We start from the raw sequence: 403,357 nt of genomic DNA on the forward strand, positions 1-403,357 counted from the left end.
CTTGAGAAGGGCCCACTGCCTTGGTTTCCATGCAAGGGGATCAGTGACAACGTAGACCCTGGTATTGGTGAGTATAACGTGATCACGAATGGTGTTCAAAAATCTCAGAAACGTCTCAAATCCATTATGGAGCGCCAGGTACTCGGGACAGGCTATAATTACAGCCCTATCCGGATGCCCTTTGAGACTTTTGATTATACCATCCAAAATTCTGTGGAGTTCCCTCGGACCAAAATATCCCTTAACGGAACTCACGGTAATGAGATTCCAGTCGGGAGGAACCTTCATCCCGGCCCGGCCTATAACAACGGCGCTATCTTCGATTATGTCGGAGAATGAACTCACCAGCCTGAATGCGGGGACATCAACCCTCCGGGTTCCTTCCTTCCGTGACCGCGCCAGCACAGGAAGTGAAATCCTGAGCATTCCACTCACCGCTTAAGGGTAAAATCCTGATATGGATATTTAAATCCTTTTTGTAGATGCCTATGTAGGTGCAGGGCCTCGGCCTCCTGGACTGGTCATCACCCATCAGCCGGTTGATCCTTCGTCATCGGCGGAGGAAGTATGAAAAAGGGGTTAAAAACCTTCAGAACAGCTCCTCAAGCTTGACGTCTATCTTGTCCGGGTTGAAGGGCAGGACGTGCCTGGTGGTCTTGGGGGAGTAGACCTCACCGCGCTTGACGAGCTCCATGACCTCTTCCTTGCTCGGGGCTTTCCTGATGAAGACGTAGTCGATCTCGCCCTTCCCCATGTCCTCTCTGGCGTCCTCCTTGAGGCCGTAGTAGATGAGCTCGATCCTGCCCTCGACGCTCATCTCGTCGAGAACCTTGCTGACCTTCTTCTGCTCATCGAGGCCGCCGGGGATGGCGAAGCTCTTCTCGCCGACGAGGGCAAAGGCCATCTCTCCCCTCTCGGCCTTCTCCTCGGCCTCGGGGTCCTCAACCACCTCAAGCCCCTCTGCCTTGAGCCTCTCGAGAACCTCCTCAAGGCTGCCCTTGAAGGCCGGGTACCAGGTGTAGACCTTGACGTCGTCGCTGAAGTAGTCGAGTATGACGGAGGGAGCCTTCTTGGCGCCGAGCTTCTGAAGACCGGCCCAGCGGTGGTGACCGTCAACGATGAGGTACATGTCCTCACCGGGAACCTTGGCGAGGAGCATCGGCTTCCAGAAGAGACCGGAGCCGGTGACGCTCTCGATGAAGGCCTCGAGCTCCTTCTGAACGAGCTGTTCATGGGGCTTCATCTTGTCGAGCTCGATAAAAACGTAGTCAACCTTAACGGTCGGGATGTCGTACTTCGGAACCTTCTCAACTCCCATTTTCCACAACCTCCGTGAGCCTAAACCAGCAGACGGAAATCGAAGCGGAGGATAAAAAGGCTTTCCCATTTATATGACCAGTTTTTCCTGATGATTCTGCGCAGGATAGCCCAAAATTATGAAAATTCTGCGGGGATAATGGTTAAAACCCCGGAGAGAGATATAACTCCGATGAGGAATATCGCCGACCTGCCCCTCCACGGCGGCCACGTTCCGGCGTGGCTGGCCCAGAGGATGAGGAAGCTCACCCGGTTAGTGCTGGTTCTGGCGGTTGAGGAGTACGGAACGAAGGGACTCCTGAAGACGTGCACGTCAGCGACGCCATTGGGAGAGACTTCAGAAGGGGGCCGGCTTTACCCGAGTTCGGCGAGATAATAAAGCGCGCCAAGCTGTTCGGCGAGGAGCTCAACAAACTGCCGGTCAAAGAGCTGGTCATCGGGGAATCAACGCCCGGAGGAACGACAACCGCTCAGGCTGTCCTGTGGGCACTCGGCTACGACGCGAAGACCAGTTCAGCCTCGCCCAACAACCCGCAGAGCCTCAAGGAGAGGGTAATCGGCGAGGCCTTTGAGAGGGCCGGAATCGGGAAAGGTCAACTGAAGGACAACCCGCTTGAGGCCCTGAGGCAGTTCGGCGACCCCATGATGGCAACGGTGGTGGGTATTTCCCTCGGCTTCAGGAAGAACGTCGTCTTAGCTGGAGGAACGCAGATGTTGGCTGTTTCAGCCCTTCTAAAGGCCCTCGGCGAGGATTTAAACAGGTTCATGATAGCGACCACCAAGTGGGTGGTCAACGACAAAAGCGCGACCTTCCTCAAAACGGCGAGGGAAATCGGGATAATAACTTATTCCGCCGACCTCGACTTCTCCAAGAGCGAGTTCAAGGGGCTCAGGGACTACGAGAACGGGTACGTCAAGGAGGGCGTCGGCGCGGGGGGAGCGACGTGGCTGGCCGTTAAGGCGGGTTTCTCGCCGGAAGAGGTGAGCGAAAAGGTCGAGGAGCTTTACAGGAGGCTCATGGAGATGAAACCGTCTTTTGAGGAGTTCGGCTTTTATTCCAGATTCAATGGCTTTCTCATACATCTCTTTGTCGTCGGTTACCAGTTTCTCGTTTGCTTTTATCTGCACATCCAGTGGAGAATAGCGAAAAATAAAAAGAGCAAGCTATGGCCTGTGGCATGTGGAAGAAGCAAGGGTTAATACTATGTCCATGGCAATGAGGGCTCCTAGGATCACCAGCGCTGTGGCGGGTTTTCCATATGCATACACAACTAAAGTAGCCGCTAGATAACCTGTCAACCGTTTGAGGAATGATGTTAAAGAGGGGGAATAGTTTTTGCAATATGCACCTATCACGGACCTGGCGTTATTGGCTCGCATGTATGACCCTCCTCTCCGCAACATGGCCCGTTACAACAGAAACCCGCACATGTTAACCAACAGGGAACAGACCATGGCCAAGGTATCCATCCGCACATAGCAGCACATCCGGCAGATGCACATGCTGCCATACAAGTGTTACTTGAGCACGGTTCACAACAGTATGAGGTGCATCTCTCAAGTATACCGCATGATTTCCCGCCCCCACATTCCTGAACACATGAATCTAGTGTTTTAAAGTTTCCGTTTATCATTAAACCTTTGAGTTTAGTAGTGTGATTTTCTAAACTAACAACTTCCCCCAAGACCTTTACTCCCTGTACTGGCTTTGAGAATTCGTATAGTGCTATTACGTGCTTCTTGTCCTTCAGTGGAATTCCCATAGCGAGCATGGTTATCCTCTCACCATTGTACTCGATGGTGTGCTTGACAATCTTGACGTGGGAATAGTCAACGTCCCAGGGCTTTGCGAGCTTCCAGAAGTCCCGCGTAGTTGCGAGCTTGAAGAACATGTGCGCTTTAGACCAGTTCTCCTGAACCCTATCAATGGGCTTCGTAACGGCAAAGGGGTTGACACAACCCTTGACCTCTGGATACTTGGGGTAGCTGACCACGTACGCTCCGTACGCCCCAATCAGCAGCAGGGCCACAAACACGGCCAGCAATGCACGCCTCCGCATCGACCCCCCCAACGGGTTCTTGCATCCGTATTATAATAGGTTATAGTATATAAACGTTATCCAAACCAAAAGTTAACAACCAAATCCAAGATGCACTTAATATTGCGAACAAAGCGCAGTATCTACTAAAAATTCATTCTGGATCCGATATTTCAAACTAGTGTCCAGCCCTGCGTCCACCACGTCAGTACTCGAACTTATAGTCCCTCTCCCTCATCTGGCGGATTATCTCAGTTATGTCCTCAACGTCCTCATCAACCGTTAGTTCCTCCCGGACAACCTTTTCCACGTCCTCAAGAGTAGGTTTACTCTCAGAGGGCCTCTTTAATCGTAGCTTCAGCAGAAGGTTCTGAGCGTTAAGGAACAACCTCTCGACCTGAGTCTCAACGTCCTCCTGATCTCACCAAAACCCAATAGGTGATGGAGTTATTTAACACTTCTCGTCATCTCCCACTTTGCAATGCTCTCCTCAAGTGCCTTCCTGACGGCTTTTCCGATGTTCATTCCAAGCTCCGTCGCGGTTCCTGCCCACTCCTTTTCCCCTTCGAAAGCGAAGACGCCGATTCCATCGCTCGTCGTCCCCGTCGCGTTGTAGCCAAGCCTCAGCAGTGTGTAGCTTTTCGCCTCGGTTGCCGTCATTATCGCGTTGGTCATAGCACCAACGGTTAGTCCCTCGTTTATCACGAGCGCGATGTTTATCGTCCCCGGCTCCCAGGGAGGCGGTACGTCGCCTGCTATCGCCGGATTGGTGATTCCAGCGGTAATGTAGGCCGTAACGCTCCCGCTCTTCACCACCGATAAAACCTTCGCCACGTCGGCGGCCGTCATGAAGCCAACGAAGTTCTCAAGGTCGTTCTCCCACTCGAAGGCGAGGCAATCAGCCCTGTAGTCGCCGGAGTAGTTCTTGTGAACCATCATGAAGAAGAAGCCGTTGGCCCTCGTAAGGCCTCCCCTGTGGGGCGCATTGCTGAGGGCGAGCATCGGCTCATCGAATGGGAGGATAAAGTGTTTGAACTCCATGACTTTCTCCCCGGCGCCTCGAAATATAACCCTTCCCGTTAAACGCTTCCGTTTGCTGAAAGGTTATTAAGTTCGGGAACAAGCTTAATCGGGTGGTAATATGGGAACGGAGGAACACAAGAGAAAGGCCCCAAAAAAGTTCCGCTTCGCGGTCATAACCGTTAGCGACACCGCGAGCAGGGGGGAGAAGGAGGATAAGAGCGGGAAGTTTCTCATCGAGGAGCTGGAGAAGGCAGGACATGAGAAGGTTTACTACGCGGTCGTGCCCGACGAAAAGATGGCTATAATAGGGGCCGTCGTTGAGGCCTTCGAGAAAGGTGCCGATGTGGTTGTTACCTCGGGCGGAACTGGAATCGCGAGCAGGGACGTGACGATAGAGAGCCTAAGACCGCTGTTCGACAAAGAGCTTACCGGCTTCGGTGAAGTATTCAGGCTCCTCAGCTACGAGGAGATAGGAACGGCCGCGGTCATGACGAGAGCGACAGCTGGGGTAATCCGTAGCTCGGGGAGAGCAATGGCGGTCTTCTGCCTGCCGGGAAGCCTCGGGGCGGCTAAGACAGGAATAAAGATCATCCTCAACGAGGCCGGCCACGTGCTGAAGCACGGAGGGGAGTAACCTTAAATCATTTCCAGCCAATACGAAGTGGTGATACCGATGGAGAACATTGGCGATGTAAAAAAAGCCCCCTCTGACCAAAAGGAGGAGAAGCTTAGGGGTCTTCGGAAGTTCAGGGGAGTCCTTGGGACGTTCGATAAAGAGACAATCCAGTGGGCCATTGAGGAGGCTGAGGAGATTTGAGGGACGTGGTTTTCATTGATACGTCCATTCTTGTAGAGTATATCCTGAACGGCCCGAATGCAGATTTCGCGGAGATGGTTCTAAGCGGTCCCTCTACCAGCGTGACGTCCACGATAGTTTACAGGGAATCACTCGGAGCCCTTGCAATGGCTTTCGGACGGCAGAGGTTCGGGATAAAGGGGAAACACAGCCTGCGGAAGTTTATAAGGAAAAACGGCTGGGCCCCGTTTAAGCCCGTCATCGATGCGCTGGACGGATTAATAAACGAAAGCGGGATTGTGGTGCTCCAGGATTCCCCACAGACTAACGCTTTAAGGACGATCATGGAAAAGTACCACCTGATGCCGTCTGACGCCCAGATAGTCCTGACCTGCCAGGCTTATGGAATTGAGAAGATAGCCACCTTCGACTCTGACTTCAAGAGGGTGGATTTCCTAAAAACACTGGAGGTGTAAAAATGAGGGAATTCAAGCGCCTCACTCCCTACCGCGAGGCCCTGAAGCTCCTCCTCGACGATCTGAGCGAGATTCCAGAGCTTGAGGAGGTTCCGCTCGACGAGGCGCTCGGCAGGGTTCTTGCCGAGGACGTGGTTTCGCCGATAGACAGCCCGCCCTTCGACCGCTCGGCCGTCGACGGCTATGCCCTCCGGGCGGAGGACACATTCCCGGCGAGGGAGTACAGTCCGGTTGAACTCAGGGTCGTGGACGAGATAGTCGCTGGGGAGGAGAGCGGAGCGAGGGTTGAGCCCGGCACGGTGGTGAAGCTAATGACGGGCTCGAAGATGCCGGAGGGAGCGAATGCCGTCATCATGCAGGAGATGGTCGAGCGCGAGGGAGAGGTCATAAGGGTTCTCCGGCCGGTTGCCCCGGGCCAGAACGTGGCCTTCGCGGGAGAGGACGTGAAGAAGGGCGAGGTGATCCTGCGGAAGGGGCAGGTTTTAAGGCCCCAAGACCTTGCGCTCCTCAAGAGCATCGGCTTCAGGAGCGTGAAGGTCAAGAGGAAGCCCCGCGTCGGGATAATCGTCACCGGCGACGAGCTCATCGAGGAATTCGATGAAGGCGCGCTGAAGGCCGGGAAGATTATGGAGAGCAACTCGACTATGCTCATGGGGCTGGTGCGGCAGTACTTCGGCGAGCCGGTTTTCTATGGCGTCGTTCCAGACGATGAAGGTGCCATCAGGTCTGCAATAGAGAGGGCAGGGGGAGAGTGCGACCTCGTCCTCGTCACGGGCGGCTCCGCCTTCGGCGATAAGGATTTCGCCCACCGCTTCGTCAAACTGCTCTTCCACGGTACGACGATAAAGCCCGGAAGGCCGGTAGGCTACGGTGAGGGGGTCTTCATAATGAGCGGTTATCCGGTAGCTGTCTTCGCCCAGTTCCACCTCTACGTCAAGCACGCCCTTGCGAAGCTGGTGGGGACTAGGGACTACGAGGTCCGGGTTCGGGCAAGGCTCACCGAGCGCGTTTCGAGCCAGCTCGGAAGGCACGAGTTCGTCAAGGTCCGGTACGAGAACGGAGAAGCCAGACCGATCAAGAAGAAGGGCAGCGGAATAATAAGCTCGCTGGTGGAGAGCAACGGGTACATAGAAATCCCAGAGGACAGCGAGGGGTACCTCGAGGGAGAGACCGTTGAGGTTGTGCTGTACTGAAGACCATCACTCCCCGATCAGCTCCTTCCTATCCGGCTTTTTTATTATGGGCTTAACCTCATCCGGGAGGACGTTTGGATCAACGAGATTCTCCACTATCTCAAGGGCCTCACTGCGCTCCCTTTTCCTTTCCGCAATAACATCACTGAGAAAATTCGATTTTCCCCACGGGAGAACGTCCCTGATTTTTTCTTCCTCGTCGTCCCGGGGGTTCTTCCTACTTGCCACACATATCCCCGGATAAAATTATCACAAGAAGCTAATAAATCTTACATTTTTCTCTTGAAAGCCTCGTCGTTCACGGCGGGGATGCAATAAACACCCAACCGGCCCTTCAGCAGGAAAGCAACACTTTTTTAAAGCTTAAAATTCACACTACAATTTGAGATGAAGCGTTCGGTAACGGTCAAACTCCAACCATCAAAGGAGCAAGAGGAGAAACTCCATCAGTTAGCCGACGCTGGAGCCAAAGTTTGGAATAGGGTAAACTACCTCAGGCGGCAGCAGTTCTTCCAGGGGCAAATCGTGGACTTCAACAAGACTGAAAAAACCGTTTACGAGGAGTTCAAGAAGGAAATCGGTTCTGCAACGGTTCAACAAATAGCGAGAAAGAACGCCGAGGCTTGGAGAAGCTTCTTCACCCTTGCAAGAAAGAAGCGGAACGGAGAACTCCCCACGTGGCTTAAACCAAAACCACCGAACTACTTGAAGAAAGACGGGAAGAGAAAACCCTTAATCGTCCTGAGAAACGACCAGTACCGGATTGAAGGGAGCAAACTCATATTGAAAGGCCTCGGGAAGTTCAAACGCTTGGAAATCCAGTTCAAGGGGAGAATACACCTGAAGGGCAAGCAGGGAAGATTAGAAATAATTTACGACGAAGTTAAACGCAAGTGGTATGCTCACATCAGCTTCACGGTGGAGGAGAAACTTGAAGGTGAGGAATGGGTTAAGCTCCCAAGGAAACCAAAGGGGAACCTTTCAGCGGGGATTGACCTTGGAGTGAACAATTTAATGGCCGTTTACGTGGAGAATGGTCAGAGTTTTCTCGTGAATGGGAGACCGCTCAAGAGTATTGACTTCTACTGGCGGAAGAGGATTGCCGAGTATCAATCAAAACTCAACAAAAGTGGTGCTAAGACGAGCAGAAGGCTCAAAAGAATGCACGAGGGGGCTAAACTTCAGGCAAAGCACTACATTAATACCGCAGTTAGGGGAACAGTCCAGAGGCTCTACGAGTTGGGTGTTTCGAAAATCGTCGTCGGCTATCCAAAGGGAATTGCTCAAAACCCTGGGAAGGGCAAGAAGCAGAATTTCATCCTCTCTCACGTGTGGCGGTTTAACACGGTCATTAAACGTTTAAAAGAAGTCGCTGAAGAGTACGGTATTGTAGTTGAGGTTGTTGATGAGGCTTTCACTTCAAAGACCTGTCCCGTTTGCGGGAAGCCCCACGAGGGGGCGAGGTTCGTTCGTGGATTGTTTAAGTGTCCCGCAACGGGGCTTACTTTCAACGCTGACTTAGTTGGAGCCTTCAACATTTTGAAAACGGTGGTGGGAACCATAACCCCAAATCTGAGCGGTCTTTACGCCCAGAGGAGGGGTAACTGGCCGAAGACCCGGCCAGAGGGGTTCGAAGAACCCTCTTCGAGGGTTGCCCTGATGAGAACCCCTCAAACCTCCCCGTCAATGGCGAGGGGTTAACTCGCTGGAACCCTCGCCCCTCACGGCAGGGAGGAGGTCAGTTAGTTAAAGGTGAAGGACCATGTCGGAATTCTACAAAGAGAGGAAGCTGAGCTGTGGGGAGGATGTCGTACTGGCGCTGGCAATATTCGTGGTTTTTCTGGACTTTGTCAACGCCATAGTGCACAACAGCGACACCCAGCTCAGAACCTCGATATTCGCCCTGATCATCCTGCTGTTCGCCCTCTCCGTCAGGAAGTTCTATCCCAACCCGAGCAGAAGGATATGGCCGTGGATAAGCCCGATATACGACAACGGCGTCATGATAACCGTCGCGATATTCTTCCTGTTCCACGTGACGCTTCTCAACGTTCCAATACTCAACGTTGACCTGTACAACGTCTATGAGAACGGCGACATCATCGGCCACTCCCTCGGCGGCCTGATGATGTGGACGATATTCGCCAAGATAGCCCTCGAATACTCCGGGATCAACAACAAGGGCTGGAGTGCAAAGACCATCGTCAAGTACTCGATGGGGGCGCTTCTCATAATCGGCGTCCTGTGGGAGTTCATAGAGCTCGTCGCCTCGCTCACCATACTGCCCCACGTGGACGAGCCGATAAACAACAAGATTAGGGACATCATAATGGAGTACATAGGCGCGGGACTGATGACGATAGCGGTGCTGAAGACGAAGTATCCCTTCGACATGGGAGAATGGGAGTGATTTCCCTTTGATTTTGTCTCCTAATTCTCTGGGGGTCTTATTGCAACGCAATCGCTTACATGGCCTTCAGCAACTACCTTATGACGTTTCAATTCTCATGGAGTCTTATTGCAACTTTGGTGGAAGAAGGCCCAGGTGGGAGACGGCTAGGTGTTTCAATTCTCCCAGAGTCTTATTGCAACTATCCTCGCGGCAGTCAAGAGCATGGAAACCCGCGCCGTTTCAATTCTCCCAGAGTCTTATTGCAACCAGCTCCTTCGCCACGTCGGTGGTCGCGTCCACGTCGTTTCAATTCTTCCAGAGTCTTATTGCAACACAGTACCTCCACAGCCTGCCGTCAGAACTCATATAGTTTCAATTCTCCCAGAGTCTTATTGCAACTAGGACGATGTGCTTGAGCCTCTGTCCGCTGTAAACGGTTTCAATTCTCCCAGAGTCTTATTGCAACGTCGAGATTAATAACGCGATTAACATCGCGAGCCTGAGTTTCAATTCTCCCAGAGTCTTATTGCAACGTGGTCCATCAGAAGCGATACCATATTTTGTTCTTGTTTCAATTCTCCCAGAGTCTTATTGCAACGGGTTCTCCAGGGCCGGCCACCACAACCACCTATCCGTTTCAATTCTCCCAGAGTCTTATTGCAACTCGTGCTCGTCATCATAGCCCTCATGCACTACCTCTGGTTTCAATTCTCCCAGAGTCTTATTGCAACTGAGCTACCGCAAGTACAAGAAGATGAAGAAGTACAGTTTCAATTCTCCCAGAGTCTTATTGCAACCTGGTCGGCGTCCTGCTTTGGAACTTCCTCTCGACGTTTCAATTCTCCCAGAGTCTTATTGCAACTACACTATTGGATGAACTTTTGTCAAATCAAAACACGGTTTCAATTCTCCCAGAGTCTTATTGCAACTTGTTTATGTTTAGGGCTTCTCTAATCGCTTTGGGGAGTTTCAATTCTCCCAGAGTCTTATTGCAACCAAATCGAAGAGCTCAAGCAGGAGAACGCGGCTCTCGGTTTCAATTCTCCCAGAGTCTTATTGCAACCCACGCCGTCGTCATCTACCTTGCACCGGTCGAAGCGAGTTTCAATTCTCCCAGAGTCTTATTGCAACCGGTTATTTGATTACATAATTGTTGAATTGCATAATTAGTTTCAATTCTCCCAGAGTCTTATTGCAACGTCTGCTCCCAGTCCATAGAAGTTTCCACATTCCTGGTTTCAATTCTCCCAGAGTCTTATTGCAACACATCGAAAAGGACCTGCTGCTAGATCTCTCCGAGCTCGTTTCAATTCTCCCAGAGTCTTATTGCAACTGGCGAAGATCGTTACCGTACTTCTTCCAGTCGAGGCGTTTCAATTCTCCCAGAGTCTTATTGCAACGCATAAACGACAGTAGCTCGCAGTACATAAGAGTATCGTTTCAATTCTCCCAGAGTCTTATTGCAACTATTCAGCGCAGTCCTGTTCAAGTAAATTTTGAACACAGTTTCAATTCTCCCAGAGTCTTATTGCAACAGAGTTTACCCCACCAGAGAACGTTACAAAGCTGTAGTTTCAATTCTCCCAGAGTCTTATTGCAACTCCGCGTGCCGTTCGCTATCGTCACCGCGATTATTTGTTTCAATTCTCCCAGAGTCTTATTGCAACAGGGCGGGAATTCCGCCCGTTGGCCCAGTAAAGGCCTATGCAGTCTCGGATATTTAAACCTTTCTGAAAACCACCGGAAAAGGGGCCTCAAACGTCCTGAATTCAAGGGGCTTGTGAACACGTTTGGACCAAAACACCGTTCCCGGGCCGTTTTCTCCCCAATGAACAGGAACCTGCACGTGATTTCCCGTTAGTTCACGGCGTCCCAAAACGCTAGAAAACCCTCTTCAGGACAGAAAAACAGAAATGAACCGGTTTGTGCACGGAAGGAGTGTATTCCAACAGCGCCCTTCCTCGGTTCAGAACTTCGAAGAAAATTCGTTACCAAGTGCTGACTAGAATGCAACAAAAAGTTACGGCCCGAAGGATGCTAAAATCGATTTCCCAAGGCCGCTGAGAGCTTTGTTTCGACAGAAAACGGCGGTTAAAGTCGAGGGGCTTGAAATGGGGTGGAAGAATGTGATGACACCCGATCAGTACCTTATCCGCGGGTTGTACTCCAGGAGCATGAGGCCGTTCTTAAATATCCTTATCGTCCCGCTCTCTGAGAGGCTTATTGCCATGGCCTTGGTGAGCTTGGTTATTCCCGCGGCCGCTATGTGCCTGCTCCCCAGGCCCGGTGGAAGCATGAGGTCTATGACCTTCGGCTCGACCTCCAGGTAGCGGCCGGCGGCCGCGATCCTGCCGTCGTCGCGGACTATAAACGCCCCGTCCAGCTGGGCGAACTCCTTGATTATCTCCTTGCTGTCTCTGTCCAGAACGTTGACCCTGTGCCCCTTGAACGGGTTCGGGATGAGCTGATGGGAGTGCCTGAGAACGCGCCTGGTGTCGCCGATGACGAATATCGTCCCAACGGGCGTTCCCTCGCGGCCTTCCACGCTCAGTTCTATGGTTATCTCAAGCAGCCGCTGGAGCACGCTCTGATTCTGGGCAAAAAATCCTCTCATGGCGGATATGTTCTTTTTGACGGTCTTTATCCCTATCATCTCCCGGGTGACGTAGACGAAGGACTCGCCCTCTCCAAGGATGTCGTGTTCTATCAGAAACGCGGATATGAGGTTCAGGATGTTGTTCAGGTCGAGATTCTGGGGTATCGAGACCCGCTTGACCATCTCCTCCTCAACGTCGAAGGAGGAACCTACTATAACTATGGTAACGCCTGCGTCTCGAAGCCTCTCGGGGTCGATATCCTCCAGAATGACGAGGGCCTTGCCCCCCAGCTCCCTCACAATCCCTATCGCACTGTTTATTAAAACTTCAGGAATCTCCCTCCCCATGCTCACCAACCGTCTTGGATATTCGTGGGGACATAAAAACTTACCGCCCCAAAGCGTCCAGAAAACGTTAAAACGGGCGGCACGTAGTTTCGTTGGTGTGATGGATGAAGGTGGTAGTCGCGATAACAGGGGCCAGTGGCGCGGTCTATGGGCTCAGGCTCATCGATGTGCTGAGGGAAACGGGACACGAGGTCATCACCGTGGCCTCAAGGATGGGCCTCGCGGTACTCCGGCACGAGACTGGCGAGGATTTCAAACCGGATTACCTTGAAAGCGACCTCTTCGCCCCTATAGCGTCCGGCTCACATCCCTTCGACGCCATGGTGATAGCCCCTTGCTCTATGAAGACCCTTTCGGCAATCGCGAACGGCTACGCCGACAATTTGATCGTCAGGGCGGCGGATGTGGCGCTAAAAGAGAGGCGAAAGCTTGTCCTGCTCGTTAGGGAGACACCGCTGAGCTTGGTGCATCTACAAAATATGGTGAGGGTTACCCAAGCTGGAGCGGTGGTGATGCCAGCATCCCCAGGATTTTACACAAAACCCAAAACTTTGGACGATATAACAAACTTTATAATAGGAAAAATCCTAGATGTCCTTGGGATTGATAATCAAATCTACCCTAGGTGGGGGAATGAGAATGGTTCAGCTGGATGACCTCGATAGAGCGATACTCCGTCTGCTCAAAGAGGACGCGAGGCTTACGATATCAGAAATAGCAGAGAGGCTAAATCGCCCGGAATCCACCATACATTTCAGAATAAAGAAACTCCAGGAGAGGAGTTTTATTGAAAAATATACCATAGTGCTCGGTGAGCAGTTGCGGCCCAAAACCCTTGCTATTGTCTACGTTCAGGCCGAGACTCCCATTATTGAGGATTTCCTGGAAAGGTACATTCAGTACCTTATGAAAACCCTGTCCCTGCTTCCCAACGTGCTCGCTGTTGCACGGAGCGATAAGGACGGTGTTGTGGCTATAATCGGCGGTGAGAACGGGGAGCAGATTAACAAATTCGTGGAGGAGACCATACAGGTCATGCCCACACTGAAAAGGGTGGAAGTGTTCCCTGTGAATGAATTCGTCAAGGGGGATAGCTTAGCGGGATTCCTGGTGAGCGTCTAATGGAGATCGAGGTAAAGTTTCGCATCGACTTCAATCAGGCCAGGGCTGCTATAGAATCCCTCGGTGCGGACTTCGTGCAGGAGGAGCTCCAGGAGGATCTCTATTTCTCCCTTCCTCCACATGAGCTTCTTCGGGTTCGGAGACTCTCGAACCTTGGGAGGTCTTTCTTAACCTACAAGCGCATAGCCGACCCCGGGCGAAACGAGGAGTTCGACGAGATCGAAGTGGAGGTTTCGGACTTCGACGGGACCGTCGAGATCCTGAAGCGCCTCGGGTTCAGGGAGGATATTTGGATCAGGAAACGCCGCCTCGTTTACCGGCTGGATGGCGTTACCTTCGAGCTGAACGAGGTAGCTGGGCTGGGGGACTTCCTGGACATCGAGGTCATCTCGGACAACGTGGAAGAAGCCAAGCGCAGGATATGGGAAATCGCCGGAAGGCTCGGCCTCACAGAGGATGACGTTGAGCCGAGGCTCTACCAAGAACTCATCCGCGAGAAAATGGGAAGAAGGTAAGGTTAGCGGGCGGTGGCAACTATCTTGATGATGTCATTGAACTCCAGCTCGTAGTCTTCTCCAACGCGCCTGTGGGTTCTCGCGTTCACCGCGTAGAGGAAGGTCTTCCCGAGGTCGGTGTGAACCTTGTATGCCAGGGCCCTGGGGGTTGAACCCTTCGGAAGCAGGTGGACGTGGGGCAGGACGTTTCCGAACCCGTCGGTGAGCTTGTGCTCGTCCTCCACAGGGTAGACGGGGATGAGCTTCAGGAGCTCAAACGTTGCCCGGTTTATTACCTCCTGGACTCCAGTGGAGCCGAAGCGGTCGAGGACCTTCTCCTTTATGAGCATGAGCGCCTTCTCCTGCTTTCCACTCATCGGCTTAAGGATTTTGAAGTCGCTCGAACCGGGGACGTAGTCGATGAATCCCGCCTTTGCCGCCTTTCTCAGCGTCAGCTCCGCCGCCGCACTCGTCGGGACGACTATATACCCCCTGCTCTTCCCCTTCGTTATCAGGCGCTCTATCTGAGCGTCGGCCGCCGCGTCCGCCTTGTTGGCGGCAATTATTATCGGCTTGTTTATCTTCCTCAGCTCGCGGACGAAGGCCAGCAGGTCTTCATCGCTCCACTTGGTTGGGTCGTTGTCCAGGCCGAGCTTGTGGATGGCCTCGAAGGCATCCTCCTCACTCACACCTATTCCCGTCAGCTGGTCCGCTATTGCCTGGGCGAGCTTTAGGTGCTGGAGCTTTATCCTCTTCGCGAACTTCTCCCAGTTCTTGTGGAGGATGCCGTAGATCCAGTAGTCTATCTCCCTCTCAAGAAACTCTATGTCCTCCACGGGGTCGTGGTGGTCGGTCGGCTGGCCCTCGGCGTCGGTCTTTCCGGTAACATCGACGACGTGGATTAAAGCCGAGGCCATTCTGAGGTCATCGAGGAACTTGTTGCCCAGTCCGCGCCCCTCGTGAGCCCCGGGAACCAGTCCGGCAACGTCAATCATCTTTATCGGGATAAGCGCCTTCCCATCACGGTACTCGTAGTTCTGGGGGTTTGGCTGGCAGCCGAGCTCTTTGCAGGGGTGATCCGTTATCGCGTAGGTGACCCCAACGTTCGCGTCTATCGTAGTGAACGGATAATTGGCAATGTCAACGTCAACGAGAGTAGCCGCTGAGAAAAAGGTCGACTTTCCAACGTTTGGCTTTCCAACGACACCTATCTCCATACTCACCACCGGGCTAACTTCGCGGGAGGGTTTTAAGGGGTTTCGGCCGAAAACTATAACTCCCCCTTTCCCTAATTCCTCCAGTGAAACCCATGCGAATACACGTCCTTGTCGAGGACTATTCTGGCTACGAAAGCCTATCTTGCACCGCACGGGGTGAGTTTCCTTGTGGAAAAGGGTGGAAAGAGAATCCTCTTCGACACCGGCCAGAGCGCCGGGTTGAGGCTGGTATAGCCTTTCTGAAGATCTGCCGCGGGCGCTTCCACAAGCTCCACTCCGGAATGGTCATCGAGCTCGGAGTTCCTCCAGGCCGAGGGCAAGCCTCACGGCCCTCTCCGCTATCACGTCGAGCGGATCGATGAGCGGGACGCTGAGGTCTTCGGGCTTCAGGGCAACGCTGACCTCCGTGCAGCCGGCTATTATCCCGTCGACCCTGCGCTCGAGCCTTCTGGCCACGTCCAGGAGGAGCTTCCTCCCCAGCTCAACGTTCCCGGCCTTGACACCCTCGTAGATTCCCCTCATAACGAGCTCCTGGTCCTTCCTGCCCGGAACGGCAATCTCCACCCCGTGAGATAACAGCGCCCTGTGGTAGACGAGCCCCTTTATCGTGCCGTCCGTCGCGAGGAGACCGACCTTCCTGAGGCCCATCCTCTTGACCGCTTCCGCCGTCTCTTCAACCATGCTTACGAGGGGGATGTTTATCGCCCTCTGAATTGTCTCGGCGAAGAAGTGGGCGGTGTTGCAGGGCATTATGATGAAGTCCGCGCCCCAGCTTTCGAGCTTTCGCGCGCTGTCTGTGAGCTCGGGCCTCGGGTCCTCCCCCTTCCCCAGTATGAAGGCCGTCCTGTCCGGTATCTTCGGGTTGTTGTAGATGATTATCCTCGGGTGCTCCTGGTCGCGCTTTGCAGGGGTCTTCTCGACTATCCGCCTGAAGAGCTCGACCGTTGCGAGCGGCCCCATGCCCCCGAGGATACCTATGACGCGCTCGGTCATCGGTTCATCCCACCGAACATTGGAGGGAAATCTTTTTAAGGTTCCCATTATGATTGAAATCATCATGTCTAAATACGACATGTCTGGGTGAGGAATATGTTGAACTACAAACGTGTAACCCCCAGGAAGATACCGGACATAAGGGAGAGAAAAGCATACCTGGTCGGAGGAGGAATAGCCTCTCTAGCTGCGGCGGTTTTCCTTATCAGGGACGCCAGAATGCCTGGGGAGAACATCTACATCATCGAGAAGACCCCGCTCAACGGCGGCTGCCTCGACGGTTCTGGAGACCCCGAGAATGGCTACCTGCTCAGGGGTGGCAGGATGTTCGAGGAGCACTATGAAGCGACATGGGACCTTCTCGGGAGCATACCCTCCCTCGACGATCCTGAGAAGACCATCCTCGACGAGGTCGTCGAATTCAACAGAGAATACGTTGGCTCTTCCAAGTGCCGTCTCGTTGGGACACCCGGTAAGAAGGTTGATTTCAGCAAATATGAACTAAGTTTCAGACATCTTAACGAGATGAACGAGCTTATCCTGACCCCAGAGGAGAAGCTGGCCGGCATAACAATAGAGCAGTGGTTCTCGGAGGACTTTTTCAAGACCAACTTCTGGTACTTCTGGGCCACGATGTTCGCCTTCCAGCCCTGGCACAGTGTGGCCGAGATGAGGCGCTACATGCTCCGCTTCATGCACCTCGTTCCCGGCCTCAACAGGATAGAGGGCGTCAAGAGAACCCCCTATAACCAGTACGACTCGATAATCCTGCCGATACAGAAGTGGCTCCAGGAGCGTGGCGTTAATTTCCTCATGGGAACCAAAGTGGTGGATGTCGAAATAGAGGAGAGGGAGGGCAAGAAATACGTGACAAAGCTCTACACCAAGGGGCAGAAGGGCGATGGCGTGATAGAAGTTGGCGAGAAAGACCTCGTCTTCATAACCCTCGGCTCGATGGTGGACAACTCCACCTACGGCGACCTCGATCACCCACCGGTTCTCAACAGGGGAGAGGGTGACAGCTGGGCGCTCTGGAAGAGGCTCGTGGAGAAGGACCCGTCCCTAGGAAACCCAGAGGTCTTTGCGGGCAACATAGACAGAACCAAGTGGGAGTCCTTCACAATAACCTTCAAAGGCGACAGGTTCCTCAGAATGCTGGAGGAGTTCACCGGCAACAGGACCGGAACAGGCGGCCTCGTCACCTTCAAGGACTCCTCCTGGCTGATGTCCATCGTGGCTTTCAGACAGCCTCACTTCAGGAATCAGCCCGATGACGTCACCGTCCTCTGGGGCTACGGTCTCTTCGTCGATAAGGAAGGCGACTACATCAAGAAGCCGATGAGTCAGGCGACCGGCAGGGAGATATTCCTAGAGCTGCTCTACCATCTCGGCTGGCTCGATAAGAAGGACGAGCTTATGGAGGACGTCATAAACGTCCGCACTGCCATGATGCCGTACATCACCGCCCACTTCATGCCGAGGAAGCCGGGTGATAGGCCACCCGTCATTCCAGAGAACTACGCCAACCTGGCATTGATGGGCCAGTATGTGGAGGTGCCCGGTGAGTGTGTCTTTACCGTTGAGTACTCAGTCAAGTCCGCAATGATGGGCGTTTATGGCCTCCTAGAGCTCGGCAGAGAAGTTCCGCCGGCATACACTCCCTATCAGAAAGTTCCGGTTCTTCTGAAGGCCGTTGAGACGCTTGTCGACGACGACAAAAAGGAGCTGTTCAAGCACTCCATGATGCTCTACCTGGCCGGAAAGCTCTGAGGGGCTTCCACTTTTTCTTATCCGCTTATTGTGCTCTAAAGACAGAGAATACCCGCAAAAATGGAGGAGGAGTTTATTCCTCCAGCCACGCCGAGTCGTCGCCCCTGTAGTTCAGCTTCACCACGAAGAGCCTGAAGGGTTCGTCGCTCTCATTGATGACCCAGTGGACCGTTTTGGGTTTGACGAGAAAGATGTCGCCGGGCCTCGCGAGGTATTCAGTCTCGCCGATGCCGAGCCTTGCCTCGCCGCTCATGATGTAGAACAGCTCGTACTGGTGGAGGTGGTAGTGCTTTTTGACGGTCTGCTTTGGCTTGACCTCGACTATCTGGGCGTAGCTTCCCTCAGGGAGCTCTCCTTCGAAGAGGGGGAGCTTCCGATAGGTGCCCCTGTCTATGAGGTTCTTGATTTCGGCCTTCATGTGGGAAAATCCACAACGAAAAATAAAAAGATTGCCGGTTCATGCCCGGCTGTCTTCACCGTGCAAACGGACAAAGGCCAGAGTCATCACGAGGTCGATGGCCAGCAGGGCCGTAAGAACGACGATGGCCGTTCCCATCTTCCCGTAGAGGGCCACAACTAAGGACGCAGCCAAGTAGCCGGAGAGTCTTTTGAAAAATGACGTAAGGGAAGTGGAATAGTTCCTTCTGTACGCTTCTAGGGGCCAGGGGTTATTGACCCGCATTTATAACCCTCCTCTCCGTCACATGGTCCATTACGGCAGAAACCCACACATGCCAGCCCCCTGCTGTAGTTTCTTGAGGAACTCTTCCAAGGAGCCAGACCAACCACCCCGAATTCCGGGATACCAAAGATACCGTCAGGTTTTCACCGGGCTCCCAACATTCTCGCCCCTGATTACGAGGACTATGACAACGATAGCCCCTCCAATCCCTGCCATCAGAAAACTCCCCCACGCTGGAAATGCCAGCGCCTTTGCAATACCCCCGAGCAGAAACTCCCATGCGGTTGCAACAAGGAGCCCGCATAGGAGGGAGTGCTTTCTTTCGATAACCCTCACCAGCACCACGGGGACGAGGTACAGGAATGCCACGGTTATGAAAGCTCCTGCGAGCGCCCCCGCGGGGGAGTAAACTTCCCTCAAATAAAGGAAATGACCAAGGAGGAAAAGGAAGGAGATTAACGCGTGAAATCTAATTCCCTCCATGCTTCCACCCCCAATTACGAACCCATTACGAGTGGACCACGCTCGTGCCTGTTTCAAAACAGCACTACGCAACGCACAGATGAGAGGCAACCGTTCCATACCTCCTCACTGATCACCAACGAGTTCAGGTATATTCCTGCATTAAGTTGTTTTCACTCATCATATATAACACTTTCGTTAGGAACAAACGTCTACAGCCGATGTTGTTTGACTTCTGTTCTATAACCAGGTAATAACCCATATCGGGTTTCGACCTCCATCGAAAGGCTCAAAAGGCTTTTATATGGGGCCCTCGATACCACTGATTGAACAAACATCTACGGTGGTGACCATGGAGGCACTTGAAAGGGCCCTTAAGTGGGCTGAGGAGAACCTGAAAGCCGAGTACATCGAGCTCCGCTACGAGGACCTGAGGAAAACCACGCTCGGCCTCAAGGACGGTGTTTTTACCAGCTTTACGGGGAAGCTGAACAGGGGTGTTGCCATCAGGGTTCTGGCCGATGGAGCGTGGGGGTTTGCCTCAACCAGCGACCTCTCGAACCTCGAGAGGAAAATTGAGGAAGCCTACAAGCTCGCCAAAGCTGCCGCCGAGACCAAGAGGGAAAAGATAGAGCTGGCCGAGATAAAGCCGGTCGAGGACTTCGTGAAGAGCAAAATGAAGGTCAAGCCAGGGGAAGTTGACATAGAGGAGAAGGTTGCCCACCTGAGGGAGCTGGAGAGGCTCCTCAAGGAGGACGAGGCCGTTAAGAGCGTCCATGTCCGCTACGAGGACGGCGGCGGGCAAAAAATCCTCCTCACCAGCGAGGGAACGCGCATAGAGTGGGACTACAACTACCTCTACCAGGGAACCTACGTCACCGGAAAGGCGGACGGAAAGCTGGCCATGGCCAGGGACAGCATAGGCGCCGTGGACTACGGCTGGGAGCTCATGACCGACGTTGAGCCAAACGAAAAGGTTACCGAGAGGCTCCTCAGGAAGATGCACAGCCAGCTGAAGGGCATTGCCCCGAAGCGCGGCGAGTTCCCCATCGTTGCGGGGCCAATCGTCGTTGGAATCATCGCCCACGAGGCACTCGGTCACCTCGCGGAGGCCGACTTAACCGTAAACTCACCCTTCAAGGATCTCATCGGAAAGCAGATTGCTCCTGAATACGTCACGATGAGCGAGCGCTACGTTGAGGGTGGCTTCGGAAACGACAGGTACGACGATGAGGGCGTCCCGGTGAGGGACATACGCATCATCGAGAACGGCATTCTCAAGGAGATAATGCTCAACCGCGAGTACGCTGCAAAGTGGGGCATGGAGCCGAACGGTCACGCGAGGGCCGAGAGCTACCGCTATGCGCCGATAATCAGGATGAGGAACACGATTTTCGAGCCCGGAGACCACAGCTTCGAGGAGCTCATCGAGGACATCAAGTTCGGCTACTACGTCGTTGACTTCCGCGGCGGTCAGGCCCAGCTCAACAGCGCCTTCCAGGTTGGCGTCCAGGAGGGCTACGTCATCAGGAACGGTGAAATCGCCGAGTCGATAAGGGACACCTCGATTACCGGAGTTGCCATCGAGGCCCTGAAGAAGATTTCAGCCGTCGGCAGGGACTTCGGTCTTGAGGTCGGCTTCTGCGGAAAGGGACAGACGGCCTTTGTAAGCTCAGGTGGACCGCACATGCGCTTTGACGGAGGAATCCTCATCGGGTGAGGTGGTGAAGATGGAAGAACTCATAAGGTACGGCGAGAAGTTTTTCGACGAGCTTGAGATTGCCGTTTACCGCTCCAAGGATGTGACCGCCAACGTCGAGCTCAACGAGATTTCGATGGCCTCCACTAGGAGCGGGGCGGTTACGATACTCCGCGGAATAAAGGACAAGCGCCTCGGACTGGCCATAATCGACAGTGACGAGCCGGCCAGGATAAGGGAGGCCATAGAGCAGGCGGCGAAGATGGCGAAGCTGAACAGCAGGGACGAGAAGTGGGTCTCCCTGCCCGAGCCCGGCAAATACCGGGAGAAGCCGAAGCCCAACTACGAGCTGAAGGATGCCTCCCCGGATCAGCTCGTTGAGATGCTCGTCCGCGGCATAAAACTCGCCCGTGAGAAGGACGAGAACGTCATCGTGGCGGGCGGAGAGGGCGGCGTTTCGTGGGAGGAGCGCCACATCGTCAACTCCCACGGAATAGACGTCTTCCAGGAGGGCGGAGCGGCCTTCTTCTTCATCGAACTCGTCGGAAGGAAGGGCGACGTTGTAACTCCCGGAATCTTCGACTTCGATGCCAGGAGGGACCTCAACCTGGACGTTGACGGGGTCGTCGAGAGGGCGGTTCAGAAGGTCAGGTGGGCGTACAGCGTCACGGCTAGCAGGAACGAGGAGGTTCCGATAATACTCGGCCCCTGGGCAATGGCGGGGCTCTTCAGCTACGCACTTTTCCCGGCCTTCAGCGGTGAGCGCCTGGTTAAGGAGACGACACCTCTGGCAGAAAAGGTCGGGGAGACGATAGCCAGCGACGTGCTCACGATATACGACGACCCGTTCCATCCGCTCGCCATCGAGCCAGCCATAGCGGACGGTGAGGGCATCCCGACGAGGAAGAACGTCCTCATCGAGAACGGAACCTTCAAGGGCTTTGTCTGGGACAACTATTGGGCAAAGGTCCACGGCACCGAGAGCACCGGAAACGGCAAGCGCGACCTGAACAGCGGGGGAATAAACATCGGGTTCCACAGCATGGTCATCGAGAACGGAAAGCGCTCGCTGGAGGATATGATATCCGAAATCGAGCACGGCTACTTCGTCGACGGCTTCCAGGGCGCCCACTCAAGCAACCCCGACAACGGAAACTTCGCCGTCACCGCCAACCCGGCGTTCCTCATCGAGGACGGAGAGGTCAGGGGGGCGAGCGTCTTCCTCGTTGCGGGCAACATCTACGAGCTGCTGAAGCAGGCGAGTGAAGTTTCGAAGGAGCAGACGGTAATGCCCTTCATGACGACCATCATAACGCCCTTCGTGAAGTTTGAGAACGTGAAGATAGCGGGGAAGTGACGGAATCCTCTTTCTTTTTTCTCCCGAAAGCTTGCCCCTCAGGACTGGAGAGCAGACTAAAAGAAGGAAAAGCTAAACGGAGAATATTCTTATCGTGTTAGTCCCCACGGTCTTTCCTATCGGGGTTCCCTTCGTTAGCAGAATCGTGTCGTTCTCCTTGACGAGACCGAGACCGCGTATCAGGCGTAGTATCTCCTCCTCGCTGGTCTCCTCCACGACGAATGGATAGACGCCGTAGGAGAACATCAGCGTGTTGCCAACCCATTCGTCCTGCACGAAGGCGAGGACCCACTGCTTCGGCTTGAAGCGCGAGATGAGCCTCGCGGTCTCGCCCGTCCTCGTCGGGGTGAGGATGTGCTTGATGTCCATCGAGTTAAGAGCCTCAATGATGCTCCTCGCTATCGTGTCCTTTATGGTGCCTTTCCTGGGCATCCTGCCCTTCCACTCGCTCATCTTCCACTCCACTATGCGCGCGGACCAGAGGGAATCCCTGTACGCCTCGATAGTCTTGGCTATCCTGGCCATCATCCTCACGGCATCGACGGGATATCTGCCGACCGCCGTTTCCTCCGAGAGCATCACCGCGTCCGTACCGTCAAGGATGGCGTTGGCGACGTCGGTGACTTCGGCCCTCGTGGGGAGCTTCTCCTCGGTCATGCTCTCGAGCATCTGCGTCGCGGTAATGGCGGGCTTGCCGGCGACGTTGGCTTTGTGGATGAGCTTTTTCTGAAGGATGGGAAGCTTCTCTATGGGCATCTCAACCCCGAGGTCGCCGCGCGCTATCATTATGCCATCGGCGGCGCGGAGGATCTCATCGAAGTTCCTGACGGCGTCTGGCCGCTCTATCTTTGCAATGATAAACATCCTGCCGCCTTTTTCCTCAACAAAGCGCCTCACCTTCAGAATGTCATACGCCGAGCCGACGAAGCTTATGCCTATTGCATCGACGCCGTGTTCAATGGCGAACTCTATGAACCGGAGGTCACTCTCGGTCACCGCGTCTATTGCAATCCTTGCCTTCGGAACGTTTATGCCCTTGTGGGAAAAGAGGGTTCCCCCAACCAGGACTTTACAGACCACGTCGGTATCGTGGACTTCCTCCACGCGGAGGGCGATAAAACCGTCGCTCAGGTAGATGACGTCTCCCCTGGAAACCATCTTCGGAAAGTCCTTGAACTGGACCGGAATAAGGCCTTCGTTGCCGACCACATCCCTGGTGGTGAGCGTTACCGTCTGCCACCTTCTGAGGGTCACTGAACCGCCAGCAATCTCGCCAACGCGGATTTTTACCCCCGGAAGATCGCCAAGAATCGCCACGGGGCGGTTCAGCCTTCGAGCCGCCTTCCTCACCAGCTCAATGGTGCGGGCGTGCTGCTCCAGGTCTCCGTGGGCAAAGTTTATACGCGCCACACCCATTCCTGCCTTTATCATTGCCTCGATCGTTTCGCTCTTGAGGGACGCGGGTCCGATGGTGGCCACAATCTTCGTCTTATGAGCGGGAAGCCTCATGTTCTCTCACCCAACTATGTAGTTTTTCACGGCTCCTAATAACCTTTTGCCAAAGTCAGTGATCTATCTGTTCTCAAGGGTGAAGCCGGACCACTCGACGGCCCGCTTAAGGCTGATAAAACAGGAGTCGCAGTAACCGATCGTGATGGAGTCCCACTCGTCCATACTGGACGGAGAGTTCATGACGCAGTTGTTGGGACAGTGCTCAAGGCCAAAGCTGTGGCCAATCTCGTGAAGGATACCCTTGAGAAGGCGGGTTTTAAAGATTTCCAGCCCCGCCCACAGACGGGTTTTCTCCCCTTCATCGGAACCTCCAAATAGCCGTGAGAGTTCAGGGGGTTCAAAGGGATTCATGGATAGAACCATTACCCTGAGCTCGCCGTGGGTTTTGTGGATTCCCATGAACTTCTCGAAGAAGTCCAGGTATGGGTTGCGAGAAACGAGGGGAAACGTGGTTAGGGCAAATATTTTGTTCATCCTGATGTCCGACCTGCCCTCTATTTCGTTGAGCAGCCGGGCGTGGAGAACCTCCGTAAGAACCTCGAGGGGATAGGCGCGGATTTTCCCTTCGGGGGTGTATATGTCTATCAGATAACCCGGCTCGAGCTTGAGCTTTCCAACGTAGAGAAACCTCAGGGGAAGACTGTTCTCCTCAAAGAATCTGTTAGCCCCGTCGAATACGTCAAAGACAACTTCTTTTATCAGGCCATCACTTATGAAGTTGCCGACGTATGTGAAGGCTATGAACTCCATTATTTCATCACAGAAAAAGGCTCTCCCCAGACTTATTAAGCTTTTAGGTGATTAGCCGGTTGCACCACAAAAGTTTTTAATCACCCTCTGGAGGGTCTTACGGGCGATGGCGTCCGCCCGGGCTTCGAGCCGAACCGCCCGAGAGGGCTGATGACGCCTGTTCTCCGTCAAAACTTCAGGAGGCGGTGGAATGGGCTCGAAGCTTTATGAAATTGGACGATTCATTAACGCTGATTCGCTCATCAGGTACATAGAGGAAAGACGCCATGAGGACGGTGGCTACTGCTTCGTCAGCGTTCTGGACGATACCAACGTCAATGACACGTACTATGCCATCAAAATTTACGACCTCCTCGGCCTTGAGATTCCCGAGAAAGAAAGGACGGTGGAGTTCCTGGAAAGGGCAATACAGCCCCAGACCGCTGTGGTGGCGATAGCAATGGCCTTTGAAGGGCTGGCCATGTTGGGGGCGGAGGACGTTGCGATGGAGCACATTGACATCGTTTTTACCAAGTACAACCCGCTGGAAGGCAAATTTGCCGTCGGTCTCGGCGGAAGTGAGGAGTTCGGAACGGCAACACCGCTGGAGGCAACCTACTGGGTGGTCAAGGCGTTTAAAGCCATAGGGTACGAGTTCAGCGCCGATGAGAGGGACGCCATAAGAACCTTCGTCATGAGGTTCAGAAACGGCAACGGGTACGGCGTTAAGGGGCCAACGACGACGATGACCTACCAGGCAATCCACACACTCCGGGCCCTCGGCTACAGGCCACCCAAGAGTCCTCACTTCAGGAACTGCGAGTTCTGCGGTGACTGGGGCGGTTTCACCGAGGTCCCCTACAGCCTGCCCCCGTACCTGGAGCCGACCTTCTACGCGGCCAGGGGGCTGGAACTTCAGGGTGAAACCCCAGGCTGCCCGAGGAGGCACATCTGGTTCATACGCCAGCTGCAGAATCCCAACGGCGGCTTCAGACGCTCTCTGGAACTGGGCATTTCGAACTTCCAGAACACGTACCGGGCCCTGGCCGTGCTGGATTTCATGAAGCGCTACCTCTGAGTGGTGTGAATGGACCTCATTGGCATGTATCTCCGAGATGCGATGGGAGACGGCTGTCCCGTCTGTAGAATACTCCGCAAATACGAGGAGTCTGAGATAGAGACGATCCTCTACGAACACGTGAACGATCCGGGGGTGCGGGAGAAGTTCAGGGAGAGCCTAGGCCTCTGCACCCATCACGCATGGAAGACCCTCAGGGAGGCCTACTCCGACCCCCTCCTCGGGCCGCTGGGAGTGGCCATCATCTACCTGAGCATTCTCTCCGAGTACGTGGCATCGCTGGAAAGGGGCCGTATCCCCGAGGAGGGGGAATGCTTCCTCTGCCGGCTGGTGGAGGAGAAAGAGACCAGCACTGTGGAAGCTTTTGCGGAGAGGATTGAGGAGCTTCTCCCGGAGTACCGGAACTCCGAATCCATACTGTGCAGGAGACACTATGAGATGCTGGTGTCAACCCTCCAACGGACGAACCCCCAGGCGGCCAGGAGGCTTGAAAGCCTCCAGCTGGAAAAGCTACGGGTTCTGGAGAGGCGCCTCGGGTCATTCATAGATAAATTCGACTACCGTGCCAGGGAGAAACCCACGAAAGAGGAGATATCATCACTGCCCCTTGCGATAGAAGCTCTGAAGGGTCTCGAAACTGGAGTAACGGTTAGAAAGAGGGGGAAAGGAAAAGGTCGGAGGGGCTTTCCGTGGAGATAGAGGTCACGGACGACGAGCTAAAGGAGATAAGGAAGAACCGGGGGGAGATAGAGGCCAGGTTTCGGGACCTGGAGGGCCTTGAGAGAACCCTGAGGGTTCTAAAGCTACGTTTTCTCATCGAGCAGAGGGAAAGGATCAAGAGGAGGCTCATCGAGATGAAGGCAAACTACGAAGAGCTGATCGAGTTTGAAGAAATGGCCAAGCTGGACAAGAGGTTCCTGATGGCGTTTCGGAAGGAGCTCAGTGAGGAAAATAGACAGCTCAGGGCAGGGCTGGAGGGCAGAAGAGGATGAAACTCACGGTGCGTGGGAGGGGCTGGCGAAGGGTAACGTTCAGGATTCCGGACGAAATTATGGAGCGAATCAAGGAGCTCTGTGAACGCTATGGATTCCGGGTTGAAGAGGCGATCAGGATAGTGCTTATTCACGGCTACCTGGAGGACGACCCCAACGCCAACGAGGAAACGTTTGAAAGGCTCAAAGAGGAAATATCCCGGCTTGAAAAAGAACTCTACGAACTGGAGGGCAAATGGTCCCCTCTGAAGTTCCGCTCATACTACATCGCACTGGACAACCAGAACCTTGCGATACAGCTCTCAGCCATGATTGCCGAGAACAGGAGACTCCGTGAGCGGCTGGGACTTCCGGAGAGGGACTACGGTGAGGTCGAAAAGAAGATACACTACTACCTCAACTTTGGGGAAAAGACTAACCCAGCAGTTTCTCCCTGAGGGGAGAAACCCACGCGGATTCCAGCAACATTGAGAGCAGAACCGTCATCAGCCCGGCGCTCAGTATCAGCTCCCCCCACTCAACAAGCTCATGGCTGCCGTAGACCCTCCCGAGGACGACGGGCAGTATGGCCATGCTCGCGGCAACGGCACCCTTCGGGCCCTCCAGGGATACGAAGAGGTACCTCCTGAGGCCGGTGAAGGGCAGGATGACGAGGGAAGCCAGCGGCCTGGCGACGAAGATGACGAAGAGGGCCACGAGGAGCGATACCACTATCGTTTTCCACTCCAGGCCGGTGAGGTCGAGGCTTGCACCGAGGAGCACGAAGATGAATATGACCGAGAATGTCGAGAGGACGTCGTTGAACTCCATGTTCCTCTCCACCGCATCGTCCACCCTGCTGTTTTCCTTCCTGAAGAACTCGCGGTGGTTTCCAAGGATGAGACCTATGACGGTAACGACGAGGAAGCCCGATGCCCCCAGGAACTCCCCGACAACGTAGCCCCCGAAGGCCATCGCCAGACCGAGTATCTGGGTGTAGGGGCTTCTGTAGAGGCCAAGCCTCGCTATGGCCTGGTACGCCATGTAGGCTATGGCCGCTCCAATGGCCGCCGAGACGAATATCTGGTAAAGGAAGTAGGCCACGGCCGCCCAGTACAGCCCCGCACCCTCCAGAACGGGCCCGATGGGAGCGTAGCCCGGAACCTCTGGAACAACCAGGAAGAGCGCCACCATCGTGAGGATTATCGCAAGGGGGCCGTTGAATATCGACTCGGAGATTATTATCGTCTCGACGTCCTCGGGAACCTCGTGCTCCCTGAAGAGGGGTATAAGGGTCGCGGGGTCCGTTCCAGAGACGATGGCCCCGAAGAGAAAGCCGACCGAGAGGGGGACGTGGAAAGCCCAGGAAAAGAACCAGCCGGCGAGGAGTGCAGTCCCAAGAAGGCCGGCCGTATCGAGGAGTGTTATGACGAGCTTGTGCCGCCTGAGAACGTGGAGCTTGAGGTCAAACCCTGCCGCGAAGAGAACCAGAAAGAGACCGAAGGCGCGGACGTAGTAGAAGAGCACCCTGGCGGTGTGAGGGAGAATGAGACTGAGGACGGGCCCCACAAGAACGCCGAGGAGGACGAGAAGGGGAGTGTAGGGAAACTTCGTCTTCCTGCTGATGAGCATCGCCAGTATGCCCGAGAGAAGAACTACCAGTGAAGCGAGGGCGATGGTCTCTATTCCAAATTCAAAGCTCGGAATCCCCGGCATGTTTGCCACACTCCTACAGCGGCGGGGAATTATTTAAGGGTATTGCAACCCAGGGGCCCAAAATCTTAAGTAGGGGTTGCGGGATGCATGCTGGAGACGGGAGAAAGGCAGAGGAGAGGGTGATATCGTGAACTTCAGAATAGTAACCGCGATAATGCTGGGCGGCGCCCTCGGTGCGCTGGCAAGGTTCTACATTTCGGGAATCCTGCCGGTTTACAGGGAGTTTCCCGTCGGAACGCTCATGGTCAACAGCATAGCCAGCCTGATCCTTGGTTACCTCTACGGCCTGCTCTTCTGGGGCATAGACGTCCCCGCCGACTGGAGGGCGTTCTTCGGAACGGGCTTCTGCGGTGCTCTGAGTACGTTTTCCACCTTCTCCTACGAGACGTTCTCGCTCCTCCGTGAGAGGGAGTACCTTATAGCGGGCCTCAACATCGCGGCAAACGTTATAATAACCATCACTCTAGTATTCGCGGGCTTTCTGCTGGCCCGGAGGTGATTGAATGGTCGAAGTCGAGCACTGGAACACCCTCCGCCTTCGCATCTACATAGGCGAGAACGACCGCTTTGAGGGAAAGCCACTCTACAAGGCGATAGTGGAGAAGCTCCGCGGGATGGGTATCGCGGGGGCAACCGTTTACCGCGGCATCTACGGCTTTGGTAAGAAGAGCCGCGTTCACTCCGCGGACGTTATGAGGCTCTCAACCGACCTGCCCATCGTAATCGAGGTCGTTGACAGGGGGTACAAGATCGAGAAGGCCATAAACGAGGTAAAGCCCATGATAAGGGATGGTATGATAACGGTTGAGCCCACCATAGTCTTGTGGGTGGGGACGTCTGAGGAAGTGAGGAGGTTCGAGGAGGATGCTGTCAGTCATTAACTATGTCCCAGTATTGCATTCTTATTGGGTGCCTCAATTTTTTGGACTGTGAACTTCAAAACTCCGCGGTGGCGGAGTGGGTTCAGTATAACATTGCAGTCCTGCCCTGACCACCACTGCCCCGGGAAGGATATCCAATAACTTAATAAATGATTAAAGTACTAACTTCTGAACAGAACCCTACGTTAAAGTCAATGGGGGTTCGGGTATGCTCTCGCTCGAATTTGAGGTTCCAGTAGAACTCCTTAATACTATCATGGACACAATACTTGAAAGTGAGGTTTCGTTGAAGTGGGTGTATTATAGTGAGGAAAGAAACAGTGTGGTGGTGCGACTATCCGTTCCGAGGGAGGAGTTATGTGAGTACCTCCTCAGGTTAACCGTCGCCCTCCCAACCTCCCTGGAAGTAAGCGTGGTTGAGGCAAAAGAGGGACACACGTACATCCACGAGGCGTTTCTGATTAACGTTGAAGTGATGTCCAGAACGTATCCTGTGGTGATACTCTTTGAGTATACCCGCGGCAAATTTTACCCGAGCGACATAACAATAGGAATTAAACCCAATGCCCCCCGGGAGCTCATAGACGCGGTGTCCCATCTAACAATCGGACGGGTGAGGATAGGAGACGCCAAAGTAGTCAAGAGGATCGTGACCAAAAACGCGGTTTTCATCATGCTGAGGAGGGATGTAAACAACGATACCGTTCGACGGTACTGGATGACTGCCGTTTAACCCCGCCGGGCGGGACGCCTCCTTCTGTGGGAGGGGTGGTTCACTCCTGTGAATCTCGCTGGGTTTAGCGGATCCTCCAGTAATGTTTTAACCCCCAAGCCCCTTAATTATTTTGGAGGTGTTTCCATGCTTCACCACGTTAAGCTTATCCATGCCACGAAAAGCAGAAAGCTCGTCGGAAAGAAAATCGTTCTCGCGATTCCAGGGAGTATAGCGGCCGTCGAGTGCGTTAAGCTTGCGAGGGAGCTGATACGGCACGGCGCTGAGGTTCACGCGGTCATGAGTGAGAACGCGACCAAAATAGTTCACCCCTACGCGATGGAGTTCGCCACCGGCAATCCAGTCGTTACCGAAATCACCGGCTTCATAGAGCACGTTGAACTCGCGGGAGACCACGAGAACAAGGCCGACCTGATCCTCGTCTGTCCTGCAACCGCCAACACCATCGGCAAAATCGCCTGCGGCATAGACGACACGCCCGTTACAACCGTTGTAACCACCGCTTTTGCTCACACGCCGATAATGATAGCCCCAGCGATGCACTCCAGCATGTACGAGCACCCGATAGTTGTGGAGAACATCGAGAAGCTCAAGAGGCTTGGCGTCGAGTTCATAGGGCCCCGCTTCGAGGAGGGCAAGGCGAAAGTGGCCACAACGGACGAGATAGTCTACCGCGTCATCAGAAAGCTCCACCCCAAGAGTCTCGAGGGGAAGCGCGTTCTGGTCACGGCGGGAGCGACGAGGGAGTACATAGACCCGATCCGCTACATAACCAACGCGAGTTCCGGAAAGATGGGCGTGGCCATAGCTGAAGAGGCCGACTTCAGGGGGGCGGAGGTAACGCTGATAAGGACAAAGGGGAGCGTCCCCAGCTTCGTGGAAAACCAGATCGAGGTGGAAACGGTAGAGGAGATGCTCCGGGCGATAGAGCGTGAGCTGAAAGCAAAGAAATATGACATCGTCGTCCTGGCGGCGGCTGTCAGCGACTTCAGGGTCAAAGATAAGGCGGAGACCAAGATAAAGAGTGGCAAAGAGCTAACCCTTGAACTCGAGCCGACGCCGAAGATAATAGACCGCGTCAAGGAGCTTCAGCCGGACGTTTTCCTCGTTGGCTTCAAGGCCGAGACGGGCCTCAGCGAGGATGAGCTCATCAGCGCCGCAAGGAAGCAGATTGACAGGGCCGGGAGCGATCTGGTCGTGGCCAACACCCTCAAAGCCTTCGGGAGCGACGAGAACGAGGTTCTGCTAATTACCCGCAATGCTGTAAAGAAGCTCCCCCGGATGGGCAAGAGGGAGCTGGCAGAAAAGCTCTGGGACGAAATAGCTTCTATTCTTCACCGATGAATGAAAAACCTTTTTTGCCCTCTTAACCAATTTCCCTAAAACCATTCGAGGTGATGGTATGGTTGCCTTCGATGAGCCCCTACCGTACATAGGGGTGACACCGTTCCAGCTGGTGTCGGCGCTGATAATACTCGTCGTCGGCTATCTGGTGGCAAAAATACTGGTATCCCTCTTCAAGAAAAGTATGAAAAAAACCAAGCTCCCGCCGCTCGTCGTCGAGTTCCTCGGCAGGTTCCTGGCCATACTGCTCTACGTGGTCGTCATAATAGTGGCCCTTGGGGCCGTTGGCATCTCCGTTTCCCCGCTGATACTCGGCCTTTCGGCAGTCATAGGCCTTATTCTGGGCTTCGGCCTGCAGGATACCCTCACCAACCTCGCAGCGGGCGTGTGGATAGCGGCCCTCAGGCCGATAGACCTCGGTGAGGTCGTCGAGGTTTCGGGCCAGGTTGGGAAGGTCAGCGGAATCGGCCTGATGAGCACCGAGCTGATGACCCCGGACAACAGGGTCATAACCATACCCAACAAGCTGGTCTGGGGAAGCATAATAGTGAACTACACGAGGATGCCGACGAGGAGGGTCGATGTGGACATAGGCGTTGCCTACGGCACGGATCTCGACAGGGCAATAAAGCTCGCGATGGACCTGATGAAGGGCCACCCCAAGGTCCTCGACGACCCTGAGCCGAGCGTCGTGATAACCGCCCTCGCGGACTCATCGATAAACCTCCAGCTGAGGGCCTGGGCGAAGACGGACGACTACTGGGACGTCAAGGGAGACCTCACCAAGGGTATCTACGAACTCTACACGAAGGAGGGCATCGAAATTCCGTTCCCGCAGCTCGACGTCCACCTGAGGAACGAATGATTTTCGAACTCCGGACGAATTTTCTACCCTTTGTAAAACCTCGCCCCCTTTAACCTTTAGTTTTAAACCAAAAGGTTCATATTCTTCCCGGCGCTATGTTCTCCGGTGATTCTCATGAAGAAAATAGGGATAATAGGCGGAACCAGCCCGGAGGCGACGTGTTATTACTACAAAAAATACCTGGAGATAAGCAGGGAGAAGTTCGAGCCCTACGTCTTTCCCGAGCTCATAATCTACTCGATAAACTTCAAGGAGTTCATTCACAACCCGAACGGCTGGGAGGGGAGGAAGGAGATACTCATCAAGGCTGCCAAGGCCCTTGAGAGGGCGGGGGCGGAGATAATATCGCTCTCGGCCAACACTCCCCACATAGTCTTTCCGGACGTTCAGAAAGCAATCAACGTCCCGATGGTGAGCATAATAGATGCGCTCATCGAAGAAATGAAGAGGAGGGGCGTTAGAAGGGTCCTCCTCCTCGGAACGAAGACGACAATGACGGCCGACTTCTACAAGAACGCCCTCCGCGAGGCCGGTTTCGAGGTCACCACGCCGAGCGAGGGGGAGATGGACGAGCTGAACAGGATAATCACGGAGGAGCTGATGTTCGAGGACTTCAGGAGCAGGTACTGGGTGATTGACCTCATCAACCGCTACATAGAAAAGGAAGGCATCGAAGGCGTCATCCTCGGCTGCACCGAGCTCCCGCTGATAGTGAAACCGGGTGATGTAAAGGCTGAGGTCTTCGACACCGTCGAGATCCACATGAGGAAGCTCATCGAAGTGGCGAGCGAGTGATTTTTAAGCCCTTTTCTTCCCCTTTTCTCAGGTGAGAACATGGAGATCCGCGAGTTTCAGGAGATGATTAAGGAAATTTACTTCCACAAGGACTCGAAGAGGGGAGTGGAGAGAACATTCCTCTGGTTCGTTGAGGAGGTCGGCGAGCTGAGCGAGGCGATAAGGAAAAACGACCGCGAGGCTATGGAGGAGGAATTCGCCGACGTTCTGGCCTGGCTCGCGAGCCTGGCAACCCTGCTCGGCGTTGATTTGGAAGAGGCGGCCAAGAAGAAGTATCCGGGTGTCTGCCCCTACTGCGGAAAAAAGCCGTGCGAGTGCGAGGAGAAGTAACGCTCAGAGGCCGAGCTCTTTCTTTGCCTCTTCCCAGGTATTCCCTTTTCCAGGGTCTCCCTGGAGAGATTTTCAAGCTCCTCAAGCTCTTCATCGCGGAGCTCTTCTATTTTCAGCTTGAGGAGCTCCTCCTCTATCTCGTCCAGTTTTCTGCGCATGAGCTGAATGTCCCGAAGTATCAGGGAAATGTTTACACTCTCACCCATAATCCCACCGGACTTATCTAAGCCCCCACAAACTTAAACCTTACGTGCTTTTCGACCGCCATCTTAACGGAAAGACTTTTATACTTCCGGACGCACTATTCTATGCAGTAAACCGAGGTGATGTGCATGGATGTTTTAGAGTTCGCGGTTGAGAAGGCCCTCGAACTCGGCGCTTCCTACGCGGAGGCGAGGTTCGAGGAGAAGAACGGCACCTCCCTGGCAATGAAGAACGGCAACCCCGAAGGCCTTCAAGTACTCGCGGACAGGGGGATCGGCGTAAGGGTTCTCGTGGATGGAGGAATGGGCTTTGCCAGTACAAACGTCCTCACGAGGGAGAGCGTGAGCGAAGCAGTCAGGAAGGCCGTCAAGCTGGCCAGGGCGGCATCAAAGGTGAGAAACGAGCCAATAAGGTTCAGCGATGAGGACTTCCACCGCGTTTCCTACAAGGTCAAGATGAAGAAGGACTTCCGCGACGTTTCGCCGGAGGAGAAGCTCGAGCTTCTGAAGAAAATCGAGGAGGAAGTCAAAGCCACCGGCGTGAACGTGCCCATGCGCTACCTCATGTATTCTGACCAGCTCTGGAAAAAGGAGATACTGACCAGCGAAGGGGCCCACGTGAAGAGCAAAATCCCGCGCGTTTCGGTGACCTACAACCTCGTCGTCTTCGAGAACGGCCAGATGGAGCAGGCCCCCTTCGTCCAGAGGGCATTCTCTGGCGGTCTGGAGATCATCGAGAGGGACGAGCCCTGGAAGTGGGCGGTGAAGGACGTTCAGGCCCTCAAGAAGCTGATTTATGAAGGTCAGAAGGCACCCGAAGGTAAGGTTGACCTGGTCATAAGCCCAGAAGTGGCGGGCATAGCCGTCCACGAGAGCGTTGGGCACCCCTACGAGGCCGACAGGATATTCGGAAGGGAAGCCGCCCAGGCGGGAGAGAGCTTCGTCAAGCCCGACATGCTCGGCGAGAGGATTGGAAGCGAGGTCGTCACGGTCATAGACGACCCGACGATACCGAACAGCTGGGGCTTCTACCTCTACGACGACGAGGGTGTCAAAGCCCGTCCAAGGTACCTCATCAGGGAGGGAATCATCACCGAGTTCCTCACCAACAGAGAATATGCCCACAAGCTCGGCCAGCGCTCCAACGCCTCCGCGAGGGCGATAAACTACAACCGCGAGCCGATTGTGAGGATGGCCAACACCTACCTCGCGCCCGGTGATTACTCCTTCGAGGAGCTGATCGAGGACGTCAAGCTCGGCGTTTACATGGTGTCCTTCAACGAGTGGAACATCGACGATAGAAGATACCAGCAGAGGTACATCGGAAGGGAGGCCTACCTAATCGAGAACGGCGAGATCAAGCACCCGGTCAAGAGGCCAATCCTTGAGATAACCACAAGGGCCCTGTGGAGCAGCGTCGATGCCGTTGGAAAGGATGTCGAGATGTTCCCGGGAACCTGTGGAAAGGGTGAACCGGGACAGGGTGTCCCCGTCTGGATGGGTGGAGCGCACGCGAGGCTCAGGGATATACCGCTGAGGAGGCCGTGAGGTGGTGGAGATGTTCGACGTTAATGAGTTCATCCTTAAAAAGGCCAAAGAGCTGGGCTTCGGCGACGTCGTAGTTCTGGGTTATGAGACCAACCGCAGACAGGTTCGCTTCGCCAACAACGAGATAACCGTCGCCAAGAACTGGCACGAGAGGAAGGTGGAGCTGTTCGTTGAGCTTGAGAAGCGCGTTGCCGGAACGAGCATCACCGAGCTGAGCGATGATAACATAGAGAGAACCTTGAAAACGCTCCTGAGCAACATGAAGGGCATGGCCCCCAAGGAGGACTACTACGGCATCGCCGAGGGGCCCTTCGAGTACAGGGACATTCCGGAGACCTTCGATAGGGCCATAGTTGAGCTCGACGAGCCGAACGAGTACGTCGAGAGGGCCATAAACGCCGCCCTTGAGGAGGGAGCTAAGAGGGTGGCGGGCGTTCTCTACACCGACCACAACAAGCTCTACTTAACCACGAGTAACGGAGTGGAAGCCTTCGACGAGGGAACGGGGATAGAGATAAGCGTTCGCGCCTTCATCGGAGACCTTGAGAGCGGCCACGGAACAAACTCGGTTCGCGTTCTCAAGAAGTTCGACCCCGAGAGCGCCGGAAGGAAGGCCGGTGAGATAGCTCGCCTCGCTCAGAACCCGGAGCAGGGACCGGAGGGAAGGTTCGACGTCATTTTTGATCCATTGGCCTTTGCAAACCTGCTGAGCTACATGAGCTTCATGACCTCAGCCTACGCCGCGGAGGCGGGCTTCTCCTTCCTGGTGAGTAAGCTCGGCCAGAGGGTCGCGAGCGAAATAGTCACCATTAAAGACGTCGGAAACATGCCCAACGGCTACGGAACCAGGAAGTTCGATGACGAAGGAGTGCCTACGAGGGAAACGACCATCATCGAGGGAGGAGCCTTCAAGACGTTCCTGCTCAACACGAGCATGGCCAGGAAGTACGGAACGGAAACAACCGCGAACGCCGGCCTGATAATGCCCCACGCGTGGAACATCGTCCTTGAGCCGGGCGACTACACCAGAGAGGAGCTCTTCAGTGAGGTCAAAAAGGGCATATACATCACCAACGTCTGGTACACCCGCTTCCAGAACTACGTGACCGGTGACTTTTCCACGATACCGCGTGACGGCATCTTCCTCGTCGAGAATGGCGAACTGAAGCCCATAAGGAACATCCGCGTCAGCGACAACTTCCAGAGGATCCTTGAGGGCATCAAGGCCCTCGGAAAGGAGAGCCACCACATCCACTGGTGGGAAGTTGACACGCCGGTTTCGACGCCCTACGTCCTCGTGGAAGACGTCGGCATAACGAGGGCGACGAAGTGAGCTGGTGCCCCCAAAGGGGGTACCAACCCATTTTTTTGAATATGCGTTCCAAAGGGACAAGTTTTTATACTTTGAGGTCCCACCCCCTTTGGGGGTATGAACTGTGTTGTTCAGTGTAGAGCCTAAAACGTCCATTGATGAGGTGTTCGGTAGGAAGGCCGAGTTCTTGGAGTTCACGGACAGGCTCAAAAACGGGAGGAGGCTCTTCGTAATCACCGGGCCGAGGAGAATCGGGAAGACTACGTTTCTCTACGCAATCCTGAATGAGCTGAATCATAGGGAGGGGATTCCATACATCATCATTGATGCAAGGGAGGTTGCCTCCATAAACATGAGAAACCCCCAGAGAGTAATCGCCGAGGAGCTTACTACTCTATCCATGGGAAAGCTATCAAGGGCAATCTCACGGTTTGAGGGGATAAGCGTTAGGGGTTATGGAGTCAGGCTCAGAAGAGACGAGAAAAGCCTCCCAGAGGTTCTCAGGGAGCTCAATGAGAGCCACGAGAAGCTGGTGATAGCCTTTGACGAAGCTCAGTATCTGCGCTTCGCACACAGCGACTTTACAATGCTCCTCGCGTGGATCTACGACACTCTAAGGAACATCACAATAGTTCTTACTGGCTCGCAGGTAGGAGTGCTTGAGAAGTTCCTTAGGTTTGGTGACTATAGAGCCCCCCTTTACGGCAGGTATCATGTCAGGATACGACTTCCAAGGTTCAACCCATCGGAGAGCCTTGGGTTCCTTGAAAGGGGTTTTGAGGAGTATGGAATAAGTCTTTCTTCAAGGGAGCTCCTTTCCGCTGTGAGGGCTCTCGATGGTGTCCCTGGCTGGCTGACCCACTACGGGGCTTACAGGGTCGATGGAAGCTCACACTGGGATGCGATAGAGGCCGTTCTGGAGGAAGCCAAGGGGTACATCGAGGCAGAATTCAGGGAGCTTGACGAGCTCAGTCCAAGGTACCGCGCTGTTATGGAAGTGGTGGCAACCATAACAGCCGTGCAGGAAAGAGCCAGGAGAAAGGACATAGTAAACGCCCTCAAGCTCAGGGAGGGCCGGGAGATAGACGGCAAGGAGATAAGGAAGTACCTGAGAAACCTCGTCGATTACGGCTTCCTTGAGCATACCGGCTACGGGGAGTACTACATTCCCGACCCAGTCATAAAGAGGGTTTTCCAGAGGTAGTTACTCCCCGAACCCCAGGTAACCCCTGAGGGGGCCAGCGCTCAGAAACTTGAACAAACCTCCAACAACGAGAAAACCCAGCGCGAAGAGAAGTCTCGCCCTTGAAAGGCCGAGGGAGTCCGTTGCAAAGCCATAAACTGCATAGAACGCAGAAGTTGCAAAGGCGAGAACCATGTTCCTCAGTGATATCACCGTCGCCCTCTTCTCGCTCGAAATCCTCCTCTGGAATTCGACCGAGAAGTTGAAGGTAAACGCAGACGCAAGGAGCGATGCGGCAACTCCAAGGAGGACTATAATCAGGGGATTGGGGTAAAGAACCGAGAGAACGGTTGCCAGGGGTATGCCAACGGGGGCAAGCTCGTGAAGGAGGCGGCCGGCCCTCCCGCGGAGGGCGATCCCCATGTACCGGGGAACTGTTCTAACGAGCACCTCAACGAGTCCGAGTATTCCGAGAGTCCCCATTATCGTCGTCCCAAGGTAAGCTGCCAAGATGTCTCCCAGGTAGGGCTCGAAGAACTTCCTGAACTGCCCGAGGGCGAGCGTGACCGAGAGGAGGTAGGCGATGAGCCACGCGATTTCCGGCTTCCTGAGTTCACGCCACGAGCTCAGAAGGTGGAGGGTGTAGGAAAGTTCGGGTTTGGAAAAGCCCATCTCGGGTATGCTAAAGGCGAGGGGAATCAGGAACACCTGAAGGACGGCCGTAAGGGCTATGGCCACCTCAAAGCCAAAGAACTGGGATATAAAACCCCCGGCAACGGTTGTGGCAGAGCTGACTATCAGGGCAAGCTTTTGGATTGAGCGCCATATCTCCCTGAACTGCCCTTCCATGCCCTCCGCCCTGAGGTTGTCAAAGAGCCACGCCTGAATGCTCCCGCTGACAAAGGACGCCCCGAGGGTTCCGAGGAGTTCATGGAGCAGGAGAACCCAGAAGCTTCTCAGAAAGAGGAGGAGGGACGTTGAAAACGGCATTATAATGAAACCGATCAGCACGCTGGTTTTTCTGCTCACCTTGTCCCCGATAACCCCCGTTGGAACCTCAAACAGAAAGAAACCCAGCCCGGCAACGGCCGTCGCGAGACCTATCTCGCCGTAGCTCAGGCCCCGTGAAAGGTAGTATATAACGGCTATGTTGCCCAGAAATCCGGCGTAGGTTAGGGCGAAGAGGAGCTTAAAGCGTCCAAGCCATTCCATTTCACCACCCGGGATAGGAAGTTGCCCATCTGAAGGATTTAAGGTTTTTGAATGACGCAACGACCATAATCTCCAGCATCAAAGAACCAGGAGTCACGTTACTTTCCAAAATCTCCGGGAGATTGCCCAAATCTGCGTAACAAGACGGAACAACCGAGAAAACGCTTAAAAACTTCTTCATTCAAATGAAAGCGGGTGGTGAGGAGTGGAGGTCATAGAGAACTCCCGGTTGAATAAGTTCCACTACACGCTTTTGGCTATCCTCGGGACGGTTTGGGCGTTCATAGCGGTGAACACAATCTCAGCAGGCTTCGTCATAGCACTCCTCAAGAACGACCCGGCCTTTCAGGGCAGTTTGGCAAAGCTCGGCTCCCTCGGCTCGGCCGCGCTCTTTGGCATGCTCTTCGGCGCGTGGCTCTTCGGCTACCTCTCGGACAGGATAGGCCGGAAGCGAACGCTCATCCTTGCGGTCGGGACCTTCTCCATCGGCTCGGTAATCAGCTCCTTCGCTTCAAATCTCAATCAACTCATAGCCCTGCGCTTCGTTGTGGGACTTGGTCTCGGCGGTTCATTGCCCGTTGCAAGCTCGTACTTCGCCGAGTTCATGCCCCGTTCGGTAAGGGGTGCAATGATTTCAATCCTTGAGAGCTTCTGGGCGATAGGCACGATAATAATCGGCGTCGTGGCCATTCTCGTCGGGGCCGACTGGAGGGGCATCCTGCTCTTCGGCGGCGCGATATTACTCCTCCTACCGCTCCTCCTCACGCTCCCGGAGTCGCCCCGCTACCTGCTCATCAAGGGGCGCGTTAAGGAGGCCGAGGAGACCATCAGGGAGATATTCGGGGTGAATGTTAAACTTGAGACGCCAGAGAAAGGAAAGAGAATCTCGGTCGGGGACCTCTGGAGAAAGTACGGAAGGGTTACGCTCATGCTCACGATAGCCTGGTTCAGCATAGCGTTCGCCTACTACGGCTTCTTCATCTGGCTTCCAAAGTTTCTGGCCTCGACTCTCGGAATCACAGTCTTCAAGAGCTTCCAGTACTTCATCATCACGGCGATAGCTCAGCTGCCCGGCTACTGGAGCGCCGCTTACCTCCTTGAGAGGATTGGGAGGAAGAAAACCCTCTCCTACTACCTGCTGCTTTCGGGAACAGCCGGCGTCGGCTTCTACTTCGCGGCGAACTCAGGAAACGAAACTGCGATAATCGCGAGCGCGGTAGCCTTCAGCTTCTTCAACCTCGGCGCCTGGGGGGCTATATACGCCTACACGCCGGAGCTTTACCCCACTGCGGTCCGGGGCACCGGAACAGGCTGGGCCGGGGCGATGGCGAGGATAGGCGGAGGGATAGCCCCGATACTGGCCGGCAGGATAATGGAGCTGAGCGGGAGCGCCCTGGCTGTCCTCGTGATTGCTGTGGTGGCGATAATCGGCGCGCTGGACGTCTTAGCGCTGGGAGAAGAGACTATGGGAAGAAGCCTTACCTGAGCTTCTCCTTTTTCTACCCAAAAAGCCCCAGCGCTGGGAGGAGCGTTATCGCCATGCTCAAGAGCCCGCCGAGGATCAACGCCGGAACCGTCTGTCTCTTCTCTATCCCGAGCAGGTAAGCGGCCAAAGCCCCCGTCCATATGCCCGTCCCCGGGAGGGGTATCGCGACGAAGAGAGTCAGCCCGATGAAGCCCCACTTCTCCACGTAGGGGTGGGCCTTCTTCCTGACCCGCTCGACGTAGTACAGGTAGAGGTGAGCGATTTTCCGGAGAAAGATTCCCTCAAGCCAGAGCATCAGCCTGTCTATGTATGGCAGAACGGCCGGAAGGGCGAGCGAGAGGAGCAGAACGCCGAGGGAAGCGGCCAAAAGCGTTTCCCAGGGGGGATAGCCCATGCCGATGCCATAGACTATGGCATAGCGCCCCTCAAAGGTTGGAATCAGCGAGAGCAGGAAGACCTCAAGGAAACCGTTCATTCAAACCTCCCTCCGAGGAGTGATTTGAGCAGGAGGTAGAGCCAGGGGGCGAAAAGCAGGCTGAAGAGAACGTCGCCCAACCAGTGGACGTGGAGGAGGAGCCTGGTGAGGGCTATTCCGCCAGCGTAGGCCCAGAACAGGGGGGCGTACTTCTTCCACCTGTCCGAGCCGTAGGCCGCTATCACCGCTGCCCTGAAGGCGTGGCCTGAGGGGAAGGCGTAGCCCCCCACGCCAGAGCCGTAGGCGATGGGCCTCGGCTCGGCGAAGATGAGCTTGAGAGCGCCAACGGCGGCGAGGCCAACGACGATGGACAAGAGAAACGAGGCCGTTTTCAGGGAGGGCCTCCCTTTATCCCTCCAGTCGAGGTAGAGCGCGAGGGCGGCGAAGGAGAAGAGAAAGATATCGCCGCCGAAGGCGGTTAGAAAGTTCATCAGGGGAGTGTCGATGAGGGGAAGACTTGAGTTGACCCGTTCGTTGATTCCGTAGAGTAACCCGGCCTCCTGGAGAACCAGAACGACAAGGACCCCGACCGTGAGCGTGGTGAATTTGGCGTCGAACTTAACCCCCTTCATGGCGTTTAAAGAAAGATGAAGCCGTAAAAAAGCTTTTCTCTCACGGACTCAGATTACCCCCGCCTCGTAGAGCGCGTGGTAGGTCTTGAGGAGCGCCCCCTGAACCTTCTTTGGCCCGAAGGTCCTGACGGCCCTTCCGAGGCCCTCGTTGTAGATACGGCGCATTATGAAGTCGGTTTCTCGGTTGAGGTTGAGCTTTTCCCTGTTTTCGAGGTAAAGGCGCGCTATCTCCGCCGGCTCGCGGTAGTTGAGGCCCTTGAGCCACTTCAGAGGAATCCCGTCATCAAAGCGCTTGACCACCTCAAAGCCTATTATCGTAACCTCGTCGTCGCCGTGGAGCTCGCCATAGATTTTGCCCAGCTCCCTGACGAGTTCCCTGACATCGGAGAAGCCGTCGAGTCTGGCATCTTCGTTGGTGAGTTCCTTAACTTTCTTTTTCTCGACCTTCGTTATCTTCACCTTGGCTATGGCGGTGTCGCTCGGCGTTATCACGAGGTAGATCTCGCTCCCCGGCTTCGCCTCGTAGTCGCCGTAGCGTATCGTGGTCACCTTGTCGCCGCGGAGGATCCTCGACTTGTATGAGCTATCAATCAGCATGAACTTCCTAATCTGAACGCTCTTCCCCCTCTTCATCGCTCAGTCCCCTCACTATTCTGGGCACTTCCTCGAGGCTGTCGATTGTAAAGTCCGCGTAGTCGATGTACTCAAGCTCTTTATCAGCGCGCTTCCCGTAGCGGAACCAGACAGTGTTCATCCCCACCTGCTTCGCCCCGTAGATGTCGGAGTAGAGCCTGTCGCCGACCATCACGGCCTCACTGGGTTCGATTCCCATCTTCTTCAGGGCCTTCTCGAATATCTTTCTGTGGGGCTTCTTGACGCCGAGGTAGTCGGATATGAACACCTCGTCGAAGTAGGCATCGAGCTCGAGGCGGAGAATCTTTTCCCACTGCTTTATGGGGTCGCCGTCGGTTATTATCCCGAGCCGGTAGCCGGCCCTCTGGAGATCGAGGAGAACCCTCCTCACGCCCTTAACGGTCCTGAGATATGCAAACTTGGTGTTGTGGTACGCTATGACGCCGGCGGCTACCCATTTCGGATTGCTGGGCAGGTCGAGACGCCGGAGCAGGTAATCGAAGTGCCTGCTGAAGTTGCTCCCGTACTCGGATATAAGCTCAAGGAGCTCCTGATAAGCGATATCAAAGTCAACCGGCAGACCGTGACGCACCATGTTCTCTATCGCGTTTCGACGCGCCATCTCGGCCAGCCTGCTCGTATCCACGAGCGTGTCGTCCAGGTCAAAGAACACGACCTTTATCATCCCTTCACCCACCGCACTCTACTCGTTCGGGATATTTAACCTTTCGGGCGGGTGGTTCACCCATTCCCAATGTCGAGGAAGGGCCCCTTCCGCTTCTTCGCCTCCTCGCGCGCCCAGCGCGCTGCTTTGAAGTACTCGTCCTCGGCCATCAGCTCGTTGAGAAGGTCTTCAAGTCTCCATGTGAGGGAGGTCTCGGTTGTCGTTGCAAAGATGACCCTGCCGATGTCGAGCGACTTAACGGTTCCTATGATGCCCTTCAGGGTCTCGTTATCAACGTCGTGCATTATCACGAACTTCCTGAGGTGCCAGTAGCTCGAGCCGCTCAGCCCCTCCGCCCTATCAACCACCTCACTCACAACCCAGTCCCTGCAGTACTCCGGAACCTCAAAAACAGGGACCGGGAGGGCTTTCTGCAGTTTCTCCACCTCGTCCGGCGTGAACCCGACAACCAGAATCCTGCCGCCCATCATATCAGCCCCTTGATTCTCGGCATGAGCTTCTCCATGGCCTCGCCGGCGGGACAGCGCAGGAAAACGTCGGCTATGGGCGTTATTCCGCTCTCCTCGGTGTTTATCTCGATAACCCGCCCGCCGGTTTCCTTCACTATCTGGGGGATGTATGCGGCGGGATAGACGACGCCGCTGGTGCCTATGACCAGAACAACGTCCGCCCTCTCGGCGAGCCTGAAGGCCCCGTTGAGGGCGCTCCTCGGGAGGGGTTCCCCGAACCACACAACGTCCGGCCGCAGGAGGGAGCCACAGTGCGGACACCTGGGAAGTTCCTTCTCGGTCAGGAACTCCTCCAGCCTTCCGCTCTCCTTGAGGTACTCCCCGTAACCGCAGGATGTGCATCTAACGCGGAAGATGTTGCCGTGAAGCTCGATGAGGTTCCCCGTTCCCGCCTCGCGGTGAAGGTCGTCGACGTTCTGAGTTATCACCGCCTTCAGAATGCCCATACTCTCAAGCTCGGCCAGGGCGTGGTGGGCCCTGTTGGGCCTGGCTTTTCGTATCAGGTCCATGCGCCACCTGTAGAACTCCCAGACGAGGCGGGGATCCCTGCTGAAGGCCTCGGGGGTCGCAAGCTCCTCAGGACGGTGCTTCTTCCACAGGCCGTTGAATCCCCTGAAGGTAGGAACACCGCTCTCAGCGCTTATTCCAGCACCGGTAAAAGCAATCGCAAACCTCGAACGGGCCAGGAGTTTTGCAGCCTCCTCTATCATGTTCCAACATAGCTCGGATATCCTTAAAAATTCTCCCCACCGTTTAGGGTCCACCAGCCCCCACCCGAATAATCTTTGAAGCAGGATTCAAGTTTCCGTGCGAGGGTTTAAATTGTATCCATGGACACATCCGCCGGGAGGTGAGCCTATGCCCGTAACAGATGGAACCCCAAGGAAAAAGGTCACCACATCACACGGAAGGTACTACGCCGAGAGGCAGGCACTGGCGAGACGGAAGAAGCTAAGAAGGAAGGCCGCGCTGATACAGCTCATGAGGAAGCGGAAGGGGGCCGCGGCGATAAGGACGAGCACGATACGGGTCGAAAAGACCCACATCACGAAGAACGAGGCGCTGGCAATACTCGTCGGTACCCAGATAGGGGCGGGGGTTCTCGGCCTGCCCTACGCGGCGAGCAAGGTCGGCCTCATCCCCGCACTGGGGGTTCTCACGGGTGTTATGCTCCTCATGCTAGCGACGGCGTTCATAGTTCTCAGGTTCTCGGCCGAGATGGGCGGAGCGCAGATGAGCACCATCGCCAACAGGACCCTCGGAAAGGCCGGCGGCTGGCTGATGTACCTGAGCATCTTTATAATGAGCTTCGGGGCCATACTGGCGTATATTGCCGGAATGGGAAGCGTCTTCGCGAGCCTCTTCGGGGTCAGCGACACCATCGGCGCGGCGATATTCTGGGTCCTCGCTTCCTTCGTCGTTTACCGCGGCCTCGAGGCGAGCGGGAAGACCGAGCTGATAATGAGCTACGTGATGCTGGCGCTCTTCATCGGTGTCACCCTGATGCTGGTTCCCCACGCCGAGCTTGAGAACGGCCTCTACACCGACCTCTCAGGACTGCTCAGCATAACGGGCGTCGCCATCTTCGCCCTCGGCTGCCACACGATAATTCCGGACGTCTACAAGGGACTCGGGAGCTACGAGGAAACGAAGAAAGTGCTCGTGCTGGCCTTCCTCATCCCGACGGTCATCTACGCGGTCTTCATGGCGGCGTTCCTGCTGGTCTTCGGGAGGGAAACCCCGGAGATAGCCACGCAGGGGCTTGAGCTGCTCTACGGCCACCTCGGGAGGGTGATCGGAAACCTCATACCGCTCCTCGCGATAACCACGAGCTACATCGGCATAGCCCTCGCACAGCAGAGCAACACCGAGGAGTTCGTGAAGCTGAGGAAGCCCGTGGCGTGGGCCCTGACCGTCGTTCCCCCGGCCCTGGTTTACTTCGCCGGCGTCAGAAACTTCGCCGACGTGCTTGCGTTCGCGGGCGACACCGGCGACATGCTGGCGTTCATAGTGCTGCCGATACTGATGTGGCTCGCGGCGAAGCTCCGCCGCTGACCCCCCCAACTTTTTAAACCGGTTCATCCCTGCATCATTAGCTGCAGCGGGCTGTCCTTTTCTGTACACGTGAACACATGCGGTAAGATTTATATTCCCAGCGCTCAAATCCTCATCGAGGTGTTCCACATGGCTGAAGGATACAAAGCATACCGCGACAGGGTTATGGACTTTCTTGAGGACCACGAGAAGTGGAGGAAGCACACGATAAACCTCATTGCCAGTGAAAACGTGACTTCTCCGAGCGTCACCCGCGCGGTGGCGAGCGGTTTCATGCACAAGTACGCCGAGGGCTGGCCCAGGGCCCGCTACTACCAGGGCTGCAAATACGTTGATGAGGTCGAGCTCATCGGCGTCGAGCTGTTCACCAAGCTCTTCGGAAGCGACTTCGCCGACCTCAGGCCGATTTCCGGAACCAACGCCAACCAGGCGGTCTTCTTCGGCCTCACCCAGCCGGGCGACAAGGCCATCGTTCTCCACACCAGCCACGGCGGACACATAAGCCACATGCCCTTCGGTGCCGCCGGAATGCGCGGCCTTGAGGTCCACACCTGGCCCTTCGACAACGAGGAGTTCAACATCGACGTTGACAAGGCCGAGAAGCTCATACGCGAGCTCGAGCCCAAGATAGTCGTCTTCGGTGGCTCGCTCTTCCCGTTCCCGCACCCGGTCAAGGAGCTCGCGCCGGTCGCCAAGGAGGTCGGCGCCTACGTCATGTACGACGGTGCCCACGTTCTTGGCCTCATAGCCGGCAAGCAGTTCCAGGACCCGCTCCGCGAGGGCGCTGACATAATCACCGCTTCGACCCATAAGACCTTCCCGGGACCACAGGGCGGTGTCATAATCTACAAGCGCTTTGGAGAGACCGAGGAGATAGCCAAGCTCCAGTGGGCCATCTTCCCGGGAGTGCTGAGCAACCACCACCTCCACCACATGGCCGGAAAGACCCTCACCGCGGCCGAGATGCTAGAGTACGGTGAGAAGTACGCGGCCCAGGTCGTCAAGAACGCCAAGGCCCTGGCCGAGGCTCTGGCAGAGGAGGGCTTCAAGGTCATCGGTGAGGACAAGGGCTACACCGAGAGCCACCAGGTCATCGTTGACGTCAGCGACCTCCACGAGGCCGCCGGCGGCTGGGCGGCCCCGCTCCTCGAGGAGGCAGGTATAATCCTCAACAAGAACCTCCTGCCCTGGGACCCGCTTGAGAAGGTCGAGAAGCCGAGCGGCCTGCGCATAGGTGTCCAGGAGATGACCCGCGTTGGAATGATGGAGGACGACATGAAGGAGATAGCGCACTTCATCAAGCGCGTCCTCATCGACAGGGAGGACCCGAAGAAGGTCGAGCGCGACGTCTTCTACTTCAGGATGAACTTCCAGAGGGTCTACTACTCCTTCGACCACGGGCTCCCTATGAGGGAGTGATCTCTTTTCTTCCCTTTTACTGCAATCCAGTTTGAAGCGTTGGGAACCGTTAAAAGCTCCTCCGCGTACCTTCTCCAGGTGATGTGTGTGAGGAAGGTTCTCCCGGTCCTGCTGATAGTCCTTCTGATTCCCCTCGGGTACTACATAGCCTCGAGCGGTGAAGGCGGGAGCGATGGAGCGCGAAACCTTCCGAACGGTGAAGGAATCGTTCTGAAGCTCGACAAGAGCAGCTACACCCCCAGCGACGTGATGACCCTCACGGTCATCAACAGTGCCAGTATCAACGCCACCACGAGCTACCCCATCAGCATCTACCGCCTGGAGGACGGTGAGTGGAAGGAAGTCCCGGTCGATTTGATGTTCATCGAGGTGGCGGTCGTGATAAAGCCCGGAGAGAAGTGGGAGCAGCGGGTCAAGCTCTCGGACCTGGGCCTCGAACCGGGTCATTACAGGGTAGTCAAGACGGTCATATTGGAAAACGTGACCGTCAAGGCCGGGGCTGAGTTCGACGTCGTCTCCGGCTGACCTGGCAAAACTTTTTATTCTCCTCCCACATACCGAACCCCCGGCTGAAGGAGGTGAAAAAATGAAGTTCTGCCCGAAGTGCGGTAACCTCATGCTCCCGGACAGGAAGAGGAAGGTATGGGTATGCCGCTCATGCGGTTATGAGGAACCCTTTGACGAGCAGAAGGATCGGGAAAAGACCAGGATAACCCAGAAGGTCGAGCACAAGCCCGACGAGGGAATCATCGTCGTCGAGCAGGACGTCACGACCCTGCCGACCACCAAGGTCACCTGCCCGAAGTGCGGCAACGATACCGCCTACTGGTGGGAGATGCAGACGAGGGCCGGCGATGAGCCGAGCACCATATTCTACCGGTGCACCAAGTGCGGCCACGTCTGGAGGGCCTACGAGTGAGCGGGCTTTCAGAGCTTGAGCAGGAGACCCTCAAAAAGCTCGCGGAGAAGGCACTGAAGGAGCTTGAGGAGGCCTACAGGAGGATACCCGACACCGACAACGGAAAAGCTTATTTATTCCGCGGAAAAGAGAGGGTTAGGCTGATGCTTGGTATACTGGAGAAGGAGGGGTAAAGATGCCGTTCGAGATAGTTTTTGACGGTGCCAAGGACTTTGCCGATCTTATAGCCACCGCGAGCAACCTCATCGACGAGGCGGCTTTCAAGATAACCGAGGAAGGTATAAGCATGCGCGCGATGGACCCGAGCAGGGTCGTTCTCATCGACCTAAATCTCCCGGAGAGCATCTTCTCCAAGTACGAGGTGGAGGAAGAGGAAACTATAGGAATCAACATGGACCACTTCAAGAAGATACTCAAGCGTGGCAAGAACAAGGACACGCTCATTCTCAGGAAGGGCGACGAGAACTTCCTTGAGATTACCTTCGAGGGAACGGCAAAGAGAACCTTCAAGCTCCCGCTCATCGAGGTTGAGGAGCTCGAGCTCGACCTTCCGGAGCTTCCCTTCACCGCCAAGGTCGTCGTCCTCGGAGAGGTTCTCAAGGAGGCCGTCAAGGACGCTTCCCTCGTCAGCGATGCCATGAAGTTCATAGCCACCGAGAACGAGTTCGTTATGAAGGCGGAGGGAGAGACCAACGAGGTCGAGATTAAGCTCACCCTTGAGGACGAAGGCCTGCTCGACCTTGAGGTTGAGGAGGAAACCAGGAGCGCCTACGGAATCAGCTACCTGGCCGACATGATTAAGGGCATCGGCAAGGCAGACGAGGTGATAATCCGCTTCGGCAACGAGATGCCCCTCCAGATGGAGTACCCGATAAGGGATGAGGGCAGGCTGATATTCCTCCTCGCCCCGCGCGTCGAGGACTGATTTCTTCCCCCTTTCATCCCATTTAGTCCGGCTGGTGGTAGGCGTGGACATCGTCAAGCTCAGGGAACTGCTCGAAGCGGAGCTTTCATCGCCGGAACTGACGGAGCTGGACGGGGAGTTCTACGATGAGTTCGACAGCCTAATTAAAGCCCTAAAGCTCGGCGCGGAGAGCTCCCGCGAGAGGGGCGAGGACATCGAGGAGAGGCTCTACCTGGCCCAGCTGGGAATAGCTGAGAAGCTCATGCGTGAGATAATCAAAATCAGGCTCCATAAAATCGTTGATCTGGCGGTCGAGGGAATCCCTGGCGAGCTGACGGCCGAGGAGAGGAAGATATTCACAGTTCTGAGGGCCTTCATTGAGCGTGAGGAAATTGCCGTTCCTGAGGTCACGGAAGAGAAACTTCCTGAGAGGGTCCCGGAGAGCCCGGCCGAGCCCTTGAAACGAACGGCCCCGAGCGAGGCGTACATAATCAAGGTTAATCTGCCGAAGATACTCGACCCTGAGCTGAGGGAATATGGACCCTTCAGGGCGGGCGACCTCGTCATAATCCCCCGGAGCCTCGGAAAGGTCCTCGTCGAGAGGGACGCGGCGGAGAGAATAAGAATTGCCCCGTGATGCCTATGTCCTTCTCCGTCTGCATGCGCGACTGCTACGACACCTGCTCGATGGTGAGCGAGCTTAAGGACGGAAGGCTCAAGGTTAGGGGCAATCCGGAGCACCCGATAACGGCCGGATTCCTCTGTCCGAAGGGGGCACTTCTCCCGAGGTGGTTCCACGCTGAGGACAGGCTCAAAAGGCCGCTCATAAGGACGGGCGAAAAGGGGAGTGGGAACTTCAGGGAGACGAGCTGGGAGGAAGCTATTGAACTCGTTGCCAAAAAGCTGAGGGAGACGATCGAAGAACACGGAAGCGAGAGCGTTCTCGTTTACCAGTACGCCGGTGACAGGGGAGTTGTTAACTACGCCTTCCCTCTCAGGCTTTTCCACTACCTCAACACTGCCATGCTCGACTACGGAATCTGCGACAGGGCCGGGCAGGAGGCGCTGAGGGACGTTTACGGGACGGCCGTTGGCATGGGCCCTGAAAAGCTCAGGAACCAGAGGCTTATCGTTTACTGGGGCATCAACGCCTTCTGGACGAACCTGCACGGCTTCACGCTGGCGAAGCGGCACGGACTTGAAATCTGGACGGTTGATGTTGTAAGAACCGAAACCGCCAGGCGCTCACACAGGTTTTATCAAATAAAGCCCGACACCGACGTCCTCTTCGCCCTCGGAGTTGCGAAGGTTATAATCGAGGAAGGGCTCTACGAGGAAGCTTTCGTCCGCGAGAACGTTTATGGTTTTGAAGAATTCAGGAATTATGTAAAAACATTATCGCTTGATTATGTAAGTGAGGAGACTGGGGTGGGGGTTGAGGAGATAGAGACCTTCGCGAGGGAATTCGCCGAAAAGAGGGGCGCAATTCACATCGGCTACGGCTTCCAGCGCTCCCTGATGGGCGGCGAAGCCGTCAGGGCGATTTCGATTCTTCCCGCGCTAGTAGGCCACCGCTTTGGCTTCATCTACGACATGAAGACGATAGATAAAAGCTACGCCGAAGGCGCGTTCCTGAGAACGAAGCCCGCCAGGAGAATCCCCCAGATGAAGCTGGCCGAGTACATCGAGCGGGGAGAGATTAAGTTCCTCTACGTCTACAACTCCAACCCCCTCGCAAGCCTGCCGAACCAGAACCGGCTGAGGAGAGCGCTGATTGAGAACGACGTTTTCGTGGTTACGCACGACATATTCTTGACTGACACGGCCCTGTACTCGGACGTGGTGCTGCCGGCAAACACATTCTTCGAGCGTCTTGATATAGCGGACAGCTACTACCACCGCTACGTGGCCCTAAATGAACCGGTTGCGAGGCTTCACGGGAAGAGCAACAGCGAAGTCACAAGACTCCTAGCCAAGGCCTTGGGCGTTGAGAACCCCCACATCCACGAGAGCGACGAGGAAGTCATTAGAAAAGTCCTCGAAATCAACGGTCTGAGCTGGGAGGAGCTTAAGGCTAAGGGTTTCGTCAAAGTTCCAGAGAGGCCGAGAAAGTGGAAAACACCGAGCGGGAAGATCGAGTTCTACTCCCAGAGAGCGATGGAGAGGGGCTTAAGCCCGTTTCCCGGGTACAGGAAGTTCGAAGGAAAGTATCCGCTTCGCCTCCTCACGCCAACCCACAGAATGACGATAACGAGCCAGTACCACAACACCTACAACATGATTGACCCGAACCTTTACATCAACCCCGCCGACGCAAAGGAGAGAGGAATAGGCGACGGTGACACAGTCGAGGTCTTCAACGACTACGGCAGGATAAAAACGACGGCAAGGCTCAGCGGGGACGTTCCATCAAAGGTGGTCCTGCTCTACAAAGCATTCTGGGTAAAGCTTCTCGGCTGGAACGCCAATTTCCTGACGGCCGATGACACCGTAGAAAAGTACGGAAACGGCTCGGCGTATCATTCAACCTGGGTCGATGTCAGGAAGGTTTGAGGCGAAAATAGATTTTTTCTTCGAGATTTTTGACAAATGCTGTTAGGCCTGTTTTTCAGAGTGACAACCAATGAAGGGCATTCTTTGCAGTCCTAACGCGAGCCTCTTAAACTGTTTGGATATCCGACAAGAAATTGCCCGTTAAGCGAACCGAAAGGTTTATATATTCGAACCAGTGAGGTTTATAGTGAAGACGACACAGGAAAAGGAAGAGGTGATGTAAGATGGTCGTCATAGGAGAAAAGTTCCCAGAGGTTGAGGTCAACACCACCCACGGCAGGATAAAGCTGCCGGACTACTTCGCCGAGAAGGGCAAGTGGTTCATACTCTTCAGCCACCCGGCTGACTTCACCCCGGTCTGTACGACCGAGTTCTACGCCATGCAGAAGAGGGTTGAAGAGTTCAGGAAGCTCGGCGTCGAGCCGATAGGGCTGAGCGTTGATCAGGTCTTCAGCCACCTCAAGTGGATGGAGTGGATCAAGGAGAACCTCGGAGAGGAGATAACCTTCCCGGTCATAGCGGACGACCGCGGTGACCTCGCCGAGGCCCTCGGCATGATCCCGAGCGGCGCCACCATTACAGCGAGGGCCGTCTTCGTCGTCGACGACAAGGGCGTCATAAGGGCGATAGTCTACTACCCGGCCGAGGTCGGCAGGGACTGGGACGAGATACTCAGGCTCGTCAAGGCCCTCAAGGTCAGCACCGAGAAGGGCGTCGCCCTGCCGCACAAGTGGCCCAACAACGAGCTCATCGGCGACCGCGCCATCGTCCCGCCGGCCGGAACCGTCGACGCCATCAAGGAGCGCGAGGAGGCCAAGGCCCGCGGAGAGATCGAGTGCTACGACTGGTGGTTCTGCCACAAGAAGCTCGAGTGAGCTTCTTCCCCCAATTTCGTTTCTCTTCTTACGCTCCACGGAACCAAACCACAAGGAAGGAACCCGTCATCGCCATTGCGTAGGCCACCGGCTTCAATGTCAGACAGCTCCCTTCAGGCACCTTTGAAAGTTCCGATGCAAATACGACACTTATGAAAGTCAGGTATATCCCAATCCGAAACAGTGCTTTGTTCGCATTGAGTCCGCTCCTTGCCCCAAGCCCCGCGAGATAAGCGATCAACACCATCAAAGTTAATGAAATCCATTTGCTGATTCTTCCCATTGCTTCATAACAGTCGGGAACGTTGCACGTTGTTGTAAAACCGTGCGGATCTATCCACGTGCCATTAGAGGGACATTGCTTTGGTTCCTGGGAATAGACAAGTGTGATCAGGCCTGAAAAAAAGATAGTGAGAATCAGAAGTCCGATAATTTTTCTCTTAAATGTCTGCATGCCCCTCCCCCAGCGCTGATCGATAACAACAATGCTCTGGGAGTTCCCCAGTCCTAGCCCTTAGCAGTATTCTCTTTATATGACTTTCCCGCAGTATTCCGTTATTCCAGCAGCAGTTTTGCTGGCTGTTTAAATCAAAAACCGAAGTAAACAAGTGAACACGAACGCTCCCTGGGTCTCAAAGCACCCTCCTCCGGAAGAGTACCACCAGCGGGACCAGCCAGGCCAGATGCACGAGCACCGCCATCGGGAAATCGCTGTAGTCGTTTAGAGCTATGCCCTCGAAGACCCTGTACGTCCAGTACGTCGGCAAAAACGCCGTGAGCTTGCTCCAGTCCGTTGAGAGATCCCTCCAGAGGACAACGAGCTTTACCGCCACCGGAAGGATCAGGAGCCAGCCGAGAATCTTGGAGACTGTGATAGCCTGCATTCTGGATTCGGCGAAGATGGTTATCAGCAGTCCATAGATCCAGACCTCCAGCAGGAAGAGAACGGCCAGAGCCAGAACTCCCTTCCAGGGAATCTCCATGTCGAGAACATGAGGCGCTATCACCGTAAAGGCCACGGTCACTAACGAAGCCCACGTGAGCCTGTAAACCAAAAACGCCTCGCTGGAAATCGGCATGACCTGCAAAGCCTGAACCGTCTTCTCCTCCTTCTCGTCGGCCATCATAAAGCCGGGAATCATGCCGAATATCATGGGTATGAATATCAGCACGAAGAGAGCTATCCCGTAGTAAAGCTCGCCCATGCGATCCTTGAAGTAGCGGACGATGAAGAGGAGCACCAAAGTCATCCCCACGCTGTATAGGAGCATCGGGTCCCTGCGGAGCAGTTTGAGGTCGGTCCTGTATATGGCAGCGAATTTTCGCACAAAGCTCATCTCACTCCCTCCACCGCGTACCTGTAAAAGCGAACCCTTGCGAGGTAATACGCCACGATACCCCACACCATCAGACCAAGCGCCGACCACAGAAGGTTTTCCGCCGAAACCCCTCCGAAGGGGGCGCTGAAGAAGTAGAGCGCAGGATAGCTCGGGATGACGTAGAGAACCTTCCATATCCCGTCCGTCAGGTAGCCGTGATAGTGGGCGAAGGGCAGGAGGGAGAGCACCATGACGCCGAGGAGCGGCACGAAGTAGTCGTCTAAATCGCGGTATTTTGAGGCTATTGCTATGCCAAGGAGCGTATAGACTACCGAAACTAACAGGGTACCTGCCAAAACGTAGGGAAGCCCGTTCAGGGAGCGTGTGCCGAGGCAGAATATAAGCGCTGCCGCCGGGAGAGAAACCAGCGCCATGAGGAGAGCCTTGGCGAGGATGTAAGCCCTCCAGTCGAGTGGCGTAACCGCCAAAGCGCCTATCGTTCCGTCTTTCTTCTCCGCGAAGATGGCCGTGCCGACGAAGGTGAAGCCGACCATCCCGGGCTCAAGGATGAGGAAGAGGGGAACGACGGTTGAGCGGTACCCCTCTGGAAACGCCATCACCATAAGGCCATAAGCTAAAGCCACGAGCAGGTATATCGGATAGACGTAGCCCCTCGTTCCGACCTTGATGTCCACTCCCACCAGCTGACTTATCATACGAGCCTCCTCCCCGTGACCTTCAGGAAGATGTCCTCGAGTGTTGGTTCTTCAGTGTTTATGCGCCTTATCTCATGCTCCCGCAGGATTCTCAGGAACTCCTCGTTTCCTCCAAGGTTCTCAAGCGGGAACTCGGCGGTCCTCACATCACCGCTGGCCACATACTCGATCTTGATCAGGCGCTTACCCATCCTCACCTTCAGCTCGCCCGGATTTCCAACGAGGACTATCTTTCCGTCCACAATGAACGCAACCCTGTCGCAGAGCTCATCGGCGACGTACATGTTGTGGGTGGTCAGAAAGATCGTCTTCCCGTTTTCGCGCATCTCAAGGAGCAGGTCTTTTATCCTCCTTGCGCTCGCCGGGTCGAGGCCTTCGAGGGGCTCGTCAAGGAAGAGGATTTCCGGATCCGGGAGCAGAGCCCTCGCCAGATCGAGCTTCTTCTTCATTCCCTTGGAAAAGCCGGAGACGAGTTTATCTGCCTCGTTTTCAAGCCCGACAACCTTGAGAACCTCCAGGGGGTCGAGGTGCTTTCTGTAAAAGCTCGCAAAGAACTCAAGGTTTTCGAGGGCAGTGAGACGTGAGTAAACGGCAGGAAACTCGAAGGAGACGCCGATTCTGTTGTAGTACTCCTTCCCCCATTCGCGGAGGTTCCTTCCAAGGATTTTGACGGTCCCTTCATAGTCCCTCAGGATTTTCACCAGAATTTTGACGGTCGTGGTCTTCCCAGCCCCGTTAGGACCAAGGAACCCGTAGATTTCGCCCCTCTCGACGGAGAAGCTCAGACCATCAACGCCCCTAACTTCTCCGTAGTACTTCCTAACGTTCTCAACCTCTATGACGGGCATGGTTTCACCTATTGGTTAACTGGAAGTTCAGGTAGTTATAGGTAACCCCGCACATGTGCGGTTATTTGAGGGTCTCGTCGAGGAGCCTCTTAAGCCCCTTCCTCAGGTGCTCCTTCACCGTTGAGGGGCTGAGGTTCAGCATCTCCGCCAGCTCCCGCAAAGTGACCTTCCGGGGCTCGTTGAAGTAGCCGCTCTTGTAAGCCAGGAGGAGAACCTCGGCCTGCCTTTTCGTCAGCTTTGAGAGGGGACTGCTCTCCGGTTCTGCCTCCTCAACGCTGATCACCCTCGCACCGTAGGCTTCACGAAATGTTCTCACCACTTCCCCAAGGAGCTCTTCCTCGCAGAGAACCGAAAGAATGCTCTCACCCCCGACGAAGGTTCCGCTCTCAAAAATGACGAGGCCTTTCTTCTGAAGCTCGAAGAGCCTATCCGCCTGCTCCCTCTGGGGTTCAAGGGAGGCGCGGATGTAGAGCAGGTGCATACCATTCCTGGGAAAGGCCCTGACGTCCCTCACCTGGTGGAGCGCCCGCAACCGCTCGATGACCTTCTCAGGGGATTCCCGGAACTTGACTTCCACCAGCTTGATGACATCGGTGTCTATGGTGAAGTAAGTGTCCCCGTAGGCCCACTCTATCGCTTCGAGGAGCCACTCAAGACCGGCAAAGAGCTCCTCTTTGTATGGTATTGCGAGTTTTAGGCGCTTCATAACGAAGGCTTGACCTCAAACCTTATGGGGATTTCGGAAAAATGAAAATGGAATCAGCCGCTCTCAAGCAGGTTGTCAAAGGAGTCCCTGATGCTGTACGTTACGTGCCGGTAAGCATGTATGTTGTTCAGCGCCCGTTCATCGGTGCCGATGACGATGAACGCCAGTGCGCTGGGGTTCCAGGGGTTCTCGATCACCTCAACGACCCGCAGCGACCCGGAGTACGTCTCACCACTCTCTCTGCTGTAAACGGTCGTGCCGTTGACGATGACGGGAGCGTTCCTCTGGAGCTCGGGAAGAAGGGTGCTGTTTGAGAGCAGTACTAACGCCAGGTTTTTCCTCATGTCCTCGGGCGTTAAACTCGATACTGCCTTCAGCCCGGCATCGACACCCCTTCGTCTAAAGGAGTCGTACACGAACCTGGCCAGATTCCCTGCGGAGGAGCCATCGTCGTAAGCCACGATAACGCCCCCCTCCTTTGCGGCGTTCAGAAAGTCATCAACCGTCAGCGGAATCACGACGTTCTTTCCTCCGTTTGTTTCGTTGTAAACCCTCGCAATGACCTTGGCGAGTTCGGGCATGAAGTCATCGAAGGTTCTGTACATGTCCCTGTGCCTCGCGTAGTCATCAGCATACGCCCGGTACACATCGTCTACGAAGTAAAAGACCTTTCCGTTGCCCTTCAGCGTTGCCATGGCTCCTTCCGGTCTGCCTGTGGCGTTTAGGTAGTACGCCTCGAAGGCCCTCACAAGCGTTTCGTAGAGCATGACCTTGAAGTTGGGGTATGCCATTGCACTCAGCTTCTCGGCGACGGGATCAAAGAGTGTCTCGTAGGGCTCGAAAAGCTCGTAGTGCTGATCAACCGCGGGATTGACGAAGCTGTGGGCGAACTCGTGGGCCAGGAAGGTTGAGTCGCCCACCGTGGCATAAACATGGGGTATTCCGCCTGCCACCTTCCCAAAGCCCAGAAATGCGTATACACTCATATTGCTCCCGCTTTCTATGTGGTATCCGAAGCCGTGGCAGCAGAAGATGGGCATCGGCACCACGTGCCACGATGATGCGTTCTTCCCGAAGAAGTCCTCCTCAAACTCAACGAGTTCGACCAGCCCAGGATTTTCTCCCACAAACGTTTCAAGCGTTCTGTTGTAGAACTCCTCGTGCTCGCGGTAGAACCTCCAGAAGTCAGTCTCCTCTGCGAACTCTGCAACGGCCTCCGCAAACTCATCGAGCTTTTTGGCGTCCAAAAACGGCCTCAATCGAAGCATATCGTCCCAGGGCATTGCCTTTGAGAAGTCCGTCGGGCTCAGGTGAATAGCGAACTCTGGAATCGCGTCGTAGTCGATTCCCTCTTCGATCATCTGCGGAACCATTTTAACCGCTGTCAGGTTTCTATAGGGGCCAAAGTACTCGTCCACGTCCCTGATGTAGCGGTAGCTCCCGGGAGTGACGCCGAGTACCGCCGGATCAACGTGCTCCCTGTACCAGCTTGAGTCGGAGAGCCTGTAGATTATCGCCACCAGCTCGACTCTGGGGTCTATCTCCACGTGAAGGCGATCCGAGAGGGAGATTGAAACCGGCGTACCTGAAGTATGTTCCTGCATGGAGGCGGTCGTTGGGCTTTTTGTTTCCCCTCCCTGGACCTTTTCGCCCGTAGTGCCCACGCATCCGCTCGCCAGCACCACGAGGAATACCAGCACAACAGATGCAAGCTTTTTCACCTAACTCACCGTACCATCGATGAATGTCAGAATATTTAAACATTTCCAAATTATAAACTGCCGGCTTTCTCAACTCGGCTATTTCCTGGGGTACACTGAGTTTCCTTCAATTTGTGCCGATCTAAAAAGCCAACTAAATTGCTCAGCCCAGATGAGACACCAAAAACCTAATGTGTGAAAAAAGTATCATGAATTGGTGGTGAGGATGAAAATTGACCTGCCAGCCCCTAAACTTGAAGATAAAATGAGCTTGAGGAGGCTATGGATAAGAGAAAGAGCATAAGGCGTTACATTTTTCTCTTCTCAAGCCTCGTCGTTCACGGCGGGGATGCAATAAACACCCAACCGGCCCTTCAGCAGGAAAGCAACACTTTTTTAAAGCTTAAAATTCACACTACAATTTGAGATGAAGCGTTCGGTAACGGTCAAACTCCAACCCTCCAAAGAGCAAGAGGAGAAACTCCATCAGTTAGCCGACCTTGAGGCCAAGGTTTGGAATAGGGTGAACTACCTCAGGCGGCAACAGTTCTTCCAAGGGCAAATCGTGGACTTCAACAAGACTGAAAAAACCGTTTACGAGGAGTTCAAGAAGGAAATCGGTTCTGCAACGGTTCAACAAATAGCGAGAAAGAATGCAGAAGCTTGGAGGAGCTTCTTCACCCTTGCAAGAAAGAAGCGGAACGGAGAACTCCCCACGTGGCTTAAGCCAAAACCACCGAACTACCTGAAGGAATGCGAGAAGAGAAAACCCTTAATCGTCCTGAGAAACGACCAGTACAGGATTGAAGGGAGCAAACTCATATTGAAAGGCCTTGGGAAGTTCAGGAAACTGGAAATCCAGTTCAAGGGCAGAATACACTTGAGAGGCAAGCAGGGGCGGTTGGAAATAACTTACGACGAGGTAAAACGCAAGTGGTATGCCCACATCAGCTTCACGGTGGAGGAGAAACTTGAGGGCGAGGAATGGGTTAAGCTTCCAAGAAAACCAAAAGGAGACCTCTCGGCGGGGATTGACTTGGGAGTGAACAATTTAATGGCCGTTTACGTGGAGAATGGTCAGAGTTTTCTCGTGAATGGCAGGCCTCTCAAAAGTATTGACTTCTACTGGCGGAAGAGGATTGCCGAGTATCAATCAAAACTCAACAAAAGTGGTGCTAAGACGAGTAGAAGGCTCAAGAGAATGCACGAGAGGGCGAAACTACAGGCCAGACACTACATTAATACCTCAGTCAGGGGAACGGTTAGAAAGCTCTACGAGCTTGGAGTTTTTAAAATCGTGGTGGGCTATCCGAAGGGAATTGCTCAAAACCCTGGGAAGGGTAAGAAGCAGAATTTTATCCTCTCTCACGTGTGGCGGTTTAACACGGTCATTAAACGTTTAAAAGAAGTCGCTGAAGAGTACGGTATTGTGGTTGAGGTTGTTGATGAGGCTTTCACTTCGCAAACGTGCCCCGTTTGCGGGAGGCCCCACGAGGGCGCTCGCTTCGTTCGTGGTTTATTCAAGTGTCCCGCAACGGGGCTTGTTTTTAACGCTGACCTTGTTGGGGCGTTTAACATTTTGAAGAAGGTGGTAAAAACGATAACCCCAAATCTGAGCGGTCTTTACGCCCAGAGGAGGGGTAACTGGCCGGAGGCCCGGCCGGAGGGGTTCGAAGAACCCGCTTCTAGGGTTATCATGATGAGAACCCCTCAAACCTCCCTGCCAATGGCGAGGGGTTAATTCACTGGAACCCTCGCCCCTCACGGCAGGGAGGAGGTCAGAGAGACGAACCTCTAACCCTTCAGCAGGTTTCCCAGATTCTATGGGCGGCGTATGGGGTTAACAGGTGGGGAAAGAGAACCTCGCCGAGCGCCGGAGCCTGTTATCCCTTCGAGGTCTATGTTGTGGTCTCAGGCGTTGAAGGATTAACTCCAGGAATCTACCTCTACGACGGAAAGGCCCATGCCCTGGAACTGATCAGGGAGGGGCACTTCGGAAAGACTCTCGCGGAAGCCTGCCTAAACCAGCGGTGCGTTGCCACCGCGCCGGTGAACGTAGTCATCGTCGCCCACTACGAGAGAACCACGAGGCGGTACGGCGAGAGGGGAATAAGGTACGTCCACATCGATGCCGGCCACATGGGTCAGAACATTTACCTTCAGGCAACGGCCCTCGGCCTCGGCACCGTTGCGGTTGGTGCCTTCAGGGATGAGGAGGTAAAAAGGGCAATGAACGTGCCCGGAGAACCGCTCTACGTCTTCCCCCTTGGCGTCCCCGGGGAGTAGTCAGAGCCTCTTGAGCTCCTCAAACCTTATGAGAACCTCCTCCTTTCTCCTTATGAGGTTCTGCCTCCCAGCCTCTTTTCCGTCCTTAAGGTAAATCAGCGTCGGGACGTTGAGGACATCGAAGCGGTTCACAAGGTCGTTCCATTCCTCGGCGTTGATGTGAACGATCTTTATCTCGGGAAATTCCCTGCCGAGATCCTCCATGAAGCTTTCGACTATCCTGCAGGGCGGACAGCCCGGAATGGAAAACCACAGGACGGTTTTTCCAGACTCAAACTCAAACTTTCCGTCGTATTCGACTATCATATCCGCACCTCCGGGAAATAAAAATGGTGGTCAGATCCTGGCCCTCTTGAGCAGGAGCGAGTTTGTGACGACGCTGACGCTGCTTATGCTCATCGCCCCGGCCGCCCACTCCGGCTGGAACTCCACGCCGAATAGCACGAAGGCAAGCCCCGCCGCGAAGGGAATCAGCATCGTGTTGTAGAACATTGCCCAGAAGATGTTCTGCTTTATCTTCGCCAGCGTCTTCTGGCTCAGCTTTATTGCCTTGACCACGTCCCTTGGGTCGTTCTTTATGAGAACCATGTCCCCGCTCTCCATCGCTATGTCCGTCGCGTTGCCGACAGCGATCCCAACATCCGCCTGTGCCAAGGCCGGAGCGTCGTTTATTCCGTCGCCAACGAAGATAACGACTTCACCCTTCTCCTGGAGCTTCTTGACCTCGTTGGCCTTGTCCCCCGGCAGAACCTCGGCGAGGACGTAGTCCACCTTGAGCCGCCTTGCTATCGCGTTTGCAGTTCTCCTGTTGTCGCCGGTTATCATGCCGACCTTCTTGCCCATCCTGTGGAGCTCCTCGATGGCTTCTTTTGCTCCTTCCTTTATCGTGTCGGCTATGCCTATTACTCCCACTATTCTGCCGTCTATGGCGACGGTTATGGCAGTCTTCGCCTCGTCCTCAAGTCTGTGGAGTGTTTCCTCAACCTCATTCACAGAGTAGCCGTTCTCCACCATGAGCTTCCTGTTGCCTGCCAAGATCTCCCTTCCACCCACGACTGCTCTAACACCTTTGCCGGTTATTGCCTCGAACTCCCCCGGCTCCTCAAGCTCAAGGCCGAGTTCCTGGGCCTTCCTCACGATAGCATCTCCAAGCGGGTGTTCAGAGCGCTTCTCCGCCGAGGCAACGAGCTTTATGAGCTCCTTCTCATCCATGCCAAAGGATATAACATCAGTAACCTCGGGCTTCCCCTTTGTGAGCGTTCCTGTCTTGTCGAAGAGCACAACCGTCGCCTTCCTTGCTATCTCAAGCACTTCACCGTTCTTGATGAGTATCCCCATCTCGGCACCTTTACCCATTCCAACCGTCAATGCTGTTGGCGTTGCGAGACCGAAAGCGCAGGGGCAGGCTATAACGAGGACGCTGAGGAGGGTTGTAAAGGCAAAAAGCAGGGGTTCGCCCGCTACAAAGTACCAGTATGCAAAGGAGAGGAGTGCTATAGTGAGGACCGTGGGTATGAAGTATGCAACTATTGTATCCGCCAGCCTCTGTATCGGCGGCTTTGTATTCTGAGCTTCTTCCACGAGTCTAATTATCTGGGCCAGAACGGTGTCCCTTCCGACGCGCCTCGCCTCTATCCTGAGGACGGAGTTCTTGTTTATGGTGCCCCCGATAACCTCATCCCCGGGTTTCTTGAGGTTGGGAACGGGTTCGCCAGTTATCATTGACTCGTCAACGTAGCTCTCGCCCTCGAGCACAATACCATCGACGGGAATCCTCTCACCGGGCTTCACTATCACGACGTCCCCGACCCTGACCTCACTTATCGGAACCTCAATCTCCTCGCCGTTCCTTAGCACTGTTGCCTTCTTCGCCTGAAGACCCATGAGCTTTTTGATGGCCTCGCTGGTTCTTCCCTTGGCCCTCGTTTCAAGGTACCTGCCAAGCAGAAGGAAGGCCATCAGCAGGACGCTGGCCTCGTAGAAGTTGAAGTCCTCCGGAATGACCTCTACCGTTGCGAGGACGCTCGCCAGGTAGGCCGAACCTATGCCGAGGGAGTACATGACCTCCATGTTAAGACTCTTATGTCTCAGGGAGGCATATGCCTTACCGAATATCCCTCTTCCAGCGTAGACTATCGCGATGGTGGATAGAATGAACTGGAGGGGCATGAGGTACGGGATTTCAAAGCCGAAGCGCTCGGCCTGCATAGAGGCGAAGAGGGCTATTCCAATACCCCACGCGACGGCGAGCTTTCTCTTCATGTCGCGAAGGTGCCTCTCCCTTAGTTCTCTCTCGAGATCGTGGGTCTCCTCCCCCTCAACCCCTATGAACTGGTAGCCCACGTCCTCGATGGTCTTCCTGATGTCTTCAATGGTCACGAGGCTTGGATCGTAGCTTACCCTCGCAGTTTCGGTGCCAAGGTTTACGCTCGCCTCCAAAACACCGGGGAGGTCTTTCAACGCCTCCTCTATCGTCTTAACACACATTGCGCAGGTCATACCATTTACCTTGAGCACAAGCTCCATTTTTCTCACCCTGTTACTTACTATGCATGCCAGCTTATGGGGATTATTTTTTACAATCTGAAAAGTAGAGGCGGAGAATTTTTATAGTTCGAAGATTAGATTTGAACGGTGGAACGTCATGAAGATAGACGACCTTGATTTGAAGCTCATTCACCTGCTGATGGACAATTCCCGCCTAAGCATCTCAGAGCTCGCCGAAAGGCTTGGTGTCAGCAGGCCGACGGTAAAATCGCGCCTTGAAAAGCTTGAGAAAGAAGGAGTAATTCTCGGATACACCGTAAAGCTGAATCCGGAGCTTCTCAGGGCGCACAACGTCGTTGCCCTCATAGTCAAAACTGACGAGCCTGAGAGGATGAGGGAGTTCGAGGAGATAATCGAGATAAACCGCTTCACGAGCAGGAAGTACCTCATAAAGATCGCTGTTGAGGATATGGAGGAGCTGAGAAAGGTCATAGAAGGGGCAGGGTTTGAGGTCATCGAGATAATGCCCATTCTTGAGAGCATTGAAAGAACCACTCCCCCGAAGGTCAAGATACCCTTCAAGTGCGACTACTGCGGCAAGGAGATAGTGGGAGAGCCGATAGTCTACAAGTACCACAACAGGGTTTACTTCCTCTGCTGTCCAACGTGCCTGAGGGAGTTCAAAAAGACCCGGGAGAACATAGAGAAGTTCAAACTAAAGGAAGAAGACAAAGTAGAGCACGCTCACGAGCACGAGCACCACGCCCATAACTAAATCTCCCCTACCGCTTACCGAGGAAAGCCTATCAACTGCCCTCCCAAGTCTTGCGTATCTGCTCCCGTAGTGGAAGCCCAGGGTAACGAGGGCAAAGGGCAGCACCGATATTCCAATGAACACCACGAGCAGCGCCGCCCTGATTCCGGGAGGGTACTGGCCGGAGAGCAGGGAGCTCACCAGGAGATACGAGGGGAGCACACAGGACAGTGAGAGAAACGCCATCACTCCCCCTATCACAAAAGCGGCCGGTGGAGAGGTGGCCTTTTCAAGAACCTCATTGCTCTTTTCCCTCAGTGGGCTGGAGACTGGTATCTTCACGTAGCCCAGTGCGGAGAGTATTTTGTAAACTCCCACGGTTATCCCAAAGATGACAACGAAGTATCTGAGCAGGGGTATCTTGGTGTGCAGGTTCATGAGGGCAACGGCTATTATCGAGTATCCCAGAAATGCGCCGACTGTGAATGCCAGGCCGACCCTGAGAACCTTCCTCTCGTCCGTCAGGGCTATCATCGAGAGAAGGAACACTATCATGAGGAATATTGAAGGCCGAAGGGCGTTGAGAATCCCGAGGGCTATTATTGAGAACGTTACCCCCGTGAACTCGGTCACCTGGCTCAGAGAGTCCAGCGGTATATCCGCGGCAGTCATCAGAATTGCGTCTGAAACCTGCATGGCAACCACCTAATGCTCCATCGATGGTGCCCCAAGGCGCACAATCTCCACGGATGAATGGGAGTTCATTGATATATTAACTTTGTCTCCCCTCGCGAGGCACGGGACTTCTATGGGATGGGTGTATTTGACCTTCAGAACCTCACCGTTTGCATCTATTATCGCAATGCATGTTAGCTTTGTGTTAGTTTGATCGGGAATACAGTTTGTATCGGTCAAAACGACAGCATTGGTGGAGTTCAAAGGCCGTCCTTCAACCAGAACCCCATGAAAAGTATCACGAACCCCTTGTTCTCTTATGGAGAAGTACCCAAAGGTCAGGAGGGACACAATCAGAACCGCTGCAATGCCTGCACCAATACTTTTCATACCTTTCACCGCGGATTTGTATCATAAAAACAATGAAAGAAAACTCCGGAGAGGGCTCACTCGCCGCTCTCCTCGATTCCCATGTACTTCTCGCAGCTCTCGTGCATCTCCTGCCAGCCGTCGCCCATGTACTGGGGCATGTACTCCTCCATGACCGGCTCCATATCCTCGTGCATCTCGGTGAAGTTGCCGCTGGCCATGTGCTCCTCCATCTCCTCGTACATCTCGTCGTCCATCATGCCGTGCATGCCGTAGCCCATCATTCCGCCGTGCATGTAGCCGCTCATCGGGCCGAAGCCCCAGCGCGTGCCGGTTCTCTCAGCTGTCTCGAATCCTCCAGTGTGGGCCATCCCTAGGGGGACGGCTATGAGCGCTCCGATGAGGAGCCCGATAAACAGGGACTTCCACTCCATTCCGCATCACCTCTTTATTTGTTTCCATCAGTACATTGCCGCCGAAGGGATAATAGGCTTATCATTGACATAATGTGAAAGGATTCCCCCAAATTTTTCAGATGCGAAAGGATAGGGCCAATCAAGTATTTTCACAAGGTTAAATTGATGAACACCTCAAAAACAGCCAGCAAGTACGATAGGTTTTCAAAGGTCTACGACCTCTTCGAGAGTCCAATGGAAAGGAGGGCGTTTTCAAAGTACCGCGCCAGGGCCCTTTCTCTGGCAGAAGAGAAAGTGCTTGAGATAGGCGTCGGAACGGGAAAAACTTCCTATTATCCCCAAAACGTCGATGTCATCGGCATAGACTCCAGCAGGAGCATGCCGGAGAAGCCGAGAGAAGGGAAAGGGAACTCGGCCTGAAAAACGTCAAGCTCCTTCTGATGGACGCCCAAAATTTGGAGTTTGAAGACGAGGGCTTTGACACCGTTGTGAGTACTTTCGTCTTCTGCATCCACGATACGGGAGACGCAGAGAAACATCGAGATAGCCGGGTTCAGGATAGAGCATGTTGAGAATCTCTTCTTTGATATTGTGAGGCTTATCATAGCCACAAAACCACAGATATGCCGGAAGGCAGCCGGCAGGCCGAAAAGCTGCTGCTTTTTGAGGAGTAATGGTAGATACATGGAGGCAGATCTATTTCCCATTTTTGTCCAAAACCGTTTATTTCAAACCTCTCGTTAAATAGAGCCGAATTATTTTCTCTTTCGTCAAAAGGACAGCTCTCATGCCGAAAAGTATATATATGCATCTTTATTCATCAATGAGCAGGTGATGGGCATGATAATAGAAAATTATACAAAATTGGGTACTTATGACGACATCGTTCAAACGATAGGCAACACACCCCTGGTGAGGCTGAGGAAGATCGAGGGGTACTTCAACCTCAAAAACGAGCTCTACGCCAAGGTGGAGTTCTTCAACCCCGGGGGGAGCATAAAGGACAGGATAGGCAAGTACATGATCGAGGGAGCAAAGAGGGATGGCAAGATCGTCGAAGGCGGCGTGATAGTCGAGCCCACCTCGGGCAACACGGGTGTCGGCCTTGCTCTGGTCGCGGCGGACGAGGGCTACATGACGGTCTTCACGATGCCGGACAAGATGAGCACCGAGAAGGAGCTCCTCCTCAAGGCCATGGGGGCTTTCATCATAAGAACTCCCACCGCGGTGGCTCCAGGCGATCCAAACTCCTACTATAAGGTGGCCGAAGCGGTAAGGAACCTCATCTGGAAGAGGGGAAGGGCGGTAACCAGAGAGGAGCTTAAGGAGATAGTCGAGTACGTTCAGCGGCTCGTTGATGAAGAGAGGCTCGATGAGCTCAGGGCGATCCTTGAGGAGGAAGTCGAGGAAACGCCCTACGCCTACATCCCCAACCAGTACTTTAACAGGCACAACCCCCTTGCCCACTACGAGACCACCGCGAGGGAGATATGGGAGCAGACCGGAGGGGAGATAGACTACCTCTTCGCGGGGATAGGCACGGGCGGAACCATAACGGGCATTGGGAGATACCTCAAGGAGAGGAAGAAGGGGGTCAAAATAATAGGCGTTGACCCGGTCGGCTCGATATACAACCTCGTTAAGAAAGGAATGAGCCTTGAGGAAGCCCTCAAGAAAGCTCACCCGTACCTCGTTGAGGGCATAGGCGAAGACCTCCTCCCCGAGACCGTCGATTTAAGCCTCGTTGATGATATGGTGGTAGTCAACGACCAGCAGGCCTTTTCAATGACCCGCTTCCTCGCGAGGAAGGAGGGCATCTTGGCTGGAGGCTCATCTGGTGCGGCCCTCTACGGGACGATAAAGTACCTCAAGGAAAAGGGCATTGAGGGCAAGAAAGTTGTCGTGATATTCCCGGACACGGGGAGGAACTATCTCACGAAGGTCTTCAACGACGAGTGGCTCATCGCGAACGGCTTCGAAGTTGACGATGAGAAGGTTCTGGGGGTGCTGAGATGAGGTTCTCAACTAAAGCCATTCACATCGGTGAAGAGCCGGAAAACATGCAGCACAGCGATGTTGTATCCCCGATCCACCTTTCCACAACCTTTGCAAAGAGGAGCATAAAGGAGGTCGAGGAGGGCTACGTCTACTCAAGGAGCGGCAATCCCACGAGAGATAGCCTTGAGAGGAAGTTGGCTGCGCTTGAAAATGCAAAGTACGGGCTTGCCTTCTCCTCGGGCCTTGCGGCCGAGTCCACCATACTCCTCGCCCTGCTCAAGAAGGGCGACCACGTTGTGGCTTTCGACGATCTCTACGGCGGGACAAAGAGACTGTTCAATCAGGTTATGGAGCGCTTTGGGATTGAATTCACCTACGTTGACGCAAGGGACCCAGAAAACGTCAGGAAAGCCATAAAGGAAAACACAAGAATGGTCTGGCTCGAAACGCCCACAAACCCCCTCCTGAAGCTGGCGGACATAAAGGCGATAGCCGGGATTGCCCACGAGAGGGGCCTAATCGTGGTGGTGGACAACACCTTCGCGAGCCCCTACTTCCAGAACCCCCTCGACCTTGGGGCGGATATAGTTCTCCACAGCGTCACCAAGTACCTCGGCGGCCACTCCGACGTTGTCGGTGGGGCTGTGATGGTAAATGACGATGAGATTTACGAAAAGTTAAAGTTCCACCAGAACGCGGTTGGGGCGATTCTTTCGCCCTTCGACTCCTGGCTGGTCATGAGGGGCATCAAAACCCTCGCCGTCAGGATGGAGAGGCACGAGAAGAACGCTATGAAGATTGCTAGGTATTTGGAGGGGCACCCATTGGTTGAGAGGGTTTACTATCCGGGCCTGCCCTCACATCCACAGCACGGGCTCGCGAAGAGGCAGATGCGCGGCTTTGGGGGAATGCTCTCATTCGAGCTTAAAGGGGAATTGAGGGAAGCGATAAAGTTCGTCGAGAGCTTGAAGATTTTTGCACTGGCCGAGAGCCTCGGCGGTGTTGAGTCGCTCATAGAGTTGCCCGCAATTATGACCCACGCATCGGTTCCAAAGAAGGAGAGGGAAAAGGTCGGCATAAAGGACTCCCTTATCAGGGTCTCGGTGGGTATAGAGGACGTGGAAGACCTCATCGAAGATATGGAGAGGGGCTTTGAGGCGGTGAGAGCATGATACCGAGCATTAAGGAGATACGGCTTTTCCTGAGGAGGCTGGGTTTTGATCAGGGCTCAATAAAAGAACTCATAGAACAGATAGAGTATTTTGAGACAGAGGCGCCTGAGAGGGACGACATAGTGCGGGACTACCTCAGGAATGAGTGCATAGAACGGCTTGTGGATGAGATAGTGAAAGAGGTCATTAGGCTTGGAAGGAAAGATGTGCGCATCCTTGACGTTGCAGCCGGCTCGGGCTTTTTCACCGAACGAGTGAAGAATGGATTGGAGTCCCGGGGAGTCAGAGCGGAGATCTACGGCTTGGACATAACTCCCAGCATGCTGAAGAGGCTTAAAAAGAAGGGTATAACTCCCATCTGGGGCGTTGCCGAGAAAATTAGGGAATCCATTGAGATCGCCAACGAGCACTGCGGCATAAATGCTCCGAAAGAATTCGACGTCGTGCTCTCCACCCTAGCGTTCCACCACTTCCTAAAGCCCGAAGCAGTACTTGGGAGCATGAAGGAAGTACTGGCCAACGGCGGAAAGGTCGTTATAATCGATGTTCTCAAGCACAGCCACAGCGAGTTCAAAGACACTCTGAAGGACACTCACCTTGGCTTTTCGCTGGGAGAAATAAAAGAAATGGGCTCAAAGGTGTTCGGGAAGGTCGAAGTCCGGCCTCTTGGACTGCACTGTGAGGTTGACGGTGTTCTCATCGGGCTTTACCGCGCGGTGTTTGCTTAACCAGAGGCCTTTCTCTTTTCTGCCACTTCTTTTAGCTTTAAGTGAGCTCTTAAAAGCCTCTTTTTGATGATGCGCTCTGCTATGAATAAGTTCAAGATTCTCCCCAGAAAACCATAGCGAAGTGTGTAACACACGCCCTCAACACCCAGGGTCATATTATCCACAGGAATGAAGCAGTGTTCATACCGCAATTTCTTTAAAAATGTGTCCTCTTCCTGCATCCCCCCGGAATAGAAGTAGTTTTCTTTAAAGTCAACAATCCGGTATTTTATCCACTTTTCTGTCCCCTTTTCGCGGGTGTAGTATACTAACCCTTTCTTCAATTTCCCGTCATCTTCGGATTTAAACTCATATTCCGGCCAGAATAATCTATGATTATTAATGTTGGATACGAGAGAAAAAACTTCCTCCACTTTCGCGTCAATAAGCACTGCTATCTTAACACAGTGAGAAAAACCTCGGGACGGTTTACACTCTAAAAACTCAACCTGTGTATTTTTAAGTCTCTTGATAATTAAGTGAATTTTCTGCTGGTTGTATTTTTTCAAACGCATTCGCATTTTTTCACCGCCCTTCATTCATCGAGCGGATTCGTCTGTATCCTGCTAAAATTAGAGAGATGGCCTAAAAAATGTAAAAATATGCAAACAAATGGAAGGAACTAACCTTCTAGAAGCTTCCTCTTTCTTCTCTCGTATTCTTCGTCGTCTATTTCTCCCCTTGCATACTTCTCGTCAAGCATCTCAAGTGCGCTCTTTTTTGATGTGCCACCTGAGCTCTGCTCCACAAGCCATTTAATGAACCAGATTATCCCCGCAATTATCAGCACCCAGAACAGGAGCATGAATATTGCCCCAAAGATTCCAAAGTAGCCGAATCCCATCATCTCATGCCACCCCCATTCTCCTTCTCTAGCATGGGCCAGGAACCGGCCTCCCAAACTTTCGAACATCATTTTGATCTCCTCAAACACTACTCAGTGGTAAGGGATATAGGGCTTATTATTGGCAAAATTGAATATCTTCCCGGCAATATTTTTCATAGTGCTGACAATTCGGTCACATGAACTACACTTGGCAAAGGATAATGTTTAAAACTAGATTATTAAAACCAATAACTTGGTGATAACATGGGAAATGTGCTTGCAAAAGTTAGTGAGAAGGATGTCACCTCAGCAATAGTGGAAACATTTTACGGGATGCTCAGGAGTTACACCGAATCGGACGTTATAATCGTTGGGGCAGGACCCAGCGGCCTGATGGCTGCAAGGGAAATTGCAAAAGCGGGCAAGAAAGTTTTGGTTATAGAACGGAACAACTATCTTGGGGGAGGGTTCTGGATAGGCGGATTTCTGATGAATACAATAACCGTCAGGGCCCCCTCACAGGAAGTGTTAGAAGAGCTCGAGGTCCCGTATAGGAAATACACAGAAGGCCTCTACGTTGCAGATGGTCCTCATGCATGTTCAAAGCTCATTGGAGCAGCATGTGACGCGGGAGTGAAGTTCCTCAACATGACGAGCTTTGATGATGTCGTTATAAGAGATAGAAGAGTTGCAGGTGTTGTGGTTAACTGGACTCCAGTTCAAGCTTTGCCAAGGCAGATAACCTGTGTCGACCCAATAGCTCTTGAGTCAAAGATTGTAATAGACGCTACCGGACACGATGCCTTTGTTGCCAAGAAGCTCGAAGAAAAAGGGCTCATAAAGACGAGGGGACATGGCTCAATGTGGGTTGAGGAGAGCGAAGACGCGGTTATAAATCACACAAGTGAGGTTTATCCAGGACTTATAGTTACGGGAATGGCAGTTTCTACTGTCTTTGGCCTTCCAAGAATGGGACCAACCTTTGGGGGAATGCTCTTAAGCGGAAAGAGAGCCGCTGAAGTGGCTTTAGAGAAGCTTAGAGAACTGGAGTGATCCCAATGAAGATTTACATTGAAAATTCCCTTTGGGACTCCTTTTCATTTTTTGAGGAGATTAGGAAGCTCTTCAAATTCCCCGTGGAGTTTAGCCCCTATGTATTTAAAGACCCCTATTTTCTGGCCTACATAAAAGTGAGGAACCCAAATAAGAGGGAGTTTTACGAGCCCTTTCCGATTGAAGTCGAGAATGAAAAGAAGGGTCTCATAAAAGGGGTTATTTACGATGGGGTAGAACTGCTAAAATATTTCTCCCGAGACGTTGATACCCCTGAGCCGACAGTTTTGATAACTAAAAGGCTTATAGCAACATTTGGAGAAGATGGGCGGTATCACCTCAGAATGATTGTAATGGGTCCTGCAGCGATAATTTCGCTTAAGGGAATACTCTATGCCCCAGCAAAGTCTCCCCAATATTATATAATGCATTCATTTGGATTTGAGGAGAAAATTGATGTAGATGTTGGCAAAGTGTTGAAAATGCTCCTTCTTCAGTTCTATGCCTATTTTAAGCATGAAGAGATCTTTTGCGAGAGCGAGGAATGCATGCTCCATAATTGCCACACAATGGAGGAGATAAAGAGAGTGAAAGGGCTGTGTGGGAGGCATGGGAAGATGTTTGGAGATAGCGTAAATTTGAGAGGACTATCATTTTAAAGAAGAAAAATTTTGGGATGCAACATGATTGGGAGCACAAGTGGCTACATTACATTTTTCTTTTGAAAGCCTCGCCGTCCGCGGTGGGATGCAATAAATATCCAAGTGCGTTGGAATGCCGAAACCCTTTTAAACTCTTGCAAGTAACACGGCCTCGAAGAGGCCACCTAAGAACAACCCAATGAGACGAGGGGTTTACGTTACCACTCCGTCTTGGAGTGGTTGACGCCGTAAGGCGTCCTTTTAGAACCGCCATCAAGCGGTTCAAACCCGTCGGGTGGCCTCTTGGCAATAACCCCAATCAGGTCTTGCCGGTAGGGGTAACGGGCCCGAGACCGGGCCTGCGGGCTGAACCGAAACCGGTGACGGGAGTAGGTGATGGGCCCGCAAACCTCTCCGTCAATGGAGAGGGGTTAATTCGCTGGAACCCTCGCCCCTCACGGCAGGGAGGAGGTCAGTCGTTGTGATTTATCCTGTGTTGTAGTCGTTCACAAAATGATTTAATACCCCTCAAGAATAGTAAGTGGTAGAAGTAACGGGTGAGTAACAATGGCAATGGGCTCGCTGGTGTCCCTTTTAATAGTGCTAACACCTATTCTAGGGATAGTGGCATTTGTGACCGTAATGATAAAACGCTATTTGGACGAGTATGTACCGCTGAGAGTCACGGTGAGGCACAAACAGGGCAGGACAGAGCTGATTATACAGACAAAGAGGAAAACCGAGCGTATTGATGTCGCCAGCTTCGTCCCCAAAGCGCACCGGGAGGTGCTCAACCAGAGGATAGATGGACTTGGGTTCCGCGGATACAGGTTGGGGTATTACACCGGTGGCTATGGCGAGGTCGTCTCGTATGCAATATCCGACTCGGGCATACTGATAAAGGACATGGGAGGAAAGAGATTCTATCTGGCCATTAACAACATCCAGGAGGTTATGGATGCCCTGCTGGATGGTACTGTAACTGAAAGGGTCATAGAGGTGAGGAAATAATGTCCGCAATGAACCGCGCAGTGACACCGGCTCAAATCCTCGAAGAGCTCAGGTATACCGCAATGCACATTGGGATAAACATTCTTTTGATACCCTTTATGGCGGCCGTTCTTTACTGGATGGCGAGCCTGAATCCCCTATCAGGTGATGAAGTCGTTGGAAGCCTGAGCATTTCCCTCCCCATACTGGTTTCTCTCTTCTTCAGTGGCACAGTTTCCAGGGAGAGGCTCCTCGGCATCCATGAGATGCTCCTCACTCTTCCGCTTGATCCGGTTCAGCTCGTCTTCGTTAGAACTCTCGGAGGTTTTATCATAGGAATTACGGGGATAACCTTGGGAAGTGCTGCAGGGTGGGCACTCGCCGAACACCTTGGCAATCCCCTTTCTCCGGCAAATATATTCAGTGGAGTTTTAATCTCGGCCCCTCTCCTCTTCAGCTTCACCTTTCTGGTAATCCTGATAACATTCCTGTTCCACTCGACACGTCTCGACGTCGCAAAGGGAGTCATTGCCTTTGTGGCGTTCTTTGCACCCCTCTACATCCCCAAGTATCTGGGAGCGGGACTCTCAATACCGATGGCATTCGCTATTTCCCTGCTTCTCTCCACAGGAGCCATCGCCCTCTCCTTTTTAATGATAAAATCTCTTGGCATGCGGCTTGGGGAGGAAATGGTGCTCATCTGAGGTGACGAAAAATATAAATATCTCTCGTGACCATTTGGCATGGTAACTATGTGGGTAGATATATTCCACAATCAACTTACTTCAAAGATGGTTGAAGGTGAGAAAATGAGCTATGGACCGCTTATATCAACATTGCTGGAAGAGACTAAGTATACCATAAAGGAACTGGGACTCCTCGGATTGAATGCCTTAGCAAACGTGATTATAATTTATACTGTAATCCTTCTGCTTAATCCAGGACTTGAGAGTGGATTGATCCTTGGAATGCTGGCCGTAGCATTCTCCATTTCCGTCGGCATCATCGTGACCTCACCCGTATCCTGGGCCAAGACATTGGGCATGTTGGAGATACTGCTATCCGTTTCTCTATCTCCTCAGAGACTTCTCATATTAAAGGCTACAAGTGCCGCCTTGTACGGGTTTATCCTCATCGGCGGCGGGCTTGTGATTGGGAATATCATCCTAGCACTCATCGGAATAACAATCCCCGCATCCTCTGTGTTCATAACCCTACTGGCATCTACGCCTCTGCTTTTCGCATTCAGCCTGCTGTTCACACTGCTGGCAGTTCTCATTGATCAAAAACATCTCGATTCATTAAAAGTTCCCGTGTTTATGATATCCTACCTCGCACCTCTGTATCTTGCGGGATACCTTGAAGCTGGCATTTACATCTCAAGTGTGCTACTCGTTGCACTTCCAGTTGTGTTTCTTGTGCTGACAACCTACTTTGCCGTGGTCAGATACTATGGAGAAAACTTTTCGGAAGCTGTAATCATGGTGTAATCATCAGACACGAGGTGACCATCATGATAGAGCTTGAGAATGTTAGGAAGGGCATAAATGGAAAGGAGGTTCTTCGGGGGATAACCATCACCGTAAGGCCCGGTGAAATTCACGCATATCTCGGCCACAATGGGGCGGGTAAAACCACCACTTTCCGCATCACCCTCGGCCTTTTCGTCCCGGACTCCGGGAGAGTGGAAGTTCTTGGTCTTAACCCGCTCAAAAACCCAGAAGTGAGGGCAGGGATTGGCTATCTTCCGGAGTACGACCTCCTGTATCCGAACCTGTCGGTGTGGGACAACCTCAAGCGCCACGCTTTGCTGAAGGGGGTTTACGACGAGAAGGAACTGCGAGAACTTCTGGAGTTCTTCGAGATTGAGGAGTACGCCAAAAAGAAGGTCTCGGCCCTCTCAAGCGGAACCCAACGAAGGGTTGCAATGGCCAGAGCGTTCCTTGGAAACCCTGAAGTCCTCATCCTCGACGAGCCCACCAGAGGCCTCGACCCGGAATGGCGCCTGAAATTCAAGCGATTTTTGGAAGGATATGTGAAAGAGAGGAACGCCGCGGTCCTATTCTCCACCCACATACTGAGCGACGTTGATGAGCTATGTGAGAAGATTACGGTTATCAAAGAGGGCAGAATACTGTTCTCCGGAAGTCTGGAGGAGTTCAAGCGCAGTTTCCCCACTGGAACTTCAATTTCCCTGAAGGTGAAGAACATCAAGATGGCCACCAACGTGCTTAAGGAAAAGGGATACTCTCCAAAAATCATTAAAGAGTACATCCTGCTGGAAAATGTCGAGCCGTGGGATATCAACACGCTCCTCGTGAGCAAGGGCATAACCGTTGAAGAGATAAAACGAAACGAACCCACATTGGAAGAGCTCTACTCGATGCTCCACAGGAAAAACGAATAAAATGCAAGAGCAGGGAGCACTCAGGCCTTCAAAAACCTCGCGTTGATGGCAACTATCACCGTGCTCAGGCTCATGAGCAGGGCACCGAGGGCGGGGCTGAGCAGGATTCCGTAGCCGTAGAGAACGCCCGCCGCCAGGGGAATCGTGAAGGTGTTATAGCCAGTCGCCCAGGCTAGGTTCTGCACCATCTTTCTGTAGGTGGCTCTAGCAAGGTGTACAGCAGTTATGACGTCTCCAGGGTCGTTCTTGACGAGGATTATGTCTGCGCTCTCTATTGCCACGTCCGTTCCAGCTCCGATGGCTATCCCAACATCGGCCTGAATCAAAGCCGGAGCGTCGTTTATGCCGTCGCCAACCATTGCAACGACGAACCCCTGTTTCTGGAGTTCCTGTATCTTTTCAGACTTCTGATGGGGCAGAACTTCGGCGAAGAAGCCATCCAGACCGAGCTCTTCGGCAACCCATTTGGCAACTTTGGCGTTGTCTCCGGTGAGCATGTAGGCCTTTATCCCCATCTCGTGGAGTTTTTCCACGGCTTCCCTCGATTCCGGCCTTATCTTATCTGCCAAAGCCAGAGCACCCACGAGCTTTCCATCGATGACCAGGAACACCACCGTCTTGCCCTGCTCTAAGACCTCCTTAACGCGCTCGTCCTCTCTCCACAGCCCGTTCTCCTTCAGGAAGCCGGGGCTTACGACGAGAATTTCCTTACCGTTTATAACGCCCTGAACGCCCTTACCGGGCAGGACCTTGGATTCGCTTACATCATAGACTTCAAGCCCGAGCTCTTTGGCCTTTTCCACTATTCCCCGGGCTATCGGGTGGCTGGAGTGAGCTTCGAGGGCGGCGGCGTACTTCAGAATCTCCTCCTCGCTCAGTTCGTCCAGCGGGATTACCTCAGTAACCTCAAACTTACCCTCGGTCAGCGTTCCCGTCTTGTCGAAGACAACGACCTGCACGTCTTTGGCTCTCTCAAAGGCTTCCCTGTTCCTGATGAGTATGCCCTTCTTGGCCGAAATTGATGTCGAGACCGAAACTACCAGCGGGACTGCCAGGCCAAGAGCGTGGGGACACGTTATGACCATGACGGTTACCATTCTCTCAAGGGCAAAGACGAAGGGCTTGCCGAGGTAGAGCCACGCCCCGAGCGTTACCGTTCCGGCCGTTATGGCTATGAGCGTGAGGTAGAAGGCCGCCCTGTTCGCCAGATCCTGCGTTCTTGAACGCGTTTCCTGCGCCTGTCTGACGAGCTCAACGACCTGCATGAGGTAGGTGTCCTTTCCAGTCTTCTCTATCCTGACCTTTATTGCTCCCTCAAGGTTTATCGAACCGCCGATGACGGCCTCGCCGGGCTTCTTGTAAACGGGCTTCGATTCGCCGGTGAGCATCGCCTCGTTGACGCTCGTTTCACCCTCGACTATGACGCCATCGGAGGGCACCTTTTCGCCGGGCTTGACTAAAACTATGTCGCCCTTTTTCAGCCCGCTCACAGGGACGTCCTTTATCCCATCAGGCGTTACCAGGTGGGCATCGGTGGGCATGAGCTTTATGAGTTCCTCAAGGGCCCGCGATGCTCCAAGGACGGAGCGCATCTCTATGTAGTGCCCTATAAGCATGATGTCGATAAGCGTCGCGAGTTCCCAGTAGAAGGTTTTCCCAGAGATGCCGAAGGTGACGGCGGCGCTGTAGAAGAAGGCAACCGTGATTGCCAGAGCTATGAGCGTCATCATTCCCGGGAGTCTCTTCCTCAGCTCGTCAGCCATGCCCTTGAGGAAGGGCCAGCCGCCGTAGAAGTACACCACCGCCGAGAGCGCAAACAGGACGTAGTGGTCGCCCGGAAAAGTCAGCTCAAAGCCGAAGAAGTTCTGTATCAGCGGGGACAGAATCAGAATCGGAACCGTCAGTATTGCGGAGACTATAAAACGTCTCTTAAAGTCCTGCATCATCATCTCATGGTGCTTTGCATGAGAATGCCCCCCATGTTTCTCATGTTCGCTGTGTTCTTTATGAACGCGGCCATCATCTCCAGCAACTCTGTGTTCTTTATGTCTATCTCCATGAATGTGTTCCCCATGTCCTGCTCCATTCATCCCAGAGATCTCTTTCATCTTATCCTGCACGTGCTCCCCGTGCACCTCATCATTTTCTTTCATATTCAACACCATATACAGCATCTCTTCGGGGCAAGTATTTAACCATTTTTTATTCAAAATTGAAAGGCCGCGAAGATCGAACCATGACTAAAAGAAAAAGGGATTCGGAATCATTCCTTCATCATGTCCTCGATTTCGCGGAGCCTCTTTCCAGGTTCGAGCTCCCTCTCCGCCGATGAGGCCATCAGCCCTTCGGCCATCTCTACGGTTTCAATGTCGAACTCGCCCGTTAGGATGCTCTCGCTGGTCAGGTCTATCATGGTGTTCAGAGCTTCCTCCAGGTTCTCAACCTTGCCCATCGCCTTCTCGAACTCGACCTGCATCTTCGCCACGTCCTCCGCTCCGGGACCTTCCGCAATGCTCCTGACAACGTCCTTGCTGAACTGGATGAAGTCCGCGGAAACCTTGACGAGCTCCCTCTGAATCTCGGCCTCCTCCATGAGAAGGAGCAGGCGCTTCGCCTGCTTTATCCTCTCCTCAAGGGAGAGGTACTTCATGGCACTCCTCTTGAGGAGCGCTTCATCGCCGAGCTTCGCCGCTTCCTTCCCCTGAAGGAAGATTTTACGCTTCAAGTTTTCGAGATTGGTAATGTAGTGCTTCAGCGCCATCTTCGCCTTCCTCATGCGTATCTTCCGCTCTATCTCCTTCTCCTCCTTCGACTTCCACAGCTTAACCATGATCGTCACACCTCCCTAAACACAACAACGGTTACGTTGTCCTCGGTAACCTTCAAAGCTTCCCCAATCAGCGCCTCCACGGTCGCTTTGGGGCTGGATTCCAGGGTGAGCTTTTCTATAGTCCCGTCATCCAGGTAATCATGAAGCCCGTCTGAGCTGAGAATCAGAACGTCCCCCGTTCTCATTTCCCACACGTAGGTGTCGACCTCAGGGTCAACGCCGAGGGCCTTTGTAACAACGTGCCTCATGGGGTGCCTTTTAACTTCCTCCTCGCCGATGACTCCCCTCTCAAGAAGCCCCTGAACCACCGAATGATCCCTCGTCCTTGCAATGATCTTTCCGTCCCGCACCAGGTAAGCCCTGCTGTCGCCGGTGTTCGCTATCAAAGCTTTTCCGTTCCTTACAAAGGTACTCACAAGGGTAGTCCCCATTCTTCCAGGGGCTTTTGAGGCATCCAGTATTCTGCGGTGGGCAGTCTCGTAGGCCATCAGGAGAAGCCTTTCAACGTCCGTCTCGCCCAGTTCTTGGCGGTAGTTCTCCTCAAAGACCTCGCTTAAGGTTTCAACCGCGGTTCGCGCCGCAAGCTCGCCTGCACTGTGCCCGCCCAGCCCATCGGCAACCGCGAGAAGGTAACCGTCCCCGAGGGGCAGGACGAGGAATGCATCCTCGTTTTTTTCCCTGCCCCCCGGATGGGAAATTCCCCAGACCCTGCCTTCAACACCACAGGAGATGCCTCCCCCGCTCATCCGCCGAACTCCTCCGCCCATTTTTCGTAGCGCTCGATGTCTTTCTTTGTCAGAGGGCTCTTTATCTTCCTGAAAGCCTCCTCGAAGTCCCTCATCCCAAGCGGCCTGGTTCTGAGGGAGCGCTTCCTCAGCTCCTCAAGCGGAAGGCTGGCCAGCTTGTGGAGATCCCTGTTTTCCTCGCGTATCATGTTCCACACGGCCTCCTGGCAGAGGTTCCTGATGTCCCTGCCAGAGTACAGTCGCCTCACGCTCTCCTCCGCTATCGCGTCGAGGTCGAGCCTTGATATGTCCAGGCCTTTGGTGTGGATTCTTATGATGGACTTGGTCGCCTCTTTATCGGGAAGGGGGACGTAAATCCTCTTGGGGAAGCGCGAAAGGATGGCTTCGTCCAGATCCCAGGGAGTGTTGGTCGCCGCCAGCGTGAGAACGAGCTTATCACTCTCCCCTTCGTGAAAGCCCTCAAGCTCGGTGAGAAGCGTTGAGAGCATCCTCCGGGTAGCTTCGCTCGTATCGTTGGAGCGCCTCGTGGTGAGCGCGTCTATCTCATCAAGGAAAACTATGCTTGGTGCCTTTTCTCTCGCAACCTCATAAAGGGCCGAGATAATCTTGCTTGACTCTCCAAAGTACTTGCTCAGCACGCTCGAAGCCTTGACGTTGAAGAAGGCCGCGTTTAGGCTCCCAGCCGCAGCTGAAGCTAACAGGGTCTTTCCGGTTCCCGGAGGCCCGAAGAGCAGGATTCCCTTCCACGGCTGAACAGCGGCGGGCTTTCTCAGGGCAGATATAACCACGGTCTCCATCACGAGCATCTTAACGTTGCTGAGACCGCCGATATCGTCCCAGGTGATGGTTGATTTTGCCATGAGGCCGAGCACGTACTCCCTGAACTGGTCATCTTCATCTTCCTCAGGCCGGGCTTTCCTGCCTTCAGCGCTCACCACCGCCTTTCTGCCGTATTCGCCCCGCTCTATCTGCCCGGCCACCTCCTCCCACTTTCTCGCCTTCCTGAGGTACAGCTCCCCGTTGTAGGGAACGTGACGGGCAAGCTCCCTCAGGAGTGAGGCACATCTCAGGGCGCTCCTCCTCGCCGTTTCCATATCCTCCGCGGAAACTGCTTTTTCGAACTGCTTCTTTGTCCGCTCAAACTCGCTCAGCAGGGGACCCGACAGGTCAACCGGCATTCTCACACCTCCCCAAATCCAAGCTGTATCTTGTGAACTATTATCTCGGCCTTCTCGACCAGCTCCTCCGGAACGTCAAGGCCGTTTTCAAGGCGGAGCCTGAGCTGCTCCCTCAAACCCAATAACTCGTCCCTCACCTCTCCCCTGGCATAATGGAAGAGGTCGTCGGCATACTTGAGCGCGTTAACCAGGTCGTTGAGCTTCAGGTACAGGAGAAACAGCTCGCCGGCGTAGTACGCGCTCCGGGACAGGTCGTTGAGCGAGACGCTCTTGCTGAGGTTCTCGCGGTAGTTCATCCCAAGGAACTCGGCTATATCCTTCTGGAGCTCCGCAACGCTCTGGTAGCGCTCCTCCTTGTTCTTCGCCAGACACTTCATTACGATGGGCTCGAGGGGCTTGGCCTCTGGATTGAGCCGGCTTGGTGGGACCGGCTCCTCAAAGGTTATCTTCGAGGCAACCTCCACAAAGTCCTCTCCCTCGAAGGGCGGCCTTCCTGTGAGGAGCTCATATAGAACCGCCCCTATCTGCCAGACGTCGGTTCTTTCATCGGTTCCTCCAAAGCGGGAGCTTATCTGCTCGGGGGCGGCGTAGAGAGGGGTGAAGCTGACCGTGTGGGTTGTCCTGCTCTCCTTGAGGAGCTTGCTCAGCCCCCAGTCGCTCACCTTCGCCCGGCTGTTCCTCAGGAGTATGTTGCTCGGTTTGAGGTCGCGATGGATTACGCCCTTGGAATGGGCGTACTTCAGCCCCTCGGCAACGTCGAAGATTATTCTGGCGGCCTTTTCAGGGCTCACGGGCTTTCGAAGCTTTCCAAGGCTCGTCTCGCAGTATTCCATCTCAAGGTACGGAACCGGGAAGATGTTGTAGTCATAGAGTTCAACTATGTTGGGATGGTTGAGGAGCGACCAGTTCCTGACCTCTCTGAGGAACGCCTTACCTCCCTCTTCAGTCAGACTGAGCGGAACTTTGAGGGCAACCACACTTCCATCGTGCTTCTCCGCCCGGTAGACCCGCGCAAAGCCGCCCTCACCGATGGGTTCAACCTTCCTATACCTTGCGAACAGCTCCTCCAGCAGCGACTTGGGGGAAGCGGGAGCGGAACCCTCAACCGGAACCTGAACGGGTTTTTTCCGCTCCCTTGGTCTTTCAAGAACCTCGGCTCTGACCTTCACCTTTGCACTCACCGCACCGGAGCGGACGGTTATCCTGGCGCTTACCTTCCCGGGATTTCTGGGAACGGCCCTCAGCGTCTGAGAGACGTATTCGCCCGGCCTCACGTTCCTGAAGTAGACCCTCGTTGAACTGAGCTCGAAGTACCTTGCCAGGTCTCCCAGGTCAACCTCAACGTTTATCGTTCCCCTGAGGAGATTCCTGAAGCCCACCTTGACCGGAACGTCCTCTCCAGCGTAGAGGCTGTGCGGAATCTCAACCACCAGGGACTTCCGGAGGAGCTCTTTCATGTCCTCCCTTGGAACGGGGGGAACAGGAGGGGCAGGTCCAGGGTAGCGGTATTTGTACCTCCTCTTGCTGGACTTTGAAACGTCCTTAAGCAGATGTTTTATCAGGCGTCCAAACCACATAACGACCACTATGAATATTATGAATCCCGCTCCACCTCCAAAGATGAAGGAGATGAGCACGACCACGATGAAGAGCTTCACAAGGCTCTCCGCGATGTCATCGTCAAACCAGTGCCACATGTGCACGGCTATCCCTCCATCCGCGCTAATTTCCACAGTCCCGGGCTCTCCTTAATCCTTTTTGATTCCAATTTGGAATATCCTCCGAGCGGAATTTGGAGATATGACAAGTTTTTGAGAGAGAATTTGGACAAAATGAAAGTCACTCAAGCTCCGCCTCCTCCTTCCGCTCCTTCGTCACTTTCTCGGCTGCAGCCCTCGGCTCAAGCTCGCCCTCCTTAACGGCCTGTATCGTCCTCATAATCTCCTGCAGCTCTTCATCCTCCTCAAACTCAATTCCAGCCCCGAGGGCCTGGTCGGTATAGCCGAGCATGGTGTTGAGGTTTTCGTTGAGGTTCCGGGCGTCGAGCTGCATGCTGACGAGGTGTTTCTCAAGCTCCTCCGGGGACATTTTCCTGAGAAGTTCCCAGGTGGGGGTTCCTTTCAGTATGGCCTCGTTCTCCTTGATTATCAGGAGATTGGCCACGAGCATGAGTTGCTTGTTGAGTTGGGCGTGGGTGTTCTGGAGGCTCTGCTTCTTCCTGTTCAGGGTTTTAATCTTGGTCGCTATGGTGAGCTCCTCGCTTTTGCTCCTCGCTTCCTTTGCCCTCTGGAACAGCGCCGCTATCTGGGCGTCAATCTCGGCTATCTCGTCCTCTATCTTCCGTATCTGCATGTCGAGTTTTACCTGGTTCTCCCTGAGCTGGTCAATCGGTATGTCCAGGGGGTTCTTCCTCCCGAAAAATCTGGAAAGGAACCCCATCACAGCTCCTCCTCCGTCTCTTTTTCAAGTTTGGGCGAGGCTATCTCGCTGGCGACCTGTTCAATGTCCGCTTCGCCGGTCTCGACTCTGGCCCAGGCCTCCATGAGCTCCCTCTCGGTCTGGTCTTCCGTTCCCTCAAACTCGGCTATGTCCATCTCGAAGACCCTGTTCAGGCTCTCAACCATCTCGTCGAACTCCCTTCCGTCGAGGGTCACCTTCACGAGCACGCTTTCCAGCTGCTCCGGCTCGACTTTGGAGAGCTTGTCCCACAGGCCTATCTTCCTTAGCTCCTTCTCATACTTCTTGACGACTATCAGGTTCTTGACGAAGGTGTACTGCTTCTGTGCCGTCGTGAAGTCCCTCAGCCTGAGCTTCTGCTCCATGTCGAGGCTTTTGATCTCCTGGGCGAGCATCTTCTTCTTGAGCACGTCCGCCCCGATGCCCTCCTGGAAGAGCTGCTTCTTTTTCTTCTCTATGCGCTCTATCTCCTTCTTCGTCCTCTCAAGCCTGTTCCTGAGGCGTATCTCTTCCTCCTGAAGCTCCCTGAGGGAGAGCTTTTCGATTGGGTTCTTCCTAAACCTGTCAAGTATTCCCATCTCAACCACCTCACTTCCGTATCAACACGAGTCCGAATCCATCTATGTATTTCACCAGATTGCCGTCGCGGCCGATTTCATAGAACGCCCGCCTCACGTATTCCTCATCACCGCAGTCGAGGCACTCGCTGAGAGGCAGATAGTCCCTGCCCTCAAGCTTTTTCCTCACGCAGTCCCTGACCTTCGCGTACATCTCCTCATCAAGCTCAAGGCGCACCAGCGGAGCGAGTGCCTTGGCGTAGCGGTCGTTGGGGTTGTGAATTATCTCGCCGCTCTCTGTATCGAGGAGTATCAGCGAGACGTTCTCCGAGTAGAAGTTCCTGTGGAAGTCCTCCGATGAGACGTATTTTCTCACCCTCTCCTCGAAGCCGAGGGGAGAGGCTATAACGAGAACCGTCCTAGTGTTGTCCTTCGAGTCCCTCGCATCGATGAGGTGCACGTTGATCTCCGCCAGACTCAGGGGATCCGTGTCGAGGCCGAGCTCCGCCAGCCTTTCAACCCTCGTCAGGTAAATTCCCCTAACGAGTATCCGCTCCTTCCTTCCGAGAAGCTTCTTCTCCTTCAGGGTTATCTCAACGTACCTGTTTTCCGGCAGGTTCTTGAGGGACTTCTCGTCAAGCTTTCCAGCAAATCTTGATGTGTCCTCACCCTTCCTCTCCTCTAGGCTCTCAACGGAGTAGGTTTTGCCAAGGAGCCGCACTTCCCTTGCGAATTTGCTCTTCATCCTGCCCACGAAGTTCAGCTCCCCTATCCTTGCCTCGTCCCTGAGAACCAGGCGGGAGCCCTTCTCAACCTTGCCCGACATCGCGAGGATTTCCTCTATCCTGCCCTTCAGCAGGCTCTCCTTCTCCGACAGCTCAAGCTCCCTTTTCCTGAGCTCCATCTCCCTGGATTTCAGCTCAAGCTCTCTCCTCCTGAGCTTCTCCTCAAGGAGCCTCGCCTCGCGCAGAGCCTCCTCCCTGGCGCGGGTCAGCTCCTCCTCCAGCTTTCTCCTCAGCTCCTCGTCCCTGAGCTCAAGTAGCCTCTTCTCAAGCTCGGCCTTTTCCCTCTCGAACCTCTCCACGAGCTCCTCCCTTTCCCTGCGGAGCCTCTCAATCTCCTCAAGGCTCGATGACCGGAGTTCCGCCTCAAGCCTCTCGCGCTCTCCCTCGAAGAACGCCACCATTTCGGCTATTCTCTTTTTCAGCCCGCGAACCTTTGCCTCGTAGCTCTCCCTGACAGCTTCAACTTCCTCCGCCTTTTCCCGCTCCCACTCTTCCATGAGCGTTCTGAACCAGCCGTATTTGCTCGCCTCGTTTATCGCCGCATCTACCTTCTCGCGGTAGCCCTTCCACGTTCTCTTCAGATAGTATCTGAGAGGAAGCTTTATCTCCGGGTCTTCGAGCTGCTCCTCTATCCACCTGTCCATACCGAGGTAGTAAGTTTTGAGGAGCTGAACCATCTCCGGCTCCCTGCGGTAGAGCTTTTCAAGTACGTCCTCCCTCGTCGTGATCTCAAAGACGTTGTACTTCAGTATCTCATCTATCACGCCTATCTCACGTTCTGAGAAGCGCTTTTCTGCAGGTGGGAAGTCCTCGCCCTTCTTCCGGAAGCTCCACGCCAGTATCGCCAGAGATGCCTCGAACTTTGACCTGAATGCCGTGTCGAGGTCCCTCAGAAAGTCCCCGCATTCGCCTTCGAGATAGCGCGAGTACGAGTCGAGAATCCTCTCCCACAGGTTCCTCCGGGTCTCGAAGTCCTCAACGGTCACGTCCCTGCCCTGCCTCAGAATCCTCTCCGCCGGCCGGAGCAGGTTCTTCACACATTCCGAGTTTCCCTCGTTGAACACCACCATGCTATCACCTCACAGCAGAAGGGAGAGCTCCTTCTCCAGCTTTCTGGCCAAGTCGTCAACCGCGGTGCCGTAGCCTTCAATGCCGATGACAACCCTCGTTCCCTCTCCGGTCTCCTCAACGGAGGCCTCTATCTCCATCCTGCCCTTTTTGGTGTACGCCCGGTACCTCGAAACGTTCCCCTCAGAGGAGACGTAGTAAGCTCCAAATTTTGAGAGGACATATTTCAGCAGCTTCTGAACGACTATGGGCTCTTCCCCGGCCAGATACTCAAGCTCCCTCCTGTTGGGGGCAACCTTCGAGCCTATGTCCTCCGGCTCCACCCGGTACACCCTTACCTTTCCCTCCGTTGGGGGATCGAGCTTTGAGAGAAGCTCCTCCGCAAAACTCTCAACGTCGCTGGCCTCTATTATGAAGGATATCCCCCTAACCTTGGAAATTCTGGCACGGTTTGACCACTTATCCAGCAGGTATTCAACGCGCTTTCGCTCGGCGTCGTTTTCATAACCCACTATGAACAGATGCGGCATGACGGTTCACCCCTAATCTCTACTCACTTACGCTATGCTGGGGTTTTGGAGTATATAATGTTTTCGGCAATTTGGAGAAAAGATGAACATGTCCAAATTTTCCATTTTGTAAAATTTGGAAGAAGAGAGATCAAGTCCTCTCGATGACGTCCTTCAAAATGCCCTCAACTTCACCGGCGACCTTTAGCAGCTCGTCGTTTCCGGTTATGCTCATGGCCTTCGTTGGAAGCAAAAGCCCCACATAGGTCTTTCCATCCTTTACGTAGACCACTATGTTGCACGGAAGGAACGAACCGCTGTTGATGTCGATGCCTATGAGCTGGCTTGAGAACTTCGGGTTGCAGGCGCCCAGTATTACGTACGGCTCCATCTCAAGATCGAGCTTTTCCTTGAAGAGCGTGTCAACCCTGACCTCGCTGAGGACTCCGAAGCCCTCCTTCTTCAGCTCTTCCTTGACCTTTGCCACCGTCTCGTCAAAGCCGGTCTTAACCTCCCGGACGTAGGCATACTCCTTATGGGACTCCTCCATTTCCTTCATCCCGTGCATGCCGTGGTGGCCTTTGCCCATCCCCTTGCCGTGGCCCTTGCAGCCTCCTCCTTTCTTTCCCTTACCTTTCATCCCGGCCATTTTGCCGTGCATCACCTTCATGCCGCCCTTCATCTTTTCCATCTCTCCGGTTTCACCGTTCATGTCAAATCACCTTTTTCTTTTGTCAATGTCTTTTTAATTTGAAGCGTTAATAGGGTTATTATGAGCAAAATGGTAATTAAAAGCCCCAAAAATTTCCAATATTGAAGGGTACCTATCTCAATGCATTATAAAGTGCCTTCAAAAGAAGAACGATGGCGATTCCAGAGGTGGCCAGTGCCACAGGAACGTTGGCCTCAAACCACAGGTTCCTCAGAGCGGAGTATACCGGAAGGGCAGCGGCCGGCATCAGCAGGGGTATGAAATATCCGCTCCTCTTTATTCCCCCATAGCTGGAGAAAAAGTTCTCCCCCCTGAGCCTCCGCAGGGCATAGAGGGCAACCCCTATGAGGGGCGGGAGAACGAGGAGTGAAAACGGAACGGCCAGAACTGTAAAGACTCCAAAAAACAGCAGAACGGCGGTAAAGCCCCGATTTCCAACCTCCCGGGTTCAAAGCTTCCAGGGGGACGAGGCATGGAGGACTGCGTATGCAGCCACCAAAAGGAGAGTCGAGAGAAACGCATAGATCGCAAAATCTCCAGGGCTCACCGCGTAGCCGTCCTCAAGCTTCCAGTAGGAAGCCCAGAATCCCCAGAAAGCGCCAATGAAAACAAAAAGCATCGAGACTTTCTTGACACTCCAATCGCTCAGAGCCTCTCCCGCAAAGTAAAGGCCAATCAGTACAGATATCAAGGCGTGCCACGCCAGCGGCGTCCAGATGAGCTGGAAGGGAAAATCCGTGTAAACGGTCTGAACAACGACGCCCTCAACGAGCCAGCCAAAGACCGCCCCCACGAGGAAAACTGAGTAAACGTCCCTGCTCTAAAGTAGTTCGCCATGAGGAGCACGAAGAAGGCCAGAACTGAGTAGACGAGCCACGTCATCACGAACCCGGATGGAGTATCCTCCGGCCTCCACCTGGCCCAAAACATCATCTCGGATGTAGAAGAAGAGGATGTAGCCCAGGGAAAGCGTGGAGAGGAGCCTTCTGAGTACCTTCACTTTGGCCGTCATAAGCGCACCGCTCCCGAAAAAGCATTATATAACCTCCCTCATAAAAGTAACCATGACGGAGATGGTTCTCAAGGCCGGCGAAGGAAAGAAAACCGAAGCCGAGCACTTCGCGGGGCTCATGGAGATTTCGGCTCCCGAGTACTTTCCGGCCCTGCTCGGGCCAAGGTTCTCTGAGATGTTCAAAACGCTCTTCCTCGAAAAAGAAAACCTCTTCAGCCACGAGCACGTGATTTTTGCGGTCTATGAGAACCGCATAGCAGGAATGCTCCTGGGCTACGACTGGAAGGTCAAGGAAAGGGAGGAAAAGAGAACCGGCTGGCTGATGCTGAAAACCCTCGGCTTCGACTTTCTAAGGCAGCTTCCAGCTTTCATAAGCGCCGCTTCCGGTTCAGGGAAGCTTGAGGAAGGGGACTATTACATCAGCAACGTCGCCGTTTACCCGGAATTCCGCGGAAAGGGCATCGGAAAGGCCCTCATGCTGAAGGCCGAAGAACTCGCCGAACAAAGCGGGGCGAGGAGAGTCGCACTGGACGTTGAAAAGGACAACGAGAACGCGATAAGGATATACAAACGGCTCGGCTACTCCGTTGAGAGAGAGCACTCCATCGAGCTCGGAGGGAGGAGGTACAGGTTCTACAGGATGACAAAACCACTGGAGAAAATAGAGTAGAGACGTGGATGACCGTTATTGTTCAAGACATTACGACCGAGTGTTTCTGACTAAAGACGGCGATCTTTGACTCCTTTTATAGTAGTAACATTTATGGGCATGCCAATCCTACACTTGATGACAATGTTCAGTAAGGTGATGCCATGCGAATGAGAATTATGGCCATATCACTAATTGTAATAGTGATAATGACCACCATTGGGACGGCCGCTTCAGAGTTCCTGAGCGTGGAGCAGGTTCCAGTTCAGGGAAGCGCGAAGGCCTTCATCTTTCAGCCCTCCACCGACGGGGACGTTAAGCTTCTAAAGCAGGGCCGCATCGCCGGTATCCTCACGTTCAGGAGCGAAAACAGGGCCTGGGAAAGATTGAATACCAACAACCTGCATTCCGTTCCCACCCCGCTGATCGTGTACTTCACGAAGGATGGGAAAGTTGGCGTTAAGAGCATCGTCCCTGGCAGGAAGCTGGTTCTGGAGGGAATGTTTTCGATCGAGGACGTTGCCGGGCTATCGGGGCGGCCGGATCTTGACCTTCCACTGAGCGCCAGGATACGGTACAAGGTTCGCTCGCTGCTTGGAACTTCCTCATGTCCGCGGGGATACGAGGAACTGAACGCCAGGTACTGCATCATCGAAAACTGGGAGTACCTGAAGGACTCTTACTACGCCGACTCAAGGACCTTCGTTGAGTGGGTTCCGTTTATGGGACTTAAAGTCCGGACGGAAGGGGGCAAGAAAATTGAAAGAATTGGAACATCGTGGGGAATACAGCTGACAACCTCAACGAGAGCCGTGTGGAGCCTCAGCGTTGATGGAATTCCCGTTTTCGATTTCGGCTCATCATACTCCGGTTCAACATTGAAAGTCAGCTACGCTCCTGAACCCGATGTACAGACTGAGAATGGCTACCTCGATAGATACCTCAACCTTCCGCTGAAGTACGTAGTTGCGATATATAACATTCCTGTCTATGACAAATGGAGAAAACAGTACGCAAGTATTCCAATAGCTGGAGTGTATCCTATTGAGGTCATAATGAGCGGCTTTCATGAGGTAACAGAACGTGACTTGAACAGGAATAAGATCCTTACCGACTACCTTTTGAGTTCACAATTCCCTACAGTTAATACAGGATCAAAAGTAAAAGTCTTCAGAACTACCAGTTACGGCACGTACGACAACATAGTTTTTGAATTCCGAGGTAGTTCCAACCATAAGTTCTACTCTGTTCCGTTAGGCGGCTCTGCCGCCAGCTGGCTGTGGAGCAAACTTCCAGGCGCCGGTGCACTCTCGATAACGTTCAGTTACTCCAATACATCCCAGTCCGTTGTGACGTACGGAATTAGAGTCATGAACGCCCCTCCAAACCAGCTGTATTATGCGACGGTATTAAAAAGGGACATCGAACTCACCAAGGACAACGTTGAGCTGGCGATGTACTTTACCACCATTGATGACGGCACGGATTCTATGCCGCCATGCTTTGGAAACGTGTGCCCAAGTTCCACGAACGAAAGGAAGACAGACAACTAAATCCCAATTTTGCCTCTTCATTTCTCCCGAACGCTGGAAGATAAATAAAAAAGTGATCTTCACCTCAGAATCCTCATCGCGTTGAAGACCGCTATCAAGGCCACGCCGACGTCGGCAAAGACAGCCTCCCACATCGTAGCCTCTCCGAGAATTCCGAGGCCGATAAAGGCGAGCTTAACGCCGAGGGCGAAGACTATGTTCTGCCATACTATCCGCTGGGTCTTTCTGGCTATCCTGATGCCCCGGGGAAGCTTCGAGGGCTTGTCGTCCATTATGACAACGTCTGCCGTTTCTATGGCAGCATCACTTCCCAGCGCACCCATAGCAACCCCAACGTCCGCTCTGGCCAGCACGGGAGCGTCGTTTATGCCGTCGCCGACGAAGACCACCTTTCCGTCCCCCTTCTCCTTCTCGAGCTCTTCTATAACCCTCACCTTGTCCTCCGGCAGAAGCTCGGCGTAGAAGCCGTCGAGGCCAAGCTGCTTCGCTATCTCCTCCGCGACTTCCCTGCTGTCACCGGTGACCATCACGACCTTCTTGACTCCAAGGCGCTTGAGCTCTTTCACGGCCTTCGGGGCGTCATCTTTTATCTCGTCCGAGATTATTATGTACCCAGCGTACTTCCCGTCGATGACGACGTGTGCAACGGTGCCTCTAACCCTGCACGTATCGTGTTCGATGTTGAAGCGGTGTAACAGCCTGTCGTTGCCCACGAGAACCTCGATTCCGTCAATCCTCGCCCTGACGCCGTGGCCGGCTATCTCTTCGTACTCGACTGTCTCGGCCTCGTTGATTTCCTTGCCGTATGCCTCGCGTATGGCCTTCGCTATCGGGTGGTTCGAGTGAGCCTCGGCAAGGGCCGCGAACCTGATGATCTCCTCCTCGCTAAATCCGTTCCTCGTTTCCACCTTCGTGACCCTGAAAACGCCCTTTGTCAGCGTGCCGGTTTTGTCGAAGGCGACGATGCTTGCGTCCTTGAGTGCATCGAGGTAGTTGGAGCCCTTGACGAGTATCCCCTCCCTGGCGGCTTTCCCAATGCCCCCGAAGTAGCCGAGCGGGATCGAGAGCACGAGGGCGCAGGGGCACGAGATGACGAGAAGGACCAGCGCCCTGTAAACCCACGTTGAAAACGGGTCTCCCGTAATCAGCGGCGGGACCGTGGCTATGAGCGCCGCTATTCCGACCACCGCCGGAGTGTAGTAGCGGGCAAAGCGGGTTATGAACTTCTCGGTCCTAGCCTTTCTGGCGCTCGCGTTTTCGACCAGCTCAAGTATCCTTGAGACTGTGGAGTCGCCCAGCTCCCTGGTGACCCTCACCCTGAGAACTCCGGAGAGGTTGACCATGCCGGAGAGGATTTCCTCCCCTTCCCTCACCGTTCTGGGAACGCTCTCGCCCGTCAGGGCTGAGGTATCAACGGTTGATTCACCCTCTATGACAACGCCATCAACGGGAACCTTTTCGCCCGGCTTTACCAGGATTGTATCGCCGACCTTCAGCTCCTCCGGCTTCACCCTAACGACCTCGCCGTTCCTGAGCAGGTTAGCGTGCTCGGCCTTGAGCGCAAGCAGTGCCTTTATGGAGCGCCGTGACCTGTCCACAGCTAGGTCCTGGAAGAACTCCCCTACAACGTAGAAGAGCATGACCGCCACTCCCTCTGGATACTCCCTGATGGCGAAGGCTCCCAGCGTGGCCACCGCGATGAGGAAGTTCTCGTCGAAGACGTTGCCGTGCAGGGAGTTGAGTACCGCGCTTCTAAGCACCTTCCAGCCAACGAGGAGGTAGCTCGCAACGAAGACCCCGAAGACGAAGGCGTTGTCCATGCCGTAGTAATAGCGGAGTACCACCCCGATGCCAAAGAGCATGAGCGACGGGATTATGAAGTAGAGAGCCTTTTTGGGGTCCTCTTCACCGTGCTCGTGGTGGTGGCCGTGGTGCGAGTGACCGTGCTCGTCCGCTTCTATGACTTCAACGTCCGGCTCGACCTTCTTGATTATCTCCTTGGCCTTCTCAACGTCGCCCTCTATAACCGCCTCCTTGGTGGCGAAGTTGACCAGTGCGAACTCAAAGCCCTCCTTTTTGAGGGCCTCCTCTATCTCGTAGGCACAGCTCGCGCAGTCGAGTCCCTCGAGCTTGAGCTTTTTTGCCATCATTTCACCTCCGAAAGGTGCTCAATGGCCGTCCTCAGTATCTCCCTGATGTGCTCGTCGTCGAGGCGGTAGAAGACGTTCTTGCCGTCCTTGCGGTAGGCCACTATCTTCCTGTCCTTGAGAATGCGTAGCTGGTGGGAGATTGCCGAAACGGAAAGCTTGGTTATCGCCGAGAGGTCGCATGTGCAGAGCTCCCCGGCCTCCATGAGAGCGAGGAGTATTTTGAGTCTGGTTGGGTTGCCCAATGCGTCGAAGAAGTCCGCTATTTCAAGGATACGCTCCTCCCCGGGGAGTTTCGCCTGGGCCTCCAGGATTTTATCCAGATGCTCCTCGTAGACCTTACACACCTCAGTCATTCTCCATCACCTCTACATTTGAGCATTTGTGCAAATGTTCTTATAAACCTTCCCATTTCGAAACCGGTCGAAAAATCAGAGCAGGATTATCAGAATCGAAACCCCGAGGGCGAGCAGAAAGTACGGAATCGAAAACCTGTGGAAGTCTGCCATACCAATTCCGGAGATGCGGAGGGCTATGAGGTTGGCGAGTGAGCCGATTATTATCCCCGTTCCCCCGAGGTTCACACCGAGGGCAAGGGGGAGCCAGTCGGGTCTGGAGGTCAGGAAGACCACGGTCGCGGGAACGTTGCTGATGAGCTGGCTAAGCCCCGCAGAGGCCAGGAAGAGACCCAATCCGCCCGTGGGCAGGGTTAGGTCTGAAAGCAGGCCGGCAATCTCGCTGAAGTCTATGAAAATGAACGCGAAGGTGAGAACCAGCGCCCAGTCAAAGCCGAGCAGGGCTTCCCTTCCAGCTATGAGGAGCACAAACAGGGTCAGAGGAAGCGTCCACAGCCCCCTGCCGGCCTCGGCGAGAATCACGTCCGAAACCAGAAGGCCGAGTGAAGCAACGAAAAGCCTCCTTTTAACCGCCACGGGAGGCAGCCTCCCAATGGATACAGGCCCTTCCCGTATCGTGAGTGTGAAGAGCAGCAGGACAGCGAGCCAGATGCCCACCGGGAGGAGCATCGCCCGGACAAATCCCAGAAAGGAGATGCCATAGGCGTTCCAGATTATGATGTTCTGGGGATTGCCGATTGGCGTCAGGGCAGAACCGACGTTCGCCGCTATTGCCGAAAGCGTAACGGCGCGGGCGGTGTTTATCCCGGCCAGACGGGCGGTGATGACGACGAGGGGGATGAACACGAGCATCGCGGTGTCGTTCATTATCACTGCGGAGGAGATAGCTATGATGGGGATAAGGAGAAGCATCAGCTTCCTCTCCGAGCCGCCGGAGAGCGAGATGAGCCGTATGGAAAGGCGGGTGAAGACCCCCGACAGCTCAAGGCCCTTTGAGACCAGTATGAGCGACGTTATCAGGGCCAGGCTCTTCCAGTCCACCAACCCCGGGGTTCTGCCGGGAAGGGCGGGGTCGTGGAGAACCAGGACTAGGTAGAGCAGCAGTAGCGCCGTAAGGAACCACTCCCGCCTGGCGAAGTCCTTCAGTCTTTCAACCGCCGTGTCTCCTAACCTCCTCTGTAAGGCCGTAGTCCGGGATGAGCTCCCTGCCATCAGCCGAGACGCGGACATGCAGGATTATAAAGCTTTTCCAGGCCACCGGGACAACCCAGCAGTCCTCCGGCCCGCGGAACTCGCAGGCATCGAGAACGTGAAGCTCCTTCAGGAGTTTCTGAGTCATCTCCCTCACTCTGCCCGGGCTGACCTCCCCGCCCGAAGAAACCGCTGGCATTCCCTTGGGAGAGGGCATTCCCGTTTTGGGGTCGTAGTGAACCCTGTCAACGGCAAAGTTCAGGTACATCACAGGGACGTCCACGTGAACCTCCCCTCCTGGTGCGCGGTGAATAATCGGCATTCCCGCGGTGAAGAAGGAAAGGGCGTTTCTCACGGTCTCTATTGCCCTCTCTGCAAGTTCGGGGGTGAGTTCCCTTCGCTCGGGTCTTCCCCTTATGGGTGGCGGTACGGGTGACATGGCGAGACCTCCTCAATGAATACCTGCCTACATATTGGGTGTGAAAAAAGGCCGTATAACTTTTTGGGAGCTCAGCCGTCCCTTCGATGGGCCTTGAAGAACTCCCAGATGATTTCGCTGGCGTCCATGTCCCTGCTCGTCCTTCCAATGATGATTCTGGGAAGATACTGGTATCCACCGGGCCACGTGTGACCTCCGCCCTCTACACCGTAAAGGACTACCTCCGCGCCGTCGGTACAGTTCGAGTACCTCTCGACCCAGACCCGCGTTCCATCTTCAGGATCGGCGTCCGGAAGGTATTCCCTCCCATGCCTCACTGTACAGCCGTTTCTGGCCGCCCAGTACTCAACGGTCTCCCCGATGGAAACAGCCTCTCCAAGTTCAACCGGCCCAAAGTGGAGCTTTCCCCCATTCCACGGAACTATGGGGTCATCAGTTCCAAGAATTATTAGAATTGGCAGGGGTGTTGCGGATGAGCAGTTTCCGTACAGGTTCTCGGACATGGAGACGCCGACAACGGCCACCGCGGCCAGCCTTTCAGGAATCTCACAGGCGAGTCTGTAGGCCATCAGCCCGCCGTTTGACATCCCGGTGATGTAAACCCTGCTTCTGTTCACGCCGTATTCATTCACAAAGAAGTCAATGAGGGCCAAGATAAAGGCCACATCGTCTATGTTCTCCCGCTGGGCGCGGTAACGTGAGAGGTTTCGGCCGTCGTTCCAGTGCCTTTCTATTCCGTCGGGATAAACCACGACGAAGCGATCCCTATCGGCGAGCTCGTTAAAACCGCCCCTGGTGAGGCGCTCCATGTCAAAACCCGTCCCTCCGCCGCCGTGGAGTGCTATTATAAGGGGCAGGTGCTCGTCCTCCGAGAAGTTCGCTGGGAGGTGGAGGATGAAAGTCCTCTCCAGCCCGTCCACCACAATCGAACCCCTAACATCACCCGGATATAGACGGGTTTTCCTGAGAACCCGGTTGTAGCTGAGCGACGCCAGAAGGAGCAGGATGAGCACTGCAAGGAGGATTATTTCCCGCTTATGTTTTCGTTCCATCGCCGCTTCCTCATTATTCTTCTTTGGGATTAGTGCTATATGAGGCTTTGGGGGAACTACTCCGCAGACAGCAGATAGACGCCGGCGAGCATGAGGGCGCCGAAGAACGCTTTAATGGCGGTGAAGCTCTCACCGAGAACAAGAAAAGCGAAGAAAGCACCAATCAACGAGGACGTCGAGAAAATCGCCCCCGTTCTCATCGCCCCGATCTCCCTAAGGGCAAACAGGAACAGCACGATGGAAAAGCCGATGCTGAAGGCCCCGACCGTCAGCACATAAGGAAGGCTCCCGAGCGGAACACTCAGGGGAATTCCCAGGAGAAACGCCAGGCCCAGGAGGGCGGTTCCCCCAAGCAGCCCCTTCAGGGACGTCACGAGCAGCAGATCCCGCTTGAGGCTCAGGAGCTTGCTCAGGTTGTTGTCGAGGGCCCAGAAAAATCCGGCCAGAACGACCAGAATGTTGCCTATGAGGTTTTCTGCCAGCTGGACGGCCCCCAAATTTTCCGTTGAAACAACGACCGCCCCAATCAGGATGAGCAGGATGCCTGCAACGCCCCGTCTGTGTGCCTTCTCCTTGAAAACAGCTATGGCAATCAGCACGGTGAAGAGCGTTTCCGTGTTAAGGAGCAGGGAAGCGTTGACCGCGGTGGTCCTCTCAAGGCCGAACATGAAGAAAATCGGGGCCAGGAATGAGCCGAAGAGAACCACCAGCGCCAGTATCTGAAGGTCGCGTCTTGAAAATGACCCCCGTGTTTTGACCCTGAACTCGAGCCTCCTGAGGAGCCTCTCTTTAATCGGGGTAAAGCGGAGGAGCATGAGGACGACTCCAGCCGTCAGATAGATGCTCCCGGCGACCACCATCGGGTGAACATCCCTGAGGGCAATCTTGTTCAGGGTGGAGCTTATCCCAAAGAGAACCGCCGCAAGCAAGGCCCCAACATAACCGTAGTGGTGCGTCATGCATTACTGTTGAAAAAGGAGTTTATAAGGTTGATTCACACGAAGAGAAAGAAGATAACACCGAATCACACGAAAAGCCAGTAATTCACACGGAATCAAAATGAAAGACCTTAGTGGTGACAGCCGCCCATGCGGTGCCCCCTGCGGTGTCCGTGATGACCGCCGTGGGAGTGATGGGAGTGCTCCATGCCCTCCATTCCGGCGTATTTTTCGGGATTTGCCTCGAACTCCGCCTTGCATCCAGGAGAGCAGAAGTAGTAGACCTTCCCGCCGTATTCGACCTTGAGCCCGGTGTCCTCACTTACCTCCATCCCACAGACTGGGTCAATCGGCATTCAGGCCACCTCCACTTCGTAGCCGTACCTCTCTATAGCCTTGATTATCTCCTCCAGGCGAACCCTTCCCGGGTCGAAATGGACAACGGCCTTCTTTTCCTCAAGGCTGACTTCACCCTTTGCACCGACGCTCTCTATCGCCTTGGTTATCCTCATAACGCAGTGCCTGCAGCTCATGTTCGGTATCTTCAATACAACCTCGGTCATCTGCATCACCAATAGGAGCTAAGAAGGAAAGCTTATTGCGCTTATTGTTGGCAAGATGGAAAGAAGACAGAGGCCAAAGTTCAATCATTGAAAACTATAACGAATCAATAATCTCCTTCACCTGCTCCTCCATCGGGCGCATCAGCTCGACGACCCTCTCGCCGGCGATCTTCCAGGCGACGCTCGGCAGGGTTACGCCAAGGTAGTTCCCATCCTCTCTGCGGTAGCCGAAGCCGGTGCAGGGAAGGAGAGCGCCGATGTTGGGGTCTATCTTGACCAGCTCCTCAACCAGCTCACTGTGGCAGATGAAGAGCAGGTGATAGTCGGCGATTATTCCGTCCGCCCCCTCCGTTATGGCCACCGGGATCCTCTCTCCGATTAAAAGGAAGCCAGCTTCCTCGAGCTTCCTCTTAAAGCGCTCCCAGATGAAGTCCAGATCCTCATCAAAGCGCCTGACGTAGTAGAACTCACCCTCCACGGTTTTCACCCCAATTGAAGTTTGTTTCACCCTTTTTATTCATTACGGGTCAGAAATGGGAAAATCAGGCCGCGCTCTCCGCGGCCTTTTTCTCTCGGTTCAGCACCGGTTCCTTACCGTATGCCCTGAGCACCAGATAGAGCGCCGTTATGAGGTAGCCAAACTGTACAATCACCCTGCCCCACTCCATGCTGGTGGAATAGCCGAAGAGCACGGCAAAGACCGAGCCGACAGCCCCTTTGTGGTGCCAGATGCTACCGCTCGGAATCCCGAGGTCGTAGGCTTCAGCAGAGAAAACCCCGAGGGAATAACCCTCCTCCTCTGCCCATTCTATCAGCTCGTGCGTGCCGTATCCGGCAAGTCCCGCGGCAACGAATACCAGCAGGATGGAGCTGTAGTAAAAGAACCTCTTCAGGTCTATGCGCATCCCCACGCCGTATATCAGATAAGCCAGCACGAGTGCCCCCGTCAGCCCCCCGATAAGGCCGAGAAGCGTCCCCGTCAGATTCTGGGTCATGAAGGGCGTAAGGAACAGGACTGTCTCAAGCCCCTCCCTGAAAACCACGATGAAAGTGAAGCCTATCAGGGCGAACGGGGATATTGACCTCCTTACCCTGCTCTCTATCTCCACCCTGATGTCCTTCCCCTTTGTGGCCATCCAGTAGATCATGCTTGTGAGGACTATCACGGCGAGGTAAGAGGCCACCCCTTCAAAGAGCTCCTTCTCGGCCAAACCGCCGTAGAACTTTAGTATGCCAGCTCCAAGGAGGACGCTGACGCCAACCGACAGAGCGGTGCCTATCCACACGTCCCTTATCTGGTTCGCCCTGTTTGTCCTTCGCAGGTAGGCTATTATTATCGCCACGATTATGGCCGCCTCAAGGGCCTCCCTGAAGGTTATGAGGAAAGCGCCAACGCTCATGGATTCACCTCCGATTTTTTAGGTCAATCTAAAATTCCTAGGATGGCTTATGAGTCTTATTTTTGCCAAATCGAAATTTCGTACAATGGGCGGAAAACATCCCCTATCCTCAACGGAATATACCACGTGTCAAACCCAGAAGGTTCGAAGGGGGTATCCCAGGATATGAAAACCGACCGGACTGCTCAAATCTGTGAAAGAGGGCGAAAGCTTGACTCCATCTTGGTAAAAATGGGGTAGAAAAATTTACAGAATGGAAAGGCTCATCATATCTTTCCTACCAGGTCGAGGCTAACCTCAAGGGTCTCCTTACCGGGCTCCCAGCTCGCCGGGCAGACCTGTCCCGGGTGCTCGCGGACGTACTTTGAAGCCCTCAGCCTTCTCAGAATCTCCTTTGCGCTCCTTCCTATGCTTAGGTCGTGCATCTCCATGTGGACGACCTTTCCATCGGGGTCTATTATGAAGGTCGCCCTCCATGAAACGCCCTCGTCCTCGATGTAGGTCCCGAAAAGGCGGCATATCTTTCCGGCAGGGTCCGCGAGCATCGGGTACTTTATCTTCCCTATCGCGGGTGAGGTGTCGTGCCAGGCCTTGTGGACGTAGGCGGTATCGGTGGAAACGCTCAGGATCTCAGCCCCTTCTTTCTTGAACTCTTCGTAATACTCAGCCAGCTCCTCAAGCTCCGTCGGACAGACAAAGGTAAAGTCCGCAGGGTAAAACGCCAGAACAACCCACCTGTCCCTGTAGTCCGAAAGCTTAACCTTCCCGATGTCGTCCTTCTCCGGGAAGTAGGCATCGGCCTCAAAGTCGGGAACGATTTCTCCAACCTTCACCATTCCGGTTCACCTCGAATTTAATTAGGCCACTCGAATTTATATGGGTTTGCCTAACAAAATGGAAAGTTTTGGATTCAGGAGCATTCAACTTTGAAAGGCAAATTTAAAAGGTCCCAAAGCGAACTCCTCCAGGTGATGAGATGAAGCTCAAGGTAGTTCTCGGAACGGCAAGGGGGGGCGGAAGAGCGAGAAGGTAGCGAGGTACATCACCGCAAAAGCCCGGGAACTCGGCTGGCAAGCGTGAACTACCGCATGCTCCCGGTGGAACAGGTTCTTTTCTACAACGTTGATGACCTGTTCAAGGGTGGAGAGCTGAGGGACGGAAAATACAAAGAAAGGGTTGAACGGCTTTTGGGAACCCTTGAGAAGTACGCCAGAGCTCTGAGGCCGATAAGGGATGAAATACGAAGGAAACTTGGAGAGGAAATTGGAAAATGAAGCAAAATCCAAGGGTACTGCCAAGAAAGGCAAAAGGCAGGGAAAATTAGCCCCTGCCGCATAGCCTTTTCAGTCAGTTCTCTTCCACACTTTCCGGTGCAAAGACGCCGATTCTGACGGGTTTGTCTTTAACAACGGCCATTGTCCTGATGGAGACCTTCCCATCCTCGTCGAGAACCTTGAGGGTAATTACGGATATCTCCCTGCCGGTCTGAGGGTTTCTGCCCGTCCACACCTCAAGGAACGTACTCCCCATGTAGGCTGGGGGTGTTTTGGAGTTTACTGCAGGACCAGTTACCGCCACGAGAACCTCTCCGCCCGAATCCACGACCGTCAGCTCGACGGGCGGAATGAACGGGCCCGTTCCAAAGTCCGTTACGTTGATGTACCTGAACTCAGGCAGGGGCGTCGGATCAAAGGGCCCCGTGCCGAAACCTTCAAGGACGCCGCTGAGGAACGGACCGGTGCTCCCACGCTCCGCGAGGAAGGCTGTGTACTCGCCGGCTCTCATCCGGGTAATCCCCCTGACGCCATCCATTACTTCACTCATGAGGGTGTCCTTCACCCATCCCATGCCGGCCGCTCCTCCTGCAAGTCTTCCCGTTTCGGCCCTGAAGTTTACGAGCTGTTCCGCCAGCTGTTTAAGGTCCGCCCTCTGGTTTGAAACTGGTTCAAAGGTGCTGTTGGAAGAGGGCTCGAAGATGATGGGCATCATCGTGAACTCTTCCTCGCAGACCTCCATGGGCTCCAGCGTCGTGTTGATGTTGAGCTCAAGCGGCCGGTAGCAGAACCCCCCATTCGGCGGATCCGCTTCCGCGACTATGCCGATGACCTCTTTGTCGAATCCGGGTATGCTGTAAACCCCCTTCCTGTCAGGGGTTAGAGTTCCTATCTCCTCTCCCGTCTCTGGGTCGATGAGAACCATAGCGCCGGGCATCGAATCGCTGCCGATGACCTGTATCTTTGTTCCTCCCTCAGGGACGCCGACCACCAGCATTTCGGACGTACTGAGTGGGGCCACCGCGAGCTTAAAGGTCATTCCCGTGAGGTCATCCCCTTCAAAGTAGACCTCCCCAAACGGGACCGGCTCAGGAGTGGTGTTCCCAGTGCCCGGTTCAAATATGAAGGGTGCCAATCCGGGTGAAGGACATATGAGCGGGTCCTCTGGCTCCTCCGGAATTGTGTTCATCGTGTTGCTGTCGAGGGGGAGTGGCCTGTAGCAGAAGCCCTCATCGTCAGCCATCCCAATGAGGGTGGTGTTTACGGGCGGAACCTGATAGACCCCGTTTCCATCGGGCTTGACCCGCAAAACGGTTTTCCCGGTATTGGGATCAACGAGGCGCATGGCCCCCGGTGAATCCCCGATGGCCTGAAACATGAAGCCCTCCTTCGGAACGCCGATTCTGACGGCCACTAGCTGGCCCGCTCCAACGGTTCTTCCCCCCTCGCGGATTCTCAGGAGTGAGCCGCTTGAGATGTGGTATATCTCAATGCTCTGGGTCTCATATCCCCTGGTGAGCTCCATCATTCTGGCCACCATCTCTTCCCTGCTCAGAGGTCTCATCTTTCCATTCTCCACAATGAAGAGCTTCCCGTCCGCCCTGTAAAAGGCCTCTATCGGTTCCCCCGTGGTGGCGTTCTCCCAGTAGGCGTTTTCAACCGCCGCTATAACCACCAGGTTTCTAAGCTCGGTCAGCTGAAGGAACTTTAAATGGGCCAGCCTTTCGAGGAGCAGGGTCTTTTCCCTGCCGGTGGAGTGCGCCGCGTCGCGCTCAAGGTTTTCAGCTTCCATCGTGAGACCGCTCAGGGTGACCGGAGTGAGTTTGCCTTCGATTTCCTTGATTTCCCTCTCGTAGGAGGTGATTGTTTTCAGAAGGTCGTCCTGATATTTCTCCTCCGAGACCTGGGGCGAAGACGGGGTGGGCTGAGAAGTTTTCCCAGTTTTAGTCTGGGTCTCGGTAATGTTTCCCTGGTCTATGCAGCCCGATATAAACGCACCGATCATGACAATGCTTAAAAGCAGGGCAAGGCCTGCGAGCTTTCCAATCTTCATTTTTTACACCTTTTCCAGCCACGAAACGCTAAAAATCGAGAAAAATCGTCAAGTGACTTATACCAGGGGTTAGACGCGGAGGTTATTAACGGTTATGCTTTCAAAGTGGAAAGGATTAAGCGAAAATGCTTTCATCCCAGCGAGCAATGAGGAGCGAAAAGACCATTATCAGCGCTATCTCGTAGGTCTCTATGAGAGCCGCCGAGGGCCAGTCTATGAAGGTTCCGAGGAGAGCAAAGGCAAACAAAAGGGCGGAGCCATGCCTTATTAGCCTCCCCTTCGTTCCGGCCCCGTATATCAGCATCCCCAGGAAGAACTGGACAAAGAAGTAGGTGGAGACAAAGACATGGGGCCTTGTCCCGCCGTGAAAGATTCCGATCAGGGCAAGAAATATCGCCGAGATGCTGATGTAGGCTCCACCAACCGTCTGGATCTTGTTCTCTGCCGCGAGGATCAGATAGAGTGAGAACCAAAGGACAAAGATCGCCGTAACCATCAGCCCGTAGTTGTATATCCACGGTGAGGAAGCCTTTGATGGATCACCCAGGTCGCTGAGAGCGTTATCAAAGAACGAAAACCAGGGATTCCTGCCTATGCTCCATGCCACGAAGAGCCAGTATACTATTCCGCCGGCAATCCCGGCATACCGGAGAACCTTCAGCATTGAACTCCCCACTTTAAAAATCGGGGGCATGCACTATAAGGGTATCCAAAAGAAAGGGCTCAGAGGAGCCCCTCTATGAGCTCTCCGACGTTTCCCCTGGCCTTGCCTCGGAGCCTTTCGAGGTGACTGCTCAGGGCCTCGCCGATGCCGTGGACGAAGAGGCTGAGCGCTTCGTCACTGTCGAGGCCCCTCGACCGGAGGTAGAAAAGGGCATCCTCGTCGAACTGCCTCACCGCCGAGGAATGAAAGGCCGACTCGATTTCTCCGGTATCGACCTCAAGCATCGGCACGCTCACTCCAAGTGAGCCCTCGTCCATTATGGTTATCTGAGACACGACACCGCTCGATGAGTTCCTGGCGCTCTCAAAGACCTTGGCAACTCCCCTGTGCACGGTCCAGCCGTTTTCGTAGGAGAAGCCGTGAACCCTCGTCTCGCTCGCAGTCTTTTCTCCGTACTGGAGGACGTTCGTAAGGTAGTCCACGGCTCTTCCGATGGCTATCGGCATGCCCCTGAGAACCAGCTCGCTTCCCCTGCCCTCAAGCGAGTAGTCCTCGCGGTGGTGGCTCATCTCCCCTGCGCTTACCACCGTGAAGGCCTTAACACTTGCACCCTCTCCAAGGCTCGCCCTGAGGAGATAGTGAGAAAGGCCCTTGTGCCTTCCAACGGTCAGAATCTCAAGCTCAGAGTTTTTGGCCCTAAGCTCGACCACGAGGGATTTAGCCCCTTCCTCGGCCATGTCGTAGATTATTATCGGGGCTTTAACGTTCTCAGCCTCGATGCTGACGTGGTGGCTGATAAAGGCCTTGGCGGAGAGGTGGGAGACTATAACGAGGGGCTCTATCAATTCCCCGGTAATCCTCAGCCGATAGGCCTTCCTGAGGGCGTAGAAGTGGAAGCCCAGGATTCTAGATTCCTCCGGTTGTGAGAGGCCGAGCGTCCCCTCGCTCAGCTGGACGTTGGCGGGAAGGTTGAACTCCGCTCCGCTTCCCGATAAAACGACGTTCCCCTTTATCGGAACTTCTCCCGCTTCCGCCTCGATGGGAAGCCTGAGCGGTGAGTTCTCCTCGAAGAGCTTCCACTTGGTGTAGCTCTTTATGGTCGGGCTGTCCCCGTACTTCTGGTAGGTGAGCTTTTCAAGGGCTCCAGGAGTTATCGAGGGAACGTTCTCGTGAGACATTAACCAACCCCCCCAACCTCGCTGAACTCCAGCTCTATGACCTTCTTGAGAACCTCGACGTACTCGAAGGGAAGTCCTTCGAGAATTTCGCTGATGAAGCCGAGCACTATGAGGCTCTTCGCCTCTTCCTCGCTTATGCCGCGCGAGTTCATGTAGAAGAGCTTGTCCTCGCCGAGCTTTCCGGTCGTGGCCTCGTGGATTATGCTCGCGCTCGGCTCATCGCTCTGGTTGTGTGGATAGGTGTAGGCCCTGCTCTCCTCGTCGAGGATTAGCGAGTCACACGAGACCGTCGCTGTGGAGTTTCCTGCCCCCTTGAGGATTCTCACGAGCCCGCGATAGATGTTTATCCCACCGTTGGCGCTTATGCTCTTCGAGACTATCTTCGAGCTCGTGTTTGGAGCCAGATGCCAGGTTTTGGCTCCGGTGTCCTTCATGAACGGCCCGTTGCTCAGCGAGACGACGTACTGGGCCGTTCTGGCACCTTCGCCCTTCAGAACGCTCGACGGATAGGTGTACGTTATCTGACTGCCGATGCTGCCCTCTATCCACTCGACGTAAGCTCCGCTTTCTATTATCGCACGCTTGTTGTTGAAGTTTATCACGTTCCTGCTCCAGTTCTGTATCGTGGTGAACTTGACGGTGGCGTTTTTGTGGGCGTATATCTCGACCATACCGTCGTGGAAGGAGAATCCCTTGTACATCGGCGCGCTACAGCCCTCTATGAAGTGTATGTAGCTTCCCTCGTCAGCTACGAGCAGCGTGTGCTCGAACTGTCCCTCCAAGGCGGAACCTATGACGAAGAAGGCCTCGACCGGGAAGGGAATCCTAACCCCTTTCGGTACGTAAACGAAAACGCCGCCGCTCCAGAGGGCGTGGTGTAAAGCTGAGAACTTGTGCTCTCCCGCCGGGAACACTCTGCCGAAGTACTTCTTCACTAGATCAGGGTACTTCTGAACCGCTTCCTCCATAGGAAGCATGATGATTCCCATCTTCTCGAATTCGGCCTTGAGGTTGGAGTAGACGCTCTCGCTGTCGAACACCGCCGTCAGCCCGGACAGAAACTTCTTCTCTATCTCCGGGATGTTCAGCCTCTCAAACGTCCTCCTGATGTTCTCGGGCAGGTCGTCCCAGTCCTTGACCTCGTTGCCTATCCCCGGCTTGGAATACAGGGCGAGGCTCTCAAGGTCAAGCTCTTCTATTCCCACCACCCACTTGGGCATTGGAAGCTTGTGGAACAGCTCAAGGGCCTTAAGGCGGTGCCTGAGCATCCAATCCGGCTCGTTCTTTATCCTCGAAAGCTCCTCGACCATGTCCCTCGTGAGTTCCCCCTTGAGCTCTATCTCCTTTGGATATGGAACTGCCGTTCCAAGGATTTCCTCAAGGGAACCGGCCCTGAGTATCTCCTCAAGCCTTGACTGCTGCCCCATTGTCCTCCACCGCCGCGAAGCCTTCCTCCTCAATGAGCTTCACCAGCTCCATTCCGCCCGAGACAACCATTTTTCCCTCTTTGAGAACGTGAACGCGCTGGGGGTTGAGGTACTCAAGGATCCTGCCGTAATGCGTGATGAGCAGAATGCCAGTTCCCTCGCTGTGGAGCCTGGCTATTACCCCCGCAATGACTTTGAGGGAATCAACGTCAACACCGCTGTCGGGCTCATCGAGGATAAGGAGCTTGGGCTTCACAAGGTAAGCCTGAAGCATCTCGAGCTTTTTCCTCTCGCCACCGGAAAAGCCGACGTTGAGCTCCCTTGAGAGCATTGAACTGTCGAGGCCCAGCTCCTCCACGGCCTGGAAAACCCTGTCGTAGGCCTCAACCTCGTCTATCCCCTGCAGGTTCTTCAGCGTCCTCTGGAGGAAGTTGATGACCTTGACGCCCTCGACCTCAACCGGATGCTGGAAGCTGAGGAAGATGCCCTTCCTGGCCCTCTCCTCGGGCTTTGCCCCGGTTATGTCCTCCCCGTCGAACAGTATCCTCCCCTCGGTAACGCTGTACCTCGGATGTCCGGCTATCGTTAAAGCCAGCGTGCTCTTTCCGCTCCCGTTGGGCCCCATGACAACGTGAAGCTCGCCCGATGCGAGTTCAAAATCCACTCCCTTCAGAATTTCCTTATCGGCAACCTTAGCATGGAGATTTTCCACTTTCAGCATGAGCATCACCGTTTTTCTTTACCCGCGTTTGGGTAGAAAAGTACACTTTTAAAACCTTTCTTCACAAATGTGGGTAATCAAAGGATGCAAAACGGGACAAAAGGAAGAAAATCAGCCCCCAGCCTGAAGGAGAAGCCCCGGAAGCTTTGGCGCCCTCTGGCCGAGCTCCTGATCGAGCATGAAGAGAACCTGCGGGCTGTCCTTCGCGAACTTGAGCTTATCGACTATCTTTTTGACGCTCGCCTCCTCCTCGACCTGCTCGTTTATGAACCACTCAAGGAAGGCCCTCGTCGAGTAGTCCTTCTCCTCCTCGGCCAGTGCGGCAAGCTCGTTTATGCACTTGCTTATGAACTGCTCGTGCTCGTAGGCAGCCTCAAATGCGGCAAGCGGTGACTCCCACTCCTTTGGTGGCTCCGGGATGGCCTTCAGTTCGACCCTGCCGTTTCTGTCGTAGATGTAGTTGTAGAACCTCAGGGCATGGCCAAGCTCCTCCTCGGCCTGGGCCTTCATCCAGTTGGCGAAGCCCTCAAGGTTCATGTCCTCGAAATAGGCCGCCATCGAGAAGTACAGGTAAGCCGAATAAAGCTCCCTGTTCAGCTGCTCGTTGAGGGCTTCGAGCATCTTTTCGCTCAGCATCTCCACCACCTCCAGGTATAGTTACACCCGGTTACTTTAAAAGCTTTCCTCATACCAGCCCTTCCCGCTCCAGCACCTCCAGCACGTGCTGAAACTCCTCAAGCTTCCCGCTTGTGACGACCCTGTCCGGCCGGAACGGGCAGTCGCAGTAGGGGTACTCAAGGAACGCCTGATAAGTACCTATCCTCCTGGCTATCGCCACTATCTCCTCCTTGTCCATGCCGAGGAGGGGCCTGTGAACCGGGAAGCGCACGCTCATCGTCTCGAAATACAGGTTCGAGAGGGTCTGCGAGGCCACCTGCCCGAGGCTGTCCCCGGTCACTATCCCGAGTGCGCCCTTTTCCGCCGCTATCTCCGCTGCCCTTCTCAGCATCGCCACCTTGCAGACAACGCACGTCCACTCCCCCTTTCCCGCCTCGATGAGGGCCTTCACGTAGGGCTTCAGAATCTCAAAGTGGTTCTCCACTATCAGCTCTATCGGCTCCGGGGAGTAATCCTCAAGTATATCAACGACCTTCTCGACAACGTTTCTCGCGTTCAGCCCCTGGTCAAAGTGCACCGCAATGACTCCCGCGCCTCTCTTGAGCATGAGGAAAGCGGCAACCGGTGAGTCTATGCCCCCGCTCAGCAGAACGACGACCTTTCCCTGAGTGCCAACGGGCAAACCTCCAACGCCCCTGAGCTTTTCGAGGAATACGTAGGCCTTTCCGGCTATTATCTCTATCCCGACGACGAGCTCGGGGTTCTTAAGGTCCACCTTCCAGCCGAAGTTCTCGACAATAAAGGCTCCGATCTCGCGGTTTATCTCCATTGATGTCTTGAGGAAGGTTTTATCGAGCCTCTGGGTTTCCACCCTGAAGCTCTTCGGGTTAAGACCCTTCAGGGCGTCCGTCAGGTAGGCCGGAATCTCCTCGTAGTCCATTTCCATCGCTGGAGATACCGAGACGACGCCGGGAACCTTGGCTATTATCTGGGCCGCCTCGTCGGGGGCATCGACCAGTATCCGCCCCCTGATTATCTTCGCCCTCCCCTCTATCCCTTTCCTCCTCAGCGCGGCGAGTACGTTGTCCCTGAGCTTCCTCTCGAATTCCCTCCTTTTGCCACCCTTGATGCCAACTTCGCCGTAGCGCACGATTATCACTTCAACCACCCAGATAGCGGGCAAAGAAGTTCTTGGCTTCCTTCTCGTCTTCGGCACCGCGGATTACCATCCTGCCGGTCTTGAACACCAGTATCTCGGCGTAGTCGTCCTCGAACTGAATGAACTGGCTCGTCTTCAGGTACTCGATGCCGAGCTTCTCAAGCCGCTCCGCAAACTCGTCAAGGTTGATGCTCATAGGCACGGGCGGCGTTACCTGTATTGAACCGTCGCACATACGCTCGACCTTTATCCGCTTTTCAAGGAAGGTGAGCTCTTTCCTCACGCAGGCGGGGCAGTCTTCCCTCCTCGGTATCTTGACCTTCTCAAAGTCCATACTCCTGAGGTCGAAGAAGAACAGCTCGCTCTCGACCTCCTCGCCGAGGAGTATCTTCGCTGCCAGTGCGACGGCCAGAGATGCCGCAAAGCTCGGTACGTAGCTCATTATACCGGCTATCGCGCAGGTCGGAAGGGGCCTCTCCGGGAGCTTGGGCATCAGGCAGCGGAAGCAGGCGGTTTTTCCGGGGATTACCGGCATTATGTTGCCGTAGGTTGCCAGAACGCCCACGTAAATCCACGGCTTGTTGTTTTTGACTGCGTAGTCGTTTATCACCTGGCGGGTATAGATGTTGTCGGTCCCGTCGATTATGAGGTCCGCCTCGTCAAGCAGGCTTACCGTTCCGGGGTTCAGGTCTTCGAAGTGGCCGGTGACCCCGAACTTCTCCTTTAGCACCTCGACCTTCGGCTTTCCGACGTCCTCCGTGGTGTATACAGTCCTCGGGAGGTCGCTCTCGTCCACGAAGTCCCTGTCAATGACAACTATCCTTCCCACGCCGAGCTTGTGGAGGAAGTAAACCTCCCAGCTGCCCAGTGCACCCGCCCCCACTACTGCAACAGTGCTCTCGCTCAGCTTCCTCTGGCCCTCGATTCCTATGATCGGGAAGTGCCTCGAAAAGTCCATCGTCACCCCTACCATGCTCTCACCATTGAGAAGTTTTAAAGCCCTCAAAAAAGGCTTTTGAAAACCAAAAGTTCTGGACAGTTCTGGGAAATACCAAAGCTGGGAAAGGGTATTAAACGGGTTTTCAGGAAATCCTCCTCGGTGGTGGCATGGAGTTCTTCGAGGTTCTCAGAAAAAGGAGGAGCGTGAGGCGCTTCCAGGAGAGGCCAGTTCCCCGCAAACTTGTGGACAAGCTCCTTGAGGCGGCTTTTCTGTCACCGAGTTCTTTCAACAGGAGGCCGTGGCACTTCATCGTGGTTGATGAAAGGGAAAAGCTCCTGGCGCTTTCAAAGGCAAAGCTCGGCGCCTCCGGTCTGGCAACGGCACCAGTGGCAATAGTCGTTACCGCCGACGAAAGCAGAAGCGACGTCTGGGTGGAGGACGCAAGCATAGCAGCTGAACACATACAGCTGGCGGCGTTCGACCTCGGCCTGGGAGCCTTCTGGGTGCAGATAAGGAACAGAATGCACGATGAGAATAGGACCGCGGAGGAATACGTGAGAGAGCTCCTTGGAATTCCCGAGAACTACCGCGTCCTCTGCATCATAGGGGTTGGCTATCCCGCGGAGAAAAAGCCTCCCCACGGCGATGAGGTTTTCGAGTGGGACAAGGTAAGCCTCAACCGCTTTGGCGAACCCTGGAAGTGATTCCATTGTGTCAACCGTTCTTCCATCGATTTTTTCACAGTGCAAAAAATAAACGCCATAAAGAGAATGAAGTAGAAAGTCTCGGTGGGGTAAATGGAGGCGAAGGTGTGCAAATTCTGTGCCGGTGAAAGGCTCGATGAGGTTGTCAATGTCCTTCGGGAAGCCGGTTACGAGGTAAGCGTCGAGGGCTGCATAGGACTGTGCGCTAAGTACGACTGCGGGAGGATAAACGTCATCGCAGGAGAGGCTGAAATCTCCGCTTCAGGCATGGAAGAACTCATAACTCATCTCAAGGCAATGGGGATGGGTCAATGAAGGCGCTGGTGATAATATCAAGCCCGGATGAAAGGGCAATCCCCGGCTTCATGTGGGCGGTCAACGCAATAAAGAATGGATGGGCGGAGGACGTTGAGGTAGTACTCTTTGGCCCCATTGAGGATGCGGTTGCAAGAGGCGATAAGCGTTTCGTCCCCTGGATAGAAAGGCTTAGAGAGCTGGGAAAGCTGCCAACGGCATGCAGGAGAATAGCCGAGGAGAAAGGCTTCGAGGACATCCTCGGAAAACATGCCAAAGTTGAGTACGTCGGCGCAATCATCGCCGAGCTAATTGAGGAAGGCTACGTTCCGATGACGTTTTGATGAAAAAAGCTTCAAAAAAAGACTTTTTAACCACCCTATTAATCTTTTTTCAGGTGAAAGGGGTGCGCAGGGCGCTTTTGATGCTCGTGGTTCTATCGCTCTTCATACCACTGGCCAGCGCGGGAACCGTCAAATACGGGAACCTGTCGTTTCATGACGTCACAACCGAGAAGGAACTCCAGGAGCTGGTCTCCTCGAACGATGGGGAGTATTTCTTCGTCTTCTACCACTCCGAGAGCTGTCCCGCCTGCCAGTACATGAAGACGAACGTCTTTCCAACGGCCACCGCCGAAAAAGCCCTCAGCGGATTCCTCCTCGTCTCGGTGGACGTCTACAAAGGCCGCTCAATAACGACGCTCCGATACAGAATCTATGATCCGGTGATAGTCATCCAGCCGGAGAACGCGGGCTACTACAAACCCAAAACCCCCGGGGAAGAGATAAGCGTCGGCGTCCCGGGAACGCCAACCATGGTTGTTTTCAAGACCGTTAACGGGACGATGGTTCTGAAGGGAGTGGCCGTGGGCGCTCTGAACCCGGATGGCTTGGCGTACTTCCTGGAGAAGGCAACGGAAGGGGAAGAAACCCAAACTGCTATCCAGTCCGATGACCAAAAGCCTCCGAGTGCCCAAGATGTTTCAGAAACCGCGAACGGAGGAAGCAACCTCAGCCTGGCCGTTCTCCTGCCGATATTCTCCGCGGGGATCGTCAGCGTGTTCTCTCCCTGCGTCCTCCCGGTAATAGTCGGAACCCTCTCCCTGACCTTCGCAAGGAGGAAGGTCGAGGCGATAATAGCTGGAATGGTGGCCTCTTTCGCCCTGCTCGGGGCGCTCGTTGGAAGCCTCGGCTCCTACGCCTCCCAGATACAGGGGGCGCTCTACCTCATCGGCGGAATCGGCTTTGTGATAATCGGCGCGAGCTTCATGAGTGAACGCTTTAGTGCGAGGCTCGAAAGGTTCCTAAGCTTCTCTCCGGCCGACAGGGTATCTGGAAAAAGGGGCCTGGCCTACGACTTCGCCCTCGGCTCTGCTCTGGGAGCGACGTGGCTCGGCTGCATAGCGCCATACGTCGGCTTCGCGGTGATAACCGCTGCCCTGAGCGGGGACACACTGAGCGGGATCATCGTGATGGGCACCTACGGCCTCGGGATGGGGCTGACTGTTTACCTCCTAACGGCATCGAAGGACCTCGGGGAGTGGGTGAACAGAAAAGTCCTCTCGAACCGGCTGTCGCTGAAGAGAGGCGCCAAGGCGAAGTGGGAAATCGTCCTCGGGGCGATGCTCATCTTGCTCGGCCTGCTGATGCTGACCGAGCTTACACCGCTCAAGCTCTGGAGCTCGCTGTTTGAATCGCTCTCACAGCTCTAAGGAGGTGGTTTGATGTACAGGTGCAGGAGAAAACTTAGCTTGGGCCTCGAGGAGGCCGAGGAGAAGTTTAAGGCAAAGCTGGAGGAGAAGGGCTACAAGGTTGTTCTTGAGTTTACCCCGAGCGACGTCGTTAAGTCCAAGGTCGGCGTCGATATGGAGCCGTACAGGATTCTCTGGGTCTGCAACCCCAAGATATTCTACGAGATGACGAAGGAGGACTACGAGATAGGCTCCTTTGCACCGTGCCCGGTGCTCTTCTATCAGAAGAACGGCGAAACCTACGTAGCCATAAATACCGCCGACGACGTGCTGGAGGTCATCAAGGAGCCCCTTAAGGTCGTCAGGGGAATCATAGAGGAGCTCTGAGCCTCTCTTTTTTATTTGAAGAGCCCTTCGTAGGCGATGTAACAGTCTTGATGGTAATCCTCCGCTGGGTAAAATCCCCGCGCGGGCAGTATCTCCGTCGCTATCGGCCCCTCGAAGATTTCCAAAAGCTCAAGCTCTCCTCTTGGACTCCTCAGCCAAACCCCTCTGCCCCTCGTCCGGGTAGAAAATCGCCGTCCTGTACTGCTCGCCCCTGTCGGCGAACTGACCGTACGGATCTGTGGGTCTATGTTCCTCCAGAAGATCTTCAGGAGTTTCTAAGCCCCTCAAATGCCTCCTCCATGCACCAGAAACAGCCACCTGCAAAGATTGCAGCTTGGGATTCGAAGTTCCTACTTGGCATTCCGCTTCTCCAACCAAAGTTGGGCGGAAACCTTTATATAGCTTTGCACACTAATACCTATTGGTGGTTATAAATGGACAAAAATGTCCCAAAATCTATCCGAAAGGGTTTTCGTTTTGTGCTCGAACTTCTGATGAGGCTGATGGAAACACAGACCCCCGGCAGAAGGCCCGTGGGAGTGATGTACCATGTCTGAGTTCCGTGATGAAGTCTCCATAGTTCTCGGCGGAGCGGCCGGGCAGGGAATCCAGACCGTCGAAGGGATTCTGACCTACGCGCTCAAGCGCTCCGGCTACCACGTCTATGCCAACAAGGAGTACATGTCCCGCGTGAGGGGCGGAATAAACACGACCGAGATAAGGGTCTCCTCAAGGCGCGTTAGAGCTTTCGTGAGGCGTATAGATATCCTCGTCCCCTTCAAGCAGGGCGTTCTGAGCTGGGTTGTGGACAGGATTGGCAAAAATACCGTCGTCCTTGGCGAGAGGGAGAACGTTGAGGAAAGCTTTCTTGGGAAGGTAAACCTCGTGGAGGTGCCCCCTACAAAACTCGCCCTCGAAACCGGCAGTCAGCTCTATCTCAACACGACCGTGGCAGGCCTGATAGTCGGCCTCTTTCACGGCGACTTCGGGGCGGTCGAGGAGTACATAGGGAAGCGCTTTGGGGACAAAGGCGAAAAGGTCGTCCAGAAAAACATAGAAGCGGCGAGAAAAGGCTACGAGCTGGGCGTTAAGCTCCACTCGGACGGAACGATAAAGGTCGAGATTAAGAGGGACGAGAAAGTTAAGGAAGAAATTCTCCTCAGCGGGACCGAAGCGGTGGGAATAGGGGCCCTTGCCGGGGGCATGAACTTCCTGTCTTTCTACCCCATGAGTCCCTCCACGGGAGTTTCGACCTTCGCGGCGCAGAAGGCAGAGGAGTTCAGGATAATCGTCGAGCAGGTTGAGGACGAGATTTCGGCGATAAACATGGCTCTCGGAGCGTGGTTCGCGGGAGCCAGGGCGATGGTGAGCACTTCCGGCGGCGGCTTTGCCCTCACGAGCGAGGCGCTGAGCTTGGCCGGAATGGCGGAGAACCCGATCGTGATACACCTCGCCCAGAGACCCGGGCCGGCCACAGGCCTGCCAACAAGAACGATGCAGGGGGACTTAAACCTCGTCCTCTACGCCGGCCACGGCGACTTTCCAAGGATAGTCCTCGCCCCGGGAAGCATGGAAGAGGCGTTTTACCTGACGGCTGAAGCCTTCAATCTGGCCGACCGCTATCAGGTTCCGGTGATAATCCTCACCGACCAGTACTTCGTCGACACCTACTACAACCTGCCCAAGCCTGACGTTGGAAGGGTGAAGTTCGAGAGGTACATCGTTGAGGCAAAGCCCGGCTACCGGAGGTACGAGCTGACCGAGGATGGAATCTCACCGAGGGCCGTTCCAGGCTACGGCGAGGAGGTCGTCATAGCCAACGGTAACGAACACGACGAGTGGGGCGACATAACTGAGGATGCGGAGCTTACAAAGCTCATGCAGGAGAAGAGAGCCGTTAGAAAGCTCGAAACGATAAGAAGGAACGCACCCCTGCCGAGGCTCATCGGAAGTAAGGACGCAAAATACCTGGTGGTTTCGTGGGGCTCAGCGCTTCACGCCGTTGAGGAGGCCCTTGAGAAGCTCAACCGGAACGACGTGGCTCTTCTCCACTTCAGCTGGGTCTACCCGCTCAACCCTGAGACAAAGCGGTTCTTCGAGGGCAAAACGGTCATCGCCGTTGAGAACAATATCACCGGCCAGTTCGCCGACCTGCTAAGAAAGGAGCTGGGCGTTGAGGTTCACCGCAGGGTTCTGAAGTACGACGGGAGGCCGTTTTCGGTGGAAGAGGTTTTTGATGCCCTGAAGGGGGTGATAGAATGAATCTGCCCACTGGCAGGGAGGCCTTTGAACCCAGAAGGCCAGGAAGCGAGGACGTCGCCTGGTGCCCGGGCTGCGGCAACTTCGGCATAAGGAACATACTCATCTCAGCCCTTGCTGAGCTTGGACTGAGGCCGAGTCAGGTGGCGATAATCAGCGGAATAGGACAGGCTGCGAAGATGCCCCACTACATCAACGCCAACGGCTACCACACGCTCCATGGAAGGGCGATACCGATAGCAACCGGAGTGAAGGCGGCAAATCCGGAACTGACGGTTATAGCCGAGGGCGGAGACGGCGACATGTACGCCGAGGGTGGAAACCACCTGCTCCACGCGATAAGGAGGAACCCGGACATAACGGTTCTCATCCACGACAACCGGATATACGGCCTCACGAAGGGACAGGCTTCCCCGACGACCATGGTCGGGATGAAGACCCCAACCCAGCCGTGGGGAGTTTTTGAAGAGCCATTCAACCCCGTGGCCCTGGCGGTAGCTATGAACGCATCCTTCGTGGCAAGAACCTTCATGGGCTACTTCAGGGAAAGTGTGGAGATAATCAAGAAGGCAATTCAGCACAGGGGGTTGGCTATAGTTGACATCCTCCACCCGTGCGTCAGCTTCAACAGGGTGAATACCTACGCCTGGTACAGGGAGCACACCTACTGGATGGACGACCACGACCCTCACGACAGGGAGGCCGCCTTCAGGCGCGCGATAGAGACCGATCCCCTCCCGCTGGGAATCTTCTACATCAACGAGAGGCCGACCTTTGAAGAGAGTGTTCCGGCCTACAGAACCGATAAACGGCCCCTGTGGAAGCGCGAGCCGAAGCTCGACCTTGTGGAGGAGTTCTTCGAAAGCAAGAGGCTCTGAAACATTTTCTTTTTCAGCTTTAGCAAGAGTTGGTTGAGGTGTTGGTATGAACGTTGGTGAAAAGGCTCCGGATTTCGTTCTGAAGGACCAGAACGGTGAGGATTTCAGACTGAGCGATTTCAGGGGGAAGAAAGTCCTCCTGTCCTTCCACCCGCTCGCCTGGACAGGGATATGCGAGAAGCAGATGAAAGCCCTTGAGGAAAACCATGAGAGGTTTGAGGACCTGAACGTTGTCCCGGTGGGGATAAGCGTCGATGCCGTGCCGAGCAAGAAGGCATGGGCCGAACACATTGGGCTTAAGAAACTCAGAATCCTGAGCGATTTCTGGCCGCATGGGGAGGTCGCAAAGCTCTACGGCCTGTTCCGCGAAAAGGATGGCTTTTCAGAGAGGGCGAACGTCCTCATAGACGAAGACGGGAAGGTGGCGTTCTTCAAGGTCTATCCGATAAGGGAAGTGCCCGACCTGGAGGGGATATTCGGGCTCCTGGAGGGAGGGTGAGTTCCTTTTCAAAATTTTAACTCTACCCATTTCTGTCCTTAACTTTTTGGTCAAGAAAGGCTTTTTATGCTTCCGCACCAAATAGGTTCGGTGATAGAAATGCCGGATGTAAAAGTTGAAAGGATTCTTGAGGATCCGGAGCTCTACATAATCCGGGTCGACGATGACCGGATAAAGTACTTCGAGGCCACCTGGGACATCCCTGAGGGGATAACCTACAACGCTTACCTGATGAAGCTTGACGGTGCGACGGTTCTCTTCGACCTGAGCAAGGCCGAATATACCGACCTCTTCATGGAGGCCCTCGAAAAGCTGGTCGATCCAAAGGAGGTAACCCACGTTGTAATCCACCACACCGAGCCCGACCACACAGGGGCGCTGCCGGCCTTCCTTGAGGCCAACGGCTACAAAGCCAAGCTCATAGGCACGAGTTTCGCCAAGCGTTTCCTGGAGGGATTCTACGGCGAGAAAGTCGTTGAGAACTTTTACACCATCAAGGACGGCGAGGAGATGAACATTGGCGGCAAGACCTTCCGCTTCATAACCGTCCCCTGGCTACACTGGCCGGACACGATGATAACCTACGTGGTCGAGGACAAGCTAATCTTCTCCTGCGACGCCGGCGGCGGCTACGGAATCCCCGAGACCATCGACGACAGCAATGAAGAGGTCGTCCAACGCTATCTCCCCCACGTAACCAAGTACATAGTCACCGTCATCGGACACTACCACAAGTACATCGTCCAGAACATCAAGAAGCTCAAGAGCCTTGGCATAGTCGAGGAGGCCAGGATGATACTCCCAGGTCACGGCCTCATCTGGCGTAAGAACCCCATGAGGATATTCGAACACTACGAAGCTGTCGGCGCAGGAAAGACCACGAAGGGCAAGGTCCTTGTCATCTACGACTCCATGTACGGCTTCGTGGAGAGGAGGATGAACATCGTCCTAGACGAGCTGAGGAAGCACGGACTGAAACCGGTCGTCTACAAATTCACAGACAAGGAGGCCCCCGCTGTCAGCGACATACTGGGTGAAGTCCCCGACAGCGAGGCGATAATCATCGGCGCCTCGACCTACGAGGCCGAGATACACCCGCGCATAAGGTACGCCCTCTACGAGATAGTGGACAAGGCCAACTACGAGAAGCCCGTCCTCATCGTCGGCGCCTTCGGCTGGGCCGGTGTCGCGGGCAAGAAGATAGAGACACTAATAACTCGCAGCAAGTTCGACCACGTTGATACCGTCGAGAGCAGGGGAATGCCCCGGCCGGAGGACGAGGAGAGGCTCAGGGAGGGGGTCAGGAAGCTCGTGGAGTTGATCTCCTGAGCTTTCTTTTTAAGGTGTGAAAAATGCAGCTCGTCATAGTCGGCAACGGGCCGGGCGGGGTTGAGCTGGCCAAGCGCTTGGCCGGAGAGTTCAACGTAACAGTGGTGGAAAAGGAAAACATCCCCCACTATTCAAAGCCCCTGCTGAGCCACCACATAGCCGGCTTTATTTCCGAGGAAAAGCTCTTCCCATATTCCAGGGAGTGGTACGAGGAGAGAGGAATAAACCTGCTCCTCGGGACGGAGGCAAAGCTGGTCGATAGACTCCGGAAGGTTCTCGTGACAGACAAGGGCGAGATACCCTACGATGCCCTCGTTATAGCGACCGGAGCGAGGGCCAGAGAGCTGGAGGTTCCTGGGAAGGAGCACATATTAACCCTCAGAACGCTTAACGACGCAAAACTGATAAAAGAGCGCCTTGAGGAGGAAGGGGAAATAACGATCCTCGGTGGGGGCTTCATAGCGCTCGAGCTGGCCGGAAACCTGGCCAAGGCAGGCTATACAGTGCGGTTGGTCCACAGGGGAAGAACCCTGCTCGGCCTTGATAGAGATCTGAGCGAGCGTATCAGGGTAGAGTTAGAAGGAGCGGGCGTTGAGTTCCATCTGGAAACGAACGCTCTAGGGGCTGACGAGGAGGGTCTAAAAACCGATAGAGGTTACATCAAGGGCAGGCTGAAGGTCTGTGCCTTCGGCATAGTGCCGAACAGGGAGCTCGCCCTAAAGAGCGGCATCCACGCCGGCAGGGGGATACTCATAGACGACCGCTTTAGAACCTCCGCGCGGGATGTCTACGCGATAGGTGACTGTGCCGAGCACGGTGGCGTCGTTGGGGGAACAGCAAAGGCCGCCGTGGGGCAGGCAAAGGTTCTCGCCAACCTCCTGAGGGGCGCTGACGACCGCTATGACTTCTCTTTCAGGTCGGCCTTCTTCAAGTTCGCCGACTTCGGTGTGGCGATTATCGGAAAAACGAAAGGGCCTGGGAGCTGGCTCGGGGAGGATACGAAGGTCTTCTACGAAGGGGAAAGCCCCGTCGGGGCCGTTGTCCTCGGTAATGTAAAGAAAGCGTTCAGGCTCGAAAAAGCCATCAAAGAGGGACTGCCTATTGACTGAAGTGCAGATTTCGTCAAACCTTTGGTTTGGAAAATCGTTATATACTCCAAACCCGAAGATGTTAGTGCAGCACCGTTTGTTGGTGATATCGTATGGTAGTGGAAAGAAAAATGACCCGGAAGTTTCTGGAGGATGCCTTCGCCGGCGAGAGCATGGCCCACATGAAGTACCTGATTTTTGCCGAACAGGCAGAGAAAGAGGGATACCCCAACATAGCCAAGCTCTTCAGGGCCATAGCCCACGCCGAGTTTATCCATGCCAAGAACCATTTCATAGCCCTCGGCAAGCTTGGAAGTACTCCGGAGAACCTTCAGGCCGGTATAGACGGCGAAACCTACGAGGTCGAGGAGATGTACCCGGTCTTTAAGAACACCGCCGAGTTCCAGGGGGAGAAGGACGCCATTAGGACGACGCACTACGCCCTGGAGGCCGAGAAGATACACGCCGAGCTGTACGCCAAGGCCAAGGAAAAGGCCGAGAGCGGGAAGGATATCGAAGTAAAGAAGGTCTACATCTGCCCGGTTTGCGGCTACACTGCAGTTGATGAAGCCCCCGAGTACTGCCCGGTGTGCGGTGCCCCCAGGGATAAGTTCGTGGTCTTTGAGTAAATCTTTCGCTTTTCCATTTCTCAGGTTTGAGGCGCAAACCTTATAAGGGCGAACTAATAACATCAGGATGGTGAAAGAGATGGCGAAATGGAAGTGTATAGTCTGCGGCTACATATACGATGAGGATGAGGGTGACGAGGACGCCGGGATTGCCCCGGGAACCAGGTTTGAAGACCTCCCCGAAGACTGGGTCTGCCCGCTCTGCGGCGCTCCCAGGGACATGTTTGAAAAGATAGAGTGAGGTGGTTGAGATGCTTAGCGGAACCATAAAGAGTGGAGACTGGAAGGGGGAGAAGCACGTCCCCGTTATAGAGTACGAGAAGGACGGCGACCTCGTGAAGGTCGGGGTCAGCGTTGGAAAGGAGATACCGCACCCGAACACATCCGAGCACCACATAGCCTGGATAGAGCTCTACTTCCACCCCGAGGGGGAGAACTTCCCGGTTCTCGTCGGCAGGGTTGCCTTCACCAACCACGGCGACCCGCTGACCGAGCCGAGGGCGGTCTTCTTCTTCAGGACTGCCAAGAAGGGCAAGCTCTACGCGCTCAGCTACTGCAACATTCACGGCCTCTGGGAGAACGAGGTCGCGCTCGAGTGACTTCCACGCCCCAACCCCTTCTTTTTTAGTGGCCGAGAGCCGGCCGGAAGGTTTATCTATGGTGACGTACTAAATTCTTTCGTTTGAACTGTTTAAGGTGCTGAGAAAGATGCCCGAGATGTGGTATAAAATCGTGATGAGCTCCACTGGGATGCTGATATTCTGCGGTATTTTCCTTGCATGGATGATCCTGCGCAAGATTGAAAAACATCGGGGCGATGCGAGGAGTCCCTACCCCACCGTTATGTTGCTCGGGGGACTTCTGACTTCCCTGGGATTTGCATGGGGGGTTCTCGGTAGCGGCGGGATGACGACTGCAGTGCTCTCTCTTATTCTGATCGGACCTGCGATGATTGGGTATGCACTCGCCAACGTTGGTGTCGAGGGGATAACCGGAAGGCTCATGATTCAAAGCGTCCTGACACTCTTGAGCCTCTTTCTGGCGGGGAACTACTCGACAGTTGCCGTTGATGTGGCCTACGCCGGCCCCTTCCTGGCTCTCCTTCTCCTAATGAACGCCCACATGATGATTGAGGGAGGACTTCGGAGACATCTACTAGTGCTCTCCTCATGGCTCATCGTCCTGTTCTCCTGGACCCGGTACGCTCTGAACGATACCTATGGGATACTAAAGGCCACGATAGTGCTGCCATATGTTGCCGCGGTGCTCCTCTGGGTCGGCGTTCTCACGGTGACATACTTCAAATTATCCTCAAACTATCCCACATTACACATAACCGCCCAGGAAGGCTTATAACCGGACACTTCAAACCCACCACTGGTGAGAAAAATGAAGGTTTACATGCCAGACAGAGAATGGCCGGAGCACTACCGGGTGGTTCTGGACGAGCTCGCCAAAATAACCGACCCCGTCACGGGAGGGGATATCCTGGACTCTGGAGTTGTTGCAGGGCTTGAAGTGGGGGACGATACCCTGAAGGTGTGGCTCAACTTCGAGAGCCACGCGGAGTACAACATAACCGGTGCAAGCGCCATAGCCTACTCGAAGATAATCGGGGACATCATCGAGCGCTTCGCCCTCGTGAAGTTCCAGAACGTCTACGTCTACGACCTCAAGAACAACCCCGTTGGAGTGTTTGAGAACAAAAAGGGATACGCTATCGAGGACATCAGCACCGAGAGGGTCTGAGATTTGGGCCTCTTTGACGTTTTTACGCGGAAACAGCCACTATCCGGGCCAAGGGAAGACCTGCCCCCCGACGTCAAAAATGTGGTTCAGATCCTACGGAAGGTGAAAGACCCGGAGACTGGGCTGGATATAGTGGATGAAGGACTTCTTTACGGCATCACGGTCGAGGGGCGGAGTGTCGAGCTGTTTCTTCTGATGGCCCGATCAACACCCGAGTGCCACTTCTGCCAGATGCTGGCTATAAACTTGCAGAACAAGATTCTAAGTGATATAGTTGAAGTTCTGAAGCAGGAAGGGTTTAATAAGATAAAGATTTACAATGAAATTGGTCTGTTGCTTGCGGAGGGATGAGTTATGGTTCGACAGGAAATTGATGAGGGACTTCCCATCGAGAAGGTCAGGGATTTCTCGCTTGAGGAGCTCCTCGGAATGGCCATCAAGGCGGAAGTCGGGGCGAGAAAGTTCTATGAGAGCCTCGCCGAGAGGATAGAGATCCAGGCCCTAAAGGACAAGATAGTGTGGCTTGCCGGGGAGGAGGGCAAGCACGAGGCGCTGCTCAGGAAGATGTACGAGTCGATGTTTCCAGGGAAGGAGGTTATCTATCCGGAGGAACACATAGGGCCCGAGCTCCAGCCCGTGGCGAGGGAGCTCCACGGCGCGGAGGATATCCTGGAGCTTATTCGCTGGGCCATTAGAGCGGAGGATATAGCGGCCAAATTCTACGCCGAAATCGAGAACCTGGTCGATACCGATGACAAAAAGAGGCTGATGCGCTACCTCAGCGACATGGAGAAGGGCCATTACTACACCCTGAAGGCCGAGTACGAGCTCCTTCTCGACTGGGAGATGTACAGCCAGATGATGCACGTCGGACCTTGATAAGAACTCGAAAATAGGAAGGAGCAGATCAAAGCTCTACCCTGATCCCAGTCTCCTCCTCAACCTCGTCAAAACCTTCCTTCATGTACTTGCCGAGCTCTTCATCAACTTCAAGGAGCGCCGCGAGGAACTCTCCAACGTGCTCCTTCTCCTCGTTGGCGACGTCGTAGAAGATGTGCTTTATCCTCTCATCTTCAACAAGCTCGGCCAGCTGCTCGTAGAAGCTTATGGCGTCGAGCTCGGCCTCGATGGCCCAGCGGAGAGCCTGGGCGATTTCCCTCTTCGAGAGGGGTCTATCCTTCGGCAACTCAAACGGGTATTTTGCAAGCATGGGGCACCACCACATTCACTCTCAAATAGCTGGAATAAAAGAAAACACCTCTCGCAGGGCTTCAGTCCACCTCCAGGCTGAAGTCCTGGTAGTCCATCCAGATGCCGGTCTTCATGACGGAATCATACTGGGCCTTCAGGAGCTCGTAGTGAGCCTTCTCGATTTTTGCCAGCTCCTCAAACACGCGCCTGACGTCATCGTGCTCCGCCCCGCTCGCGGCCTTCTCGTAGAACTCCCACGTCTTCTTCTCCTGCTCCATGCCTATCCTAACGGCATCGACCTCGCTCAGGTTTTCGTTTTCGACCTCAATAAGAAGCGCCTCAAGGAGCTCGCGGTTCACGGCGGGGAGCTCGCACTCCTCTATAAGCTTCTCGACGAACTTTTCCTCGAACAGCTCCCAGTGGCCGGCCTCCTCCATAGCAAGGAAGAGGAACATTCTCTTTGCCTTTTCATCGCCCGCCTTCCTGGCCAGGTTCAGATAGAATTTCAGCTCGGCCTTCTCGACCTCGAGGGCAAGGGCCAAAGCCTCAAGCTCGTCCACAGTATCACCGGTAAAAATTTATGACATCAACCCTAATAACCTTTGGGACCGGAAATGGGGATTGAGAGTGTAGAGAATCCGCTCGAGCTGAAGGGAGAGCTGGTTCGCTTTGTCCACAGGGTTTATCGGGGCACTAATGGGGCCTACCCCGCACTGGAGTGGGTGGAGGAGAAGCCAGGCATCGATGACTTCGAAGGCTTCAGGGAAGTCTACGAGCCGTTCCTTGAGTTCAGATTGGGGAAAGAGTTCGATGAACTCTACGTGCTAAGGGACGGGGAGGGCAGAATAATCGGCACCGTAGCACTCGTTTACAACCTCGAAGGCAAGGCCCTCTGGTGGGTGCCGGAGGAGATAAAGGGGGAGAAAACCGGGCTCATCGAGTTCTTCATGGTCGATCCAGCGTACAGGGGCAGGGGCTACGGCTCAAAGCTCCTGGAGTTCGCCATAGGAAGACTCAAAGAGCTTGGTAGGGAGGCGTACGTCATAACCTTCCCCGAGCTTGAGGCTTATTCATATTATATAAAAAAGGGCTTCGAAAAGGTGATGGACTACCGTGAGTTCGTGGTGCTCAAGAAGGTGTGAGCCGCCAGAGCAATTTCCCTCAGCAGGCTCACTAAGCCGGGCTTCGTTCCGCCAAAGGCTAAATCCAAAAGAAATTGAAAAGAGTCAGAAGTTGAAGTTTATATCCTTCATCAGCTGGTCGTAGAACTCCTCGCGGTAGATGTCGGGGTAGCGGGTTATGTACTCGTACTGCTTCCTCAGAAGGTTGTAGTGGTTGCGCTCCATGTCCGCGAGCATCTCAAGGACGAGGCGCGTGTTCTCGTTGGCGGCGTAGCCGGCTAACTCGTGGTAGAGCTTCTCGCTGACCAGTTCCGCCTTCATGGCTACCTCGTAAATCTCGTCGATGTTTAGGTCCGGCCTCTTGATGACATCGCCCATCTTCTCGGCGATGACTTTGAACTCACCCATCACCCCTATCTCAATCTTCTTTGGCTCGGTCCTGCCGCCGATGAACTTCTCGGCCATCTTCTCTATTATCTCGCGGTGCCTGTCCTCCTCCCTCGCCAGAAACAGCAGTTCGTCCCGAATAATGTCGCTCTTGACGACAGAAGCGAGCTTCTCGTAGGCCTCCTTGGCCCTTATCTCGGCGTTCATTGCAATCTCAAAAACTTCCCTGTCGGTTATCTCCATCAAGAATCACCACTACATTATAATCCAAAGAGACTATTAATCTTCTGGTTACACAAGCCGAATGTTTCAATGGGCAAAAATGGACACCATCTTCTGTCGTCGGCATAACGACAAATATTTCATGAGAAGTTGATTGAATGACAGCAAATCTAGGGATAGTATTTTAAACCCCTTCAACCTACGGGGGGCACCAATGGGGGGAAAGAAGATGTCCCGGAAAAAGGCGACGGTTGGAACGTATTTCAAGGAGCCAAATATGAGGTGCCTCAGCGTACCGGCCCTTCCGGTGAGCTACCGCCATCATTGACTCTTCTGGAACTTCGTTAGGCCCGGATAGTTCTGAAACTGCTGATTTTGTGAATAAAACTCGGGAGGGGTTAGTGTGAGAAAGGGTTTGCTGGCCGAGTCAGAGAAACTGTCGGAGATTAGCAGGTATCTGAGACGAACCTTTGAGCTGTGGGGCTACCGCGAGGTTTTCCTACCGGTTATTGAGGAGTACAGCGAGAACCTGAGGAAGGGGACAAAGTTCGCCTACAACAATGGGTTCTACGTCATAAAACCCGACATAACCTCGCAGATACTGGAGAACATCAAGGAGCCGCCCGAGAAGCTCAAGCTCTACTACATCAGCGAGGTTCTTGACGGAGGGATTAGGGGACAGTGGCAGGCCGGGGTGGAGTACATCGGCGGGGACGTTACGAAGATGGCCGCGGAGGTGCTCCTCACGGTCATAACCTCCCTCGAAGCCCTGGGGATAGAGGAGTTCTACATAGACATCGGAAGTCTGAAGGTCTGGGAAAAGGCCACCGAAGACGTGAAGGAGTTCCGGAAGGAAATCTACAGGGCGCTCGTGAGGAGGAACTTTGAGATAATAGAGCGCCTCCCGATAAGCGTGGAAAAGAAGGAAGAGCTCTGGAGGCTCTTCAACTTCTGGGGAAAGGAGAGCGGTTATCAGAAGCTTGATAGAATAGTCGAGGCGGTTGATGACGAAAGGCTGTTCATAGACTTCGGCACAGTCAGGCCTCTCCCCTACTACCGGGACGTACTCTTCGAGGTGTACTCTCCGGAACTCGGGAAACCCCTCGGAGGAGGCGGGGAGTACACCTTCAAGGGAAAGCCCGCCTTTGGCTTTGCCTTTGATATGGGGGCGCTTTCAAGGCTTTTCAGAAAGAGGGGGGACAGGAACCGGAAAAAGCTGAGAGGGGAACTCAGGGAAGTCTTTGCCGGGGCAAAAAGGCTCGTGAGAATGGGCATCCCGGTGGAGGTGGAGTGAATGAAGCGTTCCAACGGCTCCCCAATAAGGTTCGTCCTCCCCAAGGGGCGGCTTCTTCCCGGCTCTCTCGAAATCCTCCAGAGGGCTGGAATCGAGCTGAGGCCCCCAGCAGAGAGGAGGCTCATCGAAAGAATCGGCAGCTATGAGGTTCTCCTTGCAAGGGCCTTTGACGTTCCCGTTTACGTGGAGTACGGAATCGACGTCGGCATCTCCGGGAGCGATGTGGTGGAGGAGCGCGGAAGCGACGTCCTCATACCCCTTGAACTGCCCTTCGGAAAGTGCAGGTTGAGCCTGGCCATGCCGGCTGAGAGCACCGTCAAGCCCGAGGATATGGACGGCTACCGGATAGCCACCAAGTATCCAGGGATAACGAGGCGGTTCTTTGAGGGGCTCGACGTTGAGGTGGAAATCCTGAAGCTCCACGGGAGCATCGAGCTGGCCCCAAAGATAGGGATAGCCGACGCCATCGTGGACATAGTCGAGACCGGAAACACGCTGAGGGCAAACGGTCTGGTCGAGGTGGAGAAGATAATGGACGTCTCCGCCCTGCTACTCGTTAACAGGATAGCCCAGAAAACGAAGTTCGAGGAGATAAACGAACTCGTGTGGAAGGTTAAGGAGGTGATTGGGGATGGATTTTGAGCTTGAGAGATACGTCGCCGGAATACTGCGGGATATTCGGGAGAGAGGGCTTGAAGCGGTTAGGGAGTACTCCCTCAGGTTCGACGGCTACGCCGGCCCGTTCCGTGTGACCGAGGAGGAGTTCGAGGAGGCCGCGCGAAGCATTCCCAGGAGGGACAGGAAGATAATCCTCCGCACCGTTGAACGCCTGTGGGAGTACCACGAGAGGCAGATGGAAAGGGAACGGCTTTTCATCAAAAACGGCTCCCTCTACGGGATAATCTACCGCCCGGTAAGGAGGATAGGAATCTATGTGCCCGGCGGAAAACCGCTCCCCTCGACGCTGATGATGGTGGCAGTTCCAGCAAAAATCGCGGGCGTTAAGGAGATAGCGGTCACAATCCCGCCAAAGGACGGAAAGGTGAATCCCTACGTCCTCTACGTTGCAAAACTGCTCGGCATCACCGAGGTCTACAAGCTCGGTGGAATCCAGGCGATAGGCGCGATGGCCTACGGGGTCGGTATGAAGAAGATGGACAAAATATTCGGCCCCGGAAACAGGTTCGTCAACGAGGCCAAGAGGCAGGTTTTCGGTGTCGTTGGCATAGACAGCCTCGCCGGGCCGTCGGAGATAGCGGTGATAGCGGACGAAACGGCAGAGAAGGAGTACGTTCTGGCGGATTTGCTCAGCCAGCTGGAGCACGGAAAGGACAGCAGAGCCTGGCTCCTCACGACCTCAGGGGAACTCGCGGAGTTCTGCTCCCGGGAGGGGGTAGAGGTCGTCCTCTGCGAAAACTTAGAGGAGTGCGTTAGGAGGGCCAACGAGATAGCGCCGGAGCACCTTGAGATAATCACGGAGAGACCGATGGAGCTCGTCGATGGGATAGAAAACGCCGGGGCGATTTACTTAGGCCCCTACACGCCGGTTCCAGCCGCTGATTACTTCCTCGGCGTCAACCACGTCCTGCCAACCGGAGGGGCGGCGAAGTTCAGCGGCGTCCTAACTGTGAGGGACTTCCTCAAGCCAATAAGCCTTGCAGGGGTGAGCAGAGAGGAGTTCCTCGCGGAGAGGGAGCTGGGGCTGAGGCTGGCCGAGATAGAGGGCATGAACTACCACAGGAGGAGCATGGAGGCGAGGAGATGAGGCGCAAAACCAAAGAGACCGACGTAACGGTCGAGCTTGATTCGAAAGGGAGCATCAGGACGGGCGATAAGGTGCTCGACCACCTCCTCACCGCCCTCTTTTTCTACATGGGGCGGGAGGCGAAAGTAGAGGCCACCTACGACCTCAGGCACCACCTGTGGGAGGACGTCGGGATAACCCTCGGAGAGGAGCTTCGCTCAAAGCTCCCGGGGAAGTTCGCCCGCTTCGGGAGCGCGGTGATGCCTATGGATGATGCCCTCGTGCTGGTCGCTGTTGACATCTCGGGAAGGCCATACGTAAGCCTTGAACTGTCCTTCGAGGAGGAAGAGGAGGGGTTTGAGAAAGCCCTTGTGAGGGAGTTCCTGTGGGGGCTGGCGCGGTCGCTGAAGGCAACGGTCCACGTGAAAACGCTGAGCGGGGTCAATGCCCACCACGTCATCGAGGCGGCATTCAAGGGACTCGGCGTCGCCCTCGGGAAGGCAGTCCGGGAGAGCGGGAAGCTTGAGAGCACGAAGGGCCTGCTGGAGGTGTGAGGGTGATAGCGATAGTTGACCTCGGAATAGGGAACCTCGCCAACGTGAAGAAAGCTCTGGGAGGAACCATAACGAGCGACCCCTACGAGATAGAGAGGGCCGAGAAGATAGTACTGCCCGGCGTTGGAAACTTCGGGGCGGTGATGGACAGGCTTGAGCCCCTCAGGGGCGTCATACTCGATGCCATAAACGACGGGAAGCCCTTCCTGGGGATATGCCTCGGCCTTCAGCTGCTCTTCGAGGGGAGCGAGGAAAGCCCGGGGAAGCCCGGTCTGGGGGTCTTCAGAGGGAACGTGGTGAGGTTTCGGGGCGTCAGAACACCTCACATCGGCTGGAACCAGCTCTGGCTCAGAAAGGAGTGCCCCCTCTTCAGGGGCATAAGGGACGGGGCGTACTTCTACTTCGTCCACTCCTACCACGCGGTCCCGGAGGAGGACATCGTTGCGGGCGTTACCGACTACGAGTCAAAGGGGCAGAGAGTCGTCTTCACCTCGGCGGTGTGCAGGGACAACGTTTACGCCGTCCAGTTCCACCCGGAGAAGAGCGGGAGAAACGGGCTTACCGTGATGAGGAACTTCAGGGGGCTTTAGAATGGAGGTTTATCCCGCGATAGACCTTATGGGTGGAAAAGCGGTGAGGCTCTACAAAGGGAGGAGAGAGAAAGTCAGGGTCTACGGCGAGCCGGTTGAGATAGCTGGGCGGTTCGCCGAACTCGTGGACAAAATCCACATAGTTGACCTGGACGGGGCCTTTGAAGGCTTTCCCCGGAACCTCGACGTTGTCAGGGAGATAATCGAGGAGACCGGGCTGAGGGTTCAGTTCGGCGGCGGACTCAGGAGCTATGAAGCCATCGCCAAGGCCTACGAAATCGGCGTGGAGAACGCCATAATAGGCACAAAGGCCCTCGACTTGCGCTTCCTTGAGAGGATAACTGAGGAGTTTGAAGGCATAACGGTCAGCCTCGACTCGCGGAACGGGAGGATAGCCGTGAGGGGCTGGCTTGAGAGTGGAATGCCGGTTAGAGAAGCCTACGAAACGCTGAAACCCTACGTGGACCGCTTTATTTACACCTCCGTTGAGAGGGACGGCACGCTGACGGGAATAGAGGAAATCGAGAGGTTCTGGCAAAGCGGGGAGTTCATCTACGCCGGGGGAGTGTCGAGCGCCGAAGACGTAAGAAAGCTTGCGAAAATCGGCTTTTCGGGGGTCGTGGTCGGAAAGGCCCTGTACGAGAGAAAGCTCGCCCTTGAGGAGCTCCTGGAGGTGGCAAAATGCTCGCCAAGCGAATAATAGCGGCCCTGGACATAAAGGACGGGAGGGTCGTCAAGGGGATAAAGTTCAGGAACATACGCGACGCCGGCGACCCGGTCGAGCTGGCGAAACGCTACGAGGCGGAGGGAATAGACGAGATAGTCTTCCTCGATATAACGGCGTCGTACGAAAGGAGAAAAATCCTGCTCGGGCTGGTCGAGAGGATAGCCGGGGAGATATACGTCCCCTTCACGGTCGGCGGCGGCATAAGGACTGTTGAGGAGGCGAGGGAGATAATCAAGCGGGGGGCGGATAAGGTTTTCATCAACACGGCGGCGGTTGAAAGGTCGGAACTGGTGAGGGAGATTGCCGAGATAGTTGGCACCGCCAACCTCGTGGTGGCAATCGACGCCAGGTGGAACGGCTCCTTCTGGGAGGTCTACACCCACGGCGGAAGGAAGCCGAGGGGAATTGATGCGGTCGAGTGGGCGAGAAGGGTTGAGGGGCTGGGCGCGGGCGAGATACTGCTCACGAGCATGGACACCGACGGAACGAAGAGGGGCTTCGACATAGCCCTGACGAGGGCCGTCGTGGAGGCGGTTGATATACCGGTCATAGCCTCTGGCGGAGCTGGAAAACCGGAGCACTTCTACGAGGCCTTTAAGGCCGGGGCTGAAGCGGCTCTTGCGGCTTCAATCTTCCACTACGGGGAATACACCGTCGGCGAGCTGAAGGGGTACCTAGCCGAGAGGGGAATCCCCGTGAGGCTGGACTACTGAGGTGGTAGCATGGAGGAGCTAATCGAGAAGGTTGACTGGGAGAAGAACAACGGTATCGTCCCCGTTGTGGTTCAGGACACGAAGGGGGAAGTCCTAACGCTCGCGTACATGGACAGGGAGGCCCTCAGGAAAACCCTTGAGACCGGCTACGCCCACTACTACTCCCGCTCGCAGGGAAGAATCCGCATGAAGGGCGAGGTGAGCGGGAACGTCCAGAGGGTGAAGGAAGTCCGGATAGACTGCGACGGCGATGCCCTGCTCCTGATAGTCGAGCAGAGAGGTGCCGCATGTCACACGGGAAACTACTCCTGCTTCTACCGTAAGCTCGGCGAGCCGGAGAGGGTTCTCCCGGTGGACTACTCCCTGACAATCCTGCGGGAGCTTGAGGAGCTGATAAGGGCGCGGAAGCAAAAGCCCGTCGAAGGCTCCTACACCTCAAGGCTGTTCAAGGAGGGCAGGGAGAGGATATACAAGAAGTTCGGCGAGGAGGCGGTCGAGGTTCTCGTTGCTGAAACGAGGGAGCGGCTGATCTACGAGACGGCCGACATGCTCTACCACCTGCTCGTTTTGCTGGTTTACAACGACGTTGCCCTCGGTGAGGTGATGGCCGAGCTGAGGAGGCGGAGGAGATGAGGATTAGAGAGCTCGTGAAGTCCTTCGAGCCGTACCGCGTTGAAGAGGGGGACTACCCCGTAAGGCTCGACAAGAACGAGAGTCCCTACGACCTTCCCTGCTGGGTGAAGGAGGAAATCTTTGAGGAGCTGAGAGAGCTTTCCTTCAACCGCTACCCGCACATAACCTCGATGCCCGCCAGGGAGGCCATAGCGGACTTTTACGGCCTCTCACCGGAGAACGTTGCGATGGGAAACGGGGGGGACGAGCTGATAAGCTATCTCGTCAGGCTCTTCGAGGGAGGCTATGTAGTCACGACACCGCCGACCTTCAGCATGTACTACTTCTACGCAAAGCTGAACGGAATTCCCGTCCTTGAGGTGCCCCTGAGGGAGGACTTTACGATAGACGGCGACGCCATAGCGGAAAAGGCCGGAAATGCGAGCGCTGTCTTCATAGCCTCACCTAACAACCCCACAGGCAACCTCCAGCCGGAGGAGGAGATAGTGAAAGTCCTCGACACGGGGACGGCGGTGGTTCTCGACGAGGCCTACGCGGAGTTCGCCGGAAAAACCCTCTGGAGGCTCATCGAGGAGTACCCCAACCTGATTGTGCTTAGAACCTTCTCCAAGGCCTTCAGCCTGGCCGGGGTGAGGGCGGGCTATCTTCTGGCGAACGGGGAAACCGTTGATGCCCTCTACCGGGTGAAGTCGCCCTTCAGCGTCGGGGTAATGACCATGGCGGCGGTGAAGGTCGTGCTCAGGCACTACGACCTCGTTGAGAGGCGCGTGGCGAAGATCATCGAGGAGAGGGAGCGGATAAGAAGGGCCTTCCGGGAGTTCACGTATCCAAGCGACGCGAACTTCCTCCTGATGAGGCTGAACGCCTACGAGTTCCTTCTGGGGAAGGGCATAGCCGTCAGAAAGCTCGCGGGGAGGCTCGACGGCCACATACGGGTTACCGTCGGAAGGAAATGGGAGAACCGGAAGCTGATCGAAGCCCTCAGGGAGTTTCTGGAGGTGAGGGAATGTGGGTAGTTTTCGACGTTGACGGCGTGCTGATAGACGTGGGGGAAAGCTACGATGTCGCGACCAGGCTCACGGCGGAGTACTTCCTCAGGCTGTTCGGGGTCGAGAGGGAGATAAAACCCGAGTGGGTCCGGGAGCTCAGGAGGAAGGGCTCCTTCGGAGACGATTTCAAGGTCAGCGAGGCCCTGATACTCTTCGCCCTTTCAGGAAGGGCTGAAGAGCTCATCGAGGAGTTCCCGGAGGGGGGAACGATAGAGTGGGTTCGGGAGAGATTCGGGTTCCAGGTCTTCGGCGGGAGCATCGAGCGGGTCTTCAACACCTTCTACCTGGGGAGCGAGTATCCGGGGAGGCTCTTTGACTTCCCGGGGCTGTGGAAACGGGAGAGGCCGATTGTGAGGAGAAACCTCCTGGAGGAAGCGTCGGCCCGCTTCAAACTCGGGGTCGTCACCGGAAGGAGTGCCCTTGAGATGAAGCTGGCGGAGCGGGTAATCGGCTTCCGCTTTGAGAACGTCGTTACAAGGGGGAGCTATCTCAAACCGGACCCCCGGGCACTGTGGGAGCTCGTGAAGGGCGAAAGGGGAGTTTACGTGGGGGATACAATCAACGACGGTCTTTTCGTCGAGAACTACCGGAGGAGATACGGAAGAGAGTTCGGCTTCGTAATGGTGGGGCGGGACGTGAGGGACGTGAACCAATTCCTGGAGGAACTGCTGGAGGGGGAACAAACTTAAAAACCCCTCCGAAAAGCTCCAACCATGCTCTACCTTGAGATACTCGGAAACCTGCCGGAGATGGCAAGGGACGAGGTAAAGGCCATGCTTGAGCTGGCCGGCGGAAAGATAGTTAGTCAGGATTATCTTTTCCTCAAGATAAACGCCGATGAGAGGCCTTTTCCCTACTTTGACCGCCTTGGTCTAGCCCACGAGTACGGTGAGCTTCTGGTTGAGGCGGACTCGGTGGAGGGGCTCCTTGATAAGGCCAGGGAGATCGAGTGGCCGATAAAAGGGACTTTCAAGGTGGACACCGAGACCATGGCCAACTGCCGGCACAGCGTTCTTGACCTACCCAGAAAGCTCGGCGCCGTCATACACGCCCAGGGGTTCAAGGTGAACCTCTCAAGGCCCGACACCCTCGTGAGGGTCTACTGCGGCGAGAGGCTCTACGCGGGGATAAGGCTCAGGTTTTTTGACCCCAAGGACTTTGAAAAGAGGAAGGCCCACCACAGGCCCTTCTTCAGGCCGATCTCGCTCCACCCGAGGGTTTCCAGGGCGCTGGTGAACCTCACTAAGGCGAGGAGGGAGCTCCTCGACCCCATGATGGGCGCCGGTGGTATTTTGATGGAGGCTGGCCTTCTCGGCCTGAGGGTCTACGGGATCGATATAAGGCCGGAGATGGTGGAAGGCGCCGAGATGAACCTGCTGCACTACGGGATAACGGACTACGTCCTGAAGCTCGGCGACGCAACGAGGCTGGGGGAGCTGTTCCCGGGGAAGAAGTTCGAGGCGGTAGCAACCGACCCGCCTTACGGAACGTCGGCGACACTCGCCGGCAGGAAGAGGGACGAGCTGTACAGAAGGGTTTTGGAGAGCATCTATGAAGTGCTCGAGGACGGCGGAAGGCTGGCGATAGCGTTTCCAACGAGCTTCGACGGAAAGGCCGAGGCCGAGAGGATAGGCTTCAAAACGCTCGGCAGGTACTACCAGAGGGTGCACAAGAGCCTGGAGAGGTACTTCTACGTCCTCGAGAAAGCTTGAATGCCTTAATCGAAATGTCTCCACGCCCGCAGTCGCGGGGGGTATTACTAACCCGAAAAGTTTATATCGTCAAGACTTGCAAGCATAATCATGAGAGGCGTCGCGTTAGTTATGGCAGCATTCCTGCTTCTCCAGCCGGTTCTGGCGTGGGAAACCACGATAGACGTTCCAGGCAGGGAGTACCAGGTCATCGAGGACATTGAGATGAACTACACCTCCTCCTGCCCCCAATGGGTCTTCTTCACCTTCTCCGGTCCCGAAAATAGCGAAACCGCCTCCTTCTTCGCCAACGGTTCGGGGACCCTCAACCTGCGGAACCTCTCGCCGCCTGTGGTGAGTTCTGACTGGAAACACGTCAGGATAACAATCGAGGCCCGCTGTCCGGTGAACATCACCGCCAAGCCCATCTACAGTCCCAGCGTCTGCGGCGAGGAGTACTACGTCGCGCACTGGAGGTACCGCATCGTTAAGATGCCCCTTCACCGTCGCGGGGACGGTTACTTTCTCGAAAGCCCCCTCGATGTCAAGGCCATATACTTCTCATCGAACCGCCCCTACGTGAACGGAAGCAACGTCCTCGACCTGCCCCTGGAAGTTCTAATAAAAACCGGCGATTCCAGCACCACGGTCAGCCCGAGGCCGGCCTGGGATGGCGTGTGGTGGCTACCGATCAACGCCTCCGGGAGGATTGAGGTTACCCTGAGGGGAGAAGCGGCGCCTTACATCAGCGAGGTTTACGCCCTCGCCCTTCTCCCGCAGAGGGAAAGTCGGGGCTTCATACCGGCCTACGGGGACGGCTATCACCCCCAGAGCTGCTGGCCGAGAGAATACCTCCACCTGAGCGGGGAAGCCTTCTGGGGCGGGGAAGATTTCACCCTCTTTGAGTACACGACTCCCGACGGAAAGATGGAGAGGATTTACGTTAAGGACGGCTACGTCTGTGCAAGGATAGACGGTGGGGAAGCCTGCGGCGGGAGGCTCATACCCGGGCCCTCGCGCTTTGAGGTTCTCTTCGTCCAGGGAACCCTGTACATCTACCAGTGGGGCCGGGAATTCCTGAGTATGGACGTTGGGAGCAGGGCGATTTTTCCCGAGCGGTTCATCGGCCTTCCAAGCAAGAAACTTTACGGAATGGAAATTTACGGAAGGAAACCCGTCCCCTGGGAGGAGAAGAAGGGCGTTCCTGACGTCCTCCTGGGGGCGCTCGCCATCGCTGCCGGCATTGGAATAATTGTGGTAATGGCGAGAAGGCGTTAGCCTTCAAGCCATATCTCCAGCCTCTGCTTCCCCTTTCCCAGGCTGGAGCGCTTGAACTTCTTGAGGTGGCCTATCTCTCTTATGTCCCTCACGTGCGTCCCACCGCAGGGAATGATTTCGAAGTCCCTTATTTGGGTGTAGCGCGTTTCCCCTTCCCACCATATCCTCATCTCTCCGCCCTCGTCGACGAGCCGGTTGAAGGTCTCGATTATCTGCTCCTTCCACTGGTTCACGTTCTCGGGGTAAAGTATGTCGTATCTGCCCTTCTCGACGCTCATTCCGCTTCCGTAGAGCTTCCACTCGCCCGGCAGGACGAGGTTGAGGACGTGCTCCAGCAGGTGCATGGCGGTGTGTATCCTCATGAGCCTGTACCTGTAGTCCCAGTCGATTTTGAGCTCGACCTCATCGTTAGGCTTGAACCTCTCGGGTTCAGCCACCACGTGCCAGACGTTGCCTGCATCGTCCTTGTAGACATCGAGAACATCAACGCCGTTTATCGTCCCCCTGTCGTGGGGCTGGCCGCCGCCGGTCGGGTAAAACACCGTCTGATCAAGAAGAAGGGCACCCTCTTTTACCTCAAGGACCTTCGCCTTCGCTTCCCTCAGGTAGGCATCCTCGTAGTAGAGCTTGCGCGTCATCCTGACCACCAACCAAAATTGGAGCGCTCCCTTAAATGGGTATCGAAACGGAGAATGAAAGGGAAGAAGGGGAAGCTCAGTGCTTCTTCCAGAAGGCCACCGCCAGGGCCACGATAAGCACCGCAACGATGACCGCGGCCATCTTCTGTGTGTCGCTCATTCCTCCGTTGGTCTCCTCTGCCGGCAGGGTGTACCTGACCGTTGCGCTGGTGCGGTTGGCGAGGAGGGCCTTAACGTCCTCCGGCTGGGCGCCGTAGCGGATGTAAACGTTGGAGACTATCTCCAGGGTGTTCCCCCTGCGGACAACGGTCATGGTAAAGCGGTTGCCCTTGACCTCGTCGCTGATGTTGTCGGGCACTTCGAGGAACTCCCCGCCGCCGGTCAGGTTGAGGGTGAGGTGCAGGGTGTTGTTTACCTCATACTCACTCCTGTCCCGGAGGCTCTGGGCCATTCCCATCGTTGGGTCGAAGGTGTAGACGTACGACCCGTTCTCATACTTTGTGAAGTTCCTCAGCGTGTACTCCGCGTCGATGACGAGGGGCGCGGTTGTCTCGTTGAGGCCAAGGATGGTGACCTTGCCCCCGTCCACTATGGCGCCCTGGTAGCCGAGGGCCAGGGAGTAGGTCCTCAGTATGTACTCCGTCACGTTCTGGACGCCGTAGGAGACTATCTCCGCCTTCCTGGCGACGACGTCCCTGAGGGGTTCAACGTACTCGTCCTTCATGTGGAGCCTTACGGTGCCGTTGGCGTGGATGTCGAGGGTGACGTACTCGTTGGTTATGCTCTTCTCGTAGTGCTCGACTCCCTCGTAGGGGGTCTTGTAGCGAATGTAGTAATCCCCGTAATCTCCGAAGAGAGACTTAAAACCGTCGGGGGTCAGCCAGGGCTCGAGGTGGATGTGGGAGCGCACGACGACGGTGTTTCCATCGGCACTCGACTCGACTTCAAAGCGGCTCTGATTGTACTGCTTGACGAAGGGCTTGGGGTAGCTGAGCAACGTCGCATTGGGCGGGAGGACAACGATGAAGGTGTTGTTGGCCTCTATGCCGAAGGGGAAGCCGGTGTCGGGAACCATCATCGAGCCGTAGCCCCTCGTGGGGTCCACCCGGAGCTCCCAGTAATGGTCGTAGGAGTAGTACCTGGCGTAGTCGAGGGCTATCGCGTTGAAGACGAGGGTTATGTTGTTGCCCTCCTCTATGCCGTAGGACTTCATGCTCTCGTTCACAAGCTTGACCCCGGCCTGGGTGAGGCCCTGAATGTACCTGGCGAGCTGCTCCTGCTCGAACTTCTTTATGGCTTCCTCGAGCGTCATGTTGCCGTTCTGGGTCTCGTTGAGTATGCTCTCTATTTGCTTGTCTATTTCCTCCTTCGGCCCCAGCCAGACGCTGGTCATGGTTATGTTGGCGCTGCCGTTGGGCAGGAGGACTATCCTGAAGGTGAAGTCCTGCTTGTAAACCTGGACCTCGTCTCCAGCCGAGACAAAGCCCGGGCCAACGAAGGACGCCAGGAGAATCGCGGCGAAAATGACCGCAAGGACTCTTTTCATTACACATTACCTCCATTCTACCTGTGCTGGTAGTTAGCGCCACTTTGGGGTATTTAACTTTATCCCAGAGAGGCCAGAAGAGAGAGCCAGCCAACACAGGGAAAAATGAGAGGACAGAGAGTTCAGCTCGTCCACTTGGAAGAGTCCAGTTCTCCTTCCGTCTTGGCAACAATGGTCGTTCCTGCCAGGTCGCCGGTGACGTTCACCATCGTCCTGCCCATGTCAAGGATTGCGTCGATTCCGAGTATCATGGCGTAGGCCAGGGCAACAGGACTTCCGGCCGTGAGGTCGAGACCGACGCTCTGGAGAACCATGGCGAGCATTATGGCTCCCGCGCCGGGAACTCCGGCCGTTCCTATCGAAGCCAGAACCGCCGTGAGAACGACCACGAGTTGCTGGCTCAGGGAGAGTGGCTGGCCGATGGCGTATGCGACGAATAGGACTGTAACCCCCTGGTAGAGCGCGGTTCCGTCCATGTTTATCGTCGCACCAAGGGGCAGCGTGAAGGAGAATATTCCCCTGTCGATGCCCATCCTCTCCTCCGCAACGCGCATCGTAACCGGCAGCGTTCCGCTGGAGCTCCTCGTGACGAAAGCCGTCAGCATGGCGTCCTTTGCCCTTTTGAGGAACTTAACCGGGTCGATACCAAAGATTTTGAGCAGGACGGCATATACAAGCAGTATTTGAAGAACCAGACCGGCGTAAACGGCCAGAACGACCGTTGTCAGCGGCCCGATGACCTTCGTGCCCTGGATTGCCATGACGTAGGCTATGAGTGCGAAGACACCTATCGGTGCGTACTGCATGACCCCTCCGACTATGAGGTACATCGCCTCAGCAAGGCCGTCAAAGGCCCTGAGAAGTGTCGTTCCAGCGGTCCTAAGCCTCTCGTCCTCCCTGTTGGTGAGGTATGTTAGGGCTATCCCAAGGACTATCGCAAAGAATATCGTCTGAAGAACCGCACCGCTGGAGAGCGACTCAAATGGGTTCGTCGGCACTATGTTCAGGAGAGTGTCAACCAGGGACGGCGGCTGGGCCTCGATGGCCTTGCCGGCACCGGTTCCAAGGTCAACCCCCCTCCCCACGTGGAAGAGGTTGCCCATGAGCAGGCCGAAGAACACCGCAAACGCTGAGGTAAACAGGTAGTAAACGACGATCTTAACGCCCACACGACCCAACCTGGCGGGGCTGATGCTTGATGCACCCACCACAAGGGACGCGAGGACTATTGGCATGACGAGCATCTTCAGAAGCCTGACGAAGAGGTCGCCGAAGGGCTTTACGTATGTCTCAACGGCGTCCTGCCAGCCGAAGTGAGCCGCTACCAGGCCAAACACTGCGCCCAGAATGAGGCCCCAGAGTATCTTCCAGAGAACCGGGTAGTCCAGATACCTTCTCAGAAGTCCCTTTCCCACTGTTCCACCCCCTCATTAAGCTGACTAATTGCCAGCAGAATCAATAAGCCGATGATGATATATTAATGTTATCCGTCAAATATTGACAGAATGACAAAGAACTTAGAAGAACCTTAGCGAGACGTCTCCATACAGGATTCTCCTTAACTGTCCGTCAATGTCCATAAGTAATGAGCCATCGTCCAGTATGTCCAGTGCCATACCGGAGATTCTCTCATTCCCTTCAGTTACGGTGACGGCCTTTCCCAGTATGAATGCTCTCTCGCGAACCTTCGCCATCAGCAGGTCAGGCCTCTCCCGGAAGACGCGGTACCATCCGTCTAGGTGGAGCAGGATCCTCTCAAGAACCGCATCGAGTGGCACTTCCCTACCGATAAACTGCACCATCGAAACAGCGTTTTTCCTGAGCTCCTCGGGGATGGCGTTGTTCACGTTGAGGCCGATTCCCAGTATACTGTACTCCCCGGCCTTTCCCTCGGTCAGTATTCCAGATATCTTCCTGCCCCCCGCCCACACATCGTTGGGCCACTTTATCCCGGACTCTATTCCAAAGTCCGCGAGCGTATCGACGACCGCCAGCGCCCCGACGAAGACGAGCCGCGGATCCACTCTGGGAGGCTTGAGAACGACGCTGAGCCACAGGCCGCCCTCGGGGGAGGTCCAGTTCCTTCCCCTCCTGCCCCTCCCAGCGGTCTGCCGCTTCGCCACGACAACCGTTCCCTCCGGGACATCCTGCGCTATTCGCTTCGCGTACTCGTTGGTGGAGTCAACCTCGTCCAGGGTTATGAGCTTTCTTCCGATGATGCGCTCCATTTCCACCACCAAAGCGATTTCCATGGACTCCTTAAACAACCTTCGCCCAAAAACCTTAAATCCTCAAAGAATATATCACTCCCGGTGATTAGTATGGATGCATACCAGAACGTAGGCATAAAGAGGAGGATGAAGCGCTTCTTCAGGAGGGACGGAAGGGCCCTCATCTTCGCCATGGACCACGGCTTCGAGCACGGGCCGATGGACTTCGAGGAGCACTGGGAGCACGTGAACCCGCGGATTATCATAAAAAAGGTCGTCAGGGCCGGAATCGACGGCGTCATGATGCTCCCGGGCCTCGCGAGAATGGCGGGCGATGAGGTGAAGCCCAACGTCGGTCTGATGATCAAGCTCACCAGCAAGACCAACCTCCGCCCGAAGGACGACCAGCTCCTCCAGAGCCAGCTGGGTTTCGTTGAGGACGCGATAAAGCTGGGCGCCGATGCGATAGCGGCGACGGTTTACTGGGGTTCCCCACAGGAAGACGTCATGATGCGTCAGTTCGCCGAGATAGCGAGCTACGCCCACGACCTCGGCTTCCCGGTCGTCCAGTTCGCCTACCCGCGCGGACCGTACATAAACGAGAAGTACGGCAGGAAAGAGGACTACCGCGTCGTCATGTACGGCGCGAGGGCGGCCGTCGAGAGCGGTGCAGACATGATAAAGACCTACTGGACGGGCTCGAGGGAGAGCTTTGCCAAGGTCGTTGATGCCGCCGCAGGCGTTCCGGTTCTCCTCAGCGGCGGGGCCAAGGCTGAGAACCCCGTGGACTTCCTCAACCTCGTCTGGGAGGTCATAGAGGCCGGTGGCGCCGGAGCGGTCGTTGGCAGGAACATCTTCCAGCGCGAGAACCCGGAGCCCTTCATAAAGGCCCTCCTCCGCGTCGTCCACAGGAACGAGGACCCGGAGGAAGCGGCGAAAGCCGAGGGGCTTCTCTGATTTCAGTTATTTCGACTTTTGCCGATATTCTTTTCTCCTTTCGCCGCAATCCTTTTAAGGCCAGGGCTTTGTACCGTCTCACAACGGAACCGAAGGGGTGACCAACATGGCCAGGGTTGAAATCATAGACACCACCTTCCGGGACGCCCACCAGTCCCTCATAGCGACGAGAATGACCACCGACGATATGCTGGCGATAGCCGAGAAGATGGACAGGATCGGCTTCTACTCCATGGAGGTCTGGGGAGGGGCTACCTTTGACGTCTGCATACGCTACCTCAACGAGGACCCCTGGGAGCGGTTGAGGCTCCTCAGGGAGCACATCAGGAAGACCAAGCTTCAGATGCTCCTCCGCGGCCAGAACGTCGTCGGCTACAGGCACTATCCAGATGACGTGGTCGAGAAGTTCGTCGAGCTGGCCCACAGGAACGGGATCGACATCTTCCGCGTCTTTGATGCACTCAACGACGTCAGGAACATGGAGGTTGCGATAAGGAAGGCCAAGGAAGTTGGGGCGGAGGTTCAGGGGGCCATCGCTTACACCACCGGAAAGATCTTCACGCTCGAGTACTACCTGGGAAAGGTCGAGGAGCTTTTGGCTCTCGACGTCGATGTAATCACGATCAAGGACATGGCGGCCCTGCTCACCCCCAGGAGGGCCTATGAACTGGTCAGGGAGATAAAAGAGCGCTATGGCGTCCCCGTCAATGTCCACACCCACTCGACCACTGGAATGGCGGTCGCGACCTACCTCAAGGCAGTCGAAGCTGGAGCGGACTACATAGACACCGCGATAAGCCCGCTCGCCTTCGGAACGGCCCAGCCGGGCATACAGACCATCTGGCACGCCCTGCCGGAAGCGGTTGGGAGTCACCTTGACAGGGATCTGATACACGAGGTCTCGCGCTACCTCAAGAAACTGCTGGAAGAGAAGTACTCCGGTCTGCTCCACAAGGAGACGCTGATGGTGAACCCCTACGTGCTCAAGTACCAGGTCCCCGGGGGCATGTACTCCAACCTAATCTCCCAGCTGAAGGAGATGAAAGCTCTAGACCGGCTTCAGGAGGTTCTCGAGGAGATTCCGCGCGTCAGGGAGGACCTCGGGTGGCCGCCGCTGGTGACGCCGACCAGCCAGATAGTCGGAACGCAGGCGGTTCTCAACGTCCTCTTCGGCAGGTACGAGAGGATAACGGAGGAGGTCAAGAACTACATAAGGGGCCTCTACGGCAGGCCGCCGGGAGAGATAAACCCTGAGCTGAGGAAGAAAGTCCTCGGCGACGAGGAGCCGATAACCGAAAGGCCCGGAAGCCTGCTCGGGCCCGGGCTGGAGGAGTGCAGGAGAAAGCTTGAGGAGCTCGGCTACCTGGAGAATGAGGAGGACGTTCTGACCTACTGCCTCTTCCCGCAGGTGGCGCTTGAGTTTTTCAGGGCCAGAAGGGAGGGCAGGAGAAAGCCGGGACTCCCGAAGACGGTTCAGAGGTTCAAGCTCTACGTGGACGGCGTCGAGTTCGAGGTCGGCGTTGAGGGAGTTGACCTGAGCGCGCTCAGATACCTGCCCCAGGTGGCCGGGGTTCCGACTCCACCCAGCGCTCCGAAAACAGCACCTGCTCCTGCGCCCGTTGCTGCCCCCGCTCCTGCTCCGGTTGCTCCAGCAGCAGCGCCCGCACTGGCCAGTGAGGGTGCCGTAACGGCTCCAATGCCGGGCAAGATTCTTAGAATACTCGTCAAGGAGGGCGAGCAGGTCAAGACCGGCCAGGGGTTGGTCGTCCTCGAGGCAATGAAGATGGAGAACGAAATTCCGGCACCAAAGGATGGAGTGGTTAAGAAGATCCTCGTCAAGGAAGGCGACACCGTGGACACCGGACAGACACTGATAGAGCTTGAATGAAGCCTTCTCCCAGCTTCTTTTCTTTCTATCGCCCTCTTAAAATACTTTCACTGGGAATCCGGACATGATTTCCAACGGTTAGTTCAAAAACGGAATACCTTCAGTTTTTTGCCGAAAAGCATTTATACTCCAGAAGTGTACATCACAGCGCAGAATATACATGGAGGTGCAACCATGAACTCCGCTGTAATAGTTCTTCTGGCCGGTGCAATATACCTGGCCATGTACTTCAGCTATGGCAAGAGCCTCCAGAGCAAGGTTGTAAAGGCAGACCCCAACAGACCGACTCCGGCCCACAGGCTCTACGACGGAGTTGACTACGTTCCAGCGCACCCGCTCGTTCTGTACGGCCACCACTTTGCATCGATAGCGGGAGCAGGGCCTATAGTTGGTCCGGCAATTGCAATGGCATGGGGTTGGCTGCCTGGACTGCTGTGGGTCTGGTTCGGAAACGTCTTCATCGGTGCCGTCCACGACTATCTCGCACTGATGTCCTCTGTCCGCTACGATGGCAAGTCGGTCCAGTGGATTGCAGGAAAGCTCATGAGCAGGAAGACGGGCGTAGCCTTCGAGGTCTACATCTGGTTCGCCCTCCTGCTGGTCGTCGCGGCTTTCGTCGCGGTAACAGCCAAGCTCCTGACCGTGACACCCCAGGCGGCAACCGCAACGCTGCTCTTCCTGCTCGTCGCGGTGATACTGGGTTACCTGATGTACAAGGTCAGGCTGGACTTCAAGCTGGCAACGATAATAGGCATCGTCCTCCTCATCGCAGCAGTGTGGATCGGTCTCAAGTACCCGCTGGTCTTCGTGGACGGCCAGACCGACACGACCTCCGCAGCCTACACGACCGCCTACCACTACTGGAACATAATCCTCATGATTTACATCATAATCGCGGCCTCGCTCCCGGTGTGGATACTCCTCCAGCCCAGGGACTACCTCAACGCCTACATCCTCTGGTTCGGCCTCATCTTCGGTGGAATAGCGTTCATCTTCCTTGCCAAGGACTTCACTGCTCCAGCGTACACAACCTGGAGTGCCTACGTGGTTACCGGAATAGGAGAAGGCGGCAGTAAAATCCCTGTAGCATCGCCCTTCTGGCCAACGATACCTCTCATAATCGCCTGTGGCTCGCTCAGCGGATTCCACTCCCTCGTCGGCTCTGGAACCACCAGCAAGCAGCTCGACAACGAGATACACGGCCTCATGGTTGGCTACGGTGGAATGTTCACTGAAGGGTTCCTTTCAACGATCGTCATAACCGCCATAGCCGTCTACGGAGTCCAGCTCACGGGACTTCAGCCGGAGCAGTGGGCCACCGAGTACATAACCAAGGGAGGCCTTGGAACCTTCCTCGGCGGCTACGCCAAGGCCGTCAGCGAGTTCTACGGCGTCAGTGAGACCTTCGGAAAGACCTTCGCGACGCTGTGGGTTTCGGCCTTTACGCTGACCTCGCTCGACACGGCCACGAGGCTCGGCCGCTTCGCCTGGCAGGAGCTTTTCAGCATGGTCACTGACACGAGCAAGGGAATCGCAAAGATCCTCACCAACAAGTGGGTGGCCTCGATAATAATAGCAGGCATTGGAACCTACCTAGCCTGGGGAGCCGGCTACAAGGTCATCTGGCCGGCGTTCAGCGCGATGAACCAGATGCTCGCGAGTATAGCCATGATGACCGCTGCACTCTGGGTTGCAAAGGTCCAGAGGGCTGGAAACTGGAGCTGGGCGGTTCTAATCCCTGCTCTCTTCCTCTGGATTACAGTGACGGCGGCGATAATCTGGTACCTCATCTACGTGCCGATGGTCGGCCAGTACCTCATAGCCGTCAAGGGTGCGCTCGTGGTCAGCCTGCTCCTCAACCTGCTCCTCGCCTGGGACTTCTGGGTCGCCTGGAAGAAGCCCAGGGAAGAGTACGCCGCGAGCGCGGCCTGACGTCTTTTCCTTATTTTTGATTCTCAGGTGGTGAGAATGAAGGACAAAGAAAAAGACCCGCTGGATAACGTTAGAGCCTTCTTAAAGGGTTTTTTCGGGGCATTCAAACAGAACTCAACCGAGTACCTCGAATTCGAGCTGAGAGAGCTTGAGAACGTCTTCGCGCTCACGCTCATGGGGGCTTTCGTTGGAATCCCCAGCCCGCCGACGACGCTCGTGATAAGAGTGCTCCCCCACATGACGCGCGAGCTGTACGTAATGCAGCGCAGGGCGGTGGATATGGACGACGTGCTCGGCGAGCTGGCGGGGATGTTTGAAATCACGTGAGGTGGTCCCATGAGGGAGTTCTTCCTGCCCAAAAAGGGCTACCGTGTCGTCTTTTTCATAGGTAAGGGTGGAGTTGGTAAAACTACCAGTTCGGCGGCGGCCGCTGCGGCGCTCGCGGAGAGGGGCTACCGGACGCTGATAGTGTCGCTCGACCCGGCCCACAACCTCGGTGACGTGCTGATGGTAAAGCTCAAGGACAAACCGAAGAAGATAGCCGAGAACCTCTACGCGGCGGAGCTTGACATGGAGAAGCTGATAAAGACCTACCTCAAGCACCTGGAGGAGAGCATGAAGCACACGTACCGCTACCTCACCGTCATAAACCTGGAGAAGTACTTCGAGGTTCTGAGCTACTCCCCGGGAATCGAGGAGTACGCCACGCTGGAGGCGGTGAGGGAGATACTCGCAAACGGGGACGACTGGGACGTTATAATCTTCGACACCCCTCCAACAGGGCTGACCCTCCGCGTTCTCGCGCTCCCCAAAATCTCCCTAATCTGGACGGACAAACTCATCGAGATAAGGAAGGCCATCCTCGACAGACGCGCCGCAATAGCCAACATCCATGGAGAGCAGGAGTTCACCGTTGAGGGCGAGAAGATAAAGCTGCCCACGAGGGAGCAGGACGACGCCGTGATGAAGGAGCTGAAGTCCTACCGCGAAGAGGTGGCCTTCGTTGAGGGAGTTATAACCGACCCCGAGAAAACGAGCGTTGTGACCGTTATGAACCCTGAGATGCTCCCGCTCTACGAGACGGAGAGGGCCTACAAAAGCCTGAAGAAGTTCAGAGTTCCCTTCAACATGATCGTCATGAACAAGGTTCTGGAGCTGAGGACGGAGGTTCCGGAGCTGAAGGCCAAGATAAAAGCCCAGGAGCGGGTTCTCGGGGAGGTTGGGAGGAAGTTCAGCGGGATCGAGGTGGTAAGGATACCCATCTTCGCAGAGGAGCCTCGCGGGCTGGAGCGTCTCAGAACCCTCGGGGGAACGATAGTTGGAGAGTGAAGAAATCTACGAGATGCTTAAAAGGGTGAAGGAACCCATAACAGAGGTGGATATAGTGAGCCTCGGGCTCGTCGAGGCCGTCACCGCCGATGAGGAGGGCGTCAGGGTATACCTCCGGCTCTCCGAGGGCGTGGAGCACCCGTTTCAGAACGCCCTCAGCTGGCCCGTTCGCTGGCGGATCGTGAGGGACGTCGCCGCTGCCCTCGATGATGTCGCCGGTCTCGAGATACTCGACGCACGAACCCTCGAAAGATATTACCCGCTGGAGGAGGATTGAGATGGACAATCAGGTACTGTTCGCTGCGATATTCCTTATTGCGGGCATCTCCGCCCTTCAGTTCTACAGGGGGCGGAAGCTGAACCTCATGCTGATGGAACACTACATACGGGCCGTCAAAGAGGTAATCAATCCGGAAGATGAGCTTTACACCTGGCTCGGCGGCTACATCGGCTTTCGCGCCGAGTACAAGGTCAACCGGGGCAACATCAGGAAGTTTGAGTACACCCTAACACTCCTCCCGAGGCACAGCCTCCTGTACTTCCCGATAGCCCTTATAACAAGCAGGCATGACAAGCTCTACATCGTCGTGAGACCATTCAACGACATAAAGCACGAGGCCCATCTGATACAGAAGGGATACTACAGAATGAGGCCGGGAATAGAGAACGAGGAGCTGCTCAAGAAGGAGATAATTGAGATAGCCGGAAGGCAGTACGAGGCCCTCTACGAGAAGAGGAGGGACGTGGAGAACCTGAAGGCACTCATCGAGAGCTTCTCAAACCCCCACAACGTCAAGCACGTCTCCCTTACCCCAAGCACCAACGTTTTTTACATCCAGATGAAGCCTGAACCTGAGACCATCGGTTCGGACATTGAGAGGATAATGCGCTTCGTCAACGAGAGGCTCAAGGAGAGCCCCTTCTCCCCGTGAACCTTTCTTTCATCCGGGGAAAACGTTAAATCCTCCGACCACCCATTTTCTAGGGCGGTGGATGTTATGAAGGTCTATAAAGTCAGCTTCGGCGAACCTGGACTTGGATGGGTCGTTCTTGTCCACGGCCTGGGTGAGCACAGCGGGAGATATGGGAGACTAATTGGGGAACTCAACGATGCCGGCTTTGCCGTCTACACCTTCGACTGGCCCGGCCACGGTAAGAGCCCCGGCAAGAGGGGACATACAAGCGTTGAGGAAGCAATGGAGATAATCGACGGCATTATAGATAAAATCGGTGAAAAACCATTCCTCTTCGGCCACAGCCTCGGCGGACTGGCAGTAATCCGCTACGCTGAGACAAGGCCTGAGAAGATACGGGGCGTGGTGGCATCCTCACCGGCACTCGCCAAGAGCCCCGAAACGCCAGATTTCATGGTGGCCCTCGCGAAGTTCCTCGGGAAAATCGCTCCAGGAATCGTTCTTTCCAACGGGCTGAAGCCGGAGCTGCTTTCCAGGAACCCCGATGCGGTGAAGCGTTACGTCGAAGATCCACTCGTCCACGACAGGATTTCCGCAAAGCTCGGAAGGAGCGTCTTTGAAAACATGGAACTGGCCCACAGGGATGCAGGGAGGATAAAGGTTCCCGTGTTGCTAATCATCGGCACAGGGGATGTAATAACACCGCCCAAGGGGTCAAGGAGGCTCCTGGAAGAGCTCACAGTCGAGGACAAGGCAATTAAGGAGTTCGAAGGGGCCTACCACGAGATATTTGAGGACCCTGAATGGGCGGATGAACTCCACCGAACGGTGGTTGAGTGGATGGTGAGGCACGCGGGGTGAATTCTCATGATCTTCAACACCTTCCAGGATTTTATGGAACGCTGGGACGGGAGCCCGGAGGGTTGGATCGCATACATCAGCAACTATCCGGAACTCTTCGAAAAAATTAAGGAGGACTATGCGAGATACGGGGCAAGCTGGAGGGATTATCTGAAGCTGCTGGACAAGAGGAAGCCCGAGGAGTTCCCTAAAGCATATGAGCGCCTCAGGGAAGCACTGCCAAAAATTGCCGCCGATGTTGAGAGGCTGTTCGGGATTACCCAAAATGATTACAACATCGTCATATACGTCGGCCTTGAAAATGGGGCCGGGTGGGTGACAGAATTCATGGGAAAGCCCTCAATTCTTTTCGGCCTGGAAGCCGTAGCCGAGCTTGGATGGTACGATGGAATCGGGGGACTGATTGCGCATGAATTTGGACACCTTGTGCACTGGCTCATGAGGAACGAGAACCTGGAAAAGCTCGAAGAGGAGGCCCTTATGGGGCTGTATACGGAGGGATACGCCCAGAGGGTGGAGGACATCCTAACGGGGAGACCATGGCACCTCGAGTATGATGGATGGTTCGAATGGTGTGCGAGAAACGAGCGGTGCCTCAAGGAGGAGTTCGCAAGGAGGGTCCGGAAAAACGAACCGCTGAACCCGTTCTTTGGCTCGTGGTACGAGCTCTTCGGAATGAAGTTTACCGGCTACTATCTCGGCTACAGGTTCATCAGGTGGCTTGAAGAGATGCTCTCCTTTGAGGAAATAGCAAAACTGGAGAAAGAAATGGTCAGGAGAATGATTCTGGAGTTCCTTGAGGGCTAAATGACCTCCCTTCTGTCTATTATGTGCTCCAGCTCAGGCCCCGTCTTGATGAGCCCTACCGGAACACCGACGCGCTCCTCGATTTCCTCAACGAACTCCCTGGCCCTCCTGGGAAGCTTGTCGTAGTCGGTAACGCCGAAGGCATCCTTGTCGTACTTGTCCAGCATCGTCAGGGCGAGCATCGTCGCGCCGTTGAGCTTCGCGGAGTAGCGGGCGAACTCAAAGTCGAACCAGCCGACCCTCCTCCGCCTCCCTGTGACGGTCCCGTACTCAACGAGACCCAGCTTCTCCGCCTCCTCCTGGCTCATCTCGGTCGGGAACGGCCCCTCCCCAACCCTCGTCGGGAAGCTCTTGAAGACGACTATGACGTCGTCAACCCTCGTCGGGCCTATTCCCACGTCGCTCGCTATGGCCGAAGCGGTCGTGTCCTTCGAGGTCACGTAGGGGTAGGTTCCGTAGTAGAGGCTCAGCCCGAAGCCCTGTGTCCCCTCGACGAGTACGAGCTTCCCTTCGTCCAGGGCGTCGTTCACTTCCGCGGCGACATCCGTCAGGTATGGCTCAAGCTCGGGGACGTCCTTTGCGAGCCTCGCCCGCCTCATGACCCTGTCGGCGTTTGCCGGCCCGCAGCCGCTTCCGGTGGTTCCTATCCTGTCGTGGAGGTGGCTGTTGCTCCTGTCGAGCTTCTTGTGCTCGTCCTCGATTATGGAACAGCGGTAGTCGATGCCAACCCTCTCGGCGACGTTGAAGTCCCTGAGGTGCTCGAGCTCGTGGAAGAACACCCCGGGATCAACTAGAACACCCGCACCCACGAGAAGCCGGGCCTTCGTCTGGATGAACGCCGTTGGAAGCTGCCTGACCGCGTACTTCGTACCGTTGATAAAAACACTGTGGCCCGCGTTCGTTCCAACCCCACCGCGCGCTATGACCTCAGGCTCGTCCTTCAGGGCAAGGTAAGCGATAACAGAGCCCTTGCCCTCATCTCCCCACTGACCACCAACAACGATGTAGCTCGGCATGGCTCCTTACCCAGGTTTAAGTCAATAGGGGGCTTATAACGGTTTCGGATTTAACGAAAAAATGTCTAAAAATAATCGCCATCCTGAAAACGTTGAACTGGGAAATGGAGAAGTTAAGAAAGGGTTTTCACCACGAAGGCTAGCAAATCGGTCAGCTCCTTAGCCCTCGTCTCCGGCGATGCCCCCATGTGCCCGCTCTTGGTCTCGACGCGGAGGTAGACAGGCGCTCCGAGCCCCTTCAGCTTCATGAAGAACTTGAGGGCGTGTGCGGGATGAACGCGGTCGTCGTGTAAACCCGTGTAGATGAGCGTCGGCGGATAGCTCTTTTCAGGGCCGACGTTATGGTACGGGGAGTATTTAAGAAGGAACTCCCTGTCATTCGGGTCGTCGGGGTTTCCGTACTCCGGAATCCAGACGCTCCCGATGTAGAGTTTATGGAAGCGGAGCATGTCTATGACGGGGTAGCCTATCAAGGCCGCGTCCATCACGTCCGGCCGCTGGACGAGCGTAGCTGAGACCAGAAGCCCGCCGTTGCTCCTTCCCCAGGCGGCAACGCGATAGCCCTCACCCTTGAGCTTACCGAGAACGGCTATGAAGTCGTCGAAGACGTTCTGCTTGTTCTCCCTCATTCCCGCCCTGTGCCACCCCTCGCCGTATTCGCTCCCACCGCGCAGGTTGGCCATTCCAAAGGTCCCGCCACGCTTTAGGAACGGAATCACATGCGGGAAGAAGCGCGGAGTTAAGGCGATGTTGAAGCCTCCATAGCCGAAGACCCACGCTTTCCTCTCGTCCCCCTCGCCCTTCACGAGGAAGTAGTGAACCCTCGTCCCGTCCGTAGAGGGGGCAAAGTCTTCCTCGACCCTGAAGTTCCCGTTGATTCCCTGCCCCTCTACAAGCTTAAGCCCACCGCTGAACTCGTAGAGCCTGTAGGGGACGGTGAAGCTCTCATACCTTATGAGCGCCCTCGTCCCATCTGTGTCGAGCGGGTAAACGCTCCCCGGGAGGTCGAAGGTTATCTCGTCGAGCTTCTCCCCGTCGGGCGAGTAAACCTCAACCCTGTGGCTCGCGTGGACGAGCCTGCCGGCGAGGATTTTGCCGTCAACTAGAACTGCCCACTCGAGCGGGAAGTCACCCTCGGGAATTACTTCTTCGACTTCCCCGTCCGTTATAGCTATAACCTTTCCAAGACCCTTCCCCTCCCTCGTGAGGACGTAGAGCCTTCCGTCGATCATGTCAATTGGCTCGACCGGAACGTCCGCCGAGTAAACTTTCCTCCACTCCTTTGGCCTGTCTATCGGCCCGGCGTAGATCTCGGCGCTGTTCCAGCCGAAAGTAACGGTGACCATCGCGGTCCTTCCGTCGGTGCTCTTCATGAGCGAGATGAAGTGGCCGGAGCTAAGGCCCTCGCCGAAGACGAGTCTTTCCCCATCTTCATCCTTCCAGAAGAGCCTCACCGCAGGTGCCTTAACGCCGTCCGGGGTTTCGCCGTGCCTGTAGAAGCGGGAGAAGTAGTAGCCGTTTTCCAGGAAGGTAACGTTCCAGACCGAGGGCCTGAACTCGTCAACCACTTCCCCGGTTTCGAGGTCGATGATCCTCGTTATTCCCTCGTCCGCCCCACCTATCGAGAAGCTGTAGGCGAGTCTTTTCCCGGCATTGTCTGCCGTGAAGCCCTGGAGGAGAACCTCGTCGCCGAGTTCCCTCTCGAGCTCCTTTGAATCAACTATGGCCTCTCCTCCGAGCCACCTGATGACCTGTCTATCCCTCTCGCGGTACATCGCTATTACGCCCTTCTCCGTCAGCCTCGCACCGGTCAGGACCGGAATCGAGTAGTACTCCCAGACCTCGGGGAAGAGCTCGTCGCTCAGCCCTCCGATGAATTCTCTGAAGCGTTTGTTCTCCTCCTCGATGAGCCTCAGAAGGCGCTCGTCCTTGAGGTTCTCCATCCACAGGTACGGATCCTCCATGAAAACCACCATCTTAACGTTCGGCAAAGGGCATAAAAAAGTTTTGTTGTTCCCAAATCGGAACAAAATCTTAAAAGTTTCGGAACAGACGCTCAACCATGAGCACGGAAGACGAGAGGTTCATGCGGCTCGCGCTTGAGCTGGCCAAAAAGGGGGAGGGCCGGGTCAACCCAAACCCCACGGTCGGGGCCGTCATCGTTAAGAACGGGAAGATAATCGGCCTCGGCTGGCATCAACGCTTCGGCGGGAAGCACGCGGAAGTGAACGCCATAGAGGATGCCAAGAGGAAGGGCCACGACGTCAGGGGCGCCACGATGTACGTAACGCTCGAACCCTGCTCCCACTGGGGGAAGCAGCCGCCGTGCGCCGACAGGATAATAGAGGAGGGATTCAAGCGGGTCGTAGTTGCCATGGAAGACCCTAACCCCCTCGTGGCCGGCAGGGGAATCGAGAAGATGAGGAAAGCGGGCATAGAGGTCGAGGTAGGCCTTCTGGAGGAGGAGGCGAGGAAGCTCAACGAGATTTTCATCAAGTACATACCCACCGGAACCCCCTTCGTCTCGATAAAGCTTGCCCTGACCTTAGACGGCTTCATAGCAACCGAGAACGGTTCCTCACAGTGGATTACAGGAGAAAGGGCGAGGCTGAAGGTCCAGGAGCTCAGGAGGAGGCACATGGCCGTAATGGTCGGCTCCGGAACGGTTCTGGCGGACGACCCGAGGCTCAACTGCCGGCTCGATAACTGCCCGGAGAAGGTGAAGGCAATCCTCGACCGCTCCGGAAGGGTTGCGGAGGCGATTAAGGCGGGAAGGAGGTTCAGACTCTTCGAGGACGGGAAGGTGATATTCTTCACCGAGAGGCCGGAGCTCTTCGAAGGAATAGCCGAGGCATACCCGATAACCGAGCCAGAGAAAATCCTGAGGAAGCTCGGCGAGCTGGGGATAGACAGCGTTCTGATAGAGGGCGGAAGGATTGCCTGCGAGTTCTTGGCTTTTGCGGACAAGTTCTACCTCTTCTACGGGCCGAAGCTCTTCGGCAACGGAATCAAGCCCTTCGAGTGCCTGAAGGTCGAAACGGCCAGCGACGCCCCAGTTCTTGAGATAGAATCGCTGGAGAGGCTCGGCGAGAGCTTCCTCGTGACGGCTTACCCCGGTGGTGGAGATGTTCAGCGGGATCGTTGAGGGAACGGGAGGAGCCCACTACTCTGCTGGAAGGCTCCACGTCGAGTTGCCCTTTGAGGTCAAACCCGGGGACAGCGTCGCCGTTAACGGGGCCTGCCTAACGGTGGTCGAGTTCGATGGGAGGATAGCGACCTTCGACGTCGGCGAGGAGACGCTGAGGAGGACGAACCTGAGGGGGGCGAAGGTGGTGAACCTCGAAAGGGCCCTGAAGCTCGGCGAAAGGCTCGACGGGCACATCGTTACCGGCCACGTGGACGGGACGGTTCGCTTTATAGCCTCGCGGAGGAGCGGGAACACGACGTGGATGGCCTTCGAGATGCCGCCCGAGAAGTGGGGGATAGCTGAGAAGGGCTCCATAGCCCTGAACGGCGTCTCCCTGACTGTTGCGAGGGTGGAATCAAACCGCTTCTGGATCCAGGTAATTCCGTACACCCTCAAAAACACCAACCTCGGTCTCCTGAGGCCTGGTGAGAGGGTGAACTACGAGATTGACGTCCTGGCCAGATACGTAAAGCGCATCATGGAGGCAGGGGTATGAACTGGGAGGAGATCAGGAAAGCCGTGCTCGATGGGAAGCCGGTCGTTTTGATAGATGACAGGAGGGAGTTCGAAGCGGATTTGATTTATCCCGCGGAGATAGCTTCGTCCGAGGTCGTCAACTTCATGCTCTCGGCCAAAGGGCTTCTCTGCCTCACGATGGACATGGACGAGGCCCTAGAGAGGGGCTTCTTTCCGCTCCCGAGCAAGGAAGGTGAGACGAACTTTCTGGTTCCGGTTGATTACAGCGAAACCTTCACCGGGATAACAGCGGAGGAGAGGGCTTTAACCGCTCGAAAAATCGCCGAGGGGCTGGACATCGAGGCCTTCCGCTACCCGGGCCATCTGCACCTCCTCGGGGGAGTGGGCCTCAACAGGCGGAGGGGGCACACCGAGAGCTCGCTGGAGCTTATGGAGTTCCTCTGTTTCAAACGCTACGCCCTGATAGTGGAGATCCTCGACGAGGAAGGCGACTCCCACAACAGGGACTACGCGCTCAACTTCGCGAGGGAGCACGGTTTGCCAGTCCTCACAACCGACGACGTCTGGAAGGAATTCGTGAGGAGGAAGCAACTGGTAAGAGTTTACGCCAACGCGAGGCTGCCGACGCGCTACGGCGAGTTCAGAATCATAGCCTTCGACAACGAGCTGGATTTCAGGGAGCACGTGGCGATAGTGAAGGAGCCCTACGGTGAGATTCCGCTTGTGAGGGTTCACTCGAAGTGCCTGACCGGGGACACTCTGGCCTCTCTCAAGTGCGACTGCGGGAGCCAGCTGGCCAACGCCCTGAGGATGATAGCCCAGGAGGGGGGCATACTCCTCTACATGGACCAGGAGGGCAGGGGAATAGGCCTGAAGGAGAAGATAAAGGCCTACGAGCTTCAGGATAAGGGCCTCGACACGGTTGAGGCAAACGAGGCGCTCGGCCATAAGGAGGATGAGAGAACCTATGAGGCCGCGTTCCAGATGCTCCGCGCCTTGGGCGTGTCGAAGGTCAGGCTCATCACCAACAACCCGGCAAAAGCCAAAGCCCTCGAGGAGTTCGGGATAGAGGTGGTTGAGACGATTCCGGCTCCGGGCGAGGTTACAGACCACAACAGGCCTTACCTCAGGGTGAAGGCCGAGAAGCTCGGCCACAGGATTCCCTTCGAGATATAATCAATCACCGTATTATTTAATTCACGAATTAGACAAAACAGTATTACGGGGGTGAGGGTATGGAGGTTCGCGTCGTTGAGGGTGAATTCATGGGTGAGAACCTGAAGATAGGCGTCGTTGTTGCGCGCTTCAACGACCTCCTGACCGGGGAGCTCCTCAAGGGGGCGCTCGACTGCTTCGAGAGGCACGGCGTTGATAGGGTGGACGTGGTTAAAGTACCGGGCTCCTTCGAGATACCGCTCGCTGCCAAAAAGCTCGCCGAGAGGGGCTACGACGCGGTTCTGGCCCTCGGTGCTGTTGTTAGAGGTGAAACCAAGCACTTCGATCTGGTTGCCAGCGAGGTTGCCAAGGGAGTTGCCAAGGTTTCGCTCGACACGGGCGTTCCGGTTATCTTCGGCGTGATAACCGTGGAGGACGAGCTCCAGGGCTTCGACAGGGCGGGGGTGAAGAGCAACAAGGGCTTCGAGTACGCTATGGCAACGCTGGAGATGGCGAACCTCATGAAAAAACTCAGGGACTGAGCCAAGCCAGCCCCCACTCCTTCCTTTCTTTCACTATCCCGATTGCGAGCACCTTCTTCTTGAAGGGAAGCTCCATAGCCTTCTCGGCAAGCTCCTCAGCGCTCTCAAAGGCCGGTAACTCCAGCTCGGCAAAGCCCAGGTTGTAGGTCGCTGTAACAAAGGCCTTCCCCTCCTTCAGCCCCAGTTCCTTCACCCAGAACTCGTCCCTCCCGGCGAAGCCGAGCCAGCCCTTCCCGCCGGTCCCGATTATACCCGCTATCCTCGGCGTGCTGTAATCGTCCCTCTCGTAGTCGAGGGCATCGAGGACGTGGATTAGGGCCTTCTTGGGGCTCTCCCACTCGAGGGCCTGGGCAATGAAGTCCGTCTGGAGGCCGTTCGTGACGACGGCGTACTCATCGAGGAGCCTCACGACGGGGTAGCTGACGTATGGGTTGTCGGTCTCGGTTAGGTTCTCGATGTAAACTGCCCTCCCTTTAACGATGGCCTTCCTCCTAGGAAAGGAGCGGGAGCAGAGAAGGTAGAAGGCGAAGGGCTTTCCGTTCATCAGGCCGATCCCCAGGGTTCTGCCCGTGTAGGTCAAGTTACCACCTCCTCAAGCCTGTCCTCCCCGAGGGCGAGCCTTATCTCCCGCGCTATCCTCCTGCCCACGCTCATCGGCTCGTCCCAGTAGAGCCGTCCGTACCAGTGGAGCGCGTTGGAACCGCCGTCTATCCGCGAGGCGAAGCCTATCGCCCTAAAACTCCCATCGTAGGCGAAGTGGAGGGCGAAGGGGCCGATTACCCCAGGTGGCTCCAGCTTTTTCATCGCCCCAACGAAGGCCAGGCCGTAGTCGTAGAGCCTCGGCAGGAGCGACTCCCTCAAAGCGACGCCGACGTTCCCCGCTATGGTGTAGGGGAGCGGTTTTACCGGCCAGCGGGCGTTTCCATCGGCTATAAGCACTCGCTCATCGACTCCGAGGAGCTCGAGCCTTTCCAAAATCGGCGAGTAGAAGAAGTGGACGTAGAGGTAAACGCCCGGTATGAACTCCTCGATTCTGAACTTGGCCTCGATGTCCCCCAGTCTCTCCTCAAGCTCCTCGCCCCTCGCCAGGAAGTGCCCGCTCCCGCCCCGCGGGCCTTCGAGGCGGACGAAGTAGGGCTCGTCCGGCTTAATCTCTTCGGGCTCGATAACCTCAACCCTAGGAATTCCGGCCGCGTCCAGGGCCCTGTCCTGCAGTTCAAAGGCCGTCTCCCACTTCAGAAAGCGTTTGTTGCCGAAGAACCTTGCTTTAGCCTTCTCTATCCCCTCAGGCCCGAGGTAGGCGACGAAGGAGCCGTGGGGGATCACTATCCCATCGTCCTCAAGGATCGCGCCCATGTCTTCCGTGACGATGAGCTCGTCCGCGAGCCTCGTGGAGGCGTAGAAGGCCCTCCTTTCGGGCTTCACGTAGAGCCTCGTCCTAAACCCCTCGTCTTTAGCTCCAAGGAGAATCTGGAGGGAGGAGTGTGAAGCTATCGTCGAGAGGATCACTCTATCACCTCCGAGAGTTCCTCCCGGGTCAGAATCCGCCCATCTTTCGCGACGCGCATCGTGTCCCCGCTAAGTTCATCTATGATGATCAGCCGGCCATCGAGCCTTCCGAACTCGAGCTTGAAGTCAACGAGCTGGAGGCCCTTTGAGGAAAAGAACTCCCTCAAGATTCTTGCCACCTTCCTCGTCGTTTCCTTCATCTCCCTGACTTCCTCTTCGCCCGCGATTCCAAGGGCGACCACTGCCTCCTCGGCTATGGGCGGGTCGTCGAGGGAGTCGTCCTTCAGGGTGAACTCAACTACCCCGAGCCTCTGGAATGGCTTTGTCCAGCCCTTATAGCGCCTCAGAAAGCTCCCGTAGGCGAGTTCCCGATAAATGACCTCCAGCGGAATCCTCTCGGCCTTCAGAAAGCGCGCCTTTCTCTCGTCAATCCGCTCGACGAAGTGCGTCTTTACGCCGTTTCTCTCAAGGAGGCGGAAGAAGAACTCCGTCTGCTCCAAAACGAGGCTCCCCTTTCCAGCCATCTCACCGATTACCTCGTTGCCCCCGCTGTCCTCCCGGCCGTTCCTGCCAAGGACGGTGTCCTTGAAGTGGAAGATTAGGTACGGGCCGTCCTCGTAGACGTCCTTCGTCTTGCCAGAGTAGACGAGCCTCACTCTCTCACCCCTTCCGGAGCATCTCCTGGATGAGCTTTATCGCGCAGAGGTCGCCGCACATGGAGCATGCCTCGGTCTTCGTCGGTCTCTCCTTCCTTATCTCGACGAACATCTCCCTGTCCTCGCTGAGCTCGAACTGCTTCGCCCAGTCGAGCCTGCCCCTCGCGACGCTCATGAGGTAGTCCTTCCTGAAGTCCGCCTCGAAGCGGGTCAGGTTTACCGCGTGGGCCGCTATTCTGGAAGCTATAACCCCCTCGCGAACGTGCTCAACCGTCGGCAGTCCGAGGTGCTCAGCTGGCGTCACATAGCAGAGGAAGTCCGCACCGTTCAGGGCCGCTATCGCACCGCCGATGGCCGCACTTATATGATCGTAGCCCGGGAAGATGTCGGTAACTATTGGCCCAAGAACGTAGAAGGGCGCGTTGTCCGTGGCAACTTTCGCGAGCTTCACCTGCGCCGGTATCTGGTCTATGGGCACGTGTCCCGGCCCCTCGACCATTGTCTGAACGCCGGCTTCCCTCGCGCGCCTCACGAGCCTCCCGAGGGTGTAGAGTTCCGCTATCTGAAGCTCGTCGCCGGCATCGGGAAGTCCACCAGGTCTAAGCCCGTCGCCGAGGCTCAGGACGACGTCGTACTCCCGCGCGAGCTCAAGGAGGTAGTCGTAGTCCTTATAAAACGGGTTCTCCTCGCCCCAGTGGAGTATCCATGCAGCCAGAAAAGTCCCGCCGCGCGAGACCATGCCGACGATCCTCTTTGCCCTCTTCATCTTCTCGACGACTTCCTTGGTTACTCCAACGTGAATCGTCGTGTAGTCAACGCCGTCCCGGAAGTGCTTCTCAACGGCCCTCCACATGTCGTCCTCGCCCATCTCGATGATTGCCTTCCCTTTAGCGAGCATCTCCTCGGCGGCCTGGTAGATTGGAACCGTCCCAATTGGAACATCAACGGCGTGCATTATGGCCTTCCTTATGGAGTCGAGGTCACCGCCGGTGGAGAGGTCCATTATCGTGTCCGCCCCGTACTTGACGGCCACCTTGGCCTTCTCCATCTCGGCCCTGACATCGACGATGTCGCGGGAGGTGCCTATGTTGGCGTTCACCTTGACGCGGACAACGCTTCCAACGGCGACCGGCTTCACCCAGTCGTGGCGGACGTTGCGGAAGATGACGGTGTGTCCTTTCGCCACGCTCCTCCTGAGCTTCTCGGGGCTTATGCCCTCCCTCTCGGCGATGAACTTCATCTCCTCCGTGATTACGCCCCGCTTTGCCTCCTCAAGCTGGGTCATTCCCATCACCCGGTTTTAAAACCTCTTTATAACAAAGTTTTTAAATTTCAAAACTCAGTTTTTACCGCGGCTTAAAAGGTTTTGGGTGGTGGCGATGAAGGAGATGGAGATAAGCAGGGCGATAATCGAGGCCTACACGGCCGAGCTTCTTGACAGTCTGAGCCTCGACGTGGCGATAGTAGGTGCTGGCCCCTCGGGAATGGTCGCCGGCTACTACCTCGCCAAGAACGGCGCGAAAGTTTCGATATTTGAGAAGAAGCTCTCCATCGGCGGCGGAATCTGGGGCGGCGCGATGGGCTTCAACAGGATAGTCGTCCAGGAGGAAGCCAGGGAAATCCTCGACGAGTTCGGGATAACTTACAGGCCCTTCAAAAACGGCCTCTACGTTGCCGATGCCATCGAGACGGCAACGACGATAGCGAGCAAGGCTGTAAAGGCAGGAGTAAAGTTCTTCAACATGATAGAGGTCGAGGATCTCGTCCTGAAAGAAAACCGCGTGGCGGGGATAGTCATCAACTGGACGCCGGTTCTCATGACGGGCCTCCACGTGGACCCGCTCACCGTCGAGGCGAAGTTCGTAATTGACTCAACCGGTCACGGGGCGCAGATAAGCCAGCACCTCGTTAAGAGGGGCCTGCTCAAGGTTCCTGGAGAGGGCCCGATGTGGGCCGAGAGGGGCGAGGAGCTCACGGTCAAGCACACGGGGGAAATCTTCCCCGGTCTCTACGTCACTGGAATGGCCGCTAACGCGATAGCCGGTGCCCCGAGAATGGGCCCGATATTCGGCGGAATGTTCCTCAGCGGGAGGAAAGCGGCCCTCGAAATCCTCGAAAAGCTGGGGTGATGGAATGGCCGTTTTGATTGTAGCCGGCCTCGACACCGGTGGGGGAGCGGGCATTAAAGCCGACATCGAGATGGTCTCGGCTCTGGGGGAGCACCCGCTCCCGATTCTCACAGCGGTCACCTACCAGAACCCCGAGAGGGTTTCGGGCTATTTTTCCCTCCCAGTGGAGGCCTTAAGGGACCAGATACGGGCCGTTAAGGGGCACTTCGATATCAAGGCAGTCAAAGTGGGCATGCTCGGGAGCGGGGGGATAGCAAGGGTCGTTGCCAAGGAGACGGAGGACTTAACGAGGGTCTTCGATCCGGTGATGGCTTCGAGCACCGGTGAGAGGCTCATCGACGACATCGGGTCGCTCAAGGTTCTCATTAAGGACTCAATCGTTACCCCCAACGTCCCGGAGGCCGAAGCTCTAAGCGGTCTTAAAATCCACTCCCTCGAGGACATGAAGGAATCGGCGAGGATCATAGCCAAGACTCTAAAAGCTGAGGCGGTAATCGTCAAAGGCGGCCACCTGAACCTAACCGACGTCCTCTACTGGAACGGGGAGTTCTTCGAGTTTCCTGGGGAAAAGGTTGATGGCTTCACCCACGGGACGGGCTGTGCCTTCTCCTCGGCTTTGGCCACTTTTCTGGCGAAGGGCCTTGAGCTTCCAGAGGCGGTGGAAAGGGCCAAGCGCTTCGTTGAAGGTGCTATAAGGTTCTCAAAGGCCGAGGCAAAGGCCGTCAATCCCTTCTGGGAGCTCCAGAGGGACGCCCACCGCTGGAGGGCTAGGGAAGAGCTTGAAAGGGCAGTTCAAGAACTCGTGAAGTTCGGCGGGAGGCTCAACCCTCACGTTCCGGAGGTGGGCACTAACTTCGCGATCGCGACGCCCCTCAGGGAAGTCTTTGCCGTCAAGGGCAGAATCGTCCGCTACGGGAAAACGGTTAAGCCCGTGGGCCCGGTCGAGCTGAACGCCAGCGACCACCTGAGGAGAGCTTTGCTCAAGATGCGCGAGTTCTACCCCGATGTAAGGGCCGTCCTGAACCTGCGCTACTCCGGGGAGCTGGTGGAGAGGGCTGAACGGCTTGGCTTTGTCGTTTCATTCTACGACAGGAGGGAGGAGCCCGAGGAGGTCAAGAGGGCGGAGAAAGGAACGATGGAATGGGGAATTGAGACGGCAGTGAAGAGAGCAGGAAAAAGGCCCGACGTAATATACCACCTCGGGGACTGGGGCAAGGAGCCAATGGTTCTAATCTTTGGAAGGGACGCGCGGGAGGTGGTGGATAGGGTCAGGGTTCTCCTTTCTCCCTCTCCTCGATGAAGACCCTCACGTGCTCCGGCGCTCTCTCCTTTATCTCCTCAGCCAGCTCCCGCCGGTCAAGATAGGTTCTGAGAAGGATTTTCCCCCTAAGCCAGGGGTTTTTGATTCCCTCCGCGGCTCTGAGGGCATCTCCGTAACTCCCGGTGTTCAAAAGTCCAAGGGCGAGGTTCCACCAAGCGGCATCGCTCCCGACCTCGGCGGCTATTGCCTCTCCTCTCCCAGGCCTTCCATCGACGGCATATAGGTAGGCCAGATGAGACAACATCTCGGGGCGGTACGGCTTTTCAAGGAGGCGGTAGAGACTTTCAAGCCTCTCGGGTTTGTCGTGGATTCTGAAAAGGGCCTGCCTGTAGTGGTTGGGGTTTTCGAGCGAGTCGAGGACACACTTTGCCCCTTCCACACTCCCCCGGAACAGGAAGTTCGAGGCCGTTCTCAGGACTTCCTCCACCTCCCAGGGGGCGTAGGCTGGCGGAAGGGCGTCAATATCAATCGGGTGGGCGTCGAGGAGTCCCCTCAAAAGGGTCCTGTATCGCCCAATTTTTTGGGGAGCGTTCGCGAGGCCGTACCTGAGGAGCGTCTCCCGCATTTTCTCGAAGTCCCTGACTATCATCGCGAAGAGTCTCACAGTTGAATCGAGCCACTCCTCCAGGGGGACCTCGAAGTAGAGCTCTTGGTGTGGCCCATACCACTCGAGGGAGAGAACCTTCAGGGTTTTCCCGTCCCTCACCAGGTGCAGGTCTATCCAGGGGTCGTAGGAGCCGAGGCTCACCACGGGGTGCTCCTCAAGGAACGCATCGAAGTTCTTCCCCGCGAGGGCCTTTCTGTACGGGTCGTCCCCGAGCTTTCCTCTCCTCAGCTCGCCGAGGTCGAGGGGCGGCTTGACTTCGAGAAGGTGGAAGTTCAGCAACGCAAGCTCCTCCAGCGCGCTCCCGAGAAAGACGTCCGCCCCGAAGACGGGGAGGTCGCCCCGCCAGAGGCTTAAAATTCCGTAGTCGTCCCACTCAAGGCGGAGGTACTCAAGGAAGTCCCCGGTCTTCACCAGCCCCGCGAGACTCTCAAAGAGAATTTCCCTCGTGGCCCCAACACTCCATTCAACCTCCATAAGCTACCACCTTCAGGAGAAGCCTCACCTGCCTGGTGTTCTCAAGGAACGCCCGCTCAAGCCCGTGCTTTGAGCAGACCTCAAAGAGCTCTCCGAGGTCAAAGGCGAGGGAGCTTAGGAAGCACTCCTCGGCGCTGAGAAAATCTCCAAGAGGAACCCGTACGGCCGAATCTTCCGTCGAGAAGGTTACCCCTCCCGGGGAAAGCCCCACCACACCGTAGAAGCCCGCGAACGACAGTCGTATTCCTTCATCAACAGGGTCCGCCAGTAGGCGCGTTCCGGTCAGCTCCGCCAGCTGGAGGGCCCTCCCGAACCTGCCCCTTGCGAGGGCGCCGATGCTTAAAATTCCTTCCGCGAATTTCAGGTAGTCTTCCTCGCCCCGGGCGATGAAGAAACCCCCGGCCGAGAACTCGACACTCGCCCTTGGTCGGGTGCATTCCTTAAAACGCTCCCAGGGTCCTGGGTGGAAAAGTGCACTCGTGAAGCTCCCGGGAACGCGGACCGTCTCGTCCACGAGGGCCTCCAGTGCGGCCTTCTTTATGCACTCCTTTGGGTTGTTATCCTCCGGCACGGCTCTAATTTCCACCCTCATACGATCTGAAGTTGGAATAAGCCTTTTAAATTTTCCGGTTATATTGGAAGCCCCGGAATCGGGCCGTGGATAAGTCTAAGCAGGGCCACGAGAACAGGCTGATGGAGGAGGTAGATCGCCAAGGTGTGTCTCCCGGCGAAGGTTACGAGATGAACCAGCGGATTCTCCGGCGTGGGCAGGCGGGCCTTCCTCTCACCGGTGGGATAGAAAACGCTCCCCGCGGTCATTCCCAGGAGGTACACTCCAAACCAGGGGAAGATCGGGAAGTAGTCGGGAGCGAAGTAGTCCTCGGGCGTGATGCCCAGGGGAAGGAGGAACAGGCCGTCGTGGAGGTTCCTTACTAGGGAATAGCTAAGGAGGAAAAAGAAGGCCCAGAAAAGGTTCTTTCTCCCGAACCGGTGAAATGGGATAGCCAGGAGCGTCGCCACGCCGAGGAAGTGGAGGATTCCAAAGTGAATCGTCATTTTGCCGGGGAGGAGTGAGGTGGCCAGGGTTATGAGCATGCCAAGGCCAAAGAGCTTGATAAAGCGCCGGAAATACTTCCTGTATGGTTGGGGGTTTCTCTTTACCGTTCGAGAATAGCTTATCCAGAATGAGAGACCCGATGTAAAGACGAATATCGAGGCGGTGGTGACTGCGAAGGCGAACCAGAACGTACGGTGCCCGGAGTAGTTGAGGAAGAGCCAGAGGTCTGTGACAAAGTTTGAGACCACCATCATCGTTATTCCGATACCGCGCAGGAGATCAACCTCCCAGTACCGGCCCTTCAGGTACACTTCGGCGCCGAGCATAAGGTCTCTTGGGACTGATCCCTAATATCCATTTCGCCTTATAGGAGGACACATAGAACGTCGAAGAGCACCGAGCCGAGCCAGTGGAGGAGAAAGCTGGGGAGAAAGCTCCCGGCCCGAAGGTCGAGTTTGGCGAAGACTATTCCCGCCACGAACGAATAGGGAACCTCTATGCCCGGCTTTCCAACGTGGACAAGGGCGTAGGGAACATCCTGCGCCAGAATCCCGAGCCATTCATTCTTTCTAGCGAGGGGAAAGAGCAGTATTCCCCTGTAAAATGCCTCGTGGGCGAACATTATGGCCCCTATGGCCAGCTCCTTGACGATGAAATCAAGCGGTCCCGAGTATTCAAATATTGGATAGTACTCCTTCATCGACGGGATTGTCGTGCCGTAGAGGCTCAGCGGAATGGTGGCAATGAAAAGGAAAAGGGCCCACCGATACTCGGAAAGCCTGCCCGCCTGAACCCCCAGCTCCCCCCGTTCGAAGCCTAGGGCATACGCTAAGACTAGGGGAAGGGCGAAGTAGAAGAGGGCGTTGTAACCGGCCCACCTGAAGAGCCCGCCGCCGCTGTACCTGACGGCGAGGATAAATGGTATTGAGAGTGCATAGAGAACGTACGGGTTGCGTCTGAGTTTCATAGGGGCATTCACACCATGAAGCTTATCTGGACGCTGTTTGCGTACCTCCTTATCTCTATGCCCCGGTTCGTGAACACTATGCCTATTTCAAGCGGCCTCTTTGGATTGGCCCTTCTGATGACCCTTATGCCAACCTCCGTTCCAATCCGGTCCTTGTTGAGACGGTTCATATAGGAGTAAAGGAGGGTGAGGAAGTTCCTGTAGTCCTGCATCTCCTCAAAGAACTCCTTCTGCTCCGGATTTAGCCGGGGGTATATGTATCTGTGGAAAAACCAGTCAAAAGAGCTCCGTGTTTCAGTCGCGTACGCAAAAAGCAGCTTATAGAACTCCATGTTCTTGTTGCCGAACGAGGAGTCTATACCCGTTATGGCCCTTCCGAGATAGCTGGATGCCTCGCTTAATTTCATATTTATCAGCGTCAGCTCCATGTCTCCCCCGCGGAGGTCCATCTGAATGTATCTGTCCGCCCCAAAGTCCATGTAGATTGTGCTGTAGAAGAGAATCAGCCTCCGCGGACGGTAGCTCATCTGCTGAAGAATCCGACGAAGGACATCGCCCAGCCTGTTCAGCTGTCTGGGGTCGCCTATCATGAGGGCCTCTATTCCCATGATGCTGTCCTGAAGGGCCACATCATTATCAAGCCAAAATTCAATCTCCCTCCGCCATCCGGGCATGTTGTATCTGTTGAGAACCTTCAGATCCACTATGGAGACGGGAACTTCCTTTTGAATCCTTCCGAATCTCCTCTTGAAAATCACCACCGGATGATACCCCGTCGAAGGGTTGAGACGGGAGACCGGGATTTCACTCACCTTACGAAGGGCCAGCAACGCACTCCGAATCTTTGGAACGTCATCTTTAACGAATTTTGAGCCGAGGTCTTCCAGCAGTATCCTAAGCCTCTCCTCGCTGACCATGCACCACACCAGAATAGATATAAAAAGAAGGGATTAAAAACCTCACTCCGAGTCCTCGGCCGTGGACTCGCCCTTCTTCTCCTCGGCCGCCTTGGTCTTCTTCTTGCTGGTGGTCTTCTTGGTCGTCGTTCTCCTGGTCTTTCTGCCCTTGGTGCTCTTTCTGGTGGTGCTCTTCCGGGTGGTCTTCTTTTTGGCCTTCTTCTCGGTCTCTTCCTTCTTCTCTGCTGCCTCGGTCTCCTCGGCCTTTTCACTGGAGGGCTCCTCGGCCTCCGTTACCTCCTTTTCCTCGACCGCGGTCTCGCCCTCATCGGTCTTCTCGACGAGCGGCTCGCTGACCTCCTCCTCGAGCTCCACAACTTCCTCGCCCTTCTCCTCGGGCGGCTTGAGGAGCTCGTCAACGCCCGGTTTGAAGTTGACCTCCTCGTAGCCGATGAACTTGAGGTCGCTCTCAAGGAGTATCTCGCCGAGGACAAGGGTGTTCTTGTCAAGCCCAGCGTTGCTGAAGTCCACGGTAACGTCCTTCTCTCCAACCTCAATGATGACCTTTCCGGGGTCCACCCGGGGCATGCGGAGCTCTATCAGGGCCTTGACTTTCTCTATTGGATCCTCAATCTTCTCAACAACCTCTGCCTCGTAGACGAGGTGCTTGCCGGCGTAGGGGTGGTTGAAATCAACCCTCACGCGGCCGCCGCTGACGGTGAGGACGCGGCCCTTGAGCTTCCTTCCGCTCTCAGTCTCTATCTCAACCGGCATTCCCGGGAACGGGTAGATGCCCTGTCTCCTGAACTGGCCGAGGGTGAAGGTCTTGATGAGCTTGGGGTCGCGCTTTCCAAAGCCCTTCTCGGGCGGAACTATTATCTCGTACTTCTTTCCGACCTCGAGGCCATCAAGCTGCTCGTCGAGGCCGCCGAGGACGTGACCGGCGCCGACGGCTATCGGAACCGGGCCGTAAATACCGTTCTCGTTGTAGATTCCGGCTTCCTTGGCAACCTCCTCGTAGGTGGTGTCAAAGACCTCGCCGGTCTCCTTGACCTTTCCGGTGTAGTGAAGCCTTATGACGTCTCCCTTCTGAACCTTCATCATCGTAACCTCCTTTTTCCTGCTCTACCCCGGATTGAGAGGGTTGCTTTTTAAGCTTTTGCCGGCGGCCGCCGGCACACACCCGGGGACTTCCAATAAAGAGAAGGCCGCGTACACAGATCTGGCCATAATGAAGGCGATAACCTAATAAAAGGGCTTCGCGAAGTTCCCCCGGTGGTGAGAAGATGGCCATAAGAGTGTACAACACCCTGACGAGGCAGAAGGAGGAGTTCAGGCCTTTGAGAGACGGGGAGGTCAGGATGTACGTCTGTGGGCCAACGGTTTACGATTACACTCATCTCGGCCACGCGAGAACCTACGTGGCCTTCGACGTTATCCGGAGATACCTTGAGCACAGGGGCTACACAGTCCTCATGGTGATGAACTTCACGGACATCGACGATAAAATCATCCGCAGGGCGAATGAAACCGGTGAAGACCCCAAGGAGCTCGCCGAGAGGTTCCTGCGCCTCTTCCTCGAGGACATGGAGGCCCTGAAGGTCAAGCCGGCCGACATCTACCCGCGCGTCACCGAGCACATGGAGGACATCATAGAGTTCGTGAGGAAGCTCCAGGAGAAGGGCTACGCCTACGAGGGAAGCGACGGCGTTTACTTTGAGGTTCAGAGGTTTAAGGACTACGGAAAGCTGAGCAAGATACGGCGGGAGGACCTCGTAAAGGGCGCGCGCGTCGAGCCCGGCGAGGGCAAGAGGAACCCCGAGGACTTCGCCCTCTGGAAGAAGGCAAAGCCCGGCGAGCCGAAGTGGGAAAGCCCCTGGGGCGAGGGGAGGCCGGGCTGGCACATAGAGTGCTCCACGATGAGCACCAAGTACCTCGGCGAGAGCTTCGACATCCACGGCGGCGGCAACGACCTCATCTTCCCGCACCACGAGAACGAGATAGCCCAGACCGAGGCCTGCACCGGCCACGAGTGGGTTCGCTACTGGCTCCACACCGGCTTTCTCATGGTGAACGGCGAGAAAATGAGCAAGAGCCTCGGCAACTTCGTGACGATAAGGGAGATGCTGGAGCGCTACGACCCCGAGGTGATAAGGCTTTTCATTCTCCAGAGGCACTACCGCTCGCCCCTCGACTACACTGAGGAGGGCATGGAGCACGCAAAGAACAACCTTGAGAGGCTCTACAACACCCTCGAGAACATCCGCGTGGCCATGGAGAGGGCCGATATAGCATTCAAGTGGGGTCAGGAAGAGTTCGAGACCTACGAGGCGATAAGAAACGCGAGGGAGAAGTTCTACAGCGCCATGGACGACGACTTCAACACTGCCGAAGCTTTAAAGGCGGTGTTCGAGGCGAGCAACGCGGTCAACAGGTATCTAACGAAGGTTGAAAAGCCGAAGGAGAGCATCCTTCGCAAGGCGCTGGAGTTCTTCAGGATTGTAAGCGAGGTCTTCGGCATCTTCGAGGACTACTTCAGGGAGCAGAGGGCGGGCGAGGAGGAGGCCCTTATCCAGCTCCTCATTGACGTCCGCGCCCAGCTCAGGAAGGAGCGCAACTTTGCTTTGGCCGACAGAATAAGGGCAGAGCTCAGGGAGATGGGCATTCAGCTCGAGGACACCCCGCAGGGAACGGTTTGGAAGAGGGTCAGGGTTTAGCCTCTCCCCCGTGATCTGGATTACATTCCACCCGGAACTTCCTGAAACGGGTTGGTCTTCTTATTTCTTCAAAATCTATCCAGCCCATCTCCGCCAGCCTTACAAGGTCCCGCGCAGCCGGGTCTGTCCTCCCTTTGTCCCTCCACTTTTTTCGAACCACGGCTCCCCACCCGGAGTCACGATGTTTGCTTTCAATTCTCCTAGAGTCCTATTGTCCGGGGGGACGTTCGGTCCCCCACACCCCTCGAACTTCCGCGGGGGTTTTATAGAGTTTCAATTCTCATAGAGTCTTATTGCAACGTCGCCATACAGACCGAGAAGCCCAAGACAGAGCCGTCTTTCAATTCTCCTAGAGTCTTATTGCAACCACGACCATGTATACATCATTCCAACGTTGAACTGTCTTTCAATTCTCCTAGAGTCTTATTGCAACGTGATAAGAAGATTTTCATAGATGAGAAATCGCTAGCTTTCAATTCTCCTAGAGTCTTATTGCAACTTAAAACCCCGAGCTCCTCCGCCTTTTCCTCGACCTTCCTTTCAATTCTCCTAGAGTCTTATTGCAACAGTTCATTTTCATGCACTCTCGCGAACTTTCGTGAGACTTTCAATTCTCCTAGAGTCTTATTGCAACTAGGTGATGTCCAGCTCGTAGCCCTCGTCCGGCTCCACTTTCAATTCTCCTAGAGTCTTATTGCAACGAGGGCAAAATCGCCGAAAACGTGAGATACAGCAGGAACTTTCAATTCTCCTAGAGTCTTATTGCAACCCAACACCCACATACCCCCACACGCTCATACAAACAGCTTTCAATTCTCCTAGAGTCTTATTGCAACCTTCCTCCCGGGCCGGGAGGGGCACCGTGCCCGAGCTTTCAATTCTCCTAGAGTCTTATTGCAACCATTATTATACTTGCCTGCAGGACTTATATGTTTTACTTTCAATTCTCCTAGAGTCTTATTGCAACGTTCCAGGTGAGTTCGAGCGTGTAAGAGCCCTCGCTCTTTCAATTCTCCTAGAGTCTTATTGCAACTTCAAGATGGATTTGGAGGTCGAGGGGAAAATATACTTTCAATTCTCCTAGAGTCTTATTGCAACGAGACCATCAGAGCGATAGAAGCCCTTAGAACCGAGCTTTCAATTCTCCTAGAGTCTTATTGCAACTGAACATTCGTCACATATAGCCGTGACCTCTTCCGTCCTTTCAATTCTCCTAGAGTCTTATTGCAACTCAGGGACTGGAAATTACTGGTTTGACTACGCAGTTCTTTCAATTCTCCTAGAGTCTTATTGCAACATACTTAAAGCCCTGGAGGAGAAGAAAATCTTAGTCCTTTCAATTCTCCTAGAGTCTTATTGCAACACCCTATCAAGATACAAAACAAAACCCTCGAAGTCCTCCTTTCAATTCTCCTAGAGTCTTATTGCAACAAGACTGCGGGCACGATAACGCCGACTAAAAGCACTTTCAATTCTCCTAGAGTCTTATTGCAACGCTCATAGACCTCACCCGCGACAGGGCGACCTTCTACGCCTTTCAATTCTCCTAGAGTCTTATTGCAACCTTCTCCAGCGCCTTACTGAACTCCTTGAGATCCTCACTTTCAATTCTCCTAGAGTCTTATTGCAACCTCAGAGGTCCCGGAGAAGCTCGGCATCGGCCAGCTCTTTCAATTCTCCTAGAGTCTTATTGCAACGGGTGAGGCATGAAGGCGAGCAAGATGATCATCCTCACTTTCAATTCTCCTAGAGTCTTATTGCAACGGTAAAACTGAGGAGTATAATCACCCCCACGATTAAACTTTCAATTCTCCTAGAGTCTTATTGCAACCGGTATCTCCACGTTCCCGCTCTCTGCGTTCGTCTTGCTTTCAATTCTCCTAGAGTCTTATTGCAACTTACGGGCACGGAGAGGGGTAAGGCAGGGGTAGTCTCCCCTTTCAATTCTCCTAGAGTCTTATTGCAACGATAATCCTCTTAGCGTCTTCAATGTCCTCCTCATGGGCTTTCAATTCTCCTAGAGTCTTATTGCAACAGGACGGGAATTCCGTTTGTTTGCCCAATGGAGTTATTGTATGGCGCCGATATTTAAATCTTTCTGGAAACCGGGCCAAAAGCGGTCGAACCGGGGGAGGATTCCAGGGATGCATAACCGTGCCTGACTGGAAAAACCCCTTTCCAAACCCAGCTTTTTTGGGGAGGGTGGAGATGCCCGCAGTTTCCTGACCTGAGAAAGCCTTCTGAATCACCAATGGTGCGTCACAATGTGCCGGATAACGAAAAAAGCAAATTTCCACAGGTAAAATCGGTTTCTGGGCCCCCATTACGGCTGTTTTCGGCATTCCGAAGAAAATTCGTTATAATATTGTAAATAAAACGCAACATGATGTCACAACTCCAGAAGTATAAACTCCGGCTTCCAGAGACTTGATTGCGGGATTTTCCCAGAAAAGAGCGATAAAACGCCCCCGCTTTGGAGAACACGGGGTTTAATCGTGATACTCGACCCACCGGCAGATTTGGGGTGCTTTTTCTCTCTGGAAATTAACAGGGCCATGTCAAAACGTCCTCCAAAAACCTTAAATAAAACTTCGTTTTTGCTCCGTTAAGGGAAATCCAATGAAGAAGTTTCCGGCGTATCTCGCTTCTTGGGACGACATAGAAAGGTGGGCAAAGGAAGGAGCATGGAAGATTCTCGAAGACGGATGGAGGCCCGACGTGGTGGTCGGACTCGCCAGGGGGGGCTGGGTTGCAGCGAGGCTCTACTGCGACTACCTCGGCGTCAAGGACCTGGTCAGCCTCAAGGTAGAGCACTGGGGCGTAACGGCCACCCCGGACGGAAAGGCAAAGCTCAGGTACGGCACCAGCTACGACCTTAGCGGCAAGAAGGTCCTCATCGTCGACGACATCAGTGACACGGGCGAGAGCCTGACGCTCGCCAAGAACTACATCGAGGGCAAGGGGCCGGCTGAGATAAGGGTCGCCACGCTCCTCACCATCAGGGGCTCCCGCTTCAAGCCTGACTACTACGGCGAGGAGATCGACTGGGCGTGGATAGTCTTCCCGTGGAACTTCATTGAGGACATGATTAACCTCGTTGGCAACCTCCTTGAGGAGAAGGAAGCTCTGACCACCGATGAAATCATCGAACTGTTCAGGGAGCTCCATGGGATGGAGGTGCCGAAGGGCAGGCTCGAAGAGGCACTCCGCATGGCGGAGCGCAGGAAGGTTTTTAAGTTCCGCGAGGGAGCCTGGCGCAGAGCCTGAGGGTGTGATAGATTGGACCTGGAAAAGAAGGTTCAGGAAATCAGGAATCACAGCGTTTACGCCAGGGAAATCTACGAAATGCACAGCGAGAGCATAGACCGGGTACTCGAGAACTACGACGGTCTCAAGGAGGACTACCTCAACGACCACTCCCGCGCCCGCATCGTGAGGATCGTCTTCAACGAGGACAACGGTCTCCCGCTGGCGATAGAGTTCAACAGGAAGGACGACAGCTTCAAGGGCTTCACAATAGCTATCGGCAAGCCCCACATAAGGAGCAACGGAAACGGAAAGGGCGGGGATGAACCCCCTCACGAAGACTCCAGCGGCTGAACGTAGAAGCCCATTTCTATCCCCTTTTCACACCATATTTCGTAGCTGCTCAGGTAGTACGTCGGGTTCTGGAAGAGGGCCGTCAGGTTCCTGTTCTCCCCCGCCACCCAGACGATGTAGTTCGCCCGGTTGCGGGGGTTTCTCACGGCCATTATCACGGCGGTTCCCGTGATGCTGCCGAGCTCTCCCGTGATAACGGGGTCTTCCTCGTCTCCAGTCAGGACGTAGGAGTGGACCTCCCAGTCAGGGCTCTTCTCCAGCACCCAGCGGTCTCCCCCTGCGGGCACAAAGCGCAGCGGAAAGCCCTCGTCCAGCTCATCGACGAGCGAGTTTGAGTACGGCCCCCCCACCAGCACCAGGTTCGAACCGAGGTCATCGTCGGTGACGTTCACGTCCGCCTTTATCGAGACCTCCACCGTCCCGTCCCACTGGGAGTAAAAGGTCCTGAGGTTCTCGGCTATGGCCTCGGCCGTCTCCCTGTCCCTCTCCACTCCAGAGGGATCCGGATTCCGGGTTCCGTAAACGACTATGACCTCTCCCTCAACCGCGCCCCTGTCGAAGGCCCTCAGCGGTGTAACCGGGACGCGCTCGCTGTAAAGCTCCCACGCCTTATCTGGAGGAATCATGGTTCTCAGGTCCACGAGCATCTCGTCCACGTACTCCCCCAGAGGGACGGAGTTCTGGACGCTCATTGCCGTGTACTTCCTGTAAAGCTGAAGCACCTCGTCTATCCAGAACTCGCCCCAGGCCCTCTGGAGCCACACTGCTAAAGCCGCGTAGTCGGGGTCCACGTTGGAGAGCGCGAAGTCCAGCCAGCCGTCGGCGAAGCCCTCGTATATCATTCCCGTCCTGTCCCAGAAGTGAATGTCGTAGCGCGCGAGGTAGGGCATGTCCCCCTCTATGGTGTCCTCCAGGTAGGCCAGGGAGTATGTGTCGCCGTAGCTGGCGTAGAGGCCCGGCAGGGTAATGTCGTGGCCCAGCTCATGGTAGACGAAGCCCAGGTAGATAAGCTCGTCAAGGCCCGTGTTGTTCACGTAGTCCCTGTTGAGGGGCAGGCCGAACATCGTGTCCCTCGCCGTCTTGTAGCTCCAGGCCGTCCTCTGGGGGTCGCGTCTCACGAGCGGCACCATTCCCCCGGCCCCGTATATCTGGACGCCGTCCCTGAGGGGATTGAAGCTGTGGCCGTGTATCGCCACCAGGAATGGATGCAGGAACTCGAAACGAACGTTGGAAACGTCGGTGTAGCGACCCATGAACCCGTCCGGTGGCAGGAGCGAGAGGGCGTTCTCGTATATCCCGAGGTCCTCCCGGTAGTAATCCCCGTGGGTTCTGTAAAAGGTCATGAAGTCGCTCTCCCTGGCGAAATCCCTCAGGGCCTCGATGAAGTCGAGTGTCCAGGGGTCGCCGATGTTTCCCCAGGGCTGGAGCTCGGGCGGTTCCGTGCAGAGAAGGAGGTAGTATTCGGTGTAGTACAGCCTAAGGTCCCTCTCCGAGATGGAAGAGGTGTTTTCAAGGTGCTTCCGCAGCATCTGAACCGCGCGGTGGTTCCTGTAGGGGGCGAAGTAACGATCAACCTCATCGAGGTAGCCGTCGCGGTCTATGACGAAGGGGTCGCTCCGGCCAAAGGCGAGGTAGTAAACGACGCTCAGTAGCTCCGAGTTGGGGCTTATCTCGACGCTCACCTTTCCGGTCACGCTGTAGCCGGCTGCCTGCGGCGCGGTGGTTGCAATGAGGAGTGCAAGGATTATTAAAGCCCACAGTCGCTTCATAACGACACCCGGTGGTATTTTGGACGACGGGTATTTAAAGCTTCCGACAGCTTTTAAAGCCCAACCGGAAGATAGGGAATTCGGGTGACCGAAAATGAGGGCGAGAGGATTGATTATCACACTCATCTTACTAACCGCGGCGGCCGGGCTCATCCCGTTCGCCGGAGCCTCGTCAGGAAACCCCCTCATAGTTACCAGCATAGCCCCGATTGCCTCAATAGTTCAGGACGCCTTCGGGGACTCCGTCGAGGTCGTCTACCTCATTCCTCCCGGGGCGGATCCGCACGAGTACCAGCTGACCGCGGGCCAGATAGAGCTCCTGAGGAAAGCCGACGTGATAGCAACCACCGGCGGCCACCTGCCCGTGGAGAAGAAGATAGCCGAGCTGAAGGAGGAGGGAACAATAACTGGGGAGGCGCTTTTCCTCGACGACTACAGGCGCGAGGGCTTCCGCTATCTCCCCGAGTACTGGTACAACGATAAGGACAACCCCCACGGCGTCTGGCTGGACCCGACCAACGCTCTGGCCATAGTACGGGCGGCCGAGAAGGCTCTCGAGAAGGCTAACCCCTCCGGAGCCGAACTTTACAGGGCAAGGTACCGGGACTTCGAGAGCAGGGTTAGGGCGATAGTGGAAGCCTACGGGGCACTGGTTAAGGACAACGGAACCGCCGTGATCCAGATGCCCCCCGACCAGTACGCCATCGAGTGGCTCGGGATAAGGGCAACCGCCGCCATAAAGCCCGAGGAGGAGGTTCCGGCGGTAGGTGTGGACGACCTCATCCCCGATGCCAGGCGGGCTGACCTCATAGTCTACGCCAGGGACAGCCCGGACCAGATGAAGGACGCGGCGAGGGAGCTGGCGGCAAAGAGCGGAAAGCCGCTGGCGGAGATAACGGTCTTCTGGAGCGACAGGCCCTACACAGAGGTGCTGATGGAAAACAGTGCGGCAATTCTTAAGGCGCTGGGGGGAGAAAAGCCCGAAACCGGGCCGACCCAAAGAAAGGACGTCGGACGGTACGTTCTGGTCTCCCTCGTGGTGGGACTCGTCCTTGGGACGGCCTTAGGAGTGGCTCTGAAGAAGTGACTTCATTTTTGTTTTCCCCAGCTGGAAAAATGAACAGCAAAAAATGAAAGAATCACTCGCGCTTGTAGGGCCTTCCGTCCCACTTCGGCGGCCTTGCCTTTCCAATGATGCCCGCCACGATGATGAGGGTCATTATATAGGGCAGCATCAGGATGAACTGCCCTGGGATTATGTGCTTCGGTGCGAGCCATGCGGCAAGGGCGTCGAAGAATCCGAAAAGCCATCCGCCTATGAGCGATACCAGAGGGTTCCAGCCACTGAAGACCATGTTGGCGAGGGCTATGAAACCCCTTCCTCCGGACATGGTCTTGTGTACGAGGCCGAGCCAGTCAACGCTCATGAAGGCGCCGCCGAGGCCGGCCAGGGCGTGCCCATAGACCGTTGACCAGAACCTGTACTTCTCGACGTTTATACCCAGGGCATCGGCCGCCTCCGGATTCTCTCCAACGGAGCGCACGCGGAGTCCGAGCGGGGTCTTGAAGAGCACCCACCAGGTGACCAGCGCGATGAGGATGGTCACTAGAACCATCGGACTGAGCTCACCGTAGGGTGTCTTCCAGTGCCACATCTGGGCGTCGTGCGGAAGCTGGTGCTGGCCGGCGGTTCCCCAGTATGCGAGGATACCGAAGGGAACGACACCCATGGCGAGCAGGTTGATGCCTATACCGGGGATAACGTGGTCTCCCTTGAGATAGACTGTGAGGACACCGTGGAGCATTCCCAGGAGCACTCCCACGAAGATTCCTCCAACCAGGCCGACGACGGCGTTACTGGCGAGTTCGGCAAATATCGCGCCGAAGAAGGCGCTCATCAGGAGGACACCCTCGTAGCCGATGCTGACCACACCTGCGCGCTCGCTCCACGCGGCGCCAACGCTTGTGAGCACTATGGGCACCATGGCCATTAGGGATGTTATCAGGATGGAGAGCACGGATCCAACGTCCATCAGGCAGCCCCCCTGTGGATTGCTTTCTTAACCAGGTCGTACAGGCTCGGGATGGCGACGGTTATGACGATGATTCCCTGGATGACCTTGATGATCTCCAGCGGGACGTGGGCCTGAGCCTGCATCAGGGCGGTTCCAGCGCGGAGCATTCCAAAGAATATTGCCGCCAGGATTATTCCCAGAGGGTGATTCCTTCCGACAAGGGCAACGCCTATTCCATCGAAACCGAAGCCGTAGATGTTCGCACCGCCCTGGCTGATGGCATAGCCAGGTCCCTCCCCCATAATTTTCATGGCACCGCCGAGGCCGCTGAGGAGACCGCCGATGAGGAAAGACCACATGACCGCCATCTTTGGATTCATCCCCGCGTAGCGTGCGGCTTTCTGGTTTATTCCGCTGGCGCGCATGCCGAAGCCCATCGTGGTGTGCCAGAGCAGGAAGTAGGTGAGCACCGCGGCAATGACCGCGATGACTATCGCTATCGAAAGTCCGTAGCCGATGATGGGAAGCCTTGCATCAACAGGTATCCTGATGGTCTTGTTGGGGTCGTTGGGGTTGGCGTAGGGGCCGACTATGAGCCAGAGAACGAAGAACCAGCCTATCCAGTTGAGCATGATCGTGGATATAACCTCGTGAACTCCGCGGTAGACCTTGAGCACCGCCGCAGGAAGGGCCCAGAGGGCGCCGAGGAGCATGCCCATGGCAAGGCCGAACCACATGTTGTCCCATATGTTGGTGAATATCACCGCGGCTATGGCTCCGAAGTAGAAAGAGCTCTCAGCACCAATGTTGAAGATTCCTGTCCTTGTGCCGATTGCGAACGTGAGCGCCGTGAGCATTATCGGGGTCGCGTACTTGAGGGTGGACGCTATTCCGTACGTGGATCCAAGGGCGCCCTGGAAGAGCCAGTAGTACGCGGACCACGGGTTGTAGCCGAAGGCCAGGAGGACTATCGCACCGATGACGAAACCCACGAGTATGGCTATGAGGCTCTCAACGAAGGGACGGAGGTTTATTGACTTCAGGGACTCACTTCCGGATTTCTTCATAGCGGATACCTCCCATCATCATTCCTATCTCTTCTGTGTTCACTTCCTCGGGCTTCACAACGCCCATGAACTCGCCTTCATAGATGATTCCCATCCTGTCGCTGAGCTGAAGAACCTCGTCCAGATCGGCCGAGACCAAAAGGACGGCCTTGCCCTCGTTTCTGAGCTTGATGAGGTAGTTCCTTATGTACTCCGTCGAGGCGACATCGACACCGCGCGTCGGCTGGGCCGCGATGATGAATATGGGCTCCTTGCTAACTTCCCTCGCGACTATGAGCTTCTGCTGGTTTCCGCCGCTGAGGGACTTAACGGGTGCCTCAGTACCCGGGGCGGAGATGTCGAACTGCTCTATGAGCGACCTGGCGTGCTCTCTGGCCTTGCTCCAGTTTATAACACCCTTGAAGCGCTGGAACTTGGGGTGCCAGTGGAGGCCGAGGACAGAGTTTTCGGTCACCGTCATGTCCAGAATGAGACCCATGTGAGTCCTGTCCTCAGGTACGTGGGCCATTCCGAGGTCGTAGAGCTCCCTTGGCCCCTTGCCCGTGATGTCCCGGCCCTGAAGGTATATTCTGCCTCCCACCACTTTCCGGAGGCCTGAAATTGCCTCAATCAGCTCGGTCTGACCGTTGCCCTCGACACCTGCTATTCCAAATATCTCGCCGGCGCGGACATCGAACGAGAGGCCGTTGACCGCAATCTCGCCACGGTCACCCATCACCTTGAGGTTCTCGACGCGGAGAATCGGCTCACCGGGCTCCTTTGGCGGCTTCTCTATCTTCAGAACAACGTCCCTGCCAACCATCATCTTGGCAAGGAGCTGGGGGGTTGCCTCGCTCGTGTTGACCGTTCCGATAACCTCGCCCTTCCTGATGACGGTGACACGGTCGGTGAGGTCCATGACCTCGTTGAGCTTGTGGCTGATGAAGATGATGGTCTTGCCCTCCGCCCTGAGCTGTCTCAGAACGCGGAAGAGCTCCTCAACCTCTATGGGAGTGAGAACCGCCGTGGGCTCATCGAGGATGAGGACATCAACGTCGCGGTAGAGCATCTTGAGGATCTCTATTCTCTGCTGAACACCAACGGGGAGGTCCTCAACAGGGATTTCGAGGGGCACCTGAAAGTTTAGGTCGTCCATGAGCTTCTGGAGCCTTTCCCTTGCCCTGTCCACGTCTATCTTAGAAAACGCACCATGTCCCTCCATTCCAAGTATTATGTTGTGGAGGGCGTCGAAGACTTCAACGAGCGTGAAGTGCTGGTGAACCATACCGATGCCGTGGGCGATGGCATCGGAGGGGCTCTTAAAGCGAACCTCTTCGCCCCCGATGAGAATTTTACCTGATGTAGGATGGAGCATCCCGAAGAGGATCTTCATGAGGGTGGTCTTTCCAGCACCGTTCTCACCGAGGAGACCCAAAATCTCGCCTTTATTAACCGTAAGATCAACACCTTTGAGGGCCTTCGTGCCGTCAGGATACACCTTGACGATTCCCTTCATCTCGATTATTGGTGTTCTCTCCATTGCCGCACCCCCTTTGAAATGTAGAGAAAAGAAAATTAAAGGATTACTTGGCCAGTTCCATCATTTCCTGCCAGGTCTTGGCGTTCCTAACTTCCACGATTCCGTCCTTGTCCATCGGGGCAGGAACTCTGATCACACCGGTGGTTATCTTGCCCTGGAGCTCCTTGACGGCGTCCCAGATCCAGTCCGGAACCTGCTTCCTGGTGTCCTCCAGGTACTGCTTCAGCTCGTCCCTGCTGTTGAAGCCGAGGTCCTTGAGCTTCTGCTTCTGGGTGTCCTCCGGGAGGGAGTCGAACATGGCCATAACATCGTCAACGGTGCTGAGGCCAACACCGCCCTCCTTAAGGCCAAGCTCAACTATTCCTCCCTTGAAGTTGCCCTCAACGGCATCCTTGACCGCGGTGTAAACACCGACGTCAACGCGCTTCATCATGCTGGCGATTATGACGCCCGGCTTAATCCAGTCCTGGGCCGAGTCAACACCGATGGCGAACGGCGGGCCCATCTTCTTTCCCTGAGAGTCAAGGACCTCTCCAACCGCGTCAAAGACGCCGAGTCCGGTTCCGCCGGCGACCTGGTAGATGACCCAGGCACCCTGCGCGAGCTGGGCCCTGGCTGCGGCCTTACCCTTGGCGGCGTCGCCGAAGCTTCCGGTGTACTGGTAGAGGACGTCTATGGTAACGTCCTTACCCTCTTTCTGTTTGTAGTAGTCCTCGGCCCACTTAACACCGAAGCGGTAACCAGCCTCGAACTTGTAGAGAACTGGTATCTCCATACCGAGAACGATTCCAACCTTGTCCTTGCCGTCGTTGGCCGCTATGAGGCCAGCGAGCGCACCGGCAAGGGCCGAACCCTCGTTCTCCTTGAAGAGGATGCTCATGACGTTGTCCTTGTCGGGAATGTAACCATCGATAATGGCGAACTTCTGGTCGGGGTACTCGTCCGCGACCTGCTTAACGGCGTCGGTCATCATGAAGCCGACGGCTATGATAACGAGGTACTTCTTCTGGGCGGCGAGGGTCTCGAGGTTTTTAACGTAGTCGTCCTCGCTGTTGCTCTGAAGCTCAACGAGGTCGAGGTTGAAGTCCTTCGCCGCCTTGCTGGCACCGAGGTACGCCATGTCGTTGAAGCTCAGGTCACCCCTTCCACCGACATCATAGACTATGGCAATGGCGCCTTTAGTGGATTCTTCTCCACCGGGGGATATGCAGCCACTGGCCACGACGCTCAAAGCCAGAAGACCAATTAAAAACAGACTCAACCACCTTTTCATGCTAACACCCCACGAGTTTTCAGAGGTATAACTCCGGACGGAATATATAGTTTGCGGTTACGTAAAAACCGAAAATTTGAGAAAGAATTTTAACCATTCCGTGAAAGTTTTTTGTGATGACCATGCTGAAGAAAATAGCCGAACTGAACTCGGGAGCCATTTTAATAACAGGAGACGGGAAGAGGCTTGCGAAAATATACATCAATGCCTGGAGCAAGGACGGCAGGCGCGTGCTTGCTGAATACATTCCATTCCAGGTGAACGGTGACGTCTACATCGGCCCACCGTTTGAGAGTGACGACTTCGATGTGTACCTGATAATCAACCCCCTCTCGCGCTCGAAGGCTGAGAGGCAAAGGCTCCAGAAGTGGCTGGGGGAGCACAGAGACAAACTCATCCTGCTGTACGAACATAAGTACGTGAAGGATTCGATAACGCGCTACAGAATCAAGGACTTCATTGACTATCTAATCGCATACAAGAGGGAAACCGTCGGGTTCGAAAGGGTCGATGTGATGCGTCTGGAGGACGGGCGAATAGTCGAGAGCAAAACCTACGTCAGGAGGTACTGAACGGGCACGTGCGGTTTATAAACCCTCGGGAGGAGACACTCCCGCCCGATGACGAGTGGCTTCGGGTCTGAGGTATGATGACACCAGCTATCGCCGAGGGCGTTCATAATTATTATATATGGAAAAGCCGCCCGCTAATCAGGTGGTGACGATGTTCGGGAAGCTCAGGGAGAAGCTTAAGAAGTTCACAAAAACAGTTGAGGGGAAAATAGAGGAAGAAGAGAAGACCGTTGAAAAATCGGTGCCTCAAAAGGGTGAGGAGAAGAAAGGGTTCATAGAGCGACTTCTCCAGGTCGAGATAAAGGAGAAGGACATAGAGGAGGCCCTCGACGAGCTTGAGCTCGAACTGCTTGAGGCAGATGTTGCCCTCGAAACTGTAGAGGCCCTTAGGGAAAAGATAAAGGAGAAGCTCGTCGGGAAAAAGATAAGGGTCGGAACGAACAAGGCGAAGATCATCGAAGAGGCCCTCCGCGATGCCATACTCGAAATCCTGACCCCTGAGAGGAGGATTGACCTCCTGGAGATGATACGCTCCAGGGAGGAGAAGCCCTTCGTCATAGCCTTCGTGGGCTTCAACGGGAGCGGAAAAACCACGACCATAGCCAAGCTCGCCCACTGGCTCAAGAAGAACGGGCTGAGCGTCGTCATAGCCGCCAGCGACACCTTCAGAGCAGGGGCAATAGAGCAGGTAGAAGAGCACGCGAAGCGCGTTGGGGTGAAGGTCATAAAGCACTCCTACGGCGCCGACCCGGCGGCGGTGGCCTACGATGCAATCCAGCACGCGAAGGCCAGGGGGCTTGATGTCGTCATCATAGACACCGCCGGAAGGAACGAGCTGAACAGAAACCTCATGGACGAGATGAAGAAGATAGCACGCGTAACCAAGCCCGACCTGGTGATATTCGTCGGCGACAGCCTGAGCGGAAACGCCGTCGTCGAGCAGGCGAAGCAGTTCAACGAAGCTGTTAAGATAGACGGAGTAATTCTTACCAAGCTCGACGCCGACGCGAGGGGAGGTGCGGCGCTGAGCATAAGTCACGCCATAGGAGCGCCGATACTCTTCGTCGGCGTCGGCCAGGGCTACGACGACTTAAAGCCCTTCGACGAGAAGTGGTTCGTGGAGAGGATTTTTGGAGAGGGGTGAAACGTTTCATACCGAGACGGATGTTCCACCCCACACCATAATGCAGAGGATAAACGAGACTACGAGTGACGTGGCTATCCATATCAGCCTTTCCACTCTTCTTATCGGGCCGTCCAGTCTTATACCTGGGAGGCTGTACAGGACCACCGAGCCTGTTGCAGGTACGAAAAAGGAAATCCATGACCTTTCGAAGATGTCCAAGAGAAGAATCGTTATTAAAACGACGGCAAGGGAAGGAACTCCAAATGATACGAGTTTGTCCCATTTCTTCCAGAGGCCGAGGATGATTGCGATTAGGAACGGTGCTGTTGCGAGAAGGACGAAAGTTGCTGACGGTCCAAAGTGAAAGTCGCAGATTGGATATGGGTGTATTTGAAGGCAGGATGCTTTAACATAATACCTCGAAGGGAGTGAAACCATGAGCAGGAACTCCCACGCAGGAAAGATGAAAAGATAGAGGAGCGAGCGAAGTCTCATGAATTCACCTCCTCTTAGGAATTACCTTCACAAGGTGAGTCCCGGAGCCCCAGTTGCCCCATGCGAGATAGTGTTCGCGCATGTTCCGTCCATCATGAACCACCACGTAGATGGTATCCGCTTCTTCGGGGGAATCACTGTTTGGATATATTCTCCAAAACACTTAATAAATCTTGTGTGGACAGAAGTTAATACGCCGGCACGTTACTCCTCCCTAAACTGAACTTAATGGATACAACTGTATGCTAAGAGACGCAAAGATGTGTCAAAGGGCCAAAAGCTCGTATAAGTCCTCGAAGTCCGTTTTGGCAGTCATGTCGATGTTCACCGGCGTGACGCTGACCTTTCTTTCAACCTTCAGTGCGTAGGCATCGGTTCCCGGCTCGAACTCCTGAACGAGCCTCCCCACGATCCAGTAGTAGGGGTTGCCCTTGGGGTCTATCCGCTCCTCTATCGTCGGAGAATAGCGCTTCCTTGCGAGGCGCGTTATCGCTATGCCTGTTCCCTCACTGGCGTCGCTCGGGACGTTCACGTTGAGCATGTCCACTCCTTCAGGCAGGCCCTTCTCAAGGACTGCCGCCGCTATCCTCCTCAGGAAGTGTGCTGAAACCGAGAAGTCAATACCCTCCCCCTCGCCGAGGGTCTTCTTCCACTCGACCTCAAGGCTTATAGCTACACTTGGAATCCCGTGGGTAGAAGCCTCTATCGCCGCCGAGGCCGTTCCAGAGACGGTTATCTCCGTGCTCAAGTTCTCGCCGAGGTTTATTCCGCTAACTGCCAGGTCAAAGTCGCCGAAGCGGGCTATGGCGAAAATCACGCAGTCGGTCGGCGTTCCGTCTATGCCATACGCTATCTTCGCGCCGGGGACGTTCACGCGTTTGGCCCTTATCGGCCTGTGGAGGGTCATCGCCCGACCGCTCGCGCTCCTCTGGAAGAGCGGGGCAACGACGTAGACCTCGCCGAGCTCGCTCAGGGCCTTCACAGCCGCGCGCAGGCCGTTGGAGTAGATGCCGTCGTCGTTGGTGAGGAGTATCCTTGGCATGGTTCCGGTTAAGCCCTCACCTTTAAAAACCCTATTCACCACCCGCCCCTAGGTGAGAGCATGACGTACTGGACGAGCGAGGACAACGTCGCTGGAAAGCCGGGAACGGCGCTCTTCATAATCCTCCCAACGATAGGCTGCTACCGCTTCAGGATCAACCAGGCCTGCTACATGTGCGCATATCCAACGGCAGCGCCCAAGGTAAAGTGGAGTCAAGATGCCATAGTGGACTACGTTATGGAGGCGCTCAAGAGAATTGAGGGCAAAAAGGGTCCCTTCGCGGTGAGGATGTTCACCTCGGGTTCATTCCTCGACAACGGCGAGCTTAAGCCCGAAACGAGGAGGAAGATCTTCGAGATTCTGGCGGAACGCGATGAGGTCAGGGAGATAGTTATCGAGAGCAGGAGCGAGCTGGTTCGCTACGATGCCGTCAAGGAGCTGGCCGAGATAGTTCCCGACAAGCACTTTGAGGTCGCTATCGGCCTCGAAACGGCCAACGACGATGTCGCAGACGTTTCCATCAACAAGGGAAACACCTTCGAGGACTTTGTCAGGGCGGCAGAGACGACCCACGAAGCTGGAGCAAAGGTCAAGACCTACCTCCTGCTGAAGCCTATTTTCCTGAGCGAACGCGACGGCATAGAGGACGCCAAGGGGAGCATAATCAAAGCTGAGCCCTACACTGACACCTTCTCGATAAACATCACCGATATCCAGAAGGGAACGCTGTACGAGAGGCTCTGGGAAAAGAGGGAGTACCGCCCGCCCTGGCTCTGGAGCGCCGTTGAGGTTCTAATCTGGGCGAAGAAGCGCTTCCCGGACAAGAGGATCCTGAGCGACCCGGTTGGGGCTGGCTCAAAGCGTGGACCTCACAACTGCCTCACGGACTACGACCGGGCCATAGGAAGGGCGATAAAGAAGTTCTCCGCGACTCAGGACATCAGCTACATTGAGAACCTCAAGCCAGAGTGCCGCGAGAGATGGGAGTACATAGTCGAAAACGGTCTCCTCGACTGGCAGCTGGTGACGTGGTGAAGTTATTTCGTTTTTGAAAGAATCTTCATGCTCTCTTTTCGCTCCCCTTATAACGCCTCTCGTGATTCTTTGATGTCCACTTGTGAGCACCCACGAAAGCTTTAAATGTTGACAAACGTAAAAGGGCTTAGCAAATCGCGGGTGATGCTTATGGCAGATGTCGAAGGGAAAACCGTTGTCGTGAAGGAGAACTACCTCGTTACCGGCAAGGCGGAAGGTGTTGTTGAAATCGACGTCGACACTTTTCTCTGCAAGGGCTGCGGTGTTTGCGTTGAAATGTGCCCGAGAAAAGTGTTTGAGTGGAGCAAGGAGCTCAGCGAAAAGGGCGTTCACTACCCGGTTCCCGTTCACGCCGAGAAGTGCGTCAAGTGCAAGCTCTGCGAGCTCCTCTGCCCGGACTTTGCCATCGCGGTTAGGTGGTGACTCATGATAATCAGAGGAAACGAGCCGGATCAGATTCGGCTCATAAAAAGGCTTTACAAACCGGGCAACTACTTCATGCAGGGCAACGAGGCGGTAGCTTATGGCGCCCTCTTCGCAGGATGCCGCTTCTACGCGGGTTATCCGATAACCCCGTCGAGCGAAATCGCCGAAACCATGGCTCGCGAACTGCCCAAGCTCGGCGGCTACTACCTCCAGATGGAGGATGAGATCGGGAGCATAGCCGCGATGGTCGGCGCCTCCTGGACAGGATTCAAGGTCATGACTGCCACAGCTGGACCGGGATTCAGCCTCATGCAGGAAAACCTCGGCTATGCCGTGATGACCGAGACCCCGCTCGTTCTGGTCGACGTCCAGAGGAGCGGCCCCTCAACTGGACAGGCCACGAAGGGAGCTCAGGGCGACTTCTTCCAGGCGAGGTGGGGAACCCACGGTGATCACCCGATAGTTGCCGTCTCTCCAACGAGCGGGCAGGACGCATTCTGGGAGACGATAAGAGCATTTAACATCGCCGAAAAGCTGAGAACCCCCGTTGTGGTGCTCTTCGATGGAGTCCTCGCCCACACGAGGGAGCAGATAAAGATTCCGGACGTTTCGGAGGTCGAGATAACCTACCGCAAGCTTCCGGAGAACGAGGAAGAGGCAAAGCTTCCCTTCGGCGACCCCCACGGGGACGGCGTTCCACCGATGCCCCTCTTCGGCCACGGCTACTTCACCCACGTCACCGGCTCAACCCACAAGGAGAACGGGCTGAGGGACGTCTACACCCCCGAGGTCCACGACAGGCTCGTGAGGAGAATCCACCGGAAGATAGAGAAGAACCGCGAAGTTTACGAGAAGTACGAGGAGCACTTCACGGACGACGCCGAGATACTCGTCGTCAGCTGGGGTGTGACGGCTAGGCCCGCCCTTGGAGCGGTTCTCAGGGCTAGGGAGGAAGGAATAAAGGCCGGCCTCTTCGTGCCGAAGACCGTCCACCCGTTCCCGGGTGAGAGAATGCGCGAGCTGGCAAAGAAATCCAGAGCGATACTCGTCGCCGAGATGAACCTCGGTCAGATGATAATCGAGGTCGAGCGCTACGTTAACGACGACGTCCTCCTCAAGGGCGTGAACAAAATCGGCGGAGTGCCTCTGACCGTTGAGGAGATCCTCCGCGAGATAAGGGGTGTTGCCTGATGGCGAAGAAGATATACTCCACCTATCCGATGGTTAAGTACCTCCGCAAGGAGGCCCTTCCCACCGCTCTCTGTCCCGGCTGCGGCGGTGGAACGGTCCTCAACGCCTTCGCGAACGCGATCGACGGTCTCAAGATTGACCCCAAGGACCTCGTCGTCGTCAGCGGTATAGGCTGCTCCGCCTGGATAGCCTCGCCGTACTTCCTCGCCGACACCCTCCACACGACCCACGGGAGGGCGATAGCCTTCGCGACCGGCGTCAAGGTCGGTTTGCCGGACAAGAAAGTCGTCGTCATAAGCGGTGACGGTGATTTGGCGAGCATAGGCGGCAACCACCTGCTCCACGCCGCGAGGAGGAACATAGACATAACGGTCATCCTCGTGAACAACTTCATCTACGGAATGACCGGGGGCCAGGTCGCCCCGACGACGCCGTTCGGCGCTAAAACGACCACCAGCCCGTACAGGAACATAGAGCACCCGCTTCAGATTTCCGAGACTGTCGCTGCCGCCGGAGCGAGCTACGTTGCCAGGTGGACCACCGCCCACGTCTACCAGCTCATCGAGAGCATAAAGAAAGCCCTCCAGGTTAAGGGCTTCTCGCTCGTTGAGGTCATCTCCCAGTGCCCCGTCCAGTACGGGAGGAGGAACAGGATGAAGGAGCCGGCCGAGATGCTCAGGTGGTTCCTCAAGAACTCGGTTCCGGTCAGCAGGGCGAGAAACATGAGCCCGGAGGAGCTTGAGGGCAAGTTCGTCATAGGAGAGATAGTCAACAGGGAGAGGCCGGAGTTCACCACGGAGCTTAACAAGCTCATAGACGAGGTTCAGGAGCATTTCGGCCTTAAGGAGGAGTGAGAGCTATGCAGGTTAGGTTTGCAGGCATAGGAGGCCAGGGTGTTGTTCTGGCCGGCGTCATACTCGGCGAGGCCGCCGCCATAGAGGGGCTGAACGTCGTCCAGACCCAGGATTACAGCTCCGCGAGCAGGGGCGGCCACTCCATAGCGGACGTGATAATATCTAAGGAGCCGATTTACGACGTCATAGTCACCGAGGCGGACGTTCTCGTCGCACTCGCCCAGCTCGGCTACGACACCGTAAAGGACGAGCTGAGGAAGGACGGGCTGCTGATTATAGACACAGACCTGGTTAAGCCCGATAGGGACTACATCGGTGCCCCGTTCACGCGCCTGGCGGAGGAGAGCACCGGTCTGGCACTTACCGTCAACATGGTCGCCCTCGGCTACCTTGTGGCGAAAACCGGCGTTGTGAAGAAGGAAAACGTCGAGGAGGCCATAAGGAGGAGGGTTCCCAAGGGAACCGAGGATATAAACATCAAAGCCTTCAGGGTCGGTTACGAGGAGGGATGTGGATGAGATATCCGTTTCCGGTTGGCAGAAGCGACTTCATTCAGGGTGATGAGGCGATAGCAAGGGCAGCAATCCTCGCAGGATGCCGCTTCTACGCGGGCTATCCAATCACGCCGGCCAGTGAGATATTCGAGGCCATGGCCCTCTACATGCCTCTGGTGGATGGCGTGAGCATACAGATGGAGGATGAGCTCGCCAGCATGGCGGCGATAATAGGCGCCTCTTGGGCAGGGGCGAAGGCGATGACCGCCACGAGTGGCCCGGGATTCAGTCTCATGCAGGAGAACCTCGGCTACGCGATAATGACGGAAACTCCGGTTGTTGTTGTGGACGTCCAGCGCGGCGGTCCATCAACGGGCCAGCCGACCCTCGCGGCCCAGGGCGACATAATGCAGGCCATCTGGGGAACGCACGGTGACCATTCACTGATAGTCCTCAGTCCCTCAACCGTCCAGGAGGCCTTTGACTTCACCATAAGGGCCTTCAACCTGGCGGAGAAGTACAGGACGCCGGTGGTTCTTCTCACCGACGCGGAGATAGCCCACATGCGTGAGCGCGTTTACATTCCCCAGCCGGGGGAGGTCGAGATAATCGACCGCAAGCTTCCGGCCAGCGAGGAGGAGGCGAAGTTCCCGTTCGGCGACATCCACGGCGACGGCGTGCCGCCGATGCCGATATTCGGCAGGGGGTACAGAACCTACGTCACTGGCCTCACCCACGACGAGCGCGGAAGGCCCAAGACGGTGGACGCGGAGGTTCACGAGAAGCTCATACGGAGAATAATCGAAAAGCTGGAGCACAACAGGGAGGACATCATCTCCTACGATGCCTTCGAGCTCGATGACGCCGAGGTAGCGATAATAAGCACGGGCATAGTCTCCCGCTCGGCGGTAAGAGCCGTTAAGATACTCCGCGAGAGGGGCGTTAAGGCCGGCCTTCTCAAGCTCAACACGATATGGCCTTTCGACTTCGACATGATTGAGGAGCTTGCCGAGCGCGTGAGGAAGATATACGTCCCGGAGATGAACCTCGGACAGCTATACCACCTCGTCAAAGAGGGCGCCAACGGAAAAGCGGAGGTCGAACTGATAGCGAAGATAGGCGGCGAGGTTCACACTCCGATGGAGATAGTCGAGAGGGTGGTGGGCTGAATGTACCTGAAGTCCGCTTACGAGATTCGCGATAAGTACCTGAGAAAGGACATGCTGCCGACGATATTCTGTCCGGGCTGTGGGATAGGCTCGGCCCTACAGTACACGCTTCGCGCGATAGACGACCTCGGCCTCAACCCGGACGAGATAGTCTGGGTCAGCGGAATAGGCTGTTCCTCCCGCGTGCCTGGATTCGTCAACTTCGACGGCCTCCACACGACCCACGGGAGGGCTCTGGCCTTCGCCACCGGCATAAAGCTTGCCAATCCTGACCTCAAGATAATCGCCTTCATGGGTGACGGCGATGCCGCAGCCATCGGTGGAAACCACTTCATTCACGCCATCAGAAGGAACCTCGACGTCACTGTGATACTCATCAACAACTTCACCTATGGAATGACCGGCGGACAGGTCGCACCGACGGCCCTTAAGGGCCTGCGCGGAACGACCGCTCCCTACGGCCAGTTCGAGAACCCCTTCGACATAGCCGACCTCGCTGTCTCCGCCGGAGCCAACTACGTGGCAAGGTGGAGCGTCTTCAACTACCTCCAGGGAATCAACAGCATAAAGAAGGCCCTTCAGAAGGAGGGCTTTACTCTGGTCGAGTTCCTCTCTCCGTGCCCGATAAGCTTCGGAAGGAGGAACAGAATGAAGACCGCTCCGGAACTGCTCCGCTGGTACCAGAAGATAACCGTCCCGCTGGCGAAGGCGAAGAAGATGTCGCCAGAGGAGCTTGAGGGTAAGATAGTCATAGGAGAATTCGCCGACAGGGACAGACCGGGGCTCGTGAGGGAGTACGAGGCGTACAAGAGGCGCGCCAAGAAGATGATGGGGTGGGAAGAATGAGGAAGGAGATACTCTTCAGCGGCTTCGGCGGTCAGGGAGTTATCCTGGCGAGCGTTATCCTCGGAAGGGCCGCGGCCGTCTACGAGAACCTCTACGCGGTGCAGACCCAGGCTTACGGCCCTGAGTCCAGGGGTGGAGCGAGCAAGGCGGAGGTCGTCATAAGCGACGAGCCCATAGACTACCCCAAGACCCTCAAGCCGGACTGTGCGGTTTTCTTCTCCCAGGAGGCCTACAACAAGTACCTCCACACGGTAAAGGAGGGCGCGAGAATCATTGTTGAGGAGGAGCTCGTCCCACACCGCAACCTGGAGTTCGAGAAGAAGCTCAACGTCATAGCGCTTCCGCTCACCAAAATAGCCGAGGAAACCACCGGCCTGAGCCTCACGATGAACATCCTCACCCTGGGAATCCTGACGGCCTGGACCGGTGTCGTGAGCAGGGAGGCTATAGAAAAGGCCGTTCTGGATGCGGTCCCCAAGGGCACCGAGGAGATAAACCTCAGGGCACTTCACAAGGGCTTCGAGCTTGGGGAGAAGGCAGGGGCTGGAGACCCCTGACCCCTTTCTTTCCCAAAAACTTATCAACCCGCGCCCCCATTTCTTACCATGCTCATCAACGAGACCAAAGAGCGGACGTGGCACGGGCCCGTAAAGCTTGCCGACAGCTTTTTCAAGCGCTTTAGGGGGCTGATGCTGGTAAGGCACGTCAACCACGCCCTCGTCTTCGTCCTCCCTACCGAGACCAGGGCCAATGCCTCAATACACATGTTCTTCATGCTGAGCGATATAGACGTGATCTGGCTCGATTCGACGAGGCGCGTTGTCGATTTCAAAACCGCCAGGAAGTGGCGCCTCTACACCCCCAGAAAGCCGGCCAAATACATAATCGAGGGGCCCGTTGGAATTATAAAAACGCTCGACGTCGAGGAAGGCGACCTCATAAGCTGGAGCCCGAGCGAGGAGAAGGAGCGTACCGTCCCGGTGAAGGTGTCCCTTCCAGATGGCTTCTCCTTTGACAAGGGTACCAACGGGATGGCCTTCACGGAGAGTGTGCGGGAAGTGAAGGCAAGAGAGCATTAAACGTACACAACCTCCCGCATCACGTGCCTGACTATCCTGGGTTTCAATGCGGACTTGAGGACGAGGTCAACCCTGACACCGAGGAGTTCCTCAGGGTACTCCTCAAGCTCTATGAACCTGAGGAAGGATGGGACCTCACAGAAGTCGACCAGAATGTCGATGTCGCTCGTTTCTTTATCTAATCTCAGCCCTCAAAGCGGTCTGTTCCCTACGCAGGTTCTCTGTGCTCAGAGGGGATTTAACCCTCTCCCCAGAAATCCCCTGGGAGGAGGCGGATTATTTCCCCCACGCCCGCGAAGTCCTCGTCGAGGGTGGCTAAACTATCGCAGTTGTACTCTAAGGCAGTGGCCAGAATTCTTGCATCGTGGGGAAGGAGAGAATAGTCGCGAACGAGGGTGGCAACCGTCAGCCAGTCCCTTGAGTCTGAAACCAGGAGAACATCCTTTGCATCCAGAAGCGCCAGGATGTCCGAGATAACATCAGAAGCTCTGTTCCTGAACTCCTCGTCATCCTTGAGGAGCTTTTTGACCCCCCACACCGACCTCGCACCGTACTCCTTCTCCCCCAGCCTCCTGATGAGGACGTAAAACAGCTCATCAACGACGGTATCAGATGTCAGCTTTCCTTCCTTTGCTTCGAGTATCTCAACGGCGTAATGGGTGAGGCTCGTCTCTACCAGGTAGTTGTATAGAACGCTGGAGTCTATGAAAATCACCGCTCGTACACCTCGGCCCGGTATCTCTTGAACTCCTCGGCGTTCCCTTTTCCGAGCATTCCCGGTCGAACATCTTTTTTCTTGTTCTCAATGAGTTTCCTGAGCTCGAGGGCTTCTTTAAGGAGATGAGAGTACAGTTCCAGCGCCCGCTGATAGGTAACCTCAGACATGATATCACCGGTAATAGCTCTTACAAGGTGGATAAAAACGTTTCTCAGAACTCAAACTCTACCCCGTTCTCCTCGCCCTCCCAGAGGATTACTCTTTTGAGCCTGACGCCCTCTGGCAGTTTTTTCTCCACCTCTTCCGCAATCCACAGGGCCACGTTTTCGGTCGTCGGGTTTTCGAAGAGAGCGTTTAAGTTCCTGTGGTCGAGTTTCCCAATGATTTCATTCACGATTCTCCTCAGCTCGAGGAAGTCCATCACGTAGCCGTTCTCCAGTGGACCTTCGACTGCCACCTCAAGCCTGAAGGTGTGGCCGTGTATCTCCTCGGGATTCCCGTTGATGATAACTGCATGGGCAGCTTCAAATTTGAAGCGCTCGATGATTCTGGCTCTCATGATACCCACCACAGGTCTTGGATGCTATTCAAACTAAAACCTTTGGTCCAGTGTTATGCATAACTCAACATATTTTGGCCATTTAAAAATAACCCACCGTAATGTTTAAAACCCGCAGGTCTTATAAGGCCCTAAACCCATTGCCGGGACGGTGGTTAAAATGGTCAGGTACATGGTAACGTCCGCTCTTCCTTACGCTAACGGCCCCATTCACGCGGGACACCTGGCGGGGGCTTACCTCCCTGCGGACATCTTCGTGCGCTACCTGAGGCTCAAGGGAGAGGAAGTGCTCTTCGTCTGTGGAACCGATGAACACGGAACCCCCATAACCTTCCGCGCGCTCAAGGAGAACCGGAGCGCCAGGGAAATCGTTGACGAGTTCCACGAGCACATAAAGACGACCTTTGAGAGGGCCAAGATAAGCTTCGACTACTTCGGCAGGACCGAGTTACCTGTCCACTACCGGGTAAGCCAGGAGTTCTTCCTCAAGGCGCTTGAGAACGGCCATCTCGTCAAGAAGGTCACCAAGCAGGCATACTGCGAGCACGACAGGATGTTCCTACCGGACAGGTTTGTGATAGGGACCTGCCCCTACTGCGGCGCCGAGAACCAGCGCGGCGACCAGTGTGAGGTCTGCGGCCACCCGCTGACTCCTGAGATACTCATAAACCCGCGCTGCAACCTGTGCGGCAATCCAATCACCACAAAAGACTCCGCCCATTACTACATCCGGATGCAGGACTTCGAAGAGAGGCTGAAGGAGTGGGTTCTCAGCCAGGAGCACTGGAAGCCGAACGTCAGGAACACCGTTCTCGGCTGGATCAACGAGGGCCTGGAAGAGAGGGCCATGACGAGGGACCTCAACTGGGGAATACCCGTCCCCCTCGACGACGAGGACGTTAAAGGAAAGGTGCTCTACGTCTGGTTCGAGGCACCCATAGGCTACATCTCGATCACAATCGAGCACCTGAAGCAGGAGGGAAGAGAGAACGAGTGGAAGAAGTTCTGGCTCAACCTCGACGGCGAGACCAGGGTAATCCACTTCATCGGTAAGGACAACGTGCCCTTCCACGCGATATTCTGGCCCTCCTTCCTGATGGCCTACGGGAAGTATAGAGATGAGGAAGTCGAGGCCGAGTGGAACCTGCCCCACGACATCCCGGCCAACGAGTACCTCAACCTTGAGGGCAAGAAGTTCTCGACGAGCAGGAACTGGGCCATATGGGTTCACGAGTTCCTCGACGCCTTCCCGGCCGACTACCTGCGCTACTACCTCACCGCCATAATGCCCGAAACTCGCGACAGCGACTTCAGCTTCGCCGACTTCAAGAGCAAGATAAACGAGGAGCTCGTCAACAACCTCGGCAACTTCGTTCACAGGGCGATGACCTTTGCCAACCGCTACTTCGATGGAACTGTGCCGGAGAGAGGCGAGCTGGACGACCTCGACAGGGGGGCCTTCGAGGAGATTGAGAAGGCATTTGAGGAGACCGGAAAGCTGATAGCCCAGTACAGGTTCAAGGACGCCCTCAAGAGGGTTATGGAACTCGCCATCTTTGGCAACCGCTACTTCGACTACCAGAAGCCGTGGAAGACCGCCAAAACCGACCGCGTAAGGACGGCAACCACAGTGAACATATCCCTCCAGATAGTCAAGGCCCTCGGAATCCTCCTTGAACCATTCCTGCCGGACGCGAGCGAGAAGATATGGCACCTCCTCAACCTTGAGGAGCTCAAGCGCTGGGAGTTCACCGAGATTCCAGCCGGACACCGCGTTAGAAAGGCCAGCCCAATGTTCAAGAAGGTGACCGACGATGACATCATCTACTTCATCGTGAACTACATAGCACGGGGCAATCCCAAGAGCGCCAGGCTGCTCCTTGACAAATACTACAAGCGGGACGATGTAGTGAAGGTTGCATTCGAGCGCTTTGGAGATGCCAAACGGGAAGAGGCGATGGCAATCCTTAAGAGCATCTACGGGGATGAAATCGGGCCTAAAACTGAAAAGTCCGGAAAAGCTTCGAAGAAGGAGGAGGCGAAGAAAAAGGAGAAAGGTGGTGGAAGCATGGAGTACATAAGCTTTGACGACTTCCTGAAGCTTGATCTGAGGGTCGGGAAGATAATCGAGGTCAGCGACCACCCCAACGCCGACAGGCTCTACGTGGTCAAGGTTGACCTTGGGGACGAAGTCAGGCAGCTCGTTGCCGGGCTGAAGAAGTACTACAAGCCGGAAGAGCTGCTCAACCACTACGTCGTCATCATAGCAAACCTCGAACCCAAGAAGCTTCGCGGCGTTGAGAGCCAGGGAATGCTTCTGGCAGCCGACGACGGCGAAAACGTCGCCCTGCTGATGCCGGATAAAGAAATAAAGCCGGGTGCAAGAATAGGGTGAGGGCTCAAAGTTTGAGCTCCACCCAGTTCTCCCTCTTCTTCTTGTAGACCCTCACCAAGCCCTGCTTCTCAAGGCGCTGGAACATCCTCCAGGCGGTTGTCTTTGGAATCCCAAGCATCTCCCGGACTTCGGCCTGTTTGGCCCTGCCGCCCCTGTCGAACAGGTAGAGCAGCGCATTCTCCTCGTCCTTCGTCAGTTCGTACTCCTTGAGGCGTCTCTCGAAGTCCTCCCTGCTGATGCCGGGGGTCCTTTCCTCTTTTCCCCCGCGCTTCATGTAGGCAAAGCCCCCACCGGCGGCAAGTGCGAGGAGGACCAGGATACCGACCACCGTCCAGTTCGTGGAGCCCTCATCAGGAGCACTCGGAGTCGAGGATGGAGAGCCCGGATTGGAGGGCACCGTTGAGTTGGAAAGTTCAGTGGTCGTTCCCGATGTGGGCGGGACTGTTGGAACATTGGTTCCCGTTGGTTGGTATTCAAGGACATAGGAAACCGTCTGGTTTCCGGGGGGCATTAGTATAGAGTTTCCATCTATCTCAAGGGGTATGTCGGTGAGGTCAACTATGACAGCGTTATCTGGAAACGTGATCTTAACGGGGACGGTTGAGTTGAAACGAATACTCCATATGGCGCCATTTTTTGCGGTCAGGTCGGGAGTGTAATAGGCTATTCTAACGCCCGTGGCGTTTTCAAAGTACACGGTAAGAGTGGAGCCGTTTATCTCATACGGCAGGGGTTTTCCGTTCTCATCGATAACGGTCAGCCCCTCAACGTTGGTAGCGAGGAGCGGGACGGAAAAGCTGACCGTGTAGTTCTCGGGAACGATGACCGCGACTACCTTAACGTACCCGTCGGAATAGACCGTGAGGCCCAGGGACTCGACGGAGTACTGCCCGCTTACGAGGGGCAGGGCCATGAGCGCAATTACGAGCACCATCACTGCTTTGCTCCTCATCCCAGCACCTCCGGAAGTTAAGAGATCCCCCTTAAAAAATATTAGAATGAGGGGCTCACTCGTCATCCTCCGACTCGTCTTTCTCGTCTTTACCGTCGTGCTCCCTGTCCTCGTTGTCATTCTCAGAGTCCTCATGCTGGCCGTTGTCGTCATCGTGGGAATCCTGCTCCTCGTAGTCCCCATCCTGGTCATCTTCGCTCTCGTCGTCGGTATATTCGTCCCCGTGCTCGTCTTTCTCCTTGTGGTCATCCTCGTATTCGTCCTCGCCATCCTTTTCATCCTTGTGCTCTTCTTTCTCTTCCCTCTCCTCCTTTTCATGCTCTTCGCGCTCCTCGTGCTCCTTCTCCTCCCTGTACTCCTTCTCTATCTCTTTGGTGTCCTCGATTATCTCCTTCAGCTCCTCGTTGATGTCGTGGAGCATGTCGAGAGCTTCTTCGTACTGGCCGCTCTCGACAAGGGCGTTGAATCCCTCGTACATCGTCTGGAGCTCCATCAGGTTCTCCTGGAGGTATGTGACATTTATCGTGGAGTTCTGAAGCATGGCCATTAGCTCCTGCATGAGTTTCATCTGCTCCTGGAGCTTCCCCATGAAGGCCTGGCTTATCTCATCGGCCTTTGCACCGACGATACCCTCGGAGAGATCCTCAACGGCATCCTCAAGCTTGTCCATGAGCTCCTCCGCGTACTCAAGGTCTGCCTTGAGGACGGTAACGTTGCCGCTGGCGAGGTCCTGGGCAACGACCATATAGGCGGCCTTGGTCTCGTTGTAAAGCGCCATGACGTAGGTAACGTTGAGACCCTCGCTCTGAGCCTCCGCGATGACTTTCTCAACGTACGGGAAGTACTCCGCGGCCCTGTGAAGCTCCTCCTTGGCGTCCATTACTGTCTCATAGTACTCGTGCTCTTCCTCCATCTTCTTCTCCTTGTGCTCCTCGTAGTAGTCGGTCAGCTCCTCGATGACCTCCTTGTAGAGGTAGAGGGCATTCATAGAGGCGTTTATGCTCTCGCTGTAGTTGCCGGCGTTGTAAAGTTCCCACGCCTGGGCACGGGTTGCTTCAGCCTGGGAGTAGAGGTCAAGGGTGTGATTGGAGATTGTGACGTTGTTCGCATTGAGCTCGGCCATCAGACCTGCCGTGTAATCGGAGACCTTATCCAGTATCACAAGCAGGTTGTACGCCTGAACACCGCTCGTATTCGTTGTATTGGTGACGTTGGTCATGTTAACTGGGGTGGTGTTGGTCGCGTTCGTGGCGTTGACCTGCAGGGTCTGGTTGCTCACTGCGGTTGTGTTGGTTGCCGTGGCGTCTACGCTGGCCGCCCATGCGGCGGTGCTGAGTGGTATCAGTGCTCCTATGAAGAGCACCAGCAGTGTTTTCATACTCATCCTCATGGCTCTCACCTGATGTTGTGTAGTGTCCACACGTATATTAGGAACCCGCCGGACTTTGCTCGTTTCAAAACGTTCCTCCGAGTTTCTCCTTTACAAAAAAGCACTTAAGAAGAGGAAAGAGGAGGTTAAACGCCTCACTTGTCTCCATAGGCCCTAAAACCTGAGCTCCACCCAGTTTTCCTTCCTGCCCTTAAGAACCTTCACCAGACCCTTCCTCTCAAGGCGCTTGAACATCCTCCAGGCGGTGGTTTTGGGTAGACCTATCGCTTCGCGAACCTCTGCCTGACTGGCCTTTCCGCCCTTGTCGAAGATGTAGAGCAGCGCGCGCTTCTCCTCCTCGTTGAGGTCGAGGTTTTCCAGCCGGGCTTGGAATTCCTCCCGGGTGGGCATTGATTTTCCTCCGCCTTTCCTTCTCCAGAGCGCGTAGGCGAAACCTCCGATCACTCCAAGACCGGCCAGGATTAGCAGATACGCCGAACTCTCCGTTCCGCCCTCACTGCCAGCCCCTCTGCCGTTGAGTGTGTAGGAGACGCTCTGGTTTCCGGGAGGCATGGTTATCGAGTTCCCCGCTATTTCGAGGGGTATATCGCTCAGGTCGACCACTATGGCGTTCTCAGGCAGTACTACAGTGAAGGAATCGTTGGTCGCAACGTGAAGCGTCCACACCATGCCTTCCTTCGCGGTCAGGTCGGAGGTATAGTAGGAGACCTTGACTATGCCGGCGTCCCCGGAATATATGAGGAGGCTTCCGTTCTCAAGCCGGAAGTTTACGGGGTTTCCGCTCCCGTCTTCAACGATAACGTTTTCGTAATGGTCACCGAGGAGGGGAAGTTCAATCTGGGAGGAATACTCCGCGGGCAGGATTTCATATTCAACCTTGACGTAGCCGTCATTGTAGACCGTCAAAACCAGGGATGAGACGGTATAGGCACTAACCCCGTGCAGGAGGGTGAGCGTTATCAGCATGAGGATTGCGGCCCCTTTGAGTCTCATTTAAGCATCCCTCCATAACTAAAAAGGAAAGGTCAGGAGTGGGCGAGTATGAACTCATCGACCTTGTGGAGCATGTCCAGTGCTATTGCGAAGTGGGCTTTGGCCTGGAGGGGCTTCTTTGCCTTGAGAAGCTCGACGCCTATCCTGAGCTCCTGGGCGGCCACTTTCAGCTGAACCTCCGCCCTGGTGGTGTCAACACCCCTGCTCTTGAGCTCGCGGAGCGCCTTCGCGTCCTTCTGAATCCTGTCGTTCATCTCCCTGAGGAAAGCGCGGACGTCCTTCAGCTTTTCATCGAGCTCCCTCTCGCGAACCTTTCTGAGTACGAACTCAACGGCGTTGTGGAACTCAACTATGGTTTCCCTGTTATCCTTCATGACGGTCAGAGCGTCCTCCCACTTGCCCTCGTCGGCCAGGGCCTTGACCTGGCTGTAAACCTCCGAGAAAGCATTGAGCCTCTCCTGGAGCTCCGTCACGTTGTAACCGTTCTGCTCCCCGACTTCGATTGCCTTCTGAGCTATCTCCATTCCCTTCTCGCCCTTGATCAGGAAGTCCTTGACGATCTCCTCAGCGTTTGCGTAGGCGAGCTCCTCGCGGACCTTTCTCAGCTCCTCGTCGAGGAGGGCTTTCTTCTCTTTGGCGACTTCATAGTCTGCCTTCGCCTTTTCGTAGTCCCCGGCCTTAAGGTCATCGAGCACAACTTTGTAGGCATCTTTGGTCTCGTTGTAGAGCGCGGTGAGGTTGCTCACGTCTATCCCCTGGTTCCCCGCCAGCCTTATGGTCTTCTCAACGAACCTGAAGTACTCCGTCATGCGCTCGATTTCCATTTTGATGCGTTCCCTTACATCCTGGACCTTCTCTTTGGCCTCCTTAAGCGCTGAGAGGGCAACCTTGTAGTGGTGCATGGCCGTGAGGCTGTCCAGTATCGAGTTGTAGTAGTCGCCGGCCTCGTACTCGCTCACCGCCTTTTCCCTGTAGTCCTCTGCGAGCTCGTAGTGGGTGAGTATCGTGGAGTTCTCGGGCAGCTTGTCCTTTATAGGTTCTATCTTCTCCCCGGCGAACTTGCTCAGCCTCTGAAGCTGGTCAATCAGCTGACCCGCTATCACCATCTCCCTGGTGCTGTTGTCCATTGCTACTCCAGTGTACGAGCCGGTGTTGTTGCTCTCAGCCAGGCCCAGCGGTATTACGCTGCCAAGGAGCAGCATTGCCAGGGCCAGTGCAAAGCCCTTTATCCCCTTCATGGGCATCACCGATGAACGCTAGGGGCTAAACCTATTTGAGGACTCCGACGGAACGAACGTTTCAGAGCGTTCCATTCCTCTCAAGCTCCCTTATATGGAGGGCTGTAACGCATATTCCTTCCACCACGTTCCTAAAATGCGGAATCTCTCCAAACTGGGCGTACAGACTCCCGTAGTTCGGGTGCCACGCATCGACCTGCTCACGCCCTCTGGCGGTGATGATGTACACCACCCAGCCCTTATCCTTGAGCATCTCAACGAGCCTCCACACGTTCGTCATGTCGTTTTCCTCGGCTATCTCAACGCCGTACTCGGCCTTGATTTTCTCGAAAAGTTCCGACATCTTTCTCACCGGGGAGGATTGGGACTGAGCGTTAAAAACCTTTGAGTGCCCTGAGGAGGAGCCTCACCGCGACCAGTATCAGAAGCCCTGAGAACAGTATCTTAAACCGCCTCGGCTGCAGCTTTGGAACCAGTCTGGCCCCCACGGCGGCCCCTATTATGAGGCCGGGGGAGAGCAGGAGCGCCGTTTGAAGGTCCACCTGCCCAAGTCCGATGTGGGTGGCCGTTCCCACCAGGGCCGTGAAGAACAGGGCGAGGCTGGACGTTCCGACCGCGTAGTTCACGGGGAGGCCCGCGAGGGTGTGGAAGAGGGGAACGTTCAGTACGCCCCCGCTGACCCCCAGAAGTCCGGAGGTTAGACCGGAGAGGGCACCGATCAGCGGAACCTTTCTATAGTTTATCCTCAAAGCCTCCCCGCGGTTTCTTACATCGCTTTTCCTGATGAAGATGTGGGCAACGTAGATTAGGAGAAGCCCGAATACTGCCTCCAGCACGTTTGAGTTCAGCATCCCCGAGAGGTACGCGCCTATCACCGCGGCCGGAATTGAAAAGGCCTCCTTCAGAAAGGCCACCCTGTAGAGAACCCTGCCGGCCCGGATGTGGGCGTAGGCGGAGGATAGGGAGCTTATCGTGATACAGGCGAGGCTGGTTCCGATAGCCACGTGAATGGGCAGTCCAAGGAACACCAGGGAGGGGACGATGAGGAACCCGCCCCCTACCCCGAAGAGGCCCGCTATCGTGCCTATGAGTGCACCGATTAAAACCGCCATCACCGGGTTAAGCATTCCGCATCGGCCCGGTATCCCCCGGAGGGTTTATATAATTTAGCCGGAGGATTACAACTTCAGCCAAAAAATTTTTAAACTTCAGAACCGTAGAAATCTGGATGAAGATGGGATGGAAAAAGTACTGGCTGATGGTGCTTCTCGTCTTTGTGATAACCCAACCAGGCTCGATAACCTTCGCCAACTGGGACGCGCCCTACGGCTTTTACAAGGACCTCTCGGTCTGGCTCAGCTCCGCGGCGGGGGGATTGCTGCTGGTGCTTGCCTACGGCCTGTACGAGTGGGGAAGGAAAAAACTTGGCTCGGCGAATCTCCTTCTCTCCGCCGTTGTCCTGGTCCTGACCGTGGTGGTTGGTTATAGCGCGGAACTTGCCATCGGCGGGGAGATGGGCTACGGCAGCGGGAACATAGTGCTTTTCGTAATCGGTGGGTTCCTTGGGTTCATCTTGTCCGTAATGCTACTCTTGATCTCGTTACCATACGTCCCGACGGGAGATTTCTACTACCCCTACGATCGGCCGCTGGTGATCGCGTGGCTGGTTCTAATCGCGGTGGCGGCACTCATTGGAGCGTCCTATGCCATGGAAAGGAGGAAAGAAAAGCTCACGGAACCGGAAGGCCAAGACCCTTCAGGATCATCCTCAGAGCCAGGAGAGCCATGACGACCGCGAAGGCCCTCTTAAGACTGCTCGCCCTCGTCCTCTTCGCTATCCTCGCACCGAGCTGAGCGCCGATTATCAGTCCCGGCACGAGGAGGACGAGCCACTGCGTCTCCACGTTGCCCATGGCGTAGTGCTTGAGCGCTCCAGCGGTTGCTGTGAACACTATCGCAAAGCTTGAAGTCGCCACCGCGTAGTGTATGGGGAGGCCGAGGTACGTCAGGAAGGGCACGTTGATTATTCCCCCGCCGACGCCGAGGAGACCGCTGGCGATTCCCGCGAAGAAACCTCCAATCGGCACCAGCCTGTAGTTGACCCCCACTTCCTCAAGTTTGACCTCACCCGGCTCGGCCGTCTTCTTTCTGTATATCCTGACAGCGACTACTACAAGGGCGAGACCGAAGATGACCTTCAGCTGGGCGGCACTTATGAAGCTCGTGAGCCACGCACCGATGTAGGCACCGATTACGGCCGTTGAGGCAAGCAGGAGGCCGACCTTGTAGTGTATCCTCTTCTGCCTTGAGTACGCTATCGCCGAGCTGAGGGAGGTGAATACAACTGCCGCGCTTGATGTGCCCACCGCGTGGTGTATCTCGACGCCGAGGAAGTTCAGCGTCGGAACTATCAGGAATCCACCTCCAAGACCAAAGAGCGCCGCAAGGATGCCGATGAATACTCCGACTGCGAAGTAGCCGACGTATTTGAGCAAGGAATCACCTCCGTCATTGATTGAACACTCACAGTTCGAAGGCTATCGCCTCTATAAGCTTTATCAGTGCCTCAAGGTCGGCCAGATGGAGGGTCTCCACCTCGCTGTGGAGGTACCTCATCGGAACGCTCAAAGCGAGAACCTCACTCTTGCCCTGGAAGACTGACGCGTCCGTTCCGCCGCCGGTTACGCCAATCTGGAGGGGAATCCCGTTCCTCGACGCTATTTCCGCGACCTTTCTGGCGAGCCTCCTCGTGTAGATGGCCGAGTTGTCCACTGCCCTTATCACCGCTCCTCCGCCGAGGCGGACGTCACCCGTTAGCTCGCCACAGCAGGCAAAGGAATCGACGGCGAAGGCGTATCTCGGAGTGTAACGCTCCGCCAAAAAGCGGGCGCCCTTGAGGCCAATCTCCTCCTGCACGGTGAAGGCGAAAATCCACTTCCCATCCAAGTCGTGGTCAACCAGATCCTTTATCGCCTCCACGAGGGCAACGACCCCAAAGCGGTCATCGAGGGAGCGGGTGGAGACGTAGCGGCCGTTGAGAACCGCAAAGTGCTTCTTGAAGACCGCGTAGTCGAGCACCTTAACGCCGAGCTCTTCAGCCTCCTCCCGGCTTTCAGCCCCGATGTCTATGGCGAGCTTGCTCCATGGAACGGTGTCGAACTTCCGTTCAAGGTTGAGGTGCACCGGAAGGGCGCCAATGACGCCGTCGAGCCTCCCGCTCTCGGTTATCACGTCGAGGTGTCTGCCGTAGAGCAACCTGTCGTCTATGCCGCCGATTTTCCTGAAGGTCAGCTTTCCGTCGGGCCTTATGCCCGTCACGAGAAGCCCTATCTCGTCCATGTGGGCCATGAAGATGGCCTTTAGCTCGCCCTCGCCGAGCTCGACGACGAGGTTTCCAATCGTGTCAACCGTGTAGTCGGCGTAGGGCTCAAGCCACTCCTCTATCTTTTCCCTGACCTTTTCCTCGTAGCCGGAAATCCCCGGAACCCGGGTGATTTCCCTCAGTTCATCAACGAGCATCACAACCACCTCAGAGCATCCTAACCTTCTCGGGCGGACGTATCTTGAGAACCTCCCTGTTCACGAGCGTCTCCGGAACCTCACCCCTAAGAACAGCCAGGAGGTTCCTAACGGCCTGGAAGCCCATGTCCTCCATGGCTTCTCTCGAAAGGCCCGCGTAGTGGGGCGTTAGAACCGTCTCCCACTCATGTTTGAAAAGCTCGTGCTCCTGCACTGGCTCGTTCTCGAATACATCCGTCGCGTACCCCTTCAGTTTCCCTTCCTTGAGGGATTTCATGATGGCGTTCTCATCAACCAGGCTCCCGCGGCCAATATTGACGAGGTATTTGCCTTCGAGGAGCTTGAGCCTTTCCTCGTTGATGATGTGGTGGGTCTGCGGTGTGGATGGTAGGGCCAAAATCACGATATCGCTCTCCCTCAGGACGTCGTCGAGGGGGAGGTACCTGGCACCGGCCTCCTCCTCTATATCGGGCTTCCGCGAGCGGGACCAGTAGAGTATCTCCGTCCCCATCGCCTTCATTCTCCGGGCTATGGCCTTTCCTATCGCCCCCATGCCGAGGATTCCGACCCTTTTGCCGTAGAGGGTCTCTATCTCCTTGAAACCACCCCACACCGTCCTGTGGGAGTCCCAGTTTCCTGAGCGGATAAACCTGTCGGCGTAGGCTATCTTCCTGAGGAGTGCTATGGTCAGGCCAACGGCGAACTCGGCAACGGCCTCGCTGAGAACTCCCGCCACCTTGGTCACGTATATCCCCTTCCTCGTTGCCGTCTCAACGTCAACGTGGTCGTAGCCGGCGGAATGACAGCTGATGACCTTTAACCGCTCGGCACTCTCGATGACTTCGCGCGGAAACCTGTTCAGCGGGGAGATTATGACGCCATCAAACTCGCCTATCTTTTCTTTGAGCTCATCGACGCTTGGATACAGGATGAATTCAACGTCCGCGTATTTCCTGAGCTCCTCAACGGGCTTGCTCTTCATCTTGAAGAGAACGGCCACCCTAGGCCTCATGGTATCACCTTAAGATGCTTATCGAAACGACCCTAATAAGGTTTTGCATGGAATTCGTCAAAAAGCCGAGCCGACACCGGGAAAACTTAAAAACTTTTTCGGTTTCTCCCTCTAGGTGGTGCAGATGAGTAAGGTCGAGCGGAAGAAATGGAGCGAGAATTTCAGCGAGTGGTACAACGAGCTTATCGAGATCGCTGGAATTCAGGACAAGCGCTATCCTGTCAAGGGAATGAACATCTGGCTGCCCTACGGCCTCAAGATAATGAGAAACATCGAACGCTTCGTCCATTCCGAGATGGAGAGAACGGGCCACGATGAGGTTCTGTTCCCGGCGCTCATCCCTGAAACCGAGTTCCAGAAGGAGGCCGAGCATATAGCCGGCTTCGAGGGCGAGGTCTTCTGGGTCACCCACGCTGGCCACGACCCGCTCGATATCAGGCTGATCCTCAGACCGACGAGCGAGACCGCTATGTACTCGATGTTCTCGCTCTGGATACGCTCTCACGCTGACCTTCCCTTCAAAGTTTATCAGATTGTCAACACCTACCGCTACGAAACGAAGCATACAAGGCCCCTCATCCGCGTCCGTGAGATAAGCAGGTTCTTTGAGGCCCACACGGCCCACGACAGCTACGAGGACGCCGAGAGGCAGATAAAGGAGGACCTCGAGATATTTGACGGCCTCGCGAGGTTCCTTGCGATACCGTACATAATCTCCAAGAGACCCGACTGGGACAAGTTCCCCGGCGCTTACTACTCCCTCGGCGCCGAGGTCATGATGCCCGACGGCAGGACGCTGCAGATTGGAACCATGCACAATTACCGCCAGAACTTTGCGAAGGCATACAACATCCAGTACGAGACCGAAACCGGCGACCACGAGTTCGTCCACCAGACGACGTTCGGAATGAGCGAGCGCCTTTTGGCAGCGGTCATAGCCATACACGGCGACGACAGGGGAATGGTTCTGCCCCCCACGATAGCCCCCATACAGGTCGTAATCGTGCCGATTCCCAAGAAGGATGCCGAGGCTGACGTCTTCGCCTACGCCCGTGAGATAGCGGAGGAGCTGAGGGCGGCGGGAATAAGGGTTCACATTGACGAGCGCGACATAAGGCCCGGCAGGAAGTTCTACGACTGGGAGCTCAAGGGGGTTCCCCTCCGCGTGGAAGTCGGTCCGAGGGACGTTGAAGGCAAGAAAGCGGTCCTTGCGAGGCGCGATACCCTTGAGAAGCTCGTGGTGGAGCGCGAGGACATAGTTGAGGAGGTCAGGAAGACCCTTGACGCGATCCACGAGAACCTTCACAAACGTGCCGGGGAGTTCCTTGAGAGCCACATAAAGCGCGTCGGGACCATAGAGGAGGCCAGGGCAGTCTTTGAGGACAGACGCGGCATTGTTGAGATTCCCTGGTGCGGCGAGGAGAGCTGCGGTCTCGAGATGGAGGAAGCCCTCGACGCCAAGATGCTCGGAACTCCCTATCCGGAGGAGAAGGCCAAAGCCCCCGAAGGCAAGAAGTGTCCCGTCTGCGGCAGGGAGGCCAGGTTCATAGCGAGGTTCGCGAGAACCTACTGAACCCTGACTCTCTTTTTTCAATTGATTCTGTAGGGATAATGGTAATGAAAAGAGAAAAGATCATGCATTCCGGGCCTCGAGCCCCTTGAGGGCATCTTCAAGGAGCGAAATGGCATCCCTGAGGGTAACGTATGCCTTTCTCATGTGAACGATGAACGGGAGCCAGGCTATGTTCTTGGATTCGAGAGGGTTGCCGTAGGACAGGGCAACCTTGTATTCGGCACTGGCGTTCTCGTAGAGCTGCATTACTGTCTGAAGGGTGGTGTTGTCGATGCCGGCGCTGACGCTCTCATTGTAGAGCCTGTGGAATTTGGACTCCCCTCCGATGTAGAGGTAGTACCACAGCTTCGTCTGCGTTATTATACTGGCCCTCGGGTCCTGGGGCTTCGCCGCGGTTGCAGCCCCCGCAAAGGGGACCATCATAATCATCAAAATGGCAAAGAGTGCAGCAACTCTCTTCATGGTTCCACCTCCGTCAAATGTATTCATCGAGCGGCATTTTTAAATTCTTCCCTCCCCCAACGTTTAAAAAACGGGCATCGAACGAACCACCATGATACTTGGAATCCACGACGGTCACGACGCTGGTGCAGTGCTGATAGACGGCGGAAGGATATTCGCGGTAAACGAGGAGAGACTGAACAGGATCAAGAAGTACCGCGGCTTTCCAAGGATGAGCGTGGCGAAAGTCCTCGAAATGGCTGGGGCATCGCCGGAGGACGTTGAGGCCATAGCGGTCGCTGGCATATTCAGGAAGCAAAAACGCCTTCTGGAGCTTGAGGAGAACCTCAGGAGAATATTCGGAGCAGACTTCAAGAAGAAAGTCATCTTCGTCGAGCATCACCTGGCCCACTCCGCGGGTGCATACCACACCGCAGGCTGGCGTGAGGCGATAGCGCTGAGCATAGACGCCGCGGGAGACGGGCTAAGCTCTTCGATATACGTGGCGAGAGATGGGGAAATGATCAGGATCGCACAGAGCACCTACATCGACTCCCTCGGAGATTTCTACGCCTCCGTTACCGAGCTTTTAGGATTCAAGCCCATGCGGCACGAGGGCAAGGTCATGAGCCTGGCGGCATACGGGAAACCAGCTTACGACCTGAGCTCAATAATAGAGCTCAACGGGCTGAGCTTCGACAACCATCTCGGAGTAATCGGGGTCGAAGCGACTAGGAAGCTCGCAGAGCTCTTTGATTACCCCCTCAGACACGCCAGGGAGATCGCCCTCCAGATGAAGCGCGGAAAGCTTGAGGGTAAGCTTCAGAAAAAGGCCACAGAGATAGCCGCCAGCGCTCAGGCACACCTGGAAAGGCTGATCGAAGAGCTCGGCCTCGGACTCAGAGGGCAGGAACTTCCCGTTGCCTACGCAGGTGGAGTTGCCCAAAACGTCAAGGCCAACGCTGTGCTGAGGCACATCGTCGGGGACGATAACCTGTGGGTCTTTCCGGCGATGGACGACGGCGGTCTGGCCTTCGGCGCCGCGGTTTTTGTGAAAGCCCAGTTCGAGAGGCTCGACGGGAAGTGGAGGCCCTCCAAACTGGAGCACATTTATCTTGGCCCATCCTACGGAAGGGAAGAAGTTGAAGAGTTCCTGAAGATGGAGGGCGTTGAGTTTGAGGAGGTGGATGACGTCCCGGGCCTCGTCGCGGACGCCCTCGTTGAGGGCAAGCTGGCCGGATTCTTCCAGGGGGCAATGGAGTTCGGACCGAGGGCCCTAGGCAACCGCTCAATTTTGGCGGACCCGAGGAACGAGGAGGTCAAAGAGAGGCTCAACGTTGCCCTGAAGCGCGACGTCTTCCAGCCCTTCGCGCCTTCCCTGCTGTGGGAGAAGGCCAGGGAGTACCTCGAAGACCTGAACGGCTTGCCAAACGAGTTCATGACCATGAGCTACACGGCGAGTGAGGGGTTCAGAGAAGCCGCTCCCGCCGTTGTTCACGTGGACGGGACGACCAGGCCTCAGGCCGTAAGGAAGGAAACCAATCCAGCTTATTACGACGTAATCAAAGCCTTCGAGCGGAAGACGGGCCTGGGCGCGGTGCTGAACACGAGCTTCAACATGCACGGCGAGCCGATAGTCTGCTCTCCAGAGGACGCGCTGAGAACCTTCAGAGCGGCGGGGTTGGACGTCTTTGTGGTAGAGGGGTTCGCAGTTTGGAAGGAGAGCAGGCCTTGAGCTATTGTCTTTTCCTCCTAAAAACCCTCTACCTTCAGGTGGGGGATTAGTCCCCTTGAACATGCTTGAGTAGTTGAAGCGCGAGTATCTGACCGAGTTCCTCTCCGCCCCGAAGGGCGAAGCTTTCAAAGGAAGCAAGGTACGGAAGGACTGAAGAAAGAAGGCCGCCTCGTCTGGGATTTGGGAGACTTCGAAACCTTTATAAATGAGAAAACGTACTCTAAAGTATGATACTCACGAGTAAGTTTATTGACAGGGAGCGGGAGCTTGAGTTCTTGAGGGATAGATACAGTTCTGGGGGTGCAGAGCTGATAATTCTCTACGGGCGGAGGAGGATAGGTAAGACCTACCTCCTTCAGCGGTTCCTCTCGGAGGTCGGTGGACTTTACCTTCTCGCCGAGGAGAGCGAGACCGTTCTCGAGGACTTTTCAGAGAAACTGGCCGACTACTTCAACGATCCGGTGCTGAGGGAGAACCCGTTGAGGAACTGGAGGGCTTTCTTTGCATATCTCTCTGAAAAAAGCTCGGAAAGGCTAGTGGTTGTCATAGACGAGGTTCAGTACGTGGCCAAGGCCCACAGGGAGTTCCTCAGCGTCCTCCAGAAGTACTGGGACACGAGTCTTTCAAAAACGAAGATAATGCTAATCCTCTGCGGCTCTCTTGTTTCGTTCATGGAGGGGATCCTCTCGGCAAAATCGCCGGTGTACGGCAGAAGAACCGGTGCATGGAAGGTTGAGGAGATGGACTTCTTCAGCGCGAGGAAGTTTCACCAGATAAGCCTTGAGGAGGCAATCCATGTTTACGCCGTCTTCGGCGGTGTTCCCCAGTACTGGGCCGACTACAACCCCAGTATGGGCTTTTGGGAGAACATCAGAAGGCTGCTCCTCTCCAGGGGGGCCAAGTACTACGACGAGCCGAAATACCTCCTCCGCGAGGAGCTGAGGGACGTCTCGCGCTACTTCTCAATTCTCAGGGCGATAGCTCTCGGCTACAACCGCTTCAGCCAGATAGCCGATAAGGCGCGGATTGAAAAGAACTCCCTCGGCAAATACCTCGGCGTTCTTCAGGGGATGGGCTACGTAACTGAGGAGTTCCCAGTTACCGGTGGGAGGAGGGGAATCTACAGGATAAGCGACAACCTCTTCGCCTTCTGGTTCCGTTTCGTTTACCCCCTTCGGGGCGAGATCGAGATGGGCCTCGACGTCGTTGAGGACATCAAGGCGGACTTCAACCGCTACCTCGGCTTCGTCTTCGAGAAAGTCGCCGAGCAGTTTCTGGTCGGGCTCAACAGGGTTGGAAGCCTTCCGTTCAGGTTCACCAGGATTGGAAGATGGTGGCACAAGAGCCAAGAAATCGACCTGCTTGCTCTGAACGAGCGTGAGAAGAGGGCCCTTTTCATCGAGGTTAAGTGGAAGGAGCTGAGCGAGAGGGAAGCGGAGGGGATTCTTAGAGACCTTGAAAGAAAGGCCGAGCTTGTTGGGCTCGACGGGTGGGAGAAAGGCTATGGGCTTGTTGCGAGGAAGGCCGATGAAAAGGAGAACCTGAGGAGCAGGGGTTGGCTTGTGTGGGATCTGGAGGATTTTGAAATGCTCAATCTGGAGGATTAACGCCCGGAAGGAGATAATCCCAGGTGAAACATAGAGGTCTACCGGGATGGTCTCGGAGAACTGAATTGAGGGTCTCTCCATCCAACAATCATGTTCCCCAACGTCCCTATTTGCACTTCGATGAACATCTTTTCGTTGAGGTAAAGTTATAAACATTGCCTCTAAGGAAGAGCGGTGATGCTCATGGCGCTGAGCGACAGGTTGGAACTCGTCAACCCTTCTGAGATTAGAAAGCTCTTTGACCTCGCCCAGGGTGTTGAAGGCCTGATCTCCCTCGGAATCGGTGAGCCGGACTTTGACACGCCGGAGCACATAAAGGAGTACGCCAAGGAGGCATTAGACAGGGGAATGACGCATTACAGCCCGAACGCGGGAATCATGATGCTCCGCGAGGCCATATCCGAGAAGCTCAGGGAGCAGAACGGCATCGAGGCCGACCCCAGGAGCGAGATAATGATTCTCGTGGGTGCCAACCAGGCTTTTATTCTGGGTCTCGCCGCGTTCCTCAAAGAGGGCGAGGAAGTCCTCATTCCGAGCCCGATGTTCGTCAGCTATGCCCCGGCCGTCCTCCTGGCGGGCGGAAGGCCCGTCGAGGTGCCAACCTACGAGGAGAACGAATTCAGGCTGAGCGTGGACGACCTTGAGAAACATGTGAGCGAGAAGACCCGCGCGCTCATCATCAACAGCCCCAACAACCCCACCGGCGCGGTTCTCACCAGGAAGGACGTCGAGGAGATAGCGGACTTCGCGGTGGAGCACGACCTGATGGTTTTTAGCGACGAGGTCTACGAGCACTTCGTCTACGACGGGGCAAAGAACCACAGCATGGCCTCCCTCGACGGCATGTTCGAGAGAACTATAACGGTAAACGGCTTCTCCAAGACCTTCGCCATGACCGGCTGGCGCCTCGGCTTTGTTGCAGCCCCCTCATGGATAATCGAGAAGATGGCGCGCTTCCAGATGTACAACGCCACCTGTCCGGTCACGTTCGCCCAGTACGCCGCCGCCAAGGCCCTGGGGGACGAGCGCAGCTGGAAGGCCGTCGAGGAGATGAGGCAGGAGTACGACCGCAGAAGGAACCTCGTATGGAAGCGCCTGAACGAGATGGGACTTCCAACGGTCAAGCCCAAGGGTGCCTTCTACATCTTCCCGCGCATTAGGGACACCGGCCTGACCAGCAAAGAGTTCAGCGAACTGATGCTCAAGGAGGCAAGGGTCGCGGTCGTCCCGGGAAGCGCATTCGGAAACGCCGGCGAGGGCTACATCAGGATAAGCTACGCGACGGCCTACGAGCAGCTTGAGGAAGCCATGGACAGGATGGAGACGGTGCTGAGGGAGAAGGGACTGGTCTGAGGCCTAAAGCCTCTCCAGCTCCACACCATCCACCCTCTTCTTTTCCGCATCATAGTCCACAACGGCGTAGTACCCCCTGAAGAGGGGACCGGGATTCACGATCACTGTTCCGCCGATTCTATCGACGCTCCTCGCCTCGTGGATGTGGCCGGTGAGAACGAGCGGGGGTTCTTTCCTCTCTATAAACCCCCTCAGCGCTGGACTTCCCACGTGGAGGCCCGAATGAACGCGGTCTGCATTCGTATCTTTTGGGGGCACGTGGGAGAGTATCACGTCCCCGTCGCGGTAGTTCCGCTCCAGAATCCCCCCAATTTCGTCCTCAGTGAGCTCCCAGAACGTGCGGAACGGTGTTATGTTTGAGCCGCCGATTCCAACTATGCCAACTTCACCAACCTCAACCCGTCTGTTGTGGGCAGTTATGCCCAACTCCGTCAGGAACTCCGGAACGTCCCTGCCGTCGCAGTTTCCGTGTACCGCCACCACGGGAACTCCCAGCTCAAGCAGTGGTTCCAGAACTTCCCTGGCCTTATCAGAGCCGCTAAAATGTGTGAGGTCTCCGGCCACGAGGAAAGCGTCAAATTTCTCGCCCTCCAGTATTTCGGCGAGCTGGCGGGCCCTTTTGGAGTTTCCATGGATGTCGGTGACGGCTATCACCCTCACTCCTCATCCCTCCAGCCGCAGGTATGGCAGCACCTCGTCATACACACCGCTCCAGTCAACGATTCCAACCCTCCTTTTGATTCCACCCTCAATGAGCTCGATTATCTCATCCACGACCTCATCCGGAGTCTTTCCCGTCGTGTCGACTTCCAGGACGTTCCCATTTTCCTCAAGGGCCTCGACCAGGATGACGTCCACCAGCTCCGCCTCAACGTTCTCGGCGAGCTTCTCCTTTGAGTAGCCCCGTTCCATCAATCTCTCAGCAACGAGCTTGGGATTGGCGCGAAGGACTATTACGACGTCCGCCGGTACAAAGTGACTGAGGTGGCCGTCTATCACAACATCCTGGCCATGAAACTCCCGCAACATGGCTTCAGCCAGCTCATCAACATCTATCTCCAGCTCCTCGCCCACCATCTCGCCGATACCATTTTCTCTGGCGAATTCTTTAACACCCACGTATTCGTAGCCAAGCTTCTTGCTGAGGAGCCTCGATACAGTGGTCTTTCCGACCCCCGGCGTTCCGGTTACCACTATTATCATCCCCTCTTCACCGGGTGCGAGATACGCGCTGGGGCTTATATCCTTGTCTTCCGTCGATTGACGAATGTACATGTAGCATTTATCGAAAACCTTATAAGGGCCAGGAGCGCCTAAGAGTTTAGGTGATATCTATGGAGAAGTTGAAATCCACCCTGCTTCAGAAGAGGCTTGAGGTTGTCAAGAAGAGGAAGGAACTCCTCGCCCTTGAGGAGGCCCGCCTCGTGAGGATGGCCCGCCAGAAGAAGGCTGCCGCTTCCCAGCTCGCAAAAGTCAAGAAAGAGAAGGTCGCCCTTGCCCTCGAAGAGGCAAAACTCATAAGGGTCCTCAAGCAGAACGGCTACCCTGCCGTCTGAGGTTTCTTCCAAAACTTTTAAACTCCCAACCGAATCTCGGGCTTAGAAAAACCTGGAAAGAGAAAGGGGATCAGAAGACGTTGAGCTGGTCGTCGAGAATCATCTTCTGTATCTTCGTTATGTCGGCGAGCCAGGCGTCGGCTATCTCGTAGGCCGGCTTCTGGATGGTCTCGAGGCCGTAGCCCTTCTTCGGGATTATCTGGACGCTCGCGACGAGCGGCTCGTCGATGGGCTTGCCTATCTGGCTGAGTATCCTGACGTAGACCTCCTCGACACCCTCAACCTGCTCGGCTATGTCACTGGCAATGAGCATTGAGAGGAGGTTGTAAATCTTTCCGACGTGGCTGACCGGGTTCTTTCCGGCCGCGGCCTCCATGCTCATGTGCCTGTTCGGGGTGATGAGGCCGTTAACGCGGTTGCCCCTTCCAACGCTACCGTCGTCGCCTGCCTCAGCGCTGGTTCCGGTGACGGTGATGTAGTAGATTCCCTTCTCGGGGTCGTCTGCGGTGTTCACGTAGATGTTGACCTTTCTCTCGGTGTGGGCTTCGGCGACGCCCTTGGCGGCCTCATAGATGGCCTCCTTGACGGCCATGTACTCGTCCGGGTCGGCAACCTCGCTGTCCACCATGGCAGCCGCGATGGTGATGTCTATCTCGTCGCCCTTTCTGAGTCCCATGACCTTGATGTCCTCACCAACCGCCGGGTACTTCCTCTTAAACTCGTCGCTGTTGAGGAGCCTCTCGGTCTCGTAAACTATCCTCTCGGTCTCGCTGAGCGGGGCGTAGCCAACGCCGAAGCTGGTATCGTTGGCGAGCGGGATCGGGGTTTCCTTGGCCTTGTTGAAGACACCGACGAGGTCAACGCTTCCCTGGCCGATGCGGGAGTCGATGATGACGTGGTTCTCAAGGTCGAGGTGCCTGACGGCCTTCCTGAGGTACTCGCGGGCGGCTTTAATGGCAACCTCGTGAACCGGGAAGAGCTCGCGGTCAACGATCTCAACGGCCCTTCCTGAGAGAAGGATGTATATCGGCTTGATGACCTCACCGCCGCCGAAGCGCGGGTAGGCCTTTCCACCAACGACCTCCACCTGGTCCGTGTTGTGGTGGAGGATGATGCCGTACCTCTTCACGTACTCCCTGCTGAGCGCCCTGCTGACGGCTTCGGCTATGCCGTCGGCAATGCTGTCCGGGTGTCCTATACCCTTCCTCTCAACGAGCTCGACCCTCTGCATCTCGACGGGGGTCCTCATAAGCTCCTCAACAACTATGTTCCTGACCTTCTCAGCCATGAGCGTCACCTCTCAGGGTTTGTATGGTCGGGTCTGTGCATCAGTTTATATACTTTTCGGCATGAATTCGGGAGTCGAATATTCCTGTCAGTTATTTATTCCGAAACCCTTAAAATTTCCCCTGAAAATCATTCGCATGAGCATCCGACGACGCCCGGCGGCCCGGTCCCGGGAGCGTTCGGGCAGCAATGAGCGGGTGCGACGATGCCGGGCGGACAGGGCTCGCCCTCCGGGCCACCGGAGGACGCCGTCCGGCCGCCGATGAGGGATGGGGATGGGTCGAGCCCACATTTTTAACCCCTTTGTCGGACTTCTTCCGGTGAGATCATGGAGCTGAAGGAAATAATAGCCGAGATTAGGGAGGTTCTCGATGAGAAGGATTCGCTCAGGGAGGAGGCGCTGAGGCTAACGAGGGAGATAGTCCGGATGAGCGGGGATACGATAAAAGCCCTGCACAGGGGGGAGGTTGAGGAGGCGGAGAAACGGCTGAGACTCGTCCGTGAGAAGGTCGAGGAGCTGAGGAGGAAGCTGAAGGACCATCCCGACCTTTACCACGCCGGCTACGTCCAGAGCGCCCACCAGGAGTTCGTTGAGGCCAGCCTGTTCTTCGCGTACATGACCGGGGAGGACTATCCCTCGCCGGGAAGGCTGGGCGTGCCCCACGCCGACTACGCCCTCGGTATTGGGGACTTCATCGGTGAGCTCAGGAGACACTTCCTGCTGCTCCTCCTCGACGGTAACCTCGAAGAGGCGGAGAGAACCTACCGCACCATGGAGAAGACCTACGAGGAGCTGATGACGCTGGAGTATCCAAAGGGGCTCGTGAACGTAAGGGGAAAGCAGGACCAGGCAAGGAACATCCTTGAAAGGACCCTCGAGGACCTCATGAGGGCAAAGCTGAGCAGGAGTCTGGAGATAAAGCTCGACCTCGCGGCAGGGGCGCTGGAAAAACGGGAAGACGGGGCAAACAGATGAAACAATTACATAAAAACATAATTCGGTGATTATGTGGTTACCGAATTGCAGAAAAAACTCGAGCGGATCGCCGCGGCCCAGGTGAAACTAGCCGGAAGGGTCGTGGAGAGAACCGTTGATTCCGGCAGTGTACGGGTCGTCGGCGCCGTGGACGTGTCGTACAGGAAAAACCTGGCAAGGGCAGCCCTGGTTCTCTGCACCTTCCCGGACTGCGAGGTTCTGGGATCAAAAACGGCCGTGGTTGATGTCACGTTCCCGTACATTCCCACATATTTTTTCCTGAGAGAAACCAGGCCGGTTCTCATGGTGCTCCAGGGTGAGGAATTCGATGTTCTCCTCGTCGAAGGACACGGAAGGGCGCACCCGCGTGGCTACGGACTGGCCTCCCACATCGGTCTGCTGGTCGGACGGCCAACCATAGGCGTTGCCAAGGGGCCCCTGAGGGGTGCGCCGGAAGGCTCATTCAGACGGATGGGAAAAGCTTATGTAAGCGTCGGCCATTTAATCGACTTGGAATCCGCGGTGAGAATCATCGAGCCGCTGCTTGAGGGGGGTTATCCCAAACCGCTCAGGCTCGCCGACAGACTGTCGAAGAGGGAAACGCTATGAAGAGGATAAAGTTGCTCATCCTGCTGGCCAGAAGGGGGGCTATTGGAGAGAAGGTCAAGGTGACACTGAGGGATCTGGGCGATGAGCTCGGGGTTTCCCCACAGTCCGTTCTGAGGCTCCTCGAGGACATGGAGGAGGAGGGATTCATAGAAAAGTCCGTCGAGGGGAAGAAAACCTACGTCGAGATAAGCCCCAACGGCCTGGCCTTTCTGGAGGAACTCTGCGATGCCATATCGGGCGTCCTTTACAACGGCGTTATAATCGGCGAGGTCATCTCTGGAATAGGGGAGGGGGCGTATTACGTGAGGCAGTACTCCCGGTTAATCGAGGAGTACCTGGGCTTCAAGCCGTACCCTGGAACGCTGAATATCCGCGTTATCTTCCCAAGGACTGTATTCGATGCCCTCTGCGGCGTCAGGCCGGTCATCCTTCCGGGATTCGTAAAGGATGGGAGGACCTTCGGGGACGTCAAAGCATACCGGGTTAGGATAGGGGACGCCGAGGGTGCAATAGTTATCCCCTCGCGGACGGTCCATCCACCGAAGATAGCGGAAATAGTGGCTCCTATCTACCTCAGGGAGAAGCTGAACCTTCAGGACGGCTCAAAGATAACGATAAAGGTCGTGAAATCATGAACCTGCGGGATGTAAATTGGAGGTCGCTCCTTGCCTGGGCGGGGGTGGGTTCGTTCATAGGCTTTGCGGTAGCGGTGGCCATGTACTCGCCCAGGGCTGGAAACGAGGGGTTCGTGTATCTGATATACATCGGCCTGCTCGCGGGAGCCCTGCTGGGCCTCAGGTACCCCGTTAACGTCAGGGCCTCCGCCTACGCGTTCCCCATGGGGTTCCTGGCCACTTCCCTGCTGGCGGGTCTGTGGACGGTAAGGGACGTAGGCCCCTCCGGGGCGTACGCGTTCATAGCCGTCGTCATGGCGGTCATGATGATCGTGGGGCCCTCCAGCTACCTGGACATGTTCCTCGTCCCGCTTGGCTACTTCGGCGGCTTCGCCGTGGCAATGCTGGCCTTCAAGGGGTACGAACCCCTCCAGGGCACCGAGGGGGCCGTTGCGAGCCTGTTCGTCGTCGGGGTCATGGGGGCAGTGCTGGCCTTCTTCGCGGTATTTGCGAGGTGGGCCTTCGAGGTGGCGAGGAGTCTTCCCAGGAGGTAACTTTTAAATACGTCCACCGACAACCTATTCCGGTGATTAAAATGGTGATGCGCCTCTCAAAGCTCTACGGAAAGCAGATATACAACACCAAGGGCTACTACGTCGGCTACGTCGACGAGATTCTGATCGATGTTGACAGGGGCCAGGGAAAGGTGCTGGCCCTTGGACTGCCGGGTGAAAAGGTCGGCGTGCCCTACAACAGGGTTACCGCGATAGGTGATATAATACTCGTAAAGGCAAAAGAAGAGTGATCAGCCTTCTTTAACTTTTAGCGCCTCCAGGAACTTCTCCGTTATGGCCTCCTCCGCCAGCCTGAGGAGCGAGCCCTTGTCCTTGGCGAGCTTGAAGATTCCAAGGGGGATTCTCGCCCCTCCCGACTGGGAGTGGCCGCCGCCGCTGCCTATGTCGCCGAAGGCCTCCCTGAGGACCGCCCCGATGTTCACCCTGACGTCGCGAGTCCTGGCGGAAATCTCTATTCTGTCGTCCACTATGCCAAAGACGAGGACCGTGGTTATGCCCTCCAGGCGGAGGAGGAAGTCGGCTGACTCCGCTATGGCGTCGCGGTTGGTGATGAATCCCACGTTGCTGACGACAACGTTCTTGTAGATGCGCCTGTTCATTATTGCCTTTGCAAGTATCTCCGCCGTCTCGGTGCTTATGTCCGGGTGCTCTATCTTGTCAAGGAGCTCGTAGTCCACCTTGCCTGCCAGGAACTCGATGGCCTTGAGGTCGATGTGGCTCAGCTTGGAGAACTTCTTGGTGTCGATATAAATGCCGTAGAAGAGGGCAGTGGCCATGAGGGGGGACAGGGAGATGTTGAGCATTCTGAGGTACTCGGCGAGGATCGCGGCGGAGGAGTGAACATCGGGCCGTATGTCGAGGAAAGCGTCCTCCGGGATGAGCTCCTGAAGGTGCTGGAGTATCTGGTGGTGGTCGATGAGTATCTTTATCTTCTTGTAATCGGACTGATCAAGCGTCGTGAGGTTGCCGTTGGGCTGGCAGTCCACGAGGGCTATGAACGGGTAGCGCTTCAGCTCGTAGGAACCCCTGGAGACCTTCCTGAGATCAATGCCGAGAAGGTTCACGAAGGCCCTGTTCTCATGGTGGGCTATCTCGCCGCCGTAGACTATCTGGGTCTTGAAGCCGAGGGTCTGGGCTATGACGCTCAGGGCGGTCGCACTGGCTATTGCGTCCGGGTCGGGGTTGTCGTGCATGACTATCAAGAGGGAATCCGCCTGATTCCGGAGCTCCTTGAGCTTCCTGACGAGGAGGTTAGCGTTTTTCCGCTCGCCGATCCTCTCGACCGTCCTGATGAGGGCATCCTTCAAGGCGTTCCTGGGCGTGACGGCGTAGTCGACCTTAACCTCCGCCTCGTACTCCTCGTTTATCTGGGAAACGAGGTCATCGAGGCCAACATCATCGGGAAGAACCGTAACGATAGGCACGTCTTTGTTGTTGGTCCTTATCACGTAGACGGTTTTTCTGATTACATCAACGTTCATGGTGGTGATTATGACGAGTTCGGCTTTGTCGACGCCGGCCTTCAGGAGGGTGGCGGTGTATGAGAAGTCCCCATTGATGACATGGAAACCGCTCTCCTCGAGGGCCTTGGCGCGGATCTCATCCTTCTCTATCACAGCCACCTCAAACTCTCCCCTGAGTGACTCGGCTATCGCGCGGCCGATTGCCCCGCCTCCCAGTACCAGCACCCGCATGTTCCCCACCTTTTTGCACAATAATGTTTAAATACAAGCGTCAATATACTAGGACGGTGAATTCCTCCTGGGAGTTTTTTGGCTGAAGGATATATATAGCTAATGGTGATGAATATGCAGCTGCCAGACAAGGGGCCACTCATGGAAAACGCGGTAGCAACCTCTGCGGAGGAGCTGGGAGCGCTCGTTCAGCGGGCGCTTTCCGGGGGCAACGGGGCTTTTCTGAAGATATTCGCCAGGGGCACCGGGGGTAAATACTACATCACCGTCCTCATTGACAGATCAAAGGTGCTCGCGGCGGAGTGTCTCGTGGTTGACACGAAGCAGAATCTATCCGGAGAGGAAGCAATCAGGGTGCTGAACTCACTCATTGGAAAACCCATGGTTGTTGACGTTTATGCCCTTGACGAACTCGAGCTCAAACTGTCCGTGGCGGATAACGTCGATGTCTACGCTCAAACCCCAAAAATCCCGCTGGACGAGCTTTTCAAGGTTCCCGGCGAAGGGCCTCCCGCAGAACCCGTAAAGAAGGAAAAACCCATTGAGACGAAGGCAGCAATGGCAGCAACGGCCGGAGCGGCGGTGACCTCCCAGGCCGCTCCAGAGCCACAGCCCCTGGCCGTGGAGGCAGAGAAGCCCAGACCCGCCCAGACCCCCGCCGGAAAGCCCGAGGTTGTGATCAACCTGACCGGTGGGAGCATACCTGAGAGGGCCTTCCAGGTCTACGCGGAGGACCTCCTCAAGGAGGCCAAGAGGATAAAGGGCCTCACGATAAACAGAATAGAGTTTGACGCCAACGTGGGAGAGGGCGTTGTCTATCTCAATGTCCACATCCACGGGAACTCCACCGGCGATTCAAGGGACATAGAGGTGGCGGAGAAGAGGATGCTCCACGCCGTCAGCAAGTACGCGCCGGTTCTCCTCAGGGAGGCCGAGACAAAGCCGATAATCAGGGATGTGGGCATAATCATCGACGGACAGGAGCTCAAGCCCCAGGAGATAGTGGACAGGGACAAGAAGAAGACCGGCAACGTCACAAAGGACGGAAAAATTTCACTGTCGGTTCTCGAGAACGTGTGGCCGTACTTCAGCGCCTACGCAAGGACCGTTGTGGCTGAGATAGAGAGTGCGGGGATAAAGATAGACAAGGCCCACTTCGATATCAGGGGAAGGAAGGAGTTTGAGATAAACCTCTCCCTCGTCGTCGAGACGGGCATGGCCAGGGACTCCGTTTACAGGGTGATCAGGGATATCCTGAGCAGGCACGCGAAGGAGCTCGGAAGGAGCCTGAAACGCTACATAACCGTCCACAACATAGAAGTTGAAACCGTATCAAAGGCCAACGTGCCTGGAGCAACGGCCACGTCCACAGCCGTTGGAAGCGGCAAGGCAGCAGAGATACTGGCGAAGAAAGAGCTTATTGAAAAGGAGGTTGAGCAGCTTCTGAAGCAGGCGGGAATAGACGAACTCTCCGCACTCACAGAGGAGAAGAAGAAGGAAAGCGAGGAGACGATGCTCAGGAGCCGCATAGAGCCGGCAGTTGAGACCCTTAAGAACAGAATCCACGCGGAGCTTAAGCTCGTCCCGCGCGTCACGTTCAAGTGGCTCAAGCTCAACCATGAGATAAGAAGCTCCACAGTCTACGTTGATATCGAGGCCAGCTTCCTCCGAGAAAACGTTGGAGGTCTTTTCGGCTCGTTCTCCGGAGTTTCCGACGAGAAAATAAAGAAGGACATAGCGGCAACAATTCAGAGGGTCATCAAGGACGTGTCCAGGGAGTACGGAATTGCACTCAACCTGCGGAAATTGAACGTGGTCATCCGCTGATTCTTTTTTCTCTTTTTTCTATTGCATTTTCAAATCAGCACTCAAGATCGTCATCATCCTTGCGTCAGCACTGCCGAGATCATCATCCGCTCCAATTTCGCGGGAGATTTAATAACGTTGCTGGCATTTCGTCGAGCATCTAAACGTTAAGCTTTTAAGCTAACTGTGCAACCCAATCAACATGGACGCTCTAATCCTTGGAGTTCTGGCGGCGCTGGCATCGGCTTTCTCGTGGGCGACATCAACGATACTGATAAAGGCAGGAATGAGGGACAAGAGCCCGGTGACGGCCAACATATTCCGCCTCTACGCCGTCTCAGTGATGTTCGTTGCCATATTCCTCGCCAACGGCACCTTCTCGAAGGTCGCCGAGCTGTCGCCGAAGCTGCTCGCGGTGGCCTTCGTCTCCGGCGCTTTTGGCTTCGTTATAGGCGACTACTTCTACCTCAACGCCCTCAAGATGATGGGTGTCTCTAGAACAGTCCCCATAACCTCCACCTACCCGCTGTGGACCATACTGTGGGCCTTTCTCTTCCTTGGAAGGGAAGTGAGCGCCCAGATAATCGTGGGCGCTGCCCTGGTGGTTTCGGCCATAGTGGTGGTGAGGAAGGCGGAGGAGGAAGAGGAGATAAACCCCAAGGGCTTCCTCTTCGCGATCCTTGCCCCAATCTCCTGGAGCTTCGCGATACTCACCATGGACTGGCTCACCGGCTACGTGGACGTGCTCACGCTCGCGGGGATAAGAATGATGTTCGCGGCCTTAGCCGTGTCGCTGTTCCTGCCGAGGTACGCGGGTGAGCTGAGGAGGATAACCCTCCGGGAAGCGCTCCTCCTGACCGGCGCCGCGGCCACGGGCCTGCTCCTCGGCCAGTACCTCTTCGTCTACTCGATAAACCTCGTCGGCTCCCAGATATCGGCCCCGGTTTCGGCCATAAACCCCATAATAGCATCCACCCTGGCGATATTAATCCTCAAGGAGCCGCCCAACAGGAAGATACTTGAAGGACTGATTCTGGCCGTGCTGGGGGTCATACTAATCTCCACCGGCTGAGGCTCAGGTTTTTAAGGTGGTCGGCCATAAAGCCAATCGCCGACAGTGAGGGGACAGTTCGTCTCCTCATGGGCTCGGTCAACCCGCCTCCGCGAGGTACTCGGGTTCCGTGAGCGGAGCGTGCTCACGCCGAGCCCACAGGGCCGGGAGCATCCACCCGCGCGAGCGAATGAACGCGGGCCTCTGTACCCGGCCCACAATTCGACGCACTTCTGAGGAAGGCTTATAACCGGAAGGGCGGGATTTAGTTTTTGAGAGCCGACATAACCGGTGGTTATTTATGGTGATAATTCCCCGACCGATAGAACCACAGGAGATAAGGCGAATTCGCAAGGAGCTCGGAATAACCCAGGAGGAACTCGCGGAGAAAGCAGGGGTTACGCAGGCTTACATCGCCAAACTGGAGACAGGGAAGGTGGACCCTCGACTCTCAACCTTCAACCGAATCCTCCAGGCCCTGCTCGAGTGCAAGAGGGCCCAGCTGACGGCGAGGGACGTGATGTCATCTCCGGTTCTCTCAGTCAAGCCCTACGAGAAGGTCGAGAAGGTCATCAAGCTGATGAACGAGCACAACATATCCCAGATTCCGGTTATAGCGGGCAACAAGGTCGTCGGCTCCGTTACGGAGAGAACCCTCGTCAGACAGAGCCTTGAGTACGAGGACATCTATGACCACAAGGTCATGGAGGTAATGGAGGAGCCCTTCCCGATAGTGAACGAGGACGAGGACCTGGAGGTCGTCAAGTACCTCCTGGAAGAGCACCCCGCTGTTCTCGTCCAGAACAGGGAGGGCAGGATAACCGGCATCATCACAAGGGTGGACATATTCCGGATAGGGAAGGGGCGCGACTGAGTTCCCCGCCCGGCAGTCCTTTGCATTCCCCTCTTCTAACCTCCGTGGCAAAAATATCCAACAAGTTTATATACCCCCGGCCCAACCATCAGTGGACAAATAATCCAGGTGGTTGGAATGAAAAAGACCGCGGTTTTGCTCATGGCCCTGCTCATCGGAGCGGTCGTGGCGTCCGGATGCCTGGGCGGTGGAACGACCGAAACGGGCACCACGACGGTCCCCGAAACATCAAGCTCATCGGGTACTGTACAGACCACCACAAACTCACAGACCCCGACTGAAACCACGCAGACGGAGACCCCTCACTACCCAATCACCGTTGTTGACTTTGCCAACAGAACCCTCACAATTGAGAAACCCCCCGAGCGCGTCGTGACGCTGGCCCCGAGCATCACGGAGGACCTCTACTACCTCGGTCTCTTTGACAGAGTCGTCGGGGTTACGGACTTCGATGATTTTCCGCCGGGAGTTGCCAACGTCACCCGCGTGGGCGGCTACGGCCAGTACGCCAACCTCGAAGTGATAGCATCGCTCAACCCCGACCTGATACTGGTGGACAGTTACTCCATGACGATCCTCGAAGACCTCCAGAAGATAGCCCCAGTTCTCGTGGTTGATCCACACAGCATCGACGACATCCCAAGGGCCCTTGACCTCCTGGGAGCAGTTTTCAACGCGGAGGAGGGCGCCAGGAAGGCGACGGCAGAGTTCGAAGCAAAGATAAACACGATAAGCTCCACCGTTAAGGATGAACCCCGTGTGAGCGTTTTCTACGTGGTCTGGAACAGCCCGCTCATGACCGCCGGCGGCGGAACCTTCATCAGCGACGTCATAGAACTGGCCGGCGGAGAGAACATCTTCAACGATACGACCGGCTGGCCGACCGTGAGTCCGGAGCAGGTCATAGAGAGGAACCCCGACGTGGTGCTCCTCACCCCGCACTGCGGCATGAGCGTCCAGGACGTTTACAGCGGCCCCCTCGCGAGCATAAAGGCCGCCCAAGATGGAAAAGTTTACGTCATCGAGAACGAGAACGACCTCATCCACCCGAGCCCCCGCGTTGTCCTTGGGCTCGAGGCGGTTGCGAGGCTCCTGCACCCGGACGCCTTTAAAGTGGGCTACCCGCTCACGGTCACAGACTTCGCGGGGAGAACCGTCACGATCGACGACGAACCGGAGAGGATAGTCACCCTCGCTCCCAGCATAACGGAGAGCCTTTTCTACATAGGCGCGGGCGACAAGGTCATCGGGGTTACCGACTACGACGACTTCCCGCCGGCGGTTAAGAACATCACCCGGATAGGCGGCTACGGAAAGTACGCGAACCTCGAGGCCATAGCCGCACTGGAGCCGGACCTGATCCTGGTGGACGGATTCTCCATGGATATAATGGAGAGCCTGGAGAGGATAGCCCCCGTCGTTGTGGTGGACCCCAGGAACATCACCGCGATCTACAACGCCCTTGAGCTCCTTGGGAAGATAACCAACCGCGAGGAAGGGGCCAGGGCAGCGGTGGCGGACATGCAAGCAACGGTCGGCTACGTCACCTCAACTGTAGCGGGACAGTCAAAGCCAAGGACATTCTTCCTCCTGAGCTACTACAACGGCTACTGGACGGCCGGAGCAGGAACCTTCGTCAACGACCTCATAACCCTCGCCGGCGGTGAAAACATCTTCAACGACGTCAACGGTTGGGGGGCGGCGAGCGAGGAGCAGATAATAGCCAGGAATCCGGAGGTCATAATAATCTCGCCCAACGCGGGAATAAAGCCCGATGACCTCTGCTCCGGTCCACTCGCGGAAGTCGATGCGGTGAAGAACGGAAGGGTCTACGTCCTCAGCGACGAGAACCTGGTCGTGAGGCCCGGGCCGAGGATAGTGCACGGGCTGGAGGAAATAGCCGGGTACCTGCACCCCGACGTCTTTAACCTTCAGCCCCAGCCCCTGGCCTGCAACGCAACGGTCGAGACCGGGGGCTGAACCGCCCACTTTTCTTCTTTGTCCCTGAATGCCATAACACATTCCCGAGGTAACCGTTTTATACTCGAATGGACATAACACCAACGGTGATACCATGCGGGCGATAGAATCGCTCGACTCGATTAAATTCGACGAACTGCTTGAGAGGCTCGAAGATATGGGGAACAAGCTCCTTCTCGTTAGGGCGTCCGGGGAGAGGATTCTCCTCCACGGGGGTGGCAGGATCGTGAAGAAATACACCGAACCTCCTGAGGAGCTGAGAAACGTCGAGATAGTAGAACTGGACAAGTTCGAGTTTCTCGACCACCTCCAGGGAGAGGCGGAATCCCGGGGCACTCCGACGGCAGTGGAGTTTTCATATTCCCTCGACGCCCCGAGCGACGTCTACCTGCGCCTCGAGGAAGCCCTCCTCAAGGCGGTGTCAAAGGCCTACAAGACCCTCGGTGTCGCCGTTGGACGGGTCGAGCTGAAGGCTTCCGTGAGGTATGGCGCAACCGGTAGGGACATACTCCTCGTTAGGGGGAACGTGGAGGCGTTCTCGGCCGGTGAAGTGGAAAAAACCGGGCTGGCGCGGGTTCTGTCAGAGATCATATCCCGGGAGACCGGCTTCGACACCAGGGTTGTGATAATGGAGTTTAGCCTGACCAGAACCCCGGGAAAACCCGTGCTGAAGGTGCCCGCACCGCGGACTCACGTCAGGGGAGGAAGGGTTCTCGAGGTGCCACTCGGTGGAAAGGACACCGCGGCGATAAACAGGGAGAAGGTGGAGGCGGAGGTCGAGAGAATACTCCGCGAGGCGGGGATAGGAGAGCTCGCCGGAAAGCTCAAGGAGAGCGGTGGAAAGGGCGTTTCGGCAAGGGCGCTGGAAGCGTTCCTTCTGGAGAGGCTTTCCGATGCTGAGGAGGTAAAAGTGAATTGGGTCCGGGTCTCTCCGGCAGGAAACGGTGAATTCAAGGTCGCCATTGGGGCCTCCAGGAGGTCAAAGTCAAGGAGCGACGTTGAAATAGCCGAGATGATTGGGAAAAGCATAGTGGCCGCTGAAAGGGAGGGCAGGGCCAGGGGGCTGGCTTTTAAGGTTTCCTCGGCGTTCCTGGTGCTGGAGGAGGACATCTATTAGGGTTCAATAACGTTAAAAGCTCCCTTCCCTATTTTCCCACGGTGGGAGCATGGAGAGGAAGACGTTCTACAGGATTCTGCTGGTCATCGTGCTCGTCCTGACCGTCGTTTATACTATGGGAATAATGGGCGTCATACCGTTCCAGTGGAGCTACTACATCACCATCTTCATGATAATCCTGTTCTTTTACCTGAAGCTGGATAAGATGTCGAGGGGATAACCAGATACATGCTCAAACCGGTGACTTTTCTCTTTCGCAGGCCTCACCCCCTCAGGACGGGGAGGAGGTCAGAGGCTCTCAAAAGAGAAAGTAACATTAAGAACGGAGCGTTAGAATAGGCACATCATGTTCTTCTGAGATCGAGCGAGCTTTTCCCTGGCCCCAGTGATTACATCCCCAATAAACGGAGAACCATCTCTAACTTCTATATAGCCGCGTTTTTTGGCATTTTTTATAAGTTCATCAGCCTTTTTATTTCTGGCAATGAGTATCGTCCAGCCCGGTTTCGTCTCAACGACTCCAGCGGAGATATCACTCCAGCCACCAGTGTAATCCGTGCATACCAAACAGCCAACTTGGAGATACCGATAAATTTCCCTGATCGAGAGTCTCAGAACTCCTCCGGGATGATGAACCTCTATAACGTCTCCTCTGAGAACTATATCCCTCACATCTCGTCCCTTTATACCATGATTCATGTGCAGGTAGTTTATGAAGGTCTCAAAGGCAAAGGTGCCCATGCAGAACAGGCTTATGATGTATTCAATTCTCTCACCGAAGTCCGTCTCCAGCATTGGAAAGTCCCTCATCTGACCAAAGAACTGTGCCTGACAGGGCAAACAGACCACAGCGACTTGATTGAGGTTATTTTCTTCTATTTTTGTCTTTATCCGGGATGCAAAGGGCACAATGCTCCATTTATTGCCTACCGTTGCCAGGAGTTCTTTCCTGCTTCTTGCGACCACAGCTTTGCCCTCAAGTCCGTTGGTTCTCTTTGCAGTGACAACACCGTCTATAAGGCCCTCGTCAAGGGCATAGTTCAAGATGGCAGTCACCGCACCACCGCTTGCCACTTTTGTGTTGAGGACCTCCCCATCAGTCGCCCTGGCAAGGTAAATGTTGAGTACGTGTCCTACAAAGGAGTCAGCGACGTTGATCATCAGAACCACCTCCAAGTGTTAAAATCTGGGTGGCCCGGGGACATCGAATATAGCACGTCCCGCACCGTATGCACCTTTCCTGGACGAGATTTGGCCGTTTATCTACCAGCTTGAGGGCATGGGTGGGACAGGATAGTTCGCACGCCCCGCAGCCGATGCAGAGGCCGGTAAGTACTACATCATCCAAAAGGTCAAAACCGCTTAGTTTCTTTATACCCCCGCAAATTCTAAAAAGCTCCAGTCTTCGTTCGTCTTCATGGAGATAAAATCTGAAAAAGGACTGGAGCATCAGCGGCGCTGGGGGGCAGCCCGGAATGGAGTAATCAACCTTTATAATGCTGTTTATTGGCTGAAAGCTCCTGTGGTCCGGTCGGGGGTCTTGACCACCACGACAGAAGCGCAGGATTCCGCCGAATGCGGCACACGAACCGTAGGCAACGACAACATCGGAGATTTCCCGGATATATTTGAGTTTATCAAGTATCTCCCTTTCGTTCACGCACACACCCCCGGTGATGACCGCAACGTTGTAACCGTCCGATTGGGGGTACCTGTCCACCATATATGGAGTGTCCAGTTTGACGATATCCTTGATTTCAGGATATGCACGCACAATGCTCACACTGCATCCTGCACATCCACCAAAATCCCTGTGGAGAACATCAATCCTTTCCATGGTCTCACCGCCTTAGCCTGGCAACGTGTGTTGTACATGGGATGCATGGATCATAAAGCCTCACAACGGCCTCAGCAGCCTCAACACTCAACCCCTTTACGGATTCTTCCATGACGGGGATATTGAACATCGTAGGGACAACTATCCTCGAATAGAGTGTCCTTCCCTCCTCTCCAAGTTCAACAATATGCACCAAAGTTCCCCGCGGGGCTTCGTAGACACCGACGCCCTTACCCGGTCCAAAAACAATGTTCTGGTTCCTGAATGGTTCCTTCATATCAAGGGAATCCAGGATACTGCTCAATCTATGGAGTGCAATGCTGACGTCATCAACCCTCGCAGTGTGGAGGTCGTAGAGCGTCGAATAGCTCTTTTCCCGATAGGTACTCAACCTGGCCCTAGGGCCAACTTCAACGGGTTTCCCCTTGTACATCGCTATCATGGTAGTCGATTCCTTGGAACTGGGGTTATCTTTCCGGAATTCGTAGTAGGGAATCAGCTTTATCTTACGAACATCGATGTTGAATCTATCGCCGTAGAAGAGTCCACTGGATAGATACCGGTTATCGAGTTTCTTTTCCCTCAACTCCATCGCAACATCGGTTTGAATGTCCTCGTCAACCAGCAGGTGTGCCAGCTCATTCCACGAGCGGAGCGTCTTGGGTAGTCTGGCCTTGAGGTTATTGAATACGCTCCACTTGGGGACGGGGTTTATGCCTCCAACCGTGAGATTGGGTGGGTGGGTCATTGCCCCCCCGAGTTTTAGCAGAAAGTCGCCGATTTTTGTGTGAAAATCAATCAGCATGAGGATTAACTTCTCCCGCTCTTCAGGCACTACCAAGTCAGGGACCACCATGAGGAATTCGAGTAGATGACTCTGAATCCTGTTGATGAGCCCAAGTGCCTCCCTCAGGAGCACTCCATTTTTAGGAGGCTTTACTCCAATTGCATTTTCTATGGCCTCCGCTGCAGCTATTCCATGGGAGGCGTGGCATAGGCCGCATATTCTCATGACAGCCTCCACAACGAAGAATGGGCTCTTCCCGATGACCATTTTTTCAAATCCCCTGACTGGGGCGGTGGATATAAAAAGGGCGTCCTGGACTTCTCCCCCCTCCTCGTACATTACAAGTTTTGCATCCCCGGATACCCGACAGACTTTGCCGAGTTCAATTTCCCCCAAAATGATCTCCCCCGATTTTCTTCTCAATTCGACCTGCAAACAAGCTAATAAAAAGATTTTTTGAACCAAAGGTTAAAAATAAAATACTCATGAAGCAAATAGAATATAAATTAAATCACAAAGGGCAGAAGAAAGCGTCTCCTTACCCTCTGCCGATAGGGTAAAGTGAATCACGGTATATAGACGCTATTCTCTCCCGGGTAGCCTCCACTGGGGCCATGGAAAGGAGCAGGTCAAGGCTCGGGGTCGTCATGGCCAGCTGTGTTAGCCTGTCAACATCCGCCTCAGTGAACCCAACATCCGCGAGCTTTTCAGTGATGCCGATGCTGAAGAGCCACTCCTCCACCCTCCTGGCGACGAGTTCCACCTCTCCCGGAACACCTTTGGCCTCGGGGACGAGCGGCCTGTACACCTCGGCAAGTACCTTCGCGGTGGCAGGGTAGATGTGCCGGATTACCGCCGGAAGGAGCATTGCAAGGCCAAGGCCGTGGGGCAGGTCCGGCTTGACTGCGCTCAATGGGTGCTCAAGGGCGTGCGTAAAGTGAAGCAGACCGTTGTCGAAGCTTATTCCAGCTATAGCAGAGGCGTAGAGCAGGGCATACCTGGCCTGCAGGTTGTCAGGATGATTGAGAGCCTCCGGGAGATAGTTAAATATCAGCCTCGCAGCCTCTTTGGCGAGAAGTATTGAATATGGATTGGCTACCTTGGTTGTGGCAGCTTCGGTGATGTGATTGAGTGCATCGATGGTCACGTACAGGGTCTGCTCCGGAGGAAGCTTTGTTGTTAGTGCTGGGTCATCGATTGCGTAAAGGGGGTAGATGCAGTCGTAAGCTATGGCCGGTTTGTACTCCTTCTCAGGAATCGAAGCCACTGCGAACCTGTCAACCTCGGTTCCGGTTCCATGGGTTGTGTTTATCGCTATTATTGGCTTGGCCTTTGCCGGGGTAAACCTGAACTCGTAGAGGTCTCTGGCGGTCTTGTCCGGGTACTCCAGCAGAATCGCAACGCTCTTGGCACTATCGATAGGGCTGCCGCCACCTATGCCTATGACAGCCTGAGCCCCGAACTCTCTTCCCATCTCAGCCGCCTCGTCGATCATGTCAACCGTTGGGTTGGCCCTCACCCTGTCGTAATGAACATACTCAACGCCATTTTCCTCGAGGGCAGGCCTGACAACGTCCCATGCGCCGCACTTCTTGTAGGAACTCTTTCCAGTAACGAGGATAACCTTGTCCACGCCCTTCCCCTTAAGCTCCCGGACAATATCGTTAAATTTGTGTATGGCGCATAAACCAAAGTAGTTGGTTGTTTTGCACCTCATCTCGAAGACTTGGTTTATCGAAACGTGGGATTCCCACACCATCGCAGACCCTCCAAATGTACTCATTCGTATATAGTAGAAGCCCAATAAAAGGTTTTTTTGGACCAAATGTATACAACCACAAGTTTGTAACTTGAGGTGTGATATTTGAATCCATACTCGCAATATTCGAACGTTTAATCAGAATAAACACTTATAAATGTTACGACAATGTTGTCAGAAAGATGTTTTGTTTTCTCAACCCATAATGGGTAAATTATGGTGTTTAATTAAACAAATTAAAAACAGACCGCTAAAGCATTCTCCCCACCCCCTCCAAGTTCATGGAGGATATCCTTTCCCTTGCTATCTTCTCCGCGGTTCTTCTCATTATTCTGTCCTCAATCTCCTCAGATTCGCCGAAGAATATTGCCTCGGCGGGGCACATTTCCCCGCACGCTGGCTCCATGCCCTCGGCCCTCCTCGCGGCGCACATGTCGCACTTGGTCACCACACGGATTCTGACGTTGAAGCTCGGAACTCCAAACGGGCAGACGGCAAGGCACATCAGGCAGCCTATGCACTTCCCGGGGTCTATTATCACCGCCCCCTCGTGGTCCTTATATATCGCTCCAACGGGACATATCTCAAGGCAAGGGGCCCTCTCACAGTGGCGGCAGTTTATCGGCACCGGAAGGCCCGAAACAGTGTAGTATATCCTTATGTTGGGCTTTCCATCGTGGATAAAATCACACACCCCCTGGCAGGTTTCACAGCCAATGCAGAGGCTGTAATCAACGTGGAGTATCTTCTTTGCCACATCACTCACCCCCCATCATCCACATGTGCATGCTTCTCGCGGCGTAGAGACCATCTTTAACAGCCTGTCCTACTTTCGACGGGCCCGTGACGACGTCTCCCGCGGCAAATATGCCCTCAACGCTCGTCATGTGTCTCCCATCCACGACCACTCTGCCCTTTTTGTCCCTGGCTATCTCCACGCCCTCTCCGGCAGGCGGTGTGGGGGTCTGTCCCACGGCAAATATAACGTAGTCAACCTCCAGCCTGAACTCCGAGCCTTCAACAGGTACTGGCCTCCTTCTCCCGCTCGCATCGGGCTCACCAAGCTCCATCCTGACCATCTCGACGGCCCTTACTTTTCCATCTCCTATGATTCTGACGGGCATGGTTTTTTCGAGCCACTTAACCCCCCTCTGGATGAGCTGATGTATCTCATACGGGCCGGCGGGGGCTTCCTTTATGCTTCTCCGATAGCTGAGGTATACCTCATCAGCCCCAAGGAGAACGCTCTCAAGGGCCGCGTCCACCGCCGTGTGTCCCGCACCAACAACGAGGATTTTCTTGCTCTCAGGATGTATTATGTCCGTCCACTCCATGTGTCCGAGCTTAGCGCTCTTTATTCTGAACAGGTATTCCAGCGCGGGATACACCCCTTGAAGTTCGGCGCCCTCAAGTTCAGGTGTCCATGGCTCCCATGCCCCCGTGGCTATCAGCACCGCGTCGTAATTCTCCTTAAGCTCCGCTATGTGCACGGTCTTCTCAACGAACTCGTCTCCTGCCTCATGTCCACACTCACCGCAGACCACCTTGGTCCTGGGGAAAAACTTGACCTCGAAGAGATCCTTGAGCTCACCACAGCCCTCTCTAACGCGGTATATCGGAATCCTGAATTCAGGGATTCCAAAGAGCATCAAACCCCCAGGCTCGGGGAGCTTGTCGTAGACGTGCACCTCGTGTCCCTGGCAGACGAGGTAACCTGCAGCGCTTAAGCCGGCAGGACCGGCCCCCACTATGGCCACCTTCTTTCCGCTAGGCTCTGGCCGGGACTTGCACAGAAATGCAAACCGCATTCCGCTCATCTTTCCACCTCCATAACATCAATAAGCCTTAGGTTCCATACTGTCGGGTAGGCACCTTTCATCTCTACAATCCTCTTGAGTGTCCTGGAAATCATCCCCTCCGGGTCGTAAAGAACTCGAAAGTCACCAAATACCTCGGGATGGAGGTTGTGGAGGGAATTTGCCGGCACCACAATCACGTCCAGTCCCTCCCACTTTTCGGCGGCATCGGCGAGTAGCTCCGCCTTGTCCCCCTCTTTCAAAACCACAAGCCATGTCTCGCCCAGGAGTGCAATCCCGAGCAGGTTTTCACCGTAGTGCCTTCTGAACTCTCCAATCATCTACTTCACCCCCGCGATGAGCGCAGCCCGTATGTAACCCTCCACGTCCTTCAGCTGGGCCACGGCAGGGTTCACAACTCTATCGACCAGAATTGGGGAGAGTACCCCGAGAACCAGGCACGCAAGGGCGAGCGTCACAAGTACCGCCACCATCGAACGTGATTCATGGACCTCCCCCTCCCCATCCGGCTTTTTGATCCATAGCCAGTAAAGCATCCTCATATAGCTCACCAGAGCAAATAGACTTGATAACAGAAGTACTGCAACGAGAACGGGGCTTTTCTCTACGTAGGCCCTGTAAAGCAAAAGTTTGCTGAAGAAAACGTTTGTAGGAGGCAATCCCACAAGGCTCATCGTGGCTATCGCCAGGCTCACCGTAGTGAAGGGCATACTTTTTCCAAGCCCCTTTAGCTCATTCAGCTTCCTGCTTCCCGCCGTATGGATGAAGACCCCTACCGCGAGGAAGAGGAGAGCTTTCGCTATCGCGTGGTTTACCATGTGAAACACTGCGCCGGCGGTTCCGGCCTCGCTGTTCACTCCCACGGCCATCGCCAGGTAGCCCATGTTGAGTATTGTTGAGTAGGCTACTATTCTCTTGACATCGTCCTGAACGGTCATTGCGATGGATGATAAAAGGGCAGAGACCGCCCCGAGAATGAGGAGTAGCGTGCACATGATATCGCCAATATGAGAAACTTCCGGGACATAAGTCAGGCTGAGGAATCTCATAAACCCATAAATTCCGGCGTTGACCACCAGGCCAGACAGTACGGCTGAGACAGGACTTGGAGCCGCGGAATGGGCCCCTGGAAGCCAGAAATGGTTCGGCATTATCGCGGCCTTTATCGTGAAAGCCCACGTTATCAGCGCCATTGAAATGGCGAGGATGGGAACAGTGCTGTTCAAGGGTGTTGATATTGGGAATCCAATTCCGTGCAACTTCGCAGAGATGTCCGCAAAGTTCACTGTGCCAAGCCCCCGGTAGATCAGCACCAGGGCAAGGAAGTAGAGAGTCGTTCCTATGGAGCTTATTATCGCGTACCTGAGGCCAGAGTAAGCGGGATAGCCGTCCTCCGTGTAGAACATCACGAGGCCGTATGATGCTATCGCCGTCACTTCGAGCATCACAAACAGATTGAACGCGTCCCCCGTCATGAATATCCCGAGGAGACCCGCCTCAAGGCCAAGGTAAAGGGTGTAGAACCACTCCACACCGTCCTCACGACCCAGGTAGCGGACCGAGTAGACCGCCGTGAGGAACATCAGTGAGGCCGTTACGAGCACCATAACCGCCCCGAACCTGTCCACCTCATAGATTACACCGACCGGCACCTTCCAGCCGCCGAAGGAATAGGTTAACGGGAGCTCAGAGGAATAGACATCCCTGAAGAGTTCAACCCCCATCACGAGCGTTGTTCCGGTAATGAGTAGGGCGTAGCCAGAGATAAAGCGCCTACTCTTAATTATGGTGGAGAGTATGGGGAGTATGAAAGCGAAGGCCATTGGAATCGCGGGCAGTATTAATGGATTCATGCTCCTCCCCCCTCGAAGATTTTCTTCGCGTTTTCCTCAAACTCTTCGAGGATTTCCTCCCTGCGTTTTTCAGGGTCCGATGTGGAGACGCTTATCCAGTTCACGTACACACAATGATCGTCCATGTGGACTGTCACGGTCCCGGGGGTATTGGTGATTGAAGCGGCAACGAGGAAACGGGCGTATTCGTCTCCCAGGTTCAGGGGCACTTTAACGATACCCGGCCTGACATCCCCACTGAGTATCCTCCTGATGACGTCGGCGTGGGCCTTCGCCTCGATTACCGTGATGTACCTGAGAAAGTAGAGCGCAAAGCGGGCCCATCTCGCCGGGTTCAGGGCCTTGCCGGGGTTACTAACGAGGTGCTTCCCGAAGAGCAGTCCTGCCGCAAAGGCAGTTATCGCACCGGTGATTATGTCGTAAGCTGTTATCGAGCCAGTTATGATGATGTAGGTTACGAACGCCGCAATCATCACAGGGACAGACCTCATTCCTCCCACCCCGCAAGCTTCCGGACATCAACCGTCCCGTATTTCCTCTGGATGTGTATCACACCATAGGCCATGAGGACGGTAACCGCAAGGCCGATAACTATCGCAGTTATCGTCAGCGCCTGAGGGAACGGATCAACGCCTCTCTCCACGAGCTTCGTCACACCTTCACTCGAGTACTCAGTTAAAACCGGAGGAAGGGGGTTTTTGACGTCCCTGTAACCGAGGAATATGACAAGGACGTTCACCATATCTGAGAACAGGGACAGGCAGAGCACCTTCTTAACGAGGTTTGGCCTAACCGCCACTCCGTAGAGCGCTATTAGCATGGTGGCTACCGTTGCCGTTATCACCAGAGACGCTGCGAGGCTCATTGCCATCCCTCCTCCGGATTCGCAAGGAGAAGAAAGATTATCGTAAACCCTGCCCCAACGGCTAAGAACTCGGCCAGATTATAGAGAAGCAGGCTTCCGCTCACGAGGAGTCCCCCCACCTTGACTGGATAAACGGGCAGGTTCTGCATAAAATGGAGTCCCCTCAGTAGGGGGTACACCGCGACGCACACTATGGTCAAGAGCCCCGCGGTTCTTATCCCAAGTGCCCGCGTCTTTGTTATCCCGTTCCTCTCAAGGGCCTTCTTGGAGAAGCCGACTATGATGAGCAGGGAACCGGCGGCGAGCATTGAACCCCCCTGGAAGCCGCCACCCGGGGTGAGGTGCCCGTGGAACGCCACCGAAGCAGACGCCACGAACGTGATGAAGGCCACGAGCTTGACCCCCGTTTTAACTACCTCTGTGAACCCTTCTCCCCGGGATTTCGGCCCGTTAAAGCTCCGGAACACCGAAACCGCACTTATTATGGCAAGAAAGAGCACTGCCGTCTCGAAGTACGTGTCAACGCCGCGGTAGTCCCACAGGATTGACGTGACAACTTCGGGCGAGCCGGCCGAACGTTCGCCGAGGTAGCTGTTCCCCAGGTAGAACTCACCAAGCGCCCCGACACCGACGATGCCTTCGACGTGGGGCTGTAGCAGGTATGCGGCGGAGAGTGTAATCAGCATGATCACCAGCATTCCAGCGATCCTCAATCACACCACCTCTTCCCGAGTTGTTTTGCTAACGAGAAACACCATCAGGCCCGTGGATAGAGCGACGGAAATGGCAACGTAGGCGAGTACTATGTCAGGTGCCATGAGGGTGTACGCTGCGAGGATTACGAGACCACCAAAGAGCCCGGTGTAGAGGATGGCCCTCAGCAGATCCCTCTCCGTGACCACAAGGTATGCGAGCCCAAGGCAACCGAGCAGGGCAAGGGCCGCAAGCTCAATCATCCCAATCCCCTCCAAGCTCGTCGTGCTCAATCTTCACCACCCCTGCCCTCTCAGCGGCGTAGGCAAGCGCATGGCTCCCAACGGATGTCGTTATCAACAGGGTGAACGCACTCAGGAAAGCCACCCCCGCCACGGAGAGCAGTCCCCTGTCGAGAGCAATGAGGCCCGCCCCGATGAAGGGGTAGAACTTTCCTCCCACCGTACCAACGGTTGCAGCATGGAGCCTTAGGTAGAAGTTTCTAAAGCGATGCATCCCGACGGCCCCAAATATATCACAGACTGCCCCTACGATGAGCAGTACAACCCCGACGAGCGAGAGTATCATACCCCCACCTCCCCTTTAACGAGGTACTTTGACGCGAACACGTCGAGCACGAACGCCCAGAGAACAAGGAAGAAGGCTCCCCCTGCGAGCAGGTTGTTTTCGTAGTACACCGCTACGAGGAGTGCAATCAATGCGACGTCAAGGCTTACACAATCTCCCGCGAGTATTGAATCGAGAACCGTGGGGCCCAGTAGCACCCTTATGAAATAGACTACCCCCGCAACTCCGTAGAGCGCCATCAGGACGGGAATTGTGTGCTCAAACATCAGGAACCCACCCCACCGTGATTTCTCCTTTCCTGAGGGCCTCCAGATGTTTTTCTACGATCCTCCTGTCCTCCCTGGGGAACGCTTCGATGTCAAGGACACCTTTCTCCAGCAGACTCGCGGTTTCGGGGCTTATCTCGCAGATTACCTCCTCAACCAGTGCACTGGACTCGAAGTGGTCCAGCACCCGGGAAACCTCATTTTGGAAGCCCAACGAGCGCCCTCTTCGCAGCAAGTATGCCCTCATAAGTTCTCACCACCTCAAGATAGTAGGAATAAAGCTTCTCAAGGCCATATCTGAGCCTAGAATCGCCCTCGTCATTTATGGTCTTCTCAACGAGTTTTTCCAACTCTTCTTTGCTTTCGGAGCTTTCAACGAGTTCCATAAAGCGTCTGAGCAGAGAGTAACCATCGAAATAGCCCAGCTCCTTCCTTATCCTTGCGCGGAGAAGGACCTCCACCCACGCGTTGAAGCTCTCCCTCGGGAGAACGAAGGTGCCCTCACTGAACCGCCTTCCCCTGACTTTTTTCTCCACGATGTTTTTGAGGAGCGCAACGCCGTAGAGGATTTCCTCTGGCCTCGGGGGGCATCCCGGGATGTAGAGGTGCACAGGCAGGAACTCTGAGGTTCCACCCTTCAGAGGGTATTCAAGGGACTCCCTGTACTCGCGCCTCAGGGCGTAGCTGTCGTGAAATATCCCTCCGGAACACGCACAGGTTCCTACGGCTATGACAATCCTCGGCTTTGGTGGCATGGCTTCGTAGGCCATCTTGGCCGCGTGGTATGCCTGCCTCGTTAAGGGTCCGGTGACCAGGAGGGCGTGGGCGTGCCTCGGCGTTGGGACGAGCTTTACTCCGAGCCTCTCTATGTCATAGTATGGGGTGAGCACGTCCAGTATCTCTATGTCGCAGCCGTTGCAGGCCCCGGTATTCACGTGGAAGACCCAAAGGGATTTCATCACGGCTCCACCTCCCCGAACTTGGTGGCATTGAGTACCGTCAGCTTCAGCTTGCACTCGGAACAGAGGGGGAGTTTTTCCCTCACCCTGTCAAAGTCAAGGATTCCCCTCGGAATCAGAGACAGTACCTTCTCCACCTGCCTTTCAGTGTAGCAGGTATACTTCCCGCAGCCCCTGCACCTGGCTAGCCTTAGCTCAACGACCTCCACGTGATCACTCCTGTCATCGGTGGCGGCCTCAAACTCCGCGGTGAGCCTGACCGCACCCGTCGGGCAGACTTCCTCGCAGCGGGCGCACCTTATGCACCTGCCCACGTCGAGCACTATCCTTCTCGTCCCGTTTTCGGGGTCGTCTATCCTCAGTATCGCGTTCGGCGGACAAGCGTTGGCGCAGGCACCGCAACCTATGCAGAGCACGGGGTCTATCCGGGGGATGCCCCTGTATTCCGGAGGAGCCTCTTCGGGCTCGAATGGGTACGCCTTGGTCACCGGCAAATTCCCACCCCCAGCCGCACCACCTTTGACTTTCCACTCTCGATATCAACCACCTGAACCCTCTCGGTGCAGGAGTAACACGGGTCGATGCTGGCTATAATCAAAGGTGCGTCCGCTATCGTGTAACCGACGAGCATGTCCGGCACAGTTTGCAGGTTGTTGTATGTGGCGGCCTTCACGCGCCAGCGGTAGATGGTATTTCTGTCCCCCGCCAGAATGTAGTGTACGTTCTCACCCCTGGGGGCCTCCACGGCTGAGATGCCTTCCGCTCCCTCCGGGATATCCCCAAAGTCCGCTAAGATGCCCCCGCCGGGCATCGCGTCGAGAATCTGCTCAATTAGTGAGATGCTCTGCCTTACCTCCTCTATCCTAACAGTGGCCCTCGCCAGAACGTCCCCTTCCTTCTCGACCGGAACTTCAAAGCTCAAATCCCTGTATGCAGCGTAGGGAAAGTCCCTCCTGACGTCGTAGTCCACACCAGACGCCCTTGCAACCGGCCCACACGCGTCCCAGGCCCGCGCCTTTTCTTTTGACAGCACTCCAACCCCTTCACATCTTTTGACGAACCCGCCGGAGGATAGGAGGAACTCCACAACATCGTTGAATTCCCTCTTCATTACATCGAGTTCCCTCTCCACAAGCTCCCTTCGGTAATCAAGGAGGTCTCTCCTCACGCCTCCAACGACAACGAGCCCGTAGGTCTTTCTGTTCCCGGTTAGCCTCTCAGCCAGCCACATGACCCTCTCCCTTATACGCCAGACTTCCATGAACGCGGTGTCAAAGCCCACAAGATGTGCCGCAACACCAACCCACAGGAGGTGGGAGTGGAGCCGTTCAAGTTCGAGAAGCAGTGTTCTGATGTACTCGGCCCTCTCAGGAACTTCTATTCCGGCGGCCTCCTCTATTGCCTGGGCGTAGGCCGTTGAGTGACAGAAACCACATATCCCGCAGATTCTCTCGGCTATGAAGCACACCTGGTTGTAGTTCAGCCTGCCCCTCGCGAGCTTTTCAATTCCCCGGTGGGAGTAGAAGCCCCTGTAATCGACGCCTACAATTTCCTCCCCCCTGACAAAGAGTCTGAAGTGCGCCGGCTCGTCGAGGGCGATGTGGTACGGCCCTATCGCGTGAACACTCGTGCCTTCGGGAGGTCGGGCGTAGGGATACTTCTTCTCGCCAGGTGGGCTTTCCGAGTACTTGAAGTCCTCCCTGAGGGGATAAACACCCTCCGGCCAGTCGTCGGGCAGTATCAACCTCCTCCGATCCGGCAGACCCTCCGCCTCAACGCCGAGAAGATCCTGAACTTCCCTCTCGAACCATAGAGCGCCCCTATGGAACTGGGCCACGCTCGGAAACACCGGCCTGTCCTCGGGGACGTATAGCCTCACGCCCAGGAGTTCTCCCTTTGAGGTATCCGCGAACCAGTACGTTATGCTGAATGCATCTTCGACCGCCCTTTCGTCAGTCCCAACCATTGTAAAGAGCCTTACATTCTGCCCAGCGAGAAGGGACCTAACCATATTCTGAAAGTCCTCTGGCCTCGCCATTATCGTGTACAGCACTTTTTTCTCGCCAAGAGTTCTCTTTTCAAGGATCGGTCCAAACCTGGCCTCAAACTCCTCTATCATATTACCACCCCATCCATCCAACGAGCAGGAAGAAAATTCCGAGGGTCACGGCCATGGCCCCATTTCTAACGGCCTGATCGATGCGGTAGCGGGCACTCATCGCCTCATACACGACCATTCCAAGGAAAAGGAGTGCAAACGCACCGCACTGGAACAGTAACACAGTACTACCGCTCACGAATGGAAGGACGAGCATTGACGCCAGCAACCATATCATGGCGAACCGCTTTATCTGGAACGCCCACAACATAATCGCAAACAGTCTTCCGCTGTACTCAGCAAGGGGACCACCGAGGAGCTCCGTTTCCGCTTCGGCTATGTCATACGGCACGAAACCAGCCTCAACGTACGTCAGATAAATCAGCAGAAGGTATGCGCCGAGTACTGATATTGAGGGTTTTAATGCTGACGCCATGCCCTCTATGGTTAAAGCACCGGTTTTCATCGCGAATATTCCAATAACAACCGCGAAAAGCGGTTTGAACACTATGGACATCGTGACCTCCCTGCCGGCACCGGCAGATGTGTAGGAGCTGGGAACGTTCAGAGCCCCCATCACGACAGCGGCTGAGAACATCGTGAAGACGTAGATAAAGGCTATGACGTCCCCTTCGAATCCGAAGGGTGCCTTTTCTCCAAAGGGCAGGAACAGGAGCATCCCTATGGCGCTCGCAAAGGCGATGTAGGGGGCCAGTCTGAATGTCAGGGAATCCACTGGGGAGTTACATTCTATCCTCAAAAAGCTCAGCAGGTCGTACCAGCTCTGGACAATCGATGGGCCGACACGCTTCTGAATCACTGCTCGGACCTTTCTTGCAACCCCATCAATGAAAGGAACCATCAGAGGCACGATGATTGGGGCGGCGTCCTGAGCGTTCATCCTATCACCCCCACGAAGGCCAGGAACGCGATTACCATCGCCACGAGCACGAGGAAAGTTGTCGCGAGCATCCCGTTCAGCTCCTTCGACAGCTCCTTGAAGCATGTCCCAAACCCGCAGGAGAGCCTGATCAGCGGCATGAACAGTGCCTCGTCAATGTAACCCCCTCCAGTCGAACGGTAGAACCTGCTCCCTGATAGTGCCAGGGACTGGATTCTGTCTCCCGCTGCCGAGATCCTCTGCACTGCCCCCGAAACGCCGGTGTACATGTGCTCCGGCTTTATCTCAAACTCCTCTACGGGTTCCCCGTTGGTCCAGACTCCGCTCTCCCTTGCCCGGGGAGGCAGTGCCACGAACAGGGACGCAATGAGCACAGCTATTATCAGGGTGAAGAGCGGGAGGTCAAGCGTTGCTGGGTATGGAAGGCCCACTGGGCGCAGGAGGATACCGGGAACAACACCACCCACAACGCAGAGGAACGCAAGAATCCCCTCGCCAAGAAGCATTGGTAAGGGAGCCTCCTCGGCTTCGACGTTTGGCTCGCAGGTAAACACACGGTAAAGCTTGAGGTAGGCCGCCAGGGTGAGCGCGCTCCCGAGGAGTGCAACTGCACCGCCCGCCACCAGGAGAGGGTTCTTCGATAGGAACGTCGCCCTGTAAATCAGCCACTTGCTCGCAAAGCCATTCAGAGGGGGTACACCTGACACTGCAAGGATTCCAACGATTGACAGCCCGAACGTGATAGGCATCTCTCTTGAGAGCCCCCTGATGCCCGTGTCCTTCCTTCCTGTCGCGTGGAGGATGTTGCCAGAGAGCATGAAAAGGAGGTTCTTGAACAGCATGTGGTTGAAGGAGTGCAGTAGGACGGCTGTTATGGCCACTTCCTTGAGCTCCCCCGAAAGGAGCAGGTACGCCCCAATGGCGAGGAATATGTACCCCATGTTGTCGATGCTTGAGTAGGCCATCATCCTCTTGATGTCCTTCTGGTTGAGTGCCAGCAACGAACCGAGGGCGATTGTGACGATTGAGAGCACCACAAGCGGGACCGCTATTGAACCCGCCCTACCGAACGTTTCCAAGGTTCTTAACATCCCGTAGACCGCCATTTTGAGCATAACCCCACTGAGGAGTGCCGAAACATTACTCGGTGCAACGGGATGGGCCTCAGGGAGCCAGAAATGCAGGGGGAAAATGCCCGCCTTTGCTAGGAACCCCACGGTCAATGCCCAGATCACCCATGAGGGAACTACAGTACCGCTTAGCGCCGAATAGTCGAGGGTTCCCGCATGACTGTAGACATAGCCCAGCCCCATAATCAGGGGTGCAGTGTTCAGGGCGTGCATTGCAACAAGGTACACGACGCTGGCCCTCAGGGTTTCCCTCCTCTCGTGGTTATACATGATGAGGACGTAGGAGGCGGCCGTCATCAGCTCCCAGAAAATCAGGAGAGTGAGAAAGTCCCTGGCGAGGACTATCAAGGCCATAGAAAGCACAAATAGGGGGTATGCTGCGGTCACGAGGTGCCTCCTGCCCATATAGGAGAGCGAGTACACGGAGACAGCAAAGCCCGCCACTCCCACGAGTATGGCGAAGAACCCGGACAGTTCATCGGTGGCAAAGGCAACGGTGATTCCTGAAATGACGGTGTGGAAGACAATTCCCCCAGTAGCCTCAACCACCAGGGAAATGGACGCGAGCGCCGAGAGAACGCTCACTACCTTTGAGTTTCTGGACACCAGTCCTACGATGATAGCCAGGAGAAACATCAGCGCAAATATCATTGTACCACCCCCAGAAGGGCGTAGCCAATAAAGGCGGACGTGAGGGAGAGGAGGATAAGCGAACACAGTGCCCCACTTACGATTCCGTCCACCCTTTTCGGCTCCCCTTCACTGAATATCATGGAGTTGATATTCCTCAGTGCTGAGTACAGAAGAACTACCGAATCCGCGAGAACCACGAGGAGGAGCAGGATTCCGAGCGGGACATCGTACATCTTCCCGGCGTTGAGGTATATGTAGAGCTTGCTAAAGAACACCCCAAACGGGGGCAGGCCCGCGAGTCCAAGTAGAGAAAAGCTCCATGAGTACGCCAGGAGGGGGGTTTCCTTCAGGCCCTTTATCCTTCCCATGTCCAGCGTCCCGTAGTAGTAGGTAAACGATCCAGCCGTCAGGAAGGCCAGTCCCTTGATGTAAGCGTGGTTCATCAGCTGAAAGAGCGCGGCTTTAATTCCAAGGGGGTTTCCGAGGACGGCAATGGCGACACCGGTGTACATTATGGCACACTCCGCTATCGTGGAATACGCCAGCAGTTTCTTGGCATCGCTCTGCCTCGGATACTGGAGCATTGCAACGGTGAGGGTTGCCACGAGAATCAACGCCATGGGGTAGAAAACGGTGACTGGAGGCTCCATGAACTGGACGACCCTTATCAGAAGGTAGACCCCCATCTCTACCATAGCTGCGCCGTGGAGAAAGGCACTTGCCGGGGTCGGGGCCGCCATTGCGTCCGGGATCCACGAGTAGAGCGGAAACTGGGCGCTCTTGGTAAACGCGGCCACCATAAAGCACAGGAACAGTATCATCTTCTCCCTCTCGGGAAGTGCTCCCAGGAAGTCAAGCCCAAGGTCCCCGTATTTGATTCCATACGCCACCGCCGTGTAGAAGCCGATTATGGCCCCGAAGTTGGGAATCAGCAGGGCCTTGAGCGCCGCCCGTTCCGCCCTTTTACTGCCATAGAACCCCACAACACCCCAGCACGCGAGGCTCATAAGCTCAAAGAATATCAGCATCTGGAGCACCGTGGAGGAGTATATGAAAGCCAGCGTTGAACCAAGGAACAGCATCATCCAGCCGTAGAACCGGCCCTTCTGCTCCCTGTGCGGGTGGCCGACGTTCTTTTCATCCATATAGCGGACGGCATAGGTCAGAAACACCGCCCCTGCCGTGGAAACAACAAACGCCGTGAAGACGCTCGTGCCGTCTACACTAAGGCCGTAAACCTCCCCAAATCCATTCATGTCGAGGAACACAGCGTGAATCGGGTCCGGGGAGCGGTAAAACACCGCCGCAACAAGAACCTGAATCAGGGAAGACAACCAGAGCAGGGGGAGCATTACCGTGTCTGCCCTCCTGTCATCGAGCACGAAGCATACAACCCCGAGATAGGCGAGCGCTATTGAAGAGAGTACGAGCGCAATCATGGCCCACACCCCATCATGTCTTCAACTTTCCTGATGAACTCCTCCCTCCTGACGGCGGCCTCCTTCAGCTTCATCCCCACTATCTCCTCCTCGGTGGCCAGAATCAGCGCATCCATTGGGCAGGTCTCAACGCAGGCTGGAAGCTTGCCCTCCGCCCTCCGGTTGGCGCAGAGGTCGCACTTCACCATGACCTTGAGGCGTTCGTCAAAACGCGGTGTTCCAAAGGGACAGGCGATAGAACACAGCATGCAGCCAATACATTCATGGTATTTAACGCGAACGGCCCCGTCCCCGTCTCTGTAAAGCGCCCTCGCTGGACAGATGAGCATGCAGGGGGCATTCTCACAGTGACGGCAGTTGAAGGACATCATCATTAGTTCGGACGTCTGCACGATGGATATGTTCGGCTTCCCGTTATGCTCCCTCGCGCAGGCCGCCTCGCAGGAGCCGCAACCTATGCACCTCCTGAAGTCAATGAACACCTTCTTCACATTTCATCCCTCCGAATCCTGCAGGGGCAGGCCCTGGATACCAAAAAGTTCCTAAGGGGCCCTAACGACAATGCGGCCCGCACAAGGTCCCAGTGCACCACAACGACTCCCTTGAGCGTGCGGTTTGAGATTTTAGCCCTTACAACCATCCTGCTGTCCCCGACTTCAATCGCAATCTTGTCGCCGCTTGAAACGCCGAGGCGCGATGCATCCTCTGGGCTTATGAGGGCGGTATCAGTCTCCCCCATTCTCCCGGCCAGTAAACCCGGCATAAATCGACCGGAATGCCCCCGAATGAGAAGTATCTCCCCTTCCGGAGGCCTGGATGGAATTACGTGGGCAAACCTTCGCTTTACCCCTGGGGGCCTTTCGAGTAAAACACCTTCTGGAGTCCCCACTAGCTTCCTCGGCCCAGGATATTCCGGAATAAGAAGGCTTATCTCCCTAAGCACCTCTTCGGCAAAGGTATAACCGAAGCTTGGGAGGTTCATGGCCTTTCCAATCTCCCCAAGAATCGAAACCGCACCCCGCGCTTCACCGGGAGGTCTTTTGGCTTTTCCACACCACAGAACCCTTCGTTCGAAGTTCGTCGTCGAGCCGCCTTCCTCATAGAGAAGAGCACTTGGAAGGATTATATCGGCGAACTTGGCCGTCTCGGTCATAAACGAGTCCTGCAGAATAACGAATTCCGCGTTCCTCAGGGTATCGAGGGCACCCGGGATATGGCGGGTTAAATCCGCCCCGAGGATGTAGAACACATCAATACCACCATCCACCATTTCAGCAAGCGATTTCCCGGGGTTAGGATTCAGACCCTCAACAAGCCATGCCTTCTGAAAATCCCCTCTTTCACCGCAGGGGGTATAACCCGGGAGCAGGTCGGGAATGAGTCCCATGTCGAGGACACCCTGGGAGTTCCCGTACCTCGAGATGGGAAGAAACTTCATTCCTGAAATGAAGGTGAGCGTGATTAGAGTCCTTACGCAGGAGGCACCGTTTTCATTCATTGTAACTCCTGAACCCCAGAGAATGATTCCACGAGAGGATCTGAGGATTTCCTGTGCAACGGCGTCTATAACCCTCTCCTGAACCCCCGTCAGCTCCTCTCCATACGACGGAGGGAACCTCGATACGAGTCTTAGGACGTCCTCCGGAAGGACTGCTCCGAAGCGTTCGTCGGTTTTTATCAGGTGGTTCATAATGGAGAGCGCGAGGAAGACGTCCGTACCCGGCAGGGGCCGAAGGTGGAAATCGGCAAATTTCGATGTTCTCCCGGTTACAGGATCCACGAGAATTACCCTCGCCCCACGCTCTCTTGCCCTGGCAATCCTCCCGAGCAGTACCGGGTAATTTCCCGCCAGATCTGCTCCCCAGACTATGATCAGGTCTGCCCCGTCGATATCCGTAAAGGTTGCCCAGTGGCCCCACGCGTCCATTTCAAGAACCGCCCTAATCGAAACCCCATGGGAAAGGGAGGCGGTTGTATCGACGTTGTTGGTACCAAGCAACCTGGCAAGCTTCTGAAATAGATACGCCGACTCATTTGATACGATCTCTCCACCTATGAAACCAAGCATCTCGGGGTCATCGCGGGCGTATTTAGATAACTGAAAACCAACCTCACGAAGGGCGTCCGTCCAGCTAATCTCAACAAACTTTCCTTCCTCCAAAGCCCTCATAGGGCGTTTTATTCGGTTATTCCCAACGCCAGGTTCGAACATCAGATTTCCCCGCGAGCAGAGCTTGCCGGAGCCATTAGGGACGTCCAAATCTCGAAGATAATTTATCTCATGGGGACGTGAATGTTTTTTCTTCACCCCCATCCGGCAACCAATGCCACAGTGAAAGCACGTGACGATGGTGCGCATCCAGCTCCCTCCCGGCGATGAACACGATGGAGCATATCATCATCTATGTTCATTCAGAAGTTGTGATAACTCCACTTAAAGGGCTTTCCAAAACCGTATTTCCAAAACTAAAGGTTCTGGAGCCTTAAAATCAGAAATGCACACTTAGATTCCGGCGTGACCGGAAAAAAGAATAAACTCTTTTGTTTTATTCCTCACATGATACGAAAACAAAACCGTTTCAACCTTTGGTTTAGAATTTTCGGGTTTAAAAACGCTTTTTTAACCTCCGGAGAAGCCTCAATTGAGGGGATAAACATGAGCACGTGTATATTTATGTTCACCGGAGGTGGTTGGGTTGAGATACGTTAAGCTCCCGAAGGAAAACACCCACGTTTTCCTTGAAAGGCTGAAGGAGTGGGGCAAGCTCTACGCCCCGGTTAAGATATCCGAGAAGTTCTACGACTTCAGGGAAATAGACGACGTCAAAAAGGTGGAGTTCAGTTACAACAGGACGATAATGCCGCCGAAGAAGTTCTTCTTCCTGCCGAGGGAGAAGCTCTTCGAGTTCAACCTTGCAAAAGCGGAGTACAAGGAGGTCATAGAGGACGTCGAGCCCTTCGTGCTCTTCGGTCTCCACGCCTGCGACATCTTCGGCCTCAAGGTGCTCGACACCGTGTACCTCGACGAGCTCCCGGACAAGTACTACAAGGTCCGCAGGGAGAAGGGCATAATCATAGGCATCAGCTGTATGCCCGACGAGTACTGCTTCTGCAACCTGCGCGAGACCGACTTCGCTGACGACGGCTTCGACCTGTTCCTGCACGAGCTTCCGGACGGCTGGCTCGTTCGCGTCGGAACCCCGACCGGCCACAGGATAGTGGACAAGAACATCAAGCTCTTCGAGGAGGTCACCACCGAGGACATCTGCAACTTCCGCGAGTTCGAGAACAAACGCTCGAAGGCCTTCAAGTACCACGAGGACTGGAGCAACCTGCGCTATCTCCTCGAGCTCGAGATGGAGCACCCGATGTGGGACGAGCAGGCTGAGATATGCCTCGCCTGCGGCAACTGCAACACCACCTGCCCGACCTGCCGCTGCTACGAGGTGCAGGACATAGTCAGCCTCGACGGTGAAACCGGCTACCGCGAGAGGCGCTGGGACTCCTGCCAGCTCAGGAGCCACGGCCTCGTTGCAGGAAACCACAACTTCAGGCCGACCAAGAAAGACCGCTTCCGCAACAGGTACCTCTGTAAGAACTCCTACAACGAGAAGCTCGGCATAAGCTTCTGTGTCGGCTGCGGCAGGTGCACATACTTCTGCCCGGCGGGAATAAGCTTCGTGAAGAACCTGCGCACGATCATGGGACTTGAGGAGAAGACGTGCCCGGGAGAGGTAAGCGAGGAAATCCCGAAGAGGGGATTCGCCTACGCCTCGGAGATAAGGGGTGAGGACATATGAGCGAGGTAGTTCCAAGGGAGATTATGATGCCAGAGGAGAACCCCTACGCGCTCCACAGAGCGAAGGTTCTCAAGGTTTATCAGCTGACCGAGACCGAGAAGCTGTTCCTGTTCCGCTTCGAAGACCCCGAACTGGCCGAGAAGTGGACCTTCAGGCCCGGACAGTTCGTCCAGCTCACAATCCCCGGCGTTGGCGAGGTTCCGATAAGCATATGCTCCTCCGCGATGAGGAAGGGATTCTTCGAGCTGTGCATCAGGAAGGCCGGAAGGGTCACCACGGTCATCCACAAGCTCCAGCCCGGCGACACCGTCCTCGTTCGCGGCCCCTACGGAAACGGCTTCCCCGTTGACGACTGGGAGGGGATGGACCTGCTCCTTATAGCTGCGGGTCTCGGTACGGCTCCGCTCAGGAGCGTCTTCCTCTACGCCATGGACAACCGCTGGAAGTACGGCAACATAACCTTCATCAACACGGCCCGCTATGGAAAAGACCTGCTCTTCTACAAGGAGCTCGAGGCGATGAAGGACCTCGCCGAGGCCGAGAACGTCAAGATAATCCAGAGCGTCACCCGCGACCCGGAGTGGCCGGGACTGCACGGAAGGCCGCAGAACTTCATAGTTGAAGCCAACACCAACCCGAAGAAGACCGCCATAGCCATCTGCGGTCCGCCGAGGATGTACAAGTCGGTCTTTGAGTCCCTCATCAACTACGGTTACAGGCCTGAGAACATATTCGTCACGCTGGAGAGGAAGATGAAGTGCGGAATAGGAAAGTGCGGCCACTGCAACGTCGGAACGAGCACGAGCTGGAAGTACATCTGTAAGGACGGCCCGGTCTTCACGTACTTCGACATAGTATCAACGCCTGGCTTACTGGACTGAGGTGGTGGAGATGGAAGGAAAGGTCAGAATTGGGTTTTACGCTCTCACCTCATGCTACGGCTGTCAGCTCCAGCTGGCCATGATGGACGAGATACTCCAGCTGCTCCCGCACGCGGAAATCGTCTGCTGGTTCATGCTTGAGCGCGACAGCTACGAGGACGAGCCTGTGGACATAGCCTTCATCGAGGGAAGCGTCTCCACCGAGGAGGAAGTCGAGCTCGTCAAGAAGATACGCGAGAACGCGAAGATAGTCGTCGCCGTCGGTTCCTGTGCCGTCCACGGCGGTGTGCAGAGCTGGGAGAAGGACAAGAGCCTTGAGGAGCTCTGGAAGACCGTCTACGGCGACGGAAAAGTCAAGTTCGAGCCGAAGATGGCCGAGCCGGTCGAGAACTACATCAAAGTCGACTACCGCATCTACGGCTGCCCGCCGGAGAAGAAGGACTTCCTCTACGCCCTCGGTACCTTCCTCGTCGGCTCGTGGCCGGAGGACATAGACTACCCGGTCTGCGTCGAGTGCAGGCTGAAGGGACACCCGTGCGTACTCATAGAGAAAGGAGAGCCGTGCCTTGGCCCGATAACGAGGGCCGGCTGCGACGCGAGGTGCCCGGGATTCGGGGTGGCGTGCATCGGTTGCCGCGGCGCGATAGGCTACGACGTTGCCTGGTTCGACTCACTAGCCAAGACATTCAAGGAGAAGGGACTCACCAAGGAGGATATACTCCAGCGCATGAAGATGTTCAACGCCCACAACCCGAAGCTCGAAGAGATGGTTGAGAAGATATTCCAGGGGGTGGAAGAATGAAGAACCTTTACCTTCCCATCACCGTTGACCACATAGCGCGCGTTGAGGGCAAGGGCGGCGTTGAGATAGTCGTCGGCGACGAGGGTGTCAAGGAGGTCAAGCTCAACATCATCGAGGGGCCAAGGTTCTTCGAGGCCATCACCGTGGGTAAGAAGCTCGACGAGGCCCTGGCGGTCTACCCGAGGATATGCTCATTCTGTTCGGCTGCCCACAAGCTCACCGCGGTGGAGGCCGCCGAAAAGGCGATAGGCTTCACACCGCGCGAGGAAATCCAGGCACTCAGAGAGGTCCTCTACATCGGCGACATGATAGAGAGCCACGCGCTCCACCTGTACCTCCTCGTCCTCCCGGACTACCTCGGCTACTCCAACCCGCTCAAGATGGTGAACGAGTACAAGAAGGAGATAGGCATAGCCCTCGACCTCAAGAACCTCGGAAGCTGGATGATGGACGAACTCGGAGCGAGGGCGATACACCAGGAGAACGTGGTCCTCGGAGGCTTCGGCAAGCTGCCCGACAAGGCCACCCTTGAGACCATGAAGAAGCGCCTTCAGGAGGCCCTCCCAAAGGCCGAGTACACCTTCGAGCTGTTCTCCAAGCTCGAGCAGTACGGGGAGGTCGAGGGGCCGATAATCCACATGGCGGTAAAGCCGAGGGGAGACGTCTACGGCATCTACGGCGACTACATCAAGGTGAGCGACGGTTTCGAGTTCCCGGTCGAGGACTACAAGAAGCACATCGTCGAGAAGGTCGTTGAGCACAGCTTCGCCAAGCACAGCTTCTACAAGGGCGAGAAGCCCTTTATGGTCGGTGCGCTTCCGAGGCTGGTCAACAACGCGGAGACACTCTACGGAAGGGCCAGGGAGCTCTACGAGAGCCACAGAGACCTGCTCAGGCCGACCAACCCCTTCGCGAACAACCTCGCCCAGGCGCTTGAGCTGGTCTACTTCACGGAGAGGGCTATCGACCTCATAGACGAGGCCCTCGCCAAGTGGCCGATAGCACCGAGGGACAGGGTTGAGGTGAAGGACGGCTTTGGCGTCAGCGCCACCGAGGCCCCGCGCGGAATCGTCACCTACGCCCTTGAGGTCAAGGACGGAAGGGTTGCCTACGCGGACATAATCACGCCGACGGCCTACAACTTCGCCATGATGGAGGTCCACGTCAGGATGATGGCGGAGAAGCACTACAACGACGACCCGGAGAGGCTCAAGTACCTCACCGAGATGGTCGTTCGCGCCTACGACCCGTGCATCTCCTGTTCGGTGCACGTGGCGAGGCTCTGATTTCTCAACTTTTTTAAGGCCTTGAGAATTACCAAAGACTGGGGAGGAAAATGGGAGAGATAGTCATCCGGGTGAACGTTCCCGAGGGTTATGAGGAGAGCTTCAAAAAAGAAGTTGAGGAGATGGCCAAATACCTCAGAAACCGCGAAAAACTACGGAAAAACATGGAGAAGCTCTTTGGGATACTCAAGACAGACAAAACATGGAAAGAGATGAAGAGGGAGATGCATGAGGAACGTCTTGCTAGATACCTCGATTCTTATTGAGCACTTCAAGGGGAACCCTAAAGCCAGGAAAATCCTTTTGGGTCTCATAGATTCGGGTGACACCCTCTTTGTGAATCCAATAGTCTTCAGTGAGGTTGTCTACCTCCTGATCGGCTTCTATTCTGGTGTATCCCCGAGGAGTATAAAGGGAAAACCTGAAAGACTGCCTTCAGAACTGGATCTGATTTTTGAATCCCTTCAAGAGTATGCCTTTGTCGAACTCGGCGGGAGGACGTCTCAAATAGCCAAAAACCTCATCCAAAAGTACGCCATGCTCCCTAACGATGCACTGATTCTTGCAACCTGCATCGAGCACGGTTTTGCACTGGCAACTCTCGATGACGACTTTCCTGGCCCCGCGAAGGCGGAAGGTGTTGAACTTATAACGGGGTGATTCCATGAGAACCCTCATCCTTGCACTCGGCAACGAACTGATGAAGGACGATGGAATAGGACTGAAGGCCGGCAGAATACTCTCGGAAAAGGGCTACAACGTCCTCGATGTCGGCACGGACATATTCATGCTCTCCGCCCACTACAAAGGCGAGGAGCGGTTGATAATCATCGATGCAATCCTGAGCGAAAAGTTCCGGCCGGGCGAGATAATCCACCTGAGGGGCGAGGAAGTCTTCGATAAGCTGAAGGCCGAGATAAGGAGCGCCCACTTTATGGGAGCGATAGACGGCCTTAAGCTCCTTATGGCTATGGACGAGCGCCTTGCCAAAGCCGATATCCACTTTATCGGCGTCGTCGCGAAGGAGATAGACCTCGGAATGGAGCTCAGCGAGGAAGTCGAGAAGGCCCTTCCCAAAGTGGTCGAACTCGTTGAAAAACTTGCAGAAACTGAATCATAGAATTAAATAAAAATTGAATCGAAGAACCGCCGAGAATCAACCAAATAGCATCTCCAGCTCCTTCTTCATTATACCTCTGTTCATCAGCAGGTGGATTATTATGAGGAACATCATTACGATGCCGTAGCGGGCGCGGAGCTTGAGGAAGTCGAGCTGTGTCATTCCAAGGAAGCTGCCGTTTTTACTGGAGATCAGCGTTCCAATCGTTATGAAGATGACTCCCAGAAAGCCCACGAAGAGTATCAGCGAGAATGCAGCCTTTATCTTGAGTTTCTTTCTCAGTTTGGGATTTCTCTTAGCCTCTTCGAAAGCCTTTGCCATCGGGTCCATGCTATCACCCTAAAGGTAAACTCCCGAACCGTTAAAACCTTTAGTTAGGTTTTCCTAATGAAAAACCGGGAGAAATCTGGAGAACAAGAAAATAAAAGAAAAATTTTCAATCACATGCCACCGCTGACCGCCAGCTCTATTATCTTCCTTATCTCCACGAGGAACTCCATCGGGATGTCCTTCAGCATGGGTTCAAGGAAGCCCTTGACTATAAGCTGGGTCGCCTTCTCCTCGCTCAGGCCACGGCTCATGAGGTAGAACAGCTCCTCCTCCCGTATCTTGCCTATGGCCGCTTCGTGGCTGAGCTCTGCATCATCGACCCTGCTCACAAGGCCGGGGTATGTCTCCATCGTGGCACTGTCGCTCATCAGCAGTGCGTCGCAGCTTATGTGTCCCCTGGTCCTTGGTGCCTCCGCCTTTATGACGCCCCTCGTTATCACCGTGCTCTCGTCCATTATGACGGCCTTACTGGCGTTTATTCCCGCGGCGCCCCTGCCCCGAAGGTACATCTCGCCGCCAAGATCAACGTACCAGTCATTCTGGCCGAGGATTATGCCGTTCAACTCCACGTAGCCGTTCTCGTCCACCCAGTACTTGGGGTTGGCTATGTTGCTCCTGCCCGTTCCGAGGCCGACGGTGGTGTTGATGAAGCGCGCTCCTTTGCCGATTCTCGCCCTGGTCATTGGCCTCGTGTGAACGTACTCCGGCCAGTTCTGGAGGACGGTCAGCTGGGCCCTGGCGCCGTCGCCGATGTATGCCTCTGTCATGTCGAGGTGGAGGGAGTGCTTGAGCAGAATCGGCGCGGTACAGCCCTCGATGAGATGGAACTCCGTGTTCTTCTCGGCGATTATGATTATGTGCGGCGCCTGGGCCAGTGCGCTCTCCTGAATGAGGAAGAACAGGTGCAGCGGGAACGGGACCTTGAGTCCCTCCTTGAGGTAGAGGAATATCCCACCGTTCCACACCGCGGTGTGATAGGCGGCAAGCTTGCTCTCGTCAGCCCGAAACATCTGGAGGAAGTGCCTCTTAACAACGTCCGGGTACCTCCTGACGGCATCCTCCATCGGCAGAACGATAAGACCCTTCTTCTCCCACTCCCTGAGGAACTCGTTGTAGATTACACCCGTGTCCGTCTGAACGGCCAGACCGGCTATGTACTTCTGCTCAACTTCACTTATGCCCAGTCTGTCGAGGAGGGCCTTCATCTCCGGGGGCAGGTCATCGAGACTCTCGATGTTCTCGGGAACTCCCGCTATCTCCGGCTTGGCGATGAACTTAAGCAGCTCCTCCTCGCTGATTATGGGGTCCCTGTGCGGGGCCCTCTCGAATGCCTCCAGAGCCCTGTACCTTATCCTCGTCATCCACTCCGGCTCTTTGTTCCTCCTGGCGAGGTTCTCTATCTCCTGTGCTATGATCTCCTTGGCCTCCTGAATGGTCACGGAGTCGGGATGGGGGCTCATTCTCCCACCTCCTCGAATATCCTGCCGAAGCCCTCGCTCTCTATCCTCTCCACCAGTTCGCCGCTTCCGGTCTTCACTATCCTGCCGTCCTTCATTACGTGGACCCTGAGCTTCTCCCGATCGAGGTGTCCGAGTATCCTGCCGTAGTGTGTGATGAGGAGCACGGCCGTGCCGCGCTGGTGTAGCTCCTCTATCTTCCTGCTGATGACGCTCAGGGAGTCAACGTCGACGCCGCTGTCAGGTTCATCCAGGATGAGGAGCTTCGGCTCTATGAGGAGCGCCTGGAGGAGCTCAAGTCGCTTCCTCTCGCCTCCAGAGAAGCCAACGTTAACGTAGCGGTGAAGGTCCTCCTCCCGGAACCACAGCTCCTCCGCCTTTTTGACTATCCTGTCGTAGGCCTCTACGGGATCAACGCCCTTCGTCTCAACCAGAACCTGCTGGAGGAACTCGATGATCCTAACGCCCTCAACCTCGTGGGGGTGCTGGAAGGCCAGCATTATCCCCCTCCTGGCCCGCTCGTCGGGGCCAAAGCCGGTTATATCCTCCCCGTCGAAGAGTATCCTTCCGCCCTCCACGGAGTACCTGGGATGACCGGCTATTGTGAGGGCCAGCGTTGATTTCCCAGAGCCGTTCGGTCCCATGACAACGTGAAACTCACCTGGATTCACTTCGAGGGTAAGGCCTTTGAGTATGGCCCTGCCCTCCACCGAGACTTGAAGGTTCTCAACTTTGAGCATTAGCTCACCTCCGTGGGTAACGTGGATGGGACGTTTTTTAAGCATTTCCGGACATGAATGGGAACCACAAATCAAAACACGGTTATCAGAGGAATTTACGAGCGACTAAGAATGGAAGGGAAAAGCTCAAAGGGAAAGCGGAAGCGCCTCCCTTATGCGCCTGAGAAGCTCTTCCTTCCGTTCGGTATCAACCAGGGCTATCTCAAGGACCTGGTCGATGGTATCGACCGGGAATATCTGTATCTTCTCCGCCTTGTCCCTGCTGAGGAAGACGTCCTTCTCGTTGGCCCTGGGGATTATGACCGTCTTTATGCCGGCCTCGATTGCGGCCTCTATCTTCGGCGTGGCGCCTCCTATCGGGAGCACCTCGCCGAGGACACTGAGTGAACCGGTCATGGCAACGTCCTGCCTTATCGGTATCTCCTCCAGCGCGGATATAACCGCGGTGGCCACGCTTATGCTCGCCGAGTCGCCCTCGACACCCTCGTAGGTCTGGAGGAACTGGACGTGTATATCGTAGCGGCTTATGTCCTCGCCCTTGTAGCGCTTGATTATCGCCGAGACGTTCTGAACTGCTTCCTTAGCTATCTCACCCAGCTTTCCGGTGACTATAATCTTGCCCTCCTCCTTGCTGGCGGCGGGGGCGACGACCGCCTCTATCGGCAGGACTATACCGCTCTGCTCGCCTATGACGGCGAGACCGTTCACGCGGCCGATTCCCTTGCCGTCCGCCTTGATAACCTGGTACTCCTTCTTCCTCTCGATGTACCAGTCGGCGAGCTGCTTCTCGAGCGGCTTTGCCATTCTGACGGCCTCTATCACGTCCTCCCTCTCGACGTACTTCCTGCCCTTCTTGACGGCTATGTCCCCCGCGGCCCTGACGATACCGCCGAGGTCACGGAGACGGAGGGTAAGGTGACCCTTTCTGCCTGCCCGCTTCTGGGCCTCCCTGACTACCTCCTCGACGGCCTCCCTGGTGAAGTGGGGTATCTTTCCGTCACGGATTACCTCCTGCGCGACGAACTGAACGAGCTTCTTTCTGTTCTCCAGGGTGTCCGGCATCGTCGTGCGCATGTAGACCTCGTAACCGTAGCCCCGTATACGGGAGCGCAGGGCGGGGTGCATCTTGTCAACGGTGTCGAGGTTTCCTGCCGCAACGAGGACGAAGTCACACGGTACCGGCTCGGTCCTGACCATGGCACCGCTCGACATCTCGCTCTGGCCGGTTATCGGGAACTTCTTCTCCTGCATGGCAGTGAGGAGGCTCTGCTGCATCTTGAGGCTCAGGGTCGCCACCTCATCTATGAACAGGACTCCCTTGTGGGCGCGGTGTATCATTCCCGGCTCAACCCTCTCGTGGGCGGGCGTTCCGAGGCCGCCGCTCTGGAACGGGTCGTGCCTGACGTCGCCGAGGAGCGCGCCCGCGTGCGCGCCGGTTGCGTCTATGAACGGCGCCTTGGTTCTGCCGCAGTTGTCCACGAGAAGCTTCGGGACGAGAACGGAGCCCTTGAGGCGCATGTTGGAGAGCGCCATTATGGTGAGTATAACGACAAAGAGACCCATCAAGAGCGTCGTCGCGCTGAAGTCTATGAAAAGGGCGAGCATGACGGTGAACATAACGAACAGGAGGATGTAGGACTTTATATTCTCCTGGCCCTTGGCCTTCTCCCGGTACTTCTCGACTATCCTTCTTCCCTGGCAGGCGGGAACGGTCTTTATCTTGGGCATGTTCTCGTCTTCTGGGTTCGGGAAGACCAGTATGTCTTCGAGGTTCTCCGTCGGGAGAAGCTCCGCCATGGCCTGACCGAGCATGGACTTGCCGGTTCCAGGTTCCCCGATTAAAAGGACGTGCCTCTTCTGGTTCGCCGCAGTTCTGATGACCTCGACGGCATGTTCCTGGCCGATAACCTGGTCTATGAGCTTCTCCGGAACCCTGATCTCCTCGGTGGTGCTGAAATCCACGCCCAGCTCCAGGCTCTCGCCGTACTCCCTGGGGGCCAGGGCCTCTTCAATCTTTTCTTTGTCCCCCATTTTTCTTCCCTCTTTCGTTCTCTCAACTCCGAATGCTCGGGGCGATTTATAACTTTTTTGAGGCACCTGAGAAAAAGCTAAAATAGTGCATAGAATCCATAATGAATGGTGAAAGCGATGAGGGTAGAGGATCAGATAGTGTTTACGGCGCATCACGGGAACTGGAAGGTGGCGGACAGGCTCCTCGATATGGACGACGAGAAGGTGGCTCACTTCATAGCGAGCATCGCCAACACGGTCAACGCGAAGATACCTGAGTACCTCACGGAGGTTATGAACGTCGCGGGAATATCGAGCCTCGCCGAGGAGCTGGCGCAGAAGAACCTGAGCGATGCTGTCGTAGCTCTTAAATCCCCGGGAACCGCGAGGAAGCTGGGCCAGCTCGTCTTCGAGGACGACAAGAAGCTCAGGAAGCACCTCGTTGATGTCGCCAAGGCGCTCCTCGTCAGGGAGGTTCTCTCCAAGAAAGCCCCCGTGGACTACCCAGAGGGGCCGCTGAGCGAGGTCAGGATAGTCTTCCCGTACAACGAGGACCACGTCAACTTTACGGCGTTCCACCTCAGCGCGGAGCACGGCAAGTGGAGGGCCGTCCGGAGGCTCATAATCGACGACAAGACGCCGATGGCGGACGTCGCAAGGCTCCTCGCGGGCATAAACGAGAGCATAACCCTGAAGCTCCCCGTCTACGCCGGCATCGACGTGGAGGGAATAGACGCATGGTTCGGCGAGTTCAAGAAGGTTAAGAAGGCGGAGATTCCTGCGGTCGTTGAGAAGTACCTGCACTTCCCTGCCGAGAACTACGCCCCCAGGCCGTTCGTTGAGCATGCCCGTGTTTACGCCCTGAGGACGGCCCTGGAGAAGATAGGCCTGCCCCTCGATGTCCCGGCCAAGAGCCTTGAGAAGTACCTGGAGAAGAAGTGATTGGAAATCCCGTGATGAAGCCGAGGACACCCGAGCGGTGCCCCAGCCGCAATGAGGAGTCTTCGCTTCGCTGATTCTCCGTTGGGGGTGAAAACATGAAAAAGGAAACCGTCTTTACTGAAAGGGCCCCGAAGCCGATAGGGCCGTACAGCCAGGGGATAATCGCCGAGGGAAGGCTCCTCTTCGTCTCCGGGCAGATACCGATAAACCCCGAAACCGGGGAACTTGTGGAGGGGGGCATAGAGGAGCAGGCCAGGACGGCGATTGAGAATCTTCTGGCGGTGGTCGAGGCCGCGGGGGGAAGCGCCGAGAACGTGGTGAAGGTCACGGTTTACATCAGGAACATGGGTGACTATGCCAGATTCAACGAGGTCTACAACCGCTACTTCTCCAACTCCAAGCCTGCCAGGGCGGTTGTTGAGGTCTCAAACCTGCCCAAGGGCGTGGCGGTTGAAGTGGAGGCCATCGCCGTCCTCTGAGTCTTTTCCTATTTTCACAGACCGGGAAGGTGAAAGCATGGACGTCGTGAGAATAAGGAGAGAGCTGCTCGAATACCTGCTGGAGCTGGCGCGCGAGTTCTACCCAAACGAGTTCGCCGGTTTCCTGAGGGAGAAGGACGGGGTCTTCGAGGAGGTTCTCATAGCCCCCAACCCGCACTTCGGCACGAGCTCGGCTTTCTTCGACACATGGATGCTGCCCTACGACGGGAGCATAAAGGGAACCGTCCACTCACATCCGGGGCCGAGCGCCAGGCCCTCCCAGGCGGACCTCCACTTCTTCTCGAAGTTTGGAGGCGTTCACCTGATAATAGCGTATCCCTTTACGGAAGACGCTGTCAGAGCGTACCTGAGCAGCGGCGAGCGCATCAGGATGGAGATAGTGGACTGAGCGCACAGCGCAAGGGATCGACGCTCGTTCATGTGAAAATTCTTAAAAAGGTGGGCCGCACTAAGAGTTTTGGTGTTGGACATGAAGGTGCGTGACGTTCTGGACAGGCTGGACGAGAAACAGAAGAGGACAGTGATGCAGTGTTTTGAGACATGCAACATACCCGACCTCGACAGGGAAGTGGACATCCACGTCGATGACGAAACGATGGGGTTCCTCAAGGCGATATCCAATCCCCTGCGGTTCAGGATACTCAAGCTTCTGAAGGATAACTGGATGTGCGTGTGCCTGATATCCAAGATACTCGAGCAGGACCAGACCCTGATCAGCCACCACCTCCGTACCCTAAAGGCCCTGAACCTGATCGACGAGCGCAAGGAGGGCAAGATGCACTTCTACAGAACCAACAAAGATGTGCTCGAGGAGTATCTCACAAAGGTTCGTGAGGGGCTGGTGTGACCGTGAACGAGCACCAGGAAAAAGTTGACAGGCTCGTCAGGGAGTTCGGCGGCTACTGGAGCCCCTTCGAGATGCTCGCGGCGCTGGTGGAGGAGGTCGGCGAGCTGGCTGACGAGCTTCTGAAGGTCGAGGGTGTAAAAGGCACGGGGGAGAAGGAACGTCTGGAGGAGGAAATTGGCGACGTGGTCTTCGCACTCGCCTGCATCGCGAACTACTACGGTGTCGACCTCCTGACCGCGCTGGAGAAAAGTGTGAAAAAGTACCTGGTCCGCGATGGAAACAGATGGAAAGAATCCGATGAAGACTCAGAAAAATAAAGATATTTCACTGTAACAACTGGTTTCACTGTATAACCAAGTTTTACGCGTATACTGCCTCCGTGGAGTGACCGAAGGGTTAGAAATAATCCAACTTATAGAAACATTTTTATAATCGAATGGTCAACTAGGATAAAAGCACCTGGAGGTGAAGGGATGGCGGATAAAATAAACGGAATAGACATCCGCATTTTAAAGCTCCTCTCAAAGAACGCCCGCCTTACTTACAAGGAACTCGCCGAGATTCTTGGTACCACCAGACAGAGAATATCCAGGAGGATGGACCGTCTCGAGAGGAACGGCGTCATAAAGAAGTACACCGTTATACCCGACTACGACGCCCTCGGCTACGTCCACGTGATCCTCGGAATAACCGTCAAGCCATCGGTCAACATCGACGAGATAATCCCCACCCTGGTTGAGGACGAGAACATCAAGATCATCCAGCGCGCCATCGGCTCCCACAGCCTGGTCATACACATAGTCGGGCCAAAGGACATGAAGGAGCTCGAAAAGATCATCTCAGAGGTCTCCAGGAAGATACCCGGAATCGATACTCTGGATATAACATTCGTCACAGAGACCGTCAAGTTCGAGGTTCTTTGATTTCCCTTACTTCCTTCGTCAACCGCCGAGAGAAAGAATAATAAACGCACCGCAGCACTTCTTCCCAAGGTGGCAACGATGCTCGAAAGAATCGCCGTGGACTTGGCAGTGGTCGCCGGACTGGGCCTCGGCTCGTACTGGTTCGGGGCCCTCGACGCAAAGGGTGCCATCGCAGCGGCGGTGCTGGGGCTTGTTGTCATAGAACTCGGCGGGATTTATCCGTTCCTGGCCATGGTGGCCTTCGTTGTCATCGGCGTTCTTGCAACCAAGTACCGGTTTATGGAGAAGGTCAGACTCGGCGCGGCCCAGAGCAGAAACGGAGTCAGGAGCTGGGGCAACGTCCTTGGAAACGGGCTCGCTGCCGCCATCTTCCTGGTCTTCGAGCGGCTGTCCCATATGGATGTCTTCTGGGCGGCGACGTTCGCGGCCATTGCAACCGCAAACGGGGACACCCTTGCCAGCGAGCTTGGGAAGGTTTTCGGGAGGAGCCCGAAACTGATAACCAACTTTAAACCCGCCAGGCCGGGAACCAACGGCGCCGTGTCCTGGGCAGGTGAAGTCTTTGCCCTTACCGGAGCGCTGGCGATAGCACTGTTCGCCCTCCCCCTGACGGAGGAGAAGGGGCTTATGCTCCTCGCGGTTACCCTGGGCGGCTTCATCGGGGTTAACCTGGACAGCCTCATAGGCGCCACCCTGGAGAACGAGGGCATCACCAACAACAACTCCACCAATTTCCTGGCCTCACTCCTGGGCGGCTTCGTGGGCGCTGGCCTGTTCTACATCCTTCACGGGGGAGCATGAGATTTTAAAACCACTAAGTGAGAATTTCCCCGGCGGATGATGACTACGGCGGATTCCTGAGCGGTGAGGACGACCTTAGGGTCTGACGCCGTTTGCATAACGTGCAATTCCATAACTGAAGAATTAAAGAGAGGTTCGATGGGTTAATCGGAAACCGCCTCTCCCTTTGCCTCCCGCTCCCCTGCGTATTCCTCATAAACCTCCCAGAGGGACACGAGTGCGGCTGGAATGCCGTGCTCGGTGGCAAATGTCATGTACGGGGCAAGGTCGATCACGTAATCCGCGAACCTGAAGAGGCCCCTCGGAATCCCCTCGCGGGAGCCGATGAACACCACGACCTCCTTCGCATGGAACATGTCGCGCGCAAGCCTCTCTCCAACCTGTGCCACGGTTGGGCCCTTGGGGTCAGTTATTATGAGGAGCCTTTTGTCCCTCCTTTTGTCGCGAACCACCTGATAAAGGTCCCACACGCTGACGGGGACCTTCTCAACCTTCCATGGATAACTCTCACGCTGTATTCTGTGCCTGCTCTCCTGACCAACCCTGACACCTTTGATGAACTCGGCCAGCTCGAGGGCATCCATCTTTCCCTTCGGGGCTATTATGAGCTCCTTCACCTCGAAGGCCTGGGCGGCCCTTCCGATCTTCTCTCCAAAGGAGCGGCAGACCTTGTAGCCTCCCCAGTACGGCATCTGGACAACGGTGACCTTGCGGAAGAGCTCCCTGGCGTCCCTCTTGTCCGGAGTGAACTTCCTGAACTCCTCGCCCGGGAGAACCGAAACGTACGCCCTGTCGCCGATTATCTCGACCCGAACAACCTTGTCCGGCCAGCTGAGGTTCACGTCGGCGCCCGTGAGCTCGCGCACCCTTGCTCCAAGCTCCCTGTTGACGTCGATGCTTGAGAACCCGTGCTTTCCGCGCCTCTTCGTCCTCACCGCAAAGGTCTCGTCCTCCGCTATGAGGGGGGCCACCTTCTCGGCGGTTTCGACGATCCTCTCGAGCTCGGCGGGAACCTCCACCAAAACAGGAATGACCCTCTCGATCTCGGGGATGCCGAGCATCACCTCGGCCGCGTTCCCGTCCCCAGTCTCCACGATGACGAGTCCGTAATAGCCCATCGGAGAGATCCAGACCTCGGCGTCAGGGAGCGCCTCCCCGATGTAATTGGCCGCAACGCCCTCCATACCCCTCTGTGTCTTCACGAGAAACTTCACACACTCACCCCCGGAAAACACTCGCGAGGATATTTAAAAGCATGTGGGAAGCAGCAGAAGATCGGAGAATAGAGAATTAAGAGGCCCTCAGGCCTCCGGCTCGGCGAGAACCTTGATCTTCCTGATCTCGGCCCTCTTGATCGGGTAGATCTTCCTGGCTTCCTTGGCCATCTCGGCGGCCATCTTGCCGCTGACGGCCTCGAGAACGAAGTCCCTGTAGTTCAGCTCCTCGGCCTTCTTGTGGATGATGTCCCTGATGATCTCCCTGATGGCCCTCTCCTGGCTGGTCTGGATGCGCCTGTAGGCGATGACCATGCCCATGACGCGGAGCTTGTAGCCGTCCTTGGTGGTGACGTTGTAGATACCATCAACGCGGGTGGTTCTCCTCCTGACGAGGCTCCTTATGTAGCTCCTCGAGAGGGTGTGGCCCTTGAACTTGGTGTAGGCGTTCTGGCCCTTGACGTCGTAGACCTGGAAGTAGAGCTTGACCTGGCCCTTGGTGAAGTCGCCGGTGAGGTCCTTGAGGGTGGTCTCGATGACCCTTCCTATGACCTTCTCCGGCTCGTCGGCCGGGGTAAGGCCTATCTCCTTGCTCCCGAAGAAGTCCGGAGCGTAAACTATATACCACTCCTTGCTCTTCCACTTATCCTTGGTAGCGGCAGCCTTCTTCCTTGGGTTAACTTTTGCCATCTTAACACCTCCACTTCACACCTTTTCGGTAACATCTTCGGCGATTTTGATTGAAAACACCAAATCGTCCAGCGCTTTGATGAGTGTTTCAATCTCACCCGAGTATTTAACCTTTGTTATGACGTCCCCATTTTCCCATCGGGTCAGCACATTTAAACTTTTCTTTAGGCCACCAGGAATGCTGGCGTTGTCCACTTCGAGGGACCGGGCTATGGCCTCCGCCCTCTTCGGATCGCCGTAGTGCCAGACCATCTCCACCCTGGCCTCAACCCTCACTGGATTTTCCCTCCCGGAGCTGCCTTCCAAGGGCCTCGTTGAAGAGTTTGATGAACTCCTCGATCCTGTCCCTCGGGAAGCGGATTCCAGCGGCTATCGCATGCCCCCCGCCTTCTCCGCCGAGCTTCTCCGCGACCTCACGCAGTGCATCGCCGAGGTGGTAGCCCTTCTCAAGGGCCCTCTCCGTGGTTCTTGCGGATCCCTTCACGAGGCTCTCGTCCTCGTCGCTGTCGGCCAGCACTACGACCGGCTTCTCGGGGTCAACCAGCCCGGCGTTTATCGCTATGTTGGCGGCGATGCCGACGAGAGTGTCCCTGATGCTCCTGCCTGCGTAGAAGACGTAGGCGTGCTCTCCCTCGTCCGCCATGCTCCAGTTCTGGATTATAAACTTCCTGGCCTCTATCTGTTCCCGCTTGTAATCGTCAAGCATCTTCCTGGCGCGCCTGTAGGCATCCCCGTCACCGAGGCATATCGCAACTCCCAGCGTCCCGGCGTTCAGTCTGCCGGTGGCGTTGAGGAGCGTGGCGAACTCCCTCGCCTCGTGCCTCGGGTCGCCCTCCGGGTAGAGCGGGCTTACCACCACGTCCCCAATGAGCCGGTCTATGGCCTCCTTGGGGGCGCCGTGTTTGATGAGGTGTATCACCAGTGCATCGTGAAGCTTCCGCTTCTCCTCCTCGCGGAGCTGCCAGTACTTCACCTCCGGGTCGAAGCCCCTGGCGCGGAGCCACTCTATGGCCTTCCGCTCATCGCCAGTTACCTCGGGAATCTCCGGGTTGGTGGAGTAGGCCAGCATCTGGCGTAGAGGCCGGCTTTCGCGCCCGAAGAGGCGAAGTTCCTTCCGAACCTCCAGGATGCCGAGTTCCTTTCCGTCCTCTATGATGTCAAGGTTCATGCCGTGGAACGTGCCGTCTATCTCCTGCATGTCGCCGACGGCGCCGACGAGGGCGATATAGGCCAGATCCCGATTCTTCTCGTTCATCTCCCTGGCGACGAAGTAGGCAACGCCCGAACCGCTGAGATCGCGGACGCTGTTGGCGCCAAGGGGGACGGGGTTAACGAGAACGTGGGAATCCGTGGAGAACCCGTCCCTCTCGGGTGGATGATGGTCCGCAACAACGACAGTGGCGCCTTCGAGGTACTTCTCGATGAGACCCATCGAGCCGCTTCCCAGGTCGCTGAAGACGTATATCCTGTGCTTTTCAGCGGCCAGCTCCTTTATGAGCTCCTCGCTCACCTGTTTGACGATGCTGAGCTGGAAGGTCCCGCCCTCGCGCGCCACCGCTTTGGCCAGGATTGCTCCTGCCGTTATACCGTCCGCGTCGCGGTGGGAGACTATGCGGATGGTGTGCCCTAACTCAATGTGCATTCTGATCAGTTCGGCGCCCTCCCTGGCCCGCTCCAAAAACGCCCCTCTATCCACGGCAGGTTCACCACCGCAGGTTTAAGAAGAAGGAAAGGGATCAGCGGACCAGGAGCTTGGCCTGCTCCGGATCGTAGCGCCACTTGGCCGGCAGCTTGCCGGTCCTGCGGTAGTACTTGACGAGGCGCCTAATCTTGCTCTCGGTGAGCTGGAGACCGCGCCTTGAGTGCTTGTCCTTCGGGTGCATCTCGAGGTGCTTCCTGAGCTTGACGGCCTTCCTGATGAGAGCCATGAGGTCCTCCGGGATGCTCGGCGCGAGGCCGTTCTCCTCGAGGATCTTGGTTATCTTCTTGCCGGTGACGAGCTTGACGCTCGGGATTCCGTACTGATCCCTGAGGATGGTTCCTATCATGGCAGCGCTGTAGCCTTCCTTCCTGAGCTTGATAACGAGCCCCTCGACCTCCTCCGCCGTGTACTCAACCCAGGTCGGCGGAGCGGTCCTCGGTGGCCTCTTAGAACCAGACTTACCTCTCTTTCTCGCGTGTATCCTTGCCATACCATACACCTCCCGGTGACGGCCAGCTCCCGCCAGCCGCCCCTTCGCGTTGGGAATTGATGGGAGGTTTAAAAAGGTTTGCCCTCTTGACGTATCCCCGTCCACGCTTCTCGTATTCGATTAGCCACCTTCTGATAGCCTCTGCTGGAGGATAACTTTCCTTCAGCTCTATAGCTCTCCGAAGTTTTTCTGATTTCCTCGTTGCCGTAAAACCAACGTTTTCATAAAAAGATACCACATCCCCAAAGCGTGAAATCCACAGGACGAACATATCAACGTTTGAGGTGTACACCTCTCCTCGAATCGTGAATTCGTGACCTTTAGAGTATAACTTTACCATCCGTGAACGAATCCCCAGTTCTTTAAGGAGTTTCTTGGCAAATTTCAGAACCTGAACGTCTGAGTTGACGACCCCGACTTTAACATCGAACGTTTTCCCGGCATTCACAGTTGGAAATCCCTCACTATCAAAGAACCCCCTGAGGAACTGCACTGGGTACCTCTCCGACAGGGAGAACAGGGTCTCCTTTGAGCTGCTTAAAAGCTGAAACAACGTTTTGTTGCTCCCTTCAACATAGAACCTATCCACCCTGGTCGAATCACTCTCAAGACCCACAGTTGTTCTGACTCCCAACCGTTGAAGTGACTCGGCAAAAGCCTTAGCGAACTCTTCATCAATGACCTTAAGCTTGACGAGGTACCTTCCATTGGATTTCCTGTGAATACTCCCATCGCCCAGATAAACTCCGATTACATAGGAAAGTTCCGGTGAAGGCTCTGTTACGATGCGTTTAATCCGGTTGAACGGGTCGTGAGTACCCTTGCACCAGCGGAGCACCGTTGCCTTTGAAAGCCTGAGCTGGTACTCATCGGCTATAATATCGACGATTTTGCCATAGGAACATCCCATAGAACACAGGAACTTTACCCTCTCAACAACCTCGTGAAGTTCATTTACACCTAAATCTTTAATTTTCCTCATGACTATCGATTAACGTAACACACGCGACAATAAAAAGTTTACCCCTCCTCCGGGCACACATACAACCACCACTGCACAAACAAAGACACTAAAGCACAGAAATGAATATGGTAGCGGGGGGAAGATTTGAACTTCCGACCTCCGGGTTATGAGCCCGGCGGGCACTCCTAGCTGCCCCACCCCGCTGCTCGACCCGTAGTTAGTGAACCGTGCAGGGTTTATAAATTTTACGGGAGGGATTTATAACCCACCCCACCCCAATCCCCACGGTGGTGTCATGTACCTGACCAAGGAGGAGGAGCTGATTCTGGCGGGGGAGTACGGCTACGCCCTCCAGAAGGCGATGGAGATACTCGTCGCCCTTGGAGAAATTTACGGTGCTGAGAGACTCATTCCGATAAAGAGCGCCCAGATTGCAGGCGTTTCCTACAAGAACATCGGCGATGCGGGGATGGAGTTCCTGAGGGACTTCGCCGACGCCGGCGCAAAGGTCAGCGTCTACACGACCCTCAACCCCGCGGGCATGGGCGACGATGAGTTTATGGAAAAGCAGAGGGAAGTTCTCGAGCTCTACAGAAGGATGGGGATTGAGATCACCTCAACCTGTACCCCGTACTACGGCGCGAACCTTCCGAAGTTCGGCGACCACATAGCCTGGAGCGAAAGCTCGGCCGTCAGCTTCGCCAACTCCATCCTGGGCGCAAGGACGAACAGAGAAGGCGGTCCGTCAAGCCTGGCCGCCGCGATAGTCGGCAGGACCCCCAACTACGGCCTCCACCTGGACGAGAACAGGAAAGCGACGGTGATTGTCAACGTTGACGCGGAGGTGGAGACCTTCGTTGACTACGCGGCCCTCGGCTACCACCTGGGCAGGACGCTCGGCAACGATGTGCCCTACCTCAGGGGGTTAAAACCCGAGAGAACCGAACTCCTCAAGGAGATGGGAGCGGCGATGGCAGCGAGCGGGTCGATAGCGCTCTACCACGTGGAGGGCGAGACTCCAGAGTACCGCACCGCAATAGCGGAGGAACTTGAGACGATAACCGTTGAAGATTCCGATATTAGGGCCATGCGGGAGGAGTTCAGGGACGACTGGACGGACATAGACATGATCCTCATCGGCTGTCCCCACGCATCCCTCGGAGAGGTGAAGGAGATTGCGGAGCTCCTCAGGATGCGCGGGAGGCCCCTCAGGATACCCCTGTTCATCACGGCAAGCGGCGCCGTCAAGGCTTTGGCCGATGCCCTCGGCTACACGGAGATAATAGAGCGCTACAACGGGAGAATAATAGCGGACGTCTGCTTCGTTGTCTCCCCCATAAAGGGATGGTACCGGGGGATAGCCACCAACAGTGGAAAATCCGCGTTTTACTTCCGCTCATTCGGATTCAGCGTCAGGCTGGACGATGCAGAGGACTTGATAAGGGAGGCGCCGTGAGGTGGCGGGAATGAAGCTCAAGGGAAGGAAGATAGTCGGGGGAAAGGCAGAAGGAGAGCTGATAGTTTCCAGGAAAGCCCTTTCGTTCCTCGGCGGTGTTGACCCCGAAACGGGCATCGTCACCGATGCGGAGAGCGACATAAGGGGGCAGAGCATAGCCGGGAAGATACTCGCGTTCCCCCGCGGGAAGGGCTCGACGGTCGGTTCCTACGTCATCTATGCCCTGAAAAAGAACGGGAAGGCACCGAAGGCCATAATCGTCGGCGAAGCTGAGACCATAGTCGCGACGGGTGCAATAATAGCCGGCATCCCCATGGTCGATGGCATCGATGTTTCGAGGCTGAGGAGCGGGGAGCGCGTTAAGGTCGATGCAGACTCCGGGGAGGTGGAGGTTCCCGAACCCGGGGAGTAGGTTTTTAACCCCTCTCGACTCTTTATTCTGGGAGGAAAAATGTCGAGGGGAATTTACGAGTGCATCAGGTGCGGCCGCAGGGAGGTCGTCGACTCCAGCGAGCCGGTTCTGGAGAGAAGCTGCCCCGCGTGCGGCGGCGACATGGTTCTGGTGGGCTTTGAGGCCGGGGCCGAAAACGCCGAAATCCCTGGAGCCCCGAACGAACCATCCGTCTCCCAGCGCATTCCTCTCCACGCCGTTCATCCAGCGGCACTTCCACCGGCTGTAGTGGCGAAGCTGAGTGAGTTCTACGTCATCGAGCCCCGCGGGGTCGAGGGCAACGTCTTCACATTCGAGGTCAGGGACGTCCTGGAGGGAGACTTTGAAAGGGTTCTGAGGGAGCTCGAGGAGCTCGGCTACTGGGCGGCCCTCAAGAGGCGCGGGGGAAAGGTTCTCCTCTACGTCTTCCCCGCCGGGGAGGTCAAGGAGGACAACCGCTGGCTCCCCTGGGTCTTCTTAATCGCGACGATATTCACCACGTTCCTCGCCGGATACTGGCTCTCCCTGAGCTACATCTCCCTCCTCGACGAATACGGCCTGCCCGGGATAAGAAACCCCTACGTCAACGCGCTGGCATTTTCAATAAGCGTCATGGCGATACTCGGAACCCACGAGCTGGGCCACAAAATAGCCGCGGCCTACCACGGCGTCCGCGCCACGATGCCCTACTTCATCCCGTTCCCCAGTATGCTCGGAACGATGGGCGCGGTGATAAGGGTGAAATCCCCACTGCCAACGAGGGACGCCGCCATCGACCTCGGCGTGAGCGGCCCGATAGCGGGTTTTCTCGTTGCCATCCCCGTCAGCATAATAGGGTTAAAGCTGTCGGTTCCAGTTCCCATCAGCATGGTGCCGCCAACGGGGGGGATAACCTTCGGCGAGAACCTATTTTTCATGTTCATTGAGAAGTACGTGGTGACGTTCCCCGAGAACAGCGTCGTGTTCCTCCATCCGGTCGCCATAGCGGGGTGGGTCGGAATACTGGTGACCTTCCTGAACCTCATCCCCGCGGCCCAGCTTGACGGGGGCCACATAGCGAGGGCGTTCCTGGGAGAGAGGACGCACCGCTACCTGACCACGGCCGTTGGGCTCGTGCTCATAGGCATGAGCTTCCTCTGGGTAGGATGGCTGATATGGGGAATCCTCGTCCTCATGATGGGTGCGGTGGGCAACCCCGGCGCCCTCGACGAGGTGTCTCCAATATCGAAGAAGAGAATTGCCCTGGCGCTGGCGGCGCTGGTGCTCTTCATACTCTCCGCAACCCCTGCCCCGATAAGCGCTACCGGCTGACTCGCCCCTTCTTTTTCTCCTTGAGTATCTGCTCGATGTCGTAGTATATCGAGTCCCTCGAGACCCCGAACATCCTCGCTATTTCGGATATGTTTAGGACGCGGGGGTTGTAGTTGAACTCCTCAAGAACACGCCCCAGGAGCCGCCTGCGCTCCTCAACGGTGCACTCGTTCAGCGGCCGCCTCTCCAGGGGGGCGTTGTAGACGGCAACCGCGACCGCGTAGGTTCTCCTCGTGACCGGCGTGATGTACGTCCCTATCTCGAAGTCGACAACGGACGCACCGGGCGGGAGCTTCAGGTTCACCTTCTCAACGGCCTTTGCTATCGCGTCAGCCCGGCTCTTACCCGTTGAGTGCTCGGCTATGACCCCCTTTGCCATATCTTGATGCGGATCGATCAGTATCGTAACGGTAAGGTTCATAAAAGCTCCAAAGGCCAGATTAATCTTCGCGGATGATATGAAGCCCTGGCGACGTGACAGGATTTCCTCCGACTGGAGTACGACGTTCCTTGTACAATCTTCAACGCTCGCAGAGTCGTGTTGGATACTTACCAATTCCACGGGACCACCCCTTGAGGTTTCCGCAATATTGAGTATGCTCCCCCTAAATTTGGGCAGAAAGCTATATAAGTTTTTTCGGGCCTAAAATAGGGTGAAGTAACTCCCCGGAGGTGTCGGAAATGTTCAGGCTAAGAAGGAAGAAGGGTCAGGGCGCCATCGAGTACCTGTTCATGATCGCGGCGGCCCTGGTTATAATCCTGATTGCGGTTAGGTACGTGAGCAACGCAGGTCAGAATGCTAGCTCTCAGGGCGATTTGGCACAAATTCAAGCCCAAGTCGAAACGATCAAGGCCCAACTCCAGGCATCTGGCCAGGACTTAGACGAGATTAAGATACCGTACACATACAATGAGATCTCAGGAGAAACCACATTCAACGATCTTTACAAGATTTGTACAGGTACCTCCACTAGTGGAACTCTCGAATACTTTAACGAAACTGCCAACACAACTCAGAGCACTTCACTAAGCATCAACAGATACACCGCATGCAAAGCTATCGTGGACTGGTGGAACAAACAGTGATGCCGCTCGCTTCGAAGTTTTCTTTTCTTTTGTTGGGATGGTGATCTCAATGCGCGCTCAGGCATCTCTGGAGTACCTCTTCATGCTCGCCGGCATGTTTGTCCTCGTTCTCGCAACCCTATTCGCCTATAACAACGGTGTCCTTCCACATACCATTCAAACCGGCGAGCAGGTGAACCTGCTCCAGCTCCAGAACGACGCGCAGTACATCGTAGTACAGCTCAACGCCAACAACCTGTGGGACGACCTCAAGCCCAAAACCGTCTCCCTCTCAGAATCGAACGGAGAAACCACCTGCAGTGTCGATGGGACATCATACAGCGGTACCCACTCAGGAGTTATAGATTATTCAACGGACGGCAAGACACTTGAGGAAATCTACAACGACTGCATGGACGGCAACGCCGGCGCGTGTCAGGTCATAATCTGCGCCCTCGGGGCGGACTGAATTCTGACGAAAAACCTTTAACGTTCCTGCGGCAACTATCCCCTTAAGGTGACAGCCATGGGACTCTTTTCATTCGGCTCCAGGAGGGGCAAAATAAAAAAGCTCATCGAAGAGGAGCGCTTCGACGAAGCACTGGCAATCGTTATAAAGGATAAAAAAGCCCTGGAGGGTTTAATTGAACTCCTGGACGAAAGCTCTCCCGGAATCAGGGGGGACGCCCTCCTGCTGCTCGGAATGGTGGCCGAGCGGAGGGGCGACCTCCTGGAGGGGCGGCTGAGGATGGTGTTCCCAAAGGCGGTGGCGCTCACCAGGGACAGAAACCCGTACGTCCAGGAAAACGCCATGGTGCTCTCCTACGAGCTCGCCAGGCGGTTTGGAGAGACGGTGCGGGCGCTGCGGGCGGAGGTAAGTGACGATATAATCAGGGCGGTGGTTGAGGGCGGTCGGAACCTCAAGGGGTTCGCGGCACTCATGGCGGGACAGCTCGGCATGACGGAGGCAAGGCCCTACATCGAGGAGCTCGTGGGCGTCGAGGACAAGGTTATACTTCCGTTCGAGGGCAGGAAGTGGGTACCGCTGGGGGAGATAGCGAGGGAGGCCCTTGAAAAGCTCTAGGTGATACCATCAATCCACGGTGGTGTGGAATAGAAAAACTTATCGGTAGGAACCCCCTGAACCGGTTCAGGGGGTATCCATGTCAAGACTCCATATCGGAAAGAGGGGGGAGAATGCACATTTCTTTGATCAAAGACCTAGAAAGGACGCGAGCAACCTGTTCGGTAGGGAGGAGGAGATTGAGAAGCTGTCCAGGGCGCTTGAGTCTCGAAGCTGGGTTGCTGTTCTGGGACCCAGGATGGTGGGAAAGACAAGTCTGACGTGGGCGGGAGCCAATGTATTTGCCGCAAAAAACGGATACCGTGTCGTTTTGTTGATTTAAGAGATACAGACACATTTAGAGGAGCCACCGAGAAAATTCTGGGGCGTTTACCAAAGTCAACTCTGGATAAACTCTCAAAACATATCTCCGAGGTCTCCGCTTCGGCACTCGGAGCTGGTGTTGCAGTTAAGCTCAAGGAGAGCACCTCAGCAAGGCAGGCTTTGGTGGACGCTTTCTCCACACTAAAAGACACCGTTCTCATTCTTGATGAGGTTCAAAACATTCAGCAGGGCGTGCCCCATTTTCTAACAGCCCTGGGCTCGATTTTCAACGAGAACGATTCACTTCTGATCATCTTCACCGGATCCTACGCGGGTGTTGTCAGGAGACTGTTTGAGTCAACCCATGAAGACCCCCTTTTCGGTAGGATACCTATTGAGATACGCCTCTCCCCGTGGCCGGAGGATGTCGCGGAGAATTTCCTGGAAACGGGGTTTAAAAGGTTTGGAATCCCGTATGGGCAGAGAGAAATACGGGAAGCCATACGGAGACTCGGCACACTGCCGGGATGGCTGAATCTTTACGGGGTGAGGAGGTACATCGAGAGACATCACGAAAGAGCCTTGAGAACCGCGTTGAATGTGGCGGTCAGGGAAGCTCAAAAAGAGCTGGAGCATCTGCTGGAGGGCAGAACCCCCAAGGCGAGGGCGGTTATCAAACTGCTTGCATTTGGCGCTACTTGGAGAGAACTGCTGGAGACTGGAATCACGAAAGGGGCACTCAGTCATCTGCTAACAATCCTAACCGATGAGCTCTTTATCGTAGATAAGGACGAGTCGGGAGTTTACTACTTTAGCGACCCGGTCTACCGAAAGGCCGCAATGGGACTCCAATCTTGGGAACGGATGCTCAACGTTGAGGATAAGATGATACCCCGTAGGACGACAAAAAGTGAATACCCTCTGAGGTGAGGCCCTTGAAAAACTTCCATAAGCTGAAATCGAATTGATTTATTTTTCCCATCATTCCATGTATGTTGCGAAAGATTAATAAGCCTGTTCGTTTTAACTACTTAAGGTGATACCATGATTGAGGAGCTGCTGTTCCTGTTTTTCCTGCTCCTGGCCATACTGCTGGTAGTCAAGGTTGGCTGGGGAGTGCTGAAGTACCTTGTGGCCAACGCGATAATCGGCCTGATTATCCTGTGGTTCACGAACTGGATAGGAATATCGGACGTGCCGCTGACGGCGCTGAACGTTCTGGTGGTCGCCATAGGCGGAATACTGGGCGTCATAGCGTTGATAATAGTCTACTGGTTCTAACCGGATTCCCTTCCCGTTCCTAAACTTTTATAAATTCCCTACTTTTTCATTCTCAGACAGCGAAAACTGGCTGGAAAACGTTCTGAAGGGGAGTGATGCTCATGTCTCACAAGTCAGCAGAGATGTATGAACTCAAGAAGAAGGTCGAGGAGCTGAAGGGTTATCGAGGTCGAGCCACCGAACTGGTGAGCCTCTACGTTCCGGCTGGATACGACCTGAACAAGGTTATGCAGCAGCTGAGGGAGGAGTATGGAACAGCTCAGAACATCAAGAGCAAGTCAACCCGAAAGAACGTCCTCGGTGCCCTTGAGAGGGCGATGCAGCACCTCAAGCTCTACCGCAAGACCCCCGAGACCGGCCTGGCCCTCTTCGTCGGAAACGTCAGCGAGCAGGAGGGCGTCAGCGACATAAAGCTCTGGGCGATAATCCCGCCCGAACCCCTCAAGGTCAGGCTCTACCGGTGCGACCAGACTTTCATCACCGAGCCCCTGGAGGAGATGCTCCGCGTCAAGGACGCCTACGGCCTCATAACCGTTGAGAAGAACGAGGCCACCATCGGAGTCCTCCGCGGAAAGCGAATTGACGTCATAGACGAGCTGACCTCCAACGTCCCGGGCAAGACGAGGGCCGGCGGTCAGTCTGCCAGGCGTTACGAGCGCATCCGTGAGCAGGAGACCCACGAGTTCATGAAGCGCATCGCCGAGCACGCCAACAAGGCCTTCCTTCCCCTCCTCGAGAAGGGCGAGCTGAGGGGCATCATCATAGGCGGCCCCGGACCGACCAAGGAGGACTTCATAGACGGAGAGTACCTCCACCACGAGCTCAGGAAGAAGATAATTGGCGTCGTTGATATCAGCTACAGTGGAGCCTACGGCCTCAAGGAGCTCGTCGAGAAGGCCAGCGACATCCTCAGGGATCACGAGGCCATAAAGGAGCGCCACCTCATACAGAACTTCTTCAAGCACCTCGTCAAGGACACCGGGATGATAACGTACGGTGAGAACGAAGTCAGGAAGGCCCTTGAACTCGGCGCCGTCGATACGCTCCTCATCAGCGAGGGCTACGACAGGGTCAGGGTTAAGGTTAAGTGCAACAGCTGCGGCTGGGAAGAGCTCAAGACCATGAGCGAGTCCGAGTTCCACGTTTACAGGAAGAAGCTCACCCACTGCCCCAAGTGCGGCAGTCAGAACCTCAGCTTCGAGAAGTGGGACGTCGCGGAGGAGCTAATAAAAATGGCGGAGGAATCCGGCTCCGAGGTGGAGGTCATCTCCCTCGACACCGAGGAGGGCCAGCAGTTCTACAAGGCCTTCGGCGGAATCGCCGCGTTCCTGAGGTACAAGATTCAGTGAAATTCCCTCCCGTTTCTTATTCCACGTTACGGGCTCGGAGGTGAAATATTTCCATTCCGCGCCAGCTTCCAGCCGCTCACCTTCTCCATTGTATCCTCTCCTCTGAACGGCACTTGACAATGATGCACCGAAATTATTATAATCTGTATGCACAATTTTATGTTGGTGGGTTCATTGTTCGTTGACAGGGAGCGCGAGCTGGAGTTCCTGGAGAGAAAATGGAACGAGCCCGGGGCTCAGCTCATAATCCTTTACGGAAGAAGACGCGTGGGAAAAACGGCCCTGATTAAACGGTTCCTCGAAGGGAAGCCGGGCGTGTATCATCTAGCCACGGCGGACTCGATGGCCGAAAACATCAGGGAGCTCGGCGGGGCCCTCGCGCGTTTCACAGGCAGGGACTACTTCACGGACATCCGCGAGTTCACGAGGCTCCTCCTCAACTTCGGCAGAGAGGTTGGAAGGAAAAGGGTGGCCCTCGTCATTGACGAGTTCCAGTACCTTACGATGCTCGAAAGCGGCGTCTTGAGCAAGATGCAGAAGGCCTGGGATGGGGGGCTGAAGGATACTGGAATTTTCGTAATCCTCTGTGGCTCCTCAGTGGGGATGATGGAGAGAATCCTGGAGTACAAAAGTCCGCTCTACGGCAGAAGAACCGGGCAGTGGAAGGTCTCCCCCTTTGACATCAGAGCCGCGGCCAGGATGCTTCCGGGGAAGGACTTTGAGGACCTTGTAAAGACGTACCTCGTCTTCGGGGGCGTTCCGTTCTACCTGGAGTTCGTGGGGACAAAGACGACGGAGGAGGCCATAAGAGAGCTCGTTCTCCGCAAAGGGGAGGTTCTCTACGAGGAGCCGGAGTTCCTCCTGCGGGAGGAGTTCAGGGAGCCGAGAACATACAAGCTCGTCCTCAAGGGCCTCGCCCTCGGGTACGAGACCCTCGGCGAGCTCTCAGGCTATACGGGCTTGGAAAGAAGTCACCTGTCCAGATACCTGGATATCCTTCAGAGGCTTGACATCGTTGGTTATGAACTGCCCTATGGCAGGAGGAAGCGGGGGAGATACTTCATAAGGGACAACTTCTTCGCCTTCTGGTTCCGCTACGTCTATCCCAACCTCTCAGACCTTGAGCTGGGAAACGTCGAGGAGGTGTGGGAGAGGATTGAGCGGGACATCAACGCCTACTACGGGATGATGTTTGAGAGGCTCGTTAGGGAGGTGCTGTCCCGCAGAATCATCGATTTCGGCCAGAGGAGCGTTCACCGGTGGTGGCACAAGGGCGAGGAGATAGATGCCATAGCCGAGCTGGATGGGGGGCTTCTGTTCGTGGAGGTCAAGTGGAAAAAGCTGAGCGGAAAAGAAGCCAGGAGGATACTGGAGGACCTCAGAAGAAAAGCGGACAGGTTCAATGGAGAGAAAAGGTTTCTCCTGGTGGCAAGGAAAACAGAGGATAAGACCGACGAGATGCTTGACCTGGAGGACCTCAGGACTCTCGTAGAGGGAGACGGACTCAGTCCAACACCCCGGTCACCCCGGTGAGGAGTTTCCTTATATCCTCCTTCACTTCGTCTCCATCCATCACGTACGGAGGCCTGAGAACGGGCTTTATCGAGAATCCCCTGAGCGACATGGCGAGCTTTATCGCAGAACCGAAGGATGAGGCAATGTCGTAAACCCTCGAAAGCCTCGCAAGCCTTCTCGCGTGCTGGAAAGCCTCCTCAAAGCGCTTTTCCTGGAAGGCCTTCCAGAGGGCAAGGTGAACCTCCGGAGCGAAGTTGGCACAGGCCATTATCCCCCCGTCCCCACCCAGAACAAGCGTGTTGAGGAAGTGCTGGTCGAGGCCTGTGAATATCCTGAAGTCCTCCCTTTCGCCCTTCACATCAAGGATTACGTCCCGGACGTGGTTGACGCTGTCAATCGTCTCCTTGACCCCGGCGATGTTCGAATACTCGAGGGCGAGGCGCTTGATTAGGGAAACGCTGAGCCGGTTGGCACAGGACGGGATGTTGTAGAGGATGATCGGGATGTCCGTTTTCTCGGCCACCGTCGAGTAGTGTGCAAAGAGGGCGTCATCATTCAGCGGGCAGTAGTAAGGGGGCGCTATGACGGCGTAATCGGCCCCTATGTCCTGGGCGTGCTTCGTAAGCTCCACGACCTCTGAGGTGCTGGAAGATGCCGTGCCTACGAGGTAGAAGGAAGCGTTGACGAGCTCCCTGCCCCTCTCGGCCAGGAACTTTCTCTCCTCGATGCTGAGGCTCGTGAACTCCCCCGTTGTCGCGTTGATGAATATCCCGTGGACGCCGACCTTCTGGAGGAACTCAAGGTGCTCCTCAAGAGCTGAAACGTCGATGGAGTAGTCCCCGTTGAAGGGCGTCACCAGGGGTACTATAACACCGCGCATGAGACCACCGGAAATGTTTGGGGCAGGAGGTATTTTAGGGTTCCGGGAAGTTTTTAAGTACCGGTACCGATACCTGGTATCGGGGGCGATACCTATGCTCTTCGACCCGAGACCAAAGGAAAGAATAGGGGACATGTTCGATAGGAGACGGGAGTTCAAAGCCATCCTGAGTGGAATGGAGGATTATCCAATCACGCTCATCATTGGAATTCGGCGTGTGGGCAAAAGCTCGCTCCTGAAGGCGACCCTCAATGAGTACGAGGGGATAGGGCTCTACCTAGACGCCCGCAGGCTATACGCGACTGGAAGCGGGAGCATAAGCTCCTCGGTTATGGTTGACGAGCTCCAGCGAATAATCCTCGGGAACGGACGTTTTGGGTTCCTGAGGGGCATCAGCGTGGAAAGAATCAGCCTTGGGGGGATACAGCTCAGGCCTAGGGGCATGACCTTCATCGACGTACTTGAATTCCTGAACGGGCTCGGGGAAAAAACGGGGAAAAGAGTTGTCCTGGCCTTTGATGAGGCCCAGTACCTCAGGTTCTACGGTTCGAAGGGTGGAAAGGACCTGCTCGCGGCTATCGCGTATGCGTATGACTCGCTCCCAAATCTGGCCTTCGTGTTCACGGGCTCAGAGGTCGGCCTGCTCCACGACTTTCTGGGGATAACCGAGTACTCAAGCCCGCTCTACGGCAGGGTGTACGAAGAGGTCGAGGTGAAGCCCTTCAGCCGGGAGCTGTCCGAGGCCTTTTTGAGGCGGGGATTCGAGGAGGTCGGCCTCGACGTCCCGGGGGGAGAAATCAGAAAAGCCGTTGACGAGCTCGACGGGATACCCGGATGGCTGGTCGAGTTCGGCTTCAATTACTGGAAGAAGGGCAACTTTGAAGAGGCCCTGCAGAGCACCATCGCAAAGGCCCGGGCTATGATACGGGAGGAGCTTCGGGAGCTTGAAAGGCGTTCGCCCAGGTACTCGCTGATCCTGCGGGCCCTGGCGATGGGCCTTTCCAGCTGGTCAATGATACGGGACTACTTGGAGGCCAAGGGTGGCCCCATAACGAACGCGAGGCTGAGTCAGCTGCTCAAGAGCCTTGAGAAGATGGGGTGGATAAAGAAGGAAAACGGCGCGTATGAGATAATAGACCCGGTGGTGGAGAGGGTATTGAGGGAGTGAATCACATCTTCTCCGGTGCCTCTATGCCGAGCAGTTCAAGCGCGTTCCTGAGAACCTGCTTTACCGCGAGCACGAGGAGCAGCCTCTCCTCCAGTATTCCCTCCTCCGCCTTGAGCACGGGGTGGTCCATGTAGAACTTGTTGAAGAGCGAGGCGAGCTCGTTGGCGTACCACGGGATGAGGTGCGGCTTAACGTCCCTGCCCGCCTGCTCCACAATCTCCGGGAACTTGGCGAGGAGCTTGATGAGCTCCTTCTCACGGTTGGTGAGCTTCGAGAAGTCAGCCCTCTCCATGAGGACCTCCCAGTCGGTCTCGATGCCACCGTCCGCGGCCTTTCTGAGGATGGACGCACACCGGGCGTGGGCGTACTGGACGTAGGGGGCGCTGTCTCCCTCGAAGTTGAGAACATCGTCCCAGCGGAAGGTTATCACCTTGTCCGGGCTGTACTTAACGAGGTTGTAGCGGACGGCGCCGACTCCGACGGCTTCGGCTATGTGCTCCTTCTCCTCCCCGCTCAGGCCGGGATTCTTCTCCTCCACAAGGGCCCTAGCACGCTGAACGGCCTCGTTGAGAACCTCATCGACGGTAAAGCCAACCCAGGTTCCCTTCCTTCCCGAGAACTTGCCCTCCTCGCGGACAACGTGTTCGTACGCAAGGTGGTGGAAGTTCCCGGCGGAGCCCTCAAAGCCAAGAAGCTGGAGGGCGTACTTGATGGCCATCTGGGGGTGCTTCTGCTCGGCACCGATGACGTTGATGACCACGTCCGCTTTTCCGAACTTTCCGGGCATCGCTCTCCCATCGGGGGCGGTCGTCCAGGTTTCGTGTTCTTCGTTCTCCCACGGCTTGTAGAGCATGTCGGCGGTGACCTTGCCGAACTTCCAGAGGTGATAGGCTATGTCCTTGCCGGTGTAGGTGGCTGTCCCGTCGCTCCTCTTGAGGACGAGGAACGGGTTCTTCATGTCCGGGAAGAGCTTTCTGAGGTCCATCACGAACGCTCCCTTATACTTCCCCTCCTCCGCCCAGAAGAAGTTCTCGTTGGCCTCGATGAGCTCGTAGGCCTCGCCGAAGATACCGCTCCTCATTATGTCGCTCTCCCAGCTGAGGAGGTCGTAGTTTATCTTCATGCGGCCCGTCGTGAGCATCTGCGCCCTGACAACCCTCTCCGCGAGCTTTCTGCCGATTTCCGCTATTTCGTTGTCCCCCTCCTCGAGCCTCTTCATCAGCTCACGAACTTCCCCATCAACCTCGGGGTTCTCTTCTATGCGCCTGTTCACCTCGACGTAGAGGAGTCCCATGACGTGGTCAATGAAGTCCTCCTTGAGGCCCTTCTCCCCCAGCTCGGCTTCGATCCTGTCGAATTCCTCTTTGAGGTTCAGGTAACCCCAGAGAACCTGTGCGAACTGGACGCCGAGGTCGTCTATGTAGTTCTGAACCTCGACGGTGTAGCCGAGCTTCCGCATTATGCGGGCCATCGTGTCGCCGAGGACGGAGTTCCTGGCGTGTCCCATGTGGAGCGGCTTCGTCGGGTTCACGGAAGTGTGCTCGACGATGACCTTCTTCCCATCCCCAAGCGCGCTCTCGCCGTATGCGCTTTTCTTCTCAAGTATCTCGCGGACGAGCTCCCGTCCAAAGGTGCCGTAGTTCAGGTAGAAGTTTATGTAGCCGTTGACCGCCCTGACTTCTGAGATTTCCCCGGGGAGCTTCCCGGCGAGCCTCTCCGCAAGCTCCTCCGCTATGAGCTTTGGCGCCTTCCTGAAGACCCGGGCAAGCTGGAATGAAACCGCCGTTCCAAAGTCGCCGAGCTCGATGTTTGGGGTGTCGTCAAACGTTATCTCCCCGTTCCATTCCTTTCCTGCCTCTTTCAGCATGTCCTCAAGGGTTTCCTGAAGGATGAGCTTCATTTTCTCCTTAACTTCGCCGTATCCCATCTCACACCACCGGTCGTGATTTGGGATATGGACTATAAAGTTTTGCGTGGTGGCGGCGGGGAGATGGAAAACGATAATAACCTGAAGGATTTTCTATTTAGGGGATTTGGTATGAAGAGGGTCGCCGTCCTGCTCGTGATGGTCCTTCTGGTGTCCTCGGCTGGATGCATCGGGGAAAAAGAGCAGGTTGAGACCACAGGAAAGCTGGAAGCCATGACCAAGGAGGCCGAAGCACTGGGGTGGGTCAAAACGGGGGAGGGATACTCCGAAACCTACGAACTTTCGATTCATGGGTTTTCCCTTGTGAAAATTCCCTACAGAATAATGCTCTTCAGAAAACCCACTTATGAGAACAGACGGATGAAAGAGCTGGAGGGACTTTTTGAATTTCTCAACATCAGTGAATCCATGGAAACTCCCGATTTTACCACCATGGCGGTTGGATGGATAGACACGTCAGACGTGCCGGCCAGGAGGGCTTTGGGGGCCTTTCTTGAGAAGGGGATAAAAGACACCCTTGATTCAGAAGTCGCGGAGATGTTGAATAAAATGGGGCTCCCAATAATCTCGGAAGGGGAGTGGAAGGAAAGGGACGGGATGATGCTTAAAAAACTGTACGCAAGATATCCTGTGGGGACGTTCAGGACCCAGTACGGCACCGTTGAGCTGGGGAATGTGAAAGTGGAGATACGTGAATACCTCATCCAATCAACCAGCGGCTATGGCATTGTTATAGTCGCCGTTCCCGAGGACTATCATCGGAGGATCGTGCTGCGTCCCCTCGAGTTCGTTGAGGTCGAGGTCGAGATCGACTGGAACCTCCATGACGGTTCTCTGGTGTCAGACGCGGAGAGCGTGGCAGGGGTGGTTAAATGAGGGCGCTGAAAATCATCGGTGCCATCCTCGCGGTGATGGCGCTGGTTTTCATCCTAACAGTGGCCACAATGGACGAACCCCGAACCCTTGTGCCGTCCACGGCCCCCGACAAATGGAGCCCCGAAGGAACACAGGTGAATGCCATCTCCTACGGCCCTGCAGAGGTGAGGTACACCATAACGGAGTACTCGTACACTGAGTTCGCCCGCGACATGGAAAACCTCTCGCGGCTGGCCGGCGTGAGCGTGTCTCTGAAAGACGGGGTTGTGGGATATGTGGCGGTTGTCGATCTCTCATCGGTTCCATCGACGGTGCTTCCCCTGGTCCGCGGGAAGGTGGAGGAAGAGGTCATGGGGTTCATTGAGGACGAGGTTTTCTCCATGGCGGGGGAACTGGGGCTGGAACTCCAGGAGAGGTACACCTCCGGGAAAGACGTTGTGTGGCGCTTCTCGTTCCCCCTGGAGCTCCCGGGGGTGTTCGGTGGGAACACCACAAAAGAAGAACTGCCTGTGTACGTAAGGGCACGCACAGTGTGGCGCGGAAAGACCCTGGTGGTGGCCCTTGTGGCGTATCCTGACGGCACTCTGGAGGTATCGGGAGGAAAACGCTCCTTCGGAAGCCTGTCGATATCGATAACCGCCAGGGTACATCTGGAATATTCGGACGAGGCTGAGGGCTTTCTCCTGTGGGCGGGCGATGCCGAGCTCGAAGAAACATGACCAACCTTTAAAAACTTCTTCCACCAATTTACTTTGGAGGTGGGTAGAATGAAACATCATGTGGGCGAGCACAAGGCGAAGAAAGGGCTCATAAGGATAGAGTTCGATGAGAGGGACGGCAGGGCCGAGCACGTCAGGATCACGGGAGATTTCTTCATGCATCCGGAGGAGGCGGTCCATGAGCTGGAGCAAAAGCTCGAGGGGCACGGGATCGACGAGCTGGAATCCCTGATGGACGAGTTCTTTGCGATGAGAATGGACATTGAGATGCCCTACGTAAACATCGAGGACTTCAAAATCGCACTCAAAAACGCGCTGAAGGAGTGATGGACGTGCTCGATGTGAAGGTTCCGAGGAGAACCCTGGGGCACCTGCTGCTGGTGTTCCTGCTCTCCGCCCTCGGGGGATACTGGGCGGGGGCCACCAGTCCGGACACGGCCCTTGAGGCAGTTCGGAAGATAATCGAGCAGATCGGGCCGATCTCAGACTCCAGCTTCCACAACTTCGTCAAGATATTCACCAACAACTCGATGGTGGCACTCCTCACCTTCATATCGGGCCTTTTCTTCGGTCTCGGCCCGTGGTTTATAATGGCCTTCAACGGCTTCGTCGTTGGACTGGTGGTGCTTGCGGTTCACAGAATGGGCGGGATGCCGATGGGGCAGATACTCCTCGGTCTGGTGCCCCACGGCATCGTCGAGATACCCGCGATAGCCCTCGCCGGCGTCGCCGGTATCGTCTGGTACAGGGAGATAATCTCCGGAGAAGGTGAGGGTGGAGAAAGGTTCAGAAGGGGGGCAGTTAAGGGCCTGAAGCTTTTCGCCCTGTCAGTTCTGCTCCTTTTCGTCGCGGCCCTCATTGAGGCCTACGTAACTCCCAGGGTTGCGGGCCTCTGAGGCTCCCGCCTCCCCAATCTTCACCGCGCTGAACGTTCCAAACTCTTCGTACGTCTCGATTTCACCGAGTATGACGTCCATGGGGTTCTCAAAGCCGCTCACAATGCTCCTGAGGTAAGCTCTGTAACTTCCGTTCATCTCCATCATGCGCTCGGCCATCATGGCAACCTTCACGGGGTCGGTTGAGTGGAACTTGACGCCCTTCTCGATGAGCCACCGGGTCACTGCGAGCAGTCTGCCGGGGTATGTGGAGATCGTTGGGGTTCCGAGGGCTATGGCCTCACGGTTCATTGTTCCCCCCGCCCCTATCATAAGCCTGGCGTAGTAGAGCAGGCTGAGGCTATCAACGGGCTCCTCCGGCATGATCACGTTGTCAAAGCGCTCAAAGCGCTCCCTCTGCTCAGGAGTCCTGGGGAAGAGAACTATGGGCACCTCTGGGAGGAGGGGTATAACGTCCTCAAGGATGCTCTTTCCGTGTCCGTTGAAGTAGTTGGCCTTCACTGGCTCGGTGCGCATGACGAGGTACTCGTTCCTCCTGACGCCGAGCTTGTTCAAAACCTTCCGGTTGGGAACAAAGCCGTAGAGGTGAGACAGCTCGGAGAAGCCGTTTATCGGTCTCATGCCGTTGGGGTCGGCGCCGCACCTGATCAGCTCATATGCATCTATGGCCTTGGGAAACACCAGGAGCTCAGTGTAGGGGAGTATGAGCTTGTTCTGGCCAACGGCGGTTTCGTTGTCCACGAAGCCTATCGAAGGAATCTGAAGACCAAAGGCGACGCGCGGTGCCTCCGCGGAGTGCTTGTACAGAGCCAGGTCGGGCTTCTCCTCCACTATGAGCTTGCTGAGGCGGTACATCCTCTCGGTACCGGCCACGAGCTTGCCCTCGAGGGTTGCCCCACCGTGCCTTCCGACGACGTAGTAATCGAACCCGTACATGTCGAGGATGCCCGTGAGGCCGTCGAATTCGCGCGTGGTTATTAAAACCTCATGCCCGGCCTTTTCGAGTTCCCTGATTATACCCTTGAAGAAGTGAACGTGAGGAGCGTTCGTGATGTCTATCCATACCTTCATTCTACCCACCATGTTACTGAACAGCTCTGTTCAATATAAGGCTTTCCCAAAAACGGTTGTGAAGCCTTCTTTTCAAAGCTTTATCCGCGCATTTTCAAGCAAAAAAACGTTTAGAACGCTTTCCCTCCATGAAAACGACCCTGACCAAAGGCAAAAATCCTTTAAATATGTCCTGACCCCGTAAAATAGCCTGGAAACCCCTGCATCCCAAGAAACCGGGCCGGAAACCGTTTTCTGGAAAAGGCTTTTATTCATGCGGGGAAAGCGTTGATAGGTGGTATGAATGAGGGACAGGATAGAGAGGAGAACGGCAGAGATAGCTGTCATTGGCCTCGGGTACATCGGCCTCCCAACTGCGATAATGTTCGCCAACGCGGGCTTCAATGTTACCGGATATGAAATAAGGACTGACGTTGTTGAGAGGATAAACTCCGGAAAGGCCCACATAGTCGAGCCGGATATAGACGATCTCCTCAGGAAGGCCATTGAGAGCGGAAAGCTGCGGGCAACGTCGAACCCCGCCGACATCAGAGAAAAGGACGTTTACATAATCTGTGTCCAAACGCCCCTGAGGGAGGACAGGACGCCCAACCTCACATACCTGGAAAGCGCCGTTGAAACCGTCGCAAAGGCGATGAAGCCGGGCGCACTCATCGTTATCGAGAGCACCATTCCCCCGCTCACGACGGTTAGAATGGCCGGGCTCATAGAGGAACTGACCGGATTGAAGCCGGGAAGGGATTTCTACATGGTTCACGCGCCGGAGAGGGTGATGCCGGGCAGGATATTCAAAGAGCTGGTGTACAACTCGCGCATCTTTGGCGGGATAACCCCCGAAAGCGCCGGGCTCGCCGAGAGGCTCTACCGCTCCTTTGTCAAAGGACAGACGTTCAAAACCAGCTCCACCGTCAGTGAGGTCGTCAAGCTCATGGAGAACACGTTCAGGGACGTCAACATCGCCCTAGCGAACGAGTTTGCCTACCTCGCCCACCAGTACGGGATAAACGTCTTCGAGGCCATAGAGCTCGCCAATACCCATCCGCGGGTTAGGATTCACGTTCCGGGAATAGGCGTTGGCGGCCACTGCCTTCCAAAGGACCCCCACCTTCTCGTCTGGCCGGCGAAGGATGATTTTGGCCTCATAAAACTCGCGAGAGAGATAAACGATGGAATGCCGCTCCTCGTCAAGGACCTCCTTTTCGAGGCGCTGAGAACCATCAACCTCCCGCCGGAAAAGGCCGTGGTCGTTGTCCTCGGGCTGGCTTACAAGGGCGACAGCGACGACACCAGGAACTCCCCCGCGTCAGCGTTTATAGGGGCCATCGTGGACGACGTGGCAGAGGTGAGAACGTACGACCCGTTCGTGGAAGGAACCCACAGCAGCATCGAGGAGGCCCTGAGGGGCGCCGATGCCGTGGTCATAGCGACGGATCACACCGCCTTCAGATCCCTCGACTGGGAAACTCTCGGGAAGCTCATGCGGAACCGCGTCCTCATCGACGGCCGCCGCGTGGTCGATGTGCCGCCCGAAGGGTTCGTCTTCAAAGGCGTTGGGAGGGGAGAGTATTGAAGCCCGCCTTTGTATTCGGAACCAGGCCGGAGATAATAAAGCTCGCCCCGGTTATAAGGGCGTTTGAGGGGAGGGGAGTTAAGCCGCTCCTAATACATACCGGACAGCACTACGACTACGAGATGAGCAGGGTCTTCCTGGAGGAGCTCGGGCTTCCGGAGATCGATTACCACCTTGAGGTCGGTTCGGGAACCCAGGCGGAGCAGACGGGAACCGCGATGATTAAGATCGAGAAGGTCCTGATGGATGAGAGGCCAGACGTCGTGCTCGTTCAGGGGGACACCAACACCGTCCTGGCCGGGGCTCTGGCCAGCGTCAAGCTCAAAATCCCAGTTGCCCACGTGGAGGCGGGCCTAAGAAGCTTTGACCGGACGATGCCGGAGGAGATAAACCGCATCCTGGCAGACCACGCGAGCGAGGTTCTCTTTCCCCCAACGGAGGAGGCCCGGAAAAACCTGGAGTGCGAGGGCATAACGGAGAACGTTTACATCGTTGGCAACACCGTCGTTGATGCCGTCCTGCAGAACGCGGAGGTCGCCGAGAGGAAGAGCGACGTCCTGGAAAGGTTCGGCCTGAGGCCAAGGGAGTACGTTCTGATAACAGCCCACCGGGCCGAGAACACCGACAGCAGGGAGAACCTCGAAAGACTCATTGAGATTCTGGAAGGGCTTCCAATAAGGGCAGTCTATCCGATGCATCCCCGCACGAGGGGCAGGCTGGAGGAGTTCGGCCTCTGGGAGAGAATGGCCTCAATAGAGAACCTGACCGTGACAAAGCCCCTCGGCTACCTCGACTTCCTGAAGCTCGAGAGGAACGCCTTCGCGATAATGACCGACTCAGGCGGCGTCCAGGAGGAGGCGATAATCCTAAACGTGCCCTGCCTAACGCTTCGCTACAACACCGAGAGGCCGGAAACCGTCGCCGCGGGCGGCAACGTTCTCGTAGGCCTGGAAAAGGAGCGCGCCCTGGGGCATCTCCAGAAACTCCTGGAGGACAGGGAGTTCTACAGGAAAATGGCCGAGGCAGCGAATCCGTTCGGCGACGGAAAGGCCGGGGAGAGGATAGCGGAAATTCTGCTGGAGCTCCATAAGAGGGGCGAGCTGATGGTTAAGGGCTCAAGGTTTATTTAATCCAAGCCGTTCTCTGTTTTTCCCTCCAATTCAAAACGCTCAGCCTGACGCGCGATAACCTCAGCGGCCCGCCTCATGAGGTAGTCCCGGTAGCCCTTGAAGGCAATGAAGCCCTCGGATTCGTCCGAGACTTCAGCGATGATGTAGGCCTGGAACTGGGCCCTGCCGGTTTTCTCAAAGGACGTCAGGGCCGTTTTCTTATCCGCAGCGTTCCGGTAGTTTATGTAGTGGGTTGGATCGCCGGCGCTGGAGTAGACGGCAACGGCCCTCACGCGTCCCTTCGAGAGAACAGGAGAATAGCTGATGTCGAGCCCCTCGACCCAAACGGCCAGAAACTGACCGTCACACTCCACCGGGGCGGAGAGGATCAGGACCTTGTGTCCTCCGGCCCTCAATTCGTCGGCGACTAAATTTCCAAAAGGAGAATCCGGGTACACACAAAAGCCCTCATTAAAGGTCGCGTTGGCGTCCTTTGAGCCTCCAACCTGAGCGGTTGAATGTGTTTCGGACTTTGCCAGAGCAAAATCGCCGAAGTAGAGCGCGAGAACCAAAACCACCAAAACTACGATGGCGATATATGCCCTCCTCATACACTCCCCCCCAAACGCAATAAAACTCTAAAAATTTAAACTTTTCGAAGTTACAGTTAAACGAACGTGGGTCCTCCACTGGTTACTGAATTGAAGTTATAGGACACTAACGACCGGAGTTTGAAGATAGTGCTTTGCCCAGCATATCTTCGACCGTTCTCGTGAGGTTCTGAGCCCGCTGAAAAGTTTCTTCAAGGGTTCGTGAGAGCTCCTCCCCATTCTGCCCGCCGTGTTCTCCAAAGATGGCGAAGAATCTCTCAATTATCGCTTTAGAAGTCTCCGTAGAGTTTCTAACGACCTTCAGAGTATCGTTGTAAACCCCCAGCGCGTACTTAGAGCTCAGGGAGCTGTTGCCAACGTACCAGTCTGTGGTGTCCAGGAGTTCACGGATCATGGAAGAGTTCAGGTCACTTTCATTGTAGACGCCCCCCTCCAGGGATATTCCCGTCCCACCAGCGGACCGGTTGTACTCATGAACTCGGAGGCCGGGCGTTTTTGCCCCCTCTGCCGGTGAAGTCCGCGTGAATGGAACCTCCCCGTCAAGTCCTTCCAGTGTCTTTGAGAGCGAGCCAAGGGATGAGAGGATACCCGAATACACCATTGCCATTAGAATAAACATAATAATAACCGTCACAATCTTTCTCATAACCCTCACCCCCCACATTAAGTACGGTTCTCCAAATTTAAAAGTTACTGCAGTATTGTTAAAACCCCAAAACATTCCAAAAAATACGATATTTTCAGGAGACCCTAAATCTCCGTGCCAATGTATATGCCGTGCCTCGTTCTGACTATCCGCACCCTCACCATGTCCCCAACCTCGGCTGTGGTGTTGATGACCTCGATGAGGCGGTTCCGGGCCTTCGCGAGCATCTCACCCTTTATCCTCCCCGGGAGGACGACCTCCGCCCTGACTATCTCCCCGGGTCGGAAGGAGAGGGGGATGAACTCGCGCTTCTCCATACCGAAGTGCTTCGGCTTCAGGACGAGCGGCCTCATTCCGGTTTTCTCCTCGAGCCCCCTGAGCCAGGCGTAGAAGTCCTTGAAAGGAACAAGCTTAGCTATTGTGGGGTTCCTGCCGAACTTGTAGGGGATGTAGTTCTGGAAGCCGAGGGCCGGCCAGCGCTTCCCGGCGCCGATTTTCCTCGCGAACTCTATGAAGGCCTCGGCCTCGTCGTCGTTTATGCCGAAGATTATGACCGGAGCGATGAGGACGTCGATTCCAGCGTTCACCATGGCCTCGGCCATGTCCAGAACGTGCCCAAGGTCGTAGTCCTTCCTGCCCATGAGCATCCTCGCCTTGTCCGGATCGAGGGAGTGGAGCGAAAGGTTCACACGGTCAAGGCCGGCCTCCGCCAGCTCCTCGACGAGTTTGTCCGTGAGGAGTGTCCCGTTGCTCTGCATCGAGATTACAGACACGTTCAGGTGCTCCCTGAGCGCCTGGACGAGCTCAACGCGGAAGGGATAGATGAGCGGCTCACCCTGGCCGTCGAGATGGGCCTCGAGGCCCCTCCCCTTTATCCTCGCGACCTCGTCGAACCATTTCATGAGGTAGTCGACGTCAACCACATAGTCGAGCTTCCTTGTCCTCGAATACGGCCCCTCATCAACGGAGCAGAAGACGCAGCTGAGGTTGCAGCCGCTCACGCCGCGAATCTGAATCAGGTTGGTCCCCCTGTCAATCAGGCCGAAGGCGTTGTATCCCAGGAGCGGGACGTCAAGTCCCTCGTGGATATAGAAGACCCTCCTGCTGGTGTAGCGGTTTCTCAGGAGGGCGCCGAGGTTGTTCTGGATGTATATCGAGATGTACTGCTCGATGCCGGGGTAGTCCGTGTCAATGACCATGGCTCCGTTGCGTACCGTGATCTCCGGCTCAACGCGGTACTTCCGCCGTATAATTCTCGCCAGCTCGCCCTTGTCGAAGTCTGCGTAGAGGGTCTCTCTCCAGACCAGCCTGATGCTCTCGCCGGCATCCTCAAAGGTGACGTGGGGAAGGTGAACCTCGATCATGTTCCGGGGTTTGGGACCATTCTTAAAAATCCGACGATGGATAAAACATCCCGACATGAGTGGGCCTCCAGGGGCGTCACTGCCCAAAGGTTTTTAAGGGAAGACCTGTTGGCATCATGCGGGCATGGAAACATTTTAATATTATTGAATTAAACAGTCTAACAGTGGACTAGTGTGGGTGATATGGAATGTGGGGAAAGATCGAGCATTATTTTGATGAATATCCAGTCAGGAAGCAGATAGCCAAGACCCTCCTCAAGTACGGCCTCAAGGTCTCCGATGACCTCAAGATCAAGGCCGGTGATATCGAGGTTCCGTACACCAAGATCGCCAAGGCCCTCGACGTGGATAGACGTGTCGTCAAGGAAACCGTCGGCATGATACTCAAGATACCCGAGCTGAAGGAGATATACACCAACCTCGAGCCGACGGTTCACATGAAGTACGTCGGCAGGCACGTCGGCTACGGCGTCATCGAGATAGAGCCGGAGCCAAGGGCGATAGGAATACTCGCCAAGATAGCCCTCAAGATAGCCGAGCGCGACATCAACATCGTCCAGGTCGTCGCGGAGGACCCGGAGCTCTACCCCGAGGCGACCCTCACGATAATCACCGAGAAGCCCATTCCGGGCGATCTCATCAACGAGCTCTCCAAGCTTGAGGGCGTCAAGAGGATTTCGATATACTGATGGTTCGTTCCCAGCATTCTCCCCTTTCATCATTTTGAATCTGCGATTCCTGTTCCAACCTCCTCCGCCCGGAGCACAGGCATCCAGGACTCACTTTCTAAACGCAATCCCTGCGGTTTCTTCATCCCCCAGATGGAGATGACAAACTGGACATATCGGCTCCTATAAAGCGGTGCTCCATGAAGAACCCCTCTTGTCATCAAAGAACAAATCTGGTGCCCCCATTTTAACCAAAAGTTTTAAACCTTTGTTATTCGCAGGTAAGGTTTATAAGTCAATGTTAAAAACCAAAGATTAGCTTCCCTTAACTCTGTTCGGACATGTCCACCAACCGCTGGAGGTTGATGATATGGGAGAGGCAAGCAAAATAAGCAGATACCTGTACACGGTGATTGTACTGTTCTTGATATGGCTGGCCATAACGGCCAGTCTGGACGTGCAGGAACTTGGATTCGGCCTACTGCTGTCGCTCATAGTCGCGGCATTCACCTACGAGATATTCACCACCAACGGCCTGGCGAACCTCCATCCCAGGAGGATAGCGTACATGATAGCCTACATACCCTACTTCCTGTGGGCGATGATTAAGGCCAACATCGACGTTGCCTACAGGGTTCTACACCCCAAGAGACCCATAAGGCCCGGAATAGTGAAGTGCAGAACCGTTCTCAGCAGCGACGTTGGAAAGCTCGCCCTGGCCAACTCGATAACACTGACCCCAGGAACAATAACCCTCGATGTCGACGACGATGAGTACTTCATCCACTGGATATGGGTTCCCGATGAGGCCCTTGTCGAGAGCGAAGAGGAGCACGTTAAGGCCTCCTCCGAGGGAATAACCGTTCCCTTCGAAAAGTTCCTGAAGGTGATCTTCGGATGATAGGGATAAACATCTACCTCGCCCTGATAGCGATAGCAACGCTGCTCAGCGTGTACAGGGTTTTCAGAGGGCCAACCACGGTTGACAGACTGGTGGCCGTTGACATCATGACCACCATCACCGCTGGACTCATGGTGCTTTTCGCACTCTACTACGAGCGCATGATATTCCTCGACGTGGCCCTGGTCTACGCGATACTCGCCTTCGGTGGAGTCATAGCATTCGCGCGCTACATGGAGGGAGGACTATGAACGCTCTGGCTGCGATAGGGGAAGCCCTCGTCCTCATAGGAACGTTCTTCTACTTGCTGTCAGCCCTGGGTCTCATCAGGATGCCCGACGTGTACAACAGGATGCAGACCTCGACCAAGAGTGCAACCCTTGGAAGCCTCGGTGTCATGGTTGGAGTTGGCATCTGGGCGCTCGGCACCGACTTCGGAAGTGCTGCCTGGCTAACCAAGACCGTGGTCATCGCGGTCTTCCTGCTGCTCACCAACCCGATAAGCGCCCACGCCCTCATAAGGGCCGCCTACAAGAGCGGAATCCCCCTCTGGGAGGGCAGCGTCGTCGATAAGTACCGCGAGCACCTGGAGGCGGGGGAGAAGAAAAAAGCGGAGACTCCCGAGGCCTCTGAAGAAACCCCCGAGGAGGGTGGTGAGGAATGAACTGCATAACCTGCATTGAATACATTATAGTCGGCATCATGATAATCTCCGCTGTGCTCGCCGTCGAGTGGAAGGACCTCCTGGCGGCGGCGGTTGGAATGGCGGCGGTGAGTCTCTTCGCCTCACTGCTGTTCTTCATGCTGCAGGCACCGGACGTGGCGATGACAGAAGCGGCCATAGGCGCGGCGCTCAGCGGTGCGATATTCATCTTCGCCATCAAGAGAACCCAGCGCTTTGAGACCGAGGAAGAGGAGAAGCCCGGCTGGTGGGTGAGGTGGTGAAAATGCTCAAACGTGCGCTCGCGATAATTTCCCTGCTCCTCATAGGCTACTGGATTGCCCAGGGACTCGCCGGAGTTCCCTTCGGGCAGGACAGGATGCTCGTCGCCCAGTACTACCTTGACCACGTTAAGGAACAGACCGGCGCGGTCAACGCCGTCACCGCAATAGTCGTTAACTACCGTGGATTCGATACCCTCGGTGAGGTCACCGTTCTGTTCATAGCCTCAACCGGCGTGGGTGCTCTCCTCTGGAGGAGGAAGAAGCAGAGGACCGCCAAAACCGAGGGCTCGATAGTTCTCACGACCGGAACCAGGCTCCTCGTGCCGTTCGTGATGCTCTTCGGTGCGTACATCTTCATCCACGGACACCTCACCCCTGGAGGAGGATTCCCCGGCGGAGCCACCATAGCGACCGCGTTCCTGCTGCTCTACATGGCGTTCGTCCAGTATGAGATACCCCACAAGGCCTTTGAGAAGGTCGAGGGTGCCGTCGGAGTGAGCTACGTTCTCGTTGGTCTCATAGGCCTTGCCATAGGTGGCTACTTCCTCTACGACTGGATATGGCAGGACTGGGGCTTCGGCGTTGACAACATCGGCAGGCTCCTCAGCGGAGGATTCATCCCCATAATCTACACCATCATCGGCCTCAAGGTCGGCACCGAGCTGAGCGGAATCATCGACAACATGCTCAAGGAGGAGGTGAGCGAATGATTTCAGTCTACTACTTCGGTGCCATCTCCCTCATACTGATAGGCCTCTACGCAGTCCTCGTTAAGAAGAACCTCCTTAAGATGCTCATCGGGCTGAGCATAATGGAGACCGGCGTGAACCTCCTCCTGGTCAGCGTCGGCTACGTTGCCGGAAGGAGCGCGCCCATACTGAGCGAGGGAATCGGGCCGAACCAGGCGGTCGATCCGATTCCCCAGGCGCTGGTTCTCACGGCAATAGTCATAGGCGTTGCCACCACCGCCATGGCCCTTAGCGTCGCCATGATACTCCACGAGAAGTACGGAACCCTTAACGTTGAGGAGATAAGGAGGTTGAGAGGATGAACGGGCAGTACGCTTCACTCCTCATAGCATTGCCCCTCATAGGTGCCTTCTTCGTGCCCCTGATAAAGGGCGCCGGAAAGAAGGCCGTTAAGTACTACCTCATAGCTATCACCGCAGTCCAGACCGGAATAGCGGCCTGGGTCTTCCAGCAGGTCTACTCCACCGGGAAGCCGATAATAGTTATGGCCGGCGCCTGGAGACCGCCCGTTGGAATCAACCTCTACATCGGCCACTTCGCGGCTCTCTTCGTGCTCATCGTTGCCGCGGTCAGCTTCATGATGGCCGTCTTCAGCCTCAGGGCCATCGAGGTCGAGCCGATAGACAAGTACGCCATGCTCTTCCTCCTGCTGATGCTCGGAGCCACCGGCATGATAGCGACGGGAGACATCTTCAACCTCTTCGTCTTCATGGAGATAACGGCCATAAGCGCCTACGCTTTAACCGCCTACAACAAGACTGGCGAAGCCGCGGAGGCCTCAATGAAGTACATTATCCTCGGAGGAATAGGCTCAAGCTTCTTCCTCATCGGCATAGCCCTCATCTACGGCTCGCTCGGAACCCTCAACATGGCCCAGATAGCCCAGCTCGCCGGTAACATGAACGCCACCGTCGCCCAGGTCGGACTGGCGCTTATAGTCTTCGGTTTGGCCGTTGAGGCCGAGCTCTTCCCGCTCAACGCCTGGGCGCCAGATGCATACCAGGCCGCGCCGCACCCGATAACGGCCATGTTCTCGGCCTTCGTCGTCAAGGCGGGCCTCTACGCGATGGCCAGGCTGCTTTACCTCATGCAGGCGGTGGAGAGCTGGGGTTCGGTCCTCAAGCTGCTCATAATAATGGCCACCCTCACCGTCTTCGTCGCCGAGTTCGCGGCACTGAGGCAGAGAAACGTCAAGAGAATGATAGCCTACTCCAGTATAGCCCAGATAGGCCTCATAGCCCTCGCCTTCGCCCTCGGGACCCAGAGCGGCGTCGATGCGGGAGTCTTCCACATGGTGAACCACGCCATAGTCAAGGCCCTCCTGTTCCTCGCCGTCGGGCACGTCGCGGTTACCCTCGGCGGGGCGGAGATGGAGAGGTTCGAGGGGCTTGGGAAGAGAATGCCCCTGACGGCCTTCGCCATAACCATCGGAGCCATAGCCGCCGTTGGAATACCGCTCTTCAACGTCTTCTGGAGCAAGCTCAGAATCCTCCTCGCCGCCATCGGCGCGGACTACGCCTGGGCCGCCGCGGTCGTCCTGACGGCCAGCGTCGTCGAGGCGGTCTATTACTTCAGGCTGATACACACAATGTGGTTCACCGGGGAGGGCGAAAGGATAAACGAGGGACTTGCCGTCAGCCTCATGCTGCTCTTCCTCGCGGCCCTCGTGATAGTCATAGGCGTTTACCCCGACTACGCCTGGAGCATCGCCCAGAAGGCTGGAAATGACATCTTCAATGTGGCCCAGTACATTAAGAACGTTCCACTGATGGGGGTGGGAGCATGATTAACGAGCTGCTTATCATCCTCCTCGCGCCCCTGATTGCCGGTGTCATCGCGTGGGCGCTTGACATCAGGGGTCTCAGGGAGGGAATCGGCATCATCGGTGCCGCCGTACCTCTGGCCATGCTGGCCAAGCTCTACTCGACCGTCCTCAGCGAGCCGGTCGAATACTCGATCACCGTGAACGGGTTCACCCTCCAGTTCCAGCTCAACACCATGAGCTGGTACTTCGCGGTCATCGCTTCGCTCGTCGGCCTGGCAATGGCACTCGGAATGGCCGTGACCTCCAGGAACTCTTACGACTGGCTCTTCGCGCTCATGAGTTACACTGGAGTGCTCGGCGTCTTCCTTAGCCAGGACTTCGTGAGCTTCTTCCTGCTCTGGGAGCTCATGACCTTTGCCAGCTTCATGATGGTGCTCAGGAGGAACAGGCACGAGTCGCTGAAGTACTTCGTTCTCAGCGTCATCGGAGCCTACGCCATGCTCATAGCCATCGGAATGCTCTACGCCAAGACCGGTGCCCTTGACTTTGCGTCCATCAGGCAGGCGCTCTACATGGACGCGGCCATGGGCACCATAACGACCAGGGAGATGGCGGTGATATTCGGCCTCTTCCTGACGGCATTTGGCGTCAAGGCCGGTGCCTTCCCGCTCCACGTCTGGGCGCCGGGAGCCTACAGCGAGACCGACCAGAGCTACACCGCCTTCTTCAGCGGCGCCCTCAGCAAGGCGGGAGCCTACGGTTTCCTCCTGCTCTACATCCTCATGGGCTACAAGCTCTACACCGCCTTCGGAACCTTCCACAACCACCTGGTCTTCGCGTACATAATCGCCTGGATAGGCGCCCTCACCGTCGTGGTAGCCAGCTTCCTGGCCGTGCTTCAGGAGGACATCAGGAAGCTCTTCGCCTACTCCTCCGTTGGCCAGGTCGGCTACATACTGCTCGCTTTCGGCCTCGGAAGCACCCTGGGATTCGCGGGAGGCCTCTTCCACGTGCTCAGCCACGCGGTCTTCAAGGGCCTCTTCTGGCTCGTCACGGCTGCCATAATCCTCCAGACCGGCAAGACCCAGTTCAAGGACATGGGAGGCCTGGCCGAGAAGATGCCGTTCACCTTCGCCATGGGCCTCATAGCGGTGCTGAGCCTTTCGGGAATCCCGCCGATGGCGGGCTTCGCCAGCAAGTGGCTCATCTACGAGGCGGCCATCAGCGCCCACATGCCCCTCGTCGCAGGTGCAATATTCCTCGGAAGCGGCCTGGCCTTTGCCTACGTTGTCAGGTTCCTCTACTCCGTCTGGTTCGGTCAGAGGCCGAGCGACCTTGAGGACGTCAAGGAGGCCCCGCTTCCGCTCCTGATAGCCATGGCCATACTGGCCATCCCGAACCTGCTCTTCGGTGTGGCTCCGGGCCTGGTCACGGAGTACATAAACAAGATGCTCGGTGGAGAGGTCGTCGGCGGCGACTACTACAAGCTTGTTACCCCGACCGGAACCTACAACGCCCTGCTCGTGACGATAGTCCTCATGATAGGCCTCGCCATAGCCGGGCTGATATACCTCTACGGCGCAAAGGTGAGGAAGATAAGCGTGACCAACACCTACCAGTCCGGTAACCCGGTCACCGAGGAGTTCAACCTGAGCATCAGGAAGAACTTCTACATGCCGCTGGCAGAGGCCCTCGACTTCTGGCTCAAGAGGAGCTTCGACAGGTTCTACGAGAGGTTAGCGGGCATGGCTGAGGACTTCGCCGACTCCCTCAGGCAGGCGTTCTACAACGGAAACGTCCAGAGCTACTCATGGTATCTGGTGATAGTGCTCCTTATACTCGCGCTGTGGGGGGTGCTGTGAATGATAGACTGGAAACTCGTGCTTGAAGTCATAGGAATGCTGATATACGCCACCTTCATGGGCTTCATATTCATGGGCATTGAGAGAAAGGCAATGGCCAGGATACAGAGGCGCGTCGGACCTCCGATATACCAGCCGATAATAGACACCCTTAAACTCCTCGGCAAGAAGGAGAGCGTTACCCACGGGTTCATCTACGACTTCGGACCGATATTCGCGCTCGGGGCCAGCATAGCTGCGCTCCTCTTTATCCCCATCGCCAACTTCCAGCTCTTCAGTGCCAACGCAGACCTCATCGTCGTTGCATACCTCCTTGAGGTTCCGATGCTCGGCATAATGCTCGGTGCCATGAGCTCGGGCAACCCGTACTCGGCGGTCGGTGTCCAGCGTGGACTGCTCACCATGGTTGCCATGCAGCTCCCCTATGGTCTGGCGCTGATAGCGCTCATACAGCACTGGGGAACCTTTAAGCTCAGCGAGATAGTGGCCCTCCAGCAGACCCAGGGATGGAGCGTGCTGGTTCCCGCGCTGCTCCTCGCCCTGATAGTCTTCGACATAGTCTTCCAGGCTATGCTCGGCCTTGAGCCCTTCGACATAATCACCGCCCCGGCGGAAATCTCCATGGGTCCGATGGTCGAGTACGGAGGCAAGCACGCGGCACTGCTCTTCACCCAGCACGCGGTACAGCTCTTCGCAGAGACGGCGTTCTTTGCAGTGCTCTTCCTCGGTGGGGCAAGCAACCTGCTCGAGCTGCTGGTCAAGCAGATAGCGGTGCTTTTCATAGCGATATTCGTGGCCAGCATCTACCCGAGGTTCACCATAGACCAGGCGGCCAAGTTCTTCTGGAAGTGGCCGACCATACTGGGAATAATAGCCGTGCTCCTGACGGTGTGAGGTGATGTGGATGAGCGAGAGAAAGAATGACGGGTTCATAAACTACGAGCTCCAGGAGTTCAAGCTCTTCGAGCCCCTGTTCAAGTGGGCCAGGAAAAAGAGCCTCTGGATAGTGGCCTTCTGTACCGGATGCGGCGGTATCGAGATGCCGCCGCTGGCCACCGCCAGGTACGACTTCGAGCGCTTCGGAATAATGCCCAACCCGGCACCGAGGATGGGTGACCTGTTCCTCATCACGGGCTACGTCACCCCGAAGACCCTCAAGAGGATAATCATAACCTACGAGATGATGCAGGACCCGAAGTACGTCATGATACACGGCTCATGCCCGATAAACGGCGGAGTCTACTGGGACTCATACAACGTTGTCAAGCAACTCGACAAGTACCTGCCTGTTGACGTGGCGATAGCTGGATGCATGCCAAGGGCAGAGGCGGTCATGGACGGAATAATGGAGATAATGCGCAAGATAGAGGATGGAACCGCCGACGGCTGGAAGCGCTACAGGGAGAACTACGAGTACTACCGGAAGAATCAGGATGAGCTGTTTGGTGAAGGATGGCGCGAGAAGGACGCCAGGAGGTGGCTGGCATGGATATGAACGAGAAGCCCAAGGTTGAGGAGAAGGTTGAGGAGCAGAAGCCCCAGGAGGTTCCGGAAGTGGAGGCTCCAAAGCTCCCTGACACTAAGGAGGGGAAGCTGGTCGCGGAGCTGCTTGAAAAGGCACCGTACGCCGAGGGCAACGTCAGACGCGAGAGGCGCGTTGAGTTCAAAGTCCCTGCGGACAGGATAAAGGAGTTCCTTGAGCTCGCGAGTGAGAAGTTCGAGATGCTCATCCAGATAAGCGTCGTCGACTGGCTCAAGGAGGGCGAGTTCGAGCTCGTCTACCAGCTCTGGAGCGTCAGCGAAAGCGTCCACGCCTTCGTGAGGACGAGGATACCCAGGGAGAACGCAAAGATGCCGACCGTCATGGACATCTGGCCGGTCGCCGAGACCTACGAGAGGGAGGCGCACGAGTTCTTCGGCATAGTATTCGAGGGCAACCCGAGGCTTGGGCCGTTCATCCTCGAGCCGAGGGAGCACGAGAAGCACCCGCTCAGGAAGGACTTCAACATGATAGGCTACGTCAAGACGATATACGGAGAGGATTTCGACAGATACGACGAGAGCAAGACCAATTACGTGATATGAGGTGATGATCATGAGCAATTTGGAAGTTCCGAAGGAACTTAAAACCGAGGCAAAGGCGCACGATATGTACCTCCACCCCATAGACAAGGATACCTACGAGCTGTTCTTCGGTCCGCAGCACATGGCCACCGAGAACTTCAGCATAATCCTCAAGATGGACGGCAACAGGATAGAGAGGGCCATAGTCAACCCCGGATTCCTCCACCGCGGTTTCGAGAAGCTCGCCGAGCAGAGGCCGTACTTCACCAACATAGCCCTGCTCCTCCGTATATGTGTCCCCGAGAGCGACGTGCCCGAGAATATATACTCCATGGCCGTTGATGAGATAGTCGGCTGGGAGGTTCCCGAGAGGGCCCAGTGGATAAGGACGGTAGTCCTTGAGATGGCCAGGATGAGCGCGTGGATGTTCTGGATAATGGGCTTTGGAAACGAGATAGGTCTCTATACAGCCGGCCAGTGGGCTGCCGCCTACCGTGAGAGGTTCATGCGCCTCTTCGAGGAGCTCACGGGAGGCAGGGTCTACCACATCTACACCGTGCCCGGTGGAGTAAGGAGGGACATACCCGGCGACAGGTGGCTCCGCCAGCTCAGGGACACGGTCGAGTACATCAAAGGCAAGATGAAGGACTTCGATGAGATACTCTTCGACAACTACATCACCTTTGAGAGGACTGAGGGAGTAGGAGTTATGGACAAGAGGTTCGCGCTGAAGCACGCCGTCACCGGTCCGAACCTCAGGGCCGTCGGCGTCCCCTACGACGTCAGGAAGGACGACCCGTATCTGCTCTATCCGGAGCTCGAGTTCGAGGTCCCGGTGCTCAAGGAGGGCGACAGCCTGGCCAGGGTCCTCGTGAGGAGGTACGAGATGGAGCAGGACCTCTACATCCTTGAACAGCTCCTCGACATGGGACCGCCGAGCGGACCGTACATGGTGAAGGACGCCAGGCTCAAGGCCCTGCCGAGGTTCAAGCCGCCGAGGGGAGACGCCTACGCCCACGTCGAGAGCACGAAGGGAGACTTTGGAGCATACGTCGTCAGCGACGGAACCCACAAGCCCTACCGCGTCCACGTCAGGGGACCGAGCCAGAGCCACGGAGTCACTGTGCTTGAGGAACTGCTCAAGGGAGCCCGCCTTGCGGACGTTCCGGTCATCCTGAAGACCCTCGACAACTGCCCGCCCGACATAGACAGGTGATGAAGATGGAGAGCGTTGAGAAGCCAAAGGTTAGGGTCGTCGGCGAGGAGAAGGTCAAGCTCAAGAAGTCATTCGTCAAGCCGTGGATGGGCATCAAGTACCTCTTCAAGAAGCCGGTGACGATTAAGATACCCTTCGAGACGATAGAGCCTGCACCGAAGTACAGGGGATTCCACACGCTGAACTGGAAGACCTGCGTCGGCTGTAACTTCTGCGGCCAGATATGCCCGGCAAGGGCAATAGAGATGACGTGGATGGAAGTAGATGGCAAGATGGAGAAGAGGCCGCACCCGAAGGTGGACTACGGCCGCTGTACGTTCTGCCAGTTCTGTGTGGACGTCTGCCCGACAGGGGCGCTCGACTTCACCGAGAACTACTACCTCACCACCGGCGGACTTGAGGAGGACCTTGAGCTCTATGACTGGGTGCCGATACACCCTGACAAGGTCAGGGAAATAAACGAGAAGTTCAACGATTACCGCTTCCCGGTCGAGAGGATCGAGAAGAGGGAGGACGGCACCTACGTGTACCACCTGAGGGACGGTGACACGGTGGAGTTCAAGATACTCGGCTACGGTCTGAGGCCGCCCAAGAAGCCGACGCCGGCCAAAGCTCTGGAGAAGAAAGAGGCTGCCAAACCGGCCGAAAAGAAGGAAGCTAAGCCTGCCGAGAAGGCTGCGGAGAAGAAGGGAACCGAGTGAGCGTTTTTTGTTATTCTCCCCTTTTCTATTCTCCCGGATCGCCGTACCGGTATCAGCCTCCCAGCGTAACCCTTTAAAGTTATAATCGCACACAACTATCGGAGGGAGGCAATGTGGCTGTGAGCCTGAAAAATGAAAAGAACTACGGGTTGATAGGTTCGGTTCTTGTGCTCGCCGGGGGATTCCTCGGGATAATCCCGTACATCGGGACGTTCATGGGGGCCATCTCCCTCGTCGGGCAGGTGCTTATTCTGCTCGCCCTCAAAGGGATAGGTGACAAGCTGGGAGACGACAGGCCCTTTAGGTACTACCTTTACTCAGTCATCGCTGGAATAGCCGGACTGATACTGGCCGTGGTTCTCGTTATAATCGGTGCCCTGTCCATACCATCGTTCGTTGAGAATGGGGACTCCGTATCCCTGGTTGGCATCAGCCTTCTCGGCACGGGATTGCTGGTGCTCCTGGCCGCGGCAATAGTCGGCATATACTTCACCATCAGGGCCTGGCGCGCTACGTACGAACTCACCGGCGTCGAGGAGTTCGATAAGACCGCCACGTGGCTCATGTGGGGCGCGGTGCTGGCTATAGTCGTCATTGGCCTCGTCCTGCTCCTCGTCGCGGCGGTGTACCAGATACTGGCCTTCGCCAACCTTCCGGAGGAGCTGGAGCGTTCAAACGAATCCGGAACACTGGTTATTTCCTGATGCATTAATTTTTTTAAGAGTTGATGTTGATTTCATGTATGGTGGTACAATGATAGTAAGGGTTGAACGTGAAAGGGAGATGGGAATGTGGGGGCTCCTCCTGGCCCTAGTCAGCGGCTTCATCCCGTACATTGGAGCGATACTCTCCATAGTGGGCTTCATCCTCGTTCTCATGGCCCTCCACGGCATAGGGGATAAGTTCAACGACGGCAGACCCTTCAGGAACTATCTCATCGGTGCGGTCTTCAACGTCGTGGGCCTGATAGTTCTCGTGATCTTCGTCCTCGGCGCCGTTGGCTTAACATCGCTCCACGAAAGCTCAACCTTCCACGGGGAGGGCGTTCAGATGGTCACCCCCGGAGAAAACGCAGAGTTCATAGAAAACGGGGATGAGGCCTCACTCGGGCTTATCCTGCTGGGGGCCTTTACGATGCTGATCTTCATCGCCCTTGGAGCCTACTTCAAGAGCCGCGCCTGGGCGGTGATGTACGAGATAACTGGGGTTAAGGAGTTCAATGACGCCTCGACTTGGATGAAGTGGGGTGCTGTAACTTTAATCGTCATCGTGGGCGCAATACTCCTCCTTATCGGCAGGATAATGGCCATCATGGCCTTCAGTAAGATGCCGAAGGAGATTGAAACGGGACAGGCAGAGGGCCCAGTTCTGGTCGCCTACTGATTTTCTCTTCTTTTTCAGACAATAAAAAGAGAATCAGAGAATCCTGTCGAGCACTATTGCCGTAAGCGCTCCGACCGCCATTCCCGACTCCAGGATGCTGGCGACTATCTTCGGGAAGACCGCCAGGAACTCCGCCGGGAGCTGGGGTGCGCCGAGGCCGGCTATCAGTGCGGCGGCCAGTATCAGCGTGTTCCTGTCGTTGAACTCGACCCGCTCCTTTATCAGCCTCAGGCCGGTGACGCTTATCATGCCGTACAGTGCCAGGGTCAGGCCGCCAAGAACCGGGGCTGGCATTGAGGCGAGAACTCCCCCGAACTTCGGAACCAGTGAGAGGAGGATGAGTATAACCGCCCCCACCTGAACCACGTGCCTGCTGCCCACCTTGGTAAGAGCAACGACGCCTATGTTCTCGGAGTAGCTCGTCGTTCCACACGCGCCGAGGAGGCCAGCTATCGAACAGGCCAGGCCTTCGCTGCCGATTCCGCGCGCTATGTGCTTCCCGGTTATCTCCGAACCTGTGACGGTGGCTATGGCGTGATAGTCGCCCACACTCTCGATTATGCTCACCATGAAGGCGAAGAGGAGCAGGACTATCGCCGTGGTGTCGAATATCGGCTCGCCCCACGGGAAGGGCCTTGGGACGCTCACGATGGGCAGACTCTTTACGAGCCCGAAGTCCGTGAGGCCGAGGGGAACGCTCACCAGGTAGCCCACGGCTGCCCCCACAACGACCGGCATCGCCTTTAGACTTCCCTTCGCCCGCAGGGCAACGAAAACCGTCGTGAGGAAAGTTATGACCGCGACCAGGGTTGCCCTGGCGATGGTTCCCCCGGAGGGGTCTGCGTAGAAGTTGAAAAAGTTCTTAACCGCGACGTCGGCCAGGCTGAAGCCTATCAGCGTTATCGTGACGCCCGTGACCAGTGGAGTGAAGAGCTTCCTGACCTTCCCGATTATCCCGAGCCATCCGATGGCGGCCTCTATCAAACCGCCGACGATTAGTGCCCCCTGAACCGCGGCCATTCCGAGGCTCGAGCCAATCGCTATGAGGCCTGGAATAAAGGCGAAGCTTGAGCCCTGCACTATCGGGTAGCGGGAGCCTATCGTCGTCTGGAGCAGCGTTGCGATGCCCATCGCCAGCAGAACAGCCTGTATCATGAGGGCAATCTCGGAGCCGCTCAGACCAACGGCGCCTCCAACGACGAGAGGCACAGTGACGGTGGCACCGAACATCGCGAGAACGTGCTGAAGGCCAAAAACCAAAGCCTTTGAAGGTTCAACCTTATCCTCGATTCCAACCTTCAGTACCGGTCCTTTCATGGTTTCCAGGGTTTCCATTGAAGCCCGCTCAAGCTGTGTAGGAGTTTGTTTAAAAAGTTTTCGGAGAAGGAAAAAATAAACATACTTATGTCAATCACCAGCCCTGAACTTTCGTCAGAACCTCGTCCGGAACCCTCCCCTCCCCTACATCCGCTATGGCCCGCTCCAGCCTGTCGAGGCCCTCCTCGAGGAGTTCCTCCTCTATCGTGAGGGGTGGCTGAATCCTCAGCACGTTGCCCTGCAGGAACGCCAGCACGAGTCCGAGCTCATATGCCCGCCAGACGACCTTCCTAGCCTCCTCATAGGCCCTCTCCTTGGTTTCCCTGTCCTTCACGAGGTCAACACCGAGCATCAAGCCGAGGCCGCGGACGTCGCCGATGAGTTCGTGCTCTTCCTTCATCTTTTCGAGTCTCCTCTTTGCGTACCTTCCGAGCCTTTCCGCCCTCCTCAGCAGGTTTTTCTCCTCGATCTCCTCGATAACGGCAAGGGCTGCCCTGCTCGCCACGGGATTGCCGCTGAGGGTGAAGGTGTGTCCAAGCGGCGGGAGGGAGTCCATGACGTCGGAGCGGCCTATTATTGCACTTATCGGAAGCCCGCCTCCGAGGGGTTTGGCTATCGTTATGACGTCGGGCGTGACCCCGAAGTGCTCTATCGCGAACCACTTCCCAGTCCTTCCAAGCCCGCTCTGGACTTCATCAACCGCCAGGAGGATTCCATGCTCATCGAGGATCCTCTCCACCCTCCTGAAGTAGCCCTCCGGCGGAACGACCATTCCGGCATCGCCCTGTATCGGCTCGGCGAAGAGGGCGGCGGTTCCCTCGGCGTAGACTTCGCCCTCGAACTTCTCCTTCAGATAGCTTACGCACTCCATTTTGCAGGTCTTTGGCTCCTTCCCGAAGGGACAGCGGTAGCAGTTGGGGTACGGGATGTAGTGGACACCGCTCAGCTCACCGACTATGGAGCGAACCTCGAAGTCGAGGCCGGTTATGCTCATCGCCCCGTAGGTCGCCCCGTAATAGCTCCTGAGGTAGCTGAGTATCGTTCTCCTCCGCGTGTAGGCCCTCGCGAGCTTTATTGCCCCATCGTTGGCGTCGCTCCCGCTCGTACCAAGGCTGACCTTCGGACTATCAATCGGTGCTATCTCGGCGAGCTTCTCGGCCAGGAGGAGCGGCTCAACCGGGAAGCCGTAGATAAACGTGAAGTGGATCAGTCTGTCTGCCTGCTCCTTTATCGCCTGGACAACGCGGGGGTTGTTGTGGCCGACGTTCTGAACGGCGGCATCGCTCAGGAAGTCTATGTACTCCCTGCCCTCGATGTCCCAGACGCGGGCGTTTTCAGCACGAACGCCGACTATGGGTGCATAGGTGACGCGCGCTGACCTCGGAAAAACCCTTGAATAGCGCTCCAGAACTTCCTCCTTGTTCGTGGGGTAGTCCATGCTCTCACCATACTGCTATACGCGCTTGGAATTAATAGCAATTTCGCCCAAATCTTGCTGATTTCGCAGAAAAGATTAAAAGAATAGCGAAATATTGACAAGAATTGGGGTGAGAAAATGCGGACTAGTGAGCATCTTGACGAACTGGACAGGATGATACTCCACATCCTCCAGGAGGACGGGCGGGCCAGCTACTCCGAGATAGCGAGACGCCTCAAGGTGCCGGAATCGACGGTCAGGCTCAGGGTAAAGAAGCTCATCGAGAGGGGTGTTATAAGAAAGTTCTCCGCGCTCATAAATCCCTTCAAGGCGGGCTACTCGATAGTGGCTTTCATAGCGGTCGACGTTGAGCCGAGCAGGGTCAAGAAGGCCGCAGAGGAGCTGAGCAAACTGCCGGAAGTGGATGTTCTCGGAATCGCCACTGGAGCGCACGACATACTCATGCAGGTGACTGTGAGGGATTTACACGAGCTTGAGAGCTTCCTCATAGAAAAGCTGGGGAGAATAGAGGGAATAAAAAGCACGGAAACGTCAATCCTCACGAGCGTCAGGAAGTGGGGCTACGCGAGGGTGTTTTAGGTCACCCTCTCCAGCCCGTTTTTCTTGACGATATAGGTGTCCTCGTGCTTTATTGCGCCCTCCGGAATCATGAGCGGCGGGTGGATGATCGTTAGAACCATGTTTTCCTGGACCTTGGTAGCCCTCTGGGGGACGACGATAGTGGTTATAGGAGGCTCCTCGATTAACAGGCCGACGCCGTGGGTGTATCCGGCTATGTAAGCTTCCCCAAAGCCCCTCTCCCTGAAGAAGTTCGCGAGTTTCTTCTCGATGGTGTTCAATGCAACGCCAACCCTCGTCTCCTCAAGTGCAATCCTGTACGCCTCCTCCTTAACCTCGATGGCTTCCCTAACCCTCTCGCCCGGCTCTCCTACAACGAAAGTCCTGGCCATGTTCGCGTAGTAGTGGTTCCAGTCGGCTCCTATAACGACGGTAACAATGCCATTTTCGGGGACCCTGAGGTCGCGGAAGGGCTCGGCGTGAGCCCTCGGCGTCGTTGAAACGTAAACCTTCGGGTCTTCACTGCCACTGAGCATGAGCTCCCTTACGACTTCAGCCGCTATCTCCAGCTCGCTGAGGCCCGGCTTTATGACCTCCTCGGCGACCTTCATGCCCCGCCCTGCGATTTTTCCAGCTTTCCTGATGTTGTCCAGCTCCCACTCGTCCTTTATCATTCTCAGCCCCATCGTGAGGTCGAGGATGTCCACTATCTCGACCGTCGGGTTGAGGCGCTCGAATATCTTGAGGAATATCAGATAGGCGTCGCGCTCTACCCCGAACTCAAGGCCGACCCGTTCCATGCCGTTCCTGTGGATCCAGCTCACGACGCCAGCCATCAGGTCCTCTACCTTCTGAAACTCCACGACGTTTTCAATCCAGCTTTTCTCCCTGAAAAGTTCCGCTTCACCTTTGACGACGTAAACCACCGGCTCTCCCTCGGCTGGGATGAGGAGACTCGGCCGGAGCCACTTGGTTCCGGTGAAGTATATGAAGGTGGAGAGGGTTCTTATGACGGCCCCATCAATGTCGTTCTCCCTCAGGAGTTCCTGAAAGCGCTCAACTCTTTTTCTGAATATCTCCCTATCCCCTCGCATCTACATCACCTTGATCACGAGGAATGCCATGTCAAGGCTTCCCTCGTTGGAAACCGCATGGGGGACTTCCTTCGGCAGGTATACGGCGGTTCCCTTCTTAACCTCTACCCTCTCCTCGCCAACCTCCACAGTACCTCTCCCTTTAATGACGTAAATGAAGGCATCGACAGGTGTCGTGTGTCTCTTCAGGCTCTCCCCCGGCTTCAGGGTTATGTAAAATATCTGGGCGCTTTTCTCATCCATCAGCTTCCTCACATCCACTCCGTGTGGGTTGTCCACCCGCGGGGCGTCCTCAACTCTGACAACGATCATCTCAATCCCTCCAGTCGAGCAGTCTCTTCTCGCCCTCGATCTTTTTATAGGGTGCGATGTCCATCGTCATCTCCAGCGTCCCCAGGTAGTTTCCGTTCTTGTCGAAGAGGGGCACGTACTTTATGTAAACGTACTTGGGGCCAAGCCTGAGCCAGAAGGTTGCCTCCTTCTTCCTGCCCTCCTTGAAGGCCTTGAGGATTTTGTTCACAATGTGAACGCTCTTCGGCGGGTGGCAGAGCTGGACGGGCCTCCCGAGCACAGAGGGAGTCCTCGCGAATATCCTCTCACCGGGCGAGAAGAACCTCACCCTGTCGTCCTTATCGATGAAGGTCACATCAACCGGTAGGGCCTCGAATATCGCCTTCAACTCCTCGACGCTGACGTAGCCCGTTCCAAGGTCTATGTCGCCCCCACGTTTGAGCTGGGACTTATCGAACTCCAGCGGCTGGCCCTTTAAGGCCTGCTGTACCTCCTTGGGGAGGCCGAGGAGCTGCTCAACGCTCAGCTCTGGGTTAATTTCCCACGGATGAAGCGGCTTAACGTCCTTTCCAGGATCCCATTCCGGCGGGTTCACCTTGTAATAGCCGAACTCGTCCTCCTGCTGGCGGATAGCTTTCCATTCCCCGTCAGTGAGAAGGGCCTTCAGCGTGGGGTAGTAGATGTTGTTCTCCCTGAAGACCATGTCGCTCAGGGCGAAGGCCGCTTCACCGGCTTTGGTCTTAAACGTCTCAACGAACTCCTCCCAGGGCATCTCATCACGCTTTGATAGGAGAACAGCGAGATGTTTTATCATAAACCTAATTTCGTCGTGCTTCGTCCAGAGAACTGTTGCTATCGCGGTCAGACCTCTGCGCTCAATGTAGGGGAAGGTGAGCATCTCCTCCCTGTTGTAGTGGGTGAAGCCAACCTTCCTGAGATTATTCACTATCTCCTCCAGAACACCGAGGATTTCCTTTCTCATGCGCTCGTCCTTCGTTGTCGCGAGGGTTCTCGCGTAGAGGTTAAGCATCTCCGCATCCTTCAGTATCTCCTTGTTCTCAAGGTAGAGCGTCTTGAGCGGATGCCCGTCGGGAAGGTCTCTCTCCTCAAGTTCCTCCGTTCCGGCAACCGCTTCCCTGAACAGCTCGACGTGCAGGTCACACATCTTCGCTATATCCTTGGCTGAAACCCCCTCCTTCACGAGCTCCTGCTCTATGATTGGAATCTCAAGGGGCGATATACCGCTCAAAACTTGGCGGAATTCTTCCTTCAGCTTATTAACGTCCTCTCCCTCATGAATTCTGAGGAGGAGCTTCTTCAGCTGCTCCTTCTTGTATTCGCGATTGTTCAGTAACTCAGTCATCTTTACCACCTTCATGACAAGTGTCATACTGAGTACTTTTAAGCGTTTCTGGGCAGATTTGCCCAACAATCTTTATATGTCACATGTCATAGAGGGGAACGGTGATGAAAAATGATGCTTGACGTTCGTGGATTAGAGCCCCCTCAGCCGGCGGTTATGATAATCCAGTCCCTCGGAAAGCTTCAGGTGGGAGAAACGCTTGAAGTCATAGGCGACAAGCCCTTCGTTGACATGCTCGGGAAGCTTGAGGAAGCCGGTTATCGGGTTGAACTGAAGGAAGTTGGCGGGGCATTCGTGCTTAGGATAACCAAGACCGAGAACTCCAAGGAGCTTACGATGGAAGCCAAAGAGTGCGACGATAAGCTGGACAAGATAACCGAGGAAACCAACGTGGCCAGGCTCCTCAAAGCTTACCCGGAATCCCTCAAAATACTGGTGAAGTACGGCTTCTCGCCCCTTGAGAATCCCGAGATGAGAAAGACACTCGCGAGGACGATAACCATGAGGCAGGCAAAGAAGCTCCTCGGGATGAGCGATGAGAAGTTCGAAGAGATGATGGAAGAACTGAAAGGGCTGGAAGAAGGTAGATAGTTCAGTTCAAAACATTTCCATTGAGGTTTATTTGTTTTTTTGGTAATCTCAACCTACGATGGATTTATTGTCTGTTAATCATTAAAGCCACCAAACTTTGGCGAGGCCGTTACCCGCTCAATATGGTTCAGCCCCTGTTTGAGCTTTAAAGTATTCCCCGGCCCTCTTGATTAAGAATTCGTTTTTAATTTTCTTTCCAATACGCTTGAAGATCAACGTGGTTACCTCTCCGCCGAACCATGCTTTGTCTTCAATTAGCTCTCGGTAGCTCTCTTCATCGGTTAAATCGCTTTCTCTTACTGAAACAAGTATTTTATATCTATCCAATCTCTTGATTAGGACATACTCTTCCTCCTCCCTTCCGGGTCTTTCAATCAGCTCGTAGAGACCATTCTCCAAGCCTAAGAGTTCTTTCTCCACAATAGTAACGCCAGAGGGAATGACTTCAAGCTTTCCCCGTTTTACGGTTTCGACCAACCATTCGTACAGGAGGAACTGGTTGTTTTCTTCAAAGCCTGCATCTCTGAGGTCGTGGTCGTCCGTGTAACCACAGATGAGAACCGCCCCAACCCTCATCAGCTTTCCGAGGAACTTCATAAGTTCGGGGCTCAGGACGAACAGCCACCTGCCGGTGGAGACTCCAATCTGGAGGAGCGTCATGTTCTCCTTTGAGTACGTTTCAACCTCAAGCCAGTCAAAGGAATCTCCCTCAGTGGTTTTCAGCCCGTAGTGCAGTTCTCCCACTGCAACCAGCCTAAATCCCCTCATATCAAAGATGAACTTCAGGTGCTCTTCTCGTCTTTCCCGCTGGTACGCGAGTTCACGAGTGTACTTGAACTCGCGCGAGAGCTTATCAAGCACTTCCTTCCAGGATTTATCAAACACGGCAACGGTATAATAAGTAGTCCCCATTTCACTTCCCCCATGATTCATTACATAATGAAAATAAAGAAACATGTCCAGTCGAATTCCGAGGCTAGGTAACGCACTTCAACGTCCACACCAAACCGGGACTTACCAGGACAATTCCCGGAACAGCCTGGGGCTGAACCTCATCTCCTGGCCTCTTTTCCGGACTGAACTCCTGGGGAATCGTTACGGTACCGTTCACCGTGCGTTAACGAAGCTCGCAGTCGCATTAGCTCCACTAACCGCCATTCCAGGGAAGAGCACCACCAGAGCCAGGGCAAGAATCCTCTTCCAACCCATAGATTTATCCCTCAATACTGTTCACGTGGATAATAAATCCAGACTTTAAAAAATTTACTATTGGGGATATAACACAGCGATAGCAGTTAAAATAAAATTACTGCTCCGCAGGAAGTTCAGATTACAACCACCAAAACAGGACAATCAAAGAACAGGCAGAAGCCCGATAGAATCCGAATCCATGAACCCAAACACCAACAAATCAAAGAGAAAAAGAAGAGCTGGTTTAATCAAGCTCCTCAGCGAGGGGCGAACCCTCTTCGACCTTTGTTCCCCTGCTCAGCATGTCCCTGAGGTCGGCCTCGGGATCACCGATAAGCCTGAGGTCAAACTGCCTCCGGAGGACTTCAAACACGTTGGGGGTCAGGAACTCAGGTGGTTTTGGTCCGATGTAGATACCCTTGATTCCGAGGTAGAGGAGCGAGTAGAGTATCGCTATGGCCTTCTGCTCCATCCAGCTCAGGACTATGCTTACCGGCAGGGAGTTCACGTCGGTTCCGAGCTCGTTCGCGAGAGCAATTGCAATCTCAATTATCGAATAGACGTTGTTGCACTGACCGAAGTCGAGGAACCTCGGAATGCCCTCGATGGTGCCGTAGTCCCGCGCGTTGTAGCGGAACTTTCCGCAGGCCGCTGAGAGTATGAGTGCATCCTTGGGAATGAGCTCAGTGAGCCTCTCGTAGTAGCCCATGCCCTTGTGCGGCGTATCACAGCCGCCCACCACGAAGATGTGCCTTATTTTGCCCTCCCGAATTAGCTCTATCAGTCTGTCCTTCATGGCCAGGACGTTGGTGTGGTGGAAGCCTGTGAGAAGCTTTCCGCCGTCGTAAGCCTGCATCTTCGGCGTCTCAAGGGCGCGCTTTATGAGCGGCTCGAAGTTGTAGTCCTCGATGTGGGGAACCCCCTCAAGGCCCGCTATTCCGACGGTGAAGATTCTATCCTGATACGCCTTCGTCGGCTGCTGGACACAGTTGCTGGTTCCGAGTATAACGCCCGGGAACTCCGCGAACTCCTTCTTCTGATAGAGCCACGAGCCTCCCCAGTTGCCGTAGAGGGCTTTGAACTTCCTCAGCTCTGGGTAAGCGTGAGCTGGAAACATCTCGGCGTGGGTGTAGACCTTGAGCTCCTCCTCAAGGCCCATCTCTTCAATCTGCCTGAGGAGTTCGTAGAGGGCCTTGTAGCTGTGGCCGGTAACGACTATACCCTTCCCCTCCGCAGTTCCGGTTGGGACTTCAACCGGCTCAGGCCTTCCGAAGGTTTCAACGTAAGCTTTGTCGAGGAGCTTCATGGCCTCCAGGTGTACCCGACCGTTCTCGAGGATAAGCTCAAGGAAGCGGTTCTTGTCGAAGTTCACGTTTGTTAGAGTTGAGTAGAGCGCCTCCGCCAGGAAGTGGCCTATCTTTGGGTCGTCGTAGCCGACCTCAAGGGCGTGGTGGTAGTAGGCCGCGGTTCCCTTTATACCGTACAGCAGGGCCTCCTGGAGCGAGTTGAGGTCCGGGTCTTTACCGCAGACTCCCCTTATCGTACATCCTCCGGCGAGGCTCATCGAGCACTGGTTGCAGAGCATGTCCAACCTCTCAGGTACCTTTATCATCTTCAATCCCTCCTTTTATGACAAGTGTCATATCCTTCGATTATAGATGAAGTGACCTTCATAAAAATCTTGCGGTTTCTTAACCTAAAGCGGTTATATGACTTATGTCATATAAACCTGTGTTGGGACTTGACAGAAACCCTTAAATATTCCGCCCGTCATAAAACCCACCATGAAGACTAATGCGTTTGAAGTGGCCTCGCGATACGTGTACCCGTCACTCAGGCGGAGGCTCGTTGAGATACTCTATGAAAACGGCCTGAAGCAGACGAAGATAGCTGAGCTCCTCCACATCACCCAGTCGGCCGTTTCCCGCTATCTTCGGATGGACAGAGGCGCGTTGATGGATGTCTCCCAGTTTCCAGACATCGATAACGAGCTTCGTTCATTTGCCGACGAGATCATTAAGAAAAAACCGAGTGAGTATGAGATACACAGGAGGCTCGTGGAAATCTCCGTCGAGATGCTTGGAAAGGGCTACGTCTGCCAGTTCCACTCGAAAATCGACCCCGAAGTGAATCCCGCGGAATGCAACGTATGCCTTGAACTTTTCGGCTGAGCTAAGGCTTCTCGGCTCGGCTAAAGGAAGGTTAATATGTTTCGATGGAGATTTTAATGTTGGTGATTCTTATGAAAAGGGCACTTGTAACCCTCACCCCTCCGGAGAGCAAGAGGCTTATCGCAAAGGCAGTCGTAGCTATGCCGGAAGTTCAGCATGCCCTCAAGCACGGGTTTGTTTACATTGCCACCGGCACAACCACGGCCTATATAGCCGAGGAGATCTTAGGAAAGGAAATAGACAAGGAAAAATGGACCGTTGGTGTCATCAGTAAGGGAAGAACCTGCGTTACTCCAAAGGCCACCTGGCCCAAGCACCTCGTCCTCTACAAGGGGGAACCGTTTGACGACCCCCTTGAAGCGCTCAAGCAGATGGGCCCGAAGGACGTGTTCATAAAAGGCGCCAACGCGATAGATATTAACTGGAACGTCGCCGTTTTTGCCGCCGCTCCAGACGGCGGGACGATAGGAAAAACCTTCGGCTGGACGATAACGAAGGGTGTCTTCACGATAACGCCTGTGAGCCTCGAGAAGTTCGTGCCAACACCTGTCGAGGAAAGCGCCAAGCTGACCGGAATCTACTCCTTCGATTGGGGAACCGGGCTTTATTCAGCCCTCGTGCCGATACCCCACTCCCACCCGATAACGGAGGTTGAAGCATACAGGATACTCGCCGGAGTTGAGGCAATACCGATAGCGGCCGGCGGAGCAGGCGGGGCCGAGGGCAGCGTCACCCTCGTGCTGGAGGGTGAAGACGAGGCAATGGAGAGAGCGAAGGAAATAACGAAGGCCGTTAAGGGTGAACCCCACCTTAAGCCCTACACTGAGGACTGTTCCGTCTGTCCGTTCGCGAAGATATGCGGACTCGGAAGCGGGGTGTTCTGAGATTGAAGCTTTTTTCAAGAATTTCTTTTTAAACCTGCTTCTTTCTCTCTTCTAACGGAGGTGAGAGGATGGACGAGCTTGAAATGATAAGGAGAAAAAAGATGCTCGAACTCATGAAGAAGGCTGGAATGATAGAGATCACGCCGAAGAAAAAGGTGGTCATCGAGGTCATAACGTCACCCGGCTGTCCCTACTGCCCGATAGCGTGGGCGATGGCCCAGGAGCTTGAGAGGAAATACGAAGGCGTAATAGCGAGGGAATTAAGTGTTGCAACAGCCGAAGGCCAGAGGAAGGCTATGGAGCACAACATAATGGGAACCCCCACCATACTCATAGACAACAGAGTGGAGTTCATAGGGGTTCCGAACTTTGCGGAATTTGAGAGACGGGTGAGGGAAAAGCTCGGTTTACAGTGAAGCACCCGTAAGAACCCACACCCCTATCGCAATCAGCAGTATCCCCGCTATGACCGACAGCTCCCTGCTGTGCCTCACCATCGCTTGCGAGAAGTGCTTGCTCTCGGTGACGCTCCCCATCGCCAGCAGTATGACAACCAGGGGGAGCACGAAGACGAGGTTGTAGAGGGCAAGGAGAAGGAAGGCGAGAGCTTTCCCGGCCTTTGAGATTATTATCGCATAGACGAGGTAGCTACCCGCAGAGCACGGGAGAAGGGTTGTGGAGACTATAACTCCGAGCGTAAAAGCCCCGATGGCCGTTGCGTCGCTGCTGAATATCTTCCTCCTGATTTTGCTCTTGTCCCCGACGCGGGACTTCTCCATCAGGCCGGTGACTATGGTGTAGGCACCGAAAACTATTGCGGCAACCCCCGCGACCCACAGGGGGAGGTAGCCGGCGAAGTACAGCAGGCCAACTCCAAGGAGGTAGTAGGAGACGTAAACGGCAGCAATGAAGGCCGCACCGATGAGGTAGAGCCTTCTCTTCGACACCTCCCTGACGGAGAGTGCTATGAGAAGCATCGTGTAGATAACGAAGGTGCATGGGTTTATCGAGTCGCTCATGGCGAGGGCAAAGAACTTTGGTACAAAGTCCACCATGCCCAGCGCCCACAGCGCGAGGGAGCTAACCCCAAAGGAGGCCAGAAGGATTATCGCCAGTCCCTTTACCTCACTTCTCATGATAGTCAGTTATCACCACTCTTTTTGTGGCTTTCTAAAACAAAAAGTTGAGAACGAAAGGTCAGCGCCTCCGTTTACGGAGGACCAGGGGAATGACGGCAAGGGCGACCAGTATTCCGGGACCGCATATCCCGTTATCCGATGAACCCGTGGTGGTATTCATTGGTGTTGTGGTCGTCGTTACTGTCTCATCTGGGTTCCTGTGCTCAACGTAGATAACCTGAAGTTTCTGGATGATGGTTTCGTTTTTTATTATGTACGCCTTGCCCCCCATGACCAGGATGAGGCCGTCGTTCTCAATGGCGGCCTCCACTATCTTTGGCGCCGCGGAAACGTTGAATTCCCCCTCAACTATGGCCTTGAGTTCACCCTCGTAGGCTATACCTATAGCGGGCACTCCAGATATGCCGGTGTACCGGTACTGTTCCCCGAACAGTGCCTGGTTTTCGGTATTGTCCACCAGCTCGTAGTACGTCAGACTGTCGTTTCCGTAGACCCTCGGTATCTCCTCCTTCATTTTGCGGCAGTGGGGGCAGGTCTTTGCACCGTACATATAAAAGTCGAGCTTGTCCGGGTTCACCTGCCCCTCTGCAACGGCGTATGAAACCGTCGAGATTAACAGCATCCCGATAATAATCAAAACCAGCTTTCTCATTTTCTCACCCAAACCTTATTCCCGTGGGAAGTTATAAACCTTGGCCGCGGAAAGCTTAAATCCTCCGGGTTGCAAAATTTTTGGGGATGATCATGCAGGAGTGGTACCGCTCCAGGGCACTGTACGAGGCCGTTCAAAAGCTGGTGGAGTCAGGCAGGATCGATGAGGCTCTCGAAATGGCTGAGGGGATACCCGATGGCAACATACGATCGAAGGCGTTCTCACACATAGCCGTGGAGGTGGCAAAGTCGGGGAGGGATTATCACGAGGCGCTGGAGAGGGCAGTTAAGGCGGCCCTCGACATCGACAACCGCGACGAGAGCACAAAAGCCCTGATGAGCCTGGCCTTTGAGTTCCTGAACATGGGCAATCCGGAGGAAGCCCTCAGAATTTCCCGGTACATAACCGACCTCCCGAATAAGTCAAAGGTCGAGGCGGAGGTGGCGCTGGTCCTCGCCAAATCCGGCAAGGTGAGCGAGGCGATGGAGATAATCAACGGCATCATGGACGACGACGTCAAGACCTGGGCTATGTCGAGGCTCGCCAGCCAGCTTTAGCGCGAATCTGTATATTTTCTGCCGATTTCTCCAGAATTTTGACACCGGAGGGGCCACAAGACTTTTTTAAGCTTCCCCCCTCCAAGGAGGGAGGTGAGAAAAGGTGGAGAGCGGAGCGATAATCGGACTTATTGGAATGCTTCTCCTGGTCAGCTCATGGGTCCCGCAGACGATAGAGACCATAAAAACGAGGAAATGCCCCCTGAACATGCAGTTTATACTGATCTACGTCACCGCTTCGACGCTGCTAACTGTTTACTCCTACATCATAGGGGACTGGATATTCTTCGCCCTGAACTTCCTGGCGGCCTTCCAGAGCGCCATAAACCTCGTCGTGAAGCTGATGGAGAGGAAGGGGTAGCTCACTCCCTTCCGTACAGTCCCACCAGCTCCCCTATCTGGATCACGTGGCCCTCCATGGCCCTCTCCAGCTCTTTTCTGCTCGCTCCCGGATCAAGCTCGAGGACTGTGTCGAGGGCGTAAACCCTGAAGTGGTAGTGGTGCACCCCGTGACCCTTGGGCGGACACGGGCCACCGTAGCCGATCTTTCCGAAATCGTTCCTCCCCTGGACCATCTTCACAGGAGCATCAACGACGCCTTGGGGCGGAACGCCTTTGGGAATTTCCCCCAGCGGCGGTATGTTCCAGGCTATCCAGTGGGTGAAGGTTCCGCCGGGAGCGTCGGGGTCGTCCATTATGATGACGAGACTTTTAGCGTTCGGATCTATGTGCCCTATGAATATCGGGGGGTTCACGTTCTCACCGTCGCAGGTGAACTCGACGGGTATGTAGTCCCCGTTGTGAAACACCGAACCTATCTCAAGATCCATTTCTACCCCTCCATCGGGCTTTTTCTCAGCGGTACAGCCGGCAGTACCGGCAATAAAAACCAAGAGCAGCACCACCATCAACCTCTTCATATGCAGAAATTGATTTTCAAACGTAAAAACATTTCGGGACCAGACTTTTCAAAACTTCACTAGGCCGGGAATTGATTTTTAAAGATGTTGCCCATATTCTTTTGATGCCCCATGAAGGTGCTCTGGGAGAAGGAGATACCTGCGGAGAGCATAGTCGTCTCGCCGAGACCGGTCTGGAAGTGCCGGGCCTGTCCGATGTACGGAAGGAGGCCAAGCTGTCCGCCCCACGCTCCGGACTGGAGGGAAACCAGGGAGTGGGTGCGGCACTTCAGGAGGGCCCTGATAATCAAGTTCGAAATCGACATGGAGCGCTTCGAGGAGGAGAAGCGGGAGGCGATCCTCTACCTGCTCAGGCGCGAGGCCGAGCTCTTCAGGGAGGGGAAGCTCTACGCGATGGCGCTCTTTCCAGGCTCGTGCAACCTCTGCGACGACTGCCCCTTCGAGAGGGGGGAGCCGTGCAGGCTTCCAACGAAGGTCAGGCCGAGCATAGACGCTGTAGGGATTGAGATCGGAGAACTCGTCGGGATAGACTTCTCCGAAAGCGTTTTGTACGGGATGGTGCTAATTGAGTGAAGGTGGTAAGATGAGGGAAAACGTTTCACCCCCGCGCCTGAAATGGGGGATATCGCTCATCATGACGCTCGTCTACGCCTTCGGAGCCACGTGGTTCTACTACCTGCCGTCGAGGGGGGAGCCGGAACCGGACGTCACGTTCTGGGGACTGCTCGCCCAGTTCCTCGTTTTGAGCTTCCTGTTCTGGATAATCCTGATCCCGGAGAGAAGGTCAAGCAGGGCTCCCGATATGCTTATGCTCACGGTTCTAACCGTTCCAGCTGGAGTACTCGCGTCCCTGCTCTTCATCTTTGCGGTCACTTCCTTCGGGATTCACGAAACCTACGGCGCTGGCTACTTCGTCCTTGCCCTTGTGCCGTTTCTAATAGCCCACAAAACTGTGAAGAGGCGCATTTCCTGGATTCCATTTGCCCTTGCACTGGTTTATGGTCTCGTGGCGTACATATGGGGGAATATGCCATGGTGAAGGTGGCCTACATAACCCTTCTCGGCCGCTCCCCCTGGGCGGTCGTGAACACCTACTACAAGCTCCTGACGAGGGGCGGGAAGGCGGAGAGGATATACGTGTTCACCGAGGAGAGGTACAAGCACAACCTTCCAAAGGTGGTCTCGGCAATCAGGGCAATATCTGAGGCCTACAACCTCCACCCGAAGATAGAGACCGAGGTGGTGCCGGACTACGGGTTCTTCGTGGCGGACAGGAAGTTCAGGGAACTTTTCTCGAAGCTGGAGCGCGAGGGCTACCGCATGGGTCTGGACATAACCTCCGGCAGGAAGGCCCTCGTTGCAGCCGCCATAGTCCAGATAAAGGAGTTTCCGGTGTCCTTCATCGTCTACATGGGTCTCCTCGACACCGAGTTCCCGGACAGGCCCTACATGATGATTCCAACCCATCTCCAGCCGATAAAGAACTTCCTGGGTGATGAGAGTGAGGGAGATTAGCGAGGTCATCGAAAAGCCGGAGCTCCAGATACTTCTCAACGTCCTGGGGGAAATAAGGGTCAGCTATCCCCTCTACGGCCTTCCCCTGCTGAGGGCGAAGCCGACAGAAACCGGCTACCGCGTCGAGCTCACCGTGAGCAGGAGGGAGTTCAACGAGAGGGTCCCGGAAAGGCTCTCCAGCGAGCTTCCAACCTGGACCGACTTCTACGAGTGCTTCATATCCGCCGGAATAGTGAGGTACGCGAACATCGACGAGTTCCTCCAGAACCTTGAACTCTACGAGAGGCTCAAGAAGGGCGTCGCCTTCGCGCCCGACACCAACCTCTTCTACCACCGCTTCATCTCCGGGTTCAGACCCCTCGACGGGTACCAGATAGTCGTGGCCGAGGGGGTCAAGAAGGAGATAGAGAACGCGATGAACTACAAATACAGGCACAGGGAGCTGGAGGAGATAAGGCGCGAGGTGAGGAACGCGAGCCTGCTCAGGGAGTTCAGCAACAGGAGGACGAAGAGGAGCAGGAAGGCTGCCTACATAGCCCTCAAGGAGTTCGAGAGGCTGAAGGACAGGATAATAATAGCCGAGAGCGTTAAGGAGCCGGCCCACAACAACGACGAGATAATCGTCAAGTCCCTGAAGCACTACGACAACATGACGCCCACGCTTCTCGTCTTCCTCACCGCCGACATAGCGATAACCGATGTGGCCGAGATGGAAGGCCTGGAGTACTTCCTCTTCAGGTACCCCCGGCAGGAGATTGGAAGGCACGAGGTTTCGGCCTACCAGCTCAGGACGCTCCTCTTCAACCTCGCGGCCGTCTTCGGCGTCATAGAGGTGAACGGGATAACCGTCTTCGGCGAGTTCGGCGGCAAGCAGGGTCTCAACGAACTGAAGCTCGTCTTTCCGGCCGAGAACAGGGCCTACCACGAGTTCGAATTCCACCTCAAGCTGTCAAGGAAGCTGATGGAGATAATGGGGGGAAGGAAAATCAGCTGAGCATGCCCTCCAGCTTCTCCACGAACTCCATGCTCCTCCTGAGGTCGGCGAAGTAGTCCTTGGCCTTTTCGATGTGCTCCCTCTCCACCCTTCCGCCCCTCGCGAGGACGCTCGCCGGGGCGAGGAGCTGGACGGCGTAGCGGAGGCTGGTCTTCTCGCCCAGCTCGGCGAGGTACTCGATGGCCTCCTCGCTCACCTCTATCTTCTCCTCCTTCGCGCGAATCTTCACTATCTCCCGAATCTCCTCCTTCTTGTAGGGCTCGGTGTTGATTATGAGCAGCCTGTCGAGCATATCAATCGGTATTCCGTGCGGCGCCTCTATGTCTGTGCCCCTTATCTTCGTCCTTCCCCTGTTGGTGGCGAGGATAAGAATCGGCGCCAGCTCGCTCTCCATCGCCCTCGCGAGGAAGGAGAAGGCCTCGATGTCGAGCATGTGGACCTCGTCTATGAAGAGCACCCCCGGCACGAGCGTCGCCTTCCCCTCCTCTATCCACCCCTTGACGGTCTCATCAACGCGCTGCCTTATCTCGTCGCTTATCTCCATGCCCGTGCTGAAGAGCAGGCCGAAGATATTGCCGCGGGCGTTGGCAACGTCGAGGTCGTGGAGCGTAACGGTGTAGGTGAACTCCTTTATCTTGAGAACCGGTCCGCTGGGGAGGTTCACCTTGCGCTTGAAGAACAGTCCCTCTTCCTCCTTCGTGGTGCCTATCTTTGAAATCCTGCCCGTCTCGGCGTCTATCTGTATGACGTCGCCCTCCTCGACGCCCATCTCCATGAGCTGATAGGCTATCTCCCTGCCGGCCCTAATCGTCTTCTCGTCGTCCTTCGTGCGGAGGGTTATGACGACGCTCTCGGGGATTTCGACATAGGGGTTGAAGGGGTGCCTCGTCCTGTTGATTTTAATCTCCCTGACCTCGCCCTCGTAGACCTTCCTCTCCTCGCTGATTCTAACTCCAATCGCCCTCCTGAGGGCCTCCTTCAGGAACTCGGTCTTCTTGACCTCGGCCGAGTATATCTCGCTCCCCGCTATCTGGACGAAGGGCACGTCCTCGCCGAGCTCCCTCGCTATGCCCATGGCTATTGCCGTCTTACCGCTCCCGGTCGGACCGACGAGGAGGATTCCCTTGCCGGCGAGCTTGCCGCGCTTGATGAGTTCAACCGCTATCCCAGCGGCTTCCCTCGCCTTAACCTGCCCGACCATTCCGTCGGCCATGAACTTCGCCTTTCCGTTCTCGTCGAGACCGAGGCCCCTTATGTGGGAGTGCATGCCGACCCTCTCGAAGCTCCTGGGAGCCACTTCCTCTATCACCGGCATAACACCACCCCCTTAATCTTTCCGGGGGTTACTAAAAGATGTGGGCTTAAAAATTTGACGGAGGCTCAGGCCGTCGATCCCGGGCATCGTTCACCCCAAAGGCCAATGTCATCATCGCCATGGACCGTTTCGTCGGGAGCTTAAAAACTCACCTGTACCTGAGCCAGAAGTACAGGGAGGCGGTTCCGACCACGATGGAGACGGCGAGCAGGAAGACACCGACGAACCTTGCAACGGAAGAGTTCTCCCCCAGTGCCAGCCAGCCCATCAGCAGGCCCGCGGGAACGAGTAGCAAAACCGCTTTCTCGGATTTCCAGAAGAAGGCCTGTATCAGGAAAGCCCCGGCCAGAAGGTAGAGCGGGTTTCCATAGTTCAGGAACAGCAGGATTGGTAGGAGAACGCCGAGAATCAGATGGGCGTCTCCAGTGCGCTTCGACGGCCTTGAACGGTTAAGCTCCCGAACCCCCGCGAGGAGCACGAAGAACGCCGCCAGGAGAAGCGCGAGGGATAATCCGCCGCCCGAATTCTGGAAATACGCCGAGAGGGCCACGAGGAAGAAGGAGAGCACGATGAGTACCTCGCCCCTCACGCTCCCACCTCAGAGGACGTTGAGGTACTTGTGCACCTGGAAGCTCAGCCCGACGTTCTTTCTCCCCATAACCAGGGCCGCCTCGCGATAAAGGTTCATCAGTTTTTCCTGGCTTATCTCTATTGGCTCCCTCGGCTGGATTACGAGGGGAGCCAGGCCCTTCAGCAGCTCCGCGTACCAGCGGACGTTCTCGGGCCTCGTCTCGGACGTAACGACGAGCTTGGCGTAAACTTTGGCCCCGGCTTCCTTCAGAATCCTTATGCTCTCGACCTCGCGGAGAACCAATGAGCGCCAGTCTTCAGTTGCCCTAGCCGTCTCGTCCTTTATGTCCACGCTCGCGTAATCTGTGAGGCCGGCAACCTCCTTGACCAGTTCAGGAAGGCCGCCGTGCGTCTCCAGAAAGTTGTCGAAGCCGAGGCTTTTCATCTCCTCCATTAGAGCTTTAAGCGGTTTCACCTGAAGCGTCGGCTCGCCCCCGGTGTAGCTTATCGAGTGTATATCGCCGGTGTCGAGGCGGAGTATCGCTTCAACGACCTCACCGAGTGAAGCGGGGTTCGGCCTGTACTCGAACTTCCCGGTGAAGGCTTCAACCTCGCAGCGCCAGCGGAAAACGCGGGAGGCGTTGATGTACTCCCTGGAGTCGCAATAATTACAATGAAGGTCGCAGCCGGCAAAGCGGACGAAAATCTGCCTCCTGCCGAATGCTGAGCCTTCAACGCTTCCCCCTTCACCCTGCCAGCTGTTAAAGACCTCGGCCATTATCAGCTTCATCTTTTCACAGCCCCTCCACGTCGATGCCCTTAACCCTCTCGCTCACGTAGCCCTCGAGTATCTCGACCCTAACCTCGCGCTCCTCCCCCGTCAGGTCAGCCATCAGCTTGACGGCCCTCGCGTAATCCCACAATCTTCTCTTCGCCTCATCTGTGATCCTATCCGCCATGACTATTAGTTCCCCCTCCTCCGGCCTCGCACTGGCAAACTCGATGACCTTCCTGGCGTCCTCCTCGGTGAAGGTTCCCCTCTTCTTGAAGAGCAAGCGATCACCTCCATGTAACTGCACAATTCTGCATTTATTTAATTATGCAGTTAAGCAATTGAGCGCTTAGAGGTACCGCATCAGCAGTTCAACGGCCTCCTCGAATATCTCCCTGTCCCCTCCGTCGAGAACGCTCTCGAGGTAGTTGAGCGAGACGAGGTTGAGGATTATGTAGGCCGTGTTTCTGTCCAGGCCGAGTGAGTAGGCGTCGTAGTAAACGCGCTGCTCGCCGAGGGCCTCGTTGAGCATCTCGACGAAGTAGTTTATCTCCTCGACCGTCAGCTCGTCCCACCTGCTCTCCATCTCGTCGAAGTAACGCTCCATCGTGCGGAGCGTTTCAAGGTCGAGCTTCAACGTCCCCTCGAAGTAGGGAAACTCCCCGACGCGGAAGACCTTTATCCCCTCGTCGTCCTGGATTCCAACATAGTCCCACAGGAGAACGCCTTCTATGGGATTGTGGCCGTACTTGCTCGCCAGGTAGGAGAAGCGCTCCATCACCGCGTCCATATCCTCCAGGAACTCCTCCTCATCATGGAAGTGGATTATCCTGCTTATCGTTCCTGCCATGTCCTGCACCTATGGGAGAGTAGGGCCAACTGTTATAAGGTTTTATGCATAGGGACGAATGCCCGACGAGTATTGGGTTGCGATGACGTCGGGACCCCCAGGGGGGCGACAGCTCAAATGCCCCCCTTACAAACTTCGCCTGCGCGAAGTTTGATCAAGGTTCGTGATTCCTTTTGGAATGACTATCAAGAGTGGATTTCTTCGAGAGTTATCTTTGAGTGTGGATTCTCTCATAGAAATGCTTTTTTGGAAGGGTTCAAGTTTTTAGCGCTCCGTAGGAGCGCGGTTTAAGTGGAACCCGTGTGGGAAAAACTCCGTCTAGTGAATCCTCTTTCCAAGGACTAAATTGGGTGTTGAAATCCCTTTTCAAAGGAGCCTCGCAGAGGAATCACACTTTGATGAAACTTTGCCCGGCAAAGTTTCCAGGCAAAGGTTTATAAAACGTCCCCGGAAACACTCTCCAGTCGTGAAAACCGTTGATAATTAGGGGTGATGCTCATGGGAAGGACTACTAAGGTTGGTTCAGCTGGAAGGTACGGTCCCAGGTACGGTCTCAAGATTAGAAGAAGGGTCGCGGCCGTTGAGGCCAAGATGAAGCAGAAGCACGTCTGCCCGGTCTGCGGAAGGAAGGCTGTCAGGAGGATAAGCACCGGCATATGGCAGTGCCAGAAGTGCGGCGCCACCTTCGCCGGCGGTGCCTACCTGCCGACCACTCCGGCGGGAAAGGTCGCCAAGCGTGTCACGGCCTCCAAGGCCTGATTCCTTTCCTTTACCTGATTCCAGGGTGATAACTATGGTGATGGCAGTTTACCGCTGCGCGAAGTGTGGAAAGGAGGTCGAGCTCGACCTCGAGAACACCAGGGAAGTCCGCTGCCCCTACTGCGGCAGCAAGATACTCTACAAGCCCAGGCCGAGGGTGGCCAGGCGCGTAAAGGCGATCTGATTCTTTCGTTTCGAAAGCCTTTTATCGACCAAAGCGGGTTTTAAGTGAGGACCATGATGCTGATAACGACTTCCCACAGACCCACCAGAAGAACGAGGAGCTTCGGGCACGACCTGGAGAAAGTGTTCCCCAACTCCCTGTATCTGACCCGGGGAAAGAAGACGGTCCAGGACCTGCTCATGGAAGCCTACGATAGGAACTACGAGAGGCTTTTGATAGTCAACGTCTGGAAGGGCAACCCGCTTAAGATGACCTTCATCAAGGTCGACCCCGAGGACTGGGGGTACCTCGGCTATCTCTACCTCCACGGCATAAAGCTCCAGCGCGAGATCGGTTTCAGGGACGTAAGGCCGATACGGGAGGAGATGCCCCTCGTGGTGACCACCGCCAAGCGCGTTGGTCTCGACCACGTTGCCTTCGCCCAGGTTTTTGCAGAACTCACCGGAGGAGTGTTCGTCCCGAGGAAGGAGCGCTCGCTCCTCGGCATAGCCGACAGGTACAACACCGACGTCCTGAGCGTCATCGAGAGGCACCCGCGCGGGATGGCGGTCAACTTCTACCGCCTCGACGTCACGAATGAGAAGGCCGTCGGCCCGCTCATAAGCGTCAAGATATGGATAATGGAGGACGGGCGGAGATGGGACTACAAGGAAGCGATTCTGAAGCGTGGCCCATCGAAGGAGTGATCGAGCTCGCCTTTCCCGATGAGGAAACCGCGAGAATAGTTCATGAGAGCGTCCTCTACGAGCACGAGAGCGTGCCTTACCGGAGAAGCAGGATAGAGTTCCTCCGCGAGGGGAACAGGATAGTAATCCGCTTTCTCGCCAGGGACAACTCCGCCCTGCGCGGAACGCTGAACTCCTACCTCCGGTGGATAAAGGTGGCTATGGATTCCCTAGAAGTTTAGCCGAAACTATTTAAAGCCCGCCCCTTATTCTAACCCGGCATCGCGATTACGGAGGTGTTGTTAATGCAGAACATTCCACCCCAGGTTCAGGCCATGCTCGGTCAGCTTGAGAGCTACCAGCAGCAGCTCCAGCTCGTCATTCAGCAGAAGCAGAAGGTCCAGCTCGAGCTCACCGAGGCAAAGAAGGCCCTCGAAGAGATCGAGAAGGTCGATGATGGAGCTACCATATACAAGACCGTCGGAACGCTCATCGTCAAGACCGAGAAGGGCAAGGCCGTCGAGGAGCTGAAGGAGAAGGTCGAGACGCTGGAGGTCAGGCTCAACGCCCTCGAAAGGCAGGAGAAGAAGCTCAACGAGAAGCTCAAGGAACTCACCGCCCAGATACAGTCCGCCCTCAGGCCCACCGCGGGCTGACCTCTTCTCTTTTCCTTCGGGGTGAGAGCGATGGACGAGGGAAGCAGCGGAAGGAGGGTTATCCACATCGGTCTGCCGGAGCTGAGCGAGGAGCAGCTGATGGAGATAGGCGAGATCGCCCAGGAGACGGTGATAAAGCACGTCTTCGACACCCTCAACCGGAGCGACGTGAAGGACATCGAGGTGACGATGAGGATAAACCGCGACGAGACCCTCGACCTTGAGATAGAGGTTTACCTGGAGGTTCCGGTCTTCGTCAGGGTGGACGTCGATGGGCTGATAGAGGAGGCCGTCGAGAAGGCCTACGAGGCAGTTGAGAGGAAGCTGAGGGAGATTGCGGGTAAGGGTTAAATCCAGTTTTTAGTAAAACACGACGGTGGGAGCATGGACTACAGGAAGATCGCCGAGGCTTTTGCAAGGGACGCCAAGAAGTTGCTTGGAAAAGACCTCGTGGAGATAATCCTTTTTGGCTCAGTCGCGAGAGGGGAGGCCGGCGAGGAGAGTGATATAGACCTCCTCGTTATCGTTGAAGGTGATTCCTGGAAAAACCAGAGAAAGCTGGCCGATTTGGTGGTTGATTACCTTGTCAAATACGGCGTCTACGTTTCCCCCAAGGTGGTGAGCGTTGAGGAGTTTGAATTTATGAAAAGCATAAACTCCGCGTTCTACATTAACCTGAGGACGGAGGGAGTGACCCTTGGCCAGTGAAGTTGAGATACTGCTCAGGGACGCCCACGAGTTGCTGGAGGGGCTAAAATGAAGGGAAAACTCAAACTTAAACGCTTCCTTGAGCGCTCAGGGGGCAAGTCCTTCCTGCTTCTCTGCCACCACAACGCCGACCCCGACTCCCTCGGCTCGGCGATAGCCTTCGCCCTCTACCTCAAATCAATCGGGGTCGAGAGGATTAGAATAGGCGTCGCCCAGAGCGTCTCCTCCTACGCCAAGCGGCTTTTAGCGTTCTCCCCCGTTCCCGTTGAGAAGAACCCGGCGGTTGAGGAGGACGTGGTTGTAATCTTCGACACCTCCTCCCTCGAACAGCTCGAACCCATCGGGATCCCGCACGGTAAGGCCGTAATCGTCGTAGACCACCACTTAGAAAAGGAGAAGCCTATTAGGGCGGATATAGCGGTCGTTGATTCATCGCGCACCTCAACCGCCGAGATAGTCTGGGAGCTGTTCAAATACTTCGGCTTCTACGACGAGACCGCCGTTAAAGCCCTCCTGGCGGGAATAGTCACCGACACCGCCAACTTCCGCTTCGCCAACGCGAGGACCTTCAAAGCGGTAAGTGAGATGCTGGAGCGCTTCCCGGTTCAGATGGGCGAGATTTTCCAGCTTGTAGCCCCTGTCAGCGACGAGAACATCGACCAGGCGAAGCGCATGGCGGTCTTAAAGGCCTGCCAGAGAATGGAGATAAGGAAGTTCAGGAGGTACATCATTGCCGTCTCGAAGGTTTCCGCCTACGAGTCGCTCGCCTGCAAGGTCTTCCTCCAGCTCGGGGCTGATATAGCGGTTGTGGGGAGCGAGAAGAAGGGAGTGAGGATTTCGGCGAGGGCAAAGGAGAGTCTCGTCAAGAAGGGCCTCCACCTCGGTAAAATCATGGAGAAGGTCGGACCGGTGATAGAGGGCTCAGGTGGTGGACACGCGGGAGCGGCCGGGGCGAACGGAAAGGGGAACCTTGATGAAGGGATCAAGCTAATCCTGAAGGAGATAGAGAGGTTTTTGAGGGAGGTGGACTGATGGCGAAGTGCCCGCTCTGCGGAACGGCCCTTGACTGGGGGGAGCTGATCGAGCAGATGCTCGCCCTTGAGGACGCTGAGGGGCTTTTCAAGGACCGTGAACGGTTCATGGCGACCTTCGAGTCCTTTGTCTTCAGGTGCCCCCACTGCGGCGAGGAGTTCTACGGGAAAAATCTGCCGGCGAGAGAAGCGGAGAAGGTGTTTGCACTGCTCAACGAGTTTAAAGGCTCCATAGACTGGGAAAACCGGAAGGTTCGCCTGAGGCTCAACAGCCTTCTGGCGCTCGACACGATGCTTGAGAACTGGGACAGGAAGGTCAAGGGTTAGCGATAGCCTTTTTTACTTTCGTCCCCTATTTTCACCGGCTGGTGGTTCTCGTGGAGGCCGTGGAGCTTTACCTATCAAGGGGGGACTATAAGAACGCATTGAGGAACGCGCTGAATGTTGAGGATCGGATAAAACGCCTGATAGCCCTGACCGAAGTCCTGACGGCCTTTCCGCGGGACGAAGTTTTGAGTCATATGCTCGATGCTCTGGAATCCACTGGTGGTGCACCCGAGAGGGCCCTGGCATATTCAATCCTCGGAAGGGCGCTCTACACGCTTGACAGGGATCGGGACGCCGAGACGTACTTCGAGAATGCTATTGTCATGGCGAGGAGCATAGACTCGCCGAGGGTCCGGGGGGAGGTTCTGGCGGGAATAGCGAGGAACCTCGTCCTTTCCGACCGTTACAGGGACGGACTGGAGCTGTTCAGGGAGGCCGTTGAGCTGCTCCAGGCTTCTCGGGGACTGTCATCGGCGGCCACTTCATCGCTCATAAAGGTCGCCCGGCTAATTGAGAAGAGCGCCGACGAGATACCCAACGAGATTGCACTGGAGTTCTGCGGGCTGGCCAGGGACGTTTACGCCTCTATATTCTTCAAACTTCAGGCGAAGTACATAGAAGACAAAATGGAGCTTATCAAAGACGTTCTCAAGAGGGGCAAGGTAGCGGTGGAGGAGCTCCTTGAAAGGGGAGAAGTCGAGCCGGCCATCTCCATGATGCGCTTCCTCCCCCTGGAGGGGAGGGCCATAGCAATGCTTGAGCTGGCCTACTGGCTCTACCTGCACGAGCAGCCCAGGCTCGGCAGGAGGGTCTTTGACGACGTCCTTGAGATAGTCTTCGTCGGAAAGTTCAGGCCGACCGACAGGGAGCTGGGGGGAATAGCAAGGCGCTTCCTGCGCATAGGCTTCCTGGAGGAGCCGCTGATTCTGGCGGGCGTTATCAAGGACGATAAAATCGCGTCGGAACTTCTCGGCGAGGTGGCCTTGGCCTACGCCCGCTGGGGCGACAAGGCCAGGGCACGCTCGATAGCCGAGGGAATAAGGGACGAAAGCGTTAAGAACCGCGTTTTAGAGGCACTGGAGGGTGAGAGCTATGTGGGACACGAGCAAGGACTACCGCTTACTGGTGGCGGAGAAATCGGTGGAGCTGTTCCTGAAGACGGTAGAGGGCGCGAAGTTCAAGGGGAAGTGGAACAAGAAGGGAGCGATTCAGCTGGCGAAGGAGATGATTCCCGAGATACAGGCGATGAGGTACAGCTACGTGGAGCCGAAGGAGCTGATTGAGACACCGCAGATGAAGGCACTGAAGGAGAAGGCCAGCGGTATAATCGAGGCCCTCGGTGGAGAGGACTGGCACCACAAGTTCATCAGCCTGGCGGACAAGAGCGAGCGCGAGAAGGTCGAGGAGCAGGTTGCAAAGGTCCGCTTCTTCCTGAACACCATCCTCGGCCTTGACAAGCGCCTCGCCCTCGGGAAGATAAACGACCCGGTCATAGCCGTTGACATAAAGGTCGGCGAGGTTATGAGCGTAGGGAAGCACCCAAACGCAGACAGGCTTCTCGTCACCAACGTGAACATCGGCGACAGAGCCATTACCGTTGTTACGAACGACCTGAGCGTTAAAGAAGGGAACCGCGTGGCCGTCGCTCTGCTCCCGCCGGCCAACTTCCGCGGAATAGTGAGCGAGGGCATGTTCCTGGGAGCGGGAGAGGGAGTTCTCAAGGACGTGAAGGGAGAAGTCGGCGGACTGCCGAAGGGTGTCCCGCTGGAGGCCTTCAACGAGACGAGAAATCTCGTGGAGGCGTTTTTGAAGGGCTGATCTTTCGCTTTTTGTTCGGATGTATTCACTAAATTACTCGATTACTCTCCTTTCTTTTGGTCTGTTCCCATTATAAAACTCACTAAATAAATTCATACTCGAAAAAAGAAAGGAGCTCTACGAATAGCAGAAGGAAAACTTCATATAGGGTAAATTATGATAGCTCCTCGGAGGTGAAGCACTTGAAGCGGAAGTTTCTGCTGGCAGTCCTCCTCGGACTGCTGGTGATGGGGGCGACTACGGGGAGTGTCCCTGAGGAGGTACAAAAGCCCATCCATCCAATTCTGCCATCCCAACCTCTGACAAAAGCTTTCACAGGTCCCAACGCACAAATTCAAGCCCGTGCTTTTCTTAAGGGACTCCCGGTAACACTTACTTTAAACTTCGACACCATGAATAACATAACTTTCATTGGAATAGCCCTGAGACCAGCAGGTAATGGGACGTACATTCCTGCATATTACATAGTTCAAGGGGCAAAGCCTTGGGAATATTCTCTCATTCAGAGAAAGTTTACAGAATTTGCGGAAGGTCACTTTAGGGCTCAGGTTTCGGACATTAAAATTGCATCGAGCATCGAACCCAACGTAAACTGGAACTATGCCGGGAGTATTGACTATATAACTCATACTGTCTCCTATCTCGGACAGAGCGGGTATCTTGAATTTAAGGGGTTCTATTATTATTGCGTGATTGACCAGAATACTATTGAGTACTATGCCCAAACAAAGCTTCGTGGGGATGTATCCTCATCAGCGGTTGCAGTTAAGGATCTTGACCTCCACGTAAGTCGAGGGCACACACATGAGATAATAGACGATTTCCTTCCGGACGGACACGTTGGATCATATTCCGTAAACACAAACGATGGTTACTACTTTAGGATTGATACCCACACTGCAGATCCTAACAGCTACGTGGATTTCCATGCATATGACTTCAAGAAAAAATCTTGGTGGAGGGACCCTCCCGCGTGGGGTCGTTCTTTCTACATGAAAACGGCCACTACCATGAAAACCACATCAACAGCTACCACTACGTATTTCGGTGTCTTCAAATACAGGGTAAGTGGAGAGTTCTATTTCAAAACCCCCGACTATACAGTAATAACAAAATCACCCAAAGACATAGACGTTTCAGTATCTGTCTACCCACCCCATACTGTGTTTCACGGTTAATACCCTGAATGCCTGCCTCTATTTTTTGTATTCCGAGGGTCCAGCTACCCATTCTCTCTATCATCCTCTACGGGCTCCTCTTCATTCTACCCGGGAGATTGCCTTTCCCCCTCTACGCCCTTTTTTATTCCATAGTTTTTACCTTTCAGGCCGCCGCCGTGTTTGATGGGCTGGGCGTTGATGCGCACTTACCCGGGTCCCTGGAGCTGGTGAGCTGGCCTACTCCTCCCTGATTGGCACGCTGATGGCATCTGTTCCGCTCGTACTGATAAGGGCGAAAAGGGGAATAACAGGGCCGATTCTCTGCTCTTCGCATGGTTCAATCCCGCCCGAACTCCATTCTCTTCCTCACGACCTCCAGCGCCCTCTCCGCATCTCCCCTGAACTCTCCGTAGCCGAGTTCCTCCATCGTCTCGGGCAGGGGGACGCCAAGCTCCTCGTGCCAGCCCCTGAGCCTGTAGAACTCCCTCCTTGCCTCAAGGAAGTCGTTGTGGTCAATGAAAGCTTTGTTGCCCTCCGCCGGCCCGTCCGGCTCCGGCTCCCACCAGCGCGGCGGAATTACGTCGTCGAGCGGCGGCGTGACCCAGTCGAGGGCGTCGTGTATCCGCGCGATGCTCTCAACCGCTTGGGCGACCTTCCTGAGCTCCTCCACTGTCCACTCCTCGCCCGTCGCGAGGGAGTAGAACCTGGCCAGGTCTTCCATCTTGTAGGACACGAACTTGCAGGTTCCGAGCATGTCGGTGATGTAGCTCTCGTCCCTCGCCTCGATGAGCGAGGGCACCAGTTCCTTCGCAGGCCCCTGGTTCGGAAGCTGGTGGGGCCTCGGCCAGCCGCGGAGGTGGCTCGCTCCGACGTCTGCCGTGGCGTAGCTTAAAGCGTAGGTTCTCCTTCCGCGCGGGTCCCAGGCGGGGCTTTCCATGCCCTTGACGTGTACCGCGAACTCGCAACCCCTGCCGAGCCTCTCGCAGGCCCTCTTCACACCGTCCGCCAGAACCGCGCCGATGCCTTTCCTTTCGGCCATCAGCCTTATTAGCCTCTCCTCGGCCTCCTCGTCGCCCCAGCCTTTAACGGGGAAGCCTATCTCCTCCTCTCCGACGAGACCGCGCTCGACCATCTCGAAGAGCCATCCGAGGGTGTTGCCGGTAGCTATGCTGTCAAGCCCGAGGTCGTTCACCAGCCAGTTGAAGTACGCAACGGCTGGAAAGTTGAAGACCCCTGTGGCAGCGCCGAGCATCGCTATGCTCTCGTACTCGGGCTTGACGCGGATTTTTCTCCCCCTGTATTCCACCTCGACGTAGCGGGCGCACTTTATCGGACAGCTCTTGCCGTGGACGAACCACTCAGGGGTTACCTCGTACTTCTTCACCTCGTCTCCAGCCAGTTTGCTCGCCAGTTCGTCAGGTATGTGGGGCCTTGAGAAGTTGTAGGCCGGGCTCATGCCGAGGGAAGCTGAGCTCCTTAACCCATCGCTCGTGCCGTAGTTCCTGCTGTGCTCGTACTTGGGGTCGGTGACGAAGTGGTCGTAGAACTCCCGCCAGAGCCTCTGGAACTCTTCCGGCTCCGCAACCCCGGGTTTTTCACCTGGCTCGACGGCAACCGCTTTGACCTTCTTGCTCCCGAGGACTGCACCGAGGCCGCCCCTGCCGCTGGCCCTCTCGGTGTCGTAGATGACGTTGGCTATCCTGCTCAGCCTCTCCCCGGCGGGGCCTATCGAGGCTATACTCGCCTTCGGGTGCTCCTTCCACAGCTTCCCGGCAACCTCGTAGTTGCCCTTCCCCCAGAGATGCTTCGCGTCCCTGATCTCGACTTCGCCATCGCTCACGTAGAGGTAAACCGGCTCCTCGGCCTTTCCCTCTATGACCAGCGCATCAAAGTGACCCTTGAGCTTGGGCCCGAAGGCGTCCCCGCCGCTGGAGTCGCTTATCAAGCGCGTTTCGGGGCTCTTGCTCACCGCTATGACCTTGCTCGAACCCGGAATGAGGCCGGTTAATCCGCCGGGGGCGAAGACGAACTTGTTCGCTTCGCTCAGCGGGTCGGTCCCCGGGGGAACCTCGCGGTAGATCAGGTAGTAGCCGAGGCCCTTCCCGCCGATGAACTTCCTTATGACCTCATCGGGGAGTTCCTCGTAGCTGACCTTCCCAGTGGTCAGGTTCACGCGCGCTAGCCTGTTCTTGTATCCGAACATCAGACACACCCCCTCGCTTTCTCCCTGTCTTCCTTACTCAGCCTCCAGCCCATCACCCCGGAGTTTTCCTCTACGTGCTCCTTTCTCCCCGCCTTGGGAATCGCGATAACGTTCTCCTCCCAGATGAGGTAGTTGAGCGCGACCTGAGAAGCCGTTTTACCGTACCTCCTCCCTATCTCCGCCAGGCAGGGGTTCCTCGCGAGGAAGCCCTTCTCAAGGGGCGTGTAGGCTATAAGGGCAATCTTCTCCCGCTTCATGTAGTCGAGCAGGCCGCTCGTTTCGGGCCAGCGGTCCCTGAGCGAGTACTTCACCTCGTTGGCGACTATCTCGTACCTCTTCATGGCCTCTTGGGAGCGTTTGAGTAACTCAAGGTCGAAGTTGCTCACACCGATGTACCTTATCAGCCCCTCATCGACCAGCTCCTCCAGCGCGTGGAGCGTCTCCTCTATCTTCCTCCAGCTATCCCCGGGCCAGTGGAGGAGGTATAGGTCTATGTAGGTGCCGAGCCGCTTTGCGCTCGCCCTCGCGGCCCTTTTCGCCTCGCTGTAACCGAAGTGGCTCGGCCAGACCTTGCTGATTATGAAAAGCTCCTCCCTGTCGAAGCCCCTGATTGCCCTCCCGACGAGCTCCTCGGAATGGCCTGCCCCGTAGAACTCGGCCGTGTCGATGAGGTTGATCCCCAGCTCAAGGCCGTGCCTCAGAACCTCGACGCTCTCATCGTCTCTGGAGTAGTCGGGGCTCTCGTAGCCGCCTATACCCCAAGTTCCCAGACCGATGGCCGTTACCCTATCATCGCCGATAACCTTCAGATCCCTAAAAGCGCTCAAGCTATCACCTAATAAACAGAAGCGCTTAATCCCTTTTAAGGTTTCGGTCTGAACGCTAAAATGTGGGGTACAAAAGTGGGGAATCAGACTTCCTCAAGCTTTTTCTTAACCTCCTCTGTGTTTCTCCTCGTCTCCTCAAGGGCGCTCTTCAGCTTCTCGAGCTCGACCTTGAACTCGCCCAGGGTCTTGTTCACCTGGTAGAACGCGAATATGAGCACGACGAGGATTATCAGGCCCAGGATTATGCTTATCCACCCGCTCGGGGTTGTCATTGGCTCACCTCCCCACGGCATTTATTACACCTCCTCCAGCTTCTTCAACAGCTCGTTGTCGATGACTATCCTGAACTGCTTCGCGCGGTAGTATTTCTTCGCCCTCGGGTCGCCAGGCTCGAGGCGGAGCTCACTCTCCACCAGCGCGGCCTTTTCGAGCTTCTTGAGGTGGAGATAGAGGAGCTGCCTTGATATGCCCAGTTCCTTGGCCAGCTCGTAGACGTACCACTCCTTTTCGCAGAGCATCTTGAGTATCCTGACCCTCACGGGATTGCCGAGGGCTTCGCCCACCTTCACGAGCTCCTCGATCGTCTGTACCATGGCTATCACTCTTGACCACTGTGTAATCGAAGCACCAAATAAAAATCAGGAAAGGAAGGGATAAAAAGGTTTCCGGTCTCAGCGGCCCACTATGCTGAAGTACTCCTCCTGGCTCAGAACCTGGGGGGAATAGGTTACGTCGTACCGGTTCTCTAGCAGCCTCGTGAAGGCCCTGAGGTGGTTCTCGCTGCCCGTCATGAGGCTCTCGAAGACCGCCTTTACGTCCTCGTTGTCGGTTCTCTTCAGCCACTCCTCAAGGTCCTTGATGTCTATCTCCTCTATCAGCGCGCCGACCTCGAGGGCCTCAACCTCGTTCGCACTTCCCTTGGAGACCAGCTCTTCGTAGAGGTTCTGCATCTCGGTACTGTTGAACTCCCCGACGCCCATTCCCTCCACCGGGTCGGTGAGGTTGTACTTCTCTATGAGCGAGAGCACCATATCCATGTGGGTCTGTTCGCTCTTCGCTATGTTCTGGAACACCGGAAGTCCAGTCTTATTGTACAGCACGAGGTAGACGTCTCTGGCGAGCTTCTCCTCCTCTCGCATGTAGAGTATGGCGTCGATTTCGTCTTGGCTCAGCTCTTGATAGGGCATCGCCGAGACGTTGGGAACTTCCGAGTAGCCGTCCCCAGGGATTCCACCGTACCCCCTGTCCTCGGGAGGTCCTCCGCTGGGGGAGACCGTCGTAGTTTCCATCGTTGAGTCCCCCGTTATACAACCAGCACCCAATACCGCGAGTAGGAGCAGGCCAGCTACCAGGATGCCCAGCTTCTTCACCCCTCTTCACCCCTCAGCTCGGTTATTATCTCCTCGAGCATCGCCTTGAACTCCTCCCTATCAAGGTCATATTCATACTCTATTTCGGCTAGGGTGTCGTTGGCGCTAGCTTCTATCCCACGCTCCTTTAGCTGTTCCAGCAGATCAGTAACCGGGACGTTGAACTCCTGGGCGAGCTGCTCAAAGGTGTAGTACTTCATCATCGTGCCCGTTATGTACACAGTGGTGTTGTCCTCGTAGGAATAGTCCTCGTAAGTGTAGTCGGTGCTCTCCTCCTCTTCCTCCACGACGTACGTTGCAAAGGCCTGGTAGCCAGCGGCGAGCAGGAGCAGTGGAATCACGAAGGCCGCGGCCACCTTGAACCTGGATCCCCTGAAAGCTGACTTCAGCATCACCCCCATGCTCTTCAGGCCTATCGCCAGGTGTATCGACACCAGGCCCGCCATGACGAAGCCGAAGTAGGTGTGGACGTTGGTGAGTGTGTCCTTGTCCATGCCCAGGAAGGTCCAGCCGATGGTATCGGCGATTCTGCCGCTGGGTGCAAGGTACAGCCCGATTCCGGTCACCAGCACTACGACGAACACGACCGTCAGCAGGAGGTCGATGACACCCCTGACGAGGGCCGAGGCCCTCATTCTCCCACCTCCGGTGGGCATTTAAAGTTGCAGTTCTTTTTCATCTCAATCACCTCATCTCTTCATTATTGCATACAGCAACGCTCCCAGGAGCAGGAACGGGAGCAGGAGGAATGCAAGTTTTGCGAACATGACGAAGATGGCAAATATCCCGAGGCCCCACCAGCCGAATCCCCAGCCGCGCCTTCCGTGCATGGGGCCCAGTGCAGGACCGAATCCCCTCGGCACCTTCACACCCCCAGGTAGAGCCAGCCGACGATTTTATCCCCACAGTCCAGGGTGACCTTGACTCCGAAGGGCGTCTGATAGGCGCTTCCTATGGTGACACGGGAGAGCTCACAGCCGACCACCTTGCCGATGTAGTTGCCGTACTCGTCGAGCAGCTTGAGCACCGTTTCCCTTGAAGTCCCGTAGCGCTCCACCTTAACGCGCCCGAGCAGGGTCAGGGCGTCTTCCCTTACCTCTTCAACGTCTATCTCCTCGAGCGGAAACTCACCATACTCAACGAAGTGCCAGACTCGGGACTTGACTTCCATAAGGTTCGCCTCCCGGAAAGTTAGAAAGGGAAAAACATCAGAGAGGCATTCCAACCCTGTGGGCAAAGCCCTTCATCCAGCCCCAGGCGTGCCTGAACATGTTGGCGATTCCATCGATGATACCGCCCTGGGTTCCCGCGTCGCCGTGGCGGGCGCCCATCATGCCCGCGGCAGCGCCTTTCATTCCACTGTCATGGTCGGGGGCGGAGGCGAGTATCTCGTCCACCTGCTCCACGGGCAATACCTGCGCGGTGTAGTCTACACCCATAACCTCAAGCTGGCCGGCGAAGGCCCTGAGGTGGTTCTCGCTGCCCGCCATGAGGTTCTCGTAAACCTGCTTGATGTCCTCGTTGTCGGTCTGGGCTATCCAGTCCTCGAGGTCCTTTATGTCGGTCTCCTCTATCAGTGCGCCGACCTTAAGTGCGTCCTCCTGGCTTACGCTTCCCATCTCAACCAGCTGGTCGTAGAGGGCCTGAAGGTCGTCGTTCTGGAAGACACCCACCTCGTCGAGAGTCTCTGGAGCGGTCAGGTTGTATTTCTCTATCAGTGAAAGAACCGCGTCCATGTGCATCTGCTCGCTCCTCGCTATGTTGCCGAACACCGGAAGGTCCCACTGCTCGTAGAGCGTCAGGTAAACGTCACGTGCGAGCTTCTCCTCCTCGGCCATGTACAGCAGGCCATCTATCTCCTCCTGGCTGAGGTCGGAGTAGTACGTCTCCATAGTACTGTTAAGCATGGGTGCGGTTGTCCGACCGGCGTACGGGTTCTCTCCTGGAGTCCCGTGCCACGCTGCCACGCTCCCAAGGGTGAACCCCAGGGCAGCCAACATCAACAGGGCGATACCCCAAATCTTTTTCCTCATGTCTCTTCACCTCTCCATGTGTAAGTTCAATATTACATATGCATGCATGGTTTATAAAGTTTTTGGTAACCACTCATATAAAGCAACCAAATCGACGTTTAGAAAGGCCATCTGAGAGTGTGAATACTGGAGAATTCCATGCTACAAACAGACTAAACTAAAACAAAGAAAGGACATCAGGCCCCGAACTTCTCGCTCCGGTTCATGAGGTCCATCATTATGTGCACGATATCGTGGCCCTTTATCCTGCCGAGGCCGCCGCGCATGCACTCGCGCTCGCCGAAGCTCTCGGTGTGGTCGGCCCTGACGCCACCGCCGGCTATGAGGAGCGGAACCGGGTCGCCGCTGTGGTTCATGACCTCGCATGGAGTGCTGTGGTCGCCGGTTATCGCTATCACGACGTCCTCGAGGTTGATGCGGTCGATGATGTAACCTATCATCCTGTCGGCCTTCTCAATCATCTCGGCCTTGAGCTTGGGGTTGTTGTCGTGGCCGGCCGCGTCGGTCGGCTTGAAGTGGAGGAACACGAAGTCGTAGTCCCTCAGGAGTTCGACGACCTTCCCGGCCTTGGCCATCTCATCTGTGTTGTACTCGCCGGTAGCTCCGTCCGGTGTGTAGACGTCAAAGCCTATCGCCCTTGCCACACCCTTGACGAGGGAGACCGCTATGACTGCCCCGGCCCTGACCTTCCACTGCTCGGTGAACTTCATCGGGATGCCCGGATAGGTTCCCGCGCCGCGGATGAGCAGGTAGTTGGCGACGGGCTTCCCCTCCCTCCTGCGCCTCTCGTTTATCGGGTGTTTGTCCAGAACCTCGTGGGCCTTTCTGGCAAACTCTTCAAGGATTTCCGCGACCTTCCTGCTCTCCCCATCCTCCCAGGTGAACCTGTGGGGCGGCTTGCCTGCCTCGTGGGGGTCGTTCTCCCCGACGCGGTAGCCCGCGGCCATGCCCTTGAGAACCAGAACGGCCCTGTGGCCAGTCGCACCGACGAATATGAAGTCCACGGGGAGCTTAACGTTCTCCTGAATAGCCTTCGCAAGCTCGTGGGCCTCCTCGGTGCTTATCCTGCCCGCGCGCCTGTCGGTGATGATTCCGTCCTCTATGGTGGCAAAGTTCACGCGGAAGGCCAGGTCGTCCTCGCTGAGGTCGAGGCCAACCCCCATGGCCTCAAGGTAGCCCCTGCCGCGGTAAACCTTGTACGGGTCGTAGCCGAAGATGCTCAGGTGGGCGGTATCGCTGCCGGCCGGCTGTCCGGGCTTTATGGGGTCCTGCTGGCCGAGGATTCCCATCCTAGCGAGCCTGTCCATGTTCGGAGTGTCAGCGTACTCCAGTGGGGTCTTTCCCCCGAACTCCTCTATCGGCCTGTCTCCGAGACCATCGAGGATTATAAGAAGTCCCTTTCTCTGCTTCATACCTATCACCCGGAGTGAGTAGAGGCCGGGAGTTAAAAGCTTTGTTGGATGATTGTGGCCCCTCCCACCACCCCAAAAAAGCTTTTAACCTACCCCCGTTTCTCCCACTGGAGGTGAGGTTATGAAAACCCTTTGGGCACCATGGAGGATCGAGTACATACGCTCACCCAAACACGATGGCTGCATTTTCTGCGACTTCCCGAAGGAGAACCGCGATAGGGAGAGACTTATCCTCCACCGCGGGAAGCACTGCTTTGTAATCATGAACAACTACCCCTACAACCCCGGTCACGTCATGATAGCCCCCTACAGGCACGTTGGGAAGTGGGAAGACCTGACCGAGGAAGAGCTTCTTGAAATAATGAAGCTCTCCCAGCTCATGATAAAGGCCCTGAAGAAGACCATGAATCCACAGGGCTTCAATATGGGTGTGAACCTCGGCCGCGTTGCGGGGGCGGGCATAGACGACCACGTGCACCTTCACATAGTGCCGAGGTGGAACGGGGACACGAACTTCATGCCGGCTATAGCCGACACCAAGGTCATTCCGGAGTCGCTTGAGGAAGCCTACGACGAGCTGAAGAAGGCAATAGATGAAATAGCAGGAGAGACCGGGCCTTAGGCCCTCTTAACTTCTATTGTGAACTCCCTGTTGAGGGGCAGCCCCTCAAAGAGGTCGCTTCCCAGCTCCAGCACAGGAACATCGGCCTCTATAATGCTCTTTTTACCCTCCGGGTCCCTCACAGTGAGTCGGGTGAGCTTTCCGCCGCGGACAGCAGCGGATAGAAACGTTCCATCCTCCGCACGTCCCTCCAGAAGGAAGTCCCCTCCCTTGAGCTCCCACGAGACCCGTTTTATCAGGGCTGGGGCGGTTTCGGGGGTCACCCTCTCAACGACGCCCCTGCCGTTCCGTATTTTCGCCACGGGACAGCTTGCCCGGGCGTTGCAGAAGTCCCTAATGGCCCCAGCTATCCCCCTTGCAAAGTTATCCAGCGGCTTGCCCATCAGCGCCTCGCCGAACCCTGCCCAGCTCGCGGAGACCCTCAGCCTTCCCCCGACCACCTCAAAGGTTATTGTGAGTATCCCCTGTCCCCGGTGAACGTGTAAACGGCACGGTGCTCCTGGAATCCCACGGTTAGTTTGAACTCGTAGCCGAAGTTGAAGACGAACCTCGGGACTTTGAAGCGAACCCTGTCGCCCTGGATACCCTCGAAGTACGGGAAGAACGGAAGGGTTTTCTCAGGCTCGCTGAGGATAACCTGAAGGCTTTCCCACGGGTGAGAGATTTCAACTTCCCAGCTCTTCGTTTTCACGTTTATCCCCACAGAAACCATAGAAAGAGATATAAAAAGCGTTTCTTAAACCGTTGGTTTGGAACCCGGTGCAGGAGGAAAGAAAAAAGAAATCAGTCCTCAACAGCGTAGAGATGGACCTTTCCGTGCGGAATTCCAGCTTTTTTGCCGTACCATTCACTGAGGAAGCGATGGAGCACAACGAGGAGCGGTACCGCAATGGCGAGCAGCAGCCAGCCGTTCCTCAGCCCCGCGGCAAAGAGCAGGAGCACAACGGCGCCGACGAAGCCCGCGGTGAGGGCGTAAGGTATCTGGGTGTTCACGTGGTCGATGTGGTCGCAGCCTGAGAACATGGAGCTCATGATGGTTGTGTCACTGATTGGTGAACAGTGGTCCCCGAAAACGCCGCCGGCAAAGACCGAGGCGATGCTGGCGTAGACGACCGGTCCAAAGCTCCCGCTGAGCCCGTAGGAGAGGGGAACCGCTATCGGCATCATTATCGCGAAGGTCCCCCAGCTCGTTCCTGTCGTGAAGGAGATGAACGCCGCCACCACGAAAACCACAAAGGGCACCAGCCCCGGCGAAAGGACGTTCGATGCGACGCTAACTATGTAGTCGGCGGTGCCAACCGCGTCACAGGCGCTCTTGATGCTCCACGCGAGGATGAGTATCATCATGGCGAAGTGCATCTGCTTCATTCCGGCAACAAGGGTGTGCTCGACATCCTCGAAGGTCATTATCTTCATGGCCAGGATGAGGGCCATAGCGACGATGACCATGGAGAACGAACCCCAGACGAGGGCCCACGTTGAGTCCGCGTTGGAGAGAACCTCTTGAAAGCCACCCTTGGCGTAAGCGGCGCTGCCTCCGCCGGTAACCCACAGGCCGAGGAACGTCATGAAGACAAGGGCCGCAACAGGTAGTATAAACACCCAGACGCTTTCTCTGCCCTCTATGGGCATCCCCACGTCCACCTCCGTCGTCATCATCGGCTGCGCCCCATCGCGGAGGACCTTGCCCTCGGTCCTGGCACGCTGCTCAGCGTGAAGCATCGGGCCGTAGTGCCTGTGGGTGGCGGCAACGAGATAAACCAGGATGATTGCCAGAATCGGGTAGAACCTGTAGGGCCAACTGGCAAACCACGCTGAGTAGGCGCTTATATCCGCACCGACGCTCGCTATCGCGTCCTTCAAGAGGCCGAGCTCGTAGCCTATCCAGGTGGAGACGACCGCCAGAACCGCCACCGGAGCGGCGGTTGAATCGTCCGCGTAGGCCAAGAACTCCCTCGAAACCCTCGCCCTGTCCGTGATGGGCCTCATTGTGTTGCCGACGATGATGGTGTTGGTGTAGTCGTCGAAGAATATTATCGTTCCGAAGATAGCCGCCATCAGCGAGGCTGCACGGCTCGTTTTAACCTTCCGCGTCACCGCCTTCGCTATGGCGTTCATGCCGCCGGCCTTGTATATCAGCGCTACCCCTGCACCTATGAGTGCGTCGAAGAGGAGGATCCTCGTGTTCCAGAGGTCGGTAACGATCTGCCCGTTCTCCTCCCAGGCGGACGCTATGTTGAAGACTATCCACTTTAGGGTTTCAGTCGTGGCCCCCACGGGGTTTCCCCCGGCCACCAGCAGTCCGCCCACCCATACACCAAAAAACAAAGCGAACAGAACCCTCTTCGTTAGGATGGCAAGGCCAATGGCCACCAGCGGAGGTAGCAGGGCCAGAACCCCGAAGTCACTCATGGTTCAACACCCTTTACTGTACTACATGAAGCATGCCACCAATATGTATCAGTGGTACAATATAAAAGTCTTTTTAGAACGGTTATGGCGATTAGATTGTTAATATTGGTAATATAGTCCAATAATAGGCAAGGTAGCATAACAAAAAGCATGAAAGGTCTCACCTGCACTGTCCTACCCAAATATTATTGGGCCACTAGAAGTTCACATCAAAAGATTTATGAAAAATAGTTCATATTTTGGCAATCTTTGCCCACTTTTCCCTTGTCCTCTTCCAGCAGCCCGGCGGCATGAGCTCGCCCTCGGGGCAGTAGCCGAGCTGGACGCACCTGGGCCCGAGCTTCGCCCACTTTATCACGGGCCTGAGGTCATCGTTCTTTGCAATCTCCTCCAGCATCTTCCAGGCGACTTCCCTTATCTCCCACTGGGCCCTTTCGCACGCCCTCAGGCCGAAGAAGTGCTTGAGCTCGCGGAGGTTCATGGTCATCACCATCTTTGTCCTAACCGCCTGGGGGAGGATAAAGCGCGCGTCCTCCTGATGGACACCTGACTTATAGCTCTCCTCGTAGAGCTCTATGGTCCTCTTCATAAGCTCCCGCCACTTCTCATAAAGTTCCGGCCTTTTTTTCACGCTCTCTGGAATTACGAAGGTCTCTTCGACGTCGTTGGGGTTCAATTTTATATAGCGCTGTGACTGTTGGGTATAACTTGCAAGTCTATGTCTCACAAGTTGGTGTGAACACGTCCGAGAACATCCCTCGATCGCGAAGGTGAGAACCGCGTGCTCCAGTATTGACTCGTGACCATACCCCAAAACCCGGGGCAGATGCATCCTAACGTCCCCTTCGCCCATGCGCTCGAACGCTTCCGTCTCCCATTCACCCCAGTAGCTTATGAGCGCCGCCCAAGTGACGGTTTCGAGAGGTTTTTTCGTATAATTGACAAGGGTAACCCTGATCCCATCCCCCATGCATGCCACCGGAGATAGAAGAGTCCGGGGTTTATTAGGTTTACCTTGGACTAAAAAATTGAATGGTGAGAATAGAGCTCCCAAAAGGAGTCTACTCTTGCTGGGTTTCCTCAGTGACGTCCTCAGTGGCCTCGGCAGGTTCCTCCTCAGAAGTCACGGGCTCCTCTGAGACTTCGGCATTCCCGGTGCCCTCAGCTTTTTCCGGTACAGACCCCGGTGTCGGTGCCTCGCTCACTGCGCCGGGAAGCTCCTCCGGGAGGGCGAAAAACGCCATTATCTCCATGATGGCACCAACCATGATGAAGAAGTAGCCCACCATGATAAGCGTGAGTATAGCACCCATAAGGTAGAACAGCGCTGCCGTGTGGAAAGTCCCCACGCCTGTTTCCCGAGCTATGGCGTCGTAGCTCTTCTTCATGAACCAGACGCCGATTATCATTATGACCACTGCAATAAGGCTCCACGTTCCGAAGGCGGATGTGAGTTCGGCCACCTTCTCGGGGTCGTGGATGACGTCTGCCATCTTGTCCCACATGTTGTAGAAAGCCCAGGAAAGGATCAGGCTGGCGGTTATGTTGAGCAGGGCTGCCCATATGTAGTCCTTAAAGATGTTTTCCTTCTTAGTTGCCTCCGCGATGTTCTTAACCGCGAAGAGCTTCAGAACAAAACCCACCAGGTAGGTCACGTAAAAGAGACTGAATATGGCGCCAATGCCACCCCATGTTCGGGCGTTTTTCAGATTTTCCATGGTATCACCAGATACATGTACGAGGTTCATGCTATAAAAGAGTTCTCTCCGAAACCAATAGAAAGGATGTCAAAATGGTACATCGAAAAATCAAAAAAGAAAATATCGTCAAAAAACTAAACCGGTGCGGGTTCTTCGACGGGCTTGGATATCTCGTCGGGCAACGAGAAGAACGCGATTATCTCAAGGATTGCCGCTATGACAATAAGCAGTCCGCCGATCAGAACTATCATCAGGATTGCACCGATAATGTACAGCAGTGCGACCGTGTGGAACATTCCCACCCCGGTTTCCTCGGATATCATGTCGTAGCTCTGCTTCATGAACCATACACCGACTATCATGAGAATCACTGCGATAATGCCGCCTGCACCCATCATACCCAGGCCGAACTCTGGCGATTCGGAGGCACCCAGTATCGCGCCCCACATGGTTCCCACAAGTATCAGGCTGGCCACTATGTTCAGTATGGCGGCCCAGAGGTACTTGCTGAATATCTCTCCGCGGTTTGTAGCCTCGGCGATGTTCTTAACTGCCAAGAGCTTCAGGATGAAGCCTATGAAGCCGAGGCCCACAACGGTCAGGATGGCTCCGATGCCACCCATCATTTTGGCATTTTTCAAATCACCCACAGGCAATCACCTCAAAAACAAATGTCTTCATAATCATTTAAAAGGCTTTCTACCGGCGACTATAAAAGTATGACACATCCTTATCGGAAGTACTGCAAGTGGCAAAGAATGCGGCGGTGTTCATTACATTTGGAAAGCCAGCGTGCATTGATGCTCAAAAGATTTCAGTCCTATCCCACTTTCTCCGACGAAAGGGTTATTAAAACCGGGCTCCAGCTTTAGACGGTGATGCACATGGTGGTTAGCCTTGCAGGAAGGGATGTTCTCTGCCTTCAGGACTTTACGAGGGAGGAGATTGAGACTATTCTCAAGACGGCCGAGATGATGAAGATATGGAACAAAATCGGCAAGCCGCACCGCGTTCTTGAGGGCAAGACCCTGGCCATGATCTTCCAGAAGCCCTCAACCAGAACAAGGATCTCCTTTGAGGTTGGAATCTACCAGCTCGGCGGATACGGCCTCTACCTCAACGCCAACGACCTCCAGCTCAGGCGCGGCGAGACCATCGCCGACACCGCCCGCGTCCTCAGCAGGTACGTCGACGGAATGATGGCGAGGGTTTACGCCCACAAGGACGTCGAGGACCTCGCCAAGTACGCCAGCGTCCCGGTCATCAACGGTCTGAGCGACTTCAGCCACCCGTGCCAGGCCCTCGCTGACTACCAGACCATCCTTGAGAAGAAGGGCCGTATCGCTGGCCTCAAGATAGTCTACGTTGGAGATGGAAACAACGTCGCCCACTCCCTCATGATAGCCGGAACCAAGCTCGGTGCCAACGTTGTTGTTGCAACTCCCGAAGGCTTCGAGCCGGACGAGAAGGTCATCAAGTGGGCCGAGCAGAACGCGGCCGAGAGCGGCGGCAGCTTCGAGCTCCTCCACGACCCGGTTCAGGCGGTTAAGGACGCGGACGTCATCTACACCGACGTCTGGGCGAGCATGGGCCAGGAGGCCGAGGCCGAGGAGAGGAGAAAGATATTCCAGCCGTTCCAGGTGAACAAGGACCTCGTCAAGCACGCGAAGCCTGACTACATCTTCATGCACTGCCTCCCGGCCCACCGCGGCGAGGAAGTCACCGACGACGTCGTTGACTCACCGAACAGCGTCGTCTTCGACGAGGCCGAGAACCGCTTGCACGCCCAGAAGGCCGTCATGGCCCTCGTCATGGGTGGAATTAAGGTCTGAGCTCTCTTTTCCTCCATTTTGAAATTTCAGCGCGGTTCTGCATTTCGGACTGTGGTTATTATAATCGTGCTCCGTATTCCGGCCCATGGTTAATATAGGATTTGAGCGTAAGTTCATCGGGGTCACCCATGGCCGGAACATACACGGTAGATAATCTCGGAAAGAGACGCATCGTGGTAAAGAAAGGCATGCTCCGTAAAGAAGCCATTGAAAGAGATTTTCACAATCTACGAAGAAGTTCCCGAAAGCGCCACACTGCATGGGGAAGAAATATATAAAGAACACCCTGCAGGTCGCCTCAAAAGCGGTGTGGGGATATACGATGCTACACGTAACACACACCAGAAATGACGCATGGGCATGAACGGGAAAACCTCAAAAACAAACCGATCATAGCGGGGAACCTGCAGGATGCAATGAAGTGGAACATATTCATCCAGTTGCTAACGCACATCCCCGCACTCTCTGACCCTGAAGAAAGATCGAGTAGGGAGCTGGGGAAAACAATGCGCGGCTTCTGGAGAACTCGTTGAAAAAATCGTATTCGCAAAGCACAAATAGTACGCGACAACGCCTTTGAAAGAATACAATATTGGTGGAGTCCTGATAAGCTTTGATGAGCTAAAAAAGAATCAAGAAACCGGCAAGGGAATTCGTCCGGGTGCGGGCAGACCTGTCCAGGGAGGCGACGAAGCTCCTCGGGCTCGTGAAGGGCCTCCGGCTCGCCGGGGCCGGTGGTGAGTCCCTCAGAAACACCGAGGAGAGCCTCTGGAGGGAGATAAAGCGCCTTGAGAAGGAAAGAGAGCTGGAACTCATAGGCCTCTACGCCGTTGTTATTGCCCACCTGCGCGAGAACGACCTTGAGGGCGCCGAAAGGTTCCTCGAAGGGTTTTGATTCTTACCCCTTTTGTCCGATTTTATGAAACTCAACTTTCACAGATGGCGTGATTTGTGAAAGTATATTTTCATAAAACTGGCCCTTTGTGAAAGTGGGCTTTCACAAATCTTATAAACTATGAAAGCGGACTTTCACACATGGCGATAAAGATAGTCAGGCTCGTGAGGCACAACCCCTGGTGGAAGGGCGAAGGCTGGGAGAAAGAGGACAGGGACCTTTCGAGGGCTGGGGAGATAATTCCGAGGAAGCGCGTTGAGGTGAAGGAGGGTTCCGTAACACTTCTCAGGGGAATCCGACGGGCGGGCAAGAGCTTCTACATCAAGACGCTGATAAAGGCTCTCATCGAGAACGGCACGGACCCGAGAAGGATAGCCTACATTCCCTGCGACAGGTTCACGGGGGGAGAGGTAAGGGCCTTAATAGACGAGCTTAGATTAAGGCATGGTGAGCTCTACGTCTTCCTCGACGAGATAACCTACCTGAGGGGCTGGAGGCTCCTCCTCAAGGAACTCGGCGAGGAGGGCGTAACCACCGTTGCCACTGGCTCAAACCCGGTGGAGCTGAAGCGCGAGAGCGAGCTCCTTCCTGGGAGGGGGATAGAGGGCAACGAGTACTACTTCAACCCCCTGAGCTTCCGCGAGTTCGCGCGCTTCATGAGGCCCGAACTGCCCGATGTGTCCTTCACCTACAGGGAGCCCGATGCCGATGAGCTCTTACCCTGGTATGAAGAGCTTGAAGGCCTCTTCTACGCCTACCTCCAGACGGGTGGCTTTCCGGAGGCCGTTCTGGAGTTCAGGCGCGATGGGAAGGTGAAGCCAGAGCGGTACGAAGAGCTGATCCGCCTCGTCCTCGGAGAAATCGCAAAGTCCGGGAAGAGCGAGGAGACGGCAAGGGAGCTCCTTGAGGCCATCTTCAGGCTGAGGGGCAACAGGGTTGACTACGTGAGCCTGGCCCGGGAAATCGGGGTCTCCCACCCGACGGTGCGGGAGTACCTCTCAACGCTGGAGAGCGCGAGGGTGTTATACACGCTGGAGGCATGGGACATAACCAGAAAACGCCACGCCCACAGGAAGGAGAAGAAAATAGTCTTCCAGAGCCCACTCATAGCGACGGCCCTCGCCGTCTACCTCGGGGAGGAGCCGGTGGAGTTCGTCGAGGGCAACATTGAGTGGCTCGTGGAGCACACCGTCGCGTCTCACGTTATCTGGCACCTTGAAGAGCCGGTTCTCAGGGAGAAACACGCCTTTGCAGGCTTCTACTACAACGGCTCGAAGGAGTGCGACATTGTCATAAGGGATGGGGGCTTCTTCGGCATCGAGGTCAAGTACGGCCGGGTGAAGCGAAAGGGCTACCCATTCCCGGTGCTCTACCTTTCAAAGGACGAGCTCGGCCCGGACGTCGTCCCAGCATCGCTCTACCTCTACGGCCTGGAGAAGAGCGATCGGTCAATATGATTTTAAACCCCTCCTCCAACTCCTCACCATGCTCGAAAAGCTCTTTAGTATCGGCTACTCAAAGACCTTCGCGGAGCGCTATTACGAGCTCTGGGGCGAGAGGGCGCTGGCGATAGCCGAGGCCATGGAGAAGCCCCTTCCGAGGTGCTTCCGCGTGAACACACTCCGCATCGAGGTTCCAGGGCTTACCAAGCTCCTCAACAGGAAGGGATTCCAGTTTAGGCGCGTTCCCTGGGCGAGGGAAGGTTTCTGCCTGACGAGGGAGCCGTTCTCGATAACCTCCACCCCGGAATATCTCAGCGGCCTCCTCTACATTCAGGAGGCCAGCTCGATGTATCCTCCGGTGGCTCTGGAACCGAAGCCCGGTGAAACCGTCGCGGACATGGCCGCCGCCCCCGGTGGGAAGACGAGCCACATAGCACAGCTGATGGAGAACGAGGGCATCATTTACGCCTTCGATGTCGGCGAGGAGAGGCTCAAAGAGACCCGCCTGAACCTCTCGCGCCTCGGCGTCACCAATACCGTGCTCTTCCACAGGTCCTCGCTCCACATAGACGAGCTCGGGGTGGAGTTCGACAGAATCCTACTCGATGCCCCCTGCACCGGCTCGGGGACGATACACAAGAACCCCGAAAGGAAGGCCAACAGAACGATGGACGATGTCAAGTTCTGCCAGGGACTGCAGATGAAGCTCATCGAGAAGGCCCTCGGAGTCCTGAAGCCGGGAGGAATCCTCGTCTACTCAACCTGCTCCCTCGAGCCGGAGGAGAACGAGTTCGTGGTTCAATGGGTTCTCGACAGCTTCGACGTTGAGCTCCTGCCCCTCCGCCACGGCGAGCCGGCTCTAACCGCTCCTTTTGGTGTTGAGCTGAGTGATGAGATGAGAAAGGCGAGGCGCTTTTATCCGGACAGACACGGGACGAGCGGCTTCTTCGTGGCGAAGATTAAGAAGCTTTGACTGGCCTCCGGACTATCCCTTCGATTCCGCCGCAAGCTTCTCTTCGAGTTCCTTAAGTCTCTCCAGAACGTCCCCGCTGAGGTTTCTCTCAAGCTCTTCGCGGGCGGCCTTGGCCAGCTCGAACTTCGAGTCGTACTTCCCGAGGGACGTCCAGTGAATCTTCTTGCCCTCTACGAAAACGTCTATGTCGCAGAGGCGCTTGTAGCCGACGTACTCGATGCCCTTCAGCAGGAACTTGACGCGCACCGGGTCCTCCCACGTCAGGAGCTTGAGCTTGTAGACGGGAACGCGCATGAAGGGCCGCGGGTAGTCCCAGTCCCAGCCCTCGCCGACGACGAAGCCGATGTCAAGGTCCTCGATCACCATCATGAGACGCTCTATGTTCTCGTCGTAGCGCTTGTCGGTGTCGTAGATTTTAATCGTGATCTCGTTCCACTCGGGCATCAGCCTGAGCAGGAGGACTGGAAGGTCAACGCTCAGTTCCCTGTAAACCTCCAGAAAGTCCCTGCGGACGAGGACGGCACCATCGATGTCCTCCGGCCCGATTGGGGAGTTGAGCTTCTTCCTGGTCACGCCGATTATCGTGTCCCCGGCCTCGCCTTCGTCAAGGGCAGTTCGTATATCCATTATCTCCCCGCCGTACTTTTCGGAGAGGAGCTTCAGGCCCTCCTCCACCTTGCTGGGTACCCTTATGAAGATCAGCGTGCTCTCCACGTGAACCTTTTCTATCGGGAGCTTCTCGTTAAGGATAAGGCTCAGAACAACCGGTGCGTGGGAACTCACGAGAAAGGCCGTTTCGGGCGGTATCGTCTCCTTCTTCCATTCATCCGTGACGAAGACTATTGTCTCGAACTCGCTGCTCTTCTTAATCGCCTCGTCCGTTGGTATCTCACCGACCCCAAAGGCCTCCGAGAGGGCCCTCTTCACGGCCGGGATGTCCCCGGTTCTCAGAAAGATTATGGACGGCCCAAAGCGGAGAACCTTCATCACATGCCCCTCCACATCTTGTAGCCCCTATCGAAATCAGTTCCCCCCGGATACTTAACGCGGTAGGTCCTCCCGCTCGGAAGGAGAACGAAGTTGACACCAAGGACGCCGTTCAGCCCCCTATCGATCAGTTTGAAGTTGTGGCCGTAGAGCCTGAAGTCGGCGTCCAGACCGACTACATCCTTCCAGGTGTGGCCGAGGGCGAACCTCATACCTCCTATCTCAACGATGGTTCCTGGCTCGACGACACTTCCCCCGAAGAACTCCTGGACTACCCCCGGCTCGTCCTCGTTGCCGGGAACCACGTAGAGTTCCATCCCCGGGTTCTTGAGTACGCGGGCCAGCTTTCTTACGGCCCCGATGTAGAGCGGCTTCATGTCGGGTCTTCGCTCAAGTTTTATATTGTCAGCGAGGTCGCCCGTGTGGATAACGTACTCGGGACGGATCCCCTCGATGAGCTCACCTATGAAGCGGTAAGCGCTCTCTGGGGTGTCGCTGACGTGCATGACCTTCGTTTCGTCGGTGGATGACAGCAGTTCCAGGACTTTTTTCCGGAAGAGGGGAAGTTTTATAGGCATTAATGAAAGTAGGAGCAGGGCTTATATATACCTTCTCCAAGTTACTGAGGGTGTTACCATGAAGGTTCTCGTTCTCGGTGCCGGAAACGTTGGAAGGGCGATAGCCTGGGATTTAAGGGACGAGTTCGACGTTCACGTCGGAGACGTCAGCGAGGAGAGGCTGAGGGCGGTTTCAGAGTTTGCCACCCCCGTGAAGGTGAACGCTGCAGACTTCGATGAGCTGGTTGAAGTAATGGGGGGCTTTGAGCTTGTGATAGGGGCCCTGCCCGGCAGATTCGGCTATCAATCCGTTAGAGCCGCCATAAAAGCGGGCGTTGATATGGTTGACGTCTCCTTCATGCCGGAGAACCCGCTAGGGCTTCGCGATGAGGCTGAAAAGGCGCAGGTGACGGTTATATTCGACGCCGGCTTTGCTCCGGGGCTGAGCCACATACTGATGGGGCGCATCTGGCAGGAGATGGACGAGCTGAGGGAGGGCTACATCTACGTCGGCGGCCTCCCAAAGGAACCGAGGCCACCGCTTTATTACAGAATTACATGGTCCCCGAAAGACCTAATTGAGGAATACACGAGGCCGGCGCGCGTGATAAGGGACGGCGAGGTTAAGACGGTTGACCCCTTCGAGAGGATCGAGAGGGTGAGCGTTGGCGACTTCGAGTTCGAGGCCTTCGTCAGCGATGGCCTGAGGAGTTTACTGGAGAGCGTGAGGGCGGAAAGGCTGGAGGAATGGACGCTCCGCTGGCCCGGGCACCTGGAGAAGATGAGGGTTCTGAGGGAGCTGGGTTTCTTCGGGCAGGAGCACGTCGATAAGACGCTTGAGGTTATAGCCCCGCTCATGACCTACGAGAGCCCGGACTTCTCGATAATGCAGGTGGTCGGAAGGGGAACGCTGAACGGCGAGGAGAAGGAGATAGGTTACCTCATGTACGACGAGGAGAAAGGCGGCTTCACCTCGATGGCCCGCGTCACAGGATTCACCGCGGCCATAATAGCGAGGCTCGTGGCCGAGAAGGGCTGCATCTTCGGCGTTATCCCGCCGGAGATACTCGGAATGCGCATAGACACCTTCGAGAGGATAGCGGACGAGATAACCGAGAGGGGAATAAGGCTGGAGAGGTGGGAGAATGCTCCACCTGGTGATAGCTGAGGCGGAGCTTGAGCTCGTCCCGAAGGCCATACTGGACCATCCGGCCGTTGTGAACCACGCCAGGAGGAGGGGAAAGAGGCCGGACGAGATACTGCTGGACAGCACCTACCACCACGCGGCCATCAAAAAGCTCCCGGACGGAGAGAGGCGCGGGAGGCCGGACATAGTCCACATCTGCCTGCTGAACGCTCTGGAGAGTATAGCCAACAAAGAGGGCAAATTGAGGATCTACGTCCACACTCGAAACGATGAGGTCATCCACATCAAGCCGGAGACGAGGATTCCGAGGAACTACAACCGCTTCGTTGGGCTGATGGAGAGCCTCTTCAGGGACCGGGTCGTGCCGAGGGGCCTGGAGTTGCTCCGCATTGAGGAGAAGTCCCTCGGAGAGCTCGTGGAGGAGTTAAACCCCGACGGGGTCTTCGTGATGCACGAGGAGGGGAAGCCCACAAAGCCAAAGGACTTTGGGAAGATACTGGGTGGACTTGAGAACCCCCTCGTCATCGTCGGTGGATTCCCCCATGGGGATTTCAGGAGCGAAACGCCGGGGGAAAAAATAAGCATTTACGAGGCCCCGTTGATGGCCTGGGCGGTTGTGAATGAGGTAATCATCAACTTTGAGCATTGGGTTCCCTGAAAAAAGCGAAAAAGCTACATAATGTTTTTATATTTTGTTTATGCTTATTTTTTTGGCACTTAAAAACAACACAGCAAAGGCAATCCAATGGGGGTGTGTTAATCCATGCGAAAAATAAGCTTCCTGATGGCGTTCCTAATCGCCGGATACGTCCTTGGAATATGGAACTTCCTGGTTCTGCCGAAGTACTACATAACCTTCGGGCTCAAAGGATTCCTGATTTCACTCCTCCCGATGCTGGTGGCAATGTTCCTGATATACAGCGAGGCGGAGAGCACCAAAAAGACCCGCTACCTCATATACGAGCTGTTCTTTAAGATAGCCAGGACTCCCGCACTGATATTCAGCCTGCTGATGTTCCTGATGATAATGCTCGGCGTCACCACCTACTACTCCTCATACGGCCTCGCCCTCATCTTCGGGATGGGCTCGAGGTACATCCCCATTCTGGCTGTCGGGACGATACTGCTCTCTGTTCTGATGCTCATACTGGCAAAGGGCAGAACCCTCGAGTTCATCTCGGTCGTCTCGATACTCTTCGTTCTTTTCGCCCTCGCTTCGGCGTTTCTGATCAGGAACCAGGCGCTCAGCATGGTCACCGCGCCACAGGCGGTTCAGTACATGAACAGTGCAGTATCCTCAATAACGTCCTCTGACCTGTCCCTGACCACGAGGGGAGTCCTCTTCATGGTCGTTTCAGTCTTCATCTCCCTCGGTCTTGGCGCTGGCGTTTACTACGTCCTGGGAAGCTTCACTCCCGAAGAGCTCGACCTCAGAAAGGTTCTTGCTGCGGTTTTTGTCCTTCAGATAATCCTCAGCTTCGCCGCGGCATTCACCGTCGCCTACTCCCTGGGCGCCGCATACCAGGCCTACGGCGAGGCGTTCCAGAACCCCAACATACCAGCCGACGAGTCAATGAAGCTCTTCATGAAGTTCAACGACCTCAAGGACTACGCCACGGACAGCGATAAGAGCCCGATGGACTCGATAGAGGTCTTCTACTCGATACCCGAAGTCCTGAGGGGCAACGTGCCCAACGACACGACCCTCATAGCGCTCCTGATGCTGTCCCTCTACCTTGCGGGCCTCACGACCATAATCATCCTCATTGAGATGGGCAGTCAGATGCTCTCCGAGGTCATGCAGCTGGGAAGAAACCAGAGCCTTGGGCTTGTGAGTTTCATCGGAATGATAGTGGCCGGCGCTATGGTGGTCGGCGACATCAGAACGATGTTCGTTGTTGTACCATTTTCCGTGGCGGCTCTCATGGCTGCGGTCGAGAGCTACCCGCTGCTTTCCTCCGAGCTGACGCACAATAAAGCGATAGTCTCGGCCGTGATGCTGCTCCTCTTCGTCAGCGGCCTGGCAACTATCTACTATTCACTCACCGCCCCAAAGATGCCGGTGAAGATCGGTGCGGTGCTGGGTCTCGTGCTCCTCGTACCGGTGCTCATGAACGGCATGCTGCTGAAGGCCCGCCGTTGAACATTTCCTCCTTTCAAAAATTTTTTAAAGACCCTCCCGAATCGGTTTTAGAACGCTTACAGGAGGTCTGGAAGATGGGAGACAAGACCAAGGTTCAGGTTAGCAAGCTCAAGCCGGGAAGGTACATCCTCATCGACGGCGAGCCCTGCAGGATAGGCAACATAACCGTTTCTTCACCTGGCAAGCACGGTTCAGCCAAGGCTAGGATTGAGGCCGTTGGAATCTTCGACGGCAAGGTCAGGAGCATCGTCAAGCCCACCAGCGCCGAGGTTGACGTTCCGATCATCGACAAGAGAACCGCCCAGATCATCGCCATGACCCCTGACACCGTCCAGATCATGGACATGGAGACCTACGAGCTCTTCGACATCCCGATCGAGGGCGGCGTCGCCGACGACGTCAAGGATCAGCTCAAGGAGGGCATCAACGTCGAGTACTGGGAGACCCTCGGCAGGATTAAGATAATGAGGCTCAAGGGCGAGTGAGCCCTTCCGCTCTTCTATTTCCCGCAACCTTTTAAGGAAGCACTTCAACCAGTTCTCACCGGAGGTGCAACCATGGACTTCCTGTACACCTACGAGACGCTTAAGCTTGAGTTTCCACTCGTCGAGCCCGAAGAGGCAAAGTTTGTTATCCTCGGCGTTCCCTTTGACGGGACGACCAGCTTCAAGCCCGGCGCGAGGTTCGGGCCAACGCTCATCAGGCACGCGACGCTCAACCTCGAGAGCTACATCCTCGACTACGACGTTGACATAGCGGAACTTCCCATAGCGGACATTGGGGATGTGGCAGTTGTGGCAGGCGACCCCCGCAAGACCGCGGACAGGGTTAGGGAAACCGTCGAGGAGCTCAAACGTGTTAATCCCGGCGCTATCCCGATACTTCTGGGCGGCGAGCACTCCCAAACCCTCGGGGCTGTGGAAGCACTAAAACCTGCCAGCTACGTCGTCTTCGACGCCCATCTGGATCTCCGCGAGAGCTACGAGGACAACCCCTACAACCACGCCTGCGTGGCGAGGAGGATAGGCGAGCTGGGGGTCAGGGAGGCGATGTTCGGGATACGGAGCGGCACGAGGGAGGAGGTAGAGTACACCGAGCGGGAAGGGATAGCGTGGGTCCACGCGAGGGACTACGACTTCGACGCCTTCGTCGAGCTGGTCAAGCCGCTCCCGGAGCCGGTTTACCTCTCCGTGGACATAGACGCTTTCGACTTGTCACTGGTTCCATCAACAGGGACACCCGAGGCAGGGGGGTTAAGGTTCTGGGACGTCGTTGAAGCGATGGAATGGCTCGTGGAGAACAAGCGCGTGGCGGGCTTTGACATAATGGAGGTGGCCGGGAACGGGCTCGGTGACGTGACCGCGCTGACGGCGGCAAAGCTGCTGTTTTACTTCATAGGGGCAATGGGAAAGAAAAACGAGTGATTTTTCATTCTTTCATGTGGTCCGGCTGGGGGAGTACCTCAACCGAGGTGGTCCCAAAATGCACGGGGGCGTTTTCAAGGGGCTTCTTCATGGAGTACGGGTACTCCAGCTTGAACACCATAAGTATCCCCGTCCCAAAGCCAAGTATCTCCATAACCACGTCCTGGGTTTTGTTCTGCATGCTTTCGTAGAGCCAGGGCATGTTCGGCTGGAGGGCCACTTCAAAAAACTCCCAGGCAATCCCAACAAGGATCAGGGCAAAGAGGCTTATGGAGACTATCTTCAGCGGGCTCCAGTGGAGGTTGTAGGTTCTCGATGACTCCAGAACGACCTCGTTGAATATGACCCACGTAACCAGGCCGCCGAGGTAGTGGCTCGGTATGTCGGCACCCTTCCAGACCTGGTTGTACAGGTCGAGCTGGAGGAATGGAACGTTGAGAAACGTTATGTGGGCCGCCATGAATATCGCAAAGAGCGCGTAAATGCTGTCGTTGTAGAATGGGCTGACCCACGGCCAGATCCTTCTGCTGGGGCGGGGGTATATCCTCCGGACGATGCTGGGAACGAAGAGGGCGAATAGACCCGCGGCCGCACTGAGTATCTGGTCGAACTTTCCGTACATAAGGGTGCTGATAAGGCCGAAAAAAACGATGGCCCTTGCGGCCATAATTATTCCCTTTTCCCAAGTCCTCATTCAAATCACCTAAACCCCCACATAATTCCATAACCCGTCGAACTTTATATACTTGTCGGCCAAAAATGGACCGTATCCGAACCAAAATAAGCCAGAACAAAACCCAATCCCTTCGGGAAGCGTAAAAGGTAGCCTAGGAGTTGGGCCGGTAGCCGGCCTTCTCCATCTCCCTCTCGATGCTCCTCACTTCGAGCAGTTCTCTCCTGAGTACAGGAACCCAGAGGGTCTCAACGAGGACCGTGACTAAGACTGTGATTATGGTGACGCTGAGGATGGTTTCCCCCCACTGAATCAGGTCGGGGTTGTTGTACGTGATTCCGAGAGTCAGGGGGAGACTGGCCAGGGCGGCGGGAACGACGCCCCTCGGGCCCTCAAGCGATATGAACAGGTACTCCTTGAAGGAGCGCCACTTCAGGACTGGAAGGGAAGCAAGGGGTCTGGCGACCAGCATCAGAGAGAACGCTATGATAACGCCCTGCACGATGTGCCCCTTTATTATCTCAGGGTCCAGGCTCGCGCCCAGGAGGGTGAAGATGAAGATGGTGGATATGGTCGCGAGGCTCTCGTTGAAGTGAACCTCCCTCTCGACGGCCCGCATGACCTTCTTGACCACGGAGATATCGTCCCTGAAGAAGACCTTATGGTTGCCAAGAACGATGCCCGTAACGGTGGCCACAAGATAGCCCGAAGCCTGTGCCAGTTCACCGAGAAGGAAGCCCCCAAACGCCATCACAAGGGAGAATATGACGATCTCGGGAAAGTCCCTAACCTCCGTCCTCTTCAGGATGTTGTACCCGACAACACCGAGCAGCGCCCCCATGAGTATCGAGGCACCCATCTGGTACAGGAAGAAAACGACGGCCGCGGGGTAGAGACCGATGTAGCCCGCTATTGCCTCCAGGAACCTCGCGCTGGACGCCTCTGGAACCAGCATTGCAACGGCCACCGATGCGAGAACTATTCCCATCGGGTCGTTGAATATTGACTCGGTGACGATGACCGTCTCGATGTCCTCGCGGACGCGGTACTGTCTGAACAGTGGGATGAGGGTTGCAGGGTCTGTAGCACCTATGATCGCCCCGAAAAGGAACCCGACGATGAAGGGCACGTGAAAAAGCCACGAGAATATTCCGCCGATGATGAACGCGGTGAGGAGGAGTCCGATGGTGTCCAGGGCCAGTATGGTCTTGAGGTTCCTTTTGAGCATCTTCCAGCTGAGGGTGTGACCCTCCGTGAAGAGTATCATCACCAGGCCGAAGACGCGGACGTAGTTGAAGAGCTCGTTGGCAAGGTTCCGGTTCAGGAGCCCAAGAACGGGGCCGACCAGTATGCCGAGGAACATGAAGAGAGGAATGTATGACACATTGAACCGCCTGCTCACGAGGAGTGAAACCAGTCCCACCGCAAGGACGACGAAGAACACGTAGACCAGCAGGTCAACACTTGGAACCAGGACGTTCGATGCACCGGTCACAGACATCGCTATTCCTCCCGTAGATTTTGTCTTCAGAGTTAATAAGCATACCGGAGAACTTCTTTTGTTATCCTTTTGGTACAATGTTCTAAACGTTGCCTCGGTGTCGCGTTCGACCCACAAAGCCTTAAATAGAACTTTTTCCACCAGCTGAAAATGGTGGTGGTCATGGAAGTCGAGTCCGCCCTTGAGAGGTTCTACTCGCTCAAGCTGACCGACATAATGCCGGGATTCGAAACGATGCCCGTGGTAACGGCCGACTCCGACCTCCTCAGCATCCTTAAGATACTCAGAACCAGGCACCACGTGTGGGTTGTTGATAACAGGGAAAACATGAAGCTGGTGGGGGTCATCAGGTACAGGGACGTCATAGACGTTCTCCTGCCGCCGGAGGCCCACAAGTTCAAGCTGGGGATGACGAGCAAAACCATGCGCTCGATGCTCGGTGGCGCCACAAAGGCGGAGGACGTTGCCGAGAGACACGTGCTGACGGTGGAGGAAGACGCAACGGTTCTCGACGCACTGATGAAGATGCGCAAATACAGGATTCAGGTGCTGGCGGTCGTAAAGGACGGCAGGCTGGTGGGCGAGGTGAGCCTCCGCATCCTGATAGACGAGCTGCTGAGACTGCTGAGGGTGGGTGGTGCCCAATGGAGAGCGTGACGTGGCTGCTCTTCGCCCTTGGACTCTCGCTAATCCTCGCGAAGATAGGAGACAGTATCATCGAGCGCTACGAGCTCCCGGGAGTCCTCGGAGAGCTGCTGATGGGAATGATACTCGGGAACCTGGTGTACTTCGGGATAGTGGCTCCCCAGTACCTCCCGATAGTCAGCGGGGAGGCGTTTACCACCGATATGACGGTGGTGGCCAACTTCCTCGCCAAGCTGGGCATAATATTCCTCCTGTTCCTGGGAGCCCTCGATGCCGACCTTGAACAGCTCAAGAAGACGGGCCTCACGGCCACCGTCTCGACGGTTCTGGGTGTTTTCGTTCCCCTCGTGATCGGCTGGTTCGCCCTCATGGAGATGGGTTACCCGAGCAGGGAGGCCTTCGCCGGCGGTGTGCTTCTCACGGCAACAAGCATCGGCCTGACCGTCAGGGTGATGATGGACCTGGGGGTTCTAAAGAGCGAGGTTGGAGCGGCATCGCTCAGCGCGAGCGTTATGGACGACTTTCTGGGCATAGCCCTCGTCATCTTTGCCGTCGGAAGCGGCGGCCTTCTGGAGCTCTCGGTTAAAATCGTGGCGTTCTTCATTCTCACCGGTGTCATCTGGTGGTTCCTCGTCGATTATTACATAAAGTTCGCCGAGAGGCTTCACGTGGAGAAGGGAATCCTCGGAGTGGTTCTCGGAATGATGTTCCTCTTCGCGGCATTGGCTGAAGGCTGGTTCGCGGCGGCCATAGAGGGAGCCTTCATGATGGGCCTCGTCCTCTCAAAGCTCCCCGAAGGAAAGCGCCTCATGGAGGACGTGAAGGCCATCGGCTACGGCCTGCTGATACCCTTCTTCTTCGTCCACACGGGAGCGATGCTCAACCTCACCGTTTTCGAGAATGCCAACGCCCTGATCCTCGCCGCCGTCCTAACTGCCGTCGCAGTCTTTGGAAAGGTGGCAGGAAGGGGGCTGGGAGCATGGATAACCGCCTGGGGACGCGGAAGGGCCTTCCTCTTCACGAAGAAGAATTTCTGGATGTCGCTTCAGATGGGAATCGGTTCGGTTCCAAGGACGGAGGTTGCGCTCGTTGACCTGATGGTCGCGATACACGGCGGCGCGATAAGCCCGGAGCACGCCCCGGAGTTCATAGCGGCTACGCTGATATTCATAACGGTCTCGGTGCTGATAACCCCGCCGCTCCTCAAGTGGGCGTTCAGGGAGGAGATAGAAACCACACGGGCGCAGAAGGCCAGCGCAAAGGTCGAGAGAATAGAGAGCACGAAGAAGAGGATAAAAGAACTGAAGGGCTCTGGGTGAGCCCGTTTCCTTTTCCACATCAGCCGAAGAAGGCCCCCATCATGTCCATCTGCTCCTCGCTCATGGATTTTATCTTGAACTCCGGCATCTTCGGAATCAGACCCTCGTAATCCTCTTTCGTTATCTCCTCCGCCCCTCCGTTCCTGACGCGATAGAAGGTGCCGTATTCGGGGTCGCGGTACGCAACGAGGAACTCCTCAACCTCGATATCGCCGAAGTCCACGAATATCACGTTTCCGCCGGTGTAGGGGCGCCTGCACTTGAAGGGGAAGCTTGAGGAGTTGAGCATCGCATCGCCGAGGGCCTGGTTGGCCTTCTCCCCGTTTATCTCGGTCCAGAACCTTCTTCCCTCGAAGTCGCCCTCAACGACTATGAGAAACCTCTTCCCGTCGAGCTCGACGACAGGGGCCCCTTTCTCCGCAAGTATTTTGAACAGTTCGCCGATTGTCTCGGCGTTTCTAAGGGAAGCAACGAATCCTTCAACTTTCATAGTTTCCACCAAAGGCAGTTACCGCAAGGCACTATAAAAGATTAAGCTTTTTATTGGGGACACCAAATCACCCCCTGATGGCAGCGAAACGGCAGTACCTCAGAAAGTGGGGGGTTGTCATAGCCTTTTCAATCCTGGCCGGCATAGTCGGGGGAATCGGTGCGATAGTGTTCAGGCTGGCAATAGGCCTGGTTCACGGGTTCTTCTTCGGATGGCTTCTCCCAAACGTTTCCTACGTGGTTGGTGGCGTTAACCTCGGCTACGTACTCCTCCCCACGCTCGGCGCGTTCATCGTCGCGTTCTTCGTGATCACATGCCCCGAAATCAAGGGGAACGGCATCCCCGAGGTCATAGAGGCGGTCATATTCAAGGGGGGCAACATCCCCGGAAAGTTCGCGGTTCTGAAGACGATAGCCACAGCGATAACCATAGGCTCCGGGGGAAGCGTTGGGCGCGAAGGCCCCATAGGCTTCATCGGCGCGGCTTTAACCTCCATCCTCGCGCGCTGGTTCAGCCTCTCAAAGGAGATGAAAAAGCTCCTAGTCACCTGCGGTCTGGCGGCAGGTATAGCCGGCACCTTCAACACCCCGCTCGCGGGGGCGATGTTCGCCCTGGAAGTCGTCTACATGGGTGCCTTCTCGATAAACCTCGTGCCCATATTCATAGCCGCCGTCACCGGGAACGCAATTACCCTTGCCGTCCTCAACAGGGCGGTGGAGATAGACATTCCGGGAGGCATCGGTCACACACTTCCAGAGCTCCCCCTGTTCTTTCTCCTGGGCCTGAGCCTCGGCCTCCTGGCGGCGTTCTACGCGCGGTTCCTCTACCGCGTGGTTGACGGGTTCTCGAAGGCCAACGTGCCTGAAATCATAAAACCCGCGATGGGCGGCTTTGGAGTCGGCGTTCTCGGGATGCTGTTTCCAGCGTACGGCATATTTGGAACCGGCTACGAAGGAATGAGGATGGCCTTCTACGGCGAGCTGGCGATAGGTCTGCTCATAATCCTTGGACTCGTCAAGATGCTCGCCACGGCCCTAACCCTCGGCTCGGGCCAGAGCGGCGGCGTCTTCGCACCGAGCCTCTACATAGGAACGATGTTCGGAGCTGCCTTTGGGGAGGTCGTGAGACTTCTCCTCCCGGGTCTCGTCTCGAACCCTGCTGTTTACGCCCTGGCCGGAATGGCGGCCTTCTTCAGCGGCATGACGCAGGCCCCGCTCACCCAGATACTCATGGTGACCGAACTGACGAGGAGCTACGCCGTTCTGCCGGCGGTGATGACCTCCGCGACCATGGGATTCCTGACGGCCAGGTTCTTCCTCGGGGGAGAGTCCATCTACACCCTCAAGCTCATCAGAAAGGGCTACCACGTGAAGACCGGAAAGCCCGTCATCCTTGAAACCATATCTGTCGGCGAGATAATGACGCGGGAGCCGGTTTACATCACGGAGGAGCAGACCCTCTTTGACGTGGAGCACCTGATAGGCGAAACCGGCCACGACTGCTTCCCTGTGGTCAACGAAAACATGGAGGTAGTGGGCATAATCGGCATAAAGGACATCCTGAAAAAACCCTCGGGCATCAAGAGAATGCCGGTGAAGCGGTTCATCCGCCGGCCCTACGGGGTAACTTACCCGACGGAGACGGCCGAGGATGCCTTTGAGAAGCTCATGGCCTACGACCAGAACCTTCTGCCCGTCCTGGAAAGCCCGGAGAACAGGAGGCTCATCGGGGTCGTGACCAAAAGGGACATATACCGCGCCTACTACCGCGGTCTGGAAGGAATGTACATAGACTGAGGTGGTCCCATGCAGGTTGATGCCGACCTTCACATTCACTCGCGCTACTCCAAAGCGGTCTCAAAAGCCATGACTATTCCCAATCTCGCCGAGAACGCCCGCTTTAAGGGCCTCGGCCTGGTTGGAACGGGGGACATACTCAATCCCATGTGGGAGGCCGAGCTCCTGAGGTACGCGGAAAAAGTGGAGGAAGGAACCTACGAGAGGAAAGGGGTCAGGTTCCTCCTGACGGCTGAGGTCGAGGACGACAGAAGGGTTCATCACGTGCTAATCTTCCCGAGCATAGAGACCGTGAGGGAAATGCGCGAGAGGCTAAGGCCGTACTCCCAGGACATAGACAGGGAGGGCAGGCCGCACCTGAGCCTTTCAGCTTCGGAAATAGCCGACCTGGCGAACGAGCTGGACGTTCTCATCGGGCCCGCCCACGCCTTCACCCCCTGGACGAGCCTCTACAAGGAGTACGACAGCCTCAGGGAAGCCTACCAGGGGGCAAAGGTCCAGTTCCTTGAGCTCGGCCTTTCGGCGGATTCGGAGATGGCCGACAGGATAAAGGCCCACCACCCCCTGACCTACCTCAGCAACAGCGACGCCCATTCCCCGATGCCCCACCGCCTCGGAAGGGAGTTCAACCGCTTCGAAGTGGAGGACGCGACCTTCGAGGAGATACGTAAGGCCATTCTGAAGCGTGGAGGGAGAAAAACCGTCCTCAACGCCGGCCTCGACCCGAGGCTGGGCAAGTACCACCTTACGGCATGCTCCCGCTGTTATGCAAAGTATTCGCCGGAGGAGGCACGGGCGTTCAAGTGGAAGTGCCCGAAGTGCGGCGGCAGGATAAAGAAGGGCGTTCACGACAGAATCCTCGAGCTGGCCGACACGGAGGAGAGACCGAAGGACAGGCCGCCCTACCTCCGCCTAGCTCCCCTCGCTGAGATAATCGCGATGGTTATAGGCAAGGGGGTGGAGACGAAAGCAGTGCGCGTAATCTGGGAGCGCTTTTTGAAGGAGTTCGGGAGCGAGATAAGGGTCCTCGTGGATGTCCCGCTGGAGGGTCTGGCGGAGGTCCACGAGGAGGTTGCAAAAGCCGTCTGGGTCTACAGGGAGGGCAAGCTCATAGTGATCCCCGGCGGCGGAGGAAAATACGGCGAGATAAGATTGCCAGAGGAGATAAGGACGGCGAGCATAGCGGAGCTGGAGAGCCTTGAGGTCGAAGTTCCAAAGGAGGAATACAGGCCGAAACAGACGAGCCTCATGAAGTTCCTCCGGGGAGCCCCTAAGTGAAGCACCTGCCCCTCGCGCCTGTTCTTTTTGTCGCCTTTCTGCAGGCTTCTTTCAGCTTTTCTGCATTCTCCTCGGGGACGCCGTCGTATGTGAAGTCCAACGTCCCCATCCCTATCCCGGCGGCGTACTTGATTTTGCCGTTCTCCCGCAGGATTGGTAGAACCCGACGTGGAGGTGTAGAAGCCGTGGGTTCCTTTGAACGGCGCCAGATAGAGCATCATCGTGTGGGGCATTTCCCTCCCCAGACAGGAAGATGGCGAAGGCTTTAAATCCCGTGACTCAACTGGGGGTGGGGATGGAGGTGGAGAGGGAGATAATCGAGCTCTTCAGAAGGCACCTCAAGCTCCAGGGAGACCTGCCACTGGGGGACGACGCGGGAGCGATCATGCTCGGTGACGAATGGTTGGTCGCCACCAACGACATGCTCGTGAGAAAAACGGACGTTCCGGATATAATGACACCCGAACAGGTGGGCTTCAAGGTCGTCACCATGAACGTGAGCGACGTCGCGGCTATGGGAGCGAGACCGGCGGGGTTTCTCTTCTCACTGGGCGTTCCGCGGGATATCGAGATGGATTACCTCGAAGGCGTTGCGGAAGGGATAGGAAAGGCCCTCGAGTTCTACGGGGTTCCCGTTCTCAGCGCCGATACGAACGAGGCGGACGATTTGATAATAGACGGAATCGCCCTTGGGAGAACGAAGAGACTTCTAACCCGGAGCGGGGCGAGGCCGGGTGACCTGGTTTGCATTACCGGCGACATCGGCAGGGCCCTGGCGGGGCTCCTCGCCTGGAAGCATGAACCTGACGTCCCAGCGGGCACAAGGCGGGCTCTTTATGAGAAGCTCCTCGAACCGAGGGCCAGGGTCCCCGAGGGAATTGAACTGAGCGAGCTTGCGAATGCGGCCATCGACGTAAGCGACGGCCCGAGCAAGGAGCTACACCTCCTGGCCCAGATGAGCGGGGTGAGGATAGAGGTCGAGGCCCAAAAACTGCCGATCAAGGATGAGGTTAGGGCAGTAGCCGAGGCCCTGGGGCTGGACCCGATTGAGATGGCCCTCGCGAGCGGGGAGGAGTTCGAGCTGATCTTCACCATCCCGGAAAACCTACTGGACGAATGTCCCGTGCGATGCACCGTCATCGGAAGGGTTCTCAAAGGAGCCGGGGTTTACATTACCATCGACGGAAAAAGACAGGAGATGCCCGTTCTCGGCTGGGAACACCTTAACCGGGAAGTAAAAGGGACGTATAGATAGATGTTCCGATAACGTTTTAAAATCCTGGGCCCACTTAAGGTAGGTCATGACTATGCTGGGGAGCCTTACCACGTCGGCACAGCAGTATTTTTCAGTGGTCGTTAGCGCGTCCCTCAAGTACCTAACCCTGGCCTTTCTCACGTACTACGTGAGCGTCGTTCTCTACGGCATCCGCTGGAAGCTCGTTCTGAGGGGCGTCGGCAGGGACGCTCCCCTGCATGAACTCGTCAAGGCAATACTCGCCTCGATTTTCATGAACAACGTTACCCCAATGAGCAGGAGCGGGGGAGAACTGCTCAGAATGGCGTGGGTTTCCAAAAAGGCCAACATCCCCACGGGAGTTTCCGCGGTTAGCATAGTCTACGAGCGCATACTGGAGACCATCCCCATATTCGCCCTGTTCCTCGTGGGCATGATGTACTTCTCATCAGGGGAACCCCTCCCCTTTGTGATCCTCGGCATAGCCGGTGTTGTGCTTGTGTGGGCCAAGTGGGACGCCTTCGTGAGGCTCTCGCTCCGCGTCTTCCGAACCCCCGTGACGGATGAGGAGATGCGAAAGATAACGGCACTCCGGAGCATGCACAGCCTCAACATGGCCGCAATCCTGCTCAGCTCCGTCGTCTGGCTCCTCGACGTCGTCAGGCTGAAGCTCATAGCCCTTGCATTCGGCCTCAACCTGGCGTGGAGCTTCATAGCGGTGATTTCAATCGCGAACCTCCTCTTCGGCCTCGTCGCCTTCACCCCGGGAGGTGTGGGCATAATCGAGGGCGGTCTGGTGGGGACACTCACCTACTTCGGAATCCCCATGGCGCTCGCGGTTTCGATAACCCTCCTGGAGCGCTTTGTCTCTTACATCGCCAGCAGTATAGTGGGACTAGCGGTTCTCCTGACGTCCGGAGGGGTTGAAATATGGAAAGCCTTAAAATCGCAATAGCAAGCGACTGGTTCTACCCGAAGATAGGGGGAATAGAATCACACATCGACGAACTCGCCCGCAACCTCGTTCTCATGGGGCACGAACCCTACGTCCTGACCCACGACTACAGGTACATGAAGCCGTACATTGACAGCTTTCCCTACCACGTAGTCAGGTTTCCCGCAACGCTCTACTTCCGCAAATACCACTCCAGCGTTGGATTTTCGCAGCTCTGGAGGATAAACGAGTTCTACAAGGAGGTCGGGTTTGACATAACCCACGTTCACAGCATATACTCCCCCCTGGCGGTCGCCGTGTCAAAGATATCGAGGGGAATCAGGAACGTCCCGGTGGTCGCAACCAACCACTCGTTCTACGGCAGACCTCCGCTGGACTTCCTAATCGGGCCATTCCTCAGACACCACCTCAAGAGGATAGACACCTTCGTGGCCGTCAGCACCCCCGTCGCCGAAGACACCAGAAACCTGCTGGGGAGCAGGCTCAACGGCCGTCCGGTCTTCGTGGTCCCCAATGGGATAGACGTGAAGAAATGGCGTCCGCCGGAGCCGGAGGAAAGGGAGAAAGCCAGAAGGGACATCGGGGTGAGGGATGAGATAGTCGTGCTTTACCTCGGGAGGATGACCGAGCGCAAGCAGGCCCACAGGATACCCGTGATGATGAGGGAGGCGCTAAAACGGAGCGGAATTCCGAAAAGCAAGGTGAAGCTCATAATGGTAGGAAACGGCCCTATGCGCCCCGTGCTGGAGAGAAACCTCCGGGAAACCGGCATCGGGGAGATAACCGAACTGTACGACTTCATGGAAAGGGGAAGGCTTCTCCCTCTGTACTGGGCGGCAGACCTGGTTCTCATGCCCGGCATCCTCGAGGCATTTCCCGTCGTGGGACTTGAGGCGATGGCCACGGGAAATCCCGTCATCGGCCGGAACGAGAGCGGGCTGGCGGACATGGTAGTTCAGGGCATCACGGGCCTGCTGGCCGTGAGTGAGGAGGGAATGGCGGACAACCTCGCCAGGGTTTTCGAGGAACCTGAACTACTTGTGGAGATGGGGGTGGCCGCCAGAGAGCGGGCAGGGAAGGAGTTCTCATGGGAGATCGTGCTCAAGAGACTCCTTCGGGTTTACAGGACGACGATTGAAATTGGCTCAGGGGTGGACAGGCTGTACCTTACCTACAAGCTGATGAGGAGGCTGGGATGATGTACGTTTCAATAACGTTTGACGTCGAACACGACTGTCCGCCGTACCTCACGACGACGAGGGGCATGGAGGACGGGCTTCCGAAGCTGCTGGATTTGATGGCCGAAAAAAAGGTGAGGGCAACGTTCTTCTTCACGGCGGAGATGGCCAGGCGCTTCCCTGAGCTTGTTAAACGGGTCATCGATGAAGGACACGAGCTGGGGAGCCACAACTACAACCACGAGCGGCTGGACAGACTCACCAGGGCCGAGGGTGAAAGGGCCATCGTGAAGTCCCTGAAGGTGCTGAGGGAGTTCGGGGAGGTCCTCTCGTTCCGCGCGCCCAATCTGCAGTTTCCGGATTATTATTACCGCGTACTGGAAAGGAACGGCATCCTGGTGGATTCGTCGAAGGCGACCTACAAGGGCTACCGCGAGGGGGTCAGGTTTTTCGGTGATGTTCTTGAAGTCCCGGCATCTACCACGAGCTCGGTCATAAGACTGCCCTGGAGGGCGCAGAAGCTCATCCATGCCCGCCTGAAGGAGCCCCGCGTTTACTTCGCCCACCCCTGGGAGTTCGTTCCCATGCAGAGGGAAAAAATCCGGTGGGACTGCAAGTTCAACACTGGAGACAAGGCCGTTGAACTGCTCGGAAGGTTAATCGACCACTACCGGGGCCAGGGTGCAAAGTTCCTCACGATGGGGGAGTACTACGAACTGTACCAAAAACTTAAACGGTAGTGAGCCAACTAGAATCCGGTGAGAGGTATGCGCGAGGCCACCTACTGGGAGCCGCTCGATGGCGGAAAGGTGAGGTGCAGGCTGTGCCCCCTCAACTGCATAATAAACGAGGGCCAGCGCGGCTCCTGCAGGATAAGGAAGAACATCGGGGGTAAGCTCTACACCCTCAACTACGGGAAGGTTTCCTCCATAGCGGCCGACCCGGTTGAGAAGAAGCCCCTCTTCCACTTCTGGCCCGGTTCGTGCGCCCTCTCGATAAGCACAGTCGGCTGCAACATGCACTGCAAGCACTGCCAGAACTGGGAGATAAGCCAGGCCGACGAGAACTTTCCGTACCTTCATGACGCGACCCCCGAGGGAATAGTGGCCCTGGCGAGAAAGTACGACTGTGAGAGCATAGCCTACACGTACAACGAGCCCGTGATATGGTATGAGTTCGTTCTCGATACGGCAAAGCTCGCTAAAAGGGAGGGAATTTACAACCTCCTCATAACCAACGGCTACATAAACGAGGAGCCCTTCAGGGAGCTGGCACCGCACATAGACGCCATGAACATCGACATCAAGGCCTTCAGCGACGAGTTCTACATGAAGATAGCCGGCGTTCCGGGCGGCGGGCCGAGCAGGAGAACCGCGGAGATAGCCAAAAAGGAGTTCGGAATCCACGTCGAGCTGACATATCTCATAATACCAACGCTCAACGACAAAGAGGAGGAGATCAGAACCTTCGCCAGATGGGTGGTCGAGAACCTCGGGGACGACACGCCGGTTCATTTCTCCCGCTTCTTCCCGCACTACAGGATGACCCACCTCCCTCCAACGCCGGTCGAAACGGTTGAAATGGCCCACCGCGTTGCCCGGGAGGAGGGGTTGAAATTCGTCTACATCGGTAACGTACCCGGGCACGATGGAGAGAACACCTACTGCCCCAAGTGCGGCAAACCTTTAATAGTCCGCTGGGGATTCGAAATCACCGGGTACAACCTGACCGACGATGGGAAGTGTAAGTACTGCGGCGAACCGATTCCCGTGGTGGGGGCATACCAAAAAAAGCGATATGACAGGACGTGGTGGTGAAATTGGAGACGATTGAGGTTATTTTCTACATCGAAGGCCTGGGAAGCGATAAGAAAGTTTTAGAAAGGGCTATGGAGGAAACCGCGGAACGGCTGAAGGCTGAAAAATCCATCAGGGTTCATGACGTGAGGGTGGAAGAGATAATCGAAGACCCCGACAACGACACGCTGCCGTACTCCGGAATGATAGAGGCAAGGATCTCAGGACCCCTCAATGCGGTGTTCAATACCGCGGTGCGCTACGCACCGGCCGCCGTGGAGGTTGTATCCCCTCCAAAGATTGAGGTGGACGCAAAGGGACTCATGGAACTACTCGGAGGGATTTCCTACGCCATGGGGCAGCTCATAGACAAATTTGGCCCACTGGCGGCCTATCCTTCCCTGGAAGAGTTTCCCGAGCCCCGGATAGGGTACAGCAGGGAGGAGATTGAAGAGTTCATTGTGGAGGACAGAAAAATCCTCTACCGCTTTGTCGTGGAGGTCTTTGGGGACGACGAGGAAACCGTCACCAGGAATTTTGCAAAGGCCCTCGCGTATGAGGGATGCACCATAAACAAACTCGTTCCTAAAGTCCAGAGCGAAGACGAGAACGGAAGGAAGTACATACTAATCGCGGCGGAGCTTCTGTCCACGTTTGAGAATCTGATCCAGCTGACCGCCAAATATTCCCCCGTGGCGATAGCGATACTGGAACCCGAGGTGGTGGACATAACCGCTCCGGAACTCCAGGGTGCACTGGCGGATGTGGCGGGTTTTGTCTACGAGCTCACGATGCGCCCCCTGAAAAAGCGCATCCTCGAAAAAAAGAACACCGAGTTCAAGCTAAACCCGTAAGGTATTATCGTCAAAAGGCGAAAGGCCTATAGTCATTTAATTAAGCTCCCTTTCATTTTTACGGCAATGAGCGAGCTTTTTTTAAGCATAGAAAGGGTCTGAAAGCGAAAAGTATATATACCCCTTAAGGGCAGAAAATCAGTGACAACACATGTTAGACCATTCCAGGGCGTAAGCCCAAAGTTAGGGAGGTGTTGTGAAATGAAAGTGAAGAAGATCGCGGCCCTTGCTGTTGGTGCCGCCATGGTTGGAGCAACTATCGGCCTCGCCAGCGCTCAGCCGACCGTCCCGGAAATACCGAAGGACTTCTTCGTTAAGGACGGACAGCCCAACGTTAAAATCGTCGTTGGAAGCCAGGGTGCTGCTCTTGACGTTTCAAGCGCCGCTGACATAGCTGTCGCTCTCGGTACCATGCTTTACACCACTGAGGACGTTAAGGTTAAGGACGCCAGCGTCGTCGTCAAGAAGGACACCGCCTACGATCCGGACGACATCCCGGTGTTCGACAACACTTACACCGGCGAGTACAGGGACGGCGACAACCTCCAGGACCAGGCCTACTGGTGGAACGGCAGCTTTGACGCCGACGGCAACCCGATATTCAGCGAGACCCTCGACAACTCCGCCTGGGCGAATGGAATATTTGACCAGGGATGGGACGTCCTCGTCCCGAGCGCCATCGAGTGGAAGGATGGCAACAACAACAACTACTGGCAGGACCCGAACGGAGAGTGGCACAGCGCCACTGACGTGATGCTCCACTACAACGTCCACATCGGCAAGGTTACCCTCAAGCAGCTCAACGACGACCCGACCGAGTACACCGACATCGACGACTTCAGCGACTTCACCCTCATAGTGGACAACGTCGTCGCCAACGTGACCTTCTCAATCAACGCATACGAGAAGACCCTCTGGGACCCGGTCCTTGGAGCCACCGGCACCACCTACACCGTCAGCGACCTCACGCCGAGCTACTACAGCCTCTACGAGAGCAACGTTATCTCCGGCGTTGAGGAAGGGGACACCATCGACCTCTTCGGCAAGACCGTCAAGGTCCTCGACATCGGAAGCGACTACATCGAGTACGGTAACGACTGGGGTGAGACCTACATCGACGCCGGCACCACCAAGACCTTCGGCGACTACAGCATCAAGGTTCTCGATATAGACGTTAACCAGGAGAAGGCCCTCCTCGAGGTCTCCGGCCCGGCCGGAAGCGAGAAGATTACCCTCAACACCGACGACAACCCCACCGAGACCCTCTTCAACGGAGGCATAAGGGTCACCCTCAAGGACACCTTCATCGGTATCGGCGGAACCACCAGCGTCAAGGTCGAGGTCCAGACGGACATCAGCTACATCGAGGACGGCGACGAGTTCATACCGGGATGGATCGCCCACCTCGGCATCAGCGGAGGCAAGCTCAACTGGTTCGCCCTTGAGAACAAGGAGGAGCTCGAGGGCAAGGAGGTCAAGCTCTTCGACACCTACGTCATGGACTACCAGGCCGACATCATGAAGAAGAAGAACCCCTCCGATGACAAGACCTACGCCGCCATGGAAGCCTGGGTTGTCATCGACCCGCTCAAGCCGAAGTACACCACCGAGACCCTCAGCGCCGGTGACACGCTCGAGGGATGGACCATCGACGAGATAACCGCCACCGCTGACCCGGCCCAGGCCGCCGTCGTCAGCAAGATAACCACCCCGATAACCGTCCTCGACACCGAGGTCATGGAGCAGGGCCTTGACAAGGTCGACAGCAACCTCATCCTCATCGGCGGTCCGGTCGTCAACAGCGTCACCGCTGCTCTCGCCGAGAAGCTCGAGGTCCCGAGCGACTACGACGGCTGGAAGGAGGAGTACGGCACCGGTGCCGACAGCGGCGTTGTCAAGTACATCGCCGAGTGCGGCGACATCAACGGCTACGGCGTCGTCCTTGTCGCTGGTACCGACAGGGAGGGCACCGCTGCCGCCGCCAAGGCCCTTATGGAGTACCTCGCTGGCCTCAGCTGAAGGCCTTTTCTTCTTCCTTTACTTCCCAACACTTCTAGGAGGTTTCCAGGGTGTCAAGGAAGTTCTTGGTCGCGCTTGTTCTGGCAGTCCTGATTCTCTCGCCCATCGGCTACCTGCTGTACGGATACTCCAAATATGATGTCTCAGTAAACCCTGACAAACCCGCTCCGGAGCACACATACATAGTACTCAGGTTCCCGAGCGGCCAGTACGCTGTTTTCACGCTTCCCCAGTACGTCAATCTAACAATGCGCGGATTCAGAATACCCGAGGGAACAAAGGGCTACGCCATCAACGTTACGGGGTATATAACGGGCATACCCGAAGTCGATGTAAACATGACGATGAACGCGCCCTACCAGCGCTTCACAATCGTGCTTGGAGACCCCAGCGTCAAGGTCTGTTCCTCCAATCCTGAGGAGTTTACGGGAAGCTGCTCGGACCGCACCGCGGCAGTGGCTGAGATGAGTGCCTTCACTGCCACACTGTTTAAACGGTACTACTACGTTGAGGCCCTGAAGAACGGGATGGACGAGGCCAGCGCGAGACAGTACGCATACGAAGAGACCATGAAGCGCCACGACACCAGGTACCTCTCCTTCATGACAAAGACCTCCCTCGGGCTGGGGAGGATAGGCAACAAAGACCACCTGGCAGTTGTGCTGCTGGGTCCGGCGGAAGGGGCCGAGGTGAACAGGGTCATCGTTCCCAGACCCGGGCTGATAGTCCTCGAGGGCAAATCCGACGGCGCACTCCGTGCGGAAGTGGTGTTAATCGAAAAAATCATGCAGTTTAAGTGGCCCACCGAGAACCAGACCACTACTTCAGGGTGATTACATCCCCAAGGGTTTTCCTTTTCTCTTCCCCCACCACCCGGAAGAATTCATCCCTGCTCCCGAAAGGCCTCTCCGCCAGTACTCTCACCACGGTTTTCTTCCCAATCCCCGGCAGGTACTGAAGAACCCTGGGGCTCTCACGGTTGACGTTTATCGGGACGGGAACTCCTGTGATGCTCCGGTACCCATGTCCAACTATCAGGACGTCGTAGAACCTGTTCAGGGGCACCTCCTTGGGCATGCCCACGATCAGGGGATAACTTCCTATCTGCCTGCCGTAGGTCAGGCCGTTCTCAAGGACCTCCGCGCGGACATCGCGGAGGATGGTTCCCACGGGAACAACGCGCCTGAGCATCGGGAGGTCTATCTCGTGCCTTATCTTGTATTTGTAGTGCTGGATGAGCTTCTTGTGCTTTTCGGTCTTGACCCTATCCCTCATGTGCCACAGGGGAGTTCCCGGAAAGACAACCACCTGTCTGATGTTTATCCTGCGGACCATCAGCCCATCGTCCAGGAGTCTCCTGAAAAACTGGAAAGTCAGCTCATAGCTCTTCTTTGTCTCCCCTGGAAGACCAAAAATCACGTTTATCCCGGGCAGGAGCCACGGCATGCCGTTGGGGCCCCGCTTTGCCCCCACTTCGTTGAGTATCCTCACCGCCTCGTAGGTCTCCTCGGCGGTGGCGTTCAGGTTGTTGAGCTTCGCCACCTTCGGGTCGGCACTCTCGAGGCCGAAGGCAACGACGTTTCCGGGGGTTCCGTACTCTATTAAGATCCTGGCTATTCTGACGCTCTCCTCGGGGTAGTTGGCTATGACCGCAGGGTTGGCGTTGTCCACGTGGAGGGTCTTAAGCTCAGGTGCAACAGAGCGAATACCCCGGAAAAGCTTCTCCAGAGCCTCGGGATTGGGTACCGGGACTCTTCCGTCAGGTCTGGCCATGTACGAGAAGATGCAGCTCTGTCTGCCGACCCGGAAGTGCCTCACCCCCAGGGTGTAAAGGACCTCGACCTCCGCAACGACGTCTTCAATGGGCCTGTCCTCAACGTTCCTGTAGCGCACGGGCTCGGTGCAGAAGGAGCAGCCGCCTATGCCCATCGCCTTGGGGCAGCCACGCTGGGTTTCTATCTCAGCTATCACGAAGTCGGGATAGTCTGGAAACTGCCGAACCACCTCCGCTCCGAGCAGTGCGTAGTCCCTCAGCTCCCCGTAGGTCCTGAAGCGGAGGGGGTCGGCATCGGACGGATTAACGAGGTAGTCGTGCAGAAACGCCTCGAGGTCGCCGTAGACGATGTGGTCGAAGACAGACCGGGCAAGGAGAAGCTCGCGGGAGGTTATCCTCGTCCCGCCCGCGTGGGCGGAGCCCATGAACGCCGGGCCGCCGAGGATTTTAACTCCCCGAAACGGCCGGAGGAACCTCGCCACCTCCTCAACCTGGGACGGGACTGCTGAGAGGTACTTGCCGGGGGTGTGCAGGCCACCTATGTACACGAGAACGTCCGCCCTCTCGAGTATCTCACGGGTTCGGGGGAAGTTCGGAGTCTTGTTCTTAGTGGCCACCCCCCTCTCACCCTCAAGGGCGGCCCTCAGGTCATCTATAGTTAGATAGAAAATTCTCGCGTCTCTTCGGGCCTTTTTTACGGCGCCATACGCATAGCGCGGGTATATCCCCAGATACGGGGGGACACCAAGTCCCGCGGGCTCGTCGGTGTAGCCGTCGATGATGGCAACTATCATGGTCTGGAGTTCGCGGGCCCTTTTAAAAATCAATCGCCGGCGAAAAGTATAAACACTCAAAACTCGTAACGTACCGGGGAGGGATATGGCAAAGCTTTCCCGCAGGACGGAAGAGGAGAAGGCCAGGTTTAGGGAGATACTAACGGCAATCTCAAACCTGAACCACAGGGAACTGCTGGCGTACTGGATGAACCAGGAAGCGAAGAAAGCAGAAATGTACCACAAGCTTTACCAGCTCAGCCGCGACGTAAACTGGGATGAGCGGGTCTCCAAGCTGTTTTTCCAGCTTTATAAGGAGAGTCTCGGGCACGCAGAAGCACTTCTTAAGATGTTCCACGAAATGTTTCCCGGGGAGAAGCCCCCAGAGGTCAACGTTGCCCCTCTGGAAGTAGAGCTGTCGGAGGAGCGCCTGAAGGATCTGGTCTACCACGGTAACCTCCGGGAGATCCTTGAATACCTGATGGGAACGGAGAAGCTGGCCCACGACGTGTACCGGCACCTGGCGGAGAGAACGGAGGATGAAAACTCAAAAGCAACCCTCATGTGGCTCGCGAACATAGAGAACGGTCACTACCAGAAACTCAGAAACCTGCACATAACACTGTTCGGAACCGAACCGGGGGAGTAATCAGCCCAGGACGCCCTCCGCAGAGAGAAACTCCTCTATATCCCTGACCTCCAAGGGAGTCAGCTGAAAGACCCTCTTCCCGGCGTGGGGCACTGCCTCAAGGAGGCCGCGAACCCGTTTGAACTCTTCCTTGCTCAGCCCCAGCATGTGGTGCGACTTTTTGAGGGCCGCCAGGACGGTGCTTCTCCTGTGCTGAAAGAGGGCCCTAACCAGATCCTCGTTCAGTTCAATGCGCTCGTCCCTTGGTCTGGGCTCAAGAACGATGACCGCGGAGTCAACCTTGGGTCTCGGCCAGAAGGCCCCCCTGCCGATGCGCTCCACCAGCTCGGCGTAGGCCTTCGCCCGAACCATCAGTGACAGGCGGGAGTAGTTTTTATCCCCTGGCTCCGCCACCATCCTCCGGGCAAACTCCAGCTGGTATATTAAAACGGCACGATCAAACTCATGCCTCAAAAAGCGGAAGGTTATGGGGGACGAAATTTGATACGGGAGATTGGAGACTATCTTATTGAACCTCGGGAAATCAACCTTCAGGGCGTCGCCCTCGATTATTTCAACGTTGGGCCAGTCGTATTCGGCCCTCAAAATCTCCACAAGGCGACGGTCTTTTTCAATGGCGTACACCTTCCCGGCGCGTCTGCTCAACGCATCCGTCAGAACCCCGAGGCCGGGCCCGACTTCGAGAACGGAGTCTTTCTCACCCAGCTCTGCCCGCTCAACGTTGCGCTCGATTATATCCGGCACTACCAGAAAGTTCTGTCCCAGGTCAGAATTTGCCTTAAGGTGGTATTTTGAAATTAGAGAAAAGAGGCGCTCCCTCATACCCTGAATATCCTCCTTGAGCCAACGAAAAGGCGGTAGCGGTCCTTGCCCTCAATCTCGTCAACGACACGCTTCGCCAGCATCTTTGCCGGCTCTGGAAGCCCCTTAACGCGGTGGCGCAGATCCTCAAAGTCCTTGAACGGCTCCTTCTTGCGCTCGTCGAGTATTTCCCACATGTGCTTCTTGCCGATGCCGGGCAGGAGTTCCAGGCTGTGGAGCCTGTTGGTTATAGGGGGAGCCATGTTAAAGAACTTCACGAAGTGCTCCTCGTTGTTTTTGATTATCTCCTCAACCACGTACGGAAGCTCGGCCTTGGCAGTGGCGGTGAGGTCATCGAAGTGAATCTTCTTGTTGATCATGAGTATCTTGTCCCTCTGCCCCTTGCCTATGAAGACCCTCTCGTAGAGCATGAGGTCCTCCTTTGGGGCAACCTCGAGCAGTGTGAAAGCCTTTTCACCTATAACCTGAGCAACGGGCTTGCCGGTTCTTCTTCCAGTCTTTAAATCGGTGTAGCCCTCGGGCAGATAGTCCAGCACGTAGGCGTACTCCTCATACTCAACATTCCGCCTCTTCTTGTCGAGGCTTTCCCTGTAAGAATGTCTCCGGTACCTATCCATTGTCTCTCCCCCAGAAATTATACCCGTCCGGAGTTTTTATACTTTGTCTAAGAGAAAAGGAAAGGAGGGTCACTCCTCGGGACGGTAGTCGTCAAGGAGCCTTATTATTTCCTCGGCCTCCTCCCTGGTGGGCATGTAGTCCTCCTTGGCAAAGAGAACGCGGATGTCGAAGTAGTCCTCGGGCATGAAGTCCACGAGCTTCACGGCTATCCTCTCGTCTATCCACTCAAAGAGGCCGAGGAGCTTCTCCTTCAGCTCGGCGACCTGCTCGGGCTTGAGCTTGGCAAAGCGCTCGGCGTGCTCGAGGCTAACCCTGGCCTCGTAAAACATGGGCTCCTCCGGGTTCTCCACCATGCCCTCAGCCTTGCGCCTCTCGAGGAGCTCCCTGGTCTCGGATATCGTGAGGTAGCGCTCCTCGAGCTTCTTCCTCCCGATCATGCTCATCCCTTCTGAGCCCTGAGGTGAACCGGGTGGATGAAGAAGGTCTTGACCTTGCCACCATCCCTGACCTGGACGACGTAGGCATCGCCGCGTTTACCGACGACGGTTCCCGTCCTTCCGTGGAACCTCGGGTCCGGCATGCCCCTGTGGTAGCTCGGCTCTATGACGATGTGAACCCTCTGTCCAGCCTCAAACTCCTGGAGGAACCTGGTGAGGGGCGGGAGACCTCTCCTCCTCGGCTTCTTGCTGAGCTTGCCGCGGGTCTTCCTTCTGAAGCTGTGTGCTTTCTTAACCATTCCAATCACCTCGCAGGGTTTTACTCATCGCGCAACAGACGCAAAGGCATTTTTCAGAGTTTCACGCCTCTTCGGCGTATGGACTAAGCCGGTTATGGCTCCGCTATCCAATCGGCGGGAACCGTTTATAAAGTTTTCAGTCATCGAGAATGTTTATGACGTCAAGCCTCTCGCACCAGGCAGGTTTTCCGAGCAGGTCGCTCACCGAGGGCTTCGTGCGCCCTTTATCGCCGGATATGAGCTCCTTAATGTACAGACCTCCGTCAGTGACGAGACGGAGCTCGAAGTGCTTCCCATCGAGCCACCTTGCTTCCGCCTCGTGAACCCTCCGGACGCGAACTTTATCGGCCCTCGCCTTCCTCACGCGCCAGGGGGTTCTCTGGTGAATTTCAAGTCCTTTGAGTTTTCCGGCAACATCCTCGGCCTCCTCGGGGGTTACCCCCTCCTCAACCAGAACCAGCGCGAGGTATTCTTTGCGGTGATTCCGTGTGAGGACCTCTTCGGCCTCTTTCGGTGAAACGAAGCGCAGGTTCAGAACCTCGACCTTTCCGCTTGCGTTTATCTCCCCCTTTACTGCATCGAGGTCGAGCTTCCGTTTTTTCGGCCGCTTTACCTCAACGATAAATGGCCTGCCGTTTCCAAGCATGCGGACGTCAACGTCCTCCCTTCCTGCCCCCTTGAAGACGCACTTCCCCCCGCTCGCCCTGGAGACCGCCCTGCAGATGATCGAGGCAACGCTCTCATCAAAGTCCTGGAGCGGTGTCTGAGGAATGCCCCGCACGAGCTTTCTGTAGCGGCCGTAGACGTAAATTGGGTTTATCTGGAGCTCGATTCTACCGGAATACGGCTCGACGATGAAAACCACGTCGGGGTTCTTGGCGGTGTCCTTTCCCGTCGCCCTCCCAAAGGCCTTACCGAGCTCACGGTTGAACTCCCTGTTGATAGGCTCAGCAGTCTCGATTCCAAATTCCTCCCAGAGGGCCTTCTCGTTCTCCCGAACCTCCCCGGGGAAGCGGGAGCCGACGAGGAAAGTCTCAAACTCGACGCCAGCCGCGGCCTCCTCCATCCTTCCTGCGAGTTCGGGAATCCTTTCGAAAACGTTACCGCACAGCTCACACGTTTCGGGTGCTTCAACCGGGGGCAGGCCCTCGATGGAGCGTTCCATGTTGAGGACGAACCTTACCGCCTTCCCGCGCTCCTCGTTGGTGCCCTTCCCAAGCCCCGCGAACAGTCTGCCCAGACAGTGGTCGCAGAGTTTGTGAGATTCAAGAACCTTCGCAGCCTTTTCGGTTATCATGCTCTCACCCTAAGATTTATATCCCACGGCTCAAAGCTTCTCGCGATGATGACTCGCAGGCAGAGAATAATAAAGCTTTTGGAGGAGAGGGACTACTCACCGAGCGAGCTGGCACTGGCCCTTGAGCTCCGCGGCAGGGGTGCAAAGAAAACCGTGCTGGAGGACCTGAAGGCCATCCAGAAGACCCTCAAGCGCGAGGGGAAGGTGCTCCTCATAAAGCCCGCGGAGTGCAGGAAGTGCGGCTTCGTCTTCCGGCCGGAGATAAACGTCCCCTCCCGCTGCCCGAAGTGCCGGTCGGAGTGGATAGAGGAACCCCGGTTTAAGATTGAGGCCAGATAGTTGTCATTTCGACGAAGCTTGCCGATAATTGTGGCTGGTTTTTGTCACTTGTCCAGCCCGAAGGTTTATATTGGGTTTGTATCAGCTTAGGGCGGAGGGAGAGTTATGCGGAAAGTTGAGAGGTTTATGAAGGAGAAAGGCCTCGAAGTCGGAGATCACGTCCGGATAATCGAAAAGGAGAATGGAAACACGAGCGTCTATGAGGGCGTTGTCATGAACCCCTACGAGCTGTCCAGCGGCGAAACCCTCACGCTGAAGCTCGACAACGGGTACAACGTCGGAATTCTAGTGGATCAAATCCTGGAGGTCGAGGTGATCGAGAAGGCCGCCCCCGGGGAGGAGCTGAAGTTCGAGGAGGTCTTCCCCAAGAAGCCGGGCCTTCCAAGCGTCGCGATAATCGGAACCGGCGGAACCATAGCGAGCAGGATTGACTACAAGACGGGCGCTGTTCACGCGGCCTTCACCGCAGAGGAGCTCGCCAAAGCCGTCCCCGAGATATTCGACATAGCGAACATAACGCCGAAGCTGCTCTTCAACATAATGAGTGAGGACATGCGCCCGGAGTACTGGGTTAAGATAGCCCACGAGGTAGCCGGAATGCTGAACAACGGCGAGGATGGAGTTGTCATCGCCCACGGAACGGACACGATGGCCTACACCGCCTCGGCGCTCAGCTTCATGCTCCGCGATCTCGGAAAGCCGGTCATCCTCGTAGGTTCCCAGAGGAGCTCCGACAGGCCGAGCAGCGACGCGGCGATGAACCTCATCTGCTCCGTCCGGATGGCGACTGCCGACTTCGGTGAGGTCGCCATCGTCATGCACGGCGAGACGGGCGACACCTACTGCCTCGCCCACCGAGGAACCAAGGCCAGGAAGATGCACACGAGCAGGAGGGACGCCTTCAGGAGCATAAACGACGTCCCAATCGCCAGGATATGGGGCGACGGAAAGGTCGAATTCATGAGGAACGACTACCGCAGGAGAACCGAGAGCGAGGTATGGGTGGACGACGAGATGGAGGAGAAGGTGGCCATCCTCAAGGCCTTCCCGGGAATCCAGCCGGAGATAATAGATTTCTTCGTCGACAGGGGATACAGGGGGCTGGTCATCGAAGGAACGGGTCTCGGCCACGTGCCCACCTACGTCATCGATTCGATAAAGCGCGCTACAGAGGAAGGCGTCGCCGTCTGCATGACGAGCCAGTGCCTCTACGGCAGGGTGAACCTCAACGTGTACTCCACCGGAAGGAGGCTCCTGAAGGCCGGCGTGATTCCGTGCGAGGACATGCTCCCAGAGACGGCCTACGTCAAGCTCATGTGGGTTCTCGGCCACACCGATGACCCGAAGGAAGTGCGCGAGATGATGCTCACGAACTACGCCGGAGAGATAACGCCGTACACGAGGTTTGACACGTTCCTGAGGTGATGATGATGGTTGAGAAGTTCAACTACGAGGAGCTTGGCCTCAAGGTGGGCCTTGAGATCCACAGGCAGCTCGACACGAAGAGACTGTTCTCCCCGGTCCCCAGCGAGATGAGCGACGAGGTGGACTTCACGTTCCAGCGCAGGCTCAGGCCAACGATAAGCGAGCTGGGTGAAATCGACCCGGCCGCCCTTGAGGAGTTCAAGAAGGGAAAAACCTACATCTACGAGGGCAACTACAGGCTGGCGGACCTCGTTTACATGGATGAGGAGCCTCCCCACATGCCGGACGAGGAGGCGCTCAGAGTTTCCCTCCAGATAAGCTACCTCCTCAACGCAACCCCCGTTGACGAGGTCCACTTCATGCGCAAGATAGTCATAGACGGCTCCAACGTCTCCGGCTTCCAGAGAACCGCCATAATCGCCATGAACGGAAAGGTGGACACCCCCTGGGGAAGCGTCGGGATTCCCACCATATGCCTTGAGGAGGACGCGTGCCGTATCGTCGAGAGGGGAGAGAAGGAGGTCATCTACCGCCTCGACCGCCTCGGCATTCCGCTCGTTGAAATAAGCACCACCCCAGATATACACCACCCGGAGCAGGCAAAGGTCGTCGCCAAGTACATCGGCGACGCGCTCAGGGCCACCCGGAAGGTCAAGCGCGGTCTCGGAACCATCAGGCAGGACCTGAACGTCTCCATCAGGGGCGGGGCAAGGGTCGAGATCAAGGGTGTCCAGGAGCTGGACATGATTCCGGTCATCATCGAGCGCGAGATAGAGAGACAGGTGAACCTGCTCAAAATACGCGAGGAGCTGAGGAAGCGCGGTGTCAGGCCCGAGGACATAACGGAGGAGTTCCACGACGTCACCGAGATATTCCAAAACACCGGCTCGAAGATAATCGCCCGCACCGTAAAGAAGGGTGGAAAGGTTCTCGCCGTTAAACTCCCCAAGTTCCGCGGCCTGATCGGGAAGGAGATACAGCCCGGCAGGCGCCTGGGCACCGAGATGGCGGACAGGGCCAAGAAGTACGTGAAGGGAATCTTCCACATCGATGAATTACCGAACTATGGAATTACAGAATTAGAGGTTAATGCGGTTATTGAAAAACTTGGTCTCGGCGAGGAGGATGCGTTCGTTCTCGTCGCGGCCGGGGAGGAGACCGCAAAGAACGCCCTTCGCGAGGTCGTCCAGAGGGCCAGGGAAGCCATCGAGGGTGTTCCGGAGGAGACAAGAAGGGCTCTACCCGACGGCAACACCCAGTACATGCGCCCGCTCCCGGGGAAGGCGAGAATGTATCCGGAAACCGACATACCGCCGATACTGATAACGGACGAGATGAAGGAGGAAATCCTCGCAAACCTGCCGGAGCTTCCGCAGGAACGCGTCGAGCGCTACGTCAGGGAGTACAGGATAGACAGAAGCCTGGCCGAAACGCTGGTGAACGACGAGCGCGACGAACTCTTCGAGGAACTCGTGAAGAAGGGCGTCAAGCCTTCGCTGGCGGCTTCGATCCTCGTGGTGGTGCTCAAGGGACTCAAAAAGGAGGCACCCATCGAGAATATCACCGACGAGCACATCAGAGAAGCCTTTGACCTGTACCTCGGTGGAAAGATAGCCAAGGAGGCCTTCGAGGAGATATTCAAGGAGCTGGCGAGGAACCCCGGGAAGAGCGCCGCCCGGGTGGCGGAGGAGAAGGGCCTCACCCTCCTCAGCGAGGAAGAGGTCGAGAGGATAATAGACGAGGTCGTTCAGGCGAACATCGAGGTCATCAGGGCCAAGGGAATGGGTGCGATGGGAATGGTCATGGGCAGGGCCATGGCGAGGCTCCGTGGAAGGGCGGACGGAAAGCTCGTCAGCTCGCTCGTGAGGAAGAAGATAGGGGAGCTGAGCTGAGGCTGTTCTTTTGATGATTTCTTTTGTTATTTTTGCCGGTTTTTTCGACTCTTTCATGCCGTAATGGACGAGGCTTTCAAAAGGAAAATGCAACCGGTTCGAGAATCGTCCACCAGAATCTGGAATTGCTCTCACGGACCATCAGTTAAAAACACGCTGGGTGTGCACCCCCAGCTTCGGGTGTGAATGTGGTGCCGGGGCGGGGCTTTGAACCCCGGACCTCTCGGTTTCTCAGGCTCCCCCGAAGGAGAGCGGCCCTATGAGCCGAGCGCTCTGACCAGGCTAAGCTACCCCGGCACAACCCGAGCGCTCGACCTATACCTCCAGGGAGGCATTTTTAAATCTTTCGGCGATGGTCCTAATAATACCCGTACCCATACATCCTCGCCATCAGGTGCCTCCTAATCCGTTTGCCGTAGTAGTAGCCCACTGCCATTCCGACGACGAGACCTCCGAGGTGGGCGTAGACGTTGACGCTCGGCAGGAGGCTGTTTATCAGGAAGAGCACGAAGGCGTTTATTAACGCCCCCTGCATGTTGCCCCCGACGACACCCATGATGACTATCAGCGTTCCGACTATGCCGAAGAGGGCCCCGCTCGCCCCCGCACTGACCGAGTTGGGGGGCAACAGGAGAAGCGTCAGCAGGTTCCCGGCAAGGCCCGAGACGAGGTAAACCATGACGAGCCGCCTGGGTCCGAGTATGCCCTCGAGCTGCCTGCCCATCATCAGGAGGAAGTACATGTTGAAGCCTATGTGGAGTATGCCAACGTGCACGAACATCGCGGTGATGAGCTGCCACCACCAGCCGTAGTTGAGGACGGCGTAGTTCCACTGGCCGAGGAGTTGCAGAACGCGGATGTTTATGCTGAGCGGGTTTCCGCCGAGGATAGACTCGACCACGTAAACAGCCACGTTTATCAGGAATAGCGTGAACGTCGCCTTTCCGTAGCGGTAGAAATACCTTTCAACGCCCATTTTCCAGCTCCTCCATTATCATATCGAGCAGGTAGCGGTCGTTCACGGCTATTATGTTCGTCTGCTCGGTCGCGCTCAGGTGTATCTCCAGCTCCCTTCCCGTCCCGTCGGTTACGATGGCCCCCGCCTCCTTCGCTATCAGCACACCGGCGGCTATATCCGTCGGGCGGACGTAGTTCCGGATATCCATAACGCCATCGAGGGCCCCCTTTGCCAGGTAGGTAAGCTCAACGGCTATCGCCCCGAGGACGCGAACGCGTTTGACCCTCTTTATCACTCCGGTACACCTTCCGCGCGTGTAGAAGCTCAGAGCCTCTTTCCCACGCTCCGGCTTCCTGACCGTTATCCTCCTGCCGTTCATGAACGCACCCCTTCCCGGCACCGCTTCGTAGAAATGCTTCGGCACGAATTCGTAGATGGCCCCGTAAACGGGTTCCTTCCCCCTGAAGACCGCAAAGCTGAAGGCGAATATCGGTATTCCGGCGGCGAAGTTGTAGGAACCGTCTATGGGATCAACCACGACCGTATAGTCGCTCCCGTTGTCTATGAAGCCTATCTCCTCGCTCACCAGGTTGACGCCCAGGGGCTCGAGACGACCGATGACCACGTCCTCCGCGACCTTGTCAACGTATTTCGTCACGTCCCCGCTCACGTTCGTCCCCACGGTCTTCCCCGCCTCGGGGGTCCCGAAGAGGGGCATCACAACCTTCTCAACCTCTCGGGCCATCTCAAGGGCCACTTCGTTCCACGCTATCTCCATCTCAACCACCCATCAGCATTATCAGCAGGTTCCTCGTTCCCGGCCCGAAGCCGAGGATGAACACCGTCAGCTTCACGAAGTTTATCAGATCGGGATCCTCATCGGCCATCCACCTGTCGAGTATCCAGACCACTGGAAGGAGGATGAAGAACTTTTCGAGGTACATGATCGCCGCCGTTCCGAAGGTGTCTATGAGCCACCTCGCGAGAACGTGCTGCTCCCAGTAGCCAAAGAACTGAATTCCAACGAACGTGGTGGTCGCGTCGTAGAAGTGGGTGTAGAAAAGGACGCTGTTGTCGGCGATAACGGGGACCTTCTTCGCGAGCAGCCATACCGCCCCCTCCGCTATAACCAGGGCGGGAATGAAGTACTTGAAAACCTCCCAGTTGAAGCTGACCTTGTCGAGGTTTATGACGAGCAGGAAGAGCAGTCCCCCAACCAGCACCCAGCCGAAGTCATGGTAGAGCGGGTAGAGCCTCTCGCCGGGGCAGTGCCTCCAGACGACGTAAAGGGAGGCTATCGCAAAGGCCGCTATGACGAAGTAGCCGCCGGGGCTCACGGTGAGGTACGTTCTGGGGAGGACTCCGACGTCCGTCATGCTCCTCATCAGCGGGCCGAGTACTATGTACGGGACGAGGGCCTTGAAGAAGCGGCCATCAACCCTGATTTCCATTCGCTTGAGCATCTTGTACAGCAGCAGGACCGCTATGCCCAGGATTATAGCGTAGACAACCGTATTCACGGGGTTGTAACCCTGGTTCTCCTGTATGGGCCTGATGAAGTACTCGTAAAAGAACTCGTAGAGCCCCATTTGACCACCATAGACGGTTGTTCCGATAGCCTTAAAGCTTTTCCCACCTTAGGGTTAGGGGTGGTGAGAAAAGTGCACCTGATGCAGCTCCCGCGAGAGGTTTTGCTCGGCGAGAATCTCAAGGGAGAGGTCGTGAACGTCGCGAAGAGGATCGGCCTGGGAAGAAAAGCGCTCGTGCTCTATGGAAAGCGCACGAAGAAGATAGCCGGAGGGGAAGTCGAGGAGAACCTCTCGGCGGAGTACGAGGTAGATGGCCTCACCGTTAAGGGTGCGACGATGGAGGAGGTGAACCGGACCCTCGATGAAATCAGGGGCGGTGAATTTGACTGGCTCATAGCGGTCGGCGGCGGAAGTATAATCGACGTCGCCAAGCTCGCCTCTTTCAAAGCGGGAGTTCCCTTCATCAGCTTTCCAACCACCGCCTCGCACGACGGCATAGCGAGCGCCAACGCTTCGATAAAGGACATCGGAGCAAAGACTTCGGTCAAAGCGGTGCCTCCCATAGCCGTCGTGGCGGACGTCGAGGTCATAAAAACCGCCCCCTACCGCTACCTCGCGGCGGGCGTGGGCGACATGATAAGCAACCTGACGGCGGTGAAGGACTGGCAGCTGGCCCACCGCATTAAGGGCGAGTACTACAGCGAGTACGCGGCCTCGCTGAGCCTGATGAGCGCCAAGATGGTGATAAAGAACGCGGACATAATAAGGCTGGGCAACGAGGAGAGCGTGAGGAAGGTGGTGAAGGGCCTCATCTCGTGCGGCGTGGCCATGAGCATAGCGGGCTCTTCGAGACCTGCCAGCGGGGCGGAGCATCTCTTCAGCCACGCACTTGACGCAATAGCGCCAAAGCCAGCCCTCCACGGCGAGCAGGTGGGCGTTGGGACGATAATAATGGCCTACCTCCACGGCATGAAGTGGGAACGTGTTAGGGAAACCTTAAAGAGGGTGGGGGCGCCAACTAACGCATACGAGCTTGGGATCGACCCGGAGTACATAATCGAGGCCCTCACGATTGCCCACACGATACGGCCCGAGAGGTACACGATCCTCGGAAAGGACGGCCTCACGCGGGAGGCAGCGGAGAGGGCCGCTAAAATCACCGGAGTCATCTGAAGATCACCGCTTCACAAAACGGAGGTGTTTGGAATGGCAATAATCACGTTAGTTGGGGAAAAGCTGGCAAGACCAGGGGTTGAATTCATATATTACGGCCCGGCAGAACCGTGCAAGACGTGCAAGCTCGCAGGAGTCTGCGTCGGAAACCTCGAACCCGGCAGGAGATACAAAATCCTCCGCGTGAGGAGCATGCCCTCACACTCCTGCCCGCTTCACGAGGGCAAGGTTCGCGTCGTCGAAGTCGTCGAGCCCAGCATCGAAGTAGCGATAGAGCCGAGGCTGGCCATAGCGGGCTCCGTGATAAAGCTCCACTTCTCAGAATGCAGCGACCCGGAAAAACGCAGTCTCTTCCAGCCGGAAGGTCTCTTCGAGGGCGACCACGTAAAGATAATAGAAATCCTCGGCGACGTCGAGTGCAACGGCAAGACCTACAAGCACGTCAAGGTCATGCGCAAGAAGGATTAACCCCTTCTTTCCACTTTTGTGAACGCAATCAGCTCTTCTCCCCCCGCCATGATCCTGTAGGCCCGCATCTCCCCATCAAGGAAATCCCTGATGGCCATCAGGGATTTCTCGCGCCTAATCAGCAGCTCCCGGGCTTCATCGACGCTTATCGCCTCAAACCTCAGCCTCTCCCCCGGCCGGCTCTGGGCGACCAGGGGGAGGTCAGCCGCTGCAACGACGGCTATCTTCGCGTAGCCGCCGGTCGTCTGGGCATCGCGGAGCATCACTATCGGCCTTCCGCTGGCCGGAACCTGAACCGCACCGGTCGGTATGGCGTCGGTCACTATCCCCGCACCCTTTTCCGAGTGCTCTATGGCCTTTCCATCGAGGCGGTAGCCCATCCTGTCGCTCTCCGGTGTTACCGTGTAGACCTCACTCAGAAAGGTCTCTATTCCCTCTTCGGTGAAGTGGTCGAGGTTGGGGCCGAGAACGACGCGGACGGTCTTTTCCTCAGCCGAATAGTCCGGCCTCAGCTCCGGCGGGAGGGGTCTCCCATCCTTCCCGGTTAGTATCGCGTAGCCGAGATTTAACACATCCCCTGCCTTCAGCGGCCTTCCAAGGCCGGCCTTGGGATAGGCCGAGCAGCTCCCGAGGAGCGGCTCACACTTTATCCCGCCTGCAAAGGCGATGTAGCCGTAGAGGCCCGTCTTTAAAGTGCCGACCTCAAGGACGTCCCCTTTCTTCGCCCAGTGGCTCGTCCAGGGTTCGATCGGAACGCCGTTGAGCCTTAAGTCAACGTCACCGGCAACTGCAAAGACCCCCGATGCGTTGAACTTTATCGTCGGCCCGGCGAGGAGGAACTCGAGGAGCGGCGCATCCCCGGGGTTTCCGACGAGGTAGTTGGCTATTCTGGCGGAGAAGTCGTCCATGTAGCCCGAAACCGGAACGCCTAGCTTTCTGTAGCCTCTCCTCCCGGCGTCCTGAACGGTGAGCAGCGATGGCACCTTTAGGAGCTCAATCATCCCCCTCCCCCCATTCGGCCTCGTAGAGCTCTCTGAACTCCGACTCATCGATGGGAACGAACCTCACAATGTCGCCCGGTCGTAGAAGGGTTGGGGGTTCCCTCCCCGAGTTGAAGAGCCTGAGCGGAGTTCTTCCGATGAGCCTCCACCCGCCGGGGCTCTCGAGGGGATAGATGCCGGTCTGCCTTCCGGCTATCCCTACCGAGCCGGCGGGGACCTTTAAGCGCGGTTTTTCGAGCCTTGGAGCCGCTATCCTCCCGTCCATGCCGCCGAGATATGCGAAGCCCGGCAGGAAGCCGAGGAAGTAGACGCGGTAGGTCGGTCTGGAATGTATCTCGATCACGTCATCGACGCTCAGGCCGTTGTGCTTTGCCACGAACTCGATGTCGGGTCCGTATTCACCCCCATAAACGACCGGGATTTCAAGGAGCCTGCCCTCAAACCTCTCGCTGGTAACCTGGAGCAGGGGCTTGACGGCAGCGACGACCTCGGAATAGCCAGCCCTGAGAGGGTCATAGAAAACGTAGACCGTCGAATAAGCCGGCACCACTTCAACGAGCCATTCAAATCCGGTTTTCTCTATCGCTCTCGCCACCGCGTGAGCTCTCCTGTTTACCGCATCGTCTATGGCCCCGCCAAAGGAGATGACCAGTGCCGAGTCGCCGGCGGGTTTTATTGTCGGTTCCATGGTCTCACCGCACGATTTCCCTCATCGGCACTACCTTAACGCCCTCCTCCTCGAGAACCTTCCTGATGTGGCTCGCTATCTCCACCGCCTCCGGGTTGTCGCCGTGGACGCAGATGGTGTCAGCTTTCAGCTCGACCCACTCCCCGTTTATCGCCCTAACGCCACCGTCCTTGACCATTGAGATAACGCGCTCGGCTATCGCTTCCCTGTCGTGGATTACAGCCCCTGGCTGGGAGCGCGGGACGAGGGTTCCGTCCGGGTTGTAGGCCCTATCTGCGAAGACCTCGTGGGCAACCTTAACCCCCATTTCCTCCGCCATCTCCGCCGGCCTTGAGCCGGAGAGGGTGACGAATATCAGGTTCCTATCGAAGTCCGCTATCCCCTCGATGACGGCCCTCGCGAGCTCTTCCTCCTTGACGAGGGCGTTGTAGAGCGCGCCGTGGGGCTTGACGTGCGGGAGCTCGATCCCTTCAGCCCTTGTGAACGCGTAGAGCGCCCCAATCTGGTAGAGGACGTAGTTCCTCGCTTCCTCAGGGGTGAGCCTCATGTAGCGTCTTCCAAAACCAAGCAGGTCCGGATAACCCGGGTGGGCACCAACGGCAACGCCTTTCTCCCTCGCGAGCCTTACCGTCTTCCTCATGACCAAAGGATCACCTGCGTGCCAGCCCGTCGCTACGTTCGCGCTCGTGATGTAGCTCATTACCTCATCGTCGAGGCCGAGCCTGTACCTCCCGAAGCTCTCGCCGAGGTCGGAGTTTAAATCGACCTTCATTCCCACCACCGGCTTCATTTCGACGGAAATCTAAAAAAGGGTTTCCCCGAGTTTAGGCCATGAAGGTTCAGGTCATCGATGCGGCGGTCTTCATCCAGGGGTTCGACGTTGAGGGTGTCACATCTCCTGGGGTTGTTAGGGAGGTTAAGGACCCCGAGTCCAGGCTCTTCCTTGAGGGCCTGATAAGCGCCGGGAAGGTCAGGGTTCTCCAGCCGTCGAGGGAGAGCATTGAGGCCGTTAGGGAAGCAGCCAGAAAGACGGGCGAGCTCGGCGAGCTGAGCGAGGCTGACGTTGAGGTTCTGGCTTTGGCCTACGAGCTTAAAGGTATTCTCTTCACCGACGACTACAACCTCCAGAACGTTGCGAAAACCCTGGGGATAGAGTTCAAAACACTCAAGCGCGGGATAAAGCGCGTGATCCGCTGGAACTACGTCTGCATCGGCTGCGGGAAGCGTTTCTCAGAGATGCCGCCGGAAGGCGTCTGTCCGGACTGCGGCAGCCCGGTGAGGCTGATACCGAGGAAGAAGCGCCGGAGAAAACGCCCCGGACGGGCTCGGCGCTCATAGGGTACGTCATCGCCTCGGCTCAGCCCGTCTTGGAATCGTCATGGCCCGCCCGGGACGGCGTCAGATAGCGTTGCTCTTCACCGATCCGCGCAATTCGCTGTCATCATCCGCGGTTCAACCTTGCAGGTAGTAGGATATAAGCTTTCTCAGCTCGATGTTGCGCTCGGGCTTCCTCCCCAGGAACCTCTTAAGCCCGCTGTTCTCGGCCATCAGGCCAGACAGCTCAATGGCCAAGATTTTATTGTCCTCGCTCAGGCCGTAGGCCTTGAAGCGGAGCGGGGCGTATTCCTTCTCAAGCTCCCACGTCCTTTCCTCGAGCTCCTTCACCCTCTCCTCGAGCTCCTCAAGGTTCCCCTTCGGCTCACGGAACTCGCCGGTTAAAGCTATCTCAACGACCCTCTCGGGAGAAACGCCGTAGCGCCCGGCAAGCTCCTCGATACTCTTCCACAGGCTCTCATCGAGCTCAACCTCGATTTTCCCGAAGCCCTTCTCGGGCCTGATGATGAGCCTCATACTTTTTCCTCCAGGAGTTTTTTCATGAGGGATAAGAACTCCTCCGCTATTTTTATCGCCTCCTCGACCTCCTCAGCGTCGGGTTCATAGACTATGTCGTACTGGTCCTCGTGCCTCAGCTCCCTCATTCTGTCCAGGAGTTCGACCCACGTCCCCTCCAGCTTCCCGCGTTTAACGTAGAATTCCTCAAGGTAACGGGCGATGCAGTAGTGGCTCTTCTCCCTCCAGCCGTCGCGGAAAAGAACCGCCCTGGCGGCGTGGAACATGGCCATATAAGATGCCATGAGGGACGTCCGGTACGAGCCGTAGGTGAGGTTTCTCCTCGCCTCTTCGAGCCAGTCCCCGGCGCGTTTAATGCTCAACCAGCCTTTCTCTAGGGACGGGGGAACCCTTCTCAACAGGTTCCTTTCGAGGCATCTCTCGAATCCGCTCAAGGTTCTCCCCCCATATTATCATCGAGCCGTAGGCGAGTGAGTAGTAGAAAACCGGGTCGTTGGTTCTGAGCTTTCTAACCCTCTCAGGCGTGAGAACGAGGAGATTGACCTCCCTGCCGGTGGACTTTTCTATCTCCCTCTTCAGGGAGGCGGATCTGGCTATGCTCGGCCTCTCGACGAAGACCCAGACGTCGAGGTCACTTTCTGGCGTATTTTCCCCGGTTGCAAAGCTTCCGTACACCCCGAGGGCAATGACCCACCCGCTCTTCAGGGGCTCCAGCTTTTTGAAGAGCCACATAAAGTTGATGAACCTCTTGAGCTCCCGGGTTCTCGGAACGCTGAGTACAGTGAATCCCCTGCCGGATTTCTTGGCCATGCCGTACTTCACAAGAAGGTGCAGGGTTTTGGAGACGAGGCCCTTACTTAGACCAGTTGCCCTCGCGGTTTCTTCGACCCCCACCCGATGGCGCTCAAGCGCGTAGGCGAGGATCCTGATCCTCTCTTCGGTTGATACCAGTTCATGCATGTTACCGGCTCTCGTTCATGATTTATGAACTTTTCGTTCACGTTCCATGAACGGCTTGTTCACGATCCGTGAACTCTCTCAAGCTCCCGCTTTCTCTCCTCAACGGCCTTCCTCAGCTCCTCGTTCTCCTTTCTCAGCCTGTCGCGCTCGGCGGTCATGAGCTCCCTGTCCCTCAAAGCCTTCTCGTAGAACTCCCTGAGCTCTTCAATCTCCCCCTCCATCTCTCGGAGCTTCTCCTCAAGCTTTCCCATCTTTCCGCGCAGAAACTCCTCGCGCTCCGCTTTGAGCGTTTCTTCAACCCTTGAAAGGTTCCCCTCGATGATGGCTTTAACGTCCCTCCCCTTCAGGGCCTTGAATCTCTCCCTGGGCAGGGTTATCTCCAGCCTCATGGTTCCTCACGCGACCGAAGCCATTCAAGGAATTCCTCGGGACTCATCATCGTGATCTCTCCCCCTGCTTTCCTCCGAAAGTCCTTGTCCCGGGTTATGAGGACGTCACACTTCGATGCGAGTGCAGACGCGAGTGCTACCGAGTCATAGGGGTCAGTTCCAAGTGTCAGCTGGAAGGAGAAGGCATCGATCAAAACAAGCTCGTTAGGGACGTAGACCTCTATGCCAACGTCCTCGATCTCCTTGACCCTCTCCGGGCTGACGTTGTTTCTCTTGAAGACGTGGGCACCCTCCATCAGCGTGAATATCGAAACTACACCCTCAACCCTCTCGGATTCAACGAGCTCCAGGATTTTCAGTGGGGCTTCCCACAACCTGCCCCCTGTTTTTGGGTCTTCCTCCTTGAACCAGACGTTCAGGAGGACGTTCGTGTCGATGTACACCCTAATCATACCATTCCTCCCTGAGTTTCCTTATCAGCTCGACGCTCGTCATGCCCTCCGGTAGTTTTCCCTCGAGTATCCCGAGCATCTTTCCGGCGGAGCCTTTCTTGGGGGCCCTCTTCCTTCGGGTTTCCATTATGAGGGTGAGGGTTTTCATGTCCACCAGCATCCCACCACCGGCCTAACTTCGGCGGTTTTGTATTTTAAACTTCCTCTCCAGCTCGGTTTTCCTGTCGTAGCAGAGGACGTAGAACGCCAGAAGCCCCTTCCACTTCCCGTAGGGTTCAATGACCTCGCGGACGTCCTTTTCCTTAACCTCTTTGACACTCTTCCCAAAAATCTTTGCTATTCCCCTCCTCAGCCCTAAATCACCCGCAGGATAGACGTTCTTCCTGAGGCCGTAGGCGAGGAACAGCTCGGCGCTCCACTTCCCTATTCCGCGGAACCTCGTGAGATACCTTATCGCGTCATCAACGCCCCAGTACCAGAGCTCAAGGTCGAGCTTTCCGCTCAGGTACAGCTCCGTGAGGCCCTTTATGTAACCGGCGCGGTAGCCGAGCTTCGCTTTTTTGAGCTCCTCTTCGCTCAGAGACACTATTCTCTCAGGACGCGGAAAGGCGTAGATGCCCCCAACGGGCTCTCCTGCCAGTTCGACGAGGTTTCTAATCGTCCTCTGGGCGAACTCGAAGCTGACCTGCTGCTGGGCTATCGTCTCAACCAGGGCCTGGTACGGGCTCGGCGCTGCTGGAACCGTCAGGCCGTAGAACTCGTCAATGAGAAAAGCAAAGGGGGAATCGCTCATTTCGGCGTAGAATGAATCTAGGTCCGTATCGAGGCCGAGAACAAAGGCCAGCCTATCCCTCGCTTCTTTTCGCTCCCTCCTCCCCCAATCCCCGGGAAAGTGGAAGTCCCCGTCGTAGGCAACGATTCCGACCCTTCCGGTGCTCAGCCTGATGGCCTGGTAGAACGTCCCGTCCTTAAATACCCACGTGCCGTTGCGTATCATCTCGCGGGCCGTTTTTTCGAGATCGATCTCAGCCATCGGTCGAGCCTAACGGGGTTCTCCCTTATATCCTTTAGGGTCGAGACGTAGAGCCTCTTTCCATCGACGGAGCGCTTGATTTGAAGCTCGCCCCTTTCCTCTAGGAAGCGCATGGCCTCTTTAACCTCTTCCGCACGAACCTCGAAGTTCTCCCTCAGGAAGTCCCAGTAGGGTTCGTGCAGGCTGTATCCGGCGGCCGCACGGACGAGCTCCCAGGCCCTCGCGACCTTTTCATCACCCCTGGCGACGCGGTAGAGCTTGGCCAGAGTTTTCAGCCCCATGTTGCTGAATTCCCGCACAACATATAAATCACTTTTGGAAGGCAGGCAAAAGGTTTAAACCCTTTAGTAGTACTGATATCAGGGGGTAAGTATGCGGCCCAAGGTTGCGCTGACGGCACTGGTGCTCTTCATGGTGCTCGTTCTTCAGCCGGGAGTACACGCACAGGGGAACACAGTTTACGTTGCAAAGGTCGATGGAATGATAACCGGCTATACAGTCGATCAGTTCGACAGATACATAAGCGAGGCCGAAAGGGCGAATGCCTCCGCCATAATCATAGAGCTGAACACCCCCGGCGGCAGGGCCGACGCCATGCAGGAGATAGTAACGCGGATTGAGAGCGCCAGGGTCCCGGTTATCATCTACGTATACCCCTCAGGCGGAATGGCAGCATCCGCAGGAACGTACATCGCTCTGAGCTCCCATCTCATAGCCATGGCCCCGGGGACTGTGATAGGGGCCTGCAGGCCGATACTCGGCTACGGCCAGAACGGAAGCATCGTCGAAGCCCCGCCGAAGATAACCAACTTCTACGTGGCCTACCTCCGCGAGCTGGCCCGGATGAGCGGCAGGAACGAGACGCTCGCGGCGGAGTTTATAACCGAGGACAGGAGCGTAACCCCCGAGGAGGCCATGAAGCACGGGGTCATTGAGGTCATAGCGACCGACCTTGACGACCTCCTCCAGAAAGCCGACGGCATGGAGACAAAGATGCCGGTCAAGGGAAAGGGGAAGGTCGTGCTGCACATCAAAAACGCGAACGTGGTTTACCTGGAGCCATCCTTCAGGGACACAGTTGTAAAGTACATAACCGACCCAACCATAGCGTACCTCCTTCTGAACATAGGCTTCATAGGGCTGATATTCGGCTTTTTAACCCCCGGCTGGCACGTGCCGGAAACCATAGGGGCCATACTTCTGGTGCTCGGCCTCATCGGACTGGGCTACTTCGGATACCGCAGCGCGGGTCTGGTCCTCATAGTTCTGGCGATAATATTCTTCATAGCCGAGGCCCTGACGCCGACCTTTGGCCTGTTCACAGTCGCGGGGGTTGTGACCTTCGTCATAGGGGGCATTCTGCTCTTCAGCGGAACCGGAGCCGGAGGTGAGTACCTGGTGACGAGTGAGACGTACTCAGTACTGCGTATAGCGATACTGGTCATGGCAATACTGCTCGGGCTGTTCTTCCTCTTCGGTGCAGCGACCGTGATCAGGGCACACAGGAAAAAGCCCGAGGCCGGGAAAGAGGAGCTCATAGGGGAAGTCGGAAAGGTCGTGGAAGACGTAGACCCTGAGGGCGTCGTCAAGCTTCGTGGGGAACTCTGGAAGGCGGAGAGCAGGGACGGGAGGAGAATCCCGGTCGGGGAGAAGGTCAAAGTTGTTGAAGTCAGGGGGTTGACCCTCATCGTCGAAAAAGTTGATGGAGTGAAGGAGGGAGAATGAATGGCCATAACGGCAAGTACCGTGGTCATTTCGATTGTTTTGTTGTTTGTTTTGATTATCCTGGCGACGGCAATAAAGATAGTCAAGGAGTACGAGAGGGCCGTCATCTTCCGCCTTGGAAGGGTCGTGGGAGCCAGAGGGCCTGGACTGTTCTTCATAATCCCGATCTTCGAGAAGGCCGTCATAGTGGACCTCAGGACCAGGGTCCTCGACGTGCCCGTTCAGGAGACCATAACCAAGGACAACGTGCCCGTCAGGGTGAACGCCGTGGTCTACTTCCGCGTCGTCGATCCAGTGAAGGCCGTGACGCAGGTGGCGAACTACATAATGGCCACGAGCCAGATAGCTCAGACCACGCTGAGGAGCGTCATAGGCCAGGCCCACCTCGACGAGCTGCTCAGCGAGAGGGAGAAGCTCAACCTCCAGCTCCAGAAGATAATCGACGAGGCAACCGACCCATGGGGCATAAAGGTCAGCACGGTCGAGATAAAGGACGTTGAGCTGCCGAGTGGAATGCAGAGGGCGATGGCCAGGCAGGCCGAGGCCGAGAGGGAGAGGAGGGCCAGGATAACCCTTGCAGAGGCGGAGCGTCAGGCCGCTGAGAAGCTCCGCGACGCCGCTGAGATAGTGTCCCAGCACCCGATGGCCCTTCAGCTCAGGACGCTCCAGACCATAAGCGATGTTGCCAGCGACAAGAGCAACGTGATCATCCTGCCGCTCCCGATGGAGATGCTCAAGCTCTTCAGGAGCCTGGCGGACACCGCGGAGATGGCCAGGGTAAAGCTTGAAAAGGAAGTCCAGGAGAAGCTGGAGGCCGAGGCCAGGGCAAAGGCGGGAGGGGAGTGAACTACGAATAGTTTTTCCTCTATCTTTTTCCCACGTCTTTAGATGAACCGCAAAAAATAAAAGCATTGCCAGCATAGTTCATACACGCAAACTGAATACTCCGTATAAAATCGAAGGTCACAGTGATTATCGCGGGAAAGCGTCGTTAGCGCTTTACACCGGAGGTGTTAACTTTGGAAGGCCGTTCAATTGTTTTTGCATCTGGAAAAGGTGGAACTGGTAAAACAACGACGGTTGCAAACCTGGGTGTTGCTCTGGCCCAGTTCGGAAAGGAGGTCATTCTGCTGGACGCGGACATCACGATGGCGAACCTGAGCCTCGTCCTTGGAATGGAGGACATTCCGATAACCCTCCACGACGTTCTGGCGGGCGAAGCGGACCTCAAGGACGCCATCTACGAAGGTCCAGCGGGAGTCAAGGTCATACCGGGAGGACTGAGCCTGGAGAAGATAAAGAAGGCCAAGCCGGAAAAGCTCAGGCAGCTCATCAGGGAGATAGGCCAGATGGCGGATTTCGTCCTCATCGATGCCCCCGCTGGCCTCGAAATGACATCCGTCACCGCCCTTCTCATAGGCAAAGAGCTCATAATCGTTACCAACCCCGAGATATCCGCGATCACGGACTCCCTTAAAACCAAGCTCATCGCCGAGAAGCTCGGAACACTCCCCCTCGGAGCGATACTCAACAGGGTAACCAACGAGAAGACCGAACTCACCCAGGAGGAGATAGAGGCCATTCTTGAGGTTCCGGTTCTGGCGGTGATACCCGAGGATCCCGAAGTCAAGCGTGCAAGCGCCTACGGTGTCCCGCTGGTAATCAAGAACCCCACCAGCCCGTCGGCAATAGCCATCAAACAGCTTGCGGCCAAACTTGCGGGAATCAAGTGGCAACCGCCCGAGCCAGAGAGCCCCATAAAGAGGGTCTTCAAGGCACTCTTTGGAGGGAAGAAGTGATGGCCGACGCCCTCGTGTATGGAATCGTGGTCATCCTCATAATCCTCAACATAATCCTTCTGATGCTCTACTACTCCGCCAAAAGCAACCCCTACTACGTCGTCTACGACGAGGAGACCAAGAGCGCCCTCAAGAGGCGCGTCTCAAGCCTCAAGGAGGACCTCGAAAGCGAGCTCATAGACTTTGATGTTGAGGAGTGGGAAAAGACCCTCGAAGAGTCCATTGACGAGGAAGTCAGGAACCTCTAAGCTTTTTAACCATTTTGTTATTAAACATTTTTGGGGCGTTAAATTTTAAAAGGTCTGTTCTATTAACTCTAAAATGGGGGTGGGCTGTTATGAAGGTCCGGCTCGGCTATCCAGACAGGATAGTCGAGGTCGATGATAGGACCGTCCGCGTCTTCAGGGGCAGACTCGTGAGCGCCCCCCTGAGTGAGGTCGTGAGCTACTACCTGAGGGGCGATGGACTTCTGCCGCCCGCAGTCAGGGAAATCGCCCGCGACATCGTTGGAGTTCTCCTCAGAACGGGTGAGCTCAAGGGTGAGTATCAGGGGATTACAGAGCAGGTTCATGGCCTCAGCAGATGATTTCTACATTATCCTGCAAGACCCCATCCCTTTTTTAAAATGTTTTTCCCGTACATCAGTTGAAAAAGTTTAAGTATTCTTCCGCACAATACTAGGAACTAAACTCACAGGAGGGAATGGAAGTGAAGGTGAAGGTCAGGATACTGGATGTGTACAGCGGGAGATACTCGGTTTTTATAAATGAGAAAGAGGCCATGAAGGCCAAGCTTCACCCGGATGATCTCGTAAAGCTTGAGGCCGGCAAGAAAACGGTTTATGGTAGCGTAGTCATAAGCAGTCTTGTTAAGGAGGGAGAGATCGGAATAAGCAGGGACGTTCTTCAACTTCACAGCTTCTCTGAGGGTGAGGTGGTCACGGTTATTCCGAGCGGCACGCCCGAGAGCGTCCGCTACATAAAGAAGAAAATGAACGGAGGAAAGCTTCGAAAGGTGGAGATAGAGACGATAATCAAGGACATCGTTGACAGGAAGCTCCGCGACATTGAGATAAGCTCATTCGTCACCTCGCTTGAGATAAACGGCCTCGATATGGACGAGATAGCCGCCCTGACGATAGCCATGGCCGAGACAGGCGATATGCTCGACATAGACAGAAAGCCAATAATGGATGTCCATAGCATTGGAGGCGTCCCCGGCAACAAGACCAACATCCTCGTCGTGCCCATCGTTGCCGCCGCCGGCCTCACCATCCCCAAGACCAGCTCAAGGGCAATAACCAGCGCGGCCGGAACGGCGGACGTCGTGGAGGTCTTTGCGGACGTCAGCTTCTCCCTCGACGAGATAAAGCGCATCGTGGAGAAGATAGGCGCATGTATGGTTTGGGGCGGTGCCCTCAACCTCGCCCCGGCCGACGACATAACCATCAAATCGGAGCGCGCTCTCAGCATTGACCCGACCGGTCTGATGCTGGCCAGCATAATGTCAAAGAAGTACGCCATGGGCAGCCAGTACGTTCTCATCGACATTCCAACCGGCAAGGGCGTCAAGGTCGAGAGTGTGGACCAGGCCAGGGCCCTGGCGAGGGACTTCATTGAACTGGGCAAGAGGCTCGGCCAGTACGTCGAGGTGGCTATAACCTACGGCGGACAGCCGATTGGACACACCGTTGGCCCGGCCCTCGAGGCGAGGGAGGCACTCCAGGCCCTTATGGCGGGCACCGGTCCTGGCAGCCTTATAGAGAAGGCCACCGGGCTCGCCGGAGTCCTCCTGGAGATGGGCGGTGTTGCACCCGCCGGAATGGGAAAGAAGATGGCGCGCGAGATACTCGAGAGCGGAAAGGCCTACCAGAAGATGCGCGAGATAATAGAGGAGCAGGGAGGCAACCCGGACATCAAGCCGGAAGACATCCCGGTTGGCGACAAGACCTACACGTTCACCGCACCGACCAGCGGCTACATCACCGCCATAGACAACAAGGCCATCACGGGAATAGCCAGGGCCGCAGGGGCACCGGAGGACAAGGGCGCGGGAATCGAGCTGTACGTCAAGGTTGGGGAGAAGGTCAAGGAGGGCGATCCGCTCTTCACCATCCATGCGGAGAGCGAGGCCAGGCTCGACCAGGCGATAGTCCTTGCAAGGAGAACCGAGCCCATAAGAATAGAGGGGATGGTCCTTCAGAGGATAGGCAATATTTAATCCCTTTTTCTCTTTACTTCAGTACTTGAACGTCGATCGCGATGTTGAACTGCCGCGGCGCGTAGGGGCGAACCTTTCTCCGCTCGAGAATTTCAACGGTGAAGCCGAGCTCTCTCGCCACCGCCTTAATCTTCGCCTCGTGCTCGGAGTATAGGTCTTCTTCCGGGCCGAAGCCGTAGTAGTGGACAACTCCACCGTCCCTAACGCTCAGCATGGCCTCCCTCAGGAAGCGGTCGGCGAACTTGGGGAGATTCATTATCACCCGGTCGGCCTCAAATTTGCCGGCCACCTTCCTCACGTCTCCAAGGATCGGCACGACGTTGTCGGCCTTGTTCAGCCTGATGTTCTCCTCAAGGTAGCGAATCGCCCATGGGTTGATGTCGCAGGCGAAGACGAGCTTTGCTTTCTTAGCCAGAAGTACCGCGTACGGCCCGACGCCGGCGAACATGTCGAAGACGACCTCCCCAGGGTGCATCTTCTCGAAAATCCTCATCCGCTCCGTGGCCAGGCGGGGGGAGAAGTAAACTTTGGTAACGTCGAGCTTTAACCTTATCCCGTTCTCGCGGTGGAGAGTTTCCGTTCTCCTCTCGCCAGCGAGGTAAATAAGCTCCCTCACACGGTATTCTCCAGAAATCTTGCTCCCCTTGGCGAAGACGGCCTTTATGTGGCGGTGAACCTTGAGAATCGCCTCGCCGATTGCGTTTCCATAGGGCATCAGCTCCTCCGGAAGCTCGATTATCGCAACCTCGCCGATTATGTCGAAGGAGCTCGGAAGGAGCCCTCTAACCTCGTCCGGAACCTCAACGACCTCGCGGTAGCTGTGGGGTCTTCTCTCGAGCCTCTCGAAGTCGGCTTCGACGAGCTTGAAGCCCTCTACGGGCCCCGTGACCGGGAAGAGTATAAACTCACCCTCCCGTTTGACGGCGTATCCTTTCGCCAGGACGCCGAGGTCGATTAGTTTCCTGCGGGTTTTTTCCGCCTCCTGTTTGGGAACTTTGACGGCGAGCATCGGGTTCACCATGCGGATTTTATTATGGACACAATGTAAACTTCAAAAACCTTCCGTCACTAACCGTAGAGATGACCGAATGAAAAGTTTGTGGCTCTCCTTAAAAACGGTGGGTAAACTGTGTTTTTATGACCTCTCAGGTTATAGAACAGAGCCACAAACTTTTGATGAAACTTTTGCCATGCAAAAAGTTTCTTATGGTGCCCCGGCCGGGATTTGAACCCGGGGCGCGGGCTCGAAAGGCCCGCATGTTTGACCGGGCTACACCACCGGGGCTCGATATTAGGGAAGGGCGAGCGTTTAAAAATCTTTCGTCTGGGGAAAACCGCAGGCAAACTTTTTAAACCTCCGCCCGACCCTCAACCGATGGCCATGAAGACGCTCGCCAATGTTTTCAGGGAAGCATTGAAAGAGAAGGGGATCGAGAGCTTCGGAGTGCTCTCAAAGAGGTTCAGGAAGTCAAAGAGCAAGCTCCAGGATGTGGCAGTGGAGATAATCACCGGAAAGGGAGCAATATTCCGTGTCCCGGAGAAAACCGCAGTGGCCTGGGACCTGAACGGCAACCGTGTCGAGGGCTCGCATTACGCCTACGCCCCGCTGTGCATGATGGAGAAGTTCGAGCCGGTTCTGATGCCCGAAGAGCTCCGCTCAAAGCTCCCCGGGTGGCCTTACTTCATAATCGACCTCTATCACTGGAACAAACACACGCAGAAGGAGAAGGGCAAGGTATGCCTGCAGGTGAGCCAGAGCTACGGCCTGCTGAGGGACTACTTCACGGGGAGGGAGCTCGCCGTAACGTGGGCGAACGATGAGTTCGGAAGAATGTTTAAGGGCCCCATCGATAGAATAACACCTTACGCCGGGCCGACGGCGGAGTTTTTGAGGGAGAACGACATCGACGAGGTGGTCCTCCTCGACCCCTGGGCGGAGGAGGTTTTGAGCGAGAAGGATTTCGATGTCGGGGCCTTTATAATCGGCGGCATCGTCGACACCGGCGGGAACAAAAAGAAAACCACCCCCAAAATCGGCGAGGAGCTTGAGAAGGCCGGGATAAAAGTCCGCAGGAGGAAGATAGTCCTAAGGGGCGACGTCATAGGCGTCCCCGACAGAATAAACCGCATCCTCGGCATAATCCTCAAGATGATGGTGGAGGGGAAGTCTATGGACGAGGCAGTTTATGAGTTCCAGGAGCCCCTCCATGCCCGCTGGCGCCTGAGGAAGGAGCTCCCCAAGCGTGCGATTAGATACAGGGTGAACGGTAAGACCTACCGGGTGGTCGAGAAGGAGCTGTTTGATGAGTACTCCAGATGGCTCAAAATCCGCTGGGAGGACTTCGTGAAGGTACTGAGGGAGCTCGACCTGATAGCGCTCGAGCGGAAGAGGATACACCGCCTAAACAAGCTTTCAAGCCCGAGGATAATAAACGGAAAGCTCTATCGCGTGATCCTGCTCAAAAAAGCGGCGATGCTGTGCTACAACTGTTGAAAATGTTTAAACAGGATCAAAAGTGTTATCATCCATCCTCTTTTTTGATCTCATCTATTAATTCCTTCAACGCCTTTTGGCGTTCGATCTTTGAGTAGAAGTCATATTCAGCCTTCAGGAACTCATAATGTTCACGCTCATCCTCCGCTAGACTTTCCATAAGCTTCTTGTGCTCCGGGTTTTCGAGAAGTTCCGCGAGCATTTTGTATACCATCTCAGAAAGCTGCTCCGCGTCCATGCCAATTTGGAGGACCTTCAGGTAATCCCCGACAGTCCCGAGACGATAATCCCTCTCCCAGAATACTCGAGCCCAGCTCTTCAGGCGGACATCAGGAACTCCCTCACCGGGGAAGAGTGTCCGGAACAGTCTCGAAACCTCTAAGTCATGGCTCCGCTCCATTTCAAAGAACTTTTTAAATCTCTCTTTTGGATACCCATCCGGCAGTTTCTCGTAGAGGAACTTGTAGAGTCCAGTGGAATCAACTTCTCCTCTGATCATGTATGCGAGTATCTCCTTAAGGGGTCTCTCTGCAAGTTCTCTGACGGCCTCTCTGACTTCCTCTCGAACGCTGGCCTTTTCCATGAACAGCTCAAGCGCCCGGCTCATGTCCCTCACCGTTGTAAATACAAGAAACCATGATATAAAAAGGTAGCCCAGATACCGGGGATGGAACCAAAAGAGAAATTAAAAATTTAAAAGAACACCACAACAGCGTCCCCAACGACGGCAGTCTCTACCTCTTCGCCCTCGCTGAAGACAGCCTTCCTGAGCACTATGTCGTCCTTGCCCAGCTCGACCTTCTGCCCCTCCACCTCAAACTCGACCTTTCCTGCCTCTTTGAGTGCCCTGGCGACTTCTCTGGCGTTCTCCCTGAGGTAGGCGGTTATCTTCGGCACGAGCTTGCCATATTTGGGTCCGACGGTCCTGAAGTTGGGCTTTATCTCGGTGATGCGCTCCTCCAGCTCTGGCTCGCCCTTAATTATCTCCAGCCTCTCGATGTTCATCGTTCCCGCGATGTCCCTCTCGATGGTCTTGAGTGCCTCATAACTGTCGGTGGCGTAGATGGCCACGTGCTTGAGCTTGGCGTTCAAAGCCAGGCCGTGGCCGTTCTTGTAGCGTCTCATGGCACCGACTATCTCTCTGGCCAGCTCTCCGAGCTTCTCAGCCTCCTCGCTTATCCTGCCCTCATCGTACTTCGGCCACTCGAGGAGGTGCACGCTCTTGGCACCGATGTGGCCCTTGAACATCTCCTGGTAGAGCTCCTCGGTTATGTGCGGGGCTAACGGAGCGAGGAGGAGCATCACGTTGTAGAGCAGCTCGTAGAGTGCCGCTTTCGCCTTGAGCTTGCTCTCCTCATCGTCGCCGTAGAGGCGGTGCTTGATCATCTCGATGTAGTCGTCAGCGACCTCATGCCAGACGAAGGTCATGAGCTCCCTCGTGAGCAGGTTGAAGCGGTAGCGCTCCATCTCCTCGGTGGCGAACTTGATGACGCGGTGCAGCCTGGAGAGTATCCACCTGTCGATCGGCTCAAGCTCCTCCGGAGCGCTGGCTGGGTCGAAATCGCTCAGGTGCCTCTCGGCGAAGCGGTAGATGTTCCAGACCTTCTGGAGGAAGCGGTAGTTGTAGTCGACGGTCTCCCACTTGAAGGGGTGGTCCTCTCCGGGCGGAGCGAGGGCGGTCCAGAGGCGGAGCGCGTCAGCGCCGTACTTAGGTATGACCTCGTCAGGTGCGACGACGTTGCCGTAGCTCTTGCTCATCTTCCTGCCGTCCGGGCCGGCCACCATTCCGTTGATGAGGACGTCGTCCCAGGGTCTCTTTCCCGTGAGAACGTGGGTTCTGAATATCGTGTAGAAGGCCCACGTCCTTATGATGTCCGTTCCCTGCGGCCTGAGTGCGGTCGGGAAGTTGTGCTCGAACCAGCGCTTTGCCTCCTCATCGCCCTTGATTGCATCGTGCCACCTGCTTATGATGAGCGGGGTTATGCTGGAATCGACCCAGCAGTCGAGGACGTCCATGACCGGCTCAAGCTCGGCACCGCAGACCGGGCACTTCTCCACGGGCGGCCTGTCGAAGCGCGGGTCAACCGGAAGGTCTTCCTCCCTCGCCGGAACCACGTGGCCGTTCTTGCAGACCCAGAACGGGAGTGTCGTTCCAAACACACGCTGCCTGCTTATGACCCAGTCCCAGTCCATCGAGTCGGCCCAGTCCTTCAGGCGGAGGAACATGTCGCTCGGATACCAGTTAATCTCCTCCGCCACCTTGACTATCTCTTCGGTGAAGTCCCTGACCTTGATGAACCACTGGGTCTTGGGGAGCAGTTCAATCGGGGCCATACAGCTGCTCCTCTCGGTGTGCCTCAGCACGCGGTGCCGTATCTTGTCTTTCTTGTAAAGCAGGCCCATCTCCTCGAGGTCTTCAGCGATCTTCTCGCGCACCTCTTCCGCCTTAAGGCCGGCGTAGGGGCCGGCGTTTTCGTTCATGGTGCCGTCCTCGTTGATGGCGATGATAACCGGCAGGTTGTAGCGCTTCTGCCAGACGACGTCCTGCTCGTCGCCGTAGGTACAGTTGTAAACGGCACCGGTTCCAAAGCTCGGGTCAACGTCCTCGTCGGCTATAACCGGCACTTCCCTCTCGAATATCGGGAGCTTCACCTTCTTGCCGACGACGTCTCTATACCTCTCGTCCTCCGGGTGGACGAAAACAGCCACACAGGCCGGCATCAGCTCGGGCCTCGTGGTTGCTATCGGCACGTGACCGGAGCCGTCAGCGAGCGGGAGCTTGATGTAGTAGAGGAAGCCGTCCTCCTCCACGTAGCCAACCTCAGCCTTGGCCAGACTCGTCCTGCATCTCGGGCACCAGTAGACGGGGTGCTTGTCGCGGTAGAGCATTCCCTTCTTGTAGAACTCAAGGAGGGACTTCTGCACGGCCGCTTTATACCAGTCGTCCATCGTGTGGTACTCAAGGTCCCAGTCGGCGGAGTAGCCAATCCTTATGAACTGATTGCGCATCGCCTCGATAGCCTGCCATGTCCACTCGACGCACTTCTGGAGGAACTTCTCAGGCTGGTCCTTGCTTATTCCGAACTCCTTCTCCACCTTGAGCTCCGTCGGAAGCCCGTGGTTGTCGAAGCCCTGGGGGAAGAGCACGTTGTAGCCGGTCATTCTCTTGTAGCGCGCTATGATGTCAATCCAGGTGTGGCTGAGAACGTGGCCGAGGTGGAGCGTTCCGCTCGTGAAGGGGGGAGGCGTGTCTATCGCGTAGCTCGGCCTCTTCTCGTCCAGCTCGTACTTGTAGATTTTCTCATCCAGCCAGAACTTCTGCCATTTCGGCTCAATCTCGTTCGGGTCGTAGGTCTTAGGAAGCATGGGTATCACCCTTTTGGATTTTTGAAGATGGGTTACCCTCAGAAGGGCGGCTTAAAAATCTTAGCAACGCCGGTGGTGCCGGAGTAGAGGCTAACCAAGAAGCGCGGAAGGCTTTACTAAAGGTCGAAATCGGCGTTACGGTGGACGATAGGCACCACCGGGGTATAGAAATGAGCCCGAGGTTTAAAAAGTTTGGGGTTAAAAAATGAAAGAACCCTCATTCTTGATCGAATTCCGAGAGCAACAGCAGTGGAATGGCAGATGCGAGGGCAAGGATTCCGGCTGTTTCATACGCTGTTTCCAGGCCAAAGGAAGAGGCCAGTGCTCCAACGAAGATGTTTGCGGCGGCCATGAAGCCACTCGCCATCGTGCTCATCGCGGAGTTAACGGTCGAACGGGCTTCGGATGGGATGAATCTGTTCCTGACAACGGCCATCACAGGAAATCTGGCTCCCAGCGTGATTTCAATGACAAAAAGCAGCAGAATACTGGGTGCAAGGCCCTCCACAAGGCCGAGGAGGAGTATCTCAAGTCCCCACAGTGCCGTTAATGCGGCGAGTGCCCTTGGTGTGGGACTGATTTTCTTTGCAATCAGCGCTCCCCCGGAGGTGGACAGCACCATCAGTGCAAAGAGCAGACCCATGTACATCTCTGGAAGTCCCCTGCCCGAAAGCAGTATCATCCAGAAAGTGAAAAACGCCCTGGCGGAGAAGCTGAGGAGGAATGAAGCAGCCAGGAGGAAGTGAACTGCCCGGTTGTGCCTGAGCTCGTGCAGACCCTCCTTGAGCACCTCAACGTAGCTCTTTTTCAGTGTCCCGTAGTTGTCCGGCAGCAGGAGGTACGCCGTGAGGGCCGATGCGATCGAGAGCAGTCCCGCGGCCAACACGGGCAGATTCGGTGCGAGTGACGCCAGATAACCCGCGGAAAGACCACCAGCAAATCGAACCGGCCCTGAGAGCGCCTTGACCCTGCTGAGGACGTCTTTGACCCTGTTGCCGTCGCCAAGGGAATCGTACAGCCAGGGTATCATCGTCCCGCTGACCAGCGCCGCCCCGAATCCGGTCATTGCCGAACCCAGGAGAACCATAGGAAGGCCGCTGGAGAGCGCTATCATCAGGAGTCCGGTGCCGAAGAAAGCACTCCCCGCTGCGTACGTTTTCACCCTGCCGTACCTATCCGCAAAACCGCCCGTTGGAAAGTCCGTTAGGAGCTGGACGATCTCAGAAACGCCCTGAACCAGGCCAATCTCCGAAAAACTGAGGCCCACCGTTTTAAGCCACAGGCTCAGGTAAGGGCCCAGTACCGCCGAGCCCAGCGAACTCAGCAGTGCCGCCGCTGTGTAGCGCCATTCCAGACCGCGCTTTCCTCCTTCCATGAACGATAGGCATCACCCCTGCACAGAAGTGGATGGGGGTTTAAAAAGTTTGGGGTTACTTCACCGCCACCAGCCAGTACCTCCGGTCGTTTGGCCTAAGCTCGTGGAGGTCTCCGTAGATTTTGACCTTCCTGAAGTGCCCCCCAGCCAAAAGCCTCAGCTCCCTCGGTGTGTAGATGTTCAGTTCATCGTCCACCATGAAGGCCCTAACGCTCCCGTCGGGCTTTATTATCTGCACGAGCCTCTTGAAGCGGAGCTTCTGGAAGGCTGGCTCGACCTCGCGCCAGTCGGTTATGATTAACCGCTCATCGCCCTTCCGCTCGTCCCATACTATCGGGCCGTCCCTTCCGCCGTAGTACCAGCACGGGAAGTCGGCGATGAAAACGCCCCCCGGTTTCAGCGCCCGTCTTACAGAATTAAATAATTGTTGAATTGCAGAATCGTCGAAATACATAATGCTGGAGAAAAACATCGTCACGGCGTCGAACTCTTCCTCAAGATCAATCTCAAGCGCGTTTCCCTGAATGAACTCGACGCTAAGCCCTTCCCTTTCGGCTTTTCTTCTCGCAACGGTAAGCATCTCCTCATGGAGGTCGAGGCCGACCACCTCGTAACCGCGCCCCGCCAGTTCGAGCGTTGGGATTCCGGTTCCGCAGGCAAGGTCGAGAACCCGCGTTACTTCTCGTTCGGCTTCGTTCCGGAAGAGCTCCTCCACGAAGTCTATCTCCTTCCCAACGCGCTCGGCCCTTCTCCGGTAGATCGCGTCGTAGTACTCGGCAAGGACCGTGTAGAGCTCGTGCATGTCATCACCAAAAATGAATACCCCTTCAGATTTAAAACCCTTCTCCCAGCTTCCGGAAGGCCTCGATCAGCCTCCCGTTCTCCTCCGGTCTTCTGACGGAGAAGCGGACGTATTCCGGCAGACCGAAGCTCGTGCAGTCCCTCACAAGGATTCCGTGTCCTTTGAGGGCCTCGGCGAATTCTTTCGCGTTCCCAACGCGCTTGATGAAGAAGTTGGCATCGCTTTTAACATTGAGCTCCTTCTCCAGCCTCTCCTTTTCCCGCCAGATCAGGGGCATCGTCCTCCTTAAATGCTCGAAGCCGTCCCTGAGCAGGAACTCAAGGAAAGCAAGCCCTGTTGAGCCTATGCTCCAGGGCATTCTGACGCTCCTAAATGCCTCGCTGAAGCCGAGAACGTAGCCAACCCTTATCCCGGGCAGGCCGTAGCTCTTGGTGAAGGTCCTGAGCTTTACGATGTTCTCCCCTTCGGGGCTGTCGGCATCTTTGACAAAGTCTATAAAGGCCTCGTCAAGGATTAGGAGGGCTTTTCTGTCCTCCACCGCATCGAGGAGGGGTTTCAGCTCTTTAACACGGTAGAACCTGCCGTCGGGGTTGTTCGGGTTGCAGAAAAACACCACGGAGTTTCTCTCGACCAGCTCCGCAAGCTTATCCGGCTCGTTCGGGCCGTTAACTACCTCTGCCCCAAAGATTCTGGCAACGCGCTCGTACTCGCCGTAGGTGTGGCGCGGGATCACCACCTTCCTCCCGCGGAGCGCGAGCGTTCCGAGGAGGTAGAGAGCCTCCGTAATGCCCGCCGTAATCGTTACCTGCCCGCCCACAAGTTCTCCAAGCCCCTCCTCAAGCTCCTCGTAGTAGGGGTAGCGATTGCTAAGCTCCTTTGCGCGCTCGAACATCTCGTCGAGCCATTCCGGCGGATATGGGTTCAGCGAGGCCGAGAAGTCGAGGTAGCCCTCTTTTCTGCTCCCGCCGTGATAAGTTGAGAACCTCACGGGCTCAAGCATGGAAACACCCCCGTTGCGAGGAGTAGCGTAACTATAATCACCCATTCGGCAACTATGAGCCAGTAAACCTTCAGGGCGCGCCTTATGTCGTCGTTGACCGGCCCCCTTCCGGGAAAGCGGTAGAAACCGGGCTTTTCGAGCATGACCCCAAGAACCGCTGACATGGCCGCAATCGGCTTGTCGGAGTTGAGCTTGAAGCGAGCGAGGCGGTAGTATTTCAAAACCCTCCGTCCGCCGAACGGGAGGTAGAGGAGAACCGTCAAGCGTGCCGGGACGAAGTTGAGGAGGTCGTCGAGCCTCGCCGGGAACTTGCCGAAGAACTCGTAGCGCTCGTTTCTGTAGCCCAGCATCGCGTCGAGTGTATTAGCGGCGCGGTAAACCAGTGCCCCTGGAAGGCCGAAGAGGAGGAAGTAGAAGAGTGGAGATATAACCGAGTCGTTGAGGTTCTCGGCGAGGCTCTCTATCGCCGCAGAGTTAAGATGCACCCCGTCGAGGGTCTCAGTGTTCCTGCTGACTATCCTTGACACCGCCTTCCTCTTTTTCTCGATGTTATCGGTTATCGCCCTCGAAACGTGCTCGTGGAGGCTCCTTATCGCGAAGGAGCTCTTGAGGAGGTAAACCGCGAGAGCGTAGTTAAGGGGAAAGGGAAGGTAGAACGGTAGGAGTGAGAGGGCAATGGCAAAGAGAAGAACGACCAGAGCTGTCAGCGTTCCGGCTAAGAAGTCGGGGAGAGGACCTTTTCGCTCCCAGCGTTCGTCAAAAAACTCCGCCAGCTTACCGAACCACACAACCGGGTGGACTAACGCCGGCGGCTCTCCAATGAGCAGGTCCCAGAGGAGGGAGAGTAGAAAAACCGTCAGAACCTCCATTCCCCGAAGGCCTCCTTTATCACTGAGTACTCCTCCAGCATCTCCCCCTTCGGTTCCCTCACGCCCCTGCGCACGTACCAGGCGGGGTGCCGGAGGTAGACGGCCTCATAGCCAAGTCTTTTCAGGGCCTTCTCCGCCGTTCTGCCGACGGCAAATATGGCCTCTGGCTTCAGGATCTCAAGCTCCCGCTGGAGGAGGCTAAGATCACCCTCCCCGAAGCCCCTCAACCTGTTCTCCGGCGGGTTGCACTTGAGGACGTTGGTGATGTAGACGAAGTCAGGGTTAATGCCGAGCTGGAAGAGCGTCTTCCTTAGGAGCATTCCGGAGGCATCGCGGTAGAAGCATATCCCTGTCTTCCCGCAGCCTTTCCTTCCCGGCGCCTCCCCCACGAGCACCACTCCCGAGCCTGGCCAGCCGTTGGCGAATGGCAGGCCATCGAACTCGCCCACCTCAAGCTGGTAGCGGTAGTACTCCTCGCGGCAGAACCGCAGGGGCCGACGGAGAAGCTCCCGGTAAAGGGTCTCAAGCTCCTTAGCAAGCTTTTCGTCTTTTCTGTCCACGGCGAGAAAACGCTGTTCCGGATTGTAAATCGTCCGGGCGTAGGGGCCGTAAGTCCCCTCATCGAGGCCCAGAAGGTCCCTCCAGTCCCGGATAAAGAGGGGTGCAACCTTGAAGTTCTTGGGGTTTATGTAAACGTCGCCGACTTTTCTTAGCTCTTCAAACCTCAGGAGCATAATGGATAAAAGTGCCAACGTCTTTATAACCGTGACGGGGGCGATAGGTTGAAGGGGGTAGCGTTCTTTTCAGGTGGAAAGGACGGACTTTACGCACTTCATCTGGCCGAGAAAGGTGGAATCGAGGTTCCCTACCTACTCGCACTGAAGACAACCATCGGTCTCTCACCCCATTGGGAGAACCTTAAAGCGTTGAAAACTCTGGCTAAAGCTATGGGGCGGAAGTTACTCGCCTTCGATATGGCGGACGGGAGTGAAGTCCTAGCCGAGTTCATAGGTTCACTTGGCGTTGACTATTTAATAGCCGGGGACGTTCTGCTCAAAGATCACCTGAAGTGGGTTGAGTTGCTATCAGAAAAGGCGGGGGTTAAGCCCCTTGAGCCCCTCTGGAGGAGGGACACAAAGGAACTCGCGGAGGAAATCCTGAGGACTGGCTTTGAGTACGCGATAATCGCAGTAAAGAAAGAGAAGCTCGGCAAGGAGTGGCTTGGCTACACCTTCCGTTCGGTTGATGACTTGGAGCGTTTTCTGGAGAACAATCCAGGAATAGATCCCATAGGAGAATTTGGGGAGTTTCACACGGTTGTTTTAGCATCTCCGCTCTTTGAGGAGCGCTTTGCTCTTGAGGTTCTCTCGACTGAGGAGAGCGAGAGGTACTACTGGATAAGGTTCAGGCTGGTGAGAGAATGAAACGAAAAGAACTCCTCTTTCAGCTCGAATCAAAGGGCATAACCCTCAACGCCATGCTGGAAACTGCCATGGAACTCTACATCGGCGAGGATAAGGAAAAAGTCCGCGAGGAACTCAAAAACCTCATGCTGAGGTACCTCGACGACATCAACGTCCAAGCTTTGCTCACGGCCGCGCTCCTCCTTGAGGAGAACTTTGAAGTTGAGGGCGACCCGGTGAACTTAGTTGCCGACGAGCTGATAGGGATAAGCATTGCCGAGCTGATAGGCGGCAAGATGGCGCTCTTCAACTTCTTCTACTACGACACGCGAAAGCCAGGGATTTTAAAGGAGCTTCCTCCATTCCTCGATGACGCCATCGGCGGCTTCATAGCTGGCTGCATGACGAGGTTGTTCGAGGGGGACTAACATGAAGAACCTCCTACCGTTCCTGACAAGGATTCCAGTAAAAGGAGACTTCGAGAAGGCCAGGAAAGAACTCTGGGCTTTTCCTTTCCTCTCCATGGTTACTTCAGCCCTCCCGACGGCTGTTCTTTACCTCGGACTCCCCCTCGCCAACGTTCTTGCACTCCTCGCGCTCTACCTCACCATAGGCCTCCTGCACCTTGACGGCCTCGCCGACTGGGCCGATGGGATAATGGTGAAGGGTGACCGCGAGAGGAAGATAAAGGCAATGAAGGATCTGAACACCGGAATAGCGGGCCTCTTCGCGGTGGTCATGGTTCTGCTCCTCCAAGTTTACTCGCTCCCGCTCGTTCCCTTCTACGCGCTCTTTTTGGCCGAACTCAACTCCAAGTTCGCCATGCTCCTCGCGCTGGCAACGAGAAAACCGCTCGGCTCCGGCCTGGGGGCATACTTCATGGAGGGGATGAACCGAAAACAGATGGCCATCGGAACGGCCCTCTACCTCCTGCTGATCCCCTTTGTCCTGATCGAACCCTCCGCGCTTGCATCTCTCCTCGGCCTTCTGACAGGGGTTTATGCCATACACATCTCGCTGAAGAACTTCGGCGGCCTTAACGGAGACTGCATAGGGGCAGTGGCGGAGATAACGAGGACCGGGACGCTTTTGGTTATGGCGTTTGCATGGCAATGGATTTAAAGGATAACACGCAAAAAAAGGCGGTGGGAGAATGGAAGAGGTGGAGAGAATATTTGCCAAACTTCCACCCGAGGCCCGAAGGGAGCTTTTAGACTACGCGGAGTTCCTGCTTCAGAAATATGGAAAGCGGGAGGTTAGAGGATTCAGGTTTACATGGGAAGGAAAGCTGAAGGACGTTAAGATGACCTCCGTTGAGCTTCAGCACAAGGCCTTGGAGTGGCGGGAGAATGTATCTGATTGACACGAACGTTTTCCTTGAGATTCTTCTAGGTCAAGAAAAGAAAGAGGTAGCAAAGCGATTTTTGAATTCACACCCGGGAGAACTTCTCATGAGTGATTTCACTCTTCATTCGATAGGGGTTGTTCTTTTTAGGCTTGGACGACCTGAGGTTTTTCTGGATTTCCTCCAAGACACGCTTCCAAACGTCGAAATTGTAACGCTTTCCGATTCAGAGTACCAAACGGTCGTCGAGTTTCACCAGAAGTATGGATTAGATTTTGACGATGCTTATCAATGTGCCGTTGCAGTTTCGAAAGACCTAACTATTGTAACAATGGACAAAGATTTTAGAAAAGCCCCATATTCTCTCAAGGTCATTTTTCTGTAGGAGGCTGAACCCCTGGAATCACATTAAGCTCGTCCAGCTCCCTGTCTTCGAGTGCCGCGTAGGGTACGTATCCCCTCTCCCTGGCCTTTTCAATGAAGTCGAGGATTCTCGCGAGGTCTTCCCCGCTCCTTGTCCCGTCATCGAGGTAATCCACGACCAGAACAACTTTTCCCGCCTTAACAACCCTGTCCAGGAGGGGAACTTTCTCGTCCGTCCAAGGGCTCGGTTTGAGGCCGTCGTAGAAGACATCTTCACTCGCCCAGCCGGAGACGGCCTTCAGAAGGCTCCCGTTGTCGTAGTTGAGGAGCCACTCCCCGTTCTGAGGGATTACAATGAAATCCTCACCCGCCTTAGAGCGGGCGTAGTTGGCTATCTGGAGTATGAACTCGATCATCTGCCCCGCAGTCCAGTTCTCGTCGTAGCCGTTCTCAGCCCAGAACCAGTACTCATCAACCTTGTCGAGATAAACCCCCCTAAAGCCCTGAGTGATGATTCTGTCGAGGTACTCAAAGACTATCCTCTTCCAGCCGTCATTCCAGTACTTAACGGCGTAATCCCCTGGCCACTCTGGATTTTCCGGGCCGAGCCAATCCGGTGGCTCCGTCTTCCAGCTTTCGTTCCAGTAGAAGCGGTAGTCCTCAGCTTCGCCGATGCTGATGTAGGCTATGGGAATTACCCTGGCCCTCTTAATCTCAGCTATTTCCTCCCGCGTGTAGGCTGTCTCATCGCCCCCGTCCCTTGAGTAGTCCATGACGATTAAGTCGAAGCCGCTCTTCGCTATAACCTCCGGGCTGGCGTTCTGCAGCCAGTAGGCCCAGCTCCTCACCGAGGAGAGGTTCAGTGTTCTCTTATGTTGGATTTGGCTTGAGTTTTCACGTTTTGGAGTGGTCCGGGTCGTTGATGTCAGGTTTTGACGGGCTATTTCTGTTGAATTCGGTAGAGCTGGAGGGGAAGGGGACGTCGTTCCGAGTATATGGGGAGAAGGGGCCGAAGGCGTGCCGGTTTTCTCCCCGGCTGGAGCGTTTGAGAGACAGGCGGACGCCAGAACTATGAGGAGCGAGAGGAACATCACGCCGACAGACCGCATAGGTATTAACCGGACGGAAGGCCTTTTAACCGTTGCCCGCTATTCCCTTCCATGATAATCATCATGGCCGGCGGGCGGTCGAGCAGAATGGGCCGGGAGAAGCCCGTCCTGAAGGTCGGGGGCAGGCCGATGCTCCTGCGCGTTTACGGGGAGGCGGAAAAAGTCGGGGAAGTGCTCGTTGCCGTCTCCAGAAACGCGCCGAAGACGAGGGAGCTCTGTCTCCGCGAGGGGATTCCCATCGTTGAAACGCCGGGCAGGGGCTACGTGGAGGACACCCTTTTCCTCCTCCGCGAGTTCGGGCCCTTCCTAAGCGTCTCCGCTGATTTGCCCTTCCTGAAGGCGAGCGATGTGATGGCCATAGGGGAGGCCTTCGACGGGAGGACGAGTTTAACGGGCGTTCTCCCACTTGACAGGGTGCCAAAGGACCTGCACCCCCTCACCTACAGGGGCTACGCGGTAATCGGCCTCAACGCCGTTGGAACCGAGGGAGAAAAGTTCTTCGAGCTGAGCAACCCGCTATTGGCTCTCAACGTGAACACTCCGGGGGAGTTAAAGCTCGCCGAAGGGATAGCGGGACTGTGGAAAAACCATTTAAGGCCTTCCGCGAACTCCAGGGAGGTGGTTGAATGGAAGGCTCAGGGTCGTCCATCGGCGGTTTTTTGATGTTCATGGCCCTCGCGATAATCGGCGTGATAATCATACTGGGCCTTCTCCTCTTCGCGGCCGCGTTCCTGGTGGTTCTGGTCCCGCTGATAGTAATCCTGCTCGTTGTCGGAGCGGCCAAGGGGTGGTGGAAGAAGAGACACCCTCCCAAGGAGCTTGAGAGCCCCGAGGATTATTGGAGGTGATGTTGTGGTAGAAATAGCCCGCCTGAGCACGTCCTCGATTAAAAAGGTCTTTTCTCGTGAGGAGGAGTTCAGCGACTGGCTGGTTGAGAACATTGAGATTCTCGAGGAGAAAATAGGTGTGGAACTTGAGGACATCGAGAGAGAATACCAGATTGGAAACTATTTCGCGGACATAATAGCCAGGGACACCAACAACGGGGCAATGGTTATCATTGAAAACCAGTTTGGAAAAACGGACCACGATCACCTTGGCAAAATCCTCACATATGCCTCGGGGGTAGATGCAAAGGTTATAGTATGGATAGCCGAGAAATTCTCAGACGAACACAAGCAGGCGCTGAACTGGCTGAACGAGAACACCGGCCAGGATATTGGGTTCTTTGGGCTGGAAGTAAAAGCGGTAAAGATTGGGGATTCCCCGTATGCGGTTGATTTTGATGTCGTTATAATGCCGAATCAATGGAGGAAAATCAGCAGGAGCGCAGTTGATAGACTTGGACCAAGACAGGAAAGTTATCTAGACATCTGGAGGAGGGTTTTGGAGGTTTACGGCAAGAATCTCAGACCCCAGCCCAGGTTCAGACAGGTATTTGGCAGTGGAGTTTCCAACGTTCAGTATGAATGGCGCATATGGGAGGATAAGTTTGCGATTGGGATCTACATCGGAAAGCCCTCCTCCGAAGAAAACGAGCGGATACAGAGATGCCTCAAGGAGCACGTCGCTGAAATCTCGCGGGCGATGAACGTATCTCCCGACAACATTCAGTGGGAAGAACCTTATGGGACCACTCGGGGCTCAAAGAGAATGAGCATCTATTATCCCCTCGAAAGGTCTCCCTTTGAAATGACAGAGAAAGAGAGGGAAGCACTCGCCAGGAGACTTGCTTCAGAGATGAAGAAGCTTGAGAAAGCCACTAAGAAGATACTCCAGAGGTGTCACTAAACCCCCAGCTCCTCCAAGATCCTCTCCACGTCGAGGTGTCTCTCAACGACCCTTGCGAACCTCTCTATCTCCTCCTCTATGCTCCAGCCTTCGATGGAAACCGGTTCGAGACCCCTCTTCGCCCGGAGGGAGTTGAGGAACCGCTCGGTGAAGGTGAAGTTGTGGAAGATGCCGTGCAGGTAGGTGCCGAAGGCCCTCTTGCCAATCGCCCCCTCAGGCTCAAAGGTTTTCACCCCGTTTACTGCCGTTATCACCGAGAAAGGCTTCGCAGAGGTGCTCCTGCCGAAGCGTATCTCGTAGCCCTCAACCGCCATTCCCTTAGCCGGCCCCCATAGAACTTCTGCTCTCAGGTGGTTCGTCCTCTTGACCTTCCCGAAGAAGGTCTTGGCCGGCAGAAGGCCGATGCCCCTGACCGTTCCGCGCTTCGATTCGACGGTGTCTGTTATCTTCTCGCCCAGCATCTGGAAGCCGCCGCAGATTCCGACGACGAAAGAGCCTTCCCTGTGGGCCTCCAGTATGGCATCTTCAAAGCCATTTTCACGAAGCCAGAGCAGATCCTCGACAGTGTTCTTGCTCCCGGGGATTATGATGACGTCGCCCTTGATCTCCTCCGCCCTGGTGACGTAATCAACGCCGTTGGCCCAGTGGAGGGGCTCAAAATCTGTAAAGTTGCTTATGTGGGGGAGCTTTACTATCTGAATGTGGAGCTCGCCCTTCACCTTCGGGAACTCCGCCAGGGAGTCCTCTTCCGGTAGGCGGTGCTCGACGTAGGGGATAACGCCGAGGGTAGGCTTCCCGTAGCGCCTCTCCAGGTACTCAAAGCCAGGCCGGAGGAGGGAAGCGTCCCCGCGGAACTTGTTGAAGACGAAGCCGATTACCGCTTCCCTCTCGCGTTCATTCAAAAGCTCCATCGTGCCCACTATGCTGGCGAAGCTCCCGCCCCGGTCTATGTCAGTAACGAGGATCCCTTTGGCCTTTGCGTGGAGCATGACGCGGGTGTTCGCTATGTCGTAGTCCCTCAGGTTAATCTCGACCGGACTGCCTGCGCCCTCGATTATCACCAGGTCGTGCTCCTCCTTGAGCCCGTCGAGAACTTCCATCACCTTCCTGAAGAGCTCCTCCTTCCGGGAGAGCATGTAATCTCTGGCCGAAACGCTACCTATTGGCTTCCCCATGAAGACGACCTGGCTCCTCATGTTGCCTTCAGGCTTGAGCAGAATCGGGTTGAACTTCACCGACGGCCTCTTCCGGCAGGCTATCGCCTGTAAATACTGCGCACGGCTTATCTCGCCGCCCTCTATGCTCGGTGCGGAGTTCAGGCTCATGTTCTGGCTCTTGAAGGGGACGACGTCGTAACCGAGGTTCGAGAAAATCCGGCATAGTGCGGTAACGAGGAGCGACTTGCCGGCTCCGGACGAGGTTCCAAGCACCATCAGGGCCTTTCCCATTCTCCCACCGTTCACAGTTGGCCGAAGGGCATATAAACCCTTGGATAAAAACTCCAGCGGTGGTTGGAATGGAGAGCCTCTTCCTTCTCGTCTTGGGGAACACAGAGATAAGCACCGTACCCGGAATAAGCGTCGCCGGGGCAACCCCTGAGCTGACGAAGCTCACACCGGTGGCCGATGCGGAATACCTCTTCCACGAGAAGCCCCTGACCATAGACGTGATTCCCGTAACGCCCGAAGGGCATCCGACGCCTGCGATAATAACCAAGGCCGCGAGGGAGCTCGCGAACTTCCCCGTTCTGGTCGTGAGGGGCGGAACTTATCTCGCTCCCCTCGTCCCGCACGTGCACGTCAGCGACGCCATTGGGAGAGACTTCAGAAATGGGCCGGCTTTACCCGAGTTCGGGGAGATAATAAAGCGCGCCAGGCTGTTCGGCGAGGAGCTCAACAAACTGCCGATCAAAGAACTCGTCATCGGGGAATCAACGCCCGGAGGAACGACGACCGCTCAGGCTGTCCTGTGGGCACTCGGCTACGACGCGAAGACCAGTTCAGCTTCACCGAACAACCCGCAGGGCCTCAAGGAGAGGGTAATCGGCGAGGCCTTCGAGAGGGCCGGAATCGGGAAAGGTCAACTGAAGGACAACCCGCTTGAGGCCCTGAGGCAGTTCGGCGACCCCATGATGGCAACGGTGGTGGGTATTTCCCTCGGCTTCAGGAAGAGCGTCGTCTTAGCTG

At 55.7% G+C, this 403,357-nt stretch carries 464 protein-coding genes, 3 tRNA genes, 4 pseudogenes, 2 CRISPR repeat arrays and 1 riboswitch (1 of these 474 running past the window's edge); of the genes and pseudogenes, 249 read left to right on the top strand and 222 right to left on the bottom strand.

All coding sequences use genetic code 11. The annotated features are described in order from the left end of the window. On the bottom strand, positions 1 to 426 hold the 5' portion of the coding sequence (locus E3E42_RS02815) for a DUF835 domain-containing protein (RefSeq protein ID WP_167902628.1). Its footprint begins 15 nt before the window's first position; only the first 426 of its 441 coding nucleotides appear in the window; it begins with the start codon at positions 424 to 426; the stop codon falls past the left edge of the window. Positions 427 to 589: 163 nt separating this feature from the next. After that, positions 590 to 1,318: an L-serine kinase SerK gene (gene serK, locus E3E42_RS02820; protein WP_167902629.1), complete on the bottom strand. Its 729-nt coding sequence runs from the start codon at positions 1,316 to 1,318 to the stop codon at positions 590 to 592. Between the two features lie 171 nt (positions 1,319 to 1,489). Between serK and E3E42_RS02825 the strand changes: the two are divergent. Both E3E42_RS02825 and E3E42_RS02830 read left to right on the top strand, forming a co-directional pair. Then, a pseudogene (locus E3E42_RS02825) lies at positions 1,490 to 1,621 on the top strand (DUF763 domain-containing protein); the annotation flags it as partial. A gap of 2 nt (positions 1,622 to 1,623) precedes the next feature. Further along, positions 1,624 to 2,337 (top strand): annotated as a pseudogene (locus E3E42_RS02830) (nicotinate-nucleotide--dimethylbenzimidazole phosphoribosyltransferase); the annotation flags it as partial. Positions 2,338 to 2,669: 332 nt separating this feature from the next. Here E3E42_RS02830 and E3E42_RS02835 read toward each other — a convergent pair. Then, complete coding sequence (locus E3E42_RS02835; RefSeq protein ID WP_167902630.1) at positions 2,670 to 3,377, bottom strand: hypothetical protein; 708 nt, start codon at positions 3,375 to 3,377, stop codon at positions 2,670 to 2,672. Positions 3,378 to 3,803: 426 nt separating this feature from the next. Beyond that, positions 3,804 to 4,397 carry an adenosylcobinamide amidohydrolase gene (locus tag E3E42_RS02845; protein ID WP_167902632.1) on the bottom strand — a complete coding sequence of 198 codons (594 nt, stop codon included), beginning with the start codon at positions 4,395 to 4,397 and terminating at the stop codon, positions 3,804 to 3,806. Positions 4,398 to 4,497: 100 nt separating this feature from the next. Between E3E42_RS02845 and E3E42_RS02850 the strand changes: the two genes are divergently transcribed. From E3E42_RS02850 to glp, 4 genes are read left to right on the top strand one after another with little or no spacing between them, the layout of a single operon-like run. Further along, on the top strand, positions 4,498 to 5,013 hold the full coding sequence (locus tag E3E42_RS02850; protein ID WP_167902633.1) for a molybdenum cofactor biosynthesis protein B: 516 nt from the start codon (positions 4,498 to 4,500) through the stop codon (positions 5,011 to 5,013). Positions 5,014 to 5,043: 30 nt separating this feature from the next. Next, positions 5,044 to 5,196 (top strand): hypothetical protein, encoded by a 153-nt coding sequence (locus E3E42_RS02855; RefSeq protein WP_167902634.1) that lies wholly within the window; start codon positions 5,044 to 5,046, stop codon positions 5,194 to 5,196. 5 nt (positions 5,197 to 5,201) lie between these two features. Then, positions 5,202 to 5,651 (top strand): PIN domain-containing protein, encoded by a 450-nt coding sequence (locus tag E3E42_RS02860; protein ID WP_370519603.1) that lies wholly within the window; start codon positions 5,202 to 5,204, stop codon positions 5,649 to 5,651. Between the two features lie 2 nt (positions 5,652 to 5,653). After that, entirely contained in the window at positions 5,654 to 6,844 is a 1,191-nt protein-coding gene (gene glp, locus E3E42_RS02865; protein WP_167902636.1) for a gephyrin-like molybdotransferase Glp, read from the top strand. 6 nt (positions 6,845 to 6,850) lie between these two features. Here glp and E3E42_RS02870 read toward each other — a convergent pair whose 3' ends face one another. Further along, the gene (locus E3E42_RS02870) at positions 6,851 to 7,072 is read right to left on the bottom strand and encodes a hypothetical protein (RefSeq protein ID WP_167902637.1); all 222 of its coding nucleotides are present in this window, start codon (positions 7,070 to 7,072) and stop codon (positions 6,851 to 6,853) included. A gap of 159 nt (positions 7,073 to 7,231) precedes the next feature. Here E3E42_RS02870 and E3E42_RS02875 point away from each other — a divergent pair, with 159 nt between their 5' ends. Both E3E42_RS02875 and E3E42_RS02880 read left to right on the top strand, forming a co-directional pair. Further along, positions 7,232 to 8,545 carry an RNA-guided endonuclease TnpB family protein gene (locus E3E42_RS02875; RefSeq protein WP_167902638.1) on the top strand — a complete coding sequence of 438 codons (1,314 nt, stop codon included), beginning with the start codon at positions 7,232 to 7,234 and terminating at the stop codon, positions 8,543 to 8,545. A gap of 61 nt (positions 8,546 to 8,606) precedes the next feature. Beyond that, positions 8,607 to 9,254 carry a hypothetical protein gene (locus tag E3E42_RS02880; RefSeq protein ID WP_167902639.1) on the top strand — a complete coding sequence of 216 codons (648 nt, stop codon included), beginning with the start codon at positions 8,607 to 8,609 and terminating at the stop codon, positions 9,252 to 9,254. A 17-nt stretch (positions 9,255 to 9,271) separates the two neighbouring features. Further along, positions 9,272 to 10,903: direct repeats of the CRISPR family, unit length 30 nt; unit sequence GTTTCAATTCTCCCAGAGTCTTATTGCAAC. Between the two features lie 473 nt (positions 10,904 to 11,376). On the opposite strand, the gene E3E42_RS02885 is transcribed toward E3E42_RS02880, so the two are convergent. Next, on the bottom strand, positions 11,377 to 12,180 hold the full coding sequence (locus E3E42_RS02885; protein ID WP_148883609.1) for a diadenylate cyclase: 804 nt from the start codon (positions 12,178 to 12,180) through the stop codon (positions 11,377 to 11,379). Positions 12,181 to 12,284: 104 nt separating this feature from the next. Between E3E42_RS02885 and E3E42_RS02890 the strand changes: the two genes are divergently transcribed. From E3E42_RS02890 to cyaB, 3 genes are read left to right on the top strand one after another with little or no spacing between them, the layout of a single operon-like run. Then, complete coding sequence (locus E3E42_RS02890) at positions 12,285 to 12,836, top strand: UbiX family flavin prenyltransferase (RefSeq protein ID WP_167902640.1); 552 nt, start codon at positions 12,285 to 12,287, stop codon at positions 12,834 to 12,836. Beyond that, on the top strand, positions 12,814 to 13,302 hold the full coding sequence (locus E3E42_RS02895; RefSeq protein WP_206205979.1) for an Lrp/AsnC family transcriptional regulator: 489 nt from the start codon (positions 12,814 to 12,816) through the stop codon (positions 13,300 to 13,302). Before E3E42_RS02890 ends, E3E42_RS02895 begins: the two co-directional genes overlap by 23 nt. After that, positions 13,302 to 13,817, top strand: a complete 516-nt coding sequence (cyaB, locus tag E3E42_RS02900) for a class IV adenylate cyclase (RefSeq protein WP_167902641.1) — start codon at positions 13,302 to 13,304, stop codon at positions 13,815 to 13,817. Before E3E42_RS02895 ends, cyaB begins: the two co-directional genes overlap by 1 nt. Positions 13,818 to 13,819: 2 nt before the next feature. Here the strand turns inward: cyaB and E3E42_RS02905 are convergent, their stop codons facing one another. Next, complete coding sequence (locus tag E3E42_RS02905) at positions 13,820 to 15,013, bottom strand: redox-regulated ATPase YchF (RefSeq protein ID WP_167903088.1); 1,194 nt, start codon at positions 15,011 to 15,013, stop codon at positions 13,820 to 13,822. A gap of 285 nt (positions 15,014 to 15,298) precedes the next feature. Beyond that, entirely contained in the window at positions 15,299 to 16,006 is a 708-nt protein-coding gene (locus E3E42_RS02910; RefSeq protein ID WP_167902642.1) for an aspartate racemase, read from the bottom strand. A gap of 96 nt (positions 16,007 to 16,102) precedes the next feature. Here E3E42_RS02910 and E3E42_RS02915 point away from each other — a divergent pair, with 96 nt between their 5' ends. Next, positions 16,103 to 17,776: an oleate hydratase gene (locus E3E42_RS02915; RefSeq protein ID WP_167902643.1), complete on the top strand. Its 1,674-nt coding sequence runs from the start codon at positions 16,103 to 16,105 to the stop codon at positions 17,774 to 17,776. Positions 17,777 to 17,849: 73 nt separating this feature from the next. On the opposite strand, the gene E3E42_RS02920 is transcribed toward E3E42_RS02915, so the two are convergent. Together E3E42_RS02920 and E3E42_RS02925 are read right to left on the bottom strand one after the other, a co-directional pair. Further along, positions 17,850 to 18,194, bottom strand: coding sequence for a cupin domain-containing protein (locus tag E3E42_RS02920; RefSeq protein ID WP_167902644.1), 345 nt, complete (start codon positions 18,192 to 18,194; stop codon positions 17,850 to 17,852). 399 nt (positions 18,195 to 18,593) lie between these two features. Beyond that, positions 18,594 to 18,941 carry a hypothetical protein gene (locus E3E42_RS02925; protein ID WP_167902645.1) on the bottom strand — a complete coding sequence of 116 codons (348 nt, stop codon included), beginning with the start codon at positions 18,939 to 18,941 and terminating at the stop codon, positions 18,594 to 18,596. A gap of 331 nt (positions 18,942 to 19,272) precedes the next feature. On the opposite strand from E3E42_RS02925, the gene E3E42_RS02930 reads away from it, so the two are divergent. Then, entirely contained in the window at positions 19,273 to 20,640 is a 1,368-nt protein-coding gene (locus E3E42_RS02930) for a TldD/PmbA family protein (protein WP_167902646.1), read from the top strand. Between the two features lie 10 nt (positions 20,641 to 20,650). Continuing rightward, positions 20,651 to 21,976 carry a TldD/PmbA family protein gene (locus E3E42_RS02935; RefSeq protein WP_167902647.1) on the top strand — a complete coding sequence of 442 codons (1,326 nt, stop codon included), beginning with the start codon at positions 20,651 to 20,653 and terminating at the stop codon, positions 21,974 to 21,976. Between the two features lie 72 nt (positions 21,977 to 22,048). Here E3E42_RS02935 and pyk read toward each other — a convergent pair whose 3' ends face one another. Both pyk and E3E42_RS02945 read right to left on the bottom strand, forming a co-directional pair. Then, positions 22,049 to 23,485: a pyruvate kinase gene (gene pyk, locus E3E42_RS02940; protein WP_167902648.1), complete on the bottom strand. Its 1,437-nt coding sequence runs from the start codon at positions 23,483 to 23,485 to the stop codon at positions 22,049 to 22,051. A 63-nt stretch (positions 23,486 to 23,548) separates the two neighbouring features. Then, the gene (locus E3E42_RS02945) at positions 23,549 to 24,238 is read right to left on the bottom strand and encodes a peptidase M54 (protein WP_167902649.1); all 690 of its coding nucleotides are present in this window, start codon (positions 24,236 to 24,238) and stop codon (positions 23,549 to 23,551) included. Between the two features lie 93 nt (positions 24,239 to 24,331). Further along, a riboswitch (Fluoride riboswitch) is annotated at positions 24,332 to 24,405 on the top strand. A gap of 23 nt (positions 24,406 to 24,428) precedes the next feature. Between E3E42_RS02945 and E3E42_RS02950 the strand changes: the two genes are divergently transcribed. Genes E3E42_RS02950 through E3E42_RS02965 form a run of 4 tightly spaced genes read left to right on the top strand, consistent with a single transcriptional unit; the run spans position 24,429 to position 26,724 of the window. Further along, on the top strand, positions 24,429 to 25,295 hold the full coding sequence (locus tag E3E42_RS02950) for a hypothetical protein (RefSeq protein ID WP_167902650.1): 867 nt from the start codon (positions 24,429 to 24,431) through the stop codon (positions 25,293 to 25,295). A gap of 9 nt (positions 25,296 to 25,304) precedes the next feature. Then, entirely contained in the window at positions 25,305 to 25,994 is a 690-nt protein-coding gene (locus E3E42_RS02955) for a DUF6062 family protein (RefSeq protein ID WP_167902651.1), read from the top strand. After that, entirely contained in the window at positions 25,985 to 26,287 is a 303-nt protein-coding gene (locus E3E42_RS02960) for a hypothetical protein (RefSeq protein ID WP_167902652.1), read from the top strand. Before E3E42_RS02955 ends, E3E42_RS02960 begins: the two co-directional genes overlap by 10 nt. Beyond that, a complete protein-coding gene (locus E3E42_RS02965) occupies positions 26,284 to 26,724 on the top strand; it encodes a hypothetical protein (RefSeq protein ID WP_167902653.1) in 441 nt (146 codons plus the stop codon). Before E3E42_RS02960 ends, E3E42_RS02965 begins: the two co-directional genes overlap by 4 nt. On the opposite strand, the gene E3E42_RS02970 is transcribed toward E3E42_RS02965, so the two are convergent. Continuing rightward, positions 26,702 to 27,982: a sodium:proton antiporter gene (locus E3E42_RS02970; RefSeq protein WP_167903090.1), complete on the bottom strand. Its 1,281-nt coding sequence runs from the start codon at positions 27,980 to 27,982 to the stop codon at positions 26,702 to 26,704. The genes E3E42_RS02965 and E3E42_RS02970 overlap by 23 nt on opposite strands. Positions 27,983 to 28,109: 127 nt before the next feature. On the opposite strand from E3E42_RS02970, the gene crcB reads away from it, so the two are divergent. From crcB to E3E42_RS03005, 7 genes are all read left to right on the top strand, one after another. Beyond that, positions 28,110 to 28,481 carry a fluoride efflux transporter CrcB gene (crcB, locus tag E3E42_RS02975; protein ID WP_167902654.1) on the top strand — a complete coding sequence of 124 codons (372 nt, stop codon included), beginning with the start codon at positions 28,110 to 28,112 and terminating at the stop codon, positions 28,479 to 28,481. A 4-nt stretch (positions 28,482 to 28,485) separates the two neighbouring features. Continuing rightward, on the top strand, positions 28,486 to 28,863 hold the full coding sequence (locus tag E3E42_RS02980) for a DUF190 domain-containing protein (protein ID WP_167902655.1): 378 nt from the start codon (positions 28,486 to 28,488) through the stop codon (positions 28,861 to 28,863). Between the two features lie 208 nt (positions 28,864 to 29,071). Further along, positions 29,072 to 29,596, top strand: a complete 525-nt coding sequence (locus E3E42_RS02985) for a hypothetical protein (RefSeq protein ID WP_167902656.1) — start codon at positions 29,072 to 29,074, stop codon at positions 29,594 to 29,596. Positions 29,597 to 29,722: 126 nt separating this feature from the next. Continuing rightward, positions 29,723 to 30,940, top strand: coding sequence for a bifunctional phosphopantothenoylcysteine decarboxylase/phosphopantothenate--cysteine ligase CoaBC (coaBC, locus tag E3E42_RS02990; RefSeq protein WP_167902657.1), 1,218 nt, complete (start codon positions 29,723 to 29,725; stop codon positions 30,938 to 30,940). Positions 30,941 to 30,998: 58 nt separating this feature from the next. Next, entirely contained in the window at positions 30,999 to 31,805 is an 807-nt protein-coding gene (locus E3E42_RS02995; protein ID WP_167902658.1) for a mechanosensitive ion channel family protein, read from the top strand. 114 nt (positions 31,806 to 31,919) lie between these two features. Beyond that, positions 31,920 to 32,600 carry an aspartate/glutamate racemase family protein gene (locus E3E42_RS03000; RefSeq protein WP_167903092.1) on the top strand — a complete coding sequence of 227 codons (681 nt, stop codon included), beginning with the start codon at positions 31,920 to 31,922 and terminating at the stop codon, positions 32,598 to 32,600. A gap of 39 nt (positions 32,601 to 32,639) precedes the next feature. Next, positions 32,640 to 32,930 (top strand): MazG nucleotide pyrophosphohydrolase domain-containing protein, encoded by a 291-nt coding sequence (locus tag E3E42_RS03005; RefSeq protein WP_167902659.1) that lies wholly within the window; start codon positions 32,640 to 32,642, stop codon positions 32,928 to 32,930. Here the strand turns inward: E3E42_RS03005 and E3E42_RS03010 are convergent. Continuing rightward, positions 32,891 to 33,136, bottom strand: coding sequence for a hypothetical protein (locus E3E42_RS03010; protein ID WP_240913608.1), 246 nt, complete (start codon positions 33,134 to 33,136; stop codon positions 32,891 to 32,893). The two genes, E3E42_RS03005 and E3E42_RS03010, sit on opposite strands and share 40 nt — an antisense overlap. Positions 33,137 to 33,262: 126 nt before the next feature. On the opposite strand from E3E42_RS03010, the gene E3E42_RS03015 reads away from it, so the two are divergent. The 3 genes from E3E42_RS03015 to E3E42_RS03025 all read left to right on the top strand — a co-directional run bounded on the left by E3E42_RS03015 (position 33,263) and on the right by E3E42_RS03025 (position 37,197). After that, positions 33,263 to 34,681: a TldD/PmbA family protein gene (locus E3E42_RS03015; RefSeq protein WP_167902660.1), complete on the top strand. Its 1,419-nt coding sequence runs from the start codon at positions 33,263 to 33,265 to the stop codon at positions 34,679 to 34,681. A gap of 10 nt (positions 34,682 to 34,691) precedes the next feature. Continuing rightward, on the top strand, positions 34,692 to 36,014 hold the full coding sequence (locus tag E3E42_RS03020; protein WP_167902661.1) for a TldD/PmbA family protein: 1,323 nt from the start codon (positions 34,692 to 34,694) through the stop codon (positions 36,012 to 36,014). 103 nt (positions 36,015 to 36,117) lie between these two features. Continuing rightward, positions 36,118 to 37,197: an ATP-binding protein gene (locus E3E42_RS03025; protein ID WP_167902662.1), complete on the top strand. Its 1,080-nt coding sequence runs from the start codon at positions 36,118 to 36,120 to the stop codon at positions 37,195 to 37,197. Here E3E42_RS03025 and E3E42_RS03030 read toward each other — a convergent pair whose 3' ends face one another. Continuing rightward, positions 37,198 to 38,388, bottom strand: a complete 1,191-nt coding sequence (locus E3E42_RS03030) for an MFS transporter (protein WP_167902663.1) — start codon at positions 38,386 to 38,388, stop codon at positions 37,198 to 37,200. 205 nt (positions 38,389 to 38,593) lie between these two features. On the opposite strand from E3E42_RS03030, the gene E3E42_RS03035 reads away from it, so the two are divergent. Next, positions 38,594 to 39,874 (top strand): MFS transporter, encoded by a 1,281-nt coding sequence (locus E3E42_RS03035; RefSeq protein WP_167902664.1) that lies wholly within the window; start codon positions 38,594 to 38,596, stop codon positions 39,872 to 39,874. Positions 39,875 to 39,887: 13 nt separating this feature from the next. Here E3E42_RS03035 and E3E42_RS03040 read toward each other — a convergent pair whose 3' ends face one another. From E3E42_RS03040 to cobB, 6 genes are read right to left on the bottom strand one after another with little or no spacing between them, the layout of a single operon-like run. Next, positions 39,888 to 40,349 (bottom strand): COG2426 family protein, encoded by a 462-nt coding sequence (locus E3E42_RS03040; protein ID WP_167902665.1) that lies wholly within the window; start codon positions 40,347 to 40,349, stop codon positions 39,888 to 39,890. Then, the gene (locus E3E42_RS03045; protein WP_167902666.1) at positions 40,346 to 40,921 is read right to left on the bottom strand and encodes a phosphatase PAP2 family protein; all 576 of its coding nucleotides are present in this window, start codon (positions 40,919 to 40,921) and stop codon (positions 40,346 to 40,348) included. Before E3E42_RS03045 ends, E3E42_RS03040 begins: the two co-directional genes overlap by 4 nt. A 48-nt stretch (positions 40,922 to 40,969) precedes the next feature. Continuing rightward, a complete protein-coding gene (locus tag E3E42_RS03050; protein ID WP_167902667.1) occupies positions 40,970 to 41,554 on the bottom strand; it encodes an ASCH domain-containing protein in 585 nt (194 codons plus the stop codon). After that, a complete protein-coding gene (locus tag E3E42_RS03055) occupies positions 41,526 to 42,239 on the bottom strand; it encodes a TIGR02253 family HAD-type hydrolase (protein ID WP_167903094.1) in 714 nt (237 codons plus the stop codon). Before E3E42_RS03055 ends, E3E42_RS03050 begins: the two co-directional genes overlap by 29 nt. Positions 42,240 to 42,295: 56 nt before the next feature. Then, positions 42,296 to 42,706 (bottom strand): DUF3783 domain-containing protein, encoded by a 411-nt coding sequence (locus tag E3E42_RS03060; protein ID WP_167903096.1) that lies wholly within the window; start codon positions 42,704 to 42,706, stop codon positions 42,296 to 42,298. After that, entirely contained in the window at positions 42,706 to 43,458 is a 753-nt protein-coding gene (gene cobB / locus E3E42_RS03065; protein ID WP_167902668.1) for an NAD-dependent protein deacetylase, read from the bottom strand. Before cobB ends, E3E42_RS03060 begins: the two co-directional genes overlap by 1 nt. Positions 43,459 to 43,606: 148 nt before the next feature. On the opposite strand from cobB, the gene E3E42_RS03070 reads away from it, so the two are divergent. The 9 genes from E3E42_RS03070 to E3E42_RS03110 all read left to right on the top strand — a co-directional run bounded on the left by E3E42_RS03070 (position 43,607) and on the right by E3E42_RS03110 (position 51,473). After that, positions 43,607 to 44,803, top strand: a complete 1,197-nt coding sequence (locus tag E3E42_RS03070; RefSeq protein ID WP_167902669.1) for an aromatic amino acid transport family protein — start codon at positions 43,607 to 43,609, stop codon at positions 44,801 to 44,803. A 129-nt stretch (positions 44,804 to 44,932) separates the two neighbouring features. Beyond that, the gene (glyA, locus tag E3E42_RS03075; RefSeq protein ID WP_167902670.1) at positions 44,933 to 46,222 is read left to right on the top strand and encodes a serine hydroxymethyltransferase; all 1,290 of its coding nucleotides are present in this window, start codon (positions 44,933 to 44,935) and stop codon (positions 46,220 to 46,222) included. 81 nt (positions 46,223 to 46,303) lie between these two features. Beyond that, positions 46,304 to 46,747: an immunoglobulin-like domain-containing protein gene (locus E3E42_RS03080; protein WP_206206015.1), complete on the top strand. Its 444-nt coding sequence runs from the start codon at positions 46,304 to 46,306 to the stop codon at positions 46,745 to 46,747. 61 nt (positions 46,748 to 46,808) lie between these two features. Further along, a complete protein-coding gene (locus E3E42_RS03085; RefSeq protein WP_058937754.1) occupies positions 46,809 to 47,141 on the top strand; it encodes a transcription factor S in 333 nt (110 codons plus the stop codon). After that, the gene (locus E3E42_RS03090) at positions 47,138 to 47,314 is read left to right on the top strand and encodes a hypothetical protein (protein ID WP_167902671.1); all 177 of its coding nucleotides are present in this window, start codon (positions 47,138 to 47,140) and stop codon (positions 47,312 to 47,314) included. Before E3E42_RS03085 ends, E3E42_RS03090 begins: the two co-directional genes overlap by 4 nt. A gap of 2 nt (positions 47,315 to 47,316) precedes the next feature. Further along, positions 47,317 to 48,066 carry a DNA polymerase sliding clamp gene (locus tag E3E42_RS03095; RefSeq protein ID WP_167902672.1) on the top strand — a complete coding sequence of 250 codons (750 nt, stop codon included), beginning with the start codon at positions 47,317 to 47,319 and terminating at the stop codon, positions 48,064 to 48,066. 43 nt (positions 48,067 to 48,109) lie between these two features. After that, positions 48,110 to 48,682: a hypothetical protein gene (locus E3E42_RS03100; protein ID WP_167902673.1), complete on the top strand. Its 573-nt coding sequence runs from the start codon at positions 48,110 to 48,112 to the stop codon at positions 48,680 to 48,682. 5 nt (positions 48,683 to 48,687) lie between these two features. Further along, positions 48,688 to 50,598, top strand: a complete 1,911-nt coding sequence (locus E3E42_RS03105; RefSeq protein ID WP_167903100.1) for a molybdopterin-dependent oxidoreductase — start codon at positions 48,688 to 48,690, stop codon at positions 50,596 to 50,598. A gap of 224 nt (positions 50,599 to 50,822) precedes the next feature. Next, entirely contained in the window at positions 50,823 to 51,473 is a 651-nt protein-coding gene (locus tag E3E42_RS03110; RefSeq protein WP_167902674.1) for a peroxiredoxin, read from the top strand. Positions 51,474 to 51,501: 28 nt separating this feature from the next. On the opposite strand, the gene E3E42_RS03115 is transcribed toward E3E42_RS03110, so the two are convergent. The 6 genes from E3E42_RS03115 to E3E42_RS03140 form a co-directional block, all read right to left on the bottom strand. Then, positions 51,502 to 51,927: a hypothetical protein gene (locus tag E3E42_RS03115; protein ID WP_167902675.1), complete on the bottom strand. Its 426-nt coding sequence runs from the start codon at positions 51,925 to 51,927 to the stop codon at positions 51,502 to 51,504. A gap of 178 nt (positions 51,928 to 52,105) precedes the next feature. Further along, complete coding sequence (locus E3E42_RS03120) at positions 52,106 to 52,810, bottom strand: ABC transporter permease (protein ID WP_167902676.1); 705 nt, start codon at positions 52,808 to 52,810, stop codon at positions 52,106 to 52,108. Beyond that, positions 52,807 to 53,508, bottom strand: a complete 702-nt coding sequence (locus E3E42_RS03125; protein ID WP_167902677.1) for an ABC transporter permease — start codon at positions 53,506 to 53,508, stop codon at positions 52,807 to 52,809. The genes E3E42_RS03120 and E3E42_RS03125 overlap by 4 nt, the downstream gene beginning before the upstream one ends. Continuing rightward, a complete protein-coding gene (locus E3E42_RS03130; RefSeq protein WP_167902678.1) occupies positions 53,505 to 54,356 on the bottom strand; it encodes an ABC transporter ATP-binding protein in 852 nt (283 codons plus the stop codon). Before E3E42_RS03130 ends, E3E42_RS03125 begins: the two co-directional genes overlap by 4 nt. A gap of 61 nt (positions 54,357 to 54,417) precedes the next feature. Beyond that, the gene (locus E3E42_RS03135; RefSeq protein WP_167902679.1) at positions 54,418 to 55,062 is read right to left on the bottom strand and encodes a helix-turn-helix domain-containing protein; all 645 of its coding nucleotides are present in this window, start codon (positions 55,060 to 55,062) and stop codon (positions 54,418 to 54,420) included. A 53-nt stretch (positions 55,063 to 55,115) separates the two neighbouring features. Then, the gene (locus E3E42_RS03140; RefSeq protein WP_167902680.1) at positions 55,116 to 56,783 is read right to left on the bottom strand and encodes a DUF4932 domain-containing protein; all 1,668 of its coding nucleotides are present in this window, start codon (positions 56,781 to 56,783) and stop codon (positions 55,116 to 55,118) included. Positions 56,784 to 57,189: 406 nt separating this feature from the next. On the opposite strand from E3E42_RS03140, the gene E3E42_RS03145 reads away from it, so the two are divergent. Together E3E42_RS03145 and E3E42_RS03150 are read left to right on the top strand one after the other, a co-directional pair. Continuing rightward, complete coding sequence (locus E3E42_RS03145) at positions 57,190 to 58,503, top strand: RNA-guided endonuclease TnpB family protein (protein WP_167902681.1); 1,314 nt, start codon at positions 57,190 to 57,192, stop codon at positions 58,501 to 58,503. After that, positions 58,503 to 59,048, top strand: coding sequence for a SagB/ThcOx family dehydrogenase (locus E3E42_RS03150; protein WP_167903101.1), 546 nt, complete (start codon positions 58,503 to 58,505; stop codon positions 59,046 to 59,048). Before E3E42_RS03145 ends, E3E42_RS03150 begins: the two co-directional genes overlap by 1 nt. On the opposite strand, the gene E3E42_RS03155 is transcribed toward E3E42_RS03150, so the two are convergent. Next, entirely contained in the window at positions 59,049 to 59,354 is a 306-nt protein-coding gene (locus E3E42_RS03155) for a thioredoxin family protein (RefSeq protein ID WP_167902682.1), read from the bottom strand. 30 nt (positions 59,355 to 59,384) lie between these two features. After that, positions 59,385 to 61,574: a heavy metal translocating P-type ATPase gene (locus E3E42_RS03160; protein ID WP_240913609.1), complete on the bottom strand. Its 2,190-nt coding sequence runs from the start codon at positions 61,572 to 61,574 to the stop codon at positions 59,385 to 59,387. A 118-nt stretch (positions 61,575 to 61,692) separates the two neighbouring features. On the opposite strand from E3E42_RS03160, the gene E3E42_RS03165 reads away from it, so the two are divergent. Continuing rightward, the gene (locus tag E3E42_RS03165; RefSeq protein ID WP_058938000.1) at positions 61,693 to 62,310 is read left to right on the top strand and encodes a TRASH domain-containing protein; all 618 of its coding nucleotides are present in this window, start codon (positions 61,693 to 61,695) and stop codon (positions 62,308 to 62,310) included. Here E3E42_RS03165 and E3E42_RS03170 read toward each other — a convergent pair. From E3E42_RS03170 to E3E42_RS03180, 3 genes are read right to left on the bottom strand one after another with little or no spacing between them, the layout of a single operon-like run. After that, on the bottom strand, positions 62,251 to 62,985 hold the full coding sequence (locus E3E42_RS03170; RefSeq protein ID WP_167902683.1) for a cytochrome C biogenesis protein: 735 nt from the start codon (positions 62,983 to 62,985) through the stop codon (positions 62,251 to 62,253). The genes E3E42_RS03165 and E3E42_RS03170 overlap by 60 nt on opposite strands. 9 nt (positions 62,986 to 62,994) lie before the next feature. After that, positions 62,995 to 63,354, bottom strand: coding sequence for a hypothetical protein (locus E3E42_RS03175; RefSeq protein ID WP_167902684.1), 360 nt, complete (start codon positions 63,352 to 63,354; stop codon positions 62,995 to 62,997). Between the two features lie 56 nt (positions 63,355 to 63,410). Further along, positions 63,411 to 63,767: a hypothetical protein gene (locus tag E3E42_RS03180; RefSeq protein WP_167902685.1), complete on the bottom strand. Its 357-nt coding sequence runs from the start codon at positions 63,765 to 63,767 to the stop codon at positions 63,411 to 63,413. Between the two features lie 147 nt (positions 63,768 to 63,914). Here E3E42_RS03180 and E3E42_RS03185 point away from each other — a divergent pair. The 4 genes and pseudogenes from E3E42_RS03185 to E3E42_RS03200 all read left to right on the top strand — a co-directional run. Continuing rightward, positions 63,915 to 64,364 (top strand): annotated as a pseudogene (locus E3E42_RS03185) (class I SAM-dependent methyltransferase); the annotation flags it as partial. A 219-nt stretch (positions 64,365 to 64,583) separates the two neighbouring features. Further along, positions 64,584 to 65,765, top strand: coding sequence for a PLP-dependent cysteine synthase family protein (locus E3E42_RS03190; protein WP_240913610.1), 1,182 nt, complete (start codon positions 64,584 to 64,586; stop codon positions 65,763 to 65,765). Then, on the top strand, positions 65,762 to 66,919 hold the full coding sequence (locus E3E42_RS03195; RefSeq protein WP_167902686.1) for a cystathionine gamma-synthase: 1,158 nt from the start codon (positions 65,762 to 65,764) through the stop codon (positions 66,917 to 66,919). The genes E3E42_RS03190 and E3E42_RS03195 overlap by 4 nt, the downstream gene beginning before the upstream one ends. Continuing rightward, entirely contained in the window at positions 66,916 to 67,647 is a 732-nt protein-coding gene (locus E3E42_RS03200; protein ID WP_167902687.1) for a class I SAM-dependent methyltransferase, read from the top strand. Before E3E42_RS03195 ends, E3E42_RS03200 begins: the two co-directional genes overlap by 4 nt. Here the strand turns inward: E3E42_RS03200 and E3E42_RS03205 are convergent. Both E3E42_RS03205 and E3E42_RS03210 read right to left on the bottom strand, forming a co-directional pair. Continuing rightward, on the bottom strand, positions 67,644 to 68,225 hold the full coding sequence (locus E3E42_RS03205; RefSeq protein ID WP_206205980.1) for a hypothetical protein: 582 nt from the start codon (positions 68,223 to 68,225) through the stop codon (positions 67,644 to 67,646). The two genes, E3E42_RS03200 and E3E42_RS03205, sit on opposite strands and share 4 nt — an antisense overlap. An 83-nt stretch (positions 68,226 to 68,308) precedes the next feature. Continuing rightward, a complete protein-coding gene (locus E3E42_RS03210) occupies positions 68,309 to 68,620 on the bottom strand; it encodes an SHOCT domain-containing protein (RefSeq protein ID WP_370519582.1) in 312 nt (103 codons plus the stop codon). A gap of 156 nt (positions 68,621 to 68,776) precedes the next feature. Here E3E42_RS03210 and E3E42_RS03215 point away from each other — a divergent pair, with 156 nt between their 5' ends. The 6 genes from E3E42_RS03215 to E3E42_RS03240 all read left to right on the top strand — a co-directional run bounded on the left by E3E42_RS03215 (position 68,777) and on the right by E3E42_RS03240 (position 73,603). Beyond that, positions 68,777 to 69,565, top strand: a complete 789-nt coding sequence (locus E3E42_RS03215; RefSeq protein WP_167902689.1) for a sulfide-dependent adenosine diphosphate thiazole synthase — start codon at positions 68,777 to 68,779, stop codon at positions 69,563 to 69,565. A gap of 5 nt (positions 69,566 to 69,570) precedes the next feature. Continuing rightward, positions 69,571 to 70,224 carry a DUF6775 family putative metallopeptidase gene (locus E3E42_RS03220; protein ID WP_167902690.1) on the top strand — a complete coding sequence of 218 codons (654 nt, stop codon included), beginning with the start codon at positions 69,571 to 69,573 and terminating at the stop codon, positions 70,222 to 70,224. A 549-nt stretch (positions 70,225 to 70,773) separates the two neighbouring features. Beyond that, positions 70,774 to 71,217: a hypothetical protein gene (locus E3E42_RS03225; RefSeq protein WP_167902691.1), complete on the top strand. Its 444-nt coding sequence runs from the start codon at positions 70,774 to 70,776 to the stop codon at positions 71,215 to 71,217. After that, positions 71,217 to 71,900, top strand: coding sequence for a hypothetical protein (locus tag E3E42_RS03230; RefSeq protein WP_167902692.1), 684 nt, complete (start codon positions 71,217 to 71,219; stop codon positions 71,898 to 71,900). The genes E3E42_RS03225 and E3E42_RS03230 overlap by 1 nt, the downstream gene beginning before the upstream one ends. Positions 71,901 to 72,005: 105 nt before the next feature. After that, the gene (locus tag E3E42_RS03235; protein ID WP_167902693.1) at positions 72,006 to 72,686 is read left to right on the top strand and encodes a hypothetical protein; all 681 of its coding nucleotides are present in this window, start codon (positions 72,006 to 72,008) and stop codon (positions 72,684 to 72,686) included. 23 nt (positions 72,687 to 72,709) lie between these two features. Then, positions 72,710 to 73,603 (top strand): ABC transporter ATP-binding protein, encoded by an 894-nt coding sequence (locus E3E42_RS03240; RefSeq protein ID WP_240913611.1) that lies wholly within the window; start codon positions 72,710 to 72,712, stop codon positions 73,601 to 73,603. A 20-nt stretch (positions 73,604 to 73,623) separates the two neighbouring features. On the opposite strand, the gene E3E42_RS03245 is transcribed toward E3E42_RS03240, so the two are convergent. The 11 genes from E3E42_RS03245 to E3E42_RS03290 all read right to left on the bottom strand — a co-directional run bounded on the left by E3E42_RS03245 (position 73,624) and on the right by E3E42_RS03290 (position 84,445). Next, the gene (locus E3E42_RS03245; RefSeq protein ID WP_206206019.1) at positions 73,624 to 75,546 is read right to left on the bottom strand and encodes a heavy metal translocating P-type ATPase; all 1,923 of its coding nucleotides are present in this window, start codon (positions 75,544 to 75,546) and stop codon (positions 73,624 to 73,626) included. Positions 75,547 to 75,548: 2 nt separating this feature from the next. Continuing rightward, positions 75,549 to 75,689 (bottom strand): hypothetical protein, encoded by a 141-nt coding sequence (locus E3E42_RS11845; protein WP_206205982.1) that lies wholly within the window; start codon positions 75,687 to 75,689, stop codon positions 75,549 to 75,551. Between the two features lie 177 nt (positions 75,690 to 75,866). Then, a complete protein-coding gene (locus E3E42_RS03250) occupies positions 75,867 to 76,433 on the bottom strand; it encodes a hypothetical protein (protein WP_167902695.1) in 567 nt (188 codons plus the stop codon). A gap of 5 nt (positions 76,434 to 76,438) precedes the next feature. Next, complete coding sequence (locus tag E3E42_RS03255) at positions 76,439 to 77,179, bottom strand: PP2C family serine/threonine-protein phosphatase (protein WP_167902696.1); 741 nt, start codon at positions 77,177 to 77,179, stop codon at positions 76,439 to 76,441. Then, positions 77,176 to 78,357, bottom strand: coding sequence for a 26S protease regulatory subunit (locus tag E3E42_RS03260; protein ID WP_167902697.1), 1,182 nt, complete (start codon positions 78,355 to 78,357; stop codon positions 77,176 to 77,178). Before E3E42_RS03260 ends, E3E42_RS03255 begins: the two co-directional genes overlap by 4 nt. 2 nt (positions 78,358 to 78,359) lie before the next feature. Continuing rightward, positions 78,360 to 80,090, bottom strand: coding sequence for a protein kinase (locus E3E42_RS03265; protein ID WP_370519584.1), 1,731 nt, complete (start codon positions 80,088 to 80,090; stop codon positions 78,360 to 78,362). Between the two features lie 106 nt (positions 80,091 to 80,196). Continuing rightward, positions 80,197 to 80,796, bottom strand: a complete 600-nt coding sequence (locus tag E3E42_RS03270) for a hypothetical protein (protein ID WP_167902698.1) — start codon at positions 80,794 to 80,796, stop codon at positions 80,197 to 80,199. After that, positions 80,796 to 81,392, bottom strand: coding sequence for a chromosome assembly protein (locus E3E42_RS03275; protein ID WP_167902699.1), 597 nt, complete (start codon positions 81,390 to 81,392; stop codon positions 80,796 to 80,798). Before E3E42_RS03275 ends, E3E42_RS03270 begins: the two co-directional genes overlap by 1 nt. Before the next feature lie 10 nt (positions 81,393 to 81,402). After that, positions 81,403 to 83,226 carry a hypothetical protein gene (locus E3E42_RS03280; protein ID WP_167902700.1) on the bottom strand — a complete coding sequence of 608 codons (1,824 nt, stop codon included), beginning with the start codon at positions 83,224 to 83,226 and terminating at the stop codon, positions 81,403 to 81,405. Positions 83,227 to 83,235: 9 nt separating this feature from the next. Further along, on the bottom strand, positions 83,236 to 83,754 hold the full coding sequence (locus tag E3E42_RS03285; RefSeq protein ID WP_167902701.1) for a hypothetical protein: 519 nt from the start codon (positions 83,752 to 83,754) through the stop codon (positions 83,236 to 83,238). A gap of 130 nt (positions 83,755 to 83,884) precedes the next feature. After that, entirely contained in the window at positions 83,885 to 84,445 is a 561-nt protein-coding gene (locus E3E42_RS03290) for a DUF302 domain-containing protein (protein WP_240913613.1), read from the bottom strand. A 152-nt stretch (positions 84,446 to 84,597) separates the two neighbouring features. Between E3E42_RS03290 and E3E42_RS11965 the strand changes: the two genes are divergently transcribed. Further along, positions 84,598 to 84,735 (top strand): hypothetical protein, encoded by a 138-nt coding sequence (locus E3E42_RS11965; protein WP_240913614.1) that lies wholly within the window; start codon positions 84,598 to 84,600, stop codon positions 84,733 to 84,735. A gap of 158 nt (positions 84,736 to 84,893) precedes the next feature. On the opposite strand, the gene E3E42_RS11970 is transcribed toward E3E42_RS11965, so the two are convergent. After that, a complete protein-coding gene (locus tag E3E42_RS11970) occupies positions 84,894 to 85,238 on the bottom strand; it encodes a hypothetical protein (protein ID WP_240913615.1) in 345 nt (114 codons plus the stop codon). A gap of 27 nt (positions 85,239 to 85,265) precedes the next feature. Beyond that, complete coding sequence (locus E3E42_RS11975; protein WP_240913616.1) at positions 85,266 to 85,457, bottom strand: hypothetical protein; 192 nt, start codon at positions 85,455 to 85,457, stop codon at positions 85,266 to 85,268. 52 nt (positions 85,458 to 85,509) lie between these two features. Here E3E42_RS11975 and E3E42_RS03300 point away from each other — a divergent pair, with 52 nt between their 5' ends. Beyond that, positions 85,510 to 86,127: an N-acetyltransferase gene (locus E3E42_RS03300; protein ID WP_167902702.1), complete on the top strand. Its 618-nt coding sequence runs from the start codon at positions 85,510 to 85,512 to the stop codon at positions 86,125 to 86,127. Positions 86,128 to 86,270: 143 nt separating this feature from the next. Beyond that, a complete protein-coding gene (locus E3E42_RS03305; RefSeq protein ID WP_240913617.1) occupies positions 86,271 to 87,659 on the top strand; it encodes a hypothetical protein in 1,389 nt (462 codons plus the stop codon). 59 nt (positions 87,660 to 87,718) lie between these two features. Here the strand turns inward: E3E42_RS03305 and E3E42_RS03310 are convergent, their stop codons facing one another. The 11 genes from E3E42_RS03310 to E3E42_RS03360 form a co-directional block, all read right to left on the bottom strand. After that, positions 87,719 to 89,806 carry a heavy metal translocating P-type ATPase gene (locus E3E42_RS03310; protein ID WP_167902703.1) on the bottom strand — a complete coding sequence of 696 codons (2,088 nt, stop codon included), beginning with the start codon at positions 89,804 to 89,806 and terminating at the stop codon, positions 87,719 to 87,721. After that, positions 89,806 to 90,162, bottom strand: coding sequence for a helix-turn-helix transcriptional regulator (locus E3E42_RS03315; RefSeq protein ID WP_167902704.1), 357 nt, complete (start codon positions 90,160 to 90,162; stop codon positions 89,806 to 89,808). Before E3E42_RS03315 ends, E3E42_RS03310 begins: the two co-directional genes overlap by 1 nt. Before the next feature lie 75 nt (positions 90,163 to 90,237). After that, positions 90,238 to 91,374: an SLC13 family permease gene (locus tag E3E42_RS03320; protein WP_240913618.1), complete on the bottom strand. Its 1,137-nt coding sequence runs from the start codon at positions 91,372 to 91,374 to the stop codon at positions 90,238 to 90,240. Then, positions 91,313 to 91,792 (bottom strand): hypothetical protein, encoded by a 480-nt coding sequence (locus tag E3E42_RS03325; protein WP_167902705.1) that lies wholly within the window; start codon positions 91,790 to 91,792, stop codon positions 91,313 to 91,315. Before E3E42_RS03325 ends, E3E42_RS03320 begins: the two co-directional genes overlap by 62 nt. Positions 91,793 to 91,863: 71 nt before the next feature. Further along, positions 91,864 to 92,844 (bottom strand): PHB depolymerase family esterase, encoded by a 981-nt coding sequence (locus tag E3E42_RS03330; protein ID WP_167902706.1) that lies wholly within the window; start codon positions 92,842 to 92,844, stop codon positions 91,864 to 91,866. Between the two features lie 56 nt (positions 92,845 to 92,900). Further along, positions 92,901 to 93,803 (bottom strand): DMT family transporter, encoded by a 903-nt coding sequence (locus tag E3E42_RS03335; RefSeq protein ID WP_167902707.1) that lies wholly within the window; start codon positions 93,801 to 93,803, stop codon positions 92,901 to 92,903. A 110-nt stretch (positions 93,804 to 93,913) separates the two neighbouring features. Continuing rightward, positions 93,914 to 94,138, bottom strand: a complete 225-nt coding sequence (locus E3E42_RS03340) for a YHS domain-containing protein (RefSeq protein ID WP_167902708.1) — start codon at positions 94,136 to 94,138, stop codon at positions 93,914 to 93,916. Continuing rightward, complete coding sequence (locus E3E42_RS03345) at positions 94,139 to 94,345, bottom strand: heavy-metal-associated domain-containing protein (RefSeq protein ID WP_167903114.1); 207 nt, start codon at positions 94,343 to 94,345, stop codon at positions 94,139 to 94,141. Between the two features lie 94 nt (positions 94,346 to 94,439). Next, positions 94,440 to 94,823: a DUF302 domain-containing protein gene (locus E3E42_RS03350; RefSeq protein WP_167902709.1), complete on the bottom strand. Its 384-nt coding sequence runs from the start codon at positions 94,821 to 94,823 to the stop codon at positions 94,440 to 94,442. A 64-nt stretch (positions 94,824 to 94,887) separates the two neighbouring features. Continuing rightward, complete coding sequence (locus E3E42_RS03355; RefSeq protein WP_167902710.1) at positions 94,888 to 95,745, bottom strand: FTR1 family protein; 858 nt, start codon at positions 95,743 to 95,745, stop codon at positions 94,888 to 94,890. A 266-nt stretch (positions 95,746 to 96,011) separates the two neighbouring features. Next, complete coding sequence (locus E3E42_RS03360) at positions 96,012 to 96,581, bottom strand: peroxiredoxin (RefSeq protein WP_167902711.1); 570 nt, start codon at positions 96,579 to 96,581, stop codon at positions 96,012 to 96,014. A gap of 240 nt (positions 96,582 to 96,821) precedes the next feature. On the opposite strand from E3E42_RS03360, the gene E3E42_RS03365 reads away from it, so the two are divergent. Next, complete coding sequence (locus E3E42_RS03365) at positions 96,822 to 97,019, top strand: hypothetical protein (protein WP_240913619.1); 198 nt, start codon at positions 96,822 to 96,824, stop codon at positions 97,017 to 97,019. A gap of 73 nt (positions 97,020 to 97,092) precedes the next feature. Here E3E42_RS03365 and E3E42_RS03370 read toward each other — a convergent pair whose 3' ends face one another. The 8 genes from E3E42_RS03370 to E3E42_RS03405 all read right to left on the bottom strand — a co-directional run bounded on the left by E3E42_RS03370 (position 97,093) and on the right by E3E42_RS03405 (position 105,812). Continuing rightward, entirely contained in the window at positions 97,093 to 99,072 is a 1,980-nt protein-coding gene (locus tag E3E42_RS03370) for a hypothetical protein (RefSeq protein WP_167902712.1), read from the bottom strand. A gap of 115 nt (positions 99,073 to 99,187) precedes the next feature. After that, a complete protein-coding gene (locus E3E42_RS03375) occupies positions 99,188 to 99,736 on the bottom strand; it encodes a DUF998 domain-containing protein (RefSeq protein WP_206205984.1) in 549 nt (182 codons plus the stop codon). 59 nt (positions 99,737 to 99,795) lie between these two features. Then, positions 99,796 to 100,914 carry a SufD family Fe-S cluster assembly protein gene (locus E3E42_RS03380; RefSeq protein WP_167902713.1) on the bottom strand — a complete coding sequence of 373 codons (1,119 nt, stop codon included), beginning with the start codon at positions 100,912 to 100,914 and terminating at the stop codon, positions 99,796 to 99,798. Further along, a complete protein-coding gene (gene sufB / locus E3E42_RS03385) occupies positions 100,914 to 102,341 on the bottom strand; it encodes a Fe-S cluster assembly protein SufB (protein ID WP_167902714.1) in 1,428 nt (475 codons plus the stop codon). Before sufB ends, E3E42_RS03380 begins: the two co-directional genes overlap by 1 nt. Continuing rightward, positions 102,319 to 103,062 carry a Fe-S cluster assembly ATPase SufC gene (gene sufC, locus E3E42_RS03390; RefSeq protein WP_167903118.1) on the bottom strand — a complete coding sequence of 248 codons (744 nt, stop codon included), beginning with the start codon at positions 103,060 to 103,062 and terminating at the stop codon, positions 102,319 to 102,321. Before sufC (E3E42_RS03390) ends, sufB begins: the two co-directional genes overlap by 23 nt. A 111-nt stretch (positions 103,063 to 103,173) precedes the next feature. After that, on the bottom strand, positions 103,174 to 103,698 hold the full coding sequence (locus tag E3E42_RS03395) for a ferritin (RefSeq protein WP_148883623.1): 525 nt from the start codon (positions 103,696 to 103,698) through the stop codon (positions 103,174 to 103,176). 49 nt (positions 103,699 to 103,747) lie between these two features. Next, positions 103,748 to 104,839, bottom strand: a complete 1,092-nt coding sequence (thiI, locus tag E3E42_RS03400) for a tRNA uracil 4-sulfurtransferase ThiI (RefSeq protein WP_167902715.1) — start codon at positions 104,837 to 104,839, stop codon at positions 103,748 to 103,750. A 1-nt stretch (position 104,840) separates the two neighbouring features. Beyond that, a complete protein-coding gene (locus tag E3E42_RS03405) occupies positions 104,841 to 105,812 on the bottom strand; it encodes a ThiF family adenylyltransferase (RefSeq protein ID WP_240913620.1) in 972 nt (323 codons plus the stop codon). Between the two features lie 134 nt (positions 105,813 to 105,946). Between E3E42_RS03405 and E3E42_RS03410 the strand changes: the two genes are divergently transcribed. The 5 genes from E3E42_RS03410 to E3E42_RS03430 all read left to right on the top strand — a co-directional run bounded on the left by E3E42_RS03410 (position 105,947) and on the right by E3E42_RS03430 (position 108,854). Further along, positions 105,947 to 106,483 (top strand): nitroreductase family protein, encoded by a 537-nt coding sequence (locus E3E42_RS03410; RefSeq protein WP_167902716.1) that lies wholly within the window; start codon positions 105,947 to 105,949, stop codon positions 106,481 to 106,483. A gap of 93 nt (positions 106,484 to 106,576) precedes the next feature. Further along, positions 106,577 to 106,798 (top strand): hypothetical protein, encoded by a 222-nt coding sequence (locus E3E42_RS03415; RefSeq protein ID WP_167902717.1) that lies wholly within the window; start codon positions 106,577 to 106,579, stop codon positions 106,796 to 106,798. Then, positions 106,795 to 107,121 (top strand): hypothetical protein, encoded by a 327-nt coding sequence (locus tag E3E42_RS03420; protein ID WP_167902718.1) that lies wholly within the window; start codon positions 106,795 to 106,797, stop codon positions 107,119 to 107,121. Before E3E42_RS03415 ends, E3E42_RS03420 begins: the two co-directional genes overlap by 4 nt. Before the next feature lie 62 nt (positions 107,122 to 107,183). Continuing rightward, the gene (locus E3E42_RS03425) at positions 107,184 to 108,488 is read left to right on the top strand and encodes a cytochrome c biogenesis protein (RefSeq protein WP_167903121.1); all 1,305 of its coding nucleotides are present in this window, start codon (positions 107,184 to 107,186) and stop codon (positions 108,486 to 108,488) included. A 12-nt stretch (positions 108,489 to 108,500) separates the two neighbouring features. Next, the gene (locus E3E42_RS03430; RefSeq protein ID WP_167902719.1) at positions 108,501 to 108,854 is read left to right on the top strand and encodes a DUF302 domain-containing protein; all 354 of its coding nucleotides are present in this window, start codon (positions 108,501 to 108,503) and stop codon (positions 108,852 to 108,854) included. Positions 108,855 to 108,865: 11 nt separating this feature from the next. Here E3E42_RS03430 and E3E42_RS12145 read toward each other — a convergent pair whose 3' ends face one another. Next, positions 108,866 to 109,102 (bottom strand): peptide-methionine (S)-S-oxide reductase, encoded by a 237-nt coding sequence (locus E3E42_RS12145; RefSeq protein WP_370519604.1) that lies wholly within the window; start codon positions 109,100 to 109,102, stop codon positions 108,866 to 108,868. After that, positions 109,047 to 109,172, bottom strand: a pseudogene (locus tag E3E42_RS12150) (hypothetical protein); the annotation flags it as partial. The gene E3E42_RS12145 and the pseudogene E3E42_RS12150, both read right to left, overlap by 56 nt. Positions 109,173 to 109,403: 231 nt before the next feature. On the opposite strand from E3E42_RS12150, the gene E3E42_RS03440 reads away from it, so the two are divergent. The 12 genes from E3E42_RS03440 to E3E42_RS03495 all read left to right on the top strand — a co-directional run bounded on the left by E3E42_RS03440 (position 109,404) and on the right by E3E42_RS03495 (position 118,164). Then, on the top strand, positions 109,404 to 111,116 hold the full coding sequence (locus tag E3E42_RS03440; protein ID WP_167902720.1) for a 2-oxoacid:acceptor oxidoreductase subunit alpha: 1,713 nt from the start codon (positions 109,404 to 109,406) through the stop codon (positions 111,114 to 111,116). Beyond that, positions 111,113 to 111,991, top strand: a complete 879-nt coding sequence (locus E3E42_RS03445) for a thiamine pyrophosphate-dependent enzyme (protein ID WP_167902721.1) — start codon at positions 111,113 to 111,115, stop codon at positions 111,989 to 111,991. The genes E3E42_RS03440 and E3E42_RS03445 overlap by 4 nt, the downstream gene beginning before the upstream one ends. Positions 111,992 to 112,037: 46 nt before the next feature. Beyond that, positions 112,038 to 112,490, top strand: a complete 453-nt coding sequence (locus tag E3E42_RS03450; protein WP_167902722.1) for a peroxiredoxin — start codon at positions 112,038 to 112,040, stop codon at positions 112,488 to 112,490. Positions 112,491 to 112,589: 99 nt separating this feature from the next. Continuing rightward, entirely contained in the window at positions 112,590 to 113,819 is a 1,230-nt protein-coding gene (locus E3E42_RS03455; RefSeq protein WP_167903123.1) for an FprA family A-type flavoprotein, read from the top strand. Between the two features lie 23 nt (positions 113,820 to 113,842). Further along, entirely contained in the window at positions 113,843 to 114,928 is a 1,086-nt protein-coding gene (locus E3E42_RS03460; protein ID WP_167902723.1) for an NAD(P)/FAD-dependent oxidoreductase, read from the top strand. A 92-nt stretch (positions 114,929 to 115,020) separates the two neighbouring features. Next, complete coding sequence (locus E3E42_RS03465) at positions 115,021 to 115,536, top strand: rubrerythrin family protein (RefSeq protein ID WP_167902724.1); 516 nt, start codon at positions 115,021 to 115,023, stop codon at positions 115,534 to 115,536. A 79-nt stretch (positions 115,537 to 115,615) separates the two neighbouring features. After that, positions 115,616 to 115,777, top strand: a complete 162-nt coding sequence (rd, locus tag E3E42_RS03470) for a rubredoxin (RefSeq protein ID WP_167903125.1) — start codon at positions 115,616 to 115,618, stop codon at positions 115,775 to 115,777. A gap of 10 nt (positions 115,778 to 115,787) precedes the next feature. Then, a complete protein-coding gene (locus tag E3E42_RS03475) occupies positions 115,788 to 116,135 on the top strand; it encodes a class II SORL domain-containing protein (protein ID WP_167902725.1) in 348 nt (115 codons plus the stop codon). A 118-nt stretch (positions 116,136 to 116,253) separates the two neighbouring features. Beyond that, entirely contained in the window at positions 116,254 to 116,892 is a 639-nt protein-coding gene (locus E3E42_RS03480; RefSeq protein WP_167902726.1) for a hypothetical protein, read from the top strand. Between the two features lie 33 nt (positions 116,893 to 116,925). Then, positions 116,926 to 117,285 carry an iron-sulfur cluster assembly protein gene (locus E3E42_RS03485; RefSeq protein ID WP_167903127.1) on the top strand — a complete coding sequence of 120 codons (360 nt, stop codon included), beginning with the start codon at positions 116,926 to 116,928 and terminating at the stop codon, positions 117,283 to 117,285. A 3-nt stretch (positions 117,286 to 117,288) separates the two neighbouring features. Next, positions 117,289 to 117,636 carry an iron-sulfur cluster assembly protein gene (locus E3E42_RS03490; protein ID WP_167902727.1) on the top strand — a complete coding sequence of 116 codons (348 nt, stop codon included), beginning with the start codon at positions 117,289 to 117,291 and terminating at the stop codon, positions 117,634 to 117,636. A 3-nt stretch (positions 117,637 to 117,639) separates the two neighbouring features. Next, entirely contained in the window at positions 117,640 to 118,164 is a 525-nt protein-coding gene (locus E3E42_RS03495; protein WP_167902728.1) for a ferritin family protein, read from the top strand. A 28-nt stretch (positions 118,165 to 118,192) separates the two neighbouring features. On the opposite strand, the gene E3E42_RS03500 is transcribed toward E3E42_RS03495, so the two are convergent. Together E3E42_RS03500 and E3E42_RS03505 are read right to left on the bottom strand one after the other, a co-directional pair. Then, on the bottom strand, positions 118,193 to 118,495 hold the full coding sequence (locus E3E42_RS03500) for a ferritin family protein (RefSeq protein ID WP_167902729.1): 303 nt from the start codon (positions 118,493 to 118,495) through the stop codon (positions 118,193 to 118,195). Between the two features lie 61 nt (positions 118,496 to 118,556). Beyond that, positions 118,557 to 119,036: a ferritin family protein gene (locus tag E3E42_RS03505; protein ID WP_167902730.1), complete on the bottom strand. Its 480-nt coding sequence runs from the start codon at positions 119,034 to 119,036 to the stop codon at positions 118,557 to 118,559. A 54-nt stretch (positions 119,037 to 119,090) separates the two neighbouring features. On the opposite strand from E3E42_RS03505, the gene E3E42_RS03510 reads away from it, so the two are divergent. After that, the gene (locus E3E42_RS03510; RefSeq protein ID WP_167902731.1) at positions 119,091 to 119,618 is read left to right on the top strand and encodes a GNAT family N-acetyltransferase; all 528 of its coding nucleotides are present in this window, start codon (positions 119,091 to 119,093) and stop codon (positions 119,616 to 119,618) included. An 84-nt stretch (positions 119,619 to 119,702) separates the two neighbouring features. Here E3E42_RS03510 and E3E42_RS03515 read toward each other — a convergent pair whose 3' ends face one another. Beyond that, positions 119,703 to 120,227 (bottom strand): ferritin family protein, encoded by a 525-nt coding sequence (locus E3E42_RS03515; protein ID WP_167902732.1) that lies wholly within the window; start codon positions 120,225 to 120,227, stop codon positions 119,703 to 119,705. A gap of 382 nt (positions 120,228 to 120,609) precedes the next feature. Between E3E42_RS03515 and E3E42_RS03520 the strand changes: the two genes are divergently transcribed. The 12 genes from E3E42_RS03520 to E3E42_RS03575 all read left to right on the top strand — a co-directional run bounded on the left by E3E42_RS03520 (position 120,610) and on the right by E3E42_RS03575 (position 130,479). Then, complete coding sequence (locus E3E42_RS03520) at positions 120,610 to 121,500, top strand: ATP phosphoribosyltransferase regulatory subunit (protein WP_167902733.1); 891 nt, start codon at positions 120,610 to 120,612, stop codon at positions 121,498 to 121,500. A gap of 24 nt (positions 121,501 to 121,524) precedes the next feature. Next, the gene (gene hisG, locus E3E42_RS03525; RefSeq protein WP_167903129.1) at positions 121,525 to 122,142 is read left to right on the top strand and encodes an ATP phosphoribosyltransferase; all 618 of its coding nucleotides are present in this window, start codon (positions 121,525 to 121,527) and stop codon (positions 122,140 to 122,142) included. After that, positions 122,132 to 123,265 carry a histidinol dehydrogenase gene (gene hisD / locus E3E42_RS03530; RefSeq protein ID WP_167902734.1) on the top strand — a complete coding sequence of 378 codons (1,134 nt, stop codon included), beginning with the start codon at positions 122,132 to 122,134 and terminating at the stop codon, positions 123,263 to 123,265. The genes hisG and hisD overlap by 11 nt, the downstream gene beginning before the upstream one ends. Further along, entirely contained in the window at positions 123,262 to 123,798 is a 537-nt protein-coding gene (hisB, locus tag E3E42_RS03535) for an imidazoleglycerol-phosphate dehydratase HisB (RefSeq protein ID WP_167902735.1), read from the top strand. The genes hisD and hisB overlap by 4 nt, the downstream gene beginning before the upstream one ends. Before the next feature lie 2 nt (positions 123,799 to 123,800). Beyond that, positions 123,801 to 124,388, top strand: a complete 588-nt coding sequence (hisH, locus tag E3E42_RS03540; protein WP_370519585.1) for an imidazole glycerol phosphate synthase subunit HisH — start codon at positions 123,801 to 123,803, stop codon at positions 124,386 to 124,388. A gap of 1 nt (position 124,389) precedes the next feature. Further along, positions 124,390 to 125,088: a 1-(5-phosphoribosyl)-5-((5-phosphoribosylamino)methylideneamino)imidazole-4-carboxamide isomerase gene (gene hisA / locus E3E42_RS03545; protein ID WP_167902738.1), complete on the top strand. Its 699-nt coding sequence runs from the start codon at positions 124,390 to 124,392 to the stop codon at positions 125,086 to 125,088. Next, on the top strand, positions 125,070 to 125,828 hold the full coding sequence (gene hisF, locus E3E42_RS03550) for an imidazole glycerol phosphate synthase subunit HisF (RefSeq protein WP_167902740.1): 759 nt from the start codon (positions 125,070 to 125,072) through the stop codon (positions 125,826 to 125,828). The genes hisA and hisF overlap by 19 nt, the downstream gene beginning before the upstream one ends. A 9-nt stretch (positions 125,829 to 125,837) precedes the next feature. After that, complete coding sequence (hisIE, locus tag E3E42_RS03555; RefSeq protein ID WP_167902741.1) at positions 125,838 to 126,461, top strand: bifunctional phosphoribosyl-AMP cyclohydrolase/phosphoribosyl-ATP diphosphatase HisIE; 624 nt, start codon at positions 125,838 to 125,840, stop codon at positions 126,459 to 126,461. Continuing rightward, the gene (gene hisC / locus E3E42_RS03560) at positions 126,458 to 127,477 is read left to right on the top strand and encodes a histidinol-phosphate transaminase (RefSeq protein ID WP_167902742.1); all 1,020 of its coding nucleotides are present in this window, start codon (positions 126,458 to 126,460) and stop codon (positions 127,475 to 127,477) included. The genes hisIE and hisC overlap by 4 nt, the downstream gene beginning before the upstream one ends. Next, the gene (locus E3E42_RS03565; RefSeq protein WP_167902743.1) at positions 127,468 to 128,199 is read left to right on the top strand and encodes an HAD family hydrolase; all 732 of its coding nucleotides are present in this window, start codon (positions 127,468 to 127,470) and stop codon (positions 128,197 to 128,199) included. The genes hisC and E3E42_RS03565 overlap by 10 nt, the downstream gene beginning before the upstream one ends. Before the next feature lie 24 nt (positions 128,200 to 128,223). Further along, positions 128,224 to 129,222 carry a TIGR01177 family methyltransferase gene (locus E3E42_RS03570; protein WP_167902744.1) on the top strand — a complete coding sequence of 333 codons (999 nt, stop codon included), beginning with the start codon at positions 128,224 to 128,226 and terminating at the stop codon, positions 129,220 to 129,222. A 90-nt stretch (positions 129,223 to 129,312) separates the two neighbouring features. Then, positions 129,313 to 130,479 carry a hypothetical protein gene (locus tag E3E42_RS03575; RefSeq protein ID WP_167902745.1) on the top strand — a complete coding sequence of 389 codons (1,167 nt, stop codon included), beginning with the start codon at positions 129,313 to 129,315 and terminating at the stop codon, positions 130,477 to 130,479. Here the strand turns inward: E3E42_RS03575 and E3E42_RS03580 are convergent. The 4 genes from E3E42_RS03580 to E3E42_RS03595 form a co-directional block, all read right to left on the bottom strand. Further along, a complete protein-coding gene (locus tag E3E42_RS03580; protein WP_167903130.1) occupies positions 130,476 to 131,117 on the bottom strand; it encodes an alanyl-tRNA editing protein in 642 nt (213 codons plus the stop codon). The genes E3E42_RS03575 and E3E42_RS03580 overlap by 4 nt on opposite strands. A 76-nt stretch (positions 131,118 to 131,193) precedes the next feature. Continuing rightward, the gene (locus E3E42_RS03585; protein ID WP_167902746.1) at positions 131,194 to 132,663 is read right to left on the bottom strand and encodes an exodeoxyribonuclease VII small subunit; all 1,470 of its coding nucleotides are present in this window, start codon (positions 132,661 to 132,663) and stop codon (positions 131,194 to 131,196) included. Positions 132,664 to 132,785: 122 nt separating this feature from the next. Next, on the bottom strand, positions 132,786 to 134,078 hold the full coding sequence (locus E3E42_RS03590; RefSeq protein WP_167902747.1) for a dicarboxylate/amino acid:cation symporter: 1,293 nt from the start codon (positions 134,076 to 134,078) through the stop codon (positions 132,786 to 132,788). Positions 134,079 to 134,180: 102 nt separating this feature from the next. Next, the gene (locus E3E42_RS03595) at positions 134,181 to 134,891 is read right to left on the bottom strand and encodes a biotin--[acetyl-CoA-carboxylase] ligase (RefSeq protein WP_167903132.1); all 711 of its coding nucleotides are present in this window, start codon (positions 134,889 to 134,891) and stop codon (positions 134,181 to 134,183) included. 93 nt (positions 134,892 to 134,984) lie between these two features. Here E3E42_RS03595 and fba point away from each other — a divergent pair, with 93 nt between their 5' ends. The 9 genes from fba to E3E42_RS03640 all read left to right on the top strand — a co-directional run bounded on the left by fba (position 134,985) and on the right by E3E42_RS03640 (position 143,561). After that, entirely contained in the window at positions 134,985 to 135,830 is an 846-nt protein-coding gene (gene fba / locus E3E42_RS03600) for a class I fructose-bisphosphate aldolase (RefSeq protein WP_167903134.1), read from the top strand. Positions 135,831 to 135,936: 106 nt separating this feature from the next. Then, positions 135,937 to 137,718 carry a pyruvate/oxaloacetate carboxyltransferase gene (locus E3E42_RS03605; protein WP_167902748.1) on the top strand — a complete coding sequence of 594 codons (1,782 nt, stop codon included), beginning with the start codon at positions 135,937 to 135,939 and terminating at the stop codon, positions 137,716 to 137,718. Positions 137,719 to 137,892: 174 nt separating this feature from the next. Continuing rightward, positions 137,893 to 139,650: a carbon starvation protein A gene (locus E3E42_RS03610; RefSeq protein ID WP_167902749.1), complete on the top strand. Its 1,758-nt coding sequence runs from the start codon at positions 137,893 to 137,895 to the stop codon at positions 139,648 to 139,650. Between the two features lie 36 nt (positions 139,651 to 139,686). Then, entirely contained in the window at positions 139,687 to 139,977 is a 291-nt protein-coding gene (locus tag E3E42_RS03615) for a hypothetical protein (RefSeq protein ID WP_167773171.1), read from the top strand. A gap of 9 nt (positions 139,978 to 139,986) precedes the next feature. Continuing rightward, positions 139,987 to 140,979: an ArsA family ATPase gene (locus E3E42_RS03620; RefSeq protein ID WP_167902750.1), complete on the top strand. Its 993-nt coding sequence runs from the start codon at positions 139,987 to 139,989 to the stop codon at positions 140,977 to 140,979. Then, on the top strand, positions 140,969 to 141,256 hold the full coding sequence (locus tag E3E42_RS03625) for an iron-sulfur cluster assembly protein (protein ID WP_167902758.1): 288 nt from the start codon (positions 140,969 to 140,971) through the stop codon (positions 141,254 to 141,256). Before E3E42_RS03620 ends, E3E42_RS03625 begins: the two co-directional genes overlap by 11 nt. 1 nt (position 141,257) lies before the next feature. Next, entirely contained in the window at positions 141,258 to 141,911 is a 654-nt protein-coding gene (locus tag E3E42_RS03630) for a hypothetical protein (RefSeq protein WP_167902759.1), read from the top strand. Positions 141,912 to 141,977: 66 nt separating this feature from the next. Beyond that, complete coding sequence (locus tag E3E42_RS03635; RefSeq protein ID WP_167902760.1) at positions 141,978 to 142,754, top strand: alpha/beta hydrolase; 777 nt, start codon at positions 141,978 to 141,980, stop codon at positions 142,752 to 142,754. 6 nt (positions 142,755 to 142,760) lie between these two features. Further along, positions 142,761 to 143,561 (top strand): hypothetical protein, encoded by an 801-nt coding sequence (locus tag E3E42_RS03640; protein WP_167902761.1) that lies wholly within the window; start codon positions 142,761 to 142,763, stop codon positions 143,559 to 143,561. Here the strand turns inward: E3E42_RS03640 and E3E42_RS03645 are convergent. Further along, positions 143,558 to 144,577 (bottom strand): adenylosuccinate synthetase, encoded by a 1,020-nt coding sequence (locus E3E42_RS03645; protein ID WP_167902763.1) that lies wholly within the window; start codon positions 144,575 to 144,577, stop codon positions 143,558 to 143,560. The genes E3E42_RS03640 and E3E42_RS03645 overlap by 4 nt on opposite strands. Positions 144,578 to 144,690: 113 nt before the next feature. After that, complete coding sequence (locus E3E42_RS03650) at positions 144,691 to 146,541, bottom strand: prolyl oligopeptidase family serine peptidase (RefSeq protein WP_167903136.1); 1,851 nt, start codon at positions 146,539 to 146,541, stop codon at positions 144,691 to 144,693. 98 nt (positions 146,542 to 146,639) lie between these two features. On the opposite strand from E3E42_RS03650, the gene ribD reads away from it, so the two are divergent. From ribD to ribH, 4 genes are read left to right on the top strand one after another with little or no spacing between them, the layout of a single operon-like run. Then, positions 146,640 to 147,722 (top strand): bifunctional diaminohydroxyphosphoribosylaminopyrimidine deaminase/5-amino-6-(5-phosphoribosylamino)uracil reductase RibD, encoded by a 1,083-nt coding sequence (gene ribD, locus E3E42_RS03655; protein WP_167902764.1) that lies wholly within the window; start codon positions 146,640 to 146,642, stop codon positions 147,720 to 147,722. After that, positions 147,703 to 148,260, top strand: coding sequence for a riboflavin synthase (locus E3E42_RS03660; protein WP_167902765.1), 558 nt, complete (start codon positions 147,703 to 147,705; stop codon positions 148,258 to 148,260). Before ribD ends, E3E42_RS03660 begins: the two co-directional genes overlap by 20 nt. Beyond that, a complete protein-coding gene (locus E3E42_RS03665) occupies positions 148,257 to 149,417 on the top strand; it encodes a bifunctional 3,4-dihydroxy-2-butanone-4-phosphate synthase/GTP cyclohydrolase II (RefSeq protein WP_167902766.1) in 1,161 nt (386 codons plus the stop codon). Before E3E42_RS03660 ends, E3E42_RS03665 begins: the two co-directional genes overlap by 4 nt. Before the next feature lie 59 nt (positions 149,418 to 149,476). Continuing rightward, positions 149,477 to 149,938 (top strand): 6,7-dimethyl-8-ribityllumazine synthase, encoded by a 462-nt coding sequence (gene ribH / locus E3E42_RS03670; protein WP_167902767.1) that lies wholly within the window; start codon positions 149,477 to 149,479, stop codon positions 149,936 to 149,938. Here the strand turns inward: ribH and E3E42_RS03675 are convergent. The 4 genes from E3E42_RS03675 to thiC are packed head-to-tail and all read right to left on the bottom strand — an operon-like array spanning position 149,928 to position 153,388. Next, positions 149,928 to 150,518 (bottom strand): IMP cyclohydrolase, encoded by a 591-nt coding sequence (locus tag E3E42_RS03675; protein WP_167902768.1) that lies wholly within the window; start codon positions 150,516 to 150,518, stop codon positions 149,928 to 149,930. The genes ribH and E3E42_RS03675 overlap by 11 nt on opposite strands. After that, positions 150,515 to 151,447: a formate--phosphoribosylaminoimidazolecarboxamide ligase gene (locus E3E42_RS03680; protein WP_167902769.1), complete on the bottom strand. Its 933-nt coding sequence runs from the start codon at positions 151,445 to 151,447 to the stop codon at positions 150,515 to 150,517. The genes E3E42_RS03675 and E3E42_RS03680 overlap by 4 nt, the downstream gene beginning before the upstream one ends. Beyond that, positions 151,444 to 152,103, bottom strand: a complete 660-nt coding sequence (locus tag E3E42_RS03685; protein WP_167902770.1) for a phosphoribosylaminoimidazolesuccinocarboxamide synthase — start codon at positions 152,101 to 152,103, stop codon at positions 151,444 to 151,446. The genes E3E42_RS03680 and E3E42_RS03685 overlap by 4 nt, the downstream gene beginning before the upstream one ends. A 4-nt stretch (positions 152,104 to 152,107) precedes the next feature. Further along, the gene (gene thiC / locus E3E42_RS03690; RefSeq protein ID WP_167903138.1) at positions 152,108 to 153,388 is read right to left on the bottom strand and encodes a phosphomethylpyrimidine synthase ThiC; all 1,281 of its coding nucleotides are present in this window, start codon (positions 153,386 to 153,388) and stop codon (positions 152,108 to 152,110) included. Between the two features lie 94 nt (positions 153,389 to 153,482). On the opposite strand from thiC, the gene E3E42_RS03695 reads away from it, so the two are divergent. Continuing rightward, positions 153,483 to 154,232: a sulfide-dependent adenosine diphosphate thiazole synthase gene (locus tag E3E42_RS03695; protein ID WP_167902771.1), complete on the top strand. Its 750-nt coding sequence runs from the start codon at positions 153,483 to 153,485 to the stop codon at positions 154,230 to 154,232. A gap of 4 nt (positions 154,233 to 154,236) precedes the next feature. Continuing rightward, complete coding sequence (gene thiD, locus E3E42_RS03700; protein ID WP_167902772.1) at positions 154,237 to 155,532, top strand: bifunctional hydroxymethylpyrimidine kinase/phosphomethylpyrimidine kinase; 1,296 nt, start codon at positions 154,237 to 154,239, stop codon at positions 155,530 to 155,532. Here thiD and E3E42_RS03705 read toward each other — a convergent pair. The 6 genes from E3E42_RS03705 to E3E42_RS03730 are packed head-to-tail and all read right to left on the bottom strand — an operon-like array spanning position 155,501 to position 160,658. Next, positions 155,501 to 156,634, bottom strand: a complete 1,134-nt coding sequence (locus E3E42_RS03705; protein ID WP_167902773.1) for a hypothetical protein — start codon at positions 156,632 to 156,634, stop codon at positions 155,501 to 155,503. The two genes, thiD and E3E42_RS03705, sit on opposite strands and share 32 nt — an antisense overlap. Further along, positions 156,624 to 157,226, bottom strand: coding sequence for a hypothetical protein (locus E3E42_RS03710; protein WP_167902775.1), 603 nt, complete (start codon positions 157,224 to 157,226; stop codon positions 156,624 to 156,626). Before E3E42_RS03710 ends, E3E42_RS03705 begins: the two co-directional genes overlap by 11 nt. 38 nt (positions 157,227 to 157,264) lie before the next feature. Continuing rightward, positions 157,265 to 158,017: a heparan-alpha-glucosaminide N-acetyltransferase gene (locus tag E3E42_RS03715; protein WP_167902776.1), complete on the bottom strand. Its 753-nt coding sequence runs from the start codon at positions 158,015 to 158,017 to the stop codon at positions 157,265 to 157,267. Between the two features lie 38 nt (positions 158,018 to 158,055). After that, positions 158,056 to 158,658: a CPBP family archaeomyxosortase MrtA gene (gene mrtA, locus E3E42_RS03720; RefSeq protein WP_167902777.1), complete on the bottom strand. Its 603-nt coding sequence runs from the start codon at positions 158,656 to 158,658 to the stop codon at positions 158,056 to 158,058. Between the two features lie 8 nt (positions 158,659 to 158,666). Further along, positions 158,667 to 159,575 carry a hypothetical protein gene (locus E3E42_RS03725; RefSeq protein WP_167903139.1) on the bottom strand — a complete coding sequence of 303 codons (909 nt, stop codon included), beginning with the start codon at positions 159,573 to 159,575 and terminating at the stop codon, positions 158,667 to 158,669. A 42-nt stretch (positions 159,576 to 159,617) separates the two neighbouring features. Then, positions 159,618 to 160,658 carry a peptidylprolyl isomerase gene (locus E3E42_RS03730; protein WP_167902778.1) on the bottom strand — a complete coding sequence of 347 codons (1,041 nt, stop codon included), beginning with the start codon at positions 160,656 to 160,658 and terminating at the stop codon, positions 159,618 to 159,620. A 182-nt stretch (positions 160,659 to 160,840) separates the two neighbouring features. Here E3E42_RS03730 and cysS point away from each other — a divergent pair, with 182 nt between their 5' ends. Beyond that, on the top strand, positions 160,841 to 162,271 hold the full coding sequence (gene cysS, locus E3E42_RS03735) for a cysteine--tRNA ligase (protein WP_167902779.1): 1,431 nt from the start codon (positions 160,841 to 160,843) through the stop codon (positions 162,269 to 162,271). Here cysS and E3E42_RS03740 read toward each other — a convergent pair. Beyond that, positions 162,261 to 162,431 (bottom strand): hypothetical protein, encoded by a 171-nt coding sequence (locus E3E42_RS03740; protein WP_167902780.1) that lies wholly within the window; start codon positions 162,429 to 162,431, stop codon positions 162,261 to 162,263. The genes cysS and E3E42_RS03740 overlap by 11 nt on opposite strands. Positions 162,432 to 162,459: 28 nt before the next feature. Next, positions 162,460 to 164,306: direct repeats of the CRISPR family, unit length 30 nt; unit sequence CTTTCAATTCTCCTAGAGTCTTATTGCAAC. A 584-nt stretch (positions 164,307 to 164,890) separates the two neighbouring features. Between E3E42_RS03740 and E3E42_RS03745 the strand changes: the two genes are divergently transcribed. Together E3E42_RS03745 and E3E42_RS03750 are read left to right on the top strand one after the other, a co-directional pair. After that, positions 164,891 to 165,538, top strand: a complete 648-nt coding sequence (locus tag E3E42_RS03745; RefSeq protein ID WP_167902781.1) for a phosphoribosyltransferase — start codon at positions 164,891 to 164,893, stop codon at positions 165,536 to 165,538. Between the two features lie 12 nt (positions 165,539 to 165,550). Then, positions 165,551 to 165,871: a hypothetical protein gene (locus E3E42_RS03750; protein WP_167902782.1), complete on the top strand. Its 321-nt coding sequence runs from the start codon at positions 165,551 to 165,553 to the stop codon at positions 165,869 to 165,871. Here the strand turns inward: E3E42_RS03750 and E3E42_RS03755 are convergent. Further along, positions 165,850 to 167,640, bottom strand: a complete 1,791-nt coding sequence (locus E3E42_RS03755; RefSeq protein ID WP_167902783.1) for a DUF4932 domain-containing protein — start codon at positions 167,638 to 167,640, stop codon at positions 165,850 to 165,852. The genes E3E42_RS03750 and E3E42_RS03755 overlap by 22 nt on opposite strands. A gap of 94 nt (positions 167,641 to 167,734) precedes the next feature. Here E3E42_RS03755 and E3E42_RS03760 point away from each other — a divergent pair, with 94 nt between their 5' ends. Then, entirely contained in the window at positions 167,735 to 168,727 is a 993-nt protein-coding gene (locus tag E3E42_RS03760; protein WP_167902784.1) for a metal ABC transporter solute-binding protein, Zn/Mn family, read from the top strand. A gap of 52 nt (positions 168,728 to 168,779) precedes the next feature. Here E3E42_RS03760 and E3E42_RS03765 read toward each other — a convergent pair whose 3' ends face one another. The 4 genes from E3E42_RS03765 to E3E42_RS03780 are packed head-to-tail and all read right to left on the bottom strand — an operon-like array spanning position 168,780 to position 173,514. Then, positions 168,780 to 169,673: an ABC transporter permease gene (locus E3E42_RS03765; protein ID WP_167902785.1), complete on the bottom strand. Its 894-nt coding sequence runs from the start codon at positions 169,671 to 169,673 to the stop codon at positions 168,780 to 168,782. Continuing rightward, positions 169,673 to 170,722 carry an ABC transporter permease gene (locus E3E42_RS03770; protein WP_167902786.1) on the bottom strand — a complete coding sequence of 350 codons (1,050 nt, stop codon included), beginning with the start codon at positions 170,720 to 170,722 and terminating at the stop codon, positions 169,673 to 169,675. Before E3E42_RS03770 ends, E3E42_RS03765 begins: the two co-directional genes overlap by 1 nt. After that, a complete protein-coding gene (locus E3E42_RS03775; protein WP_167902787.1) occupies positions 170,703 to 172,241 on the bottom strand; it encodes an ABC transporter ATP-binding protein in 1,539 nt (512 codons plus the stop codon). Before E3E42_RS03775 ends, E3E42_RS03770 begins: the two co-directional genes overlap by 20 nt. A 43-nt stretch (positions 172,242 to 172,284) precedes the next feature. Next, positions 172,285 to 173,514, bottom strand: coding sequence for a BMP family protein (locus E3E42_RS03780; protein ID WP_167902788.1), 1,230 nt, complete (start codon positions 173,512 to 173,514; stop codon positions 172,285 to 172,287). A 122-nt stretch (positions 173,515 to 173,636) separates the two neighbouring features. Here E3E42_RS03780 and E3E42_RS03785 point away from each other — a divergent pair, with 122 nt between their 5' ends. Both E3E42_RS03785 and ftsY read left to right on the top strand, forming a co-directional pair. Beyond that, positions 173,637 to 174,086, top strand: coding sequence for a hypothetical protein (locus E3E42_RS03785; RefSeq protein ID WP_167903141.1), 450 nt, complete (start codon positions 173,637 to 173,639; stop codon positions 174,084 to 174,086). 151 nt (positions 174,087 to 174,237) lie between these two features. Further along, positions 174,238 to 175,230: a signal recognition particle-docking protein FtsY gene (ftsY, locus tag E3E42_RS03790; RefSeq protein ID WP_167903143.1), complete on the top strand. Its 993-nt coding sequence runs from the start codon at positions 174,238 to 174,240 to the stop codon at positions 175,228 to 175,230. Positions 175,231 to 175,236: 6 nt separating this feature from the next. On the opposite strand, the gene E3E42_RS03795 is transcribed toward ftsY, so the two are convergent. Beyond that, positions 175,237 to 175,707 carry a hypothetical protein gene (locus tag E3E42_RS03795; protein ID WP_167902789.1) on the bottom strand — a complete coding sequence of 157 codons (471 nt, stop codon included), beginning with the start codon at positions 175,705 to 175,707 and terminating at the stop codon, positions 175,237 to 175,239. Between the two features lie 265 nt (positions 175,708 to 175,972). Further along, positions 175,973 to 176,749 (bottom strand): 5'/3'-nucleotidase SurE, encoded by a 777-nt coding sequence (gene surE, locus E3E42_RS03800; RefSeq protein ID WP_167902790.1) that lies wholly within the window; start codon positions 176,747 to 176,749, stop codon positions 175,973 to 175,975. A 60-nt stretch (positions 176,750 to 176,809) separates the two neighbouring features. Between surE and E3E42_RS03805 the strand changes: the two genes are divergently transcribed. The 9 genes from E3E42_RS03805 to E3E42_RS03845 all read left to right on the top strand — a co-directional run bounded on the left by E3E42_RS03805 (position 176,810) and on the right by E3E42_RS03845 (position 183,843). Beyond that, positions 176,810 to 177,784, top strand: a complete 975-nt coding sequence (locus tag E3E42_RS03805; protein WP_167902791.1) for an archaeosine biosynthesis radical SAM protein RaSEA — start codon at positions 176,810 to 176,812, stop codon at positions 177,782 to 177,784. A gap of 150 nt (positions 177,785 to 177,934) precedes the next feature. Continuing rightward, complete coding sequence (locus tag E3E42_RS03810; protein WP_167903145.1) at positions 177,935 to 178,207, top strand: 2-oxoglutarate ferredoxin oxidoreductase subunit delta; 273 nt, start codon at positions 177,935 to 177,937, stop codon at positions 178,205 to 178,207. 3 nt (positions 178,208 to 178,210) lie between these two features. Next, positions 178,211 to 179,401 (top strand): 2-oxoacid:acceptor oxidoreductase subunit alpha, encoded by a 1,191-nt coding sequence (locus E3E42_RS03815; protein WP_167902792.1) that lies wholly within the window; start codon positions 178,211 to 178,213, stop codon positions 179,399 to 179,401. Beyond that, positions 179,401 to 180,255, top strand: a complete 855-nt coding sequence (locus E3E42_RS03820; protein ID WP_167902793.1) for a 2-oxoacid:ferredoxin oxidoreductase subunit beta — start codon at positions 179,401 to 179,403, stop codon at positions 180,253 to 180,255. Before E3E42_RS03815 ends, E3E42_RS03820 begins: the two co-directional genes overlap by 1 nt. Positions 180,256 to 180,260: 5 nt before the next feature. After that, the gene (locus tag E3E42_RS03825; RefSeq protein ID WP_058939779.1) at positions 180,261 to 180,773 is read left to right on the top strand and encodes a 2-oxoacid:ferredoxin oxidoreductase subunit gamma; all 513 of its coding nucleotides are present in this window, start codon (positions 180,261 to 180,263) and stop codon (positions 180,771 to 180,773) included. Then, complete coding sequence (locus E3E42_RS03830; RefSeq protein WP_167902794.1) at positions 180,770 to 181,918, top strand: 2-oxoacid:acceptor oxidoreductase subunit alpha; 1,149 nt, start codon at positions 180,770 to 180,772, stop codon at positions 181,916 to 181,918. The genes E3E42_RS03825 and E3E42_RS03830 overlap by 4 nt, the downstream gene beginning before the upstream one ends. Continuing rightward, the gene (locus E3E42_RS03835; RefSeq protein ID WP_167902795.1) at positions 181,919 to 182,764 is read left to right on the top strand and encodes a 2-oxoacid:ferredoxin oxidoreductase subunit beta; all 846 of its coding nucleotides are present in this window, start codon (positions 181,919 to 181,921) and stop codon (positions 182,762 to 182,764) included. It abuts the gene before it with no gap. After that, positions 182,761 to 183,321, top strand: coding sequence for a 2-oxoacid:ferredoxin oxidoreductase subunit gamma (locus E3E42_RS03840; RefSeq protein ID WP_167902796.1), 561 nt, complete (start codon positions 182,761 to 182,763; stop codon positions 183,319 to 183,321). Before E3E42_RS03835 ends, E3E42_RS03840 begins: the two co-directional genes overlap by 4 nt. Before the next feature lie 48 nt (positions 183,322 to 183,369). Further along, entirely contained in the window at positions 183,370 to 183,843 is a 474-nt protein-coding gene (locus tag E3E42_RS03845; protein ID WP_167902797.1) for a DUF192 domain-containing protein, read from the top strand. Here the strand turns inward: E3E42_RS03845 and E3E42_RS03850 are convergent. The 4 genes from E3E42_RS03850 to E3E42_RS03865 are packed head-to-tail and all read right to left on the bottom strand — an operon-like array spanning position 183,840 to position 185,120. After that, positions 183,840 to 184,031 carry a nucleotidyltransferase domain-containing protein gene (locus E3E42_RS03850; RefSeq protein WP_167903146.1) on the bottom strand — a complete coding sequence of 64 codons (192 nt, stop codon included), beginning with the start codon at positions 184,029 to 184,031 and terminating at the stop codon, positions 183,840 to 183,842. The genes E3E42_RS03845 and E3E42_RS03850 overlap by 4 nt on opposite strands. Before the next feature lie 50 nt (positions 184,032 to 184,081). Then, positions 184,082 to 184,558 carry a PIN domain-containing protein gene (locus E3E42_RS03855; RefSeq protein ID WP_167902798.1) on the bottom strand — a complete coding sequence of 159 codons (477 nt, stop codon included), beginning with the start codon at positions 184,556 to 184,558 and terminating at the stop codon, positions 184,082 to 184,084. Further along, a complete protein-coding gene (locus tag E3E42_RS03860; RefSeq protein ID WP_167902799.1) occupies positions 184,555 to 184,728 on the bottom strand; it encodes a hypothetical protein in 174 nt (57 codons plus the stop codon). Before E3E42_RS03860 ends, E3E42_RS03855 begins: the two co-directional genes overlap by 4 nt. Positions 184,729 to 184,772: 44 nt before the next feature. After that, positions 184,773 to 185,120, bottom strand: a complete 348-nt coding sequence (locus E3E42_RS03865; RefSeq protein ID WP_167902800.1) for a 6-carboxytetrahydropterin synthase — start codon at positions 185,118 to 185,120, stop codon at positions 184,773 to 184,775. Between the two features lie 160 nt (positions 185,121 to 185,280). Here E3E42_RS03865 and metG point away from each other — a divergent pair, with 160 nt between their 5' ends. Then, on the top strand, positions 185,281 to 187,515 hold the full coding sequence (gene metG / locus E3E42_RS03870; RefSeq protein WP_167903148.1) for a methionine--tRNA ligase: 2,235 nt from the start codon (positions 185,281 to 185,283) through the stop codon (positions 187,513 to 187,515). A gap of 4 nt (positions 187,516 to 187,519) precedes the next feature. Here metG and E3E42_RS03875 read toward each other — a convergent pair whose 3' ends face one another. The 6 genes from E3E42_RS03875 to E3E42_RS03900 all read right to left on the bottom strand — a co-directional run bounded on the left by E3E42_RS03875 (position 187,520) and on the right by E3E42_RS03900 (position 193,215). Continuing rightward, positions 187,520 to 188,467 carry a helix-turn-helix domain-containing protein gene (locus E3E42_RS03875; protein ID WP_167902801.1) on the bottom strand — a complete coding sequence of 316 codons (948 nt, stop codon included), beginning with the start codon at positions 188,465 to 188,467 and terminating at the stop codon, positions 187,520 to 187,522. 55 nt (positions 188,468 to 188,522) lie between these two features. Further along, positions 188,523 to 189,857, bottom strand: a complete 1,335-nt coding sequence (locus E3E42_RS03880) for a DUF2457 domain-containing protein (protein WP_167902802.1) — start codon at positions 189,855 to 189,857, stop codon at positions 188,523 to 188,525. A 153-nt stretch (positions 189,858 to 190,010) separates the two neighbouring features. After that, on the bottom strand, positions 190,011 to 190,850 hold the full coding sequence (locus tag E3E42_RS03885) for a helix-turn-helix domain-containing protein (RefSeq protein ID WP_167902803.1): 840 nt from the start codon (positions 190,848 to 190,850) through the stop codon (positions 190,011 to 190,013). 32 nt (positions 190,851 to 190,882) lie between these two features. Beyond that, positions 190,883 to 192,094 carry a hypothetical protein gene (locus tag E3E42_RS03890; protein ID WP_370519605.1) on the bottom strand — a complete coding sequence of 404 codons (1,212 nt, stop codon included), beginning with the start codon at positions 192,092 to 192,094 and terminating at the stop codon, positions 190,883 to 190,885. 55 nt (positions 192,095 to 192,149) lie between these two features. After that, on the bottom strand, positions 192,150 to 192,431 hold the full coding sequence (locus tag E3E42_RS03895; RefSeq protein ID WP_167903152.1) for a hypothetical protein: 282 nt from the start codon (positions 192,429 to 192,431) through the stop codon (positions 192,150 to 192,152). A 31-nt stretch (positions 192,432 to 192,462) separates the two neighbouring features. Beyond that, complete coding sequence (locus tag E3E42_RS03900) at positions 192,463 to 193,215, bottom strand: sulfite exporter TauE/SafE family protein (protein WP_167902804.1); 753 nt, start codon at positions 193,213 to 193,215, stop codon at positions 192,463 to 192,465. A 101-nt stretch (positions 193,216 to 193,316) separates the two neighbouring features. On the opposite strand from E3E42_RS03900, the gene E3E42_RS03905 reads away from it, so the two are divergent. Then, a complete protein-coding gene (locus E3E42_RS03905; RefSeq protein WP_240913622.1) occupies positions 193,317 to 193,877 on the top strand; it encodes a hypothetical protein in 561 nt (186 codons plus the stop codon). Here the strand turns inward: E3E42_RS03905 and E3E42_RS03910 are convergent. From E3E42_RS03910 to E3E42_RS03920, 3 genes are read right to left on the bottom strand one after another with little or no spacing between them, the layout of a single operon-like run. Beyond that, on the bottom strand, positions 193,819 to 194,583 hold the full coding sequence (locus tag E3E42_RS03910; RefSeq protein ID WP_167902805.1) for a sulfite exporter TauE/SafE family protein: 765 nt from the start codon (positions 194,581 to 194,583) through the stop codon (positions 193,819 to 193,821). The two genes, E3E42_RS03905 and E3E42_RS03910, sit on opposite strands and share 59 nt — an antisense overlap. Before the next feature lie 28 nt (positions 194,584 to 194,611). Then, positions 194,612 to 195,607, bottom strand: a complete 996-nt coding sequence (locus E3E42_RS03915) for a M42 family metallopeptidase (RefSeq protein ID WP_167902806.1) — start codon at positions 195,605 to 195,607, stop codon at positions 194,612 to 194,614. Positions 195,608 to 195,617: 10 nt separating this feature from the next. Continuing rightward, positions 195,618 to 196,619 (bottom strand): 2-hydroxyacid dehydrogenase, encoded by a 1,002-nt coding sequence (locus E3E42_RS03920; RefSeq protein ID WP_167902807.1) that lies wholly within the window; start codon positions 196,617 to 196,619, stop codon positions 195,618 to 195,620. Between the two features lie 124 nt (positions 196,620 to 196,743). Here E3E42_RS03920 and proS point away from each other — a divergent pair, with 124 nt between their 5' ends. Beyond that, positions 196,744 to 198,192, top strand: coding sequence for a proline--tRNA ligase (gene proS, locus E3E42_RS03925; RefSeq protein WP_167903156.1), 1,449 nt, complete (start codon positions 196,744 to 196,746; stop codon positions 198,190 to 198,192). Positions 198,193 to 198,252: 60 nt separating this feature from the next. Here the strand turns inward: proS and E3E42_RS03930 are convergent, their stop codons facing one another. Further along, a complete protein-coding gene (locus E3E42_RS03930; RefSeq protein ID WP_167902808.1) occupies positions 198,253 to 198,654 on the bottom strand; it encodes a pyrolysin in 402 nt (133 codons plus the stop codon). 91 nt (positions 198,655 to 198,745) lie between these two features. Here E3E42_RS03930 and E3E42_RS03935 point away from each other — a divergent pair, with 91 nt between their 5' ends. The 3 genes from E3E42_RS03935 (at position 198,746) to E3E42_RS03945 (ending at position 203,328) form a co-directional block, all read left to right on the top strand. Then, on the top strand, positions 198,746 to 200,368 hold the full coding sequence (locus E3E42_RS03935; protein WP_167902809.1) for a carbamoyltransferase: 1,623 nt from the start codon (positions 198,746 to 198,748) through the stop codon (positions 200,366 to 200,368). A gap of 227 nt (positions 200,369 to 200,595) precedes the next feature. Further along, complete coding sequence (locus E3E42_RS03940; protein ID WP_167902810.1) at positions 200,596 to 201,975, top strand: ATP-binding protein; 1,380 nt, start codon at positions 200,596 to 200,598, stop codon at positions 201,973 to 201,975. A gap of 183 nt (positions 201,976 to 202,158) precedes the next feature. Then, on the top strand, positions 202,159 to 203,328 hold the full coding sequence (locus E3E42_RS03945) for a pyridoxal phosphate-dependent aminotransferase (RefSeq protein WP_167903158.1): 1,170 nt from the start codon (positions 202,159 to 202,161) through the stop codon (positions 203,326 to 203,328). A gap of 3 nt (positions 203,329 to 203,331) precedes the next feature. On the opposite strand, the gene E3E42_RS03950 is transcribed toward E3E42_RS03945, so the two are convergent. Both E3E42_RS03950 and E3E42_RS03955 read right to left on the bottom strand, forming a co-directional pair. Beyond that, on the bottom strand, positions 203,332 to 203,988 hold the full coding sequence (locus E3E42_RS03950; protein WP_167902811.1) for a metallophosphoesterase: 657 nt from the start codon (positions 203,986 to 203,988) through the stop codon (positions 203,332 to 203,334). A gap of 3 nt (positions 203,989 to 203,991) precedes the next feature. Next, complete coding sequence (locus tag E3E42_RS03955) at positions 203,992 to 204,531, bottom strand: adenylate kinase family protein (RefSeq protein WP_167902812.1); 540 nt, start codon at positions 204,529 to 204,531, stop codon at positions 203,992 to 203,994. Between the two features lie 131 nt (positions 204,532 to 204,662). Here E3E42_RS03955 and E3E42_RS03960 point away from each other — a divergent pair, with 131 nt between their 5' ends. Beyond that, complete coding sequence (locus tag E3E42_RS03960) at positions 204,663 to 204,884, top strand: hypothetical protein (RefSeq protein WP_167903160.1); 222 nt, start codon at positions 204,663 to 204,665, stop codon at positions 204,882 to 204,884. A 70-nt stretch (positions 204,885 to 204,954) separates the two neighbouring features. Here E3E42_RS03960 and E3E42_RS03965 read toward each other — a convergent pair whose 3' ends face one another. Then, on the bottom strand, positions 204,955 to 206,172 hold the full coding sequence (locus tag E3E42_RS03965; RefSeq protein ID WP_167902813.1) for a methionine adenosyltransferase: 1,218 nt from the start codon (positions 206,170 to 206,172) through the stop codon (positions 204,955 to 204,957). Positions 206,173 to 206,499: 327 nt separating this feature from the next. Between E3E42_RS03965 and E3E42_RS03970 the strand changes: the two genes are divergently transcribed. Genes E3E42_RS03970 through E3E42_RS03990 form a run of 5 tightly spaced genes read left to right on the top strand, consistent with a single transcriptional unit; the run spans position 206,500 to position 209,175 of the window. After that, complete coding sequence (locus E3E42_RS03970; RefSeq protein WP_167902814.1) at positions 206,500 to 207,147, top strand: haloacid dehalogenase; 648 nt, start codon at positions 206,500 to 206,502, stop codon at positions 207,145 to 207,147. 33 nt (positions 207,148 to 207,180) lie between these two features. Beyond that, positions 207,181 to 207,756, top strand: a complete 576-nt coding sequence (locus tag E3E42_RS03975) for an endonuclease V (protein ID WP_370519586.1) — start codon at positions 207,181 to 207,183, stop codon at positions 207,754 to 207,756. Further along, on the top strand, positions 207,753 to 208,391 hold the full coding sequence (locus tag E3E42_RS03980; RefSeq protein ID WP_167902817.1) for a DUF120 domain-containing protein: 639 nt from the start codon (positions 207,753 to 207,755) through the stop codon (positions 208,389 to 208,391). Before E3E42_RS03975 ends, E3E42_RS03980 begins: the two co-directional genes overlap by 4 nt. A 44-nt stretch (positions 208,392 to 208,435) precedes the next feature. Further along, the gene (locus E3E42_RS03985) at positions 208,436 to 208,924 is read left to right on the top strand and encodes a hypothetical protein (RefSeq protein WP_370519587.1); all 489 of its coding nucleotides are present in this window, start codon (positions 208,436 to 208,438) and stop codon (positions 208,922 to 208,924) included. Positions 208,925 to 208,965: 41 nt separating this feature from the next. Beyond that, a complete protein-coding gene (locus E3E42_RS03990) occupies positions 208,966 to 209,175 on the top strand; it encodes a PRC-barrel domain-containing protein (protein WP_058939492.1) in 210 nt (69 codons plus the stop codon). On the opposite strand, the gene E3E42_RS03995 is transcribed toward E3E42_RS03990, so the two are convergent. Further along, positions 209,176 to 210,639: a DHH family phosphoesterase gene (locus E3E42_RS03995; RefSeq protein ID WP_167902820.1), complete on the bottom strand. Its 1,464-nt coding sequence runs from the start codon at positions 210,637 to 210,639 to the stop codon at positions 209,176 to 209,178. Between the two features lie 114 nt (positions 210,640 to 210,753). Here E3E42_RS03995 and E3E42_RS04000 point away from each other — a divergent pair, with 114 nt between their 5' ends. From E3E42_RS04000 to E3E42_RS04025, 6 genes are all read left to right on the top strand, one after another. Next, the gene (locus E3E42_RS04000) at positions 210,754 to 212,466 is read left to right on the top strand and encodes a hypothetical protein (RefSeq protein WP_167902821.1); all 1,713 of its coding nucleotides are present in this window, start codon (positions 210,754 to 210,756) and stop codon (positions 212,464 to 212,466) included. A 181-nt stretch (positions 212,467 to 212,647) separates the two neighbouring features. Further along, positions 212,648 to 213,517: a DMT family transporter gene (locus tag E3E42_RS04005; protein ID WP_167902823.1), complete on the top strand. Its 870-nt coding sequence runs from the start codon at positions 212,648 to 212,650 to the stop codon at positions 213,515 to 213,517. Between the two features lie 280 nt (positions 213,518 to 213,797). Continuing rightward, positions 213,798 to 214,370: a CBS domain-containing protein gene (locus E3E42_RS04010; protein WP_167902825.1), complete on the top strand. Its 573-nt coding sequence runs from the start codon at positions 213,798 to 213,800 to the stop codon at positions 214,368 to 214,370. 117 nt (positions 214,371 to 214,487) lie between these two features. Further along, the gene (locus E3E42_RS04015) at positions 214,488 to 216,350 is read left to right on the top strand and encodes an ABC transporter substrate-binding protein (protein ID WP_167902827.1); all 1,863 of its coding nucleotides are present in this window, start codon (positions 214,488 to 214,490) and stop codon (positions 216,348 to 216,350) included. Between the two features lie 94 nt (positions 216,351 to 216,444). Further along, complete coding sequence (locus E3E42_RS04020) at positions 216,445 to 217,467, top strand: hypothetical protein (protein WP_167902829.1); 1,023 nt, start codon at positions 216,445 to 216,447, stop codon at positions 217,465 to 217,467. 49 nt (positions 217,468 to 217,516) lie between these two features. Continuing rightward, positions 217,517 to 217,687, top strand: coding sequence for a hypothetical protein (locus E3E42_RS04025; RefSeq protein ID WP_167902831.1), 171 nt, complete (start codon positions 217,517 to 217,519; stop codon positions 217,685 to 217,687). A gap of 110 nt (positions 217,688 to 217,797) precedes the next feature. On the opposite strand, the gene E3E42_RS04030 is transcribed toward E3E42_RS04025, so the two are convergent. From E3E42_RS04030 to E3E42_RS04140, 23 genes are all read right to left on the bottom strand, one after another. Further along, entirely contained in the window at positions 217,798 to 218,628 is an 831-nt protein-coding gene (locus tag E3E42_RS04030; protein ID WP_167902833.1) for a Coenzyme F420 hydrogenase/dehydrogenase, beta subunit C-terminal domain, read from the bottom strand. Further along, positions 218,612 to 219,304 (bottom strand): 4Fe-4S binding protein, encoded by a 693-nt coding sequence (locus E3E42_RS04035; protein ID WP_139680597.1) that lies wholly within the window; start codon positions 219,302 to 219,304, stop codon positions 218,612 to 218,614. The genes E3E42_RS04030 and E3E42_RS04035 overlap by 17 nt, the downstream gene beginning before the upstream one ends. A 4-nt stretch (positions 219,305 to 219,308) precedes the next feature. Continuing rightward, on the bottom strand, positions 219,309 to 220,526 hold the full coding sequence (locus E3E42_RS04040; RefSeq protein WP_240913623.1) for a nickel-dependent hydrogenase large subunit: 1,218 nt from the start codon (positions 220,524 to 220,526) through the stop codon (positions 219,309 to 219,311). A 103-nt stretch (positions 220,527 to 220,629) separates the two neighbouring features. Beyond that, entirely contained in the window at positions 220,630 to 221,874 is a 1,245-nt protein-coding gene (locus E3E42_RS04045; protein WP_370519588.1) for an iron-containing alcohol dehydrogenase, read from the bottom strand. A 226-nt stretch (positions 221,875 to 222,100) separates the two neighbouring features. Further along, positions 222,101 to 222,607, bottom strand: a complete 507-nt coding sequence (locus tag E3E42_RS04050; protein WP_048056508.1) for a 4Fe-4S dicluster domain-containing protein — start codon at positions 222,605 to 222,607, stop codon at positions 222,101 to 222,103. A 1-nt stretch (position 222,608) separates the two neighbouring features. Next, the gene (locus E3E42_RS04055; RefSeq protein ID WP_058939501.1) at positions 222,609 to 223,667 is read right to left on the bottom strand and encodes an FAD-dependent oxidoreductase; all 1,059 of its coding nucleotides are present in this window, start codon (positions 223,665 to 223,667) and stop codon (positions 222,609 to 222,611) included. Next, entirely contained in the window at positions 223,664 to 223,987 is a 324-nt protein-coding gene (locus tag E3E42_RS04060) for a hypothetical protein (RefSeq protein ID WP_167902835.1), read from the bottom strand. The genes E3E42_RS04055 and E3E42_RS04060 overlap by 4 nt, the downstream gene beginning before the upstream one ends. After that, positions 223,988 to 225,520 (bottom strand): proton-conducting transporter membrane subunit, encoded by a 1,533-nt coding sequence (locus tag E3E42_RS04065; protein WP_167902843.1) that lies wholly within the window; start codon positions 225,518 to 225,520, stop codon positions 223,988 to 223,990. Next, the gene (locus tag E3E42_RS04070; RefSeq protein ID WP_167902845.1) at positions 225,517 to 226,011 is read right to left on the bottom strand and encodes a Na+/H+ antiporter subunit E; all 495 of its coding nucleotides are present in this window, start codon (positions 226,009 to 226,011) and stop codon (positions 225,517 to 225,519) included. The genes E3E42_RS04065 and E3E42_RS04070 overlap by 4 nt, the downstream gene beginning before the upstream one ends. Then, complete coding sequence (locus E3E42_RS04075) at positions 226,008 to 226,391, bottom strand: sodium:proton antiporter (RefSeq protein WP_240913624.1); 384 nt, start codon at positions 226,389 to 226,391, stop codon at positions 226,008 to 226,010. Before E3E42_RS04075 ends, E3E42_RS04070 begins: the two co-directional genes overlap by 4 nt. Continuing rightward, positions 226,382 to 227,098 carry an MnhB domain-containing protein gene (locus tag E3E42_RS04080; RefSeq protein ID WP_148882371.1) on the bottom strand — a complete coding sequence of 239 codons (717 nt, stop codon included), beginning with the start codon at positions 227,096 to 227,098 and terminating at the stop codon, positions 226,382 to 226,384. The genes E3E42_RS04075 and E3E42_RS04080 overlap by 10 nt, the downstream gene beginning before the upstream one ends. Further along, positions 227,099 to 227,341 carry a hydrogenase subunit MbhD domain-containing protein gene (locus tag E3E42_RS04085; RefSeq protein WP_058939506.1) on the bottom strand — a complete coding sequence of 81 codons (243 nt, stop codon included), beginning with the start codon at positions 227,339 to 227,341 and terminating at the stop codon, positions 227,099 to 227,101. After that, entirely contained in the window at positions 227,334 to 227,666 is a 333-nt protein-coding gene (gene mnhG / locus E3E42_RS04090; RefSeq protein ID WP_167902847.1) for a monovalent cation/H(+) antiporter subunit G, read from the bottom strand. The genes E3E42_RS04085 and mnhG (E3E42_RS04090) overlap by 8 nt, the downstream gene beginning before the upstream one ends. Continuing rightward, positions 227,663 to 227,932 carry a monovalent cation/H+ antiporter complex subunit F gene (locus E3E42_RS04095; protein WP_058939508.1) on the bottom strand — a complete coding sequence of 90 codons (270 nt, stop codon included), beginning with the start codon at positions 227,930 to 227,932 and terminating at the stop codon, positions 227,663 to 227,665. Before E3E42_RS04095 ends, mnhG (E3E42_RS04090) begins: the two co-directional genes overlap by 4 nt. After that, positions 227,925 to 228,119: a hypothetical protein gene (locus E3E42_RS04100; protein ID WP_240703293.1), complete on the bottom strand. Its 195-nt coding sequence runs from the start codon at positions 228,117 to 228,119 to the stop codon at positions 227,925 to 227,927. The genes E3E42_RS04095 and E3E42_RS04100 overlap by 8 nt, the downstream gene beginning before the upstream one ends. A 10-nt stretch (positions 228,120 to 228,129) precedes the next feature. After that, complete coding sequence (locus E3E42_RS04105) at positions 228,130 to 228,891, bottom strand: NADH-quinone oxidoreductase subunit B family protein (protein WP_167903166.1); 762 nt, start codon at positions 228,889 to 228,891, stop codon at positions 228,130 to 228,132. Beyond that, positions 228,891 to 229,379 (bottom strand): 4Fe-4S dicluster domain-containing protein, encoded by a 489-nt coding sequence (locus tag E3E42_RS04110; RefSeq protein WP_370519607.1) that lies wholly within the window; start codon positions 229,377 to 229,379, stop codon positions 228,891 to 228,893. The genes E3E42_RS04105 and E3E42_RS04110 overlap by 1 nt, the downstream gene beginning before the upstream one ends. Continuing rightward, on the bottom strand, positions 229,376 to 231,010 hold the full coding sequence (locus tag E3E42_RS04115; RefSeq protein WP_167902851.1) for an NADH-quinone oxidoreductase subunit C: 1,635 nt from the start codon (positions 231,008 to 231,010) through the stop codon (positions 229,376 to 229,378). The genes E3E42_RS04110 and E3E42_RS04115 overlap by 4 nt, the downstream gene beginning before the upstream one ends. Position 231,011: 1 nt before the next feature. After that, positions 231,012 to 231,890, bottom strand: a complete 879-nt coding sequence (locus tag E3E42_RS04120; RefSeq protein WP_167902853.1) for a respiratory chain complex I subunit 1 family protein — start codon at positions 231,888 to 231,890, stop codon at positions 231,012 to 231,014. Next, entirely contained in the window at positions 231,887 to 233,671 is a 1,785-nt protein-coding gene (locus E3E42_RS04125; RefSeq protein ID WP_167902855.1) for a proton-conducting transporter membrane subunit, read from the bottom strand. The genes E3E42_RS04120 and E3E42_RS04125 overlap by 4 nt, the downstream gene beginning before the upstream one ends. Then, positions 233,668 to 235,092 (bottom strand): hydrogenase 4 subunit D, encoded by a 1,425-nt coding sequence (locus E3E42_RS04130; protein ID WP_167902857.1) that lies wholly within the window; start codon positions 235,090 to 235,092, stop codon positions 233,668 to 233,670. Before E3E42_RS04130 ends, E3E42_RS04125 begins: the two co-directional genes overlap by 4 nt. Then, positions 235,089 to 235,583, bottom strand: a complete 495-nt coding sequence (locus E3E42_RS04135; RefSeq protein ID WP_167902859.1) for a 4Fe-4S dicluster domain-containing protein — start codon at positions 235,581 to 235,583, stop codon at positions 235,089 to 235,091. Before E3E42_RS04135 ends, E3E42_RS04130 begins: the two co-directional genes overlap by 4 nt. Then, positions 235,580 to 237,451 (bottom strand): molybdopterin oxidoreductase family protein, encoded by a 1,872-nt coding sequence (locus tag E3E42_RS04140; protein WP_370519590.1) that lies wholly within the window; start codon positions 237,449 to 237,451, stop codon positions 235,580 to 235,582. The genes E3E42_RS04135 and E3E42_RS04140 overlap by 4 nt, the downstream gene beginning before the upstream one ends. Before the next feature lie 337 nt (positions 237,452 to 237,788). On the opposite strand from E3E42_RS04140, the gene hydB reads away from it, so the two are divergent. Genes hydB through E3E42_RS04175 form a run of 7 tightly spaced genes read left to right on the top strand, consistent with a single transcriptional unit; the run spans position 237,789 to position 242,981 of the window. Next, positions 237,789 to 238,892, top strand: coding sequence for an NADPH-dependent hydrogenase/sulfhydrogenase 1 subunit beta (gene hydB / locus E3E42_RS04145; RefSeq protein ID WP_167902863.1), 1,104 nt, complete (start codon positions 237,789 to 237,791; stop codon positions 238,890 to 238,892). Then, a complete protein-coding gene (hydG, locus tag E3E42_RS04150) occupies positions 238,889 to 239,773 on the top strand; it encodes an NADPH-dependent hydrogenase/sulfhydrogenase 1 subunit gamma (RefSeq protein ID WP_167902865.1) in 885 nt (294 codons plus the stop codon). Before hydB ends, hydG begins: the two co-directional genes overlap by 4 nt. A gap of 10 nt (positions 239,774 to 239,783) precedes the next feature. Further along, positions 239,784 to 240,575, top strand: a complete 792-nt coding sequence (gene hydD, locus E3E42_RS04155; RefSeq protein WP_167903168.1) for an NADPH-dependent hydrogenase/sulfhydrogenase 1 subunit delta — start codon at positions 239,784 to 239,786, stop codon at positions 240,573 to 240,575. Next, positions 240,572 to 241,861 carry an NADPH-dependent hydrogenase/sulfhydrogenase 1 subunit alpha gene (gene hydA, locus E3E42_RS04160; protein WP_167902867.1) on the top strand — a complete coding sequence of 430 codons (1,290 nt, stop codon included), beginning with the start codon at positions 240,572 to 240,574 and terminating at the stop codon, positions 241,859 to 241,861. The genes hydD and hydA overlap by 4 nt, the downstream gene beginning before the upstream one ends. Before the next feature lie 50 nt (positions 241,862 to 241,911). Beyond that, complete coding sequence (locus tag E3E42_RS04165; RefSeq protein ID WP_014788001.1) at positions 241,912 to 242,127, top strand: hypothetical protein; 216 nt, start codon at positions 241,912 to 241,914, stop codon at positions 242,125 to 242,127. Beyond that, positions 242,090 to 242,521, top strand: coding sequence for a type II toxin-antitoxin system VapC family toxin (locus tag E3E42_RS04170; protein WP_167902869.1), 432 nt, complete (start codon positions 242,090 to 242,092; stop codon positions 242,519 to 242,521). The genes E3E42_RS04165 and E3E42_RS04170 overlap by 38 nt, the downstream gene beginning before the upstream one ends. 4 nt (positions 242,522 to 242,525) lie before the next feature. After that, a complete protein-coding gene (locus tag E3E42_RS04175) occupies positions 242,526 to 242,981 on the top strand; it encodes a hydrogenase maturation protease (RefSeq protein WP_167902871.1) in 456 nt (151 codons plus the stop codon). Between the two features lie 36 nt (positions 242,982 to 243,017). On the opposite strand, the gene E3E42_RS04180 is transcribed toward E3E42_RS04175, so the two are convergent. The 4 genes from E3E42_RS04180 to lonB form a co-directional block, all read right to left on the bottom strand. Beyond that, positions 243,018 to 243,311, bottom strand: coding sequence for a hypothetical protein (locus E3E42_RS04180; RefSeq protein WP_167902873.1), 294 nt, complete (start codon positions 243,309 to 243,311; stop codon positions 243,018 to 243,020). A 110-nt stretch (positions 243,312 to 243,421) separates the two neighbouring features. Further along, complete coding sequence (locus E3E42_RS04185; RefSeq protein WP_167902875.1) at positions 243,422 to 244,771, bottom strand: SufD family Fe-S cluster assembly protein; 1,350 nt, start codon at positions 244,769 to 244,771, stop codon at positions 243,422 to 243,424. Beyond that, positions 244,768 to 245,508: a Fe-S cluster assembly ATPase SufC gene (gene sufC, locus E3E42_RS04190; RefSeq protein WP_167902877.1), complete on the bottom strand. Its 741-nt coding sequence runs from the start codon at positions 245,506 to 245,508 to the stop codon at positions 244,768 to 244,770. Before sufC (E3E42_RS04190) ends, E3E42_RS04185 begins: the two co-directional genes overlap by 4 nt. Positions 245,509 to 245,634: 126 nt before the next feature. After that, positions 245,635 to 247,539, bottom strand: a complete 1,905-nt coding sequence (gene lonB, locus E3E42_RS04195; protein WP_167902879.1) for an ATP-dependent protease LonB — start codon at positions 247,537 to 247,539, stop codon at positions 245,635 to 245,637. A 117-nt stretch (positions 247,540 to 247,656) separates the two neighbouring features. On the opposite strand from lonB, the gene E3E42_RS04200 reads away from it, so the two are divergent. The 7 genes from E3E42_RS04200 (at position 247,657) to E3E42_RS04230 (ending at position 251,531) form a co-directional block, all read left to right on the top strand. After that, positions 247,657 to 248,460, top strand: coding sequence for a DUF2666 family protein (locus tag E3E42_RS04200; protein ID WP_167903169.1), 804 nt, complete (start codon positions 247,657 to 247,659; stop codon positions 248,458 to 248,460). Between the two features lie 95 nt (positions 248,461 to 248,555). Next, positions 248,556 to 248,939, top strand: a complete 384-nt coding sequence (locus tag E3E42_RS04205) for a RidA family protein (protein ID WP_167902880.1) — start codon at positions 248,556 to 248,558, stop codon at positions 248,937 to 248,939. 37 nt (positions 248,940 to 248,976) lie between these two features. Beyond that, complete coding sequence (locus E3E42_RS04210; RefSeq protein WP_167902881.1) at positions 248,977 to 249,348, top strand: Mov34/MPN/PAD-1 family protein; 372 nt, start codon at positions 248,977 to 248,979, stop codon at positions 249,346 to 249,348. An 81-nt stretch (positions 249,349 to 249,429) separates the two neighbouring features. Beyond that, the gene (locus E3E42_RS04215) at positions 249,430 to 249,807 is read left to right on the top strand and encodes a helix-turn-helix transcriptional regulator (RefSeq protein ID WP_167903170.1); all 378 of its coding nucleotides are present in this window, start codon (positions 249,430 to 249,432) and stop codon (positions 249,805 to 249,807) included. Positions 249,808 to 249,809: 2 nt separating this feature from the next. Beyond that, on the top strand, positions 249,810 to 250,124 hold the full coding sequence (locus E3E42_RS04220) for a MazG nucleotide pyrophosphohydrolase domain-containing protein (RefSeq protein ID WP_167903171.1): 315 nt from the start codon (positions 249,810 to 249,812) through the stop codon (positions 250,122 to 250,124). 156 nt (positions 250,125 to 250,280) lie between these two features. Then, positions 250,281 to 250,730, top strand: coding sequence for an Lrp/AsnC family transcriptional regulator (locus E3E42_RS04225; RefSeq protein ID WP_058939531.1), 450 nt, complete (start codon positions 250,281 to 250,283; stop codon positions 250,728 to 250,730). 78 nt (positions 250,731 to 250,808) lie between these two features. Continuing rightward, the gene (locus tag E3E42_RS04230) at positions 250,809 to 251,531 is read left to right on the top strand and encodes a DUF92 domain-containing protein (protein ID WP_167902882.1); all 723 of its coding nucleotides are present in this window, start codon (positions 250,809 to 250,811) and stop codon (positions 251,529 to 251,531) included. 143 nt (positions 251,532 to 251,674) lie between these two features. Here the strand turns inward: E3E42_RS04230 and E3E42_RS04235 are convergent, their stop codons facing one another. From E3E42_RS04235 to E3E42_RS04265, 7 genes are all read right to left on the bottom strand, one after another. Next, complete coding sequence (locus E3E42_RS04235; RefSeq protein WP_167902883.1) at positions 251,675 to 252,745, bottom strand: SPOUT family RNA methylase; 1,071 nt, start codon at positions 252,743 to 252,745, stop codon at positions 251,675 to 251,677. Positions 252,746 to 252,832: 87 nt separating this feature from the next. Continuing rightward, a complete protein-coding gene (locus E3E42_RS04240; RefSeq protein WP_167902884.1) occupies positions 252,833 to 253,435 on the bottom strand; it encodes a 30S ribosomal protein S3ae in 603 nt (200 codons plus the stop codon). Between the two features lie 15 nt (positions 253,436 to 253,450). Further along, positions 253,451 to 253,711, bottom strand: coding sequence for a KEOPS complex subunit Pcc1 (locus tag E3E42_RS04245; RefSeq protein ID WP_167902885.1), 261 nt, complete (start codon positions 253,709 to 253,711; stop codon positions 253,451 to 253,453). Continuing rightward, positions 253,701 to 255,131, bottom strand: a complete 1,431-nt coding sequence (locus E3E42_RS04250; RefSeq protein WP_167902886.1) for a DHH family phosphoesterase — start codon at positions 255,129 to 255,131, stop codon at positions 253,701 to 253,703. Before E3E42_RS04250 ends, E3E42_RS04245 begins: the two co-directional genes overlap by 11 nt. A 40-nt stretch (positions 255,132 to 255,171) precedes the next feature. Next, positions 255,172 to 255,627 (bottom strand): 30S ribosomal protein S15, encoded by a 456-nt coding sequence (locus E3E42_RS04255; RefSeq protein WP_167902887.1) that lies wholly within the window; start codon positions 255,625 to 255,627, stop codon positions 255,172 to 255,174. Further along, entirely contained in the window at positions 255,596 to 256,609 is a 1,014-nt protein-coding gene (locus tag E3E42_RS04260; protein ID WP_167902889.1) for an LAGLIDADG family homing endonuclease, read from the bottom strand. Before E3E42_RS04260 ends, E3E42_RS04255 begins: the two co-directional genes overlap by 32 nt. A gap of 108 nt (positions 256,610 to 256,717) precedes the next feature. Further along, positions 256,718 to 256,795 (bottom strand) — tRNA-Met (locus tag E3E42_RS04265). 91 nt (positions 256,796 to 256,886) lie between these two features. Between E3E42_RS04265 and E3E42_RS04270 the strand changes: the two genes are divergently transcribed. The 3 genes from E3E42_RS04270 to E3E42_RS04280 are packed head-to-tail and all read left to right on the top strand — an operon-like array spanning position 256,887 to position 259,788. Beyond that, positions 256,887 to 258,047: an aconitase X catalytic domain-containing protein gene (locus E3E42_RS04270; RefSeq protein WP_167902891.1), complete on the top strand. Its 1,161-nt coding sequence runs from the start codon at positions 256,887 to 256,889 to the stop codon at positions 258,045 to 258,047. A gap of 10 nt (positions 258,048 to 258,057) precedes the next feature. Further along, on the top strand, positions 258,058 to 258,459 hold the full coding sequence (locus E3E42_RS04275; protein WP_167902893.1) for a DUF126 domain-containing protein: 402 nt from the start codon (positions 258,058 to 258,060) through the stop codon (positions 258,457 to 258,459). 39 nt (positions 258,460 to 258,498) lie between these two features. Then, positions 258,499 to 259,788, top strand: a complete 1,290-nt coding sequence (locus E3E42_RS04280; protein WP_167902895.1) for a site-2 protease family protein — start codon at positions 258,499 to 258,501, stop codon at positions 259,786 to 259,788. On the opposite strand, the gene E3E42_RS04285 is transcribed toward E3E42_RS04280, so the two are convergent. Further along, positions 259,778 to 260,350, bottom strand: a complete 573-nt coding sequence (locus E3E42_RS04285; protein ID WP_167902897.1) for an IS630 transposase-related protein — start codon at positions 260,348 to 260,350, stop codon at positions 259,778 to 259,780. The two genes, E3E42_RS04280 and E3E42_RS04285, sit on opposite strands and share 11 nt — an antisense overlap. A gap of 119 nt (positions 260,351 to 260,469) precedes the next feature. On the opposite strand from E3E42_RS04285, the gene E3E42_RS12155 reads away from it, so the two are divergent. The 8 genes from E3E42_RS12155 (at position 260,470) to E3E42_RS04320 (ending at position 266,403) form a co-directional block, all read left to right on the top strand. Further along, positions 260,470 to 260,874 (top strand): class III signal peptide-containing protein, encoded by a 405-nt coding sequence (locus E3E42_RS12155; RefSeq protein ID WP_167902899.1) that lies wholly within the window; start codon positions 260,470 to 260,472, stop codon positions 260,872 to 260,874. A gap of 49 nt (positions 260,875 to 260,923) precedes the next feature. Continuing rightward, positions 260,924 to 261,322 carry a hypothetical protein gene (locus E3E42_RS04295; RefSeq protein WP_167902901.1) on the top strand — a complete coding sequence of 133 codons (399 nt, stop codon included), beginning with the start codon at positions 260,924 to 260,926 and terminating at the stop codon, positions 261,320 to 261,322. A 57-nt stretch (positions 261,323 to 261,379) separates the two neighbouring features. Beyond that, on the top strand, positions 261,380 to 261,937 hold the full coding sequence (locus E3E42_RS04300) for a hypothetical protein (RefSeq protein WP_167902903.1): 558 nt from the start codon (positions 261,380 to 261,382) through the stop codon (positions 261,935 to 261,937). A 79-nt stretch (positions 261,938 to 262,016) separates the two neighbouring features. Then, complete coding sequence (locus E3E42_RS11850) at positions 262,017 to 262,259, top strand: ATP-binding protein (protein WP_206205998.1); 243 nt, start codon at positions 262,017 to 262,019, stop codon at positions 262,257 to 262,259. A 164-nt stretch (positions 262,260 to 262,423) separates the two neighbouring features. Beyond that, positions 262,424 to 263,170 carry an ATP-binding protein gene (locus E3E42_RS11855; protein ID WP_206205999.1) on the top strand — a complete coding sequence of 249 codons (747 nt, stop codon included), beginning with the start codon at positions 262,424 to 262,426 and terminating at the stop codon, positions 263,168 to 263,170. 114 nt (positions 263,171 to 263,284) lie between these two features. Then, on the top strand, positions 263,285 to 263,521 hold the full coding sequence (locus E3E42_RS04310; RefSeq protein WP_167902905.1) for a pro-sigmaK processing inhibitor BofA family protein: 237 nt from the start codon (positions 263,285 to 263,287) through the stop codon (positions 263,519 to 263,521). 101 nt (positions 263,522 to 263,622) lie between these two features. Further along, on the top strand, positions 263,623 to 264,870 hold the full coding sequence (prf1, locus tag E3E42_RS04315; protein ID WP_167902907.1) for a peptide chain release factor aRF-1: 1,248 nt from the start codon (positions 263,623 to 263,625) through the stop codon (positions 264,868 to 264,870). 159 nt (positions 264,871 to 265,029) lie between these two features. Next, positions 265,030 to 266,403, top strand: a complete 1,374-nt coding sequence (locus E3E42_RS04320) for an ATP-binding protein (RefSeq protein ID WP_167902909.1) — start codon at positions 265,030 to 265,032, stop codon at positions 266,401 to 266,403. On the opposite strand, the gene E3E42_RS04325 is transcribed toward E3E42_RS04320, so the two are convergent. Further along, positions 266,375 to 267,265, bottom strand: coding sequence for a dihydrodipicolinate synthase family protein (locus tag E3E42_RS04325; RefSeq protein WP_167902911.1), 891 nt, complete (start codon positions 267,263 to 267,265; stop codon positions 266,375 to 266,377). The genes E3E42_RS04320 and E3E42_RS04325 overlap by 29 nt on opposite strands. A 94-nt stretch (positions 267,266 to 267,359) precedes the next feature. On the opposite strand from E3E42_RS04325, the gene E3E42_RS04330 reads away from it, so the two are divergent. Next, positions 267,360 to 268,433 carry an ATP-binding protein gene (locus tag E3E42_RS04330; RefSeq protein WP_167902913.1) on the top strand — a complete coding sequence of 358 codons (1,074 nt, stop codon included), beginning with the start codon at positions 267,360 to 267,362 and terminating at the stop codon, positions 268,431 to 268,433. Position 268,434: 1 nt separating this feature from the next. On the opposite strand, the gene E3E42_RS04335 is transcribed toward E3E42_RS04330, so the two are convergent. Then, the gene (locus tag E3E42_RS04335; protein WP_167902915.1) at positions 268,435 to 270,360 is read right to left on the bottom strand and encodes an arginine--tRNA ligase; all 1,926 of its coding nucleotides are present in this window, start codon (positions 270,358 to 270,360) and stop codon (positions 268,435 to 268,437) included. Between the two features lie 27 nt (positions 270,361 to 270,387). Between E3E42_RS04335 and E3E42_RS04340 the strand changes: the two genes are divergently transcribed. The 4 genes from E3E42_RS04340 to E3E42_RS04355 are packed head-to-tail and all read left to right on the top strand — an operon-like array spanning position 270,388 to position 272,851. Continuing rightward, positions 270,388 to 271,236 carry a hypothetical protein gene (locus E3E42_RS04340; protein WP_167902917.1) on the top strand — a complete coding sequence of 283 codons (849 nt, stop codon included), beginning with the start codon at positions 270,388 to 270,390 and terminating at the stop codon, positions 271,234 to 271,236. Next, positions 271,233 to 271,955 carry a hypothetical protein gene (locus E3E42_RS04345; protein ID WP_167902919.1) on the top strand — a complete coding sequence of 241 codons (723 nt, stop codon included), beginning with the start codon at positions 271,233 to 271,235 and terminating at the stop codon, positions 271,953 to 271,955. Before E3E42_RS04340 ends, E3E42_RS04345 begins: the two co-directional genes overlap by 4 nt. Positions 271,956 to 272,003: 48 nt before the next feature. Then, positions 272,004 to 272,282, top strand: a complete 279-nt coding sequence (locus E3E42_RS04350; protein WP_014012119.1) for a lipoate protein ligase C-terminal domain-containing protein — start codon at positions 272,004 to 272,006, stop codon at positions 272,280 to 272,282. Continuing rightward, on the top strand, positions 272,282 to 272,851 hold the full coding sequence (locus E3E42_RS04355) for a stage II sporulation protein M (RefSeq protein ID WP_167902921.1): 570 nt from the start codon (positions 272,282 to 272,284) through the stop codon (positions 272,849 to 272,851). The genes E3E42_RS04350 and E3E42_RS04355 overlap by 1 nt, the downstream gene beginning before the upstream one ends. On the opposite strand, the gene E3E42_RS04360 is transcribed toward E3E42_RS04355, so the two are convergent. Further along, positions 272,783 to 273,922 carry a DUF354 domain-containing protein gene (locus E3E42_RS04360; protein ID WP_167903172.1) on the bottom strand — a complete coding sequence of 380 codons (1,140 nt, stop codon included), beginning with the start codon at positions 273,920 to 273,922 and terminating at the stop codon, positions 272,783 to 272,785. The genes E3E42_RS04355 and E3E42_RS04360 overlap by 69 nt on opposite strands. Positions 273,923 to 274,205: 283 nt before the next feature. Between E3E42_RS04360 and E3E42_RS04365 the strand changes: the two genes are divergently transcribed. Continuing rightward, on the top strand, positions 274,206 to 275,492 hold the full coding sequence (locus E3E42_RS04365; RefSeq protein WP_167902923.1) for a UDP-N-acetyl-D-mannosamine dehydrogenase: 1,287 nt from the start codon (positions 274,206 to 274,208) through the stop codon (positions 275,490 to 275,492). Beyond that, positions 275,489 to 276,622 carry a non-hydrolyzing UDP-N-acetylglucosamine 2-epimerase gene (wecB, locus tag E3E42_RS04370; RefSeq protein ID WP_167902925.1) on the top strand — a complete coding sequence of 378 codons (1,134 nt, stop codon included), beginning with the start codon at positions 275,489 to 275,491 and terminating at the stop codon, positions 276,620 to 276,622. The genes E3E42_RS04365 and wecB overlap by 4 nt, the downstream gene beginning before the upstream one ends. Here wecB and E3E42_RS04375 read toward each other — a convergent pair. The 3 genes from E3E42_RS04375 to E3E42_RS04385 form a co-directional block, all read right to left on the bottom strand. Continuing rightward, entirely contained in the window at positions 276,619 to 277,212 is a 594-nt protein-coding gene (locus tag E3E42_RS04375) for a hypothetical protein (RefSeq protein ID WP_167902927.1), read from the bottom strand. The two genes, wecB and E3E42_RS04375, sit on opposite strands and share 4 nt — an antisense overlap. A gap of 106 nt (positions 277,213 to 277,318) precedes the next feature. After that, positions 277,319 to 277,858 carry a hypothetical protein gene (locus tag E3E42_RS04380; protein ID WP_167902929.1) on the bottom strand — a complete coding sequence of 180 codons (540 nt, stop codon included), beginning with the start codon at positions 277,856 to 277,858 and terminating at the stop codon, positions 277,319 to 277,321. Between the two features lie 104 nt (positions 277,859 to 277,962). Next, positions 277,963 to 279,222 (bottom strand): radical SAM protein, encoded by a 1,260-nt coding sequence (locus E3E42_RS04385; RefSeq protein WP_167902931.1) that lies wholly within the window; start codon positions 279,220 to 279,222, stop codon positions 277,963 to 277,965. A gap of 188 nt (positions 279,223 to 279,410) precedes the next feature. On the opposite strand from E3E42_RS04385, the gene E3E42_RS04390 reads away from it, so the two are divergent. From E3E42_RS04390 to E3E42_RS04465, 16 genes are all read left to right on the top strand, one after another. Beyond that, complete coding sequence (locus tag E3E42_RS04390; protein WP_014788042.1) at positions 279,411 to 279,911, top strand: hypothetical protein; 501 nt, start codon at positions 279,411 to 279,413, stop codon at positions 279,909 to 279,911. A 349-nt stretch (positions 279,912 to 280,260) separates the two neighbouring features. Further along, positions 280,261 to 280,791, top strand: a complete 531-nt coding sequence (locus tag E3E42_RS04395) for a Na+/H+ antiporter subunit E (protein WP_167902933.1) — start codon at positions 280,261 to 280,263, stop codon at positions 280,789 to 280,791. Further along, the gene (locus E3E42_RS04400) at positions 280,788 to 281,042 is read left to right on the top strand and encodes a monovalent cation/H+ antiporter complex subunit F (RefSeq protein ID WP_058938676.1); all 255 of its coding nucleotides are present in this window, start codon (positions 280,788 to 280,790) and stop codon (positions 281,040 to 281,042) included. The genes E3E42_RS04395 and E3E42_RS04400 overlap by 4 nt, the downstream gene beginning before the upstream one ends. Continuing rightward, complete coding sequence (mnhG, locus tag E3E42_RS04405; RefSeq protein ID WP_167902935.1) at positions 281,039 to 281,455, top strand: monovalent cation/H(+) antiporter subunit G; 417 nt, start codon at positions 281,039 to 281,041, stop codon at positions 281,453 to 281,455. Before E3E42_RS04400 ends, mnhG (E3E42_RS04405) begins: the two co-directional genes overlap by 4 nt. Next, positions 281,452 to 281,736, top strand: coding sequence for a DUF4040 domain-containing protein (locus tag E3E42_RS04410; protein WP_167902937.1), 285 nt, complete (start codon positions 281,452 to 281,454; stop codon positions 281,734 to 281,736). The genes mnhG (E3E42_RS04405) and E3E42_RS04410 overlap by 4 nt, the downstream gene beginning before the upstream one ends. Positions 281,737 to 281,738: 2 nt before the next feature. Then, the gene (locus E3E42_RS04415; protein ID WP_167902939.1) at positions 281,739 to 282,446 is read left to right on the top strand and encodes a Na(+)/H(+) antiporter subunit B; all 708 of its coding nucleotides are present in this window, start codon (positions 281,739 to 281,741) and stop codon (positions 282,444 to 282,446) included. Then, positions 282,443 to 282,787 (top strand): NADH-quinone oxidoreductase subunit K, encoded by a 345-nt coding sequence (locus E3E42_RS04420; RefSeq protein WP_014012133.1) that lies wholly within the window; start codon positions 282,443 to 282,445, stop codon positions 282,785 to 282,787. Before E3E42_RS04415 ends, E3E42_RS04420 begins: the two co-directional genes overlap by 4 nt. After that, positions 282,784 to 284,271 carry a proton-conducting transporter membrane subunit gene (locus E3E42_RS04425; RefSeq protein ID WP_167902941.1) on the top strand — a complete coding sequence of 496 codons (1,488 nt, stop codon included), beginning with the start codon at positions 282,784 to 282,786 and terminating at the stop codon, positions 284,269 to 284,271. Before E3E42_RS04420 ends, E3E42_RS04425 begins: the two co-directional genes overlap by 4 nt. Next, positions 284,268 to 286,112, top strand: a complete 1,845-nt coding sequence (locus tag E3E42_RS04430) for a proton-conducting transporter membrane subunit (RefSeq protein ID WP_167902943.1) — start codon at positions 284,268 to 284,270, stop codon at positions 286,110 to 286,112. The genes E3E42_RS04425 and E3E42_RS04430 overlap by 4 nt, the downstream gene beginning before the upstream one ends. Beyond that, positions 286,113 to 287,006: a respiratory chain complex I subunit 1 family protein gene (locus E3E42_RS04435; protein WP_167902945.1), complete on the top strand. Its 894-nt coding sequence runs from the start codon at positions 286,113 to 286,115 to the stop codon at positions 287,004 to 287,006. A gap of 10 nt (positions 287,007 to 287,016) precedes the next feature. Continuing rightward, complete coding sequence (locus E3E42_RS04440) at positions 287,017 to 287,607, top strand: NADH-quinone oxidoreductase subunit B family protein (RefSeq protein WP_167902947.1); 591 nt, start codon at positions 287,017 to 287,019, stop codon at positions 287,605 to 287,607. Continuing rightward, positions 287,598 to 288,197 (top strand): NADH-quinone oxidoreductase subunit C, encoded by a 600-nt coding sequence (locus E3E42_RS04445; RefSeq protein ID WP_167902949.1) that lies wholly within the window; start codon positions 287,598 to 287,600, stop codon positions 288,195 to 288,197. Before E3E42_RS04440 ends, E3E42_RS04445 begins: the two co-directional genes overlap by 10 nt. A 10-nt stretch (positions 288,198 to 288,207) precedes the next feature. Then, on the top strand, positions 288,208 to 289,392 hold the full coding sequence (locus E3E42_RS04450) for an NADH-quinone oxidoreductase subunit D (protein WP_167902951.1): 1,185 nt from the start codon (positions 288,208 to 288,210) through the stop codon (positions 289,390 to 289,392). A 5-nt stretch (positions 289,393 to 289,397) separates the two neighbouring features. Then, positions 289,398 to 290,093: an NADH-quinone oxidoreductase subunit NuoI gene (gene nuoI / locus E3E42_RS04455; protein WP_167903173.1), complete on the top strand. Its 696-nt coding sequence runs from the start codon at positions 289,398 to 289,400 to the stop codon at positions 290,091 to 290,093. Positions 290,094 to 290,206: 113 nt separating this feature from the next. Further along, on the top strand, positions 290,207 to 290,797 hold the full coding sequence (locus E3E42_RS04460; protein WP_167902953.1) for a DUF996 domain-containing protein: 591 nt from the start codon (positions 290,207 to 290,209) through the stop codon (positions 290,795 to 290,797). Between the two features lie 49 nt (positions 290,798 to 290,846). Continuing rightward, complete coding sequence (locus E3E42_RS04465) at positions 290,847 to 291,476, top strand: DUF996 domain-containing protein (protein WP_167902954.1); 630 nt, start codon at positions 290,847 to 290,849, stop codon at positions 291,474 to 291,476. Positions 291,477 to 291,509: 33 nt separating this feature from the next. On the opposite strand, the gene E3E42_RS04470 is transcribed toward E3E42_RS04465, so the two are convergent. Together E3E42_RS04470 and E3E42_RS04475 are read right to left on the bottom strand one after the other, a co-directional pair. Next, positions 291,510 to 292,811 (bottom strand): uracil-xanthine permease family protein, encoded by a 1,302-nt coding sequence (locus E3E42_RS04470; RefSeq protein WP_167902955.1) that lies wholly within the window; start codon positions 292,809 to 292,811, stop codon positions 291,510 to 291,512. A 76-nt stretch (positions 292,812 to 292,887) separates the two neighbouring features. Beyond that, positions 292,888 to 294,231 (bottom strand): leucine/methionine racemase, encoded by a 1,344-nt coding sequence (locus E3E42_RS04475; RefSeq protein ID WP_167902956.1) that lies wholly within the window; start codon positions 294,229 to 294,231, stop codon positions 292,888 to 292,890. 117 nt (positions 294,232 to 294,348) lie between these two features. On the opposite strand from E3E42_RS04475, the gene E3E42_RS04480 reads away from it, so the two are divergent. Then, entirely contained in the window at positions 294,349 to 294,810 is a 462-nt protein-coding gene (locus tag E3E42_RS04480) for an Lrp/AsnC family transcriptional regulator (protein WP_167902957.1), read from the top strand. Here E3E42_RS04480 and E3E42_RS04485 read toward each other — a convergent pair. The 3 genes from E3E42_RS04485 to E3E42_RS04490 are packed head-to-tail and all read right to left on the bottom strand — an operon-like array spanning position 294,807 to position 297,537. Then, positions 294,807 to 295,883, bottom strand: a complete 1,077-nt coding sequence (locus E3E42_RS04485; RefSeq protein WP_206206001.1) for a Xaa-Pro peptidase family protein — start codon at positions 295,881 to 295,883, stop codon at positions 294,807 to 294,809. The two genes, E3E42_RS04480 and E3E42_RS04485, sit on opposite strands and share 4 nt — an antisense overlap. Beyond that, positions 295,884 to 296,195 (bottom strand): cupin domain-containing protein, encoded by a 312-nt coding sequence (locus E3E42_RS11860; protein ID WP_206206003.1) that lies wholly within the window; start codon positions 296,193 to 296,195, stop codon positions 295,884 to 295,886. 1 nt (position 296,196) lies between these two features. Next, on the bottom strand, positions 296,197 to 297,537 hold the full coding sequence (locus tag E3E42_RS04490; protein WP_167903174.1) for a DUF438 domain-containing protein: 1,341 nt from the start codon (positions 297,535 to 297,537) through the stop codon (positions 296,197 to 296,199). A gap of 111 nt (positions 297,538 to 297,648) precedes the next feature. Here E3E42_RS04490 and E3E42_RS04495 point away from each other — a divergent pair, with 111 nt between their 5' ends. Next, on the top strand, positions 297,649 to 298,128 hold the full coding sequence (locus E3E42_RS04495; protein WP_167902958.1) for a DUF1858 domain-containing protein: 480 nt from the start codon (positions 297,649 to 297,651) through the stop codon (positions 298,126 to 298,128). A 117-nt stretch (positions 298,129 to 298,245) separates the two neighbouring features. On the opposite strand, the gene E3E42_RS04500 is transcribed toward E3E42_RS04495, so the two are convergent. Together E3E42_RS04500 and hcp are read right to left on the bottom strand one after the other, a co-directional pair. Next, on the bottom strand, positions 298,246 to 299,040 hold the full coding sequence (locus tag E3E42_RS04500; protein WP_167902959.1) for a hypothetical protein: 795 nt from the start codon (positions 299,038 to 299,040) through the stop codon (positions 298,246 to 298,248). A gap of 523 nt (positions 299,041 to 299,563) precedes the next feature. After that, positions 299,564 to 300,931, bottom strand: a complete 1,368-nt coding sequence (hcp, locus tag E3E42_RS04505) for a hydroxylamine reductase (protein WP_167902960.1) — start codon at positions 300,929 to 300,931, stop codon at positions 299,564 to 299,566. A gap of 172 nt (positions 300,932 to 301,103) precedes the next feature. On the opposite strand from hcp, the gene E3E42_RS04510 reads away from it, so the two are divergent. The 3 genes from E3E42_RS04510 (at position 301,104) to E3E42_RS04520 (ending at position 302,790) form a co-directional block, all read left to right on the top strand. After that, the gene (locus tag E3E42_RS04510) at positions 301,104 to 301,490 is read left to right on the top strand and encodes a transcriptional regulator (RefSeq protein WP_148882424.1); all 387 of its coding nucleotides are present in this window, start codon (positions 301,104 to 301,106) and stop codon (positions 301,488 to 301,490) included. A 71-nt stretch (positions 301,491 to 301,561) separates the two neighbouring features. Then, positions 301,562 to 302,374 carry a hypothetical protein gene (locus tag E3E42_RS04515; RefSeq protein WP_167903175.1) on the top strand — a complete coding sequence of 271 codons (813 nt, stop codon included), beginning with the start codon at positions 301,562 to 301,564 and terminating at the stop codon, positions 302,372 to 302,374. 68 nt (positions 302,375 to 302,442) lie between these two features. Next, the gene (locus tag E3E42_RS04520) at positions 302,443 to 302,790 is read left to right on the top strand and encodes a thioredoxin family protein (protein ID WP_167902961.1); all 348 of its coding nucleotides are present in this window, start codon (positions 302,443 to 302,445) and stop codon (positions 302,788 to 302,790) included. Here E3E42_RS04520 and E3E42_RS04525 read toward each other — a convergent pair. Together E3E42_RS04525 and E3E42_RS04530 are read right to left on the bottom strand one after the other, a co-directional pair. Beyond that, positions 302,782 to 303,510 carry a cytochrome c biogenesis protein CcdA gene (locus E3E42_RS04525; protein WP_167902963.1) on the bottom strand — a complete coding sequence of 243 codons (729 nt, stop codon included), beginning with the start codon at positions 303,508 to 303,510 and terminating at the stop codon, positions 302,782 to 302,784. The two genes, E3E42_RS04520 and E3E42_RS04525, sit on opposite strands and share 9 nt — an antisense overlap. A 61-nt stretch (positions 303,511 to 303,571) precedes the next feature. After that, a complete protein-coding gene (locus E3E42_RS04530; RefSeq protein ID WP_167902964.1) occupies positions 303,572 to 304,165 on the bottom strand; it encodes a CGP-CTERM sorting domain-containing protein in 594 nt (197 codons plus the stop codon). A gap of 92 nt (positions 304,166 to 304,257) precedes the next feature. On the opposite strand from E3E42_RS04530, the gene E3E42_RS04535 reads away from it, so the two are divergent. Together E3E42_RS04535 and E3E42_RS04540 are read left to right on the top strand one after the other, a co-directional pair. After that, complete coding sequence (locus E3E42_RS04535) at positions 304,258 to 304,722, top strand: type IV pilus biogenesis/stability protein PilW (protein WP_167903176.1); 465 nt, start codon at positions 304,258 to 304,260, stop codon at positions 304,720 to 304,722. Between the two features lie 103 nt (positions 304,723 to 304,825). Further along, complete coding sequence (locus tag E3E42_RS04540; RefSeq protein WP_014788068.1) at positions 304,826 to 305,083, top strand: membrane protein; 258 nt, start codon at positions 304,826 to 304,828, stop codon at positions 305,081 to 305,083. A 1-nt stretch (position 305,084) separates the two neighbouring features. Here E3E42_RS04540 and E3E42_RS04545 read toward each other — a convergent pair whose 3' ends face one another. Beyond that, the gene (locus tag E3E42_RS04545; protein WP_167903177.1) at positions 305,085 to 305,552 is read right to left on the bottom strand and encodes a YbhB/YbcL family Raf kinase inhibitor-like protein; all 468 of its coding nucleotides are present in this window, start codon (positions 305,550 to 305,552) and stop codon (positions 305,085 to 305,087) included. 201 nt (positions 305,553 to 305,753) lie between these two features. Here E3E42_RS04545 and E3E42_RS04550 point away from each other — a divergent pair, with 201 nt between their 5' ends. The 4 genes from E3E42_RS04550 to E3E42_RS04565 are packed head-to-tail and all read left to right on the top strand — an operon-like array spanning position 305,754 to position 308,151. Further along, a complete protein-coding gene (locus tag E3E42_RS04550) occupies positions 305,754 to 306,215 on the top strand; it encodes a DUF2284 domain-containing protein (RefSeq protein WP_167902965.1) in 462 nt (153 codons plus the stop codon). 10 nt (positions 306,216 to 306,225) lie between these two features. After that, positions 306,226 to 306,681, top strand: coding sequence for a hypothetical protein (locus E3E42_RS04555; RefSeq protein ID WP_167902966.1), 456 nt, complete (start codon positions 306,226 to 306,228; stop codon positions 306,679 to 306,681). Then, on the top strand, positions 306,675 to 307,157 hold the full coding sequence (locus E3E42_RS04560) for a hypothetical protein (RefSeq protein WP_014788072.1): 483 nt from the start codon (positions 306,675 to 306,677) through the stop codon (positions 307,155 to 307,157). The genes E3E42_RS04555 and E3E42_RS04560 overlap by 7 nt, the downstream gene beginning before the upstream one ends. Then, complete coding sequence (locus E3E42_RS04565) at positions 307,144 to 308,151, top strand: PIN domain-containing protein (RefSeq protein WP_370519594.1); 1,008 nt, start codon at positions 307,144 to 307,146, stop codon at positions 308,149 to 308,151. Before E3E42_RS04560 ends, E3E42_RS04565 begins: the two co-directional genes overlap by 14 nt. Here E3E42_RS04565 and E3E42_RS04570 read toward each other — a convergent pair. The 5 genes from E3E42_RS04570 to E3E42_RS04590 form a co-directional block, all read right to left on the bottom strand. Next, positions 308,144 to 309,466 carry a RuvB-like helicase gene (locus tag E3E42_RS04570; protein WP_167902968.1) on the bottom strand — a complete coding sequence of 441 codons (1,323 nt, stop codon included), beginning with the start codon at positions 309,464 to 309,466 and terminating at the stop codon, positions 308,144 to 308,146. The two genes, E3E42_RS04565 and E3E42_RS04570, sit on opposite strands and share 8 nt — an antisense overlap. Before the next feature lie 148 nt (positions 309,467 to 309,614). Beyond that, positions 309,615 to 310,055, bottom strand: a complete 441-nt coding sequence (locus tag E3E42_RS04575; RefSeq protein ID WP_167902969.1) for a hypothetical protein — start codon at positions 310,053 to 310,055, stop codon at positions 309,615 to 309,617. 9 nt (positions 310,056 to 310,064) lie between these two features. Further along, positions 310,065 to 310,826, bottom strand: a complete 762-nt coding sequence (locus tag E3E42_RS04580; RefSeq protein WP_167902970.1) for a 7-carboxy-7-deazaguanine synthase QueE — start codon at positions 310,824 to 310,826, stop codon at positions 310,065 to 310,067. A 4-nt stretch (positions 310,827 to 310,830) separates the two neighbouring features. Then, positions 310,831 to 311,091, bottom strand: coding sequence for a hypothetical protein (locus E3E42_RS04585; protein ID WP_167902971.1), 261 nt, complete (start codon positions 311,089 to 311,091; stop codon positions 310,831 to 310,833). A 66-nt stretch (positions 311,092 to 311,157) separates the two neighbouring features. Continuing rightward, positions 311,158 to 311,658, bottom strand: a complete 501-nt coding sequence (locus tag E3E42_RS04590; protein WP_167903179.1) for a hypothetical protein — start codon at positions 311,656 to 311,658, stop codon at positions 311,158 to 311,160. 498 nt (positions 311,659 to 312,156) lie between these two features. On the opposite strand from E3E42_RS04590, the gene E3E42_RS04595 reads away from it, so the two are divergent. The 11 genes from E3E42_RS04595 to E3E42_RS04650 all read left to right on the top strand — a co-directional run bounded on the left by E3E42_RS04595 (position 312,157) and on the right by E3E42_RS04650 (position 318,984). Next, on the top strand, positions 312,157 to 312,417 hold the full coding sequence (locus E3E42_RS04595) for a 50S ribosomal protein L37ae (RefSeq protein WP_014012168.1): 261 nt from the start codon (positions 312,157 to 312,159) through the stop codon (positions 312,415 to 312,417). Between the two features lie 34 nt (positions 312,418 to 312,451). Further along, the gene (locus tag E3E42_RS04600; protein ID WP_012571411.1) at positions 312,452 to 312,601 is read left to right on the top strand and encodes a DNA-directed RNA polymerase subunit P; all 150 of its coding nucleotides are present in this window, start codon (positions 312,452 to 312,454) and stop codon (positions 312,599 to 312,601) included. 53 nt (positions 312,602 to 312,654) lie between these two features. Further along, positions 312,655 to 313,287: a ribosomal biogenesis protein gene (locus tag E3E42_RS04605; RefSeq protein ID WP_167903181.1), complete on the top strand. Its 633-nt coding sequence runs from the start codon at positions 312,655 to 312,657 to the stop codon at positions 313,285 to 313,287. Continuing rightward, positions 313,239 to 313,508, top strand: coding sequence for a KEOPS complex subunit Pcc1 (gene pcc1 / locus E3E42_RS04610; RefSeq protein WP_167902973.1), 270 nt, complete (start codon positions 313,239 to 313,241; stop codon positions 313,506 to 313,508). The genes E3E42_RS04605 and pcc1 overlap by 49 nt, the downstream gene beginning before the upstream one ends. Positions 313,509 to 313,571: 63 nt before the next feature. Next, positions 313,572 to 313,922 carry a prefoldin subunit beta gene (locus E3E42_RS04615; protein WP_167773444.1) on the top strand — a complete coding sequence of 117 codons (351 nt, stop codon included), beginning with the start codon at positions 313,572 to 313,574 and terminating at the stop codon, positions 313,920 to 313,922. A 30-nt stretch (positions 313,923 to 313,952) separates the two neighbouring features. Further along, complete coding sequence (locus tag E3E42_RS04620; RefSeq protein ID WP_167902975.1) at positions 313,953 to 314,273, top strand: DUF3194 domain-containing protein; 321 nt, start codon at positions 313,953 to 313,955, stop codon at positions 314,271 to 314,273. A gap of 33 nt (positions 314,274 to 314,306) precedes the next feature. Beyond that, on the top strand, positions 314,307 to 314,630 hold the full coding sequence (locus tag E3E42_RS04625) for a nucleotidyltransferase domain-containing protein (RefSeq protein ID WP_167902977.1): 324 nt from the start codon (positions 314,307 to 314,309) through the stop codon (positions 314,628 to 314,630). A 48-nt stretch (positions 314,631 to 314,678) separates the two neighbouring features. After that, positions 314,679 to 315,662 carry a bifunctional oligoribonuclease/PAP phosphatase NrnA gene (locus E3E42_RS04630; RefSeq protein WP_167902978.1) on the top strand — a complete coding sequence of 328 codons (984 nt, stop codon included), beginning with the start codon at positions 314,679 to 314,681 and terminating at the stop codon, positions 315,660 to 315,662. Further along, positions 315,662 to 315,988 (top strand): hypothetical protein, encoded by a 327-nt coding sequence (locus E3E42_RS04635; protein WP_167902979.1) that lies wholly within the window; start codon positions 315,662 to 315,664, stop codon positions 315,986 to 315,988. The genes E3E42_RS04630 and E3E42_RS04635 overlap by 1 nt, the downstream gene beginning before the upstream one ends. A gap of 1,092 nt (positions 315,989 to 317,080) precedes the next feature. Continuing rightward, entirely contained in the window at positions 317,081 to 317,806 is a 726-nt protein-coding gene (locus E3E42_RS04645) for a tRNA-binding protein (RefSeq protein WP_167903182.1), read from the top strand. 173 nt (positions 317,807 to 317,979) lie between these two features. Then, positions 317,980 to 318,984 carry a hypothetical protein gene (locus E3E42_RS04650; RefSeq protein ID WP_206206004.1) on the top strand — a complete coding sequence of 335 codons (1,005 nt, stop codon included), beginning with the start codon at positions 317,980 to 317,982 and terminating at the stop codon, positions 318,982 to 318,984. Positions 318,985 to 319,303: 319 nt separating this feature from the next. Here the strand turns inward: E3E42_RS04650 and E3E42_RS04655 are convergent, their stop codons facing one another. From E3E42_RS04655 to E3E42_RS04700, 10 genes are all read right to left on the bottom strand, one after another. Then, positions 319,304 to 321,169, bottom strand: coding sequence for an aldehyde ferredoxin oxidoreductase family protein (locus tag E3E42_RS04655; RefSeq protein ID WP_167902981.1), 1,866 nt, complete (start codon positions 321,167 to 321,169; stop codon positions 319,304 to 319,306). Then, complete coding sequence (locus tag E3E42_RS04660) at positions 321,169 to 321,996, bottom strand: aldo/keto reductase (RefSeq protein WP_167902982.1); 828 nt, start codon at positions 321,994 to 321,996, stop codon at positions 321,169 to 321,171. Before E3E42_RS04660 ends, E3E42_RS04655 begins: the two co-directional genes overlap by 1 nt. Before the next feature lie 83 nt (positions 321,997 to 322,079). Further along, the gene (locus E3E42_RS04665; RefSeq protein WP_014788094.1) at positions 322,080 to 322,289 is read right to left on the bottom strand and encodes a hypothetical protein; all 210 of its coding nucleotides are present in this window, start codon (positions 322,287 to 322,289) and stop codon (positions 322,080 to 322,082) included. A 3-nt stretch (positions 322,290 to 322,292) separates the two neighbouring features. Further along, entirely contained in the window at positions 322,293 to 322,589 is a 297-nt protein-coding gene (locus E3E42_RS04670) for a winged helix-turn-helix domain-containing protein (RefSeq protein ID WP_167903184.1), read from the bottom strand. A 78-nt stretch (positions 322,590 to 322,667) separates the two neighbouring features. Continuing rightward, complete coding sequence (locus E3E42_RS04675) at positions 322,668 to 323,366, bottom strand: DUF2202 domain-containing protein (protein ID WP_167902983.1); 699 nt, start codon at positions 323,364 to 323,366, stop codon at positions 322,668 to 322,670. Continuing rightward, the gene (locus E3E42_RS04680; protein WP_167902984.1) at positions 323,363 to 324,001 is read right to left on the bottom strand and encodes a translation initiation factor IF-2 N-terminal domain-containing protein; all 639 of its coding nucleotides are present in this window, start codon (positions 323,999 to 324,001) and stop codon (positions 323,363 to 323,365) included. Before E3E42_RS04680 ends, E3E42_RS04675 begins: the two co-directional genes overlap by 4 nt. Positions 324,002 to 324,055: 54 nt before the next feature. Beyond that, positions 324,056 to 324,229, bottom strand: coding sequence for a hypothetical protein (locus E3E42_RS04685; RefSeq protein ID WP_167773433.1), 174 nt, complete (start codon positions 324,227 to 324,229; stop codon positions 324,056 to 324,058). 2 nt (positions 324,230 to 324,231) lie between these two features. Then, positions 324,232 to 324,537, bottom strand: a complete 306-nt coding sequence (locus tag E3E42_RS04690; protein ID WP_167902985.1) for a hypothetical protein — start codon at positions 324,535 to 324,537, stop codon at positions 324,232 to 324,234. Between the two features lie 37 nt (positions 324,538 to 324,574). Further along, positions 324,575 to 325,399, bottom strand: a complete 825-nt coding sequence (locus E3E42_RS04695) for a DUF2202 domain-containing protein (protein ID WP_167902987.1) — start codon at positions 325,397 to 325,399, stop codon at positions 324,575 to 324,577. Positions 325,400 to 325,575: 176 nt separating this feature from the next. Then, the gene (locus tag E3E42_RS04700) at positions 325,576 to 326,811 is read right to left on the bottom strand and encodes a 2,3-bisphosphoglycerate-independent phosphoglycerate mutase (protein WP_167903186.1); all 1,236 of its coding nucleotides are present in this window, start codon (positions 326,809 to 326,811) and stop codon (positions 325,576 to 325,578) included. 121 nt (positions 326,812 to 326,932) lie between these two features. Between E3E42_RS04700 and E3E42_RS04705 the strand changes: the two genes are divergently transcribed. Beyond that, complete coding sequence (locus E3E42_RS04705; RefSeq protein WP_167902989.1) at positions 326,933 to 327,433, top strand: HIT domain-containing protein; 501 nt, start codon at positions 326,933 to 326,935, stop codon at positions 327,431 to 327,433. On the opposite strand, the gene E3E42_RS12160 is transcribed toward E3E42_RS04705, so the two are convergent. From E3E42_RS12160 to E3E42_RS04730, 6 genes are all read right to left on the bottom strand, one after another. Beyond that, on the bottom strand, positions 327,430 to 327,873 hold the full coding sequence (locus E3E42_RS12160; RefSeq protein WP_370519597.1) for a hypothetical protein: 444 nt from the start codon (positions 327,871 to 327,873) through the stop codon (positions 327,430 to 327,432). The genes E3E42_RS04705 and E3E42_RS12160 overlap by 4 nt on opposite strands. 8 nt (positions 327,874 to 327,881) lie before the next feature. Continuing rightward, positions 327,882 to 328,145 (bottom strand): hypothetical protein, encoded by a 264-nt coding sequence (locus E3E42_RS12165; RefSeq protein WP_370519598.1) that lies wholly within the window; start codon positions 328,143 to 328,145, stop codon positions 327,882 to 327,884. A gap of 71 nt (positions 328,146 to 328,216) precedes the next feature. Beyond that, on the bottom strand, positions 328,217 to 329,845 hold the full coding sequence (locus E3E42_RS04715; RefSeq protein WP_167902991.1) for a Na+/H+ antiporter NhaC family protein: 1,629 nt from the start codon (positions 329,843 to 329,845) through the stop codon (positions 328,217 to 328,219). 232 nt (positions 329,846 to 330,077) lie between these two features. Next, entirely contained in the window at positions 330,078 to 330,815 is a 738-nt protein-coding gene (gene thyX / locus E3E42_RS04720; RefSeq protein ID WP_167903188.1) for an FAD-dependent thymidylate synthase, read from the bottom strand. A 91-nt stretch (positions 330,816 to 330,906) separates the two neighbouring features. Continuing rightward, positions 330,907 to 331,593 carry a DUF996 domain-containing protein gene (locus E3E42_RS04725; RefSeq protein WP_240913626.1) on the bottom strand — a complete coding sequence of 229 codons (687 nt, stop codon included), beginning with the start codon at positions 331,591 to 331,593 and terminating at the stop codon, positions 330,907 to 330,909. A gap of 86 nt (positions 331,594 to 331,679) precedes the next feature. Next, the gene (locus E3E42_RS04730; protein WP_167902994.1) at positions 331,680 to 332,195 is read right to left on the bottom strand and encodes a DUF996 domain-containing protein; all 516 of its coding nucleotides are present in this window, start codon (positions 332,193 to 332,195) and stop codon (positions 331,680 to 331,682) included. Between the two features lie 234 nt (positions 332,196 to 332,429). On the opposite strand from E3E42_RS04730, the gene argF reads away from it, so the two are divergent. The 4 genes from argF to E3E42_RS04750 all read left to right on the top strand — a co-directional run bounded on the left by argF (position 332,430) and on the right by E3E42_RS04750 (position 336,687). After that, a complete protein-coding gene (argF, locus tag E3E42_RS04735; RefSeq protein WP_167903190.1) occupies positions 332,430 to 333,377 on the top strand; it encodes an ornithine carbamoyltransferase in 948 nt (315 codons plus the stop codon). A gap of 661 nt (positions 333,378 to 334,038) precedes the next feature. Then, the gene (locus E3E42_RS04740; RefSeq protein ID WP_167902995.1) at positions 334,039 to 334,272 is read left to right on the top strand and encodes a hypothetical protein; all 234 of its coding nucleotides are present in this window, start codon (positions 334,039 to 334,041) and stop codon (positions 334,270 to 334,272) included. A 140-nt stretch (positions 334,273 to 334,412) separates the two neighbouring features. Further along, entirely contained in the window at positions 334,413 to 335,729 is a 1,317-nt protein-coding gene (locus E3E42_RS04745; protein ID WP_167902997.1) for an ATP-binding protein, read from the top strand. Between the two features lie 28 nt (positions 335,730 to 335,757). Further along, positions 335,758 to 336,687 (top strand): RsmB/NOP family class I SAM-dependent RNA methyltransferase, encoded by a 930-nt coding sequence (locus E3E42_RS04750; RefSeq protein ID WP_167902999.1) that lies wholly within the window; start codon positions 335,758 to 335,760, stop codon positions 336,685 to 336,687. 12 nt (positions 336,688 to 336,699) lie between these two features. Here E3E42_RS04750 and E3E42_RS04755 read toward each other — a convergent pair whose 3' ends face one another. Together E3E42_RS04755 and E3E42_RS04760 are read right to left on the bottom strand one after the other, a co-directional pair. Continuing rightward, positions 336,700 to 337,674, bottom strand: a complete 975-nt coding sequence (locus tag E3E42_RS04755) for a hypothetical protein (RefSeq protein WP_167903001.1) — start codon at positions 337,672 to 337,674, stop codon at positions 336,700 to 336,702. Then, positions 337,674 to 338,252 (bottom strand): metallophosphoesterase, encoded by a 579-nt coding sequence (locus E3E42_RS04760; RefSeq protein WP_167903002.1) that lies wholly within the window; start codon positions 338,250 to 338,252, stop codon positions 337,674 to 337,676. Before E3E42_RS04760 ends, E3E42_RS04755 begins: the two co-directional genes overlap by 1 nt. A gap of 58 nt (positions 338,253 to 338,310) precedes the next feature. Here E3E42_RS04760 and E3E42_RS04765 point away from each other — a divergent pair, with 58 nt between their 5' ends. The 5 genes from E3E42_RS04765 to speB all read left to right on the top strand — a co-directional run bounded on the left by E3E42_RS04765 (position 338,311) and on the right by speB (position 342,945). After that, positions 338,311 to 339,399 (top strand): saccharopine dehydrogenase family protein, encoded by a 1,089-nt coding sequence (locus tag E3E42_RS04765; RefSeq protein WP_167903003.1) that lies wholly within the window; start codon positions 338,311 to 338,313, stop codon positions 339,397 to 339,399. Further along, positions 339,377 to 340,036, top strand: a complete 660-nt coding sequence (locus E3E42_RS04770; protein ID WP_167903004.1) for a 16S rRNA methyltransferase — start codon at positions 339,377 to 339,379, stop codon at positions 340,034 to 340,036. Before E3E42_RS04765 ends, E3E42_RS04770 begins: the two co-directional genes overlap by 23 nt. A 105-nt stretch (positions 340,037 to 340,141) precedes the next feature. After that, positions 340,142 to 341,521, top strand: a complete 1,380-nt coding sequence (locus E3E42_RS04775; protein WP_167903005.1) for a sodium-dependent transporter — start codon at positions 340,142 to 340,144, stop codon at positions 341,519 to 341,521. A 74-nt stretch (positions 341,522 to 341,595) separates the two neighbouring features. Beyond that, positions 341,596 to 342,006: a translation initiation factor IF-5A gene (locus E3E42_RS04780; protein WP_167903006.1), complete on the top strand. Its 411-nt coding sequence runs from the start codon at positions 341,596 to 341,598 to the stop codon at positions 342,004 to 342,006. A 72-nt stretch (positions 342,007 to 342,078) separates the two neighbouring features. Next, on the top strand, positions 342,079 to 342,945 hold the full coding sequence (speB, locus tag E3E42_RS04785) for an agmatinase (RefSeq protein ID WP_167903008.1): 867 nt from the start codon (positions 342,079 to 342,081) through the stop codon (positions 342,943 to 342,945). A 4-nt stretch (positions 342,946 to 342,949) separates the two neighbouring features. Here speB and E3E42_RS04790 read toward each other — a convergent pair whose 3' ends face one another. Next, entirely contained in the window at positions 342,950 to 343,639 is a 690-nt protein-coding gene (locus E3E42_RS04790) for a hypothetical protein (protein WP_167903010.1), read from the bottom strand. Positions 343,640 to 343,772: 133 nt separating this feature from the next. Then, positions 343,773 to 345,119, bottom strand: a complete 1,347-nt coding sequence (locus E3E42_RS04795; RefSeq protein WP_167903011.1) for a sodium:proton antiporter — start codon at positions 345,117 to 345,119, stop codon at positions 343,773 to 343,775. 162 nt (positions 345,120 to 345,281) lie between these two features. On the opposite strand from E3E42_RS04795, the gene E3E42_RS04800 reads away from it, so the two are divergent. After that, positions 345,282 to 345,776: an HPP family protein gene (locus E3E42_RS04800; RefSeq protein ID WP_167903191.1), complete on the top strand. Its 495-nt coding sequence runs from the start codon at positions 345,282 to 345,284 to the stop codon at positions 345,774 to 345,776. After that, on the top strand, positions 345,764 to 347,083 hold the full coding sequence (locus E3E42_RS04805; RefSeq protein ID WP_167903013.1) for a cation:proton antiporter: 1,320 nt from the start codon (positions 345,764 to 345,766) through the stop codon (positions 347,081 to 347,083). The genes E3E42_RS04800 and E3E42_RS04805 overlap by 13 nt, the downstream gene beginning before the upstream one ends. A gap of 19 nt (positions 347,084 to 347,102) precedes the next feature. On the opposite strand, the gene E3E42_RS04810 is transcribed toward E3E42_RS04805, so the two are convergent. After that, positions 347,103 to 347,573: a hypothetical protein gene (locus tag E3E42_RS04810; RefSeq protein ID WP_167903192.1), complete on the bottom strand. Its 471-nt coding sequence runs from the start codon at positions 347,571 to 347,573 to the stop codon at positions 347,103 to 347,105. A gap of 77 nt (positions 347,574 to 347,650) precedes the next feature. Here E3E42_RS04810 and E3E42_RS04815 point away from each other — a divergent pair, with 77 nt between their 5' ends. From E3E42_RS04815 to E3E42_RS04860, 10 genes are all read left to right on the top strand, one after another. Beyond that, positions 347,651 to 349,369 (top strand): chloride channel protein, encoded by a 1,719-nt coding sequence (locus tag E3E42_RS04815; protein WP_167903016.1) that lies wholly within the window; start codon positions 347,651 to 347,653, stop codon positions 349,367 to 349,369. Positions 349,370 to 349,378: 9 nt separating this feature from the next. Next, complete coding sequence (locus E3E42_RS04820) at positions 349,379 to 350,647, top strand: TIGR00375 family protein (RefSeq protein WP_167903017.1); 1,269 nt, start codon at positions 349,379 to 349,381, stop codon at positions 350,645 to 350,647. A gap of 301 nt (positions 350,648 to 350,948) precedes the next feature. Then, entirely contained in the window at positions 350,949 to 351,902 is a 954-nt protein-coding gene (locus E3E42_RS04825; protein WP_167903193.1) for a thiamine-phosphate kinase, read from the top strand. Between the two features lie 52 nt (positions 351,903 to 351,954). Next, complete coding sequence (locus E3E42_RS04830; protein ID WP_167903194.1) at positions 351,955 to 352,836, top strand: flippase-like domain-containing protein; 882 nt, start codon at positions 351,955 to 351,957, stop codon at positions 352,834 to 352,836. Next, positions 352,812 to 354,035 (top strand): glycosyltransferase family 4 protein, encoded by a 1,224-nt coding sequence (locus E3E42_RS04835; RefSeq protein ID WP_167903018.1) that lies wholly within the window; start codon positions 352,812 to 352,814, stop codon positions 354,033 to 354,035. The genes E3E42_RS04830 and E3E42_RS04835 overlap by 25 nt, the downstream gene beginning before the upstream one ends. Further along, positions 354,035 to 354,754: a polysaccharide deacetylase family protein gene (locus tag E3E42_RS04840; RefSeq protein ID WP_167903195.1), complete on the top strand. Its 720-nt coding sequence runs from the start codon at positions 354,035 to 354,037 to the stop codon at positions 354,752 to 354,754. Before E3E42_RS04835 ends, E3E42_RS04840 begins: the two co-directional genes overlap by 1 nt. A gap of 27 nt (positions 354,755 to 354,781) precedes the next feature. Continuing rightward, a complete protein-coding gene (gene amrS, locus E3E42_RS04845; RefSeq protein ID WP_167903196.1) occupies positions 354,782 to 355,831 on the top strand; it encodes an AmmeMemoRadiSam system radical SAM enzyme in 1,050 nt (349 codons plus the stop codon). After that, positions 355,828 to 356,664 carry a hypothetical protein gene (locus E3E42_RS04850; RefSeq protein WP_370519599.1) on the top strand — a complete coding sequence of 279 codons (837 nt, stop codon included), beginning with the start codon at positions 355,828 to 355,830 and terminating at the stop codon, positions 356,662 to 356,664. Before amrS ends, E3E42_RS04850 begins: the two co-directional genes overlap by 4 nt. Positions 356,665 to 356,865: 201 nt before the next feature. Then, positions 356,866 to 358,683, top strand: coding sequence for an S-layer protein (locus tag E3E42_RS04855; RefSeq protein ID WP_167903020.1), 1,818 nt, complete (start codon positions 356,866 to 356,868; stop codon positions 358,681 to 358,683). 50 nt (positions 358,684 to 358,733) lie between these two features. Beyond that, the gene (locus E3E42_RS04860; RefSeq protein ID WP_167903021.1) at positions 358,734 to 359,516 is read left to right on the top strand and encodes a hypothetical protein; all 783 of its coding nucleotides are present in this window, start codon (positions 358,734 to 358,736) and stop codon (positions 359,514 to 359,516) included. On the opposite strand, the gene E3E42_RS04865 is transcribed toward E3E42_RS04860, so the two are convergent. Continuing rightward, positions 359,503 to 361,251: a radical SAM protein gene (locus E3E42_RS04865; protein ID WP_167903022.1), complete on the bottom strand. Its 1,749-nt coding sequence runs from the start codon at positions 361,249 to 361,251 to the stop codon at positions 359,503 to 359,505. The two genes, E3E42_RS04860 and E3E42_RS04865, sit on opposite strands and share 14 nt — an antisense overlap. A gap of 85 nt (positions 361,252 to 361,336) precedes the next feature. Between E3E42_RS04865 and E3E42_RS04870 the strand changes: the two genes are divergently transcribed. Beyond that, positions 361,337 to 361,879, top strand: coding sequence for a ferritin family protein (locus E3E42_RS04870; RefSeq protein WP_167903023.1), 543 nt, complete (start codon positions 361,337 to 361,339; stop codon positions 361,877 to 361,879). Here E3E42_RS04870 and rsmA read toward each other — a convergent pair whose 3' ends face one another. The 5 genes from rsmA to E3E42_RS04895 all read right to left on the bottom strand — a co-directional run bounded on the left by rsmA (position 361,880) and on the right by E3E42_RS04895 (position 365,352). Continuing rightward, positions 361,880 to 362,701: a 16S rRNA (adenine(1518)-N(6)/adenine(1519)-N(6))-dimethyltransferase RsmA gene (gene rsmA / locus E3E42_RS04875; protein WP_167903024.1), complete on the bottom strand. Its 822-nt coding sequence runs from the start codon at positions 362,699 to 362,701 to the stop codon at positions 361,880 to 361,882. After that, a complete protein-coding gene (locus E3E42_RS04880) occupies positions 362,698 to 363,318 on the bottom strand; it encodes a DUF655 domain-containing protein (RefSeq protein ID WP_058939164.1) in 621 nt (206 codons plus the stop codon). Before E3E42_RS04880 ends, rsmA begins: the two co-directional genes overlap by 4 nt. 69 nt (positions 363,319 to 363,387) lie before the next feature. Then, entirely contained in the window at positions 363,388 to 363,756 is a 369-nt protein-coding gene (locus tag E3E42_RS04885) for an RNA polymerase Rpb4 family protein (RefSeq protein WP_167903197.1), read from the bottom strand. 2 nt (positions 363,757 to 363,758) lie between these two features. Next, positions 363,759 to 364,055, bottom strand: a complete 297-nt coding sequence (locus tag E3E42_RS04890) for a 50S ribosomal protein L21e (RefSeq protein ID WP_058939166.1) — start codon at positions 364,053 to 364,055, stop codon at positions 363,759 to 363,761. A 136-nt stretch (positions 364,056 to 364,191) separates the two neighbouring features. Next, complete coding sequence (locus tag E3E42_RS04895; RefSeq protein ID WP_167903025.1) at positions 364,192 to 365,352, bottom strand: tRNA pseudouridine(54/55) synthase Pus10; 1,161 nt, start codon at positions 365,350 to 365,352, stop codon at positions 364,192 to 364,194. A 45-nt stretch (positions 365,353 to 365,397) separates the two neighbouring features. Here E3E42_RS04895 and E3E42_RS04900 point away from each other — a divergent pair, with 45 nt between their 5' ends. From E3E42_RS04900 to gatE, 3 genes are all read left to right on the top strand, one after another. Further along, positions 365,398 to 365,691, top strand: a complete 294-nt coding sequence (locus E3E42_RS04900) for a transcriptional regulator (RefSeq protein WP_148882479.1) — start codon at positions 365,398 to 365,400, stop codon at positions 365,689 to 365,691. Between the two features lie 105 nt (positions 365,692 to 365,796). Beyond that, complete coding sequence (gene gatD, locus E3E42_RS04905) at positions 365,797 to 367,116, top strand: Glu-tRNA(Gln) amidotransferase subunit GatD (protein ID WP_167903026.1); 1,320 nt, start codon at positions 365,797 to 365,799, stop codon at positions 367,114 to 367,116. Between the two features lie 5 nt (positions 367,117 to 367,121). Continuing rightward, positions 367,122 to 369,008: a Glu-tRNA(Gln) amidotransferase subunit GatE gene (gene gatE, locus E3E42_RS04910; RefSeq protein ID WP_167903198.1), complete on the top strand. Its 1,887-nt coding sequence runs from the start codon at positions 367,122 to 367,124 to the stop codon at positions 369,006 to 369,008. A 189-nt stretch (positions 369,009 to 369,197) separates the two neighbouring features. On the opposite strand, the gene E3E42_RS04915 is transcribed toward gatE, so the two are convergent. The 4 genes from E3E42_RS04915 to E3E42_RS04930 form a co-directional block, all read right to left on the bottom strand. Then, a tRNA-Met gene (locus E3E42_RS04915) sits at positions 369,198 to 369,305 on the bottom strand. Positions 369,306 to 369,366: 61 nt separating this feature from the next. Beyond that, positions 369,367 to 369,984, bottom strand: a complete 618-nt coding sequence (locus E3E42_RS04920; protein WP_167903027.1) for a rhomboid family intramembrane serine protease — start codon at positions 369,982 to 369,984, stop codon at positions 369,367 to 369,369. Then, complete coding sequence (locus E3E42_RS04925) at positions 369,974 to 370,744, bottom strand: bifunctional fructose-bisphosphatase/inositol-phosphate phosphatase (RefSeq protein ID WP_167903028.1); 771 nt, start codon at positions 370,742 to 370,744, stop codon at positions 369,974 to 369,976. The genes E3E42_RS04920 and E3E42_RS04925 overlap by 11 nt, the downstream gene beginning before the upstream one ends. A gap of 1 nt (position 370,745) precedes the next feature. Further along, positions 370,746 to 371,555 (bottom strand): DUF63 family protein, encoded by an 810-nt coding sequence (locus E3E42_RS04930; RefSeq protein ID WP_167903029.1) that lies wholly within the window; start codon positions 371,553 to 371,555, stop codon positions 370,746 to 370,748. A 72-nt stretch (positions 371,556 to 371,627) separates the two neighbouring features. On the opposite strand from E3E42_RS04930, the gene E3E42_RS04935 reads away from it, so the two are divergent. Next, positions 371,628 to 372,668 carry an NAD(P)-dependent glycerol-1-phosphate dehydrogenase gene (locus E3E42_RS04935; protein ID WP_167903199.1) on the top strand — a complete coding sequence of 347 codons (1,041 nt, stop codon included), beginning with the start codon at positions 371,628 to 371,630 and terminating at the stop codon, positions 372,666 to 372,668. 33 nt (positions 372,669 to 372,701) lie between these two features. After that, entirely contained in the window at positions 372,702 to 373,136 is a 435-nt protein-coding gene (locus tag E3E42_RS04940; protein WP_167903030.1) for a UPF0179 family protein, read from the top strand. Here E3E42_RS04940 and E3E42_RS04945 read toward each other — a convergent pair. Genes E3E42_RS04945 through E3E42_RS04955 form a run of 3 tightly spaced genes read right to left on the bottom strand, consistent with a single transcriptional unit; the run spans position 373,133 to position 375,597 of the window. Continuing rightward, complete coding sequence (locus E3E42_RS04945) at positions 373,133 to 374,137, bottom strand: biotin-dependent carboxyltransferase family protein (protein WP_167903031.1); 1,005 nt, start codon at positions 374,135 to 374,137, stop codon at positions 373,133 to 373,135. The genes E3E42_RS04940 and E3E42_RS04945 overlap by 4 nt on opposite strands. Continuing rightward, positions 374,130 to 374,825: a 5-oxoprolinase subunit PxpB gene (gene pxpB / locus E3E42_RS04950; protein WP_167903032.1), complete on the bottom strand. Its 696-nt coding sequence runs from the start codon at positions 374,823 to 374,825 to the stop codon at positions 374,130 to 374,132. The genes E3E42_RS04945 and pxpB overlap by 8 nt, the downstream gene beginning before the upstream one ends. A gap of 4 nt (positions 374,826 to 374,829) precedes the next feature. Beyond that, positions 374,830 to 375,597 (bottom strand): LamB/YcsF family protein, encoded by a 768-nt coding sequence (locus tag E3E42_RS04955; protein ID WP_167903201.1) that lies wholly within the window; start codon positions 375,595 to 375,597, stop codon positions 374,830 to 374,832. Positions 375,598 to 375,656: 59 nt separating this feature from the next. Here E3E42_RS04955 and E3E42_RS04960 point away from each other — a divergent pair, with 59 nt between their 5' ends. Further along, a complete protein-coding gene (locus tag E3E42_RS04960; protein WP_167903033.1) occupies positions 375,657 to 376,163 on the top strand; it encodes a type II toxin-antitoxin system VapC family toxin in 507 nt (168 codons plus the stop codon). A gap of 114 nt (positions 376,164 to 376,277) precedes the next feature. Here the strand turns inward: E3E42_RS04960 and E3E42_RS04965 are convergent, their stop codons facing one another. Genes E3E42_RS04965 through E3E42_RS05000 form a run of 8 tightly spaced genes read right to left on the bottom strand, consistent with a single transcriptional unit; the run spans position 376,278 to position 379,791 of the window. After that, entirely contained in the window at positions 376,278 to 376,676 is a 399-nt protein-coding gene (locus E3E42_RS04965) for a hypothetical protein (RefSeq protein ID WP_167903034.1), read from the bottom strand. Then, positions 376,673 to 377,038 (bottom strand): HEPN domain-containing protein, encoded by a 366-nt coding sequence (locus E3E42_RS04970; protein ID WP_014789465.1) that lies wholly within the window; start codon positions 377,036 to 377,038, stop codon positions 376,673 to 376,675. Before E3E42_RS04970 ends, E3E42_RS04965 begins: the two co-directional genes overlap by 4 nt. Continuing rightward, complete coding sequence (locus E3E42_RS04975) at positions 377,028 to 377,636, bottom strand: nucleotidyltransferase domain-containing protein (protein WP_167903035.1); 609 nt, start codon at positions 377,634 to 377,636, stop codon at positions 377,028 to 377,030. The genes E3E42_RS04970 and E3E42_RS04975 overlap by 11 nt, the downstream gene beginning before the upstream one ends. A 59-nt stretch (positions 377,637 to 377,695) precedes the next feature. Beyond that, complete coding sequence (locus tag E3E42_RS04980; protein ID WP_167903036.1) at positions 377,696 to 378,025, bottom strand: hypothetical protein; 330 nt, start codon at positions 378,023 to 378,025, stop codon at positions 377,696 to 377,698. Next, positions 378,022 to 378,477 (bottom strand): PIN domain-containing protein, encoded by a 456-nt coding sequence (locus E3E42_RS04985; protein WP_167903037.1) that lies wholly within the window; start codon positions 378,475 to 378,477, stop codon positions 378,022 to 378,024. The genes E3E42_RS04980 and E3E42_RS04985 overlap by 4 nt, the downstream gene beginning before the upstream one ends. Then, positions 378,470 to 378,637: a hypothetical protein gene (locus E3E42_RS04990; RefSeq protein ID WP_167903038.1), complete on the bottom strand. Its 168-nt coding sequence runs from the start codon at positions 378,635 to 378,637 to the stop codon at positions 378,470 to 378,472. Before E3E42_RS04990 ends, E3E42_RS04985 begins: the two co-directional genes overlap by 8 nt. Before the next feature lie 12 nt (positions 378,638 to 378,649). After that, entirely contained in the window at positions 378,650 to 379,510 is an 861-nt protein-coding gene (locus tag E3E42_RS04995) for a DNA-3-methyladenine glycosylase (RefSeq protein ID WP_167903039.1), read from the bottom strand. Beyond that, positions 379,471 to 379,791: a hypothetical protein gene (locus tag E3E42_RS05000; RefSeq protein WP_167903040.1), complete on the bottom strand. Its 321-nt coding sequence runs from the start codon at positions 379,789 to 379,791 to the stop codon at positions 379,471 to 379,473. Before E3E42_RS05000 ends, E3E42_RS04995 begins: the two co-directional genes overlap by 40 nt. A 91-nt stretch (positions 379,792 to 379,882) precedes the next feature. Between E3E42_RS05000 and E3E42_RS05005 the strand changes: the two genes are divergently transcribed. The 6 genes from E3E42_RS05005 (at position 379,883) to E3E42_RS05030 (ending at position 385,254) form a co-directional block, all read left to right on the top strand. After that, positions 379,883 to 381,235 (top strand): nodulation protein NfeD, encoded by a 1,353-nt coding sequence (locus E3E42_RS05005; protein ID WP_167903042.1) that lies wholly within the window; start codon positions 379,883 to 379,885, stop codon positions 381,233 to 381,235. Then, the gene (locus E3E42_RS05010) at positions 381,236 to 382,081 is read left to right on the top strand and encodes a slipin family protein (RefSeq protein ID WP_167903043.1); all 846 of its coding nucleotides are present in this window, start codon (positions 381,236 to 381,238) and stop codon (positions 382,079 to 382,081) included. A 173-nt stretch (positions 382,082 to 382,254) separates the two neighbouring features. Continuing rightward, entirely contained in the window at positions 382,255 to 383,034 is a 780-nt protein-coding gene (gene minD, locus E3E42_RS05015; RefSeq protein WP_058939462.1) for a cell division ATPase MinD, read from the top strand. Further along, entirely contained in the window at positions 383,034 to 383,282 is a 249-nt protein-coding gene (locus E3E42_RS05020; protein ID WP_206206007.1) for a hypothetical protein, read from the top strand. Before minD ends, E3E42_RS05020 begins: the two co-directional genes overlap by 1 nt. An 89-nt stretch (positions 383,283 to 383,371) precedes the next feature. Next, positions 383,372 to 383,620, top strand: a complete 249-nt coding sequence (locus E3E42_RS05025; RefSeq protein WP_058939460.1) for a hypothetical protein — start codon at positions 383,372 to 383,374, stop codon at positions 383,618 to 383,620. A 122-nt stretch (positions 383,621 to 383,742) separates the two neighbouring features. Further along, a complete protein-coding gene (locus E3E42_RS05030; protein WP_167903203.1) occupies positions 383,743 to 385,254 on the top strand; it encodes an AMP phosphorylase in 1,512 nt (503 codons plus the stop codon). 13 nt (positions 385,255 to 385,267) lie between these two features. Here E3E42_RS05030 and E3E42_RS05035 read toward each other — a convergent pair whose 3' ends face one another. After that, complete coding sequence (locus E3E42_RS05035) at positions 385,268 to 386,263, bottom strand: class I SAM-dependent methyltransferase family protein (RefSeq protein WP_167903045.1); 996 nt, start codon at positions 386,261 to 386,263, stop codon at positions 385,268 to 385,270. 198 nt (positions 386,264 to 386,461) lie between these two features. Further along, positions 386,462 to 386,539: transfer RNA gene (locus E3E42_RS05040), tRNA-Glu, on the bottom strand. A gap of 96 nt (positions 386,540 to 386,635) precedes the next feature. Here E3E42_RS05040 and trm10 point away from each other — a divergent pair. Beyond that, on the top strand, positions 386,636 to 387,748 hold the full coding sequence (trm10, locus tag E3E42_RS05045; RefSeq protein ID WP_167903205.1) for a tRNA (guanine(9)-/adenine(9)-N1)-methyltransferase: 1,113 nt from the start codon (positions 386,636 to 386,638) through the stop codon (positions 387,746 to 387,748). A 28-nt stretch (positions 387,749 to 387,776) separates the two neighbouring features. Here the strand turns inward: trm10 and E3E42_RS05050 are convergent, their stop codons facing one another. The 7 genes from E3E42_RS05050 to E3E42_RS05080 all read right to left on the bottom strand — a co-directional run bounded on the left by E3E42_RS05050 (position 387,777) and on the right by E3E42_RS05080 (position 395,894). After that, entirely contained in the window at positions 387,777 to 388,355 is a 579-nt protein-coding gene (locus tag E3E42_RS05050; protein ID WP_167903207.1) for a ferritin family protein, read from the bottom strand. Between the two features lie 86 nt (positions 388,356 to 388,441). Continuing rightward, positions 388,442 to 391,114 carry a valine--tRNA ligase gene (locus E3E42_RS05055; protein ID WP_167903046.1) on the bottom strand — a complete coding sequence of 891 codons (2,673 nt, stop codon included), beginning with the start codon at positions 391,112 to 391,114 and terminating at the stop codon, positions 388,442 to 388,444. A gap of 217 nt (positions 391,115 to 391,331) precedes the next feature. Next, the gene (locus tag E3E42_RS05060) at positions 391,332 to 392,489 is read right to left on the bottom strand and encodes an MFS transporter (protein WP_167903047.1); all 1,158 of its coding nucleotides are present in this window, start codon (positions 392,487 to 392,489) and stop codon (positions 391,332 to 391,334) included. Positions 392,490 to 392,544: 55 nt separating this feature from the next. Next, a complete protein-coding gene (locus tag E3E42_RS05065; RefSeq protein ID WP_167903048.1) occupies positions 392,545 to 393,291 on the bottom strand; it encodes a class I SAM-dependent methyltransferase in 747 nt (248 codons plus the stop codon). Positions 393,292 to 393,322: 31 nt separating this feature from the next. Beyond that, on the bottom strand, positions 393,323 to 394,291 hold the full coding sequence (locus E3E42_RS05070) for an aminotransferase class I/II-fold pyridoxal phosphate-dependent enzyme (protein WP_167903050.1): 969 nt from the start codon (positions 394,289 to 394,291) through the stop codon (positions 393,323 to 393,325). Beyond that, positions 394,276 to 395,160 carry an adenosylcobinamide-phosphate synthase CbiB gene (cbiB, locus tag E3E42_RS05075; RefSeq protein ID WP_167903052.1) on the bottom strand — a complete coding sequence of 295 codons (885 nt, stop codon included), beginning with the start codon at positions 395,158 to 395,160 and terminating at the stop codon, positions 394,276 to 394,278. The genes E3E42_RS05070 and cbiB overlap by 16 nt, the downstream gene beginning before the upstream one ends. Further along, positions 395,148 to 395,894 carry a uracil-DNA glycosylase family protein gene (locus E3E42_RS05080; protein WP_167903054.1) on the bottom strand — a complete coding sequence of 249 codons (747 nt, stop codon included), beginning with the start codon at positions 395,892 to 395,894 and terminating at the stop codon, positions 395,148 to 395,150. Before E3E42_RS05080 ends, cbiB begins: the two co-directional genes overlap by 13 nt. 48 nt (positions 395,895 to 395,942) lie before the next feature. On the opposite strand from E3E42_RS05080, the gene E3E42_RS05085 reads away from it, so the two are divergent. Genes E3E42_RS05085 through E3E42_RS05105 form a run of 5 tightly spaced genes read left to right on the top strand, consistent with a single transcriptional unit; the run spans position 395,943 to position 398,293 of the window. Beyond that, positions 395,943 to 396,584 carry a diphthine--ammonia ligase gene (locus E3E42_RS05085; protein WP_167903056.1) on the top strand — a complete coding sequence of 214 codons (642 nt, stop codon included), beginning with the start codon at positions 395,943 to 395,945 and terminating at the stop codon, positions 396,582 to 396,584. Next, positions 396,581 to 396,991, top strand: coding sequence for an alpha-ribazole phosphatase CobZ (cobZ, locus tag E3E42_RS05090; RefSeq protein ID WP_167903058.1), 411 nt, complete (start codon positions 396,581 to 396,583; stop codon positions 396,989 to 396,991). The genes E3E42_RS05085 and cobZ overlap by 4 nt, the downstream gene beginning before the upstream one ends. Position 396,992: 1 nt before the next feature. Then, positions 396,993 to 397,685: an adenosylcobinamide-GDP ribazoletransferase gene (cobS, locus tag E3E42_RS05095; RefSeq protein WP_167903060.1), complete on the top strand. Its 693-nt coding sequence runs from the start codon at positions 396,993 to 396,995 to the stop codon at positions 397,683 to 397,685. A gap of 31 nt (positions 397,686 to 397,716) precedes the next feature. Continuing rightward, complete coding sequence (locus E3E42_RS05100; RefSeq protein ID WP_167773334.1) at positions 397,717 to 397,926, top strand: DUF2281 domain-containing protein; 210 nt, start codon at positions 397,717 to 397,719, stop codon at positions 397,924 to 397,926. Next, positions 397,913 to 398,293 carry a PIN domain-containing protein gene (locus tag E3E42_RS05105; protein WP_167903062.1) on the top strand — a complete coding sequence of 127 codons (381 nt, stop codon included), beginning with the start codon at positions 397,913 to 397,915 and terminating at the stop codon, positions 398,291 to 398,293. Before E3E42_RS05100 ends, E3E42_RS05105 begins: the two co-directional genes overlap by 14 nt. Here E3E42_RS05105 and E3E42_RS05110 read toward each other — a convergent pair. Then, the gene (locus E3E42_RS05110) at positions 398,280 to 399,119 is read right to left on the bottom strand and encodes an MJ1477/TM1410 family putative glycoside hydrolase (RefSeq protein WP_370519601.1); all 840 of its coding nucleotides are present in this window, start codon (positions 399,117 to 399,119) and stop codon (positions 398,280 to 398,282) included. The genes E3E42_RS05105 and E3E42_RS05110 overlap by 14 nt on opposite strands. Before the next feature lie 169 nt (positions 399,120 to 399,288). Here E3E42_RS05110 and E3E42_RS12170 point away from each other — a divergent pair, with 169 nt between their 5' ends. Genes E3E42_RS12170 through E3E42_RS12175 form a run of 4 tightly spaced genes read left to right on the top strand, consistent with a single transcriptional unit; the run spans position 399,289 to position 401,171 of the window. Beyond that, the gene (locus E3E42_RS12170) at positions 399,289 to 399,435 is read left to right on the top strand and encodes a hypothetical protein (RefSeq protein WP_370519602.1); all 147 of its coding nucleotides are present in this window, start codon (positions 399,289 to 399,291) and stop codon (positions 399,433 to 399,435) included. Then, a complete protein-coding gene (locus E3E42_RS05115) occupies positions 399,432 to 400,043 on the top strand; it encodes an NTP transferase domain-containing protein (protein WP_167903064.1) in 612 nt (203 codons plus the stop codon). The genes E3E42_RS12170 and E3E42_RS05115 overlap by 4 nt, the downstream gene beginning before the upstream one ends. Further along, entirely contained in the window at positions 400,007 to 400,228 is a 222-nt protein-coding gene (locus tag E3E42_RS05120; RefSeq protein ID WP_167903066.1) for a hypothetical protein, read from the top strand. Before E3E42_RS05115 ends, E3E42_RS05120 begins: the two co-directional genes overlap by 37 nt. A 4-nt stretch (positions 400,229 to 400,232) precedes the next feature. Continuing rightward, positions 400,233 to 401,171: a DUF4268 domain-containing protein gene (locus E3E42_RS12175; RefSeq protein WP_167903068.1), complete on the top strand. Its 939-nt coding sequence runs from the start codon at positions 400,233 to 400,235 to the stop codon at positions 401,169 to 401,171. On the opposite strand, the gene E3E42_RS05130 is transcribed toward E3E42_RS12175, so the two are convergent. Then, positions 401,168 to 402,619: a cobyric acid synthase gene (locus E3E42_RS05130; protein WP_167903070.1), complete on the bottom strand. Its 1,452-nt coding sequence runs from the start codon at positions 402,617 to 402,619 to the stop codon at positions 401,168 to 401,170. The genes E3E42_RS12175 and E3E42_RS05130 overlap by 4 nt on opposite strands. 68 nt (positions 402,620 to 402,687) lie before the next feature. On the opposite strand from E3E42_RS05130, the gene E3E42_RS05135 reads away from it, so the two are divergent. Next, positions 402,688 to 403,357, top strand: a 670-nt coding sequence (locus tag E3E42_RS05135) for a nicotinate-nucleotide--dimethylbenzimidazole phosphoribosyltransferase (RefSeq protein WP_167903209.1), incomplete at its 3' end; no start/stop codon positions are given.

Origin of the sequence: Thermococcus sp. JdF3, from assembly GCF_012027495.1 — an archaeon.
GTDB lineage: Archaea > Methanobacteriota_B > Thermococci > Thermococcales > Thermococcaceae > Thermococcus.

Coding starts and splice junctions, on each gene's coding strand:
- E3E42_RS03195 (WP_167902686.1), top strand. CDS start 65,762: ATGAGGTTCTCAACTAAAGCCATTCACATCGGTGAAGAGCCGGAAAAC.
- E3E42_RS04995 (WP_167903039.1), bottom strand. CDS start 379,510: ATGGCTGAGATCGATCTCGAAAAAACGGCCCGCGAGATGATACGCAAC.
- E3E42_RS04980 (WP_167903036.1), bottom strand. CDS start 378,025: ATGAGGCTGGAGATAACCCTGCCCAGGGAGAGATTCAAGGCCCTGAAG.
- lonB (WP_167902879.1), bottom strand. CDS start 247,539: ATGGGGGACAAAGAAAAGATTGAAGAGGCCCTGGCCCCCAGGGAGTAC.
- E3E42_RS03930 (WP_167902808.1), bottom strand. CDS start 198,654: ATGAAGAGAGTTGCTGCACTCTTTGCCATTTTGATGATTATGATGGTC.
- E3E42_RS04410 (WP_167902937.1), top strand. CDS start 281,452: ATGAACTGCATAACCTGCATTGAATACATTATAGTCGGCATCATGATA.
- E3E42_RS03310 (WP_167902703.1), bottom strand. CDS start 89,806: ATGGCAAAAAAGCTCAAGCTCGAGGGACTCGACTGCGCGAGCTGTGCC.
- E3E42_RS03865 (WP_167902800.1), bottom strand. CDS start 185,120: ATGAGAGCCAGAATCATCGAGCGCTTCAAATTTGAAGCTGCCCATGCA.
- E3E42_RS04270 (WP_167902891.1), top strand. CDS start 256,887: ATGTACCTGACCAAGGAGGAGGAGCTGATTCTGGCGGGGGAGTACGGC.
- E3E42_RS11975 (WP_240913616.1), bottom strand. CDS start 85,457: ATGACGGCCAAAGTGAAGGTACTCAGAAGGCTCCTCTCCACGCTTTCC.
- E3E42_RS04215 (WP_167903170.1), top strand. CDS start 249,430: ATGAAGGTGCGTGACGTTCTGGACAGGCTGGACGAGAAACAGAAGAGG.
- E3E42_RS04530 (WP_167902964.1), bottom strand. CDS start 304,165: ATGAGAAAGCTGGTTTTGATTATTATCGGGATGCTGTTAATCTCGACG.
- E3E42_RS05120 (WP_167903066.1), top strand. CDS start 400,007: ATGGAAGGCTCAGGGTCGTCCATCGGCGGTTTTTTGATGTTCATGGCC.
- E3E42_RS02945 (WP_167902649.1), bottom strand. CDS start 24,238: ATGGAGTTCATAGCCTTCACATACGTCGGCAACTTCATAAGTGATGGC.
- E3E42_RS04365 (WP_167902923.1), top strand. CDS start 274,206: ATGAGGGACAGGATAGAGAGGAGAACGGCAGAGATAGCTGTCATTGGC.
- E3E42_RS03415 (WP_167902717.1), top strand. CDS start 106,577: ATGGAGGCGAAGGTGTGCAAATTCTGTGCCGGTGAAAGGCTCGATGAG.
- E3E42_RS04615 (WP_167773444.1), top strand. CDS start 313,572: ATGCAGAACATTCCACCCCAGGTTCAGGCCATGCTCGGTCAGCTTGAG.
- thyX (WP_167903188.1), bottom strand. CDS start 330,815: ATGGGGGATGGGATCAGGGTTACCCTTGTCAATTATACGAAAAAACCT.
- E3E42_RS04015 (WP_167902827.1), top strand. CDS start 214,488: ATGAAAAAGACCGCGGTTTTGCTCATGGCCCTGCTCATCGGAGCGGTC.
- E3E42_RS02935 (WP_167902647.1), top strand. CDS start 20,651: ATGGAAGAACTCATAAGGTACGGCGAGAAGTTTTTCGACGAGCTTGAG.
- E3E42_RS04830 (WP_167903194.1), top strand. CDS start 351,955: ATGCTGGGGAGCCTTACCACGTCGGCACAGCAGTATTTTTCAGTGGTC.
- E3E42_RS04095 (WP_058939508.1), bottom strand. CDS start 227,932: ATGTTTGAGCACACAATTCCCGTCCTGATGGCGCTCTACGGAGTTGCG.
- E3E42_RS03755 (WP_167902783.1), bottom strand. CDS start 167,640: ATGAAGCGACTGTGGGCTTTAATAATCCTTGCACTCCTCATTGCAACC.
- E3E42_RS03805 (WP_167902791.1), top strand. CDS start 176,810: ATGACGTACTGGACGAGCGAGGACAACGTCGCTGGAAAGCCGGGAACG.
- E3E42_RS04880 (WP_058939164.1), bottom strand. CDS start 363,318: ATGGATAGGTACCGGAGACATTCTTACAGGGAAAGCCTCGACAAGAAG.
- rsmA (WP_167903024.1), bottom strand. CDS start 362,701: ATGAGGGAGCGCCTCTTTTCTCTAATTTCAAAATACCACCTTAAGGCA.
- E3E42_RS04630 (WP_167902978.1), top strand. CDS start 314,679: ATGAAGGGAAAACTCAAACTTAAACGCTTCCTTGAGCGCTCAGGGGGC.
- E3E42_RS04465 (WP_167902954.1), top strand. CDS start 290,847: ATGATAGTAAGGGTTGAACGTGAAAGGGAGATGGGAATGTGGGGGCTC.
- E3E42_RS04790 (WP_167903010.1), bottom strand. CDS start 343,639: ATGAGGACTTGGGAAAAGGGAATAATTATGGCCGCAAGGGCCATCGTT.
- E3E42_RS04500 (WP_167902959.1), bottom strand. CDS start 299,040: ATGGGGACTACTTATTATACCGTTGCCGTGTTTGATAAATCCTGGAAG.
- E3E42_RS04295 (WP_167902901.1), top strand. CDS start 260,924: ATGCGCGCTCAGGCATCTCTGGAGTACCTCTTCATGCTCGCCGGCATG.
- E3E42_RS04325 (WP_167902911.1), bottom strand. CDS start 267,265: ATGCGCGGTGTTATAGTACCCCTGGTGACGCCCTTCAACGGGGACTAC.
- E3E42_RS03585 (WP_167902746.1), bottom strand. CDS start 132,663: ATGAAAAGAGTCCTTGCGGTCATTTTCGCCGCGATTCTCCTGGCGTCC.
- E3E42_RS04225 (WP_058939531.1), top strand. CDS start 250,281: ATGGCGGATAAAATAAACGGAATAGACATCCGCATTTTAAAGCTCCTC.
- E3E42_RS04330 (WP_167902913.1), top strand. CDS start 267,360: ATGCTCTTCGACCCGAGACCAAAGGAAAGAATAGGGGACATGTTCGAT.
- E3E42_RS03810 (WP_167903145.1), top strand. CDS start 177,935: ATGGCAGATGTCGAAGGGAAAACCGTTGTCGTGAAGGAGAACTACCTC.
- E3E42_RS03175 (WP_167902684.1), bottom strand. CDS start 63,354: ATGAAAAGTATTGGTGCAGGCATTGCAGCGGTTCTGATTGTGTCCCTC.
- serK (WP_167902629.1), bottom strand. CDS start 1,318: ATGGGAGTTGAGAAGGTTCCGAAGTACGACATCCCGACCGTTAAGGTT.
- E3E42_RS04770 (WP_167903004.1), top strand. CDS start 339,377: ATGCTCCACCTGGTGATAGCTGAGGCGGAGCTTGAGCTCGTCCCGAAG.
- E3E42_RS03495 (WP_167902728.1), top strand. CDS start 117,640: ATGGTTCGACAGGAAATTGATGAGGGACTTCCCATCGAGAAGGTCAGG.
- thiC (WP_167903138.1), bottom strand. CDS start 153,388: ATGACCCAGCTTGAGGAGGCAAAGCGGGGCGTAATCACGGAGGAGATG.
- E3E42_RS03205 (WP_206205980.1), bottom strand. CDS start 68,225: ATGAAGGGCGGTGAAAAAATGCGAATGCGTTTGAAAAAATACAACCAG.
- E3E42_RS03610 (WP_167902749.1), top strand. CDS start 137,893: ATGAACTCCGCTGTAATAGTTCTTCTGGCCGGTGCAATATACCTGGCC.
- E3E42_RS04865 (WP_167903022.1), bottom strand. CDS start 361,251: ATGATAGTTGCCATCATCGACGGCTACACCGACGAGCCCGCGGGACTT.
- hisF (WP_167902740.1), top strand. CDS start 125,070: ATGCTCGCCAAGCGAATAATAGCGGCCCTGGACATAAAGGACGGGAGG.
- E3E42_RS04600 (WP_012571411.1), top strand. CDS start 312,452: ATGGTGATGGCAGTTTACCGCTGCGCGAAGTGTGGAAAGGAGGTCGAG.
- sufC (WP_167902877.1), bottom strand. CDS start 245,508: ATGCTCAAAGTTGAGAACCTTCAAGTCTCGGTGGAGGGCAGGGCCATA.
- E3E42_RS03180 (WP_167902685.1), bottom strand. CDS start 63,767: ATGGAGTGGAAGTCCCTGTTTATCGGGCTCCTCATCGGAGCGCTCATA.
- E3E42_RS03725 (WP_167903139.1), bottom strand. CDS start 159,575: ATGGTCAGCGAGGAGAGGCTTAGGATACTGCTGGAAGACCTCGGCTCA.
- hydG (WP_167902865.1), top strand. CDS start 238,889: ATGAGCGAGGTAGTTCCAAGGGAGATTATGATGCCAGAGGAGAACCCC.
- E3E42_RS03500 (WP_167902729.1), bottom strand. CDS start 118,495: ATGCTTGCAAAATACCCGTTTGAGTTGCCGAAGGATAGACCCCTCTCG.
- E3E42_RS03605 (WP_167902748.1), top strand. CDS start 135,937: ATGGCCAGGGTTGAAATCATAGACACCACCTTCCGGGACGCCCACCAG.
- E3E42_RS03330 (WP_167902706.1), bottom strand. CDS start 92,844: ATGGAACGAAAACATAAGCGGGAAATAATCCTCCTTGCAGTGCTCATC.
- E3E42_RS03465 (WP_167902724.1), top strand. CDS start 115,021: ATGGTAGTGGAAAGAAAAATGACCCGGAAGTTTCTGGAGGATGCCTTC.
- E3E42_RS04960 (WP_167903033.1), top strand. CDS start 375,657: ATGAAGGTTCAGGTCATCGATGCGGCGGTCTTCATCCAGGGGTTCGAC.
- E3E42_RS04420 (WP_014012133.1), top strand. CDS start 282,443: ATGATTTCAGTCTACTACTTCGGTGCCATCTCCCTCATACTGATAGGC.
- E3E42_RS11850 (WP_206205998.1), top strand. CDS start 262,017: ATGTCAAGACTCCATATCGGAAAGAGGGGGGAGAATGCACATTTCTTT.
- E3E42_RS03290 (WP_240913613.1), bottom strand. CDS start 84,445: ATGAACGGTGAAACCGGAGAGATGGAAAAGATGAAGGGCGGCATGAAG.
- hisIE (WP_167902741.1), top strand. CDS start 125,838: ATGGAGGAGCTAATCGAGAAGGTTGACTGGGAGAAGAACAACGGTATC.
- E3E42_RS04025 (WP_167902831.1), top strand. CDS start 217,517: ATGGAGAGGAAGACGTTCTACAGGATTCTGCTGGTCATCGTGCTCGTC.
- E3E42_RS03840 (WP_167902796.1), top strand. CDS start 182,761: ATGAGGAAGGAGATACTCTTCAGCGGCTTCGGCGGTCAGGGAGTTATC.
- E3E42_RS05035 (WP_167903045.1), bottom strand. CDS start 386,263: ATGCTCGCCGTCAAAGTTCCCAAACAGGAGGCGGAAAAAACCCGCAGG.
- E3E42_RS04645 (WP_167903182.1), top strand. CDS start 317,081: ATGTGGGACACGAGCAAGGACTACCGCTTACTGGTGGCGGAGAAATCG.
- E3E42_RS04510 (WP_148882424.1), top strand. CDS start 301,104: ATGAAGACTAATGCGTTTGAAGTGGCCTCGCGATACGTGTACCCGTCA.
- E3E42_RS04020 (WP_167902829.1), top strand. CDS start 216,445: ATGCGGGCGATAGAATCGCTCGACTCGATTAAATTCGACGAACTGCTT.
- cobB (WP_167902668.1), bottom strand. CDS start 43,458: ATGATAGAGGAGGCTGCAAAACTCCTGGCCCGTTCGAGGTTTGCGATT.
- E3E42_RS04140 (WP_370519590.1), bottom strand. CDS start 237,451: ATGCGCACCATCGTCACGTGCTTTCACTGTGGCATTGGTTGCCGGATG.
- E3E42_RS04690 (WP_167902985.1), bottom strand. CDS start 324,537: ATGGAAGTCAAGTCCCGAGTCTGGCACTTCGTTGAGTATGGTGAGTTT.
- E3E42_RS04945 (WP_167903031.1), bottom strand. CDS start 374,137: ATGATTGAGCTCCTAAAGGTGCCATCGCTGCTCACCGTTCAGGACGCC.
- E3E42_RS04895 (WP_167903025.1), bottom strand. CDS start 365,352: ATGATAACCGAAAAGGCTGCGAAGGTTCTTGAATCTCACAAACTCTGC.
- E3E42_RS03990 (WP_058939492.1), top strand. CDS start 208,966: ATGGTGATGCGCCTCTCAAAGCTCTACGGAAAGCAGATATACAACACC.
- E3E42_RS04105 (WP_167903166.1), bottom strand. CDS start 228,891: ATGAAATCCCTTTGGGTCTTCCACGTGAATACCGGGGCCTGCAACGGC.
- E3E42_RS03645 (WP_167902763.1), bottom strand. CDS start 144,577: ATGCCGAGCTACATCGTTGTTGGTGGTCAGTGGGGAGATGAGGGCAAG.
- E3E42_RS03050 (WP_167902667.1), bottom strand. CDS start 41,554: ATGAAGAGGGGGAAGAGCGTTCAGATTAGGAAGTTCATGCTGATTGAT.
- E3E42_RS04765 (WP_167903003.1), top strand. CDS start 338,311: ATGAAGGTTCTCGTTCTCGGTGCCGGAAACGTTGGAAGGGCGATAGCC.
- E3E42_RS03635 (WP_167902760.1), top strand. CDS start 141,978: ATGAAGGTCTATAAAGTCAGCTTCGGCGAACCTGGACTTGGATGGGTC.
- E3E42_RS03015 (WP_167902660.1), top strand. CDS start 33,263: ATGGATGTTTTAGAGTTCGCGGTTGAGAAGGCCCTCGAACTCGGCGCT.
- E3E42_RS04385 (WP_167902931.1), bottom strand. CDS start 279,222: ATGATCGAGGTTCACCTTCCCCACGTCACCTTTGAGGATGCCGGCGAG.
- E3E42_RS04320 (WP_167902909.1), top strand. CDS start 265,030: ATGTTGGTGGGTTCATTGTTCGTTGACAGGGAGCGCGAGCTGGAGTTC.
- E3E42_RS04535 (WP_167903176.1), top strand. CDS start 304,258: ATGCAGGAGTGGTACCGCTCCAGGGCACTGTACGAGGCCGTTCAAAAG.
- E3E42_RS04045 (WP_370519588.1), bottom strand. CDS start 221,874: ATGAGTACATTTGGAGGGTCTGCGATGGTGTGGGAATCCCACGTTTCG.
- speB (WP_167903008.1), top strand. CDS start 342,079: ATGGACTTCCTGTACACCTACGAGACGCTTAAGCTTGAGTTTCCACTC.
- E3E42_RS04085 (WP_058939506.1), bottom strand. CDS start 227,341: ATGATTGAGCTTGCGGCCCTTGCCCTGCTCGGTTGCCTTGGGCTCGCA.
- nuoI (WP_167903173.1), top strand. CDS start 289,398: ATGGAGAGCGTTGAGAAGCCAAAGGTTAGGGTCGTCGGCGAGGAGAAG.
- ftsY (WP_167903143.1), top strand. CDS start 174,238: ATGTTCGGGAAGCTCAGGGAGAAGCTTAAGAAGTTCACAAAAACAGTT.
- E3E42_RS03225 (WP_167902691.1), top strand. CDS start 70,774: ATGGCAATGGGCTCGCTGGTGTCCCTTTTAATAGTGCTAACACCTATT.
- E3E42_RS03460 (WP_167902723.1), top strand. CDS start 113,843: ATGCAGCTCGTCATAGTCGGCAACGGGCCGGGCGGGGTTGAGCTGGCC.
- E3E42_RS03565 (WP_167902743.1), top strand. CDS start 127,468: ATGTGGGTAGTTTTCGACGTTGACGGCGTGCTGATAGACGTGGGGGAA.
- E3E42_RS12165 (WP_370519598.1), bottom strand. CDS start 328,145: ATGGTTTCTGTGGGGATAAACGTGAAAACGAAGAGCTGGGAAGTTGAA.
- E3E42_RS03080 (WP_206206015.1), top strand. CDS start 46,304: ATGTGTGTGAGGAAGGTTCTCCCGGTCCTGCTGATAGTCCTTCTGATT.
- E3E42_RS04800 (WP_167903191.1), top strand. CDS start 345,282: ATGGAAGTCGAGTCCGCCCTTGAGAGGTTCTACTCGCTCAAGCTGACC.
- E3E42_RS03920 (WP_167902807.1), bottom strand. CDS start 196,619: ATGAGGCCTAGGGTGGCCGTTCTCTTCAAGATGAAGAGCAAGCCCGTT.
- metG (WP_167903148.1), top strand. CDS start 185,281: ATGGTCAGGTACATGGTAACGTCCGCTCTTCCTTACGCTAACGGCCCC.
- E3E42_RS03155 (WP_167902682.1), bottom strand. CDS start 59,354: ATGATAGTCGAATACGACGGAAAGTTTGAGTTTGAGTCTGGAAAAACC.
- E3E42_RS03045 (WP_167902666.1), bottom strand. CDS start 40,921: ATGAAGGGGGTTAAGTTCGACGCCAAATTCACCACGCTCACGGTCGGG.
- E3E42_RS03285 (WP_167902701.1), bottom strand. CDS start 83,754: ATGCCGCATCTGTTCATAGTGGGTTATGAAAACGACGCCGAGCGAAAG.
- E3E42_RS04555 (WP_167902966.1), top strand. CDS start 306,226: ATGAGGGAAAACGTTTCACCCCCGCGCCTGAAATGGGGGATATCGCTC.
- E3E42_RS04340 (WP_167902917.1), top strand. CDS start 270,388: ATGGACTATAAAGTTTTGCGTGGTGGCGGCGGGGAGATGGAAAACGAT.
- E3E42_RS03620 (WP_167902750.1), top strand. CDS start 139,987: ATGAGGGAGTTCTTCCTGCCCAAAAAGGGCTACCGTGTCGTCTTTTTC.
- E3E42_RS04035 (WP_139680597.1), bottom strand. CDS start 219,304: ATGGAAAGGATTGATGTTCTCCACAGGGATTTTGGTGGATGTGCAGGA.
- gatE (WP_167903198.1), top strand. CDS start 367,122: ATGGTTGAGAAGTTCAACTACGAGGAGCTTGGCCTCAAGGTGGGCCTT.
- trm10 (WP_167903205.1), top strand. CDS start 386,636: ATGAAGACGCTCGCCAATGTTTTCAGGGAAGCATTGAAAGAGAAGGGG.
- hydA (WP_167902867.1), top strand. CDS start 240,572: ATGAAGAACCTTTACCTTCCCATCACCGTTGACCACATAGCGCGCGTT.
- E3E42_RS04335 (WP_167902915.1), bottom strand. CDS start 270,360: ATGGGATACGGCGAAGTTAAGGAGAAAATGAAGCTCATCCTTCAGGAA.
- E3E42_RS04780 (WP_167903006.1), top strand. CDS start 341,596: ATGGGAGACAAGACCAAGGTTCAGGTTAGCAAGCTCAAGCCGGGAAGG.
- E3E42_RS02980 (WP_167902655.1), top strand. CDS start 28,486: ATGGTCGAAGTCGAGCACTGGAACACCCTCCGCCTTCGCATCTACATA.
- E3E42_RS03765 (WP_167902785.1), bottom strand. CDS start 169,673: ATGGACGTTGGATCCGTGCTCTCCATCCTGATAACATCCCTAATGGCC.
- E3E42_RS04900 (WP_148882479.1), top strand. CDS start 365,398: ATGATGACTCGCAGGCAGAGAATAATAAAGCTTTTGGAGGAGAGGGAC.
- E3E42_RS03780 (WP_167902788.1), bottom strand. CDS start 173,514: ATGAAAAGGTGGTTGAGTCTGTTTTTAATTGGTCTTCTGGCTTTGAGC.
- E3E42_RS04580 (WP_167902970.1), bottom strand. CDS start 310,826: ATGAAGCTGATAATGGCCGAGGTCTTTAACAGCTGGCAGGGTGAAGGG.
- E3E42_RS04475 (WP_167902956.1), bottom strand. CDS start 294,231: ATGGACTACCCCACGAACAAGGAGGAAGTTCTGGAGCGCTATTCAAGG.
- E3E42_RS05070 (WP_167903050.1), bottom strand. CDS start 394,291: ATGCTTGAGCCCGTGAGGTTCTCAACTTATCACGGCGGGAGCAGAAAA.
- sufC (WP_167903118.1), bottom strand. CDS start 103,062: ATGCTGAAAGTGGAAAATCTCCATGCTAAGGTTGCCGATAAGGAAATT.
- E3E42_RS03105 (WP_167903100.1), top strand. CDS start 48,688: ATGTCCTTCTCCGTCTGCATGCGCGACTGCTACGACACCTGCTCGATG.
- E3E42_RS03945 (WP_167903158.1), top strand. CDS start 202,159: ATGGCGCTGAGCGACAGGTTGGAACTCGTCAACCCTTCTGAGATTAGA.
- E3E42_RS04205 (WP_167902880.1), top strand. CDS start 248,556: ATGAAAAAGGAAACCGTCTTTACTGAAAGGGCCCCGAAGCCGATAGGG.
- E3E42_RS04185 (WP_167902875.1), bottom strand. CDS start 244,771: ATGAGCCCCCATCCCGACTCCGTGACCATTCAGGAGGCCAAGGAGATC.
- E3E42_RS03770 (WP_167902786.1), bottom strand. CDS start 170,722: ATGAAGAAATCCGGAAGTGAGTCCCTGAAGTCAATAAACCTCCGTCCC.
- E3E42_RS03160 (WP_240913609.1), bottom strand. CDS start 61,574: ATGGAGCTTGTGCTCAAGGTAAATGGTATGACCTGCGCAATGTGTGTT.
- E3E42_RS11845 (WP_206205982.1), bottom strand. CDS start 75,689: ATGGAGCAGGACATGGGGAACACATTCATGGAGATAGACATAAAGAAC.
- E3E42_RS04275 (WP_167902893.1), top strand. CDS start 258,058: ATGAAGCTCAAGGGAAGGAAGATAGTCGGGGGAAAGGCAGAAGGAGAG.
- E3E42_RS04375 (WP_167902927.1), bottom strand. CDS start 277,212: ATGAGGAGGGCATATATCGCCATCGTAGTTTTGGTGGTTTTGGTTCTC.
- E3E42_RS03170 (WP_167902683.1), bottom strand. CDS start 62,985: ATGCAGGTTTCAGACGCAATTCTGATGACTGCCGCGGATATACCGCTG.
- E3E42_RS04550 (WP_167902965.1), top strand. CDS start 305,754: ATGAAGGTGCTCTGGGAGAAGGAGATACCTGCGGAGAGCATAGTCGTC.
- E3E42_RS03575 (WP_167902745.1), top strand. CDS start 129,313: ATGAGAGGCGTCGCGTTAGTTATGGCAGCATTCCTGCTTCTCCAGCCG.
- E3E42_RS04725 (WP_240913626.1), bottom strand. CDS start 331,593: ATGAACCTCGTACATGTATCTGGTGATACCATGGAAAATCTGAAAAAC.
- E3E42_RS03580 (WP_167903130.1), bottom strand. CDS start 131,117: ATGACGCGCAAGCTCTACTACGAGGATGCCTACCTGAGGGAAGCGAAG.
- E3E42_RS03325 (WP_167902705.1), bottom strand. CDS start 91,792: ATGTCACCCGTACCGCCACCCATAAGGGGAAGACCCGAGCGAAGGGAA.
- E3E42_RS03315 (WP_167902704.1), bottom strand. CDS start 90,162: ATGACTGAGGTGTGTAAGGTCTACGAGGAGCATCTGGATAAAATCCTG.
- E3E42_RS04525 (WP_167902963.1), bottom strand. CDS start 303,510: ATGAGAAGTGAGGTAAAGGGACTGGCGATAATCCTTCTGGCCTCCTTT.
- E3E42_RS03395 (WP_148883623.1), bottom strand. CDS start 103,698: ATGCTGAGCGAAAAGATGCTCGAAGCCCTCAACGAGCAGCTGAACAGG.
- E3E42_RS03335 (WP_167902707.1), bottom strand. CDS start 93,803: ATGACGCACCACTACGGTTATGTTGGGGCCTTGCTTGCGGCGGTTCTC.
- E3E42_RS04840 (WP_167903195.1), top strand. CDS start 354,035: ATGTACGTTTCAATAACGTTTGACGTCGAACACGACTGTCCGCCGTAC.
- E3E42_RS03340 (WP_167902708.1), bottom strand. CDS start 94,138: ATGCCGATTGACCCAGTCTGTGGGATGGAGGTAAGTGAGGACACCGGG.
- E3E42_RS04470 (WP_167902955.1), bottom strand. CDS start 292,811: ATGGAAACCCTGGAAACCATGAAAGGACCGGTACTGAAGGTTGGAATC.
- E3E42_RS03370 (WP_167902712.1), bottom strand. CDS start 99,072: ATGAAGATTGGAAAGCTCGCAGGCCTTGCCCTGCTTTTAAGCATTGTC.
- E3E42_RS04175 (WP_167902871.1), top strand. CDS start 242,526: ATGAGAACCCTCATCCTTGCACTCGGCAACGAACTGATGAAGGACGAT.
- E3E42_RS04260 (WP_167902889.1), bottom strand. CDS start 256,609: ATGAGGAAAATTAAAGATTTAGGTGTAAATGAACTTCACGAGGTTGTT.
- E3E42_RS04125 (WP_167902855.1), bottom strand. CDS start 233,671: ATGATATTTGCGCTGATGTTTCTCCTGGCTATCATCGTAGGACTGGTG.
- E3E42_RS02920 (WP_167902644.1), bottom strand. CDS start 18,194: ATGAAGGCCGAAATCAAGAACCTCATAGACAGGGGCACCTATCGGAAG.
- E3E42_RS03695 (WP_167902771.1), top strand. CDS start 153,483: ATGAAGGAGATGGAGATAAGCAGGGCGATAATCGAGGCCTACACGGCC.
- E3E42_RS03595 (WP_167903132.1), bottom strand. CDS start 134,891: ATGGAGCGCATCATCGGAAGAAAGCTCATAACCCTGGACGAGGTTGAC.
- E3E42_RS04625 (WP_167902977.1), top strand. CDS start 314,307: ATGGACTACAGGAAGATCGCCGAGGCTTTTGCAAGGGACGCCAAGAAG.
- E3E42_RS02895 (WP_206205979.1), top strand. CDS start 12,814: ATGAGAATGGTTCAGCTGGATGACCTCGATAGAGCGATACTCCGTCTG.
- E3E42_RS03900 (WP_167902804.1), bottom strand. CDS start 193,215: ATGCTTAACCCGGTGATGGCGGTTTTAATCGGTGCACTCATAGGCACG.
- E3E42_RS04560 (WP_014788072.1), top strand. CDS start 306,675: ATGGTGAAGGTGGCCTACATAACCCTTCTCGGCCGCTCCCCCTGGGCG.
- E3E42_RS04570 (WP_167902968.1), bottom strand. CDS start 309,466: ATGCCGGTGATAGAGGAAGTGGCTCCCAGGAGCTTCGAGAGGGTCGGC.
- E3E42_RS04595 (WP_014012168.1), top strand. CDS start 312,157: ATGGGAAGGACTACTAAGGTTGGTTCAGCTGGAAGGTACGGTCCCAGG.
- E3E42_RS04485 (WP_206206001.1), bottom strand. CDS start 295,883: ATGCGAGGGGATAGGGAGATATTCAGAAAAAGAGTTGAGCGCTTTCAG.
- E3E42_RS03405 (WP_240913620.1), bottom strand. CDS start 105,812: ATGGTAGGGGTGACGATGGACTTTTCGAGGCACTTCCCGATCATAGGA.
- E3E42_RS03300 (WP_167902702.1), top strand. CDS start 85,510: ATGACGGAGATGGTTCTCAAGGCCGGCGAAGGAAAGAAAACCGAAGCC.
- E3E42_RS04255 (WP_167902887.1), bottom strand. CDS start 255,627: ATGGCAAGGATACACGCGAGAAAGAGAGGTAAGTCTGGTTCTAAGAGG.
- E3E42_RS04170 (WP_167902869.1), top strand. CDS start 242,090: ATGAGGAACGTCTTGCTAGATACCTCGATTCTTATTGAGCACTTCAAG.
- pcc1 (WP_167902973.1), top strand. CDS start 313,239: ATGGGACTACAAGGAAGCGATTCTGAAGCGTGGCCCATCGAAGGAGTG.
- thiD (WP_167902772.1), top strand. CDS start 154,237: ATGGCCGTTTTGATTGTAGCCGGCCTCGACACCGGTGGGGGAGCGGGC.
- E3E42_RS04805 (WP_167903013.1), top strand. CDS start 345,764: ATGGAGAGCGTGACGTGGCTGCTCTTCGCCCTTGGACTCTCGCTAATC.
- E3E42_RS02915 (WP_167902643.1), top strand. CDS start 16,103: ATGTTGAACTACAAACGTGTAACCCCCAGGAAGATACCGGACATAAGG.
- E3E42_RS04755 (WP_167903001.1), bottom strand. CDS start 337,674: ATGAAGGTTCTCCGCTTTGGGCCGTCCATAATCTTTCTGAGAACCGGG.
- E3E42_RS02995 (WP_167902658.1), top strand. CDS start 30,999: ATGGTTGCCTTCGATGAGCCCCTACCGTACATAGGGGTGACACCGTTC.
- E3E42_RS04070 (WP_167902845.1), bottom strand. CDS start 226,011: ATGAGGTCTGTCCCTGTGATGATTGCGGCGTTCGTAACCTACATCATC.
- E3E42_RS04380 (WP_167902929.1), bottom strand. CDS start 277,858: ATGAGAAAGATTGTGACGGTTATTATTATGTTTATTCTAATGGCAATG.
- proS (WP_167903156.1), top strand. CDS start 196,744: ATGAGTAAGGTCGAGCGGAAGAAATGGAGCGAGAATTTCAGCGAGTGG.
- E3E42_RS03795 (WP_167902789.1), bottom strand. CDS start 175,707: ATGAGACTTCGCTCGCTCCTCTATCTTTTCATCTTTCCTGCGTGGGAG.
- E3E42_RS04885 (WP_167903197.1), bottom strand. CDS start 363,756: ATGATCGGGAGGAAGAAGCTCGAGGAGCGCTACCTCACGATATCCGAG.
- E3E42_RS03010 (WP_240913608.1), bottom strand. CDS start 33,136: ATGGGTGAGAGTGTAAACATTTCCCTGATACTTCGGGACATTCAGCTC.
- cbiB (WP_167903052.1), bottom strand. CDS start 395,160: ATGGAGGTTCTGACGGTTTTTCTACTCTCCCTCCTCTGGGACCTGCTC.
- E3E42_RS05115 (WP_167903064.1), top strand. CDS start 399,432: ATGATAATCATCATGGCCGGCGGGCGGTCGAGCAGAATGGGCCGGGAG.
- E3E42_RS03215 (WP_167902689.1), top strand. CDS start 68,777: ATGGGAAATGTGCTTGCAAAAGTTAGTGAGAAGGATGTCACCTCAGCA.
- E3E42_RS03085 (WP_058937754.1), top strand. CDS start 46,809: ATGAAGTTCTGCCCGAAGTGCGGTAACCTCATGCTCCCGGACAGGAAG.
- E3E42_RS05020 (WP_206206007.1), top strand. CDS start 383,034: ATGGCCGACGCCCTCGTGTATGGAATCGTGGTCATCCTCATAATCCTC.
- E3E42_RS03485 (WP_167903127.1), top strand. CDS start 116,926: ATGAAGGTTTACATGCCAGACAGAGAATGGCCGGAGCACTACCGGGTG.
- E3E42_RS04300 (WP_167902903.1), top strand. CDS start 261,380: ATGGGACTCTTTTCATTCGGCTCCAGGAGGGGCAAAATAAAAAAGCTC.
- E3E42_RS03235 (WP_167902693.1), top strand. CDS start 72,006: ATGAGCTATGGACCGCTTATATCAACATTGCTGGAAGAGACTAAGTAT.
- E3E42_RS03775 (WP_167902787.1), bottom strand. CDS start 172,241: ATGGAGAGAACACCAATAATCGAGATGAAGGGAATCGTCAAGGTGTAT.
- E3E42_RS04310 (WP_167902905.1), top strand. CDS start 263,285: ATGATTGAGGAGCTGCTGTTCCTGTTTTTCCTGCTCCTGGCCATACTG.
- E3E42_RS02845 (WP_167902632.1), bottom strand. CDS start 4,397: ATGGAGTTCAAACACTTTATCCTCCCATTCGATGAGCCGATGCTCGCC.
- E3E42_RS04055 (WP_058939501.1), bottom strand. CDS start 223,667: ATGAGCGGAATGCGGTTTGCATTTCTGTGCAAGTCCCGGCCAGAGCCT.
- E3E42_RS03665 (WP_167902766.1), top strand. CDS start 148,257: ATGAACTGGGAGGAGATCAGGAAAGCCGTGCTCGATGGGAAGCCGGTC.
- E3E42_RS05080 (WP_167903054.1), bottom strand. CDS start 395,894: ATGCTCCTGAGGTTTGAAGAGCTAAGAAAAGTCGGCGACGTTTACATA.
- E3E42_RS04795 (WP_167903011.1), bottom strand. CDS start 345,119: ATGTCTGTGACCGGTGCATCGAACGTCCTGGTTCCAAGTGTTGACCTG.
- E3E42_RS04930 (WP_167903029.1), bottom strand. CDS start 371,555: ATGGGGCTCTACGAGTTCTTTTACGAGTACTTCATCAGGCCCATACAG.
- pyk (WP_167902648.1), bottom strand. CDS start 23,485: ATGAGGCTTCCCGCTCATAAGACGAAGATTGTGGCCACCATCGGACCC.
- E3E42_RS03760 (WP_167902784.1), top strand. CDS start 167,735: ATGAGGGCGAGAGGATTGATTATCACACTCATCTTACTAACCGCGGCG.
- E3E42_RS04210 (WP_167902881.1), top strand. CDS start 248,977: ATGGACGTCGTGAGAATAAGGAGAGAGCTGCTCGAATACCTGCTGGAG.
- E3E42_RS03450 (WP_167902722.1), top strand. CDS start 112,038: ATGAACGTTGGTGAAAAGGCTCCGGATTTCGTTCTGAAGGACCAGAAC.
- E3E42_RS04835 (WP_167903018.1), top strand. CDS start 352,812: ATGGAAAGCCTTAAAATCGCAATAGCAAGCGACTGGTTCTACCCGAAG.
- gatD (WP_167903026.1), top strand. CDS start 365,797: ATGCGGAAAGTTGAGAGGTTTATGAAGGAGAAAGGCCTCGAAGTCGGA.
- E3E42_RS02890 (WP_167902640.1), top strand. CDS start 12,285: ATGAAGGTGGTAGTCGCGATAACAGGGGCCAGTGGCGCGGTCTATGGG.
- E3E42_RS03110 (WP_167902674.1), top strand. CDS start 50,823: ATGGTCGTCATAGGAGAAAAGTTCCCAGAGGTTGAGGTCAACACCACC.
- E3E42_RS04075 (WP_240913624.1), bottom strand. CDS start 226,391: ATGGCAATGAGCCTCGCAGCGTCTCTGGTGATAACGGCAACGGTAGCC.
- E3E42_RS03570 (WP_167902744.1), top strand. CDS start 128,224: ATGCTCTACCTTGAGATACTCGGAAACCTGCCGGAGATGGCAAGGGAC.
- hisC (WP_167902742.1), top strand. CDS start 126,458: ATGAGGATTAGAGAGCTCGTGAAGTCCTTCGAGCCGTACCGCGTTGAA.
- E3E42_RS03255 (WP_167902696.1), bottom strand. CDS start 77,179: ATGAGCGGGGGAGGCATCTCCTGTGGTGTTGAAGGCAGGGTCTGGGGA.
- E3E42_RS04065 (WP_167902843.1), bottom strand. CDS start 225,520: ATGAATCCATTAATACTGCCCGCGATTCCAATGGCCTTCGCTTTCATA.
- E3E42_RS04940 (WP_167903030.1), top strand. CDS start 372,702: ATGGCAATAATCACGTTAGTTGGGGAAAAGCTGGCAAGACCAGGGGTT.
- E3E42_RS03430 (WP_167902719.1), top strand. CDS start 108,501: ATGTACAGGTGCAGGAGAAAACTTAGCTTGGGCCTCGAGGAGGCCGAG.
- E3E42_RS02965 (WP_167902653.1), top strand. CDS start 26,284: ATGAAACTCACGGTGCGTGGGAGGGGCTGGCGAAGGGTAACGTTCAGG.
- E3E42_RS03115 (WP_167902675.1), bottom strand. CDS start 51,927: ATGCAGACATTTAAGAGAAAAATTATCGGACTTCTGATTCTCACTATC.
- E3E42_RS04680 (WP_167902984.1), bottom strand. CDS start 324,001: ATGAGGGCCTCGGCCCTCGTCAGGGGTGTCATCGACCTCCTGCTGACG.
- E3E42_RS02925 (WP_167902645.1), bottom strand. CDS start 18,941: ATGGAGGGAATTAGATTTCACGCGTTAATCTCCTTCCTTTTCCTCCTT.
- sufB (WP_167902714.1), bottom strand. CDS start 102,341: ATGGGGCAGCAGTCAAGGCTTGAGGAGATACTCAGGGCCGGTTCCCTT.
- E3E42_RS03940 (WP_167902810.1), top strand. CDS start 200,596: ATGATACTCACGAGTAAGTTTATTGACAGGGAGCGGGAGCTTGAGTTC.
- E3E42_RS03095 (WP_167902672.1), top strand. CDS start 47,317: ATGCCGTTCGAGATAGTTTTTGACGGTGCCAAGGACTTTGCCGATCTT.
- rd (WP_167903125.1), top strand. CDS start 115,616: ATGGCGAAATGGAAGTGTATAGTCTGCGGCTACATATACGATGAGGAT.
- E3E42_RS03890 (WP_370519605.1), bottom strand. CDS start 192,094: ATGCCCATGAAGGGGATAAAGGGCTTTGCACTGGCCCTGGCAATGCTG.
- E3E42_RS02950 (WP_167902650.1), top strand. CDS start 24,429: ATGGGCTCGAAGCTTTATGAAATTGGACGATTCATTAACGCTGATTCG.
- E3E42_RS03885 (WP_167902803.1), bottom strand. CDS start 190,850: ATGAGACTCAAAGGGGCCGCAATCCTCATGCTGATAACGCTCACCCTC.
- E3E42_RS05025 (WP_058939460.1), top strand. CDS start 383,372: ATGAAGGTCCGGCTCGGCTATCCAGACAGGATAGTCGAGGTCGATGAT.
- E3E42_RS03955 (WP_167902812.1), bottom strand. CDS start 204,531: ATGATAATAGTGGTAACCGGAACGCCGGGGGTCGGAAAGACCACTGTA.
- E3E42_RS04590 (WP_167903179.1), bottom strand. CDS start 311,658: ATGGCAGGAACGATAAGCAGGATAATCCACTTCCATGATGAGGAGGAG.
- E3E42_RS02905 (WP_167903088.1), bottom strand. CDS start 15,013: ATGGAGATAGGTGTCGTTGGAAAGCCAAACGTTGGAAAGTCGACCTTT.
- hcp (WP_167902960.1), bottom strand. CDS start 300,931: ATGATAAAGGTACCTGAGAGGTTGGACATGCTCTGCAACCAGTGCTCG.
- E3E42_RS04010 (WP_167902825.1), top strand. CDS start 213,798: ATGGTGATAATTCCCCGACCGATAGAACCACAGGAGATAAGGCGAATT.
- E3E42_RS04165 (WP_014788001.1), top strand. CDS start 241,912: ATGGGAGAGATAGTCATCCGGGTGAACGTTCCCGAGGGTTATGAGGAG.
- E3E42_RS05105 (WP_167903062.1), top strand. CDS start 397,913: ATGTATCTGATTGACACGAACGTTTTCCTTGAGATTCTTCTAGGTCAA.
- E3E42_RS03135 (WP_167902679.1), bottom strand. CDS start 55,062: ATGAAGCGCCTAAAACTCGCAATACCATACAAAGAGGAGCTCTTTGCC.
- E3E42_RS04695 (WP_167902987.1), bottom strand. CDS start 325,399: ATGAGGAAAAAGATTTGGGGTATCGCCCTGTTGATGTTGGCTGCCCTG.
- hisA (WP_167902738.1), top strand. CDS start 124,390: ATGGAGGTTTATCCCGCGATAGACCTTATGGGTGGAAAAGCGGTGAGG.
- amrS (WP_167903196.1), top strand. CDS start 354,782: ATGCGCGAGGCCACCTACTGGGAGCCGCTCGATGGCGGAAAGGTGAGG.
- E3E42_RS02970 (WP_167903090.1), bottom strand. CDS start 27,982: ATGCCGGGGATTCCGAGCTTTGAATTTGGAATAGAGACCATCGCCCTC.
- glp (WP_167902636.1), top strand. CDS start 5,654: ATGAGGGAATTCAAGCGCCTCACTCCCTACCGCGAGGCCCTGAAGCTC.
- E3E42_RS03345 (WP_167903114.1), bottom strand. CDS start 94,345: ATGACCGAGGTTGTATTGAAGATACCGAACATGAGCTGCAGGCACTGC.
- E3E42_RS11860 (WP_206206003.1), bottom strand. CDS start 296,195: ATGATCGTTGTCAGAGTTGAGGACGCCCCGCGGGTGGACAACCCACAC.
- E3E42_RS03730 (WP_167902778.1), bottom strand. CDS start 160,658: ATGATGAAGGTTCAGAAGGGAGACGTCATAAGGCTTCACTACACCGGA.
- E3E42_RS03220 (WP_167902690.1), top strand. CDS start 69,571: ATGAAGATTTACATTGAAAATTCCCTTTGGGACTCCTTTTCATTTTTT.
- E3E42_RS03145 (WP_167902681.1), top strand. CDS start 57,190: ATGAAGCGTTCGGTAACGGTCAAACTCCAACCCTCCAAAGAGCAAGAG.
- E3E42_RS03995 (WP_167902820.1), bottom strand. CDS start 210,639: ATGCGGGTGCTGGTACTGGGAGGCGGGGCAATCGGCCGCGCGATAGCC.
- E3E42_RS03250 (WP_167902695.1), bottom strand. CDS start 76,433: ATGGTTAAGCTGTGGAAGTCGAAGGAGGAGAAGGAGATAGAGCGGAAG.
- E3E42_RS04955 (WP_167903201.1), bottom strand. CDS start 375,597: ATGAAGGTCGATTTAAACTCCGACCTCGGCGAGAGCTTCGGGAGGTAC.
- E3E42_RS03935 (WP_167902809.1), top strand. CDS start 198,746: ATGATACTTGGAATCCACGACGGTCACGACGCTGGTGCAGTGCTGATA.
- E3E42_RS04700 (WP_167903186.1), bottom strand. CDS start 326,811: ATGAAGCAGAGAAAGGGACTTCTTATAATCCTCGATGGTCTCGGAGAC.
- hisB (WP_167902735.1), top strand. CDS start 123,262: ATGAGGCGCAAAACCAAAGAGACCGACGTAACGGTCGAGCTTGATTCG.
- E3E42_RS03130 (WP_167902678.1), bottom strand. CDS start 54,356: ATGCCCGTCATAGAGGTTGAGAACGTTAGGAAGTACTACGGAGAAGTT.
- E3E42_RS04360 (WP_167903172.1), bottom strand. CDS start 273,922: ATGAAGGTATGGATAGACATCACGAACGCTCCTCACGTTCACTTCTTC.
- E3E42_RS03895 (WP_167903152.1), bottom strand. CDS start 192,431: ATGTCGGAACTTTTCGAGAAAATCAAGGCCGAGTACGGCGTTGAGATA.
- E3E42_RS03380 (WP_167902713.1), bottom strand. CDS start 100,914: ATGTCTCACGAGAACGTTCCCTCGATAACTCCTGGAGCCCTTGAAAAG.
- E3E42_RS05000 (WP_167903040.1), bottom strand. CDS start 379,791: ATGGGGCTGAAAACTCTGGCCAAGCTCTACCGCGTCGCCAGGGGTGAT.
- E3E42_RS04430 (WP_167902943.1), top strand. CDS start 284,268: ATGATTAACGAGCTGCTTATCATCCTCCTCGCGCCCCTGATTGCCGGT.
- E3E42_RS04985 (WP_167903037.1), bottom strand. CDS start 378,477: ATGATTAGGGTGTACATCGACACGAACGTCCTCCTGAACGTCTGGTTC.
- E3E42_RS03165 (WP_058938000.1), top strand. CDS start 61,693: ATGAAGATAGACGACCTTGATTTGAAGCTCATTCACCTGCTGATGGAC.
- E3E42_RS04120 (WP_167902853.1), bottom strand. CDS start 231,890: ATGAACGCTCAGGACGCCGCCCCAATCATCGTGCCTCTGATGGTTCCT.
- E3E42_RS04655 (WP_167902981.1), bottom strand. CDS start 321,169: ATGTTCGGATACAAGAACAGGCTAGCGCGCGTGAACCTGACCACTGGG.
- cobS (WP_167903060.1), top strand. CDS start 396,993: ATGAAGAACCTCCTACCGTTCCTGACAAGGATTCCAGTAAAAGGAGAC.
- E3E42_RS04870 (WP_167903023.1), top strand. CDS start 361,337: ATGGCAAAGCTTTCCCGCAGGACGGAAGAGGAGAAGGCCAGGTTTAGG.
- E3E42_RS03745 (WP_167902781.1), top strand. CDS start 164,891: ATGAAGAAGTTTCCGGCGTATCTCGCTTCTTGGGACGACATAGAAAGG.
- E3E42_RS05005 (WP_167903042.1), top strand. CDS start 379,883: ATGCGGCCCAAGGTTGCGCTGACGGCACTGGTGCTCTTCATGGTGCTC.
- E3E42_RS03355 (WP_167902710.1), bottom strand. CDS start 95,745: ATGAGCGTTGGCGCTTTCCTCATAACCTTCAGGGAGGCCCTTGAGGCG.
- E3E42_RS03040 (WP_167902665.1), bottom strand. CDS start 40,349: ATGAACGGTTTCCTTGAGGTCTTCCTGCTCTCGCTGATTCCAACCTTT.
- E3E42_RS03200 (WP_167902687.1), top strand. CDS start 66,916: ATGATACCGAGCATTAAGGAGATACGGCTTTTCCTGAGGAGGCTGGGT.
- E3E42_RS05010 (WP_167903043.1), top strand. CDS start 381,236: ATGGCCATAACGGCAAGTACCGTGGTCATTTCGATTGTTTTGTTGTTT.
- E3E42_RS03070 (WP_167902669.1), top strand. CDS start 43,607: ATGCCCGTAACAGATGGAACCCCAAGGAAAAAGGTCACCACATCACAC.
- surE (WP_167902790.1), bottom strand. CDS start 176,749: ATGCCAAGGATACTCCTCACCAACGACGACGGCATCTACTCCAACGGC.
- E3E42_RS04620 (WP_167902975.1), top strand. CDS start 313,953: ATGGACGAGGGAAGCAGCGGAAGGAGGGTTATCCACATCGGTCTGCCG.
- E3E42_RS03030 (WP_167902663.1), bottom strand. CDS start 38,388: ATGGAATGGCTTGGACGCTTTAAGCTCCTCTTCGCCCTAACCTACGCC.
- E3E42_RS04440 (WP_167902947.1), top strand. CDS start 287,017: ATGAGCGAGAGAAAGAATGACGGGTTCATAAACTACGAGCTCCAGGAG.
- E3E42_RS03455 (WP_167903123.1), top strand. CDS start 112,590: ATGCCGGATGTAAAAGTTGAAAGGATTCTTGAGGATCCGGAGCTCTAC.
- E3E42_RS04000 (WP_167902821.1), top strand. CDS start 210,754: ATGCAGCTGCCAGACAAGGGGCCACTCATGGAAAACGCGGTAGCAACC.
- E3E42_RS03860 (WP_167902799.1), bottom strand. CDS start 184,728: ATGTCTGAGGTTACCTATCAGCGGGCGCTGGAACTGTACTCTCATCTC.
- E3E42_RS04775 (WP_167903005.1), top strand. CDS start 340,142: ATGCGAAAAATAAGCTTCCTGATGGCGTTCCTAATCGCCGGATACGTC.
- E3E42_RS03845 (WP_167902797.1), top strand. CDS start 183,370: ATGCTCATCAACGAGACCAAAGAGCGGACGTGGCACGGGCCCGTAAAG.
- E3E42_RS04670 (WP_167903184.1), bottom strand. CDS start 322,589: ATGGTACAGACGATCGAGGAGCTCGTGAAGGTGGGCGAAGCCCTCGGC.
- E3E42_RS03835 (WP_167902795.1), top strand. CDS start 181,919: ATGTACCTGAAGTCCGCTTACGAGATTCGCGATAAGTACCTGAGAAAG.
- E3E42_RS03785 (WP_167903141.1), top strand. CDS start 173,637: ATGCTGAAGAAAATAGCCGAACTGAACTCGGGAGCCATTTTAATAACA.
- E3E42_RS03705 (WP_167902773.1), bottom strand. CDS start 156,634: ATGGAGGTTGAATGGAGTGTTGGGGCCACGAGGGAAATTCTCTTTGAG.
- E3E42_RS04435 (WP_167902945.1), top strand. CDS start 286,113: ATGATAGACTGGAAACTCGTGCTTGAAGTCATAGGAATGCTGATATAC.
- E3E42_RS03000 (WP_167903092.1), top strand. CDS start 31,920: ATGAAGAAAATAGGGATAATAGGCGGAACCAGCCCGGAGGCGACGTGT.
- E3E42_RS03275 (WP_167902699.1), bottom strand. CDS start 81,392: ATGGGAATACTTGACAGGTTTAGGAAGAACCCAATCGAAAAGCTCTCC.
- argF (WP_167903190.1), top strand. CDS start 332,430: ATGGTGGTTAGCCTTGCAGGAAGGGATGTTCTCTGCCTTCAGGACTTT.
- E3E42_RS04280 (WP_167902895.1), top strand. CDS start 258,499: ATGTCGAGGGGAATTTACGAGTGCATCAGGTGCGGCCGCAGGGAGGTC.
- E3E42_RS03815 (WP_167902792.1), top strand. CDS start 178,211: ATGATAATCAGAGGAAACGAGCCGGATCAGATTCGGCTCATAAAAAGG.
- E3E42_RS04200 (WP_167903169.1), top strand. CDS start 247,657: ATGAGGGTAGAGGATCAGATAGTGTTTACGGCGCATCACGGGAACTGG.
- E3E42_RS04355 (WP_167902921.1), top strand. CDS start 272,282: ATGGACGTGCTCGATGTGAAGGTTCCGAGGAGAACCCTGGGGCACCTG.
- ribD (WP_167902764.1), top strand. CDS start 146,640: ATGAGCACGGAAGACGAGAGGTTCATGCGGCTCGCGCTTGAGCTGGCC.
- cobZ (WP_167903058.1), top strand. CDS start 396,581: ATGAAACGAAAAGAACTCCTCTTTCAGCTCGAATCAAAGGGCATAACC.
- hisD (WP_167902734.1), top strand. CDS start 122,132: ATGGATTTTGAGCTTGAGAGATACGTCGCCGGAATACTGCGGGATATT.
- E3E42_RS04515 (WP_167903175.1), top strand. CDS start 301,562: ATGAAAAGGGCACTTGTAACCCTCACCCCTCCGGAGAGCAAGAGGCTT.
- E3E42_RS03445 (WP_167902721.1), top strand. CDS start 111,113: ATGAATCTGCCCACTGGCAGGGAGGCCTTTGAACCCAGAAGGCCAGGA.
- E3E42_RS04820 (WP_167903017.1), top strand. CDS start 349,379: ATGCAGGTTGATGCCGACCTTCACATTCACTCGCGCTACTCCAAAGCG.
- E3E42_RS11965 (WP_240913614.1), top strand. CDS start 84,598: ATGGCGATTCCAGAGGTGGCCAGTGCCACAGGAACGTTGGCCTCAAAC.
- E3E42_RS05050 (WP_167903207.1), bottom strand. CDS start 388,355: ATGAGCCGGGCGCTTGAGCTGTTCATGGAAAAGGCCAGCGTTCGAGAG.
- E3E42_RS04480 (WP_167902957.1), top strand. CDS start 294,349: ATGCGGACTAGTGAGCATCTTGACGAACTGGACAGGATGATACTCCAC.
- E3E42_RS04060 (WP_167902835.1), bottom strand. CDS start 223,987: ATGATTGGAGAGTTCAGAAGGCACTACGGTGAAAACCTGCTCGGGATT.
- E3E42_RS03120 (WP_167902676.1), bottom strand. CDS start 52,810: ATGAGCTTTGTGCGAAAATTCGCTGCCATATACAGGACCGACCTCAAA.
- E3E42_RS04605 (WP_167903181.1), top strand. CDS start 312,655: ATGATGCTGATAACGACTTCCCACAGACCCACCAGAAGAACGAGGAGC.
- E3E42_RS03875 (WP_167902801.1), bottom strand. CDS start 188,467: ATGAGGAGCAAAGCAGTGATGGTGCTCGTAATTGCGCTCATGGCCCTG.
- E3E42_RS04715 (WP_167902991.1), bottom strand. CDS start 329,845: ATGAGTGACTTCGGGGTTCTGGCCCTGCTACCTCCGCTGGTGGCCATT.
- E3E42_RS03305 (WP_240913617.1), top strand. CDS start 86,271: ATGCGAATGAGAATTATGGCCATATCACTAATTGTAATAGTGATAATG.
- E3E42_RS04890 (WP_058939166.1), bottom strand. CDS start 364,055: ATGGTTAAGAAAGCACACAGCTTCAGAAGGAAGACCCGCGGCAAGCTC.
- E3E42_RS03630 (WP_167902759.1), top strand. CDS start 141,258: ATGGACAATCAGGTACTGTTCGCTGCGATATTCCTTATTGCGGGCATC.
- E3E42_RS04815 (WP_167903016.1), top strand. CDS start 347,651: ATGGCAGCGAAACGGCAGTACCTCAGAAAGTGGGGGGTTGTCATAGCC.
- E3E42_RS03640 (WP_167902761.1), top strand. CDS start 142,761: ATGATCTTCAACACCTTCCAGGATTTTATGGAACGCTGGGACGGGAGC.
- E3E42_RS02850 (WP_167902633.1), top strand. CDS start 4,498: ATGGGAACGGAGGAACACAAGAGAAAGGCCCCAAAAAAGTTCCGCTTC.
- E3E42_RS02835 (WP_167902630.1), bottom strand. CDS start 3,377: ATGCGGAGGCGTGCATTGCTGGCCGTGTTTGTGGCCCTGCTGCTGATT.
- E3E42_RS05055 (WP_167903046.1), bottom strand. CDS start 391,114: ATGCTTCCTAAGACCTACGACCCGAACGAGATTGAGCCGAAATGGCAG.
- E3E42_RS04240 (WP_167902884.1), bottom strand. CDS start 253,435: ATGGCAAAAGTTAACCCAAGGAAGAAGGCTGCCGCTACCAAGGATAAG.
- E3E42_RS02930 (WP_167902646.1), top strand. CDS start 19,273: ATGGAGGCACTTGAAAGGGCCCTTAAGTGGGCTGAGGAGAACCTGAAA.
- ribH (WP_167902767.1), top strand. CDS start 149,477: ATGGAGGTTCGCGTCGTTGAGGGTGAATTCATGGGTGAGAACCTGAAG.
- E3E42_RS03820 (WP_167902793.1), top strand. CDS start 179,401: ATGGCGAAGAAGATATACTCCACCTATCCGATGGTTAAGTACCTCCGC.
- E3E42_RS04545 (WP_167903177.1), bottom strand. CDS start 305,552: ATGGATCTTGAGATAGGTTCGGTGTTTCACAACGGGGACTACATACCC.
- E3E42_RS03270 (WP_167902698.1), bottom strand. CDS start 80,796: ATGGGGTTCCTTTCCAGATTTTTCGGGAGGAAGAACCCCCTGGACATA.
- E3E42_RS03960 (WP_167903160.1), top strand. CDS start 204,663: ATGGAGAAGTTGAAATCCACCCTGCTTCAGAAGAGGCTTGAGGTTGTC.
- E3E42_RS03715 (WP_167902776.1), bottom strand. CDS start 158,017: ATGCTCGGCGCCGAAGTGTACCTGAAGGGCCGGTACTGGGAGGTTGAT.
- E3E42_RS02875 (WP_167902638.1), top strand. CDS start 7,232: ATGAAGCGTTCGGTAACGGTCAAACTCCAACCATCAAAGGAGCAAGAG.
- mnhG (WP_167902935.1), top strand. CDS start 281,039: ATGAACGCTCTGGCTGCGATAGGGGAAGCCCTCGTCCTCATAGGAACG.
- E3E42_RS04520 (WP_167902961.1), top strand. CDS start 302,443: ATGGACGAGCTTGAAATGATAAGGAGAAAAAAGATGCTCGAACTCATG.
- E3E42_RS03060 (WP_167903096.1), bottom strand. CDS start 42,706: ATGGGCGGCAGGATTCTGGTTGTCGGGTTCACGCCGGACGAGGTGGAG.
- E3E42_RS04115 (WP_167902851.1), bottom strand. CDS start 231,010: ATGATAGAGGAGTTTGAGGCCAGGTTTGGACCGATCCTTGAAAAGAGA.
- E3E42_RS03420 (WP_167902718.1), top strand. CDS start 106,795: ATGAAGGCGCTGGTGATAATATCAAGCCCGGATGAAAGGGCAATCCCC.
- E3E42_RS04920 (WP_167903027.1), bottom strand. CDS start 369,984: ATGGGCGTTGAAAGGTATTTCTACCGCTACGGAAAGGCGACGTTCACG.
- hydD (WP_167903168.1), top strand. CDS start 239,784: ATGGAAGGAAAGGTCAGAATTGGGTTTTACGCTCTCACCTCATGCTAC.
- mrtA (WP_167902777.1), bottom strand. CDS start 158,658: ATGAAACTCAGACGCAACCCGTACGTTCTCTATGCACTCTCAATACCA.
- E3E42_RS02910 (WP_167902642.1), bottom strand. CDS start 16,006: ATGACCGAGCGCGTCATAGGTATCCTCGGGGGCATGGGGCCGCTCGCA.
- cyaB (WP_167902641.1), top strand. CDS start 13,302: ATGGAGATCGAGGTAAAGTTTCGCATCGACTTCAATCAGGCCAGGGCT.
- E3E42_RS04965 (WP_167903034.1), bottom strand. CDS start 376,676: ATGAGGCTCATCATCAGGCCCGAGAAGGGCTTCGGGAAAATCGAGGTT.
- E3E42_RS03440 (WP_167902720.1), top strand. CDS start 109,404: ATGTCTGAGTTCCGTGATGAAGTCTCCATAGTTCTCGGCGGAGCGGCC.
- E3E42_RS03125 (WP_167902677.1), bottom strand. CDS start 53,508: ATGATAAGTCAGCTGGTGGGAGTGGACATCAAGGTCGGAACGAGGGGC.
- E3E42_RS05130 (WP_167903070.1), bottom strand. CDS start 402,619: ATGGGAAAGGCCCTGATGGTGCTTGGAACCTCGTCCGGAGCCGGCAAG.
- E3E42_RS03190 (WP_240913610.1), top strand. CDS start 64,584: ATGGGCATGATAATAGAAAATTATACAAAATTGGGTACTTATGACGAC.
- E3E42_RS04030 (WP_167902833.1), bottom strand. CDS start 218,628: ATGATCAACGTCGCTGACTCCTTTGTAGGACACGTACTCAACATTTAC.
- E3E42_RS04495 (WP_167902958.1), top strand. CDS start 297,649: ATGATGCTTGACGTTCGTGGATTAGAGCCCCCTCAGCCGGCGGTTATG.
- E3E42_RS02955 (WP_167902651.1), top strand. CDS start 25,305: ATGGACCTCATTGGCATGTATCTCCGAGATGCGATGGGAGACGGCTGT.
- E3E42_RS04855 (WP_167903020.1), top strand. CDS start 356,866: ATGAAAGTGAAGAAGATCGCGGCCCTTGCTGTTGGTGCCGCCATGGTT.
- E3E42_RS04395 (WP_167902933.1), top strand. CDS start 280,261: ATGGGAGAGGCAAGCAAAATAAGCAGATACCTGTACACGGTGATTGTA.
- glyA (WP_167902670.1), top strand. CDS start 44,933: ATGGCTGAAGGATACAAAGCATACCGCGACAGGGTTATGGACTTTCTT.
- E3E42_RS03615 (WP_167773171.1), top strand. CDS start 139,687: ATGAAGGACAAAGAAAAAGACCCGCTGGATAACGTTAGAGCCTTCTTA.
- E3E42_RS04760 (WP_167903002.1), bottom strand. CDS start 338,252: ATGCCTATAAAACTTCCCCTCTTCCGGAAAAAAGTCCTGGAACTGCTG.
- E3E42_RS03475 (WP_167902725.1), top strand. CDS start 115,788: ATGCTTAGCGGAACCATAAAGAGTGGAGACTGGAAGGGGGAGAAGCAC.
- E3E42_RS04390 (WP_014788042.1), top strand. CDS start 279,411: ATGTGGGGAAAGATCGAGCATTATTTTGATGAATATCCAGTCAGGAAG.
- E3E42_RS03965 (WP_167902813.1), bottom strand. CDS start 206,172: ATGGCTGAGAAGGTCAGGAACATAGTTGTTGAGGAGCTTATGAGGACC.
- mnhG (WP_167902847.1), bottom strand. CDS start 227,666: ATGATACTCTCGCTCGTCGGGGTTGTACTGCTCATCGTAGGGGCAGTC.
- E3E42_RS02985 (WP_167902656.1), top strand. CDS start 29,072: ATGCTCTCGCTCGAATTTGAGGTTCCAGTAGAACTCCTTAATACTATC.
- E3E42_RS04745 (WP_167902997.1), top strand. CDS start 334,413: ATGGCGATAAAGATAGTCAGGCTCGTGAGGCACAACCCCTGGTGGAAG.
- E3E42_RS03510 (WP_167902731.1), top strand. CDS start 119,091: ATGGGGATTGAGAGTGTAGAGAATCCGCTCGAGCTGAAGGGAGAGCTG.
- E3E42_RS04490 (WP_167903174.1), bottom strand. CDS start 297,537: ATGACTGAGTTACTGAACAATCGCGAATACAAGAAGGAGCAGCTGAAG.
- E3E42_RS04415 (WP_167902939.1), top strand. CDS start 281,739: ATGCTCAAACGTGCGCTCGCGATAATTTCCCTGCTCCTCATAGGCTAC.
- E3E42_RS03660 (WP_167902765.1), top strand. CDS start 147,703: ATGTTCAGCGGGATCGTTGAGGGAACGGGAGGAGCCCACTACTCTGCT.
- E3E42_RS03915 (WP_167902806.1), bottom strand. CDS start 195,607: ATGCTCGTTGATGAACTGAGGGAAATCACCCGGGTTCCGGGGATTTCC.
- E3E42_RS04750 (WP_167902999.1), top strand. CDS start 335,758: ATGCTCGAAAAGCTCTTTAGTATCGGCTACTCAAAGACCTTCGCGGAG.
- E3E42_RS04345 (WP_167902919.1), top strand. CDS start 271,233: ATGAGGGCGCTGAAAATCATCGGTGCCATCCTCGCGGTGATGGCGCTG.
- E3E42_RS04425 (WP_167902941.1), top strand. CDS start 282,784: ATGAACGGGCAGTACGCTTCACTCCTCATAGCATTGCCCCTCATAGGT.
- E3E42_RS04130 (WP_167902857.1), bottom strand. CDS start 235,092: ATGATTGCGCTCGTACTCTCTTCAATAGCGCTCGCCTATCTCGGGGTT.
- E3E42_RS03905 (WP_240913622.1), top strand. CDS start 193,317: ATGAAGATGGGATGGAAAAAGTACTGGCTGATGGTGCTTCTCGTCTTT.
- E3E42_RS04635 (WP_167902979.1), top strand. CDS start 315,662: ATGGCGAAGTGCCCGCTCTGCGGAACGGCCCTTGACTGGGGGGAGCTG.
- E3E42_RS03980 (WP_167902817.1), top strand. CDS start 207,753: ATGAAGAGGATAAAGTTGCTCATCCTGCTGGCCAGAAGGGGGGCTATT.
- E3E42_RS03410 (WP_167902716.1), top strand. CDS start 105,947: ATGGAGTTCTTCGAGGTTCTCAGAAAAAGGAGGAGCGTGAGGCGCTTC.
- E3E42_RS02885 (WP_148883609.1), bottom strand. CDS start 12,180: ATGGGGAGGGAGATTCCTGAAGTTTTAATAAACAGTGCGATAGGGATT.
- E3E42_RS04445 (WP_167902949.1), top strand. CDS start 287,598: ATGGATATGAACGAGAAGCCCAAGGTTGAGGAGAAGGTTGAGGAGCAG.
- E3E42_RS12155 (WP_167902899.1), top strand. CDS start 260,470: ATGTTCAGGCTAAGAAGGAAGAAGGGTCAGGGCGCCATCGAGTACCTG.
- E3E42_RS05060 (WP_167903047.1), bottom strand. CDS start 392,489: ATGGAAGGAGGAAAGCGCGGTCTGGAATGGCGCTACACAGCGGCGGCA.
- E3E42_RS03650 (WP_167903136.1), bottom strand. CDS start 146,541: ATGGAGGATCCGTACCTGTGGATGGAGAACCTCAAGGACGAGCGCCTT.
- E3E42_RS04450 (WP_167902951.1), top strand. CDS start 288,208: ATGAGCAATTTGGAAGTTCCGAAGGAACTTAAAACCGAGGCAAAGGCG.
- E3E42_RS03825 (WP_058939779.1), top strand. CDS start 180,261: ATGCAGGTTAGGTTTGCAGGCATAGGAGGCCAGGGTGTTGTTCTGGCC.
- E3E42_RS03240 (WP_240913611.1), top strand. CDS start 72,710: ATGATAGAGCTTGAGAATGTTAGGAAGGGCATAAATGGAAAGGAGGTT.
- coaBC (WP_167902657.1), top strand. CDS start 29,723: ATGCTTCACCACGTTAAGCTTATCCATGCCACGAAAAGCAGAAAGCTC.
- E3E42_RS04810 (WP_167903192.1), bottom strand. CDS start 347,573: ATGAAAGTTGAAGGATTCGTTGCTTCCCTTAGAAACGCCGAGACAATC.
- E3E42_RS03970 (WP_167902814.1), top strand. CDS start 206,500: ATGGAGCTGAAGGAAATAATAGCCGAGATTAGGGAGGTTCTCGATGAG.
- E3E42_RS03280 (WP_167902700.1), bottom strand. CDS start 83,226: ATGGTGGTGTTCAACGAGGGAAACTCGGAATGTGTGAAGAACCTGCTC.
- E3E42_RS03830 (WP_167902794.1), top strand. CDS start 180,770: ATGAGATATCCGTTTCCGGTTGGCAGAAGCGACTTCATTCAGGGTGAT.
- E3E42_RS04350 (WP_014012119.1), top strand. CDS start 272,004: ATGAAACATCATGTGGGCGAGCACAAGGCGAAGAAAGGGCTCATAAGG.
- E3E42_RS03005 (WP_167902659.1), top strand. CDS start 32,640: ATGGAGATCCGCGAGTTTCAGGAGATGATTAAGGAAATTTACTTCCAC.
- E3E42_RS03375 (WP_206205984.1), bottom strand. CDS start 99,736: ATGCTGAAGGTTCTCCGGTATGCCGGGATTGCCGGCGGAATAGTATAC.
- E3E42_RS04005 (WP_167902823.1), top strand. CDS start 212,648: ATGGACGCTCTAATCCTTGGAGTTCTGGCGGCGCTGGCATCGGCTTTC.
- E3E42_RS04975 (WP_167903035.1), bottom strand. CDS start 377,636: ATGCATGAACTGGTATCAACCGAAGAGAGGATCAGGATCCTCGCCTAC.
- E3E42_RS03260 (WP_167902697.1), bottom strand. CDS start 78,357: ATGCCGGTTGACCTGTCGGGTCCCCTGCTGAGCGAGTTTGAGCGGACA.
- E3E42_RS04230 (WP_167902882.1), top strand. CDS start 250,809: ATGCTCGAAAGAATCGCCGTGGACTTGGCAGTGGTCGCCGGACTGGGC.
- fba (WP_167903134.1), top strand. CDS start 134,985: ATGGATGCATACCAGAACGTAGGCATAAAGAGGAGGATGAAGCGCTTC.
- pxpB (WP_167903032.1), bottom strand. CDS start 374,825: ATGGAACCGACAATAAAACCCGCCGGCGACTCGGCACTGGTCATCTCC.
- E3E42_RS03245 (WP_206206019.1), bottom strand. CDS start 75,546: ATGCAGGACTTTAAGAGACGTTTTATAGTCTCCGCAATACTGACGGTT.
- E3E42_RS04665 (WP_014788094.1), bottom strand. CDS start 322,289: ATGCCGTGGGGAGGTGAGCCAATGACAACCCCGAGCGGGTGGATAAGC.
- E3E42_RS04925 (WP_167903028.1), bottom strand. CDS start 370,744: ATGGAGATAGCGTGGAACGAAGTGGCCCTTGAGATGGCCCGAGAGGTT.
- E3E42_RS03710 (WP_167902775.1), bottom strand. CDS start 157,226: ATGAGGGTGGAAATTAGAGCCGTGCCGGAGGATAACAACCCAAAGGAG.
- E3E42_RS03020 (WP_167902661.1), top strand. CDS start 34,692: ATGTTCGACGTTAATGAGTTCATCCTTAAAAAGGCCAAAGAGCTGGGC.
- E3E42_RS04180 (WP_167902873.1), bottom strand. CDS start 243,311: ATGGACCCGATGGCAAAGGCTTTCGAAGAGGCTAAGAGAAATCCCAAA.
- E3E42_RS05065 (WP_167903048.1), bottom strand. CDS start 393,291: ATGCACGAGCTCTACACGGTCCTTGCCGAGTACTACGACGCGATCTAC.
- cysS (WP_167902779.1), top strand. CDS start 160,841: ATGGCCATAAGAGTGTACAACACCCTGACGAGGCAGAAGGAGGAGTTC.
- E3E42_RS04705 (WP_167902989.1), top strand. CDS start 326,933: ATGAAAACCCTTTGGGCACCATGGAGGATCGAGTACATACGCTCACCC.
- E3E42_RS03055 (WP_167903094.1), bottom strand. CDS start 42,239: ATGATAAAGGTCGTGTTCTTTGACCTGGACGACACGCTCGTGGATACG.
- E3E42_RS04990 (WP_167903038.1), bottom strand. CDS start 378,637: ATGCTGGTGGACATGAAAACCCTCACCCTCATAATGGAAACCCGAAGG.
- E3E42_RS05100 (WP_167773334.1), top strand. CDS start 397,717: ATGGAAGAGGTGGAGAGAATATTTGCCAAACTTCCACCCGAGGCCCGA.
- E3E42_RS03880 (WP_167902802.1), bottom strand. CDS start 189,857: ATGAGGATGAGTATGAAAACACTGCTGGTGCTCTTCATAGGAGCACTG.
- E3E42_RS03480 (WP_167902726.1), top strand. CDS start 116,254: ATGTGGTATAAAATCGTGATGAGCTCCACTGGGATGCTGATATTCTGC.
- E3E42_RS02880 (WP_167902639.1), top strand. CDS start 8,607: ATGTCGGAATTCTACAAAGAGAGGAAGCTGAGCTGTGGGGAGGATGTC.
- E3E42_RS03230 (WP_167902692.1), top strand. CDS start 71,217: ATGTCCGCAATGAACCGCGCAGTGACACCGGCTCAAATCCTCGAAGAG.
- E3E42_RS03515 (WP_167902732.1), bottom strand. CDS start 120,227: ATGGAGATAACCGACAGGGAAGTTTTTGAGATTGCAATGAACGCCGAG.
- E3E42_RS04400 (WP_058938676.1), top strand. CDS start 280,788: ATGATAGGGATAAACATCTACCTCGCCCTGATAGCGATAGCAACGCTG.
- E3E42_RS03320 (WP_240913618.1), bottom strand. CDS start 91,374: ATGGCAGGGAGCTCATCCCGGACTACGGCCTTACAGAGGAGGTTAGGA.
- E3E42_RS03360 (WP_167902711.1), bottom strand. CDS start 96,581: ATGGTGAAGGTTGGAGAAATCGTTCCCGACTTTGAGGCCGATGCCTAC.
- prf1 (WP_167902907.1), top strand. CDS start 263,623: ATGTCTCACAAGTCAGCAGAGATGTATGAACTCAAGAAGAAGGTCGAG.